The sequence below is a fragment of the Allobosea psychrotolerans genome (assembly GCF_002917105.1).
GTDB classification, from domain to species: Bacteria; Pseudomonadota; Alphaproteobacteria; order Rhizobiales; family Beijerinckiaceae; genus Allobosea; species Allobosea psychrotolerans.
Window position 1 is genome coordinate 1 of the sequence record NZ_PQFZ01000002.1, and the last position, 454,057, is coordinate 454,057.

Annotated in this window: 415 protein-coding genes, 5 tRNA genes and 5 pseudogenes (1 of these 425 cut by a window edge); 202 read left to right on the forward strand and 223 right to left on the reverse strand. The window is 65.3% G+C overall.

The window, feature by feature from the left end; genetic code table 11:
* Positions 1-194: 194 nt before the first annotated feature.
* Positions 195-890, forward strand: coding sequence for a VIT1/CCC1 transporter family protein (locus CYD53_RS03070; protein WP_103716690.1), 696 nt, complete (start codon positions 195-197; stop codon positions 888-890).
* A 44-nt stretch (positions 891-934) separates the two neighbouring features.
* Here CYD53_RS03070 and CYD53_RS03075 read toward each other — a convergent pair whose 3' ends face one another.
* Positions 935-1,189 carry a hypothetical protein gene (locus tag CYD53_RS03075; protein ID WP_092165332.1) on the reverse strand — a complete coding sequence of 85 codons (255 nt, stop codon included), beginning with the start codon at positions 1,187-1,189 and terminating at the stop codon, positions 935-937.
* Between the two features lie 59 nt (positions 1,190-1,248).
* Between CYD53_RS03075 and CYD53_RS03080 the strand changes: the two genes are divergently transcribed.
* From CYD53_RS03080 to CYD53_RS03090, 3 genes are read left to right on the forward strand one after another with little or no spacing between them, the layout of a single operon-like run.
* Positions 1,249-1,470 (forward strand): hypothetical protein, encoded by a 222-nt coding sequence (locus tag CYD53_RS03080; RefSeq protein WP_103716691.1) that lies wholly within the window; start codon positions 1,249-1,251, stop codon positions 1,468-1,470.
* Positions 1,470-1,706, forward strand: coding sequence for a hypothetical protein (locus CYD53_RS03085; RefSeq protein ID WP_103716692.1), 237 nt, complete (start codon positions 1,470-1,472; stop codon positions 1,704-1,706). The genes CYD53_RS03080 and CYD53_RS03085 overlap by 1 nt, the downstream gene beginning before the upstream one ends.
* 3 nt (positions 1,707-1,709) lie before the next feature.
* Complete coding sequence (locus tag CYD53_RS03090; protein WP_103716693.1) at positions 1,710-3,782, forward strand: ATP-dependent helicase; 2,073 nt, start codon at positions 1,710-1,712, stop codon at positions 3,780-3,782.
* A gap of 199 nt (positions 3,783-3,981) precedes the next feature.
* Here the strand turns inward: CYD53_RS03090 and CYD53_RS03095 are convergent, their stop codons facing one another.
* On the reverse strand, positions 3,982-5,394 hold the full coding sequence (locus CYD53_RS03095) for a M20 family metallopeptidase (RefSeq protein ID WP_103716694.1): 1,413 nt from the start codon (positions 5,392-5,394) through the stop codon (positions 3,982-3,984).
* 499 nt (positions 5,395-5,893) lie between these two features.
* Positions 5,894-6,172 (reverse strand): acyl carrier protein, encoded by a 279-nt coding sequence (locus tag CYD53_RS03100; RefSeq protein WP_181011695.1) that lies wholly within the window; start codon positions 6,170-6,172, stop codon positions 5,894-5,896.
* Positions 6,173-6,393: 221 nt separating this feature from the next.
* Here CYD53_RS03100 and CYD53_RS03105 point away from each other — a divergent pair, with 221 nt between their 5' ends.
* The 7 genes from CYD53_RS03105 to CYD53_RS03130 all read left to right on the forward strand — a co-directional run bounded on the left by CYD53_RS03105 (position 6,394) and on the right by CYD53_RS03130 (position 13,067).
* Positions 6,394-6,744 carry a hypothetical protein gene (locus CYD53_RS03105; protein WP_103716696.1) on the forward strand — a complete coding sequence of 117 codons (351 nt, stop codon included), beginning with the start codon at positions 6,394-6,396 and terminating at the stop codon, positions 6,742-6,744.
* A 13-nt stretch (positions 6,745-6,757) separates the two neighbouring features.
* Complete coding sequence (locus CYD53_RS30840; protein WP_281261240.1) at positions 6,758-6,880, forward strand: hypothetical protein; 123 nt, start codon at positions 6,758-6,760, stop codon at positions 6,878-6,880.
* A 268-nt stretch (positions 6,881-7,148) separates the two neighbouring features.
* Complete coding sequence (locus CYD53_RS03110) at positions 7,149-7,625, forward strand: Hsp20 family protein (RefSeq protein WP_103716697.1); 477 nt, start codon at positions 7,149-7,151, stop codon at positions 7,623-7,625.
* Positions 7,626-7,714: 89 nt separating this feature from the next.
* Positions 7,715-8,212 carry an Hsp20/alpha crystallin family protein gene (locus CYD53_RS03115; protein WP_103716698.1) on the forward strand — a complete coding sequence of 166 codons (498 nt, stop codon included), beginning with the start codon at positions 7,715-7,717 and terminating at the stop codon, positions 8,210-8,212.
* Positions 8,213-8,356: 144 nt separating this feature from the next.
* Positions 8,357-9,628 carry an MFS transporter gene (locus CYD53_RS03120; protein ID WP_181011696.1) on the forward strand — a complete coding sequence of 424 codons (1,272 nt, stop codon included), beginning with the start codon at positions 8,357-8,359 and terminating at the stop codon, positions 9,626-9,628.
* 74 nt (positions 9,629-9,702) lie between these two features.
* Positions 9,703-10,755, forward strand: a complete 1,053-nt coding sequence (locus CYD53_RS03125; RefSeq protein ID WP_103716700.1) for a glycosyltransferase family 4 protein — start codon at positions 9,703-9,705, stop codon at positions 10,753-10,755.
* 62 nt (positions 10,756-10,817) lie between these two features.
* Entirely contained in the window at positions 10,818-13,067 is a 2,250-nt protein-coding gene (locus CYD53_RS03130) for an amylo-alpha-1,6-glucosidase (protein ID WP_103716701.1), read from the forward strand.
* A 244-nt stretch (positions 13,068-13,311) separates the two neighbouring features.
* On the opposite strand, the gene CYD53_RS03135 is transcribed toward CYD53_RS03130, so the two are convergent.
* The 4 genes from CYD53_RS03135 to msrA form a co-directional block, all read right to left on the reverse strand.
* The gene (locus CYD53_RS03135; RefSeq protein ID WP_103716702.1) at positions 13,312-14,592 is read right to left on the reverse strand and encodes a DUF763 domain-containing protein; all 1,281 of its coding nucleotides are present in this window, start codon (positions 14,590-14,592) and stop codon (positions 13,312-13,314) included.
* Positions 14,593-14,842: 250 nt separating this feature from the next.
* Positions 14,843-15,466: a UdgX family uracil-DNA binding protein gene (locus CYD53_RS03140; RefSeq protein WP_103716703.1), complete on the reverse strand. Its 624-nt coding sequence runs from the start codon at positions 15,464-15,466 to the stop codon at positions 14,843-14,845.
* Positions 15,463-16,377, reverse strand: coding sequence for a DUF72 domain-containing protein (locus tag CYD53_RS03145; protein WP_103716704.1), 915 nt, complete (start codon positions 16,375-16,377; stop codon positions 15,463-15,465). Before CYD53_RS03145 ends, CYD53_RS03140 begins: the two co-directional genes overlap by 4 nt.
* Before the next feature lie 153 nt (positions 16,378-16,530).
* Entirely contained in the window at positions 16,531-17,049 is a 519-nt protein-coding gene (msrA, locus tag CYD53_RS03150) for a peptide-methionine (S)-S-oxide reductase MsrA (RefSeq protein ID WP_103716705.1), read from the reverse strand.
* 81 nt (positions 17,050-17,130) lie between these two features.
* Here msrA and CYD53_RS03155 point away from each other — a divergent pair, with 81 nt between their 5' ends.
* Entirely contained in the window at positions 17,131-17,772 is a 642-nt protein-coding gene (locus CYD53_RS03155) for an alpha/beta hydrolase family protein (RefSeq protein WP_103716706.1), read from the forward strand.
* Positions 17,773-17,953: 181 nt separating this feature from the next.
* Here CYD53_RS03155 and CYD53_RS03160 read toward each other — a convergent pair whose 3' ends face one another.
* A complete protein-coding gene (locus tag CYD53_RS03160; RefSeq protein ID WP_103716707.1) occupies positions 17,954-21,673 on the reverse strand; it encodes a vitamin B12-dependent ribonucleotide reductase in 3,720 nt (1,239 codons plus the stop codon).
* 785 nt (positions 21,674-22,458) lie between these two features.
* Between CYD53_RS03160 and CYD53_RS29825 the strand changes: the two genes are divergently transcribed.
* The gene (locus CYD53_RS29825) at positions 22,459-23,049 is read left to right on the forward strand and encodes a hypothetical protein (RefSeq protein ID WP_146055803.1); all 591 of its coding nucleotides are present in this window, start codon (positions 22,459-22,461) and stop codon (positions 23,047-23,049) included.
* Positions 23,046-23,456: an NADH:ubiquinone oxidoreductase subunit NDUFA12 gene (locus CYD53_RS03170; RefSeq protein ID WP_103716709.1), complete on the forward strand. Its 411-nt coding sequence runs from the start codon at positions 23,046-23,048 to the stop codon at positions 23,454-23,456. The genes CYD53_RS29825 and CYD53_RS03170 overlap by 4 nt, the downstream gene beginning before the upstream one ends.
* 30 nt (positions 23,457-23,486) lie before the next feature.
* On the opposite strand, the gene CYD53_RS03175 is transcribed toward CYD53_RS03170, so the two are convergent.
* The gene (locus tag CYD53_RS03175; protein WP_103716710.1) at positions 23,487-24,218 is read right to left on the reverse strand and encodes a cysteine hydrolase family protein; all 732 of its coding nucleotides are present in this window, start codon (positions 24,216-24,218) and stop codon (positions 23,487-23,489) included.
* A gap of 70 nt (positions 24,219-24,288) precedes the next feature.
* On the reverse strand, positions 24,289-25,632 hold the full coding sequence (locus CYD53_RS03180; protein WP_103716711.1) for an Nramp family divalent metal transporter: 1,344 nt from the start codon (positions 25,630-25,632) through the stop codon (positions 24,289-24,291).
* Between the two features lie 247 nt (positions 25,633-25,879).
* Between CYD53_RS03180 and CYD53_RS03185 the strand changes: the two genes are divergently transcribed.
* Entirely contained in the window at positions 25,880-26,497 is a 618-nt protein-coding gene (locus CYD53_RS03185) for a DUF2155 domain-containing protein (protein ID WP_103716712.1), read from the forward strand.
* 65 nt (positions 26,498-26,562) lie between these two features.
* On the opposite strand, the gene aat is transcribed toward CYD53_RS03185, so the two are convergent.
* From aat to CYD53_RS03210, 5 genes are all read right to left on the reverse strand, one after another.
* Entirely contained in the window at positions 26,563-27,192 is a 630-nt protein-coding gene (gene aat, locus CYD53_RS03190; protein WP_245928094.1) for a leucyl/phenylalanyl-tRNA--protein transferase, read from the reverse strand.
* A gap of 215 nt (positions 27,193-27,407) precedes the next feature.
* Positions 27,408-28,772, reverse strand: a complete 1,365-nt coding sequence (gene accC, locus CYD53_RS03195) for an acetyl-CoA carboxylase biotin carboxylase subunit (protein WP_103717082.1) — start codon at positions 28,770-28,772, stop codon at positions 27,408-27,410.
* 44 nt (positions 28,773-28,816) lie between these two features.
* A complete protein-coding gene (accB, locus tag CYD53_RS03200) occupies positions 28,817-29,278 on the reverse strand; it encodes an acetyl-CoA carboxylase biotin carboxyl carrier protein (protein ID WP_092165384.1) in 462 nt (153 codons plus the stop codon).
* Positions 29,279-29,356: 78 nt separating this feature from the next.
* The gene (gene aroQ / locus CYD53_RS03205) at positions 29,357-29,815 is read right to left on the reverse strand and encodes a type II 3-dehydroquinate dehydratase (protein ID WP_092165386.1); all 459 of its coding nucleotides are present in this window, start codon (positions 29,813-29,815) and stop codon (positions 29,357-29,359) included.
* Positions 29,816-29,918: 103 nt separating this feature from the next.
* Entirely contained in the window at positions 29,919-30,737 is an 819-nt protein-coding gene (locus CYD53_RS03210; protein ID WP_103716714.1) for a DsbA family protein, read from the reverse strand.
* A gap of 162 nt (positions 30,738-30,899) precedes the next feature.
* Here CYD53_RS03210 and CYD53_RS03215 point away from each other — a divergent pair, with 162 nt between their 5' ends.
* The 3 genes from CYD53_RS03215 (at position 30,900) to argC (ending at position 35,833) form a co-directional block, all read left to right on the forward strand.
* The gene (locus CYD53_RS03215; RefSeq protein WP_245928067.1) at positions 30,900-32,090 is read left to right on the forward strand and encodes a pyridoxal phosphate-dependent aminotransferase; all 1,191 of its coding nucleotides are present in this window, start codon (positions 30,900-30,902) and stop codon (positions 32,088-32,090) included.
* Between the two features lie 90 nt (positions 32,091-32,180).
* Positions 32,181-34,451 carry a mechanosensitive ion channel family protein gene (locus CYD53_RS03220; RefSeq protein ID WP_103716715.1) on the forward strand — a complete coding sequence of 757 codons (2,271 nt, stop codon included), beginning with the start codon at positions 32,181-32,183 and terminating at the stop codon, positions 34,449-34,451.
* A gap of 404 nt (positions 34,452-34,855) precedes the next feature.
* On the forward strand, positions 34,856-35,833 hold the full coding sequence (gene argC, locus CYD53_RS03225; RefSeq protein ID WP_103716716.1) for an N-acetyl-gamma-glutamyl-phosphate reductase: 978 nt from the start codon (positions 34,856-34,858) through the stop codon (positions 35,831-35,833).
* 67 nt (positions 35,834-35,900) lie between these two features.
* Here argC and CYD53_RS03230 read toward each other — a convergent pair whose 3' ends face one another.
* Positions 35,901-38,708 (reverse strand): Rne/Rng family ribonuclease, encoded by a 2,808-nt coding sequence (locus CYD53_RS03230; protein ID WP_103716717.1) that lies wholly within the window; start codon positions 38,706-38,708, stop codon positions 35,901-35,903.
* Between the two features lie 739 nt (positions 38,709-39,447).
* Here CYD53_RS03230 and CYD53_RS03235 point away from each other — a divergent pair.
* From CYD53_RS03235 to prfB, 3 genes are all read left to right on the forward strand, one after another.
* Positions 39,448-40,668, forward strand: a complete 1,221-nt coding sequence (locus tag CYD53_RS03235; RefSeq protein ID WP_146055804.1) for an N-acetylmuramoyl-L-alanine amidase — start codon at positions 39,448-39,450, stop codon at positions 40,666-40,668.
* A gap of 132 nt (positions 40,669-40,800) precedes the next feature.
* Positions 40,801-43,245 carry a penicillin-binding protein 1A gene (locus tag CYD53_RS03240; protein ID WP_103716719.1) on the forward strand — a complete coding sequence of 815 codons (2,445 nt, stop codon included), beginning with the start codon at positions 40,801-40,803 and terminating at the stop codon, positions 43,243-43,245.
* A 205-nt stretch (positions 43,246-43,450) separates the two neighbouring features.
* Positions 43,451-44,579, forward strand: a protein-coding gene (gene prfB / locus CYD53_RS03245) for a peptide chain release factor 2 (RefSeq protein WP_103716720.1) whose coding sequence is annotated in 2 segments (ribosomal slippage) — positions 43,451-43,519 and positions 43,521-44,579 — 1,128 coding nt in all. Because the reading frame shifts where the segments join, the coding sequence is not laid out codon by codon here.
* Positions 44,580-44,755: 176 nt separating this feature from the next.
* Here the strand turns inward: prfB and CYD53_RS03250 are convergent.
* Positions 44,756-46,102 (reverse strand): M23 family metallopeptidase, encoded by a 1,347-nt coding sequence (locus tag CYD53_RS03250; RefSeq protein WP_103716721.1) that lies wholly within the window; start codon positions 46,100-46,102, stop codon positions 44,756-44,758.
* Between the two features lie 103 nt (positions 46,103-46,205).
* Positions 46,206-46,670, reverse strand: coding sequence for a peroxiredoxin (locus tag CYD53_RS03255; RefSeq protein ID WP_103716722.1), 465 nt, complete (start codon positions 46,668-46,670; stop codon positions 46,206-46,208).
* A gap of 220 nt (positions 46,671-46,890) precedes the next feature.
* Between CYD53_RS03255 and CYD53_RS03260 the strand changes: the two genes are divergently transcribed.
* Entirely contained in the window at positions 46,891-50,358 is a 3,468-nt protein-coding gene (locus CYD53_RS03260; protein ID WP_103716723.1) for an AsmA family protein, read from the forward strand.
* 102 nt (positions 50,359-50,460) lie between these two features.
* Here the strand turns inward: CYD53_RS03260 and tyrS are convergent, their stop codons facing one another.
* Positions 50,461-51,705: a tyrosine--tRNA ligase gene (gene tyrS, locus CYD53_RS03265; protein ID WP_103716724.1), complete on the reverse strand. Its 1,245-nt coding sequence runs from the start codon at positions 51,703-51,705 to the stop codon at positions 50,461-50,463.
* Positions 51,706-51,910: 205 nt separating this feature from the next.
* A complete protein-coding gene (locus CYD53_RS03270; RefSeq protein WP_069691513.1) occupies positions 51,911-52,591 on the reverse strand; it encodes an alpha/beta hydrolase in 681 nt (226 codons plus the stop codon).
* 300 nt (positions 52,592-52,891) lie between these two features.
* Between CYD53_RS03270 and CYD53_RS03275 the strand changes: the two genes are divergently transcribed.
* The 9 genes from CYD53_RS03275 to CYD53_RS03315 all read left to right on the forward strand — a co-directional run bounded on the left by CYD53_RS03275 (position 52,892) and on the right by CYD53_RS03315 (position 61,048).
* A complete protein-coding gene (locus CYD53_RS03275; protein ID WP_103716725.1) occupies positions 52,892-54,097 on the forward strand; it encodes a cysteine desulfurase family protein in 1,206 nt (401 codons plus the stop codon).
* 57 nt (positions 54,098-54,154) lie between these two features.
* On the forward strand, positions 54,155-55,627 hold the full coding sequence (gene sufB, locus CYD53_RS03280) for a Fe-S cluster assembly protein SufB (protein WP_103716726.1): 1,473 nt from the start codon (positions 54,155-54,157) through the stop codon (positions 55,625-55,627).
* A gap of 111 nt (positions 55,628-55,738) precedes the next feature.
* Complete coding sequence (gene sufC, locus CYD53_RS03285) at positions 55,739-56,491, forward strand: Fe-S cluster assembly ATPase SufC (RefSeq protein WP_103716727.1); 753 nt, start codon at positions 55,739-55,741, stop codon at positions 56,489-56,491.
* Positions 56,491-57,840 carry a SufB/SufD family protein gene (locus CYD53_RS03290; RefSeq protein WP_103716728.1) on the forward strand — a complete coding sequence of 450 codons (1,350 nt, stop codon included), beginning with the start codon at positions 56,491-56,493 and terminating at the stop codon, positions 57,838-57,840. Before sufC ends, CYD53_RS03290 begins: the two co-directional genes overlap by 1 nt.
* Positions 57,840-58,043, forward strand: a complete 204-nt coding sequence (locus CYD53_RS03295; RefSeq protein ID WP_103716729.1) for a tautomerase family protein — start codon at positions 57,840-57,842, stop codon at positions 58,041-58,043. The genes CYD53_RS03290 and CYD53_RS03295 overlap by 1 nt, the downstream gene beginning before the upstream one ends.
* Before the next feature lies 1 nt (position 58,044).
* The gene (locus CYD53_RS03300; protein ID WP_103716730.1) at positions 58,045-59,283 is read left to right on the forward strand and encodes a cysteine desulfurase; all 1,239 of its coding nucleotides are present in this window, start codon (positions 58,045-58,047) and stop codon (positions 59,281-59,283) included.
* Positions 59,284-59,353: 70 nt separating this feature from the next.
* Positions 59,354-59,692: an SUF system Fe-S cluster assembly protein gene (locus tag CYD53_RS03305; RefSeq protein ID WP_425428263.1), complete on the forward strand. Its 339-nt coding sequence runs from the start codon at positions 59,354-59,356 to the stop codon at positions 59,690-59,692.
* A 43-nt stretch (positions 59,693-59,735) separates the two neighbouring features.
* A complete protein-coding gene (locus CYD53_RS03310; RefSeq protein WP_146055805.1) occupies positions 59,736-60,071 on the forward strand; it encodes a hypothetical protein in 336 nt (111 codons plus the stop codon).
* 89 nt (positions 60,072-60,160) lie between these two features.
* A complete protein-coding gene (locus tag CYD53_RS03315; protein ID WP_103716733.1) occupies positions 60,161-61,048 on the forward strand; it encodes a PhzF family phenazine biosynthesis protein in 888 nt (295 codons plus the stop codon).
* A 199-nt stretch (positions 61,049-61,247) separates the two neighbouring features.
* Here the strand turns inward: CYD53_RS03315 and CYD53_RS03320 are convergent, their stop codons facing one another.
* Both CYD53_RS03320 and CYD53_RS03325 read right to left on the reverse strand, forming a co-directional pair.
* The gene (locus tag CYD53_RS03320; protein WP_103716734.1) at positions 61,248-61,622 is read right to left on the reverse strand and encodes an MmcQ/YjbR family DNA-binding protein; all 375 of its coding nucleotides are present in this window, start codon (positions 61,620-61,622) and stop codon (positions 61,248-61,250) included.
* A 19-nt stretch (positions 61,623-61,641) separates the two neighbouring features.
* On the reverse strand, positions 61,642-62,715 hold the full coding sequence (locus tag CYD53_RS03325; RefSeq protein WP_181011697.1) for a malate/lactate/ureidoglycolate dehydrogenase: 1,074 nt from the start codon (positions 62,713-62,715) through the stop codon (positions 61,642-61,644).
* 183 nt (positions 62,716-62,898) lie between these two features.
* Here CYD53_RS03325 and CYD53_RS03330 point away from each other — a divergent pair, with 183 nt between their 5' ends.
* Together CYD53_RS03330 and CYD53_RS03335 are read left to right on the forward strand one after the other, a co-directional pair.
* On the forward strand, positions 62,899-63,294 hold the full coding sequence (locus CYD53_RS03330; RefSeq protein WP_181011698.1) for a HesB/IscA family protein: 396 nt from the start codon (positions 62,899-62,901) through the stop codon (positions 63,292-63,294).
* A gap of 10 nt (positions 63,295-63,304) precedes the next feature.
* Entirely contained in the window at positions 63,305-63,664 is a 360-nt protein-coding gene (locus tag CYD53_RS03335) for a TfoX/Sxy family protein (RefSeq protein WP_103716736.1), read from the forward strand.
* Here CYD53_RS03335 and CYD53_RS03340 read toward each other — a convergent pair.
* Positions 63,624-64,700: a GGDEF domain-containing protein gene (locus tag CYD53_RS03340; RefSeq protein WP_103716737.1), complete on the reverse strand. Its 1,077-nt coding sequence runs from the start codon at positions 64,698-64,700 to the stop codon at positions 63,624-63,626. The genes CYD53_RS03335 and CYD53_RS03340 overlap by 41 nt on opposite strands.
* 178 nt (positions 64,701-64,878) lie before the next feature.
* Complete coding sequence (locus tag CYD53_RS03345; protein WP_103716738.1) at positions 64,879-66,444, reverse strand: DEAD/DEAH box helicase; 1,566 nt, start codon at positions 66,442-66,444, stop codon at positions 64,879-64,881.
* 213 nt (positions 66,445-66,657) lie between these two features.
* Here CYD53_RS03345 and CYD53_RS03350 point away from each other — a divergent pair, with 213 nt between their 5' ends.
* The gene (locus tag CYD53_RS03350; RefSeq protein ID WP_103716739.1) at positions 66,658-67,368 is read left to right on the forward strand and encodes an alpha/beta fold hydrolase; all 711 of its coding nucleotides are present in this window, start codon (positions 66,658-66,660) and stop codon (positions 67,366-67,368) included.
* A gap of 106 nt (positions 67,369-67,474) precedes the next feature.
* Here CYD53_RS03350 and CYD53_RS03355 read toward each other — a convergent pair whose 3' ends face one another.
* From CYD53_RS03355 to parE, 3 genes are all read right to left on the reverse strand, one after another.
* A complete protein-coding gene (locus CYD53_RS03355) occupies positions 67,475-67,735 on the reverse strand; it encodes a hypothetical protein (RefSeq protein ID WP_103716740.1) in 261 nt (86 codons plus the stop codon).
* A gap of 116 nt (positions 67,736-67,851) precedes the next feature.
* Complete coding sequence (locus CYD53_RS03360; RefSeq protein WP_103716741.1) at positions 67,852-68,790, reverse strand: LysR family transcriptional regulator; 939 nt, start codon at positions 68,788-68,790, stop codon at positions 67,852-67,854.
* A 195-nt stretch (positions 68,791-68,985) separates the two neighbouring features.
* Positions 68,986-71,076 (reverse strand): DNA topoisomerase IV subunit B, encoded by a 2,091-nt coding sequence (parE, locus tag CYD53_RS03365; protein ID WP_103717085.1) that lies wholly within the window; start codon positions 71,074-71,076, stop codon positions 68,986-68,988.
* A 293-nt stretch (positions 71,077-71,369) separates the two neighbouring features.
* On the opposite strand from parE, the gene CYD53_RS29830 reads away from it, so the two are divergent.
* A complete protein-coding gene (locus CYD53_RS29830; RefSeq protein ID WP_146055806.1) occupies positions 71,370-71,570 on the forward strand; it encodes a hypothetical protein in 201 nt (66 codons plus the stop codon).
* 169 nt (positions 71,571-71,739) lie between these two features.
* Positions 71,740-72,972 carry a glycosyltransferase family 4 protein gene (locus tag CYD53_RS03370; protein ID WP_181011699.1) on the forward strand — a complete coding sequence of 411 codons (1,233 nt, stop codon included), beginning with the start codon at positions 71,740-71,742 and terminating at the stop codon, positions 72,970-72,972.
* 27 nt (positions 72,973-72,999) lie between these two features.
* Here CYD53_RS03370 and CYD53_RS03375 read toward each other — a convergent pair whose 3' ends face one another.
* From CYD53_RS03375 to CYD53_RS03400, 6 genes are all read right to left on the reverse strand, one after another.
* Positions 73,000-73,929 (reverse strand): FkbM family methyltransferase, encoded by a 930-nt coding sequence (locus tag CYD53_RS03375; protein WP_103716743.1) that lies wholly within the window; start codon positions 73,927-73,929, stop codon positions 73,000-73,002.
* A 33-nt stretch (positions 73,930-73,962) separates the two neighbouring features.
* Positions 73,963-74,151 (reverse strand): hypothetical protein, encoded by a 189-nt coding sequence (locus CYD53_RS03380; RefSeq protein WP_146055807.1) that lies wholly within the window; start codon positions 74,149-74,151, stop codon positions 73,963-73,965.
* Positions 74,152-74,243: 92 nt separating this feature from the next.
* Entirely contained in the window at positions 74,244-75,632 is a 1,389-nt protein-coding gene (locus tag CYD53_RS03385) for an MATE family efflux transporter (RefSeq protein ID WP_103716745.1), read from the reverse strand.
* Positions 75,629-76,123, reverse strand: coding sequence for a winged helix-turn-helix transcriptional regulator (locus CYD53_RS03390; protein ID WP_103716746.1), 495 nt, complete (start codon positions 76,121-76,123; stop codon positions 75,629-75,631). Before CYD53_RS03390 ends, CYD53_RS03385 begins: the two co-directional genes overlap by 4 nt.
* 185 nt (positions 76,124-76,308) lie before the next feature.
* The gene (gene glnA / locus CYD53_RS03395; protein WP_092165467.1) at positions 76,309-77,718 is read right to left on the reverse strand and encodes a type I glutamate--ammonia ligase; all 1,410 of its coding nucleotides are present in this window, start codon (positions 77,716-77,718) and stop codon (positions 76,309-76,311) included.
* Positions 77,719-77,815: 97 nt separating this feature from the next.
* Positions 77,816-78,154, reverse strand: coding sequence for a P-II family nitrogen regulator (locus CYD53_RS03400; protein WP_066620066.1), 339 nt, complete (start codon positions 78,152-78,154; stop codon positions 77,816-77,818).
* Positions 78,155-78,492: 338 nt separating this feature from the next.
* On the opposite strand from CYD53_RS03400, the gene CYD53_RS03405 reads away from it, so the two are divergent.
* The gene (locus CYD53_RS03405) at positions 78,493-79,983 is read left to right on the forward strand and encodes an NAD(P)H-hydrate dehydratase (protein WP_103716747.1); all 1,491 of its coding nucleotides are present in this window, start codon (positions 78,493-78,495) and stop codon (positions 79,981-79,983) included.
* A gap of 107 nt (positions 79,984-80,090) precedes the next feature.
* Here the strand turns inward: CYD53_RS03405 and CYD53_RS03410 are convergent, their stop codons facing one another.
* From CYD53_RS03410 to CYD53_RS03420, 3 genes are all read right to left on the reverse strand, one after another.
* The gene (locus CYD53_RS03410) at positions 80,091-80,648 is read right to left on the reverse strand and encodes a PRC-barrel domain-containing protein (RefSeq protein ID WP_103716748.1); all 558 of its coding nucleotides are present in this window, start codon (positions 80,646-80,648) and stop codon (positions 80,091-80,093) included.
* A gap of 302 nt (positions 80,649-80,950) precedes the next feature.
* Complete coding sequence (locus tag CYD53_RS03415; RefSeq protein ID WP_103716749.1) at positions 80,951-81,385, reverse strand: hypothetical protein; 435 nt, start codon at positions 81,383-81,385, stop codon at positions 80,951-80,953.
* Between the two features lie 255 nt (positions 81,386-81,640).
* Positions 81,641-81,715 (reverse strand) — tRNA-Lys (locus tag CYD53_RS03420).
* 179 nt (positions 81,716-81,894) lie between these two features.
* Here CYD53_RS03420 and CYD53_RS03425 point away from each other — a divergent pair.
* The 11 genes from CYD53_RS03425 (at position 81,895) to CYD53_RS03475 (ending at position 91,534) form a co-directional block, all read left to right on the forward strand.
* Positions 81,895-82,965: a hypothetical protein gene (locus CYD53_RS03425; protein WP_103716750.1), complete on the forward strand. Its 1,071-nt coding sequence runs from the start codon at positions 81,895-81,897 to the stop codon at positions 82,963-82,965.
* Between the two features lie 34 nt (positions 82,966-82,999).
* On the forward strand, positions 83,000-83,311 hold the full coding sequence (locus CYD53_RS03430) for an FtsB family cell division protein (RefSeq protein ID WP_103716751.1): 312 nt from the start codon (positions 83,000-83,002) through the stop codon (positions 83,309-83,311).
* 174 nt (positions 83,312-83,485) lie between these two features.
* Entirely contained in the window at positions 83,486-84,589 is a 1,104-nt protein-coding gene (gene pdhA, locus CYD53_RS03435; RefSeq protein ID WP_103716752.1) for a pyruvate dehydrogenase (acetyl-transferring) E1 component subunit alpha, read from the forward strand.
* A gap of 74 nt (positions 84,590-84,663) precedes the next feature.
* Positions 84,664-86,052, forward strand: a complete 1,389-nt coding sequence (locus CYD53_RS03440; RefSeq protein ID WP_103716753.1) for a pyruvate dehydrogenase complex E1 component subunit beta — start codon at positions 84,664-84,666, stop codon at positions 86,050-86,052.
* 14 nt (positions 86,053-86,066) lie between these two features.
* Entirely contained in the window at positions 86,067-87,404 is a 1,338-nt protein-coding gene (locus tag CYD53_RS03445; RefSeq protein ID WP_103716754.1) for a pyruvate dehydrogenase complex dihydrolipoamide acetyltransferase, read from the forward strand.
* Positions 87,405-87,417: 13 nt separating this feature from the next.
* Entirely contained in the window at positions 87,418-88,857 is a 1,440-nt protein-coding gene (gene lpdA / locus CYD53_RS03450) for a dihydrolipoyl dehydrogenase (RefSeq protein WP_103716755.1), read from the forward strand.
* 83 nt (positions 88,858-88,940) lie between these two features.
* A complete protein-coding gene (locus CYD53_RS03455; RefSeq protein ID WP_069691545.1) occupies positions 88,941-89,189 on the forward strand; it encodes a GlsB/YeaQ/YmgE family stress response membrane protein in 249 nt (82 codons plus the stop codon).
* A 51-nt stretch (positions 89,190-89,240) separates the two neighbouring features.
* Complete coding sequence (locus CYD53_RS03460) at positions 89,241-89,579, forward strand: GlsB/YeaQ/YmgE family stress response membrane protein (RefSeq protein WP_245928068.1); 339 nt, start codon at positions 89,241-89,243, stop codon at positions 89,577-89,579.
* Between the two features lie 68 nt (positions 89,580-89,647).
* Positions 89,648-89,932 carry a GlsB/YeaQ/YmgE family stress response membrane protein gene (locus CYD53_RS03465; protein WP_103716757.1) on the forward strand — a complete coding sequence of 95 codons (285 nt, stop codon included), beginning with the start codon at positions 89,648-89,650 and terminating at the stop codon, positions 89,930-89,932.
* Positions 89,933-90,033: 101 nt separating this feature from the next.
* Positions 90,034-91,038 (forward strand): lipoyl synthase, encoded by a 1,005-nt coding sequence (gene lipA, locus CYD53_RS03470; RefSeq protein WP_103716758.1) that lies wholly within the window; start codon positions 90,034-90,036, stop codon positions 91,036-91,038.
* A gap of 16 nt (positions 91,039-91,054) precedes the next feature.
* The gene (locus CYD53_RS03475) at positions 91,055-91,534 is read left to right on the forward strand and encodes a type II toxin-antitoxin system RatA family toxin (protein ID WP_103716759.1); all 480 of its coding nucleotides are present in this window, start codon (positions 91,055-91,057) and stop codon (positions 91,532-91,534) included.
* A gap of 7 nt (positions 91,535-91,541) precedes the next feature.
* Here the strand turns inward: CYD53_RS03475 and CYD53_RS03480 are convergent, their stop codons facing one another.
* Both CYD53_RS03480 and CYD53_RS03485 read right to left on the reverse strand, forming a co-directional pair.
* Positions 91,542-92,039, reverse strand: a complete 498-nt coding sequence (locus tag CYD53_RS03480) for a CinA family protein (RefSeq protein WP_103716760.1) — start codon at positions 92,037-92,039, stop codon at positions 91,542-91,544.
* Positions 92,040-92,043: 4 nt separating this feature from the next.
* On the reverse strand, positions 92,044-93,240 hold the full coding sequence (locus CYD53_RS03485) for a bifunctional 2-C-methyl-D-erythritol 4-phosphate cytidylyltransferase/2-C-methyl-D-erythritol 2,4-cyclodiphosphate synthase (protein ID WP_181011700.1): 1,197 nt from the start codon (positions 93,238-93,240) through the stop codon (positions 92,044-92,046).
* A gap of 183 nt (positions 93,241-93,423) precedes the next feature.
* Between CYD53_RS03485 and dusB the strand changes: the two genes are divergently transcribed.
* From dusB to CYD53_RS03525, 8 genes are all read left to right on the forward strand, one after another.
* Positions 93,424-94,446 carry a tRNA dihydrouridine synthase DusB gene (gene dusB / locus CYD53_RS03490; RefSeq protein WP_103716762.1) on the forward strand — a complete coding sequence of 341 codons (1,023 nt, stop codon included), beginning with the start codon at positions 93,424-93,426 and terminating at the stop codon, positions 94,444-94,446.
* 82 nt (positions 94,447-94,528) lie between these two features.
* Positions 94,529-95,605, forward strand: a complete 1,077-nt coding sequence (locus tag CYD53_RS03495) for a two-component system sensor histidine kinase NtrB (RefSeq protein WP_103717086.1) — start codon at positions 94,529-94,531, stop codon at positions 95,603-95,605.
* Positions 95,606-95,625: 20 nt separating this feature from the next.
* Positions 95,626-97,074 (forward strand): nitrogen regulation protein NR(I), encoded by a 1,449-nt coding sequence (ntrC, locus tag CYD53_RS03500; protein WP_103716763.1) that lies wholly within the window; start codon positions 95,626-95,628, stop codon positions 97,072-97,074.
* 160 nt (positions 97,075-97,234) lie between these two features.
* Positions 97,235-99,493, forward strand: a complete 2,259-nt coding sequence (locus CYD53_RS03505) for a sensor histidine kinase NtrY-like (protein WP_103717087.1) — start codon at positions 97,235-97,237, stop codon at positions 99,491-99,493.
* The gene (gene ntrX, locus CYD53_RS03510) at positions 99,490-100,857 is read left to right on the forward strand and encodes a nitrogen assimilation response regulator NtrX (protein WP_103716764.1); all 1,368 of its coding nucleotides are present in this window, start codon (positions 99,490-99,492) and stop codon (positions 100,855-100,857) included. Before CYD53_RS03505 ends, ntrX begins: the two co-directional genes overlap by 4 nt.
* A 212-nt stretch (positions 100,858-101,069) precedes the next feature.
* Positions 101,070-101,318, forward strand: coding sequence for an RNA chaperone Hfq (gene hfq, locus CYD53_RS03515; protein ID WP_069691554.1), 249 nt, complete (start codon positions 101,070-101,072; stop codon positions 101,316-101,318).
* Positions 101,319-101,323: 5 nt separating this feature from the next.
* Complete coding sequence (hflX, locus tag CYD53_RS03520) at positions 101,324-102,715, forward strand: GTPase HflX (protein ID WP_103716765.1); 1,392 nt, start codon at positions 101,324-101,326, stop codon at positions 102,713-102,715.
* A gap of 48 nt (positions 102,716-102,763) precedes the next feature.
* Positions 102,764-103,471: an SDR family oxidoreductase gene (locus tag CYD53_RS03525; protein ID WP_103716766.1), complete on the forward strand. Its 708-nt coding sequence runs from the start codon at positions 102,764-102,766 to the stop codon at positions 103,469-103,471.
* A 26-nt stretch (positions 103,472-103,497) separates the two neighbouring features.
* Here CYD53_RS03525 and mazG read toward each other — a convergent pair whose 3' ends face one another.
* Positions 103,498-104,346, reverse strand: coding sequence for a nucleoside triphosphate pyrophosphohydrolase (gene mazG / locus CYD53_RS03530; RefSeq protein ID WP_103716767.1), 849 nt, complete (start codon positions 104,344-104,346; stop codon positions 103,498-103,500).
* A gap of 37 nt (positions 104,347-104,383) precedes the next feature.
* On the opposite strand from mazG, the gene arfB reads away from it, so the two are divergent.
* Together arfB and CYD53_RS03540 are read left to right on the forward strand one after the other, a co-directional pair.
* Positions 104,384-104,803 (forward strand): alternative ribosome rescue aminoacyl-tRNA hydrolase ArfB, encoded by a 420-nt coding sequence (arfB, locus tag CYD53_RS03535; RefSeq protein ID WP_103716768.1) that lies wholly within the window; start codon positions 104,384-104,386, stop codon positions 104,801-104,803.
* 20 nt (positions 104,804-104,823) lie between these two features.
* Positions 104,824-105,366 carry a regulatory protein RecX gene (locus tag CYD53_RS03540; protein ID WP_245928069.1) on the forward strand — a complete coding sequence of 181 codons (543 nt, stop codon included), beginning with the start codon at positions 104,824-104,826 and terminating at the stop codon, positions 105,364-105,366.
* Positions 105,367-105,433: 67 nt separating this feature from the next.
* Here the strand turns inward: CYD53_RS03540 and CYD53_RS03545 are convergent, their stop codons facing one another.
* Entirely contained in the window at positions 105,434-106,414 is a 981-nt protein-coding gene (locus CYD53_RS03545) for a Bug family tripartite tricarboxylate transporter substrate binding protein (RefSeq protein ID WP_103716769.1), read from the reverse strand.
* Positions 106,415-106,643: 229 nt separating this feature from the next.
* On the opposite strand from CYD53_RS03545, the gene CYD53_RS03550 reads away from it, so the two are divergent.
* A complete protein-coding gene (locus tag CYD53_RS03550) occupies positions 106,644-107,141 on the forward strand; it encodes a class I SAM-dependent methyltransferase (RefSeq protein WP_103716770.1) in 498 nt (165 codons plus the stop codon).
* Between the two features lie 86 nt (positions 107,142-107,227).
* Here CYD53_RS03550 and CYD53_RS03555 read toward each other — a convergent pair whose 3' ends face one another.
* The 7 genes from CYD53_RS03555 to CYD53_RS03585 all read right to left on the reverse strand — a co-directional run bounded on the left by CYD53_RS03555 (position 107,228) and on the right by CYD53_RS03585 (position 114,825).
* Complete coding sequence (locus tag CYD53_RS03555) at positions 107,228-108,541, reverse strand: NAD(P)/FAD-dependent oxidoreductase (RefSeq protein WP_103717089.1); 1,314 nt, start codon at positions 108,539-108,541, stop codon at positions 107,228-107,230.
* Between the two features lie 89 nt (positions 108,542-108,630).
* Positions 108,631-110,067, reverse strand: a complete 1,437-nt coding sequence (locus CYD53_RS03560) for an FAD-binding oxidoreductase (protein WP_103716771.1) — start codon at positions 110,065-110,067, stop codon at positions 108,631-108,633.
* A 76-nt stretch (positions 110,068-110,143) separates the two neighbouring features.
* Complete coding sequence (locus CYD53_RS03565) at positions 110,144-111,211, reverse strand: polyamine ABC transporter substrate-binding protein (RefSeq protein WP_103716772.1); 1,068 nt, start codon at positions 111,209-111,211, stop codon at positions 110,144-110,146.
* 54 nt (positions 111,212-111,265) lie between these two features.
* Entirely contained in the window at positions 111,266-112,408 is a 1,143-nt protein-coding gene (locus CYD53_RS03570; protein ID WP_210202278.1) for an ABC transporter ATP-binding protein, read from the reverse strand.
* Entirely contained in the window at positions 112,405-113,211 is an 807-nt protein-coding gene (locus CYD53_RS03575; protein WP_103716774.1) for an ABC transporter permease, read from the reverse strand. The genes CYD53_RS03570 and CYD53_RS03575 overlap by 4 nt, the downstream gene beginning before the upstream one ends.
* A complete protein-coding gene (locus CYD53_RS03580) occupies positions 113,208-114,065 on the reverse strand; it encodes an ABC transporter permease (RefSeq protein ID WP_245928070.1) in 858 nt (285 codons plus the stop codon). Before CYD53_RS03580 ends, CYD53_RS03575 begins: the two co-directional genes overlap by 4 nt.
* Positions 114,066-114,201: 136 nt before the next feature.
* Positions 114,202-114,825, reverse strand: a complete 624-nt coding sequence (locus CYD53_RS03585; protein WP_103716775.1) for a cupin domain-containing protein — start codon at positions 114,823-114,825, stop codon at positions 114,202-114,204.
* Between the two features lie 202 nt (positions 114,826-115,027).
* On the opposite strand from CYD53_RS03585, the gene CYD53_RS03590 reads away from it, so the two are divergent.
* Together CYD53_RS03590 and CYD53_RS03595 are read left to right on the forward strand one after the other, a co-directional pair.
* Positions 115,028-116,515, forward strand: a complete 1,488-nt coding sequence (locus tag CYD53_RS03590) for an aldehyde dehydrogenase (RefSeq protein WP_103716776.1) — start codon at positions 115,028-115,030, stop codon at positions 116,513-116,515.
* Between the two features lie 34 nt (positions 116,516-116,549).
* Entirely contained in the window at positions 116,550-117,458 is a 909-nt protein-coding gene (locus tag CYD53_RS03595) for a dihydrodipicolinate synthase family protein (RefSeq protein WP_181011701.1), read from the forward strand.
* A 32-nt stretch (positions 117,459-117,490) separates the two neighbouring features.
* Here the strand turns inward: CYD53_RS03595 and CYD53_RS03600 are convergent, their stop codons facing one another.
* From CYD53_RS03600 to CYD53_RS03610, 3 genes are read right to left on the reverse strand one after another with little or no spacing between them, the layout of a single operon-like run.
* Positions 117,491-118,990, reverse strand: coding sequence for a tripartite tricarboxylate transporter permease (locus tag CYD53_RS03600; RefSeq protein WP_103716778.1), 1,500 nt, complete (start codon positions 118,988-118,990; stop codon positions 117,491-117,493).
* A 14-nt stretch (positions 118,991-119,004) separates the two neighbouring features.
* A complete protein-coding gene (locus CYD53_RS03605) occupies positions 119,005-119,454 on the reverse strand; it encodes a tripartite tricarboxylate transporter TctB family protein (protein WP_103716779.1) in 450 nt (149 codons plus the stop codon).
* A 15-nt stretch (positions 119,455-119,469) separates the two neighbouring features.
* The gene (locus CYD53_RS03610) at positions 119,470-120,477 is read right to left on the reverse strand and encodes a Bug family tripartite tricarboxylate transporter substrate binding protein (RefSeq protein WP_103716780.1); all 1,008 of its coding nucleotides are present in this window, start codon (positions 120,475-120,477) and stop codon (positions 119,470-119,472) included.
* 245 nt (positions 120,478-120,722) lie between these two features.
* Here CYD53_RS03610 and CYD53_RS03615 point away from each other — a divergent pair, with 245 nt between their 5' ends.
* From CYD53_RS03615 to kdgD, 3 genes are all read left to right on the forward strand, one after another.
* Positions 120,723-121,715 (forward strand): Bug family tripartite tricarboxylate transporter substrate binding protein, encoded by a 993-nt coding sequence (locus CYD53_RS03615; protein ID WP_103716781.1) that lies wholly within the window; start codon positions 120,723-120,725, stop codon positions 121,713-121,715.
* 51 nt (positions 121,716-121,766) lie between these two features.
* A complete protein-coding gene (locus tag CYD53_RS03620) occupies positions 121,767-122,672 on the forward strand; it encodes a LysR family transcriptional regulator (protein ID WP_103716782.1) in 906 nt (301 codons plus the stop codon).
* Between the two features lie 96 nt (positions 122,673-122,768).
* Entirely contained in the window at positions 122,769-123,719 is a 951-nt protein-coding gene (gene kdgD, locus CYD53_RS03625) for a 5-dehydro-4-deoxyglucarate dehydratase (RefSeq protein WP_103716783.1), read from the forward strand.
* A 437-nt stretch (positions 123,720-124,156) separates the two neighbouring features.
* Here the strand turns inward: kdgD and CYD53_RS03630 are convergent, their stop codons facing one another.
* Entirely contained in the window at positions 124,157-125,161 is a 1,005-nt protein-coding gene (locus tag CYD53_RS03630; RefSeq protein ID WP_103716784.1) for a LacI family DNA-binding transcriptional regulator, read from the reverse strand.
* Between the two features lie 202 nt (positions 125,162-125,363).
* Here CYD53_RS03630 and CYD53_RS03635 point away from each other — a divergent pair, with 202 nt between their 5' ends.
* The 7 genes from CYD53_RS03635 to CYD53_RS03665 all read left to right on the forward strand — a co-directional run bounded on the left by CYD53_RS03635 (position 125,364) and on the right by CYD53_RS03665 (position 135,293).
* Entirely contained in the window at positions 125,364-126,644 is a 1,281-nt protein-coding gene (locus CYD53_RS03635; RefSeq protein ID WP_103716785.1) for an ABC transporter substrate-binding protein, read from the forward strand.
* Positions 126,645-126,714: 70 nt separating this feature from the next.
* Positions 126,715-127,656 carry a carbohydrate ABC transporter permease gene (locus CYD53_RS03640; protein WP_103717091.1) on the forward strand — a complete coding sequence of 314 codons (942 nt, stop codon included), beginning with the start codon at positions 126,715-126,717 and terminating at the stop codon, positions 127,654-127,656.
* Positions 127,653-128,705, forward strand: coding sequence for a carbohydrate ABC transporter permease (locus CYD53_RS03645; protein ID WP_103716786.1), 1,053 nt, complete (start codon positions 127,653-127,655; stop codon positions 128,703-128,705). The genes CYD53_RS03640 and CYD53_RS03645 overlap by 4 nt, the downstream gene beginning before the upstream one ends.
* A 16-nt stretch (positions 128,706-128,721) precedes the next feature.
* Positions 128,722-129,804 (forward strand): ABC transporter ATP-binding protein, encoded by a 1,083-nt coding sequence (locus tag CYD53_RS03650; protein ID WP_103716787.1) that lies wholly within the window; start codon positions 128,722-128,724, stop codon positions 129,802-129,804.
* 59 nt (positions 129,805-129,863) lie between these two features.
* Positions 129,864-132,149: a glycoside hydrolase family 31 protein gene (locus tag CYD53_RS03655; protein ID WP_103716788.1), complete on the forward strand. Its 2,286-nt coding sequence runs from the start codon at positions 129,864-129,866 to the stop codon at positions 132,147-132,149.
* A gap of 221 nt (positions 132,150-132,370) precedes the next feature.
* A complete protein-coding gene (locus CYD53_RS03660) occupies positions 132,371-133,918 on the forward strand; it encodes an ABC transporter substrate-binding protein (protein ID WP_103716789.1) in 1,548 nt (515 codons plus the stop codon).
* Between the two features lie 31 nt (positions 133,919-133,949).
* The gene (locus CYD53_RS03665) at positions 133,950-135,293 is read left to right on the forward strand and encodes an MmgE/PrpD family protein (protein ID WP_103716790.1); all 1,344 of its coding nucleotides are present in this window, start codon (positions 133,950-133,952) and stop codon (positions 135,291-135,293) included.
* Here CYD53_RS03665 and CYD53_RS03670 read toward each other — a convergent pair.
* The gene (locus tag CYD53_RS03670; protein ID WP_103716791.1) at positions 135,280-136,197 is read right to left on the reverse strand and encodes a LysR substrate-binding domain-containing protein; all 918 of its coding nucleotides are present in this window, start codon (positions 136,195-136,197) and stop codon (positions 135,280-135,282) included. The two genes, CYD53_RS03665 and CYD53_RS03670, sit on opposite strands and share 14 nt — an antisense overlap.
* 92 nt (positions 136,198-136,289) lie before the next feature.
* On the opposite strand from CYD53_RS03670, the gene CYD53_RS03675 reads away from it, so the two are divergent.
* From CYD53_RS03675 to CYD53_RS03700, 6 genes are read left to right on the forward strand one after another with little or no spacing between them, the layout of a single operon-like run.
* Positions 136,290-137,408 carry an NAD(P)/FAD-dependent oxidoreductase gene (locus CYD53_RS03675; protein ID WP_103716792.1) on the forward strand — a complete coding sequence of 373 codons (1,119 nt, stop codon included), beginning with the start codon at positions 136,290-136,292 and terminating at the stop codon, positions 137,406-137,408.
* Positions 137,389-137,685, forward strand: coding sequence for a (2Fe-2S)-binding protein (locus CYD53_RS03680; RefSeq protein WP_103716793.1), 297 nt, complete (start codon positions 137,389-137,391; stop codon positions 137,683-137,685). The genes CYD53_RS03675 and CYD53_RS03680 overlap by 20 nt, the downstream gene beginning before the upstream one ends.
* Positions 137,682-139,121 carry an FAD/NAD(P)-dependent oxidoreductase gene (locus CYD53_RS03685; protein WP_103716794.1) on the forward strand — a complete coding sequence of 480 codons (1,440 nt, stop codon included), beginning with the start codon at positions 137,682-137,684 and terminating at the stop codon, positions 139,119-139,121. Before CYD53_RS03680 ends, CYD53_RS03685 begins: the two co-directional genes overlap by 4 nt.
* Positions 139,118-140,248, forward strand: a complete 1,131-nt coding sequence (locus CYD53_RS03690; protein ID WP_103716795.1) for an NAD(P)/FAD-dependent oxidoreductase — start codon at positions 139,118-139,120, stop codon at positions 140,246-140,248. The genes CYD53_RS03685 and CYD53_RS03690 overlap by 4 nt, the downstream gene beginning before the upstream one ends.
* Positions 140,245-141,189: an ABC transporter permease gene (locus CYD53_RS03695; protein ID WP_103716796.1), complete on the forward strand. Its 945-nt coding sequence runs from the start codon at positions 140,245-140,247 to the stop codon at positions 141,187-141,189. Before CYD53_RS03690 ends, CYD53_RS03695 begins: the two co-directional genes overlap by 4 nt.
* Positions 141,186-142,055: an ABC transporter permease gene (locus CYD53_RS03700; RefSeq protein ID WP_103716797.1), complete on the forward strand. Its 870-nt coding sequence runs from the start codon at positions 141,186-141,188 to the stop codon at positions 142,053-142,055. Before CYD53_RS03695 ends, CYD53_RS03700 begins: the two co-directional genes overlap by 4 nt.
* On the opposite strand, the gene CYD53_RS03705 is transcribed toward CYD53_RS03700, so the two are convergent.
* From CYD53_RS03705 to CYD53_RS03720, 4 genes are read right to left on the reverse strand one after another with little or no spacing between them, the layout of a single operon-like run.
* Complete coding sequence (locus CYD53_RS03705; protein WP_103717092.1) at positions 142,047-143,378, reverse strand: lysine N(6)-hydroxylase/L-ornithine N(5)-oxygenase family protein; 1,332 nt, start codon at positions 143,376-143,378, stop codon at positions 142,047-142,049. The genes CYD53_RS03700 and CYD53_RS03705 overlap by 9 nt on opposite strands.
* Positions 143,378-145,219, reverse strand: a complete 1,842-nt coding sequence (locus tag CYD53_RS03710) for an IucA/IucC family protein (RefSeq protein WP_103716798.1) — start codon at positions 145,217-145,219, stop codon at positions 143,378-143,380. Before CYD53_RS03710 ends, CYD53_RS03705 begins: the two co-directional genes overlap by 1 nt.
* The gene (locus CYD53_RS03715) at positions 145,216-146,301 is read right to left on the reverse strand and encodes a GNAT family N-acetyltransferase (protein ID WP_103716799.1); all 1,086 of its coding nucleotides are present in this window, start codon (positions 146,299-146,301) and stop codon (positions 145,216-145,218) included. Before CYD53_RS03715 ends, CYD53_RS03710 begins: the two co-directional genes overlap by 4 nt.
* The gene (locus tag CYD53_RS03720) at positions 146,298-148,091 is read right to left on the reverse strand and encodes an IucA/IucC family protein (protein WP_103716800.1); all 1,794 of its coding nucleotides are present in this window, start codon (positions 148,089-148,091) and stop codon (positions 146,298-146,300) included. Before CYD53_RS03720 ends, CYD53_RS03715 begins: the two co-directional genes overlap by 4 nt.
* 147 nt (positions 148,092-148,238) lie before the next feature.
* Between CYD53_RS03720 and CYD53_RS03725 the strand changes: the two genes are divergently transcribed.
* Entirely contained in the window at positions 148,239-149,414 is a 1,176-nt protein-coding gene (locus tag CYD53_RS03725) for an MFS transporter (protein WP_103716801.1), read from the forward strand.
* 503 nt (positions 149,415-149,917) lie between these two features.
* Positions 149,918-150,745, forward strand: coding sequence for an AraC family transcriptional regulator (locus CYD53_RS03730; protein ID WP_181011702.1), 828 nt, complete (start codon positions 149,918-149,920; stop codon positions 150,743-150,745).
* Between the two features lie 13 nt (positions 150,746-150,758).
* Here the strand turns inward: CYD53_RS03730 and CYD53_RS03735 are convergent, their stop codons facing one another.
* The 5 genes and pseudogenes from CYD53_RS03735 to CYD53_RS03755 form a co-directional block, all read right to left on the reverse strand.
* Complete coding sequence (locus tag CYD53_RS03735; protein ID WP_425428259.1) at positions 150,759-152,018, reverse strand: MFS transporter; 1,260 nt, start codon at positions 152,016-152,018, stop codon at positions 150,759-150,761.
* Positions 152,015-152,389: a hypothetical protein gene (locus CYD53_RS03740; RefSeq protein WP_103716803.1), complete on the reverse strand. Its 375-nt coding sequence runs from the start codon at positions 152,387-152,389 to the stop codon at positions 152,015-152,017. The genes CYD53_RS03735 and CYD53_RS03740 overlap by 4 nt, the downstream gene beginning before the upstream one ends.
* 6 nt (positions 152,390-152,395) lie before the next feature.
* The gene (locus CYD53_RS03745) at positions 152,396-154,621 is read right to left on the reverse strand and encodes a TonB-dependent receptor (RefSeq protein WP_103716804.1); all 2,226 of its coding nucleotides are present in this window, start codon (positions 154,619-154,621) and stop codon (positions 152,396-152,398) included.
* A 360-nt stretch (positions 154,622-154,981) separates the two neighbouring features.
* Positions 154,982-155,165 (reverse strand): annotated as a pseudogene (locus tag CYD53_RS30620) (LysR family transcriptional regulator); the annotation flags it as partial.
* A gap of 145 nt (positions 155,166-155,310) precedes the next feature.
* Positions 155,311-156,018 (reverse strand): alpha/beta hydrolase, encoded by a 708-nt coding sequence (locus CYD53_RS03755; protein WP_245928071.1) that lies wholly within the window; start codon positions 156,016-156,018, stop codon positions 155,311-155,313.
* A gap of 281 nt (positions 156,019-156,299) precedes the next feature.
* Here CYD53_RS03755 and CYD53_RS03760 point away from each other — a divergent pair, with 281 nt between their 5' ends.
* Positions 156,300-156,713, forward strand: coding sequence for a DUF2177 family protein (locus tag CYD53_RS03760; RefSeq protein ID WP_103716805.1), 414 nt, complete (start codon positions 156,300-156,302; stop codon positions 156,711-156,713).
* Positions 156,714-156,738: 25 nt separating this feature from the next.
* Here the strand turns inward: CYD53_RS03760 and CYD53_RS03765 are convergent, their stop codons facing one another.
* The 6 genes from CYD53_RS03765 to CYD53_RS03790 all read right to left on the reverse strand — a co-directional run bounded on the left by CYD53_RS03765 (position 156,739) and on the right by CYD53_RS03790 (position 160,967).
* Positions 156,739-157,761: an SAM-dependent methyltransferase gene (locus CYD53_RS03765; protein WP_103716806.1), complete on the reverse strand. Its 1,023-nt coding sequence runs from the start codon at positions 157,759-157,761 to the stop codon at positions 156,739-156,741.
* Entirely contained in the window at positions 157,758-158,561 is an 804-nt protein-coding gene (locus tag CYD53_RS03770) for a DUF1295 domain-containing protein (RefSeq protein WP_245928072.1), read from the reverse strand. The genes CYD53_RS03765 and CYD53_RS03770 overlap by 4 nt, the downstream gene beginning before the upstream one ends.
* Positions 158,558-159,184, reverse strand: coding sequence for a ChrR family anti-sigma-E factor (locus CYD53_RS03775; RefSeq protein WP_103716807.1), 627 nt, complete (start codon positions 159,182-159,184; stop codon positions 158,558-158,560). Before CYD53_RS03775 ends, CYD53_RS03770 begins: the two co-directional genes overlap by 4 nt.
* Positions 159,181-159,801 carry a sigma-70 family RNA polymerase sigma factor gene (locus CYD53_RS03780; protein WP_245928073.1) on the reverse strand — a complete coding sequence of 207 codons (621 nt, stop codon included), beginning with the start codon at positions 159,799-159,801 and terminating at the stop codon, positions 159,181-159,183. Before CYD53_RS03780 ends, CYD53_RS03775 begins: the two co-directional genes overlap by 4 nt.
* Before the next feature lie 67 nt (positions 159,802-159,868).
* Positions 159,869-160,237, reverse strand: a complete 369-nt coding sequence (locus CYD53_RS03785; protein WP_103716808.1) for a DUF2147 domain-containing protein — start codon at positions 160,235-160,237, stop codon at positions 159,869-159,871.
* 37 nt (positions 160,238-160,274) lie between these two features.
* Complete coding sequence (locus CYD53_RS03790) at positions 160,275-160,967, reverse strand: hypothetical protein (protein WP_245928074.1); 693 nt, start codon at positions 160,965-160,967, stop codon at positions 160,275-160,277.
* A 53-nt stretch (positions 160,968-161,020) separates the two neighbouring features.
* Here CYD53_RS03790 and CYD53_RS03795 point away from each other — a divergent pair, with 53 nt between their 5' ends.
* From CYD53_RS03795 to CYD53_RS03805, 3 genes are read left to right on the forward strand one after another with little or no spacing between them, the layout of a single operon-like run.
* Complete coding sequence (locus CYD53_RS03795) at positions 161,021-162,358, forward strand: NAD(P)/FAD-dependent oxidoreductase (protein ID WP_103716810.1); 1,338 nt, start codon at positions 161,021-161,023, stop codon at positions 162,356-162,358.
* Positions 162,355-163,158, forward strand: coding sequence for a DUF1365 domain-containing protein (locus CYD53_RS03800; RefSeq protein WP_103716811.1), 804 nt, complete (start codon positions 162,355-162,357; stop codon positions 163,156-163,158). The genes CYD53_RS03795 and CYD53_RS03800 overlap by 4 nt, the downstream gene beginning before the upstream one ends.
* Positions 163,155-164,390, forward strand: coding sequence for an SAM-dependent methyltransferase (locus CYD53_RS03805; RefSeq protein WP_103716812.1), 1,236 nt, complete (start codon positions 163,155-163,157; stop codon positions 164,388-164,390). The genes CYD53_RS03800 and CYD53_RS03805 overlap by 4 nt, the downstream gene beginning before the upstream one ends.
* Before the next feature lie 116 nt (positions 164,391-164,506).
* On the opposite strand, the pseudogene CYD53_RS03810 reads toward CYD53_RS03805, so the two are convergent.
* A pseudogene (locus CYD53_RS03810) lies at positions 164,507-164,788 on the reverse strand (VOC family protein); the annotation flags it as partial.
* Here CYD53_RS03810 and CYD53_RS30625 point away from each other — a divergent pair.
* Together CYD53_RS30625 and CYD53_RS03815 are read left to right on the forward strand one after the other, a co-directional pair.
* A pseudogene (locus CYD53_RS30625) lies at positions 164,786-165,103 on the forward strand (DUF1275 family protein); the annotation flags it as partial. The pseudogenes CYD53_RS03810 and CYD53_RS30625 overlap by 3 nt on opposite strands.
* 235 nt (positions 165,104-165,338) lie before the next feature.
* On the forward strand, positions 165,339-166,043 hold the full coding sequence (locus CYD53_RS03815) for a spermidine synthase family protein (protein ID WP_146055810.1): 705 nt from the start codon (positions 165,339-165,341) through the stop codon (positions 166,041-166,043).
* 16 nt (positions 166,044-166,059) lie between these two features.
* Here CYD53_RS03815 and CYD53_RS03820 read toward each other — a convergent pair whose 3' ends face one another.
* The 8 genes from CYD53_RS03820 to CYD53_RS03855 form a co-directional block, all read right to left on the reverse strand.
* Positions 166,060-166,590: an NADH-quinone oxidoreductase subunit B family protein gene (locus CYD53_RS03820; protein ID WP_103716814.1), complete on the reverse strand. Its 531-nt coding sequence runs from the start codon at positions 166,588-166,590 to the stop codon at positions 166,060-166,062.
* 9 nt (positions 166,591-166,599) lie between these two features.
* Positions 166,600-168,117: a hydrogenase large subunit gene (locus tag CYD53_RS03825; protein WP_103716815.1), complete on the reverse strand. Its 1,518-nt coding sequence runs from the start codon at positions 168,115-168,117 to the stop codon at positions 166,600-166,602.
* Between the two features lie 15 nt (positions 168,118-168,132).
* The gene (locus tag CYD53_RS03830) at positions 168,133-169,581 is read right to left on the reverse strand and encodes a hydrogenase 4 subunit F (RefSeq protein ID WP_103716816.1); all 1,449 of its coding nucleotides are present in this window, start codon (positions 169,579-169,581) and stop codon (positions 168,133-168,135) included.
* Entirely contained in the window at positions 169,578-170,240 is a 663-nt protein-coding gene (locus CYD53_RS03835; RefSeq protein ID WP_092165612.1) for a hydrogenase-4 component E, read from the reverse strand. The genes CYD53_RS03830 and CYD53_RS03835 overlap by 4 nt, the downstream gene beginning before the upstream one ends.
* Positions 170,241-171,197, reverse strand: a complete 957-nt coding sequence (locus tag CYD53_RS03840) for a respiratory chain complex I subunit 1 family protein (protein ID WP_103716817.1) — start codon at positions 171,195-171,197, stop codon at positions 170,241-170,243.
* Positions 171,188-173,200: a hydrogenase 4 subunit B gene (gene hyfB / locus CYD53_RS03845; RefSeq protein WP_103716818.1), complete on the reverse strand. Its 2,013-nt coding sequence runs from the start codon at positions 173,198-173,200 to the stop codon at positions 171,188-171,190. The genes CYD53_RS03840 and hyfB overlap by 10 nt, the downstream gene beginning before the upstream one ends.
* Positions 173,201-173,335: 135 nt before the next feature.
* Positions 173,336-173,644 (reverse strand): helix-turn-helix domain-containing protein, encoded by a 309-nt coding sequence (locus CYD53_RS03850; RefSeq protein ID WP_103716819.1) that lies wholly within the window; start codon positions 173,642-173,644, stop codon positions 173,336-173,338.
* 377 nt (positions 173,645-174,021) lie between these two features.
* A complete protein-coding gene (locus CYD53_RS03855; RefSeq protein WP_103716820.1) occupies positions 174,022-175,653 on the reverse strand; it encodes a Na+/H+ antiporter in 1,632 nt (543 codons plus the stop codon).
* A gap of 193 nt (positions 175,654-175,846) precedes the next feature.
* On the opposite strand from CYD53_RS03855, the gene CYD53_RS03860 reads away from it, so the two are divergent.
* Positions 175,847-176,080: a hypothetical protein gene (locus tag CYD53_RS03860; protein WP_146055811.1), complete on the forward strand. Its 234-nt coding sequence runs from the start codon at positions 175,847-175,849 to the stop codon at positions 176,078-176,080.
* A 447-nt stretch (positions 176,081-176,527) separates the two neighbouring features.
* Here the strand turns inward: CYD53_RS03860 and CYD53_RS30630 are convergent.
* A pseudogene (locus CYD53_RS30630) lies at positions 176,528-176,680 on the reverse strand (IS3 family transposase); the annotation flags it as partial.
* Positions 176,681-177,537: 857 nt separating this feature from the next.
* Here CYD53_RS30630 and rnk point away from each other — a divergent pair.
* Together rnk and CYD53_RS30635 are read left to right on the forward strand one after the other, a co-directional pair.
* Positions 177,538-177,963 (forward strand): nucleoside diphosphate kinase regulator, encoded by a 426-nt coding sequence (rnk, locus tag CYD53_RS03865; protein WP_103716822.1) that lies wholly within the window; start codon positions 177,538-177,540, stop codon positions 177,961-177,963.
* A gap of 69 nt (positions 177,964-178,032) precedes the next feature.
* Positions 178,033-178,272, forward strand: a pseudogene (locus tag CYD53_RS30635) (homospermidine synthase); the annotation flags it as partial.
* 645 nt (positions 178,273-178,917) lie between these two features.
* On the opposite strand, the gene CYD53_RS03875 reads toward CYD53_RS30635, so the two are convergent.
* Complete coding sequence (locus tag CYD53_RS03875) at positions 178,918-179,568, reverse strand: TetR/AcrR family transcriptional regulator (RefSeq protein WP_103716823.1); 651 nt, start codon at positions 179,566-179,568, stop codon at positions 178,918-178,920.
* Positions 179,569-179,716: 148 nt separating this feature from the next.
* Here CYD53_RS03875 and CYD53_RS03880 point away from each other — a divergent pair, with 148 nt between their 5' ends.
* Positions 179,717-180,352, forward strand: coding sequence for an isochorismatase family protein (locus CYD53_RS03880; protein WP_103717097.1), 636 nt, complete (start codon positions 179,717-179,719; stop codon positions 180,350-180,352).
* 52 nt (positions 180,353-180,404) lie between these two features.
* On the opposite strand, the gene CYD53_RS03885 is transcribed toward CYD53_RS03880, so the two are convergent.
* The 5 genes from CYD53_RS03885 to CYD53_RS03905 all read right to left on the reverse strand — a co-directional run bounded on the left by CYD53_RS03885 (position 180,405) and on the right by CYD53_RS03905 (position 186,552).
* A complete protein-coding gene (locus CYD53_RS03885) occupies positions 180,405-181,211 on the reverse strand; it encodes an MBL fold metallo-hydrolase (protein WP_103716824.1) in 807 nt (268 codons plus the stop codon).
* Between the two features lie 13 nt (positions 181,212-181,224).
* On the reverse strand, positions 181,225-182,037 hold the full coding sequence (locus tag CYD53_RS03890) for a TatD family hydrolase (protein ID WP_103716825.1): 813 nt from the start codon (positions 182,035-182,037) through the stop codon (positions 181,225-181,227).
* Positions 182,037-183,596: a methionine--tRNA ligase gene (gene metG, locus CYD53_RS03895; RefSeq protein WP_103716826.1), complete on the reverse strand. Its 1,560-nt coding sequence runs from the start codon at positions 183,594-183,596 to the stop codon at positions 182,037-182,039. The genes CYD53_RS03890 and metG overlap by 1 nt, the downstream gene beginning before the upstream one ends.
* 22 nt (positions 183,597-183,618) lie before the next feature.
* The gene (locus CYD53_RS03900; protein ID WP_103716827.1) at positions 183,619-184,689 is read right to left on the reverse strand and encodes a DNA polymerase III subunit delta'; all 1,071 of its coding nucleotides are present in this window, start codon (positions 184,687-184,689) and stop codon (positions 183,619-183,621) included.
* A gap of 150 nt (positions 184,690-184,839) precedes the next feature.
* On the reverse strand, positions 184,840-186,552 hold the full coding sequence (locus CYD53_RS03905; RefSeq protein ID WP_181011703.1) for an IlvD/Edd family dehydratase: 1,713 nt from the start codon (positions 186,550-186,552) through the stop codon (positions 184,840-184,842).
* Between the two features lie 314 nt (positions 186,553-186,866).
* On the opposite strand from CYD53_RS03905, the gene CYD53_RS03910 reads away from it, so the two are divergent.
* From CYD53_RS03910 to CYD53_RS03935, 6 genes are all read left to right on the forward strand, one after another.
* Positions 186,867-187,874, forward strand: a complete 1,008-nt coding sequence (locus CYD53_RS03910) for a LacI family DNA-binding transcriptional regulator (RefSeq protein ID WP_103716828.1) — start codon at positions 186,867-186,869, stop codon at positions 187,872-187,874.
* 77 nt (positions 187,875-187,951) lie between these two features.
* Entirely contained in the window at positions 187,952-189,235 is a 1,284-nt protein-coding gene (locus tag CYD53_RS03915; RefSeq protein ID WP_103716829.1) for an ABC transporter substrate-binding protein, read from the forward strand.
* Between the two features lie 124 nt (positions 189,236-189,359).
* Positions 189,360-190,208 (forward strand): carbohydrate ABC transporter permease, encoded by an 849-nt coding sequence (locus tag CYD53_RS03920; protein ID WP_103716830.1) that lies wholly within the window; start codon positions 189,360-189,362, stop codon positions 190,206-190,208.
* Complete coding sequence (locus tag CYD53_RS03925; RefSeq protein ID WP_103716831.1) at positions 190,205-191,011, forward strand: carbohydrate ABC transporter permease; 807 nt, start codon at positions 190,205-190,207, stop codon at positions 191,009-191,011. Before CYD53_RS03920 ends, CYD53_RS03925 begins: the two co-directional genes overlap by 4 nt.
* Before the next feature lie 9 nt (positions 191,012-191,020).
* The gene (locus tag CYD53_RS03930; protein WP_103716832.1) at positions 191,021-192,067 is read left to right on the forward strand and encodes an ABC transporter ATP-binding protein; all 1,047 of its coding nucleotides are present in this window, start codon (positions 191,021-191,023) and stop codon (positions 192,065-192,067) included.
* Positions 192,068-192,071: 4 nt separating this feature from the next.
* Positions 192,072-193,370 carry an MGH1-like glycoside hydrolase domain-containing protein gene (locus CYD53_RS03935; protein ID WP_103716833.1) on the forward strand — a complete coding sequence of 433 codons (1,299 nt, stop codon included), beginning with the start codon at positions 192,072-192,074 and terminating at the stop codon, positions 193,368-193,370.
* A gap of 271 nt (positions 193,371-193,641) precedes the next feature.
* On the opposite strand, the gene tmk is transcribed toward CYD53_RS03935, so the two are convergent.
* The 3 genes from tmk to CYD53_RS03950 form a co-directional block, all read right to left on the reverse strand.
* Complete coding sequence (gene tmk, locus CYD53_RS03940) at positions 193,642-194,316, reverse strand: dTMP kinase (RefSeq protein WP_103717099.1); 675 nt, start codon at positions 194,314-194,316, stop codon at positions 193,642-193,644.
* A gap of 124 nt (positions 194,317-194,440) precedes the next feature.
* On the reverse strand, positions 194,441-195,661 hold the full coding sequence (locus CYD53_RS03945) for a D-alanyl-D-alanine carboxypeptidase family protein (RefSeq protein ID WP_103716834.1): 1,221 nt from the start codon (positions 195,659-195,661) through the stop codon (positions 194,441-194,443).
* Between the two features lie 49 nt (positions 195,662-195,710).
* Positions 195,711-196,793 carry a septal ring lytic transglycosylase RlpA family protein gene (locus CYD53_RS03950; protein ID WP_103716835.1) on the reverse strand — a complete coding sequence of 361 codons (1,083 nt, stop codon included), beginning with the start codon at positions 196,791-196,793 and terminating at the stop codon, positions 195,711-195,713.
* Between the two features lie 548 nt (positions 196,794-197,341).
* Between CYD53_RS03950 and CYD53_RS03955 the strand changes: the two genes are divergently transcribed.
* A tRNA-Ser gene (locus CYD53_RS03955) sits at positions 197,342-197,431 on the forward strand.
* Positions 197,432-197,570: 139 nt separating this feature from the next.
* Here CYD53_RS03955 and CYD53_RS03960 read toward each other — a convergent pair.
* The 4 genes from CYD53_RS03960 to CYD53_RS03975 all read right to left on the reverse strand — a co-directional run bounded on the left by CYD53_RS03960 (position 197,571) and on the right by CYD53_RS03975 (position 203,475).
* On the reverse strand, positions 197,571-198,980 hold the full coding sequence (locus tag CYD53_RS03960; protein WP_245928075.1) for an FRG domain-containing protein: 1,410 nt from the start codon (positions 198,978-198,980) through the stop codon (positions 197,571-197,573).
* Between the two features lie 29 nt (positions 198,981-199,009).
* Positions 199,010-201,562 carry a S8 family peptidase gene (locus CYD53_RS03965; RefSeq protein ID WP_103716836.1) on the reverse strand — a complete coding sequence of 851 codons (2,553 nt, stop codon included), beginning with the start codon at positions 201,560-201,562 and terminating at the stop codon, positions 199,010-199,012.
* 51 nt (positions 201,563-201,613) lie between these two features.
* Positions 201,614-202,624, reverse strand: coding sequence for an AAA family ATPase (locus CYD53_RS03970; RefSeq protein ID WP_103716837.1), 1,011 nt, complete (start codon positions 202,622-202,624; stop codon positions 201,614-201,616).
* A gap of 398 nt (positions 202,625-203,022) precedes the next feature.
* Positions 203,023-203,475: a winged helix-turn-helix transcriptional regulator gene (locus CYD53_RS03975; protein WP_103716838.1), complete on the reverse strand. Its 453-nt coding sequence runs from the start codon at positions 203,473-203,475 to the stop codon at positions 203,023-203,025.
* Positions 203,476-203,681: 206 nt separating this feature from the next.
* On the opposite strand from CYD53_RS03975, the gene CYD53_RS03980 reads away from it, so the two are divergent.
* A complete protein-coding gene (locus tag CYD53_RS03980) occupies positions 203,682-204,905 on the forward strand; it encodes an MFS transporter (protein ID WP_103717101.1) in 1,224 nt (407 codons plus the stop codon).
* A 62-nt stretch (positions 204,906-204,967) separates the two neighbouring features.
* Here the strand turns inward: CYD53_RS03980 and CYD53_RS03985 are convergent, their stop codons facing one another.
* Positions 204,968-205,351: a c-type cytochrome gene (locus tag CYD53_RS03985; protein WP_103716839.1), complete on the reverse strand. Its 384-nt coding sequence runs from the start codon at positions 205,349-205,351 to the stop codon at positions 204,968-204,970.
* Between the two features lie 432 nt (positions 205,352-205,783).
* Here CYD53_RS03985 and kdpF point away from each other — a divergent pair, with 432 nt between their 5' ends.
* From kdpF to rimO, 19 genes are all read left to right on the forward strand, one after another.
* Positions 205,784-205,906, forward strand: a complete 123-nt coding sequence (kdpF, locus tag CYD53_RS03990; protein WP_199578960.1) for a K(+)-transporting ATPase subunit F — start codon at positions 205,784-205,786, stop codon at positions 205,904-205,906.
* Positions 205,907-205,932: 26 nt separating this feature from the next.
* Entirely contained in the window at positions 205,933-207,648 is a 1,716-nt protein-coding gene (gene kdpA, locus CYD53_RS03995) for a potassium-transporting ATPase subunit KdpA (RefSeq protein ID WP_103716840.1), read from the forward strand.
* Between the two features lie 21 nt (positions 207,649-207,669).
* Positions 207,670-209,706, forward strand: a complete 2,037-nt coding sequence (gene kdpB, locus CYD53_RS04000) for a potassium-transporting ATPase subunit KdpB (RefSeq protein ID WP_103716841.1) — start codon at positions 207,670-207,672, stop codon at positions 209,704-209,706.
* 23 nt (positions 209,707-209,729) lie between these two features.
* Positions 209,730-210,320: a potassium-transporting ATPase subunit KdpC gene (gene kdpC / locus CYD53_RS04005; protein WP_103716842.1), complete on the forward strand. Its 591-nt coding sequence runs from the start codon at positions 209,730-209,732 to the stop codon at positions 210,318-210,320.
* Entirely contained in the window at positions 210,320-213,040 is a 2,721-nt protein-coding gene (locus CYD53_RS04010; RefSeq protein WP_103716843.1) for a sensor histidine kinase, read from the forward strand. Before kdpC ends, CYD53_RS04010 begins: the two co-directional genes overlap by 1 nt.
* Entirely contained in the window at positions 213,037-213,732 is a 696-nt protein-coding gene (locus CYD53_RS04015; RefSeq protein ID WP_069691613.1) for a response regulator, read from the forward strand. Before CYD53_RS04010 ends, CYD53_RS04015 begins: the two co-directional genes overlap by 4 nt.
* Before the next feature lie 370 nt (positions 213,733-214,102).
* Positions 214,103-214,417: a 2Fe-2S iron-sulfur cluster-binding protein gene (locus CYD53_RS04025; protein ID WP_103716845.1), complete on the forward strand. Its 315-nt coding sequence runs from the start codon at positions 214,103-214,105 to the stop codon at positions 214,415-214,417.
* On the forward strand, positions 214,417-214,773 hold the full coding sequence (locus tag CYD53_RS04030; RefSeq protein ID WP_103716846.1) for a DUF2849 domain-containing protein: 357 nt from the start codon (positions 214,417-214,419) through the stop codon (positions 214,771-214,773). The genes CYD53_RS04025 and CYD53_RS04030 overlap by 1 nt, the downstream gene beginning before the upstream one ends.
* A 3-nt stretch (positions 214,774-214,776) precedes the next feature.
* Positions 214,777-216,447: a nitrite/sulfite reductase gene (locus CYD53_RS04035; protein WP_103716847.1), complete on the forward strand. Its 1,671-nt coding sequence runs from the start codon at positions 214,777-214,779 to the stop codon at positions 216,445-216,447.
* Positions 216,434-216,955 (forward strand): DUF934 domain-containing protein, encoded by a 522-nt coding sequence (locus tag CYD53_RS04040; protein WP_103716848.1) that lies wholly within the window; start codon positions 216,434-216,436, stop codon positions 216,953-216,955. Before CYD53_RS04035 ends, CYD53_RS04040 begins: the two co-directional genes overlap by 14 nt.
* Positions 216,956-217,031: 76 nt before the next feature.
* Positions 217,032-217,199 (forward strand): hypothetical protein, encoded by a 168-nt coding sequence (locus tag CYD53_RS30115; protein ID WP_158516247.1) that lies wholly within the window; start codon positions 217,032-217,034, stop codon positions 217,197-217,199.
* Positions 217,196-218,653: a siroheme synthase CysG gene (gene cysG, locus CYD53_RS04050; protein WP_103716849.1), complete on the forward strand. Its 1,458-nt coding sequence runs from the start codon at positions 217,196-217,198 to the stop codon at positions 218,651-218,653. The genes CYD53_RS30115 and cysG overlap by 4 nt, the downstream gene beginning before the upstream one ends.
* 261 nt (positions 218,654-218,914) lie before the next feature.
* On the forward strand, positions 218,915-219,952 hold the full coding sequence (locus tag CYD53_RS04055) for a sulfate ABC transporter substrate-binding protein (RefSeq protein ID WP_103716850.1): 1,038 nt from the start codon (positions 218,915-218,917) through the stop codon (positions 219,950-219,952).
* A gap of 3 nt (positions 219,953-219,955) precedes the next feature.
* Positions 219,956-220,801 (forward strand): sulfate ABC transporter permease subunit CysT, encoded by an 846-nt coding sequence (cysT, locus tag CYD53_RS04060; protein WP_103716851.1) that lies wholly within the window; start codon positions 219,956-219,958, stop codon positions 220,799-220,801.
* A complete protein-coding gene (gene cysW, locus CYD53_RS04065) occupies positions 220,794-221,687 on the forward strand; it encodes a sulfate ABC transporter permease subunit CysW (protein WP_103716852.1) in 894 nt (297 codons plus the stop codon). Before cysT ends, cysW begins: the two co-directional genes overlap by 8 nt.
* A 14-nt stretch (positions 221,688-221,701) precedes the next feature.
* Positions 221,702-222,748, forward strand: coding sequence for a sulfate/molybdate ABC transporter ATP-binding protein (locus CYD53_RS04070; protein ID WP_103717102.1), 1,047 nt, complete (start codon positions 221,702-221,704; stop codon positions 222,746-222,748).
* 189 nt (positions 222,749-222,937) lie between these two features.
* Positions 222,938-223,375 carry an OsmC family protein gene (locus tag CYD53_RS04075; RefSeq protein ID WP_103716853.1) on the forward strand — a complete coding sequence of 146 codons (438 nt, stop codon included), beginning with the start codon at positions 222,938-222,940 and terminating at the stop codon, positions 223,373-223,375.
* A complete protein-coding gene (locus CYD53_RS04080) occupies positions 223,372-224,241 on the forward strand; it encodes a sulfurtransferase (RefSeq protein ID WP_103716854.1) in 870 nt (289 codons plus the stop codon). The genes CYD53_RS04075 and CYD53_RS04080 overlap by 4 nt, the downstream gene beginning before the upstream one ends.
* Positions 224,242-224,340: 99 nt before the next feature.
* The gene (rimO, locus tag CYD53_RS04085; protein ID WP_103717103.1) at positions 224,341-225,660 is read left to right on the forward strand and encodes a 30S ribosomal protein S12 methylthiotransferase RimO; all 1,320 of its coding nucleotides are present in this window, start codon (positions 224,341-224,343) and stop codon (positions 225,658-225,660) included.
* 5 nt (positions 225,661-225,665) lie between these two features.
* Here rimO and CYD53_RS04090 read toward each other — a convergent pair whose 3' ends face one another.
* Positions 225,666-226,034, reverse strand: coding sequence for a hypothetical protein (locus tag CYD53_RS04090; protein ID WP_103716855.1), 369 nt, complete (start codon positions 226,032-226,034; stop codon positions 225,666-225,668).
* Between the two features lie 212 nt (positions 226,035-226,246).
* Entirely contained in the window at positions 226,247-227,221 is a 975-nt protein-coding gene (locus CYD53_RS04095; protein WP_103716856.1) for a quinone oxidoreductase family protein, read from the reverse strand.
* A gap of 109 nt (positions 227,222-227,330) precedes the next feature.
* Here CYD53_RS04095 and CYD53_RS30120 point away from each other — a divergent pair, with 109 nt between their 5' ends.
* Together CYD53_RS30120 and CYD53_RS04105 are read left to right on the forward strand one after the other, a co-directional pair.
* A complete protein-coding gene (locus CYD53_RS30120; RefSeq protein WP_181011704.1) occupies positions 227,331-227,513 on the forward strand; it encodes a hypothetical protein in 183 nt (60 codons plus the stop codon).
* A 111-nt stretch (positions 227,514-227,624) separates the two neighbouring features.
* The gene (locus tag CYD53_RS04105) at positions 227,625-228,800 is read left to right on the forward strand and encodes a UbiH/UbiF family hydroxylase (protein ID WP_103716857.1); all 1,176 of its coding nucleotides are present in this window, start codon (positions 227,625-227,627) and stop codon (positions 228,798-228,800) included.
* A gap of 68 nt (positions 228,801-228,868) precedes the next feature.
* Here the strand turns inward: CYD53_RS04105 and CYD53_RS04110 are convergent, their stop codons facing one another.
* On the reverse strand, positions 228,869-229,996 hold the full coding sequence (locus CYD53_RS04110; protein WP_103716858.1) for a CaiB/BaiF CoA transferase family protein: 1,128 nt from the start codon (positions 229,994-229,996) through the stop codon (positions 228,869-228,871).
* A gap of 35 nt (positions 229,997-230,031) precedes the next feature.
* On the reverse strand, positions 230,032-231,003 hold the full coding sequence (locus CYD53_RS04115; protein ID WP_103716859.1) for an AEC family transporter: 972 nt from the start codon (positions 231,001-231,003) through the stop codon (positions 230,032-230,034).
* A 284-nt stretch (positions 231,004-231,287) separates the two neighbouring features.
* Here CYD53_RS04115 and CYD53_RS04120 point away from each other — a divergent pair, with 284 nt between their 5' ends.
* Entirely contained in the window at positions 231,288-232,337 is a 1,050-nt protein-coding gene (locus tag CYD53_RS04120) for an HpcH/HpaI aldolase/citrate lyase family protein (protein WP_103716860.1), read from the forward strand.
* A 127-nt stretch (positions 232,338-232,464) separates the two neighbouring features.
* Positions 232,465-232,794 (forward strand): heat shock protein HspQ, encoded by a 330-nt coding sequence (gene hspQ, locus CYD53_RS04125; protein ID WP_069691631.1) that lies wholly within the window; start codon positions 232,465-232,467, stop codon positions 232,792-232,794.
* Between the two features lie 119 nt (positions 232,795-232,913).
* Here hspQ and CYD53_RS04130 read toward each other — a convergent pair whose 3' ends face one another.
* On the reverse strand, positions 232,914-233,723 hold the full coding sequence (locus CYD53_RS04130; RefSeq protein WP_103716861.1) for an invasion associated locus B family protein: 810 nt from the start codon (positions 233,721-233,723) through the stop codon (positions 232,914-232,916).
* 321 nt (positions 233,724-234,044) lie between these two features.
* Between CYD53_RS04130 and CYD53_RS04135 the strand changes: the two genes are divergently transcribed.
* Together CYD53_RS04135 and CYD53_RS04140 are read left to right on the forward strand one after the other, a co-directional pair.
* Positions 234,045-235,817: an extracellular solute-binding protein gene (locus tag CYD53_RS04135; RefSeq protein WP_103717104.1), complete on the forward strand. Its 1,773-nt coding sequence runs from the start codon at positions 234,045-234,047 to the stop codon at positions 235,815-235,817.
* A gap of 10 nt (positions 235,818-235,827) precedes the next feature.
* A complete protein-coding gene (locus tag CYD53_RS04140) occupies positions 235,828-236,847 on the forward strand; it encodes an AMP-binding protein (protein ID WP_103716862.1) in 1,020 nt (339 codons plus the stop codon).
* Between the two features lie 3 nt (positions 236,848-236,850).
* Here CYD53_RS04140 and mfd read toward each other — a convergent pair whose 3' ends face one another.
* Both mfd and CYD53_RS04150 read right to left on the reverse strand, forming a co-directional pair.
* Positions 236,851-240,399 (reverse strand): transcription-repair coupling factor, encoded by a 3,549-nt coding sequence (gene mfd / locus CYD53_RS04145; protein ID WP_103716863.1) that lies wholly within the window; start codon positions 240,397-240,399, stop codon positions 236,851-236,853.
* Positions 240,400-240,516: 117 nt separating this feature from the next.
* Positions 240,517-240,813: an FAD assembly factor SdhE gene (locus CYD53_RS04150; RefSeq protein WP_103716864.1), complete on the reverse strand. Its 297-nt coding sequence runs from the start codon at positions 240,811-240,813 to the stop codon at positions 240,517-240,519.
* Between the two features lie 152 nt (positions 240,814-240,965).
* Here CYD53_RS04150 and recG point away from each other — a divergent pair, with 152 nt between their 5' ends.
* Together recG and CYD53_RS04160 are read left to right on the forward strand one after the other, a co-directional pair.
* Positions 240,966-243,074: an ATP-dependent DNA helicase RecG gene (gene recG / locus CYD53_RS04155; RefSeq protein WP_103716865.1), complete on the forward strand. Its 2,109-nt coding sequence runs from the start codon at positions 240,966-240,968 to the stop codon at positions 243,072-243,074.
* Between the two features lie 63 nt (positions 243,075-243,137).
* Positions 243,138-243,971 carry an AraC family transcriptional regulator gene (locus tag CYD53_RS04160; protein WP_103716866.1) on the forward strand — a complete coding sequence of 278 codons (834 nt, stop codon included), beginning with the start codon at positions 243,138-243,140 and terminating at the stop codon, positions 243,969-243,971.
* A 1-nt stretch (position 243,972) separates the two neighbouring features.
* Here the strand turns inward: CYD53_RS04160 and CYD53_RS04165 are convergent, their stop codons facing one another.
* The 3 genes from CYD53_RS04165 to glmU all read right to left on the reverse strand — a co-directional run bounded on the left by CYD53_RS04165 (position 243,973) and on the right by glmU (position 248,184).
* A complete protein-coding gene (locus CYD53_RS04165) occupies positions 243,973-244,683 on the reverse strand; it encodes a DUF502 domain-containing protein (protein WP_103716867.1) in 711 nt (236 codons plus the stop codon).
* A gap of 183 nt (positions 244,684-244,866) precedes the next feature.
* The gene (glmS, locus tag CYD53_RS04170) at positions 244,867-246,693 is read right to left on the reverse strand and encodes a glutamine--fructose-6-phosphate transaminase (isomerizing) (protein WP_103716868.1); all 1,827 of its coding nucleotides are present in this window, start codon (positions 246,691-246,693) and stop codon (positions 244,867-244,869) included.
* A 120-nt stretch (positions 246,694-246,813) separates the two neighbouring features.
* Positions 246,814-248,184, reverse strand: a complete 1,371-nt coding sequence (glmU, locus tag CYD53_RS04175; RefSeq protein ID WP_103717105.1) for a bifunctional UDP-N-acetylglucosamine diphosphorylase/glucosamine-1-phosphate N-acetyltransferase GlmU — start codon at positions 248,182-248,184, stop codon at positions 246,814-246,816.
* 335 nt (positions 248,185-248,519) lie between these two features.
* Between glmU and CYD53_RS04185 the strand changes: the two genes are divergently transcribed.
* Together CYD53_RS04185 and mdoH are read left to right on the forward strand one after the other, a co-directional pair.
* Positions 248,520-250,079 carry an OpgD/OpgG family glucan biosynthesis protein gene (locus CYD53_RS04185; RefSeq protein WP_181011706.1) on the forward strand — a complete coding sequence of 520 codons (1,560 nt, stop codon included), beginning with the start codon at positions 248,520-248,522 and terminating at the stop codon, positions 250,077-250,079.
* A gap of 17 nt (positions 250,080-250,096) precedes the next feature.
* On the forward strand, positions 250,097-252,253 hold the full coding sequence (mdoH, locus tag CYD53_RS04190) for a glucans biosynthesis glucosyltransferase MdoH (RefSeq protein WP_103717106.1): 2,157 nt from the start codon (positions 250,097-250,099) through the stop codon (positions 252,251-252,253).
* 17 nt (positions 252,254-252,270) lie between these two features.
* On the opposite strand, the gene CYD53_RS04195 is transcribed toward mdoH, so the two are convergent.
* The 8 genes from CYD53_RS04195 to tpiA all read right to left on the reverse strand — a co-directional run bounded on the left by CYD53_RS04195 (position 252,271) and on the right by tpiA (position 259,155).
* Positions 252,271-252,675 carry a DUF350 domain-containing protein gene (locus CYD53_RS04195; RefSeq protein ID WP_103716870.1) on the reverse strand — a complete coding sequence of 135 codons (405 nt, stop codon included), beginning with the start codon at positions 252,673-252,675 and terminating at the stop codon, positions 252,271-252,273.
* Between the two features lie 36 nt (positions 252,676-252,711).
* Positions 252,712-253,587, reverse strand: a complete 876-nt coding sequence (locus CYD53_RS04200; protein ID WP_103716871.1) for a VOC family protein — start codon at positions 253,585-253,587, stop codon at positions 252,712-252,714.
* A gap of 80 nt (positions 253,588-253,667) precedes the next feature.
* Positions 253,668-254,837, reverse strand: a complete 1,170-nt coding sequence (locus CYD53_RS04205) for a glutathionylspermidine synthase family protein (protein WP_103716872.1) — start codon at positions 254,835-254,837, stop codon at positions 253,668-253,670.
* 1 nt (position 254,838) lies between these two features.
* A complete protein-coding gene (locus CYD53_RS04210) occupies positions 254,839-255,444 on the reverse strand; it encodes a DUF1190 domain-containing protein (protein ID WP_103716873.1) in 606 nt (201 codons plus the stop codon).
* A gap of 12 nt (positions 255,445-255,456) precedes the next feature.
* Entirely contained in the window at positions 255,457-255,858 is a 402-nt protein-coding gene (locus tag CYD53_RS04215; protein WP_103716874.1) for a DUF350 domain-containing protein, read from the reverse strand.
* Between the two features lie 81 nt (positions 255,859-255,939).
* On the reverse strand, positions 255,940-257,568 hold the full coding sequence (locus tag CYD53_RS04220; protein ID WP_103716875.1) for a CTP synthase: 1,629 nt from the start codon (positions 257,566-257,568) through the stop codon (positions 255,940-255,942).
* 280 nt (positions 257,569-257,848) lie between these two features.
* Positions 257,849-258,247 (reverse strand): preprotein translocase subunit SecG, encoded by a 399-nt coding sequence (gene secG / locus CYD53_RS04225; protein ID WP_103716876.1) that lies wholly within the window; start codon positions 258,245-258,247, stop codon positions 257,849-257,851.
* A gap of 146 nt (positions 258,248-258,393) precedes the next feature.
* On the reverse strand, positions 258,394-259,155 hold the full coding sequence (gene tpiA, locus CYD53_RS04230) for a triose-phosphate isomerase (protein ID WP_103716877.1): 762 nt from the start codon (positions 259,153-259,155) through the stop codon (positions 258,394-258,396).
* A gap of 189 nt (positions 259,156-259,344) precedes the next feature.
* Between tpiA and CYD53_RS04235 the strand changes: the two genes are divergently transcribed.
* The 8 genes from CYD53_RS04235 (at position 259,345) to lexA (ending at position 267,964) form a co-directional block, all read left to right on the forward strand.
* Positions 259,345-261,258 (forward strand): peptidylprolyl isomerase, encoded by a 1,914-nt coding sequence (locus CYD53_RS04235; RefSeq protein WP_245928077.1) that lies wholly within the window; start codon positions 259,345-259,347, stop codon positions 261,256-261,258.
* Positions 261,259-261,260: 2 nt separating this feature from the next.
* Positions 261,261-262,784 (forward strand): anthranilate synthase component I, encoded by a 1,524-nt coding sequence (trpE, locus tag CYD53_RS04240; protein WP_103716878.1) that lies wholly within the window; start codon positions 261,261-261,263, stop codon positions 262,782-262,784.
* A gap of 204 nt (positions 262,785-262,988) precedes the next feature.
* Entirely contained in the window at positions 262,989-263,606 is a 618-nt protein-coding gene (locus CYD53_RS04245; protein WP_103716879.1) for an anthranilate synthase component II, read from the forward strand.
* A 33-nt stretch (positions 263,607-263,639) separates the two neighbouring features.
* A complete protein-coding gene (gene trpD, locus CYD53_RS04250) occupies positions 263,640-264,653 on the forward strand; it encodes an anthranilate phosphoribosyltransferase (protein ID WP_103716880.1) in 1,014 nt (337 codons plus the stop codon).
* A 7-nt stretch (positions 264,654-264,660) separates the two neighbouring features.
* Positions 264,661-265,473, forward strand: a complete 813-nt coding sequence (gene trpC / locus CYD53_RS04255) for an indole-3-glycerol phosphate synthase TrpC (RefSeq protein WP_103716881.1) — start codon at positions 264,661-264,663, stop codon at positions 265,471-265,473.
* Positions 265,470-265,955 (forward strand): cyclic pyranopterin monophosphate synthase MoaC, encoded by a 486-nt coding sequence (gene moaC / locus CYD53_RS04260; protein WP_103716882.1) that lies wholly within the window; start codon positions 265,470-265,472, stop codon positions 265,953-265,955. The genes trpC and moaC overlap by 4 nt, the downstream gene beginning before the upstream one ends.
* Entirely contained in the window at positions 265,952-267,163 is a 1,212-nt protein-coding gene (locus tag CYD53_RS04265; RefSeq protein WP_103716883.1) for a molybdopterin molybdotransferase MoeA, read from the forward strand. The genes moaC and CYD53_RS04265 overlap by 4 nt, the downstream gene beginning before the upstream one ends.
* A gap of 81 nt (positions 267,164-267,244) precedes the next feature.
* Positions 267,245-267,964 carry a transcriptional repressor LexA gene (lexA, locus tag CYD53_RS04270; RefSeq protein WP_103717109.1) on the forward strand — a complete coding sequence of 240 codons (720 nt, stop codon included), beginning with the start codon at positions 267,245-267,247 and terminating at the stop codon, positions 267,962-267,964.
* On the opposite strand, the gene CYD53_RS04275 is transcribed toward lexA, so the two are convergent.
* On the reverse strand, positions 267,958-270,207 hold the full coding sequence (locus tag CYD53_RS04275; RefSeq protein WP_103716884.1) for a ComEC/Rec2 family competence protein: 2,250 nt from the start codon (positions 270,205-270,207) through the stop codon (positions 267,958-267,960). The two genes, lexA and CYD53_RS04275, sit on opposite strands and share 7 nt — an antisense overlap.
* A gap of 201 nt (positions 270,208-270,408) precedes the next feature.
* Here CYD53_RS04275 and gltX point away from each other — a divergent pair, with 201 nt between their 5' ends.
* The 3 genes from gltX (at position 270,409) to CYD53_RS04290 (ending at position 274,525) form a co-directional block, all read left to right on the forward strand.
* On the forward strand, positions 270,409-271,827 hold the full coding sequence (gene gltX, locus CYD53_RS04280; RefSeq protein ID WP_103716885.1) for a glutamate--tRNA ligase: 1,419 nt from the start codon (positions 270,409-270,411) through the stop codon (positions 271,825-271,827).
* A gap of 285 nt (positions 271,828-272,112) precedes the next feature.
* Positions 272,113-273,402, forward strand: a complete 1,290-nt coding sequence (gene gltA / locus CYD53_RS04285; RefSeq protein WP_092165754.1) for a citrate synthase — start codon at positions 272,113-272,115, stop codon at positions 273,400-273,402.
* A 127-nt stretch (positions 273,403-273,529) separates the two neighbouring features.
* The gene (locus tag CYD53_RS04290; protein ID WP_103716886.1) at positions 273,530-274,525 is read left to right on the forward strand and encodes a Bug family tripartite tricarboxylate transporter substrate binding protein; all 996 of its coding nucleotides are present in this window, start codon (positions 273,530-273,532) and stop codon (positions 274,523-274,525) included.
* 133 nt (positions 274,526-274,658) lie between these two features.
* On the opposite strand, the gene lpxB is transcribed toward CYD53_RS04290, so the two are convergent.
* From lpxB to frr, 11 genes are all read right to left on the reverse strand, one after another.
* Entirely contained in the window at positions 274,659-275,840 is a 1,182-nt protein-coding gene (lpxB, locus tag CYD53_RS04295; protein WP_103716887.1) for a lipid-A-disaccharide synthase, read from the reverse strand.
* A complete protein-coding gene (locus CYD53_RS04300; protein ID WP_181011707.1) occupies positions 275,837-276,703 on the reverse strand; it encodes an LpxI family protein in 867 nt (288 codons plus the stop codon). The genes lpxB and CYD53_RS04300 overlap by 4 nt, the downstream gene beginning before the upstream one ends.
* Positions 276,700-277,509 carry an acyl-ACP--UDP-N-acetylglucosamine O-acyltransferase gene (lpxA, locus tag CYD53_RS04305; protein ID WP_103716889.1) on the reverse strand — a complete coding sequence of 270 codons (810 nt, stop codon included), beginning with the start codon at positions 277,507-277,509 and terminating at the stop codon, positions 276,700-276,702. Before lpxA ends, CYD53_RS04300 begins: the two co-directional genes overlap by 4 nt.
* Before the next feature lie 28 nt (positions 277,510-277,537).
* Positions 277,538-277,996: a 3-hydroxyacyl-ACP dehydratase FabZ gene (gene fabZ, locus CYD53_RS04310; protein WP_069693828.1), complete on the reverse strand. Its 459-nt coding sequence runs from the start codon at positions 277,994-277,996 to the stop codon at positions 277,538-277,540.
* Between the two features lie 124 nt (positions 277,997-278,120).
* The gene (lpxD, locus tag CYD53_RS04315) at positions 278,121-279,182 is read right to left on the reverse strand and encodes a UDP-3-O-(3-hydroxymyristoyl)glucosamine N-acyltransferase (RefSeq protein ID WP_103716890.1); all 1,062 of its coding nucleotides are present in this window, start codon (positions 279,180-279,182) and stop codon (positions 278,121-278,123) included.
* 37 nt (positions 279,183-279,219) lie between these two features.
* Complete coding sequence (gene bamA, locus CYD53_RS04320) at positions 279,220-281,730, reverse strand: outer membrane protein assembly factor BamA (RefSeq protein ID WP_103716891.1); 2,511 nt, start codon at positions 281,728-281,730, stop codon at positions 279,220-279,222.
* A gap of 225 nt (positions 281,731-281,955) precedes the next feature.
* Positions 281,956-283,104 carry an RIP metalloprotease RseP gene (gene rseP, locus CYD53_RS04325; protein WP_103716892.1) on the reverse strand — a complete coding sequence of 383 codons (1,149 nt, stop codon included), beginning with the start codon at positions 283,102-283,104 and terminating at the stop codon, positions 281,956-281,958.
* Between the two features lie 47 nt (positions 283,105-283,151).
* Positions 283,152-284,306, reverse strand: a complete 1,155-nt coding sequence (dxr, locus tag CYD53_RS04330; protein WP_103716893.1) for a 1-deoxy-D-xylulose-5-phosphate reductoisomerase — start codon at positions 284,304-284,306, stop codon at positions 283,152-283,154.
* Between the two features lie 13 nt (positions 284,307-284,319).
* Complete coding sequence (locus CYD53_RS04335; RefSeq protein WP_103716894.1) at positions 284,320-285,144, reverse strand: phosphatidate cytidylyltransferase; 825 nt, start codon at positions 285,142-285,144, stop codon at positions 284,320-284,322.
* On the reverse strand, positions 285,141-285,902 hold the full coding sequence (locus CYD53_RS04340) for an isoprenyl transferase (protein ID WP_103716895.1): 762 nt from the start codon (positions 285,900-285,902) through the stop codon (positions 285,141-285,143). The genes CYD53_RS04335 and CYD53_RS04340 overlap by 4 nt, the downstream gene beginning before the upstream one ends.
* Before the next feature lie 94 nt (positions 285,903-285,996).
* The gene (gene frr, locus CYD53_RS04345; RefSeq protein ID WP_103716896.1) at positions 285,997-286,560 is read right to left on the reverse strand and encodes a ribosome recycling factor; all 564 of its coding nucleotides are present in this window, start codon (positions 286,558-286,560) and stop codon (positions 285,997-285,999) included.
* On the opposite strand from frr, the gene CYD53_RS30905 reads away from it, so the two are divergent.
* On the forward strand, positions 286,517-287,164 hold the full coding sequence (locus CYD53_RS30905) for a VOC family protein (protein WP_342751645.1): 648 nt from the start codon (positions 286,517-286,519) through the stop codon (positions 287,162-287,164). The two genes, frr and CYD53_RS30905, sit on opposite strands and share 44 nt — an antisense overlap.
* A gap of 44 nt (positions 287,165-287,208) precedes the next feature.
* On the opposite strand, the gene pyrH is transcribed toward CYD53_RS30905, so the two are convergent.
* The 16 genes from pyrH to CYD53_RS30125 all read right to left on the reverse strand — a co-directional run bounded on the left by pyrH (position 287,209) and on the right by CYD53_RS30125 (position 304,603).
* A complete protein-coding gene (pyrH, locus tag CYD53_RS04355; protein WP_103716897.1) occupies positions 287,209-287,916 on the reverse strand; it encodes a UMP kinase in 708 nt (235 codons plus the stop codon).
* 208 nt (positions 287,917-288,124) lie between these two features.
* Positions 288,125-289,048: a translation elongation factor Ts gene (gene tsf / locus CYD53_RS04360; RefSeq protein ID WP_103716898.1), complete on the reverse strand. Its 924-nt coding sequence runs from the start codon at positions 289,046-289,048 to the stop codon at positions 288,125-288,127.
* Between the two features lie 178 nt (positions 289,049-289,226).
* On the reverse strand, positions 289,227-290,231 hold the full coding sequence (locus tag CYD53_RS04365; protein WP_103716899.1) for a 30S ribosomal protein S2: 1,005 nt from the start codon (positions 290,229-290,231) through the stop codon (positions 289,227-289,229).
* Between the two features lie 252 nt (positions 290,232-290,483).
* Positions 290,484-290,894 (reverse strand): pore-forming ESAT-6 family protein, encoded by a 411-nt coding sequence (locus tag CYD53_RS04370; protein ID WP_103716900.1) that lies wholly within the window; start codon positions 290,892-290,894, stop codon positions 290,484-290,486.
* 134 nt (positions 290,895-291,028) lie between these two features.
* Positions 291,029-291,469, reverse strand: coding sequence for an EVE domain-containing protein (locus CYD53_RS04375; RefSeq protein ID WP_103716901.1), 441 nt, complete (start codon positions 291,467-291,469; stop codon positions 291,029-291,031).
* A 10-nt stretch (positions 291,470-291,479) separates the two neighbouring features.
* Positions 291,480-291,851 carry a VOC family protein gene (locus CYD53_RS04380; RefSeq protein ID WP_103716902.1) on the reverse strand — a complete coding sequence of 124 codons (372 nt, stop codon included), beginning with the start codon at positions 291,849-291,851 and terminating at the stop codon, positions 291,480-291,482.
* 69 nt (positions 291,852-291,920) lie between these two features.
* The gene (locus CYD53_RS04385) at positions 291,921-292,613 is read right to left on the reverse strand and encodes a helix-turn-helix transcriptional regulator (RefSeq protein ID WP_103716903.1); all 693 of its coding nucleotides are present in this window, start codon (positions 292,611-292,613) and stop codon (positions 291,921-291,923) included.
* A 9-nt stretch (positions 292,614-292,622) separates the two neighbouring features.
* Positions 292,623-293,357, reverse strand: coding sequence for a bifunctional nicotinamidase/pyrazinamidase (pncA, locus tag CYD53_RS04390; protein WP_181011708.1), 735 nt, complete (start codon positions 293,355-293,357; stop codon positions 292,623-292,625).
* A 52-nt stretch (positions 293,358-293,409) separates the two neighbouring features.
* Complete coding sequence (locus CYD53_RS04395) at positions 293,410-294,132, reverse strand: FkbM family methyltransferase (RefSeq protein ID WP_103716904.1); 723 nt, start codon at positions 294,130-294,132, stop codon at positions 293,410-293,412.
* Positions 294,133-294,352: 220 nt separating this feature from the next.
* On the reverse strand, positions 294,353-297,826 hold the full coding sequence (gene dnaE, locus CYD53_RS04400; RefSeq protein ID WP_103716905.1) for a DNA polymerase III subunit alpha: 3,474 nt from the start codon (positions 297,824-297,826) through the stop codon (positions 294,353-294,355).
* A gap of 347 nt (positions 297,827-298,173) precedes the next feature.
* Complete coding sequence (locus tag CYD53_RS04405; RefSeq protein ID WP_103716906.1) at positions 298,174-298,860, reverse strand: ABC transporter ATP-binding protein; 687 nt, start codon at positions 298,858-298,860, stop codon at positions 298,174-298,176.
* A 20-nt stretch (positions 298,861-298,880) separates the two neighbouring features.
* Positions 298,881-300,194: a lipoprotein-releasing ABC transporter permease subunit gene (locus CYD53_RS04410; RefSeq protein WP_103716907.1), complete on the reverse strand. Its 1,314-nt coding sequence runs from the start codon at positions 300,192-300,194 to the stop codon at positions 298,881-298,883.
* A gap of 34 nt (positions 300,195-300,228) precedes the next feature.
* On the reverse strand, positions 300,229-301,560 hold the full coding sequence (proS, locus tag CYD53_RS04415) for a proline--tRNA ligase (RefSeq protein WP_103716908.1): 1,332 nt from the start codon (positions 301,558-301,560) through the stop codon (positions 300,229-300,231).
* A 129-nt stretch (positions 301,561-301,689) separates the two neighbouring features.
* Positions 301,690-302,190 (reverse strand): pantetheine-phosphate adenylyltransferase, encoded by a 501-nt coding sequence (gene coaD / locus CYD53_RS04420; protein WP_103716909.1) that lies wholly within the window; start codon positions 302,188-302,190, stop codon positions 301,690-301,692.
* A 49-nt stretch (positions 302,191-302,239) separates the two neighbouring features.
* Positions 302,240-304,348: a methyl-accepting chemotaxis protein gene (locus CYD53_RS04425; protein ID WP_103716910.1), complete on the reverse strand. Its 2,109-nt coding sequence runs from the start codon at positions 304,346-304,348 to the stop codon at positions 302,240-302,242.
* Between the two features lie 117 nt (positions 304,349-304,465).
* Positions 304,466-304,603 carry a hypothetical protein gene (locus tag CYD53_RS30125; protein WP_181011709.1) on the reverse strand — a complete coding sequence of 46 codons (138 nt, stop codon included), beginning with the start codon at positions 304,601-304,603 and terminating at the stop codon, positions 304,466-304,468.
* Between the two features lie 164 nt (positions 304,604-304,767).
* Between CYD53_RS30125 and CYD53_RS04430 the strand changes: the two genes are divergently transcribed.
* Positions 304,768-306,648 carry an ABC-F family ATP-binding cassette domain-containing protein gene (locus CYD53_RS04430; protein ID WP_103716911.1) on the forward strand — a complete coding sequence of 627 codons (1,881 nt, stop codon included), beginning with the start codon at positions 304,768-304,770 and terminating at the stop codon, positions 306,646-306,648.
* Between the two features lie 93 nt (positions 306,649-306,741).
* Here CYD53_RS04430 and CYD53_RS04435 read toward each other — a convergent pair whose 3' ends face one another.
* Genes CYD53_RS04435 through CYD53_RS04450 form a run of 4 tightly spaced genes read right to left on the reverse strand, consistent with a single transcriptional unit; the run spans position 306,742 to position 309,672 of the window.
* Positions 306,742-307,230: a nuclear transport factor 2 family protein gene (locus CYD53_RS04435; RefSeq protein WP_103716912.1), complete on the reverse strand. Its 489-nt coding sequence runs from the start codon at positions 307,228-307,230 to the stop codon at positions 306,742-306,744.
* Positions 307,231-307,271: 41 nt separating this feature from the next.
* A complete protein-coding gene (locus CYD53_RS30640; protein ID WP_245928078.1) occupies positions 307,272-307,682 on the reverse strand; it encodes a hypothetical protein in 411 nt (136 codons plus the stop codon).
* Positions 307,679-308,131, reverse strand: coding sequence for a DNA polymerase III subunit chi (locus CYD53_RS04445; RefSeq protein ID WP_092165795.1), 453 nt, complete (start codon positions 308,129-308,131; stop codon positions 307,679-307,681). The genes CYD53_RS30640 and CYD53_RS04445 overlap by 4 nt, the downstream gene beginning before the upstream one ends.
* Positions 308,132-308,178: 47 nt before the next feature.
* The gene (locus CYD53_RS04450) at positions 308,179-309,672 is read right to left on the reverse strand and encodes a leucyl aminopeptidase (RefSeq protein WP_103716913.1); all 1,494 of its coding nucleotides are present in this window, start codon (positions 309,670-309,672) and stop codon (positions 308,179-308,181) included.
* A 159-nt stretch (positions 309,673-309,831) separates the two neighbouring features.
* Between CYD53_RS04450 and lptF the strand changes: the two genes are divergently transcribed.
* The 6 genes from lptF to CYD53_RS04480 all read left to right on the forward strand — a co-directional run bounded on the left by lptF (position 309,832) and on the right by CYD53_RS04480 (position 317,806).
* Complete coding sequence (gene lptF, locus CYD53_RS04455; protein ID WP_103716914.1) at positions 309,832-311,022, forward strand: LPS export ABC transporter permease LptF; 1,191 nt, start codon at positions 309,832-309,834, stop codon at positions 311,020-311,022.
* Complete coding sequence (lptG, locus tag CYD53_RS04460; protein WP_103716915.1) at positions 311,022-312,110, forward strand: LPS export ABC transporter permease LptG; 1,089 nt, start codon at positions 311,022-311,024, stop codon at positions 312,108-312,110. Before lptF ends, lptG begins: the two co-directional genes overlap by 1 nt.
* 57 nt (positions 312,111-312,167) lie before the next feature.
* Positions 312,168-314,720, forward strand: a complete 2,553-nt coding sequence (locus CYD53_RS04465; RefSeq protein WP_103716916.1) for an LPS-assembly protein LptD — start codon at positions 312,168-312,170, stop codon at positions 314,718-314,720.
* Positions 314,704-315,771, forward strand: a complete 1,068-nt coding sequence (pdxA, locus tag CYD53_RS04470; RefSeq protein WP_103716917.1) for a 4-hydroxythreonine-4-phosphate dehydrogenase PdxA — start codon at positions 314,704-314,706, stop codon at positions 315,769-315,771. The genes CYD53_RS04465 and pdxA overlap by 17 nt, the downstream gene beginning before the upstream one ends.
* Positions 315,768-316,616 carry a 16S rRNA (adenine(1518)-N(6)/adenine(1519)-N(6))-dimethyltransferase RsmA gene (gene rsmA, locus CYD53_RS04475; protein WP_103716918.1) on the forward strand — a complete coding sequence of 283 codons (849 nt, stop codon included), beginning with the start codon at positions 315,768-315,770 and terminating at the stop codon, positions 316,614-316,616. Before pdxA ends, rsmA begins: the two co-directional genes overlap by 4 nt.
* Positions 316,617-316,810: 194 nt before the next feature.
* On the forward strand, positions 316,811-317,806 hold the full coding sequence (locus CYD53_RS04480; protein WP_103717112.1) for a Bug family tripartite tricarboxylate transporter substrate binding protein: 996 nt from the start codon (positions 316,811-316,813) through the stop codon (positions 317,804-317,806).
* A 68-nt stretch (positions 317,807-317,874) separates the two neighbouring features.
* Here the strand turns inward: CYD53_RS04480 and gmk are convergent, their stop codons facing one another.
* The 7 genes from gmk to fabD form a co-directional block, all read right to left on the reverse strand.
* Positions 317,875-318,522 carry a guanylate kinase gene (gene gmk, locus CYD53_RS04485; protein WP_103716919.1) on the reverse strand — a complete coding sequence of 216 codons (648 nt, stop codon included), beginning with the start codon at positions 318,520-318,522 and terminating at the stop codon, positions 317,875-317,877.
* Between the two features lie 6 nt (positions 318,523-318,528).
* The gene (locus tag CYD53_RS04490; RefSeq protein ID WP_103716920.1) at positions 318,529-319,410 is read right to left on the reverse strand and encodes a YicC/YloC family endoribonuclease; all 882 of its coding nucleotides are present in this window, start codon (positions 319,408-319,410) and stop codon (positions 318,529-318,531) included.
* A gap of 234 nt (positions 319,411-319,644) precedes the next feature.
* A complete protein-coding gene (mltG, locus tag CYD53_RS04495; protein ID WP_245928079.1) occupies positions 319,645-321,033 on the reverse strand; it encodes an endolytic transglycosylase MltG in 1,389 nt (462 codons plus the stop codon).
* A gap of 146 nt (positions 321,034-321,179) precedes the next feature.
* A complete protein-coding gene (fabF, locus tag CYD53_RS04500; protein ID WP_103716922.1) occupies positions 321,180-322,445 on the reverse strand; it encodes a beta-ketoacyl-ACP synthase II in 1,266 nt (421 codons plus the stop codon).
* Between the two features lie 54 nt (positions 322,446-322,499).
* On the reverse strand, positions 322,500-322,733 hold the full coding sequence (locus CYD53_RS04505; protein WP_054207921.1) for an acyl carrier protein: 234 nt from the start codon (positions 322,731-322,733) through the stop codon (positions 322,500-322,502).
* Positions 322,734-322,992: 259 nt separating this feature from the next.
* Positions 322,993-323,730: a 3-oxoacyl-[acyl-carrier-protein] reductase gene (gene fabG, locus CYD53_RS04510; protein ID WP_103716923.1), complete on the reverse strand. Its 738-nt coding sequence runs from the start codon at positions 323,728-323,730 to the stop codon at positions 322,993-322,995.
* Between the two features lie 31 nt (positions 323,731-323,761).
* Complete coding sequence (gene fabD / locus CYD53_RS04515; RefSeq protein WP_103716924.1) at positions 323,762-324,706, reverse strand: ACP S-malonyltransferase; 945 nt, start codon at positions 324,704-324,706, stop codon at positions 323,762-323,764.
* A gap of 328 nt (positions 324,707-325,034) precedes the next feature.
* Here fabD and rpsF point away from each other — a divergent pair, with 328 nt between their 5' ends.
* The 10 genes from rpsF to CYD53_RS04565 all read left to right on the forward strand — a co-directional run bounded on the left by rpsF (position 325,035) and on the right by CYD53_RS04565 (position 334,887).
* Positions 325,035-325,499 carry a 30S ribosomal protein S6 gene (gene rpsF / locus CYD53_RS04520; protein ID WP_103716925.1) on the forward strand — a complete coding sequence of 155 codons (465 nt, stop codon included), beginning with the start codon at positions 325,035-325,037 and terminating at the stop codon, positions 325,497-325,499.
* Between the two features lie 3 nt (positions 325,500-325,502).
* Positions 325,503-325,748 carry a 30S ribosomal protein S18 gene (rpsR, locus tag CYD53_RS04525; RefSeq protein ID WP_038367644.1) on the forward strand — a complete coding sequence of 82 codons (246 nt, stop codon included), beginning with the start codon at positions 325,503-325,505 and terminating at the stop codon, positions 325,746-325,748.
* A 162-nt stretch (positions 325,749-325,910) separates the two neighbouring features.
* Positions 325,911-326,852, forward strand: coding sequence for a DUF2232 domain-containing protein (locus CYD53_RS04530; protein ID WP_103716926.1), 942 nt, complete (start codon positions 325,911-325,913; stop codon positions 326,850-326,852).
* A gap of 35 nt (positions 326,853-326,887) precedes the next feature.
* Positions 326,888-327,451, forward strand: coding sequence for a 50S ribosomal protein L9 (rplI, locus tag CYD53_RS04535; protein ID WP_092165833.1), 564 nt, complete (start codon positions 326,888-326,890; stop codon positions 327,449-327,451).
* Positions 327,452-327,619: 168 nt separating this feature from the next.
* On the forward strand, positions 327,620-329,107 hold the full coding sequence (locus CYD53_RS04540; RefSeq protein WP_103716927.1) for a replicative DNA helicase: 1,488 nt from the start codon (positions 327,620-327,622) through the stop codon (positions 329,105-329,107).
* A gap of 13 nt (positions 329,108-329,120) precedes the next feature.
* The gene (gene alr, locus CYD53_RS04545) at positions 329,121-330,251 is read left to right on the forward strand and encodes an alanine racemase (protein ID WP_103716928.1); all 1,131 of its coding nucleotides are present in this window, start codon (positions 329,121-329,123) and stop codon (positions 330,249-330,251) included.
* Positions 330,252-330,421: 170 nt separating this feature from the next.
* Positions 330,422-331,819: a DNA repair protein RadA gene (radA, locus tag CYD53_RS04550; protein WP_103716929.1), complete on the forward strand. Its 1,398-nt coding sequence runs from the start codon at positions 330,422-330,424 to the stop codon at positions 331,817-331,819.
* A gap of 107 nt (positions 331,820-331,926) precedes the next feature.
* Positions 331,927-332,610 carry a CvpA family protein gene (locus CYD53_RS04555; protein WP_103716930.1) on the forward strand — a complete coding sequence of 228 codons (684 nt, stop codon included), beginning with the start codon at positions 331,927-331,929 and terminating at the stop codon, positions 332,608-332,610.
* A 44-nt stretch (positions 332,611-332,654) separates the two neighbouring features.
* Entirely contained in the window at positions 332,655-334,127 is a 1,473-nt protein-coding gene (gene purF, locus CYD53_RS04560; RefSeq protein WP_103716931.1) for an amidophosphoribosyltransferase, read from the forward strand.
* A 19-nt stretch (positions 334,128-334,146) separates the two neighbouring features.
* Positions 334,147-334,887, forward strand: coding sequence for an SDR family NAD(P)-dependent oxidoreductase (locus CYD53_RS04565; RefSeq protein WP_069691704.1), 741 nt, complete (start codon positions 334,147-334,149; stop codon positions 334,885-334,887).
* A 40-nt stretch (positions 334,888-334,927) separates the two neighbouring features.
* Here CYD53_RS04565 and der read toward each other — a convergent pair whose 3' ends face one another.
* The 25 genes from der to CYD53_RS04690 all read right to left on the reverse strand — a co-directional run bounded on the left by der (position 334,928) and on the right by CYD53_RS04690 (position 359,505).
* Positions 334,928-336,343, reverse strand: coding sequence for a ribosome biogenesis GTPase Der (gene der, locus CYD53_RS04570; RefSeq protein ID WP_103716932.1), 1,416 nt, complete (start codon positions 336,341-336,343; stop codon positions 334,928-334,930).
* A gap of 153 nt (positions 336,344-336,496) precedes the next feature.
* Positions 336,497-337,159 carry a tetratricopeptide repeat protein gene (locus tag CYD53_RS04575; protein WP_103716933.1) on the reverse strand — a complete coding sequence of 221 codons (663 nt, stop codon included), beginning with the start codon at positions 337,157-337,159 and terminating at the stop codon, positions 336,497-336,499.
* 228 nt (positions 337,160-337,387) lie between these two features.
* Complete coding sequence (gene queA, locus CYD53_RS04580; RefSeq protein ID WP_103716934.1) at positions 337,388-338,482, reverse strand: tRNA preQ1(34) S-adenosylmethionine ribosyltransferase-isomerase QueA; 1,095 nt, start codon at positions 338,480-338,482, stop codon at positions 337,388-337,390.
* A gap of 8 nt (positions 338,483-338,490) precedes the next feature.
* The gene (locus CYD53_RS04585) at positions 338,491-338,961 is read right to left on the reverse strand and encodes a peptidylprolyl isomerase (protein ID WP_103716935.1); all 471 of its coding nucleotides are present in this window, start codon (positions 338,959-338,961) and stop codon (positions 338,491-338,493) included.
* Complete coding sequence (locus tag CYD53_RS04590) at positions 338,961-339,599, reverse strand: hypothetical protein (RefSeq protein WP_103716936.1); 639 nt, start codon at positions 339,597-339,599, stop codon at positions 338,961-338,963. Before CYD53_RS04590 ends, CYD53_RS04585 begins: the two co-directional genes overlap by 1 nt.
* A 56-nt stretch (positions 339,600-339,655) precedes the next feature.
* Positions 339,656-340,201, reverse strand: coding sequence for a peptidylprolyl isomerase (locus CYD53_RS04595; RefSeq protein WP_103716937.1), 546 nt, complete (start codon positions 340,199-340,201; stop codon positions 339,656-339,658).
* Between the two features lie 378 nt (positions 340,202-340,579).
* Complete coding sequence (locus tag CYD53_RS04600) at positions 340,580-340,810, reverse strand: DUF1467 family protein (protein ID WP_103716938.1); 231 nt, start codon at positions 340,808-340,810, stop codon at positions 340,580-340,582.
* The gene (locus CYD53_RS04605) at positions 340,807-341,214 is read right to left on the reverse strand and encodes a RidA family protein (protein WP_103716939.1); all 408 of its coding nucleotides are present in this window, start codon (positions 341,212-341,214) and stop codon (positions 340,807-340,809) included. The genes CYD53_RS04600 and CYD53_RS04605 overlap by 4 nt, the downstream gene beginning before the upstream one ends.
* 5 nt (positions 341,215-341,219) lie before the next feature.
* Positions 341,220-341,624, reverse strand: coding sequence for a methylmalonyl-CoA epimerase (mce, locus tag CYD53_RS04610; protein WP_103717113.1), 405 nt, complete (start codon positions 341,622-341,624; stop codon positions 341,220-341,222).
* Between the two features lie 179 nt (positions 341,625-341,803).
* Positions 341,804-343,474, reverse strand: a complete 1,671-nt coding sequence (locus tag CYD53_RS04615) for a ribonuclease J (protein WP_103716940.1) — start codon at positions 343,472-343,474, stop codon at positions 341,804-341,806.
* A gap of 110 nt (positions 343,475-343,584) precedes the next feature.
* Positions 343,585-344,343 carry a biotin--[acetyl-CoA-carboxylase] ligase gene (locus CYD53_RS04620; RefSeq protein ID WP_103716941.1) on the reverse strand — a complete coding sequence of 253 codons (759 nt, stop codon included), beginning with the start codon at positions 344,341-344,343 and terminating at the stop codon, positions 343,585-343,587.
* Between the two features lie 132 nt (positions 344,344-344,475).
* Complete coding sequence (nuoN, locus tag CYD53_RS04625) at positions 344,476-345,906, reverse strand: NADH-quinone oxidoreductase subunit NuoN (RefSeq protein ID WP_103716942.1); 1,431 nt, start codon at positions 345,904-345,906, stop codon at positions 344,476-344,478.
* A gap of 10 nt (positions 345,907-345,916) precedes the next feature.
* Entirely contained in the window at positions 345,917-347,428 is a 1,512-nt protein-coding gene (locus tag CYD53_RS04630) for an NADH-quinone oxidoreductase subunit M (RefSeq protein WP_103716943.1), read from the reverse strand.
* Positions 347,429-347,432: 4 nt separating this feature from the next.
* Positions 347,433-349,442: an NADH-quinone oxidoreductase subunit L gene (nuoL, locus tag CYD53_RS04635; RefSeq protein ID WP_103716944.1), complete on the reverse strand. Its 2,010-nt coding sequence runs from the start codon at positions 349,440-349,442 to the stop codon at positions 347,433-347,435.
* Positions 349,443-349,468: 26 nt separating this feature from the next.
* Positions 349,469-349,777 carry an NADH-quinone oxidoreductase subunit NuoK gene (gene nuoK, locus CYD53_RS04640; protein WP_069691720.1) on the reverse strand — a complete coding sequence of 103 codons (309 nt, stop codon included), beginning with the start codon at positions 349,775-349,777 and terminating at the stop codon, positions 349,469-349,471.
* Positions 349,774-350,394: an NADH-quinone oxidoreductase subunit J gene (locus CYD53_RS04645; RefSeq protein WP_103716945.1), complete on the reverse strand. Its 621-nt coding sequence runs from the start codon at positions 350,392-350,394 to the stop codon at positions 349,774-349,776. The genes nuoK and CYD53_RS04645 overlap by 4 nt, the downstream gene beginning before the upstream one ends.
* A gap of 129 nt (positions 350,395-350,523) precedes the next feature.
* Entirely contained in the window at positions 350,524-351,012 is a 489-nt protein-coding gene (gene nuoI / locus CYD53_RS04650) for an NADH-quinone oxidoreductase subunit NuoI (protein ID WP_103716946.1), read from the reverse strand.
* Between the two features lie 37 nt (positions 351,013-351,049).
* Complete coding sequence (gene nuoH, locus CYD53_RS04655; protein WP_103716947.1) at positions 351,050-352,069, reverse strand: NADH-quinone oxidoreductase subunit NuoH; 1,020 nt, start codon at positions 352,067-352,069, stop codon at positions 351,050-351,052.
* Between the two features lie 6 nt (positions 352,070-352,075).
* On the reverse strand, positions 352,076-354,139 hold the full coding sequence (nuoG, locus tag CYD53_RS04660) for an NADH-quinone oxidoreductase subunit NuoG (protein ID WP_103716948.1): 2,064 nt from the start codon (positions 354,137-354,139) through the stop codon (positions 352,076-352,078).
* Between the two features lie 4 nt (positions 354,140-354,143).
* The gene (nuoF, locus tag CYD53_RS04665; protein WP_103716949.1) at positions 354,144-355,448 is read right to left on the reverse strand and encodes an NADH-quinone oxidoreductase subunit NuoF; all 1,305 of its coding nucleotides are present in this window, start codon (positions 355,446-355,448) and stop codon (positions 354,144-354,146) included.
* Between the two features lie 10 nt (positions 355,449-355,458).
* Entirely contained in the window at positions 355,459-356,661 is a 1,203-nt protein-coding gene (nuoE, locus tag CYD53_RS04670) for an NADH-quinone oxidoreductase subunit NuoE (RefSeq protein WP_103716950.1), read from the reverse strand.
* Entirely contained in the window at positions 356,661-357,851 is a 1,191-nt protein-coding gene (locus CYD53_RS04675; protein ID WP_103716951.1) for an NADH-quinone oxidoreductase subunit D, read from the reverse strand. The genes nuoE and CYD53_RS04675 overlap by 1 nt, the downstream gene beginning before the upstream one ends.
* Positions 357,852-357,863: 12 nt before the next feature.
* Positions 357,864-358,466: an NADH-quinone oxidoreductase subunit C gene (locus CYD53_RS04680; protein WP_103716952.1), complete on the reverse strand. Its 603-nt coding sequence runs from the start codon at positions 358,464-358,466 to the stop codon at positions 357,864-357,866.
* 9 nt (positions 358,467-358,475) lie between these two features.
* The gene (locus tag CYD53_RS04685; protein ID WP_069691732.1) at positions 358,476-359,060 is read right to left on the reverse strand and encodes a NuoB/complex I 20 kDa subunit family protein; all 585 of its coding nucleotides are present in this window, start codon (positions 359,058-359,060) and stop codon (positions 358,476-358,478) included.
* 64 nt (positions 359,061-359,124) lie between these two features.
* Complete coding sequence (locus tag CYD53_RS04690) at positions 359,125-359,505, reverse strand: NADH-quinone oxidoreductase subunit A (protein ID WP_069693835.1); 381 nt, start codon at positions 359,503-359,505, stop codon at positions 359,125-359,127.
* A gap of 135 nt (positions 359,506-359,640) precedes the next feature.
* Here CYD53_RS04690 and CYD53_RS04695 point away from each other — a divergent pair, with 135 nt between their 5' ends.
* Both CYD53_RS04695 and CYD53_RS04700 read left to right on the forward strand, forming a co-directional pair.
* Positions 359,641-360,129: an HdeA/HdeB family chaperone gene (locus CYD53_RS04695; protein ID WP_103716953.1), complete on the forward strand. Its 489-nt coding sequence runs from the start codon at positions 359,641-359,643 to the stop codon at positions 360,127-360,129.
* Between the two features lie 2 nt (positions 360,130-360,131).
* Entirely contained in the window at positions 360,132-360,755 is a 624-nt protein-coding gene (locus CYD53_RS04700; protein WP_103716954.1) for a YcbK family protein, read from the forward strand.
* Positions 360,756-360,828: 73 nt separating this feature from the next.
* On the opposite strand, the gene CYD53_RS04705 is transcribed toward CYD53_RS04700, so the two are convergent.
* From CYD53_RS04705 to CYD53_RS04745, 9 genes are all read right to left on the reverse strand, one after another.
* Positions 360,829-361,593, reverse strand: coding sequence for a molybdate ABC transporter substrate-binding protein (locus CYD53_RS04705; protein WP_210202279.1), 765 nt, complete (start codon positions 361,591-361,593; stop codon positions 360,829-360,831).
* A gap of 136 nt (positions 361,594-361,729) precedes the next feature.
* Positions 361,730-361,806, reverse strand: a tRNA-Asp gene (locus CYD53_RS04710).
* A 204-nt stretch (positions 361,807-362,010) separates the two neighbouring features.
* The gene (locus CYD53_RS04715; RefSeq protein ID WP_210202280.1) at positions 362,011-362,373 is read right to left on the reverse strand and encodes a hypothetical protein; all 363 of its coding nucleotides are present in this window, start codon (positions 362,371-362,373) and stop codon (positions 362,011-362,013) included.
* A gap of 292 nt (positions 362,374-362,665) precedes the next feature.
* Positions 362,666-362,741, reverse strand: a tRNA-Val gene (locus tag CYD53_RS04720).
* Between the two features lie 145 nt (positions 362,742-362,886).
* On the reverse strand, positions 362,887-365,316 hold the full coding sequence (lon, locus tag CYD53_RS04725; RefSeq protein ID WP_103716956.1) for an endopeptidase La: 2,430 nt from the start codon (positions 365,314-365,316) through the stop codon (positions 362,887-362,889).
* A gap of 297 nt (positions 365,317-365,613) precedes the next feature.
* On the reverse strand, positions 365,614-366,882 hold the full coding sequence (gene clpX, locus CYD53_RS04730; RefSeq protein WP_069691738.1) for an ATP-dependent Clp protease ATP-binding subunit ClpX: 1,269 nt from the start codon (positions 366,880-366,882) through the stop codon (positions 365,614-365,616).
* 285 nt (positions 366,883-367,167) lie between these two features.
* A complete protein-coding gene (locus CYD53_RS04735) occupies positions 367,168-367,794 on the reverse strand; it encodes an ATP-dependent Clp protease proteolytic subunit (protein ID WP_404978830.1) in 627 nt (208 codons plus the stop codon).
* Positions 367,795-367,953: 159 nt separating this feature from the next.
* Entirely contained in the window at positions 367,954-369,393 is a 1,440-nt protein-coding gene (gene tig, locus CYD53_RS04740; RefSeq protein WP_103716957.1) for a trigger factor, read from the reverse strand.
* A 142-nt stretch (positions 369,394-369,535) separates the two neighbouring features.
* Positions 369,536-369,620 (reverse strand) — tRNA-Leu (locus CYD53_RS04745).
* A gap of 243 nt (positions 369,621-369,863) precedes the next feature.
* Between CYD53_RS04745 and CYD53_RS04750 the strand changes: the two genes are divergently transcribed.
* On the forward strand, positions 369,864-371,270 hold the full coding sequence (locus CYD53_RS04750; RefSeq protein WP_103716958.1) for a multicopper oxidase family protein: 1,407 nt from the start codon (positions 369,864-369,866) through the stop codon (positions 371,268-371,270).
* Between the two features lie 2 nt (positions 371,271-371,272).
* The gene (locus CYD53_RS04755) at positions 371,273-371,659 is read left to right on the forward strand and encodes a DoxX family protein (RefSeq protein ID WP_425428264.1); all 387 of its coding nucleotides are present in this window, start codon (positions 371,273-371,275) and stop codon (positions 371,657-371,659) included.
* Between the two features lie 136 nt (positions 371,660-371,795).
* On the opposite strand, the gene CYD53_RS04760 is transcribed toward CYD53_RS04755, so the two are convergent.
* From CYD53_RS04760 to CYD53_RS04770, 3 genes are all read right to left on the reverse strand, one after another.
* A complete protein-coding gene (locus CYD53_RS04760) occupies positions 371,796-372,323 on the reverse strand; it encodes a gluconokinase (RefSeq protein ID WP_245928080.1) in 528 nt (175 codons plus the stop codon).
* 6 nt (positions 372,324-372,329) lie between these two features.
* The gene (gnd, locus tag CYD53_RS04765) at positions 372,330-373,316 is read right to left on the reverse strand and encodes a phosphogluconate dehydrogenase (NAD(+)-dependent, decarboxylating) (RefSeq protein WP_103716959.1); all 987 of its coding nucleotides are present in this window, start codon (positions 373,314-373,316) and stop codon (positions 372,330-372,332) included.
* Positions 373,317-373,394: 78 nt separating this feature from the next.
* Positions 373,395-374,330: a LysR substrate-binding domain-containing protein gene (locus CYD53_RS04770; protein ID WP_103716960.1), complete on the reverse strand. Its 936-nt coding sequence runs from the start codon at positions 374,328-374,330 to the stop codon at positions 373,395-373,397.
* A gap of 136 nt (positions 374,331-374,466) precedes the next feature.
* Here CYD53_RS04770 and argH point away from each other — a divergent pair, with 136 nt between their 5' ends.
* From argH to CYD53_RS04790, 4 genes are read left to right on the forward strand one after another with little or no spacing between them, the layout of a single operon-like run.
* On the forward strand, positions 374,467-375,891 hold the full coding sequence (gene argH / locus CYD53_RS04775) for an argininosuccinate lyase (RefSeq protein WP_245928081.1): 1,425 nt from the start codon (positions 374,467-374,469) through the stop codon (positions 375,889-375,891).
* A gap of 11 nt (positions 375,892-375,902) precedes the next feature.
* Positions 375,903-376,757 carry an amino acid ABC transporter permease gene (locus CYD53_RS04780; RefSeq protein WP_425428265.1) on the forward strand — a complete coding sequence of 285 codons (855 nt, stop codon included), beginning with the start codon at positions 375,903-375,905 and terminating at the stop codon, positions 376,755-376,757.
* On the forward strand, positions 376,750-377,532 hold the full coding sequence (locus CYD53_RS04785) for an amino acid ABC transporter ATP-binding protein (RefSeq protein WP_103716962.1): 783 nt from the start codon (positions 376,750-376,752) through the stop codon (positions 377,530-377,532). The genes CYD53_RS04780 and CYD53_RS04785 overlap by 8 nt, the downstream gene beginning before the upstream one ends.
* Before the next feature lie 45 nt (positions 377,533-377,577).
* Entirely contained in the window at positions 377,578-378,414 is an 837-nt protein-coding gene (locus CYD53_RS04790; protein WP_103716963.1) for an ABC transporter substrate-binding protein, read from the forward strand.
* A 69-nt stretch (positions 378,415-378,483) separates the two neighbouring features.
* Here the strand turns inward: CYD53_RS04790 and CYD53_RS04795 are convergent, their stop codons facing one another.
* On the reverse strand, positions 378,484-379,353 hold the full coding sequence (locus tag CYD53_RS04795) for a helix-turn-helix domain-containing protein (protein WP_103716964.1): 870 nt from the start codon (positions 379,351-379,353) through the stop codon (positions 378,484-378,486).
* On the opposite strand from CYD53_RS04795, the gene CYD53_RS04800 reads away from it, so the two are divergent.
* Complete coding sequence (locus tag CYD53_RS04800) at positions 379,352-379,762, forward strand: DUF2000 family protein (RefSeq protein ID WP_103716965.1); 411 nt, start codon at positions 379,352-379,354, stop codon at positions 379,760-379,762. The genes CYD53_RS04795 and CYD53_RS04800 overlap by 2 nt on opposite strands.
* A 64-nt stretch (positions 379,763-379,826) precedes the next feature.
* Here the strand turns inward: CYD53_RS04800 and CYD53_RS04805 are convergent, their stop codons facing one another.
* On the reverse strand, positions 379,827-380,132 hold the full coding sequence (locus CYD53_RS04805; protein WP_103716966.1) for a hypothetical protein: 306 nt from the start codon (positions 380,130-380,132) through the stop codon (positions 379,827-379,829).
* A 6-nt stretch (positions 380,133-380,138) separates the two neighbouring features.
* Positions 380,139-381,149 (reverse strand): 1-aminocyclopropane-1-carboxylate deaminase, encoded by a 1,011-nt coding sequence (locus CYD53_RS04810; protein ID WP_092165957.1) that lies wholly within the window; start codon positions 381,147-381,149, stop codon positions 380,139-380,141.
* 158 nt (positions 381,150-381,307) lie between these two features.
* On the opposite strand from CYD53_RS04810, the gene CYD53_RS04815 reads away from it, so the two are divergent.
* On the forward strand, positions 381,308-381,772 hold the full coding sequence (locus CYD53_RS04815) for an Lrp/AsnC family transcriptional regulator (protein ID WP_103716967.1): 465 nt from the start codon (positions 381,308-381,310) through the stop codon (positions 381,770-381,772).
* 13 nt (positions 381,773-381,785) lie between these two features.
* Here the strand turns inward: CYD53_RS04815 and urtE are convergent, their stop codons facing one another.
* The 5 genes from urtE to urtA form a co-directional block, all read right to left on the reverse strand.
* The gene (urtE, locus tag CYD53_RS04820; protein ID WP_103716968.1) at positions 381,786-382,481 is read right to left on the reverse strand and encodes an urea ABC transporter ATP-binding subunit UrtE; all 696 of its coding nucleotides are present in this window, start codon (positions 382,479-382,481) and stop codon (positions 381,786-381,788) included.
* A gap of 61 nt (positions 382,482-382,542) precedes the next feature.
* Positions 382,543-383,307: an urea ABC transporter ATP-binding protein UrtD gene (gene urtD, locus CYD53_RS04825; protein ID WP_103716969.1), complete on the reverse strand. Its 765-nt coding sequence runs from the start codon at positions 383,305-383,307 to the stop codon at positions 382,543-382,545.
* Between the two features lie 4 nt (positions 383,308-383,311).
* Positions 383,312-384,454, reverse strand: a complete 1,143-nt coding sequence (urtC, locus tag CYD53_RS04830; protein WP_103716970.1) for an urea ABC transporter permease subunit UrtC — start codon at positions 384,452-384,454, stop codon at positions 383,312-383,314.
* On the reverse strand, positions 384,451-386,037 hold the full coding sequence (gene urtB / locus CYD53_RS04835; protein ID WP_103717118.1) for an urea ABC transporter permease subunit UrtB: 1,587 nt from the start codon (positions 386,035-386,037) through the stop codon (positions 384,451-384,453). The genes urtC and urtB overlap by 4 nt, the downstream gene beginning before the upstream one ends.
* 181 nt (positions 386,038-386,218) lie before the next feature.
* Positions 386,219-387,505: an urea ABC transporter substrate-binding protein gene (gene urtA / locus CYD53_RS04840; RefSeq protein WP_092165982.1), complete on the reverse strand. Its 1,287-nt coding sequence runs from the start codon at positions 387,503-387,505 to the stop codon at positions 386,219-386,221.
* A gap of 656 nt (positions 387,506-388,161) precedes the next feature.
* On the opposite strand from urtA, the gene rnr reads away from it, so the two are divergent.
* The 4 genes from rnr to rpmG all read left to right on the forward strand — a co-directional run bounded on the left by rnr (position 388,162) and on the right by rpmG (position 392,003).
* Positions 388,162-390,480 carry a ribonuclease R gene (rnr, locus tag CYD53_RS04845; protein ID WP_281261241.1) on the forward strand — a complete coding sequence of 773 codons (2,319 nt, stop codon included), beginning with the start codon at positions 388,162-388,164 and terminating at the stop codon, positions 390,478-390,480.
* On the forward strand, positions 390,480-390,923 hold the full coding sequence (locus CYD53_RS04850; protein ID WP_103716972.1) for a DUF983 domain-containing protein: 444 nt from the start codon (positions 390,480-390,482) through the stop codon (positions 390,921-390,923). Before rnr ends, CYD53_RS04850 begins: the two co-directional genes overlap by 1 nt.
* Positions 390,920-391,654 (forward strand): NUDIX hydrolase, encoded by a 735-nt coding sequence (locus CYD53_RS04855; protein ID WP_245928082.1) that lies wholly within the window; start codon positions 390,920-390,922, stop codon positions 391,652-391,654. Before CYD53_RS04850 ends, CYD53_RS04855 begins: the two co-directional genes overlap by 4 nt.
* Positions 391,655-391,835: 181 nt before the next feature.
* Complete coding sequence (gene rpmG, locus CYD53_RS04860; protein ID WP_038367996.1) at positions 391,836-392,003, forward strand: 50S ribosomal protein L33; 168 nt, start codon at positions 391,836-391,838, stop codon at positions 392,001-392,003.
* Between the two features lie 89 nt (positions 392,004-392,092).
* Here the strand turns inward: rpmG and CYD53_RS30130 are convergent, their stop codons facing one another.
* Entirely contained in the window at positions 392,093-392,299 is a 207-nt protein-coding gene (locus tag CYD53_RS30130; RefSeq protein ID WP_181011710.1) for a hypothetical protein, read from the reverse strand.
* A gap of 452 nt (positions 392,300-392,751) precedes the next feature.
* On the opposite strand from CYD53_RS30130, the gene CYD53_RS04870 reads away from it, so the two are divergent.
* Positions 392,752-392,952, forward strand: coding sequence for a hypothetical protein (locus tag CYD53_RS04870; RefSeq protein ID WP_103716973.1), 201 nt, complete (start codon positions 392,752-392,754; stop codon positions 392,950-392,952).
* Positions 392,953-393,340: 388 nt separating this feature from the next.
* Here the strand turns inward: CYD53_RS04870 and CYD53_RS04875 are convergent, their stop codons facing one another.
* Both CYD53_RS04875 and CYD53_RS04880 read right to left on the reverse strand, forming a co-directional pair.
* On the reverse strand, positions 393,341-394,717 hold the full coding sequence (locus CYD53_RS04875; RefSeq protein ID WP_103716974.1) for a PleD family two-component system response regulator: 1,377 nt from the start codon (positions 394,715-394,717) through the stop codon (positions 393,341-393,343).
* 18 nt (positions 394,718-394,735) lie between these two features.
* The gene (locus CYD53_RS04880) at positions 394,736-395,107 is read right to left on the reverse strand and encodes a response regulator (protein WP_103717120.1); all 372 of its coding nucleotides are present in this window, start codon (positions 395,105-395,107) and stop codon (positions 394,736-394,738) included.
* Between CYD53_RS04880 and CYD53_RS30910 the strand changes: the two genes are divergently transcribed.
* Complete coding sequence (locus CYD53_RS30910; protein WP_342751651.1) at positions 395,064-395,537, forward strand: DUF3572 domain-containing protein; 474 nt, start codon at positions 395,064-395,066, stop codon at positions 395,535-395,537. The genes CYD53_RS04880 and CYD53_RS30910 overlap by 44 nt on opposite strands.
* The gene (locus CYD53_RS04890) at positions 395,534-396,892 is read left to right on the forward strand and encodes a DNA polymerase IV (protein ID WP_425428262.1); all 1,359 of its coding nucleotides are present in this window, start codon (positions 395,534-395,536) and stop codon (positions 396,890-396,892) included. The genes CYD53_RS30910 and CYD53_RS04890 overlap by 4 nt, the downstream gene beginning before the upstream one ends.
* Here CYD53_RS04890 and CYD53_RS04895 read toward each other — a convergent pair.
* On the reverse strand, positions 396,849-397,700 hold the full coding sequence (locus CYD53_RS04895) for a cell envelope integrity EipB family protein (protein WP_103716976.1): 852 nt from the start codon (positions 397,698-397,700) through the stop codon (positions 396,849-396,851). The two genes, CYD53_RS04890 and CYD53_RS04895, sit on opposite strands and share 44 nt — an antisense overlap.
* 183 nt (positions 397,701-397,883) lie before the next feature.
* Between CYD53_RS04895 and CYD53_RS04900 the strand changes: the two genes are divergently transcribed.
* The 7 genes from CYD53_RS04900 (at position 397,884) to CYD53_RS04930 (ending at position 403,077) form a co-directional block, all read left to right on the forward strand.
* Positions 397,884-398,354: a RidA family protein gene (locus CYD53_RS04900; RefSeq protein WP_103716977.1), complete on the forward strand. Its 471-nt coding sequence runs from the start codon at positions 397,884-397,886 to the stop codon at positions 398,352-398,354.
* Positions 398,354-399,118, forward strand: coding sequence for a glycerophosphodiester phosphodiesterase family protein (locus CYD53_RS04905; protein WP_103716978.1), 765 nt, complete (start codon positions 398,354-398,356; stop codon positions 399,116-399,118). Before CYD53_RS04900 ends, CYD53_RS04905 begins: the two co-directional genes overlap by 1 nt.
* On the forward strand, positions 399,115-400,371 hold the full coding sequence (locus CYD53_RS04910) for a GNAT family N-acetyltransferase (RefSeq protein WP_181011711.1): 1,257 nt from the start codon (positions 399,115-399,117) through the stop codon (positions 400,369-400,371). Before CYD53_RS04905 ends, CYD53_RS04910 begins: the two co-directional genes overlap by 4 nt.
* The gene (locus CYD53_RS04915) at positions 400,364-401,149 is read left to right on the forward strand and encodes a hypothetical protein (RefSeq protein ID WP_103716979.1); all 786 of its coding nucleotides are present in this window, start codon (positions 400,364-400,366) and stop codon (positions 401,147-401,149) included. Before CYD53_RS04910 ends, CYD53_RS04915 begins: the two co-directional genes overlap by 8 nt.
* Before the next feature lie 58 nt (positions 401,150-401,207).
* Positions 401,208-401,636 (forward strand): HIT family protein, encoded by a 429-nt coding sequence (locus CYD53_RS04920; RefSeq protein ID WP_103717123.1) that lies wholly within the window; start codon positions 401,208-401,210, stop codon positions 401,634-401,636.
* Positions 401,637-401,698: 62 nt separating this feature from the next.
* The gene (locus CYD53_RS04925) at positions 401,699-402,163 is read left to right on the forward strand and encodes a carboxymuconolactone decarboxylase family protein (protein ID WP_103717124.1); all 465 of its coding nucleotides are present in this window, start codon (positions 401,699-401,701) and stop codon (positions 402,161-402,163) included.
* Positions 402,160-403,077, forward strand: coding sequence for a sigma-70 family RNA polymerase sigma factor (locus CYD53_RS04930; protein ID WP_103716980.1), 918 nt, complete (start codon positions 402,160-402,162; stop codon positions 403,075-403,077). The genes CYD53_RS04925 and CYD53_RS04930 overlap by 4 nt, the downstream gene beginning before the upstream one ends.
* Before the next feature lie 98 nt (positions 403,078-403,175).
* Here the strand turns inward: CYD53_RS04930 and CYD53_RS04935 are convergent, their stop codons facing one another.
* The 5 genes from CYD53_RS04935 to clpS all read right to left on the reverse strand — a co-directional run bounded on the left by CYD53_RS04935 (position 403,176) and on the right by clpS (position 407,630).
* Positions 403,176-403,532, reverse strand: coding sequence for an AzlD domain-containing protein (locus CYD53_RS04935; RefSeq protein ID WP_103716981.1), 357 nt, complete (start codon positions 403,530-403,532; stop codon positions 403,176-403,178).
* Complete coding sequence (locus tag CYD53_RS04940; protein WP_181011712.1) at positions 403,529-404,254, reverse strand: AzlC family ABC transporter permease; 726 nt, start codon at positions 404,252-404,254, stop codon at positions 403,529-403,531. Before CYD53_RS04940 ends, CYD53_RS04935 begins: the two co-directional genes overlap by 4 nt.
* 167 nt (positions 404,255-404,421) lie before the next feature.
* Positions 404,422-404,694 carry a hypothetical protein gene (locus CYD53_RS04945; protein WP_103716983.1) on the reverse strand — a complete coding sequence of 91 codons (273 nt, stop codon included), beginning with the start codon at positions 404,692-404,694 and terminating at the stop codon, positions 404,422-404,424.
* 4 nt (positions 404,695-404,698) lie between these two features.
* Positions 404,699-407,227, reverse strand: a complete 2,529-nt coding sequence (clpA, locus tag CYD53_RS04950) for an ATP-dependent Clp protease ATP-binding subunit ClpA (protein ID WP_103716984.1) — start codon at positions 407,225-407,227, stop codon at positions 404,699-404,701.
* 61 nt (positions 407,228-407,288) lie between these two features.
* On the reverse strand, positions 407,289-407,630 hold the full coding sequence (gene clpS, locus CYD53_RS04955) for an ATP-dependent Clp protease adapter ClpS (protein WP_069693843.1): 342 nt from the start codon (positions 407,628-407,630) through the stop codon (positions 407,289-407,291).
* Positions 407,631-407,897: 267 nt separating this feature from the next.
* Here clpS and kdsA point away from each other — a divergent pair, with 267 nt between their 5' ends.
* On the forward strand, positions 407,898-408,767 hold the full coding sequence (gene kdsA / locus CYD53_RS04960) for a 3-deoxy-8-phosphooctulonate synthase (protein WP_103716985.1): 870 nt from the start codon (positions 407,898-407,900) through the stop codon (positions 408,765-408,767).
* Positions 408,760-409,962, forward strand: coding sequence for an MFS transporter (locus tag CYD53_RS04965; protein WP_103716986.1), 1,203 nt, complete (start codon positions 408,760-408,762; stop codon positions 409,960-409,962). Before kdsA ends, CYD53_RS04965 begins: the two co-directional genes overlap by 8 nt.
* Here the strand turns inward: CYD53_RS04965 and queF are convergent, their stop codons facing one another.
* Positions 409,963-410,418 carry a preQ(1) synthase gene (gene queF / locus CYD53_RS04970; protein ID WP_092166021.1) on the reverse strand — a complete coding sequence of 152 codons (456 nt, stop codon included), beginning with the start codon at positions 410,416-410,418 and terminating at the stop codon, positions 409,963-409,965. It abuts the gene before it with no gap.
* A gap of 129 nt (positions 410,419-410,547) precedes the next feature.
* Here queF and eno point away from each other — a divergent pair, with 129 nt between their 5' ends.
* The gene (gene eno, locus CYD53_RS04975; protein ID WP_103716987.1) at positions 410,548-411,831 is read left to right on the forward strand and encodes a phosphopyruvate hydratase; all 1,284 of its coding nucleotides are present in this window, start codon (positions 410,548-410,550) and stop codon (positions 411,829-411,831) included.
* A gap of 122 nt (positions 411,832-411,953) precedes the next feature.
* Here eno and CYD53_RS04980 read toward each other — a convergent pair whose 3' ends face one another.
* Positions 411,954-412,652: a hypothetical protein gene (locus CYD53_RS04980; RefSeq protein WP_103716988.1), complete on the reverse strand. Its 699-nt coding sequence runs from the start codon at positions 412,650-412,652 to the stop codon at positions 411,954-411,956.
* Between the two features lie 228 nt (positions 412,653-412,880).
* On the opposite strand from CYD53_RS04980, the gene CYD53_RS04985 reads away from it, so the two are divergent.
* On the forward strand, positions 412,881-413,840 hold the full coding sequence (locus CYD53_RS04985; protein WP_181011714.1) for a DMT family transporter: 960 nt from the start codon (positions 412,881-412,883) through the stop codon (positions 413,838-413,840).
* Here the strand turns inward: CYD53_RS04985 and CYD53_RS04990 are convergent.
* The 3 genes from CYD53_RS04990 to CYD53_RS05000 are packed head-to-tail and all read right to left on the reverse strand — an operon-like array spanning position 413,763 to position 416,624.
* A complete protein-coding gene (locus CYD53_RS04990) occupies positions 413,763-414,548 on the reverse strand; it encodes a hypothetical protein (protein WP_245928083.1) in 786 nt (261 codons plus the stop codon). The two genes, CYD53_RS04985 and CYD53_RS04990, sit on opposite strands and share 78 nt — an antisense overlap.
* Positions 414,545-415,708 carry a tRNA guanosine(34) transglycosylase Tgt gene (tgt, locus tag CYD53_RS04995; RefSeq protein WP_181011715.1) on the reverse strand — a complete coding sequence of 388 codons (1,164 nt, stop codon included), beginning with the start codon at positions 415,706-415,708 and terminating at the stop codon, positions 414,545-414,547. Before tgt ends, CYD53_RS04990 begins: the two co-directional genes overlap by 4 nt.
* 52 nt (positions 415,709-415,760) lie before the next feature.
* Positions 415,761-416,624: a LysR family transcriptional regulator gene (locus CYD53_RS05000; RefSeq protein ID WP_103716990.1), complete on the reverse strand. Its 864-nt coding sequence runs from the start codon at positions 416,622-416,624 to the stop codon at positions 415,761-415,763.
* Positions 416,625-416,749: 125 nt separating this feature from the next.
* Between CYD53_RS05000 and CYD53_RS05005 the strand changes: the two genes are divergently transcribed.
* Entirely contained in the window at positions 416,750-417,658 is a 909-nt protein-coding gene (locus CYD53_RS05005) for a DMT family transporter (RefSeq protein WP_103716991.1), read from the forward strand.
* Here the strand turns inward: CYD53_RS05005 and CYD53_RS05010 are convergent.
* The 6 genes from CYD53_RS05010 to CYD53_RS05035 all read right to left on the reverse strand — a co-directional run bounded on the left by CYD53_RS05010 (position 417,637) and on the right by CYD53_RS05035 (position 422,506).
* On the reverse strand, positions 417,637-417,984 hold the full coding sequence (locus CYD53_RS05010; protein WP_103716992.1) for an ArsC family reductase: 348 nt from the start codon (positions 417,982-417,984) through the stop codon (positions 417,637-417,639). The genes CYD53_RS05005 and CYD53_RS05010 overlap by 22 nt on opposite strands.
* 17 nt (positions 417,985-418,001) lie before the next feature.
* On the reverse strand, positions 418,002-418,499 hold the full coding sequence (locus CYD53_RS05015; RefSeq protein WP_103716993.1) for a peptide deformylase: 498 nt from the start codon (positions 418,497-418,499) through the stop codon (positions 418,002-418,004).
* A gap of 258 nt (positions 418,500-418,757) precedes the next feature.
* On the reverse strand, positions 418,758-419,918 hold the full coding sequence (locus CYD53_RS05020; protein WP_103716994.1) for an NAD(P)/FAD-dependent oxidoreductase: 1,161 nt from the start codon (positions 419,916-419,918) through the stop codon (positions 418,758-418,760).
* Positions 419,915-421,279, reverse strand: coding sequence for an FAD/NAD(P)-dependent oxidoreductase (locus CYD53_RS05025; RefSeq protein WP_245928084.1), 1,365 nt, complete (start codon positions 421,277-421,279; stop codon positions 419,915-419,917). Before CYD53_RS05025 ends, CYD53_RS05020 begins: the two co-directional genes overlap by 4 nt.
* Positions 421,272-421,586 carry a (2Fe-2S)-binding protein gene (locus tag CYD53_RS05030; RefSeq protein WP_103717127.1) on the reverse strand — a complete coding sequence of 105 codons (315 nt, stop codon included), beginning with the start codon at positions 421,584-421,586 and terminating at the stop codon, positions 421,272-421,274. Before CYD53_RS05030 ends, CYD53_RS05025 begins: the two co-directional genes overlap by 8 nt.
* A gap of 95 nt (positions 421,587-421,681) precedes the next feature.
* Complete coding sequence (locus CYD53_RS05035; protein WP_245928085.1) at positions 421,682-422,506, reverse strand: IclR family transcriptional regulator; 825 nt, start codon at positions 422,504-422,506, stop codon at positions 421,682-421,684.
* Positions 422,507-422,631: 125 nt separating this feature from the next.
* Here CYD53_RS05035 and CYD53_RS05040 point away from each other — a divergent pair, with 125 nt between their 5' ends.
* From CYD53_RS05040 to CYD53_RS05065, 6 genes are all read left to right on the forward strand, one after another.
* Complete coding sequence (locus tag CYD53_RS05040; protein ID WP_103716996.1) at positions 422,632-423,405, forward strand: enoyl-CoA hydratase/isomerase family protein; 774 nt, start codon at positions 422,632-422,634, stop codon at positions 423,403-423,405.
* 75 nt (positions 423,406-423,480) lie between these two features.
* On the forward strand, positions 423,481-424,548 hold the full coding sequence (locus CYD53_RS05045; protein WP_210202281.1) for an ABC transporter substrate-binding protein: 1,068 nt from the start codon (positions 423,481-423,483) through the stop codon (positions 424,546-424,548).
* A 14-nt stretch (positions 424,549-424,562) separates the two neighbouring features.
* Positions 424,563-425,630, forward strand: coding sequence for an ABC transporter ATP-binding protein (locus tag CYD53_RS05050; protein WP_245928086.1), 1,068 nt, complete (start codon positions 424,563-424,565; stop codon positions 425,628-425,630).
* A complete protein-coding gene (locus tag CYD53_RS05055; protein WP_103716998.1) occupies positions 425,627-427,384 on the forward strand; it encodes an ABC transporter permease subunit in 1,758 nt (585 codons plus the stop codon). Before CYD53_RS05050 ends, CYD53_RS05055 begins: the two co-directional genes overlap by 4 nt.
* A 29-nt stretch (positions 427,385-427,413) precedes the next feature.
* Entirely contained in the window at positions 427,414-428,943 is a 1,530-nt protein-coding gene (locus CYD53_RS05060) for an AMP-binding protein (RefSeq protein ID WP_103716999.1), read from the forward strand.
* A gap of 1 nt (position 428,944) precedes the next feature.
* On the forward strand, positions 428,945-430,039 hold the full coding sequence (locus tag CYD53_RS05065) for a hypothetical protein (protein ID WP_103717000.1): 1,095 nt from the start codon (positions 428,945-428,947) through the stop codon (positions 430,037-430,039).
* Positions 430,040-430,095: 56 nt separating this feature from the next.
* On the opposite strand, the gene CYD53_RS05070 is transcribed toward CYD53_RS05065, so the two are convergent.
* From CYD53_RS05070 to CYD53_RS05110, 8 genes are all read right to left on the reverse strand, one after another.
* Positions 430,096-431,376 carry an NAD(P)/FAD-dependent oxidoreductase gene (locus tag CYD53_RS05070; protein WP_103717001.1) on the reverse strand — a complete coding sequence of 427 codons (1,281 nt, stop codon included), beginning with the start codon at positions 431,374-431,376 and terminating at the stop codon, positions 430,096-430,098.
* Positions 431,377-431,527: 151 nt separating this feature from the next.
* Positions 431,528-431,782, reverse strand: a complete 255-nt coding sequence (locus CYD53_RS05075; RefSeq protein WP_103717002.1) for a DUF2171 domain-containing protein — start codon at positions 431,780-431,782, stop codon at positions 431,528-431,530.
* A gap of 693 nt (positions 431,783-432,475) precedes the next feature.
* Positions 432,476-433,159: a helix-turn-helix domain-containing protein gene (locus CYD53_RS05085; RefSeq protein WP_245928087.1), complete on the reverse strand. Its 684-nt coding sequence runs from the start codon at positions 433,157-433,159 to the stop codon at positions 432,476-432,478.
* 76 nt (positions 433,160-433,235) lie between these two features.
* Complete coding sequence (locus tag CYD53_RS05090; RefSeq protein WP_103717005.1) at positions 433,236-433,634, reverse strand: response regulator transcription factor; 399 nt, start codon at positions 433,632-433,634, stop codon at positions 433,236-433,238.
* Between the two features lie 97 nt (positions 433,635-433,731).
* Positions 433,732-434,364 carry a response regulator FixJ gene (gene fixJ, locus CYD53_RS05095; RefSeq protein WP_103717006.1) on the reverse strand — a complete coding sequence of 211 codons (633 nt, stop codon included), beginning with the start codon at positions 434,362-434,364 and terminating at the stop codon, positions 433,732-433,734.
* Entirely contained in the window at positions 434,354-435,895 is a 1,542-nt protein-coding gene (locus CYD53_RS05100) for a PAS domain-containing sensor histidine kinase (RefSeq protein ID WP_281261242.1), read from the reverse strand. Before CYD53_RS05100 ends, fixJ begins: the two co-directional genes overlap by 11 nt.
* Before the next feature lie 272 nt (positions 435,896-436,167).
* Positions 436,168-437,517 (reverse strand): oxygen-independent coproporphyrinogen III oxidase, encoded by a 1,350-nt coding sequence (hemN, locus tag CYD53_RS05105; protein WP_103717008.1) that lies wholly within the window; start codon positions 437,515-437,517, stop codon positions 436,168-436,170.
* A 52-nt stretch (positions 437,518-437,569) separates the two neighbouring features.
* A complete protein-coding gene (locus tag CYD53_RS05110) occupies positions 437,570-438,049 on the reverse strand; it encodes a hypothetical protein (protein ID WP_103717009.1) in 480 nt (159 codons plus the stop codon).
* Between the two features lie 267 nt (positions 438,050-438,316).
* On the opposite strand from CYD53_RS05110, the gene CYD53_RS05115 reads away from it, so the two are divergent.
* The 9 genes from CYD53_RS05115 (at position 438,317) to ccoS (ending at position 446,964) form a co-directional block, all read left to right on the forward strand.
* Positions 438,317-438,922 (forward strand): cyclic nucleotide-binding domain-containing protein, encoded by a 606-nt coding sequence (locus CYD53_RS05115; RefSeq protein WP_103717010.1) that lies wholly within the window; start codon positions 438,317-438,319, stop codon positions 438,920-438,922.
* Between the two features lie 208 nt (positions 438,923-439,130).
* Positions 439,131-440,726: a cytochrome-c oxidase, cbb3-type subunit I gene (gene ccoN, locus CYD53_RS05120; protein WP_245928103.1), complete on the forward strand. Its 1,596-nt coding sequence runs from the start codon at positions 439,131-439,133 to the stop codon at positions 440,724-440,726.
* Between the two features lie 11 nt (positions 440,727-440,737).
* Entirely contained in the window at positions 440,738-441,508 is a 771-nt protein-coding gene (gene ccoO / locus CYD53_RS05125) for a cytochrome-c oxidase, cbb3-type subunit II (protein ID WP_103717011.1), read from the forward strand.
* 11 nt (positions 441,509-441,519) lie between these two features.
* Positions 441,520-441,675, forward strand: coding sequence for a cbb3-type cytochrome c oxidase subunit 3 (locus CYD53_RS05130; RefSeq protein ID WP_103717012.1), 156 nt, complete (start codon positions 441,520-441,522; stop codon positions 441,673-441,675).
* A 3-nt stretch (positions 441,676-441,678) separates the two neighbouring features.
* Positions 441,679-442,566 carry a cytochrome-c oxidase, cbb3-type subunit III gene (gene ccoP / locus CYD53_RS05135; protein ID WP_103717013.1) on the forward strand — a complete coding sequence of 296 codons (888 nt, stop codon included), beginning with the start codon at positions 441,679-441,681 and terminating at the stop codon, positions 442,564-442,566.
* 1 nt (position 442,567) lies between these two features.
* A complete protein-coding gene (gene ccoG, locus CYD53_RS05140; protein ID WP_103717014.1) occupies positions 442,568-444,004 on the forward strand; it encodes a cytochrome c oxidase accessory protein CcoG in 1,437 nt (478 codons plus the stop codon).
* A 32-nt stretch (positions 444,005-444,036) separates the two neighbouring features.
* A complete protein-coding gene (locus CYD53_RS05145; RefSeq protein ID WP_181011716.1) occupies positions 444,037-444,558 on the forward strand; it encodes a FixH family protein in 522 nt (173 codons plus the stop codon).
* Between the two features lie 4 nt (positions 444,559-444,562).
* Entirely contained in the window at positions 444,563-446,770 is a 2,208-nt protein-coding gene (locus CYD53_RS05150; protein ID WP_103717016.1) for a heavy metal translocating P-type ATPase, read from the forward strand.
* Entirely contained in the window at positions 446,767-446,964 is a 198-nt protein-coding gene (ccoS, locus tag CYD53_RS05155; protein WP_103717017.1) for a cbb3-type cytochrome oxidase assembly protein CcoS, read from the forward strand. The genes CYD53_RS05150 and ccoS overlap by 4 nt, the downstream gene beginning before the upstream one ends.
* Positions 446,965-447,176: 212 nt before the next feature.
* On the opposite strand, the gene CYD53_RS05160 is transcribed toward ccoS, so the two are convergent.
* Complete coding sequence (locus CYD53_RS05160; RefSeq protein ID WP_103717018.1) at positions 447,177-449,948, reverse strand: bifunctional acetate--CoA ligase family protein/GNAT family N-acetyltransferase; 2,772 nt, start codon at positions 449,946-449,948, stop codon at positions 447,177-447,179.
* Between the two features lie 138 nt (positions 449,949-450,086).
* Between CYD53_RS05160 and CYD53_RS05165 the strand changes: the two genes are divergently transcribed.
* From CYD53_RS05165 to CYD53_RS05175, 3 genes are all read left to right on the forward strand, one after another.
* Complete coding sequence (locus CYD53_RS05165; RefSeq protein WP_103717131.1) at positions 450,087-450,497, forward strand: hypothetical protein; 411 nt, start codon at positions 450,087-450,089, stop codon at positions 450,495-450,497.
* A gap of 75 nt (positions 450,498-450,572) precedes the next feature.
* Positions 450,573-451,421, forward strand: a complete 849-nt coding sequence (locus CYD53_RS05170; protein ID WP_103717132.1) for a universal stress protein — start codon at positions 450,573-450,575, stop codon at positions 451,419-451,421.
* 91 nt (positions 451,422-451,512) lie between these two features.
* Positions 451,513-452,814, forward strand: coding sequence for an NRAMP family divalent metal transporter (locus CYD53_RS05175; RefSeq protein WP_103717019.1), 1,302 nt, complete (start codon positions 451,513-451,515; stop codon positions 452,812-452,814).
* 13 nt (positions 452,815-452,827) lie between these two features.
* On the opposite strand, the gene CYD53_RS29835 is transcribed toward CYD53_RS05175, so the two are convergent.
* Positions 452,828-454,057 carry the 3' portion of a PHA/PHB synthase family protein gene (locus CYD53_RS29835; RefSeq protein WP_181011717.1) on the reverse strand. Its footprint extends 957 nt past the window's final position, so the window shows 1,230 of its 2,187 coding nt (coding positions 958-2,187); its start codon lies beyond the right edge, outside the window; its stop codon occupies positions 452,828-452,830.

Below are 454,057 nucleotides of genomic sequence, written 5' to 3' on the forward strand. Positions count from 1 at the left end.
GCTCACACCCTACGAGTTCATCTGCAAATGCTGGACTTCAGAGCCAGAACGATTCAGGCTCGATCCAATCCATCAAATGCCGGGACTGAACACCTAGGCCGGAACACCGTTCGCAGGAAGAATCTTGCCCTTCGTGACGCCTCATCGCTCCAGCCTCGGTGTCTGACGCCTCCGGCCAACTGGAAGATCATGCCATGCATCCACTCCACCGTGAAAATCATCTCGTCGAGCGGATCGGCTGGCTTCGTGCGGCCGTGCTCGGAGCCAATGACGGCATCATCTCGACCTCGAGCTTGGTGGTTGGCGTGGCGGCCGCAGCCAAAACTGCCAATGAAGTACTGGTCGCAGGCGTGGCCGGACTTGTCGCCGGCGCGATGTCGATGGCGGCAGGCGAGTACGTTTCGGTCAGTTCACAGTCGGACACCGAACAGGCGGACATGGCCCGCGAGCGCCGTGAGCTTGCCGAGCAACCTGAGGCCGAACTGGCCGAGTTGACGCAAATCTATGTCGCGCGCGGGGTTGAGCCAGGCGTCGCCCGCCAGGTCGCGGAGCAGATGAGTGCCAGGAATACCTTCGAGGCTCATTCGCGCGACGAGCTGGGCATGGCTGGTCACATGATCGCCCAGCCAGTCCAGGCGGCTCTGACCTCGGCCATCACCTTCACAGCCGGTGCGGCCATACCCTTGCTGATCGCTCTTAGCGTGCCTGCAGGCTCGATCAGCTGGGCCGTCTCGGCTGGCTCGCTCGTCTGCCTGGCCCTACTCGGAGCAATCGGCGCGCGCATCGGGGGAGCCGATATCCTCAGGCCGACAGTGCGCGTGACATTCTGGGGTGCCTTCGCAATGGCCGCCACATGGGCGATAGGTGCCTTGGTCGGACATGCCGTCTGAGGCAACCTCGTGCCAAGTCTGTGCCGAGCTGCGAGAGCAGCACGTCACAGCGCGCGGATCTGCTCTTCGAACTCCTCCGGAATGGCACCATGGCGCGCCAGGACGGAGAGCGCGCTGACCTCGCCGGTTTCATCATCGGCGGTGACATGGATCACGGCGAGCCCCTCGGCCGTGCGCGCCATGCGCTCTCCATCGTTGATCGCGTGATGTTTCGTCCTCGCCAGCACCCGCTGCCCCGGCACGAGACGCTTGCGATGCGTTTTGAAGGGTTGGAGGAAGAACGTCTCGACATTGGCCATGGCTTGACTCCGCAGGCTGCTGTGTTCTCATTACGTTCGCATTTCCGGGAACGCAATCGATGTCGTCACGACAGCTTGAAAAGACCGAACCGGAGGTTTCAGAGCAGGACATCGACGACGTCCTGGCCGAATTCGACGGGGATGCCCGGGCGGCGATTCGAGCCCTGCTGCATGATCAGGCTGCGTTGATCCGGGATGCGCAGCAGGCCGTGTCGCGCGGCTTTATCCGGGGCGTGTTCTCGGCAGGCGCCCGACGCCTGGATGGTGAGGACGAGGTCTGATGGTCCAGAGAAGCAAGCGCAGCCTGTCGCCGGAAGAGGCCCGCGAGATGCAGGCGAAGCTGAAGGCATTTCACCACGAGGTGCGGAAGTGGTGCGGCGAGATTCCGATCGGCTCAACCCTCTATGTCGCATTGGACGCGCTCAATTCATCCCTGATCTTGACCGACCGGCAGTTCAACGCGGCAATTGACGGCGTTCGGTTCCAACGGCACGCCGGCGAGCGTGGGTTGGAATAGCAGATGAACGCCATAGCCCCGATTTCGTATCTCGACACGCTGAACCCTGCGCAACGTCGCGCAGTCATTCACGGCGTCGGCTCCCTTTTCGCGTCCCCGCTTCTCGTCATTGCCGGTGCCGGTTCGGGCAAGACCAACACGCTCGCCCATCGCGTGGCGCATCTGATGGTCAGCGGCGTCGATCCACGCCGCATTCTGCTGATGACCTTCTCGCGTCGCGCGGCCGCGGAGATGGCAAAGCGCGTCGAGCGGATCGCCCGGAAGGTACTTGGCGATGGCGCCGGCGTGCTGGCGGACGCGCTGACATGGGCAGGCACCTTCCATGGGATCGGCGCGCGCCTGCTGCGTGACTATGCCGACCAGATCGGGCTCGATCCCGCCTTCACGATCCATGACCGCGAGGACGCTGCCGACCAGATGAACCTCGTCCGGCACGAGCTCGGCTTTTCCAAGACCGAGACACGCTTCCCGACGAAGGGGACATGCCTTTCGATCTATTCGCGCTGCGTGAATGCGGAGATGCCGATCGAGGATGTCCTTGGCCGATCCTTCCCCTGGTGCGTGGCCTGGGCGGCAGAGCTGCGGGACCTGTTTGCGGCCTATGTCGAGGCCAAGCAGAGCCAGAACGTGCTCGATTACGACGACCTGCTGCTCTACTGGGCCCAGGTCATGGCCGACCCTGACCTTGCCGCCGATATCGGCGGGCGCTTCGATCATGTCATGGTCGACGAGTATCAGGACACCAACCGGCTGCAATCCTCGATCCTGCTCGCGATGAAGCCTGGCGGCCACGGGCTCACCGTCGTCGGCGACGATGCCCAGTCGATCTATTCGTTCAGGGCCGCGACGGTCCGCAACATCCTCGACTTCCCCGCGGCCTTCTCGCCTCCCGCCGAGATCATCACGCTCGATCAGAACTACCGCTCGACAAGTGCCATCCTGGCGGCAGCCAATGGCGTCATCGACCTGGCGGCCGAGCGCTTCACCAAGAATCTCTGGACCGATCGGGCAGCCGGCGCGGCGCCGCAACTCGTCAATGTGCGGGATGAGGCCGATCAGGCTCGCTTCATCGCCGAACGGGTGCTGGAGAACCGCGAGGCGGGGTCCACGCTCAAGCAGCAGGCCGTTCTCTTCCGGGCGTCGCATCACAGCGGCCCGCTGGAGATCGAATTGACCCGGCGCAACATCCCTTTCGTCAAGTTCGGCGGCTTGAAGTTCCTCGATGCGGCCCACATCAAGGACGTGCTTGCCTTGTTACGCTTCGTCGAAAATCCGCGCGACCGGGTCGCCGGTTTCCGCATCCTGCAGCTTCTGCCCGGCGTCGGGCCGACCTCGGCGCAGCGCGTGCTCGACCACATGGCCCAAGCCTGCGACCCGATCGCGGCGCTGCATGACGCTCCCGCTCCGCCGCGCGCCGGCGAGGACTGGGCAAGCTTCCAGATCGCCGTCGCCGCGTTGCGTTCGGGCGGCTGCGGCTGGCCTGCCGAGATCGAGCGCGCGCGGCTCTGGTACGAGCCCCATCTGGAGCGCATCCATGAAGATGCCTCGACGCGGCAAGCCGACCTTGTCCAGCTCGAGCAGATCGCCGGAGGCTATGCCTCGCGAGAGCGCTTCCTGACCGAACTCACGCTCGATCCGCCTGACGCGACCAGCGATCAGGCCGGAGTGCCACTGCTTGACGAGGACTACCTGATCCTTTCGACGATCCATTCGGCCAAGGGCCAGGAGTGGAAATCGGTCTTCGTCATGAACGTCGTCGATGGCTGCATTCCGATCGATCTCGGTGCCGGTACGTCAGAAGAGATCGAGGAAGAGCGGCGGCTGCTCTACGTCGCAATGACGCGGGCCAAGGACGATCTGCATCTCGTCGTGCCGCAGCGCTTCTTCACCCATGGCCAATCATCGACCGGCGACCGCCATGTCTATGCGAACCGGACGCGGTTCATTCCCAATGGCCTGCTCGGACATTTCGAGCGCTGCGTCTGGCCGCGCATCGCTGCGCAGGACGCCGGCCGGGCACCCAGCAATGGGCCGAGGATCGACGTGCGTGCGCAAATGCGGGGCATGTGGCGATAATCGGACAGTTGGCACCAGCGAGCAGGATCGACGCCTCGGCCGAGAAACGCCGTCGCATGATTCCCGGACATCGGCCTCAACCCGATGTCCGGGTATTGGCGAGGTCACGCAAGCGCCCAGGCCATGGCCCGATCGATCATCGACCGGGCCAAAGCTTTCCAGTCAGAATTGGCTTTCCAGTCAGAACCGGCTTTCCCCGTCAGAACATGTGGAAAGGCGGCTTGGCGTCAGCCGGCAGGAGCGGCTTATAGGGTGTCCGGACAAGGCGCTCCGCGAAGTCGGCCTTGGCCTTTTCCAGCAATCCCGGTTCGACGAGCACGTCCGCCGCGACGCCCGCCATGACCTTGGCGACGTGAACCATGCCCTTATGCGCCAGCGGCGATTGGCCATGGGCCGTCAGTTGCCAGGAATGCCCGGGCGTGCCGATCGTATAGGTCGCGCCGCGCGCCTGGACCGTGGGAACGGCCCAGGAGACGTCGCCGACATCGGTCGAGCCCATCATCCGCGGTCCCGGCACCTCCCTGGGGGCGATCGCGTTGCAGAGGGGGAAATCCGTCACAGGCAAGCCCGAGCGGCGAAAGGCGCTTTCGATATGCGCAGGCGTCACGGTCTTCTGCATGCGCCTGGCGAAGGCGACGTCGTCCGCATCGAAAGGAGGCGGGCCGAGCCGATCGAAGTTGCGCTGCATCGCATCTTCCAGGGGCGTGTTCCCCAGCAGGCTGCTCATCGCGCTGACGACTTCGCTGGTGACGGTCGTCTCCGTCATCAGCGCCGCGCCTTCGGCGATTTTCCGGACGCGGGCAACAAGCTCATGCACCTGGGAGACCATCGTCGCGCGCACGACGTAGCGCAGCCTGGCCTTGGCCTGCACGACATTGGGCGCGATGCCGCCGGCATCGAGATAGGCATAGTGAATGCGGGCGTCCGAGGGCATATGCTCGCGCATATAGTTGACGCCGACATTCATCAGCTCGGCGGCGTCGAGCGCGGAACGGCCGAGATGCGGCGCGGCGGCGGCATGCGAGGCGCGGCCGGAGAACTCGAAATCGAGCGTCGTATTGGCCAGGGATATGGCTGCCGTCACCGCCGCGAAATCGGCCGGATGCCAGGAAATGGCGATGTCGACGTCCTTGAAGGCACCGTCCTTGACCATGAAGGCTTTGCCTGCCCCGCCTTCTTCGGCCGGGCAGCCATAATATCGGACACGGCCCTTGAGCCCACGCTCCGCGAGGAAATCCTTGACCGCCGCGGCCGCCAGCATGGCGCCGGCGCCGAGCAGGTTGTGGCCGCAGCCATGGCCGGCCGGCTGGTGGGGAAGCGGTTGATGCTCGGACACGCCAGGCGCCTGCGAAAGCTCCGGCAGCGCATCGTATTCCCCGAGGATGGCGATCACCGGCCCATCTTCTCCCGCTTCGCCCATGACGGCGGTCGGCAATCCGGCAATGCCCATCTCCACGCGAAATCCCTCGCGCCGCAGCTGCTCGGCATGGGCCGCAGCCGATTTGACCTCGCGGTAGTTGAGCTCGGGTATTTCAAAGACGCGGTCGCTCAGCTCGATATAGTCGGCCTGCTTTGACTCGACGATAGTCCAAATCCTGTCGGTATTCTGCACAGCCTTCTCCCGAGATTGCGTTCGCGCCCATAGCTCGTTGATCTTGCATCGGCTTCTTCCGAAACCGCATGACATTTTTCGGGCCAATGCGCTGAAGCCCGCCATCCGCAACGGCTCGGCATCGCCAGCCCCAGCCGCGCGAGGCTACTACAAGGTGGACGGCAGAACGGCTGAATTTTGCGCCGAAGAATCCGCGATTATTGCGGGCTGGAGGTTTGCTTGTGCCCCTTCGAAATTCGCGATGCCAGCCCTTATCCGCTCCCGCTTTCGGCGCTTCCCTTCTGCACCAGTTCCGCAAGCTCCGCATCGATGGGGCCGGGTCGGTCCATCAACTCAGCGAGGAGGCCCGGGATCGATGGATCCATGCCGGCGTCATCTCGAACGATGCCGTCAACGCTCGAAGCCGACAAGAAATCACCCGAGCATTGCGGTGAGGCATATTCTGAGGGGGAGCATTTTGTGAGCCGGCTTTGCGGGGAGGGGGCTGCCAAACCGGCCTTTAATCGGCGGGTTTGGCCTTGGCATTAATCCGGACGATGATCAGATCGACAAGCTGACGAACTGTTTTGCAGGCTTGCATGTCGTTGTCGGGCATGTCGCAGTCGAACTCCCGCTCGATCGCGTTCCCGATCAAGGTCAAATCATCGAGCGACAGGCCCAGATCATTTTCCACGCTTGCTGCCGGGTCGAGCTTTTCCTGATGGACCAGGCCTTCGGCGGCAATGATCTCCAACAATCGCTCAACGAGCACGGCTTCGCTGCTTGTAAGATCAGACATGCCTTCTCCCGTCATGCTTGCTTACGCCAGGACGTCACGTCGTCGGCCGCCTCTTGGGAGATCACCCTGCTGCTCCATCGGAAGCATCGCATTTCCCACCCATCTAGTGTGTGCCAAGCGAGCCGGCTTCTGCAATCACCTCTTGAAGCTCTTCCTGTTCGACCCAAATTCATCCCGCGCGCCCCGCGCAGCGACTGAAAGGAGTTTTTGGAGGACCACCGATGAGCCAGCCATTGACCGCGATCCTGCCGCCCGCTCGCCAGGGCACGGACGACGCCGCCCTTGACCGGCTTTTGAACCCGAGCCGGTTCTATGAGCGCCCGCGCGATGTCCTGCGCGACGATACGCTTCCAAACTCGGAAAAGCGGGCGATCCTGTCGTCCTGGGCGTCCGACGCCTGCGCCGTGGACTCATGTCCGGCGCTCCGGCACCCACCCTTTGCCTCTCAAGCGGTAAGCTTCGACGAAGTCATGGAGGCGCTCGCAGCGCTCGATCGCGGCGGAAGCGGCAGACCGCTCGGCGATGGAAGGGCGAACAGACAGGTGGCAACCGGCGACCTGCTGTCCCTGTGACAAGGAGGTGCGCGTGTCCGCTGTCGAATTCATCCAGCGCAGGCGGCTTGTCGACAAGGCCGGCCTGGCTCGCTTTACGGCTCTGGCGATGCTCGCCGGAGCGAGCGGCTTCATCCTCGCGATCATCCTGACATGATCCGAGCCCCGCCGAGCTTTCGGCGGGGCTACCATGTTTCGAGGGTCGCGCATTCACTCGGGGAACTCTCGTGCGACGTCTGGCGGCGGCCGTTTCCGTGCCATCGAACGGTGCTCACAAAAAGTGTTGCCGACCCTCTTGAACACCCGATGATCTGATCCAAATCGATGATTGTCGATCGCCTTTTACGGGATTGGCCGGTTAAGCCGGCGTCGGTGAGACCCGGAATGACCGACTTGCACCATGTTGCTCAATGGAGGATGTGGTTATGAGAACCGTCTTCGATTTTTCTCCCCTGTATCGGTCGAGTATCGGCTTCGACCGCATTTTCGGCGCGCTGGAAGCCGTGAGCCGGCTGGACCCGGCCGGCAATTGGCCACCTTACGACATCGTCAAGGCCGGCGAAAACGAATATCGCATCACGATGGCCGTGGCCGGCTTCTCGCAGGACGAGCTCACGATCACGCATGAGCCGAACCTGCTGATGGTGTCCGGGCAGAAGGCCGGCCAGGACAATGGCCAATATCTCTACCACGGCATCGCAGAGCGCGCCTTCCAGCGCCGCTTCGAGCTCGCGGGCCACGTCAAGGTCGTAGCCGCCAACCTCGAGAACGGTCTGCTGGCGGTCGATCTGAAGCGCGAGCTGCCGGAGGAGATGAAGCCGCGCCGGATCGAGATCGCCGCCGGCACCGCGCTGCCCAAAGCCGATCGGCCGCAGATCGATTCCGAGAAGCGCGCAGCCTGAGCTGAGGCTGCCTGCAGGCTGACGTGAGGCGCCGGGCGAGAAGCCCGGCGCCGGGGCGCATCGTAGTTTTGAACGCATGGAGGACTGCTATGAGCATTCGAGATTTGATCCCTTGGGGCCGCGACAACGGCAATCGGGGCCCCACGTTTTATCGCGACGATCAGCACAACCCCGTCTTCTCGCTTCATCGCGAGGTCAATCGCCTGTTCGACGACGTATTCCGCTCGTTCGACAGCCTTGGTTCGCTGCCGAGCTTCAATGCCGGCTGGCCGAAGGTCGAGGTCTCCGAAACGGCCGGGGATATCAAGGTGACCGCCGAAATCCCCGGCATCGAGGAGAAGGACCTCGAGATCCTGCTCGATGACGACGTCCTGACCCTCAGGGGCGAGAAGCGTGCCGAGAGCGAGGACAAGGAGCGGCAGTTTTCGGAGCGATGCTACGGCCGCTTCGAGCGTCGCATCCCTCTCGGCTATGAGGTCGAGCAGGACAAGATCGAGGCCCGCTTCAGGAATGGCGTGCTGACGGTCGTCCTCCCCAAGAGCGAGAGAGCGCAGTCTCAGGTCAAGCGCATCGCGATCAATCATTAGCGGATCGCGGAGACCTTGGCGGCGCGCTTTCGGGGCGCCGCCAAGGGTGCCGGAGCGTCGCGGCCGAATGGCTGGCGCGGGACGGAACCGCGTGAGGCCTCGGTCCGTTCTGGCTCCGTCGTCTTGCCGAGAGTGACCCTATCCGTGGTTTCCGATTGGCGGCGTACAAATGAGGCGCCCACCAGGAAAGACGAGGACGTTGTGCCGTATCGGTCGAGCCTCGATTGCCTGAACTTCCTGCTGGCCGATCTCCGCGGCGGCCTGGGGCCTTACGTCAACATCTTCCTACTCACCGAGGCCGGTTGGGGCCAGGCAACGATTGGAGCCTTGCTCACCGTCAGCGGTCTCGTCGGCATTGCTTTTCACGCCCCGATCGGAGCCATGATCGATGCAACGTCCGCCAAGCGCGGCCTCATCGTCGGTGGAGCAGTGGTCCTGGCGGCCATGGGTGTGGCCATTGCAACATACCCAACGCTCGCAGTCGTCTTCGTCGCGGATATCAGCATGGCGCTTTTGGGCGCCGTGTTCGCACCGACGGTTGCGGCGATCACGTTGGGGCTTTTCGGTTCCCGGGGCGTCGCCGCGCAGCTCGGGCGCAATGCCGCATTCGACCGGTTTGGCAACCTGTTCATCGCTGCGATGGCTGCGGTGGTCGGTACCCAATTCGGACAACGGAGCGTATTCTACATACTGCCGCTGTTCGCCGGTTTATCGATTATCGCCGTCCTTTCGATTCCGGCCGTCGCTATCGATCATCAGCGCGCTCGGGGCCTCGATGAAAGCCAGCCCGGAGCTGTCCAGCCGTACCCATGGCGTCGTTTGTTCGCCGAAGGGCCCTTTACCGTGCTGGCGATCGGTACGGCGCTGTTCCATTTCGCCAATGCGCCAATGCTGGCGCTCGCCAGCCAGAAGCTTGCCCTGGAGGTCCGAGGGTTCGAGTCGGCTGTGACCTCGGCGGCGATCATCGTCGCCCAGCTCGCGACGATCCCGATGGCGTTCCTCGTGATGCGCGCCAATCTGATCGGCGGCAAGCCGCTGCTCATCCTGGCATTCGCTGCTCTTCCGCTGCGCGGTCTCCTGTTTGCCATGTTTGACGATAGCTACTGGATGATCGCCTTCCAGATCCTCGACGGGGTCGGAGCGGGGCTGTTCGATGTGCTCTTGCCGCTCGTCCTCTATGGCGCCGTCCCCGGCAGCGGACGCTACAACATGGCGCGGGGAATCATTGGGACCATTCAAGGCATTGGCGGCGCATCCAGCTTCGTATTCGCCGGAAGCCTTGTCGTGTGGGGCGGATACTCTGTCGCCTTTTCGGTGCTGGCCGGGGTCGGGCTCGGTGCTCTACTTCTGATGCTCGCGGCTATGCCTGAAACGCTGCCCCGAGGCCGATTGGCAACCCCTCTTGGCGGCACCTGACCCGAACTTTCGCAGCGGATCGGCGTTGTTCACTCGCCCGCGTTCGTGGGGCGTTGTCCGCTTGGAGACGGAGAATGCGAATCGCGCAAGTGGCGCCGCTCGCCGAGGCTGTTCCGCCCCAGTTATATGGCGGCACGGAACGGGTTGCGTCTTGGCTTACCGAGGAGCTGGTCCGGCAGGGACATCAGGTTACCTTGTTCGCTTCCGGCGATTCCCAAACTTCGGCCGAACTCGTTGCCTGCGCGCCGCGAGGCTTGCGGCTGGCGGGCATTCGCGATCATACGGCCAGCCATCTTGCCATGCTTGCCAAGGTGCGGGAGCGGGAGGCGTCGTTCGACATCATCCATTTCCACCTCGACCTGCTTCAGCACGCCATGTTCGCCGACTTGGCGCATAAATGTGTGACCACCCTCCACGGGCGCCTGGATCTACCCGACTTCCTGCCGGTCTACCAAGCCTTCCCGCGAATGCCGCTGATCTCGATCTCCGACGGCCAACGAAAACCCATGCCAGCGACTGCGAACTGGCTGGCGACGGTCTACCACGGCCTTGCGCCTGGCTTGTGTCCCTTCAACGCGCGGGGAGGAGACTATCTTGCCTTCTTGGGACGGATCACGCCCGAGAAGCGCCCCGACCGCGCGATCGAGATCGCGAAGCGGGCCGGAATGCCACTTAAGATCGCGGCGAAGGTCGATCCCGTCGACGAAGACTATTTTCGGCAGCGCATCAAGCCGCTGCTCGACGACCCCCTGATCGAGTTCCTCGGCGAAATCGACGAGGCACAAAAGGCAGCGTTTCTCGGCGGCGCTCGCGCGCTGCTGTTCCCGATCGATTGGCCGGAGCCGTTCGGACTCGTCATGATCGAAGCGATGTCGGCAGGGACGCCGGTCATCGCGTGGCGTAACGGATCCGTGCCGGAAATCATCGAGGAGGGCGTATCCGGCCTCATCGTCGACTCGATCGCCGACGCAGTTGCCGCTTGTGAACGCAGCCGGGCCATGAATCGCTTTCGGGTGAGGAGCTATTTCGAGCGTCATTTCACCGCGGCGAGGATGGCAGGCGACTATATTGCAGCTTTCGACTGTTTGTTGGCGTCACCGCGGGATTTCGGCAAGGCCGCAGAATAGACGCAGTGCCATGAACCAATCCTTCGGACGAGCCCCCGACCTCTGGTGGGGAGGAGTTTCTGATGCAAGAACAGATGATCGCCCAACGACAGGCTGGGCTTGCGGAGCCGCATGAGCGGCCGGCCGATCATGCCCTTGATGCACATCCCTCGCTCGTGGAACGCCCGCTTCGCAGCCTGAAATCGGGCGATGCATTCGCGGTGCTGGACAGTTATGGCGATATCGGGATTACCCCCGATACCTCCGAGGGGGTGTTCTGCAACGATACCCGGCATCTGTCGCGGCTGCAGCTGTTCTTCGAGGGTAAGCGTCCCCTGATCCTCGGCTCGGTGATTCAGGACGACAATATCGCCTTGACGGTGGATCTCGCCAATCCGGAGATCACGGGCAGGGATGGGGCGGCGGCCATTCCGCGCGACGCGATCGCAATCGAGCGTACGAAGTTCCTCTGGAAATCGGTTTGCTATGAGCGGATCGGCCTGCGCAACTTCGATCGGATCTCGCACGAATTTACGCTGTCCCTGTCGTTCGCAGCGGATTTTCGCGATCTTTTCGAGGTTCGGGGGATGAAACGCGTCCGCCGCGGTGAAACGGAGACCCAGTTTTCTTCGGGCGCCGCGCGCTTCGCCTATCGTGGTCTCGACGACAGGGTTAGGAGAACGATCCTGCGCTTCAAACCAGAACCCTGCCAATTGAGGAGCGGGTTCGCGTCGTTCCGATTCCACCTCAAGCCAGGGGAGCGGACCTCGCTTCTCGTCACCGTCGCCTGTGATCTGACCGACGCCCCGGCAGGAGATGTCGCGTCCGTCATGAGCATGCCTGGCGTGCCGCCCCGCGATTTTTCCAGGGCCTACCAGGACGCTCGCCGGGACCTTCGCGCGCTGACGGCCAACACGGCGAAAGTGACCTCGCCGAATGCCCTCTTCGCCGATCTGATGAGCCGGTCGACGGCGGACCTTTACACACTCATGACCCGCGGACCCGACGGGCTTTATCCTTATGCCGGCATTCCTTGGTTCTCGACGATGTTCGGCCGCGACGGGATCATCACGGCCATGATGTTGCTCTGGGTCGACCCCACGGTGGCGCGCGGTGTCCTGCTGCAACTGGCGCGGGCACAGGCCGCGATCAGCGATCCCGCCGCGGATGCGCAGCCCGGCAAAATCCTGCACGAGCGACGCAGCGGGGAAATGGCCAATCTCGGTGAAGTTCCGTTCGGGTTCTACTACGGCTCGGTGGACGCGACCCCGCTCTTCGTCATGCTGGCGGGGCAGTACCTGGATCGTACCGGCGACCTCGCGACGATCAAAGGAATCTGGGAGAATATAGAAGCCGCACTTCTATGGTGTGACACGTTTGGAGACCGCGACGGCGACGGATTCGTCGAGTATTTCCGCGAGACGGATAGCGGGCTCGCAAACCAAGGCTGGAAGGACAGCCACGATTCAATTTCCCATGCCGATGGATCACTGGCGCACGGCCCGATCGCCCTCGTCGAAGTGCAGGCCTATGTTTATGCGGCCAAGCGCGCCTGTGCGGTCATGGCCCGCGCCTTAGGGCTGGACCTTCGAGCCGACGAGCTGACGCGGCAAGCTTGCGCACTGCAGGAGCGTTTCGACCAGGCCTTCTGGTGCGAGGAGATCGCCTCATATGCGCTGGCGCTCGATGGCGAAAAGCGCCCCTGCCGGGTTCGCTCTTCCAATGCCGGGCACGCCCTGTTCGCAGGCATTGCCCTCCCGGAGCGCGCCGCCCAGCTCAAGCAAACGCTAATGAGCGAGGGCAGCTTCAGCGGCTGGGGCATACGGACGCTGAATACTGCGGAAACCCGCTACAATCCGATGTCCTATCACAATGGTTCAGTGTGGCCGCACGACAATGCGCTGATTGCTCTCGGCTTCGGCAACTATGGCTTCAAGTCCGAGGCGGCGCGGCTGTTCGAGGCCATTTTCAACGTGGCGACCCATCAGGACCAGCAGCGTCTGCCCGAGCTCTTCTGTGGCTTCCTGAGGAAAGCCCGACGGGGACCGACCGCCTATCCCGTCGCCTGCTCGCCTCAAGCCTGGGCCGCGGCGGCTCCCTTCGCAATGCTTGCCGCTTGCCTCGGGCTGCAACTTCCGGCGCAAGCAAACGAGATCAAGCTGGTCGACCCCGTTCTGCCCCCTTTCCTTGATGACCTGGTCCTTCGAGGGTTGACGCTGGGGACATCACAATTCGATCTGCGCGTGCATCGCCACGAAAGCGATGTCACGATCAACGTCCTGAAGCGCTGGCACGACAGCAACGCGCAAGTCACCATGATCAAAACAAAATAGCGCTTGAGTTCACGTCTTGTCCTCGACTGCGCTCGTATCGGCATCGATGTTCACATTGGCCGCACCGGTCGGACCCTCTATCAATCTTGTACTGAGAAAGACGTTAGGGGCGGCAGCACTTCAGCCGACTTGGATCGGCACGTGCGCGGTTGGGGGAAAGGCCAGCGACCGTGCCCCAGCTTGGATAGGGCTCCTGCAGCGCAAACCGTGAAGAGCGACGCCGACCAGAAAGATCGTCGAGGCCTTATCGGCATCCCGACTGCTTCTCGCTCCCTACTGCCGTGCCAGCATCCGGCCGTTCCCAGCCGAAGACGCTTCGCCCACCATAATCGGCCGAACGGTGGCGCTCCTCGGTAACGTAGTCACCAACTGTCGGCCCTGTCGCGGTCCGCTCCAACCGCCGGCTTTCGCTGTCGAGCCGCGCGATTGCCGCGAGGCGATCGTCCTGGCCAAGCTTGGCCCGGTCCACAGCCGATCGCAGCACCGCGATCGTCTGGTCGTAGACCTTGGTCGGTACGGCAAAGGGCTGCCTATCCTTGCCGCCATGAGCGAGTGAATAACGCGCCGGATCGGTGAAGCGGCAAGGCGGGCCGTGCAGCACCTCTGCCACCATGGCAAGGGAGCGCACGGTCCGGGCGCCTATCCCCGGCACGAGCAGAAGCTCCGAAAAATCCGACGGCCCCCGATCGGCTGCGGCGGCTAATGCGCCATGGAGACGGCGAGCCATCACGTCCTTGGGCCTGACGTCATGATGCGCCGGCATCACGAGATGTGGCAAAGCGAGCTGGAGCCCCGCTCGCTCTTCTGATGCGCGGCCGCTCTGCAGGGCCGCGAATTCCTTCACGATCCCGTCCGGGCCCCGTTCGTGCAGCAGCGCGATCTGGGCCTGACGCGAACGGTCGGCCCGCGCATCGGTCAGGTTGACGATATTGCCGCGATTTCGCCCCTCGATCGCGGCATGCGGCGCATCCACGAAGCTGCCGAGTCCCTCGGACAGCCAATGGTAGCGCCGCGCGAAGCCACCATCGCCGTTCATACCCTGCTGTACGACGGTCCAATGACCGTCATCGGTCACGAAGAAACCGTGCAGATAGAGGTCGAAACCGTCCTGCACCGCCGCGCTGTCAACCTTGGCGACGAGCCGGCTGGCCTGGGCGAGCGCCACGCCGTCAAAACCGACCTTCGCACCGATGCGCTCAAGCTCGAGCGGCGTCTGGCGGGAATGGCTGCCGCGTCCGCCGCAGACATGCAAGCCGAGCTCACCCGCGAGAGGCGTCAGGCCTCTCTTCAAGGCGCCGATGACGCTCGTCGTGATCCCGGATGAATGCCAGTCCATGCCCATGACGGCACCGAAGGACTGAAACCAGAACGGATGCGCCAGGCGCCGGAGCAACTCGTCCCGGCCGTAATGATGGATGATCGCTTCGCAGATGACGGCGCCGAGCCTCGTCATGCGCGCGCCGAGCCATGCGGGCACCCGGCCATAATGCAGTGGAAGATCGGCGCTGCCTGATCTGCGTGTCATGGGCTTCGCGAACGAAAGAGGAACATACCCTATATCTGCTCCAGCCTCCGTCGCCAAGCCACAGTGCGGATTTTCGCCGTTTTGGGGCAGGGCGGGTGGCACCAAGATTTGGGAGGCCTTCGACACAAATCTGGCGGACCGGATCGCAGGGTCATCTCGTCGCAAAGCCTGTCCCGACCCGCCCGATGTGCCGGGTCGCCTATAGCCCTTTGCGCTGTGTGTCATCGCCGTCCCTGCCGGAGGCGGCGCGTCAGGGTGAGCCCGCGATCGCGCGCAGATCCGCAACGAAGGCCTCATAGGCGATTTTGCGCGCCTCCTTGTTCGGGATGCGCAGCAGATAGGACGGATGCACCGTCACGAAACCGGGGCGACCGTCGAACTGCGCCGGTCCGCGCGCCTTCGTGATGGTCACGCGATGGCCCGCAAGCGCGAGTGCGGCCGTCGCTCCGAGAGCCACCACCATCTGCGGATCGACAAAATCGAGCTCGCGTTTCAGCCACCAACGGTAACGCGTCACCTCGCTCATGGAAGGCTTCTGGTGGATGCGCCGCTTGCCGCGCTCGATGAATTTGAACTGCTTGACGGCGTTGGTCAGATAGACTCGGCTGCGGTCGATGCCCGCCTCGGCCATCGCACCGTCGAGCAAGTGGCCGGCCGGTCCGACGAAGGGGCGGCCCATCCGGTCTTCCTCGTCGCCCGGCTGCTCGCCGACGAAGGCGATGGTGGCCGACACGGGCCCTTCGCCGAAAACGATGCGCCCCGAATCTGCAAGCGGCGGATTTGCGGATAGCGCCTCGTTGAGCGCTTCGAGCGATGAGACCTCCGGCCTGAGGTCCTCCTCGGACAGGCGTTGGGCTTGCGACGTTCGGCTCATGCGGCCTGCCTTTCCGCTTCGGGCCTCCAGTCCAGCTTCAGCATTCGCATCAGCGCCGCCGCATCGTCCGGGGCGTGGAGCTTGTCGGTATTGTCGAAGAACAGGAACACGTCGCGCGGCCGGGCAGGCGCAGCTCCGGCATCGCCGGCGAACTCGCCGTCGCGCATGGGTGTGCCATGCGCCCAGGCGTTGACCCGCGCGGTCCAGCGCTCCAGCTCCGGCTTCTCATAGCGCGAGCGGTAAAGCTCCGCCGAGCCGTGCAGGCGGCAGTAGACGAAGTCGGAGGTCAGATCCATCAGGCGCGGCCAATCGACCGTGTCGGCGCAAACCAATGCGACTCCGTGGTCGCGCAGCAGGTCGACGAATGCCGGATCGCGAAAACTCTCATGGCGAATTTCGATCGCGTGGCGCATCGGCCGTTTCGCGTCCGAGCGTATCCATTCCCGCCCTTCCACCCGCTCGTCATGCTGCCGCGCCTGCGTCGCTGCCGCCTGCGTGTCCTGCGGCAGAATTTCGAGGAAATCCTTCATCAGGCCTCGGTCGAAGCGGAAGCTCGGCGGAAACTGCCAGAGCAGCGGGCCGAGCTTCGGTCCAAGCCGCAACAGGCCGGATGCGAGGAAATTGGCGAGGGGCGTCTCGATGTCCCGCAGGCGGCGCATATGGGTGATATAGCGCGAGCCCTTGACGGCAAAGACGAAGCCAGCAGGTGTCGCCTCCACCCAGCGCGCAAAGGCTTCCGGCTTCTGAAGCCCGTAAAAGGTGCCGTTGATTTCCAGAGCCGGAAACTGCCGGGCCGCGAAGGCCAGTTCGTTCTTCTGTGTCAGGCCATCGGGATAGAAGTGTCCGCGCCATGGCGCATAAGTCCAGCCCGACACCCCGATGCGGATCGTCGCGCGCCGTTCACGTGGCATAGACGCCTCCGTTCTGTGCTTCTTGCACAGAACGGAGGCGTCGCCATCGGGTTCCCATAAAGGCTGCGCGTAGGCCAGTGTCCGCCCGCTGATCGACGGGGCTGAGCCATGTTCCAGAGCTGGTGCGACTGGCCGCGGCGATCCGCAGAGGTCTCATCCGGCGCGGCGGATGCCCTCGCGCTTCGGCAGCTTCCAGTTCGGCCTCGGGAAATGGCAGGTGTAGCCGGCGGGATAGCGCTCCAGGTAATCCTGATGCTCCGGTTCGGCCTCCCAGAAATCGCCGACCGGGGTCACTTCGGTCACGACTTTGCCGGGCCAGATCCCCGACGCGTTGACGTCGGCGATGGTCTCTTCGGCGACACGCTTCTGTTCGTCGCTCGCATAGAAGATCGCGGAGCGGTAGCTTGCGCCGATATCGTTGCCCTGGCGGTCGCGGGTCGTCGGGTCGTGAATCTGGAAAAAGAATTCGAGCAGGTCGCGGTAGCTCGTCTGGGCCGGATCGAACATGATCTCGATCGCCTCGGCATGGTTGCCATGATTGCGGTAGGTGGCATTGGGCACCTCGCCACCGGAATAGCCGACACGGGTGGAGATCACGCCGGGTCTGCGGCGGATCAGATCCTGCATGCCCCAGAAGCAACCGCCGGCAAGCACTGCGCGTTCCGTTGTCATGGCTCTCGACCTCCTGATTTTTGGTTCGCCCCAATATAGGCATTGTCGAACACAATATCAGGCAGGGAGCGCAGCAGGCGGATGGCGGTGAGGTTTCTCTTCGACGGTCCCGAACAGGCGAGACGCACGGTCCTGCTCGCGCACGGCGCCGGCGGGCCGATGGATTCGCCCTCGCTGACAGCGACGGCGAAGGCCTTGGCGGGATCGGGCTTTCGCGTGGCTCGCTTCGAGTTCAACTATATGGCTGGTCGACGAATGGCGTCGGGCCGCAAGCCGCCGCCGCGCGCAGAAAAGCTCAATCCAGAATACATTGCCGCTATTGAGGCGCTTGACGCAAAAGGGCCGCTCATCATCGGCGGCAAGTCGATGGGCGGCCGGGTCGCCAGCATGGTCGCAGACGACCTCTTCGCCTCCGGCCGAGTCCACGGCCTGCTGTGCCTAGGTTATCCCTTTCATCCGCCGGCCAAGCCCGAGCAGTTGCGCACGGCACATCTTGTCGACCTGAATATCCCGACGCTGATCGTGCAGGGCACGCGCGATCAATTCGGCATGCGAGAGGAGGTGTCCGCCTACACGCTGTCACCGGCGATCGAGATTTTGTGGCTCGATGACGGCGATCACGATCTGAAGCCGCGGAAATCGGTTTCCGGCTTTTCGGCCGCCGACCATCTGAAGACCATGGCCGAGGCGGCTTCCGCCTGGGCCGAGCGGACGACGAGTTGAGACGGGCGATGAAAATCGCCACCTTCAACGTCAACGGCATCAACGGATGCCTCGCGGTGCTCCCGCTTCTTTGATGTGCTGGAAACGAGGCGCCGCCCGGCTTGATTGCCGGGCGGCGCGGAACTTTCTCACGATCGCGGCAACGCTATGCCGCGCATTTCAGTCGGAACAGTCGGACCAATCAGCTGCACCCGGTCGTCGAACCGCAGGTGTTGCACTTCAAACAGGTGCCGTTGCGGACCAGGGTGAAGTTGCCGCATTCGCCGCAGCTGTCTCCGACATAGCCTTTCATGATCGCCTCGGCGCGACGCTCTGAGGCTTTGGGCTGGCCGGCGGCGGCGGGGGCCGCGAAGCCGAGCTTGGCCATCTCCGCCTCGCCATAAGGCTGCTCGGCCGGCTCCTGCTTCAGCGCGGTCGCACCGGCCGTGGCATAGCCATGGGCTTGGCTGGCCTGGCGCGGGGCTTCGGGCACCGCGCCGCCCGGGATCAGCATCAGCTTGTCGGCGCGCGAGCGGACAAGGCCCTTCGAGACCGAGGTCTGCGGGGTGGCGCCAGCCGCTGCCGGCTGGTTCTGGCCGCCGCTGCCGAGCCCGATATTGCCGACCTCGCTCGGGTCGATATGGGCGAGCTCGTAACGGCCGAGATAGCTGATCGCCAGTTCGCGGAAGACGTAGTCGAGGATCGAGGTCGCGTTCTTGATCGAGTCGTTGCCCTGGACGAAGCCGGCGGGCTCGAAGCGGGTGAAGGTGAAGGCGTCGACATACTCCTCCAGCGGCACGCCATATTGCAGGCCCAGCGACACCGAGATGGCGAAGTTGTTGATCAAGGCGCGCAGCGCCGAACCTTCCTTGTTCATGTCGAGGAAGATCTCGCCGAGGCGGCCGTCATCATATTCGCCGGTGCGCAGGAACAGCGTATGCCCGCCGATCTTGGCCTTCTGGGTGTAGCCCTTGCGCCGCGTCGGCAGCTTCTCCTGCTCGCGGTTGCGCTCGACGCGCTCGACGATGCGCTCGACGATCTTCTCGGCGACCTGGGCGGCGCGGGCCGTCATCGGCTGCTGGTGCAGCGCCTCGACGGCATCCTCCTCGTCGTCCTCATCGGAGATCAAGGCCGAGTTCAGCGGCTGCGAGAGCTTGGAGCCGTCGCGGTAGAGGGCGTTGGCCTTCAGCGCCAGCTTCCAGGAGAGCATATAGGCGCTCTTGCAGTCCTCGACGGTGGCGTCGTTGGGCATGTTGATGGTCTTGGAGATCGCCCCCGAGATGAAGGGCTGGGCCGCGGCCATCATGCGGATATGGCTCTCGACCGAGAGATAGCGCTTGCCGATGCGCCCGCAGGGATTGGCGCAGTCGAAGACGTTGTAGTGCTCGAGCTTGAGATGCGGCGCGCCTTCCAGCGTCATCGCTCCGCAGACATGCACGTTGGCGGCCTCGATCTCGGCTTTGGAGAAGCCGAGGAAAGGCAGCAATTCGAAGGACATGTCGGCGAGTTTCTCAGCCGGAACCTTAAGCGTGTTGACGAGAAAATCCTCGCCCAGCGTCCATTTGTTGAAGACGAACTTGATGTCGAAGGCGGCTTTCAGGTCCTTCTCGATCGCGTCGATCTTGTCCTGGGTGAAGCCCTTGGCCTTGAGCGAGCCGTGGTTGATGCCGGGCGACTGCGCCAGCGTGCCGTGGCCGACCGCATAGGCCTCGATCTCGGCGATCTCGCTCTCGCGATAGCCGAGTGCACGCAGGGCGTCGGGCACCGCGCCGTTGATGATCTTCCAGTAGCCGCCGCCGGCGAGCTTCTTGAACTTCACCAGCGCGAAATCGGGCTCGATGCCGGTGGTGTCGCAATCCATCACGAGGCCGATCGTGCCGGTCGGCGCGATCACGGTCGCTTGCGCATTGCGGTAGCCATGCTTCTCGCCGAGCGCGAGCGCATTGTCCCAGGCGATGCGGGCGCGCTCCGAGAGCAGAGTGCTGGAGCCGCCCAGGCGCGCCAGCGTGCCATGGTCGAGCGGGACTGGCGTGACCTGCAGGCCTTCATAGCCGGAAGCCAGGCCATGGGCCGCGACGCGGTGGTTGCGGATGACGCGCAGCATATGCGCGGCGTTCTTCTTGTAGCCGGGGAAGGGGCCGAGCTCGCCCGCCATCTCGGCCGAGGTCGCATAGGAGACGCCGGTCATGACCGCGGTCAGCGCGCCGGCGAGCGCACGGCCCTCGTCGGAATCATAACCGAGGCCCATGGTCATCAAGAGGCCGCCGATATTGGCGTAGCCGAGGCCGAGCGTGCGGTACTCATAGGAGAGTTCGGCGATTTCCTTGGAGGGGAACTGCGCCATCGTCACCGAGATCTCGAGGACGATCGTCCAGAGCCGGCAGAGATGCTCATAGGCTGCGACATCGAAAGCCTTGGCCTCGCGATCATAGAACTGCAGCAGGTTGGCCGAGGCCAGGTTGCAGGCCGTGTCGTCGAGGAACATGTATTCCGAGCACGGGTTGGACGCCCGGATCCGGCCGGAGGCCGCGCAGGTGTGCCAGTCGTTCATCGTGGTGTTGAAGTGCAGGCCGGGATCGGCCGAGGCCCAGGCGGCGTAGCCGATCTTCTCCCAGAGGTCGCGGGCCTTCAGCGTCTTGGTGATCTTGCCGGTCGTGCGGCCGGTCAGGTTCCAGTCGCCATCGGTTTCCACGGCGCGCAGGAAGTCGTCGGTCAGCGAGACCGAGTTGTTCGAGTTCTGGCCCGAGACCGTGAGATAGGCCTCCGAATCCCAATCGGTGTCGTAGATGTCGAACTGGATGTCGGTGTAGCCCTGCTTGGCGAACTGCATCACCCGCTTGATGTAGTTGTCGGGCACCATCGCCTTGCGGGCGAGCTTGATCTCGCGCTTCAGCGCCGGGTTCTTCTCGGGATCGAAGCAGGAATCGCCATCGCCTTCGCAGTTCACGCAGGCCTTCATCACGGCCTTCATGTGCTTCTGGACGACCTTGGAGCCGGTGACGAGGGCGGCGACTTTCTGCTCCTCGCGCACCTTCCAGTCGATATAGGTCTCGATATCGGGGTGGTCGACATCGACCACGACCATCTTGGCGGCGCGTCGCGTCGTGCCGCCCGACTTGATCGCGCCCGCAGCCCGGTCGCCGATCTTGAGGAAGGACATCAGGCCCGACGAGCGGCCGCCGCCGGCGAGCTTTTCGCCTTCGCCGCGCAGCAGCGAGAAGTTCGAGCCGGTGCCGGAGCCGTATTTGAACAGGCGTGCCTCGCGGACCCAGAGGTCCATGATGCCGCCTTCGTTGACGAGGTCGTCCTGCACGCCCTGGATGAAGCAGGCATGGGGCTGCGGGTGCTCGTAGCTCGACTTCGACTTCACCAGCTTGCCGGTCTTGAAGTCGACGTAGAAATGGCCCTGGCTCGGGCCGTCGATGCCATAGGCCCAATGCAGGCCGGTGTTGAACCATTGCGGCGAGTTCGGTGCCACGCGCTGGGTCGCGAGCATGAAGCGCAGTTCGTCATGGAAAGCCTGCGCATCCTCCTCGGAGGAGAAATAGCCGCCCTTCCAGCCCCAATAGGTCCAGCAGCCGGCGAGCCTGTCGAAGACCTGCTTGGACGAGATCTCCGAGACGAAGCGCTCGGCTTCCGGGAGCTTGGCGAGCGCGGCCTCGTCGGGCGCGGAGCGCCAGAGGAAGGAGGGGACGTCGTTTTCCTCGACCTTTTTCAGCGCCGCCGGGACGCCGGCCTTGCGGAAGTATTTCTGCGCGAGCACGTCGCTGGCGACCTGCGACCAGGATTCGGGCACCTCGATGCCCTCCAGCCGGAACACGATCGAGCCATCGGGATTGCGGATCTCGCTGACGGCAGAGCGGAACGGTATCGCCGCGTAGGGCGATTGGCCGGCGGAGGTGTAGCGGCGCTCGATGCGCATGATCTCGTATCCCCATGCAATGCCGCGGGCTCCAAAAGCCCCGCGCGGCCGGTTGATCACCGGCTCCTGATGTCAGCCCAACTCGGTTTGTGCCCCGTGGACGTCGCGGCGGCTATGTTTCCGCCTTCTCTCGTCCGGTTGCGGCCAGAACAGTCCGCAAACAATCGCTCGCCGCAGCCGTTGCCGGCATGCCACGTGATGATCGCCTCGACCCTTCCGGAAACTCTTTTGCGGGTGTCGATGGCGTTTCCGCCGGCCGTCACGCGACCGTCAAAATTTAGTCCCGAATGGGCCGCCTCGTCAAGGATTAGTGCACACCAAACCCTGTGGACACGACATCTGGTAGGTATGTGTGAGTTATGGGGATAAGTTTCAAGGCCGCCGCTAAGCCTTGGGAATCGCGGGACGAATCCTCTCCGCGGTGCCAGCTTGCCACAGTCGTGCGCCGAAGAAACGCATCAAATGCGCGCCATCATGGTTAATCAAGGGGGCTGAGTGATCTTTCGGCCACGGACGTAAGCGGTATCTGCAGCGGCGCGATCAAGTGCTTGAATCCATGCGGGCTTCGCGAAAGCCGGGCGCAATGGGAGCGATCTCGAATCAAGGCCGAATCGTGGCGCCGATATTCGCGGTCGCTGAATCGTCGACGGCGGCGATTTCTTTGAGCGGGTGGCCGAGCCTCAAACCGTCGGTTGCTCACCGCGGGCTTTCGGCGGTGGATTTAGCAGCGAGTTAAGGCAAGGAGGCTCAGCATCGCGTGGACATGTGCGGCTCGGGAGAAACCGATGCGACGTCTCGCCTTGGTTGTATCGGTCCTGGCGCTGCCTGGATTCTTGGCGCTGCCTGGATGTACAGATCAGGAACCGCTGTCGCCGGCTTTCGCCGGCGAGTGGTCGTCGGCCAAGATGGGCTGCGGCGGCCCTCGCATCGCCATCAACCGAACCGGCATCTCCGCCAGCGGCATGCCGATCAACGGGATGACCTTCACGAGTTCCAGCGTTTCCGGCTCGACCGCCCATGTCGTCATGGAGGTGAGTTCGGCAGCCCGATTCATGGGTCAGGCTCCGAAGCCCACAAGCAAGCCCAATGACCAGAACCCGGCGAATCTGGAGGTCGTTGCGACGCTGATCGCCTCAAGCACCCGGGTTCATCCCACCAACGTGATTTTCCGCCACAAGGGCACAAGGCAGCTTCAGGCCGCGCATGAGGATGTGCTGGCAGTCTTGACGCTCGTGCGTTGCAAGGAGCGGTCGGCCAATGACAGATCGCCGGGTCCCGCGCGTATAGAGGCTGGCGCGCGTAGAGGCTGGACAGCGCCGTTCCATCTCTCCATAAGTCGCCCAGGCAAACAGACCGCGACGGGCGCACTTTCATGAAGCCTTTGCTGCTGCAGATCTTCACCTGGTGGAACGGCCAGACCATCGGCACGCGCTTCCACACCTGGCGCTTCGGCGAGCGAGTCGGCACCGACGAGTTCGGCAATGTCTATTACCGCACCAAGGGTGGGATGAAGGACAAGGCGCTGGGCATCCAGCGTCGCTGGGTCGTCTATAACGGCGAAGCGGAAGCCTCCAAGATCCCGCCGGGCTGGAATGGCTGGCTGCATCACACCGTCGATGTCGCGCCCTCCGAGGAGCGCTACGAGCCGCGCGAGTGGCAAGAGCCGCATCAGCAGAACTGGACCGGCACGGCGCTGGCCTATCGTCCGCAGGGCTCGACGCTGGCCGGCGGCCACCGCCCGCCCGCAACCGGCGACTATGAGGCCTGGACGCCGGGGCGCTGAGGCGCCGGCCGGGCAGGGCGCTTCACACGATTATAAATGCTTAGAGCATTGCTCCTGCGAAAAACCGGTACCCACTTTTTCGCGCAATGCTCCTGCCGCGATCAAATCCAGGACCTCTGCTGTCGGCCTGACATCGCCGAAGCAGCGGTAGATCGTCGTCAGCGAAGCCTCGTGCAGGCCATGGGCGTGACCGGTATTCGCATCCGACACCATGATGACGCGATAGCCCAGCTCGACGGCATCGCGGGCTGAGGATTCGCAGCAGATATTCGTGACCGTCCCGGCGATCAGCAGCGTGTCGAGCTTACGCCGCCGCAATTGCGCGTGCAGGTCGCAACGCCCCGGGAAGAAGGCGCTATAACCCTTATAACCCTGTTTCATGGCGTGGACGTCGCCGGTTTGCGTCACGAGCTCATGCCAGAGCTGCGAGCGTGGGTCTTCAGGCCGGGCGCCATCCTGGAAATGGCGCAGACGCTGCGGGCCATGGATTGCCGCCAGGACAGGGCTCTCCAGCGGCATCGGCGCTGCGGTCACCCAGGCCACCGTGCCGCCGCGGCCTCGCAGCGCTGCGGCCACCTGGTTGATCGGGCTGACGATCTCGCGGCAGGTTTCGTCATTCTCGACCGAGGCGCGCATCAGGTCGATGACGACGAGCGCGGTCAGCGCCGGGGTCAGGCTCTCGAAAGCATGGAGACGCCCGCGCCTGGCCACGACCTTGGCGACGACCTTTTCGTCGATGCCGCTTGGATGGCGCAATGTCATCTGTCGTCCCGCGATCAGCCTCAGCCTTGTGGACGAGAGCCGATTCGCGCTCGCCGGAGCAATCGTCGCGTCAGCTGCCGATCACGAAATCAAACAGCAGCTTGATGTTGAGCGCCGCGATCACGATCGCGATCAGCCAGGCGAAGATCGCGAGCCAGCGCGGAGCGACGAGCGCGCCCATCTTCGCCTTGTCGGCAGTGAACATCACCAGCGGGAAGACGGCGAAGGAGAGCTGCAGGCTCAGCACGACCTGGGTCAGGATCAGGAGCCGCGCCGTGCCGCTGTCGCCATACCAGATGGTCACGGCAGCGGCAGGCACGATGGCGATGGCGCGCGTGATCAGGCGGCGCAGCCAGGGCGCCAGCTTGATCTTGAGGAACCCCTCCATGACGATCTGGCCAGCCAGCGTCGCGGTCACCGTCGAATTGATGCCGCAGCAGAGCAGGGCGATGCCGAACAGGGTCGGCGCGATCGCCAGCCCCAGCAGCGGGCCGATCAGCTTATGCGCCTCGCCGAGCTCGGCGACGTCGGTCTGGCCGGTCTTGTTGAAGGTCGCCGCCGCCAGGATCAGGATCGCGGCATTGATCAGGAGCGCGAAAGTCAGCGCCACCGTCGAATCGATCGTGGCGTATTTCAGTGCCTTGCGCTTCTCGGGCAGGCTCTCGCCATAGGCGCGGGTCTGCACGATGCCCGAATGCAGATAGAGATTATGCGGCATCACCGTCGCCCCCAGGATGCCGAGTGCAAGATAGAGCATCTCGGGATTGGTGACGATCTGCGTCGTCGGCGCGAAGCCCTTGATCACCGCCCCCCAATCGGGATCGGCCAGCGCGATCTGGATCGTGAAGCAGATGGCGATGACGCCAAGCAGGGTGATGATCAACGCCTCGACCCAGCGGAAGCCGAGCCGCTGCAGATACAGAATCAGGAAAACGTCTAGCGCCGTGATCAGGACGCCGATCTCGAGCGGAATGCCGAAGATCAGGTTGAGCCCGATCGCGGTGCCGATCACCTCCGCGATATCAGTTGCGATGATCGCGGTCTCGGCGAGAAACCAGAGTGTGAGCGCCACCGGCTTCGGGAAGGAATCGCGGCAGGCCTGCGCGAGATCGCGGCCCGAGCCGATGGCAAGCCGCGCGCAGAGCGCCTGCAGCACGACCGCCATGATGTTCGACAGCAGCGCGACGATAAGCAGGGTGTAGCCGAATTTGGAGCCGCCGGCGATCGACGTCGCCCAGTTGCCGGGGTCCATGTAACCGACGGCGACGAGATAGCCCGGGCCGACGAATGCGACCGCGCGTCGCCAGCCTGGCTTGGAGGCTTGAACGTCGACCGAGCGATGCACGTCGGCGAGCGAGGCCTCACCGCGATCCTGGCGCCAACCGGCGGGGGGCTTCCTGACGAAGGCGTCCATTGAATATCACCTGCTCTTGCGAATTATTTGCAAGATATAGTTCTGCGAATTATTCGCAACAAGGAAAATCACGCCGTCGCGCGACCGCGACATCGGGCACATCAGACATTGAGGGACATGCCAGCCAGGCGCCCCTGACGATGAGGCATGGCCGGCGCGCAGACAGCAATCGCCCTTTTTCCGCTCGCTTTGCCATGGTAAGCCGCCAGCGCGCGGAGACCTCGCGCGACAGAGAATCGTTTTGAGCATGCCGTCCCGCAGCCTTTCCGTTCTGGCCCTTGCTACGCTTGTTTCGTTTGCGCTGGGCGGGCCCGCTGCGGCCGATCGCATCCGCAACCCGACTGCGGTCTTCGCCGGGCTGGACAAGATCACAGGGCGGATCATCTCCTTCGAGGTGGCGGTCGACGAGACGGTGCAGTTTGGCGCCTTGCAGATCACGCCGCGCGTCTGCTGGACGCGCCCGCCGACCGAAGCGCCGCAGACGACCTCCTTCACCGAGGTCGACGAGGTGACTTTCAACAACGAATACCGGCGCATCTTCACCGGCTGGATGTATGCGTCGAGCCCCGGCCTCCACGGCGTCGAGCATGCGATCTACGATGTCTGGCTGACCGACTGCAAAGGCGGAACGGAACTCGTCGTCGATCCCAAGGAGCCGGAGGCCCCGGTCCCCGAAGAACCGCGCCGGCCGCGCACCGCGCCGGCCCGCGACGTCAATCAGGCGCCGAACGCGCCAGCGCCGGGCGGACGCATCGATGTGCAGCCGCCCCAGGGCGTGCCGGTCGCGCCGCGCCAGGCGCCGAGCCAGCGCTTCTTCCCGACCAACCCGGTGCAGCCGCGTGATCCAGCCGGCGGCAGCCGTTGAGGCCATTCGGCATGCCCCGGCATGAGGGCTGAGATCAGGCTGACATCTACCAGCTGGCTCGGGTCTCAGCCTGGCGTAAGTTCGGCCAGCGCCTGACGTCCATCGATGGTCGCGCCCCTGGGCCATGACCACCAATCGCCGGGTTTGGCGACAGCCCGCTCCAGCAGTCCCTGATAAGCCGAGCGCGGCACTTCCTGTGTGCCGAACTGGGCGAGATGCGAGGTCTGGAACTGCGCGTCGAGCAGGCTGTAGCCACCGCGCCTGAGCCGCGCGACGAGATGGACGAGGGCGACCTTCGAGGCATCGGTCTCGCGGTGGAACATGCTTTCGCCGAAGAAGGCGCCGCCAAGCGAAAGCCCGTAGAGCCCGCCGACGAGCTCGTTCTCGCGCCAGCATTCGACCGTGTGGACATGGCCGAGGTGGAACAATTCACCGAAGATCTCGCGGATGCGGCCATTGATCCAGGTCTCGGGCCGGTCGGGCTTGGGCTCGGCGCAGGCCGCGATGACATGCTCGAAGGCGCTGTCGACCCTGATCTCGAAACGGTCGGAGCGGACGGTGCGCGCCAGGCGCGACGACAGATGAAAAGCGGCGAGCGGGATGACGCCGCGAATCTCGGGCTCGACCCAGAACAGATTAGGGTCGTCGGCGCTCTCCGCCATCGGGAAGATGCCGGCTGTATAGGCGCGCAACATGATCTCAGGCGTGATCAGCGGCGAGCGGACGGGCACGGAGCGGGCCTTCATGGCGTGATGGGAGCGCGGGCGGCGCGGGGAGTCAAACGGCGGCCACGCCATGTCCAGGCGGAGCAAAGCGCGGCTCCGAGAATGACGGGCAGGACACCATGCATGTCCCGCAGGAGATGGCCGGGTCAAGCCCGGCCAAGACGTGGATATCCCGCGAAGAGTGCTCAGCCGTCCTTGGTCTCGCCCATCCCGCCGGCTGCCAGAAATTTCTCCAGCCAGTGGATGTTGTAGTCGCCGTTCAGGATGTCGGGGTTGCGCACCAGCGTGCGGAACAGAGGCAGCGTGGTGTCGACGCCGTCGACCACGAATTCGTCAAGCGAGCGACGCAGGCGCATCAGGCATTCGGCCCGGTTGCGGCCATGGACGATCAGCTTGCCGACCAGCGAGTCGTAATGGGGCGGGATCGTATAGCCTTGATAGACGGCCGAATCGACACGCACACCGAGGCCGCCTGGCGTATGAAAAGATGCGATCTTGCCTGGCGAAGGCCGGAAGGTCGCGGGATGTTCGGCATTGACCCGGCATTCGATGGCGTGGCCCTCGATCACCACATCCTTCTGCATGATCGACAGTGGTGCACCGGCTGCGATCCGGATCTGCTCATTGACGAGGTCGATGCCGGTGATCATCTCGGTGACGGGATGCTCGACCTGGATGCGCGTGTTCATTTCAATGAAATAGAACTCGCCATCCTCGTAGAGGAACTCGATCGTGCCGGCGCCGAGATAGCCGAGCTTGGCCATCGCATTGGCGCAGACCATGCCGATCTTGTCGCGTTCGCCGGCGTTGAGCGCGGGCGAGGGGCCTTCCTCCCAGACCTTCTGGTGGCGGCGCTGCAGCGAGCAGTCGCGCTCACCGAGATGGATGGCGTGGCCCTTGCCGTCGCCGAGCACCTGGATCTCGATATGGCGCGGCTTCTCCAGGTATTTCTCGATATAGACCGCATCGTCGCCGAAATTGGCCTTTGCCTCGGTGCGGGCGGTCGAGAGAGCGACCGACATGTCGTCGGCATTGCGCACGACCTTCATGCCCTTGCCGCCGCCGCCGGACGCCGCCTTGATGATCACGGGGAAGCCGATCTCGGCTGCGATCCGCAAGGCTTCGTCATCGTCGGTGACGCCGCCCTCGGAGCCCGGCACGCAAGGGATGCCGAGCGCCTTGGCGGTGCGCTTGGCCTCGATCTTGTCGCCCATGCTGCGGATATGCTCGGCCTTGGGACCGATGAAGGTGATGTTGTGCCGGTCCAGGATCTCGGCGAAGCGCGCATTCTCGGAGAGGAAGCCGTAACCGGGATGGACGGCATCCGCGCCGGTGATCTCGCAAGCCGCGATCAAGGCGGGGATGTTGAGGTAGCTCTCGCGCGCCGAGGGCGGGCCGATGCAGACGCTCTCATCGGCGAGGCGCACATGCATGGCGTTGGCGTCGGCGGTGGAGTGCACCGCCACCGTGGCGATGCCGAGCTCCTTGGCGGCACGCAGCACGCGCAGCGCGATCTCACCACGGTTGGCGATCAGGATCTTGTCGAACATCTTGAAGCCCAAATCGGATCGGCCATCTTCGCTGGGGGCCCGACTCACTCGATCACCAGCAGCGGTTCGCCATATTCGACAGGCTGTCCGTCCTCGACCAGGATCGCGACGACCTTGCCGGCGCGCGGGGCGACGATGTCGTTGAAGGTCTTCATCGCCTCGACCAGCAGGACGCGTTCGCCCGCCTTCACGACGCTGCCGACCTCGACGAAGGGCTTGGCCTCCGGCGAAGCGCGGCGATAGGCCGTGCCGACCATCGGCGAGGCGACCGCGCCGGGATGGGCGGCGGACGGCTTGCCCTCGACCGGGGCCGCGACGACAGGCGCCGCGGCGGCGACGGGCAGGGGCGCGGCGGCAGCGGGAACCTGCACGGTTGCCGTTATGGTGCGGGCCACGCGCACGCGCAGATCGCCCTTCTCGACTTCGATCTCGGTCAGATCGGTCTCGTTCAGAAGCTGCGCGAGTTCGCGCACCAGTTCGGGGTCGATCGGGCTCTTGGTCGCCATGGCGGTGTCACCGTCTTTGTCGTCTTGGCAGCGGAGCGCTGAGCGCGCTCACGCCATCCTGTGGAAGATACTGGCGGTTCAGGCCGCCGGTTTCGCGAGCCGCTTCTGCAGAAGCGGCACGATCGCGTCGAAAGCAAGATCATAGCTTGCGACGCCGAAGCCGCAGATCACGCCGACACAGACCGGCGCCATGTAGGAATGGTGCCGGAATTCCTCGCGGGCGTGGACATTGGAGACATGCACCTCGATGGCCAGCGCCTCGGTGCCCTTGATCGCGTCGCGCAGGGCGACCGAGGTGTGGGTATAGGCGCCGGCATTGATGACGATGCCCGCGCCGGCAAGGCCCGCCTGCTGAATGAAGCTGACGAGTTCGCCCTCGTAATTGGTCTGGCGGAAAGTCAGCTCAACGCCGGCCGCGACCGCCTTGGCCTTGAGCCTCTCCTCGACGCCCGCCAGCGTCACCGCGCCATAGGTGGCGGGTTCGCGGGTGCCGAGCAGATTGAGATTGGGACCGTTGAGGACGTGGACGGCGACCATGGTGCGCGGTGATTCCAGCGCCGCATGAAAGCGGCAGACGCCGCCCTCATAAACGCTGCGGACCGGCAGGGGAAGGGCGAAGCCCGACCAAAGTCGGCCGAGCTCAGCCGCTGCAGGTCGCCTTGCCGCATTTGCGGACGGCGTCGATCTTGGCCTTCAGCGCCGCCTGGCCGACCGCGCCGAAGACAACCTCGTCGCCCAGGATGAAGGCGGGTGTGCCGGTGAGGCCCAGACGATCGCCCAAGGCGACGGTGTCCTCGATCACGGCCTTGGTCGCCGAAGCGTCCATGTCCTTCTTCAGACGCTCGATATCCGCACCGGCGTCCTTGGCGACCTCGAGCGCCTTGGCGCCGTTGACGCGTCCCTTGGTCGCCATCAATTTGTTGTGGAACTCGAAATATTTCGCACCCTGGAGCTGATTCATGGCGGCGACCGCGACGCGGCTGGCCTCGACCGAATCCGGCCCGAGGATCGGGAAATCCTTGATCACGACCTTGAGCTTGGGGTCTTCCTTGGCAAGCGCACGGACATCTTCCAGCGCCCTTTTGCAGAAGCCGCAATTGTAATCCATGAACTCGACGATGGTGACGTCGCCCTGCGGGTTGCCGACGATCGCCGAAGTCGCGGGATCGACGAGGCGGGCCTTCTCGGCCGTGACGGCGCTGCGCTGCGCCTCGGCCTGGGCTACCGTGTTGCGGCGTTCGATCTCGACAAGCGCTTCCTGGACCAGTTCAGGGTTCTGCTGCAGTGTCTCGCGGATCAGATCGACCACGGCCTTGCGCTGCTCGGGGGTAAGAGCGGAGCTTTGCGCGCGGGCCGGCGCCATCGTCAGGCTGCCGGCAACCAGGAGCGCGGAGAGCGCGAGGCCGGCGCGGCGCAGCACCGTGAGGTCAAGGCGCAGCAGGAAGGGAAGCGCGATCATCGTCGTCCTTTCGGGCAGGCCGGCACTGGCCGGCGGGGCATTTCGCCCCATCATGGTTTCGAAAAACCTTCAAAATTGCTTCTGGGCTCTTGCCGGGACCGCGTCAAATCACAGCTCTGACAGCGGTTGCGGGATGAGGGCGGCTCGGTTACGGCAGCGGACATGAGCCAGCCCGCCCCTTCCAGTCATCTCATGCCCGCGCTCGCCGCGCGAGCCGAGCGTGTTTCGCCCTTCATCGTCATGGATGTGATGAACCAGGCCGCCGCCATCGAGCGGAATGGCGGTTCGGTGGTACATATGGAGGTCGGGCAGCCTTCCGCGCCGACGCCGGCCAGCATTCGCACGGCGGCCGGCCGCGCGCTGGAGCATGGCCGCATCGGATACACCCAGGCGCTCGGCACGGATTCGCTTAGGGAACGCATCGCGCGGCATTATCGGGATGCTTATGGTGTCGGCGTGGCGGCGCAGCGCATCGTGGTGACGACAGGTTCCTCGGGCGGCTTCATCCTGGCGTTCCTGGCCTGCTTCCAGCCGGGCGCGCGGGTCGCGATCACTGCGCCGGGCTATCCCGCCTATCGCAACATCCTGATCGCATTGGGGCTGGAGCCGGTCGCCATCGAGGTCGGGCCGGAGACCCGCTTCGCGCTGACGCCGGAGCTCATCGCCAGGGCACATGCCCAGGCGCCGCTCGCAGGCGTACTGACGATGAGCCCCGCCAATCCGACCGGTGTGGTGATGGCGCCCGACGCCATCGCCGCCGTGGCTGCGGAGTGCCGCCGGCTCGGTCTCTGGTACATTTCCGACGAGATCTATCACGGCCTGACCTATGAGGCGCCGGCGACAACGGCGCTCGCCGCCGATCCCGACGCCATCATCGTCAATTCCTTCTCGAAATATTACTGCATGACCGGCTGGCGTGTCGGCTGGCTCGTGGTGCCCGAGCGGCTGGTGCGCACGATCGAGCGGCTGCAGCAGAACTTGTCGATCTCGGTGCCTTATCTCAGCCAGGTCGCGGGCGAGGCGGCTTTCGAGGCGACGCAGGAGTGCGAGGCGATCAAGGCCGGCTACGCCGCAAACCGCGCCTATCTGCTGAAGGCCCTGCCGGAAATCGGTCTGGGTGACTTCCTGCCCGTCGACGGGGCCTTCTACATCTATCTCGACATCGGCCGATATTCGAACGATTCCATGGCCTTCTGCCGAGATGTTCTCAATCAGGCGGGTGTCGCGATCACGCCTGGGCTCGATTTCGACGAGGCGCGCGGCGCAAGAACCGTGCGGATGTCCTTCGCCGGTTCGCTGCAGGAATGCGAGCAGGCCGTCGAACGGATCGGAGCCTGGTTGAAAGGCCGCTGAGCGCAATGGGAGCAGGGCGGGTCCGACGCTTGCCAGGAGCAGGGATTCCCGTCCAACTCACGCGGTTCTTGATGTTGGGGAGCGAGTTCGATGCGACACAGCTTTGCGCCCTCTCGCACGCCGGTTGCGCCCTGCGCCCTGGCGCTGCTCTTCTTCCTGCTCGCCACCCTGGGCCTAGCGCCCGCTGGTCCCGCCCGAGCTCAAGCCGACACGCATGTCACGCTGACGCTGCGCGGCGACGAGACTCCGGAGACGGTGCGCAAGCTGGTCGACGCCTTGTCGACCGGCGGCCGCAAGGTCGAGATCAGGATCACCGGCAAGGACCAGCCTGTCCAGGCCGCACCAGTGGCGGTCGCGAACGACGCCGCCACGCCGGCAAACACCAGCCCGAGTCAGGGCGAAACACCGATCGAGGCGTTCTGGGATCATTTCGTGGACGGGCTGACCCAAGGGGTGAGCGCGGTGCCGCGCCTGGCCGCGCTGCCGGACGCCTGGCGGAGCGCCTGGGCGCGGAACCGCAACGGCGCGAGCGGGCTTCCGGCGGGCTGGGGTCTCATCGCGGGCCTGGCGCTCGCCATCACTGCGGCAGGGCTTGCCCGTTTCGCAACCGCCGGCTGGTTCGCGCGTCGGCTGCGGCCCAAGGGGCCTGAATTCACGCCGCGCCTGATCGCGTCGTCCTGGGGACTGTTCCAGGATCTGATGACGCTCATGGTCGGGCTGGCGGCGTTGCATGCCGCGCGCATGCTCTGGTTGCCCGAGCCCGATCTTGCCGCGACGACCTTGCGTGTCATCGCCAACGGCGTGGTGATCGGAGCCGCACATCTGATCCTCGGGCGCTTCCTGCTTTCTCCCGGCGTGCCGGAGCGGCGGATCATGCCGCTGCCGCGCGCCAAGCGGCATTTCGGCCTGCTGGCTTTCTACGGCATCGCCTCGCCGATTCTGCTGACGACCGCGGTTGCAAGCCAACACGCAGTTGGCCCGGGCCCGGTCGCCGGACTGTTCACGCTGGTCGGCATTGCCGTGACTCTGTTCAAGGTGTGGTGGTTCATCGATGCGCGACACGATCTTGCAGCGCTCATCCTCGAATCAGCGCATGAGCCGGGGCCAGGCCGGCGCGTGATCGCGGTCGGCGCCGGCTGGCTCTACGCCGCCTCGGCCGTGGCGATCTGGATGGTCGGCAACGCGGCGGCGATGATGGAGGGTGGAGCACGCTGGGCCGAGGCCGCCGGCTTGACGCAGCTCATCATCGTGCTGGTGCCGATCCTGGCGGTCGGCACCACCAGCCTGATGGCCTGCCGGCAGGCGCATGCCGCCGCCCTGGGCGAACGCGCGCCGCTTACGCTCGCGCTCGGCCACGCGGCGCGTGCGGCCGCCGGGGGCGTGATCTGGGCCGGCGGCTTCTATCTGCTGGCGCGGCTCTGGGGCGGCTTTCTCCTCGGCGGGAGCTCGACGGAGTTCTCCGCTTTCTCGCAGCGGGCGGCCGGCGTCGTCATGCTCGCCTTCGCGGGCTGGGTCGCGCTCGTCTTCCTGCGGGCCTTCTTCGACGCCTATGCGCCCAAGCGCGGCGCGACCGGGCCTGTCGACGAGGACGCCACGCTTGAAGAGAGCATCCCTTCGCGGCTCGCGACCGTCCTGCCGGTGTTGCGCGGCGTCGTCCTGGGCGCGGTCGTCGGCTTGACCGGGCTCGTCGTGCTGTCGCGGCTCGGCGTCGATATCGGCCCCTTGCTCGCCGGCTTCGGCATTTTGGGGCTCGCCATCTCCTTCGGCTCGCAGGCGCTGGTGCGCGACATCGTCTCGGGCTTCTTCTTCATGATCGAGGACGCTTTCCGCGTCGGCGAATATGTCGATACCGGGCGGCTCAAAGGCACGGTCGAGAAGATATCGCTGCGCTCGATGCAATTGCGCCACCAGAGCGGGCAGATCCACACGGTGCCGTTCGGCCAGATTCCCTCCCTCACCAATGCCAGCCGCGACTGGGCAACGCTGAAGTTCAATGTCAGGCTCGATCACTCCGCGGATATCGAAAAGGCGCGCAAGGCGATCAAGAAGACGGGGCTGGCCCTGCTCGAAGACCCTGAATTCGCGCCGCATTTCATCGCGCCGCTCAAGATGCAGGGCGTCGCCGACATCACCGACAGCGCCATCGTCATCCGGTTGAAATTCACCGCCAAGCCGAACCAGGCCTCCTCACTCCAGCGCGAGGCGCTGAAACGGGTCTATCGCGCGCTCAACGAGGCAGGAGTGCCCTTCGCCTCGAACGCCGTGACGGTGCGCGGCGGGGAGGCGACTTCGCAAGCCGGCGCGGCGGCTGCGATCAGCGCGGTGCCGCCGCCGAGCCCGCTCGCACCGGCGGCTGGGTGAGGTTTACGGGAGAAGGGTAGAGTCGGCGTTCGGCCGGTTCGCAGTTGAGGGCGTCGTGTTGATGTCCCGCTGAACAACGCTGGGGCAAATCTGATCGTGAACGCACGATGGCAGGAATCCTCAACGTCTCGCTCGGTCGGTCAGCAAGCATTCCGCTTGACGATGAATACGGGTAGCGACAGTGTCGCGGGACATGTTCAGGAACCAGAACCTTTGTGACCGACGCCGACGTCGCTGCACCCAAGCGGCGGCTCTTCGGGCTGCGCGTCGATCAGCGTCCGTCCGCGTCGTGACTGCCTCGTCATAGGTCCCACGCGCCGGAGCGGCTCCGGCCCGCGTTCTTGACCCCCGCAGCCCTCGGCTCCGGGGGTTTTCTTTTGCCCGAACCCCGGAAGGACACCACCATGAGTATTCGCGTAGGCATTGTCGGGATCAGCGGTTTTGGCGGCGGCGAAGCGATGCGCCTGATCGCGAGCCACCCGTCTTTCGAGCTCATCTACGCCGCCGGCGAGGGCAGCGCCGGCAGCCGTTTAGTGGACCGCTTCCCCGGTGTGCCGGCCAAACTGGCCGAGCTGGTGATCGAGAAGTGGGACCCTGTGACCCTGCCGAAACTCGACGTGCTGTTCGCGTCGCTGCCCACGGGCGGCTCGGCCGAGGCGCTGGCGCGCGTCCCCAAGGACGTGAAGATCGTCGATATCGGCGGCGACCACCGCTACGTCGAGGGTTGGGCGTACGGCCTGGCCGATGTCTGGCCAGCCCAGATCGAGGGGCAGACCCGCGTTGCCAACCCCGGCTGCTTCCCTGCTGCGACGCTGAGCGCGCTGGCGCCGCTGCTGGCCTACAAGCTGATCGAGCCTGGCAACATCGTGATCGACGCCAAGACCGGCATCTCCGGTGCCGGCCGGGGCGGCGCCGACAGCAAGTTCGGCTACGCCGAGAGCAACGAGAACTTGGTGCCCTATGGTCTGCTCAAGCACGTCCACATGCCCGAGATGGCCAAGACAATCGAGCGGCTGAGCGGCGGCAGCGCGGCCGGGCTGGTGTTCACACCGCATTTGGTGCCGATGACCCGCGGCGTACTTGCCACCATGTACTGCCGCGGCCGCGCCACTACGGAGCAGTGCCTGGAAGCCGCCCGGCGCTTCTACGCCGGGCGGGCGTTCGTGCGCGTGACCGACAAGCCGCCGCAGACCAAATGCGCTACGGGCTCGAACCTCGCATTTGTCAGCTATGCGGCCGATCCAGAGCGCAACTTGGTGATCGCGATGGGCGTGGTCGACAATCTCGGCAAGGGAGCGGCCGGCCAGGCGGTGCAGAATGCGAACCTGATCTGCGGCCTGCCAGAAACCGCGGGGCTGGACGGCGCACCTGTTTGGCCATGATGAGGGCGTCCATATAAATCCGCGACAGGAAAAAGGCCGCTGCGGTGTTCCGCAGCGGCCTTTTCATTCAGTTCCTCCCGGCCAGCTTGTTCCACCAGCCGCCGCGCTTGGGGCGATCCGGGTCAGGCGGGGTCAGCACCACCGCGACCGGCTCCTCGATCACGCGCGGGGCGGGGGCGGGCTCGGGCTCCGGAACAGGCGCGGGGGTAGCAGCGACCGGCGCAGCAGCGACGGGCTCAGCCGGCTCGGTCACGGCGACAACCGGCGCCGCTTCACCATCTTCAGTGATCGGCACGACCTTCTTGCGGGCGCGGCTGCGCTTGGGCTTCTCGGCCGGGGCGGCTTCAGCCTCGACCGCGACGGCCTCCGTCACAACCTCGGGAGCGTCCACGACCTTGGCGGCTTCGACGGGAGCCTCGACATCGGCCGGTGTCTCGGCGTCAGCCTTGGGCTTGCGTCCGCCACGGCGGCTACGGCGCGGCTTGGCGTCCGCCTCGGCGTCAGGCTCTGCCGCCACTTCGGTCACGACCGGCTCGGGAGCCGCAGCGACGATCTCGGTCTCCTGCGATTCGGCGGCGTTCTCGTCGCCGTCCTCATCGTCGTCCTGACCATCCTCATCGCCCTCGGCATCCGTGCCGCCATCGAGGCGCACGCCATTGGCGTCGCGCTCGCCGCCACGCCGCCGCCGGCGACGACGCCTGCGCTTGCGGCCGCCTTCGCCGCGCGACTCGCCTTCGCCACGGTCCGGCTTGTCGTCATTGGCGGCAGCGGCCGTCGTGGCCTCGCCGGCTTCGACGCCCTCGTCTTCGGCGCCGAGCGCTTCGGCTTCAGCAGCAGCGTCGAGCGCGTCATCGTCGATATCGGCGGGAATTGCATCGGCCTTGAAGGACGTCGGAACGATGCGACCTTCATTGCCGACGAACTCGCCGCGCTCGACCTCGAAATAGCGCGTGCCGAGCAGGGTTGCGTCGACCGTGATGCTGATTGCGATGGCGAAGCGGGTTTCGAGATCGGTAAGGTGGGCGCGCTTCTGATTCAGCACGTAGAGCGCGACCTCCGGCCGGGTGCGGACGGTGAGGTTATGCGAGGCGCTCTTGATCAGGTTTTCCTCGAGCGCGCGCAGGATCTGCAGCGAGACGGACGCAGCCGAGCGCATCATGCCGGCGCCGGCGCAATGCGGGCAGGGCACGGACGAGCTCTCGAGCACGCCGGTGCGAATGCGCTGGCGCGACATTTCGAGCAGGCCGAAGGCCGAGATGCGGCCGACCTGGATGCGGGCGCGGTCGTCCTTGAGGCAATCCTTCAGCTTCTTCTCGACGGCGCGGTTGTTGCGATTCTCCTCCATGTCGATGAAATCGATCACGATGAGACCGGCCAGGTCGCGCAGGCGCAGCTGACGGGAGATCTCCTCCGCTGCCTCGAGATTGGTCTTGAGGGCGGTGTCCTCGATATTGTGCTCGCGGGTCGAACGCCCGGAGTTGATGTCGATGGCGACCAGCGCCTCGGTCTGGTTGATGACGATATAGCCGCCGGATTTCAGCGTCACATTGTTGGAGAACATCGCGTCGAGCTGGCTCTCGACGCCGAAACCGGCGAAGAGCGGCGTCTGCTCGCGATAGGCCTTCACGCTCTTGGCATGGCTCGGCATGAGCATGCGCATGAAGTCCTTGGCCTCGCGATAAGCCTCCTCGCCAGCGACATGAACCTCGTCGATGTCCTTGTTGTAGAGGTCGCGGATCGAGCGCTTGACGAGGTTGCCCTCCTCATAGACCAGCGCCGGCGCGACCGAGGCGAGCGTCAATTCGCGCACGCTCTCCCACATCCGCATCAGATATTCATAGTCGCGCTTGATCTCGACCTTGGTGCGCGAGGCGCCGGCGGTGCGCAGGATGATGCCCATCCCCTCCGGAACCTCGAGCTCGGAGGCGACCTCCTTGAGCCGCTTGCGATCCTCGGCATTGGTGATTTTGCGCGAGATGCCGCCGCCCTTGCCGGTATTGGGCATGAGCACCGAGTAGCGGCCGGCGAGCGAGAGATAGGTGGTGAGCGCCGCGCCCTTGTTGCCGCGCTCTTCCTTGACGACCTGGACCAGGATGATCTGGCGGCGCTTGATCACCTCCTGGATCTTGTACTGGCGGCGATGATGGCGTTGGGGCCGCTCGGAGATGTCGTCGAGCGCGTCGCCGCCGCCGAGCTGCTCGGGCTCCTCATGCTCGCCGTCCTCGTGAGCGTGCTCTTCGCCGTCCTCTTCGTCCTCGGCCGGCTTGCGGGCCTCTTCGCCTTCCGGCTCGGCCTGGTCCGCGGCGACGGCCTCGACCGTTTGTGTCTCGTAGGTCAGCGACGGCGCGTTCTCGATGGCGTCCTCGGTCGCGGATTCGGTGATGGAGGGCGCAAACTCCTCGCCGAAGGCAGGTCCGCCTTCGTTGACCATCGCGGCGCCCTTGCCGTCCGCCTCGATCTCGGAGGTGACGGTCTCGTCATGGGACGCCTTCTTGGCGCGCCCGTCGCGATCGCCTCGGCGGCCACGGTCGCGACGACCGCCGCCGCGCTTTTCGCGCTTCTCCTCGTCGCGCTCTTCCTCACGGTCGGCGCGCGCCTCTTCGGCGATCAGCGCCTGTCGGTCGGCGACCGGAATCTGGTAGTAATCCGGGTGGATTTCGGAGAAGGCGAGGAAGCCGTGGCGGTTGCCGCCATATTCGACGAAGGCGGCCTGGAGCGAGGGCTCCACGCGCGTCACCTTCGCCAGGTAGATGTTGCCCCGCAGAGGTTTGCGACTGGCGGACTCGAAATCAAATTCCTCGACGCGGGATCCGCGAACCACCACGACCCGGGTCTCCTCCGGGTGGGTGGCGTCGATGAGCATCTTGTTGGCCATATGAATTTTCCATAGACGCGGCCGCCATCAAAACCCGCCGGGCTGCGGATGCGAATCCGTGGCCGCGGGCTGGGGCGTCGCGCGAAGACCGGCGAAAGCCGGCATGTTGCAGGAGCAAAAGCCGGCGCAAACCGGCGTCTGGGACGGGGAAGTGTACGATCGAGACAGGATAGCGGCTCCGGAAACCCGGCCGGGCAAGCGCCCCGGCACAGTCCCGCAGGTATGGACGAATCACCGATGAAAAATGCGGCGTCGTATGCCCCGACATCTGTCCTGACCTGCGACGTACTCGCCTGAAGACGAAGCACGCCGCGTTTGCACGCTCGCGAGATCTGGCCAGGCGCCGAACTTTCGTGGCTGACGCCGGCCGTCCGCGGACGATCCGTTGGCGGTTGCGCTGCTGCGGCCGAACCCCGAAGGGTCGGCCGCCTTAAGCCTGACCCCGGACGCCGACGGACCCTCGGATCCGGATGCGCACCATGGGTGGCTTCGCAATGCAACCATCCCCATTACAGACAGGTGACCGTGATTTGCAAGTCACATCGTCCGGCCATCGTAACAGTGAGGCGGGCAAGGATGGTTCACGGTCGGGGACGGGCATGGTAACGCCCTGTTAAGGCCTCGCGCCCTTATGGTTAAGCGTCGGTGACGCAGACAGGGATCAATCACCCCTTTGCTCCGCTTTCGCAGCCCAGCTTTCCGCAGCCTTCGCCCCGGTTTTGTCCGTCACGGCACGCGCTTGCTTTCGCGCGTGCTTCTCGGCTCCTGGCTTGCTGCGGCCTGTGCGAGCGCCGGCAGCGCCAACCCCGGGCCCGCCAATGACTTTCCGGTCGCGACCGACGCCAGGATCGAGCAGGCCGGAGAGATCATACGCCTGACCGTAGCGCTTTCACGGCCTGTGTCCGTCAGCACATCGGTGATGGCCTCGCCCGACCGGGTGATCGTCGATTTGCCGTCCGTCAATTTCCAGATGCAGCCCACGACCGGGCGCAATGGCGCGGGCTTCGTCAGCGCCTTCCGTTTCGGCCTGTTCACGGCCGAGCGCTCGCGCATCATCATCGACCTGGCGCAGCCCGCTCTCGTCGCGCGCGCCGAGATGCGCAACCGGCGCGGCGGATTTGGCGAGCTCGTGATCGAGCTGAAGCGCTCCTCACGGGCGGAGTTCCAGGCGGCGGCGAACGAGGCCTCGAAAAACCGCCGCGAGGCGGCCATGTCGCCGGTCGAGATCGTCAAGCCTGCCGGAGATACTCGCCAGATCGTGGTCATCGACCCCGGCCATGGCGGCATCGACCCTGGCACGGTCGTGGCGTCGATAGCGGAAAAGGCGGTCGTGCTGGCTTTCGGCATGACACTGAAGGAGAGCCTGGAGGCGTCGGGGCGCTATCGCATCCTGATGACCCGCGACGAGGATCGCTTCGTGCCGCTGGGCGAACGGGTGAAGATCGCGCGGGAGGCGGGGGCCGATCTGTTCATCTCGATCCATGCGGATTCGTTGACGCAGGCGCAGGATGTACGCGGCGCCACCGTCTATACGGGCTCCGAGCGCGCGACCGATGCGGAGGCAGCCCGGCTGGCGGCCAAGGAGAACCAGGCCGATACGGTCGCGGGCCTCGATTCGAGCGAGGATACGCAGGACGTCGCCGGCATCCTGATGGATCTGGCCAAGCGCGAGACGCGGACCTTCTCCTCTGTGTTCGCGCGCAATCTCGTCGAGACGCTTGGCGGCTCGGTGAAGATGCACAAGGTGCCGCTCCGCTCGGCGGGGTTTCGCGTGCTGAGCGCGCCCGATGTTCCGTCCGTACTGATCGAGCTCGGCTATATGTCGAGCCCGAAGGATGCGGAATTGCTCAATTCGGCGGCCTGGCGGACGCAGGCCGTGGCGGCCGTGCATGCCGCGGTCGACGGGTATTTCGCGCAGGCCCGCCTGCCTGCGGGCAAGGCTGCGGAGAACCGGCGCTGAGCCGGGGTGGCTTTGGCTTGAAATTGTGGTCCCGAGGCCACGGTTCCGCCATCTCTGTTGTGCTATAGAATTGATTCACGTTGCCCGTTCTTTCGGGCCGGCTAGCCATGACAGTGAGGGCCAGGGCCTCCTATGCGGTTTGTTCTGCGACTCTTCGGGTGGCTTTTTGCCGCCGGCACGATCGTCTTCGTGATTGGCGCCGTGGGCGCGGCCGGCCTCGTCTGGCATTACTCGAAGGACCTTCCCGATTCGGCCCAGCTCAGGAACTATGAGCCGCCGGTGATGACGCGCGTCCATGCCGGCGACGGCAGCCTGATCGCGGAGTTCGCGCGCGAGCGCCGACTTTATATGCCGATCCAGGCCGTGCCCAAGCTCGTTATCCAGGCCTATCTCTCGGCCGAGGACAAGAATTTCTACAAGCATGTCGGCGTCGACCCCGAAGGGCTCGTGCGCGCTGCGATCAGCAACTTCCGCAACAAGGGAGTCCGCAGACCGCAAGGCGCATCGACGATCACCCAACAGGTCGCGAAGAATTTCTTCGTCGGCGCCGAACAGAGCTACGAGCGCAAGATCCGCGAGGCGCTTGTCGCTCTGCGCCTCGAGGCGACCTATTCGAAAGACAAGATCCTCGAACTCTATCTCAACGAGATCTATCTCGGCGCGCCGGCTCCGGGGCAGGGTAGCTATGGCATCGGCGCCGCGGCGCTGAACTATTTCGGCAAGTCGGTGCATGAGCTGAACCTGCAGGAGGTGGCGTATCTGGCCGCCTTGCCCAAGGCGCCGACCGACCTGCACCCCTTTCGCAACCGCGAGCGCGCGATCGAGCGGCGCAACTATGTGATCGATCGCATGGTCGAGAACGGCTATGTCACGCGCGAAGCCGGCGACACGGCCAAGAAGCAGCCGCTCGGCGTCAATCCGCGCACGGTTTCGCCCAACAACATCGCCGCCGGCTATTTCGCCGAAGAAATTCGCCGCGAATTGCAGGATCGCTATGGCGAGAAGAAGCTGCTCGAAGGCGGCCTTTCCGTGCGCTCGACCGTCGATCCGAAGATGCAGTTGATGGCGCGCAAGGCGCTGGTCGACGGGTTGGTACGTTTCGACGAGGCGCGCGGCTGGCGCGGCGCGATCCAGAAGATCGACCTGAGTGCTCGCGACTGGGGCCTGGCGATCGGCGAGCTGAAAGTGCTGGGCGATGTCGCCCCCTGGCGTCTCGGTGTCGTTCTCGATGTTACCGGCGATACGGCTCGCATCGGTCTCCACCCGCTCACCGACACCTCGGGTGCGCTGCGCGGAGAACGAACGACCGTGACGCTGGGGGCAGATGGCATCAAATGGACGCGGCGTGCGCGCGTCTCGCAGGCCGTATCGGTCGGCGATGTCGTCTATGTCGAACCGATCGACAACCGGCCGGGCCAGGTTCGCCTGCGGCAATTGCCCGAGGTCAACGGAGCCATCACCGTGATGGATCCGTTCTCGGGCCGCGTGCTCGCCATGGTCGGTGGCTTCTCGCACGACCAGTCTGAGTTCAACCGCGCGACGCAGGCGTTGCGCCAGCCCGGCTCCTCGTTCAAGCCTTTCGTCTACGCCACCGCGCTCGACAACGGCTATACGCCGTCGAGCATCGTGCTCGACGGCCCCATCGAGATCGACCAGGGCGGCGGGCTTGGCATGTGGCGGCCGGAAAATTACGACGGCAAGTCGACCGGGCCTCACACCCTTCGCTATGGCATCCAGTTCTCCAAGAACCTGATGACGGTCAGGCTCGCCAAGGATGTCGGCATGCCGCTGATCGCGGAATATGCCCGTCGTTTCGGCGTCTATGACGACATGCTGCCCGTCCTCTCGATGGCGCTGGGCGCCGGCGAGACCACGGTGATGCGGATGACCGCCGGCTACGCCATGCTCGTCAATGGCGGCAAGCGCATCCGCCCGACTCTGATCGACCGCATCCAGGACCGCTGGGGCGCGACCATCTTCCGGCACGACCAGCGCGTCTGCGAAGGCTGCGACGCCGAAAAGTGGAACAATCAACGTGAGCCGCGGCTCGTCGACAACCGCGACCAGGTTCTCGATCCCCTGACCGCTTATCAGATGGTCTCGATCCTTGAAGGCGTGGTCAATGCGGGCACGGCGACGGTGGTGAAATCCGTCGGCAAGCCGCTCGGCGGCAAGACCGGCACCACCAACGAGGCCAAGGACGTCTGGTTCGTCGGCTTCTCGCCGGACCTCGCCGTCGGCGTCTATATGGGCTTCGACAAGCCGAAGTCGCTCGGCACCTCTGCGACAGCCGGCCAGTACGCCGCGCCGATCTTCCGCGATTTCATGATGGCGGCGCTCAAGGACAAGCCGGCGACGCCATTCCGCGTGCCTGCCGGAATTAAGCTGATCCGGGTCGATCCCAGGACCGGCATGCGCTCCGGCGGCGAGGGCGGCATCCTGGAGGCGTTCAAGCCCGGCACCGCGCCGCCCGACAGCTACTCCGTCATAGGAGCCGCCGGCGACGGCTCGACCCCACTCAGCGTCTCCCCCGGCGGCGGGCGCTCGGTCGGCTCCGGGACGGGCGGGTTGTACTGACCCGGACACGTCATTCCCAAGCGAGACCCTCGGGTCCGATCTTCGATCGGCCCAAGGGTACACTCCGCGCAAGCTCGGGAATCTCGTGCCGGAGGCGGGTTGGCTCTAAAGGCTATTGTGAGCCACCGGGCGTTTACAGCCGGCGTTTTCACCCCTATCTCAGCGCTTCACTTCAAGAAGCTTCAGCGAAAGTTCTGACACGCCCATGCGTCCTGAAATCCAGACCCAGCTCGACAACGCCAAGCAGTCGATTGGACTGCTGAGGAGGCATCTTTGACTGGGATCAAGCACAACGCCGTCTCGCCGAACTGAACGCCCTCTCGGAGGGGCCCGATTTCTGGAACGATGCCGACGCCGCGCAGAAGCTGATGCGCGAACGCACCTCGCTCGAGGATCAGATCAACGGCATCGTCAAGCTCGAGCGTGATCTCGACGATGCACTGACGCTGATCGAGCTCGGCGAGATGGAGGAGGATGAAGCCTCCGTCACCGAGGGCGAGGGCGCGATCAAGGCCGTCGAAGCCGAAGCCGCGCGCCGACAGGTCGAGACGCTGCTGTCGGGCGAAGCCGACATGCTCGACACCTATCTCGAGATTCATCCCGGCGCGGGCGGTACCGAAAGCCAGGACTGGGCCGAGATGCTGCTGCGGATGTATCGGCGCTGGGGCGAGCGGCGCAAGCTCAAGGTCGAGACGCTGGAATACCAGGACGGCGACACCGCGGGCATCAAATCGGCGACCCTGCAGTTCAAGGGGCACAACGCCTATGGCTGGCTGAAGACAGAATCGGGCGTGCACAGGCTCGTGCGCATCTCGCCGTTTGATTCCAATGCGAGACGCCAGACCTCCTTCGCCTCCGTTTGGGTCTATCCTGTTGTCGACGACCGCATCGTCATCGACATCAACGAATCCGATTGCCGGATCGACACCTACCGGGCGCAGGGCGCGGGCGGCCAGCACATCAATACGACCGATTCGGCTGTCCGCATCACCCATATCCCGTCAGGCATCGCGGTCTCGTGCCAGCAGGAGCGATCGCAACACAAGAACAAGGCCAAGGCCTGGGACATGCTGCGCGCGCGCCTCTATGAGGTCGAGCTGAAGAAGCGCGAAGACAAGGCCAATGCCGAGCAGGCCTCGAAGACCGATATCGGCTGGGGCCACCAGATCCGCTCCTACGTGCTGCAGCCCTATCAGCTGGTGAAGGATCTGCGCACCGGGGTGAGTTCGACGGCCCCGAGCGACGTGCTCGACGGCGCGCTTGACCCCTTCCTCGAAGCTTCGCTGGCGCAGCGGGTCTATGGCACCGAAGTCGAGGTCGAAGACATCGATTAAAGCAGTTTCGGATCCAGTTGGATCGTCATTGTTAAAGCGTTCTCTTCACGCGAACCGGTATCCACTTCGCTCCAATAAGCAAAATGGCCGGCCCAGCAGGGTCGGCCATTCTGCTTTCGTCTGGCTTCGGCTCGATGCCGTCACGCGGGCTGAGCTCCGCTCCGGCTTGAGAAATCCTAGAGCGTCGCCCGCCCGGCGAGCTTGGCTCCGGCGCGCAGGAAGCGGGTTGGGTCCATCGGCTCTTCGTTGATCCGGGTCTCGTAATGCAGATGTGGGCCTGTCGAGCGGCCGGTGGTGCCGACACGGCCGATCACCGTGCCCGTGGTCACGACCTGGCCGACCGAGGCCAGGATCGCCGACATATGGGCATAGCGCGTGCTGATGCCGTTGCTGTGCTCGATCTCGACCATATTGCCGTAGCCGCCGTTATATTCGGCAACGATGACCTTACCCGGCGCGGTGGCGCGGATCGGCGAACCAGCCTCGGCGCGGAAATCGACGCCGGTATGCATCGCCGGGCCGCGCGTAAAGGGGTCGACGCGATAGCCGTAATTCGAGGTGAAATCCGCATCGCCTGCCATGGGGCGAGCGAGCGGCAATTGTTCGGTGAGGCCGCGCAGGCGGAAAACCGCGGCAATACGTGGCTGCAGCGCATCCAGCGTCGCCTCGAACGGCCCCTTCGACGGGTCGACCTTGAAGGGCACGAAGGGGCCGCCGGTACCGCCAGCCACGGGACCAGCCGGGTTCATCTTGTCGGTGTCGATGCCGATTTCAGCGAGCGCGCTGCGCATGCGCTTCTGCGAATCGGCCAGGCTCTCATCCATGTCCTTCAGCGCGGCAAGCTGCGCGCCTGCAGTTGTCGTGATGGCGCGGTCCAGCCGTGTCAGGGCCGCCGCGACCCGCTGGGCAGGAGGCTGGGGCTGGGGTTCATCTGCTCCCGACAACCAGGGCGCAGCCTTGCCGGCATCGGTCTTGTTGGTGTCCGCCTTGCCGGTTTCGGCGCCGCGCAAGCCCGGGGCATCCGGGGCCGGCATCGGCTTGGCCGGCATGATCGGCGCGAAGCTGGTGATGCCGGAGGCGCGAATCGGCTCTTCCGGCTTGAGTATCCGGGGCCGCAGCGGGGCTTTGATGCTTGAGGTGATGCCGCCGGTCTGGAGCGTGTCGGCGAGCGCGGTGACGAGCGCCTGGCGCGATTCGACTTCGGCCTGCCGGGTCGCGAGCTCGTCGACGCGGGCCTCGACGCCGTCCTGGTCGAGAAGCGCGCGGCTGGCCAAACGGTCGATATCCGCCCGCAAGGCGGTGATCCGGTCCTCATAAGCGTATTGGCGGGTGGTCTCGCGCGTGATCAAACGCGCCGCCAGGTCGTCCTTGCTGAGGATGTACCATCCGGCGGCACCGCTGCAGGCCGTGGTGACCGTCAGCCAGGCAAGGCCAGCAAACACCGTCACGCGGCGCATCGTGTAGGTCTTGTGGGTGAAGAGCCCGGTGACCGGAAGGGCGGGTGCGGAGAAGGACTGTGTCATACGCGGGACCGGATGTTACGCTGCCGATCCCGCCATTAGGGTTGGTTAAGGTTAATCTTTCGCAAATTGCCTGCTTTTCGACGGGACGCCCGTCGATTCCGCGTCAGAGCGCCCGGGCGGCGGCGAGGACTTCCTCGGCATGACCGGCGACCTTCACCTTGGGCCAGATGCGAGCGATCTTGCCCTCACGGTCGATCAGGAAGGTGGTGCGCTCGACGCCCATATAGGTACGGCCATACATGCTCTTCTCGACCCAGATGCCATAGGCCTGCAGCACGGTCTGGGTTTCGTCGGCGGCAAGCGCAAAATCGAGTCCATGCTTCTTCTTGAACTTGTCGTGGCTCTTCACCGGATCAGGCGAAATGCCGACGATCTCCGCGCCGGCATCCGTGAAGGCCTTGCGCAGGCCGTTGAACGCGATCGCCTCCTGGGTGCAGCCCGGTGTATCGTCTTTGGGATAGGCGTAGAGGACGACTTTTCGTCCCTTCAGGCCAGCGAGCGAAAGCGTGCCGCCGCCATCGCGTGCGAGCGTGAAATCGGGGGCCTTGTCGCCTTCGTTCAATGCCATGTTTCGCCTTCCTTTCGTCGCCTTCGGCCTGCAAGAGCAGCGCTCCGCCGCCTGGTCTCAATATGGCGCGCGCAGGCGCAGCCGCTAGTATGATTCTATTCGTATCGATGCCGATTCGGACGCGACGCCGAAACATCGTCCGGGATCGGGCGTTGACGTCCGAGCGCTGACGGCCGACCCCCGTGAAAACGCCTTCTCCGAACGCAGGACGACGCAGGCATTGCAAGAGCAGCACGCGAACAGGAGCACCCCGCCGGCGGAGGCAACCGCCGCCGCGCAGGAGGCCTGCGACATCGCGGCTGTGAAGAAGCGCGCGAAGGCCGGGTTGGTCACGATAGCGGTTGCTGTCATCGTCGCGGTTCTGACACTGGCGGGCGCTGCCGTGACCCTCCTGGTCACGGGTTTGATCCCGCTATCGGGCCTCGAGGGGCGCATCGCTGGCGCAATCGAGGAGAGGCTCGGTGCGGGCTGGACGGTCGAGGCGGCGGCCGCGGAACTCGGCCGCATAGACGGCCACTCGCAGCTGCGCGTCAGGCAGGTCTCGTTTCGTCATACCAGCGGCGCGGTCATCCGCGCGCCGGAGGCCGTGCTCGGCTACGAGCCGCTCCCGCTGTTGCTGGGGGAGATCAAGCTGGTCTCGGTCGACCTGCGCGGCGTGAATGTCCGCCTCGGCGTCGACAAGAACGGGGCGCTGATCGTCAATGCCGATTCGGCTCCCGCGGAGGCGCAGCCGGCTTCGACGCTGCCCGATACCGGCCAGTGGAACGCCTTCACCGGCATCATGGGAGCGGTCGCGACGCTGGCGCAGGGCGAGGGCTTGCTCGGAGCGCTGCAGACGGCGGGCATGCATGGCGCCCGCCTGTCGCTGATCGACCCTGATGGGCGCCAACGCGCCGGTTTCGAGGATGTCGAGATCAGCCTGTCACGCACCGGCGAGCGGACGACGCGCCTGAGCGCGAAGGGCCGCACCGGGCAGCGCTGGAAGGAGCTCGCGATCGATCTGTCGAGCGAGGCCGACGGCACGCAGCGCGCCGATATCGACATCGTCCGTTTCGAGCCCGCAGAGGTCGTGGCGCTCGCCTTCGGCAGCGGCGGGATCACCATCGAGGGCCTGCCGCTGAAGGGCCGCGCGACGCTGACCCAGAAGCCGAACGGCCAGAAGGCGATCACGGCCCGGCTCGACGTGCTGCCGGGCACCATCCAGTTTCCGGGCGGCCCATTAGCACCGATCGCCGTCGAATCGGGCCATATCGAGGTCGCGAGCGAGAATGATTTCTCTGTCCTCCAACTGTCGATGGGGGAGTTGAACGCCGGTGCGACCCGGCTCAAGGGCGCTGGCACGCTGCGCGAGGAGAATGGCGCCTGGAGGCTGAATCTGGACGCTGCCGGTCAGATTCCCGGAGTCGATCAGGAGCCGCCTGTCGCCATCGACAGCCTGAGGGCGAATCTGCTGCTCGATCCGCGCTCGAACGAGGTGCGGATCGACGCCATGTCGGTGAAGGGGCCCGCGATCACGGCGGACATGACGGGATTGGTGCAGAAGACCGGCGAATCGCCGACACAACGCTTCTCGATCAAGGCGACCGATTCCGATGTCCGGGCCGTGCTGGCGCTGTGGCCGCGCTGGACCTCGCCCGATGTCCATACCGCGTTGTCGCGGCAGTTCGTTGCTGGCCGGGTCGGCAGCCTCGCGGTCGAACTCGATCTGCCGGCCGAGGATCACGCCCGGCTGGTGCGCGGGGCTGGCTTGCCAGATGGCGCACTCAGCGTTGCCATCGAGGCCAGTCAGGTACGCTATCTGCCCGGGCCGGGGCTGCCGCCGCTGGTCGACGGCGTCGTCTCTGGCAAGACGACAGGGCGAACGGTGCAGCTCCAGATCGCCAAGGCTGCGGCTGATCTGGGCGGCGGCAGGCAGCTCATGCTGAGCGAGGGCAGCTTCAGCATGGCCGAGACCTGGGTGCAGCGAGCGCCGGCGCGCGTGGCGTTCCGCTCGACGGGACCGATGGAGGCGCTGATGGCGCTGTTCACCTTCCCGGCCCTGAAGGATTTTTCATCGGGGCCCCTCGACCCTGCCGCGATCAAGGGCATGACCGACCTCAAGACGGTCATCAACTTGCCATTGGCCGACGACCCCAAGCCCAGTGAGATCGTGGTGCAGAGCGTCGGTACGCTCTCCAATATTTCGTCTGATGTGATGCTCGGCAGTGAAAAGCTCGAAGGCGGCAATCTGAGCTGGAACTTCGACAAGACCGGCTTGCTGATAAAGGGAGAGGCTCGCATCAGCGGCGATCGCGGGCAGATCGAGATTCGACAGGACAATCACGGCAAGGGCGAGGCGAGCTTGTCCCTGCTGCTCGACAGTGCGGCGCGACAGAGGCGCGGGCTGGGGCCCGAGAGCGGCATCGGCGGCCCGATTCAGGTCAAGGTGGCGAAGGCCCTGGGCAAGGGCGTGGATACGCTGCCGCGCGTCGAGATCGATCTGACCAAGGCGACGCTCGATGGCGTCATTCCGGGCCTCAACAAGGCTGCAGGCCGGCCAGGGCGTGTGAGCTTCAGCTATGCCGCCGACGCCAATGGGCCCGACCTCGAAGATTTCGTGCTGGACGCCGCGCCGGCCCTGATCAAGGGCCGGATCGAACTGAACAAGCAGAACGGTTTCGAAAGCGCGACGCTGTCGCAGCTCAAGATCTCGCCGGGCGATAATCTCAAGGTCGAGGCCAGGCGCGACGGCAATGTGACCAAGCTTGTCATTCGCGGCGCGGTGGCGGATGTGCGCCCCTTCATCCGTGATCTGCAGAGCGCGTCGGGGCCGGCCGCGCGCGGCGACAAGAATGCGGCCAAGGGCGGCGATCTCGACATCGACCTGGAGGTCCCGATCCTGACCGGTTTCAACAGCGAGGCGATCAGCAATGCATCGCTCAAGCTGTCGAAGCGCGGAGGCGAGATGCGGGCGCTTGCCTTCCAGGGCCGGATTGGCCGGGCAGACGTCACCGCCAAGCAGGCGCGGCAAGGCGATACGCCGGGCGCGATCGTCATCCAGTCCGAGAATGGTGGCGCGCTGTTGCGTTTCGTCGATCTCTACCGGCGCGCCTATGGCGGCGACTTCATCCTGAGCCTGGGGCCGGGCGATACGCGCCAGAGCGGCGAATTGCTGTTCCGCGACTTCATGGTGCGTGACGAGCCGGCTCTGCGCCGGGTCGTCGGCGAGCAGCCGGGAGCGGCCCCGGCCGGGGACCGGACCGGTGGCGCCGGGCCGGCGCCGGCGCCGCTGCGGATCGACGTCAGCGAAGTCGCCTTCACCAAGCTCAGGGCCGTTTTTACCCGCTCAGCCAGCAGGCTCGACGTCTCCGACATGGTGATCTGGGGACAGCAGCTCGGCTTCACCCTGCAGGGCAATGTCGATTATGGCCGGGATCGCGTCGATATCGGCGGCACTTTCGTGCCGGGCTATGCCTTCAACAATGCCTTCGCCCAGGTTCCTGTCGTCGGCGCGTTGCTCGGCGGCGGCAGCCAGTATGGCGGGCTGTTTGCGGTGAACTTCCGGATATCGGGCGCCGCAAGCGCTCCGACCATGACGATCAATCCGCTCTCGGCGCTAGCGCCGGGTATCCTGCGCCGCTTTGTCGATCCGCTCGGCGGCTCGCCGATCCAGCAGCAGCCGCAGGCCGCGCCGGCACCAGGGCGCTGAAGCCACGACGTCGGAGCGGGTATCAGACCCCCTCCGACGTTCTCACTTCCGGAGATGCGGCGGCGGCGTCGGAAACCAGAGCCCGCTTTTCCGGTCGATATGTTACTGCGCGCGCAGCAGGACGTGCTTCTTCCTGCCGAAGGACAGCTTGATCACCCCTTCGCCCGACAGCTCCGAAAGCGTCAGCGTTGCGCGCTCGTCCGTGACGGCTGCGTCATTGACCCGAAGGCCACCCGCCTTGACCTGTCGCCGCGCCTCGCCGGTCGAGGGCACGAGGCCGGCTTTGACGAAGGCGGTCAGCACGCCGAGACCGGTTTCAAGCTCGGACCTTGCCACGGCGACGCTGGGAAGATCGTCTGCAAGCGCCCCATCCTCGAAGGTCTTGCGCGCAGTCTCAGAGGCCGCATCGGCAGCCTCCCGGCCATGCAGCATGGCTGTGACCTCGGTCGCGAGAATCTTCTTGGCCTCGTTGATCTCGGCGCCGCCCAGCGCCGCGAGCCGGGCGATCTCTGCCATTGGCATCGTGGTGTAGAGCTTCAGGAAGCGCTCGACATCGGCGTCCTCGGTATTGCGCCAGAATTGCCAGAAGTCGTAGGGGCCCATCAGTTCGGCGTTGAGCCAGACGGCGCCCGAGGCCGTCTTGCCCATCTTGCCACCAGACGATGTCGTCAACAGCGGCGAGGTCAGGGCATAGAGCTGGACATTGCTCATGCGGTGCCCGAGGTCGATGCCGTTGACGATATTGCCCCACTGGTCGGAGCCGCCCATCTGCAGGATGCAGCCCGTGCGCCTGTTCAGCTCGACGAAGTCGTAGGCCTGCAGGATCATGTAGTTGAATTCGAGGAAGGACAGCGACTGCTCGCGCTCCAGCCTTGTCTTGACGCTGTCGAAGGACAGCATGCGGTTGACCGAGAAATGCCGGCCGACATCGCGCAGGAATTCGAGATAGTTCAGCCCGAGCAGCCAGTCGGCGTTGTTCATCATCGTCGCCGGACCGCCGAAATCGAGATAGTTGGCGAAGACGCGCTTGATCCCGGTGAGGTTGCGCTCGATGTCCTCGACCGTCAGCAGCTTGCGTGACTCCTCCTTGAAAGAGGGGTCTCCGACCATCGACGTGCCGCCGCCCATCAGCGCGATCGGCCTATGGCCGGTCGCCTGCATCCAGTGCAGCATCATGATCTGGATCAGCGAACCGGCATGCAGCGAGGTCGCTGTGGCGTCGAAGCCGATATAGGCGCTGATCGGCCCTTTGAGCGCAGCAGCGTCCAGGCCCTCGGGATCCGAGATCTGGTGGACGTAGCCACGCTCGGAGAGAACATGGAGAAGGTCTGATTTGAAGCTAGTCATCACATGATCAATCGGCTGGCTGGATCATTTGGCATGGCTCGCGACCGTCTCGTGACAGGCGAGCCATCATGGCGCGATCAGGGCCGCCCGTCATAGTCGGGCTTGTCCTGACCATCCACGTCTTCATTCGCCAAGAGCGGTATTCAAGACGTGGATGCTCGCCACAAGGGCGAGCATGACGGCGAGGGACGGGCGGAGCCGAGGACTACTCCTGCTCCTGCGCCTCGCGCTCTTCCTTCGGGATCTCGGGGCCGACATTGCGGTCGAGATAGGCGCTGACCTGTTCCATCAATTGGTCGACACGGCCGTCGAAGAAGTGGTTGGCCCCCTCGACCACCGCATGTTCGATCAGGATACCCTTCTGGGTCTTCACCTTCTCGATCACCGCCATGACCTCCTTGACCGGCGCGACGCGGTCTTCCGAGCCGTGCACGAACAAGCCGGAGGAGGGGCAGGGCGCCAGGAAGGAGAAGTCATAGCGGTTGGCCATCGCCGCGATCGACATGAAGCCCTCGATCTCCGGGCGGCGCATCAGGAGCTGCATGCCGATCCAGGCGCCGAAGGAGACGCCGGTGATCCAGCAGCTCTTGGCCTCGGGGTTGAGTGCCTGCATCCAGTCGAGCGCGGCGGCGGCATCGGACAATTCGCCCGCACCGTGGTCGAAATGGCCCTGGCTGCGGCCGACGCCGCGGAAATTGAAGCGCAGCGCCGAAAAGCCCCGGTTCACGAAAGTGTAGAACAGGTTGTAGACGATCTGGTTGTTCATCGTCCCGCCGAATTGCGGGTGCGGATGCAGGATGATCGCGAGCGGCGCCCCGCGCTTCTTGGCGGGCTGATAACGGCCCTCGATCCGGCCGGCCGGTCCGTTGAAAATCACCTCTGGCATTGTCGTCTCGCCTTTTGTTGGGCCAAGGCCGCGTGCGCCGGGCAAAACAGCGCGCAAAAGCCGCCGAAAATACCCGGTCGCCCTTGACGACCCAGCCGCTCGCGCCCTACATCAAGCGCTTAGAATAGTTCTAACAGCCGTGAACAATACGGGAACATGCGGATAGCGCATCACTTCGGCGCCGCCGTCGTCCCAGCCACGGCCGGTTCGGACGGGCGGCTATAGCACGGCGCATGGGTGCAATTTCAAGCATTTCGTGCCGACCGTCTTCCGCGAGGCAGGATTGGAGCCAGTGAGATCGTGACAGGAGCGACCCGCGCCTATCTCGACCACAATGCCACCACGCCGGTGCGGCCGGACGTGGCGCAGGCGATGGCGCGCGCGCTGATGCTGCCAGGAAACCCGTCATCGGTCCATCATGAGGGCAGGGCGGCCCGTGCCGCGATCGAGCAGGCGCGAATACAGCTCGCCGCGCTTGTCGGGGCGAAGGCCGCCAATGTCGTCTTCACCAGCGGCGGCACCGAGGCCAATGCGACCGTGCTGTCGCCTGGATTGATGGATTGCAGCGGCGGGCGCGACTGCGTCAGGACACCGGCCTCGCTGCTGCTTTACGGCGCAACGGAACATGCCTGCATTCGCGACGGACATCGGTTCCCGGCCAGCGCTGCCGAGGCGATCCCTGTCGATAAGGATGGGCTTGCCGACAAGGATTGGCTCGCAGGACGGCTGGAGCGGCTTGCCGCGGAGCAGCCTGGCGCGCGCGCGCTGGTCTCGCTGCACCTCGCCAATAATGAGACCGGCGTGCTTCAGCCGGTTGCCGGGATTGCGACCATCGCCAGGCATTTCGGGGCCCTGATGCATTGCGACGCGATCCAGGCCGCCGGCAAGATAGCCATCGACATCAATATGTTGGGCGTCGATGTTCTGACGCTGTCCGCCCACAAGCTCGGCGGACCGAAGGGCGTCGGCGCGATCGTCTTCCGCACCGGCGCGCTGGAGCTTGCCGACAAGCCCATGCGCGGTGGCGGGCAGGAGCGCGGCTGGCGCGCCGGCACAGAAAATGTGGCCGGCATTGTCGGCTTCGGGATGGCGGCAGAGATTGCAGCCAAGGCCATCGAGGCGGAGGCCAATCGGCTTTCCGCCTTGCGCGACAGGCTGGAGGCCGGGCTGCTGGTTCTCGCGCCCGAGACCATGGTTTTCGGCAGCTCTGCGCCGCGCCTGCCCAACACCAGCGCCTTCGCCACGCCCGGAATTCGGGCGGAGACGGCGCTGATCATGCTCGACCTGAATGGCGTCGCGCTGTCTTCCGGCTCGGCCTGCTCGTCGGGCAAGGTCAAGCGCTCGCATGTGCTGGACGCCATGGGCGTCGACCCTGCCATGAGCGCAGGGGCCTTGCGGGCGAGCCTCGGATGGAGCACCTGCGCAGCGGAGATCGATCAGTTTTTGGCGGCCTATGCGAAAGCACTGGTCGCGACCAAGGGCCGGGAGGTTCAGGCGGCGGCCTGAACCTCCCGATAGATGACCAAACCGGCGGGCCTTGAACCCGCGACTGGAGAATAGGCAATGGCAGCGGTCCAAGAGACCATTGATCAGGTCAAGTCGATCGACGTGACCGAATACAAATACGGCTTCATCACCGAGATCGAGATGGACAAGCCCGCCAAGGGCCTGACCGAAGATACGGTGCGCTACATCTCGGCGCGCAAGAACGAGCCGGAATGGATGCTGGAATGGCGGCTCGACGCCTTCCGCCGCTGGAAGACCATGACCGAGCCGGCCTGGTCGCGCGTGCAGTATCCGCCGATCGACTATCAGGACATCTATTATTACGCCGCGCCGAAGAAGGGCGCCGATCCGAAATCGCTCGACGAGGTCGATCCGGCAATCCTGGAGACCTACAAGAAGCTCGGCATCCCGCTGCGTGAGCAGGAGATCCTGGCCGGTGTCGCACCGGAAAATCGGGTCGCGGTCGATGCCGTGTTCGACTCGGTTTCGGTCGTCACCACCTTCAAGAAGGAGCTGGCCGAGGCCGGCGTGATCTTCTGCTCGATCTCGGACGCGATCCAGGAGCATCCCGAGCTGGTGCGGAAATACCTCGCCACCGTGGTGCCGGTGACCGACAATTATTTCGCGACGCTGAACTGCGCCGTCTTCACCGACGGCTCCTTCGTCTACATCCCCAAGGGCGTGCGCTGCCCGATGGAATTGTCGACCTATTTCCGCATCAACGAACAGAACACCGGTCAGTTCGAGCGCACGCTGATCATCGCCGATGAGGGCTCCTATGTGAGCTATCTCGAAGGCTGCACCGCGCCCAAGCGCGACGAGAACCAGCTCCACGCTGCCGTGGTCGAATTGATCGCTCTCGACGATGCCGAGATCAAATACTCGACCGTGCAGAACTGGTATCCGGGCGATGCCGAGGGCAAGGGCGGCATCTACAACTTCGTCACCAAGCGCGGCGACTGCCGGGGCAAGAACGCGAAGATCTCCTGGACGCAGGTCGAGACCGGTTCGGCGATCACCTGGAAATACCCGTCCTGCATCCTGCGCGGCGACGGCTCACGCGGCGAGTTCTACTCGATCGCGGTGTCGAACGGCGCGCAGCAGGTCGATAGCGGCACCAAGATGATCCATCTTGGCAAGAACACGACCTCGAAGATCATCGCCAAGGGCATCGCGGCGGGCAAATCCGACTCGACCTATCGCGGCATGGTCTCGGCGCACCGCAAGGCGACGGGCGCGCGCAACTTCACCAATTGCGATTCGCTGCTGATCGGCGACCAGTGCGGCGCGCACACCATCCCCTATATCGAGGCCAAGACCGCGACCGCGATCTTCGAGCACGAGGCGACGACCTCCAAGATCGGCGAGGACCAGCTGTTCTATTGCCAGCAGCGCGGCCTCTCGGAGGAGGAGGCGGTGGCGCTGATCGTCAACGGCTTCGTCAAGGAGGTGCTGCAGCAACTCCCGATGGAGTTCGCGGTCGAAGCGCAAAAGCTGATCACGATCTCGCTCGAGGGCTCCGTCGGCTGATGCCGTCATGGTCGGGCTCGGCCCGGCCACCCCGTCTTTCTTTTTCACGTTCAAGTCGTGGATGCTCGGCACAGGGCCGAGCATGACGCGGCGGAAATCCGGACCGAAACAATGCTCGAAATTCGCAATCTCGTCGTCAAGATCGCTGACGAAGACAAGCAGATCATCAATGGCCTCGATCTCACCGTCAATGACGGCGAGGTCGCCGCGATCATGGGGCCCAACGGCTCCGGCAAATCGACGCTCTCCTATGTCATCGCCGGCAAGGAGGACTATGAGGTCCTCGACGGCGAAATCCTGCTGAACGGCGAGAACGTGCTGGAGATGGAGGCCGATGCGCGCGCCGCCGCCGGCATCTTCCTCGCCTTCCAGTACCCGCTGGAGATCCCCGGTGTCGCCACCATGACCTTCCTGAAGGCTGCGATGAACGCGCAGCGCAAGGCGCGCGGCGAGGCCGAGTTGCTGACGCCCGACTTCATCAAGCGCGTCAACAGCGCGGCCGATGCGCTCAGCATCGACAAGGCCATGCTGCGCCGGCCGCTCAATGTCGGTTTCTCCGGCGGCGAGAAGAAGCGCATGGAAATCCTGCAGATGGCGCTGCTCTCGCCCTCGATGTGCATCCTCGACGAGACCGATTCCGGCCTCGACATCGACGCGCTGCGCATCGTCGCCGAGGGCGTGAATGCGCTCCGTGACAAGAGCCGCGGATTCCTCGTCATCACCCATTATCAGCGCCTGCTCGACCATATCGTGCCCGACACGGTGCATGTCATGTCGAAGGGCCGCATCGTGAAGACCGGCGGCAAGGAACTGGCGTTGGAGCTCGAGAAGAGCGGCTATGCGGCCTATGCGGAGGCGGCGTGATGGCCATCGTCACCCCCTTGAAGACGGCGGCCGAGCAGGCCCTGTCGCAGCAATTCGCCAATGTGAAGGCTGAATTGCCCGGCACGCTGCCCGTGCGCAAGCTGCGCGAGGATGCCTTCGCCGGCTTCGAGGCCAAGGGCCTGCCGCATCGCCGGCTCGAATCCTGGCGCTATACCGATCTGCGCGGTCTGCTGCGCGAGGCGAAGCCCCTGGCGACCGCTGCCAGTGTCACGCCGGCGATCACCGCCCGGCTCGCGGCGCTGCCATTCGACGGCGTCCGGCTCGTGCTGGTCGATGGCGCTTTCGCGCCCGAACTCTCGACACTTGAAGGCCTGCCCGAAGGCGTCAGCGTTCAGCCGCTGACCGAGGCGCTGGTCTCGACCCGCGAGGATCTGGCCCGCGTCCTGTCCGGGCCGAGCATCGCCGACAGCGACACAGCACTGATGCTCAATACCGCGCTGATGCGCGACGGCGTCTTCGTCGAGATCACCGAGGGCACGGAGCTTGCCGCGCCGATCGCCATCATCTCGCTGGCCTCGGGCGAGGATGAGATTGCGATCTTCCACCGCTCGGTCGTGCTCGCGGCAAAGGGTGTCAAGGCGACGATCATCGAGGTCAGCGAAAGCGCTGGGTCCAAGGCCTCCCAGATCAACAGCGCGATCGTTTTCGAGACCGGCGACGAGAGCGATGTGCAGCATCTGCGCCTCGTCACGCGCCAGGTTCCGGAGACCGTGCAGGTCCAGAGCCTGCTTGCGACGATCGGCGCTCACGCCAGGTTCGAGAGCTTTGCGCTGGTCTGCAAGGCGGCCACGCTGCGCCAGCAATATTTCGTGAAATATGCCGGCGAACACAGCGAGATCGGCCTGCGGGGCGTCAATCTGCTTGGCGGAGCCGAGCATTCCGACGTCACTTTGGTGATGGACCATGCGGTGCCTCACGGCGTCAGCCGCGAGCTGTTCAAGAACATCATCGGCGGCGAGGCCACCGGCGTTTTCCAGGGCAAGGTCATCGTGCGCCCCCATGCACAGAAGACCGATGGCGGCATGAAGAGCAACACGCTGCTGCTGAACGACGGCGCCTCGATGTTCAACAAGCCGGAGCTCGAAATCTTCGCCGACGACGTGGTCTGCGGCCATGGCGCGACGGTCGCGCAGATGGATGGCGAGCAGCTCTTCTACCTGATGGCGCGCGGCCTGCCGCGGCCGCAGGCCGAAGCGCTGGTGCTGCAGGCCTTCGCCGGCGAGGCGGTCGAGTTCGTGGCTGATGAGGATCTGCGCGCCTTCGTCATGGCCGAGATCGAAGCGTGGCTTTCCCTGCGCGAGGCCTCCTCGGTGGTGAGCGCGGTCTGATGCCCTATGTCAATCTCCAGATCACCAAGGGCGCGACCCGAGAACAGAAGGCGGAGATCGTCAAGGCGTTCACCGACACGCTGGTGCGCGTGCTCGGCAAGAACCCCGCGAATACGCATATCGTGATCCAGGAGATCGAGCGCGAGAATTGGGGCCATGCCGGCGCCCTTGTCGACAAGCCGCGCGAGCCGGGAAAGGCGTGACATGAACGCGATGGCGAAACCTTACGACGTCGAGGCGGTCCGCAAGGATTTCACCATCCTGTCGCGAGACGTCTACGGCAAGCCATTAGTCTATCTCGACAATGCGGCCTCGGCGCAGAAGCCCGAGGTCGTGATCGAGGCGATGACGAAGCTGATGCGCGAGGACTACGCCAATGTCCATCGCGGCCTGCACTACCTCGCCAACGCCTCGACCGAAGCCTATGAGGCGGCCCGCGAGAGCGTCCGGCGCTTCCTCAACGCGGCGCATCTGGAGGAGATCGTCTTCACGCGCTCCTCGACGGGCTCGCTGAACACGGTCGCATCCTCGCTCGGGCGCTACCTGAAGATCCAGGAGGGGGACGAGATCATCCTCTCGATCCTGGAGCACCATTCCAATATCGTGCCCTGGCACTATTGGCGCGAGCGGCAAGGCGCCGTGATCAAATGGGCTCCGGTCGACGAGGACGGCAATTTCCTCGTCGAGGAGTTCGAGAAGCTGATCACGCCGCGGACCAAAGTGGTCTCGCTGACGCATATCTCGAACGCGATCGGCACGATCGTTCCGATCGCGGAGGTCGCGGCGATCTGCCGGGCCTACAAGATCCCGCTGGTCGTCGACGGCAGCCAGGGCGCTGTGCATCTGCCTGTCGATGTGCAGGCGCTGGGCTGCGATTTCTACTGCTTCACCGGGCACAAGACCTACGGGCCGACCGGCTCCGGCGTGCTCTGGGGCAAGCGTGAGTGGCTGGAGAAGCTGCCGCCCTATGAAGGCGGCGGCGAGATGATCGTCACCGTCAGCGAGGACGCGATCACCTATAATGATCCGCCGCACCGCTTCGAATCCGGCACGCCGGCGATCATCGAGGCGGTCGGGCTGGGCGCGGCGCTCGACTACATGATGGCTCTCGGCCGCGAGAACATCGCAGCGCATGAGGCAAGCCTCAACGACTACGCCATGAAGCGGCTCGGCGAGATGAACTCGATCCGCATCTTCGGCAAGGCCCGGCAGAAGGGCGCGATCGTCGCCTTCGAGATGAAGGGCGCCCATGCCCATGACGTCGCGACCGTGATCGACCGGTCCGGTGTCGCGGTTCGGGCCGGCACCCATTGCGCCATGCCGCTTCTGGCCCGATATGGAGTGACATCGACCTGTCGTGCTTCATTCGGGCTCTACAACACGCTCGAGGAAGTGGATAAGCTGGTCGAAGCCCTGCGGAAGGCCGAGACGCTGTTTGCGTGACGGCCGCTCGCCTGAACTGGAATTAGCGATGACCGATACCGCCGAGGAACTGAAGCCGAATGCGCCGACCATGGGCGCGAGCTCCAGCCTGCCGCCCGAGGAGATCGATCGGCTCACCGACGACATCATCGCCGCGCTGAAGACTGTCTACGATCCCGAAATCCCGTCCGACATCTACGAGCTCGGCCTGATCTATCGCGTCGACATCGCCGATGATCGCCAGGTCGCGATCGACATGACACTGACCGCGCCGGGCTGCCCCGTCGCCGGCGAGATGCCGGGCTGGGTCGAGAATGCTGTCAGCACCGTGCCGGGCGTCTCGGGCGTGACCGTCAACATGACCTTCGATCCGCCCTGGGACCAGTCGCGCATGTCCGACGAAGCGAGAGTAGCCCTCGATATGTGGTGATCTGGACGCTCTCCCGCTGCGCATGCATCATGGCATCATGCGCATGACGAAGTGGGATTATGTCGCTTTTCCGATCCTGGCGGCGCTGCTGCTGGGCGTGACCTATAGCGCCTTGCGGCTTGTCGGCTTCTTTGGGCTTGGCGTTCTGGGCCTGGTCATCGGCTTCATCGCGGTGCGGATGGAGCTGGAGCGCGACGGTGCCGGCAGCAGCGATCCCACGACGCTTGCCGCGCAGTTCGAGGCGCGCGAGCGCATGTCCCGCGCGGAGCGCGCCGGCTTGCAGGCGGAGCAAGCCTTCCGGTTGAAGCCGCTTTTCGTGGCGCGGATCGTTGCAACCGGCTTCGTCATTCTCGGTTTTGGGCTCCATTTCCTGCTCTGATCGATCGCATTCGCTTTGTTCATTTCTGCAAGCCGCGAAACGATGGCATCTGAGGCTGGGGCCTGATCCTGCCCCCGCCGGAGCCAGCCATGCGCAAATACGCCTATGAGACCGTCGACGTCTTCACCGAGACCCGTTTCGGCGGAAACCAGCTCGCCGTCTTCACCGATGCGCGCGGTCTCTCGGACGCCGAGATGCAGTCGCTTGCGGCGGAGATGAACTATAGCGAGACGACCTTCGTCCTGCCGCCGAGTGACCCCGCCAACGACGCCCGCGTGCGCATCTTCACGCGCAAGCATGAGATGCCGTTCGCCGGGCATCCCAATGTCGGCACCGCCTTCGTCCTGGCCCGCCATGGGCGGGATCGCGACGGCGTGCTGCGCTTTGAAGAGTTGGCCGGGCCGGTCGAGGTCAGGATCGCCGGCGACGCAGAAGGCGAGGTCCAAGGCGCCACCATCGCTGCCCCCCAGCCTCTCTCCACGGGGATCGAGTTGCCGGTCGAAGGCATCGCAGCCTGCGCCGGCCTCCAGCCCTCTGATATCGTGGTCGCCAACCATCGCCCGGTCCGCGCCTCGGTCGGCGTTCATTTCGTCCTCGCCGAGGTCGCGGCGGACGCCTTGTCGAAGGCGCAGCCGGATATCGCGGCCTTCCGGGACCTGCGTGACGCGACGCCCGCTCTGGAAGGCCGGCTCTCGCTGTTCATCTATGCCCGTGACGGCGCCACCATCCGGGCGCGGATGTTCGCGCCGCTCAGCGATACCTGGGAGGATCCCGCAACCGGCAGCGCCAGCGCCACCACGGCCGCGCTCCTGCTATCCCTTCAGGGCGGCGAGATGGCGGAGTTCACGCTGACGCAGGGCGTCGAGATGGGGCGGCCGAGCCTGCTCAAGCTCAAGGCCTGGCGTGCGCCCGACGGTATCCGCGCCACGGTCGGCGGCTCCTGCGTGCCGGTGCTGCGCGGCGAGGCGCTGCTTTAGAGCGTTTTCGAGCGAAGTGGACACCGGTTCGCGTGAAGAAAACGCTTTAAAACAAGGGGCTCGAGCATCGGCCCGAAAAGTGGGAACCGGTTTTCTGGAGAAGCCGACGCAGAATCAAAGCCCTACGGCATCAGACCGAATACGGTAGTCGGTCTGATGCCGTAGGGCTGTCCATCGTTCGGGCGCAGTTCTACGCGATTCAAGCCTCGAGGCCGAGCTCCGCGCGGGCGCGTTTGCTCAGCTTGGCGGCGATCAATCTGTGGCTCTCGCGCAGATAGTCCAACAAGACCTCATCGGGCATGCCCTCGTCGGTTTGACGCTGGATCCAGCTCATGCCGCGCGAGGCGAGGTAGGGGGCCGGCCGCAGGCCGGGCTGCTCCTTCAGGATGTCGTAGCTCGCCCAGGAGCATTTGAAGGTCACCGCGAAGGTCTCGCCCGCGCTCTCCCTGGCGATGGCGAAGACCTTGCCGCCGACCTGGCCGCCGACCTTCCAGACATGGGCGTCGCCCCATTGCACGACATGGCTCGTGGCGGGGAGGGTGGCGCAGAAGGCGTCGTATTCGGCGAGCGTCATCGTCGTTGCGCTGCCCTGTTCAATAGCTCTCGGCGTCGATGCTGAAGCGCTTCGCCGCCGCACCGATCTGCGACCAGGTCTCGTCGTCGAGCGGAATGCCGGCCTTGGCCCGTTCGATCCGCGTCGCACGCTCCTTGTCGCCTGGCGCGAGGACGGGATTGGCCTCGTCCTGCGGTTTGGCGGCGCGCACGAAGGCGAGGTAGCTTTCGATCCGGCTCTTGCGCAGCGAAGCGTCGGGCTCCAGCCGCGCGGGGTCGATCAGCACGCCGAAGAGCGAGTTGATGATCCAGCTCTTCTGCGGCTTCTCATCGATGCGCGCGGCGCCCATCAGCCCGGCCGAGAGCAGTTCCGCGATCAGTGAGAGGCCTGCACCCTTATGGTCTCCGAAAGGCAGGAGCGCGCCCAGCGGCAAGTCCGGGATGGCGTGCTGGAAGACGTGCTTGGGGTCGGTGGTCGGCCGGCCCTCGCCGTCGATGATGTAGCCCGGCGGCACCTGGACGCCCTTGTTCAGCGCGACGCGGGCCTTGCCATGGGCCATGCGGCTGGTGGCGAAATCGAGGATGATCGGATCGCTCCCCGGCACCGGAATGCCGATCGCGTGCGGGTTGGTGCCGAAGCGCGCTTCCTTGGCAGCGAAGGGGGCGACGATCGGCGCACGGCCGGCGACATTGACCCAGAACAGCGAGATCAATCCAGCCTCGGCGGCGATCTCGGCATAATGGCCGATGCGGCCGATATGGTGGGAATCGAGCAGGTTCAGGATGGCGACGCCGCCGGCAATCGCCATTGCCCCGGCCTGCTCGACCGCATTGCGGGCGGCGGGCTGGCCGAGCGCGACCTGGGCATCGACGATCAGGAAGGGAGCGGCATCGAGCCGGGCATGGGGCCTGGATTGCGGCTTCAGATTGCCGTCGGCCAGCGACTGGAAATAGAGCGGGATCATCCCGACGCCATGGCTGTCATGGCCGCTCAGATTGGCGAGGACGAGATGGTCGGCGGTCTCCTGCGCCTCGGCCTCCGTCCAGCCGGCCTTGGTGACCATGTCGCGGACAAGGGCGCGGAGCGCTTCGGGGCGGTGCGTGCGGTAGGTCATCGTCTGTCGTCTTCGTCCCATTGTCGAGGTGGCCACAGTGCATGAGCGGGCGCTTCACGCAATGCGCGCAGTGAAAGGGCGGCCGTGCACTCCGGCATCTCGACGTTGCGCTCACCAATCCTTATGTTGTGGGCAGCAATCTTGCTTCATCGGGCCTTGAACCCGATCGAGGAGGGACGACGAATGTTTTCGATTCCGGGCCTGAAGGTGGTCTCCCTGACCGACGCGGCCGCCTCGCGCATCCGCGAGATCATGGCGCAATCGGCGCTCGATAACCCCGACGCTCCGGCGCTCGGCCTGCGGGTCGGCGTCAAGAAGGGCGGCTGCGCCGGCATGGAATACACCTTCGAGGTGGCGCGCGAGACGGCCAAGGGCGACGAGGTCGTCTCCGAGAAGGACGCGACCGTGATCGTCGACGCCAAGGCCGTGCTGTTCCTGCTCGGCACCGAGCTCGATTTCAAGACCGATCGCTTCTCCTCGACCTTCGTATTCAACAACCCGAACCAGGTCTCGGCCTGCGGCTGCGGCGAATCGGTCGAGATCAAGCCGCGCGCCGAGAGCGCGCTCGCGGCGCACTGAGCCCGCAGCGATGGATGTCGAAGGCATCCGCGAGCTTTTTGCAGATATTCTGCCGGTACGGGTGCGCAGGCTGTTCGGCGGCCTCGGCATCTATGACGGCGAGATGATCTTCGCCCTGGTCTTCAAGGGTGACATCTATCTCAAGACCTCGCCCGCGACGCTGGAGCGCTTCGTTGCCGCGGGCTGCCGGCCCTTTACCTATGAAGCGCGCAGCCGTGAGCGTGCGCTCGGCTATTGGAGCCTGCCGGATGCCGCACTGGATGACCCCGACACGTTGAGAATCTGGACGAATCTCGCGCGCGAGGCGGCGCGGCAGAAGGCTTCCCGCCTCAAGCCACGCGGCTCAAGGCTTCGAGCGCCTCTTCCGTGACGGTGCGGTTGCGGCCGTCGCGCTTGGCCTGCATCAGGGCCTGGTCGGCGCGGTCGACCAGAGACCCGGCGGTGTCGCCGCGACGATAGCCTGCAACGCCGAGCGAGATGGTGATGCGGCCGAGATTCTCGTTGGTCGAGCGCTTCACCAACTCGCGTGTCAGCAGGGCCTGGCGCACGGTCTCGGCGCCGAATTTGCCGGCGACCAGATCGGACTCCGGCAGGATGATCGCGAATTCCTCGCCGCCGAAACGGGTGATCACCGCCTTTTCCTTGAACTTGTCCTTCATGGTGCGGGCGACGAGGCGCAGCACCTGATCGCCGGTGAGATGGCCATGGGCGTCGTTGAACTTCTTGAAGTAGTCGATATCGGCCATGACCAGCGCGAAGGGCTCGCGGCGCAATGTCGCCTGATCGATCGATTTCTGCAGCATTTCCTCGAAATGGCGGCGGTTGGCGAGGCCGGTCAGCGGATCGGTCAGAGCCTCTGCGCGGGTCATCTCGAGCGCCTCGCGGAGATTGCGGATCTCGTTGGAGCTGTTGCGGAGTTGGGCTTCGAGCTGGGTCTTGCGGGTGACCTCTTCGCGCGTCGACAGCACGAGCGCCTCGACCCATTCGCGCAGCCTCTGCCGGTCCGCCGCTGGCGGCACGTCCTCGGACATGGCGGAGAGGCGGCCATGATAGCGCTCGCTGGACAGGAGCGTCTTGTCGACCAGCGACATCAGCCCGTCGATCTCCCCCAGGACCTGGAGGCTGGTGCGCTCTGCCTGTTTGGCGAGCCGGTCATTGCCGATGAAGCGATCATAGAGATTGTCGATGTCGGCGACGCCGACCTTGCCCTCGCTGCTGGCGAGGATCGCGTTCATCGCCATGCTCACGGCCGGCATCTCGCCGCTGAGATGGGCGTACCAGACCTCGAAAGCGCGCGGATAGCCCGGGGAACCGTGATCGCGCATAGCCGCGACGACCTGATCGGCCAGATCACAGGATTGAGCCGAAATCTGCGCGTGGTCGCTCATTGCCAATAGCCCGGACATGAAGCCGGCTCATGGTTTTCGACCATGACAGCTTCGATTGCACATCGAAGCGGGACATCCTGTCCGTCACAACGGCGGCATGCGCCCGTTCATGGCCGCTGCGCTGGCAGCAGCCATTCAGGAAACATGACGCCTCTGAGTTAATGCGAGGTTATGACCTAAGGTCAGATCTTTGGATTCAACCGACCTTGACGGGACGCATCAGGAAGGCCGGCACATGATCGCCGAGCCCCTTGACCTTCGGGCCGTCGTCATCGTCGCGCCGACGCGGCTCGGCAGCGCGCTCAGGCCTGGCGGCGCGAGGCTCGGGGCCGCGCTCCGGCTTGGCTGAACGCGATTCCGGCACCCGCTCGGGCTTGGCGGCCTGAGCGGCGGGGCTCTCGCCACGGATCTTGGTCTTCGTCGGCCCGTCGGCCTCGGGGCGACGGCGGCGCGGCGCGGCCTCCTCGTCGGAGGCTGGGCGTTCCACCCGGATCGGGCGCGGCGTCGTCTCGGGCTCGGCGCGGGGGCCGCGCTCGGGGCGACCACGGCCACCGCCGCGCGCCGGGCGGCGATCCTCGCCACGTCCGCCACGACCGCCATGGCGCTCCTCGCGTGGAGCGCCGGGCGGCAACGTATCGACGCCGCCGCCTTCCCAGGCGATCGGCTGGCCCATCAACTTCTCGATTGCCGCCACGAGCTTTTCGTCATGGCGCGTCACGATGGTGAAAGAGGCGCCTTCGCGGCCGGCGCGACCGGTGCGGCCAATGCGATGGACGTAATCCTCGGCATGGGTCGGCACGTCGTAATTGAAGACATGGCTGACCGCAGGGATATCGAGCCCGCGGGCGGCGACGTCGCTGGCGACCAGGATCGGATTCTCGCCGGTGCGGAAGGATTCCAGCGCCGCCATGCGAGCGTACTGGTCCATGTCGCCATGAAGCGAGACGGCGGGAAAACCATGCTTCTGCAAGGATTTATGCAGCGTTGCTACATCGCGCTTGCGGTTGCAGAACACGATCGCGTTCTGCAGGTCCCTGGCCTCCTTGATCAGCTTGCGCAACGTCTCGCGCTTCTCGAAATCCTGTCCGTTCGAGGCGATCAGGCGTTGCGTAATCGTGGTGGCCGCGGTTGCGGGGCGCGAGGCCTCGATGCGCACCGGATTGTGCAGGAACTGTTCGCTGATGCGCGTGATCTCTGGCGGCATCGTCGCGGTGAAGAACAGCGTCTGCCGCGTGAAGGGAACCAGCTTACAAACCCGCTCGATATCGGGGATGAAGCCCATGTCGAGCATGCGGTCGGCCTCGTCGATGACGAGGAGCTCGACGCCGGTGAGCAGCAGCTTGCCGCGCTCGACATGGTCGAGCAGGCGGCCGGGCGTCGCGATCAGCACGTCGACGCCGCGGGTGATCTTGGCATCCTGGTCCCCAAAAGAGACGCCGCCGATCAGCAACGCGACGGAGAGCTTCTGGTTGACGCCGTAGCGGGAGAAGTTCTCCTCGACCTGCGCGGCGAGCTCGCGCGTCGGCTCCAGGATCAGAGTGCGCGGCATCCGGGCTCGGGCGCGACCGTTTTCCAGAATGGTCAGCATCGGCAGGGTGAAGGCTGCCGTCTTGCCCGTGCCGGTCTGGGCGATGCCGAGAACGTCGCGGCGGGCGAGAACGTGGGGGATGGCCTGGGCTTGGATCGGCGTCGGCGTGGTGTAGCCTGCAGTCGTGACCGCGGTCAGAACCTTTTCACTCAGGCCGAGTTCGGCAAATGACATCGAATGTTGCGCTTCTTCAGGGTCGGTTACTCGAGGCGGGATGACCTATCAACCGCGACGGTGGCGCGACATCTCTTTCCAGCGCGCCTTCGGACTTCCGTGCAATGCAGAAAAAGCGCGGCGAAGTCAATAAACTAGAGAGCGATGTCCATAAATGCGACACGGCTTTAGGGCGATATCGCGCTTTGAACTAGCAACGAGGCCAATACGGACATGATCGACGCCACGCCGGAACCGCTTGTCCTGATCCCGGGGCTGAGCTGCGACGCCTCCCTCTATGCGCCGCAATGGCCGGCTCTGGCAGCCGGCGGCAGGCCGATCCTCGTCGCCGATCATGCGCAGGACGAAACCTTGGACGCCATCGCGCGACGGCTGCTCGCTGCGGCCCCGCCGCGCTTCGCGCTCTGCGGGCTGTCGATGGGCGGGTATATCGCCTTCGAAGTGATGCGGCAGGCGCCGGGGCGCGTCATGCGCTTGGCGCTTCTCGACACCAGCGCCAAGCCGGCCACGCCGGAGACGAACACACCGCGCGAACAGATGATCGCTCTGGCGCAGAAGGGGGCCTTCGACAATGTCACGACCTTGCTCTGGCAGCGGCTGGTCGCGCCGGCGCGCCTTGTCGACGAGCCCTTGCGGTTGCTTGTCAGGCGGATGGCGGACCAGGCCGGTGCGGAAGGCTTTATCCGGCAGCAGCGCGCGATCATGACACGGCCCGACTCGCGGCCCGGGCTGGCGGCAATTGACGTACCGACGCTTGCGCTGGTCGGCGCGGAAGATCTGATCACGCCGCCGAGCGAGGCGCAGGAGATCGCGGCCGGGATCGGCGCCAATGCCAGGCTGGTGGTCGTGCCGGGCTGTGGTCACCTTTCGACGCTTGAGGCGCCGGATATCGTGACCGATGAGTTGCTGGCCTGGCTCAGCTAAAGAGTTTTCGGGCCAAGTGGATGCCGGATCGCGTGAAGACAACGCGTCAAACAAAGATCCAGGAGCAATTGAAGGATCCAACCAGATCGGAAATCGCTCTCAAATCTCAGCGCGGGACCACGCAGGGGTCGAGTCGGGTCTGGTTCGCCGACTTTTGAAGCGAACCCGTGATCATCGGATCGACCGGCTTGCCTTTCGAGGCGGCGGAGGCGACCTGCGTCAGGCGTTCAGTGTCGAGCTTGGCGGTCTGGTTCGAGACGAAATTCACTGCGACGACCGACAGGAATCCGATCGCAGCGGCGGCCTTGGCGACGTCGGCGACCATTGTGCCGCGTTCGTTCTTCCAGAAGAGTTCGATCAGCCGCATCTGGCCTGCTCCGCCCATTCGAGCGCCAAGGCACCCCTGGCCATGACCTTGCGCCAGCAGCGGTAAAAAGACGGTTAGCAAACCATTGCCGCGATCCGGCGCAATTTATGAAACCGTTATGGAAGTCGCGCGGTGTCGAGCTCCGGGGCGGGCTGGCCATTGAGTCTGGCGCGGTTGTTGCGAAACAACTCCCGCAAAGCGCCGAGCACGGCAAGAACGGCGGGCCGCTGCCGCGAGACGTCATGCGAGACCAGGAATATCTCGTCTGCCGTCTTGTCCGGCGGCGGCTGCAGCCGGATGAGAGTCTCATCGGCATCGCCCATGAAACAAGGCACCATGGAGACCGCGCCGGCTGAACGGACGCTTTCGTAGCGCGCGGCTGAATCGCCGACGCGCGCCGCAACGGGGCGGCCCGCAGCCCATTCCAGGATATGCTCTTCGATCCGCGACGACACGTCCCGGCTGACCGAGATGATCGGCGCCGTCGCAGGGTCGATGTCCCGCCGGACATAGAGCGCCTGCACAAGCCGCCCGATTTTCTGGGCGAAATAGCCTGGCTGTTCCGGCACCTTGCTCATGCGCAACGCGATGTCGGCCTCGCCCCGCGCGAGGTCGAGCTTGTCGCGGGTGCTGATGATGACGATCTCGACCCCTCCGGCGGCGGCGGAAATCGTCGTCGCATGCATAGTCAGGAACAGGCTGATCGAGGTCGTGGCAGTGACCCTCACCGGCGCGCTATCCGAGGCGCGGGCGGCCCGCGCCCGACTGGCGAAACGCTCAGTGGCGGCAGCGACCTCGCTTGCATCCTGCGCCAGGGCCTGACCGAGTTCGGTGAGGATCAGGCGATTGGCGGCGCGCCGAAACAGCTGCAGCCCGAGCCTTGCCTCGAAAGCCTTCAGCCTCCGGGCGACCGTAGCCTCGCTCAGTCCAAGTTGCGCCGCCGCCACGGCCAGCGCCCCGCTCGTGGCGATGGTGTGGAAGATTCCGATGTCGTCCCAGCCGGAGGAAACCAGATCGCCGTGGCGTCGAGCTTGAGAGGGAGGAGGCTGCCCCATGCGGTCACCGGCCAGGCTTGCGGGGAGCGAGCGACATGGCTCGCGAAGACGTGACGGGGATCGCGGAAGGGCTTGTTCGACATGCCGGCAAGGTGCCGGCTCGGAGCCGTCTTGGCAGCCCTGTAGCCGTGATGGGCAGGCCTCCAAAAACGACAGGGTGCCAATGGCCTGGCCACGCTTGCCAGGCCAGACGCCTCACAGGTCGATCAGCTCACCGGCAAAGGCCGCGCGCTCCTGGATGAAGATGAAGCGGGCTTCCGGCTTGTTGCCCATCAAGCGCTCGACTGTTTCCGAGGTCTCGTCGCGGGCCTCGTGCTCGACCATGACCTTGAGCAGGATGCGCTTGGCCGGGTCCATGGTGGTTTCCTTGAGCTGGGCCGGCATCATTTCACCCAGGCCCTTGAAGCGGCTGATCTCCGGCTTCTTGCCCTTGAAGACGCTGTCGATCAGCTCGTCCTTATGGGCATCGTTGCGGGCATAGACCGACTTGCCGCCATGCTGGAGCCGGTAAAGCGGTGGCACGGCGAGGTAGAGATGGCCTTTCTCGATCAGGCGCGGCATCTGCCGCCAGAAGAAGGTCACCAGCAGTGAGGCGATATGGGCGCCGTCGACGTCGGCGTCCGTCATCACGATGACCTTCTCATAGCGCAGGTCGTCCTCGCGGAACTGCAGGCCGATGCCGCAGCCCAGAGCCAGGATCAGATCGGCGAGCTGCTGGTTGGCGTTGAGCTTGTCGCGCGTGGCATTGGCGACGTTCAGGATCTTGCCTCGCAACGGCAGAATGGCCTGCGTCGCGCGGTTGCGCGCCTGCTTGGCCGAGCCGCCGGCGGAATCGCCCTCGACGATGAAGAGTTCCGAGCCCGCGGCGCCCGCGCTCGAACAATCCGCAAGCTTGCCGGGCAGGCGCAGCTTGCGGGTTGCGGTCTTACGCGAGACTTCCTTTTCGAGGCGGCGGCGAAGGCGCTCCTCGGCGCGGTCGACCGACCAGTCGAGCAGGCGCAAGGCCTGCTGCGGCGCGGCAGCGAGCCAATGGTCGAAGGCGTCGCGCACCGCGTTCTCGACGATACGGGCGGCCTCCAGCGTCGCCAGCTTGTCCTTGGTCTGGCCCTGGAATTCCGGCTCGCGAATGAAGACCGAAAGCATGGCGGCGCAGGTCGCCATCACATCGTCGGAGGTGACCTGGGCCATGCGCTTGGACTGGCCGAGGCGCTCGGCATGGTCGCGCAGGCCGCGCAGCAACGCGACCCGCAGGCCCTGCTCATGCGTGCCGCCCTCCGGCGTCGGAATCGTGTTGCAATAGGAGGAGGAGAAGCCGTCCTCGCCGGTTGCGAGCCAGGCGATCGCCCATTCGAGCGAACCATGGCCGCCATCTTTGGTGATCTTGCCCGAGAAGATCGGCTCGGCGACGAGGTCCTTGCCCTCGATCTCGCGGCCGAGATAGTCGCGCAAGCCGCCGGGGAAACGAAAGACGGCTTCCGCGGCGACATCGCCTTCCGGCTGCAGCAGCGAGGGCGCGCAGCGCCAGCGGATCTCGACGCCGCCGAACAGATAGGCCTTCGAGCGGGCCATGCGGAACAGGCGCGCGGGTACGAAATGCGCGCCCTCGCCAAATATCTGCGCATCGGGGTGGAAGCGCACGCGCGTGCCGCGCCGATTGGCGACCGCGCCGACCGTCTCCAGCGGCCCCTGCGGCAAGCCGCGCGAGAAGTGCTGGCGGTAGAGCATCTTGCCGCGCGCGACCTCGACCTCGAGCCGGTCGGACAGCGCATTGACCACGGAGACGCCGACGCCGTGCAGGCCGCCGGAGGTCTCATAGGCCTTGGAGTCGAACTTTCCGCCGGCGTGCAGCGTCGTCATGATGACTTCGAGCGCCGATTTGCCCGGGAATTTCGGATGCGGGTCGACAGGAATGCCGCGGCCGTTGTCGGTCACGGCGATCGAGCCGTCCTCCAGCACCTCGACATCGATGAAGCTGGCGTGTCCCGCCACGGCTTCGTCCATGGCGTTGTCGATCACCTCGGCGAAGAGGTGGTGCAGGGCGCGCTCATCCGTGCCGCCGATATACATGCCGGGGCGGCGCCGTACGGGCTCCAGCCCTTCGAGCACCTCGATCGCCGAGGCGTCATAGCCGGCTTCGGACAAGGTGCCGTTGCGTGGCGGCGCCGAGGCGGGAGAGGGCTTTGCGGTATGGGTGGGCGCGGACGCCACGGCGCGCGGCTCCGGCCGTGGCTGCGCCGGGGGCTGCCGGTCACCATCCCCACCGAAAAGATCGCCGTTCTCCGTCATGGCCTTGGTCGATTCCCTGATTCGCAACTGCGAATGATAGCGCAGGCGCAAGCAAACCGCGCTGCGACACCGCCTATAGGCGCAAATGGTTTGAGGAAAAATGCGACAGGGCGCATCATGCAGCGTGGCGCTGTGGACAGCGTGTCACGCATACGTCACGAGACTCGGCAAATCAGTCCGCAACCGGAGCTGTTCAGCCCGCGTTAACCACGCTGGAGCGAGGATCATCAAATGGCTCCCGGGGCCATATGGATCGCCGCAAGGCGACACGGCCCCGGTTATAGGAGGTTATCGTGACGTTGCGTCAGTCTGTGCCGAACATCAGAGTCGCGGGTCTCGAACGGGCGGCCCGCATGGCCGGCGAGGCTTTCGGCCACGAGGATCTCGGCCCGCTTCCCAGATTCGCCTCCCAGGCGCCGCAGACCTCGCATGTTGTCTGGCTGCTTGCCGCGCTCGCGGCGGTCGCCGGTTTCGCGGCCCTCATCCTGCGCTGAGACGGCGCGCCCGGCGTCCTCCGACGAAATATCAACCTTTCGCCCTGTAGGGTGCTCTCCGATCCCTGGGTTTCTGGAAGCGTCCTTGCGTTTCGCTTCGACACGTCGTCGCGCCGGCGGGCCCGCTTCGCTCGAACAGGCGAAGGGCGAAGATCGCGGAGGTGTCGGCATGCGCAGCGTGATCATCAGCGATTTCGGCTCGGTCAATGGCGGCGCAGCCAAGGTCGCGATCGAGAGCGCGCGGGGGTTGGCCGAGGCCGGCGTCGAGATTGTCTTCGCCTGCGCCATCGGCCCCGTTTCCGACCGCCTCGATCATCCGCGCATCCAGGTCGAGATGTTCCGGGGCGAAGAGATCTGGAAGGTCGGCAGCAAGCTTGCCGCCGCGCGCCAGGGCATCTGGAATGCACCGGCCCATGCCTTTCTGAGCGCGCTTTTGTCGCGCCAGCCGGCAGGGACGCTGGTGCATCTGCATCAATGGACCAAAGCCTTCAGCCCGGCCGCGATTGCGGCGGCAGGCGAGAGCGGGCTGCCGGTCGCGATCACCATGCACGACTATTTTTCATTCTGCCCCGTCGGCGGCTATTTCGACTTCAGGGCCGGCGCGCCCTGCACGCGCGAGCCGATGTCGGTCAGCTGCATCGCCAGCAATTGCGACCGCGCCTCTTACGTCCACAAGCTGGTGCGCGTCGCCCGGCAATGGCGCTCGGACGAGGCGATGCGCAGCCTCAAGGCGCCGCTCTTCATCCATGTCAGCGATTTCGCCCGGCGCTTCGCCGAGCCGTTCCTTCCCAAGACCGCGCGCCATGCCGTGGTCGAAAACATGATGGAAGCCGAAAAGCGCCCGCCGGCGGACGTTGCGAGCAACCGGCATGCGTTGTTTCTGGGGCGTTTCACGCAGGAGAAGGCTGGCGACATACTGGCGCGTGCGGCACTGATCGCCGTCATGCCGGTGCGTTTCGTCGGCGAGGGGCCGCTGGCGGAGGAGATCGCGCGGATCAATCCTCACGCCGAGATTCGCGGCTGGGTTCCAGCCGAGCGCGTGTTCGACGAGATCGCCCAGGCGCGCTGCCTCGTGTTGCCTTCGCTCTGGTACGAGCCGGGGCCTCTGGTGATCGCCGAGGCGCGCTCGCTCGGCGTGCCGGTCGTGCTGGCGCGCACCACCGGCCCGGCGAGCTGGATTGTCGACGGCGAGGATGGGCTGTTGGTCGATGGTGGCGATGTCGCAGGGCTGGCGACGGCGCTCGACCGAATGAAGGACAAGGCCGTAGCGGCAGCGATGGGGCAGACTGCCTATAGTCGCTACTGGGCCGACCCACTGACGACGGAGCGCCATGTGGCGCGCACGATCGAGGCCTATCGCGGCGCCATCATGGGCGCGCCGCCACTGACCGCCTCGGCCTGAGGTAGAGCATGCCTTGCCGGAATGGCGTCAAACGAAAGCTTCCGGCCAACTTTCCTTCCGCCTGAGCGCAATCAGGTTATAGCCCTTCGTCCGATCGCGCTTATAGGCATCAAGCTCCTCCGCCTGCGTGATGGCGACGATGGCGTCGTCGCACAGGAGATGCACGAGAAGGCCGCGCTCCTCGATAATATGGCGCGTCAGTGCATGCGTGGGGTCGGAGCCGTGATCCTCGTAGATCACCAATGCATCCTGGGCGAGGGCGCATTCCATGCCCGTAAGGGCCTCCCGCTCGACCCCTTCGACGTCAAGCTTCACGACCAAACGGCGCCCGGACCAGCCCTCCCGTTCGAGCAATTCATCGATGGTGATGGAAGAAACGATCTCGCCGCTCGAGTCCTGGCCTGCGGCGGCAATGCCGCGCGCCTCATGAGCGGCGTCGCTCAGCGAGACCGCGATGTCCGAGCGGTCGAGAATGGCGCGATGGAAGAGTTTGATTTTGTCGAGATGAGGCTCGGCATTGGCAACGAGCATGGCGAAGGTCGTGGCCGACGCTTCTACCGCGAGGACGGGCTTGCCACCGCCACATGAGGGCGCGGCGACGAAGACGGACCAATAGCCGATATTCGCTCCGCAATCGACGAAGCTGTAGTCGATATGGGCCAGAAGCCGGAGGAAGCGGGCCATTTCAGGCTCGTGGTCATAGGATCGCAGCAACATCCGGTTCCAGTAGGGATCGCGGGCAGGGAAACGCACCTCGGCGTCCTGCCCCAAGCGGATGCGCGCCGTTCGATCGGTCCAGACAGCAGAGCCCACGAGGCGGCAGGCCTTGTAGAGGCCGCGTTGCATGAGCGGACGCGATAGCGCGCCATAGCTGTCGAGCGCGCCGATGAGCGCGCGTTCGCGCCATCCGACATCAATCAAGCGGCCGGTTGTGCGGTCAACGGCAATGTCGGTCATGGCGAGCTTTATCTGGGGCCTGGCGCCCGGTCCCTACCGCAAGAGCTTTTCGGCAAGGTAAAGGCGATCGTCGAAAATGAAATATCGCAGCCCGGCCACGTATTGGCGCCAAGCGCAAAAATACCGGTGCGGCGTCATCTCGAAACGCGCCACATGCTGCATCGTGAACTCGATATCGCTCTCGATGAAGTCGTCGTTGAAGGTGCCGCCGGCCTTGATCAAGGCGTTGCGCTTCTTGAGCGTGTCGAGCGCACCGGCCCAGTTTATCGCAACCTCATCGGAGGACACGGCGCATGGGAGACCGCAGCCCGAACTCAGTGCGTTTTGCGGAACCAGGCTCCCGACCGAACCGCGGCCAACAGCATCGTGCCGTAGACCATGAGCGCCAGGCCCAACGCGGCAAACAGCGCCTGAAGCGAGCCGCTCAGGCGCAGCACGAGCCAGCCGCCGCCGAGCGCGATGGCGAAACGCACGAAGCCCGCCGTCACGGGCCATAGCAACCGGCCCGCGCCCTGCGATGCGAAATAGAGAGCAAGACCCAAGCCGAAGAAGCCGTAGGTCGGGCCGACATAGCGCAGATACTGGCTGCCCGTCTCGATCGCGCCCGGAGCGGCCGTGAACAGGCCTAGCCAGGCGGCAGGCCAGAGCGCCGCCGCCAGCCCGATCGCTTCGGTCATGGCGAAGGCGATGCCCCCTCCGATCATCGCGACCCGCATCGCCCGCTCGGGCTGGCCGGCGCCGATATTGGTGCCCACGAGTGCGACCAGCGGCGCGCCGAGGCCGAAGACGAGCGGGATCAGGAGATACTCCAGCCGCGCCCCGGTGCCAAAGCCTGCCACCGCATCGACGCCGGCATGGGCCGCGACCATCGCGGTCGACAGCGCGATGGTGAGGTTTGTGAACAGCGAGGTGATGGAGCCGACGGCGCCGATGCGCAGGATGTCGGCGAAGATCGCCCAGCGCAGACGAATCCAGGCGAAGCGCACGACATTGCGACCGGACAGGATATGCCAGCCCAGCACAACCGCGCCGCCGAGATAGAACAGCACCAGCGCAGCCCCGCCGCCGGCGATACCGAGCGCGGGAAACGGCCCCCAGCCAAAGATCAGCAGTGGCGAGAGAGGCACCAGCAGCGCGACGCCGACGCAGATCACCAGCGCCGGAACCAGCATGTTGCCGGTGCCACGAATGACGCTGGCTAGCCCATTCATGATCCAGAGGAGGGCGGTGCCGGCAAAGACCACATCGGAATAGGCCAGCGCCGCCTCGAGTTCGCCCCCCTTGCCCCCGAGCGCCTGGTAGATCGGCCGGCCGAAGGCGAGCATCACGACCGAGAAGAACAGGCCGAGCGCGAGATTGATCAGGATCGCATGCAGGACGATGGCGTCGGCCTCGCTGCGGCGGCCGGCGCCGAGCGCGCGCGCCACGGCGGACGAGATACCGCCCCCCATCGCGCCGGCGGAGATCATCTGCATCAGCATGACCGGAGGAAAGACCAGCGCCATGCCGGCGAGCGCGTCGGTCCCGAGCCGCGAGATCCACCAGGTCTCGATCAGCCCCGTTGCCGATTGCGCCAGCATGATCAGGATATTGGGCCAGGCCATGTGCAGCAGCATCGGCAGGATCGGATCCTGGAGCAGGCGCAGGGTGCGCGCGCTATGGGCCGGCGCCATGGCGGTCGTCGGGGCGGGAACCGCGCTCATGCGCCCGACTCCGCGGCAGCAGCATAGCGCCGCTTGATCGCTGTCGTCGCGGCAGGGCCAGGCGCATGGCGGAAGACCGGGTCCGAGAGCGGCCGGCCGCTGATGCGATCAATCAGGATGGGCTCGGCCACAGCCCCGGTTTCACCGTTCAGGATGATGACGCTCGCACCTTCCGGTGCGAAATGACGGTTGCCCCAGGTCAGCAGCGCCTGCAGCACCGGGCGGAAGTCACGTCCTCGCTCGGTCAGCAGATAGTCGAAGCGCGTCGGACGGTCGCTATAGGGGCGCTTTTCCAGCAGGCCGCTTTCGATGAGGCCGTTGAGCCGTCGCGTCAGCATGTTCGGCGCGATGCCTAGGCTGGCCTGGAAGCCGTCGAAGCGCGTGATGCCGGCGAAGGCGTCCCTCAGGATCAGGATGCTCCACCATTCCCCGACACGCTCCAGGCTGCGCGCGACCGGACAGCTCATCGCGCCGAAATCCTTGCGTCGCATCAGTCGATTCCTGTTCTATGACTTGCATGATGATAGCCAGCTTGCCTCGACTTTCATCATGCAAGTTTCAAGTGGCACCCTTGCGCCGAGCACAAAAAAAACCGGGGCATTTCTGCCCCGGTTTCGCAGGTGGACCGCGAGACGCGCGGTCGGGAGGAAGCGTGATTCCGCCTGAGCCCGAAGGCTCAGTAGGAGTAGTACATCGCGAACTCGACCGGGTGCGGCGTCATCTCGAAGCGCGCCACATCCTGCATCTTGAGTTCGATATAGCTCTCGATGAAGTCGTCGTTGAAGACGCCGCCGGCCTTGAGGAAGGCGTTGTCCTTCTTGAGCGAGTCGAGTGCTTCACGCAGCGAACCGCAGACGGTCGGGATCTTCTTCAACTCGCGCGGCGGCAGGTCGTAGAGGTCCTTGTCCATCGCCGGGCCCGGATCGATCTTGTTGATGATGCCGTCGAGACCGGCCATCAGCATCGCGGCGAACGCGAGATAGGGGTTCGCCATCGGATCGGGGAAGCGGACCTCGACGCGCTTGGCCTTGGGCGAGGTCGTCCACGGAATACGGCAGGAGGCCGAACGGTTGCGCGCGGAATAGGCGAGCAGAACCGGGGCCTCATAGCCCGGGACGAGGCGCTTGTAGGAGTTGGTCGAGGGGTTGGTGAAGGCGTTCAGCGCCTTGGCGTGCTTGATGATGCCGCCAATGTACCAGAGGCACTCCTGCGACAGGTCGGCGTACTTGTTGCCGGCCATGACGGGCTTGCCACCCTTCCAGATCGACTGGTGGACGTGCATGCCCGAGCCGTTGTCGCCATAGATCGGCTTCGGCATGAAGGTCGCGGTCTTGCCGTAGCTCTGGGCGACGTTATGGATCGCGTACTTGTAGACCTGCATGGTGTCGGCCATGTGGGTCAGGGTGTCGAACTTCAGGCCGAGTTCGTGCTGGGCCGAGGCGACCTCGTGGTGGTGCTTCTCGACCTTGGCGCCCATGGCCGCCATGGCCGCCAGCATCTCGCCGCGCATGTCCTGCGCCGAATCCTGCGGCGGGACGGGGAAGTAGCCGCCCTTGGTGGCGATGCGGTGGCCGAGATTGCCGCCTTCATAGTCGGTCATGCCGTTGATCGGCAGTTCGACGTTGTCGAGCTTGAAGCCGGTGTTGTACGGGTCGGCGGAGATCTTGACGTCGTCGAAGACGAAGAACTCGGCCTCGGGACCGACATAGATGGTGTCGCCGATGCCGGTCGACTTCAGATAGGCCTCGGCCTTCTTGGCGATGCCGCGCGGGTCGCGGTTATAGGGCTCGCCGGTGGCGGGCTCGAGCACGTCGCAGGTGATGACCATGGTCGCTGCGGAGAAGAACGGGTCCATGACGGCCGTCGTCGGATCCGGCATCAGCAGCATGTCGGACTCGTTGATGGCCTTCCAGCCGGCGATCGAGGACCCGTCGAACATCGTGCCCTCGGCGAAGATGTCCTCATCGATCATCGTGACGTCGAACGTCACATGCTGCCACTTGCCGCGCGGGTCGGTGAAGCGGAAGTCGACATACTTGACGTCGTTGTCCTTGATCGCCTTGAGGACATCCTTGGCGCTCTTCATCTCAGCATTCCTCTTGAAAGCAGTTTCTCAACATTGACTGATCCGCGGTGTGTCCAAACCACCGGGACGCAGAACCTTCGGGTCGGGATTGAAGCCCTTAGATCGCGTCCGCGCCGGTTTCTCCGGTGCGGATGCGGATCGCCCCCTCCACCGTCGATACAAAAATCTTGCCATCACCAATGCGGCCCGTCTGGGCCGCCTTCTTGATGGCCTCGATGGCGGCCTCGACCATCTCGTCGGCGAGTACGATCTCGATCTTCACCTTGGGCAGAAAATCGACGACGTATTCGGCGCCGCGATAGAGCTCGGTATGGCCCTTCTGGCGCCCGAAGCCCTTGGCCTCCAAAACGGTGATGCCCTGCAGGCCGACCTCCTGAAGCGCCTCCTTCACCTCGTCCAATTTGAACGGCTTGATGATCGCCTCGATCTTCTTCATGCGCCGACCGGCCTCCCTCGCGCGTGATGAGACCTGGACTTCCCTCCAGGCTTGCGAACCGCCTGCTCGCCGCCGAAAACATCGAGGGCTCCGTCAATCACGACCCCACCGTCTCGTCAGGCGAGCGAAACACCCGCTCTTCTTGCTCATAGCATCGGCGTATGCCCCCCGCCACGTGGAAGAAAGCCTCCCGGCGCCTGATGATAGGGCAAAAAATAGCACATAAATTAGTCATTTGACTATTTTAAGGGCAATTACCTTGACGCCACTCCGTACTTGCCGGACATGAGCGGCTTCTGGATGATACCTGCGTGAAGAGAGCTGACAAAACCGAGCTGATGCTGCTGGGCGTGGCCGATATGGCAGCGGCCGATCGCGCGACGATCGCGGCCGGCACGCCGGGGCTCACGCTGATGGAGCGGGCAGGGCGCGCCGTCGCCGACGCGGTCAGTCGCCGCGCTCGCCCCGGCGACGGCGTGCTCGTTCTCTGCGGCCCGGGAAACAATGGCGGCGACGGTTTCGTCGCGGCGCGCTTGCTACGCGAGCGCGGCTTTGACGTCACCGTAGCACTGGCCGGCGAGCGCTCCGCTCTGACGGGCGATGCCGCCGCCATGGCTGCACGGTGGACCGGGTCAATGGCGCCGATCACGGCCATCGTACCGCAGGATCACGCCTTGATCGTCGACGCGCTTTATGGCGCGGGCCTCAACCGGCCCCTGGCCGGCGACGTTGCGGGGCTCGTCGCAGCGGTCAATGCGGCGGACAGGCCGGTGATCGCGGTCGATGTGCCGAGCGGGTTGCCGGGCGATAGCGGCCGGCCCGAGGGCGCGGTCGTACAGGCAGACGAGACCGTGACCTTTTTTCGACTGAAACCCGGCCATCTGCTCGAGCCCGGGCGTGGGCTCTGCGGGGTCGTCACGCTTGCCCAGATCGGCCTGACGCCGGAGACCGTCTTCGGTGCGGGCGGGTTGAAGCCTGCCATGTTCCGCAATGGCCCTGCCTTGTGGCGCGAACTCTGGCCGAGACATCGGCGCGATACGCATAAATACCGCCGCGGCGCCGTTCTCGTCGTGGCTGGCGGATTGTCCGGGGTCGGCGCGCCGCGGCTCGGCGCAAGGGCGGCGCTTCGCATCGGTGCGGGCCTCGTCACCGTGGCTTGTCGTCCCGAGGCCCTGGCCGCCCATGCGGCCCGCGGGCCCGACGCCTTGATGCAGAGGCCGATTCCATCCGAGGCCGCTCTTCGGGACTTGCTTGATGACGGGCGTCTTGGCGCCGTCCTGATCGGACCGGCCCTGGGGCTCGATGCCGAGGCGAGATCTGCGGTGATGGCTGTGCTGCGCGCCGGCACTCCGGCAGTGTTCGATGCGGATGCGTTGACGCTGCTCGCCTCACGGCCGGGATGGCTCCGCCGCCGGCCTAAGCCCTGCGTGCTGACGCCTCATGAAGGCGAATTCGCGCGCTTGTTTGGCAATGACGAGCGGATCGTCACGCAGGCGTCGAAGCTGGAACGGGCGAGGCTGGCCGCAGCCGCCTCGGGAGCGGTCGTCGTGCTGAAGGGGGCCGATACCGTGATTGCCGACCCCGATGGCAGGGCGGCGATCAACGCGACAGGATCCTGGGCGCTGGCGACGGCAGGGGCGGGCGATGTACTGGGCGGCCTCATCGCCGGATTGCTGGCGCAGGGCATGCCGGCCTTCGAGGCGGGTTGCGCTGCAGTCTGGCTGCACGGCAAGGCTGGCGAAGCGCTCGGTCCGGGCCTGATCGCCGACGATCTGCCGGAAGCGATCCCGCCTCTCGTCACCCCCGCCTTGGCAGATGATGACGCCTGAAGGCGTGCCAACCTTCAGGCCCGCCTTCCGAGGAAGGCGGGCCTGCTCAATTATCTCCCGATCATCAGCCCTGATCGAACGCGGCGCCGATCAGTTTCGAAGTTCGATCAGGTGCCGGCATAGGAAACGGCTGGCGCGGCCTGGAGCTGATCCTTGGTCAGGTTGATCTTGCCGTGATCAGGATACATCGCCGGAGCCTTGGCGGCCGGCGGTGTCGAAGCAATGCCGCCTCCCGCCACTCCGCCGGAGCCGCTGCCTGCGCCGCCACTTGGCGACGGAGCAGGCGTTGCGGCGGCCAAGGGCTGGTCGCTCCAACTCACCTGCTCGAAGGGAATGGCGACATCCTTGGCGCCGATGCCGAGGAAACCGCCGACGCCGACAGTGATCATTTCGACCTTGCCGGTCTTGTCGAACAGCAGCTCTGTCACGCCGCCGACCTTCTTGTCGTCGGGGCCGTAGATATTCACGCCGATCAATTTCGAGGCGCGCCACTTCCCCTGGCCGGCGAGATTCTGCTCCGGCGCCTTGGTGCTGCCGGCGGACGGAGCCGGCGCGGAGGTGGACGGCGACGGCGCGTTCGGGCTCGGAGCGCTGGTCTGCGCGATGGCGGTCGCCGCGAGCATGGCGAAACCGATGGACGTCAGAGCGATACGACGCTTGAACATATGAGCCTCCTGTCAGTAACCGCAAGTAGCGGTATGCAGGACAAACGCACGGTCAGCGCATTTGTTCATGGCCCGGTCGGTTAAAAAGCGTTTTCCTGACTCATCTGCCGTTCTGAACGCATCGAGCGCTCGCAGCGCGACACATGGCGCGAGCGCAAACACATGAGGTCACGTCTCAAGAGCCAATATTTTGCCTCAATCTCAGACCGCCAGGAGAAGCTATGCCATCGGCACTTCGCCTTGCCCCTGTGAAAGCTATATGCTCTCGCCGGACGTCGAGCGGAGTGACTGGCCTCGCGATCTCAATTGAGCGGACTGCATTCCATTCGCACCCGCTGGCCTGGCTGCGCAAATGTCTGGCAGGACACGGTGGTCGGCAGCGGCGCGGGAGTCTCCGCGGTCGAGGCCGGAATGAGCTTTGGCTGGGGCGCGACTGGCTTTGGTATGGCGAGACGCGTTGGGGCAGGCTGTGGCTTGCGCGCCTGCAGAGGCTTGGTCGATGGAACGATCATCGGCTGAGGCTCTGTCGCCGGCACGGTTTCCACGACAGCGATCTGAGGTTGCTGCGGCCGCTCTTCCGCTTTGGGTTGCCAAGGCCGCCAGGCGCTCAATTGCGTGAAGGCCTCCATGGTCGGCTTGGTGATCGTTTCCGCGGCCGGAATCGTTTGTCCCATGCATCCCGCGAGAGCCAAACCCGTCAGGCACGCCGCAGTTGCGCGGCTGTTGATGGTCATCATCGTCGCCCCTTCCTGCTACTTCCTCCGCCACTCCAGCGGACTGTAGCCTAAATCGACGACATGCCTGTGTAAATCTGTGGAATTCAGCGTCGCGTGTCGATTTTCCCGGCTTGGCTCAGCGGATAGAAGCACAGCCCCAGTCATATCGCGAGGCGTTAGCGCGACGGTCGCGAAATTCTCAACCTTGGAAATCTGTGCCCCGGCACTCAAATGGGAGGCCGTTTACGTCTGCAATCAGAACGTTGCTGAAGACGCTGGTGAGCGGGGAGGGGATCGAACCCTCGACCACATGATTAAAAGTCACGTGCTCTACCACTGAGCTACCCGCCCTCACCGGTGCGCTGACATAGGCAGGCGTCGCGCGCGGGTCAACATTGTTCGTAAGGCCGCTTCTGTGGCAGAAGCGCGCCGGAGGTTCGCAATGTTCGTTTTGCCCAGGTTCGCCGCAACGGGAGACGTCGGTCACGATGCCGTTTGGACCTGACGTTGCGAGAGCCGGCGCGCCAGAGGTGCAACGCCCCGCCTGGCCGGTGTGGACAGCGGCGTTTCTGGCCTCGGCCCTCGTGCTGGGCGGAGTGTTGTTCGGTTTCGTCGTGGCGCTCGATCCATTCGGGCTGCGGGTGCGGGCCGGCGTACCCGCACGACCGCTCATGGATCTCAACCAGCGCTATATGTATCCGCAGCTCGTGCGCTCGGGCGCGTTCGATTCGGGGGTCCTCGGCACCTCGACCATGCGCCTGCTTGATCCCGCGATTCTGTCGCGCTCGATCGGCGGCCACTTCGCCAATCTCGCGATGAATGCGGCCACGCCCTGGGAGCAGGTGCAAATGGCCGACCTGTTTGCGCGCACGATCAAGGCTCCGAAAGCCGTGATCTGGGGGCTGGACCTGACCTGGTGCGAAGGCGATGCGACCGCGCCGGCCAAACGCCTGACGCCGCGGCCGTTTCCGCCCTGGCTCTATGACGACGCAAGCTGGGCCGACGCGCCGAGGCAGCTGAACCTGACGACGCTCGAGATCTCGGCGCGGCTGCTCGCGCACAGGCTCGGTTACCTGCCTGCACGCATCCGCGGCGATGGCTACGAGGTCTTCACGCCGCCCGAGGCGAGTTACGATCTGGCGCGGGCGCGAAGCCATCTTTATGCCGACAATCACGGCCTTGCGCCGGATTTGACGCCGCTGTCGCCGCCTGCGCCCGTCAGCGAGACCGAGCGCCAGGGTTGGCGCTTTCCGGCCCTGGCCTGGCTCGACGAGGCCTTGTCCCTGTTTCCCGCCGACACCTCGAAGCTGATCGTGCTGCCGCCGACGCATGTCGTCGCTCGCCCGCGCGAAGGCACTGTCGCCGCGCAGCGCTACAACGCTTGCAAGGCCGCCCTGCATGGGCTCGCGGCGCGCCAGAGGGCAACCATTGTCGACTATGCGCATGGCTCGGCCGTTACACAGATCGACGAGAATTACTGGGACCCGCTGCATTTCAGGCTGCCGATCGCCCGGCGCGTCGAGGCTGATCTGGCGACCGTCTCGCATGGCGAGGCTCTTGCACCCGATGGCGCCGCCTGGGTCTCGCGACCTCCGCGTTAACCCGTCGGAAACCAACGCAGCCTAGCCTGTCGGAATGGTTATTCGTCGCGGTGTCAGATCCGTCCTCGTCACGCTTGCGCTCTATCTCGTCTCGGGCGCGGTGGTGAGCTACTTCCTGTTCCACGCCCAGCATGGCGCGCGCGGCCTGGAGGCGCGCGACACCTTGCAGGGAACCTTGCGCGGGATGGAGGCGGAGCTCGCCGCTCTGACCGTCGAGCGAAAAAGCTGGGAGCAGCGCCTGTCGCTGGTTCGCGACGAAGCGGTCGATCGCGACCTGCTTGAGGAGATGGCACGCAGCACGCTCGGCCGCGTTCACAAGAACGACGTCATCCTGATGGGGCGCTGAGGCCCGCAGACGCCGGCAAATAGTCCCCGGCACATCGATTAACTGGATTCCAGTTATTTTTTAAAAGGAATGCAACTACAATAGCTTAGGCAATGCTGCAGTGCGAGATGGCTCCCTCGCCAAGGGTTTTGCGATCCTCTACAACCAAGGTTGAATGACCCTGGAGGACCGCTGATGGCCGTTGCCGCGCGTAAGACGAAAGCTCCCGCTCAACCCAAGGCCGCCGCGAAGACTGCGGCCAAGACGGGCTCCGCCAAGGCAGGAGCCGACAAGGGAGCGTCCAAGGCGCTCAGCAACATGCCGACCTTCGACAAGGCGGAAGAGCTTCACGCCTATCGCGAGATGCTGCTGATCCGCCGCTTCGAGGAAAAGGCCGGCCAGATGTACGGCATGGGCCTGATCGGCGGCTTCTGCCACCTCTATATCGGGCAGGAAGCCGTCGTCATCGGCATGCAGATGGCCTCCAAGGAGGGCGATCAGGTCATCACCGGCTATCGCGACCACGGCCATATGCTGGCATGCGGCATGGAATCGCGTGGCGTGATGGCGGAATTGACCGGACGCCAGGGCGGCTATTCCCGCGGCAAGGGCGGCTCGATGCACATGTTCTCCCGCGAGAAGAATTTCTATGGCGGCCACGGCATCGTCGGCGCGCAGGTCTCGCTCGGGACCGGCCTGGGCTTCGCCAACTGGTATCGCGATGACGGGCGGGTCTCGTTCGCCTATTTCGGCGATGGCGCGGCCAACCAGGGCCAGGTCTATGAGAGCTTCAACATGGCCCAGCTTTGGAAGCTGCCGGTCGTGTATGTGATCGAGAACAACCGCTACGCCATGGGCACCTCGGTCAGCCGCGCCTCGGCGCAGACCGATTTCTCGCGGCGCGGCCTGTCCTTCGGCATTCCCGGCGAGCAGGTCGACGGCATGGATGTGCGCGCCGTGCGCGCTGCCGCCGAGCGCGCCATTGAGCACGCGCGCTCCGGCCAGGGGCCCTATATCCTGGAAATGCAGACCTATCGCTACCGCGGCCATTCGATGTCCGACCCGGCGAAGTACCGCTCCAAGGACGAAGTCCAGCGCATGCGCGAGGAGCACGATCCGATCGAGCAGGTGAGGGGGCGTCTGACCCGCGATTTCAAGGTCAGCGAGGACGAGCTCAAGGCGATCGACGCCAAGGTCCGCGAGATCGTCAACGACGCGGCCGAATTCGCGACGCACGATCCCGAGCCCGATGTCTCCGAGCTCTGGACCGACATCACGCTGGAGACGGCGCGCGCCTGAGCGGCGCGCCCGCTTCCGCAGGCCTTGCGGCCTTAATCCCAATCCCCGCGTCTTTCAGAAATCCGGGTGCGTTCATGCCGATCGACATTCTCATGCCTGCTCTTTCGCCGACGATGGAGCAGGGCAAGCTCTCCAAATGGCTGAAAGCCGAAGGCGATACGGTCAAGGCCGGCGACATCATCGCCGAGATCGAGACCGACAAGGCGACGATGGAGGTCGAGGCCGTCGATGAAGGCATCCTGGCCAAGATCCTGATCGCTGACGGCACCGAGAACGTCGCGGTCAACACGCCGATCGGGGTGATTGCGGCCGAAGGCGAGGATGTCAGCGCGGCGAGCAAGCCGGCCGTTGCCAAGCCCGCCGAGAAGCCCGTCGAGCCCGAAGCCAAGGCTGCGCCGGCGCCGATAGCCTCCGCGCCGCAGAGCGTACCGGCTCAGGCGAAGTCCTATGACGCTTCCTCCGAATTCCCGGCAGGTGCCGAGGTCGCGACCATGACGGTGCGCGAAGCCTTGCGCGATGCCATGGCCGAGGAAATGCGCCGCGACGGTGATGTCTTCGTCATGGGCGAGGAGGTCGCGGAATATCAGGGCGCCTACAAGGTCACCCAGGGGCTGCTGCAGGAATTCGGCGCCAAGCGCGTCATCGATACGCCGATCACCGAGCACGGCTTCGCCGGTATCGGCGTCGGCGCGGCGCTGACCGGCCTGAAGCCGATCGTCGAGTTCATGACCTTCAACTTCGCCATGCAGGCGATCGACCAGATCATCAACTCTGCCGCCAAGACGCTCTACATGTCGGGCGGCCAGATGGGTTGCCCGATCGTCTTCCGCGGCCCCAACGGCGCGGCCGCCCGCGTCGGCGCCCAGCACAGCCACGATTATGCCGCCTGGTATTCGAACGTGCCCGGCCTCAAGGTGGTGATGCCCTACAGCGCCTCGGATGCGAAGGGTCTGCTCAAGAGCGCGATCCGCGATCCGAACCCTGTCATCTTCCTCGAGAACGAGATCCTCTACGGCCGGACCTTCGAGGTTCCCAAGAGCGATGATTTTCTGGTCCCGATCGGCAAGGCCAAGGTCGTGCGCCCGGGCACGGACGTCACCATCGTCTCCTTCGGCATCGGCATGACCTATGCGCTGGGCGCAGCCGAAGCGCTCGCCAAGGAGGGCATCGAGGCCGAGGTCATCGATCTGCGCACGATCCGGCCGATGGACATCGAGACGGTCGTCGCCTCCGTGCAGAAGACCAATCGCTGCGTCGCGGTCGAGGAGGGGTTCCCGCAGTCGGGCGTCACCGCCGAGATCGGCATGCGCATCATGGAGGCGGCGTTCGATTATCTCGACGCGCCGGTCGCCCGCGTCACCGGCAAGGACGTGCCGATGCCTTACGCGGCGAACCTCGAAAAGCTCGCCTTGCCGAATATCGGCGAGGTCGTCGCTGCGGCCAAAGCCGTTTGCTACCGCTGAGAAGGGGCTGACCGATGCCAACCAACATCCTGATGCCCGCGCTCTCTCCCACTATGGAGAAGGGCAATCTCGCCAAATGGCTGAAGAAGGAAGGCGACACGATCAAGTCCGGCGACATCATCGCCGAGATCGAGACCGACAAGGCGACCATGGAGGTCGAGGCCGTCGATGAGGGCATCCTGGCCAAGATCCTGGTGCCGGACGGCACGGCCGACGTCGCCGTCAACGAGATCATCGGCGTGATCGCGGCCGAGGGCGAGGATGTGAAGGCGGCTGCCGCTCCGGCCAAGGCCGAAGCTCCCAAGGCCGAGGCCGCGCCCAAGGCAGCGGCTCCCACGCCGGCCGCCGAGGCGCCCAAGGCGAGCGAAGCCCCCAAGGCCGCCGCTGCTCCGACAGCCTCGACCAGCGGCGAGCGCCCCTTCGCCTCGCCGCTCGCCAAGCGTCTCGCCAAGGAAGCCGGCCTCGATCTCGGAAAGATCCAGGGCTCGGGTCCGCATGGCCGCATCGTCGAGAAGGACATCGAGGCTGCGAAGGCAGGCGGAGCCGCCAAGGCCGCGCCGGCCGCTGCTCCCGCGGCCGCGCCCAAGCCGGCTGCCGCGCCGCTTGCTGCGGGTATGTCCGACGAGGCGGTCAAGAAGCTGTTCGCACCGGATTCCTACGAGGAAGTGCCCCATGACGGCATGCGCAAGACGATCGCGCGCCGCCTGCTGGAATCCAAGCAGACGATCCCGCATTTCTACCTGACGATCGATTGCGAGCTCGACGCGCTGCTCAAGCTGCGCGCCGAACTCAACGCAGCCGCGCCCGAGAAGGACGGCAAGCCGGCCTACAAGCTCTCGGTCAACGACATGGTGATCAAGGCGCTGGCTCTGGCGCTGCGTGCGGTGCCCGAGGCCAATGTGAGCTGGACCGAGAACACCATGCTCAAGCACAAGCATGCCGATGTCGGCGTCGCAGTCTCGATCCCCGGCGGGCTGATCACGCCGGTGATCAACGACGCCTGCCACAAGACGCTCTCGCAGATCTCCAACGAGATGAAGGACCTCGCGGCCCGCGCCAAGAACCGCAAGCTGAAGCCCGAAGAGTATCAGGGCGGCACCACGGCGGTCTCGAATCTCGGCATGTTCGGCGTCAAGGACTTCGCGGCGATCGTGAACCCGCCGCATGCGACGATCCTGGCCGTCGGCGCCGGCGAGCAGCGCGCTGTCGTCAAGGGCGGACAGCTTGCGGTCGCGACCGTGATGTCGGTGACGCTCTCGACCGACCACCGTGCGGTGGACGGCGCGCTCGGAGCCGAACTGATGCAGGCCTTCAAGGGCTATATCGAGAAGCCCATGGCGATGCTGGTTTGATGGGAGCCTGACCATGGCTGACTATGACGTCATCATCATCGGCTCCGGCCCCGGCGGCTATGTCGCGGCCATCCGTGCGGCGCAGCTTGGCTTCAAGACCGCGATCGTCGAGCGCGAGCATCTTGCCGGCATTTGCTCGAACTGGGGCTGCATCCCGACCAAGGCGCTGCTGCGCTCGGCCGAGATCCTGCATTACGGCCAGCACGCCAAGGACTACGGGTTGAAGCTGGAAGGCACCTTCACGGCCGATCTCGCCGCCGTGGTGGCACGTTCGCGCGGCATCGCTGCGCGCATGAACAACGGCGTCCAGTTCCTGATGAAGAAGAACAAGGTCGATGTGATCTGGGGCGAGGCAAAGCTCACCAAGCCAGGAACGATCGCGGTCGCGCCGACGAAGAAGCCCGCCATGCAGCCGCAGGTGCCGCCGCCCAAGGGAGCCAAGGGCGAGGGCACCTATACCGCCGACCACATCATCGTGGCGACCGGCGCGCGGCCGCGGGCGCTGCCCGGCATCGAGCCCGACGGCAAGCTGATCTGGACTTATTTCGAGTCGATGGTGCCGGCAAAAATGCCGAAATCACTGCTCGTGATGGGCTCGGGCGCGATCGGCATCGAATTCGCCTCGTTCTACCGGACGATGGGCGTCGAGGTCACCGTCGTCGAGGTGATGCCGCAGGTCGTGCCGGTCGAGGATGCCGAGATCGGCGCCTTCGCGCGCAAAGCCTTCGAGAAGCAGGGCATGAAGATCCTGACCGGCGCCAAGGTCACCAAGGTCGAGAAGGGCGCCGACAGCATCACCGCCCATATCGAGGACGAGAAGGGCGGCAAGCAGACCATCACGGCAGATCGGATGATCTCGGCCGTCGGCGTCGTCGGCAATATCGAGAATCTGGGCCTGGAAGCGCTCGGCGTGAAGACCGATCGCGGCTGCATCGTCATCGACGATTACTGCCGCACCAATGTGAAGGGCGTCTATGCGATCGGCGACGTCGCCGGGCCGCCGATGCTGGCGCACAAGGCCGAGCATGAGGCGGTGATCTGCGTCGAGGCGATCAAGGGGCTGCATCCGCACGCGATGGACAAGCTGATGATCCCGGGCTGCACCTATTGCCATCCGCAGATCGCCAGCGTCGGCCTGACCGAGGCCAAGGCGAAGGCGGCCGGCTATGAGCTCAAGGTCGGGCGCTTCCCCTTCGTCGCCAACGGCAAGGCGGTGGCGCTGGGCGAAGACAGCGGTCTGGTCAAGACGATCTTCGACGCCAAGACCGGCAAGCTTCTCGGCGCCCATATGGTCGGCGCTGAGGTGACTGAACTGATCCAGGGCTTTGTCGTGGCCATGAACCTCGAGACGACCGAGGAAGAATTGATGCACTCCATCTTCCCGCATCCGACGATCTCGGAGACGATGAAGGAGAGCGTGCTCGATGCTTATGGCAAAGTGCTGAACGCGTGACCGGAACGAAGATCGAAGCGCGCGTTCACGCATCTTGTGGAGATGCCGGCCAATAACGGACCGGTAGGGGCAGGAAACTCGTCATGGACACGCGTTCGATCATCGTCGCTATCGTCATCGGTCTTGTCGCAGGCTGGCTCGCCAGCATCGTCGTGGGCGGCGGCGGGCTGATCCGCTACATCATCACCGGCCTGATCGGCGCCTTTGTCGGCAGCTTCCTGCTCTCGGCTTTGGGCATCAATCTCGGCATCGGCAATCCGCTCGTATCGCAGATCATCACGGCGACGATCGGCGCGATCGTGGTGGTCCTGCTGGCGCGGCTGATCGCCTGATATCGAGCTCGATTCCGCAATCCGCTCGATGCGAGAGGGGCCATCGCGGCAATGACCACCCGCCCGCGCAAACCCCGTGGTCCCGAGCGGGCCGCCCCAGACGATAAAGTCGAGATCCTGCCGCCTGGTGGCGGCCTGATGCTCGACTGGCGCATGTTGGCGCCGACGATCGCCTTGGGTACCGTCACGGGCTTCGTGGCGAGCCTGATCGTGGGCGGTGGCGGGTTGCTCCGCCACGCCGTGGTGGGCGTGCTCGGCATGCTCGTCGGACAGGGACTGGTGCGGTTGACCGGCTGGCGCCTGCGTACCGGCCATGGTTTTCTCGACGAGATGGCCATGGCTGTATTGGGTGCAATTCTTGTGGTTCTTCTGGCGCGCTTTATCGCGTGACGGCAAATAATAACCTGAGTTGGTTCCGTTTCTGCCCTGTTTCACAATGAAATGAAAGGTCAAGGACGATGGAATCCTTCAATGCCGCCATGTCGGCGCAGCCGGGCTACGGCTTCTTCGCCACGATCTTCATCGGCCTTCTTGCCGGCTGGGTCGCGGAGCGGATTACGTCTTCGAACCATGGCATCCTGACCAATATGCTGGTCGGCGTCGCCGGCTCTTTCCTAGGCAGCCGGCTGGCGGAATTGCTCGATATCCCGATCTTCGGCTTCTTTCGCACCCTCGTCGCCGCGATCGCGGGCGCGGTCATCGTCATTGTGGTCTGGAACGCCCTGCGCAAGCCGGTAGCCTGACGCGACATCGGCTCCTGTTGTCGTCCGCCTCAAGGCGGATTAGCTAGAGGGCAGGCGGGGGCGTTGGCCTCGGCCTGCCACATATATGGAAGTTTTTGAGCATGGCGCTCGTTCTCGATCTGCTGAACCGCGATCCGCGACCCAATATCGGCAATCCCAAGACGGAGGCTTCACCGCCGGCTGCGGAACTGCGCCATCCCGAGAAGCAGAAGCGGCCCGAGAATCCGATCCTGCGCAAGCCGGATTGGATCAGGGTCAAGGCACCGGGCTCGCCGAAATGGGCCGAGACCCAGAAGATCGTCAAGGAAAACAAGCTCGTCACGGTCTGCGAGGAGGCCGGCTGCCCGAATATCGGTGAGTGCTGGGAGAAAAAGCACGCCACCTTCATGATCATGGGCGACACCTGCACGCGGGCCTGCGCCTTCTGCAACGTCAAGACCGGCGTGCCGCAGCCTCTCGACCAGGATGAGCCGCAGAAGGTGGCGCAGGCCGTCGCCAAGCTCGGGCTGGAGCATGTCGTCATCACCTCGGTCGATCGCGACGATCTCAAGGATGGCGGAGCCGAGCATTTCGCGCGCGTCATCCGCGCGATCCGCGAGGCTTCGCCAGCTACGACGATCGAAATCCTGACGCCGGACTTCCTGCGCAAGCCCGGCGCGCTGGAGGTCGTCGTTGCAGCCAAGCCCGATGTCTTCAACCACAATCTCGAGACCGTGCCCGGCAAATACCTGACCGTGCGGCCGGGCGCGCGCTATTTCCATTCGCTGCGTCTGCTCCAGAGGGTGAAGGAGCTTGACCCGACGATCTTCACCAAATCCGGCATCATGGTCGGCCTGGGCGAGGAGCGGAATGAGATCCTCCAGTTGATGGACGATCTGCGCTCGGCCGATGTCGACTTCATCACCATCGGCCAGTATCTCGCGCCGTCGCGCAGGCACCATGCGGTGATCCGCTTCGTCACGCCCGAGGAATTCAAGGGATTCGAGGCCATCGCCTATGTGAAGGGCTTCCTGATGGTGTCCTCGACGCCGCTGACGCGCTCCTCGCATCATGCCGGCGAGGATTTCGCCAAGTTGCGCGCCGCGCGCTCCGCGAAGCTCGGCTGAGGACGCCCAGACCGTCATGCCGATGTTCAACAACACCCGCCGGGTGAAGCACTCGCCCGAGCAGATGTTCGCGCTCGTCGCCGATGTCGAAAAATATCCGGAGTTCCTGCCGCTCTGCGAGGGGCTGACGGTGCGCAAGCGGACGCCGCGCGAGGGCGGCGGCGAGGTCCTGCTCGCCGATATGAGCGTCGGCTATAAGGCGATCCGCGAAACCTTCACCAGCAGGGTGACGCTCGACCCGATCAATCTCAAGATCCTGGTCGAATATGTCGACGGGCCGTTCCGCTATCTGGAGAATCGCTGGACCTTCAAGCCGGGCGAGGGCGGCTGCGAGGTCGGCTTCTTCATCTCCTACGAATTCGCTAGCCGCATGCTTGGCCTGCTGATGGGCGCGATGTTCGACAAGGCCTTCCGTAAATTCGCCGAAGCTTTCGAACGCCGGGCGGACGTCGTCTATGGGCGAGGCAAGCCGGCGTTGCCCGCAGCCGAGGTCTGAGATCGCGTCAGATCGCCTCGCGCGCGGCTTCGCGCAACATCTCGAGCGCGGTGACGACCGTCAGACGGCGAATCTCGTCGCGCGACAGAGGCCCGAAACGCTGTTCGCGATGAACCGTCGCATGGCCTCCGGCACAAGCGAAATGCACCAATCCCACGGGCTTTTCCGCGCTGCCGCCACCGGGGCCGGCCACGCCTGTGACGGCGATGGCGAGATTGGCGGCAAGCCGCATCCAGCCGCCCTCGGCCATGGCGCGCGCGACCGGCTCGCTGACCGCGCCATGGGCTTCGATCAATTCGACCGGCACGCCCGCGAGCACGCTCTTGGCCGCGTTGGAATAGGTCACCAGCCCGCCATTGACGACATCCGAGGAACCGGGGATCGCGGTCAGCGCGCCGGCGATGAGCCCGCCCGTGCAGGATTCGACGGTCGCGACGGTGAGCCCGGCCTTGCGACAGGTGTCGAGAACCTCGGTTGCCAGCTTGGTGATCTCGGCGTCGAACATGGCTTTACTCCGGTTCCGGCAAGCGGATCGTCGCGGTCGCCAGGGCAGCCAGGCCTTCTCCGCGCCCGGTGAAGCCCATGCGCTCGGAGGTCGTCGCCTTGATGGCGACCTGATCGATGCGGATCGCCGCCGCGGCGGCGATCGCGGCGCGGATCGCTTCGCGATGCGGGCCGACCTTGGGCGCCTCGCAGACGATGGTGAGATCGAGGAAGTCGATGCGCCCGCCGCGCCGCCTGACGCGCCCGGCTGCGAAGGCCAGGAACTGTGTGGAGGCTGCGCCCTTCCATTGCGGGTCGCTGGGCGGGAAATGCGTGCCGATATCGCCCTCCGCCAAAGCGCCGAGAAGCGCATCCGTCAAGGCATGCAGCGCGACATCGCCATCGGAATGGGCCAGCACACCGCGATCATGAGCGATGCGGACTCCGCCGAGCCAGACATGGTCACCATCGCCAAAGGCGTGGACGTCATAGCCGGTGGCAACGCGCACATGGAGAGGCGCACCCTCGGCGCGATCGAAGTCTTGCGGATGGGTGAGCTTCACGTTGGCCGGGTCTCCGGGAAAGGTCTTCACAGGATGCCCGGCCCATTCCATCAAAGCCGCATCGTCGGTGAAGCCCGACAGGCCGGCGGCGCCGGCGGCTTCGTGCGCGGCCAGCAGAGCCTCGAAGTGGAACCCCTGAGGCGTCTGCACGCTGACGAGCGTATCGCGGGGCGGAGTCTCGGCGACGCGACCATCGCTACCGAGGCGCTTGATCGTGTCCGTCACCGGCAAAGCGGGGATGGCCGCGATCTCGCTTTGGAGCGCGCCGACCGCGCGGTGCATGAGTGCGGCGGTGACGAACGGGCGGGCGGCGTCATGGACCAGCACGATGCCGTCGAAGCCGCTGGCGGCAAGTGCTTGCAGGCCCAGGCGCACGGAATCCTGGCGTGTCTCTCCCCCCTGCACCGGCGGGAGCAATTTTCCCACCGGCAGATCGGCGACGGCGTGGGCATAGCGTGCCTCATCGCCGGGCCCGATGACGACCATGACATGATTGATCGCAGCGTCAGCCAAAAAAGGCGTCAGGGCCTGCGCAAGAACTGGCCGGCCCGCAAGGGCACGGTATTGCTTGGGCAGGTCACCGCCGGCCCGCGACCCGCGCCCGGCGGCGACGATCAGGGCGGCGACGGCTGAGCGGCGGCTGCTTGTTTCTGTAAGCACGAGCAATGGTCCAGCAGGGGCAATGGTCCAGCAGGGATTGGGTGATAGTGGCACGGCGCGCAATCGCCAAGTCCGCAGGCGAGATGCTCCGTATGCCCATGCGACAGAGGTGCGGCGATGATGCGCTGCAATATGTTTCGAGACCTCTTGCGCTCTCGCAGCAATGTCCAATAAATATGCATAATGGAAGTTGCCTCAAATTCGAGCGCGGACGTAGCAACCCTGCCGGACGTCGCCCCGGTGTCGCGCGCTTTCCTGGCGCCGATGTCGGGCGTCACCGACATCGTGATGCGTCGGATCGCAGCGCGTCATGGCGCGGGCCTCGTCGTCTCCGAGATGGTCGCCTCCGACGAGTTCGTCAGGGGTAGCGAGGAGGCGCGCATCCGCGCCGAAGGAGCCGGGGTCTCTCCCCATGTCGTCCAGCTCGCCGGCTGCGATCCGCATTGGCTAGGCGAAGCGGCGCGGCTGGCTGAGGCGAACGGCGCGGCCATCGTCGATATCAACATGGGCTGCCCGGCCAAGAAGGTTACGGGCGGCTGGGCCGGCTCGGCGCTAATGCGCGATCTCGACCATGCGATCGCGCTCGTCGAAGCCGCGGTAAAGGCCGTGAGCGTGCCTGTCACGGTCAAGATGCGGCTGGGCTGGGATGATGCCTCGCGCAACGCGCCGGAATTGGCGCGCCGCGCCGTCGCATCGGGCGCATCGATGATCACTGTGCATGGCCGGACCCGACAGCAATTCTACAAGGGCGTTGCCGATTGGGGCGCTATCCGGGCAGTGCGCGAGCAGGGCGACTTTCCGCTTGTCGCCAATGGCGACATCCATGACGAGGATGATGCGCGCAAGTGCCTTGCCCAATCGGGGGCTGATTTCGTGATGGTCGGCCGCGCCGCGCTCGGCAGGCCATGGCTGGTCGGCGAGATCGGCGCTGCGCTTGCCGGGCGGGCGGTCCCGCCGCTCGGCCTCAGCCAGAAATTCGCTGTCGCGCGCGACCATTATGACGGGCTGCTCAGCCTGATGGGCATCGCCCATGGGGTGCGCCATGCCCGCAAGCATCTGGCTGCCTACGCCGACGAGGCCGTTGCAAGCGGCGGCCTGCCCGATCCCGAACAGCGGCGCGCGCTCCTGACCTCCGACGATCCGCATCTGGTGCTCGGGGCATTGACGCGACTGTTTTCTCCCGAGCTCAGCCGCGCTGCGGCCTGACCGAAAGGTGTTGCGTATGGCGATGGCGTTTTTCGATGGCGGTGGACGGGGCAGGGACGATTTCCTGCTCGATCCGATCGAGATGCAGGCCCTCAACGTGCTGCCGATGCCGGTCGTCGTGATCGGCGAGGGCCACGGCGTCCTCTACGCCAACACGGCCGCCGAGGACTTCTTCCAGTCCAGTGCCGTTGTGCTGAAGCGGCAGCGCATCGACGATCTGATCGCTTTCGGCTCACCGGTGCTGGCGCTGGTAGAGGAGGTGCAACGGCGCGGAGCGAGCGTCAGCGAATATCGGCTCGACCTCGGCTCGCCCCGTCTCGGCGTCGATCGCGTGGTCGATGTCTTTGCCTCTCCTTTGTCCAGCCAGAGCGATGCCGTCGTGCTCATGCTGCAAGAACGGACAATTGCTGAAAAAATGGACAGACAGCTGACCCACAGAGGGGCAGCACGTTCGATCACCGCGCTGGGGGCCATGCTGGCCCATGAGATCAAGAACCCGCTATCGGGAATTCGCGGCGCGGCGCAGCTGCTTGAGGCCTCGGTACCCGACAGCGAACGCATGCTGACGCAGTTGATCTGCGACGAGACCGACCGGATCGTGAAGCTCGTGGAACGGGTCGAGCTCTTCGGCGACGAGCGTCCGAGCGAGCGCGATGCCGTCAATGTGCATGACGTGCTCGACCATGTGAAACGACTGGCGCAATCGGGCTTTGCGCGCCACATCCGCTTCAACGAGGTCTACGATCCGTCCTTGCCGCCAGTGGCGGGCAATCGCGATCAGCTCGTTCAGGTCCTTCTGAACTTGATGAAGAACGCAGCCGAAGCCATTGGAATGCAAGCGATCGATGGCGAGATCACGCTGACGACCGCCTACCGGCCAGGCATCCGGATGCAGCTTGCCGGATCGCCGGGCCGGATCGCCCTGCCGCTCGAGATCGGCATCCGCGACAACGGACCGGGCGTGCCTTCGGACCTGCTGCCGCATCTGTTCGATCCCTTCGTCACCACCAAGGCGCAAGGCAGTGGCCTTGGACTTGCACTCGTTGCCAAGGTGATCGGCGATCATGGCGGAATCGTCGAATGCGAATCCGTTCCTCGCCGCACCACGTTTCGAATTCTGCTGCCTCTGCACCAGCCCCGGGCGCGGCAGACAGTTTAAGGCCTACAGGACCACAGTGAATGCCGACCGGTAACATTCTCGTCGCGGACGACGACGCCGCGATCCGCACCGTCCTCAATCAAGCCCTGGCTCGGGCCGGATATGAGGTGCGGACCACCGGCCAGGCGGCGACGCTCTGGACCTGGGCCGCGCAGGGCCTCGGCGATCTCATCATCACCGATGTGGTGATGCCCGACGGCAACGCCTTCGACCTGCTGCCGCGCATCAAGCGGGTGCGCCCCGAGCTGCCGATCATCGTGATGAGCGCGCAGAACACCTTCATGACGGCGATCAAGGCCTCCGAGCGCGGCGCCTATGAGTATCTGCCCAAGCCCTTCGACCTGAAGGAGCTCGTCGCCATCGTCGGGCGCGCCCTGTCGCGGCCGCGCGGCGATGGGGGCAGGGCCAATGCGGCCGAGCCCGACGATATTCCCCTGATCGGCCGCTCGCCGGCGATGCAGGACGTCTACCGCGCGCTTGCCCGACTGATGCCGATCGACCTCACCGTAATGATCAACGGCGAGTCCGGCACCGGCAAGGAGCTGGTCGCGCGGGCGCTGCACGATTACGGCAAGCGCAAGAACGGTCCGTTCGTGGCGATCAACATGGCCGCGATCCCGAAGGACCTGATCGAATCCGAATTGTTCGGCCATGAGAAGGGCGCCTTCACCGGCGCGTTGACACGCTCGTCCGGCCGCTTCGAGCAGGCCGAGGGCGGCACACTCTTCCTCGACGAGATCGGCGACATGCCGATGGAGGCTCAAACGCGCCTGCTGCGCGTGCTGCAGCAGGGCGAATACACCACCGTCGGCGGCCGGACGCCGATAAAGACCAATGTCCGCATCGTGGCCGCGACCAACAAGGATCTGCGCATCTCGATCGCGCAGGGGCTGTTCCGCGAGGATCTGTTCTTCCGGCTCAACGTGGTGCCGATCCGCCTGCCGCCCCTGCGCGAGCGCGTCGAGGATATTCCGGATCTGGCGCGCCATTTCTTCTCGCTGGTCGAGAAGGAGGGACTGCCGCACAAGCAGATCGATTCGGAAGCGATGGACGTGATGCGGCGCTATCGCTGGCCCGGCAACGTCCGCGAGCTCGAAAATCTCGTCCGCAGGCTTGCCGCGCTCTATCCGCAGGAGACGATCACGGCGCCGATCGTCGATGCGGAGCTCCAGCCGGCTTCGCCGACGACGAGCTTCTCGGGTGGAACCGCGCCCGAGCGGGCCGAGACGCTGTCGGGCTCGGTCGAGCGCCATCTCAACCAGTATTTCGGCGGCTTCGGCGACAATATCCCGCCGCCTGGCCTGTATCACCGCATTCTGCGCGAGGTCGAGCCGCCTTTGATCGCTGCGGCCCTGGCCGCGACGCGGGGCAACCAGATCCGTGCCGCCGAATTACTCGGCCTGAATCGCAATACGCTGCGCAAGAAGATCCGCGAATTGGACATGCAGGTCGTGCGCTCGCCGCGCTGAGGCTTATGCAAGGGCGGCCGCGCCGCCTTTCATATGTCGCATTTTGACAACACCGTTGCGGCGGCGCATCTATGCCGCCTGCAAGCTTGGATGTCCGTCCGCGCTTGCTGCACCGGAGTTGTCGAAGACCGTGTCAGCCTCGATCAGCGATGTCAGAATCATGCCGCGTGGGGAGGACCCGCCACGCCGTGTGTCGGGCTGGCTCGGCGCGGTCGTCGTCGTTTTCGCGCTTGTCTCGGCGCTCGTCACCTTCCTGGTACTGTCAGGCGTCACGCCGATTGCCCCGGTCCATGAGGTGGTCGTCGGCGTCTTCATCCTCAATGCCCTGCTGATCCTGCTGCTGCTCGTCATCGTCGCTTTCGAGACGGCGGTGTTGATCCGGGCGCGGCGCGCCGGCGCTGCCGCAGCCGGCCTGCACGTCAGAATCGTCGGTCTTTTCAGCATCATTGCGACATTGCCTGCGATTCTGGTCGCGGTGATCGCGACCGTGACCATCGAGCGCGGGCTGGAGCCCTGGTTCTCCGACCGGATGCGCGACGCCATCTTCAAATCGGTCGAGGTCGCCGATGCCTACGCGGCGGGGCAGTGCAAGTCGCTGGGGCGCGAGATCCGGATCTTCGCCGACGACCTGGCACGCGCGAAGCCTGCCTTCGATGTCGACCGCAAATGGTTCGAGAACTTCCTGACGGCGCGGGCGACCGCGCTCGGCGTGCCGGTGGCGGCGATCATGAGCCCGCCCGACAAGGTTCTGGTGCGGGCGAATATCGACATTCTGCGCGATGCGCCCAAGCCGGACCAGGCTGCCTTCGACGATGCGCAATCGGCCCCGGAGCCGATCTGCGTCGTGCCCGAGACCAGCCGGATCTTTGGCGCGCTCGTCAAATTGCCGGCCTATGACAACGGTTTTCTCTATATCGCCCGCGAGGTCGATCCGCTCGCGGTCGAGTTTCCCGCCGTCGCGCGCGGAGCGGCGGTCGAATATCTCGCCATCGACGCCCGGCGTAAGGGCGTGCAGATCGCCTTCGCCTCGATGTACGGGCTGATCGCGGTCATCCTGCTGCTCTCGGCGATCTGGCTCGGGCTCAGCTTCGCCAACGGCCTCGTCGCGCCGATTCGGCGGATGATCCATGCGACCGACCAGGTCTCCAGCGGCAATTTCTATGTCCAGGTGCCGATCCGGCGATCGGAGGGGGATCTTGCCCATCTCGGCGAGACCTTCAACAAGATGACGGCGGAGCTGCGCCGGCAGCGCGACGGCCTGGTGACCGCGAGCGAGGTGATCGACCGACGACGACGCTTCACCGAGACGGTTCTGTCGGGCGTGTCTTCGGGCGTCGTTGGTCTCGATGGCGACGGCCATATCACCATCATCAACCGCTCCGCCGAGGGGCTGCTCGGCACGGGTGGGCGGGTCTTCGGCGAGCCGATCGCACAGGTCGCTCCCGAGATCGCCGCCTTCGTCGGCGATGCGCTGCACGGCCGCCAGCGGCAGAGCGCAGGCCAGGTCGCGATCACGCGAGCCGGGCGCGATCGGATGGTCAATGTCCGGGCCGTTCGCGAAGGCGAGGGGACGGGCGCCGGGCTCGTGGTGACGCTCGACGACATCACCGATCTGGTCTCGGCGCAGCGCACGGCCGCCTGGGCCGATGTCGCGCGCCGCATCGCCCATGAGATCAAGAACCCGCTGACGCCGATCCAGCTCTCGGCCGAGCGCATTCGCCGCAAATTCGGCCGCGTCATCGTCGAGGACAAGGAGATCTTCGATCAGTGCACCGCCACCATTGTCCGCCAGGTCGAGGATATCCGGCGCATGGTCGATGAATTCTCCTCGTTCGCGCGCATGCCCAAGCCATCGCTGTCGCGCGACGATATCGTCGAGACGGTGCGCCAGATCATCTTCCTGATGCGGGTTGGCAACCCCGAGCTGACGATTTCGGAGAACTTGCCGGCGACGCCCGTGTTGGCCCAGTTCGACCGCCGATTGATCTCGCAGGCACTCACCAATGTGATCAAGAACGCGACGGAGGCGATCGAGGCCGTGCCGATGGAGGAGCGTGGCCCCGGCCAGATCGAGGTCGCGTTCGCGCGTCATGAGGATGGCCGGATCGTCATCGACGTGGTCGACAACGGCAAGGGCCTCCCGGCCGACCAGCGCCAGAAGCTGCTGGAGCCCTATATGACGACGCGCGAGGGCGGCACCGGGTTGGGACTGGCGATCGTGGGCAAGATTCTGGAGGACCATGGCGGCGGGATCGAGCTTCTCGACCGGCCCGACGCTGCGGAAGGACGGCGCGGAGCGCGCGTCCGGCTCTGGTTCCCCGAAACCGGTCCCGCTGAGGATCCGGACAACGAGACTGCGAATGGCCGCGATACGAACGCGCCCGACGCCCGAGACAAGCGAAATGGAATTGCCGTATGAGCGCCGATATTCTGGTTGTCGATGATGAAGTCGATATTCGCGAGCTGGTGGCCGGCCTGCTTGAGGACGAGGGCTACCGCACGCGCAAGGCAGGCTCCGCCGATGAGGCGCTCGCGGCGATCGCGGCGCGCAGGCCCAACCTCGTCTTCCTCGACATCTGGCTGCAAGGCAGTCGGCTCGACGGTCTGCAGGTGCTCGAGCTGATCAAGGAGAGCCATCCCGATCTCGCGGTGGTGATGATCTCGGGCCATGGCAACATCGAGACGGCGGTCTCGGCGATCAAGAGCGGCGCCTATGACTTCATCGAGAAGCCGTTCAAGGCCGACCGACTCGTGCTGGTCGCGGAACGGGCGCTCGAGGCCTCTCGGCTCAGGCGCGAGGTCCGCGAGCTGAAGAAGGGCTCGGTGCAGGCGAGCCGGATCGTCGGCCACTCGACCGTGGTCAATCAGTTGCGCCAGACGATCGAGCGCGTCGCCCCCACCAATGCCCGCGTGCTGATCAGCGGCGAGCCGGGCTGCGGCAAGGAATTGACGGCGCGCACGCTGCACGAAGCGTCGAGCCGCTCTTCGGCGCCGTTCATCGTCATCAATGCGGCAACGATCACGCCCGACACGATGGAGGAGGAACTCTTCGGCGTCGAGGGCGGAGAAGGCCGCACACGCCGCGTCGGCGCGCTCGAGGAGGCGCATGGCGGCTCGCTCTACATCGACGAGATCGGCGATATGCCGCGCGAGACGCAAAACCGCATCCTGCGCGTGCTGGTCGACCAGAATTTTCAGCGCGTCGGCGGCGCAACGCGCGTGCATGTCGATGTGCGGATCATTTCCTCGACCAGCCGCGATCTGGCTCAGCTGATCAGCGAGGGGCAATTCCGTGAAGATCTCTATCACCGCCTCAGCGTCGTGCCGGTCAAGGTGCCGGCGCTGTCGGAGCGGCGCGAGGACGTCCCGGAACTGATCGAGTTCTTCATGGACCAGATCTCGGTCGCGACCGGCCTGCCGAAGCGGCGCATCGGCTCGGACGCGATGGCCGTGCTGCAGTCGCATGAATGGCCAGGTAACGTCCGCGAGCTGCGCAACAATGTCGAGCGATTGATGATCCTGACCAAGGGCGATCCGACGGCGGACGTCACGGTCGAGATGCTGCCGGCCGAGGTCGGCGCCATGGTGCCGACGACGCCGTCCGGCTCGGGCGGCGAACGGCTGATGAGCCTGCCGCTGCGCGATGCGCGCGAGATCTTCGAGCGCGAATATCTGATCGCCCAGATCGCCCGCTTTTCCGGCAATATCTCGCGAACCGCCGAGTTCATCGGGATGGAGCGCTCGGCCTTGCATCGCAAGCTGAAGTCGCTCGGGGTCGGTTAAGCGGCGGCTAAGCGCTTATTGCATGTCCGTCTGCACGATACGCAGGCGTCATGCGCAAATAGGATGCGGCATCGCCCTTGCTTTGTCATAGAACTCGACGATCTAATGCAGGATCGGTGTTTCGAAGCGGCGCGCTCAGTGTGTGACCCCGAACGAAACGAAATGGATCGCGGGTGCAACCCGATGAGCGATCCCAACAATAGGGGCTACCCATGGCCGCAGAGCGGGCACAAAACCTTCAGGACACTTTCCTCAATCACGTTCGCAAGCAGAAGATTCCTCTGACGATCTTCCTCGTCAACGGCGTGAAGCTGCAGGGCGTCGTTACCTGGTTTGACAATTTCTGCGTGCTGCTGCGCCGCGACGGGCATTCGCAACTCGTCTACAAGCATGCGATCTCGACGATCATGCCGGGCCACCCCGTGCAGCTGTTCGAGCCCGAGGAAGTGGACAAGGCCTGAGCCTCATGGCCGGTCGCGACGGGGCAGACGAGACCGAGAAGACCGTCAAGCCGCTCGACGAGATCGAACGCGACATTGCGGTCAATACGCGCGCCTATGTCGTCGGGCCTTACTCGCAGCGCCGCGGCGCCGCGGGCAGCGCCGACACGAATCAGCGCTCCTTCGCCGCACGGCTCGATGAAGCCGTCGGCCTCGCCGCTGCCATCGATCTGACCGTCGTCGAACCGATCCAGGTTCTGCTCACGGCGTTTCGCCCCGCCACCTATCTCGGCAAGGGCAAGGTCGAGGAGCTGGCCGAGCGCATCAAGATCGAGGAAATCGGCCTCGTCGTGATGGATTGCGCGCTGTCGCCGGTGCAGCAGCGCAATCTCGAGAAAGCCTTCGGCTGCAAGGTGATCGACCGCACCGGCCTGATCCTCGAGATCTTCGGTCGGCGGGCGCGCACACGCGAAGGCACGCTGCAGGTCGAGCTTGCCCATCTCAACTACCAGAAGAGCCGACTGGTGCGGTCCTGGACCCATCTCGAGCGCCAGCGCGGTGGCTTCGGCTTCCTCGGTGGCCCCGGCGAGACGCAGATCGAGGCGGACCGGCGCATCATCCAGGAGCGCATGACCAAGATCGAGCGCGATCTCGAGAGCGTGAAGCGGACCCGCTCGCTCCACCGCGTCAGCCGTAAACGCGTGCCTTATCCGGTAGTTGCACTGGTTGGTTACACAAACGCCGGAAAATCGACGCTGTTCAACCGGCTGACCTCGGCCGAGGTGCTGGCGCAGGACATGCTGTTTGCCACGCTCGACCCGACCGCGCGCGCAATCAAGCTGCCGCATGGCGCGCGGATCATGCTCTCGGACACGGTCGGCTTCATCTCGGACCTGCCGACGCAGCTCGTCGCGGCGTTCCGTGCGACGCTGGAGGACGCGATCGAGGCCGATGTGCTGCTGCATGTCCGCGACGTGGCCCATGAGGATACGCAGGCCCAGGCAGCCGACGTGCAAGGCATCCTGCGCGATCTCGGCATCGATCCCGACGATGGCCAGCGCGTGATCGAAGTCTGGAACAAGTCGGACCTGCTCGATAGCTCGGAACGCGAGCGCCAGCTTGGCCTCGTCGCGCTGAAGCCCGAAGCCTCACGGCCGGTGCTGGTCTCAGCCTTGACCGGCGACGGCATCGCCAGGCTGACGGACGCGATCGAGGCGCGCATTGCCAGGAGCCGGCCGGTCTACCGGCTGGTGCTGGCGCCCGGCGACGGTAAATCGCTTGCCTGGCTGCACGCCAATGGTGAAATCCTGGAGCGGGCGGATGCCGAGGACGGGGCGCTGAGCCTCATCGTACGGCTGCCGCCCGAGCGCGAAGGCGCCTTTGGCGCGCGGTTCCCGGAGGCGGAGCGGCAAAGCTAGGCGTCCAAGCGCCGCGGATAATGTGATCTCGGCCGAGGAGCACATCGCATGATTGGCGCGGATGAAACGGTTGTCGTGATCGGCGGCTCTTCCGGCATTGGCCTGGCTGTTGCGCGGCGGGCGGCCGCACAAGGCGCGCGCGTGGTCATCATCGGACGTGAAAAGACGAAGCTGCAGGCTGCGGTCTCCACGATCGGGCCGTCAGCGCGTGGCGAAGCGGTCGACGCCCTGGATCGCGCGGCGCTGGCGGAGTTCTTTCAGAAGCTTGGGCCGTTCAACCACTTGGTTTTGGCGGCTTCCGGCGGTCGCGGCGCCGGAGCATTTCGCGAACTCGACGGCGACGGGCTGCGCGCCGGTTTCGAAGCCAAGTTCTGGGCGCAATGGAACGCGGCCCAGGCGGCGCTTCCAACGCTTCAACCCGCCGGCTCCATGGTCTTCATCACGGCGGCTTCGTCACGGCTGGCAAATCCGGGAACCTCAGGGCTTGCGGCCGTCAACGGCGCGCTTGAGCGCATGGTCGTGACTCTGGCGCGGGAGCTGGCGCCAATCCGCGTCAATGCGGTATCGCCGGGCGTGATCGATACGGGCTGGTGGGACGACAAGCCGGCAGGCCTGTTTGAAAGCTCGTATGGCAAGGCTCCGCTCGCCCGCCCCGGCCAGCCGGATGAGGTCGCTGATGCGGTGCTTTTCCTGATGGGAAACGCCTTCATCACCGGGGTGATTCTGGATGTCGATGGCGGCCTGCACCTGACATAGCGAGTGGCCGAGATCGGACTTGCGCTTCAGCCTGTCCCGGGCGGCGACGCCTTCTCCGCGCGCTTGACCTGTTGCCAGAGCGCTTCCAGCTCTTCAAGAGTGGCGTCTTTCGCGTTTCGCCCCTGCGCCTCCAGCGCGGCCTCGATACCCTTGAAGCGGCGTTCGAACTTGGCGTTGGCGGCGTGGAGGCAGCCTTCCGGATCGGCATCGACATGGCGAGCGAGATTGGCGACGACGAAAAGCAGGTCGCCGATTTCCTCGCGGATCGCCGCCTTGTCGCCCAGCGCGAGTGCCTCCTCGATCTCGGCGGTTTCTTCCCGAACCTTGTCGAGCACGAGCCTGGCGTCGTTCCAGTCGAAGCCGACGGTCGAGGCCTTGGCCTGGAGCTTCCAGGCGCGGCTGAGGGCAGGCAGGCTCCGGGTGACGCCGGCCAGCACGCCCTTATCCTCGATCGGCTCGGGCCGGCCGGCCGCTTGCCGCGCTGCTGCCTTTTCGGCCTTCTCCTGCGCCTTGATGCTGTGCCAGAGCGCCTTGACCTCGGCAGGCGACAGATCGCGCGCATCGCCGAAGACATGCGGGTGCCGCCGGATCATCTTGCTGGTGACGGCCTCGACCACGTCGGGAAAGGCGAAGGAGCCTTCCTCCTCGGCCATCTGCGCATGATAGACCACCTGCAGCAGCAGATCGCCGAGTTCGTCCTTCAGGTCGAGCCTGTCGCCGCGCGCGATGGCGTCGGCCACCTCATAGGCTTCCTCGACCGTATAGGGTGCGATCGAGGCGAAGTCCTGCTCCAGGTCCCAGGGGCAGCCCGTGCCGGGCGTGCGGAGCGCCGCCATGATCTCGATCAGGCGGGCGATGTCGCGGGAATGCTTCAACGCTGCAAATCTCCGTGAAGTGAGATAGCCTCGTCCCATGATTCAAGTCACCCCGTCCATCGTGATCGACGAGAGCGAGCTCGAGGAAAGTTTCGTGCGCGCGTCGGGCCCCGGCGGCCAGCACGTCAATAAGGTCTCGAGTGCGGTCCAGCTCAAATTCGACATCCGGCGCTCGCCCTCGCTGCCCAACGACGTCGCGGTGCGGCTGATGAAGCTCGCCGGCAGCCGGCTGACGCAGGATGGCGTCATCGTCATCGTGGCGCAGGCGCAGCGCAGCCAGAAACGCAACCGCGAGGAGGCGCGGGAACGCTTGCTCGAGCTAATCCGGGCCGCGGCGGTCCGCCCGCAGACGCGCCGGCCAACGAAGCCGACCAAGGCCTCGAAGGAAAGGCGGCTGGTCTCCAAGGACAAGCGCGCCTCGATCAAGGCCGGTCGCTCCAAGCCCGGGGCGGATTAGTGGCGGGCGAAGCTCCGGGCGTGCCACGCGACAAGCGGCAGGAGCGCAAGCCGCCACGCCGGATAACGCCCGACTATCTGCAGCGCGCCGCCATGCACTATCTCGAACGCTTTGCCGCGCCGGCCGCGCAGCTTCGCCGCGTGCTGGAGCGCAAGGTCGTGCTGAGCTGCCGCCACCATGGCGACGAGCCCGGCCAGTTCTCGGATCTGCTCGACGCAGTGGTGGCGCGCTGCGTCGCCTCGGGGCTGGTCGATGACCGTCGTTTCGCCGAGGCGCGCGCGGCGAGCTTGCGGCGGCGCGGCCAGTCCACGCGGACCGTGGCGGCGAAGCTCACGGCCAAGGGCGTGACGCGCGAGCTCGCGACCGAGGCCAGCGCTGTCGAGCCGGAGGATGAATTGGCCGCGGCGCGCATCGCCGCGAAACGCAAGCGGCTCGGGCGCTGGGGAAAGGGCGACCCCGCCGCCAACCGTCGGAAGGATCTGGCGGCTTTAGCGCGCGCGGGCTTCAGCATGGTGATCGCCCGCACCGTGATCGACGAGGCGAGCGATGAGGATGGGCCATGAGAATGGCCGGTAAAATCGAAGCCTTGAAAGGCGGGCGAGGCACCTGTGCTTCCCGCCGATGGCAGCCTCATTCGAGCCGGATATTCGCTTCGTTGACGACCTTGCCCCAGCGGACGACCTCGGCAGAGACGAATTTGGCGAAATCCGGCCCATAGAGCGCTGGGATGGCCGATCCGTTCTTCTTCCAGGCTTCCACGATCATCGGCGCCTTCAGGGCCTTCTGGAGCTCCTCGCTCACACGGGCGACGATCGGCGCCGGCGTGCCTTTGGTCGCCCAGATTGCGTACCAGGTCGCAACGTCATAGCCGTCGAGCCCGGCCTCCTTGGCTGTGGGTACGGTGGCGATCACCCCGGAGCGTGTCGGAGCAGCTACTGCCAGCGCACGCAGCGCGCCGCCGGAGATCTGCGGCGCGGAGGAGCCGAGCCCGTCGAACATCACATCGACCTGACCGGCGACGAGGTCCTGCATGGCCGGGCCTGCGCCACGATAGGGGACATGGGTGAGCGGCGCCTTCGCCAGCAGCTTGAACAATTCGCCGGCGAGGTGATGCGTCGTGCCATTGCCCGCCGAGGCATAGTTCAGCTTGTCTGGATTGGCCTTGGCGAAGGCGATCAGCTCGGCGAGGGTCTTGGCCTCGACCTTCTTGGGATTGACGACGATGACCTGCGGCGGCTGCGCGATCACGCCGACGGGGATGAAATCCTTCTCGATGTCATAGTCGAGCTTCGGATAGAGCGCAGGCGCGATGGTGTGATGGGCGGCGCCGACGAAGAAGGTGTAGCCGTCCGGCGCCGCTTTCGAGGCGGCAGAGGCACCGACGGTGCCGCCTGCGCCGCCGCGGTTGTCGATGATGATGCGCTGGCCGAGCTGCTGCTCCAACTGCGCCGCGATTGGCCGGGCGAAGGCATCCGTGCCGCCGCCGGCAGGGAAAGGCACGATGAAGGTGATCGACTTCGTCGGCCATGTCTGCGCGACGGTTGGAGCCGTCGCTGTCGTTGCGAGTCCAGCCGCAGTGAGCAGCAGCAGGATTCGGCGTGAGATGAGCATGATGAGAAACCTCCCATGAACTGTGAAATCAGGCTCTTTTCGGCCATTTTCGATAAAAAGCGGCACTATCGCGTCCGCTATCTCGCGGATTAGGGCATTGGACGGTTGCGTTAGCAAGTACATGGCCCGCGTGTGCAGGCATCAGGTGATTGACTTCCTTCGCGTGGAGCAGGATGCGAAAAAGTGGGAACCGTTTTTCGCATCCGGCTCTAACCCGATCAGGAACGTCATGAGCCGCCTCGACAGTTTCATTCGCCGTCTCGAGGCCCAGCGCCGGATTCTGGACTGGGCAGCCGCCGCCATCGCGGGGCGCGATGGGCTCGTGCTGGAGCTCGGCCTCGGCAATGGCCGGACTTACGACCATTTGCGCGAGATCCTGCCGGAACGCGCAATCTACGCCTTCGATCGCGAGGCCAGGGCCAATCCGCGTTCGCTGCCGCCGCCGGAGGCACTGATGCTGGGCGACATGGCGCAGACGCTGCCGGCCTTCGCCGCCGCGCATGGTCGCAGCGCGGTTCTGCTCCATGTCGATGCCACGACCGGCGTGCCCGAGCGCGACACCATCGCATTGGCCTGGCTACCGGGGCATGTCGCGGCGCTCGCCGCGGACGACGCGCTCGTGATCAGCGGTTCGGAGTTGATCGACGAGGCGCTGCTGGCGACGCCTTTGCCCGAGGGCGTGCCGCTCGGGCGCTACTTCGCCTATCGACGGAAACCAGAGGCCTGAGCGCAGCCCCTTCGGCGGCCATTCGGCGGGGTGGGTTCAGGATCTGGTCCAGCGGTGGTTCCAGCCGCTCGACCAGCGCCGAGGCCTCAGAGCCCGAGGCGGTCCATGAGCCGGCCGTGAAGGACGACGCTGAGCACGGCCAGAGGCCAGAGCCCATGAAAGCGGATAGTTTTTTGGGAGACGATGGGCAGGTCCAGCTCGGCTGCGGCGCCCTTGATCAACCGCGCCGCCAATTGTTCGGCGATCGCCGTACCCAGGGCGACGCCGCGACCGTTGCAGCCGAGATAGATCAACGCGTTCGCCGCCGGCTCGTGCAGATGCGGCCAGTGATCCTGCGTCATGGCGAGCCGGCTGTTCCAGCCATGGGTCCAGGACTGCCCGGCGAGCTCGGGCCAGAGACGCTTGGCGTAGTCGGTGAGGTAGGCGATGTCACCTGGATGCGAGATCGGGCGCATGGGGCCGCGCCCGCCGATCAGGAGCCGATCATGGGCATCGACCCGGTAATAGACGGTGATGCGCCCGCTCTCATAGACGGATGAGCGCGCCGGCAGGATACGCCGCGCCAGTTCGCTGGGGAGCGGAGCGCTTGCGGCAATGGCGCTGAACACGGGAACGATCGTCCGCCTCAAGCCGCTCCAGAGATCGTCCGTAAATCCGTTCGTCGCGATCAGGATCTTCTCGGCCTGAACGGTGCCGCTGTCGGTCTGGAGCGCCCAGCCGGCAAGCGTTTGCTGGAGAACCCGCACGTGGGTGCGCCCGTGGATCTTCGCGCCAGCGGCCAGCGCCGCCTTGGCCAGGCCACGGATATAAGCCAGCGGATTCACATCGCCGCCGCGACTGTCGCGCATGGCGGCGAGATAGCGTTCCGTGCCGGTGGCCTCGGCGACCTTCTCGCGGTCGAGCATCGTTACCGGCATGCCCCGCGCAATGCATTGACGCGCTGTCGCCTCGACACCGCCAACGGCGCGCGCGCTATAGGCCACGCGCAGGGTTCCGTTCTGGCGGGCCTCGCAGGCGATGCCGAGGCGCTTGATCAGAGCCAGCGTGCGGTTGGGCGTGTCATAGGCGAAGGCGACCATGCGCGCGCCGAGATCGGGCCCATAGCTGGCCTCGATCACATCGGGATCGAATTTCAGGCCGGGATTGAGTTGCCCGCCATTATTGCCCGACGCGCCCCATCCGGGCTCCTGCGCTTCGAGCACGGTCACGTCGACGCCGGCTTCCGCCAAATGCAGCGCGGTCGTCAGCCCGACGATGCCGCCGCCGATAATGGCGACCGAGGTCCGCAGCGAGCCCGCGAGGGGCGGGGTGTCGGGAGCCGCCGGCGCATCGAGCTGGTAGACGTTCGGCGGCAACGGTTTCGATGATGTAGGATCGGGCTTCGATGTCGGTTCGGTCATGACATGGTCCAACGGCCTTGGCGGCGCCTGTCCCTGACGTGGGAACGCCTGTGGCATGCAGGCGCCGGGTGCTCATCCAGCGACCAGCATCAGTCCCTGCCGGCTTCGAGGAAGATCTTTCCGGGGTTCATCAAGCCGGCTGGGTCGAGCAGCTGCTTGATGCCCTTCATCAAGGCGAGTTCGGCGCTGTTCTTCGTCCGCGCCAGGCGCTTGCGGTAGCTCGTGCCAACGCCGTGCTCGGCCGTGATGCTGCCGCCCATCGCCACCGCGATATCGTCGACGATGATGTCGATGGCGTCGGAAGCCTCCTCATAGGCCTGGACGTCGGCGAAACGCTCATGCGGGAACAGCACGACGACATGGATATTGCCGTCGCCGATATGGCCGACCATCATGACATTCGCGTCCGGAAAGGCTGCGAGGATTCCGGCTTCGATGCGGGCCGTGAATTCCGGCTGCTGCGCAACCGGAACCGAGCTGTCATGCGACATCGTCTTGCCCGCGAGCTTGAACTCGCCGGTCACGCCATGGCGCAGCTTCCAGATCGCCTCTTCCTGGGCCAGGCTGGCGGCGATGATCGCGTCGCTGACCAGCCCGGCCTCGAAGGCCTCGGCCAGCAAAGTTTCCATGGACTGGCCGATATCGGAATCCGGCAAAGCGTCGCCGGCTTCGAGCAGGAGATACCACGGCGTCTTCTGGGCGAAGGGCATTGTCGTGCCCTGGACGTAGCGCAGCACGAAATCCATGTAGGACGAGCCAATGATCTCGAAGCTCGATATCTGCTCGCCGAAAACCTTGCGCGCCCGCTCGAACATCGCCAGCGCGTCCTCGACGCTGGCGAGCTGCATCAATGCGATCGAGCGGGTCCGCACCGCCGGGAACAGCTTCAGCACCGCAGCCGTTACGATGCCGAGCGTGCCTTCTGCGCCGATGAAGAGCTGCTTCAGGTCGTAGCCGGCATTGTCCTTACGCAGCCGCCGCAGGCTGTCGAGCACGGTCCCATCGGGCAGGACGACCTCGAGGCCGAGCACAAGCTGACGCGTATTGCCGTAGCGCAGCACGGATATGCCGCCGGCATTGGTTCCGATATTGCCGCCGATCTGGCAGCTGCCCTCGGCGCCGAGGCTCAAGGGAAAGAGCAGGCCTTCGCGTGCGGCCGCGGCCTGGATCTCGGCGAGGATGCAGCCCGCCTCGACCGTGATCGTCTCCTCCGCGACCGAGAAGGCCCGGATGCGGTTCATGCGGTCGAGACGCAGAACGATGCCGGGCTTGCCCGAGAGCGGTGTCGCGCCGCCGCACAGGCCGGTATTGCCGCCCTGCGGCACGATGGCGACGCCGGCCTGCGCGCAGGCCGCGACGACACGCGAGACCTCGTCCGTGTTCGCCGGTTTCACCACTGCGAGCGCCTCGCCGTGATAACGGGCGCGGTGGTCCATCACGAAGGGGGCGACGTCGCCGGGCTGGGTGACGACGTAGCGCTCCCCGACGATGGTCCTGAGATCGGCGAGGAGAGCTTCGTGCGTCATGGCGTTCTTGAGGCGCTGGAGAGCGGGGGGTGCTCCGGAAGGCCCCGGAGCGGCATGGTTGCAAGAAGGTCTGAGCTCAGCTCAGCATCCACTCGGCATAGCGCTTCTGGGCGGCGGTATAGTTCGCGCTCCACCATTCCGCGTTGACGATGACGTTCTTGCCGTTCGTCAGGTCGGGGAGATAGGCCTTGGCCGGCGAGGCCTTGACCTGCTCCACCGCCGCGACCGTGTTGGGCAGGTAGTAGCCGCGCACCGCCCATTCGACCTGACGATCGGGCCGGAGGCAGAAATTGATGAAGCGCATCGCCGCTTCCTTGTTCTGCGAGCCCTTCGGCACGGCGAAATAATCCAGCGAATTGACCGTCTGCTCGAAGGAGAAGTCGAGCGGTGACCCGGCCTTCTGCGCCGCCTTCACCCGGTTGAAATAGCTGTAGGAGAAGTCGCCCTCGTTCTGGACCACCGAGTTGACCTGCTCGGGCGTGGTGCTGGTCCATTTGGTGACATGCGGCTTGATCCGGTCGAGCGCCCGGAAGGCGCGGTCGATGTCGAGCGGGTAGAGATCCTTCGGCGCCACGCCATCGGCCACCAGCGCGACTTCGAGCGTCTCGGAGGCGAGAGCGCGCATCACGCGCCGCCCAGGGTATTTTTTGACGTCGTAGAAGCCGGCGAAATCCACCGGGTGCTTGCCGTCGGGATGGCGCTTGGCGTCCCAGAGCAGCCCGCCGCTATAGAGATAGATCGGCATGTAATTGGGAGCGCCCGCCTGCACGACGTCGCCGGGCTTGATGATCGACATGTCGAGCGGCTCCCAGAGGTCGTCCCTGGCGCCTGAGGTCGCGAAGGCGGCGGGAGCGTCGATGACGTCCCACTGCACGGCCTTGCTGAGAACCTGGGCCTTGACCTTGGCCATGTCGCCATTGTCGACGAGCGTGACCGGGATGCCGGTTTCCTTGGTGAAGGGATCGGCAAAAACCTCGCGCACCGATTTGTTGTAGTCGCCGCCCCATGAGGTCACGGTCAGCGTCTTGTCGGCGGCTTGCGCACGTCCGGTGAAGATGGCGGGCGCCGCGATCAGGCCGGCAAGGCCGGCGGCTCCGCCGCGCAGCAGGCCGCGGCGCGAGGTCGAGAATGTCTTGTCAGTCATGGTTACCGTTCTCCCTTTATTGTTTCAGTGTCGATCGAAGGCAGGCCTCGGCTTTCAGTGGGGCACGGAGGGCGGCAGCAGGCGCGCATGCGCCGGCGGCCAGCCGGCCCGGACCTCGTCTCCCCGCTTCGCGATCGGACGGTCGGGCTGGTTCAGCTCCTGGACGATGATCGTCGACTGGTCCTTGCAGCGGACGAAGTGCCTGACGACGCCGCCAAGCAGGATCGAATCGTCGATCCGGCCGCTGACGCTCGTCACCCCCGGCCCGCCGGTCAGCGTCATGTTCTCGGGGCGCACGAGGAGCATGGCCTTGTCCCCGGTCGAGACGGCGAAATCGGCGGCTGGCACCGGGAACGTCCCGATCGCCGTACGCAGCGAAAGGCCGCTCACCCCGCCTGCCTCCACGATGCCGGGAATGAGGTTCGAGCTGCCGATGAATTCGGCCGAGAACACGGTCGCGGGCTTGAAGTAGAGTTCGTCGGGCTTGCCCTGCTGCTCGATCTTGCCGCCATTCATCAGCACGATGCGGTCCGACATCGTCAGCGCTTCGTCCTGATCATGGGTGACGTAGAGCATGGTGATGCCGAGATCGGCATGCAGCCGCTTGATCTCGAGCTGCATCTGCTCACGCAGGTTCTTGTCGAGCGCGCCGAGCGGCTCGTCCATCAGGATGAGCGCAGGGTTGTAGACGATACAGCGGGCGAGCGAGATGCGCTGCTGCTGGCCGCCTGAGAGCTCGCGCGGACGCCGGCCGGCGACATGGCCGAGCTGGATCAGATCCAGCACCTGCTCGACCTTCCGCTTGATCTCGTCCTTCGGCAGATGCCGGACCTGCAGCGGGAAGGCGATGTTCTCGAAGACGGTCATATGCGGCATCAGGGCGTAGTTCTGGAACACCATGCCGAGACCGCGCTGGTTCGTCGGCAATGTGGTGGCGTCGCGCCCGTCGATGACGATGCGGCCGGAACTGGGCGTGATCATGCCCGCGATCAGGTTGAGCAAGGTGGATTTGCCCGAGCCGCTGGGGCCGAGCAGCGTGACGAACTCGCCCTTGCGGATCGTCAAATCGACGCGCTTGAGGGCATCGACCTCGCCATAGCGCTTGGTGACGCCTTGGAGTTCGACCATCGCCCGATCGCCTTCGGCGACGGGAGCGCTGGCCGGCGCGGGCGTGACGGTCATGGGTGTGACAGTCATGGATTGGCCTCGGTCTTGCGCTGCAGGGCGATGATGCCCAGGGCGATCAGCAGCGACAGCAAAGTGAGCAGGGTGGAGACAGCCGCGAGAACCGGCGTGAGTTCCCAGCGGATCGAGCTGTACATCTTCACCGGCAGGGTCATGGCCTTGGTGCCGGTGAGGAAATAGGCGACGACCACTTCGTCCAGCGACATCAGGAAGGCGAAGAGTGCGCCGACTGCGATCGAGGCCTTCAACTGGGGCAGCACGACGCGGAAGAAGATGACCGGCCGCGAGGCGCCCATGATCGAGGCGACCGTCTCGAGCGAGACGTCCGAGTGGTGCAGGCCCGACATCACCGAAACCATGATGAAGGGCGTCGTCAGCATGATGTGCGAGAGAACGAGGCCCGTCGTCGTATCGAGCAAGCCCCAGTTCGAGAACTGCAGGTAAAGCCCGAGCCCCAGCACGATGACGGGCACCAGCATCGGCATCATGAACAGGCCGCGCAGCAGATTGCGCCGCGGCAATTGCGAGCGCACCAGCGCATAGGCGGCGGGCACGGCGAGGACCAGCGTCAGCATGGTGGTGACGGTCGCCACGAGAAGGCTCTGCACCATCGAGCCCCACCAAGCCTGGTCAGTGAAGAACTGCTGATAGAGCGCGAGCGTGAACTGTCGCGGCGGAAACTCGATCTGGCCTGGATTGCCGAACGAAATCGGGATCACGATCAGGCTCGGGAGCAGCAGGAAGACGTAGCAGAGCCAGGCCGCCGTCGCGATCAGGTTGCGGCTGAGCCGGCTCGAACCGAAGAGCGCGTTCATGCCACCGCTCCCGAGAGACCGGAGGCGCCGCGCACCTTGCCGAGCAGCGCGACCAGGAGGCCGGAAATCAGGAGCAGTACCACCGCCGTCGCCGACGCGGCCGTCCAGTCGAGCGTCTGGCGCGTATAGAAATCGACGAGATTGGCGACCATCATGTCCTGCCGTCCGCCGAGCAGGGCAGGGGTGATGTACATGCCGATCGACAGGGTGATGTTGATCAGCACGCCCGCGACCACGCCGGGCAGGCTGAGCGGCAGCGTGATCTTCCAGAAGATCCGCAGCGGCTTAGCGCCCATGGTCTCTGCCGCCAGGATCAGCGTGCGATCCTGGGCCAAGAGGCTGCCGAGGATCGACAGGATCATGAAGGGCAGCAGGAAGTTGATCATGCCGAGGATGACGCCGACGCGGTTGAACATCATCGGCAGGTTGATCTGGCCGCCACTCACGAAGCCGAGCAGCTGGTTGACGAGGCCTTGATTGCCGAAGACGGCGGCGAGCGCGAAGCTCTTGACCAGGATGCTGGTCCAGAACGGCAGCATGACCATGATGAGATAGGCGGTGCGCCGGCTCGGCGGCTGCGCCGCCAGATGCATCGCCACGGGATAGCCGACGAGCAGACTGACGAGCGTGCCGGACAGGCTGATCTCGAAGGTGTTCTTCAGCACCTTGAGGAACAGCGTGCTGCTCAGGAGCTCCGTATAGGCCTGAAGCGAGAACTGGCCGGGATAGACGCTGGTCCAGACCGTGAGCGCCAGCGGGTAGACCAGGATCGCCAGCATCAGCAGGGTCAGCGGCGCCAGCAGCATCAGCGCCGAGGGCAGACTGAGTTCCGATGCCGTGCCTGATTGGGCCACCTGCGGCGCTTCCTTCGATCCGGCAGGCGCAGCAGCGCCTGGCAATGCTCACCGGGAGCGGCGAGCACCGGAACTATGGCAGTCGATTTTCAGGAGCGCAATTGAGATTTTCAAAATTCTGAAAATCTGAGCTGCATCAGATGTCGGCGTTGACCCAGAAGACCGAGGCCGGCCGCGCGGTGACATTCGCGAAGTGATGCGGCTTGGAGCTTGAGAAGGCGAAGCAGTCGCCTTCGTTCAGGCTGTAGGTTTCGCCGTCGATCTGAAGCTCCAGCGTTCCCGACAGGAGAAACCCGATCTCCTCACCCTTATGCGTGTAGGGCTGAGCGCCGGAACTGCAGCCGGGCTGGATGACCATGAAGAAGCCCCTGAGCTTCTCGCTGGCGGCAGGCGAGGCGATATCCTTGCGGATACCGTCGATATCGAGCAGCCGCGAGCGCTGTCCGGCACGGACGATATACTGGCTTTCGGTGCCTTTAGAGGTGTTCTGCGAGGGATCTATGAGCCAGGCGGGCATGACGCCGAGCGCATTTGCGACCGTGTAGACAGTCCGCACCGTCGGCGAGACGAGACCGCGCTCGAGCTGAGACAAGGTGCCGATGGAGACGCCTGTCGCCTTCGACAGCTCCGTCAGCGTCATGCCCGCCTTCGATCTCAGATCGCGGATGCGCTGCCCCAGCTTCTGCGTCTCGTCATCGGGATCGGTCGTGCTGGGCGCTGCGCGCGATGCGCTGTCGTCGACGATCTTGATCTGCGGCATTGAGGGGACGCATCCATGGCTCGGCCGCTGCTGCTCCAGTCGCGGCGGCGGGGTCTCACACGCTATACGGATAACGGCATATCATGAAGATGCCAAACCAATTTTCAGAAAACGAAAAATTTGTACTAGAGCAAGCCGGGGAAACTTCCTATCCTCGGACTCCGCCGGCCGATTGGCTGGGCCCTTTCCGGAAAGATCATCCATGTCCGCTTCGATCGACTGGCACGCCCGCGCCGCGGCGCTTTCCATCAACGGCCAGGCCTTCATCGGCGGTCGCTATGTCGCGTCGCTGTCGGAGCGGACCTTCGATTGCGTCAACCCTGCAACGGGCAAGGTTCTGACGCGGGTGGCGGCCTGCGAGGCGGAGGACGTCGATCGCGCCGTCGCCATTGCGCGCAAGGCTTTCGAGTCGGGCGTCTGGTCGCGCATGGCGCCGCGCGAGCGCAAGACGCGTCTTGCCGCCTTCGCCGATCTGATTTCCGCGCATACCGAGGAGCTCGCTCTGCTTGAGACCCTCGACATGGGCAAGCCGATCCGCGACAGCCTGGCCGTCGATCTGCCGCTCTCGGCCCAGTGCATCCGCTGGTATGCCGAAGCGATCGACAAGATCTATGACGAGATCGCGCCCACGGCCCCAAGCGCGGTCTCGCTGATCAGGCGCGAGCCGCTCGGCGTGGTCGCTGCGGTCGTGCCATGGAACTTCCCGCTCTTGATGGCGGCCTGGAAGATCGGCCCGATCCTGGCGGCGGGCAACTCCCTTATCCTCAAGCCAGCCGAGCAGTCGTCGCTGACGGCGATCAAGCTGGCGGAGCTGGCTGCGCAGGCGGGCATCCCCGATGGCGTCTTCAATGTCCTGCCCGGCTACGGCGAGAAGGCGGGGAGGGCGCTTGGCCTGCATATGGACGTCGATGCCGTCGCCTTCACCGGCTCGACCGAGGTCGGGAAATATTTCCTGCAGTATTCCGGCCAGTCCAACATGAAGCGCGTCGGGCTGGAATGCGGCGGCAAGAGCCCCAACATCATCCTGGCCGATGCGCCTGACCTCGATGCGGCGGCAACCGCCGCTGCCTGGGGCATCTTCTATAATCAGGGCGAGGTCTGCAATGCCGGCTCGCGATTGATCATCGAGCAGAGCGTCAAGGAGCAGGTCGTCGAGAAGGTCATGGCGGTCGGCGCGGCGATCAAGGTCGGCGACCCGCTCGATCCGGCAACGGAGATGGGCGCGATGGTCGATTCCGGCCAGACCGAGCGCGTGATGGCTTATATCGAGAAAGGCAGGGCTGAAGGCGCCAGATTGCGCCTCGGCGGCAAGCGGCTCGCCGGCGAGGGCTGCTTCATCGAAGCGACGCTGTTCGACGATGTGACCAGCGGCATGACGATCGCCCAGGAGGAGATCTTCGGCCCGGTGCTCGCCACCATCGCGGCCAAGGATCTCGATGAGGCTGTCGCGATCGGCAACGACACCATCTACGGGCTGGCGGCCGCCGTCTGGACCCGCGACATCAACAAGGCCTTCAAGGCGTCCTCGGCGCTGCGCGCCGGCGTGGTCTGGGTCAATTGCTTCGATCACGGCGACATCTCGTCACCCTTCGGGGGCTTCAAGCAGTCGGGCTTCGGCCGCGACAAATCCCTGCACGCGCTCGAAAAGTACACCGAGCTGAAGGCCACCTGGATCCATCTCGGCAATTGAGATTCCGGCAACTTTGAACGACAGCGAGCGCATGATGGCTGATCTGATGTTTCGCGGCCTGATCCCCGCCTTTCCCACGCCTTTGAAGGCAGACGGCTCGATCGACGAGAACGGCCTGGAGCGCATCGTCGCCTATCAGATCGAGAAGGGCGCATCAGGCCTCGTGCCGCTCGGCGGCACCGGCGAGGCGACGGCGCTGACGGCCGCTGCCCGCAAGCGCGTGCTGGAGGTCACCGTATCCGCTGCTGCCAAGCGCGTGCCGATCATCGCCGGCGTGCTCGATCCGGGCTTTGGCGGCGCACTCGACACCGGGCGGCTTTACCGCGAGGCCGGAGCCGACGGTCTGATGGTGATCCCGCCTTATTATACGCGCGCCGATCAGGAGGGCGTGCTGCGCTATTTCCGGGCGCTGGCGCCTGAGCTCAAGCTGCCGATCATCTTCTACGACAATCCCTATCGCGCCCACATCGTCACGGCCCCGGCGACGATCGCAAGGATGGAGGAGGAGCGTCTCATCGTCGGCATGAAGGCCTCCAACACCGATCTCTACCATCTCGACCAGCTGTCGAAGCTGGTCAGCGATAGGTTCTGCCTGCTGGGCGGCCAGGACACACTCTTCGTCCAGCAGGTGATCCTGGGCGCGAAGGGCGGCATCCTGACCTCCGCATCGCTGCTCCCGGACTACTGGGCGAATGTCCAGATGCTTGCCGAGACCGGGCGGGTCAGCGAAGCGCTGGCGGCCCAGGGGCGGTTGAACCCGCTGATGGACGCCCTGTTCTCGGAACAGTTCCCCGAAGCTGTGCGCCGCGCCTTTGCGATGCTCGGGCTGCCGATCGGCCGGTCCTTGCCGCCGGTGGGGGAATTGTCCCTTGCTGGAGAGGCAAGGTTGCAGGACGCCGTGAATGCGCTCGTTGCAGCAGGAGCCTTGCAGACGATCAGCTGACCACTCCGCCTCTTCATTTTGCCGGCTATCCATCACTCGGCGAGGGCTTCCTTGCGCGTCCGCAGGATCGTAGGCGACAGCAGCGCCAGCAGCAGGACGGCGACGACCGTGAGCAGTACGGCGCTGATCGGCCGGGACAGGAACACAGAGAAATCGCCTTCCGACAGGAGCATGGCGCGACGGAAGTTCTCCTCGAGCTGCGGGCCCAGCACCAGGCCCAGCAGCAGCGGCGCGGGCTCGACCCCGACCTTGATGAAGAAGTATCCGATGCCGGCGCAGCCCAGCATCAGCCAGACATTGAACAGGCTGTTGGCGATGCCATAGGTGCCGATGCAGCAGAACAGCACGATCGCCGGGAACAGCAGGCGATAGGGGATCTTCAGCATCGAGACCCATAGGCCCACCAGCGGCAGGTTGATCACCAGCAGCATCAGATTGCCGACCCACATCGAGGCGATGACGCCCCAGACCAGCTTGGGCTGTTCGGTCATGATCTGCGGACCGGGCTGGATGCCTTGCATCATAAGGGCGCCGATCATCAGTGCCATCAGCGCATTGGCGGGAATGCCGAGCGTCAGCAATGGGATGAAGCTCGTCTGCGCGCCGGCGTTGTTGGCGGCCTCGGGCCCGGCGACGCCCTCGATCGCGCCCTTGCCGAAGCGAGAGGGATCCTTGGCGAGCTTTTTCTCCAGAGCGTAGGAGGAGAACGGCGGCAACGCCGCGCCACCACCCGGCAACACGCCCAGCACCGAGCCCAGCAGCGTGCCGCGCACCATCGCCGGAAAGGCCGCCCGCAGATCGGCCCGGCTCGGGATCAGATCCCGGATCGACTGGCTGACGACGCGCCGCTCCGCCGGCCGTTCCAGATTGGCGATGATCTCGCCGAGGCCGAACAGCCCCATGGCAACCGGCACGAAATCGATTCCATCAGACAATTCGGCGACGCCGAAGGTCATGCGTGCGGCGCCCGACGAGACATCGATGCCGATGAGACCCAGCAGGAGGCCGAGCAGCACCATCGCCAGCGACTTGGCGACCGAGCCCTGCGCCAGCACGACGGCGGCGATCAGGCCGAGCACGAGCAGGCTGAAATACTCGACCGCTGTGAATTTCAGCGCCAGCACCGAGAGCGGAACGCTCAGCACCGCGATGATGACGGTCGCCACCGTGCCGGCGAAGAAGGAAGCGATCGCCGCAATGGCGAGCGCCGTTCCGGCCTTGCCCTGCTTGGCCATCTCGTGGCCGTCGATACAGGTCACCACGGAGGAGGTTTCGCCCGGCACATTGACGAGGATGGCGGTGGTCGAGCCGCCATATTGCGCGCCGTAAAAGATGCCGGCGAGCATGATCATGGAGCCGGCCGGGGTCAGCCCGAACGTGAAGGGCAGGAGCAACGCGATCGTCGGGATCGGCCCGATGCCGGGCAGCACGCCGATCGCCGTTCCGATCACCACCCCGATCAGGCACAGGCCGAGATTATTGAGCTCGAGCGCCGTCGAGAGCCCCATCAGCAGATTGTCGAAGAGTTCCATCGGTCGGTGAGCCTTCAGCGCGGCCAGAGCGGAACCGGCAACGCCAGAACCTTGATGAAGAGGATGGCCGCCGCGCAGGAGAGCAGCAGCGCGAAGGGGACCGTCTCGCGAAGGCGTCCTTCACGGGTGGCGAAGCCGGCGAGGATCACGGTGACGACCGAGGCGATGGCAAGCCCCAGCCTCTCCGCCGTCAGCGCGAAGATGCCGACCGCGCCGAGCACGGCGAGCAGCGGGCGGATCTGCACGGGCACGATCGCAGGACCTGCCCGCCTCGCGCCACGAGCGCAGAAGAACAGACCAAAGCCGAGCAGCCCGAATGAGACGACGCGCGGCATGTAGCCCGGCCCCATATCCGCGGCATGGCCGACGACGAGGTGGCGGGTCGCGATCAGCGCGGCAGCCGCCACCGCGACGAGGAACAGGCCGAAGAGCAGATCCTGCCAGTCGATCCGGGAACGGGTCATCGGCCAGGCTCCAGCTCAGCTACCCTTGATGCCCGCTTCACGGATGATACCGCCCCAGCGGGTGGTCGCATCCTTCAGCCAAGCGGAGAAATCGGCAGGTGAGCCGGCGCGGACGACGCCGCCCTGTTCGGCGATCCTGGCCTTGATGTCGGGCGTCTCGAGGATCTTGCCGATCTCCGCATTAAGGCGCGCGATCATGGCGGGCGGGGTGCCGGCCGTGGTCAGGATGCCTTGCCAGGTGCCGGCATCGCCCCCGGGCAGCCCGGATTCCTTGAAGGTCGGCAGCCCCGCGACACGCTCCTCGCCGGTGACGGCGAGGCCGACAAGCTGCTTGTTGGCGACGAAGGGCAGCGTCGCGGTCGAGCCGTTGATGATGACGCCGCTTTCGCCGGAGACCACGGCGCGCGAGGCCGCAGCCCCGCCCTTGTAGGGCACGTTCTTCCACTGGATGCCGAGCTCCTTCGCCATGGAGACGGCAGTGATGTGGTTGGCCGCGCCCACGCCTGAGTTTGCGACGGCGAGCTTGTTTGGATTGGCTTTGGCGTAGGCGATCAGCTCCTGCGCCGTCTTCGCCGGAATGGATTCATGCACCGCCAGGACATAGGGGCCGAACATCACCATCGAGACCGGAGCCAGGTCCTTGTTGGGGTCATAGGTCAGGTCGGAGAACAGGCTCGGCGCCGTCGCGAGCGAGCCGACATCCATCAGCAGCAAGGTGTGGCCGTCGGGCGGCGCCTTGGCGACCGCATCGGCGCCGAGATTGCCGGCGGCGCCGGGCTTGTTCTCGATCACCACGGTTTGGCCGATCGCGGCCGAGAGCTTGGGGCCGATCAGGCGCGCCAGGATGTCCGAGGTTCCACCCGGCGCGAAGGGCACGATGAGGCGGACGGGGCGCTCGAAATTCTGGGCCGCAGCGGGTTGGCTCGCGAACGCGACCCCGGCAAGTGCTGCGAGGGCCAGGCCTTTTGCAGCGATCGCGGACAGGCGGGAAGACGATCTGAATATGGCTCTGGATAGGGACATGATTTCCTCCGGTGGGGTGCAGACCGGCCCGGACCAGCCGGGCAGCGAGCGTGCGGGCAGTCTTGAGAGCTGCCTTGTCAGCCTGGAGGATAGGTCAGGCACGATGCGCCAATGAGTTAGATTGGCAATGGAACGATATCTTTTTTGGATCGCACGATAGCGCGAAGGGGCTTGCGGGTCCTTCGACCTCGCCTACTCTCGGGAACAGACGGCAAAAGCCGCGCGGCCTGTCCTGGGAGGGAATAATGAAGCGATCGATCACGCGCCGGGCGGCGCTCAGCCTGGTTGGCGGCGCATTCGCCGCGCCCCTCGTCGTGCGTAACGGCTGGGCGCAGGCCTATCCCACGAAACCCGTGACGGTGATCATCCCCTTCGGCGCCGGCGGCACCACCGATCTGATCGGGCGCATCATCTGCGAGAAGCTCTCGCAGCGCATGGGCAAGTCCTTCGTCATCGAAAACCGGGCCGGGGCCGGCGGCAACACCGGCGTCGCGGCTCTCGCGCATGCCGCGCCCGATGGCTACACGATCGGCATGACGACGGTCGCCACGCACGGGATCAACCCGAACCTCTTCAAGGACAAGCTACCTTTCAAGGCGCTGGAGGATTTCGAATTCCTCTCGCTGGCCTCCTCGCAGCCGAATTTCATGTGCTGCCACCCTTCTGTGCCTGCGCAGAACGTCGCGGAGTTCATCGCTTATCTGAAGGCCAATCCCGGCAAGGAGACATTCGCGTCCTCGGGGCTGGGCACCTCGATCCATCTCTGCGGCGAGCTGTTCATGCAGCTCGCAGGCGTGAAGATGCAGCATGTCACCTATCGATCCTCCGGCGCATTGATGCAGGATGTCATCGCCGGCAACGTCAAGATCACCTTCGACAATTTCACCTCGCCTTATCCGCACTACAAGGCCGGCGCGGTGCGCGGGCTCGCCGTCACCACGATGCAGCGGGCCAAGATCGCGCCCGAGATTCCAGCCCTCTCCGAGACGCTGCCGGGTTTCGACATCGCCTCATGGAACGGCTTCCTTGCTCCGAAAGGGACGCCCAGGGAGATCTGCGACAGGCTCGTGGCCGAGCTGCAGGCCGTGCTGAAAGACCCCTCCGTGACCTCGCGCTTCGAGGAGCTCGGCGCGGCGGCGACGCCATCAAGCGGAGAAGAGGCCAGGGCGAAATCGACCGCCGAGATCGCCAAGTTCAAGGACATCATTGAAAAGGCCGGGATTAGCATCCAGAACTGACACCGAGCCTCGCCCGGGATGCGGCACGGGCAGCCCTAGGAAAGGCGGAGCATGTTCGAGCTGAGCCAGCTGCGCTGCTTCGTCGCCGTCGCGGAGGAGCTGCATTTCGGCCGCGCCGCCGTGCGGCTGAACATGACGCAGCCGCCGCTCAGCCGCCAGATCCAGATCCTCGAGCGGGTGCTCGATGTCGTGCTGCTGGAACGCAGCAACCGCACGGTGAAGTTGACGCCGGCAGGCCAGAGCTTCCTGGCCGAGGCGCGTCGCCTGCTCAAGCTCGCCGAGAGCGCGGCGCTGCTCGCCAAGCGCGTCGCCAATGGCAAGGCCGGCTCGATCAATATCGGCTTCACCGCGACCTCGGCCTATTCCTATGTGCCCGAACTCGTGGCCGCCTGCCGGCGCGAATTGCCCGATGTCGAGGTCTCGCTCAAGGAAATGGTCAGCGGCGATCAGCTCAAGCGGCTCGATTCCGGCGAGATCGACATCGGCCTGCTGCGCCCGCCGATTCCGCGCAACGGCCTGCGCGCCTTTCGGGTCACAGCCGAGCCATTGATCGCGGCCGTGCCCGCGGGGCATGCGCTGGCGCGGGGAGAAACGGTTGCGCTCGATGACCTCGTGCGCGAGCCCTTCATCATGTATGCGCCGTATGAGGCGCGCTATTTTCACGATCTCCTGGTCGAACTGTTTTCCCGCACCGGACTGGTGCCGAACTATGTCCAGCATCTCGCCCAGATTCACTCGATCCTGGCCATGGTCCATTCCGGCGTCGGCGTCGCGCTCGTGCCGGAAACGGCGATGAATCTGCATTTCAGCGGCGTCGCGCTGCGCCGAATCGAGTTGCCGCGGCAGCGGCCGGCCGAACTCTTCTTCGTCAGCCGCGACGACAACGACAACCCACTGCTGCCGATCATCGCCTCCTTGGCGAAGAGGCTCGCGCAAGATCTGCCAAGGACCGGCTGAACGATCCAATCAATGGATCGACCGATACAGTGATTGGTCTCCACCCGTATCGTTCTTGATCTACTTCTGCGTCTGATTTCAGCGAAGGACGCGACCATGAGCAAGATGACCCCGCAGGAGATGGCAAGGCATATCGGCAACGGCCTGCTGTCCTTTCCCGTCACGCCCTTCACGAGCGGCAATGTCTTCGACGAGGCGCGCTACCGCTCCAATCTCGACTGGCTCTGCGGCTACGACGTCGCCGGGCTGTTCGCGGCGGGCGGCACGGGCGAGTTCTTCTCGCTCTCTCCGGCCGAGGTCGTGAAGGTCGTGGCGACGGCGGTCGCCGAGACCAAGGGCAGGGTGCCGGTGCTTGCCGGCGTCGGCTATGGCACGCAGATCGCGACAGAGCTCGCCGCCGCCGTCGAGCAGGCGGGCGCCGACGGCATCCTGCTGCTGCCGCCCTATCTCGTCTTTTCCGAGCAGGAGGGGCTCGCCGCCCATATCGATGCGGTCTGCAAGGCGACGAAGCTCGGCGTCATCGTCTACAACCGCGACAATGCCATCGTCAGCGAGGAGACGCTGGCGAAGCTCTGCGAGCGCAATCCGAACCTGGTCGGCTACAAGGACGGCATCGGCGATATCGAATTGATGACCCGCATCCATCTGCGCATGGGCGACCGGCTGACCTATATCGGCGGCCTGCCCACGGCCGAGACCTTCGCGCTGCCCTATCTCGAAATGGGCGTCACCACCTATTCCTCGGCGGTGTTCAACTTCGTCCCGCATTTCTCGACCAAATTCTACGCGGCGGTGCGCCGCCGCGACCGCGAAACGGTGCAGGCGGGCCTGCGCGACTTCATCCTGCCGCTGATCGCGATCCGCAACCGCAAGCGCGGCTATGCGGTCTCGATCATCAAGGCGGGCATGAAGGTGATCGGCCGCGATTCAGGCCCGGTGCGCAGCCCGCTGACCGATCTGAGCGAGAGCGAGACGGCGGAACTCGCCGCGCTCGTCGCCCGGCTCGACCAAGGCGAATTCGCAGCGCGCGAACTCGCTGCGGCCTGATCGCTTTTCTGATCGTTGCCGGACAGAAGTTCAATTCCGCGAAGGTCTCACCCTCCGGGGCGATCAGGTGGAGCGGCATCTGCAGGAGCGCTATTGGCGCTCCTCTGCGGGCAGGGAGCTGAGCTCCAGCCAGTCGAGTTCCCCCTCGACGCGTCGATAGGCGTCGTCGCCGATGGTTCCGGCGGCAGATCGAGCCGCGGCGCGCCCCGCAGGAACGCGACCGCGGCGCCCGCCAAGGCCAGGAGCGTCGGGTAGGGGATGTTCAGCCGCTTCGCGCCCCCCGACAGGATCGTCGCTCCCAGCAGGAGCGCAAGGATGGTCTCGAAGACGAGCATGAGGCGATGATCTTTTCCTAGGCGCTGCGGCGGGCATCACAGTTTCCGTGCCCGTTGCCGTGGGCGCCTGATCCGTCGATCCGGCGCCTGCCTTCTTGCCGATCAGGGCTCCAGGGAGTGTGGCAACAGAATATCGTCTGGCATCGTGCCGCCCCAGAGCGCGGTGAGCTGCTCGACGACCTTGGCTCCGAAATCGGGGTAGGGAATATGGACCGAGGTCAGCCAGGGCGCGATCCAGGCGTTGAGCGGATTGGCGTCGATGCCGATGAGGAGGCAGGTTTCGGGAATGGCGACGCCGCGCTCGACGGCCAGTCTGTAGGCGCCATAGGCCATCATGTCGCTGACGCAGAGCAGGCCTTTCGGCCAGCCCCCAGCGCTCGCCGCGACAAGGGCCCGCGCAGCGTCATAGCCGACCTGAAGATGCGACAATCCGGGCGCCGAAGCACGCCGGATGCGGTCGGCCTCGACACCGCGCACGATCAGCCGCTCGACGAAACCGGCGACGCGCGCGGCTGTCGATGACGAGCCCTGCGCGGGAAAGATCACGGCTGGTTCGGTGATCGAGCGCGCCAGGCAATAATCGGCGGCAGCCGCGCCCGCGGCGTGGTTGTCGATGCCGACATAGGCGCCGCCCTCGGGATTGCGGCGACTGACGAAGACGATCGGCTCCCCGCGTGCGAGCGCGTCGCTGAGCGCCGGGCTCGTGACGGCGCTCACCAGGACATAGCCCTGCACAAGCTGCGAGCGCATGGCCTGCAGATATTCGTCCTGCAGGTCGGCGCGGTCATGCGTGTCGCAGAGGATCATGACATAGCCGGCCGCGCGCAGCGCCGCTTCCGTCGATACGGCGATTGCGGCCATGGCCGGGTTGTCGAGATTGGGAGCGAGCATCGCGACGACGCGGCTCTGGCGCCGGCGCAGCGCACGCCCGACATGGTTGGGCTGGTAGCCGAGCGCGACGACGGCCGCCTGGACGCGCATCACCGTCTGAGCCGAGGCCCGCCGCGTCTCGCCATTCACGATCCGGGATACGGTGGCAACCGAAACCCCCGCCTCGGCGGCAACCGTAGCAAGCGAAACCTGGGCGGCGGACACGGGTCTTTGCATCGGCTCCAATCGATTCCCAGGTTCCAGTCGATTTCATGCCGGCGAAATGCGCCGAAACGAGCATGTGCCAGCCTCGCAGCATCATCGAGACCTGCCCTTCAATGCCTCGCCACGTCGCCGTTGACAAGTTCGGCAAACGTTTGCCTAATACAGGCAAGGCATCCAGCTGAGATGCCAGGAACGATCCCGGGATGGAGCGCAGATGACAATGAGAGCATGGGTTTCGGCCTTGGCCGTCGTGACTGGGCTTTTGGCGGTCGATGTCGCTCAGGCGCAGACCACCGTGCGCATGAGCTGGTATTCCGACGGCAATGAAGGCGAGGTCGTCGCCGATCTCCTCAAGCGCTTCGAGGCCCAGAACAAGGACATCAAGATCGTCCTCGATCAGGTGCCCTACAAGGCGATCACCGAGAATCTGCCGGTCCAGCTCGCCTCGGGGCAGGGGCCTGACATCGCCCGCGTCGTCGATCTCGGCGGCATTGCCCGCTATGCGCTCGACCTGCGGCCCTATCTGAAGGATGCCGCTTACTGGGACGCCAATTTCGGCCCGTTCCTGGAATGGATGCGCCCGCAGGGCGACACGAATTCCATCCCCGGCTTCATGACGCAGCTCACCGTCACCGGGCCTTTCGTCAACAAGACATTGTTCGAGCAGGCCGGCATCGCACTGCCCGGCGCCAAGGCGACATGGGAAGACTGGGCCAAGGCGACGAAGGATGTCGCCACCAAGGTGCAGGCGCCGTTCCCCATCGCCATGGACCGTTCGGGCCACCGCTTCTTCGGCCTGGCGATCTCGGAAGGCGCGAAGCTGTTCGACGCCAAGGGCGAGCCCGCCGTGATCGATGACGGGTTCAAGCGCGCGGCGCAGCTCGTCTATGACTGGCACAAGAGCGGCGTCATGGCCAAGGAGCTCTGGGGCTCGGTCTCGGGCGCGGCCTATCGTGGCGCCAATGACGAGTTCAAGAACGCCCAGGTCGTGATGTACATGTCCGGCTCCTGGCAGATCGCCCAGTTCGACAAGACGATCGGCAACGCGTTCGACTGGGTCGCGGTGCCGACGCCATGCGGCCCCGCCGGATGCACGGCGATGCCGGGCGGCGCCGGGCTCGTCGCCATCAAGACGACGAAGAATCCCGCAGCCGTCGCCAGGGTCATGGAATATCTCGCCAGCGAACCGGTGCTCAGCGAGTTCTACAGCCGCTCGCTCTTCGTTCCCGGCCATATCGGCATCGCGGCGAAGGGGCTCGACTACAAGGATGCGAGCCCGTTGGCGAAGGCCTCGCTGAAGGTCTTTTCCGACCAGGTCGCGGGCCTGTCGCCGGTTGCCTATAGGCTGCAGGGCTATGCCAACAACCGCATCATCTTCAATGCGGTGATCAGCCGTGTCGGCCAGGCGATCTCGGGCGAAACCACGCTGGACGAGGCCTATAAGCGGGTCGCTTCCGACGTCGAGCAGCAGATCGCCGAGCGCAACAAGAAGTAGCCCGGTGACGCCTCCGCTTTCCCTCCGCCGCAGCGCCGCACGCTGGCTCGGCCTGTTCGTCGCGGCGCTGATGCGGCTGATCGACTGGCCGATGCGGGGGCTGCAGCGGCTCCTCGGCGAGCGCCGGATGGCCTATGTCTTCCTGCTGCCGAACCTGGTCTTCTTCTCGCTCTTCGTCTTCCTGCCGCTCATCATCAACGTCGTCTTCTCGGTGACGGGCGGGGCGGCCCTGTTCCCGTCGGAGCGGCCCTATGTCGGGGGCGGACAGTACGCCTATCTCTTCGACTGCGACAGCTTCCTCGACCCCGGCTCGTGCCGCGAGGACCATTTCTGGCGCGGCGTCGCCAATACGCTGCGCTTCACGACCTTCCAGGTCGTCGCCATGGTGCTGTTCTCGCTGGTCACCGCCGTGGTGCTCAACATGCGCATCCGCGGCCGCGGTTTCTTTCGCGCCGTCTATTTCTTCCCGGTCCTGCTCTCGCCCGTCGTGGTGGCGCTGATCTGGAAGTGGATCCTGCAGCGTGACGGCCTGCTCAATGCCGGCCTCACCGCGCTCGGCGGCCAGAAGATCCTGTTCTTCATCGATCCGGGCTGGGCGATGTTCTGGGCCATCTTCGTCTCGATCTGGGCGCATATGGGCTTCTACACGCTGATCCTGCTCGCCGGGCTCCAGGCGATTCCCGCCGATCTCTACGAGGCGGCGGAAATGGATGCGACGCCGCGCTGGCGCGCCTTCTGGCGCATCACCTTGCCGCTGCTCTGGCCCAATCTCGTCGTCGTCATCGTGCTGGCGCTGATCCGCGGCGTGCAAACCTTCGACGAGGTCTTCGTGCTGACCGGGGGCGGGCCGGGCACGGCGACGCTGATGGTCGTGCAGTACATCTACGAGACGGCGTTCTCCAACCAGGTGCAGAATTTCGGGCTGGCCGCGGCGGCCTCGGTTGTGCTCGGCATCGTGCTGTTCGGGCTGACGCTGGCGCAGCTGGCGGCGAGCCGCAGGAGATCGGCATGAATCGCGTCGCGCGCCTCCTGCTGGTCCGGCGCAAATCCGGGCGCTGGCATTGGACCGATATCGCCGCCTACAGCTATCTGGCGCTCGGCGTCGTGCTGATGTTCGGCCCCGTGCTCTGGCTCGTGCTGTCCTCGTTCAAGACGCAGGCCGGCCTGCTGGAGTTCCCGCCCTCGCTGCTGCCGATGTCGCAGCGCGAGGTCATGGTACAGGGCTTTCCGCAGCCTTTGCCGCTCTTCAGCGCGACGCTTGATGACGGCTCGACGAGGGTTCTGGCCCAGGTCCGGCGCATCGGCATCGTCGCGCAGATGGTCGATCCGGAGAACCCGGCCCAGCAGTTCCGGATACCGATCGACAAGCGCACGCCGGTGCGTGAATTCAAGCTGGCGACAGAGAACTATACCGAACCGCTCGAACGCTTCGCCTTCACGCGCTTCCTCGGCAATTCGGTCTTCGTCACGGTGGTGGCGACGCTGATCACGCTGCTGATCAACTCGATGGCCGCCTATGCCCTCTCGATCTACGAGTTCAAGGGCAAGAACGCCGCGATGCTGATGGTGGTCGGCACGCTGATGATCCCGATCACCATCATCCTGGTGCCGGTCTATCTGGTGATCACCAAGCTCGGCCTGGTCAATTCGCTCTGGGCAGTGATCCTGCCCGGCGCCGCGACGCCGACCGGCGTCTTCCTCCTGCGGCAATACATGCTGACCCTGCCGCGCGACCTGATCGAAGCCGCGCGCATGGACAAGGCCTCGGAATGGCAGATCTATTGGCGCATCGTGATGCCGCTCGCCATGCCGGCGCTCGCCGTGCTCGCGATCTTCTCGATCATGTGGCGCTGGAACGAGTTCCTCTGGCCGCTCGCGGTCCTGACCAAGACCGAGGTCCATACGCTGCAGATCGGCCTCAACGCCTTCCAGGGCGAGCTGCAGACGCAATGGCACTATCTGCTCGCCATGACGGTGGCGACGCTGGCGCCTGTCGCGCTGGTCTTCGTCTTCCTGCAGCGCTTCATCACCACCGGCATCGCCAATACGGGAATGAAATGACCGGAACGGGTTCTCCATGGCTGAACTGACGCTCAGCGGCATCACCAAATCCTTCGGCGCGACAACTGTGATCCATGCCGTCGACCTGCAGGTCGCGGATGGCGAATTCGTCGTCTTCGTCGGCCCGTCCGGCTGCGGCAAGTCGACCTTGCTGCGCATCATCGCCGGGCTGGAGGAGGTCACGACGGGGTCGATCGCGATCGATGGCGTCGACGTTACCGGGCGGCCGGCCTCCGAGCGCGGGCTCGCGATGGTGTTCCAATCCTATGCGCTCTATCCGCATATGAGCGTCTACAAGAACATGGCCTTTGCGCTCGAGAATATGGGCCTGAAGGCGCCCGAGATCGACGCCAGGGTGCGCCGCGCCGCGACCATGCTGCGCCTGAGCGACTATCTCGACCGAAAGCCCAAGGCGCTCTCGGGCGGGCAGCGCCAGCGCGTCGCCATCGGCCGCGCCATCGTGCGCGACCCGAAAATCTTCCTGTTCGACGAGCCCTTGTCGAATCTCGACGCCGAATTGCGCGTCGCCACGCGCAAGGAACTCGCCGGCCTGCATGCCGAACTCGGCGGCACGATGATTTATGTCACCCATGATCAGGTCGAGGCGATGACGCTGGCCGATCGTATCGTCGTGCTCCAGGGCGGGCGCATCGAGCAGATCGGCACCCCGCTCGAACTCTACAACAGGCCCGACAACCTCTTCGTTGCCGGCTTCATCGGCTCGCCGCGCATGAACCTGCTGCCGGCGCGCGCAGCAGGGCAAGGGGCCGTCGCGCTGGGCGAGGCAGGACAAGAGGTGGATCTGGGCCGCGAAACCGCGCTCACGGCTGGAACCTCAGTCACGCTGGGCATCAGGCCGGAGCACATCGCTCTTGCGGGGGAGGGCGAGGCGGGTCTCGCCATGACGGTCGATCTCGTCGAACGGCTCGGCGGTGAAAGCTATCTCTACGGCTCCGCTCCCGGGCTGCCGCAGATCACCGTGCGGTTGGACGGGCAGACCAGCCATGGCCGGGGCGACCGCGTCGCCCTGCGTTTCGCGCCGGCGCATCTGCATCTGTTCGACGCGGCCGGCAAGGCCCTGCGGCCCGACCGCGCCTGACACCGCCGGCAAACCCTCATTCTCGCAACCGCTCGTATCTGTCCTGCTGGAGCCCCGTGATGAAAGCCCTGACGCAAGGCCGCTATATCGGCCGCGATGGAGAAGCCGCCCTGTTCGATGTCGGACTCGGCAACACCATCGCCGTTCGCATTCTCGAAGGCGACATCGGCAGGGTCACATTGAAGCCGCAGGACGGCTATCGGCTCGACCGCGGCTGGTCGATCGCGCCCGGTGGGCTGGAGCCGTCCTATGAAGGGCGCCTGCGTGACGATCTGTCCGGCTTCGCGAACCTACAGGCGAACGTCCGCGAAAGCGAAGGCAGGGTGGAGCTCTCGGCCGGTGGCCTTTCCGCCGAGATCACGCTCGAGCCCTTCGGCATCGCCTGGCGCCGCAAGGGCGAGGAGACCCCCTTCCTGCGCGACCGGCCGACCCAGGCCTATCTCGCCTCGCCTCGCACCGGCGCCGTCGCGCATTACATGACGCGCGATTATCACGAGCGGCACTATGGCCTCGGCGACAAGGCCGGCCCGCTCGACCGCACCGGCCGGCGCTTCGCCATCGACGCCGTCGACCCTTGCGGCTTCGACGCCGAGCTCAGCGACCCGCTCTACAAGATGCTGCCGTTCTTCATCGTCGATGGTCCGCAGGGCGCCCATGGCGTGTTCTACGACAACCTCGCCACCGGCTCGGTCGATCTCGGCTGCGCGCTCGACAATTATCACGGCCTGTTCCGCTCCTGGCGCGGCGACGACGGCGACCTCGATTATTACGTCCTGGCCGGCCCGACCGTGCCGGCGGTGACGCGCCGCTTCTCCTGGCTCACCGGCGGGCAGGCCTTTGCGCCGCGCTGGTCCTTCGGCTTCGGCGTGACCTCCATGGCGATCGCCGATGCGCCTGATGCCGATGCCCGCATCAGCGATTTCATCGGCAAATGCGAGACACATCGCATTCCCTGCGACAGCTTCCATTTCGGCTCGGGCTATACGCAGATCGGCCATCGTCGCTACGCCTTCAACTGGAACCGCGACAAATTCCCCGATCCCGCCGCGACGATGGCGCGGCTGAAACAGGCGGGCCTGCAGCCGGTCGCCAATCTGAAGCCCTGCCTGCTTGACGACCATCCGCGGCTCCAGCAGGCCCTGGACCAGGGCATCCTGGTGAAGGACGGCAAGACCGGGGAGCCGGCGGTGGCGCAGTTCTGGGATGGGCTGGGCTTCCACATCGACTTCACCAATCCGGCCGGCCGGGGCTGGTGGCGCAACGGCATCGAGACCGCGCTGCTCGACTACGGCTTCACCACCGTCTGGAACGACAACAACGAATACGAGATCTGGGATGAGGACGCGCTCTGCCATGGCGATGGCCGCCCGTTCCGGCAGGCCCTGGCGCGCCCGGCTCATGCGCTGCTGATGACCAAGCTGTCCTACGAGGCGCAAGCCGCGCGCGAGCCCGGCAAGCGGCAATACGCGGTGACGCGCGGCGGCGGCGCCGGCATTGCCCGCTACAGCCAGACCTGGTCCGGCGACAACGAGACCGCCTGGAAGACGCTGCGCTACAACCTCACCCAGGGGCTCAATATGAGCCTGTCGGGCCTATTCAGCATCGGCCATGACGTCGGCGGCTTCCACGGGCCCACGCCCGGTCCCGAGCTCTTCGTGCGCTTCAACGAGTTCTGCGCGCTCTGGCCGCGCATGGTGATGAACTCCTGGAACGATGACGGCGTCGTCAACCTGCCCTGGATGTATCCGCAGGTGATCCCGCAGGTGCGCGAGGCGATCGGCTTGCGCTACCGGCTGATGCCTTATCTCTATACCCAGATGTGGCGCGCCAGTCGCGACAATGAGCCCGCCGTGCGCCCGCTCTTCTACGATTTCCCCGACGATCCGGCGGTGCGCGGCATCGATGACGCCTTCATGCTCGGGCCCGACATCCTGGTCGCGCCGGTGCTGGAGGAGGGCGCGACACAACGCGAGGTCAACCTGCCCAGCCATGCCAGCGGCTGGTACGACTGGCACACCGGCCAGCATTACCGCGGTGGCGGCGTGGTCAGCGTCGAAGCGCCTCTCGGGCGCCTGCCACTCTTCATCCGTGCCGGAGCCATCGTCCCGGTGGGCGATGCCGAGCGGTTGAGCCCGGTGCGGGAGCTGCTTGCCTTCGGCGCGGATAAGGATGCGCGCGGCGAGCTTTACGAGGATGATGGCGAGACCACCGGCTGGCGCGACGGCAGCGGCCTGCTCAGGAGCTTCTCGATCAAGGACGGCGTGCTCTCGGTCCGCAGCGAAGGCCGGTATCGTCCCGGCCTCGACACGATCCCGCTGCGGAGCATCGGCAAGGCACAGCCTTAGAGCATTTTCGAGCGAGGTGGACACCGGTTCGCGTGAAGAAAATGCGATAAAACAAAGAGTTAGAGCATTCACGCGATTCGGAAAAGCGCGGAAAGGCGCTAGGCTGCTTGCGCCATTGCTATAACCCTGCGGAATAATCCATCCCCGATTTCGACTTGGACAGCTTGGGATAGTCGCCCCCACTATTCCGTCCAAATAACGGAAAACGAGGGGATCGAACGATGAAGCCGTCAGTTCTGGGGCTCGCGAGCCTGATATTGGCCGCCTGCCTGCCGGTCGCGGGCTCGGCCCAGGAAAGCCTGCTGCGTGTCGCCGGGGATGGCGATGTCTCGACGCTCGACGCCCATCGCGCCAGCGCCACCAGCGACAAGACGCTGGTCGGCTGGATCTATAACGGCCTCGTCCGTTTCAAGCCGGGCAGCGCCGACCCGAAGGATATCGAACCTGATCTCGCCGAACGCTGGGACACCTCCGCCGACGGAAAGACCTGGACCTTCCATCTGCGCCAGGGCGTAAAGTTCCAGGGTGACTGGGGCACGCTCAGCGCCGACGACGTCGTCTATTCCCTGCAACGCTCGGCCGATCCCAAACGCTCGACCTTTTCCTCGGATTTCTCGGCAGTCGAGAGGGTGGAGAAGGTCGACGATCTCACCGTCCGCATCACGCTGAAATATGCCGATGTCAATTTCCTCGGCCGCGTCTCCAACTATCACGGCGGCAATATCGTCAGCCGCAAGGCGGCGGAGGAACTGGGCGACAAATTCGGCAGCAAGCCCGTCGGCACCGGCCCCTTCGCCTTCGTCGAGCAGGTGACGCAGCAATATGTGAAGCTCACGGCTCATCCCGGCTATTTCCGCGGCAAGCCGAAGATCGACACGATCATGGTGCGCGTGATCCCTTCCGACAGCGCCCGCGAACTCGCCTTCACCTCCGGCGAAATCGACCTGATGTATGGCAAGCGCGAGCAGCGCTGGGTCGATGCCGCCCGCCGCCGGCCCGGCTTCAATGTCGAGATCTTCCGGCCCGGCGAGTTCCGACTCCTGCACATCAACCAGAGCATGCCGCCGCTCGACGATATCCGCGTGCGCCGCGCCATCGCGGCCGCGATCAATGTCGACGACCTCGTGCGCTATGTCGGCAAGGATGTCGGTCCCAAGGGCTGCTCCGTCGTTCCGCCGGGCTATCTCGGGGAAGACTGCTCGGTCCGCTACAGCTTCGATCTCGCCAAGGCGAAGGCGCTGCTGGCCGAGGCCGGGCACAAGGACGGCATCACGCTCAAGGCCATCGTCTCAAACATCTCGGCGCAGCAGCCCTTCATGGAGATCATGCAGGCGCAGCTCGCCAAGGCCGGGATCAAGCTTGAGATGCAGGTCGTCGACCACCCGACCTATCAGAGCCAGACCCGCAAGGATCTGAGCGCTCTCGTCTTCTACGGCGCAGCGCGCTTCCCGATAGCCGACACCTATCTCAGCGAGTTCTTCCATTCGCGCGCCACTGTGGGCACGCCGACCGCCGCGACGAATTTCTCGCATTGCGCCGTCGCCGACAAGGAGATCGAACAGGCCCGTACTGCGCCTGACGCCGAAGCCCAGAAAGCTCTCTGGAAAGAGGCGCAGCGCAAGATCATGGACAATGTCTGCGCCATCCCCCTGTTCGAGCTGCGTCAGGTCTGGGCCCGCAGCGACCGGCTCGATTTCGGCTACGAGCTGAAGGGCGCGCTGAACCTCGCGCCGCCGATCACCGAGGCCACCACGCTGAAGCCGCGCTGAGAGCGGCTGCAGTGACGGATGGGCACTTGCCATGACGATATCGCGCCAGCTCGCGGACTACGTCGCCACTGCCGGCAGGCAACTGCTGACGGATGATCTGCGCGAGGCCGCTTGCCGCAGTGTCCTCGACCTCGTCACTGCGGCCGCCGCCGGGATCGCCGCGCCCGGACCGCGAGCGGTTCGCCAGGTGGCGCGGATGACGATGGCGGGCGGGGCGCTTCCGGTCTGGTTCTCCGGGCAGACGGCCGGCCTCGCCGGAGCGGTCTGGTGCAACGCCTCCTCCGCGGCCGCGCTCGATCTCGATGACGGTCACCGCTTGGCGCGCGGCCATCCCGGTGCGGCCGTCATCCCTGCGGCCTTCGCCGCCGCGCAGGAGATGGACACGACGACAGAGGAGCTGCTGCAGGCGATCGTCATCGGCTACGAGGTTGGCGTCGCAGTCGGGGCCGCGCGGCGCTTCTATGCCAATACCGGCATGTGGTCGGGCTATGGCGTCGTCTCGGCGCTCGGATGCCTCAGGCGCACGCCCCCGGAACAGCTGGCCCATGCCTTCGCCATCGCCGGCATGAGCGCTCCCAACCAGCTCCATGCCGGATTCGGGCCGGCCTTTCGCGCGCAGGAAGGCAGCGACGTCAAGGAAGGCATAGCCTGGTCGAGCCTGACGGCAGTGAATGCGCTCCTGCTCGCCGAGGCCGGCCATACCGGGCCGCTCGGCCTGCTCGACAATGCGGAGCATTTCCGCCTGGACGGACTGGCCGGCGACCTCGGCGGCCAGGGCTATGTCGCCCGCAGCTACATCAAGTTCCATGCCTGCTGCCGGCATGTCCATGCGCCAGTCGAAGCGTTGCTCGGCCTGCTCGCCCGGAACCGTATCGATCCGCAAGCGATCGAAGGGATCAAGGTCGCGACCTATAGCGGAGCCCTGCGCCTCGCCAATCGGCCGCGTCCGCAGGGCTTCACCGATATCCAGTTCTCTATTCCCTATTGCCTCGGCCTGGTCGCGGTAGACGGACCGGACGCCTTGCTGCCGCTGACGGAAGCCGCCCTCGACCGGCCCGACATCGTCGCCCTCGCGGAGAAGGTCTCACTGCGCCTCGATCCCGAGCTCGACGCCCGTTTTCCGGCCGAGACGCTGTCGCACGTCACCATCCGCGCCGGCGGACGCGAATTCGTCTCGCCCGTCACCGCGCCGCGCGGCGAGGCATCCGCGCCGCCGTCATGGCGCGATCTCGAAGACAAGCTCCGGAAAGCCTGCCGCTTCGTCGCGACGCCTGCACAGCAGGAGCAGTTGCTCGCCGCATCCAGCCGGTTGCGAGCTGGCGACCATGCTCCGCTGCTGGATGCCTTCGCGACGATCCGGCTCAGCCCGGGGTGAGGATCGTTCGCGAAATCTCGGCCGCGGCTTCGCGTGCGCCGTCCAGGAAGGCATCGACGAGCCGGGCGTTGCGGCTGTCGCGGATGCGGCAGAGCTGGAAGTCGAGCTGAACGGCCGGCTCGAAACCTCGTATCGCCACCTTGCCCCGCAAGCCCCCGACGGCCGATGGATGAACCAGCGATACCCCGATACCGGCGGCCACGAACTCGCATAGCGTCGGTGAAATGCTCACGACCATGACGATCTCGGGGGCTACTCCGTGAGCGTCGAAAACCTGCCCGATGCGCCGGCTCGTAAAACTCTCCGGATCGAATGAGATGAAGGCGGTTCCGTCGAGATCGCGAGGCGTGATCACGCTCTTTTCCGTCAAGGGGTGGTCCAGCGGCAGGATGCAGACGAGTGGATGAGCCATCAGCGGCTCGGAGACGATGTAGGGGTTGTCGATCGGTGAGACGGTGAATCCGACGTCGAGCTTTCGGGTCACGAGCCCGTCGGCGATCCATTGCGAGCTGCGCGACTGCACCGAGCAGAACACACCCGGCTGACGGGCGAGAAAGCGCGTGGTCGCCTCCCTTATGAAGGCGCCGGAGAGCGCCGGCATGACGCCGATCAGCAGGCGGCTCTGCTCGTCGCGGCGGATCGCCTCGACCGCGTTCTCGACCTGGCGCACGCCGGCGAAGATCCGGTCGATCTCCTCATAGAGCCGCATCCCGCGCCGGGTCAGCACGAGCCTTCCCTTCACGCGGTCGAATAGCTGGAGAGCCGTGTCCTCCTCCAGATGGGCGATCAGCTTGCTCATGGCAGGCTGCGAGATGTTCATCATCTCGGCTGCGCGGCTGACCGTGCCGTATTCGATCACGGCCTTGAAGGCCTCGACCTGTCGAAGATTGAGCCGTCGCGCCATTGCATAACCCTGGAGAATAGCATCGAGAGAAAAACGACTTTGACGAAATACAATAAGGCTTCCTAACGTCAAAGCCGGCAAGGGAAATTCACATGCGGCCGGACATCATCGTCATCGGAGGGGGCACGGTCGGCGCGGCGATCGCGTATGGCCTGGCGAAGCAGCGGCAGCAGGTTCTTCTGCTCGACGGCGATGATGGCGATTTCCGCGCGGCCCGCGCGAATTTCGGGCTCGTCTGGCTGCAGGGCAAGGGGCTCGGCATGCCGGCCTATCAGGCCCTGACCCGTGACAGCATCGCCTTGTGGCGCGGCTTCACCAACGAAATCGAGGCCGAGACGCAGATCGACCTCGCCTATGAGCAGAATGGCGGCCTCGCTTTCTGCCTGGGCGAAGAGGGCTTCGAGCAGCGACGGCACGACCTGATGCGTCTGCACAACCAGCGCGGCGAGGGCGCACCGGATTGGGAGATGCTCGATCGTTCGGCGCTGCAGCGCTTGCTGCCGAAGGTCACCCTCGGCCCCAATGTGACGGGGGCGAGCTTCGGCCGACATGATGGACACGCCAATCCGCTGCGGCTGCTGGCGGCTCTGCACGGAGCGCTCCCCCGCCATGGCGGCAGCATCCGCCATCGGGCGCGCGTCGAGCGGATCGAGCCGATGGGTCGCGATTTTCGCCTGATCCTCGACGGCGAGACATTGGTCGCGCCGCGCATCGTCATCGCGGCCGGGCTCGGCTCCCCAGCATTGGCCCGGCAGGTCGGGCTCGAGGTGCCCCTGCGCCCCGAACGTGGACAGGTGCTCGTGACCGAACGGCTCGAGCCGTTCCTGCCGCTGCCGGCAAGCGGGCTGCGACAGACCGGCGAAGGCACGGTGATGATCGGCGCGACCAAGGATCGCCCGGGCTTCGATGTTTCGACGACGGCTGAAGCGGCTGCCGGGCTGAGCCGCAAGACCGTCGAGATCGTCCCGGCTTTGGCTCAGGTCCGCCTCGTCAGGCAATGGGCCGGCCTCAGGATCATGACGCCCGACGGCCATCCGATCTATGCGCAGTCGCAGAGCCATCCCGGCGCCTTCGTCGCGCTCTGCCATTCCGGCGTGACGCTCGCGGCCTTCCATGCCGAGACGCTGGCGGGAGCCATCGCCGCCGGCGTTCTGCCCGAAAACCTTTCTCCCTTTCACCAGAGACGCTTCGATGTTCCGCAAGCTGCATGATCCAGGGGCGCAAGCTGTCACGATCTTCATCGACGGGCGTCCCGTGCCCGCCGAGCTCGGCGAAAGCGTCGCCGCGGTGCTGCTGCGCCAGCCCGAAGCCTGGTGCCGCACGACGCCGGTCTCGGAGAGTCCGCGCGCGCCCTATTGCATGATGGGCGTTTGTTTCGAATGCCTCGTCGAGGTCGACGGCCTGGCCTCCGTGCAGGCTTGCCTGACCCCGGTCCGAACCGGCATGCGTATCGCCCGTCAGCAGGGCCCCAGGAGCCTGTCGGCATGAGCGCGAACGAGACCGATCTCCTGATCGTCGGCGCGGGTCCCGCCGGCATGGCCGCCGCCGTCACCGCCCGCCGCCAAGGCCTCTCCGTGCGTGTCCTCGACGATCAGCCGGCGCCCGGCGGCCAGATCTGGCGCGCGATAGAGACTGTAGCCGAGACGCCGCGCATCGCGCGGCTTGGCGAGTCATACCGGACTGGAGCGGATCGGGCCTCCGCCTTCCGTGCCTGCGGCGCGCTCTACGAGCCGGAAAGCCAGCTCTGGCAGATCGAGCCCGGTTTTCGCGCCTTCCTGACCCGGCAAGGCAGGGCGCGCAGCGTGACCGCGAAGGCGGTCATCCTCGCCACCGGCGCACAGGAGCGCCCAGTGCCGTTTCCCGGCTGGACGCTGCCGGGCGTGCTCACGGTCGGCGCAGCGCAGATTTTGCTGAAGACGGCCGATTCCGTGCCGACGAGCCCCGTCTGGATCGCTGGCTGCGGGCCTCTGCCATTGCTCTACATGACGCAGCTGCTGGCGGCAGGCGGCCGGATCGCCGGCTTCCTCGATACGACCCCGCGCGGGCGCATCGGCGCGGCTTTGCGCCATCTGCCGCAAGGCCTCGGCCGCCTCGCCGATCTCGCCAAGGGCCTGTCCTGGTCGTTCGCGCTCAAGCGGGCCGGGTTTCCGATCATCCGCCATGTCACGGAGCTTCGCGCCGAGGGGGAAGGGCGCCTCGAAAGCCTGCATTACCGGACGCAGGACGGTCGCGAAGGCGAGGTGGCCGCCGAGGTGCTGCTCGTCCATGAGGGTGTGGTGCCGAATATCCACGCTCCGCTCGCGCTCGGCTGCGCAGTGAGCTGGCATGCCGGCCAGCACTGCTATGTCCCTGAGTTGGACAGCTGGGGCGAGACATCCCAAGCGAATGTCTTCGTCGCGGGCGACGGCGCTGGCATCGGCGGCGTCGAAGCGGCCGAACCGCGCGGGCGGATCGCCGCACTGCGCGTCGCTGCCCGACTCGGGAAACTCGGCGAAGGTGAAGCCGAATCCACCGCCCGGCCGGAGCGGGGCAGGCTCTCCCGCGCGCTCGCCTTGCGGCCATTCCTCGATGCGCTCTATGCGCCGCGTCCACAGGTCTTCGCCCCGGCCGACGAGACGCTCGTCTGCCGCTGCGAGGAGGTCACGGCCGGCGAATTGCGCGCCCGCGCCGTGCAGGGGCGACCTGGCCCCAACCAGATCAAGGCCTTCACCCGCGCCGGCATGGGCCCCTGCCAGGGCCGGCAATGCGGCTACACCATGGCCCATATCGTCGCGGCCGCGCAGAACCGGCCGGTCGAGAAAATCGGTTTCTATCGTATCCGCCCACCGCTGAAGCCGGTGACGCTTGGCGAGTTGGCAAGTCTTGGCGAGTTGGCAAGTCTTGGCGAATTGGCGAGCCTCGACGAGCGGGAGCCGGCGGCATGAGCGCTGAGGCATTCGACGTCGCGGTCGTGGGCGGCGGCTTGCACGGCCTGTCGGCGGCGCTGCATTTGGCCCGCACCGGCCGGCGCGTGACGGTGATCGAGCGGCGCTGGACCGGGCGGCACGCCTCCGGCGCCACCGCAGCCGGCGTGCGCACGCTCGGCCGCGACATCGCCGAGATCCCGATCTCGCTCGAAGCGATGGCGATGTGGCACAGGATCGCGGACATCGTCGGCGACCCTTGCGGCTTTCATGCCCATGGCCAGCTTCGCGTCGCGGAAACTGGGGAGCACATGCCGGCCCTGCTCCAGCGCGAGGCGAAAATCCGCTCGCTGGGCTATGCGCATGAGGAGATCATCGACGCTGCCGAGCTGCGCCGCCTCGTGCCGGCCTTGAGCCCGCATTGCGTCGGCGCGCTGGTGGCGCGGCGCGACGGCGCCGCCGATCCGCATCGCACCATTCTCGCCTTCCGCCGCGCCTGTGAGGCGGAGAACGTCGCCATCGTCGAGGACTGCGGGCTCGAGGCGGTCGACCGGCAGGGAGACGACTGGCTGCTCGTTTGCGGCCAGCGCCGCTTCCGCGCGCCCGTCGTCGTCAATGCGGCCGGGGCCTGGGCCGCCCGGCTCGCGGCCCTGTTCGGCGACGAGATCGCGCTTGGCGTCAGGGCCTCGATGATGATCGTGACGGAGCGCCTCGCGCCGCTGCTCGCCCCTGTCGTCAGCGTCGTCGGCCGGGCGCTCTCCTTCAAGCAATCGGACCAGGGCACTCTGGTGATCGGCGGAGGCTTGCAGGGCGCGGCCGACCTCGACCGGGAGCGCAGCAGCGTCGACTTCACCGAGCTCGCCAAGGGAGCACGGGCCGCCAGCGACCTCTTCCCGGCGGTGCGTGGGGTGCGCATCGCCCGCTGCTGGACCGGAATCGAAGCGCAGACGCATGATCATCTGCCGGTCATCGGCGCCTCGCCGAACGCGCCCGGCCTGTTCCATGCCTTCGGTTTCTCCGGGCACGGCTTTCAGCTCGTCCCGGTCGTCGGCGCGATCCTGACGGATCTCGTCGTTGAGGGAACGACGCGGCGCGAGATCGCCGCCTTCGCGCCGCGGCGCCTGATGCAGGAAAGGGTCGCGGCATGATGAGCTATGTCTTCAGGCGCGTGCTTCTCGCCGTGCCGACGCTGTTCCTGATGCTGACGGCGATCTTCGTGCTGGTCCGGCTCTTGCCCGGCGACGCCGCCTCCGTGATCCTCGGCGACCAGGCGAGCGCCGCCTCGCTCGCCGCCCTCCGCGAAAAGCTCGGGCTCGACCAGCCGGTCCATGCCCAGTATCTCGCCTTCCTCGGCAAGGTGCTGACGGGCGATCTCGGCCAGTCCTTGAGCAGCGGCCGCAGCGTCATCCAGGAGGTGCTGCTGGTGCTGCCCTCGACGATCGAGCTCACCATTGCAGCGGTCGCGATCGGCCTCGTCTTCGGCCTGCCGCTCGGCGTCGCCGCCGCGCTCAGCCGAAATGGCTGGGTCGACTATGTCTCGCGCGTCGTCTCGCTGGTCGGTCTGTCCTTCCCGGCCTTCGTCTCCGGCATCCTGATGCTGATCGTCTTCTCGATCCAGCTCGGCTGGTTCCCGGTGCTGGGCAACACCAGCGGCGCCGGCAGCCTGGTTGAGCGGCTGCGGGCGCTCGCACTGCCGGCGCTCAATCTCGGCATCATCATGACGGCCTATGTGATGCGCGTGACCCGCGCCGCGATGCTCGGCGTCCTGACCGAGGACTATATCCGCACCGCCCGCGCCAAGGGGGTGGGCCCGGGCCAGCTCGTCGTGACGCATGCCCTGCGCAACAGCCTGATTCCGATCATCACGGTGGTCGGGCTCTATTTCGGCACGCTGATCGGCAATTCGGTGCTGACCGAGATCATCTTCAACCGCCCGGGCCTGGGCAAGCTGATCATCGGCGCACTCAACGCCCGCGACTACACGCTGCTACAGGGGCTGATGATCATCTTCGCCATCTGCGTGATCATCGTGAACACATTGACCGACCTGGCCTACGGCCTCGTCGATCCGAGGGTGAAATACACATGAGCGCAGTTGCCACCACGACCGTCGACATCCGGCCGGGCGGCCTCTGGCTCGCCTTCACCCAGAACAAACTCGCCTGGGTCGGCCTCGTCCTGCTCATGCTCATCGTCTTCGTCGCGGTCTTCGCGCCCTGGCTCGCCCCCTATGATCCTCTGGAGCAGAACATCGTTGTACGGCTCGAGCCGCCCTCGGCGGAATTCTGGCTCGGCACCGACAGCTACGGCCGCGACGTGTTTTCGCGATTGCTCTACGGCGCACGGATTTCGCTTTTCGTCGGGTTCGTCGCCATCCTGATCGCCATGCTGGTCGGCACGACGATCGGCGTGCTGGCCGGCTATATCGGCGGCGTGTTCGACCAGATCGTCATGGGCTTCCTCGACGTGCTGCTCGCTTTCCCGACGCTGCTGCTCGGCCTGATGATCGCTGCGATGCTCGGAGCGAGCCTGGAGAACCTGATCATCGCAATCGCAGTGACGGAGGTCGCCCCCTTCGCCCGCGTCGCACGCGCGCCGACGATGACGCTGCGCCAGCGCGATTTCGTCGAGGCGAGCCGCTCCTATGGCTGCGGCCCGTTCCGCATCATGACGCGCCATATCCTGCCCAACATGATCTCGGACGTGGTGGTGATGAGCTCGCTCTGGCTCGCTTCCGCGATCCGTACCGAAGCTTCGCTGAGCTTCATCGGCCTCGGCGTGCCGCCGCCGGCGGCGACCTGGGGCGGCATGATCCGCGAGGGCTTCGAGAACATCCTCGATGCCTGGTGGCTTGCCGTTTTCCCCAGTCTCGCAATCCTGGTGACGGTGCTTGCGCTCAACCTCCTCGGCGATGCTCTGCGCGACGCATCCGATCCGCGCAGCCGCTCAAGGTGAGAACAGCCGCCCATTCGAACGCACCGTGTCAAGGCGAGCGTCTGTGTGCATCTGACTGCGCCAGTTCACCATGGAATTCGGCACCTCGACATCGAACTGGCGCCGGCCGAGCAGCGCATTGGCAATCACCGCGCCGCGCCAAGCCATCAGGCTGAGCTGAGGTTCGGCAATGCCATGGCTGATGAGGCCCGCATTCAGGGCGAAGATCCGGTTCGCGTTTGGGCCATCCCAGGCGATGGCGAAATCCGCGTCAGGCACGGGGCGGCCCGTTCGGTCGATGACGATGCGCCCAGTCAGCGGGGCGAGACAGTCGGGCAGCTCGTAGCGGTAGCCGGTCGCGAGAATGACGATCTCCGCATGGCCGATCTCCATCATCCCGTCCATGCCGTTGCGCATGATGAGCTGGTAGGCGCCCTCTCTCGGCTCGGCGTTGACGACGTCGCGATGCGGCAGGAGCTCGACCTTCGGTCCGGCTGGCTCCAGATGCCGCAGAACGTAGAGACGGCGATAGATGGCGGTGAGTGTCTCGCTCGACACCCCGTCACCGGCGAGCTTCTCGCGCTCGACGGTGGCGTGGCGACGCGGCTCCGGGAGATCGCGGAAGCTTGCGACGTAAGGCGGTGTGAAGAGCTCGTTGGTGAAGGGCGTCTCGTCGAGCGGCAGGAAATTGGGGCGCTGGCTGATCCAGGCGACATGGCTTGGCGCATTGTCTGTCTGGTTCAGCAAGTGCAACAGGATTTCGGCGCCGCTCTGGCCACCGCCGATGACCGCCACGCGCTTGCCGGCGCAGGCCCCCAGCCGGAACCGCGCCTGCGAGGAATGGAAATGGTCATCCTCCCGCAGCCGGCCGGCGAAGGCTGGCAAGACCGGCTTCAGCCCGACACCGAGCGCGATGTTGCGGGCGCGCTGTTCCCGGTTGCCGCTGCGCAGGACGACATTGCGGCCATCGAAATCGACCTCGTCGATCCCGGCGCCAAAACGCAGGGTCGGCAGCCCCTCCGCCGCCCAGCTGAGATATTGCGCGAATTCGCGCCGGGGAATCGCGGCGAAATCCGCGTTCATGAAATCGTAGAAGCGCTTCTTCGCCACCAGGAAGGAGAGGAAGGTCCAGGGGCTCGACGGATGGGTGGCGCTCACCAGATCCTTGAGGAAGGAGGTCTGCAGCGTCACGTCCGGCAGCATCATGCCCGGGTGCCAGTCGAACGCGTTGCGGCGCTCGAAGAACAGCGCCTCGACCCCTTCGACCGCGTCGAGATGCGCCGCGAGGCTGAGGTTGAACGGCCCGATGCCGATGCCGGCCAGGTCGAGCGGGTGGTTTGTCATCATGGCTGGGCTCCGACGAGACTGCGCGGCTGCTCCGTTTCGGAGCGCTCGGCGAGATGAAGGGGGTTGTTGAGATTGGTGCCGAGGCTGGGGACCGGACGGCGATTGGCGTCGCCATAGCCGATGGCCAGCCGCACCCGGTTGATGCAGATGCGTGGCACCTTGGCGGTGAACAGGTCGAACAGGGCGAAGCGCTCGGTCAGTTCGGGATGAGCCGCCTGATAGCGCCGCAGGCAGCGGGCGAGACAGGCATAGAAGCGCAGCTCCGGAAAACGGTCATGCGTCTCCAGCGCATCCGAGAGGAAGCGCAGGACGCTGGTGAAGTGGCCGGTCTGGAGATGCTGCTGCAGATGGGCGGCGGGCCGGCGCTGCAGAACCGCCTTGATCTCCGGAGCGAGATCGTCCGCCTCCGGGAAATCCTGGTCGACGAGGTCGGCGTCGCCCTGCAGGTCCTTCAGCGCGACACCGCAGGGCGTGAACCGCTCCAGCACCAGCGTGACGTTCTGGCCATGGGCGATGAAGCCGACGCCATAGCGGCATAGGAAGTGGTAGAGCGGCACGGCGACCGCGTCGAAGAAGCGCTCTAGCCAGGCCTCGTGCGACAGGCCGGAGCGAACGATCAGCGCGCTCACGATCGGTCGCCCCGCCGGGGTCAGCTTGGTGAGCGCGCCCAGCATTATGGCGTTCTGGCCGGGCTCCAGACGGGTCTCGACGGATTCGCGCCAGATCGCGCCGAGCATCTCGCGGAACTGGTAGGGCACGCCCTCGATCCGCTCGTAGAGCGGGTGCGGATAGAAGGCGCCGGCCGGCTCGCGCAGCACTGTGGCTGGAGCGAGCGCCGGGTCGGTCGCCGCCTTCTCCGCGAGCCAGGCCGAGAAGACCGGCCCGATCGCCATGTACTTCCCCGGCACGCCGCGCCAGGCCGAGGTGTTGAGGATGCTGAGCGAGAGCTTGAGGTGCAGCGCGCTGGGAACACTGGCATTGGCGAGCGTCCGCAAGGATTGCTGCGGCAGGTAGCCGCTGCCGAAAGAGCCGAGCGGCAGGAGCCGGCCGGCCGCGATCTCGCCGGCAAATTGCAGCGCGACCATATTGTCCCACTGCCAGGGATGCACGGGCAGGAGCAGGAAGCGCGGGCGGTCCAGCCCGAGTCGTCGGCAGGCTTCCAGGCAAGCTTCCTCGAGCCGACGCCGCTCAGCGGAATCGAGCGAGGCGGCGAGGAGGTCCTCCTCCGAAATCGAGGGATCATGCGAGAGCTGGCAGGCATCGCGTGCGGCCGCCACCCAGAAGAGCTGCAGCTCGGCCTGGAATTCCGGCGCATAGGCCTCGGCATCGCCGAGCCCCCAGCCGATGCGCCCCTTGGCGGCGGGCGCCTTCGGATGCCCCTCGAGATAGTGCTGCAGCCGATGGTCGGGCAGGGCGATCAGCTCGTCCTCGCCGATCGCGGCGTTGATGGCCGCCACCCTGGCATCCGAGGACAAGGTGCTCGACAATTCCCGGATGTAGATGGCGAGCGTGTCGGGCTCGATCTCCAGCACAGCCCTGGCATCGATCATGAAGCCGGCGACATCGTCCGCCGGGGCCGCGAGCGCGCCGTCATGACGCGACAGGCTCCGGGGCTCGATTGCGAGATTGCCCCAGATGCGCCGCTTCGCCTTGAAGCGGTAGCTCACCGTCTCGCCGAGCCGCAGCGTCCAGAGCTCGTGCTGCTGATCCAGCGGTTCGGGCTTCAGGCCTTCTTCGAAGCTAAGCTCGCTGATCGCGCGGGCGATGAGGGCCTGGTTGAGCTCGCGCCACAACCGGGCCTCGACCGGCCGACCGCCGGGGAGGGGGCCGAGGCTCATAGCGCGATCTCCCGAAAGAAGCGCTCGCGCTCGCAGCAGACGAGCGCCGCGCGCTTATGCGGGAAGTCGAACTCCTTGACCTTCTCATAGGCGACGTCGGCACAATAGCTCAGCATCTTATGATGCGAGGCGCGAGGCTCGCCGACGATGCGCTGGGTGCGCGGCTCGTCGAGGAAGAGGTAATGCGTGAGCGAGCGGAACCAGGCCAGCGTCTTGGCGCGGCCGAGATGACGCGGATTGCCGATCAGGCCGTGCCAGCCCCTGTCGAAATCCTCCACCTCGTAATGCGGGCCGAGCCGGTCTTCCCTGGCCCAGTAGAACTCGAAATAGCCGACCGGCTCGTCGTCGAAGCTGCCGATCACGCCGAAGAGATGCGGATCCGCCTCCTGCTCGGCGAGATAGCGATCGAGCTCCTCGCGCGATTGCGCCAGCTCCCAGAAGAAGGCGACGCGCGGCTGGTTCATCCAGTGATGGAACAGGTCGAGGTCGCGGCGGCGGTCGATGGTGCGCAGCGAGAGCGTCATGCCCAGATGCGGCACCCAGCGGCGGTAGATCAGCCCGTTCGGCTGCGCCGGCCGCAGCACCGGCAGGCGGTCCGCCGGCCCGAGCGCGGAGCGGATCGCCGGATAGGCCGCATGCGCGCCGGCCTGCCGCCAGAGCAGCGGCAGCTGCTGGAAGACGCTGCGGGTGATCACCGCGCAGTCCACGCCGTCCGCCGTCCGATCGGTCTCGACGCAGAGCCCCACGATCGCGGGTTTGCGGGCATAGCCGGTAAGCTCCAGCCGCGACAGCGACGGGGCGCTCTGGAAAGCCGCTTCGATCAGGGCTGCGAGCGCATCCGCATCGGCGGGATGGTCGCCGTCGGGCCTGGTCACGTCGAGGCGGCCGCTCGCGGCGGCCACCGCAACCGTGAGCCGTGCCTCGATCCCGCTCTCCGTGCCTCCGGTGAACAGCACGCCGTCAGCGCTGTCGCTGGCCTCGATGACGAGCGCGGTCTCGCCGCGTGCCGGGAAGTGCCGGCTGGTCGCCCGCTTCGTCAACGGGGTCACGGCGGCGGTGTCGATCCTGGGAGCGATCGTCATGACCGCGCTCCCGCGATCGGATTGGGCAGCTCGACATATCCGGCGAGCGGGTCCGTCACATCGGTGTTCTCGTTGATGTTGCGGAAACAGATCATGAAATTCCCCTTGCTGAGGAGGGTTGGCGAGGTGAGGAGGTAGTCGAGGCAGGTCCTGTCGCGCAGCGGCTGCGCGGCGAGCGCCGCCAGCGCAGCGCGCAGCGCTGCGAGCAGGCGCGCCTCGCTGGCGAGACCGGCAAGCGCGAGCGCGCCGATGACCGAGAAGACGCTGTTCACGATGAGGTAGTAGCCGGCGAGCCTGGCCGCATAGGCGCTGTCGAAGACATGCCCGGCTTCGAGCCGCACATCCGGCGCCTGCGCCGCGAGCTCCGGCAGGAATTCGCGGACATAGCCGGTGCCCTGGCAGTCGCGGAAATGCAGCGTGACGGGCCAGCCATCGTCCAGGCCGACGACGATGTTCTGCTGATGCGCGCCGAAGAGCAGGCCGTGATCCGCCTGGATGCCGAGCAGGGGGAGAGCGACGTTGTGCAGGAAGCGCTCGAACCAGGCCAGCGCGGTTGCGGCAGGGGCACTGCCCTGGCGCACCGCGATGCGCCCGATGGTGGTCGAGAGCGCGCTGCTGCGCCCATCCGGGCCAATCTCGCAAAGCGACGCCAGCACCGCCGCGCGGCCATGTTGGCGATCGCCGCTGAACGGATTGTCGCGGAAGACGACGATGGTCGAGCGCAGCGGCGCACCGGTCTCGTCGCGCAAAGCGAGATAGCCAGGCTCGCCCATGACCCGGAAGCTCGGAAACCGCGCGGCGATCCGCTGCCCGACCGGTCCCGCCAGGAGCTTGTCGATCTCGAGCCCGCGCTCGCATTCATAGGGCTCGATGATGCGCTGCGAATTGGTCAAGCGCAGGTTCAGCGACATCTTCAGCATCCAGGCGGCATGTGGCGCATGGATGCTGCGCAGGGACGAGGTGGCGTGCCAGTTCGAGCCGGCGGGCCCGAGTGGGCGGATGTCGCCTGTCGTCATCAGGCGCGTGATCGCGGGATCGAGTATGAGCTGCGAAGCCTGCCAAGGATGCATCGGCAGCAGCACCCGCCCGTCTTCCACCTGCCGGCGAATGGCCGGCTCCATAGCGGGATCGTCGATGGCGAGGCTGGCGGCCATCTCCGAGGCAGCCTGTCCGCGCGAGCTGCCCTGGAGCACGATCTGCGGTGCGACAGACCACCAGTGCAGCGCGAAGCCCCGGCCGTATTCGGGCGAGAAGCGCCGCGTATCCTCCAGCGTGAACTGGTCGCGGCTGCGTGGCGTCGGATGCACATTGTGGCCGAAGCGCAGGGCCTGCTCGGCCTCGATGAAGCTCGGGTCGCGCTCGGCGAAAACCGCCTCGCCGAGGCAGGGATGGCGCAAGGTGTCTTCGATCGTGGCGAGGCTGTCGAGCGCGCGACGCAGGAAGACGAGCCCTCTTATGTCGGAGTCCGCGCCCGCGATCTCAGGTTCTGCCGTGATCAGGTTCAACAGCTCGGGGAAGGGGACGACACGCATCGCGCCGTCCGGCCCGACTTCATAGAAGGGTGGGCGCAGACCATGGGCGCCGACCCGAGAGAGATGAGTGAGCGCGACATGGATCTCGCGCCCGGCCAGCGGCAGCTTGAGAACCTGGCGCGGAGGGGAATCCGCAGCGGATACGCCATCCCCGTTGCCGATGGACCAGCCTTGCCATTCCCGCATCAGGCTCAGGAGAAGTGCACGCGCCGAAATGCGGCTGGCGAGCTCCAGGGTTTTGGGCTTGGCTTCGATCATGGTTCGACCTTCATTGTCGAGGTATTCGACTTGATATTGTTGATAAACTCTCAGATTAGAATCAATCTATATTGTATATTTTGTTTTGACATCGAAGGAATTGCATGTATCGGCGCGATTTGAATTGGTTGTTTCGAGGGAATTGCAATGGCGACCAAGGATGTGACTCGACTCTCGCTCATGGCGGCGACCGTCGGCTTCGGCCAGTCGGCACTGCTGGCGCTGGTGCCGATCATCTCGGGGGCGACCGGGCTCGATGCGCCGGCGATCGGAGCGATTGGTTTCCTCGGCGCGCTCGCCTTCCTTGCCGCCGCACCGGCCTGGGGCTACCGCGAAGGCGGGCTGCGCAGCCGCTTCCGGCTGCTGGCCTGGCTGATGGTCGGAGCGCAGTTCGTGTTCCTGGGCGTGCTGAGCGCCGGGTCGATGTCCGCCATGCTCGCCTTCGCGCTGCTGGCCGGTTCTCGCATCGTCTACAGCGCCGCGGCCGCAGGCGTGATGCCGCAGGCGCAGGCCGCGATCGTTCGGATGAGCAGCCCGGAAAAGCGCCATGCCGCCTTGGCGCGATTGAGCGCCGGGCTGTCCGTTGGCCGTGTGCTCGGTCCGCTCGTCACCTTGCCCGGTGCGGCGGGCCTGCTGCCGGCGCTTGCGGTCATGACGGTCATGCCACTCGCCTTGCTGGCCAGCCCGGACATCGTGCCCGCCGAGCGGCAGGTGGCGCAGCAAGTGGAGCGGGCCCGCCGTCGGTGGGATGTGGCGCGCGCCGTCTTGCCCTTGCTGGGGGTCGGCTTCGCCCTGACGCTCGGCCTCGGTCAGATTCAGATCACGCTCGGCCTCTTCCTGCAGGCACGCTTCGGACTGGACGCACATGCCGCCGCCCGCTGGAGCGGCGTGACCTTCATGCTGGTCGCTGTGGCGATGATCGTGGTGCAGCTTGCCCTGGTGCCGCGCCTCAGAGGCGGACTCCTGCGTAGCCTGCGTATCGGCCTGGTCGTCTTCTCTCTCGGCAGCGCCGCAGCAGGCTTTGCCCCTTCGGTGTTGGTCGTCATGCTCGGCGCCATGATTGCGGGCGGCGGCATTGCGCTTGCGACACCCTCCTACACGGCCTGGCTCGTCGGCCGGATCGCGCAGCGGGAGCAGGCGGCTGCCGCGGGCTGGCTCGCCAGCGTGCATGTGCTGGGGCAGGGCGGGGGCGCACTGAGTGGTGGGCTCGCCTTCGCGCTCTCGCCGCTCGCGCCCTTCCTGATCTGCGCGGGGCTCGGAGCGGCGATCGCCCTGGCGCTCCCCTATATCGAACCGCCACGCGATCATCGCGAGGCCCGATAAGTTCGCGCGCCGGCGGCAGCCCCCGCCTCGCTGGAACACGCTAATGCAAAAAGGCAATGATGAATTGCGGGGGAAGGCATATCGCGTCCAAACTTCTCTTAAATTCGACGGAGTCACTGGTCGTTGCGCGGATTAGTTTCAGATATTTAGATGTTTATACTTTTAGGTATTCGCCAGTTTTAAATTAGAATAAACAGGAAATGGCTACATATTTGACTTCTGCGGCCTTCGTAACAATTGAATTCTGTAGCTTTTGTTTGCATGCTGGTGGAATTGAATTCTTGGACTGGTGCGAAATGCCTAGCGGACTGAAACGCAGTGCTCAGGAGGCGGCTCCTGTGTCCGGGCGAGGGCGGCGCTCTGCCCTAGTGCAGGAGCCTGGCCCGCTCTGGCTTCTCTCCAGTGAGATGCCCCAATCAGAGATCGACCTTCATCTCGGGGCGAGGGCGGAGCGGCGTTTCGTTTTCGATGGGGCGAGCCCGGCTCCGTTCGGTGCCAGAGCCATGCTGCGGCTGGAGCCCGATATCGGCCTGATGTCGCTCTTCGCGCCGAGAACGGCAGTTTCATTGCCCGTGCGAGATCTGTGCGCGGAGGGCAAGGCTCTGCTGCTGCGCCCGGCCGATGGCGCGCTGATCGTGACCTGCGGCGCGCGCCGGGCTGTGGTCGGCGGCCGCGAGGCCATTCTCCTGATGGCGCCTCCTCAGGCGACGCTGCTGCCGATGCAGATCTCGCGTCTCGATTGCCTGACCATCCCGACTGGCGCGGTCAGCGAGCGGGCGCGCCTCCTGGCGCAAGAGCTGCGCGTCTTCGGGGCCGGCGACGACGCCTTGCAGATGCTCGGCAACTATGGCGCGGCGTTGTTGCGCGGGATGATACCGATCAGGACGCCGGAGCTGCACGAGCTCGCCAGGCATTTCATGTTCGATCTCGTCAACATCATGTCGCCCGAGAGCCTGCCGGGCCGCGAGCCTCGGCATCGCCGCGACGAGCGGATGAACGCGATCAAATCCGATATCGAAGCGAGGCTCGAGGACCGCAGGCTGACCGCACGCGAGATCGCCGACCGGCACGGCATCAGCTTGCGCTATCTCCAGAAGCTGTTCGAGGACGAAGGAACGACCTTCTCGGAATTCGTGCTGCAGCGCAGGCTGGACAGGGCCTTGCGCCTTCTGCAGTCGGCCGGCTCCTGGGAGACCAGCATCACCGAGATCGCCTTCGGCGTCGGCTTCGGCGACCTCTCCTATTTCAACCGCACCTTCCGGCGCCGCTTCGGCGCCGCGCCGCGCGACATCAGGGCAAACCAGCGCGCCATCGTCGCGGTGCAGGCTTAGAGCCTACTCAGGATCAAGAAGCCCCGGCGCCGGCGCTTTTCGACTGCCGCCACAGCATCAGCATGCGCAGCGTGGCCAGGACGGCGAAGGCCGACAGCGCGGTTGCGACCGCGAAAAGCCAGCCATAGCCGAGCGCGTCGGCGAGCTTGCCGGCGAGCATCGAGCCGACGAGATAGACGAGCAGCTGTGCGCAGGCGAGGATCGTGAAATCCGTGCCGGGCTGGTCGGAGGTCGTCACCGCCATGAACAGCGAATAGAGCGCGACGATCTCCATATAGCGGATCAGCGTCTGGAAGCCGGCCGCGCCGAACAGGGGCCAGGAGCCGGTGACGACGCCGATCGCATGACAGGTGAAGAGAAGGAAGCACAAGGTCCTCATGCCGCCGAGCAGGCCCAGCACGAAGGAGAGGCCGCGTCGCTTCACCAGCCAGGCGGCGATGAAGGAGCCCGCAAGACCCGCCGTGGTCGCCGAGAGGCCGGAGAGATAGCCGATCTGGTCGAGCGGGATGCCGGCATCGACGAGATAGGGGCCCTCCATCGCCTTCACCAGGCCCTCGCTCGCCCGGTAAATCAGCGCGATCCAGAGGATTCGACGGGCCTCCGGACGGCGCAGGAAGGCGCGCAGTGAAGGCTTCTGCAGCGCCGGCGCTGCGGCGTCGCTCTCGCGCATCAGCGCGGCGGCTGCCAGCGGCAGCAGCGACACGGCCGCGATGACGAGAAGCATGCCGGTCCAGCCGATGCGGTGATAGAGCACGAGGCCGAGCGTGCCGCCGATGACGACGCCGAAGGCGATCGCGCCGCCCTGGATCGCATTGCCCATCGCACGGTCGGCCTCCGGCAGGTATTTCGCGGCATAGCCGTCCGTGGCGATGTCCTGCGTCGAGACCAGCAGCGAGGCGATGAAGCCGACCGCCACAATGCCGACGATGTTCGTGGGGCCGATCGGGATCAGGGCGAGGATGGCGAGGATCGTCGCGCTCTGCGTTATCAGCACCCAGCCGGCCCGGTGCGCCCGCGCGAAGGGCCTGACGCGATCGACCCAGGGCGCCCAGAACAGCTTGAGGACGAGCGGCAGCAGCAGGATGCTCATATAGCCGATCGCGGTTCGCGACACGCCGGCTTCGCGCAGGATCGGCGGGATCGCCGCGACGAAGAGATAGGACGGGATCGACTGGGCGAGATAGAGCCCGGCGAGGACCCCGAACAGGCGATAGCGCCCGATGGGCTCGCGCCCATTAAGGCCGGCGGCGCTCGCCGGAGAAGTCACGGTCACGGCACGGCCGTCTGATGCTGGAGCAGGAAGGCCAGGCCGGCCTCCTCCTCGCGCTCCGCGATGATCGGGAAGGGCCAGAGCCGGCGGAATATCTCTGCCGTCTTCTCGTCGGCGTCGGGCCGGATAATGGCGCAAGCCTGGCAGAACTGGCTCAGGCGCGCCTTCGTCGCCTTGAACCAGAGCGCCTGCTCGCGCTCGCCAGCCTGTGAAAGCGCCCGCCTGCCGCCGAAGACCGTCAGCAGGACATAGGGCTCCGCGCGCTCGCCGATCCTGGCGAGCGCGTCGAGATAGTCGCGCTCGTCGCTGTCGAGATAGGGCGGCAGATAACGCAACGTCAGGATCGCGTCGGCACCGATGTCGAGGCTGACCATGATGCGTCAGAAAGTCTTGCGGAAGCCGACCGTCACTGTGCGACCCCAGGCATAATTGGCGAGGTTGCGCACCGAGGTCGCCGTCGGGTTCTGATAGGCCCGGTCGAACAGGTTGTTGACCGAGACATAAGCCTCGCCCTCCCAGATCGGTGCGGTGAAGGCGGCGTTCATCGTCACGGCGCCCTTCAGCTTGTAGCGGGTGCCCGTGAGGTCGATGGCGACGTCGCGGTCCGAGAAGCCTTCGCCCTCGAGGCGCAGCTGCATGCCGTTCACGAAACGATAGCTGCCATAGAGCATGCCGCGCCAGGGCGAGCCGATGCGGTTGTTGGGCAGATAGCTGTCGAGCTTGCCATCCTTGTTCGTGTCGTAGCGGCCCTCGCGATATGACACGACCGAGCCCATGGTGAACTGCTCGGTGAAGGCGTAATCCGCCGTCGCCTCCGCGCCCCAGATGCGCTCCTTCTGCTGCGAGAGCGTGTTGGTGGCGGCATCGAAGGTCACGCCGTCGTCCGAGGTGCTGATATAGCCGGTCAGCGATCCCTTGAAGGCGCCGTAGCTGCCGCGCACCCCGAGCTCGTAGTTGTTGACGATCTGCGCCTCGGGCGCGATCGAGGCATAGCTGATCGTGCGGCGGCTGGCCGGCAGGCAGTTGATGTTGGCCAGGGTGCAGGCATAAGCGGTCGAGAGACCGGCGCGCCGGGTGAAGGCGCCGACATCGGGCAGCGCGAAGCCCTGCGACCAGCCACCGAAGACTTCGCTCGTGTCCGACAGCTTGACTGTCGCGCCGAGATTGCCGGTCAGCGCCGAATAGTCGAAATTGCCACCCGTCACATTGAGGGCGGGCAGGACGAAGCTCTGATAGCCGAGCGCGTTGTTGGCGGCCACGGCCGCATAGGCCGCCGGGCGGACATAATCGCTGACCGACAGCGCGAAATGCTCATAGCGCAAGCCACCGCGCAGCACGATCCGCTCCCCGATCGGGATCTGCAACTGGCCGAAGCCCGCAGTGGTCGTCTGCTTCAATGGCGTGAAGACGTCCTGGCCGTTGGTCAGCGTCTGCCAGGTGCGGTCCTGGATCAGGTCGCCGCCCCAGGTCAGCTTAGCGCCAGGCAGGAGCCGGTCGAGCGAGGTGTCGATCGTGACGTTGACGCCGCCGCGCTGGGAGTAGAGCGTCGTCTGGTTGTCCGGGCTCGTCGGCGAGAGCGGGTTGAAGGAGTAGTAGACCTGCGTGTTGTAAGGGTATGCAAAGGTTGAATAATTGAAGCGCTTCTTGATGTCGTTGTAGTAGCCGAGCACGCTCAGGCTGCCGAGCGCGAAATCCTTGTCGGTGTAGCGCAGCGAGAGTGACTTGGTGTCCTCGATGACGTTCTGGCCGGGATAAAGCCGCGTCCGGTCCGGGCGGGCGTAGGGAGCGGCATAGTTCGTCAGATATTTGGGATCCTGGTCGAAGGCGATCAGCGAGCCGTTGATCTCGATGCGCTTGCTCGTGTCGAAGTCATAGCCGAGCTTGGCCAGCAGGTTGCCCGCCTTGTAGCGGTCGCCGCCGCCCTGGCCGAGCAGTCCGTCCGAGGGCAATTCGCGGCCGGCGCCGTCATAGGTGCGGCCGGCGCCACGTCCGCTGGCCGTGACCAGGTAATCGAAGCCGTTGGGGACCTTGCCGGAAACCGTGACGGAGGCCTCCGGAGCGAGCGAGCGGCCGATATTCTGCGTGAAGGCGCGCATCGCGGTGTTGACCGTGACGGTCGGCTTGCCCTCCGCCGCCTTCTTGGTAATGAAATTGACCGTGCCGCCGGTCGCGCCGGCGCCATAGAGGCTCGAAGCACCGGCCACGACTTCGATGCGCTCGACCGAGTTGAGATCGATCATCGACAGGATGCGCGAGACGTCGCGCAGCGGCGTGGTCATCGGTACGCCGTCGACCAGCACGAGCAGGTCGCGCCCGCGATAGTTTTCCGAGGCGCTGGACACCGTTTGCGTGGACATCGAATAGCCCGGCACCAGCTTGCCGAGGGCAGCGGCGGCGCTCGGGCTGAATTTGAGCTGCTCCTCGATCTGGGCCCGGTCCAGGACCTGGACCGATTGCGGTGTCTCCGCGGTGCTGCGCTCGGTACGTGCCGCCGTGACGGTGATCGTGTCGAGATTGATGACGGGGATCGGATTGGCCTGGCCGAAGGCGGCGGTGGCCGCTGACAGGGCGGCGAGGCTTACCGTGAACGAAAGGAGCTTTGTCATCGTGGTGCCCGTCAATCTCTTCTAGAAAGCCGCTGGGAGCGGAAAGCAAAGTCGGAGTCATTCTCCGGATGGAGGCCTTGTCTTCAGTTTTGAATCAAAATAAACTGCATGGAGTCTTCTTCTGTTTCTGCATTCCCGTCATATTCCCTAACGGCTCTCTATGGTGTCCGCAGGCGATAGACTTGGACTTGAGCGAACGCCGAATGGGACAGAAGCGAACGGGCACGCCGGCGCAGACCGATGTGTCGTCGCTGCAACGCGGCTGCTCTGTGCATTAACGGCCTGTCCGGCCCATCGGCTTGTTTCGTCGAAAGAGGGGGAGGGCCGCGCAATCCTGCGCAATTCCGGCCGCCGCCGTGGCCGCGGGCGGACCGTCTCCAGCAATCGGATGCCAGCCTCAGTCCGCGCGACGCTACGCGCCCGTGCGGCTGAGCAGGCGCGGCTTGAGGCGCTCCTCGAACCCCTTGATGGTCAGGCTCAGTGCCGGCTGCGACACGCCCAGTTTCGTGCCGGCTCTGGTGAAGTTGCGCTCATTCGCCACCATGGCGCGCTTCGAGGAGATCGAGGCCGAGATCGCAGCGCCAGCTGAATTGCGGGGCAGGGCGCCTGGCACGATCCGCGTCATTTCCGGGCATCGGATGGTTGCAGGAAACAAGACTTGGCGTCGCGATGATGTCAGAAGGGCTCTGTCAGAGCCTTGACGTTAAAAACGCGACGACATCATCCAGCACCGGCGCACTCCAGTGCAAAAGCTCCGACAGCGCGACGACCGTCCCGACATGGCCGAGACCCGGATAGATCTTGAGCGCGACCGACTGCGCGCCGGCGTTCTTCAGCGCTGCGGCGAGCCGTTCGCTGTTGCGCGGCAGGACAGTCGTATCATCGGACCCGGTCGCCAGAAAAACCGGCGGGGTATCGCTGCGGGCAAAATTGATCGGTTGCGTCAGCGCCGGGTCGCGGGCGTTTCCGAACGCTGCCTTGGTCACATCGATGTCGAAGGGCAGGAAATCATAGGGGCCCGAGAGCCCGACCGCGGAGCGGATATCGTTCGAACGCAGCCCGGCAGCGGCGAGATAGCGCTTGTCCAGCGTCAGCATCATGGCGTTATAGGCGCCGGCAGAATGTCCCATGAGGTGAAGCATGCGCGGTGAGCCGCCGAAGCGGGCGATATTGTCGCGCACGAAGCGCAGAGCCATTGCGCCATCCTCGATGAATGTCGGAAAGCGCACCTCGGGAACGAGACGATAATCTGCAATCACCGTGACGAAGCCGCGCGAGGCGAGCGCTTCACCGACGAATGCATAGGTCTCCTTGGCGCCGTTGGCCCAGGAGCCGCCATAGATGAAGAAGACGACCGGTCTGTCGGTGCCGCCATTTTGCGGGACGTAAATGTCCATTCGCTGCCGCTGGAGGCGGCCGTAGGCGACGTCGCTTGCGCCATTCGTTAACACGTCAGGGCGTAGCGCGGCGCAGCCGGGAAGGGCTCCCGCAGCGAGCATTGGAACGATCGCGCGGCGGGAGATTTCAGTCGTCATTGTCGCCATCAGCTCCAGGGGCTTGGCTCTATACGCTTGCTCCGGTGGAATGGATTTGCGCCTTGGGCGTTTCGAAGCGGCACCCGGACGTGAACCGGGGCGGCGTGCCCTGCGTATCTGCAGGCACAGCCCCGGAGGTCATCATGCGCTTCGTCGTCGGTTACATCGCGTTTCTCGTCGCCTTCGGCATCTGCGATGCCATCTGGCTCGGCACGATGACGGCCAAGCTCTACAGGCCTGCGCTGGGCGACCTGATCGTCGAGCAGGTGCGCTACTGGCCAGCAGCGTTGTTCTATTTCGGCTTTCCGCTCGGTGTACTGCATTTCGCGATCATGCCCGCTCTGCGGGATGAAAACGCCGGCGCGGCTCTGGTGAATGGTGCCCTGATCGGCTTGTTCGCCTATGCGACTTATGACCTGACGAACTACGCCACTCTGCGCCCCTGGACGCTGACGATCACTGTCGCAGACATGGTCTACGGCACCGTCGCCGTCGGCTTCTGCAGCTGGATCGCCTATGAGATCGTGCGCCGCGCCAGCGGTTGGGGCTGGGTCTGATCGTTCGATCTCCTCGGCGGAGCCATCAAGCGGGCCGCAGCCGATAGTGATTGACGCCCCAGGGTTCGCCGCCGGCATGACCGAACAACCCGCTCGTGGCCAGAAAAAACAGGCGCCAGCGGCGCCGCCACAGCGCCGCGTCCTCGCCATAGACCTCGCTCAGGATCGGGTCGATTCTCGGCAGGTTGTGGTCGAAGTTCGACAGCCAATCCTCGGCCGTGCGCCGGTAGTGCTCGCCGCTCCAGCGCCATTCCGCCTCGACGGCGAAGATATCGGGAAACTGATGCGCCAGGGCCGCGCTCGGCATGATGCCGCCTGTAAAGAAATGTTGCGCAATCCAGTCGCCGCCATCGCCGCTGTCGAAACGGTAACAGCCCCGCACATGCGCGAAGACATGGATGAACAGCCTCCCGTCCGGCTTGAGCCAACCGTGGACGCGGCCGAGAAGCGCGCGCCAATTCGCCATATGCTCGAACATCTCGACCGAGACGACGCGGTCGAAACGCTCATCCGCTGTGAAATCGTTCATGTCGGCGGTGACGATGCGGAGGTTGCTGAGCCCGTATTGGCGCGCCCGTTCCTCGATGAAGGCGCGTTGCGAAGCGGAATTGGAAACCGAGACGATCCGCGCTGCCGGGTAGCGCTTCGCCATCCATAGCGACAGCGAACCCCAGCCGCAGCCGAGCTCGAGGATATCCTGACCATCGGCGAGCAACGCGTGCTCCGCCGTCAGCACAAGCGCCGTCTCTTCCGCCGTCGCGAGACTATCGCTGGAATTGGCGTAGTAGCAGGAGGAATATCTGCGCTGCGGTCCAAGCACCTGGTCGAAGAAGGCGGCCGGGACCTCATAGTGCTGGGCGTTGGCGATATCGGTATGGATTGCGATCGGAAACTCCGCCATCTCGCGGGCGAAGGCGGCGGCATCGGCGGATTGCGCGGCCAGGGACTGCCCCGTGCGACCGACCAGAGAGGCAATCACCATGCGGCTGATGGCGTCGGGCAGGGGCAGGCCTTCGCCCCAGTTCGAGAGCCTCTGCATGATGGTCATGGCGTTGCTCCTTTCGGCGGCTTCGGGATCAGCGCGCTGGTTCGATTCTGGTACGCCCGATAAGCGGCGCCGTGCTTGGCGAGCAGGTGCTCCTCAAGCGGGGGGATACCTGAGATACGGGTGAGCAGCAGCGTGATGCAGGCAGGCGCCAATAGGGCGAGCCAGCCCCAGGGATAGGACATTCCGGGTGCTGCTATCGCGTAGGAGCACCAGAGCACGCATTCGAAGAAGTAGTTCGGATGACGTGACCAGCGCCATAATCCGCGATCGCAGACGCCGCTGGTTCCCAACCGGGCGAAAGCACGCAGTTGCCCATCCGCAACGGCACCGCCTGCGAGGCCGGCGACGAAGACGCAGACACCGACGAGATCCTGCCAGCCCAGCAAAGGCGCCGGGTTATGCGCCGCCAGAACGATCCCCAGCGCCAGCGGAATGCTGACCAGCGCCTGCATCTGAAGCAGGCGAACCATCTGTCGAGGCGCCTGGCTACCCCAGTCGCGCTTGAGCTTCGCGTAGCGCGGATCCTCGGTGATATTGCTCGTACGCCGCGCGATGTGCAGGCCGAGCCTCAGCGCCCAGGCGAGTGCAAGCCCGGCCACCAGCAAACGTCGCGACATCGGCCCGGCGCCAAAGGGCAACAATGCGCCGGCGAAGCCGGTCGCACCGAGCCCAACGGTCCAGATCACATCGATCCAGCCGGAATTGCCGGTGCGGCGCTCGATCAGCGCTGCCAGCAGCATGAAGGCAGACATCGCCACGCCCGTGAGAACGGCGGCCATGGCGAAGGAAGCGACGGTCACAGCCGCACCAGTGGTTGCAACAGCCGTCCGAGCCAGCCTTGGAGCAGCACATTCCCGGTCATGGCGACGATGCAGGTGCAGCCCTCGATCGGGTCGACACGCGGCGTGTGATCGCTATCGGAATCGGCTTCGTCGAAATCCCCGGCCGCATAGCGCCCGTATTCATGCTCATAGGCCCCGGACAGGATCGTGGTCCATTCGAGACCGCTATGCTTGTGGTGCGGCAATGCGATGCCTGGCCCGGCGCGCAGCATGAATACGCGTGCTTCCGCGCCGGGAACCTCGATGCGCCGCAGGGCGATCCGGATTCCGATCGGCCGCCACGGGCCCAAGGCGTAGGGACGCAGAACCCCGGGCAATCCCGGTTCGCCCCCTGGCGAAGCCCTATCGACGCCTAGCTTGTCGGGCTCGACCAGCCGCGAATGGGGCGGCCCCGCATCCATCGAGACGGGCTCGATTGCGTCGAGGAGCGCACCCTGCACGGCCTGCAGTTCCTGTACGCGCCGCCAGCTCACGTGATCCATCTCGACATGAGCCGCGACGACCACCGCGAGACCTTCGTCGAGTTGCCCCGCGGCGAAGGACGCCAGCATTTCGTCGGACGGACGATGCGCGACGCTCATCGCAGATCCTCCAGCTTGCCGCGCAGATGCGACAGGGCCAATCGCAGCCGCGACTTCACCGTCCCGAGCGGAATGGCGAGACGGTGAGCGACGTCCTGGTGGCTGAAGCCTTCGAGGAACGCCAGTTCGACGACGCGATATTGATCCGCTGAGAGCTGCGTCATTGCCGCCCGCACCCGCACATCACGTTCCGCTCCGGAGAGTGTCTCGTCGGGACGTTCAGGTCTTTCTTCATCCAGAATCTCGTAAACTTGGGACAATCGCGACCGTGTCTCCCGGCGAGCGATGTCGATGCGCAAATTTCGCGCTATTGTCGCGATCCAGGTCGATGCGCTGGCTTTGGCAGGGTCAAACAACGCCGCCTTGCGCCAGACGGCCAGCAAGGTTTCCTGCGCGACCTCCTCCGCCAGCTCGGCAGGCGTTCCGCCACGCATGAGCAGGCCCTTCACGCGTGGCGCGAAATGGTCGAAAAGAGCGGCGAATGCGGCCCGGTCACCCGAGCGCGCGATCGCAGCAATTAGTGAGTTGGGGTCGAACAAGACGACGAACCGACCTCCTTGCGCAGCGGCTCCCGCCTTGCGCATGCCATCGACAGTCAGGGCGAGTGCGGCAACCATGGTTGAGATACGCCTGGCCCAGGGCGCTGGATCACTGGTTGGCCAGCCAAGACAATACTCGGTCGCATTACTGAACGGCCTTCCAGGCCACGTCCCGACAGATCAGCCGCCCGACGATGCAACCGCGCGTGGTCAAGCCCCCGGCGGCCGTCGTGATCGTCATCGCATAGCTCCAGTCTCGCTTGGGATCGTAGGCGTTCCCCGAGAAGCTTCCGTCGGCCTGGCGCGCCAGGGTCATGATCAGCTTATCGCCAACGGCCTCACCTGTGCTGGTGTCGCCGATCCAGAGATTGGTCGCACAGATTTTGTCGCCGCATGGCGCGATGCGCACACGCGCATTGCCATCGTCGCGCAGCCAAGTGCCATCGAGATCTCTGGCGGCCGCGCTCGCCACAGACAATGATGAAAAGGTGAGGGCGAGCAGAAGGCGGCTCATGGCGATGTCCTTTTCCGCGAATGCCTCTCTTCTACGCTCAGCCACCCTGATCGGTTTCATCGGAGTGCGAAATCGTGCCGAGGCGGCCGGCGAAGAGCCAGCCGATCAACACGGTCAGGGATGCGGCGCTTAAAAAATTCAGGCGCTGCAGGGCGGCGTATTCACCCGGGTCGTAGAGGTGAAGCGGCGCGCCCAGAAGCGCAGACGGCTGCAGATAGACGATGAAGGCCAGCGCCGCGAAGCCCAATGCAAAGGCGCATTCGCGACGTCGAAACAGCAGCAGCGCCAGCATCAGGCACGAAAACAGGAAAACCTCGACCCCTGAGCCCGGGCCGAAAGCAACGCGGCAGAGCAGGGTGTTGCCGATGCCGGCGACGAGCAGCAGCGCACGTCCGAAAAGCGAACTGCGCCGCATCGCGGCCGGAACGGCGGCAAAGAGGGGCGTCGACAGAAAGGTGACGTAGGACGGCGAGATGACCGGCGAGACCGCCCAATAGATATACAGCGGATAGAAGGGCTGGTTCGAGACGATAACGAGCGCGACGGCGTTGGCGATCGCGGCGCGCGGATCGGGATGCGCGGCATAGGCACCGATCGCCGTGATCACCTGCTTCAGAGCTGTCCTCGACATAGCCGATCCCTCCCGGGTGTCCGCACCTGTTTTGCTGCCTACGCACCAGATCCGGCCATGGGTCACCGGGCCGGTGTGTTTTTCGGCGCCCTGCGGCAAATCCAGACCGGCACGTGCTGCGTATACCCGTCATGAAAAACGGAGAGGCGGGGATGGAAAGGACACAGGCCCAGTCAAAGAGGATCGCGGTGATCGGCGCCGGCATCTCCGGCCTCTCCTGCGCGTGGCTGCTCGGACAGGCGCATGACGTCGTGCTGTTTGAGGCGGCTCCTCGCCTTGGCGGCCACGCCAACACGGTTCACATCACCCGACATGGCAGCGAGACTGCGGTCGATACCGGTTTCATCGTCTATAACGAGGCGACCTATCCCAATTTCATAGCTTTGATGGCGCATCTTCGCGTCGCGACACAGCCCACCGAGATGTCCTTCGCCGTCTCCCTCGATGGCGGCCGGCTCGAATACAGCGGCACCGGCATAACCGGCTTGTTCGCCCAGCGGCGCAACCTGGTCAGCCCGCGCTTCTGGGCGATGCTGCAGGACGTTGGTCGCTTCTACCGAAACGCTTCGAGAGATGTGCGGACAGGCGAGGCGGGGGAGATTTCGCTCGGCGATTATCTTGCCGCAGGCGGATATGGCGCCGCCTTCCGCGACGATCATCTCCTCCCGATGGCCGCGGCGATCTGGTCGGCACCCTGTTCCGAGATCCTGTCCTACCCCGCTGCGGCATTTCTTCGCTTCCACCATAATCATGGGCTGCTGCAGTTCACCGACCGCCCGGTGTGGCGCACCGTGACCGGCGGCAGCGCCGTCTATGTCGAGAGGTTGCGCAGCGCCTTTTCGGGGCAGGTCAGGATCGGCTCGCCAGTGCGACAGGTTCGGCGAGCGCCCAACGAGGTCGTGGTCCAGGGTGACGGCTGGAGCGAGCGCTTCGACGAGGTGGTCTTTGCCGCTCATGCCGACCAGACGCTCGCGATGCTGGCCGATCCCGGCACGGAGGAGACGGAGACGCTCGGCGCCTTCCGCTACAGTCGCAACCGCGTGGTGCTGCATGACGATGCGGCCCTGATGCCTCGGCGCCGGCGAGCCTGGGCGAGTTGGAACCATATCGGCGAGCGCAGCCGGCCCGAAGCTGCCTGTGCCGTCACCTACTGGATGAACCGGCTCCAAGGCTTGCCGGAAGAGCGGCCGCTCTTCGTCACGCTCAACCCGCCGGACGGGCTGCGCGAGGCCACCATCCTCCATGAGGAATCATACGAGCATCCGCTGTTCGATGCCGCGGCGCTCGACGCGCAGGCGCGGCTGTGGTCGCTGCAGGGCGCGCGGCGCAGCTGGTTCTGCGGCGCCTATTTCGGATCGGGCTTCCACGAGGACGGGCTGCAAGCCGGGCTCGCGGTCGCCGAGGCGCTCGGAGGCCGCCGCCGGCCCTGGCATGTCCCCCACGAATCGGGACGCATCCCGCTGCCCGAGCAAAGGGAGCAGGCGGCGTGAGCTGGAACTCCGCGCTCTATGTCGGGCGAGTGCGACACCATCGGTTTCGGCCGAAGCCGCATGCCTTGGCCTATCGCGTCTTCTGGATGCTGCTTGACCTCGACGAAATCGGTCCGCTCGCCGCAAATCTGAGCAGCTTTTCGCGCAATCGCTTCAATCTCTATGCCTTTCGCGACACCGACTATGGCGACCGCAGCGGGCGGCCTCTGCGGGCGCAGATCGGCGAGGCTCTGGCCAGCGCGGATATCGCTTGGGACGAAGGCTCCATCCGCCTGCTGACCATGCCGCGCATCCTCGGCTACGCCTTCAACCCATTCAACGCCTATTTCTGCTATCGGCGCGACGGCAGCCTCTGCGCCACCGTCTACGAGGTACACAACACCTTCGGCGAGACCCACAGCTACGTCGCGCCGGCGCCCGCCACGGGAGAGCCGCTGCGGCAGGAGGCCCGCAAGGTCTTCCACGTCTCGCCCTTCATGGGGCTGGCGATGCGCTACGCCTTCCAGGTCGTGCCCCCTGGGGACCATGTCTCGATCGCGATCGACGGTCACGACGCCGCAGGGCGCCTGATCTCCGCGACGATGAGCGGCAAACGCGCGGAGATGAGCGACGCAACGCTGCTGCGGCTGCTGGCGACCCATCCGCTGCTGACGCTGAAAGTCACCGCCGCCATCCACTGGCACGCGCTGCGGCTGCTGGCGAAACGCATTCCGTGGCGGCGGCATCCTGCGCCGCCGGAGCGCCCATTCAGCCCTGGCAGCGCCGTGGCGCCGCATGCGAAAGGATCGATTCAGCCATGAGCCAACAGGAGACCGAACGGCATCTCCCGATGACCGAGCCGTCGCTCGCGCTGCCGCGCGGCATCGGCCTCTCGCGCTGGTTCCTGCGCCGCTTGCTCTCGCGCATCGCCATTGGCCGCCTGACCGTCGTCACGCCAGAGGGCGAGCGCCTCCACAGCGGGAACGCTGCGCCAGGCCCCCAGGCCACGCTGATCCTGAAAAATTGGCGCGCGATGCGGCGCGTGCTGCTCGACGGCGATATCGGGTTGGCCGAAGCCTATCGGGACGGCGAGCTGGACACACCCGATCTCACGGCACTGATTGAACTCGGCGCGCGCAATGACGCGACGCTGCGCCGGCTGGTCTCGGGGGCGTGGCCAGTGCGCCTGTACAATCGTTTTCGGCACATGCTGAACGCCAATACCCGCGCGGGCAGTCGCCGCAACATCATGGCCCATTACGACCTCGGCAATGATTTCTACGGCCAGTGGCTCGACGCCAGCATGATGTACTCCTCGGCACTCTACGAAACGCCGACAGAGACGCTGGAGGCGGCGCAGCAGCGCAGGCTCGACAGGATCGTTGCCATGCTGGGCCTTTCGGGCGGCGAACATGTCCTCGAGATTGGTTGCGGCTGGGGAGCCCTGGCCGAACGGCTGGCCCGCGAAGGCTGCCGCGTGACCGCAATCACCCTCTCGCCGGCGCAGCTGGAGACAGCGCGGCAGCGCATCGCCAAGGCCGGTCTGGCCGAGCGCGTCAGTCTGCACCTGCAGGATTATCGCGACATCTCCGGCCAATTCGACCGCATCGTTTCGATCGAGATGATCGAGGCGGTTGGCCATGCCTATTGGCCGTCCTATTTCGCGACGCTGCAGCGTTCGCTGCGGCCCGGCGGTTGTGCCGTGCTGCAAGCGATCACGATCGACGACACTGTGTTCGAGGCCTACCGGCAGGGCACCGATTTCATCCAGCGTTACATCTTTCCCGGCGGCTGCCTGCCATCGGTCCCGGCATTGGCACACCAGGCCGAAGGAGCGGGCCTTACCGTGGTCGAGCAACTCGACTTCGGCGAGAGCTACGCCTTGACCCTGAACGAGTGGCGCCGGCGCTTCCTGGAACGCTGGACGACCGTCGCGCAACTCGGCTTCGACGAGCCGTTTCGCAGGCTGTGGGAATACTATCTCTGCTACTGCGAAGCTGGCTTCCGGGCACAGACCATCGACGTCAGCCTGATCGCGCTGCGCGGTCGCTGACTTGCAGGCAAGGGCGACCGCGATCAAGCGGGCAGGGCGCCTGGATCGGGACATTGTCATCGAGAAGCCGGGTGTTACGACACTGGCGCGAATTTTCCGCCGCTGCGCCGCTTGTGTCACTTCGTCGGCTGAGAGCGTGCGGTGAGCTTGTTGCCGTCCGGATCACGAAAATCGGCGACGACGGCTCCGTTCGGGCGCTCGCTGGGCGGGCTCTCGATCGCCGTCCCACCATGCGCGGTGCCGGGCTCGTGCCATGCGAGAACATGGTCATGGCTCGCAGCGGCGATGCCGATCGTGCCACCATTGGCCGCGGTCGCTGGATTGCCGTCGATCGACGTCGTGATCATCAGCCGGCCGCCCTTGCGAGCATAGATCAGCCTTCCTCTGGCATCGATTTCATCATGGGGCTGCAAAACGCGATCATCACCAAGATTTCGCGAGCTCGCATGTGACGGGCGTGGTCTCGGATATCGGCATCGAGCTGGGAAGCTGTTTTATTGGAACAGGACAATCGGCCCCCGCTTACGGTCGCGCCCTGATCGATCGCGCGAAACTACGCTTGCTTGGGGGCGCTGCTTGGCTCCTTCTTCGCCGGTGGGAGTAGTCGGCGCCCTCGGCTTCGATCACATAGGCTTCTCGGCATGACGGTTCCGCTGGCGATCCTCCTACTGCTGCTTGAGGGAGTCCCGATGGCAGCAGATGCGATCGCCAGACGCCGCGTGACGTCCGCAACAGGCGTTCTGCCCCAGTGACCGGTAGCAGCTCCCGATCCGCTTGCCGGAATGTGTCAGGACCTGATCGCCGCAGTCATCTGGTTTGGCGCTCCGACCTCAGGACCGTTATCCTGATGCTAAGTAGTGATGCCTTAGACATCACCACTAACGCCGGATGTAGGTTGTGGGCGTCTGAGCGGGGAAGCCTTGGTAACGGGACTAGGCGATGCGGACGTTGGGATATTTCGAGGGAGCATACGGGACGATCTGCATCATAGAGGACAAGGTGACCGGAGCCCGTCGCTACTACGAAGGCAACGCATTCCAGAGCCACGCCCTGCCGAGTGGCGAAAGCTGCTTTACCTATATCCACCTGATGAGCAGCTTTCTTCGGCAGGCAACGAACGTGCTGTTGCTCGGATGCGCCGGAGGCACGCTTGCGACCATGCTGTATCGGCAGGGAAAGGCGGTCACGCTCGTCGACCACAATCCGATCAGCTTCAAGCTCGCGCAGGAATATTTCTGGATGCCACGCGGGATTCGATGCATCGAGGCAGATTTCAAAGATTTTCTCGGGATGACGTCCGAGCGCTTCGACGGCATTGCAATCGACGTTGGGGGCACGGACTTTCGGTTCGGGGATGAGTTCGGTCGCCAGACCTGTCAGGCCTTGCGCGCTACGCTGACGCAGTCCGGGCGAATTGCCATGAACCTTCTTGTCGAGCACGATCTGGACCCACTACCCGATGAGATCACCGCTGACCTTGCGGGATCGGATCTGAATGCCTGGATCATCGATGAAGCCTTTGGAGAACCGGAGCGCAATGCTGTCATCGCATGCGCGCCGGAACGGCGACTGGAGCTGGGGCAGGACACCTTTCCACCAGTTATCGCCGCTGAGTTCCTGAGCTGGTCCGTCCGGCGCCCACGGCTCTGGTAGCTGCGAGATTGCGGGGTCACAGCGGGCCCCGGGCTCTGCCGTTCGCCATGAGCGCGAGCAGCCCCTTGAGCAAGGCAGTCGGGGTCGGAGGGCAGCCGGGGATATACAGGTCGACCGGAACGACCGCAGCGACACCGCCGAGGCATGCATAGCCTCCGGCGAAAAGGCCGCCATCGTAGGCGCAGGCTCCCGCGGCCACGACCCATTTGGGTGCTGGAATCGCCTGATAGGTCCTCAGGAGCGCTTCGCTCATGTTCCTGGTGACAGGTCCTGTCACGAGCAAGACATCGGCATGCCGCGGGGAGGCAACAAACCTCAATCCGAAGCGCTCCAAGTCGTAGAACGCGTTGCTGAGAGCATGGATCTCAAGTTCGCAGCCATTGCACGACCCGGCATCGACTTCGCGGATGGACAGGCTGCGTCCAAGCTTGGCGCGTGCGGCATGGTCGAGCTGAATGGCGAGTGCCGAAATCTCGGCGTCGGCTTCGCCAGGAGCAGGCTCGGTGAGTGGCGCTTTCGCAAGGCTCTCGAACAAGATCTTCCGCATGGCGTGGACCTAGAGGTCATGCCCCGAATAGGAGCAGTTGAACGATTTGTTGCAGAGGGGAAAGTCGGCGACGATATTGCCCTCGATCGCGGCCTCCAGCAGCGGCCACTGGAACCAGGACGGATCACGCAGGTGGCAGCGATCGACGCATCCATCCGCTCCGAGGCGGACCCAGGCGAGAACATCGCCGCGGAATCCTTCGACCAGCGCCAAACCCTCCGCGGGCTTGCCGGTCGCCCCCACCGGTGCACGCAGAGGGCCGTCCGTCGGCATGGCATCTAGAATCTGTTCGATCAGCGCGAGGCTCTGCTGGACCTCCTGGATGCGGATCCAGACCCGCGCGTTGACATCGCCTTCACTGCGCACGGGGATCTCGAAACGTAAACTGTCATAGGGCGCATAGGCGAGGTTGCGTCGAACATCGAAGTTGCGCCCCGATGCCCTGCCGACATAGCCTCCGCAGCCATACTGCCGCGCCAGCGTCGGATTCAGGATGCCGGTTCCGACCGTCCTGTCCTGAAGCGAGGCGGTATTATCATAAAGCTCAACCAGCGCCGGAAAGGCCTTACCGGCGATATCGGCCAATTCACGGATCAGTCCGGCCCCTTCCGGAGTGAGATCCCCCGCGACGCCACCCGGCATGATGCAATCCATCATCAGGCGATGCCCGAAGCAGGCGGCAGCGGCCCGCAGCACGCGCTCGCGCAGAACGCTGGTATGGGCGTGCAGGAGCGCGAAGGCGGCATCGTTGCAGATCGCGCCGATATCCCCGAAATGATTGGCGAGGCGTTCGAGCTCGGCCATCAGGGCCCGCAGCCAGAGGGCGCGCGGGGGCACGTCGATGGCAAGCGCCGCCTCGACGGCCCGGGCGAATGCGAAGGCATAGGCGACCGTGCTGTCGCCCGAGGTTCGTCCGGCGAGGCGCGCGGCCTGTTCGATGGACGCGCCGGCCATCAGCGACTCGACGCCCTTGTGGGCGTAGCCCAGCCGCTCCTCGAGCCGCACGACCGTTTCGCCATTGGCGGTGAAGCGAAAATGGCCCGGCTCGATGATGCCCGCATGCACGGGGCCGACCGGAATCTGGTGCAGGCCCTCGCCCTCCGCGCCGAGGAATGGATAGCTCGTGGGCTCCCCGGCTGCTTCGGCATGGCGAGCCAACGGGTTGCGCAGTCCCCAGCGGCCGTGATCAAGCCAAGGCCGCGGGTCAGGCAGCTCCGCAAGTTCGATCCCGAACAGATCCCGGAGCGTGCGTTCCAGGCGCAGGGCCGGAGGATGAACCCGGCTCACCGAGGGGATCGGTCCCTCGCCGGTCAGCGCCGTGGCAACGATGACACCGCCCTCTCTCTCGTCGAGAAGCGCCATGTGAACCGCATCGGCATCTCCCCAGAGTCCAAGAAGGGTGCTCTCTCCCTGGGAAAGCCGCGAGATCAAAGTCTGCCAAAGCGAAGCACTCACCACGACCCGAGGGTATGATCGATGCGCCTCGATCACGCGACCGGTTGCAATTGTGTCTGAGAGGGTCGGCATCGCTTACGTCCTCCCTTACCCGAGCAGGCCTGCAACGTGCCGAAACCAGGAGACGAGTGGTGGCGGCAGATAGATGCCCGCCATCAGGACCAGAGCGAGATGTCCGATCATCGGAAGATAGGACGCCTGCACCGGTTCGCTGCTGCCGGTAGGCTCGCCGAAGGCCAGCCCATGGACCCGCAGCATGAGCGCTCCGAATGCGACGAGCAGGCCGAGGACCAACGGCAGCGCCAACAGAGGCGCGCGGGCGAAGGTCGAGCTGACCACCAGGAATTCGCTCATGAAGATTCCGAGCGGCGGCATGCCGGCGATGGCAACCACACCCACGACGAGGCCCCACCCCAGGACTGGATGGCTGACCGTCAAGCCGTGGAGGTCGGCAATCTTCTGCGTGCCCTTGGCCTGGGCGATATGGCCGACCGCAAAAAAGATCGCCGACTTTGTCAGGCTGTGCATCGTCATGTGCAGAAGGCCCGCGAAATTGGCCAGCGGTCCCCCCATGCCGAATGCGAAGACAATGATGCCCATATGCTCGATCGACGAATAGGCGAACATCCGTTTGATGTCGCGGCGGCGGTAGAGCATGAACCCGGCGAAGACGAGCGAGAGCAGGCCCAGCGTCACCATCAACGGCCCGGGCGTCAGCGCCGCGGGATTGGCGGCCAGCAGCAGCTTGAAGCGCAGGACGGCGTAGAGCGCGACATTGAGCAGCAGGCCCGACAGCACGGCCGAGATTGGCGTCGGGCCTTCGGCATGGGCATCCGGCAACCAGGCGTGCAACGGTGCCAAGCCCACCTTCGTGCCGTAGCCGAGCAACAGGAAAACGAAGGCGAGGTTGAGTAGCGCGGGATCGAAGCTGGAGACGCGCTGGATCAGCACAGTCCAGACCATGCCGTCCAAGCCTTCGCCGACCACCGGCCGGGCAGCCATATAGACCAGAATCGTCCCGAAGAGCGCGAGCGCGATGCCGACGCTGCCGAGGATGAAGTATTTCCACGCCGCCTCGATTGCGGCGTCGGTGCGGTAGATGCCGACCATGATCACTGTAGTGAGCGTCGCCATCTCGATCGCCACCCACATCAGCCCGATGTTATTGGCCACCAGCGCCAGGTTCATGGCGAACAGCAGGGCCTGGTACATGGCGTGGTAGAAGCGCAGATGGGCCGGAGTCAGCCGCTCCGTCTCCAGCTCGTGGGCGATGTAGCTGGCGCTGAAGACGCTGGTGGTGAAGCCGATGAAGGTGTTGAGGACCACGAAGACGATATTGAGATCGTCGACCAGGATGTAGGGTCCCGGCTCAGGCTTCGACGCGAACAGCGACAGCGCCGCTAGGAAGGTCAGGAAGGCCGAGAGGACGTTGAGCCGCGCCGAGAGACGGTAGTTCGGCAACGATGCCAACAAGACACTCGTCGCGGCGGGAACGGCCAGGATCAAGGTGATGCCGTCGACCGGAAGCGGGTTCATCGCTGGTCCCCGCGGAAGCGGTCGAGCGCGTGGACATCGACGGTGTCGAACCGCTCGCGGATGCGAAACAGGAAGATGCCGATCACGATGAAGGCGACGAGAACCGAAAAGGCCACGCTGATCTCGACCACGAGCGGCATGCCCTTTGCGCCCGTCGCAGCCAGGATCAAGCCATTTTCCAGAGACATGAAGCCGACGACCTGACTGACCGCGTTGCGGCGTGTCACCATCATCAGCAGGCCCAGCAAGACGACGGAGAGGGCAAAGGCCAAATCCTCCCGCGCGAGCGGGTCGGCGTCAGCCGTCACTTTCAACATGACCACCATGGACAGGGCGACAAGCCCAATGCCCGCCAGCATGGTGGGGCCGATGCTGACGACGTTCTCGATCTCGCGATGGATGCCGAGCCGGGCGATGATCCGATGCAGCGCGACCGGAATCACGATCGCCTTGACGACCAGCGCGATCACGGCCGTGATGTAGAGATGCGGGGCGCCCTGGACCCACGCCTGCCACGCAACCGACATGGCGAGCACCGTCGCCTGCAGGGCAAACACGTTGAGAAGCGCGTAGAGCCGATCCTGGTACAGCAGCATCAGGCTGACGAGCACCAATCCGCCGGCGAGCAAATGGGCGATATCGAAGGCCAGGTTGCCCATCTATAGGCTCCGCGACACGAAGAGCAGCAAGGTGCCGAGAAGTCCGAGCATGAGGGCGGCTCCCAGGAAGTCCGGCACGCGGAAAACGCGCATCTTCGCCACGGTGGTTTCGAACAGGGCGAGCAGAAAGCCGCCGGCGGCGAGCTTGGCGATATAGACCGCAACGGCCGCGACCTGGGCCGCGGCACCTGCGCCGGGCAGCGCCAGCCCCCAAGGCAGGAACACGCAGCCGATCAGCGAGATGTAGAGCAGGAGCTTCAGCGACGCCGCGAGTTCGATCATCGCGAGGTGCCGTCCGGAATATTCCAGCACCATCGCCTCGTGAACCATGGTGAGTTCGAGATGCGTCGCCGGATTGTCGATCGGGATGCGGGCGTTTTCGGCGATCGCCACCATCACGAGCGCGACGAGCGCAAGCGCAAGCGAAACCCTCACCCCAACCGACGAGGACAGCATGAAGCTCGCGACATTCGAGAGCTGGGTCGATCCGGCGAGGAGCGCGAGCGTGAACACGATCATGATCATCGCGGGTTCGGCCAGCGTTGCGATCATGACCTCCCGGCTCGACCCGATGCCGCCAAAGCTCGTGCCGACATCCATCCCGGCGAGGGCCAAAAAGAACCGCGCGCTGCCGAGCAGGGCGATGATCGCGATCAGATCCGCGGACCAGCTGAACAGAAGGCTGGTGGCGAAGGTCGGCACCAACGCTGCCGCCACCCAAGTCGTCGCAAAGATCAGGTAGGGGATCACCCGAAACAACCAGGAAGCAGTGTCCGCAAGGATCACCTCCTTGCGTAGGAGCCGCAAGAGGTCCCGGTAAGGCTGCACGATCGACGCGCCGCGGCGGCGCAGCAGCTGCGCCTTCACTTTGCGGACAAAGCCGGTGAGCAGCGGCGCCAGCGTCAGCACCAGGAGCATCTGTGCACCCTGGATGGCGAGATCCGAGATCACGACCATAGCGCCAGCACCAGCAGGAGGAAGACGAGGGCGGAGAAGACCAGGCTCAGATATTGGCGAATGGTCAGGAACTGGAGCCGGTTGAGCCGCTCGGCCGCGACGGAGACAGAGTTGGTGATGGGGGTATAGATGAGCTCCCAGGCGAGATCGCGCAGATCGACCTGGAACCGTGCCGGACCGAGGTTTCCGGGCGGAGGCATCTCGACACGCTCCCGGGCTTGAAAGGCATAGCCGCCGAAGACACGTCGAATCGGTTGGGCGAAGCTGCTCGCGGTATACTGCGTCGCCGGGCTCGATTGCGGGAAGCCGCAATCCCATGCCGGTGCGCGTCGCAAGGCATGCGACGCTAGACGGTGGATGACGTAAGCCGCAAGCGAGGCCGATGCCGCGATGAAGCAGAAGACGAGGAGGCCGTTATACGAGCTACGACTTTCGGCGACCGGTATGATCGAAAGCCAGCTCATACCGGCCTGCTCAGGCATCCGGCTGCCGACGAGGCTCTGTGCCACGGGCGCGATGGCATCGATCACGAAACCAGGCAGGATGCCGGCGAGAATGCACAACCCTGCAAGGATGACCATCGCGCTGAGCGACCAACGATCGACCTCCGCAGCCCTCTCTGCTGCCGGGCTGCGGGGCCGGCCGAGAAAGACGATCCCGAAGACCCGAACGAAGCAGGCCGCGGCGAGCGCGGCCGACAGAGCCAGCAGCGCACCGACGGCGGGAACGAGCAGCTTCAGTCCCCATAGTGGAAGCTGCGGGCTCAGTAGAATGGCCTGGAAGGCAAGCCATTCGGAAGCGAAGCCGTTCAGGGGCGGCAGCGCCGAAATCGCGACGCACGCGACCAGCACCACGACGCTCGTGGTCGGCATGCGATGGATCAGCCCTCCAAGCCGCTCCATCTGACGCTCGCCGGTCGCAGTGAGCACGGCGCCAGCCCCAAAGAACAAAGCGCTCTTGAAGAGCGCGTGATTGAAGGCATGGAAGAGCGCCGCGGTCAGCGCCAAGGCGCTTGCTGCGGGCAGGCTGTTTGCACGGAATGCGAGTGCGAGGCCGAGTCCGACGAAGATCAGGCCGATATTCTCGATCGTGCTGTAGGCAAGCACGCGCTTGAGATCTGTCTCCATCAGCGCGTAGAGCACGCCGAGCACGGCGGTCCCACTACCGATGGCCAGAATCGGAAAACTCCACCACCAGGCCGTCGGGCCGAGCAGATCGAAGACGATCCGGATGAAGCCATAGACCGCGACCTTGGTCATCACCCCGCTCATCGACGCCGAGACATGGCTCGGCGCCGCCGGGTGGGCGAGAGGCAACCAGACATGGAGCGGCACGAGGCCAGCTTTCGATCCTGCGCCGAGCAAGGCGAGGCCGAGGACGAAACCTGCGAGGAGCGGCGAGAGCTGGTGCACGCGGATCGAGGCGAAGGCGTAGCCCCCCTCCGGCCCCGCCAGCAGACCGAAAGCGAGCAGCAGGGCGAGCGTGCCGAAACACGCCATCACGATATAGACGTAACCGGCACGAATATTGTCGCGCTCGTGGTGATGCGCCATGACGAGCGCCCAGGAGGCGAGGGACATGAATTCCCAGGACAGGAGGAAACTGAAGGCGTCATCCGCCAGAATGACGAGATTCATGCCGGCCAGGAACGCCGGAAAGAACGGTAGCACGCGTTGCGGCTCGTCCTCGTGCTGACCGTAGCCGACACCGTAGAGGCTCGCAGCCGCACCGCCGAGATTGATCACGACCAGGAAGAAGGCCGACAGCGCATCCATGCGGAAATGAGCGCCGATCCAGGGAAGGCCTAGAGGCAACACGATACTGGGCGGAACTCCAGTGCCTCCAACAAGCTGGAGCACCGCCGTGATCAACGCGACGGTGCTGGTGGCGGCAGTCGCGCCATAGGTAAGACGCGACCCTTGCGACCAGTTGCCGGCGACGATGCCGAAACCCGCAATGCCCAGCAGAGCCGCCACGCACCACAGTCCGACGATCGCTACCATCGTGCTCGCTCCTAGAGCCGGATGATGTCAGACGGGATCACAAGTGAACCTGTCTGACATCTGAATCCGTATCTCATCAAAGAGTTAGAGCAGGATCGATGCAAAAAGCCGGTTTCCACTTTTTCGCATCCTGCTCTAGGCCGCTCTGGCCCCGGCTGTCTGGGGCATTTTTCGGGGCTGGTGCTCGACGCCGACGGCAGCTTCCTTGAGGCGAACGCCGCGCCCCTTGCCTTGACTGGGTATCCCTTCTCCGATCAGCTCGATTCCGGCGGTGTCCAACGCGCCGATCAGCTTCATCAGTGAGTCGACATTGCCCCGGATCACCCCGTCGCTTCCTTCCATGCGCTGGATCGTCGGCACAGAAAGCTGCGACAGCGCGGCAAGACCACGCTGGTCGATACCAAGAAGGGCGCGTGCGGCCCGTAACTGCGCTCCGGTGATCATGGGCAGCCCATTGATTGCGACGCACCGAGTGTCGATGATGATTTGTACGCTTCGGACGATATTGTTTCCAGCATGATATTCGACGCTTGAGATATCAAATTGCCGGCACGGCCAGCCAACGAGCCTCGTTGGTCGCAAGGAAGGTGTCATCCAGACCCGAGCGCTCTACAGCTTTTATCGGAGGCGTATCGAAGCGCTGTCCGAGAAGGCGGAGCCGAAAGACATCTGGCCGCCGGATTTACGTGCTCTCCTGAGCGAGCTGAAGGATCACTTGTCCGAAATTGAGCCTGCGAGCGCCGGGCTCCTGTGCGAAGGGCTCTGCCAGCGGCTTGCACGAAGCGCTTCAAGTCACCGATGCGCGCCGTTGCGCGCGGAAATTACCCCGTGTAACGGGCTTCAAGCAGGTCAATTTCGCGGATGAACTTGCGTGCAGCTTCGCTATCCAGCTCGCGGTTACGAGACAGCCGGTACAGCTCCGTACGTTCAGCGCGTAGGCCAGCGACCCGCAGCTTCCGCTCAATCGCCTCAATGCTTCGGCCAAGCGAAGCTGCCTCCGGGCTCTGCAATCGGCCATCGAGGCGTCGGCGATAGAGTTCCATGACGCGGGCAGAGGCGTCGGCGTAAAGGTCGGCATCCGAGCGCCCCGAAGACATGGCGTGTTGAGTTCGCTCGATGGCCTTGATCGCGGCTTCGGCGGCGGACGCTCGAGCGCGATCGACCTGGACCTGATCGAACGCCTCCGGCGGCAATTCAAGGTTACGCAGTAGGCTGGGGAGGCCGATGCTCGCAGCGACGAGCGAGACGAAGATGACGCCCGCCGCCAGGAAGATGGCCAGATCACGAGCAGGGAAAGCAGAGCCATCCGCGAGGGCAAGGGGCAACGTCAACACGCCGGCCAAGGTAATCGCACCGCGGACGCCTGCGAGCGACATGGCCGCGATCAAGCGCCAGCTCACTGCCCGCAAAGGCTGCCCTTTTTGCTTGGCCCGGAAGAGCGTGAGCTTCAGCGATATCCAGACCCAGGCGAAGCGTAGCACCGCAAGCGCTCCGCTGATAACCAGGACATAAATGGCCAGCCACCAAGGCTCACGATGGCCGGTCAGCTTCACAGTTTCGACCGCGCCAGCAAGAATGCCGGGCATCTGCTCGCCAAGCAGTACGAAGATAACTCCGTTGGCTGCGAACTGGACCATGTCCCAGACCGCAGCGCGCCGCACTCGGGTCACCGCCAGAGCCTGGCCCGTTTCCTCGACCAGGCTCATGGTCATGCCCGCCGCGACAGCCGCGAGGATACCGGAGCAATGGAAGTGCTCGGCCAGCAGATAGGCTCCAAATGGAATCAACAGGCTGATCAGGATTTGGGAGCTTGTGTCCTCTCCCAGATGGGCTGTGACCCATTGCTTGCCCTTCGATATCGCCCAGGTGACGCAGATGCCGATGGCAATGCCCCCAAGTGCGACCCATAGGAACGTGACGAAGGCGGCCTGGATGGAGAAGGTCCCAGTGAGCATCGCGGCCACGGCGAAGCGCATGCAGACCAGCCCCGAGGCATCGTTCAACAGCGATTCTCCTTCGAGGATATGCATCAGCCGCTTGGGAATCGGGACACGAGCCGCGATTGCCGATACCGCGATGGGGTCGGTCGGGGACACTACGGCTGCCAGGGCGAAGGCGACCGGGAGCGGCATGGCGGGGACTAGCCAGCTGACCAGAAAACCGACGCCGACGACCGTGAAAAGGACAAGACCCAATGCCAGTTCGAGGACGACTGCCCGGTCCCGAACGATATGCTCTTTGGGGATACGCCAGCCATCGAGGAACAGCAGCGGCGGCAGGAAAAGAACGAAGAAGAGCTGGGGGTCTAGTACCACTGTCGGCACGACGGACAGCGCAACCAGGGCACCGAGCGCAATCTGGACCAACGGCAATGGCAGCGTCGTCAACCGCGCCAGCGAGCTGCTGATCACGACGGCCAGAAGCAGGAAAAGGATGGTCGCGACAGAGTCCACATGATCTCCGATTTATATGGGCGTGTCGCGCTTATGAGGCGAACCGCCGATCAAATGCAAAGTCGTTCCACGTGCTTTTTGCACACGGCCGAAGGCCCCGTCATGCCTCCCGATCAGGCCTCGAGCTTCCGGCGCGACAGGCCTGGACGTCCTCATCGTTCTCGCCCAGCCATAGGGCTGCGGAGATGGGGTGTTGAAGCTCGGTTCCCGCAACCCGATGAGGCTGCCGGATATGTCGCACGGGCCAAAGAAGGGATCGTTTGTCGCGCTCAACACAATGATCGAGGGCGGCGGGGTTGCCGCTACGGGAATTGACCTTATCGAGGGGAGAAACTATTCGTCCGCAGATGAATGCGATTTCGCCGTCACGGTTCGAGTGTTCAATTTGCGGGTCGCCGTCGGTCTTGCTCCCCGAGCCCTTGTCTAACGAAGCTCTCGTCAGATGTCGCGAATGCAAGAGGGATCTTGGAACGTGGCGGAGCTTTCGGGAGCGCATCGCAGCGACCTTGAGGATTTCCGGCCAGCCGGTATCGGCTGATCCATATCCTAGGGATTGATCAGGTGCCGAGCTCCGTCTGAGCTTTGACGAAAAATGTCTCGGACTCGTGGAGTTCTTTCGTGCCGCCGTCGATCTTCCGCGAACCGGCAGCATCAAGCCAGCGATCTTGCCCTCGCAAACTGAATCGTTTGACGTTGGAGTGATGCTTCGATCTGACGGGCGGTCTGTGAACGTCAGACGTGTCGAGTGAAGCTGGCGGGGGGAGGGGCTCAAGATGCCCGCAGGCAGTCGGCGAAGTGCCGTCTGGTCGGATAGCCAATCAGTGGAATAAGAACTTGCCTCTGGCGTGCGGTCGGTTTCGTGGACTGGCAGTTGCGCCAATCCAACCTTCTTTTCGAACGCGACCGGGCTGAAATAACCAATGGGCGAGTGCCTTCGGATCGTGTCGTAGAACCGCTCGATGTAGTCGAACACGTCGGCCCCAGCGGTGTCGCGCGTCCAGCACCTTGCCCTGATGCGTTCGGTTCTCCGCAGCCAGCTTCAATCCATCGGCGATCATGAGAGCGCGATCATCCTGTGATATAACCGCCTCGGAAAGAAACCTTCCGTTAAATTTCCTACGATCAAAGAAGGCATCCACGAGCTAATTGTCTACTGCAAGGCAAATCAGGGCTCGACGAGCATCAATGCCACCGATGTGCTTTTGAAAGCTGGGAAAGCACGCAACGCCAAATAAAACGCTCGTCCGTGCCTGACAGACATGGGCACGGACATCCTCCATGAATGATTCGACTGGATCTCTTCGCTGGTCTCATGCCCAGCCAGAATGCGAGCCACGCTAATTTGGCGCACGCTCATTTGGAACCTTCTGCGACAATTTTGAAATTGATCCACGTGACCACTGCACACGATCGTTTCCGGACGATGTAAAACTCTCTGCTGGACAATCGGCTGACGCGATCAAGCCAAGAACATCGGCTTCTGCGCTACAGAAATAATGGCTGTTAATTGTAAGAATGCATCTGTTTCGCGCGCCTTGAGCATTCTAGCATCGTGCCTGTCAGATTCTCAGATTAGCTTCAACGGCGAGGGGCTCGCCAACCGCGCCGCCTTCCAAAGCCGATCGCTTCCCGGTGGATTTGACAAAATGGGTTCGTTGGCCGATTCATGATTTCATGAACAGCGCATACCAGTTTGGTCGCGGCCGTCACCGGTCAGGGAACCTTATCGCGGGCCACTAGCCCCGGGTCTGCTGCGCTGCGCGCCTCGGACACGGGGTGCCGACCGCGTCATATCAACCTCCATCCACAGCGGATCTGAGCAGCGCAGACCGGGCATCGCCCCGGTCGGACGCGCGGCCGCAGCATTTTCAAGCGAGACTTTCCATGAGCAGCCGTAGGAGGGGCAGGGCGCGCGCGCCTATTGTCGTGACCAGCGAGGACCATCACAAGCTGAGCCGGATCGCTGCCGGCGCCATCAAAACCATGCCGGAGCTTTCGGCGGAACTTTCGGCTGAGCTGGATCGCGCACGCATTCTCCCCCCAGGCCGCAGCTCAAGTGGGCATGTCCGGGTTGGCAGTGAAGTCCGATTTCGCGACGAGACGGCTGGCAAGGAAACGACCGTCACACTGGTGTGGCCCGAAGACGCGGATATCGCCGCTAACAGGATATCGGTGATCACCCCAATTGGGGTCGCGCTGATCGGCATGGCAGGTGGACGGTCCATCGAATGGACGACGCGTTCGGGAGACGTCAAGCGGCTGACCGTAGTGACGCTCATCGATCCCATGGACGCGGTCTCACCGAATTGAGCGAGACGACAAATCTCAGTCGTCGAAGTTCCCGACTTTTAGCCGGAAAACATACAGGAGTTTCGAAGAATGAAGACATGGCCCGCATTCGGAGAGATCACCGGCCCGATCGTGATGATCGATTTTGGTTCGATCAGCCGCGGGACGTCGCCGCTGATCGAGCGGCATTTCACGTAAGACGCTCCCGACGACGCGAACCGTGCCTTGCTCGACGAGCGGGGCATTCGGTTCAATCAGGAGCCTGTGACGCGAGACAACTGCATGACGATGTTGGAACTGCTGCTCACCGCGGGTGGAGACCAGGGTTTTGCGTGAACTTGCTGCCATAAGCGCCTGACCCGCGTTCCAGCGGAGCTCAAGCAGCGCGGCGGAGCTTGTCAGGGCTGCACAGCTGCGCTGCGGCGCGCCTACAAGCGGCCGACCGGGCAGGGCCCTCGGCCGCAGGTAGCGTGTCAGGTTTTTGAGCATATCCGGCTATTGAGCCAATTCTTTGCCAAGGAAGTCGCGGAGTTCGGACGGCCCCGCTAGTGGCCTCGTCGTCAAACTTGCTCCAGTGCCCGTAGATCTGACGTAGCTCCTTGAAGACGGGAACGTTGAACGAGTGAAACACCCCGAAACAGGGTGAGCCTCAGATTCTTTCCGACATCCCTCTGGGCGATTGCCTCGCACGGGCTGCGAGGGTCCAATCGTCCTTGTCGCCGATCAGGATGAGCGTCGGGATGACCAGGCTCTCCGAAACGATCTCGCATGGAGGGTAGTCGGCCGCCGCGGGTATTTCGCAGAGGCCCTTTGAGATTGCATCGCGATCCTAAGCGCCAGGAGGGACCGAAGAGATGATTCGCATAAGACATATTATGGAACTTAAATTGATACCGAACCCTGGCGCGCTCAGGCTCAATTGCACAAGGCTTGCTCTTGGTAGCATCGATTTGCCAATGGCTTGCCGAATGTTTCTCACCTGTTGTCTTTGACGACCGGCTTGGCGAACATGATGTCTCCCGCTGCGCCGTCGATGATGTGCGGCAGCATGGCTTTCCAGGATTCGATCATCTCGCGGTAGTAGCCGGGCTCCGGGCGCAGCACGGTCTGCACGCCCATGCCGCGCATCAGGCAGACGGTCAGATTGAGGATGATGCGCGCCTGGCGCGGCGCGCAGCGCTGCGGATCGCAGAACGCCAGCCAGATCTCGTCCAGCGCATCGTGGAAGCGCTTCACCACCGGGATCATGCGCTCGCGCAGGCCTGCGTCGTTGCGCGCCTCGGTGATCATCTCCAGCGACAGATAGAAGAAGCGGCCCGAAAACAGCCGCCACAGGAACTCGACGAAATCGCCGAGCGAGACCTTGCCGTCCTGCAGTTGACCGGCAACCGCCTTGATCTGCCTGGTGCCGTCCTCGAGCAAGGCCTCCATCGCGGCGAGCACGATATCGGCCCGCATCGGGAAGTGATGCAGCAGCGCGCCGCGCGACACGCTGGCGCGGACGGCGATCTCCTGCGTGGTCGCGGCGTGGTAGCCGACCTCGAAAATCTCATCGAGCGTGGCCTGGATCAGCCTGTCCCGCGTCAGGACGCTGCGCAATTGCTGTTGTCTCGACGATTTCGCCATGACTCCATCCGACCATGATAACCGGCCGCGCATCATGCGCCCAGCGACAGGATAGCGGGTTTCTCTAAAAAAACAATCTTGCTTGCTTTTTTAAAGCAATGAAGGATAGCGCAGGACCACTGATCCCAGCCGATGAAGGAGCGATATGATGTCGGATGATTATGCAAATCGCAGCTATGGCGAAATTCCCGTCGGCTTCGGCAAGAAGCCAGGCATCGTCGTCGTCGATTTCCAACTCGGCTTCACCGACCCGCAATACCCGCTCGGCGGCGCGCCTCTGGTGATGCGGGCGCTCGAGAACACAGAACGGCTGCTCAAGGTGGCGCGGCGCTATAATGTGCCCGTCGCGGTCTGCAACACGGCCTATCTGAACGAGCGCGAGATGCCCTACTGGAAGATCACGGCGGTGCGCGAGACCTTCCGCCACGACCACCCCAGCGCCGCGCTCGATCCGCGGATCCATGATCCGGCCTATGACCTCACGGTGTGCAAGAAGGGCCCGTCGATCTTCTTCAACACCGGCGTCAGCGACTATTTCACCAAGGAGCGCGTCGACACGGTCATCGTCACCGGCTGCAACACCAGCGGCTGCATCCGCGCGACCTCGATCGACAGCTTCAGCTATCGCTATCGCACCATCGTGCCGGAGGATTGCGTCGGCGATATCGAGGAGCAGCCGCACAAGGACAATCTGCGCGATCTCGGCCGCCGCTATGTCGACGTATCGGATCTCGCAACCGTGCTGGCGCAGCTCGAGGACTGGCATCGGCAGAACGCCGATTAGAACATTTTCGAGCGAAGCGGACACGGCTCGCTCGAAAACGCTTTAAGGCGCCCTACCCGGCCTTCGACGTGACCGTCATGCCGTCGAAGGCGGGCACGATGTCCTGCGGCAGGCGCCGGGACAGCGCTGCATAGTCGAGATCGCTATGCAGATTGGTCAGGATCGTGCGGCGCGGCTTGAGTTCGGCGATGGTCGCCAGCGACTGCACCAGATTGAAATGGCTGGGATGCGGCGTCTCGCGCAGGCAATCGAGGATCAGGATGTCGAGGCCGGCCATCGCCGCCTTGGCCTGAGCCGGCAGGAAGCTGACATCCGGGAGATAGGCCAGATCGCCGAAACGGAAACCGAGCGATTCATAGCCTGGGCCGTGCTCTACGGCGAAAGGCAGCGCCTCTAGGGGCCCCCCTGCTCCCTCGATCGTCAAGGCCGTGCCGACCCGCATCGGCCGCAGATCCAGGATCGGCGGATAGGTGCTGCCGGCCGGCGTCTCGAAGATGTAGCCGAAGCGCAGGGCAAGCGTCGCGGAAGTGCGCTCGTCGGCGTAGACCGGCAACCTGCGGCGCATATGCATGACCAGCGCCCGCATGTCGTCGATGCCATGGGTGTGGTCGGCATGGTCATGCGTGATCAGCACCGCATCGAGATGCATCACGCCGGCGTCGATCAATTGCTCGCGCAGGTCGGGCGAGGTGTCGACGATCAGGCTGGTCGTTCCGTTCGGGCCCGCACTTTCGACCAGGATCGAGCAGCGCCGCCGCCGGTTCTTCGGCTCGGCGGGATCGCAGGCTCCCCAGCCGGAGCCGGGGCGCGGCACGCCGCCAGATGAGCCGCAGCCGAGTATGGTGACCGTCAGCGCCATGCGAAGCGATGTCTCATGGGCGTTGGGCCAAAGGTTGGGCCAAGGGTGCGGCGTGGTCCATCTTCCAATAGCAACGGCGCGCATTGGCCGTGGTCAGGGCCGCGATCTCGTCGAAACCGACGCCGATCGCTTCACCCAGAACCTTCACTGTTTCAACGACGTAGGATGGTTCGTTGCGCTTGCCTCTGAACGGAACGGGCGCAAGATAAGGCGCATCCGTCTCGACCAGGAGGCGGTCGCTCGGCACGAGGCGCGCGATCCGGCGCAGCTCCTCCGAGGTCTTGAAGGTCAGGATGCCGGAGAAGGACACGTAAAGCCCCATCTCGACCCCGGCCAGCGCCAGCGCCTCGCCGGCGGTGAAGCAATGCAGGATGGCAGGGAAGGCGCCCTTCCCCATCTCCTCGCGCAGGATCGCGATCATGTCGTCATCGGCCTGGCGGGCGTGGATGACGAGCGGCAGCTGCGTCATGCGCGCCGCGGCGATATGGGTGCGCAAGCCCTGAGCCTGCGCCTCGCGCGGGCTCTTGTCGTAATGATAGTCGAGCCCGGCCTCGCCGATGGCGACGCAACGCGGATGGCGCGACAGCGCAACCAATTGCTCCGCCGTGACGTCGAGTTCCTCATGCGCGCCATGGGGATGCGTGCCGACGCTGCACCAGACCGAGGGGAAGCGTTCGGCAATTGCCGCATAGGCTGGAAAGCGCGCCACGCGGGTCGAGATCGTGACCATGCGGCCGACGCCGGCGGCCTCGGCGCGCGCGACGAAGGCGTCGAGTTCCTCGGTGAAATCGGGAAAATCGAGATGGCAATGTGTATCGATCAGCATCAGACGCCCTCGCCGGCCTCCGGCTCGACATAGCGCGGGAAGATGCCGCTCGGGGCCGGAAGCGCGGTCCCGACAGCCAGGCGGCCAGACTTGCCCAATGCGGCGAAGCTGCGGGCGTCAGCCGCAACGCCCAGCAGATCGAGCAGCTTGGCGCAGGCCTCGGGCATTACCGGCTGCACCAGGATCGCGACCTGCCGCAGCACCTCGGCCGTGACATAGAGCACGGTGTCGCGGCGCGCGGGATCGCTCTTGGTCAATCGCCAGGGTTCGTTCGCGGCGAAATAGCGGTTCGCCTCGGCAACCAGAGCCCAGAGCTCGGCCAGCAGGCTGTGCAGGGCAAAATCCTGCATGGCGTCACGGGCCTTGGCGAGCGCGCCATCGGCAAGCGCGAGCATAGCGCCGTCGCCCTCGGTCAGCGCGCCGCATTCAGGCACCCTGCCCTCGCAGTTCTTGGCGATCATCGAGAGCGAGCGTTGCGCCAGATTGCCAAGATCATTGGCGAGATCGGCGTTGATGCGTCCGACGATCGCCTCATGGCTGTAATTGCCGTCCTGGCCGAAGGAGACCTCGCGCAGGAAGAAGTAGCGCAGCTGGTCGACGCCATAGGCGTCAGCCAGCGTGAACGGGTCGACGACATTGCCCAGCGACTTCGACATCTTCTCGCCCTTGGAGAGCAGGAAGCCATGGCCGAAGACGCGCTTGGGCACCGGAAGACCGGCGGACATCAGCATGGCGGGCCAGTAGACGGCGTGGAAGCGCACGATGTCCTTGCCGATGATGTGGACATCGGCCGGCCAGTAATGCCAGCGCGGATTGTTCTCGTCGGGGAAGCCGCAGCCGGTCAGGTAGTTGTTGAGGGCATCGACCCAGACATACATCACGTGGTTCGGCGCGCCTGGAACCGACAGCCCCCAGTCGAAGGTGGTGCGGCTGACCGAGAAATCCTCCAGCCCGCTCTTCACGAAGCTGACGACCTCGTTCTTGCGCGTCTCCGGCGAGATGAAGTTCGGGACCTCCTCATAGAGCTTCAGGAGACGGTCCTGATAGGCGCTGAGGCGAAAGAAATAGCTCTCCTCCTCGACCCATTCCACCGGGGTGCCTTGCCCGCCGAGCCGCGTTCCGTCGGGCTGCAGCGTGGTTTCCTTCTCGGCATAGAAGGCCTCGTCGCGAACCGAGTACCAGCCGGCATATTTGGCGAGGTAGATGTCGCCATTGGCTTCCAGGCGCCGCCAGAGCTCATGCGTCGAAGGCAGATGGTCTGCGTCCGTGGTGCGGATGAAGCGGTCGAAGGAACAGCCGAGGCGCTGCTCCATTTGCTTGAAGCGATCTGCGATCTGATCGACGTAAGCCTTTGGTGCAAGGTCATTTTGTGCCGCCGTGCGTTGCACCTTCTGGCCATGCTCGTCGGTGCCGGTCATGGCGAAGACGTCGTAGCCGTCGAGCCGCTTGAAGCGCGCGATCGCGTCCGACGCCACCATCTCATAGGCGTGGCCGATATGGGGCGGACCATTCGTGTAGTGAATGGCGGTCGTCAGATAGAATTTGGGCGCCGTGGCCATAGTCCGGTCCGAAGGGTTCGCTTCACGCTGCGCGCGAGCGGGCAACCGCATCCGACAGATCATGAAACATCGTCATCACGAGAGGGCGGCGATCGAGGTTATAGGTGTCCACCTCTCGGGCCGCGCGTCCCAGCTTTTCCCATACCTCCGCCAGCGGTGCAAGGCGCGCCGGGCTCGCAGCCGCATGGGCATGGAGATGGTCGCCGAGCCAGCTCTGGATGGTGTCGATCATCACCGCGAAATCGCCCTCGCCCGCCTTGCCGGCGACGTCCTCGGCGAGCGCCAGCAAAGCCGTAAGGTCGATGCCCGGAAGCGCATCGAGCCGGGCCCGCACGGCCTCGACCAGCGCCAGCGTCGTGGGGTCGACATAGGTGAGCGCGCGGCGCACCGAACCGTCGCTGAAGCTGGCCGCGCGCAACAGGGCCGATTCGTCGAAGGGATCGCCCATTCGCTCCAGCGCGATCCGACCAGCCTGCGCGATAGCCGCCTCGTCCAGAGCCTCGAAGGTCAGGAGCCGGCAGCGCGAGCGGATCGTCGGCAGCATACGGCCGGGCGCATGCGCCACGATCAGGAAGAGCGCGCGCGGCGGCGGCTCCTCCAGCAGCTTCAGCAAGGCATTGGCGGCGGAGCGGTCCATATCCTCGGCGGAATCGACGATGGCGACGCGCCAGCCACCTTCGGCCGCGCTCGAACCGAAGCGGTCGAGAACGCGACGCACGGAGTCGACCGGGATATTGCTGGTGTAGCCCTTGCCATCGGGCTTCTGCGTCCGGCGCAGCACATGCAGATCGGGATGCGACTGCGCCATGATGCGCCGGCTGGCGGGATCCTCTTCCGCCATGGCCAGCGAGGCGGCATCGGCCGCGCGCCGGGCCGGGTCGCCGGCCGCCAGCATGAAACGCGCGGCGCGATAGGCGAAGCTCGCCTTGCCGATGCCCTCCGGCCCGCCGAGCAGCCAGGCATGGTGCATCCGGCCCGAGCGCAACGCTTCGAGAAAATCCTGCTCCTGCCTGCCATGCCCGACGAGCGCCAGCGTCTCGCGCGGATGCGGGGCATTCGGCAGCCGGTCGGGTTCGTCGCTCGTCGCGCGCATCGGGCGTCCTGTGGCAATGGCAGGCGTTGGTGGAGCACAATCCCGCCCAGGACGGCAAGCGTTTCCGGCACTGTGGAAACGTCAGCCACCGCGATCGATGGGCCCAACACCTGGGATGGCAGCCTCGGGCCGACGAGGCCGGAACGACTGCTAAGGCGCCTCATCGGGCGGACGGACCATGAAGTCGAAATCGCAGCCTTCATCGGCCTGCAGCACCGTTTGCTGGAACAAGCGCGCATAGCCGCGCTTGGGCATCGCCGGCGCAGGCGAGGTCCTCAGCAGGGCTCTGCGGCGCTCGAATTCGCCGTCGTCGATCAGGAGATCGATGCGGCGGCCGGCCAGGTCGAGACGGATCATGTCGCCGCTCTCGACCAGGGCAAGCGGCCCGCCGACGGCCGATTCCGGCGTGATATGCAGCACGATCGTGCCGAAGGCCGTGCCGCTCATGCGGGCGTCGGAAATCCGCACCATATCCTTGACGCCCTGGCGGCCGAGCTTCTTCGGGATCGGCAGATAGCCGGCCTCGGGCATGCCGGGCGCGCCTTTCGGCCCGGTATTGCGCAACACGAGGACGTCGTCCGCCCCGACATCGAGCTCGGGATCGTCGATGCGGGCAGCCATGTCCTCGACCGAATCGAACACCACCGCCCGGCCGGTATGCTGGAGCAGCCGCGCCGACGCCGCCGCCTGCTTGATGATGGCGCCGCCCGGGGCGAGATTGCCATAGAGCACGGCCATCGAGCCTTCTGCCTTGATCGGGGCCGAGCGCGGCCGGATCACGTCCTGCCCCGGGACATCCTCGGCCCTGGCGACGATATCGCGCAATGTCCCGCCTGCGACCGTGCCGGCATCGAGGTCGATCAGCTCGCCGAGCTGGGCGAGCAGCTTGGGCACGCCGCCGGCATGGTGGAAATGCTCCATATAGTGGGCGCCCGAGGGCTTGAGATCGACCAGGACCGGCACCTTGCGCCCGATCTCGTCGAGCATGTCGAGGTCGTAGCGATGCGGCGTGCGGTTGGCGATCGCGGTCAGATGGATGATGCCGTTGGTCGAGCCGCCGATCGCCTGCATCACGACCGTTGCATTGCGGAAGGCCTGCGGCGTCAGCAATTCGCTGGGCCGCGGACCGCCATCGACCGCCATGCGGGCGGCCGCCGCGCCGCTGGCTTCCGCCAGGCGGATGCGCTCGGCATGGGGCGCGGGAATCGTCGCGCTCATCGGTAGGGACAGGCCAAGCGTCTCGGTGATGCAGGCCATGGTTGAAGCCGTGCCCATCACCATGCAGGTGCCGACGGAAGGCGCCAGACGGCTGTTCACGGTCTCGATCTCGGCCTCGTCGATCTCGCCGGCGCGATGGGCGCTCCACAGGCGCCGGCAGTCGGTGCAGGCGCCCAGCACCTCGCCCTTGTGGTGGCCGACCACCATAGGCCCGACCGGGACCACGACGGTGGGCAGGTCGACGCTCGCGGCCGCCATGATCTGCGCCGGCAATGTCTTGTCGCAGCCGCCGATCACGACGATCGCGTCCATCGGCTGGGCACGGATCATCTCCTCGGTGTCCATCGCCATCAGATTGCGCAGGAACATCGAGGTCGGATGGGCGAAGCTCTCATGGATCGAGATGGTCGGGAACACCATCGGCATCGCGCCCGACAGCATGACGCCGCGCTTCACCGCCTCGATCAGGGCCGGCGCATTGCCATGGCAGGGATTGTAGTCGCTGTAGGTGTTGGTGATGCCGACGATCGGACGATCCAGCGCATCGTCGGAATAGCCCATCGCCTTGATGAAGGCCTTGCGCAGGAACAGCGCAAACCCCTCGTCGCCATAGCTCGTCAGTCCCTTGCGCAGGCCTTTGGCCATTATCGTTCCTCCCAGGGCCGAGACCGGCCAAGCCATGATGCAGCATAGACCGACCGCGTTCGATTCCTCGATGAGCAGGAAGCCGGGCGGGGTGTCGTCAGGATCATGGGCAAGCGAGCGAGCGGAGATGGACGGCCCGGCACCGGCCGCCTGCCCGAGCGACACGGCTCGCTCGCCGCACGCCCCGCAGCGTCAGGCAAGGCTTCGGCAGCCTCTTCCAAAACGTTTCGGATGACATTATCGTGCCGCGCAGGCTGAGGTCGGGATCCGTCGCTCCCAGCCCAAGACTCTTGGCCAGTGAACAGAGGCGATCGATGAGTTCATTGCGCGAATTGGCGCAGATGCTGGGTTTGTCGATCACGACCGTGTCTCGGGCGCTCGACGGCTATGGCGACGTCGCTGTCGCCACGCGCGAGCGCGTCCTCGCCGCCGCCGAGACGACCGGCTACCGGCCCAATTCCGCGGCCAGGCGGCTGCGGCGCGGACTGACCGAGATCGTCACCATGGTGCTCCCGGCCGAGCCCGGCCATTTCAACGAACCGCTCTATATCGAGTTGCTGAGATCGACCGGCGAGCGGCTCGCCCAGCAGGGCTACGATCTGACGCTGATCGCCGCCCTGCCCGGCCCCGACGAACTCAAGACCTATCGCCGCCTCATCGAAGGCCGCCGCACCGACGCGATCATCGTCGTCCGCACCCGGCGCGAGGATGCGCGCCTGCGCTATCTCACCGATATCGGCTTCCCCTTCGTCGCGATGGGGCGCAGCGATTTCGCCGAGCCCTATGCCTATGTCGACGGTGACGGCGAAGCCGCCTTCCATGACGCTGCATTGCGCTTGACCGGTCTCGGCCATCGCAGGATCGGCCATCTCGCCGCGCCGTCGGCCTTCACCTTCGCGCATCTGCGCCGCAGCGGTTTCGCCCGCGCCATGCGCGACACAGGGCTTCCCGGCGAGATCATCGAGGACAGCGCGACCGAGGCCGGCGGCTATCGCGCCGCGGGCGTCATGCTGGCGCAGGCGCAGCCGCCGAGCGCCCTGCTCTGCGCCACCGACAGCATGGCGCTGGGCGCAATGCGCGCCGTGCGCGAGCGGGGTCTCGTGGCCGGGCGCGACATCGCGATCATCGGCCACGACAACATCCCGGCAGCCGCGTTCTCCGACCCGGCGCTCGCGACCATGGAATTGCCGATCGCCGCGACGGGCCGCCGCCTCGCCGAAATGGCGCTGGCGCGCATCGGCGGCGCCGATCCGCGCGACATGACCGAGATCAACCCGGTCGAATTCATCCCACGCGCCTCCCTCGGGGAGGCGCGCGGCTGACCCATCACGGAAGGCGCGGGCCTCTCGCAGCCGCCGCTTCCGACGCCAATCAAAGCAAGCGAGCCAGGGAGGAAGCCATGAAGACACTCAACCAGCTGGCGCTCGCCGCCATGACGGCAGGAGCCATCCTCGCCGCACCGGCCGTGAAGGCGCAGGATCTCGTTTTTCTCTCGACGCAATTGCGCCCGATCGACGAGGCGCAGAAGGTGCGCGAGGTGCTGCTCAAGGGCGCGCCGAAAACCACCTATGTGGTTGAAGAGCCGCCGCAATTCGCCGTGCGCATGAAGGCGGAGCAGGCCGCCGGCAAGCGCACGATCAGCCTGATGGGCGCCTTGCATGGCGAATTGCAGCCGCTGGCGCCGACCGCATCGCTGGACGCCATCGACGATGTCGCGGCCAGGCTCGGCGCGAGCGGCATACCCGCCGGTTTGATGGAACTCGGCAAGCTCGGGACCTCCACGCAGCAATACATCCCCTGGATGCAGGCAACCTATGTCCTCGTCGTCAGGAAGGAGGCTTTGCCCTTCCTGCCGGCGGGCGCCGACGTCAACGCCTTGACCTATGAGCAGCTCGCAGCCTGGGGCAAGGCGATCCAGGACAAGACCGGGCAGCGCCGCATCGGCTTTCCGGCCGGCCCCAAAGGCCTGTTCGCGCGCTTCCTGCAGGGCAATCTCGTGCCCTCCTATACCGGCTCGATGGTGACCGAGTTCCGCTCGGCTGCTGCCGAAAAGGGCTGGACCGAGTTCAAGGCGCTCTGGGCGACGGTCAACCCCAACGCCAACAACTATAATTTCATGCAGGAACCGCTGATGGCCGGCGAGGTCTGGATCGCCTGGGACCATATCGCCCGGGTCAAGGATGCGCTGACCGCCGAGCCCGACAAATACCTCGTCGTGCCGCCGCCCGCCGGCAGCCAGGGCCGCGCCTATATGCCGGTCGTCGCCGGCCTTGCCATCGCCAAGGATGCGCCGAACCGGGCCCAGGCTGCGGCCGTGATCGAGCATCTGCTCAAGCCGGCGACGCAGATCGCCACCGCCATGGAGGTCGGTTTCTTCCCGGTCATCAACGCGCCGCTTCCGGCCGATCTGCCTGCCGGCGTCAAGCTGCTGGCTGACGGCATCGCCAAGACGCAAGGCGCGAAGGATGCGATCGTCGCCCTGCTGCCGGTCGGGCTCGGCGACAAGGGCGGCGAGTTCAACAAGGTCTATTTCGACACCTTCCAGCGCATCGTGCTGCGCGGCGAACCGGTCCGCGCGGTGCTCGATTCCCAGGCCGAGACCTTGCGCGCGCTGATGACCCAGACCGCGGCGCCGTGCTGGGCTCCGGACAAGCCGAGCCAGGGCGCCTGCCCGGTGACGTGAGGGGTTCTGGCACGACCTGTCGTCCCGGGCGACCCACCGGGTCCGGCTTTCAGCCGGCCCGATGGCAGGCTCCGGGAAGCCCGGGGCGACGTCGCGGTTTACGTCACAAGCAGAAAGTCCCTCCATGCCCCAGCCGCGCTGGCTGCCCTATCTGCTGATCGCGCCCTCGGTCGCCTTTCTCGCGGCCTTCTTCCTGGTGCCGCTCGGCCAGACCATCCTGCTCTCCTTCGATGGCGGGCAAGGGCTCTCGCTCGCCAACTACGCCCGCATGGCCGGCGATCTCAATTTCCCGACGGCGCTGCGCAACACCTTCGCGCTCGTCATCGTGGTGATCCCGCTGCAAGTGGCGCTGGCGCTGGTCATGGGCCTGATGCTGCAGAAGATGACGCGCGGGCGCGAACTCGTGCTCTGGATCTGGACGATCCCGCTTGGCGTCTCCGATCTCGCGGCTGGCCTCGTCTGGCTCGCGATCCTGCAGGATTCCGGCTATCTCAATACGCTGCTGTTCCAATTCGGCCTGATCGGCGGGCCGACCGCCTATCTCAACAGCGAGACCCCCGTCGCGCTGTTCGTCGCCGTCGTGCTGGCGGAGGTCTGGCGCGCGACCGCCATCGTCCTGATCATCCTCGTCGCCGGCATCCAGCTCATTCCCAAGGAGTTCGGCGAGGCGGCCGACATCGTCGGCGCGAGCCCCTGGACCAAATTCCGCAGGATCACGCTGCCCTTGCTGAAGCCCAGCCTGCAATCGGCGCTGATCCTGCGCACCGTGCTGGCCTTCGAGGTCTTCGCGGTCGTCTATGCGCTCGGCGGGCGCAATTTCCCGATCATCGTCGGCGAAGCCTATACCTGGCAGAACGAGAACCAGAATTACGGCGTCGCCGCAGCCTATGCCGTGCTGGTGATGGCGATCTCGCTGACGGCGACAGTGATCTATCTCAAGGCGCTGCGCGTCGATCCGGAAGCGCAGGCATGAGCGCGCCCCGCAAATTGCTTTACGTCACCGGCGTCCTGGCGCTCTGCGCCTGGGTGCTGGTGCCGATCTACCTGATCGGGCTCGGCGCGATGGGCGGGCGGATGGCCGTGTTCAAATGGCCGAAATCGCTCGCCCCCACGGAGGCTTCCTTCACCGCGCTCGCGGCCTTCCTGAAGATCGAGGGTGTCTGGAACGCGGCGCTGAATTCGCTCATCGCCGCCTCGCTCACCATGCTGTTCTCGATCCTGCTCGGGGCTCCGGCCGGCTATGCGCTGGCGCGCTTCAGCTTCCGCGGCCAGAGCGCCTTCCGCCTGCTGGTGCTGCTGACGCGGGCTTTCCCGCTCGCGATCCTGGCGCTGCCGCTGACCGTCATCTTCATCAAGGTGGGGCTCTACGACACGCCGCTGGGCGTCTCGCTGATCCATACCGCGCTGGCGCTGCCTTTCGCTGCGCTCGTGACCTCCTCGCTCTTCATGGGCATCCCGCGCGAATATGAGGAGGCGGCCTGGGTTTTCGGCTGCACGCGCTGGCAGGCCTTCCGCAAGGTGGTGCTGCCGCTCGCCCTGCCGGGCATCGCGGCGGCTGCGATCTTCGCCTTCGTGATCTCCTGGAACGAGGTCTTCGCCGCCTCGGTGCTGACCGTGCGCGAGCGCACGCTGACGGCCTATCTGCTCGCGGTCCTGTCCGAATCGCCGCTGCATTACCGCTTCGCCGGCGGCTTCATCCTCATCGTCCCTTCCGTGCTCTTCATCTTCGCGGTCAGGAAATACCTGTTCGCGATGTGGGGCGTCTCGAGCAAATAGGAGGCGCCCATGGCCGGCATCCTGATCGACAAGGTCGCCAAGCGGTTCGGCAACGCTGTTGCCCTGCAGGAGATCTCGCTGACCGTCGCGGATGGCGAATTCGTCGCCCTGCTCGGTCCTTCCGGCTGCGGCAAGACCACCCTGCTGCGCATCATCGCGGGGCTCGAGGCGCAGAGCTCCGGCAAGGTCGTGATCGGCGAGCGCGACGTCTCGGCGCTCAAGCCATCCGAACGCGGGCTTGCCATGGTCTTCCAGAACTATGCCGTCTTTCCGCATATGACGGTGTTCGAGAACGTCGCCTTCGGCCTGCGCATGAAGGGGGCCGATCAGGCCCGCGTCGAGGCGCAGGTGCGCAAGGCCGCCGCCCTGCTGCATATCGAGGCGTATCTCGAACGCTACCCCGCCAAACTCTCGGGCGGGCAACGTCAGCGCGTCGCCGTGGCGCGCGCGCTCGCCGTCGAGCCCGCTGTCCTGCTGATGGACGAGCCGCTCTCCAATCTCGACGCCCTGCTCAGGCTCGAGATGCGCGCCGAACTGCGCAGCGTGCTGCGCGAGGCCGGCACGACCACGATCTATGTCACCCACGACCAGACCGAGGCCATGGGGCTCGCCGACCGCATCGCGGTGATGCATGGCGGCCATATCGTCCAGATCGATACGCCGACCACGATCTACTCGAAGCCGGCGACCCGTTTCGTCGGCGGCTTCGTCGGTTCGCCGCCGATGAACTTCGTCTCCACCTCGGCCAGCGCCGGCAGCGCCAAGCTCGGCGGCATCACGCTGGCTGCTCCCGTCGATGGGCCGATCATCCTCGGCTTCCGCGGCGAGGACGCCAGATTGACCGACGCCGCCAGCGGCGTGCCGTTCAGGCTCAAGGTCGCGGAGCCGATGGGCTCGCATCTGCTGCTCACCGGGCATGTCGGCGACGACCTCGCCCGCATCGTCGCCCCATCGGGCACGCGGATCGACGCCGGCGCGACGCTCGGCCTGGCGCTCGACCCCACCCGCATCGTCTGGATCGACCCGCAAACCGGTCGCACCCTTCCTGGAGCCTGAGCCTGTGCTGTCGACAACCCCTCCGACCGATCTCGATGACGCGGCGCGCGCCGTGCTGCGCCGCAATGACCGTGGCGGCTTCACCGTGCCCAATGGCCGGGTCTATCCCTTTCAGTGGAACTGGGATTCCGCCTTCGTCGCGCTCGGCTTCGCGACCTTCGACCTCGACCGCGCCTGGCGCGAGCTGGAGACCTTGTTCGAAGGCCAGTGGCAGGACGGCATGGTGCCGCATATCGTCTTCCGCGCCCCGGCCGAGGGCTATTATCCCGGCCCCGAGGCCTGGGGCATCCAGCGCCAGCCGCTGACCTCCGGCATCTCCCAGCCGCCCGTGGCGGCGACCGCCGCGCGCGTGCTGCACGATCTCTCCGCCGGCGATGCGGCGCGGATCAGGAGCCTGTTCCCGAAACTCTTCGCCTCGCATCGCTGGTGGCACGAGATCCGCGACCCCGACGGTACGGGGCTCGTCACAATGGTTCACCCCTGGGAATCCGGCCGGGACAATTCGCCGGATTGGGACGAGCCGCTGCGCCATGTCGTCCCGAGCGTCGATGTCGCGCATCTGCGCAAGGATCTCGGCCATGTCGACGCCACGCAACGCCCGACCCATGATTTCTACAACCGCGTCATGACGCTGGTCGAGGAGGCCAAGGCGCTGGCCTGGGACGGTGTGTCGGTCGCCCGCACCCTCTCCTTTCGGGTCTGCGATCTCGGCATCCAGTCGATCCTGCTGCGCGCCGATCGCGATCTGCTCAAGCTCGCGGAGGAACTCGGCTTCACCGCTGAAGCCTCGGCCCTGCGCGACTGGATCGCGCGCAGTGAGACGGCGATGCAGCGCCTGAAAGGCACGGATGGGCTCTACCGCTCGCTCGACCTGCGCAGCGGCCAGCTGAGCGAGGCCGTCACCTGCGCCGCCTTCCTGCCGCTCTATGCCCGGACCGCCAGCCAGAAGGACGCACAGGCCCTCAAGGAATACCTTGCAGCGACGCGGGCCGTGGCCGGCTTCTCCATCGCCAGCACCGACCCGCGCGACCCGCGTTTCGATGCCACGCGCTACTGGCGCGGGCCGGTCTGGCTGATGATGAACCGGGTGATCGCCGACGGCCTGTCCGGCTACGGCCTGACCGAGGAGGCCGATACGCTTCGAGCGGACAGCGGCGAACTCGTCCGGCGCAATGGCTTCTGGGAGTATTTCGACCCGCGCGACGGCGCCGGATGCGGCGGTCCGGATTTTTCCTGGACCGCGGCGATGTGGCTGTCCTGGTGCGGATCGCCAAGCGCCAGACAGGCACTGACGGCGCTTTGATTCGGACTATGAAGGAAGCTGGCCAAACGGTATTTTGTACTGACGGCCTTCAGCGCTGACCGATGGCGTTATTCTCCCCCGTCATTCCGGGGCAGGCCGAAGGCCTGAGCCCGGAACCCAGAACCGATGCGCGTCCTCGTGAAGCGAACCGGCTGCCGCGCCTTCTCAAGCAGCGGCATCGTTTCTGGGTTCCGGGCTCGATCCTTCGGATCGCCCCGGAATGACGGCGCAACCTCAGCCATAAGTCGGGGTCAAAGGCCGTTGGTATTAATCAGGCAATTCTCTCGGCTAGCATCCCGCTGACGTAGCTCAGAGCCTCCTGCTCCACGATCGCGGGCGGCCGATCGGCATCGATGACCTTGTACGGGGCAGGCAGTGTCGCGGCCTGGTCCAGGAATGATTGGCGAACGCGGCGATGGAAGGCCAGGTCGAGCGCCTCGAACCGGCCTTCGTCGACTTGCGACTGCTGCAATCGCGTCCGGCTGCGCTCCAGGGCGACCTTGGGGTCGAGATCGAGCACGAGCGTCAGCTCGGGCCAGAGATCCTCGATGGTCAGGCGATGAAGATCGAGGATCAGCGCCTCTGAGAGCCCCCGCCCCGCGCCTTGATAGGCGATCGTCGAGCCGACGAAGCGGTCGCAGATCACGACCTTGCCGGCCTGGAGCGCCGGCAGGATGACCTGGTCGATATGCTGCCGCCGGCTGGCATTCATCAGCAGCAATTCGGCGGTGGGTGTCCAGTCATAGGCGTTGCTGGCCAGCAGGATCTTGCGCAGGGCTGCGCCGGCCTCGGTGCCGCCCGGCTCATGGGTGGCCAGCACCGCGTGCCCGGCCTCCCGCAAGGCGGCGGACAAGGACCGCGCCAGCCCCGACTTGCCGCTGCCGTCGACGCCTTCAAGCGCGATCATGAAACCGCGCGACTGCTTGTGCCGGGACTGCTTGTGCATTGCCATCAAAACCAGTTTGCCGCGGTGCCACACGGATGCCGAAGACTGCATACGAGATTCGAGGGCGCTCGATAACGCAAGCTTGCAGCCGTGATGAGATAGGCCGGCTTCGCTTGCGCGCCGTTCAGCTCCGCTTCAAGGCCTTGCGCACCCAGCCGGTGGCGACCTCCATCAGCGCATCGAGCGCGCGGCGCTGCAAGGTGCCGGCTTCGACGGTCTCAGAGGCGTAGAGCGGGATTTCGAGCGTCTTGACGTCGCCGCGCGTGACGAGCAGGCGCCCGACCTCCGTTCCCTCCTGAACCGGCGCGACCAGCGGGCCGCGATAGACGATCCGCGCATTGAGGCGCTCGCCCGCGCCACGCGGCAGGAGCAGGCTGACCGGCCCTTTCGCCTTCAGTGCGACACGCCCCTTCGCGCCGCCGAAGACGCTGGCCTCGCCGACGATCTCGCCCTCCCCGAAGATCCTGCGTGCCTCGAAGGCGCGAAAGCCCCATTCCAGCAGCTTGCGCGCTTCCTGCGCCCGGTCGCGCGCGGTCTTCAGGCCGTTGACCACCACGATCAGGCGTTGGCCGTTCTGGACCGCCGAGCCGACGAGGCCGTAGCCCGCCTCGTCGATATTGCCGGTCTTCAGGCCGTCCGCGCCGATCTCCATCGCCAGCAAGGGGTTGCGGTTCTGCTGCTTGATCTTGTTCCAGGTGAATTCGCGCTGGCCGAAGATCTTGTAGAGCTCGGGATAGGTCTTGATGATGTGGTCGGAGAGCCTGGCCAGTTCGCGGGCCGTGACCTTCTGCTCCGGGTCGCCCATGCCGGTGGCATTGCGGAAGACCGATTTCGTCAAGCCAAGCGCACGCACGCGCTCCGTCATTACCCGGGCGAAGGTGGCCTCGTCGCCGGCGATGGCCTCGGCCAGGGCGATCGCGGCGTCATTGCCGGACTGGACGATGAGCCCCTGCAGAATGTCCGACAGCTTCACCCGGCTGTTCAGGATCGCAAACATCGTCGAACCGCCGGAGACGCCGCCGCCCTTGCGCCAGGCGTTCTCGGAAATGCCGATCTCGCTGTCGAGGCTGAGGCGCCCCTGCGCGATCTCCTGGAAGGCGACGAGCGCCGTCGCGATCTTGGCGAGGCTGGCCGGGACCATCAGCTCGTCGGCGGCCTTCTCGTAGAGCACCGTGCCGCTGGCTGAGTCGAGCAGGACGGCGTAAGGCGCCTGCGACTGGAAATTCTGAGCCCGCAGGCCCGTTCCAGCCAGCGACAGGACCAGGCCCAAAAACGCAACGACGCCCAGCCGCAAGGCGGCAGAGCGTCGATCAGATCCGTCGCTGCTGGTAACAGGCGCGCTCATGCTTCGATCTGAAGCAGAGCCGGGCTCGGGCGGTCAAGCCCGAACAGCGTCAATTGCGCGATAGCGGCTGCAATGTCTGGGGCGAGAGATCGCGCACCAGCGGATGCGCGTTCGAGAAGCGCTGGGTCGGACCGCGCTCGGGCGCGGCGAACAGGCTTGCGACATTGGTGCGCACGGGCGGCAGCGGCGTCATGGCCCGCGGCTGCATGACGACCGGCTTGCCGGCATTGGCGATGGTGTCAAGGTCGAAGGGACGGTTGGGCGGCAGCGGCGCGCCACGGACCGGAACCCCGACGCTGGTGGAACTTGCGCTGGCCGAGCTCGTGGAAGCAGTCGAGACCATGCTGGCAGCGACCGGGGCGCTCGGCGCGATGGTGCGGACCGGCTCGGCGGCATAGGCCTGCGCGACCGGCTGCGAGACGGCGGGCCGCGCTGGCTCGACCGGCGCCTCGTCGAGATTGGCGCTGGCGTAGCGACCGGTCGCGGTGGGGGCAGCGCTTGCGACCATGGTCGGGGCGCTGGTGCCCGGGATCGCGGCCGGCTGTCCGTCCGTGCGCAACGTCGCCAGAAGCAGCTTGTCGTCGGAGCCGGCAAGCGAAGCCTGGCCGAGATATTCGAGCTTGATGCGGGCTGTGCCGAGATGGCGGAAGGCCAGCGCCTCGGCGGTCTTCTGCGAGACGTCCATCAGGCGGTTGCCGTGATAGGGACCGCGATCATTGACGCGCACGATGATCGAGCGGTTGTTCAGAATGTTGGTGACGCGGGCATAGGCCGGCAGCGGCATGGTCGGATGCGCGGCGCTGATGCCGTTGCGGTCATAGACCTCGCCATTGGCGGTGCGGCGGCCATGGAAGGCCTCGCCATACCAGGAGGCGGTGCCGACCGCCGTGTAGCCGAGCGGCTTCTCATAAGGCGTATAGCGCTTGCCGGCGACCGAATAGGTCTTGCCGATCAGTTGGCGTCCGCCACCCTTGGGCACCTCCTCGCCTTCCGCGACGACGCGCGGGCTGGCAGGGCCGTATTTGGACTGGGGGAACGCGCCGATTTCCTTGGAGCGGCCACGATGGGCGACCTGATTGCCCGCGCAATTGGCGACGAAAAGCCCGGCAAGCGCGACGCAACCAATGCGCATGACGCGCGTTGTCAGGGTGTAACTGCTGAGGCCGCCTGGCTCGGACGCGTCGGAGGGCGATTCCGGGACCGATGAGCATGCGCCTCGAGTCATTCCGTCGTTCCGCTTCCTGCGCCGAAAAACTCAAAAAGACCGGCCAGCCGCATCAGCGGCGAAACCGAAGTTTTCGGACAATCCAATTAAGACATCGTTAAGCGGAGGATCGCGGATCGCGACACCGTTAACGACATTCCGTGTGCCCTTGGGCGGGCACAAAGGTGTCGGAAATGCGGCACCTGTCAACCTGGGACGGGGATAAGGCGCGATTTTGGGCGCGCGTGGCAGCCCTGCAACGCGATCGCCAAGGCGGGGCATGCGGGCTTCCGCCCCGATCTCAGCCAGCGATCAAGACTGAGGCATACGAGACGGATCATCCTGCTATTGCGAATGTTTTTCGGTTTTCGCCGGAATTTTCCGGCACGCCAGGAAAGGCGGATATGGCGTGCGTTTCGCTAGGGCGATAAGCGGACTTGCCAAAACGCCATGCGCCCGGCAATGACAAGCGCGTCGGAAGGGTGGCCGAGTGGTTTAAGGCAGCGGTCTTGAAAACCGCCGTGGGTGCAAGCCCACCGTGGGTTCGAATCCCACCCCTTCCGCCAGTCCCGCCGTTTGCCCTCTATGGCCCGATATTCCCGCCGACAGCCGCACACCACCGTGCGGGATAGGGAACCGCCGATTCCACGCTATAGCCCGACACTTCGCCGTCAACTGATGTCTGAATCTGACCGAAACCATCCCTCAAGCGTCCGGAAGATCATCGGGCGCAGCGCTCGATGCCGTTCTGACAGGCTTTGGCGACTGGCGCTGATCTCGCAAATGAACTGCGGTCTGGTCGATGCTCGGATAGACGGTCGTGGCGTTGATGTTGATCCGGTCGAGTTGGCTGAGAATGTGCGCCTTGTTCTTGATCGTCACCCGGCTAATCTCGATGCCGTCCTGTCCCGCATCTGGCAGCGCAGCCTCATGCCCGAACAGCAGGAAGGCGCCGGACTGTGATTTGATGCGCGTGTTCGTGCGCTTCGCCTTCACGCAGATGATCGTCCCCAGGTCGTCGGGAACGATCCGCCCCTCGAAAAAGCCCTTCTCCGACTTAATGTGGTGAAGCAGCTTGCCGGCGACATCCGTTGCGTTGAAGGCGTCCTGGTCGAGGTTGAGGTCTATGTCGTTCTTCTGCGCATAGGTCAGGTTGGAAAGGTTGGATAGGCAACTGACGGTGTCGGAATCATAGTATTTCACGCCATCGGACGCGACCTGGAAAACGATGACCTCGCCGTCGATTTCGAGTTGATCCGTCTTGCACGAGCGGGCGAAGAACAGCGCAACCAACGGATTACCGGAGATGTCGAGCAGCCGCGTCGGCAGGCCATAATGTTGCATCCGCACGAGACGGTCGAAGCAATAGTCATCGCCGTGGAACTCGTCGTGATGGGCGATCAGCAACTCCTTGCAGAGGCGGTCCTCACTGGGCATGAACTGCCAGTCACCATTGTCCCATTTACGCAGCAGGGACGGGGTCAGTTCATAACGTGCATCACTGTGCCCCCGAAAGAAGGTCTCGGTCCCAAGCTTCGCCGGCGAGCTATAAAGAAGCTCAAGAAACTGCTCCACGCTGTCGGCGGCGCCGAGAATCTTTTTGTCGCGCGGCGGCGGTTGGACTTCCACACCATCGTAGGCAGGCGCGCCCTCTGCCGCGATAAATTGGGCAAAATCTGGCTTCTCTTCAGCCAGTCGGTTGAGGATCTCATGAGCATCGCCTTCACGGACGGCCCAATGGGTTCGGTAGAGTTGAAACTTATCTGCGCCAAACACTGTGCGCGCGGCATCAATGCCCTCGAATTCCACCTCGCCGAAGTCAATTATGGTCTCGAACGCGGCGGAGACCTCTTTGCGTCCGAGATTGACGTTGGAAATTCGACCGTACTTGATCAGCATGGAGACCGCGTCTCCATGTGTTTTGATTTCACTGCATAGGAAGGTCGGCAGCTTTTCCAAGAAGGCAATAGCCGTGCTGTCCAGGCTTTCAAGCCTCTTTTCGGTGTCAGGCGGCGTATATTCAAACATGCGCCCCCGTCCCATGGTGAATATATCGATGTTTCCCTCGATATATTCCCAGTTTCCGAAGGATATGTAGTTGAAATTTTCCGCCATACGCCTATTCCGTTCACCGGCCGCTTCGCTCAACCGAGCAACACCTCGATTTCCTTAGTATCAACTAATGTCGTGATTTCCGAATAGAGATCGACCTGCTGGCCGGGTGCGGAAATCGAAATGACCAGGGCGTAACGCGCCTTGTCGGCCACGCGCTTCTGCCCAACATGCGACTTCCACCAGCCGCCGACGGGGTAAACGGCAATAGCATCGTGCCCGGCGAGGTCGATCGCTCGTCCGCGCCAGAGATCGCAATGGAGGGAGCCCGCTTGGATCGCCTTCGGACCGAGCAGCCAGCAGCTCGTTTCACCATCGGCTTCCGTGCCGTCCTTCGCTTGGCTCGCGGAAATTCGGCTGCGGAATCGGGCGCTCGTCTCGGCGCGCTTCTTCATATCAAAGCGCAGACCAAAGGAACGATAGGTGTCCGGGCGGGTGGCGGCTTTTCCGGTTAGGTTGGGCTCGATGAAATAGGACAATGTCACCTTCATCGTGACGATCTCGTTCTCGAGCTGCTCCAGCGCCGTCTTGGGCCAAGGCAAATCATAGAAATGCATCTCATTGAATACGCCGGTTCGGCCGTCCGCGCCTATCGCAAAAGGCTGAAGCTCTGCCTGCGCAACAAGCGTAGCATCGTTGCGCGCTGAGAGGACCGCGCGGCCGATGTCCGGCACGCCATATCCAAACTCGCGAAGCATTGCCTGCTTCTTCGCCTTGGTGGCGGCCTTGCCCGTTTTCCAGTGAGCGCCTGTGCCGATGAACTTCTTTCGGATCGGCTCGGGCCAGCGCGCTGAGTCGACGATGAGGGCGCGATGCGTTTCCGGCCAGAGGTCGGGCCGAGCCGCCTGCAGCCGACCGACGAAATTACCCGCCATGCCCGCGGCGGCGCTGGTCGCCCAGAACGGGACCAAAGGCTCGCCCACCACATCTGACCCCGCTGATAGAAGGGACACGGACGCGTCCCAGCCGCAGAAGCCCGTGGCGTCAGACATCATATTGCCCGCCTCGAACAACACCTCCGGCTTGATCGGAGTCAGGTCGTCGGGAAGCGACTGAGAGCCACGGCTGAACGGGCTGCGATGATTGGCGGGGACCGCCGCCTGCAACACGGGAGGCGGCGCCGGCGGCTGCTCCTTGCGCGTGAAGCCGCCGATGGTGAGCGCGTTCCAGCTTTGCGACGGATCTTCCAACGGTTGAGAGGGCAGAACGTCCACAGCCATTCCGCCGGAGACGTTTCCGGTGGCGACGACCATCAGGCGCTTGGGACGTTCGGATGCCGCAACTTTGTCATCAACCTCGCCAGGCATCGCACCGGCGATGATCTGATCCAGCGCACCGCTCCAAGTCGATGGTCGGCTGGGCGGGAAGTCTGTCGCGGAGGTCGCGATGCAGAAACTGCGCAGTGCGTCCGGCCGCTCGATCTCGACCGCACTGACCGCGCCTTGCGTAACGACCCCATAGCTGGGCGGCTTGCTCGGCGGGAATCCGTGCGGTGGCAAAAGTTTCATGGATTCCGCGCCGTGTGTCAGCGTGACCGGACGCGAGTCGTTCATCAAGGGTTCGAAATCGCCGTAAAGGACTAGGCCCGCCAGCGGCGTGCCGTGGCCGCCATTCGGCTGATGATCGTCGGCGCCCCAGGCAGCATCATACGCCCACGCGCCACGCAGGCCGGGAGCGATCAGGGGATGGGCGGCGGCGACGCCCGTATCGAGCGTGCAAACCACCGGGGCATCGTTCGCGGGCGCCGAGACCCTCTGCGACAGTTCGGCAACCCAATCGTGCTGACCCAGCCCGGTCTCTCCACGATCGAGAAACGGTTCAATCGTCCCTGTCGCGCGCCTGATTTCGGTGATCGCGCCCGGAACGCGCGTCGCGAAGAGCGCAACCGTTGCGGCAGTGCCGTGCAGAAACAGGACGGTCGTGTCGGGGAAGATCAGGCGGTCGTCATGAACATCGATATTCACATTGCGCGCTGCGTTGACGAGGCGATCTGCCAAGGCGACAGGCTGGCGAACCCACAGCTCCCACCAAACGATGTCCGGCGCGGCCAGGTCCACCGCGCCCGTGAACAATGATCCGGTGTCGATTGCCCGGACCTCCTCAACGACTTCAAAGCGCTCGACATCAGGCCGTCGTTGATTACCCGGATCGCGGCCATATTCGCTGATACGGCCTTGCAGGAAGGCGCGCGCGTCATCCGGCACAAACAGCAATGCGCTCTCCGTGCGGTCGTCGTTCCGTTCAGAACGGAGCACCACCACGTCCTGCGTAGGAAACTCAAGCGCTGTTGGAACCTTGACCGCCTTGGTCCGGGAGTCCTCGGCTGGCGGCAGTGTCGTTATCTCGACGATCGTGCCGGATTTCAGGCCCTGAACGGCGAGACGCGGATCGTCGGCCGGCAGTGGAACATCGCCGAGCGCAGTGGCGAGTTGATCCAGCAGATGTGCGGCGTGCGCAGCATAGTCGCCGCGAAGCGGTTTGCGTTCCTGATTGCGTGATGGGAAAGTGTAAGCTGCCGTCTCACGGAAAACGTCGATCGGTATGTGCTGACGGTCTGTCGCGTCGAAATTATCTGGCTCCGCCATAAGTCCTTGCTCGTTTGTTCGAGTTCCAGTCTATCCGTTGGCGGAGCCTGCCTAACGGCTGGATTGACGACGGAACTTACCTTTTAATGTTTGTCGGTTCTCCAAAGCGCGTTGTAGCGCTTCAGGCGAGGCCTTCGACGCCCCTTCAAGGATGGCGTCCTTCACGACGGCATCTGCGGCACGAACCAATTCGCCCTGGCTGAGCCCCTCCAGCGCCGTTTCGAGCGCAGGCCACGCCTTTGCGGCGAATTTGAACTTGCCAAGGCGGCGCTCGACGATGGCGCGGGCGGCCGCGACGTCCGGCAGGGTGTATTCGATCACCTCATCGAAGCGCCGCGCCAGCGCTTCATCCAGGATCTCGACGTGGTTCGTCGCCGCCAGCACGAGGCTGTCGGTCGAGTTTGGCTCTTCCATAAATGCCAGGACCGAGTTCAACACCCGGCGGATCTCGCCGACATCGTTCGGATCGCCCCGGCGAGCGCCGATCGCGTCGAACTCGTCGAGCAAATAGACACCGCGTGTTTGCGCGATCTGATCGAACAGCAGTCGCATCTTCCCGGCTGTCTCGCCGAAAAAACGGCTGAACAAGGCTTCAAGACGCACAGTGAAGAGTGGTAGACGCAATTCCCCGGCGAGCGCCGAGGCGGTCATGGTCTTACCTGTGCCGGGCAGACCGACGAGCAGCATGTGCGTCGCTGGCGTCTGGCCGTGCTCGCGCAGGGTTGCGCGTTCCTGTTGCTGGCGAACGATCCGCCCAAGCCGTGCGGCGATGTCGTCCGACAGCACCATGCTCGACAGCGTGACCTTGGGATAGGCACTCTCGACGAGACCCTGCAATTCGCCCCGTGGCCGAGCAAGCGGAATCGGCGTCTGCCCGCCAGCGGGCTTTCCGACATGGCGCTGGTCTCTAGCCTTCTGGACGAGGCGCTTCAGCTTTTCGGCATCATCAGCCCGACCTTGACGGGCCTCCTGTGCGGCGATCTGCAAGGCGATCGACAGAAGCTGGTCTTCATCTCCGTCGATATGCGAATTGAGGAGCGCGAGAATTTGTTTGGTAGACATGCTCGCCTCCTTTCTTCGATTCGGCCTCGCTATACTATTATATGCTTTAGATGCCACGGGCGATCATCGGCTCGGGATGACGGTATCTCAGAAGGCACTCAAAAGCCACCGTTTCCTGTGGCTCTCCGGCGCTCAAGATCGTCAGGGACATAACTGGGTTTGTCCGACGCACGCCTACGTCAGACGTGTGACGACCGGCACCGACCATACCGATTGCCCGATATAGCCGCCGATACCTACGCGATTGCCGCCGAAGCCCACCGATAGCCGCACGCTTTGGCAAATCTCTATCAATTTCAGAGAGCTATGACGATTTCGTAGGGCTCATCTTCGTCGGGCGCTGCCCGCCATCACACACCAGAGCATACCGCTCCAACCTTGTGCCCGGCCGCCCTCTCCTACTCCGGCTCAGGCACCTTCAAGATCACCGTCTCGTCGGGGCCGATCGCTCGGCCATCTTGTGTGCGGATGTCGAGCCGGACTGGCAGGCCCGTATCACGCTCGACCAGGGATGAGCGTTGCTCATCCGCCTCGAACAGATGACGCTCGCCCCATTGCCGGAGCGCCACCATCACCGGGAACAGGTCCCGGCCCATCTCGGTCAGGCGATATTCCTGGCGCACGGCGCCGGTCCCGGCAGGAACGAGCTCCAGGATGCCGCGCGAGACCAGCGTCCGCAGGCGGTCCGAGAGGATGTTCTTGGCGATGCCGAGGCTCTTCTGAAACTCGCCGAAGCGCGTCAGCCCATCGAAGGCGTCGCGCACGATCAGGAGCGACCACCAGTCCCCGATCACATCGAGCGAGCGGGCACTGGGGCAGAAATCCGCTTTCAGGCTTCTCCGCCCAACCATCGATGTCGCTCCAGGCTCACCCGAACAGGTCTCGCGCCGGGTTGCATCATAAAACCGAAAAAGCTATGCGTCGATTGGTTTCATAATAAAACCTATTACCGCTGGAGCTTACGATGCATGGACTGCACAAGGCGGCGCCCGCCGGCGCCGTCAACGATGGCGCGCGCCTTCAGGAGAGCGCCGATGGGCAGGCTCCAGATGGGCACATGGTCGCCGACGCCTCATCACAGCCGTCCCGGCTGACGCGCCCGATCACCTTGCTGTTTGCGGTCGCAAGCGGGCTCGCCGTCGCCAACGCCTATTTCGCCCATCCCCTGCTCGATGTGATGGCGCAGGAACTCGGGCTGTCCCGGACGATCGCGGGCCTGATCGTCGGTGCGACCCAACTCGGTTATGGGCTGGGTCTGATCCTGCTGGTGCCGCTGGGCGATCTCGTCGATCGGCGCAGCCTCATCGTCGGTCAGTCGCTGCTGTCGGCTCTCGCGCTCGTTTCGGTCGGCTTCTCCTCGACAGCTGGGATGCTCCTGGGGTCGCTGGCCGCGCTTGGCTTGCTGGCTGTCGTCACGCAAACCCTTGTCGCCTATGCCGCGAGCCTGGCGCAGCCGGCCGAGCGCGGCCAGGTCGTCGGGATCGTCACGAGCGGCATCGTCCTCGGCATCCTGCTGGCCCGAACCGCCGCCGGGCTCCTGACCGATCTGTCGGGATGGCGCACGGTCTATCTCGTCTCCGCGGCCTTGACGCTGGTGATCGCCGGCCTGCTCCATAAAGCCCTGCCCCGGCAGGAGCACTTGCCCAGGACGATCTCCTATCCGCGCCTGATCGGCTCGCTCGTCACCCTCTTCGTCGATGAGCCGGTGCTGCGCATCCGCGCCGTGATCGCGATGCTGATCTTCGCCAACATCACGACGCTGCTCACGCCGCTGGTCTTGCCGCTGAGCGCGCCGCCCTTCTCGCTGTCTCACACCGAAGTCGGCCTCTTCGGCCTCGCCGGTGCCGCAGGGGCGCTTGGCGCCGCCAGGGCCGGGCGCTGGGCGGATCAGGGGCTGGGCCAGCGCATCACCGGCCTGGCGCTCGGCCTCATGCTCTTGGCCTGGCTGCCGATCTCATGGCTGGGACACTCGATCCTGTGGCTGATCCTCGGCGTCGTCATCATCGATTTCGGGCTGCAGGCGACCCATGTGACCAACCAGGGCATGATCTACCGCGTCAGGCCGGAGGCGCAGAGCCGGCTGACGGCCGCCTATATGGTGTTCTACTCCATCGGCAGCGCGCTCGGCTCATCCGTCTCCACCATCGTCTATGCGCATGCAGGCTGGAACGGCGTCTGCCTGCTCGGCGCAGGCATCAGCGCGCTGACGATCGCCTTCTGGTTCGCGACCTTGCGGGCCACGCCTGCAATGGCCACAGGGCGCGCGATCGCGGCCGAGTGATCGAGCCGGAGCGGCCCGGCTGAACCGCGCCGCGATCTAAAGCTGCTTGCTAGAGCTTCCTGCTAAAGCTTCTTGCCGTCCGGGCCGAACTGCTTGAGGAAGGCGGTGAGGTCCTTGATCTCCTGCTCGTTCTTGATGCCGGCGAAGATCATCTTGGTGCCCGGGATCTTGGCCTTGGGGTCCTTGATGTATTCGGCGAAGGTCGCCTCGTCCCAGGTGATGCCGGAATTCTTGTTGGCCGCGGAGTAGCTATAGCCCTCGACCGAGCCGGAGTGCCGCCCGATCAGGCCGTTGAGCTGAGGGCCGACCAGGTTCTTGGCGCCCTCGCCGGTCTGATGACAGGCGCGGCACTTGTTCCAGGAGCGCTCGCCGGCGCTGATGTCCTGGGCCAGGGCCGGCAGGATGGCGGTGGCGGAGATCAGGATGGCGCAGGCGATCGCTTTCATCGGGCTTCCTTCGAGGCTGGGCTAGGGCCGCACCGGCGAATAGGGGCGCGGGAGAATCGTTGCGGACTGCGAATTGTTCTAACCTGCGAATATGGAAATCCCGAGAAGCTGGCGGCCGCATGTCCCGCCCGTCAGCTCGCATTCTCGGGATGAGGCGCCGCGACAGCTCTTCCTTCGCACAGATTCCACGCCCCCTCATTGCCATAGCCTCGCTCGTAGCTCGAACGGATGTCGTTGCGCTGCATCAAATGCGCGCCGCCTGAGGGTGCTGATGGTTTCGATCTTTATGCCGCCTTTATGCGCTGCCCTGCCCTTCCGGCTCGACCCTTGAGCCCTCCGGGCACCATCTCTCCGGTCTAACCTGACCGGAGTAAGGCTCATGGCCGACATCCTTTATCTCGCGCTGGGAACCGGAGCCTTCGTGCTCTTCGGTTGCTACGCAACGCTGCTGCGCAAGGTCTGACGATCATGGCGCTCACCTGGCTTTACGCGACTGCGGCCCTCGGGCTGGCGGTCTACATGGTCGCCGCGCTTCTGCGCCCCGACCGCTTCTGACCTCAAAATCATAAGGAGACCTCGCAATGGATTGGCGGGGCTGGGCCGAGATCGTTTTCACGATCGCGTTGACGGTGGCCATGGGTTGGCCGCTCGGTATCTTCATGGCGCGCGTCTGGGCGGGCGAGCGAACCTGGCTCGATCCGGTGCTGCGGCCGGTCGAGGCGCTCGCCTATGCCGGCTTCGGCATCGACCGCAACAAGGGCCAGAACTGGCTGGGCTATGCCGGGGCCGTGCTTGCCTTCAGCGCCGCCGGCTTCGTGCTGCTTTATCTGCAGCTGCGCTTCCAGAACCTGCTGCCGCTCAATCCGCAGGGCTTCGACGGGCTGTCGCCGCATCTCGCCTTCAACACGGCGGTCAGCTTCGTCACCAATACGAACTGGCAGTCCTATGCCGGCGAGGCGACGATGAGCCATCTCAGCCAGATGGCCGGCTTGACCGTGCATAACTTCGTCTCGGCCGGCACGGGTCTGGCGATCGCGGCTGCAGTCGCACGCGCCTTCGCCACCGATCGCGGCGAGAACCTCGGCAATTTCTGGGTCGATCTGACGCGCACCACGCTCTATGTGCTGCTGCCGCTCTCGATCGTGACCGCGCTCGTGCTGGTCGCGGCCGGCGTACCGCAGACCCTGCTCGCCAATGTCGAAGCCTCGACCATCGAGGGCGCCAAGCAGGTGATCTCGCTGTTCCCGGCCGCCTCGCAGGAGGCGATCAAGCAGTGGGGCACCAATGGCGGCGGCATCTTCAACGTCAACTCGGCGCACCCCTTCGAGAACCCGACGCCCTTCACCAACCTGATCGAGGCGACCTCGATCAACGCGCTCGCCTTCGGCACCGTGATCGCTTTCGGGCGCATTGCCGGGGCGCGCAAGGAGGCCAAGGCGCTGATCGCGGTGATGATCATCCTCGTCGGTGCCGCCGCCGCCGCGATCTATGCTTCGGAGACGCTGACGCCGCAGCCCGCGATGATCGCGGCCGGCATCACCGACGCTCCCTCCAACATGGAGGGCAAGGAGGTCCGCTTCGGGCCGGCCGCCTCATCGGTCTGGGCGGCGCAGACGACCGGGGCTTCGAATGGCTCGGTCAACGCCATGCATGGCAGCTTCATGCCGCTCGGCGGCGGCGTCGCGATGTTCATGATCCAGCTCGGCGAGGTCCTGCCGGGCGGCGTCGGCTCCGGCCTCTACGGCATGGTGGTGATGGCGCTGCTCGCGGTCTTCGTCGCGGGGTTGATGGTCGGGCGCACGCCTGAATATCTCGGCAAGAAGGTCGAGGCGCGCGAGATCAAGTTCGCCATGCTTGCGGTGCTGATCCTGCCGCTCGCCATTCTCGGCTTCTCCGCCATCGCCGCCGTGCTGCCGGTCGCGCTCGAGGGCCTGCTGAACAAGGGGCCGCACGGGCTGTCCGAGATCCTCTACGCCTATTCGTCGGCGGCGGGGAACAACGGCTCCGCCTTTGCCGGGCTGACCGCCAACGCCCCCTGGTGGAACACGACGCTGGCCATCGGCATGCTGCTCGGCCGCTTCGCCTATATCGTGCCGGTGCTCGCCATCGCCGGCGCGCTCGCGGCCAAGCCGAAGCTTCAGCCCACCGCCGGCACCTTGCCGAGCGACAGCCCGCTCTTTGTCGGCCTGCTCATCGGCATCGTCCTGATCCTGGGCGGCCTGCAATTCTTCCCCGCGCTCGCTCTGGGCCCGATCGTCGAGCATTTCCAGCTGCTTGCGGCTGCGGCTTCACGCTGAGCCGACAAAGGAAACCCAATCATGTCCATGTCTTTCGTCAAATCCGGCGCGATCGACCGGAGCGTCGTGACGACCGCGCTGAAGAGCGCCTTCGTCAAGCTCGATCCGCGCGCGCTGACCGGCAACCCGGTGATCCTCGCAACCGAGGTGGTGGCAGTGCTCGCCACCGTCTCGGCCGGCGTCGCCATCGCCGGCGGCCTGCCGGCCAGCTTCCCGATCCAGATCGCGGCCTGGCTCTGGCTGACCGTGCTGTTCGCCAATTTCGCCGAGGCCATCGCCGAAGGGCGCGGCAAGGCGGCGGCCGACAGCCTGCGCGCCACCCGCGTCACCACCAGGGCCAAGCTGATCATCGACGCCGCCCGCAACGCGATCGTCCCGACGCCGGCTCATGAACTCGTGCCGGGCGATGTCGTGCTGGTCGAGGCCGGCGACGTCATCCCCGCCGATGGCGAGATCATCGAGGGCGTCGCCTCGGTCAACGAGGCTGCGATCACCGGCGAATCCGCCCCCGTCATCCGCGAGAGCGGCGGCGATCGCTCGGCCGTCACCGGCGGCACCACGGTCGTCTCCGACTGGCTCAAGGTGAAGGTCACCTCGCAGCAGGGCTCTTCCTTCCTCGATCGCATGATCGCGATGGTGGAAGGCGCCGACCGCCGCAAGACGCCCAATGAGCTCGCGCTCGCCGTGCTGCTGGCCGGGCTGACGCTGGTCTTCCTGATCGCCGTCGTGACGCTGACCGGGCTTGGGGCGTTCTCGGGCGTGACGCTCGATCCCATGGTTCTCGGCGCGCTCTTCGTGACGCTGATCCCGACCACGATCGGCGGGCTGCTCAGCGCGGTCGGCATCGCCGGCATGGACCGGCTGCTCAAGGTCAATGTGCTCGCAACCTCCGGCCGCGCGGTCGAGGCGGCCGGCGACGTCGACACGCTGCTGCTCGACAAGACCGGCACCATCACCTTCGGCAACCGCATGGCGGTCGAGGTCGTCCCGGCCCCCGGCGTGCGGCCCGATGCGGCGCTGCGCGCGGCGCTGATCGCCTCGCTTGCCGACGAGACGCCCGAAGGCCGCTCGATCGTCGAGCTCGCCCGCAACCAGGGCGTCACAGCGCAAGCCCCGGCGGGGGCGACCTCGATCCCATTCAGCGCCATGACGCGCCAGTCCGGCCTCGATGCCGACGGCAAGTCCTGGCGCAAGGGCGCGGTCGATGCGGTCATCCGCTCGCTCGATCTCTCCGAGAGCCAGATTCCCGCCGAACTGCGCCAGGCGGTCGACCGCGTCGCGCGGTCCGGCGGCACGCCGCTCGCCGTCAGCGAGAACGGCGCGCTGGTCGGCGTCATCCATCTCAAGGATGTGGTGAAGCCCGGCGTCAAGGACCGCTTCGCCGATCTGCGCCGCATGGGCGTGCGCACCGTCATGATCACCGGCGACAACCCGGTGACCGCGGCGGCCATCGCCTCCGAGGCCGGCGTCGACGATTTCCTCGCCGAGGCGACGCCCGAGGACAAGCTGCGCATCATCCGCACCGAGCAGGCCAAGGGCCGGCTGGTCGCGATGTGCGGCGACGGCGCCAACGATGCGCCGGCCCTGGCGCAAGCCGATGTCGGCGTCGCCATGCAGACCGGCGCGCAGGCCGCCCGCGAGGCCGGCAACATGGTCGATCTCGACTCGGACCCGACCAAGGTCCTGGAGATCGTCGAGGTCGGCAAGCAGCTCCTGATCACGCGCGGGGCGTTGACGACCTTCTCGATCGCCAACGACGTGGCGAAGTATTTCGCCATCATCCCGGCGATGTTCGTCGTCGCCCTGCCCTCGCTCGGCGCGATGAACATCATGGGCCTGTCGAGCCCGCAGAGCGCCATCCTCTCGGCGGTGATCTTCAACGCGCTGGTCATCGTCGCGCTGATCCCGCTTGCGCTGCGCGGCGTGCGCTACCGGGCGATCGGGGCCGCCAAGCTGCTCTCGCGCAACCTCACCATCTACGGCATCGGCGGGCTGATCGCGCCCTTCGTCGGCATCAAGCTGATCGACATGATCGTCGCGGCGCTGAAGCTCGCCTGATCGCTCATCAAAGGACAACGACCATGTGGTCCCATCTTCGCCCCGCCATCGTCTCGATGGTCTTCTTCACGCTCCTGTTCGGGCTCGCCTATCCGCTCGGCGTCACCGGGCTCTCCCAGGCGCTGTTTCCGGCGCAGGCCGGCGGCTCGCTGATCCGCAACCAGGCCGGCGAGATCATCGGCTCGGAATGGATCGGCCAGAGCTTCGCCGGCGAGGCTTATCTGCGGCCCCGCCCCTCGGCGGCCGGCAAGGACGGCTATGACGCGGCCAATTCCTCCGGCTCCAATTTCGGGCCGATGAACGAGGATCTCGCCACGCGCATCAAGACCGATGCCGATGCGATCCGCGCCGCTGACGGCGCTGGCCCGCTGCCGGCCGATGCCGTTCAAGCATCGGGTTCGGGTCTCGACCCGCATATCTCGCCGGAGAACGCGGCGCGCCAGATCGAGCGCATCGCCAAGGCGCGCGGCGCCCAGCCGGCGCAGGTCGCCGAGATCATCGCCCAGAACACGCAAGGTTATCTGCTCGGGTTCATCGGCCGGCCGCGCGTCAACGTGCTGACTGCCAATCTCGCCCTCGACGCGCGCTATCCGAAGGCTCAAGCTAAGCCGTAATGACCACGGACGAGACCCGATTCCGGGAACAGGGACGCCCTGATCCCGACGCCCTTCTGGCCCAGGCCGGCCGCGGTAAACGCGGCCGGCTGAAGATTTTTCTCGGCATGGCGCCGGGTGTGGGCAAGACCTACGAGATGCTCACCCAGGGCAAGCGCGCCCAAGCGGAGCATGGCGAGGTGCTGGTCGGCCTCGTCGAGACGCATGGCCGCCGTGAGACCGAAGCGCTGCTCGAGGGGCTGGAGGTGATGGCGCGCCGGCCGATCGAGCATAACGGCCGCATGCTGATGGAGTTCGACCTCGATGCGGCGCTGGCCTGCAAGCCGCGCCTGCTGCTGGTCGACGAATACGCGCATTCCAATGCCCCGGGCAGCCGGCACCCCAAGCGCTGGCAGGATGTCGAGGAGTTGCTGGCGGCCGGGATCGACGTCTGGACCACGCTGAACGTCCAGCATCTCGAGAGCCTCGTCGACGTGATCTGGAAGATCACCGGCGTGCGCCAGCGTGAAACGGTGCCCGACAGCGTGCTGAGCAGCGCCGACGAGATCGAATTGATCGACATCACGCCGAGCGAACTGCGCCAGCGCATGGCCGAGGGCAAGGTCTACCTCCCGGAGACGGCGCGGCTCGCCGCCGACAATTTCTTCAAGCCCGAGAACCTGACCGCGCTGCGCGAGCTTGCCTTGCGCCGTGCCGCGCAGACGGTCGACGACCATCTGAACCAGGCGATGAAGCGCGCCGGCGTCGAGGGGCCCTGGGCTGCCGGCGAACGCATCCTGGTGCTGATCGGGCCCGACGCGATGGCGTCCTCGCTCGTGCGCGCCGGCCGGCGCCTCTCCGACATGATGATGGATGCGCCCTGGACGGTCGCCCATGTCGAGCGGCCCAATCGCGCGGACGCCGATCCGGCGCGCGGCCAGCGGCTGGCCGAGGCGCTCAAGCTCGCCGAACAGCTCGGGGCCGCCAATGTCGTTCTGACGAGCGACGATCTCGTCGCCAGCACGCTGGAATATGCGCGGCGCAACAACGTCACCCAGATCGTCGTCGGAAAATCGCATCGCAAGGGCTGGCGCGCCTGGTTCCATCGCTCGCTCGCCCCCGCCCTGCTGGAGGCACAGAACGGTGCGGCGCTTCACATCATCACCGATATCGCCTCGGTACCGGCCATTCCGGTCCCGGTCGTGCCGAAGCGGGATCTCTCCTGGCACGGCCATATCGGCGCGGCGGTCATGGTCGCGGCGGCTGTCGGCCTCGCGGCGCTGGTCGATCGTCAGGCCGAGAACGCCAACCTCGCCATGCTGTTTCTCGTCAGCGTGCTGGGTGCAGGCGTCGCCTTCGGCCTTTGGCCGTCGCTGACGGCGGCGGGGCTTGCTGCCCTCGCCTATAACTTCTTCTTCCTCGAGCCGCGCCTGTCGATGTGGATCGGCAATCCCGCGGACGTGCTGACCTTCGCCGTGTTCTTCGTCGCGGCCGTCGCCACCGGCAGCCTGACCGGGCGCATCCGCGACCAGGCCAAGGCAACGGCGCGGCGCGCCTCGGCGATCACGGCGCTGCTGGCAGCAAGCCGCAGGCTTTCGGGCGCAGGGCGAAGGGAGGACGCCGCAACCGTGCTGGCCGAGCAGCTTTCGGCGGCAACGGCCGGAAAGGTCATCGTCCTGCTCCCGCAAGGCGACGAAATCGCGCCCAGCGCCGGCGCGCCCTCGCTGGAGCCGCTGACCACCGCCGACATGACCGCGGCGCGCTGGAGCTGGAACCGGGGCGAGCCCGCCGGCGCCGGCACCGGCACGCTGCCCAATGTCGCCTGGACCTTCCGGCCCTTGCAGGGCGTGCGGATGCGCTCGGGCGTGGTCGGGTTCGAGCCCAAAGCCCTGCTGGGTGCGGAGAATGAGCGCTTCGCCATGGCGCTGCTCGACCAGGGCGCGATCGCGTTGGAGCGGGTGGAGCTCGCTGCAGCCGCCGTCGATGCCGAGGCGCTGCGCCGGACGGATCGATTGCGCTCGGCGCTGCTGAACTCGGTCAGCCATGATCTGCGCACGCCGCTCGCCACCGTGCTCGGCTCCGTGACGACGCTGATCGATTTCGGCAAGAGCGTCGAGCCGGCCGTGGCCGACGATCTGCTCCTGTCCATTCGCGAGGAGGCCGAGCGCCTCAACCGCTATGTCGGCGACCTGCTCGACATGACGCGGCTGGAAGGCGGCGCGCTGGTGACACGCCGCGATTGGACCGATGTCCGCGACGTGATCTCGGCCGCGATCGCGCGGGTGTCGCGGCGGCTGGAGAACCGCCGCATCCAGCGCGATTTTCCAGCCGAGCTCTCGGCCGTGCCGGCCGACCCGTCCTTGCTCGAACAGGCCCTGGTCAACATCCTGGAGAACGCGATCGCCTATAGCGAGAACGGTTCGCTGATCGAAACCGCTGCCTATGAGGACCGGGGCAATGTCGTGATCTCGATCGAGGACGAAGGTCGCGGCATCCCGACTGCCGAACTCGAACGCGTCTTCGAGAAGTTCCGGCGCATGGAAGAGGCGACCGATCGCGGCGGCGAGCGCGGCAAGGGGGCTGGCCTCGGCCTTGCCATTTCCAAGGGCTTCGTCGAGGCCATGGGCGGGCGCATCGCGGCCGCGAGCCCGATCCAGGACCGGCCCGACGGTTCCAAGGGCGGCACCCGCATATTGATCAGCCTGCGCAAGGACGGCGCTGCGCCGGAGGTTCTGTCATGACCGCTTTCCGCCCCCGCATCCTCGTCATCGACGACGAGCCGCAGATCCACCGCTTCCTCGGACCGGCGCTCGATGCGGCGGGCTACGAACATGTCCGCGCCGACGACGCCACCGCCGGCCTGCGCGAGATCGCGCGCAAGCCGCCCGACGCCGTGGTGCTCGATCTCGGCCTGCCCGACATGGACGGCAAGGAGGCCCTGGCCAAGGCGCGCGCCTTCTATGACGGGCCGGTGATCATCCTCTCGGCGCGCGACCGCGAGACCGAAAAGATCGATGCGCTCGACGCCGGCGCCGATGATTATGTCGAAAAGCCCTTCGGCGTCGGGGAATTGCTGGCGCGCCTGCGTGTCGCGCTGCGCCACCGCATCGAGCGCCAAGGCGCGGAGGCGACGATCCGCTCCGGCGATGTCGAGATCGATCTCGTCAACCGCCGGATCAGCCGCGCCGGGGTGCATGTCAAACTGTCGCCGAAGGAATACGACCTGCTCGCCAGCCTGGCCGGCGGAAATGGCCGCGTGCTGACGCATCGCCAGATCCTGACTGCGGTCTGGGGGCCGGCGCATGAGCATGACGTGCAATATCTGCGCGTCTTCGTCGGGCAGTTGCGCCAGAAGCTCGAGGACGATCCGGCGGCGCCGAAGCTGATCGAGACCGAGCCCGGCGTCGGCTACCGGCTGGGCGGATTGGTCTGACGCAGCGGTCGTCGCCTCTCCTCCTGTGGAGGGCTATGGCATTTCTCCCCACAGCCCTCATCCTGAGGAGCGCTTCCGCAGAGCTACGTCTCGAAGGATGCTCCAGAAGGCGTTTCCGGAGCAAACTGGAGCATCCTTCGAGACGCCGCATGCCGCGGCTCAGGATGCGGGCTCAAAAATCCAAATGCGATGCCCCTGCCTCCTGTGGAGGAAAATCCACTCGATGCCCGCCATGCTCAAGGAGCCGAAAAGACAAATCTCCTCCTTTTGATCGGGAATAAGAAAAAACACGCTACCTTGCGTGAATTGAACCGATCGCCGCTCTGGCTTATTTGAAACGTTCGGAAGAACGAACGGGGCAAGCGGCGCAGTGGCCATTCTGAATGTCATCGACCGCGACGGTCGCGCCCATGAACTCGAGGCCGTCGAAGGATGGCGGGTGATGGAGATCCTGCGCGACTACAAGGTCGGGATCGAGGGCGTCTGCGGCGGTTCCTGCGATTGCGCCACCTGCCATGTCGTCGTCGCGCCCGACTGGGCCAAGCGCCTGCCGGAGCCGCGCGAGGACGAAATCGACGCGCTCGACACCTTGCCCTTGATCGAGACGACCTCGCGCCTCTCCTGCCAGATCATCTGGTCCGACGATCTCGATGGGCTGACGCTCACCTTGGCGGAGGCCGCGTGATGGCTGCCGCCCCCAAGCGCGTCCCCTTGCCGGCGATCCTGCTCGCCAACGACCTGCTCGACGGCGATGTCGTCTTCGCCGTTGCCGGCGCCGCCGGGCAACTCGCCTGGACGCGCGATGCGGCGCTGGCGCTGGTCGCCTCGGACGACGCCACCGCAGAGAGTCTCGAGGCTTTCGCGGCGGCCGAGCTCGCGGGCAATCGCGTCGTCGACGCCTATCTCGTCGATGTCACCATGGAGACCGGCCAGCCGGTTCCGCGCCATTTCCGCGAGAGATTCAAGACGCTGGGGCCCAGCAACCGTCCCGATCTCGGCAAGCAGGCCGGGGACGGGATCTCTGCCGGGCAGAGGGCCTGACCGATGTACCGCTATGATGAATTCGACGAGCGTTTTGTCCGCGAGCGGGTCGCCCAGTTCCGCGACCAGGTCTCGCGCCGCCTAGACGGCTCGATCACCGAGGACGAGTTCAAGCCGCTGCGGCTCAAGAACGGCGTCTACCTGCAGCTCCACGCCTATATGCTGCGCATCGCCATTCCCTATGGCACGCTGTCGTCGAAGCAATTGCGCCAGCTTGCGCTGATCGGCGAACGCTACGACCGCGGCTACGGCCATTTCACCACGCGCCAGAACCTGCAGTTCAACTGGCCGAAGCTGCGCGACGTGCCCGAAATCCTGGACCTGCTCGCCGATGTCGAGATGCATTGCATCCAGACCTCCGGCAACTGCATCCGCAACGTCACGGCCGACCATTTCGCCGGCGTGGCGCAGGACGAGATCGAGGATCCGCGCCCGACAGCCGAATTGATCCGGCAATGGTCGTCGCTCCATCCCGAATTCGACTACCTGCCGCGCAAGTTCAAGATCGCGGTGACCGGCGCCGAGCATGACCGCGCCGTGATCAAGGCGCACGACATCGGCCTGCGCCTGCGCCGCCATCCCGACACCCATGAAGTCAGCTACGAGGTCAGCGTCGGCGGCGGCCTCGGCCGCACCCCGATGATCGGCAAGGTCGTGCGCGACTACCTGCCCAAGTATGATCTGCTCGCCTTCCTCGAGGCGATCATGCGGGTCTATAATCTCGAGGGCCGGCGCGACAACAAATACAAGGCGCGGGTCAAGATCCTCGTCCATGAGATCGGCGTCGAGGAATTCCGCCGCCGCGTCGAGGAGGAGTTTGCGCGGCTCGACGGGCCGTCAGTGAACGCCGATCCGGCCGAGGTCGCGCGCATCGCCGCCTATTTCAAGGCGCCCGATTATGAGGTCCTGCCGGCAACGAGCCGGGTGCTGGAGGCGACGAAGGCCGCCAACCCCGCTTTCGCGCGCTGGGTCGAGGTCAATACGATCCCGCACAAGGCGCCGGGCTATGCAGCGCTGACGATCTCGCTGAAGCCCGTCGGCGAGGCGCCGGGCGACGCCACCTCCGACCAGATGCGGCTCGTCGCCGATCTCGCCGAGCAATATTCGCACGCCGAAATCCGCGTGACCCATGCGCAGAACCTCGTGCTGCCCTATGTCCGCCAGCGCGACCTCTTCGCGATCTGGCAGAGGCTCGGCGAAGCGGGGCTTGCAAGCGCCAATATCGGCCTGATCACCGACATCATCTCCTGCCCCGGGCTCGATTATTGCGCGCTGGCGACGGCGCGTTCGATCCCGATCGCACAGGCGATCCAGCATCGTTTCGCCGATGACGATCGCCAGAAGGCGATCGGTGAGCTCAACATCAAGATTTCGGGCTGCATCAACGCCTGCGGCCACCACCATGTCGGCCATATCGGCATTCTCGGCCTGGAGAAGCGCGGGATCGAATCCTATCAGATCACGCTCGGCGGCGACGCGACCGAGAATGCCGCGATCGGCGAGATCCTGGGACCTGGCCTCGCCGCGGAGGACGTTCCCGACGCGATCGAGCGGATCGTGAACGTCTATCTCTCCGAGCGGGCCGAGGGCGAAAGCTTCATCGAGAACGTCCGCCGCATCGGCCCTGCCCCGTTCAAGGCCGCCTTCCAGGAGATCGCCCATGCCGTTGCTTGACCGGAACGGCACCAAGATCGACGCCTGGACGCGCAGCGAAGGCTCAGGGATCGACAATCTCTCGCAGGCGTTGGTGCCCTGGGAGGCGCTGACCGAAGCGCTGCAACACAAGACGCGCGACCAGCGCATCGGCGTCGTGATCCCCAACAATATCCGCATCGCCGAGCTCAAGCTGGTGCTGCGCCAGCTCTCGCTGATCGCGGTCAGCTTCCCGGCCTATTCGGACGGGCGCGGCTTCAGCCTCGCCAAGCTGATCCGCAATCACGGCTTCACCGGAACCTTGCGTGCGAGCGGCCCCCTGATTGCCGACCAGTTCGCCTATGCGCTGTCCTGCGGCTTCGACGAAATCGAACTGCCCGAGGCCAACGCGGCGCGTCAGCCGGTCGAGCAATGGCTCAAGGCCGTGGGCCAGATCAGCCATGGCTATCAGCGCGGCTATGGCGACAGCCACAACATCCTCGACCAGCGTCGCACGGCCCGCGCCGCCGGCCGCCTCGCCGCGTCGTAACGCGATGGCGTCCGGCGCGGCCGATAGCGACAGCGCCGCCGGACCGGCGACATTGCGCGGATTGAAGGAGGACAGCATGGACAGCGAGATCGCAAATCTGCTTCCGAAGCAGCCCCATGAGCGCTGGTTCGATCTTTGCTTTCGCCTTATCATTGTGCTCTTGGCTGTCTTCTGGTTGCTGATGCCGCCAGCGGGGGGCGAGACACGCCCCACGGATGTCAGAGCCACCACAGCGACGCGATGAGCGAAAGACAACCCGAGCCGACCACCGCGCGCCGCATCGACAGGCTGGCGACGCTGCCGCTCTTCCACAAGCTGGAAGGACGCAAGGTCGTGCTCGCGGGCGGCAGCGAGAGCGCACTCTGGAAGGCCGAATTGATCGCGGCGGCCGGAGCCGATCTCCATGTTTTCGCCGGAGAAGCCGCGGCGCGCTTCACAATCCTCGCCAACGAGCCGCCCGCCGGCCATGTGCGCGTTGTCGCCCGGCATTGGCAGCCCGACGATCTGGCCGACGCGGCGCTTGCCATCGGCGATATCGAGGATCTCACCGAGGCGCGCGCCTTTGCGGCGGCTGCGCGGCAGCTGGGCGTGCCGGTCAATGTCGTCGACAAGCCCGAATTCTGCGACTTCGCCTTCGGTTCGCTGGTCAACCGTTCGCCCCTGATCGTCGCGATCTCGACCGACGGCGCCGCGCCTGTCTTCGGACAGGCGATCCGGGCCAAGATCGAAGCGTTGCTGCCGGCCGGGCTGAAGAGCTGGGCCCAGGCGGCCAAGGACTGGCGTCCTGCCGTGCAGGTGCGCGAGCTTCCTTTCGCGCTGCGCCGCGCCTTCTGGGAGCGCTTCACGGCGCGCGCCATCGCCGCTCCCGAGCGCGACCCTGGCGAGATCGACAGGAGCGACCTCTTCAGCGTGCTCGACCGACTCGAAAGCGCCCATGACGGCACCGGTCGCGTGACCCTGGTCGGCGCCGGCCCGGGCGACCCGGAACTTTTGACGCTGAAGGCCATCCGCGCCCTGCAGAGCGCCGACATCATCTTGTATGACGACCTCGTCTCGCCTGGCGTGCTGGAATTCGCCCGCCGCGAAGCCAAGCGCATGCTGGTTGGCAAGACCGGCTATGGGCCGTCGGTCAAACAGAGTGACATCAACGCCCTGATCGTCGCGCTGGCTGGTCAGGGCAAGCATGTCGTGCGCCTCAAGGGCGGCGACCCCGGCATCTTCGGCCGCGCCGGCGAGGAGATCGAAGCCTGCGCCGCCGCCAATATCCCGGTTGCGATCGTGCCGGGCATCTCGGCGGCGCAAGGGGCTGCGGCCTCGCTTGGCCTGTCGCTGACCCATCGCGACCATGCGCGCCGGCTGCAATTCGTCACCGGCCATGCCCGCAGCGGCGACCTGCCTGACGATCTCGACTGGCAGGCCATGGCCGACCCCTATGCGACGACGGTGATCTACATGGCACGCGCCACGCTCGCGGGCTTCCGCGACCGCGCCGTGGCGGCCGGGCTCGATCCGCAGACGCCGGCCGTTGCCGTGCTGGCGGCGACGCGGCCGGACGAAGTCCGGGTGGCCGCGACGATCGCGACATTGCCTGATATGCTTGGCCGGCTGCCGGCCAAGGGGCCTGTGCTCGTCCTGGTGGGGCATGCGCTGGGGGCAGTGGCCGCCACCAGCGTATCGCAGGATCTGCGCCGGGCCTGAGTTCGGCGCCGCGACGGCCTGTCCGGATTTATGCCTGATTTGCCCGCGAATCTCGTTGCGCGGCACAATGCCTGACCAAAAATACGGTGGAACGCCTTCAAGGGAGACGCGTTTTCTCCCATAGGGTGCAAGTTTGGAACGGGCCTGCTGCAGCATGCCGTTGAGGCTGGTGCGAAAATTCAGTACGTTTCGTTTGTTATTCAGAACGAATGTCGGTGGTCCCCTGGGGGCCTCCGGCATTGATCGCAACGGAGCCCTGACATGACGCAACCTGTCTTTCGCCGTGTGCTTAGAGCCGGGCTCGTGCTCGGGGCCTTCACCCTGTGCTTCGGCGTCGTGGCCGGCGCACGCGCCCAGACCGAGTTGCTGAACGTCTCCTACGACCCGACGCGGGAACTCTACCGCGACCTCAACGCGGCTTTCATCGCCGAATGGAACGCGAAGAACGGCAAGAAGATCAGGACCATCCGCCAGTCCCACGGCGGCTCGGGCGCGCAGGCCCGCACGGTCATCGATGGCCTCAATGCGGATGTGGTGACGCTCGCCCTCGCGGGCGATATCGACGCCATCGCACAGCGCTCGAAGAAGCTGCCGGAAAACTGGCAGACGCGCCTGCCCAACAACTCCTCGCCCTACACCTCGACGATCGTCTTCCTTGTCCGCAAGGGCAACCCAAAGGCGCTCAAGGACTGGGGCGACCTGGTCAAGCCAGGCGTGCAGATCATCACGCCGAACCCGAAGACCTCGGGCGGCGCGCGCTGGAACTATCTCGCCGCCTGGGCCTATGCCGACAAGGCCTTCGACAAGGACGAGGCGAAGGTCCGCGACTACATCGGCAAGCTCCTGGCAAACGTGCCCGTGCTCGACACCGGCGCGCGTGGCGCGACCACGACCTTCACCCAGCGCGGCATCGGCGACGTGCTCCTCGCCTGGGAGAACGAGGCCTTCCTCGCCTTGCATGAATTCGGCGCCGACAAGTTCGATATCGTCGTACCGAGCCTCTCGATCCTGGCCGAACCGCCGGTCGCACTGGTCGACGCCAATGTCGACGCCAAGGGGACCCGAGCCGAGGCGCAGGCCTATCTCGACTTCCTGTACACACCGAAGGCCCAGGCGATCATCGCGAAGAACTATTATCGGCCGCGCAATGTCGAAGCCGCCGACGCCAAGGACATCGCGAATTTCCCGAAGCTCGAGCTGGTCACGATCGACAAGGACTTCGGCGGCTGGGCCAAGGCGCAGCCGGCCCATTTCGGCGACGGCGGCACCTTCGATCAGCTCTACAAGCCGGCGCGCTAGCTGATGGCGGCGGCAACCTCAGTTTGGCGGCAACCGAGCATCCTGCCAGGCTTCGGCATCGCGCTCGGCATCACGCTGAGCGCCTTGTCCCTGATCGTGCTCGTGCCGCTGGCGGCATTGGCGCTCAAGGCCGCGAGCGCCGGCCCGGCCGATATCTTGGCGGTCGCAACCTCGCCGCGGACGGTGGCGGCGCTACGCCTGTCATTTCTGGGAGCGCTGTTTGCCGCCTGCGTCAACGCCGTCTTCGGCATGATCCTCGCCTGGGTGCTGGTGCGTTACGAGTTTCCGGGTCGCCGCTTCATCGATGCAGCGGTCGACCTGCCCTTCGCCTTGCCGACGGCAGTCGCCGGCATCGCGCTCACGGCGATCTATGCGCCCAATGGCTGGGTCGGCAGCTTGCTCGCACCCTATGGCATCAAGGTCGCCTATACGCCGCTCGGCGTGATGGTGGCACTGATCTTCGTCGGCCTGCCCTTCGTCGTGCGCACCGTGCAGCCGGTGCTGCAGGAGATGCAGGCCGATGTCGAGGAGGCTGCGGCGCTGCTCGGGGCCGGCCGCTGGCGCACCATCTTCACCGTGATCCTGCCTCCGATCTATCCGGCGTTGCTGACCGGCTTCGTCCTCGCCTTTGCGCGGGCGGTCGGCGAATACGGCTCGGTGATCTTCATCGCCGGCAATGTGCCGATGGTCTCTGAGATCGCGCCCCTGCTGATCGTGATCCGGCTGGAGCAGTTCGACTATGCCGGCGCCGCTGTCGTCGCGATGCTGATGCTGCTGATCTCCTTTGCCCTCATTCTCTTCGTCAACCTGATTCAGGCACGGGCACGCCGGAGGTTCGGCGATGTCTGATGCCGCCCTGCCCCAATTCCGGACCGACACGGCCCAAAAGCGTGATACGCGCCGCGTCCGCGGCGAAGGCGTTGTCGTCCAGGCCGTGCTGATCACAATCTCGCTCGCCTTTCTGGCGCTGTTCCTGCTGTTGCCGCTGGTCTCGGTCTTCGTCGAGGCGGGGGCGCGCGGCTGGACGGCTTATATGGCGGCCGTGACCGAGCCCGATGCGGTCGCGGCGATCCATCTCACCCTGCTGGTCGCCGGCATTGCCGTGCCCTTCAACGTCGTCGTCGGCATCGCAGCCGCCTGGGCGATCGCCAAGTTCGCGTTTCGGGGCAAGAACCTGCTGATCAGCCTGATCGACCTGCCCTTTTCGGTGTCGCCGGTGATCTCGGGCCTCGTCTTCGTGCTGCTCTTCGGCGCGCAGGGCTATTTCGGGGCCTGGCTCAAGGCCCATGACGTGCAGATCATCTTCGCCCTGCCCGGTCTCGTCCTGGCGACGGTGTTCGTGACCTTCCCCTTCGTCGCACGCGAGCTGATTCCGCATATGCAATCGCTCGGTTCGGCCGACGAGGAAGCGGCGCTGACGCTCGGCGCTTCGGGCTGGCGGACCTTCCTGACGATCACACTTCCCAATGTGAAGTGGAGCCTGTTCTACGGCGTGCTGCTCTGCAATGCGCGCGCCATGGGCGAGTTCGGCGCGGTCGCGGTCGTCTCCGGCAAGATCCGCGGGCTGACCAACACCATGCCGCTGCATGTCGAGATTCTCTACAACGAGTACATGAGCGCAGCAGCCTTTGCCGTCGCCTCGCTTCTGGCAGGGCTGGCGCTCGTCACGCTCGCGCTCAAGACGCTGCTGGAATGGCATTACTCGGATTCCATCGCCGCCAGCCGCCGCCATTGATGAAGGACGCCAGCATGTCGGTCTCAGTCACCATCGAATCGATCGAGAAGCGCTTCGACGCTTTCGCGGCCTTGCGCGGCGTCTCGCTCGACATCCAGCCTGCCGAGCTCGTCGCCCTGCTCGGCCCCTCGGGCTCAGGCAAGACCACGCTCCTGCGCTTGATCGCCGGCCTCGAACAGGCCGATCAAGGCCGCGTGCTGTTCGGCGAGACCGATATGCGCGACCTCTCGCTGCGCGACCGGCGGATCGGCTTCGTCTTCCAGCACTACGCCCTGTTCCGGACCATGACGGTCGGAGAGAACGTCGCCTTCGGCCTGAAGTCGCGCCCGCGCGGGCAGCGCCCGGACGATGCGGAGATCAGAAAGCGCGTCGGCGACCTGCTCGAACTCGTACAGCTGCCCGGCCTCGACAAGCGCTATCCGAGCCAGCTTTCGGGAGGCCAGCGCCAGCGCGTGGCGCTGGCTCGTGCGCTGGCGATCGAACCGCGCGTGCTCTTGCTCGACGAGCCTTTCGGGGCGCTGGACGCCAGGGTCCGCAAGGATCTGCGCGCCTGGCTGCGCGACCTGCATCGCCGCACCGGACACACCACCGTCTTCGTCACGCATGACCAGGAGGAGGCGCTGGAGCTCGCCGACCGTGTCGCGATCCTGAATGACGGCCGTATCGAGCAGGTTGGCTCGGCCGATGATGTCTATGACCATCCGGCAACGCCGTTTGTCTGCGAGTTCTTGGGCGAGGTGAACAAGCTGCCGGTCAAGGTCGTCGGCAGCCAGGCCTTTTTCGGCGATCGGCCGGTTCTGGGCGGGTTGTCGCAGAATCAGGGCGGACAGGCCGCGCTCTATGTCCGGCCGCAGCATCTGCGCATCGTCGATGATCTGCCGCTGGCGCTGCCTGGCGTCGTCGAGCATCTGCGCCGGAACGGCCCGCTGCGGCGCGCCGAGGTCGCTGTCCAGGGGCTGGCGAAGCGCCTCGACGTGGATCTGGCAAGCCAGGTCGCGCCGGCGATCGGCGAGCACATCCGCTTGCGCATCACACATGGCAGTCTGTTCGCGGCAGCCTGAGTGGTCTCGCTTCGGCCTTCACCAGCCGCTAGCCTGCGCGAGAGCCGGATGATTTCAGGTGGAATCACAGAGTGATTCCACCTGAAATCTGAATCCGTCTCTCATCCCGGAAGTGAGAGCAGGATCAATGCGAAAAACCGGTTCCCACTTTTTCGCATCCTGCTCTGGTGATTTGCATAGGAGCGAACGATGAAAGCGCGGGCGAAATGGGTCGAGGGCATGGCCTTCATGGGCGAGGCCGGCAGCGGCCACGCCGTGATGATGGACGGTGCCCCTGAATATGGCGGCCGCAACATCGGCATCCGGCCGATGGAGATGCTGCTGATCGGGCTTGCCGGCTGCACGGGCTTCGATGTCGTGCAGATCCTCAGGAAGGGCCGCGAGAGCGTCACCGGTTGCGAGGTCGAGGTCGAGGCGGAACGCGCCACCGAAGACCCCAAGGTCTTCACCAAGATCCACCTCGCCTACAGGATCACCGGCCGAGGCCTATCGCAGGCGAAGGCGGAACGGGCCGTCACATTGTCGAAGGAAAAATACTGTTCGGCTTCGATCATGCTCGGGGCGACGGCCGAGATGAGCTACACCCTCGACGTGATCGACGAATTGCAGAAGGTGGCGGCCGAATGAGCGAAACCCAATTCTCCGGACTGATCACGCCCGAGGCCCTCGTGCAGCGCCTGGGTGACAGCAATCTGGTTGTCGTCGACATCCGCTCCTCGGTCGATGGCGGCGGCAAGGCGGCTTATGAAGCGGGACATGTTCCCGGCGCCGTGCACAGCGATTATGCCGCCGATGGCTGGCGCGCCAAGGTCGGCAATGCGCCGGGCATGCTGCCGTCGCTCGAGCATCTGGCTGCGCTCGCGGGACGGCTCGGCATCAAGCCGCATGACGACGTCGTCATCGTGCCGGCGGGCGTCAGCGCGACCGACTTTGCCGCGGCCGCGCGGATCTACTGGACGTTGAAGCTGATCGGCCACGGCCAACAGGCCATTCTCGACGGCGGCTTCAAGGCCTGGAGCGCCGATCCGCAACGCCCCGTCGAAATCGGACCATCCGCTCCGAAATCGACCGATCCCTATCCGGTCGTGATGCAACAGCAGCTGCGCAGCAACACCGACGCGACCCTCGTGGCTTCGCGCGGCAAGCTCGCGACCCTGGTCGATGCGCGTGCGACGAGCTATTTCGAGGGCCGCGAGAAGGCCGCCGAGGCGACCCGCGCCGGGCATATCCCCGGGGCGGTCTCGCGCGACTATGCCGCGGCCTTCGACCCCGAAACGGGCGCTCTGAAGCCGATCCACGATCTGTCCGCGCTGTTTGCCGGCGTGCCGAACGGGCCGGCGATCTCCTATTGCAACACCGGCCACACGGCGGCGCTGAACTGGTTCGTGATGTCCGAGGTGCTCGGCCGTGAAGAGGTCGCGCTCTATGATGGCTCGATGACCGACTGGACGCAGGATTCGGAGCGGCCGGTCGCGACGGTAGCCGCGGCATAACCTTCCAGATTTGCCAAACAGGCTGAAACGGTTCAAAGGAAGCGCCGTGCGCGAGCCATGCCGCGCCGCTTCCTTTCAGAATTGTCGAGTCGCCTGCCGATGAACGCCGTCGCGCCGAAAATCTCTTTCGTTTCGCTGGGCTGCCCCAAGGCTCTGGTCGATTCCGAGCGGATCATCACCTCGCTGCGCTCGGAGGGCTATGAGCTCAGCAAGTCGCATGCGGGCGCCGATCTCGTCATCGTCAACACCTGCGGCTTCCTCGACAGCGCCAAGGCGGAATCGCTGGAGGCGATCGGCGCTGCCATGTCGGAAAACGGCAAGGTCATCGTCACCGGCTGCATGGGCGCCGAGCCCGAGCAGATCCGAGACGCCTTCCCCAACGTGCTCGCGATCACGGGCCCTCAGGCCTATGAGAGCGTCGTCTCGGCCGTGCACCAGGCGGTGCCGCCACGGCACGACCCCTTCATCGACCTCGTGCCTGACCAGGGCATCAAGCTGACGCCGCGCCACTACGCCTATCTGAAGATTTCAGAGGGCTGCAACAACCGCTGCAGCTTCTGCATCATCCCCAAGCTGCGCGGCGATCTGGTCTCGCGGCCGATCGGCGAGGTGCTGCGCGAGGCCGAGAAGCTGGTCAAGGCCGGCGTCAAGGAACTGCTGGTGATCTCGCAGGACACCAGCGCCTATGGCCTCGACATCAAATACGCACCCTCGATGTGGCAGGATCGCGAGGTGCGCACGCGCTTCTTCGAGCTGGCCCGCGAATTGGGCCAGATGGGCATCTGGGTGCGGATGCACTACGTCTACCCGTATCCGCATGTCGACGAGGTCATCCCCCTGATGCAGGAGGGCTTGATCCTGCCTTATCTCGACATCCCCTTCCAGCACGCTTCCCCCAATGTTCTCAAGGCGATGAAGCGGCCTGCTCACCAGGACCGCACGCTCGACCGCCTGCGCAAATGGCGCGAGATCTGCCCCGATCTCGCCATCCGCTCCACCTTCATCGTCGGCTTCCCCGGCGAGACGGAGGAGGATGTGCAGTTCCTGCTCGATTGGCTGAAGGAGGCCAAGCTCGAGCGCGTCGGCTGCTTCAAATATGAGCCTGTGAAGGGCGCGCCGGCCAATGATCTGGGCCTCGCTCTGGTCCCGGAAGTGGAAAAGGAGGCGCGCTGGCACCGCTTCATGAAGGCGCAGGCCGAGATCAGCACACGCATCGTCAAGAACCGCGTCGGCAAGCGCATTTCCGTCATCATCGACGAGGCCGGCCCGACCGTCGCCAAAGGCCGCTCGAAATGGGACGCGCCCGAGATCGACGGCAATGTCTATGTCGCGAGCCGCCGGCCGCTCCGGGCCGGCGACATCGTCACCGTGAAGATCGAGCGGGCCGACGCCTATGACCTGCACGGCGTCGCCGTCTAGGATTTTCACGGATATTCGCAGAAATAGCGGATGATCTGGCCGCCGCGGCCGCGCACCGCAAAGACCTCACCACCAGCGCAGGCATTGCCGGTGTCCGCGACCTGCCGCACGGGCCGCTGACGCGGCGGAGGCGGTTCGTTGCAGACATGGGTGAGGCAGCCCGTACCGGCGCGACGCAGCTCGACCGCACGGGTCAGGCGGGCCCTGGCGTGATCTTCGCGCAGCACCTGCAGGATCGAGGGATCGCCGCCCCCTCCGCCGCTGCCGCCGCCGTCGCCGCCACGGCCTCCGCCGCCACCCTGTTGGGCCATGGCGACTGTCGAGATGGTGAGCGAAGCCAAGACGAGCCCCGCGAAACGAATGGTCCGGTTCATGACCTGTCTCCCGAATGAGGATCAGCATGTGCTGACCCCCATTGGTCGCGGGCCGGGCCGAACAGGTTCAAAGCGGGTTCGATTTTTCTCAAACCGGCTGGGAAGCCCGCCTTAGAGCGTTTTCGAGCGAAGTGGACACCGGTTCGCGTGAAGAAAACGCGTCAAAACAAGGACCTAGAGCAACTTACGATCCAGCCGGATCGGAAATTGCTCTAGGGTATCAGGACGGTCGAGCCGGTGGTGCCGCGGCTTTCCAGCGCGCGATGCGCATTGGCCGCGTCCTGCAGCGCGAAGGTCGCGTTGACCGGCACGGTGACCGCGCCCGACGCGACGGCGCCGAACAGATTGGCCGCCATCTCGATCATGGTCTCGCGCTTGGCGATATGGGTGAAGAGCGTCGGCCGGGTGACGTAGAGCGAGCCCTTCGGTCCGAGCAGGCCGAGATTGAAGGGCTCGACGGCGCCCGACGCATTGCCGAAGCTCGCCAGCACGCCGAAGGGGCTCAGGCAATCGAGCGAAGGCAGGAAGGTGTCCTTGCCGACGCCGTCATAGACCACCGCGCAGAGCTTGCCGCCGGTGATCTCCTTGACGCGGGCCGGGAAGTTCTCCTCGCGATACAGGATGGTGTGGTCGGCGCCATGCGCCTTGGCGAGCGCAGCCTTTTCCCTGGAGCCGACAGTGCCGATCACGGTCGCGCCCAGCGCCTTGCCCCACTGACACAGGATCAGCCCGGTGCCGCCGGCCGCGGCATGGACCAGGATGGTATCGCCCGGCTTCACCTTATAGGTGCGGTGGAGCAGGTATTCCGCCGTCATGCCCTTCAGCATCATGCTGGCGGCGGCCTCATAGGTGACGGCGTCGGGCAGCGCCACGACCGAGTTCACCGCGACGATGCGCTCCTCGGCATAGGAACCGAGCGTCGCGACATAGGCGACGCGGTCACCGACCTTGAACTCGGTGACATTGGGGCCGACCGCCAGGACTTCGCCCGCCCCCTCATTGCCGGGCACGAAAGGCAGTTGCGGGGCGGCGTAGAGGCCGGTGCGGAAATAGGTGTCGATGAAGTTCAGGCCGATGGCGCGGTTCCTTACCAGAACCTCGCCCGGCCCCGGCTGGGGCAGCGTGATATCTTCCCATTGCAGCACTTCGGGGCCGCCGACCTTGTGAACGCGGATGGCCTTGACCATGAATCCAACTCCCTGACTCGAAGACGGGGACCATAGGGACTTGCATCCGTACCGTGCAACGGCCGGACTGCGTGGGGGACCGGCGTTCAGCGCCGATTCGAGCGCAGCCGTGGCCTTGAAGGCAGTGATCCACAAGGCGAAGCATCATGGCGCGACCGTCGAGATCAGCGGCGCAACGCTGGTTATGCGGCGCGTATTGCTGCATGAGGGCATCCGCGAGCCGCTCGTCGCCTTCAGCAACGCCTGCCCTGCGACGCAGCGGCCGATGGTCAAGACCGTCTGCTTCAGCTAGAGCGTTTTCGAGCGAAGTGGACGCCGGTTCGCGTGAAGAAAACGCGTTAAAACAAAGGGCTAGAGCAATTGAACGATCCAATCGGATCGGAAATTGCTCTAGCGACACAGCATGAGCTCTTCTGAGGACAACGAGGTCGATATCGCGATCGTCGGTGCCGGGGCCGTCGGCCTCACCGCCGCGCTTGCGCTGGCCAGGGACGGGTGGCGCGTCGCTGTGCTCGGCCCTCTCACCGCGGCGCGTGACGGGCGCACCGTGGCCTTGCTCGACGGCTCCTGGCGGCTCCTCGCCGAGTTCGGCTTGACCGATGCACTCGCCGGCAAGGCCGCTCCCCTCGAAACGATGCGGCTTGTCGACGACACTGGCAGCCTGTTCCGCCAGCCGCCGGTCGAGTTCAGGGCCTCGGAGGCCGGGCTCGAGGCTTTCGGCTGGAATGTCGAGAACGTCGAGCTTGTCGCGGCATTGGCGAGTACCGTGCGCCAGCATGGCGGCATCCGGCTGGTCGAAAGCCTGGTTTCAGCGATCGCGCCCGATCAGGATGGCGTGATACTGTCCGGCGACGGCTTTTCGCCGCTGCGCGCCCGCCTCGTCATCGGCGCTGATGGTCGCCAGTCCCGGGTGCGCGGAGCCGCCGGAATTGCCGCACGCGACTGGCGCTATCCGCAGATCGCGCTGACGGCGATCCTCGGTCATCGCCGCGACCATCAGGAGACCTCGACCGAGTTCCACACCCGCAAGGGCCCCTGCACGCTGGTGCCCCTGCCCGGCCGACGCTCATCGCTGGTCTGGATGCTGGATCCGGCTGAGGCAGAGGCGGTCGTTGCGCTGGACGATGCCGGCTTCGCCCGCCGGGTCGAAACGCAGACGCATTCGCTGCTCGGCGCGATGAGCCTTGCCGGGCCGCGTGGGCGCGTCCCGATGGGCGGGCTTTCGGTCGAGCGCTTCGCAGCCAACCGCATGGCGCTGATCGGCGAAGCCGCGCATGTGTTTCCGCCGATCGGCGCACAAGGCCTCAATCTCGGCCTGCGCGACGTGATGGCCTTGCGCGAGGTGCTGCTCGGCTCGGATGATCCGGGCGACGATGCCGTGATGGCGGCTTATGATCGGGCGCGCCAGAGCGATGTGCGCTTGCGCACCGGCGCCGTCGATGCGCTGAACCGCACGCTGCTGACCGATCTGATGCCGGCCGATCTGCTGCGCGGCGCCGGGCTTCTGGCGCTCTCGCGGATCGGCCCGTTGCGCCGCTTCGTCATGCGGCACGGGCTGGCGGGCGGAACGGCCCGCTGAATCGCTCAGGAGCGCTTTCGAGCGAAGTGGATACCGGTTCGCGTGAAGAAAGCGCGTTAAAACAAAGATTACATTGCGCCGGGCTTGAGCAGTTCATCGGTATCGACACCGCTGGCGGCAACCTTGCGCAAGGCCTGCGCCTGATCGCGAAAGACCGGCGCGAGCGGCAGCGGCGTCGACACGAGGCGCCGCCCGCCCGGCTCCTCGGCCTGCGCATCGAGCAGGCCGCGCGCGGTGAGATGCGGGTCCGCGGCGGCCTCCTCCAGCGTGCGCACGACCGTGCAGCAACAATCGAGCGGCTCCAGCAGATCGCGCCAATGCGCGGCGGGGGCTGATGCGATAATCGCCTCGATGGCCGCTTTCGTGGCGGCCGGATCGGTCCTGTCGTCGCGCAAGCGCGCCTCAAGAGCGATCGCCTCGCAGAAGCCGTCCCAGAATTTCGGCTCGAGAGCGCCGACCGCGAGAAACCAGCCGTCCTGAGTGGCATAGAGCCCATAGCGCGGGCTTGCCCCGGTCAGGAGGCCTTCCCCGCCGGCGGGATAGCGTCCGGCCGCCTGGCCTTGGGCCATGCCGTACCAGGCGAAGGCCGGCATCGCGTCCGACATGGCGATGTCGAGATAGCAGCCCTCGCCGCTGCGCTCGCGCTGGCGCAGGGCGAGCAAGATGTTGAGCACGGCCGGCATCGTGCCGCCGCCGATATCGGCGACGAGCGCGGGCGGCAGTGGCGCGGGCGCGCCACGCTTCAGCGACTGGCCGAGCAGCCCGCCGACAGCTTGGTAATTGATGTCGTGGCCGGCTTCCTGCGCGCGCGGGCCGGTCTGGCCGAAGCCGCTGATCGAGCAATAGATCAGGCGTGGATTGAGCAATTTCAACGCCTCGAAACCGAAGCCGAGCCGCTCCATCACGCCGGGCCGGAACTGCTCGATCAGGATATCGGCGCGCGAGATCAGCGGCGTCAGGCGCACTAGGGCATCCGCCGCCTTGAGGTCGATCTCGAGGCTCGCCTTGCCGCGGTTGAGCACGGCGAAGGGGGCGGAGGTTTCGCCCAAGCGTGGCGGAAAGCGGCGCATGTCCTCGCCGCCGGGACGCTCGATCTTGATCACCCGCGCGCCGGCCTCGGAGAGGAACAGGCTCGCCAGCGGTCCCGGCAGCAGCGTCGAGAAGTCCAGAACCAGCAGGTCGTCCAGCGGCAGCATCGGCGCCTCGCTTCGGCGCCGGCCGGGCCACGCGCTCAGGGGAACAGGTCGGCGGCCATCCTGCCTGTCTTCACCAGCCACAGGAAGCCCGTCAATGTACCCATCGACACGATGGTGCCGACCAGGATGCAGGCCGAGGCGCGCTCGACGCCGACCTTGTACTGCGTCGAGATCACGAAGATGTTCAGCGCCGGCGGCAGCGCGGCCATGATAATGGCGGTGAAGATCCAATGGTCGGGCACATCGGCAATGGCCGAGAGCAGCACCCAGACCAGCAGCGGATGCAGCACGAGCTTGACCAGCACCAAGAGCGGCACCTCGCCGGGCATCGCCTTCATCGGCCGCAGCGCCACCGTGACGCCGAGCAGGAAGAGCGCGCAGGGCGCCGCCGCCTGCGAGAGCCAAAGCGTCATCTTGTCGATCGCCGTCGGCAATTCGAGATGGGTGAAGGCCGCGATCACACCTGCCGCGGTGGCGAGGTTGAAGGGGTGGGTCAGGACCTTCCAGACGATCTCGCCCATGGTGGCGAGCAGGCTCTTCTTCTCGACACCGGCAATCGCCATCAGGAAAGGGACCAGCGAAAACAACAGGATGCTGTCGAAGACGAAGACCAGCACCAGCGGCGCGCTCGAGGCCGGACCGAGCGCGGCCAGGATCAGCGGCGGGCCCATATAGCCGATATTCGAGTAGGAGCCGGCTACTCCCTGCATGACCGACTGGGGTATGTCGCGGCGGGTGAATTTCATCCCGATCGCGAAAGACAGGGCAAACGCGCAGAAGGTCGACAGCGTCGTAGCGCTGACGAAGCGCCAATTGCTGAGCTCGCTGAGCGGCTTGTCGGCGATCAGCCGGTAGAACAGCGGCGGCAACGCGACATAGATCAGGAAGAACTGCAGCCAGGCGAGTCCCGCCTCCGGCAATCGCTTGTAACGCCCGATGACGAAGCCGAGCAGGATCAACCCGAAAAACGGCGCGACGAGATTGAAGATACCGGCGAGATCGGCCATGCGGATGAGAGCTACCTGAGACGGGCATAGCGGCCCGCGCTTGGCCGAAGGGACGGCGTTGCCTGCCGTTTAGTCTCTCCATGCAGGGGCGCAAGCGCGTTTGCGCCGTGCCGGCAGTCGGCCATCGCCGGGCAAGGGAATTATTCCTGGGAACCAAAACCTATCAAATGCGCTAGGCAATATTTCCTAGATCGCAAATCTCCACCCGTCCTGCCCGCACAATGGACGATGGACGGGATTGCCGGCCTTCGTCACATTGCGGCATTGCACCATGGAGCCTCGCCATGACCGTCAAGACGCCGCGCCAGTTCTTCCGTCCGCTCGCCATCGGCGCGCCGGAGCCGTTCCGCGAGCTCCCGCTGAAACTGGAACGGATGATCCATTTCGTGCCGCCGCACCTGGAAAAGGTGCGGGCCAAGGTCGGCGAACTCGCGGGCCAGGTCGATATCGTGCTCGGCAACCTGGAGGACGCCATCCCCGTCGAGGCGAAGCAGGCGGCGCGCGACGGCTTCATCGCGATGGGCAAGGCCGTCGATTTCGGCAAGACCGGATTGTGGACGCGGGTGAACGCGTTGAATTCGCCCTGGTTCCTCGACGATATCACCGCGATCATGGCCGAGATCGGCGGCAAGCTCGATGTCGTGATGGTGCCCAAGGTCGAGGGACCATGGGACATCCACTACGTCGACCAGTTGCTGGCCCAATTCGAAGCCAGGCACAGCCTGCCCAAGCCGATCATGATCCACGCCATCCTCGAGACCGCCGAGGGGGTGAAGAACGTCGATACGATCGCAACCGCCTCCCCGCGCATGCATGGGATGAGCCTGGGGCCGGCTGATCTCGCGGCCTCGCGCGCGATGAAGACGACGCGCGTCGGCGGCGGCCATCCGGAATACAAGGTCATCGCGGACCCCACGACGGATGGCGCCGCACGCGCCGTCGCTCAGCAGGACCTCTGGCACTATACGCTCGCCAAGATGGTCGATGCCTGCGCGGCGGCCGGCATCAAGCCATTCTACGGGCCCTTCGGCGACTTCGCCGATACGGCCGCCTGCGAGGCGCAGTTTCGCAACGCTTTCCTGCTCGGTTGCTGCGGCGCCTGGACATTGCATCCCTCGCAGATCGAAATCGCCAAACGCGTCTTCAGCCCGGATCCCGCCGAGGTCGCCTTCGCCAAGCGCATCCTGGAGGCGATGCCGGACGGCTCCGGCGCTGTGATGATCGACGGCAAGATGCAGGATGACGCCACTTGGAAACAGGCCAAGGTCATCGTCGATCTGGCAAGACAGGTAGCGGGGCGCGACCCGGCACTTGCGGAACGTTATGGGTTATAATCACTAATTTCAGCTGGAACTTATTGATTTTGACGCATTTGCGACGCAATCCTCAAGCAAGCGCCTGACAATATTTTAGCCGGGCACCTCTTCCGCCTACCCGCTCCAGCATGGACCAAAGCCTACGATGCAAGCACGTTCGGCGAAATTCAGGATCGGACAGGTGGTCAAGCACCGCGTCTATCCGTTCCGTGGCGTGATCTTCGACGTCGACCCCGTTTTCGCCAACTCGGACGAATGGTGGCTGGCGATCCCGGAAAATCTGCGCCCGTCGAAGGACCAGCCTTTCTACCATCTCTTCGCCGAGAACGAGGAGACGGAATACGTCGCCTATGTCTCGGAGCAGAACCTGGTGATCGACGAGTCGGGGCGGCCGATCCGCCACCCGCAGGCCAAGGAATTCTTCCGCCGCGATCGCAAGGGACAATACCAGATCGATCGCGCCGGATTGAACTGAGGCCCGCCCTCGCCCCATAGAAGCCCGCATCCATCCGGTCATGAAAAAGGCCGGCGACCACGAAAAAGGCCGGCCCCTCTCGGGACCGGCCTTTTCCTTGTGACGTCGTCTCCTGCCTATCAGGGCTTGGGAGCAGTTCCCGGGGCCGGCGCGGCGCCCGGGGCCGAAAGCCCTCCCGGAACGGCAGGCGCAGCTCCCGGGACGCCCGGAGCGGCGTTGGCGCCGCTGCCGCCAAGACGCTGGCGCAGTTCTTCCTGACGCTTGGCCAATTCGTCCTGCAAGGCCTTCTGCTGGTCCTCGAGCACCTTGGGATCGATCGGTGCGCCGTCGAAACCCTTGGCGAAATCGGAAAGCGGAATCGAGAAGGAGACCTCGCGCGCGCCCTGGTTCTGGACGCTGACGCTGAGATTGGTGCCCTTCTTCATCGCGTTGATGAAGTCGTCCTTGACCTGGGCCTCGGCGAAGCAGCCATTCGGGAAGCAGATCGCATAGCGGCCCGGGGTGGGCTGCGCGGTATCGACGCCGAAGCGGATGCCGGGCTGCAGCAACAGGCCGAGCGGCATCAGGAAGCGCACGATCTTGTTGGGATCGCCCTTGACGTCATAGACGGCGACCGCGAGCACCGGCTGGCCCTGGTCGGAGACGAAGTCGCGCGTGGTGTAGCAGATTTCCTTGTTGGCGGCCTGGTCCTTGCCGCAGACCTTGGTCCAATTGGTCTGCGAGGGCTCGGGCTTGACCTGAACGACGGTCGGGCCGGTTGCGGCTTGCCCGCCCTGAGGAGCGGCAGGCTGCTGAGCCGGTTGGGCTGGCTGCGCCGGGCGCTGCGCGGGGCGCTGTGCCTGGGCAAAGGCGGCGACGGGGCCAAGACCCAGCGCTGCGCTGAGGGCGATGCCCAGGACGCGCGAGGACAAGCTAAACGAAGCGGACATCTGTCATTCCTTAATCTGCGAATTCGGGACCACGACTTCGCAAGCCGCGCGCGCCACCATCGACAGCCCAATCGCATATCAGCGCCAGCCACCGCAAGCCGAGCACATCAGGGGTGATTGAGGCGTTTGCATGACACCTGGCGTCGCCTTTAGCGAGTTCCGTTACAGGATTCCAGTCCGAATAGCTGCATGACTGCGAAGTTGCCGTGTTATCCTCACGCTCGGGAATCAGGTTTGACGATGTCTTCGCCTCGCATGGGCCACTCAGCATTGCGCGCTGCGGCCACAACAATCTTTGCTGCATTGGCGCTTATCCTGGCGATGGGCAGGGATTCGCATGCCGAATCGCCCTCCTCTGCCCATGCCATCGCGATGCATGGCGAGCCGGCGCTGCCGCCGGGCTTCAGGCATCTGCCCTATGCCGATCCCGACGCGCCCAAGGGCGGGCGCATCGTCTTTGGTTTGCAGGGCACGTTCGACAGCCTGAATCCGCTGGTCGTGCTCGGCGTCGCGCCCGACGCCGTGCCGCGCTACGTCCAGCAGAGCCTGCTCTACCGTTCAGCCGACGAACCCTTCACCGCCTATGGCCTGCTCGCATCCCGCGTCGAGCTCAACGAGGCGCGGACCCGGCTCGCCTTCGAGATCGACGAAAGAGCGCGCTTCTCCGACGGGACGCCGGTTACTGCCGACGACGTGCTCTTCACCTTCGAGATGCTGAAGACCAAGGGCAAGCCGTTCCACCGCTCCAGCCTCGGCCGCGTAACGAAGGCGGAGGCGCCCTCGCCGCGCTATGTCGTGTTCGAGCTCGGCGACGGCTCGAACCGCGAATTGCCTTTGGTGATCGGCGCGATGCCGATCTTCGCCAGGCACGCCACCAATGCGGACACGTTCGGCGAAACCAGCTTCAAGCCGGCGCTCGGCTCGGGCCCCTATCTCGTCAGCGAGGTCAGGCCCGGCGAGGCGCTGACGCTGAAGAGGCGCAAGGATTTCTGGGCCGAAAACCACCCGCTGATGCGCGGCCTCTTCAATGCCGATGAGATCCGTTACGATTTCTATCGCGACGCCAACGCCTTGTTCGAGGCCTTCAAGGCAGGCCTCTACGACATCCGGCTCGAACCAGATCCGACGCGCTGGATGACGGGCTATGACGTGCCTGCCGTGCGCGATGGCCGCATCGTGCGAGAAGCGCTGCGCTTCCAGTCCCCCAAGGGTATGACCGGACTCGTCTTCAACACGCGCCGGCCAGCCTTCGCCGATGTCCGCGTCCGCGAGGCGCTCGGCATCATGTTCGATTTCGAGTGGGTCAACCGCAACCTGTTCCACGGCGTCTATCGCCGCGCCGGCAGCTTCTTCTCCGATTCGGAGTTGTCGGCGCTCGGCGTCCCCGCCGATGCGCGGGAGAAAGCCTTGCTGGCTGCGTTTCCGGGCAGCGTGCGCGACGATATTCTCGCCGGGAGCTGGGCGCCGGCTGCAACCGACGGCTCGGGTCGCGACCGCGAACAGGCCCGCAAGGCGCTCGATCTGCTGCAGAGCGCAGGATACGAGCTTCAGGATGGGGTCCTGCGCAATACCAGGACGGCGGAGCCTCTCGCCTTCGAGATCACCGTCACCAACCGGCCGCAGGAGCGCCTAGCACTGAACTATGCCGCTTCGCTCGGGCGTCTCGGCGTCGGGGTCAGCGTCAGGCTGATCGACGATGTGCAGTACTGGCGCAGGCTGTCGGCCTTCGACTTCGACATGATCCAGTGGACATGGCCGGCCTCCGCCTCACCCGGCAACGAACAGGTTGGCCGCTGGGGCTCGGCCAATGCCGACCGCAAGGGCGCGCTGAATTATGCCGGCGTGAAATCGCCGGCCGTCGACGCCGCCCTGCAGGCGATTCTGGCGGCGCGCGAACGCGAGGATTTCGTCGCGGCCGTGCGGGTGCTCGATCGGGCGCTGCTCTCGGGCTTCTATGTCGTGCCGCTGTATTACCTGCCCGAGACATGGCTGGCGCATTCACGCGATGTCGTCCTGCCAGCACGCAAGCCGGCCTATTTCCTCGCCACCGAAGCTCTGGCGCGCCGGCCGGCGTCGTCGGCGCCAGCCAACTGAAGGCCAGTCGATGCGGGCAGAACAGGACGACGCCGCTTCCGCCCTGCTCGACGGGCTCGACCTCGACACGCTGCTGAAAGCCCTGACCCGCGGCCGGGGATATGAGGCGGCGCTGCGCGACCCGCCGGGACGCCGGGGCTGGAGCGACACGATCCCGACCTCGCTGAGCTTCATGCAGCTCGAGGAGCGTGTCGACCAACTCGCGCGATTGCTCGCCGTCAATCATGCGCAGCCGGGCGCGACCGTCGCTATCCTGGCGCCGCTCGGCCCGGAGGCGATCGTCGCCATCCTCGCCAGCCTGCGCGCGGGCCTGTCGCCGCTGATGCTGCCATTGCACGGCAACGAGCTCGAATTGCTGGGATTGATCGAAGCGTCCAACGCAGTGATGGCGCTCGGCGTCGGCCGTGTCGGACCGCTGCAGCCGCTGATCATGCTGCGCAATCTCGCCGTCCGGGCCTTTGGCACGCGCTTCGTGGGAGGGTTCGGGCAGGATGTCCCGGACGGCGTCGCGCCTCTCGATGGGCTGATGGCGAGCGCCGGCCTGCATCCGCTGCCCGAACAAAGCGGGCGCCCGGCTCTTCAGGTCGTCGATGCCCTGAGCCTGGCGGGACCCTTGATGATTTCCGAGCGAGACGTGCTCGGCAAGTCGTTGGAGATATCGCGCCTGCTGAAGCCGTTGGCGTCGTCGCGGATCGTGACCACGCTCGTTGGCGGCGACCTCGCCGCTTTGGCGAGCGGGCCGGGCATGGCGCTGCTGACCGGTGTCGAATTGTTGCCGCTCGGCCTGTTCAGCCTCGGTGACCTGCAGGCCTGCGTCGCGGGTGGACGCAATGTCCATCTCGTCCTGCCCGGCGCGATGGAGCCCGCGCTGGCGCGCTCACGGCTGGCCGCCGACCCCTCGCTGGCGAGCGTCGTCCTGGTGCACCGTCCAGGAGAGGCGCGCACCTTGCCGGCGCTCGACCGGCCCGACCTTGCCATCGTCGACATCGATGTCCGCTCGGCGGCGGAGATCGACGTCAGCAGGCGTTGACCGTCAAGCCGCCTTCTTGCGCTCGGCAATCCGGGCCAGGTCGGTCAGCAGGCGGCGCGTGCCCTTGAGCCGCAGCTCGGCGGTCTCGAAATCATCGATGAAGACCACGCGCATATCGGGACGCACCTTCGCCAGCGTGCCCTGCTTGGCGACATAACCCACGAGGCCCTCGGGGTTGGCGAACTCGTTGTCGCGGAAGGCGACGATGATGCCCTTCGGGCCAGCCTCGACCTTCTCGACATTGGCGCGTTTGCACAAAGCCTTGATCGCGACGATTTCCAGGAGCTGCTGCACCTCGTCCGGCAGCGGGCCGAAGCGATCGACCAATTCCGCGCCGAAGGACTGGATGTCGCCATCGTCGTCCAGCGTCGAGAGGCGCTTGTAGAGCGTGAGCCGCAGCGTCAGGTCCGTGACGTAATGCTCGGGGATCATCACCGGCGCGCCGATCTGGATCGTCGGCGACCATTGCGCGTCGCTCTCGAAATCGACACCGGACTTCAGCGCCGCAACCGCCTCCTCCAGCATCTGTTGGTAGAGCTCGTAGCCGACTTCCTTGATATGGCCGGACTGCTCGTCGCCGAGCAGATTGCCGGCGCCGCGGATGTCGAGATCATGGCTGGCGAGCTGGAAGCCAGCGCCCAGCGTGTCGAGCGATTGCAGGACCTTGAGGCGGCGCTCGGCCTGCTCGGTCAGCTTGCGGTTGGCCGGCATGGTGAAGAGCGCATAGGCACGGATCTTCGAGCGGCCGACACGTCCCCTGAGCTGATAAAGCTGGGCGAGGCCGAACATGTCGGCGCGGTGGACGATGAGCGTGTTGGCGTTGGGGATGTCGAGCCCCGATTCGACGATCGTGGTCGAGAGCAGCACGTCGTACTGGCCCTCATAGAAGGCCGTCATGACGTCCTCGAGCTGGCCTGCCGCCATCTGACCATGGGCGATGCCGACCTTGGCCTCGGGCACCTGCTTGTCCAGGAAATCCTTGACGTCGGAAATATCCTCGATGCGCGGCACGACATAGAAGCTGCGCCCGCCGCGATAGCGCTCGCGCAGCAGCGCCTCGCGCACGATCAGCGGATCGAAAGGCGTCACGAATGTGCGCACCGCAAGCCGATCGACCGGCGGCGTCGCGATGATCGAGAGCTCGCGCACGCCGGTCATGGCGAGCTGGAGCGTACGCGGGATCGGCGTCGCCGTCAGGGTCAGCATATGGACCTCGGCGCGGAACTCCTTCAGCCGCTCCTTGTGGTTGACGCCGAAATGCTGCTCCTCATCGACGATGACGAGGCCGAGATCCTTGAACTCGATCGCCTTTCCCAGCAGCGCATGGGTGCCGACGACGATATCCATCGTGCCGTCCTTGATGCCGGCCTTCACCGCCTTGAGATCGGCCGCGGACACGAAGCGCGAGGCCTGGCCGACATGGACCGGCAGGCCTTTGAAGCGCTCGGCGAAATTGCGGTAGTGCTGGCGCGCCAGCAGCGTGGTGGGCACCACGACGGCGACCTGCTTGCCGTTCAGCGCGCAAGCGAAAGCAGCCCGCAGCGCGACCTCCGTCTTGCCGAAGCCGACATCGCCGCAGACCAGCCGGTCCATCGGCCGCCCCGCGGCCATATCGTCGAGCACGGCATCGATCGTGGCCTGCTGGTCCTCGGTCTCCTCGAAGGGGAAGCGGGCACAGAACTCGTCATAAAGCCCTTCCTGCGGGACCAGGCGCGGGGCTTCCTTGAGGGCGCGGGCGGCTGCGATCGCGATCAGCTTGCCCGCCATCTCGCGGATGCGCTGCTTCAGCTTGGCCTTGCGCGCCTGCCAGCCGCCACCGCCGAGACGGTCGAGCGGAACATCGGTATCCTCCGAGCCGTAGCGCGAGAGCAATTCGATGTTTTCGACCGGCAGGAAGAGCTTCGAATCCGCCGCATAGTGGATTTCGAGGCAGTCATGCGGCGCCCCCACCGCCGTGATCGTGCGCAGGCCGATGAAGCGGCCGATGCCGTGATCGACATGGACGACGAGATCGCCGGGGCTGAGCGATGACAGTTCGGCGATGAAGTCCTGCGGCCGGCGCGTCTTCTTGCGCGGGCGCACGAGGCGGTCGCCCAGGATGTCCTGCTCGCCGATGACCGCGAGCTTGCCGGCCTCGAAGCCGGTCTCGAAGCCCCAGACGGCCAGCGCCGTCGTGCCAGGCTTGAGATCGAAGGCGGCGCGCAGCGAACCCGTCGTCTGCACGGCCTTCAGGCCGTGATCAGCCAGCACATGCGCCAGGCGCTCGCGCGAGCCTTCCGACCAGGCGGCAAGGATGACACGGCGGCCATCGGCCTGCAGCGCCTTCACATGGGCGACGGCTGCATCGAACACGCTGCCGGCATTGTCGGCGCGCTCGGCGGCGAAGCTGCGGCCCTGACGGGCACCGAGATCGACGATCAGCTTGCCGTCGCTGTCGGGCAGTTGGAACGGCGTCAACGCGGCGACACCCGCCTGGTCGACGATACCGCGCCATTCCGCCGGCGAGAGATAGAGCGCATTCGGCAGCAGCGGCTTATAGGGCGCGCCGCCGGCGCTCGGCTGGTCCATCGCCGCCTTGCGGGCGTCGTAATAGTCCTTGATCAGGCTGATGCGCTCGCCGACGGCGTCCTCGGCCTGGGCGTCGAGCACCAGCGGAACATCGGGCAGATAGGCGAAGAGCGTGTCGAGCTTCTCGGCCAGCAGCGGCAGCCAATGCTCGAGTCCGGCCGGGCGACGGCCTTCGCTGACCGCTTCATAGAGCGTGTCGTCGCGGCCCGGCGTACCGAAGGTCGTGATGTAGCTCTGGCGAAAGCGCTTGATGCTTTCGCTGGTCATCTGCGCCTCGGACATCGGCACGAGATCAAGCCCGCGCATTTGCCCGGTGGTGCGCTGCGTCTCGGGATCGAAGGTGCGGATCGATTCCAGAGTATCGCCGAAGAAATCGAGCCGGATCGGTGCCGGCATGCCCGGCGGGAAGAGATCGACGATGCCGCCGCGAACGGCGAACTCACCGGTCTCGCGCACGGTCGAGGTGCGCAGATAACCGTTCATGTCGAGCCAGCGCGCGAGCTGCTCGGTATCGACCATATTACCCGGCGCGGCCGAGAAGCTCTCGGAGGCCACCTTGCTGAAGGCCGGCACGCGCTGGAGCGCCGCATTGACCGTGGTCAACAGCAGGCGCGGCTTGTCACCGGACTTCGTCTTGGCGAGCCGCGACAGCGTCGTCATGCGATGCGCGACGATCGAGGGGGCCGGCGAAACGCGGTCATAGGGCTGGCAGTCCCAGGCCGGGAAGGACATCACTTCGAGATCGGGCGCAACGAATTGCAAGGCGTTCTCGAGCACCTGCAGGCGCTGGCCGTCACGGGCGATGAAGACGAGCATGGCCGCGCCCTCGGCCTTCTTCGCCCGGGCGCGCACAAGATCGGCCAGGATGACGGCATCGAATCCGTCGGGAACGCTTGCAAGCGTCGGCTTGTCGCCGCGATTCAACGCATCGAGAATGCGGTCGCTCTGAAGTTTGGCGAGTTGGGCGGGAGGCGGGATGCTCATATGGAAAGCGTCATTCTCGGGCTTGTCCCGAGAATCTCGGGATAAGAGGCCACTGGTTTCAGAGATGGCCGGGTCAAGCCCGACCAGGACGAGCGCGCAGGCACGCGCCTCATCGTCTCACACATGAATCGGCTTGCCGTGATGATGAAACGCCTTCAGCCGCCGGAACACCTCGGTGTCGTAATTCGCGGGAACCTCGGCTTCGCCCGTGATCCATGACAGCAGGTCGCGGTCGAGCACTTCGATCAATTGCTCGAACAGATCGAGTTCGGCCTCGCTCAGCGTACCGATCTCGGCATCGGCGAAGCGGCCCATGATCAGATCGGTCTCGCGCATGCCGCGATGCCAGGCGCGAAACAGGATCTTTCGCCGGCGCGGGTCGAGATCGGCGCTGGTCCTCGTCGAGCCACTCATGTGAAAACCTCGGGCAAGAAATCTGGAATGGGGCAATGACGATCGGGCCGGCCCCGTCGCGGAGCCTGCCGTCGCGCGCTATATAGCGTTGCGCCCCGGCGAAGTCAGCGGCAGAACGCCTGAGATCTTCGCTCTCCTGACATGTCCCGAGTATCCGCTTGCGCCCATCCCTTCTCGACCCGCTGTTCGCCCCCGTGACGACGCTGCCGGGCGTTGGCCCCAAGCTCGGCAAGCTTCTGGACAAACTCCTCGGCGACGAGACGCGCCCTGCACGCGTCATCGACCTGCTGTTTCGCTTGCCGACCGGTGCGATCGACCGGCGGCCGAGTCCTTCGATCGCCGATGCGCCGATCGGTGAGGTCGCGACCTTCAACGCGCAGGTGACCGAGCATCGCCCCGCGCCGCCCACCAAGGCGAAGGCGCCCTATCGCATCATCGTCGAGGACGAGACCGGCGATGTGACGCTGGTGTTCTTCCATGCCGATGTGCGCCATCTCCTGCAGACCCTGCCGATCGGCGCCTATCGGCTCATCTCCGGCAAGCTCGAGCTCTGGGACGGCATGCGCCAGATGGTGCATCCCGACCGCATCCTCGATCCCAAATTCGCCGCGACACTACCGGCGATCGAGCCGGTCTACGGATTGACCGAAGGCATTGGCGCGCGGGTGATGACGCGGATCGCAGCATCGGCCGCGGAGAAATGCCCGGATCTGGCGGAATGGCAGGACCCGGGCTTCCTGGCCAAGAGCGGGTTTCCGCCCTTCTTCGAGGCGATGCAGGCCTTGCATCATCCGCCCGATCTCAAGGCGATCGAGGGCGACACGATCGCGCGGCGCCGCGTCGCCTATGACGAATTGCTGGCGAGCCAGATCGCGCTCGCTCTGGTGCGACGGCAGCAGAAGAAGCTGGCCGGGCGGGCGACCGCCGGCGACGGCGTATTGCGGCGGCGGATCGAGGGCGCCCTGCCCTTTACGCTGACCGACGGCCAGCGGCAGGCCCTCAGCGACATCCATGACGACATGGAAAAGCCCGAACGCATGCTGCGATTGCTGCAGGGCGATGTCGGCTCGGGCAAGACGGTCGTGGCGCTGATGGCGATGGCCGCCGCCGCCGAGGCCGGCCGGCAATCCGTGCTGATGGCCCCGACCGAAATCCTGGCGCGCCAGCATGCCGAGCGGCTCGCCCCCCTCGCCGAAGCCGCGGGCCTCAAGCTCGCGCTGCTGACCGGGCGTGAGAAGGGCCCGGGCCGGGCCCGCGTGCTGGAGGGGCTGGCGAATGGCGAGATTGCGATAGCGGTCGGCACCCATGCGCTGTTCCAGGAGGGCGTCGCCTTTCGCGATCTCGCGCTCGCCATAGTCGATGAGCAGCACCGTTTCGGCGTGCATCAGCGCCTGCTGCTCGGTTCCAAGGGCGAAGCGGTCGATATTCTGGTGATGACGGCGACACCGATCCCGCGCACGCTGTCGCTGACCTGGTTCGGAGACATGGATATCTCCGTGCTGGCCGAGAAGCCGGCGGGACGCAAGCCGATCGCGACCAAGGCGATCTCGCTCGACCGCTATGACGAGGTCGTCGGCGCGGTCGGGCGTGCAGTCGAGGCCGGCGCCCAGGTCTATTGGGTCTGCCCCCTGGTGCAGGAATCCGACACGCTCGACGTCGCCGCCGCGCAGGAGCGTTTCGATGCTCTGCACGAGTTTTTCGGCGACCGGGTCGGGCTGCTGCACGGCCAGATGCCCGGGCGCGACAAGGATGCGGCGATGTCGGCTTTCGTCGCGGGCCAAACGCGCATCCTGATCTCGACCACGGTGATCGAGGTCGGCGTCGATGTGCCCAATGCCAGCGTGATGGTCATCGAACATGCCGAACGCTTCGGTCTGGCGCAGCTTCACCAGCTGCGCGGGCGCATCGGGCGCGGTTCGGCCGCCTCGACCTGCCTCCTGCTCTACAAGGGACCTCTGGGACCGGTGGCTGAAGCGCGACTGACCATCATGCGCGAAACCGAGGACGGTTTCCGCATCGCCGAGGAGGATCTGCGGCTGCGCGGCGAAGGCGAGGTGCTCGGCACAAAGCAGTCGGGCTCGCCGGACTGGCAGATCGCACGACCGGAAACGGATGGCGATCTGCTCGCCGCCGCGCGCGACGATGCCCGCCTGCTCATCGAGCGCGATCCGCATCTCGAGGGTCCGCGCGGCGAAGCCGTGAGGACATTGCTCTATCTGTTCGAGCGTGACGTCGCGATCAGGCTGTTGCGCGCGGGGTAGCAATCCCGATCAAATGCGCCCCGGCCGTTCGGGCCAGTGTGACGCCGCTTTGTGGAGCCTACCATGGATCCGATCAAGAAGGCTGTCTGGTGCATCGAAAGCCGCTTCGCCTCCGAACTCTCGCTCGACGAGATCGCCGAAGTGAGCGGCGTTTCGCGCTTCCATCTCAGCCGGGTGTTCGGAGCAGCCACCGGCCGCTCGGTGATGCGCTATGTGCGCGAGCGCCGGTTGTCGGAGGCGGCGCGCCAGCTCGCATCCGGCGCGCCCGATATCCTCTCGGTCGCGCTCGACTGGGGATATGGCTCTCACGAGGCTTTCACCCGCGCCTTTCGCGATCAGTTCGGCCTCACGCCGGAGGATTTGCGTGCGAAAGGCGATTTGTCCTCGCTGCGACTAGCGGAGCCCATCGCCATGTATAGCGACACGTCCATCACCTTGCCGGAACCTCGTTTTGTGACGGAAAAGCCCCTCCTGATCGCCGGACTCGGTGGTCGTTTTTCCTATGAGAACACCTCGGGGATTCCTGCTCTTTGGCAGCGCGTCGCGCCGCATCTCGGCCATATCCCCGGTCAAATCGGCCATGTCTGCTACGGCGTGAGCTACAACTGCGACGATCACGGTCAGTTCGATTACATCGCCGGAGCCGCAGTCTCGGATTTCAGCGAGCTGCCCGCCGAATTCGACCGCACGCGAGTGCCCGAGCAGAATTACGCCGTGTTCGAGCACCGCGGCCACGTCACGCAGATCAAGCGCACCTATGAAGCGATCTGGCGGGATTGGCTGCCGAAATCCGGGCGTAAGCCCGCCGACGGGCCGACACTGGAGCGCATGGACGAGCGTTTCGACGGCTCGACCGGAAACGGTGTGCTGGAAATCTGGCTGGCGCTGAAGGCCTGAGCTATTTGCCGGGATCCGTGCCCGGCATGAGCTTCGGCGCAGCCTCGCCGGGCTGGATCAGCCCCGCCGACATGATCAGCTTGGCGCCGTCCTCGACGGAGATCGTCAGTTCGATGACGTCCTTGCGCGGCAGGTAGAAAAAGAAGCCCGTCGTCGGGTTCGGCGTGCAGGGCAGGAAGACGCCGATCTGCTCGTTTCCATCAGGCAGTTTTCCGGCGATCTCGGGCGCGGCCTCCTGCGCGATGAAGACGACCGACCACATGCCCGGCTGCGGAAACTGCACCATCCCGACCTTGCGAAACGAGGTGCCCGACTGCGAGAAGATGGTCTCGAAGACCTGCTTTACGCCCTTGTAGAGGCTGCGGACCACCGGCATGCGATGCAGCAGTGCCTCGCCCGCCTCGATCAATGTGCGGCCGACCAGGTTGGCGGTGAGGAAGCCGAGCAGCGTCAGCCCGATCAGGCCGATGATGATGCCAAGGCCGGGAATCGGAAACGGCAGATAGGAATCAGGCAGATAGGAGTTCGGGATCAGCGGCTTCACCAGCCCGTCGATCAGGGTGATGAACCACCAGGTCACGGAAGCCGTGATCGCCAGTGGAGCCGCGATGACGAGCCCAGTCAGGAAATAACGCCGCAGCCGCGTGCCGGCCGTTGGGCGCAACAGGTCGGTCTGGATGATGAGGCGGGGATCGGGCGGGCCGGCGGTCATGCGAGGGTTCCGGTCAAGTCGGGCGTACAGCCGCCATTGGCCGGCCACCATGCGACAGACGTGCCAATGCTCCCAGCAGAATTCAAGGATCGTGACATCGACCGGCGAACAAGCTCGCCCCGCCATATTGCCGCTTGATGTCAGTTCGCCGCGAGCCGGCCGAAGCCGGCTCGCGAACAGCCGTCACTCCACCGTGACGGACTTCGCCAGGTTGCGCGGCTGATCGACGTCCTTACCCATGAAGACGGCGGTCTGGTAGGCGATCATCTGGATCGGCAGCGCGTAGACGATCGGCGCAAAGAGCGGGTCCATCTCCGGCATGATGATCGTCGCCTCCGGGGTGATGCCGCATTCGGCCGCGCCCTTGGCGTCGGTGATCAGGATGATCCGCCCGCCGCGCGCCGCGACCTCCTGCATGTTCGACGCGGTCTTCTCGAAGAGCGCGTCATGGGGCGCGACCACGATGACCGGCATATCCTCGTCGATCAATGCGATCGGGCCGTGCTTGAGTTCGCCAGCCGCATAACCTTCGGCGTGGATGTAGCTGATTTCCTTCAACTTCAGCGCTCCTTCGAGCGCCAGCGGGAAGCTCGTGCCGCGGCCAAGATAAAGCACGTCGCTCGCCTTGGAGAGTTCGCGGGCGAGCCGCTCGATCTCGGGCTCGAGTTCGAGCGCCTTCGCCAGGAGTCCGGGCAGCGCGATGAGATGCTGGACATGCCGGATCTCGTCTTCCGCCGAGAGCGTGCCGCGCGCGCGGGCGGCGGCAAGCGCCAGGCATGCAAGCGTGGTCAATTGGCAGGTGAAGGCCTTGGTCGAGGCAACGCCGATCTCGGGGCCGGCGAGCGTGGGAGCAACCGCGTCGCTCTCGCGGGCGATGGTCGAGGTCGGCATGTTGACGACCGACAGGATCGTCTGGCGCTCCTGCTTGGCGTATTTCAGGCAGGCCAGCGTGTCGGCGGTCTCGCCCGATTGCGAGATGAAGAGCGCGAGCCCGTTCTCGGGCATCGGCGCCTCCCGATAGCGGAACTCCGACGCGACATCGATCTCGACCGGCAGGCGCGCCAGCCGCTCGAACCAGTATTTCGCCGTGAGCCCGGCATAATAGGCCGTGCCGCAAGCGGAAACGGAGAGTCGCGACAGGCCTTTCCATTCTACGCCGGGCTCGAAAGGCTGCCTCAGCGTGCCGGCCGCCATGTCGAGATACTGCGTCAGCGTATGAGCGACGACCTCGGGCTGCTCATGAATTTCCTTCGCCATGAAGTGGCGGTGATTGCCCTTGTCGACCAGCATGCTGCCGGCGGCGACGCGACGCGCGCGCCGTTCAACCTGGACATTCGCCTTGTCGTAGAAGGTCGCGCCCTTGCGGTTGAGGACGACCCAATCACCCTCCTCCAGATAAGCGATGAGGTTGGTGAAGGGCGCCAGCGCGACCGCATCCGAGCCCAGATACATCTCGCCGTCCCCGACGCCGACGGCCAATGGCGGCCCGTTGCGCGCGCCGATCAGCAGGTCTTCCTCACCCTGGAACAGGAAGGCCAGCGCGAAGGCCCCGCGCAAACGCGGCAGGCAATGTGCGATTGCCGCGACGGGCTTCTTGCCGCGATCGAGCTCGCGCGTGACCAATTGAGCGACGATCTCGGTGTCGGTCTGCGTCTTGAAGACGTAACCGTCGGCCTCGAGCTCTGCCTTGAGCTCGCGGAAATTCTCGATGATGCCGTTATGGACGACAGCGAGCTTTTCGGTCGCGTGGGGATGGGCGTTGGTCTCGTTGGGCTTGCCATGGGTCGCCCAGCGGGTGTGACCGATGCCGATTAGGCCTTCGAGCGGCTCGCTCGAGAGCCTGATCTCGAGGTTCTTGAGCTTGCCTTCGGCGCGGCGGCGGGCGAGCAGGCCGTTTTCCAGCGTCGCGACGCCGGCCGAATCATAGCCGCGATATTCGAGCCGCCGCAGCGCCTCGACGACCTGGGGCGCGACCGCTTCCTTGCCCAGAATGCCCACGATGCCGCACATGCCAAAACCTCTTCAGACGTTGCCGTTGGCACACCGCATAGCGGGCAACGGCGAACATTCCCAATCACTCTAAATGTAGAACTATGAACGGCGGCCTGCGGGGAAGGCCGCCTTTCAGGGTTATTCCGGCGTTTTCTTGGCTGCGGACTTCTTCGCCATGGCCTTGTCGCGGAATGTCTTCGCCCAACCTTCACGCTCGATCTGACGGCCGCGGCCGATAGCCAGCGCATCGGCTGGAACGTCCTTCGTGATCACCGAACCCGAGCCGATGATGGCTCGGTCGCCGATCGTCACCGGCGCAACCAGAGCGGAATTGGAACCGACGAAGGCACCGGCTCCAATCGCCGTCTTGTACTTGAAGAAGCCGTCATAGTTGCAGGTGATGGTGCCGGCGCCGATATTGGCATCGGCGCCGACACTGGCATCGCCGATATAGGTGAGATGGCTGACCTTGGCGCCCTCGCCGATATCGGATGCCTTGATCTCCACGAAATTGCCGACCTTGGCATTGGCGCCGAGCTTTGCGCCCGGACGCAGGCGGCCATAGGGGCCAACCGTCGCGCCAGGGCCGACGTCCGCCCCCTCCAGATGCGAAAAGGCGTGGATGACTGCGCCGTCAGCGACGCTGACGCCTGGGCCGAAGACGACATTGGGCTCGACCAGCACATCTTGCCCCAACCGCGTATCGAAGCTGAAGAACACCGTCTCAGGCGCGATCAAGGTCGCACCCTGCTTCATCGCCTCCAGTCGCTTGCGTCTTTGGAATTCAGCTTCCGCAGCGGCAAGCTGCACGCGATCGTTGACGCCTTGCACCTCGCTCTCGGCGGCCTGCAGGGCGATCGCCTTCAGCCCGCGTTCGCGCGCGACGCCGACGGCATCGGTCAGGTAGAACTCGCCTTGCGCATTGGCGCTGCCGATCGCCTCGAGGATTGACAGCGCCTGCCGGCCGTCCAGTGCCATCAGCCCGGCATTGCACAGGCGGATCGCGCGTTGCGCCTCGGTTGCGTCCTTGTGCTCGACGATGGCTACGAGTTCGTCGTCCCTGATCACAAACCGCCCATAGCCTGCCGGATCCTGCGCCTCGAAGCCAAGCGCGGCGACGCTCGCGCCCTCGGCCAGCGCCAGGCGAAGGTCGAGGAAGGTCTGCGGTTGGATGAGAGGCGTATCCGCGAAGGCAATGAGGATGTCGTCATGCTTGCCCGACAGCGCCTCGCGCGCCGCGAGCACGGCATGGGCCGTGCCGCGTCGCTCGGCCTGGATCGCGATCGTAGCCGAGGGCAGCAATGCGCGGGCCTCGCTCGCAACATCGGGCCGGTCTGGGCCGATCACGACCACGACAGCATCGGCTCCGGCCTCCGCCACGGCAGCGAGCGCATGGGCTAGAAGCGAGCGGCCGCCGACCTCGTGCAGCACCTTCGGCTGCCGCGATTTCATGCGCGTGCCCTCGCCGGCCGCAAGAATGATGGCGAGGCAGGACCGGTCGGACTGCATTTTGGTCATGATTATCGTTTCCCTTGGCGCCCCAACGGCAAATCCTGCCGGTCACTTCCTGGGTCGTCGCTGGCGATCTGGTGCATGGTGGTGTTGCGAACGCCGTGGATAGCCGATCCTGTCGGCATTTGCCAAAGTCGCTTGCGAAAGCTGCCGTTGCGGCGCAACCGGTCGGCAGGCGGCGGCCAAGTGGCGCCATTGTATACGGCGACGTAAGAAACAGTCTCTAGGAACGCGACCATCTGCATTTTCCGGACGCAAACGCTTTTCAGGTCGCCAGGAAATGCTCTAGAAGCGCGAGAGGGCGAGGGCGTCGCCCGTCTATGTTGGATATCATGTCGAAATCCTTGAATCGTCGGCAGTTTCTCGAAGGCGCGGCGATCAGCCTGGCCTCCGCACCGCTGATCGGCGCGACGCCGGCGGCGGCGCAAAGCAGCTGGGCGGCGCTTGTTCAGTCGGTGATCGCCGAGGGCCAGAAATTCGACCCCGCGCTGGTCGTCGAGACCGCGCGGCAACTGGCGCGTCGGCCGTTGGTGCCGGTCGTCACCACCGATCTGCCGGACGGCTATACCACCCTGCCCTTCGATCAGTATGCGGGAATCAGGGCGCAGCCCGGCGGCCTGATCTGGGCCGGCGAGAATCGTGGCTTCACCATCGAGCCGCTGCATCGCGGCTATGTCTTCTCCAGCCCGGTCAGCCTGTTCACGGTCGAGGACGAGGTCGTGCGCCGCGTCGCCTTCGATCGCGGCAAGTTCGACTATGGCCGCGTCACCCCGCCGCCGGCGAATGTCGACCTGCAATTCTCCGGGATGCGGATCGCGACCGGGCTGGAACGGCCCTATGAGGTTGCGATATTCCAGGGCGCAACCTTCTTCCGTTCGCTGGCGCGCGGGCAGAATTATGGTTCGACGGCGCGGGCTCTGATCCTGCGGCCGGGCGAGACGCGCGGTGAGGAGATTCCGTTCTTCCGCGCCTTCTGGATCGAGCGGCCGAGCCCCGCCTCCGGCTCTCTCGTCATCCACGCATTGCTCGATTCGGAAAGTCTCACCGGCGCGGTGCGGATGACGCTGCGGCCCGGCGACATCACCCTGATCGATGTCGAGATGACGCTGTTCGCGCGGCAGGCGCTCGACCATGTCGGGCTGGGCTGTACGATGGGCACCTTCCTCTCGGGTCCGCAGAGCCGGCGCAGCTTCGACGATCTGCGCCCCTCCGTGCACGAGGTGTCCGGCGTGCAGATGCTGACAGGCAACGGCGAATGGATCTACCGTCCCGTGAGCAATCCGGCGACCTTGCAGGTTTCGTCTTTCATGGACTCCAACCCGCGCGGCTTCGGCCTGGTCGAGCGCGAGCGCGACCCCGCGGCCTTCCAGGATGACGACCAGCGTTTCGAATTGAGGCCGAGCGTCTGGGTCGAGCCCCTCGGCGAATGGGGCGCGGGTTCGGTGCAGCTCATCGAGATCCCCAGCGATTCCGATGTGAACAAGAACGTCATCCTCTATTGGCGGCCGCGACAGGTGCTGGCACCCGGCAGCGAGACCACACTGGCCTATCGGCAGGCCTGGTGCTGGCAGCCGCCGGAGCGGCCGGCGCTGGCGGTCTCGGGGCGCGTGCGGCAGGGACGCGGCTCACAAGCCCGCCGCCGCCGCTTCATCGTCGATTTCACCGGCGACCGCCTGGCCGATGCCGCGGTCGTCGCTTCCACCCGCGCCAACATCACTGCGACGCCGGGCACGATCCAGAATGTCCGGATCTGGCCCTATCCAGAGCGCAAGCTGATGCGCGTCGGCTTCGAGGTCGATCCCGGCACGGAGAATTTGAGCGAGCTCAGGCTCGTCTTGCAGTCCGGCGGTCAGCCGGTCTCGGAAACTTGGTTGAATCGATGGACGTGGTGACCGCAGAGCGCCCGGATATGGCCGCTGGGACTGACGCGCGACGCTATGCGGTCAGCGCCGAGCCGGCGACGCCGCCCGAGAACCGGCTGCTCATGCCCGTGCAATCCTTTCGGAGCTGGAACGCGTCCGACCGGCGCAAGCCGACCGCACCGAAACTCTGGACGACGCCCTGGCTGAAACGGTTATTCGTATTCGGCGGTGGCATGGCGCTGACCGCCTATGGCGCCTGGGAAATGTACAATGTCGTGTCGGTGAGCCGCACGACCTCGCTGCAGTACGTCTTGCTCGTACTGTTCACGGTCAATTTCTCATGGATCGCGCTCGCCTTCACCAGCGCATTGCTGGGTTTCTTCGGACTTCTGGTTGGAAGCGGACGCACGGGCCGGGTCGAGACGCTGCAGCATCGCACCGTCGTGGTGATGCCGATCTACAATGAATCGACGGCGCGGACCTTCGCCGCGCTCGCCGCCATCAGGGAATCCGTCGAGGCGACGGGCCTTGGCGCGCATTTCGACTATTTCATCGTCTCCGACACGACCAATGCCGATGTCTGGATCGCAGAGGAACGCGCCTTCCTGGCACTGCGTGAAAAGCTTGGCCCCGAAGCCCGCGTCTATTACCGGCATCGGCCGAAGAACCACCACCGCAAGGCCGGCAACATCGCCGATTTCGTCACGCGCTGGGGCGGGTACTACGAACATATGGTCGTGCTCGACGCCGACAGCCTGATGACCGGCACCTGCATCGTCCGGCTTGCAGCAGCGATGGAGGCCGATCCCGATGCCGGCATCATCCAGTCGCTGCCGCTGATCATCAATCGCAACACCTTCTTCGCACGGCTCCAGCAATTCGCGGCTCGCGTCTATGGCCCCGTCATCGCGACCGGGCTCGCCATGTGGTCGGGCCGCGACGGCAATTACTGGGGCCACAACGCGATCATCCGCACGAAGGCCTTTGCCGATCATTGCGGCCTGCCTGACCTGAAGGGCAAGCCGCCCTTCGGCGGCCATGTGCTGAGCCATGACTTCGTCGAGGCAGCGCTGATGCGCCGGGCCGGCTGGGCGGTCTATATGCTGCCCGACCTGACGGGATCCTATGAGGAAAGCCCGCCCTCGCTGATCGACATCTCGGTGCGCGACCGACGCTGGTGCCAGGGCAATCTGCAGCATTCGCGCATCATCGGGGCGAAGGGTTTCGTCTGGTCGACGCGCCAGCATTTCGCCACCGGCATCATGGGCTATCTCGCCTCGCCCTTCTGGCTGATGCAGCTGGTCGTCGGTATCTTGATCGTGCTGCAGGTCAATTACGCGCGGCCGGAGTATTTTACGCAGGAGTTCACGCTCTTCCCGGTCTGGCCGCGCTTCGACCCCGAGCGCGCCTTGAACCTGTTCGCGCTGACCATGGCGATCCTGCTCGCACCGAAAGGCTTCGGGCTGATCCTGACCCTGATCAACGGCAAGCTCCGGCGCGCCGGCGGCGGCGCGATCAGGCTGATCTTCTCGGCCCTGCTCGAAATCCTGTTCTCCGCCTTCTTCGCGCCGATCATGATGCTGATCCAGTCGGGCTCGGTCTTCCAGATCCTGCTCGGGCGCGACACCGGCTGGAATCCGCAGCGGCGTGACGATGGTTCGATCCCGCTGAAGGACATCATCCGCCGGCACCGGACCCACACGGTGCTCGGGGTCGTCGCCGGCATCTCCGCTTTCATGATCGCGACATCGCTGTTTGCCTGGATGTCTCCGACGATCGTCGGCCTCGTGCTGGCGATTCCCTTGTCCTGGGCGTCGGGACAATTGGGGCTGGGCCTCTGGCTGAAGCGGCACAAACTGCTGGTGACGCCGGAGGAAGGCGACCCGCCAGCCATCGCGCTGCGGGCGAACGCGCTGCAGGCTGAATTCGCCAAGGCTGGCTTCGACGAGGCGGACGGCCTCGTTGCGCTTCACGCCGACGCGGCCTTGCGCCACGCCCATGACATGATGCTGCCGGAGGGTCAGCCGCGCCGGCGCGGCGAGATCGAACCTGACCGCGCCGTGGCGCAGGCCAAGCTCGTCGATGCCGAGACGATCGAGGATGCCGCGATCTGGCTCAAGCCCAAGGAACGCATGGTGGTGCTGCACGACAGGGCGCTCGTCGGCCTGTTGGCGACCCTGCCCAAAGAGCGCGCCTCAGCCTGAAGCGACGTCTTGTGCGATCAGTAGCTCATCGCGGCGGCGTTGATGACGCCGGCCGCCAATGAGGCGGCCCCGAGAAAGAGCGCCGCGGCGAGCTCTCCCGATGCGATCCGCGACGACAGGTTGGGCAGCACCAGCCGCACCAGTGCATAGACGACCAGTTGCACGATGATGGCGACGATGCCCCAGACCGCGAGATCCACGATCGTCGTGGAATGGACGATGGCGCTCGACAAGGGCAGCGCGAAGCCGATGAGGCTCAAACCCAGCGAGAGTGCGGCAGCGAGGTTGTTCTGACGGATCAGGCCGAACTCGTTATGCGACGTCGCGAGCGTGTAGATCAGCAGATAGAGGCCGACGAGCGCCAGCGAGCCGGAGAAGAACATGGCGAAATCCGGAAGTTTCGCCAAAGCTTGAGCTATCATGGATGGTCCTGTCTCCTTCGCCGGATCAGGATGGCTTCATCCCTGCTCGAAGGCAATGACACAGCCTAGCGCCGCAGCCGCCGGCACGACGATGCGCTCCTCGCCCTGTGCGAAAGGAACGCCCGCTGCGCTCAGCCGCGCAGCGACGGCTTCAAGATCCGCCACCGTCACGCAAAATCCGAGAAAGCGCGCCGGCGTCGGATCCGGCTCGACATGGTAGATCGCGCTCGCGGCCTCGCCGTCGAGCACGTCGATGCGACCGCGCGGCAGGTCCAGGACGTAATCCTCATTGCCCTCGAGGATCTCGGCCCCACCGGTGAAGGCGGTGAGGAAGGCGCGGTGCTGCTCGGGCTCGTCCGTCACCAGAATCGCCGCAGACAGCCCTGTCGCGCCATTCTCATGCTGCTGGAACGCCGGATTCCAGAAGTTCTGCGGCTCATGCTGCTCGCAGACGAAGAAGCCGCATTCAGGCGCAGCCGCATCGTCGGCAAAGGCGAGCGAGAAGGCGACGCGCACCTCCTCCCCGCTCGGGCGGCGCGCCTGCCGTTCGAAGAAGAAGGGCTCGAAAGCGCCGATGCCGGCGGCCTTGAAAGCGAGATTGTCGGCCTTGGCGTCCTGGCTTTCCAGAACCAGCATCGACATGCCCTCACCGCGCTCCAGGGCATCGCGGACGAAGGCCCCGAAGGAGAAGCGGCCCGGCGCAGGCTCCGGAATCGATTCGGCATCGCCGATCGTGATCAACTCCAGGAAGGAGCCCGGAAACTGGACGATCCGGTTCTGCGTGCCCCAGGGATGACTGTTGCGTGCTCCGACACGGAAGCCGAGCTTCTCATAGAGGGCGCCGGCTGCGTCGAGATCGCGCACGCCGATGACGAGATGGTCGAGGCCACGAGGAGTGGTGGGAGCAGGCATGGCGGTGTCTCGCAAGGCAGGAGGCTCGGACAGCTCCTTGTCTAGCAGGTCATCGGGCGCAGGTCATGGCGCGATGCAGGTCACGGCTCGATATAGTGCGGCAGGAAGCGCGAGGTGTTCTTGGTGATCGGTGTCGCATCCTCGCGGACGCACAGACCGCAGGCCTGCGAGGCGACCAGCCAGGAGCCGATCACGGCGTAGTTGCCATCGGACTGGAACACATTGGTCGCAGCGTCCTGCAGGATGAAGCCCTCGGCGCCATAGGGACCGTCATCGCTGTCCAGCACCTTGCCCCGTTCCAGCAAGGTGATGTTGGCGCCCTCGCGCGAATAGAGCGGCTTGCGAACCCGGCGCGGCGACAGGCTTTCGCAATGGGGATCGCCCTCGAAGAAGGCCGGCAGCAGGTTCGGATGACCGGGTTCCATCTCCCAGAGGCAAGCCAGCAAACCCTTGTTCGAAAGCAGGGCCTTCCAGGGCGGCTCGATGAACTGGCAGCGCGAGCCTGCGAGCGCGCTGGCATAGCGTTCGCGGAAGAGCCATTCCCAGGGGTAGAGCTTGAACAAGGTCTCGATCGGCACGTTCGAACCGTCGCAGAAGCGGCCATCGGTCAGCAGGCCGATCTCTTCGATGAAGGTGAAGCGGGCGTCGAGCCCGGCCTGCTTGGCGCAATCGAGCAGGTAATCGACAGTGCCCTTGTCCTCGGCGCTCTCCTGCACGCAGGCGAGATGCAGCCGATAGGGTGACGGCGCGCGCAGCCCGGCAAAGGCGGCGATCAATCGCTCATGCAATGAATTGAACTGGTCGCAGCCGGCGGGCAGCGTGCCATTCGCCATCGCTTGTTCCAGCCAATCCCATTGCACGACGCTCGATTCGAACAGGGCGGTCGGCGTGTCGGCATTATATTCGAGCAGCTTGGCCGGCCCGCGCCCGTCATAGGCCAGGTCGAGCCGGCCGTAGAGATTGCGCTCGCCGCGCTGCCAGCTCTCGCGGATGAAGGCCCATTGCGCTTCGGGAATGGCGAGCCGGGTCAGGACCGCGTCGTCGTCGATCGCCTTCTCGATGAAGGCGAAACAGAGCTGCTCGATCGCCTCGGTCGGCGCCTCGATATCGCGCTCGATCTCTTCCAGCGTGAAGGCATAGGCCGCGCCTTCGTCCCAATAGGTCGCGCCGTCGATGGTGTGGAAGGCAAAGCCGAGGCGCTCGACCTGAGCCTGCCAATCGGCGCGCGCTTCGAGGACGACGCGGCGCATCTCAGGAGGAGGACGAAGAACTGAAGGAATGCGAGGTCGAGCCGAAGCCGCCGCGCGAGGCGACGCTGGTCGTGCTGACGCCGCTGCTGGAGCCGCCGCTGCGCGCGACGAGCGCTTGTCCCGACGACGTCGAATAGGCGCGGGAATAGCTGCCTCCGCGGGAGCCACCACCACTGCTGCTCGACGAAGAGCGCGCCTGCTGGCATTCCTGTGCCTGGGAGCCCGGCGGGCAGGCCTCGCGCGTCGGCGGCAGCAGCGGCTGCGCCGCGCCCCCGCCCTGGGCCAGGCTGCGCGCCAGCATGATGCCGGCAAGGGCGGGAACGACGACCTGCGCCCCGTTCCAGGTTGCGCTCTGGCAAGAGCCGGCGCCATATTCGGTCTCGCAGGCGCTGGTGTTGCTGAATTTCCTGGCGTCGCGCAGATGATTGGCCGTGGCCTCGTTGAAGCGCTGCTCGCATTGGCTGGCGCTCAATTGCCCGCCGGCGCGGCACTCGGCCAGGCTGTTGTAGATCAGGCTGTCGTCATCGTCGCTGCCTGAGAGCGACCAGACGGTCGCGACCAGCACCACACCCGCCGCCGCCAGTCCGATCTGGGTCGAGCGCTTCATCGCGCCGTCCTCTCAGACCGTCATGCTGGCGGCCGCCAGCGTGCCGGAAATCACGGCGATGACGGCCAGCATCGCCGCCGAGGGAATGCGATCCTCTTCGATCTTGCGCGAAAGCTCGGGAATGATGAGGCGGGCAAGGCCGTAGACCGCGAACTGGATGAGCATCGCCGCGATGGCCCAGAGCACGCAGTCGGGAATGCTGCTCGCCTGCGCGATCGCCTTCTCGAGCGGAATCGAAAACCCCGTCAGGTTGCCGCCAAACGCGATCGCCGCCGAGAGGTTTCCGGCGCGGATCAGCGCGATCTCGTCATGAGCGGTGAGTCGCAGATAGATAATCGCGAAGCCCGCGATCAGCGCAGCGCCGACCACGAAATAGAGCAGAAAAGCGGGAAGCCCCGCCATCGAGATCGCCATGCCGCTCGCCCCCGGGCCGCAAAAAGCAGTCCGGTGACTATACGTGAGTTGCGCGGCGATGCCAGTGTGCCGCCGGGAGGGTCAGACCAGGCGGCTTTGCACCACGGCGGCCTCGACGAAGCTTGCGAAAAGCGGGTGCGGCTCGAAGGGCCGCGACTTCAGCTCCGGATGATACTGCACGCCGATAAACCAGGGATGGTCGGGATATTCGACCGTTTCCGGCAGCAGCCCGTCGGGCGAGACGCCGCTGAACTTCAGCCCTTGCGCCTCGAGCCGCGCGCGATAGCTCATATTCACTTCGTAGCGATGGCGATGACGCTCGGAAATCTCGGTCCCACCATAGATCTTGGCGATCTTGGTGTCGGGATCGAGGATCGAGGCATAGGCGCCAAGCCGCATGGTGCCGCCAAGATTGCCGTCGGCCGCGCGCTGCTCGAGCTCATTGCCGCGCATCCATTCCGTCATCAGGCCAACGACGGGCTCTTCCGTCGGCCCGAACTCGCTGGAATTCGCCTTCTCGATATGGGCGAGCGAGCGGGCCGCTTCGATCACGGCCATCTGCATGCCGAAACAGATGCCGAAATACGGCACCTTGTGCTGCCTCGCGAAGGTCGCAGCCTTGATCTTGCCCTCCGCACCACGGTGACCGAAGCCGCCGGGCACGAGGATACCATGGACATGCTCGAGGAAGGGCGTCGGGTCTTCCTTTTCGAAGACCTCCGATTCGATCCAGTCGAGATTCACCTTCACCCGGTTGGCGATGCCGCCATGCGTCAGCGCCTCGATGAGGGACTTATAGGCGTCCTTCATGCCGGTATATTTGCCGACGATGGCAATGGTGACCTCGCCCTCGGGGTTCTTCACCCGCTCGGAGATGCGCCGCCAGTTCGAGATGTCGGGTTCAGCGCTGGCATCCATGCCGAAGGCGGCCAGCACCTCGTTGTCGAGCCCCTCCGCATGGTAGGACAACGGCACGTCATAGATTGATGCGACGTCCCTCGCCTCGATCACGGCGGTCTCGCGGACATTGCAGAACAGGGCGAGCTTGCGGCGCTCCTCGCGCGGGATCTCGCGATCGGTCCGGCAGAGCAGGATGTCGGGCTGGATGCCGATCGAGCGCAATTCGGCGACCGAATGCTGGGTCGGCTTGGTCTTCAGCTCGCCTGCGGTCGGGATATAGGGCAGCAGCGTCAGATGGATGAAGATGCACTGGCCGCGCGGCAATTGCTGGCTGGTCTGGCGGATCGCTTCGAGGAAGGGCAGGCTCTCGATGTCGCCGACCGTGCCGCCGACTTCCATCAGGACGAAATCATAGCCCTCATTGCCGGTGAGGATGAATTCCTTGATCGCATTGGTGACGTGCGGAACGACCTGGATGGTCGCGCCGAGATAGTCGCCACGGCGCTCCTTGGTCAGGATGTCCATGTAGATGCGGCCGGTGGTGATGTTGTCACCCCGGTTGCAGGGCCGGCCGGTGAAGCGCTCGTAATGGCCGAGATCGAGATCCGTCTCGGCCCCGTCATCGGTGACGAAGACCTCGCCATGCTGATACGGGCTCATCGTGCCCGGATCGACATTGAGGTAGGGGTCGAGCTTGCGCAGGCGGACCGTGTGGCCGCGCGCTTGAAGAAGAGCTGCGAGAGCCGCCGACGCCAGGCCTTTGCCAAGCGAGGACACCACGCCGCCGGTGATGAAAACATACCGCGTCATGGGAGGTCACCTTTAACGCCAAGGTTTCGATTCGCGAAGCGGGGCCGCGCAGGGCCGTTGTGCTTCACACGCTTGTCCACAGGCTGACGAGTCCAGTGACCCTCCAGGCTGCATTTGTCCGTCGGGACTGATCCATCAGGGCCACTATAGCAGCGCAGCTCGATCAGGCTCGGTGGGAACGGCCGGTTTCCCGGCGACTTCCCGTCAAAAGAGAGAGGCCGGTTTCCCGGCGATCTCCTGTCAAAAGAGAAGGGCCGGTTTCCCGGCCCCTGCCCTGTCGTCATTGCTGCGGCGCCGCGGGGGGCGTCGGCGGCTGCGAGCCGCCGCTCGGCCCTTGCAGTTGCCGCAGTTGGTCGAGCACGCCGCCGGCATTGGGGGCGCTCGGGCCGGTCGGGTTGACGGGCGCGCTCGTCGTGGGCGCGCCGTCGATGATCGAACGCTGCACCCGGCCGCGATTCGCGATCACAGCGAGCACGATCGAGGTCAGGAAGAAGGCTCCGGCCAGAATGGCCGTAGCGCGGGTCAGCGCGTTGGCCTGGCCGCGACCGGTCATGAAGCCGCCCGCACCGCCGCCCCCGGAGCCCATGCCGAGCCCGCCGCCTTCGGAGCGCTGCAGGAGGACGACGCCGACGAGTGCGACCACGATGATCAAATGGATGACGATGAGAACGTTCTGCATGGTCTCACGAAAATGGGTATGGAGCGGGCCGCTGCAAGAGCGCCCCGCCCCGTCTGCCCGTATCGGGCTTGTAGAGGTCGCGGCGCACATAGCACGCGTCTACGAAGCGCACCACCCGGCAAATCACGCTTGGCGACGCTCTGGACTCAGGCGCAGGCCCGCGCGATCGCCAGGAAGTCCTCGGCCTTGAGGCTCGCGCCACCGACCAGCGCACCATCGACATGGGCGACATTCATCAATTCCGCCGCGTTCGAAGGCTTCACCGAGCCGCCGTAAAGCAGGCGAACGCCGGCAGCTGCGCCCTTGCCGAGAAGCCGGCCGAGCTCTGTGCGGATCGCCTCATGCATTTCAGCGACATCGGCAGCCGTCGGGGTCAGGCCGGTTCCGATCGCCCAGACCGGTTCATAGGCGATGACGAGACTCGCCGCCGTCGAATCCTCCGGGACCGAACCGCGCAGCTGCTTCTTGACGCTCGCCAGCGCCTTGCCGGCCTCGCGCTCATCCCTGGTCTCTCCGACACAGATGATCGGCACCAGCAGGGCAGCCCGCGCGGCCTGTGCCTTCGCCTTGACGATGGCGTTGGTCTCGCTGTGAAGCGTGCGCCGCTCGGAATGGCCGACAATGGCGAAGTGGGCGCCGGAATCGGCGAGCATCGCGGCCGAGACCTCACCGGTGAAGGCGCCGCCGGCATTGGAGCTGCAATCCTGCCCGCCGGTTGCGATGCGCGATCCGATCAATGCGGCCGTAGTGGTATAGAGCAGGGTCGCGGGCGGGCAGACCGCGAGATCGACGGCCGCCTTCAGCGCGGTGTCATAGCCCTTGGCGACCTCGACTGCGATGGCGAGATCGGCCTTCAGCCCGTTCATCTTCCAATTGCCGGCCACCAGCGGCCTGATGTTGCGCGTCACGTCTCGCCTCCCAATATGCTGCGCCGGCTCTAGCAACGCCCGGCCCCTGCCGCAATCACCCGGCAACACCGCAGCGCCGATCGACTCAGGAATGATTGCGAGTTGCGCAAGCGGTTCCTATAAGCGGCCCGACAAAAACCGGCGGCGCGCTCGCTTGCGCCGCATCCGGACAGGAAAGACTTAAATTCAATGATGATGCAGGGCATCCGCAAGGCGGGTCAGAGTTTCCTCGGGAAGCTCATCATCAGCATAACGTTCGGCTTCCTGATCCTGTCCTTTGCGATCTGGGGCATAGGGGACATCTTCCGCGGCTATGGCCGCAATGAAGTCGCTCGCGTCGGCAAGGTCGAGATCGGTCTCGAACAGATGCGCACAGCCTATCAGAACGAGATCCAGACGCTGACCCGCCAGCAGCGCCGCCAGATTACGCCTGATATGGCCCGCGCGCTCGGCCTCGACCGGCAGGTGCTGTCGCGGTTGGTGACGGAAGCGGTGCTCGACCAGACGGCGCAGGGCATGCGGCTTGCCGTATCCGACGAGACGATTCGCAACCTGATCTTTGACGATCCGAGCTTCCGTGACGCATCGGGTGCTTTCTCGCCGGCGCGCTTCAACGAATTGCTGCGCAGTAACGGCTATACCGAGCAGGTCTATGTCCGCGAGCAGCGCGCCACGATCCTGCGCCAGCAGCTCGCCGAGATGGTCGTGGGCGCAGTCGCCGCGCCCGTGGCGCTGCAGGAGATCGGCCACCGCCTGCGCAACGAAAAGCGCAGCGTCACTCTCGCCCATGTGCCGGTGAGCGCGGCCAGCGAGATCGCCGCGCCCACAGAGGCGCAGCTCAAGACCTTCTTCGACGAGCGCAAGGCCGCTTTCCGCGCGCCTGAATACCGCACCGCCAATATGCTCTCTATCACGGCCGAGACGATCGCCGATCCGGCCTCGGTCAGCGAGGACGACGTCAAGGCGCGCTACGAGCAGATCAAGGGGCAGCGCTTCAGCTCGCCCGAGACGCGCACCATCCAGCAGATCGCCTTCCCGACGCCCGAAGAAGCGCAGGCGGCCAAGGCCCGCATCGACGGTGGCGAGACCTACGAGGCGCTGGCGACCCAGCGCAACGTCGCCGAGAAGGACCTCTCGCTCGGTACCTTCACCAAGAGCCAGGTCTTCGATCCGGCCGTGCGCGATGCCGCCTTCGCGCTGGCGCAAGGCGCGGTCAGCGCTCCGGTGACGAGCGCCTTCGGCTCCGTTCTGCTGCGTGTGACCGCGATCACGCCCGAGCGCGTGCGTCCCTATGAGGAGGTCGCAGCCGAGCTGCGCAGCGAGATCGCGACCAGTCGCGCCACGAGCCTGATCGCCGACCTGCACGACAAGATCGAGGATCAGCGCGCCGCCGCCAAGCCGCTGGCGGAGATCGCGAGCGAGTTGAAGCTGCCCTTGCGCACGCTTGGCCCCGTCGATGCGAGCCTGCGCAAGCCCGATGGCGCGACCGAGGCGGCCGTGCCGGGAGGCGACGCCACCGTACAGGCGATCTTCCGCTCGGATATAGGCGTCGACAACGAGGCGATCCGGTTGCCGCGCGATACGGGCTATGTCTGGTTCGATCTGACCAAGATCGATCCCGCCCGCGCGCAGGGCTTCGACGAGGTCAAGGCGCAGGTCGAGGCGCAATGGCGCGCCGACGAGGTCGCGAGCAAGCTCTCGGCCAAGACGCGCGAGCTCGTCGCACAGCTCGACAAGGGTGAGGCCTTCGATGCAGTCGCGTCAGCCGCTGGCCTCACCATCGAGAAGGCCGCCGATCTCGGCCGGCAGGAGCAGCGTCCCGAATTGCCAGCCAATGTGGTCAGCCTGATTTTCGGCACCGCGGTCGGCAAGAGCGGCGCGGCAGCGCTTGCCGATGGCGGGCGCGTGCTGTTCAAGGTCGATAGCGCGACAGTGCAGCCCTATGCCCGCACGACACAGGAGGCAGAGAATTTCGCCCGCCTGCTCGCCTCGAGCATCAGCGAGGACATCCTGTCGCAATATGTCGGCAAGCGGCAGTCGGAGCTCGGCGTCAGCGTCAACGAAGCCGCATTCCGCAATGCCACCGGCGGCGCGCAGAATTGACCATGCAAGCCCCTTTCGAGCGCTTCGCGCAAAGCTACGAGGCCGGCACGGCGCAATTGCTCAGACAGGTGCTGGTCGGCGATTGCGAGACGCCGGTCGCCGCCTTCCTGAAGCTGCGGCACGCGACGACGGGCCCGGCCTTCCTGCTCGAATCGGTCGAAGGCGGAGCCGTGCGCGGGCGCTATTCGATGATCGGGCTCGAGCCGGACCTGATCTGGCGCTGCCATCGCGGCGAGGCCGCCCTGTGCCGGCCGGCGCTCGGCGACGGTTTCCTCACCGATCCGCGCCCGGCTTTCGAGAGCCTGCGCTCATTGCTGGAAGAGAGCGCGATCCCGGACAGCGAAGGGGCGGAAGGCGAGAAACTGCCGCCGATGGCTGCCGGCGTGTTCGGCTATCTCGGTTACGACATGGTGCGCCTGATGGAGCGCCTGCCTGAACCGAAAGAGACCGGCACCGGCGTTCCCGACGCCACCCTGATCCGCCCGACTCTGATGGTCGTGTTCGATTCGGTGCGCGATGAGATCCATGTCGTGACCCCGGTGCGGGCTCAGCCCGGCATCGCCGCCCGCGCCGCCTATGAGCAGGCGCAGGACCGGCTGGACGCCGTGGTGATGGCGCTTGAAGGGCCGTTGCCGGCCGATGCCGCCATCGACATCGCCAATTTGCCGGAGCCGGCAATTGTCTCGAACACCAGCGAGGCGGATTTCCACGCCATGGTCGCCACCGCGCAGGATTATATCCGCGCCGGAGACATCTTCCAGGTCGTGCTGTCGCAGCGCTTCGAGGCGCCCTTCCAGCTGCCGCCCTTCGCTCTCTACCGGGCGCTCAGGCGGGTCAATCCGGCGCCGTTCCTGTGCTATCTCGACTTCGTCGACTTCCAGATCGTCTGCTCCAGCCCCGAAATTCTGGTCCGCCTGCGCGACGATACCGTCACCATCCGGCCGATCGCCGGCACGCGGCGTCGCGGCGCAACAGTGGCTGAGGACGACGCGCTCGCCGATGAGTTGCTGGCCGACCCCAAGGAGCGCGCCGAGCATCTGATGCTGCTCGATCTCGGCCGCAACGATGTCGGCCGGGTCGCGCGGATCGGTTCGGTGAAGGTCACGGACTCCTTCTTCATCGAGCGCTACAGCCAGGTCATGCACATCGTCTCGAATGTCGAAGGGGCGATCGACCCGCAGCATGACGCATTGGCCGCCTTGTCTGCCGGCTTTCCCGCCGGCACGGTCTCGGGCGCGCCGAAGGTCCGCGCGATGGAGATCATCGACGAATTGGAGCGCGACGCGCGCGGCGCCTATGGCGGCTGCATCGGTTATTTCGGCGCCAATGGCGAGATGGACACCTGCATCGTGCTGCGCACGGCAGTGGTCAAGGACGAGCGCATGCATGTCCAGGCCGGCGCCGGCATCGTCTATGATTCCAACCCGGCTTCCGAGCAGGCCGAATGCGTGAACAAGGCGAAGGCCCTGTTCAAGGCGGCGGAAGAAGCGATCCGCTTCGCCTCGCGGGTCGGGCGCGGGCAGTAGGACCGGCCTATCGCTCGCGCCAGAACGGCGGAACTCGACGCGATCATCGCTGCGCTTGCAGCGTCGAGGGCGCGCGAGAGGCGAGCAGGCCGATGCGCATCTCCGCCCGACGGCAGCGGCGTGGGGCCTGCCCCATAGCCAGCGCGCTTGACCGCCCTGCCCTAGACCGTGCATGACCTTCGCCCGAAATCACGGCTTGAACCGATGCGCATCCTGCTGATCGACAACTACGACAGCTTCACTTGGAACCTCGTCCACCTGATCGGCGGGCTGGGCGCTGACGTCGTCGTGCGTCGCAACGATGCGATTACGGTCGCCGAGGCGTTGTCCGACGATTACGACGCGATCGTGCTGTCGCCGGGTCCCTGCACGCCCAACGAGGCCGGCATCTGCCTCGACCTCGTGCGTGAGGGCGCCGGGGTCAGGCCGATCTTCGGCGTCTGCCTCGGCTTGCAGGCGATCGGACAGGTCTTCGGTGGCGATGTCGTGCGAGCCCCCCTGCCGATGCACGGCAAGATCTCGGCGATCCGACATCAGTCGCGCGGCATGTTCCGCGGCATCAACGGGCCGATCCAGGCAACACGCTACCATTCGCTCGTCGTCTCCCGTCAAACCTGTCCCGCGGCGCTCGATATCGAGGCGGAAAGCGATGACGGGTTGATCATGGCGCTGTCGCATCGCGAATTTCCGGTGCAGGGCGTGCAGTTCCACCCTGAGAGCATCGCCTCCGAGCATGGCGCGACGATCCTGCGCAATTTCCTCGAGAGCTCCGAGCGATGGTCGCGGCAGCATCGACCCGCCGCCCTGCCCCAGACCGCCTGATTTCACAGAGTTCCCGATTTTCGCAGAGTTCATATGGACGACTTCAAACCCTTCATCGCCAAGGTCGCGACCGGAGCCACGCTTTCGCGCGACGAGGCTCGAGATGCCTTCGACACCATCCTCTCGGGCGAGGTCACCAACGCCCAGGCCGCCGCCTTCCTGATGGCGTTGCGCGTGCGTGGCGAGACTACCGAGGAGATTGCAGGCGCCGTCAGCGCCATGCGTGGCAAGATGGTGAAGGTCCAGGCTCCGGCTGATGCCATCGACATCGTCGGCACCGGTGGCGATTCGTCGGGCTCCTACAATGTCTCGACGCTGGCCGCGATCATCACGGCCGCCTGCGGCGTTCCCGTCGCCAAGCATGGCAACCGCGCCGCCTCATCGCGTTCCGGCGCGGCCGACGTGCTGATGGCGCTCGGCGTCAAGGTCGGGCTCGACGCGGCGGCAACCGAGCGCTGCATCAATGAGGCCGGCGTCGGCTTCATGTTCGCGCCGACGCACCATGCCTCGATGCGCCATGTCGCGCCGGTGCGCACCGAACTCGGCACCCGCACGATCTTCAACCTGCTCGGCCCCCTGTCGAATCCGGCCGGCGTGACCAGGCAGCTCGTCGGCGCGTTCTCCGAGACCTGGCTGGAGCCCATGGTGAAGGTTCTGGCCTCGCTCGGCTCGCAGCGGATCTGGGCCGTGCACGGCTCCGACGGTCTGGACGAGATCACCACCACCGGTCCGACGCGGGTCGTCTCGCTCGATGGCGGCAAGATCGAGAGCTTCACGATCAGCCCGGGCGATGTCGGGCTTGCGCTGGCGAAGCCTGCGGATCTGCGCGGCGGCGAGCCCGAGCAGAATGCGGCCGCGCTGCGGGCCGTTCTCGATGGGCAGAAGACCGCCTTTCGCGATATCGCGGCCTTCAATGCGGCTGCTGCGCTCGTCGTTGCCGGCAAGGCGGGCGATCTGCGCGACGGGCTGGCTCAGGCTTTCGCCGCGCTCGACAGCGGTCGCGCCAAGGCCCGTCTCGATGCGTTGATCGTCAGCTCGAACGCGTGAGGCGGCGATGACCGATATTCTCGCGAAGATCGAGGTCTATAAGCGCCAGGAGATCGCTGCCGCCAAGGCCGCGATCCCGCAAGCCGAGATCGAGCGACGGGCGCTGGCCGCCTCGCCGGTACGCGGCTTTGCCGCTGCACTCGCGGCCAAGCACGCCATGGGCCAGCCGGCCTTGATCGCGGAGATCAAGAAGGCGAGCCCGTCAAAGGGGCTGATCCGGCAGGATTTCGATCCGCCCTCGCTGGCCAAGGCTTATGCGGCAGGAGGGGCTGCCTGCCTTTCGGTGCTGACCGACGCACCGTCGTTCCAGGGTCGGCCCGAATTCCTGACGCAAGCGCGCGAGGCCTCCGGCCTGCCGGCGCTGCGCAAGGACTTCCTCTACGACGCCTATCAGGTGTTCGAGGCGCGCGCATGGGGCGCCGATTGCATCCTGATCATCATGGCCGGGGTCGACGACGCCACGGCACGTGAGCTCAACGCCACGGCGCAGGGCCTCGGCATGGACGTCCTCGTCGAGGTCCATGACGAAGCCGAGCTCGGACGCGCGCTAGAGATCGACAGCCGCCTGCTCGGCATCAACAACCGCGATCTGCGCAGCTTCCATGTCGACCTCGCCGTCACGGAACGCCTGGCACCGCGCATTCCCGATGACCGCATCATCGTCGGCGAGAGCGGCGTCTTCGGCCCCGCCGATATCGCAAGGCTGCGGCGCGTCGGTGTCGAAACCTTCCTGGTCGGCGAGAGCCTGATGCGCCAGGCGGATGTGGCGCAGGCGACGCGCGCTCTGCTCGCCAAGCCGGGCGACGAGGTCGCGGCATGACCGGCCTCAGCCACCTCGATGCGCAGGGCCAGGCCCATATGGTGGATGTCGGCGACAAGGCCGATACCACGCGTGTCGCGATCGCCGAGGGCAATGTCGTGATGCAGGCAGCCACGCTCGACATCGTGCGCCGTGGCGACGCGAAGAAGGGCGACGTGCTCGGCACCGCCCGGCTCGCCGGCATCATGGCGGCCAAGCGCACCCATGAGCTGATTCCGCTTTGCCACCCGCTGCTGATCAGCAAGATCGCCGTCGATCTCACCATCGACGCGGCATTGCCCGGCATTCGCGTGCGCGCCGAGGTCAAGATGAAGGGCCAGACCGGCGTCGAGATGGAAGCGCTCACCGCTGTCAGCGTCGCCTGTCTCACGGTCTACGACATGGTAAAGGCGGTCGATCGCGCGATGCACATCGAGGGCATCCGGCTGGTGCACAAATCCGGCGGGAAATCCGGTGTCTACGAGGCGGAGCAGCCGGCATGAGCCTGACCCCGGTCAAGGTCGCGCTGCAGGCGCTGCTCGACAGCGTTCCCGGACCGACATCGGTCGAGATCATTCCGCTCGCCTCCTGCGCCGAGCGCGTGCTGGGCGCCGATATCATCGCGCTCAGAACGCAGCCGCCTTTCGCCAATTCGGCCATGGATGGCTACGCGGCCCGAGCCGCAGATCTTACGCCGGCAAAAGAATTGCGTGTCATCGGCGAATCGGCGGCTGGGCGCGCCTTTGCAGGGACGGTCGGCCCCGGCGAGGCGATTCGCATCTTCACCGGCGCGCCGATGCCACAGGGTGCGGACACGATTCTGATCCAGGAGAATGCCGACGGTGTCGGCGGCGCAGTCATCCGCGTCCGCGAGGGGGCCGAGCCGGGGCGTTTCGTCCGCCCGGCCGGGCTCGATTTCCGGGAAGGCGATCTCCTCCTCCCGGCGGGGCGCCGGCTCGACAGCGCCGCCCTCGGCCTCGCAGCTGCAGCCGGACACCCTGCCCTGCCGGTTCGGCGCAAGCCTCTGGTCGCGATCCTGGCTACGGGTGACGAACTCGTCCTGCCGGGCGAGGTGGTCGGGCCCGACCAGATCGTCGCGTCGAACAGCTATTCCCTGGCGGCGATCGTCGAGGCGATCGGCGCAACGGCGCTCGATCTCGGCATCGCACGCGACAATCATCCCGATCTCGCCGCCAAGATCGAACAGGCGCGAGCCGCCGGGGCGGATGTCCTGATTACGCTCGGCGGTGCCTCGGTCGGGGCGCATGACCTCGTGCAGGAGGCCTTGAAGCGCCAGGGCATGGAGCTCGGCTTCTGGAAGATCGCGATGCGGCCGGGCAAGCCGATGATGATGGGGCGGCTTGGAGCCATGGTCGCCGTAGGCCTGCCCGGTAACCCGGTCTCGTCGATCGTCTGCGGGCATCTGTTCGTGGCACCGCTGATCGAGGCGCTCCTCGGCATGCCCGATCCCGCGCGCGACCGCAGCGAGCCGGCGCTTCTCGGAATCGATATGCCGGCTAACGATGAGCGCGAGGATTATCTGCGCGCCGATCTTCAGCACATCGAGGCCGGCTGGCTCGCCACCCCCTTCGCCAAGCAGGATTCCTCGATGTTGGGCAATCTGGCGCGTGCTCGGGCGCTGGTCATTCGCCCGGCCCATGCAGAGCCGGCAAAAGAAGGCGCGCCCTGCCGGATCATCCGCCTCCGCTAGGCTTGCTTGCGGAACACAACACGAACGTGTATGATGTTCGTGATTTGTTTCGAATGCGCGCCGCGGGCGCTGGCGGGGACCATGCTGACACGCAAACAATTCGAATTGCTCCGCTTCATCCAGGAACGCCTGCGTGAAAGCGGCGTGCCGCCCTCCTTCGACGAAATGAAGGACGCGCTCGATCTCCGCTCGAAATCCGGCATCCATCGCCTGATCATGGCGTTGGAGGAGCGGGGCTTCATTCGCCGGCTGCCCAATCGCGCCCGCGCTCTGGAGGTGATCAAGCTTCCTGATGGTGTCGGCACGCCACAGGGCGCGCGTGCGCGCTTCAGCCCCTCCATCGTGCAAGGCGGCCTCGGCCAGGGCGGCGGCCTCGGCAAGGCGCGCCCGGCGCCTGGTCCCGAAGAGGATGCGCGGGGCACGATCGCAATCCCGGTGATGGGGCGGATCGCCGCCGGCACGCCGATCTCGGCGATCCAGAACCGCAGCCACACTGTGGCGATGCCGGCAGACATGCTCGGCACCGGCGAGCATTTCGCGCTTGAGGTGCGCGGCGATTCGATGGTCGAGGCCGGCATTCTCGACGGCGACACCGTGGTCATCCGCCGGCAGGACACAGCCAATACCGGCGACATCATCGTGGCGCTGATCGATGACGAAGAGGCGACGCTGAAGCGGCTGCGCAAGCGTGGCTCGTCGATCGCGCTTGAAGCAGCCAACCCCGCTTACGAAACCCGTGTGCTCGGCCCCGACCGGGTCAAGATCCAGGGCCGCTTGGTCAATCTGATGCGGCGCTACTGAAGCCGACCGGACTCGGCTGCCACATCGCCCGTATCGCTCCTCTCCGGTTGCCGCGCAGGAGGCGGCTGCGCCGGCCTTGGGCTGGTCTCTGCACGCTTGCGCATCCAAGGGCGATCGGCATCCTGCCGTTCTGCCTGGATCGAACGCCATCCGCCTGCAGTGCCGATGAGGGAGGTCGCGCCGTCGCGGCTCAGGGCCGTCCGATCGACCAGCTTCGCTGCGCAGGGAGCCGACCAGGGTATCGGCGTGACCACGAGATCGGCGCGCTGACAATCCTCGATGACGGCGAGCCGGTCTTTCGCATAGGCGATCCGGCGGCCATTGCGGGCGGTGACGACACAGCCTTGCGTATCGCAGGCCGCATTCTTGCGCAGGCTCTCATCCGTGGGCTGGCGCCCATCGCCATCGGCGGTAAGCCATTGTTGCAGCACGAAGCTGCTTGGTCGGCCGACCAGAATGAAACGGTCGTCTGATCCGCGCACGACGAGGCCGGAACCGTCACGCTCGATGACGATATCGGGCCGATCCGGCCTGGCCGCGACCGTGACGCCCATCACCAGCGGCACGATGGCGAGCAGCCGAAGCTTCGTGCTCCACAGCGTCAGCCAGAGCAATGTCATTGCGAGGCAGACCAGCGCGGCCTCGCCGAAGGCGGGAATGATCAGCGTCGAGTGGTCGATCGCCGCGACCCAGTGGGCCAGCCGCAGCACGACCTCGGAGGCCGCGCCCATCAGCCACCAGGCCGGCCAGTCGAGGCCGAAGGGGTAGGCCAGCACTCCAAACACCGCAGCCGGCATGACGAACAGCGAGACGAAGGGCAAGGCAAGCGCATTGCCGAGCAGCCCGAACGGATTGAAGGTCTGGAAATGATAGGCGCCGAACGGGGCCGTCGCCGCCGTCGCCAGCAAGGTTGTGATGACCGTGCCGCTGGCGGCGATCCAGAGTGGGCGCAGCGGCCACGGCCACGGCGATGGCGATGGCGGCGCGGTCTGATTGCGTTCGTCCCAGCGCTCGGCAAAGGCGATCAGCGCCGCGACCGCTCCGAATGACATCTGGAAGCTCGGCCCGAGCAGCGCCTCGGGCTCGCGCAGCAAGACGATGATGGCCGCCAGGGCAAGGTTGCGCATGCTCAGCGCCGGGCGGTCGATCAGGATTGCGCCGAGCATCACCAGCGTCATGATCAGTGATCTGACGGTTGCGACATCGGAGCCGGAGAAGATGCAATAGGCGGTTGCTCCGATCATGGCGGCAACGGCGGCGATCTTCTTGATCGGCCAATGCAAGGCCAGCGTCTGCGAGAGCGCCAGCAGCGCCCGCACCAGCCAGAGGATCGTGCCGGCGGCGAGCACCATGTGAAGGCCCGAGATCGAGACGATGTGGTAGATGCCCGCCGCGCGCAGATCGGCATTGGTCGTTTCCGTGATCAGGCCGCGCTTGCCGGTCACCAGCGCCGCCGCCATCGCGCCGGCCTGCCCTCCTCCGACGCTGGCGATGCGGGCGGTCAGGGCGTTGCGGGCGCGGTCGATCAGCACGGCTCGCGCGAGTTCGGGCGGAGGCGGGCCTGGCGCCGGCGTCAGCATGATCTTGCCGGGGATGTTGCCGACCGCGCCGATGCCGCGAAAGAACGCGTCGCGACCGAAATCATAGCCGCCCGGTCGCGCCGGACCAGGCGGCGGCAGAAGGCGCGCATTGGCCGCGATATGGTCTCCCGGCGCGACTGTCTCCGCCTTGATGTTGACGCGGACGCGTTTGGGCCGTCGCTCCGCTTCGACGCCGGCTATCCCGGTGACCAGCACGACGAGGCGAGCGCCTGCATCGCGCGCCTCGACGGATTCGACATAGCCGGTGAGTTGGCCGCTGCGCGGGCGATCCAGGATCGGCGCCATGATCGTCGCAGTGCGCCATGTCGCCGCCGAGAAGCCGACGAAGACCGCAACCAGCCCAAGACAGACCGGCAAGGCGAGCCGCCGCCGACGCAGAGCTATGGCGAGGCCGCTTGCAACCGCGATACCGGCAAGCGGCGCCCATGGCGCGGGCTCCTGGTCGGCCGCGAAGTAGAGCAGAATGCCGATGCCCATCATGACCGGGAACCAGAGGAAGAGCCGCCGGCGCTCCGCCTCGGCGGCGAAGGCCTGTCGCGCGTTCCCGAGCCAATCCCGCCCTGTCAGGCTGACACCGCTGCCGAACCACGATACGGGCAGGCGCGACGGCAGGACGCCGGCCAGCGCGCCGCGTGATTTCATCCGCTCTGACGGTCCGCTATGCACCGCCGCCCCTTCCCCCTGCCCGCCCCGCGATCTTGCGCTTAACGCGGGCGGCCGAGCCATGTTACAGGGGCCACGCCGGCTGTCATGTCATGACCGGTGGATTGTCCTGTTTTTGCCCTCCCTTCCTGTTTTGCCTTTGGGCTGCCGATTCACGAGCCCAGCCGGAGCCCAGCCTTCATGAGTGATGCGGTCGTCACGCGCTTTGCCCCCTCGCCCACCGGTTTCCTGCATATCGGCGGAGCGCGGACGGCCCTGTTCAACTGGCTCTATGCGCGCCGCCATGGCGGCAAGATGCTGCTGCGGATCGAGGACACGGACCGTGAGCGCTCTACGGAACCGGCGATCGCCGCGATCCTCGACGGATTGAGCTGGCTCGGGCTCGATTGGGATGGCGACACGGTCTACCAATTCGCCCGCGCCGAGCGGCATCGCGAAGTGGCGCAGCAGATGCTGGCTGCCGGCAGGGCCTATTATTGCTATGCGACGCCGGCCGAACTCGACGAGATGCGCGAGAAGGCCAAGGCCGAGGGCCGGCCGATGCGCTATGACGGCCGCTGGCGCGACCGTGATCCGGCGACGGCCCCGGCCGGCGTGAAGCCGGTCATCCGCCTGCGCGCACCGCAGACCGGTGAGACCGTGGTCGAGGACGAGGTCCAGGGCCGTGTCGTCTGGCAGAACGAGAATCTCGACGACCTCGTCCTGCTGCGCTCCGACGGAAACCCGACCTACATGCTGGCCGTGGTGGTCGACGACCACGACATGGGCGTGACCCATGTCATTCGTGGCGACGACCATCTGACCAATGCTGCCCGCCAGACCCAGATCTACCAGGCGATGGGCTGGCAGGTGCCGAGTATGTCACATATCCCGCTGATCCACGGGGCGGATGGAGCAAAACTCTCCAAACGCCATGGCGCGCTCGGCGTCGATGCCTATCGCTCCATGGGGTATTTGCCGGTAGCGCTGCGCAATTATCTGCTGCGCCTCGGCTGGAGCCATGGCGACCAGGAGATATTCTCGACCGACGAGATGATCGCGCTGTTCAACCTGTCCTCGATCGGCCGTTCGCCGGCGCGTTTCGACTACGCCAAGCTGGAGAGCTTGAACGGTCTCTATATGCGCCAGTCCAGCGATCACGACCTGCTCACGGCGTTGAAGACGATCCTGCCCGAGATCGGGCCGGCGCGCGGCCTGCCGGGTGCGCTTTCGCCGGAGCTGGAGGCGCGTTTCCTCGCCGCCATGCCTGGCCTGAAAGAGCGCGCCAAGACGCTGATCGAACTGCTCGACAGCGCCTATTATCTTTACGCCCCGCGCCCGCTGCAGCTCGATCAGAAGGCAGCAGCCCTGCTCGACGAGGCCGCACGCCAGCGCCTGCCGGGGCTGGCGGCGAAGCTTTCGGCCGTGAACGACTGGTCGCCGCAGGCGCTGGAGGCAGTGGTTCGCGGCTATGCCGAGGAGCATGGGCTCAAGCTCGGCCAGGCAGCGCAGCCCCTGCGTGCCGCCCTGACCGGCCGCGCCATGTCGCCGGGCCTGTTCGACGTCATGGCGGTGCTCGGCCGCGAGGAGACGCTGGCACGTCTGGCGGATCAGTCATGACGTGGCGAGGGTTCCCTCCCCCTTTCGGCTCTGTTGAACCGCCTCTGCAAATGGTCTAGTGACGCGCCATGTGACCGGCTCCGCCGCGTGGTGGAAGGGGCACAAATATTGCTTGAATATCAGTTGGATGAACCACCTTCCTGCCCGTATCCGCATTTGCCGTTCCGTCACAGGGCCGTCACGTCCAGGCCTTCGGATGACAGAGATGTCTCGTGCGCAACAATTCGGTGTTGGGCCTGATGGAACAGCGACTGGTCAGCAACGAGCCTGAAAGGATCGGTATCGATGAGCGGAAATAGCAGCCAGCTCCAGGTCGACGGAAAAACCATCGACATGGCGATCAAGAAGGGGTCGATCGGCCCCTCCGTCATCGACATCGCCAAGCTCTACTCGCAAACGGGCATGTTTACCTATGACCCGGGATTCACCTCTACGGCGAGCTGCGAATCGCAGATCACCTATATCGACGGCGACGAGGGCATCCTGCTCTATCGCGGCTACCCCATCGAGCAACTCGCCGAGCATGGCGACTTCCTCGAGACCTGCTACCTGCTGCTGGAAGGCGAATTGCCGACCGCAGCGCAGAAGGCCGATTTCGACTATCGCGTGACGCGCCACACCATGGTGCACGAGCAGATGGCTCGCTTCTTCCAGGGCTTCCGCCGTGACGCTCACCCGATGGCGGTGATGGTCGGCTCGATCGGCGCGATGTCGGCGTTCTATCACGACTCGACCGACATCTCCGACCCGCAGCAGCGCATGATCGCCTCGATGCGCATGATCGCGAAGATGCCGACGCTCGCCGCCATGGCGTTCAAATACACCATCGGCCAGCCCTTCGTGTTCCCGCTGAACTCGCTCGATTACACCTCGAACTTCCTGCGCATGTGCTTTGCGGTACCTGCCGAGGAGTACAAGGTCAATCCGGTGCTGTCGCGCGCGCTCGACCGGATCTTCATCCTGCACGCCGACCATGAGCAGAATGCCTCGACCTCGACGGTCCGGCTTGCCGGCTCGTCGGGCGCCAATCCCTTCGCCTGCATCGCCGCCGGCGCAGCCTGCCTCTGGGGCCCGGCCCATGGCGGCGCCAATGAAGCCGCCCTCAAGATGCTCGAGGAGATCGGCTCGGTCGAGAACATCCCGAAATACATCGCCAAGGCGAAGGACAAGAACGATCCCTTCCGCCTGATGGGCTTCGGCCACCGCGTCTACAAGAACTACGATCCGCGCGCCAAGATCATGCAGAAGACCACGCATGAGGTGCTCAACGAGCTCGGCATCAAGGACGACCCGCTGCTGGACGTGGCGATCGAGCTTGAGCGCATCGCGCTCTCGGACCCCTATTTCATCGAGAAGAAGCTCTATCCGAACATCGATTTCTATTCGGGCATCACGCTGAAGGCGATGGGCTTCCCGACTTCGATGTTCACGGCGCTGTTCGCGCTTGCCCGCACCGTCGGCTGGATCGCGCAGTGGAAGGAAATGATCGAGGATCCGTCCCAGCGCATCGGCCGTCCGCGCCAGCTCTACACCGGCGCCGGCCCGCGCGAATACACTCCGATCGGCCGGCGCTGAAACATCCGGCGCAACTGTTGAAAGGCCGCGGCGAGACATCGCCGCGGCCTTTTTATTGCACCCAATTGATAACTGAGACGCATGCGCGCCTGGTTTATCGTTCCCCTTCAATTGGGAGTGCAGCTTCATGTCGAACCAGAATGGCTTGAATCGTCGTGTTTTCCTGACCGGAGCCTCGGCGCTTTCGGTCGCCGGATTTCCCGCGCTCGCGCATGCGCAAGCCACCTTCCCAACCCGACCGGTTTCGCTGATCGTGCCCTTCGCCGCCGGCGGCTCCACCGATATCGTCGCCCGCCTCGTCGGCCAGAAGATGGGTGAACTGCTCGGGCAGTCGGTCGTCATCGAGAACCGCGCCGGGGCGGGCGGCAATCTTGGCTCCACCGCCGTGGCGCGCGCCGCGCCTGACGGCTACACCATCCTGATGGGCACGATCTCGACCCATGCGCTCAATCCCGCGATCCTCAAGACCGTCACCTTCGATCCGGTCAAGGATTTCACGCCGATCTCACTGCTGGCCATAGTCCCCAACGTCATGGTCGTGCATCCGGACTTTCCAGCGAAAACGGTACCGGACGTCATCAAGCTGCTGAAGGAAAACCCCGGCAAATACGCCTATGCGTCGTCGGGGGTCGGCACGCCGCTGCATCTATCGGGCGAGCTGTTCAAGTCGCTCGGCGGCGTCAGCATGAACCATGTGCCCTATCGCGGCGCCGGCCCCGCCTTGAACGACGTGGTCTCAGGCGCGGTGCCGATCATGTTCGACAACCTGCCCTCCTCCGCGCAATTCATCCGCACGGGGCAATTGCGCGCCATCGGCGTCACCACCAAGGCCCGGGTCTCGTCCTTCCCCGACATCCCGACCATCGCCGAGGGCGGCCTCGCCGGCTATGAGACCTATACTTGGAATGCGTTGTTCGGGCCGGCGAATCTGCCTCGCCCCATCGTCGACAAGCTCAACAGTGTGGCAAACGCGGCGCTGACCGACGCCAATGTGAAGCAGCGCCTCAACGACGTCAGCGCCGAGATCATCGGCTCGACACCCGAAGCGCTCGGCGAACACGTCAAGATCGAGGTGGCGAAATGGTTCCCGATCGCCAAGGCTTCAGGCGCGGCGCTCGAATGAGCCCGGAGCCGGGTGATTTCAGCTGGGATCACCGAGTGATCCCAGCTGAAATCTGAATCCGTCTCGCATCTAAAAGTGAGAGACGGATCAATGCGAAACACCGATGCCCATTCTTTCGCATCCAGCCCTTGCGTCAAACCCGCGCCGCAGGGCCTGATTCAAGCAAGGCCAGCGCAGCCTCGACGGCATTCGCCGCCGGGCTCGTGCCGGCCGAACGCATGATCATCTCGACCTCGTCGAAACCGACCAATTGGCGAGCACGCGGCTCGCCCTCGGGGATGATCGCCAGAACCTCCCGGCTCAATGTCCCAGGCGTCGCCGTCTCCTGGATGAATTCGGGCACGATGCTGCGCCCCAGGATCAGGTTCGGTAGGATCACGCTCGGCAGCTTGATCAAGCGCTTGGCGATCGCGGCTTCCCAATTGGCGCCACGATAGGCGGCAACCGTGGGGATCTGCGCCAGCGCCAGTTCGAGCGTGACGGTGCCCGACGCCGCAAGCGCCGCGCGTGCCCCGCGGAAGGCTGCAAGCTTGTTGACCTCGCCGGTGACGATATCGGGCTTGACTGGCCAGGAGGCGACGGCTTCGCCGATCAGCCCCCGAAGATGCACGACGGCAGGCAAGACGAAGCGCGCCTGGGGCCGCTCGGCGGCGATCAGGGCCACGGCCTGCCCGAAAGCCGGCATCAGGTGATTGATCTCGGAGCGGCGGCTGCCTGGCAGGATCAGGATTTCCGGTCGCCCGCTATCGGCGCGGCGAGCGGCTTCATCGGCGTTCGGGCGCAGATCGGCCAGGCGCTCCATCAGCGGATGGCCGACATAGATCGTGCTTGGCCCATGCAGCCGCGCCAAGGCGGCCGGCTCGAAGGGCAGCAATGCCAGAATGCGGTCGACATGCGGCGCCATGCGCCGTGCCCGCCCCGAGCGCCAGGCCCAGACGCTGGGGCAGACCCAATGCACGATCGGGATCGCCGGCGCGCGGGCTCGAACCTTCTTGGCGACGCGCAAGGAAAAGTCCGGGCTGTCGATCGTCAGCAGCAGATCGGGCGCGAAGGCGGCAATGCCCTTAGCCGCATCCGACATCCGCCGCAGCAGCAGCGGCAAGCGCGCGATGACGGGTCCAAATCCCATCACGGCGATATCGGCTTGCGGGAACAGCGGGACGAGCCCCTGCGCGATCAGGCTCTCGCCGCCCACGCCCGTGAGCACGAGCGGCCGCTCGCCCAAGCGCGCGCGCAGCGCCGCGAGGAAACGCGTCGCCAGCGCATCGCCCGAGGCCTCGCCCGCGATGATGGCAAGCCGGAACGGCCGGCTCATATGACACCCTCGACGAAGAGGCCGAGCTGATCGGCAAGCCGGCCGAGTTTGCCGCGATCGCCGACAAGCACGCGGCCGGCCCTGAGCGCGATACCGGCAAGGCCCGCTTCCGCGATATTGCGCAAAGTATCGGGACCGATCGCCGGCATGTCGACGCGCAGGTCCTGGCCCTCCTTCGGGGCCTTGACCAGGACGCCATCGCCCCTGGCGATCTTGAGCCGCCCGCTTGAGGCAAGCTCGGCGACACGCCGGATCATCGCGTCGGTGCCCTCGGCAGCCTCGATCGCGACGATGCGGTGGTCGGCCAGGATCGCTGCCTGACCGACATCGAAAGGGGCGAGCGCGGACAGCATGCAGAAGCCGCGCGCGATCAATTCATGCTGGGCCGGCGTGGCGGCCTTGCGGCCGAGCGCACCCATTGGGGCGGTCAACTCCGGCGCGATCTCGGCGGGACCATGGACGCGAAAGCCGCGCTCCTCGAAGAAGCGGACGACACCGCGCAGCAAATGGTCGTCTCCGCCCTGAAAGGCGCGTGCAAAATGAGGCAGATATTTCAAGGTCGAGGCTTCCGGCCTCAGCGCGCCGAAGCTCGGGCGCGGCAGCGAACCGATCAGGACGAGATCGGCGATCTTCCGACGCCGCAATTCGTCGAGCAGCCGTCCGAGTTGGCCAAGCCTGTATGAGGTGAGCTCGATCGCGCCGAAACGTGCCGGGTCAGCCGCACCATCGAGCGCGGCGACAAACAGGCCGTGGCCCTGCCGGGCCGCGATTTCGGCAAGAGCTGGCGGAAAATCGCCGCCGCCGGCGATGATCGCGAGCGGCCCGCGCGCCACCGCCACCGTCTCTGGATGACCAGCCGTCACCGATCCGGCGCGTTGACGTCGCGCGGGACGCAGATCGCCCGCTCGTTGCCGTTGCGGATGAAATCGAGAATTTCGTGAATCAAGGGATGGGCGGCAAACTCGCTGGCGACGTCCTCGACGCGCTCCGACAAGGTGCCTTCATCGGCGAAGAGCAGCCTGTAAGCGCGACGCAATTCATGAATCTGCTCGCGCGAGAAACCGCGTCGCTTGAGCCCGACGAGATTGAGACCGGCCAAGTGTGCCGGGTTGTCCCGCACCAGGCCGAAGGGGATGACGTCGTTCATGACGCCCGCACCGCCGCCGATGAAGGCGTGATCGCCGACACGGATGAACTGCTGCAAGCCCGTGCCACCGCCAACGATGACGAAATTGCCGACCGTGACATGGCCAGCGCACATGACGTTGTTGGAGAAGATGACGTTGTTGCCGATATGGCTATCGTGGCCGACATGCGAATTGGCGAGGAAGAAACAACGGTCACCGACCGTGGTCTCCATGCCGCCGCCCTCGGTGCCGGGATTGATGGTGACACCCTCGCGGATCAGGCACTCGGCGCCGATCACCAGCGTCGACGGCTCGCCGCGATATTTCACATCCTGAGGCGGATGGCCGATCGATGCGAAAGGATAAAGCTTCGTACGCTCGCCGATGCTGGTAATTCCGGAAACCGCGACATGGCTGATCAGTTCGACATTGTCGGCCAGGGTCACGTCGGGCCCCACGGTGCAAAACGGACCGATCTGAACGCCCGCCCCAAGGCGCGCTTTCGGATCGACGACCGACATCGGGTGAATGGTCACGCTCATGGAATTGCTGTCCTGACCTTGCTGATCGTCAAACGACCATGGCCGAAAGATCCGCCTCGGCGACCAGGACCCCGTCGACCCGGGCCTCGCCGCGGTAGAAGTAGAGGTTGCGCTTGCGCGTTACCTTCGTCAGGTGGAAGCGCAGCGTGTCGCCTGGAATGACCGGCTTGCGGAACTTCGCCTTGTCGATCGTGGTGAAGAGCACGGTGCTGACGGCTGGATCATCGCTACCCCGGGCATTGACGACAAGGACGCCGGCAGTCTGCGCCATCGCCTCGATCATCAGCACGCCGGGGAAAACCGGGCGGCCAGGGAAATGCCCGGTGAACTGAGGCTCGTTCATCGTCACGTTCTTGATGCCGATGCCGGAATCCTCGCCGTCGATCTCAACGACGCGATCGACCAGCAGGAACGGATAGCGATGGGGAATGCAGGCCATGATCCTCTGGATGTCCGCCACACCCAGGGTTTTCGTCGCGTCGTTCATGGTGTCCCCATTATCCATCCGGGCCCCGCGCTGGGCACCGCATTTTCCATTCGTTCTAGAGCCGGAGCGATCTAGGTGATGCAATCCTTGCCCGTCATGCCATGGCCGACAGCAACGGATCTTGTCAAACGTCTGAGCGATCCGAGGTCTTGCCGCGCTTGGCGACCAGCGACTTCAGCAGGGCGCTCTCGCGCGCCCAGCTCAGCGCCGGCTGGGCGGGATAGCCACCATAGCGCGCACCGCGCGGCACGTCGCCCGCGACGCCGCTTTGGGCTGCGACCTGCGCGCCCATGCCGATCGTCAGATGGCCGGCAAGCCCGACCTGACCACCGAGGACGACGAAATCCTCCAGCGTCGACGAGCCGGCAATGCCGACCTGGGAGACGATGACGCAGTGACGCCCGATGACGACATTATGGCCGATCTGGACCAGGTTATCGATCTTGGTGCCCTCGCCGATCACCGTATCGCGGCTCGCGCCGCGGTCGATGCAGGTGTTGGCGCCGATCTCGACATCGTCCTGGATGATGACGCGCCCGATCTGCGGCACCTTCATGTGCCCTTTCGGGCTCATCGCGAAGCCGAAACCGTCCTGGCCGATGCGCACGCCTGGGTGAATGATGACGCGGTTGCCGATGAGGGTCGATTGCAATGTGCTGCCCGAACCGATCGCACAGTCGCGCCCGATGCGAACCTGCGGTCCGATGACGGCATGGGAGCCGACCACGGTGCCTGCCCCGATCTCGGCGCCAGGGCCAATGACCGCGCCGGGATCGACCGTGACCCCCGCCTCCAGAACGGCTGTCGCATGAACGAAGGCGCCAGGCGCCACGCCTTGCGAGCCGAACATCGAGCCCGGCTTCAGCGCCGTCGGGAAAAACCGGGCGAGCACCCGCGCAAAGGCATGATAGGGGGCGTTGGAAACCAGCGCGGTGGTGCCGGTCGGCACCCGCATGACGAAGCGCGACGACACCAGGCACAGCCCTGCACTCGTCGCCGCCAGGGCGTCGGTATATTTCGGGTTGTCCATATAGGCGAGATCGGACGGACCCGCGGCCTCAAGGGCTGCTGCGCCCGTGATCATGCGAGCCGCATCGGCGCCTTCCGGCAAAGCGGCGCCCGAAATGGCTGCGACCTCGCCGAAGCTGAGCGAGGTCGCCAAAGGAAAGAACTGAGGGTCTGACATCGAGAAGATCCGGGACGGGGCAACGTGCCCCGCCGCGTCAGAAGCGCGTGCCGCCGGAGAAGCGGAAGGCCTGCAGCCGGTCGCCGCCATACTTGATGCCGGTCGTGGGATCACGCTGACCATCGTCCTTCGACAACGCATAGGCATAGTCGAAGCGGATCGGGCCGAGCGGCGACTGCCAGAGCAGGCTGACGCCGACGGAGGAGCGGATCACGTTCTTGTCGCGCACGCAGGCCACGTTCGACTGATAGATCGAGCTGGTCGCAACCTTGAACTGGCGCGCTTCCGCGCCAACGGGGCAGGTCGTGGCCGTGGTGATCGTCTTCGAGCCGCCCTCATAGTCGAACAGCGTGCCGGCATCGGCGAAGACCGCACCGCGCAGGCCCAGATCCCGCGGCAAGCCGAAGATCGGGAACTGAACTTCAAGCGAACCGCCGAAATAGGTGGTGCCGCCGAGAGCGTTGGCCGTCGGATCGTTCAGCACGTCACGCGGACCGATACCGGAGGGCGCAAAACCGCGAACCAGCGTCGGTCCGAGGAAGTAGTGGTCGATCATGCGCAGATCGCCGCTGGTTGCCTGGACGTGGCCACCCTGCACACGAGCGAAGCCGACGACATCGTCGAAGATCTCGCGGTAGTAGCGGGCATCCGCCGCAACGCGCAGGAACTTCGAATCGCCGCCGACGCCCGCGAATTCCGGCTTGATCTCGGCCAGGAAGCCGTTGCGCGGATTCTGATAGTTGTCGAGCGAGTTGTAATTGAAGTTCAAGCCAACCAGCGAGGTCAGCGTGGTGCCGACCGCCTCCTTGACCGCGATCGTCGCCTCGCCATTGGTCAAGCAGTTGTAGACCGAATTCGCTCCGATCGCCCCTGCCGTTCCCGGAGTAATGCCGGCCAGCGGCACGGCGCAGTCGTTATAGGGACGGCTTTCCGTGTTCGGAATCTTGATTTCGGTCGTATAGAGCGAATAGCGCGGCGTAATCGAAAACTCTTCCGTGATCGGGAAGGTCAGGCGCACCTGCCCGCCATTCACGCGGCTTTCGAAACGGCCAGTATTGTAGTTGTCGTTATATTTCGAGAACAGATCGAAGCCCGCCCCGATCCGGCGACCGAGGAAGTACGGCTCCGTGAAGGAGAAATCGACGCCCTGAGTGCGCTGTCCGAGCGTGCCGGCGATACGGACGAACTGGCCGCGGCCGAGGAAGTTCGACTCCGACAGCGAGACTTCGCCGATGACACCGTCCGAAGTCGAGTAACCGCCGGCGATCGAGAACGAGCCGGTCGCCTTGTCCTCGACATCGATATTGACGATGACGCGATCAGGCGTCGAGCCCGGCTCGTTGGTGACACGAACCTTGCTGAAGAAGCCGAGATTGTTCAGGCGCCGCTCGGCCCGGTCGACCAGGACCTTGTTATAGGCGTCGCCCTCACCGAGATCGAGCTCGCGGCGCACGACATAGTCGCGGGTACGGGTGTTGCCACGGACATTGATGCGCTCGACATAGACCCGCGGGCCTTCGTCGATGACATAGGTGATGCCGATCTGGCGTCCGGCAGAATCGCGGTCGCCGCGCGGACGAACCTGCGCGAAGGCATAGCCGCGGCGCGAAACTTCCGTCGTCAGAGCCACCAGCGACTTCTCGACCGCCTCGGCGTTGTAGGTATCGCCGGCGGAGGTCGCGACGACACGCTGCAGTGCATTGGGATCGAGGTCGGGCAGCTTGGAATCGACCGCCACGTTGCCGACGCGGTATTGCGGACCTTCATCGACAGCGATGTCGATGACCCAGCCGCCTTGCGCTTCGTCGAAGCGGGCGTTGTTCGAGACGATCTGGAAGTCGGCATAGCCGTTCTTCAGATAGAAACGGCGGATGAGCTCGAGATCGGAGGAAATCCGGTCGGCCTCATAGACGTCCGAGGTCTTGATGAAGCTGAGGAAGTTCGACTCGGTCGAGGTCATCAGACCGCGCAGACGACCAGACGAGTAAACGCCATTGCCGCTGAAATTGATCGACTTGATGCCGGTCTTGCCGCTCTCGACGATGGTGAAGACCACATCCGAGCGCCCGTTCGGCAGCGGAGCGATACGGCCGCTCACCGAGGCCAAGCCGTAGCCGGCGCGGCGATAGGCGTCCTTCAGACGCTGAACGTCGGCATCGATCAGCGCCTGGCTCATCGGGCCCTGCGCCTTCGACTGGACCTGCTGGAGCAGCACATCGCTCTTCAGCCGGCGGTTACCTTCGAAGGCGACACGATTGATCGTGTCGTTTTCCCTGACCGCGATCACGGTCTGCGATCCGCGGCGGCTGACCTGCACGCTGGAGAACAGGCCGGTAGCCATCAGATTCTGACGGATATCCTGAGGGGCGGCAGAGCCCTGCCCGGCCGCATAGGAACGGATCGTCTCCGCGTCTACGCTTCTATTGCCCTGGACAATCACGGCCTGCGCGAACACTACGCCACCGCTTACGGCCAACATGAAGGCCGAAAGTCCGACTGATCGAGAGAGCCGCAGCTTGAAAGACAGGCTCTTTTGGGTCGACGTCATCGGGTCGCCTATTCCATTTTCTCGGGTCGCCACCCCAGACGGGGACCACCGCCTAGGGGCAGCGGCATGGCGACATTGCAGTCCAAACGCTTCTACAAAGTTTCCTGCAGGACGCAAACCGCCATTGTCGTTAACAAAATATTTTTAAGCGCCTCGTTGCCAGGAGGCCACGCGTCCTGCCGCGATTCCGCCGCAAAGCGGCGCGGTCAGGACGTGGAATCCCGGTCAAAGCTGCGAATGGACGTGAAGAATGTCATTCCAGGTTACGAACAGCATCAGCATCAGGACGAGACAGGCCCCGACGCGGAAGCCGATTTCCTGAGCCCGTTCGCTGAGCGGCCGGCCGCGAAGTGTTTCTATCGCGTAGAACATGAGATGCCCGCCATCGAGTATCGGGACCGGAAGCAGGTTCATCAGGCCGATCGAGACCGACAGGATCGCCGCCAGATTGATCAGGCCCAGAAACCCGCCATTCGACGCCACCAGGCCGGAAACCTGGGCGATCCGGATCGGCCCAGACAGTTGGTCGGTCGATTCGCGCCCGCTGACCAACTTGCCGATGTAGTCATAGGTCTGCCTGACCACGAACCAGGTTTCGGAGACGCCGTTGCGCAGCGATTCCAGCGGCCCGAAATGCTGGACTTTCCAGTCCTCGGCCTTGCGCGACGCCTCGACGCCGATGACACCAATCCGCTGTTTGCCAAGCGGCGAGGTCGTCTCGACCAAGGCAGGCGTCACCGGAATCGTCAGCTCGGCGCCGGCGCGCTCGACGGTGACCGAGACCACCTCGTTGGGTCGTGCCGAGATGATGCGCTGCATGTCGCTGAAGCTGCCGATCGGCTGGCCGTCGATCGCGACCACGAGATCGCCCGCCTGCAAGCCAGCTCGTTGGGCAGCGCTGTCGGCCCTGACCTGATCGACCCTGGGGATCAGCACCTGCTTGCCGAACAGGAACACAGTGGCGGCGAAGATGAAGATGGCGAGCAGGAAATTGGCGATCGGCCCGGCTGCGACGATCGCGGCTCGTTCGCCGATCGACTGCGCCGGGAAGGAGCGCGCCCGCTCCTGCGGCGTCATCTGCGCGACCTCGGCGTTGTCGGGCGCACTCGACGCATCGGCGTCGCCGGAGAATTTCACATAGCCGCCGAGCGGGATCAGGGCGATGCGCCAGCGCGTTCCGTACTTGTCGTTGAAGCCGTAGATTTCGCGACCGAAGCCGATCGAGAACACCTTCACGTCGACGCCACACCAGCGGCCGACGAGGAAATGCCCAAGCTCATGGATGAAGACGACGACGGCCAGGACGAACAGAAACGGCACGACATAGCCCAGCAGGGAGCCGCCCGCATTCCAGATTGTCGCTACGAATTCCATCAACAACTCCCGATCTGTCGCCCTTAGGTGACAGCGAAAGGGGTCTACTACAAGAGCGCCCGCGCGCGCTTTCTCGCATCTTGGTCAACCGCGAGGGCGCCCGCCACATCTGCCGGAGCCGCCATCTGCGGCGCCGATTGGCTGCAGACTGCGTCCACCAATGCGGCAATTCCAGGAAAGCTGATCGCGCCGGCGAGATAAGCTGCGACGGCGATCTCATTGGCGGCGTTGAGGATCGCCGGCATGGCGCCACCTTGTGCCAACGCCGCCATGGCAAGGCCGAGCGCCGGGAAGCGCGCGAGATCGGGGCGCTCGAAGGCGAGCGGCGCCGTCAGCGCAAGGTCCAGGAAACGCGCCGGCGGCGCATCGAGCCGACCGTCCACACCCAGGCAATGGGCAGCGGCGACGCGCATGTCGGGCACGGCCATGCCGGCGCTGACCGAGCCATCGCGGAAGGTCACGAGCCCGTGGACGATCTGCTGTGGATGCACAAGCACATCGAGCTGGTCATGGCGCAACCCGAACAGGAAGCAGGCCTCGATCAGCTCCAGTCCCTTGTTCATCATGCTGGCGGAATCGATCGTGATCTTGGCGCCCATCGCGTAGTTGGGATGAGCCAGCGCCTGCTCCGGCCTTGCTGCGGCAATTTCCTCAACGCTCCAGGTGCGGAAGGGCCCCCCCGAAGCCGTCAGCGTCATGGTGCGGATGGCCGAGATCGGCTCGACGCCAAGGACTTGGAATAACGCGTTATGTTCGGAATCGAGCGGCAGGATCCGCACGCCAACCTCTTGCGCGCGCGCCATGACGGCGGCTCCGGCGCAAACGAGGCTTTCCTTGTTGGCGAGCGCCACGACCCTGCCCGGCGTCAGTGCCGCGAAGGTCGCCTCCAGCCCAGCGGCTCCGGAAATCGCGCTGACAACGATATCGCTCGGCATCGCCACCGCCTCGAATACTGCCGAACGCCCTGCGCCATGGGCGATGCCGCTGCCCGACAAAGCCTCCGCCAGCGCCGCCGCACCGCCCTCGTCGGCGAGCGCCGCGAAACGCGCCCCGGTCTCGATGGCGACCTTGGCGAGCGCCGCCGCGTCCTTGCCGCCGACAACGGCCGAGATCGCGAGACGGTCGGGATTCTCTGCGACGACCTCGCGGGTCGAGCGGCCGATCGAGCCCGTGGCGCCGAGCAGGGTGACGGTGCGAAGCATCGGGTTCTCTACGTCAAAGACGCGTCAGGAAGAGCAGCAGGCCAGCGAAGATCAGCACGGCCCAATAGCCGTCCAGACGATCCAGGAAACCGCCATGGCCGGGGATCAATCGGCTCGAATCCTTCGCTCCGAAGCGCCGCTTGATGGCGGATTCGAAGAGATCGCCGGCCTGGCTGAGGACGGAAGCCGCGAATGAAGCAGCAATCGCGAGGCCTGGCCCGACGGCCATCGCCGCCTGAGGCGTCAGCGCCCAGACCGCATAGCCTCCGAGCGTGCCCGCCATCGTGCCACCGAGCGCGCCGGACCAGGTTTTCTTCGGGCTGAAACGCGGCATCAATTTGGGGCCGCCCAGCGTGCGGCCCGTGAAATAGGCCGCGATGTCGGTGAACCAGACCACAGCGAAGCTCCAGATGATCAGAGCCAGGCCGAGATCGGGAATTGCGCGCAAGGCCGGTGTAACGAGCGCGAACGCCAGCGCATAGGCGACACCGCAGATTTCGAGCGCCAGGCGATTCTGGGTCAAGGGCGTCAGCACCGCGCCACACAGGGCCAACGCAGCCGCGACGCCCGCAAGGGCCGGCGGGCTTGCCGGCGAAAACCCGAGCAGCAGCCCCGCAAGCACGACTCCGATACCTGCTGCGACCGCGTTCTGGCGACTGACGATCGAAAGCCACTCATAAGCGACAAGGCCCGCCACGAGCGTCCAGACCAGTCGAAACGGCCAGCCGCCCCAGAACGTCGCAGCGAGAATGCCCGCCGCAAGGACAAGCGCCGACGCCACCCGCAGCTTCAGTTCGCTGGAGGCGACCGGCGCGGCGTCGGAGCGGGGTTCATTCACGCTGCCCCCACATTGCGGTCTGCAGGTTCGGACACCCCGCCGAAGCGGCGCTCGCGACGGCGATACTCGGCGATCGCATCTTCCAGAGCGCCGCGATCGAAGTCCGGCCAGAGCACCGGCGAGAAGATGAATTCGGCATAGGCTGCCTGCCAGAGCAGGAAATTCGAGATGCGCGTCTCGCCGGAGGTGCGGATCACCAGTTCCGGATCGGGCAGATCGCTCGTGTCCAGGCGGCTCGAGAACAGCGCCTCGTCGATCGCGCTCGCGGCGATGCTGCCTGCTGCGACCTCGGCGGCCAGCGCGCGTGCCGTGCGGACGATCTCGTCGCGCGATCCATAGTTGAAGGCGATGGCAAGCGTCATGCCGGTATTGTTGCAGGTCATGGCTTCGGCATGCTCGACCAGACGACGCAGATCCGGAGCGAGATCCTCGCGGCCGCCGATGATGCGGACCTTCACCCCGGAGGCGTCGAGCTCGGCGAGATCCTTTTCGACGAAACGCTTGAGCAGCCCCATCAGGAAGGAGACCTCGGCCTGGGGCCGGCGCCAGTTCTCGGTCGAGAAGCTGTAGAGCGTCAGCACCGCAATGCCGAGCTCGCCCGCGTTCTTGACCGTGCGGCGCAGGGCCTCGAGCCCCCGCCGATGGCCTTCCTGACGCGGCAGGCCGCGCATCTGCGCCCAACGACCATTGCCATCCATGATGATGGCGACATGGGCGGGGCCTGCGGGCTGCTGCCCCTGACGCTGGCCTGCTGACATTCCAATGCCTCGTTCGGCCTAGCGCCGTGAAGAGCGTCGCGCGGGGCATTCCCGCGCAGGCTTGATCTCAGTCCTCGTCTCGGAAACCCGCGTCTCAGACGTGCAGAATCTCTTTTTCCTTCGCCGCCAGCGCCTGGTCGATCTCGGCAATGTGCTGGTCGGTGGCCTTCTGGACCTGATCGGACTGCCGGACCACGTCATCCTTGGTGAGGTGACCGTCCTTTTCCAGCTTCTTGATCAGGTCGATACCGTCGCGGCGGACATGGCGCACCGCGATCTTGGCATCCTCGGCATATTTATGGGCGACCTTGACCATCTCCTTGCGGCGCTGCTCGTTCAGCTCCGGAATACGGATGCGGAGCACCTGGCCTTCCGTCTGCGGGTTGAGGCCGAGATCGGATTCGCGGATCGCCTTTTCGACGGCCGCGGTCATGCTGCGGTCCCAGACCTGGACGCTGAGCAAGCGGGCTTCCGGCACGCTGACCGTCGCAAGCTGGCTGAGCGGCGTGCGGGCGCCATAGGCCTCGACCTGGATCGGGTCGAGCATGTTGGCGGAGGCGCGACCGCTGCGCAGCGAGGCGAGATCGCCCTTGAAGGACTGGAGCGAACTCTGCATGCGGCGCTTCACGTCCGCGAGATCGAATGTCGTCTGGGCCATTATCTTCAAGACCTTGAGAGCTTATACGAAACCGGGCGCGACCATGGCGGCGGGTCCGCGCAGGGTCAAGGATTTCATGCGCCGCCGCAGTTTCAGAACGGGACGTCTTGACGCGTCGGGGTTGGTCACCCGTTCATTCGGTTGCGCCATGGCGAGCCCCTCGAAACGAGTCCAGACACCGGAGTCGGCCATGCCACGCCTGAATCGCATTATCGAGACCGCACTCTATGTTGATGATCTCGAGCGCGCCGCAGCGTTCTACGAGAACGTTCTTGACGTCAAAGCGTTGCTACGCACCAAGACATTGTACGCTTACGACATAGGCGGGTCGAGCGTGTTGCTGCTGTTCCACCGGGGAGAATCACTCGGCAGCCAGACATCCCCCAACGGAATCATCCCCCCGCATGACGGCTCGGGACCGCTGCATATCTGCTTCGCCGTCGATACCGAAGAATTGCCCGCCTGGGAGAGCAGGTTGAAGCAGCTCGGCGTCGCCATCGAAGGCCGCATGACCTGGGAGCGCGGCGGGAAGAGCCTCTATCTGCGCGACCCGGATGGCCACTTGCTTGAATTGATGAGTCCGGGTGTCTGGGCGACCTACTGACCCCGCAAGCCTGAACACGTGGCCCGGGTCGTGCCTGCCCGGCTTCAGGGCGTGACGTATGTCGCCCTGCCCTCGCCGCGCAGCACGGCTGCAAGCGCGCCGGTCTCGGCGATCGAGAACACGACGATGGTGAGGCCGGCATCGCGCGCCAGGGCAAAGGCCGCAGTGTCCATCACCTTGAGATCGCGCTTGATCGCCTCGGCATGGGTGAGTGTGTCGTAGCGCGTCGCCTTCGGGTCGACCTTGGGATCGGCAGTGTAGACACCGTCGACCTGCGTCGCCTTGAGCAGGTGGCTGCAGTCGAGTTCGGCGGCGCGCAGCGCGGCCCCCGTATCGGTGGTGAAATAGGGGTTGCCGGTGCCGCCGCCCAGAATCACCACCTTGCCGTTGCTGAGATGATCGAGGGCGCGGCGGCGCGCATAGCTCTCGCAGAGCGAAGGCATCGGCACGGCCGACATCGCACGCGCGGGGGCGCCAGCGGTCTCGATCGCATGCTCGAGGGCAAGCGCATTCATCACCGTGCCGAGCATGCCGATGGAATCGGCGCTCGGCCGATCGAGGCCCTTGTTCAGGCCCTGCAAGCCACGAAAGAAATTGCCGCCGCCGACCACGATGGCGATCTCGACGCCTTCGCGAGCGGCATGCGCAATATCAGCCGCCAGCGCCGTCAGCGTGTGGCCGTCGAGGCCAGATCCCGCTTGTCCCGCAAGGGCTTCGCCGGAGAGCTTCACAAGGACGCGTTTAGGTCTCACGGATTCGTCTCCCTTGCTACAGCATCTGACCGAATATCGTATTCGGGCAGATGCTGTAGGGCTTTAATCTTGCATCGGCTTGTCCCGAAAACCGGTTCCCACTTTTCGGGCCGATGCGCTAACGCGAACTCGATTCGTATCCGCAGCCATCTTCTTACAAAAAAGGCCGCGCTGGGCGCGGCCTTTTTCTCAATCGTCAACTGGCATTTCAGCCCGTCGCACCGCCGGCAGCTGCAACTTCCGCCGCAAAATCCTGCTCTTCCTTCTCGATGCCTTCGCCGAGCGCAAAGCGCGCGAAGCCGGTGAGCTTCACCGGAGCGCCGACCTTGCCCTCGATCTCCTTGAGCACCTGGCCGACCGACTTCGAGCCATCATGAATATAGGCCTGCTCGAGCAGGCAATATTCCTTGGCGTAGCTCTTCAGGCCGCTCTCGGTGATCTTCTCGAGCACATTGGCGGGCTTGCCGGCGTTCTTCTCGGCCAGGATCGCCTTCTCACGAGCCAGCACCTCGGGATCGACCGAAGCAAGATCGAGCGCGACCGGGTTGGTCGCCGCGACATGCATGGCAAGCTGCCGGCCGAGCACGGCGAGTTCGTCCGCGTTGCCGGTCGATTCCAGCGCGACAATGACGCCGATCTTGCCGAGGCCGTCGGCGACCGCGCCATGGACATAAGAGCCGATCAGGCCGGCCGAGACCTTCAGCGACGCGACGCGGCGCAGCGTCATGTTCTCGCCGATGGTGGCGATGGCGTTGGCGACCGCCTCGGAAACCGTGCCGCCGCCGGGATAGTGATGGGCGAGCACCGCCTCGACGTCGCCGCCGCGCTCAAGCGCGACATTGGCAATGCCATGAGCGAGCGCCTGGAATTCGAGGTTGCGCGCCACGAAATCCGTCTCCGAGTTCAGCTCGATGACAACGCCGCTATGGCCGGCGATCGCAACAGCGACGAGACCTTCGGCAGCGACGCGGCCGGCCTTCTTGGCGGCCTTGGCGAGGCCCTTGGTGCGCAGCCAGTCGATCGCGGCCTCGATGTTGCCGTCGACGGCGCTGAGCGCGGTCTTACAGTCCATCATGCCCGCGCCGGTCTTGTCGCGGAGTTCCTTCACCATGCCGGCGGTGATCGCTGCCATTTGCCTTGTCCTTATTGTCGTGCGGACTGCGCCCTCACCGGGGGCAGCCGCGCAATTCGTCTCGAAACATCACTTGAAGGAAGAACGCCGACGCTCCGTTTCCGGCCGCCGGCGCTCGTCTCGCATCATTGAAGAATGCGTTTTCGCGACGCGCCGATGACGCGTCGCGGAATTGGGATCACGCGTCGGCGAGATCGCGCGCCTGGGCGACCCAACCGTCACGCTCAATGCGGCCGGCGAGCTTCAGGTCGTGATCGACCTTGGTCACATCGGCAGGCGACATCGCAGCGAACTGCCAGAAATGGAACAGACCGCCATCATTGAGCTTCTGGACGAGCTCGGGGCCCATGCCGGAAAGCTTCATAAGGTCGTCCGGCGCGCCGCGCGGCGCGGTCAGCAGCTCGAAGGTCGGGCCGGCGTCGCCTGCGGGCTCGGCGACGACCTCCTCGACGATCGGAGCCTCGGCAGCGCCGAGATCGATGCCATGGTCGCCCGAAGCGCGCGAAATGCCGTCAATGGCCGAGCGTGCAACCAGATCGCAATAGAGCGCGATGGCGCGGCCGGCGTCGTCATTGGCCGGAACCGGAAAGGTGATGCCGTCCGGATCGCTGTTCGAGTCGATGATGGCGGCGACCGGAATGCCGAGGCGCTGGGCCTCCTTGATCGCGAGCGCTTCCTTGTTGGTGTCGATCACGAAGATCATGTCGGGCGTGCCGCCCATGTCCTTGATGCCGCCGAGCGCGCGCTCGAGCTTGTCGCGCTCGCGCGCCAGCATCAGGCGCTCTTTCTTGGTCAGGCCGGTGCCGCCTCCATTGAGGAGCTCATCGACCTTGCGCAGGCGCTGGATCGAAGCCGAGATGGTCTTCCAGTTGGTCAGCATGCCGCCGAGCCAACGCGAATTGACATAATACTGAGCCGAGCGCTTGGCAGCGTCAGCGATCGAATCCTGCGCCTGGCGCTTGGTGCCGACGAAGAGGACGCGGCCGCCGCGAGCGACCGTGTCCGAGACCGCCTGCAGGGCGCGCGACAGCATCGGCACCGACTGCGAGAGATCGAGGATGTGGATGTTGTTGCGCGTGCCGAAGATGTAGGGCGACATCTTCGGGTTCCAGCGATGCGACTGGTGGCCGAAATGCGCGCCGGCCTCGAGCAACTGGCGCATAGAGAAATCTGGCAGAGCCATGGTATCAAACGTCCTTCCGGTTGAGCCTCTGGGGTGCGAATGAACGAGGCATAAGCTGCCAAGTCACCGGAACGCTTCGAGTATGAAGCGATGCTCCCCATGTGGGATGGGCTGCGCCATACAGGGGATGACGCGGGAATGCAAGATGTTCGCCGGCCGATGGGATCACAAATCGCGGGAATGCCCCGACCCGCGACGCAAGCGCGTTGCGCGGGGCCGGGGTCGTCGCGTTCGACGCAAGGCGATCGAGCCTTATTTCGGCAGGGCCGCGCCCATCTGGGTGACCACGGCGCCGATCTGCTTGCAGTAGGTTTCAGCCGTGGCGTTCTGTGCCTTGGCGATCGTCTCGATATTCTGTTGGATGCCCATCGCTGCGATGGTGCCGGTGCGGCCCTGGGCTTCGGCTGAGTCGCCACCGCTCTTGTCGGCGGGAGCCGGCACCATGCCGAGCAACTTCTTCTGGATGTCGATCACGTCGGTGCCGACGAAGCCCTTGTCGTTGCAATAGCCCAGAATGCCGAGCTGGTTTCGCCCGGCCTGATAGGCGAGCTTGAGCTGGTCGGCCTGGGTAGGTGTCTGGGCCAGCACCGATGCACCCGAGGCCAGGAAAGCACTCGCAGCAACAATATAAATAAAATTCCTAGGAGAGGTCATCTCGGCCATCCTTCGTTATAATTCTCAGCATGATCTTCATGCTTCACCTTCCCCACCCCGATGCTTGATTAGCCTCGCATGTCCCGTGATGCAACCTGACGATGTCTAGCCGGCAATACTGAAGGCTCTACACGAAAACGGCACTACAACGAAACTGCGCTTGCCGGGTGAGCCGACATTGCCGAGGCGATGATCTCGAAATCATGTGCCTCGGCACGCAGGAGCCCGAAACGGAGTTGATAGCCCCAATTTCGCTGCCCTGAGGTCAGATGCAATTGGTCGAGCAGCGGCCTGATCGGCGCCTCCCGCGCCTCCAGCCAATCGACATTGCGTCGGAAAGGTTGGAAGCCATTGCCCATATCGGCTCGGTACGGCTCTTCGTCCCGCACCCTCCCAATCGCCGTGAACGCCTGCAGCCGGTCCAAGCCGCCGAATGTGGTGGTCGGCGAATAATAGACGAGATGGTCACCCGGCTTGATGCGCCGCAACGGTGCGCCCTTGCCGTGGCAAACCTGCATGAATCCGCCGGACAGGCCGCGCCTCACATGCTCGGCGGCAGCCACCGCAATCCAGTGCCCGTTCATCGAGGCCTCCTCACGCCTGTCCGGGCGCGAAGACCCGTAGCCGATGGCCGTCGGGATCGAGCGCCACGAAGGTGCGGCCGAAATCGAGATCCGTCGGGGCCTGCAGGATGGCAAGCCCACGCGCTGCCCAATCGGCGTGGGCGGCATCCACGGCAGCGGCGTTCGTGACCGTCATGGCGATTTCCGCGCCGCCGCCGCCCGCCCCCGCCCCAGGTTCGACAGTGTGGCGCGACCACAGTCCCAGCATGATGCCGGACGGCAAGGCGAACATCGCAAAGGTCGCAGACGAATCGAGCGGCTCGCGACCGAGCAGATCGGCGTAGAAGCGGGCGCTCGCAAGCGGGCTGTCGACATAGAGAATGATGAAATTGGCATCCAGCATTGGAGGCTCCTGTTCTTGGAAGGCCTCGTCACACTAGATGTCGATGCTGCCAGTTTCCGGCAGTGTCTGTCATTCCGGCTGCGGGATGCCCTCGCTCTCGCGCCATTCCTTGAGGAGCGCCAGCCTGCGGCGTGGATAGCGCATCTCCAGTGCGGTCAATTCGGCAATGCGGTCGGCGCGGAAATGCCGGAACCCCTGCCGCAATTCGCACCAGGCGACGACGATCCGGACATGATCGAAGAAGCTCAGCGCGAAAGGCCAGATCACGCGCTCCGAGCGCGCCTCCTTGCCATTGCGATAGAGGATTGTGAGCTTGCGCTCGGAGCGAATGGCTTTGCGGATGAGGCCGAGATCGATGCGGCCTTCGCTGATCGCTGCCCCGGGCCCGACGAGCAGCGCCGAAGCCTCGGCGCGCTCACGCAGGTCAGCCGGCAGAACCGCCGCGATCTTGGCCATGGCGTCGCGTGCCGCCGCCCCCAGGCGCTCATCGGCCCGGTCCGCGACCCAGCGCGAACCCAACACCAACGCCTCGATCTCGTCTTCCGTGAACATCAGCGGCGGCAGCATGAAGCCCGGATGCAGCACATAGCCGAGGCCGGGTTCACCCTCGATCGGCGCGCCCTGCCCCTGCAAGGTCGCGATATCGCGATAGAGCGTGCGGATGCTGATGCCGGTTTCCTCGGCGAGCCTGCGGCCGCTGACCGGCCTGCGATGACGGCGCAGGACCTGGACCAGATCGAGCAGGCGCTGCGAACGCGACATCTGAAGCTTTCAGCCCGGCAAATCCGCCGCCCTGATCCGCTTGATCCCCAACGCCGCCATATCCGCCCAGGCCTTGGCCAGCGAGCCGTTGAGATCGATCGCGCGGCAGGCCTCTTCGACGACCTGCGTCTGAAGCCCCGCCTTGGCGGCATCCTGAGCCGTCCAGCTTACGCAGAAATCCGTGGCGAGGCCGACGACGACGGCGCGCGTGACCCCGCGCTCCTTGAGGTAACCGCCCAGGCCCGTCGGCGTCTTGCGGTCGGCCTCGACGAAGCCCGAATAGCTGTCGATCTCCGGCCGGTAGCCTTTCCGGACGATAGTCTGGGCACGGGGCAGATCGAGATCGGCTCGGAATTCGGCACCCTTGCTGCCCTGAATGCAATGGTCCGGCCAAAGTACCTGCGGGCCATAAGGCATCTGGATCAGTTCGAAGGGCTTCTTGCCGGAATGGCTCGAGGCGAAGGAGGAGTGGCCGGCGGGATGCCAATCCTGCGTCAGGACGACGGTCTCGAAACGCTTGCCCAGCGCATTGATCACCGCGACGACCTCATCGCCCTTGGTCACGGCGAGATTGCCGCCCGGGCAGAAATCATTCTGCACATCGACCACGATAAGCGCAGTACGGGCGTCGATCATCGGCTTCTCCTGCGCTTGTGCGTATAGCGGCCGGACCGCAGCGGCGATGCTCAGCACCGTCGCACCTGCGATCAGGCTGCGACGATCGACGGCGATCGAATTCAGCATGGAAACCTTCCCGATCCTTGTCCAATCCCGCAGTCAGGCCCGCGCGCTTGCATCATCCCTCGGCGCAGCGCCTCATCCGCGTCACGCCCTTACGGGCAGCAAACATGCGCCCATAAACGTCGCCCGCAAGGTCGGGTCGGTAGCAGCGCTGTTCGAGCAAGGGATCCCAGGAATGCTCATGGGTGTCGATCAGGTCGAAATCCGCTTTCAGGCGAGCCTCAAGCTGGATGCGGTTCTTGCGATTCTGGTACTCCAGCAACACCAGCGACGTCTTTGACAGGTCGATATGATCCAGCACATCGCCCTCGCCGCCCTCGATATCGATTTTCACGATGTCCGGTGACGGCAGGCTGGTGGGATCCACGACGGCGACCTCGTAGCGCTCGACCATGGCGCCGGCCACGAAGGTGTCGCCGGCATAGGATGCCAATCCGGATTCGCCATCCCCGGCGAAGCGGCTCACGAAGCTCGCCGTCTTCTGTCCGCCTGGAAACAGGGCCGCGTTGACGATGACGATATCGCGGCGCTGATGCGTATTGCGTTTCAGGAACTCGAAAGTGCCGGGATGCGGTTCATAGGAGGTCACCATGCTGCCCGGCCAGCGCGCCGTCGCCCAGAGCGCAAAAGAACCGACATTCGCGCCGATATCGAGGATATCGAGGCCGACGCCGTCATAGCCCGCCTCGTACTCGCCCTCCAGCACGTCCTTGATGGCCCAGTGCATCGCCTCGGGCACCGCAAGGCTCATCGGAATGCGCGCGATATAATGATTCACGATAGGCCCCCGCTATTCGGATCCGCTCCAATCCTCTGGTGAGATACGGCGTCGCACCCAGATCGAAACGCTTACCCGCTGCATTTGAAAGCATTGCGCTCAACTCAGCACAAGGCCGGTGCCGGGCTTTCGCGTTGATCCTGCTCCAACAATCTGAATCCGTCTCCAGCCGGTCGAGCAGGCGAAAACCCGCCCGATCCCAAGCAGCATTCGCGCCTCCTCAGCGCAATTCCACGCTGACCACGCCAGGCGCGGCGCGCACCGCATTGGCGATCTGCTGGTTGACCGGATAGCGCCCCGGCAGCTCGATCTCGACCTCCTGCGCGCCGTCGTTCAGGATCATGACCAGCGCGATCTTGCCCTCGGCCCTGATGCCGTCGCTGCGCGGCCGGACACGCTCGGCGATCGAGGCCAGCGCCTTGTCGTCACGCAGATAGACCAGCAGATCCTGCTTCTGACGCGCGGCAAGATCGTCCAGCACCTCGACATCCTCGATGCGGGGCCGAACCTCCTCGCCGTCGAGCACGGCGGACAGGCGCAGGACCAGCGCCCTGCCCGGCTCCAGCAGATCCCGGAAGCGCTGCAGCCCTTCCGAGAACAGGATCGCCTCGAACTGGCCGCTCGGATCGGAGAGGTTGACGATGCCCATCTTCGAACCGGATTTCGTCCGCCGCTCCGATTTGTCGATGACGGAAACGGCGACCTTGGCGACCGAAGTACCGTTGGCACGCACGGTCTGGGCGAAATCGGCATAGCGCTGAACGCGCAGGCGCTTGAGGACGTGCTCGTAGTCGTCGAGCGGATGGCCGGAGAGGAAGAAGCCGACCGCGTCATGCTCGCGCCTGAGCCTTTCGGCCGGCGACCAGGGTTCGACGGGCGGGATGCGGAAAGCCTCCTGGACCATGCCGCCGCCGAAGAAATCGGATTGCCCCGCCGCCGCCTCGTCACGCGTGCGGTTGGAGAGCGCCAGCATGCCGTCGATCGCCGCCATGGCCCGGGCGCGCTCCGGCTCCAGCGCATCCAGCGCGCCGGCCGCAATCAGCGCCTCGATGGTGCGGCGGTTGACCAGTTTGGTATCAATCCGCCGGGCGAAGTCGGCGAGATCCTTGAAATCGCCGCCGGCGCGGCGCGCGGCGACGACGGATTCGACCGCAAGCCGCCCGACGCCCTTGATCGCGCCGAGCGCATAATGGATCGCGCCATCGGCGACGTCGAACTCGACGCCGGAGCGGTTGATCGCAGGCGGCAGAACCTTGATGGCTAGGCGCTCGGCGTCGCGGCGGAATTCGTTGAGCTTGTCGGTGTTGCCCATATCGAGCGTCATCGAGGCTGCGAGGAATTCAACCGGATAATTCGCCTTGAGATAGGCGGTCTGGAAGGCCACCACGGCATAAGCGGCGGCATGGCTCTTGTTGAAGCCGTAATCAGCGAATTTCGCCAGAAGATCGAAGATCTCGGAAGCGATATCCTTGGTCATGCCGCCTTCGACGGCGCCGCGCACGAAACGGTCGCGCTGGGCGTCCATCTCGGCCTTGATCTTCTTGCCCATGGCGCGACGCAGCAGGTCTGCCTCGCCGAGCGAATAGCCTGAGAGCGCCTGGGCCACCTGCATCACCTGCTCCTGGTAGACGATGATGCCGTGCGTTTCGGCGAGGATCGGCTCCATCTTGGGGTGCAGATAGGTCGGGCTTTCCTGACCGAGCTTGCGGCGGCAATAGCTCGGGATGTTATCCATCGGGCCCGGCCGGTAGAGCGCGACAAGCGCGATCAGATCCTCGATACGGTCGGCTTTCATGTCGACCAGCGCACGACGCATGCCGGCGCTTTCCACCTGGAACACGCCGACCACCTCGCCGCGCGCCAGCATCTCGTAGCTCTTGGGATCGTCGAAAGGCAGGCTCGCGAGGTCGACCGCGATGCCGCGCTGGGCGATGAGCTTCACCGCCGTCTCCAGGGTGGTCAGCGTCTTGAGGCCGAGGAAGTCGAACTTCACCAACCCGGCCTGCTCGACCCATTTCATGTTGAACTGGGTGACGCGCATGCCGGTGCGCGGGTCGACCGAGAGCGCGACGAGCTGTTCGAGCGGGCGGTCGCCGATGACGACGCCGGCCGCATGGGTCGAGGCGTGGCGGTGCAGGCCTTCGAGCTTCTGGCCGATCTCGAGCAGGCGCGCGACGATCGGCTCCTCAGCGGCCGCCTCCTGCAGCTTGGGCTCGCCTGCAATCGCATCGACCAGCGAAATCGGTTTCGCCGGATTCTGCGGCACGAGCTTGGTCAGCTTGTCGACCTGGCCATAAGGCATTTCCAGAACGCGGCCGACATCGCGCAGCACGCCGCGCGCCAAGAGCGTACCGAAGGTGATGATCTGGGCGACGCGCTCCTCGCCATAATGGCGTTTGACGTAGTCGATCACCTCTTCTCGCCGGTTCTGGCAGAAGTCGATGTCGAAGTCTGGCATCGAGACGCGGTCGGGGTTGAGGAAGCGCTCGAACAGCAGGCCGAAGCGCAATGGATCGACGTCGGTGATGGTCAGCGCATAGGCGACGAGCGAGCCTGCGCCCGAACCGCGGCCGGGCCCGACCGGAATGCCGTGATCCTTGGCCCATTTGATGAAGTCGGCAACGATCAGAAAATAGCCCGGGAACTTCATCCGGGTGATGATGGAGAGCTCGAAATCGAGCCGCTTCTCATAGTCCTCGACCGTATAGCCGGAAGCCGGGCCGTGCTTGGCAAGCCGCGCGGCAAGGCCGGCGCGCGCCTGTGCTTCCAGCTCCTCCGCCTCGTCGCGCCCCTCCGCGCCGAAGCGCGGCAGGATCGGCTTACGCAGGCCGACGCGCCAGGAGCAGCGCATCGCGATCTCGACGGTCGCGCTCAAGGCCTCCGGCAGGTCGGCGAAGCGCCGCTTCATCTCGGCGCGGCTGGCGAAATGATGCAGCGGCGTGACGCGGCGGCGTTCGCCATCGGAAACCAGGCGCCCTGCGGCGACCGCCAGCAGCGCGTCATGGGCGTCGAAGTCGCCAGGCTTTGCGAAGAAGGGCTCGTTGGTGGCAACGATCGGCAGGTCGGCATCATAGGCAAGCCGCAGCAGATGCGCCTCGACCACCGCCTGCCCCTCGCGCTCATGGCGCTGGATCTCGACATAGAGCCGGTCGCCGAAAACGGAGGCGAGTTGGTCGAGCCGGGTTTTTGCCTGCGGCGCCTGTCCCGCCCGCAGCGCCATGTCGAGCGGACCGCCATAACCGCCCGTCAGGGCGATCAGCCCTTCATGATGCGCCGCCAGGCGCTCCAGCGACGAGATCGGCTGCCCCGAGCCGCCGGCCGCCAGGCAGGCCTCGGAGACGAGCTTCATCAGGTTGCCGTAACCAGCTTCCGTCATGGCGAGCAGGACGATGTGCGGCGTGTCCTGCTGTACGGGCTTGCGGCCGCCCTCGGCTTCGTCGGCGAAATCGACGGAGAGCTGCACGCCCACGATCGGCTGCAAGCCGGAGCCCGCCAGCTTCTCCGAGAATTCCAGCGCCCCGAACAGGTTGTTGGTGTCGGTCAGCGCCAGCGCCGGCTGCCCGTCCCCGGCAGCCATCTTGGCGATGGTCGAGATGGTCATTGCACCTTCGAGCAGCGAATAGCTCGAATGGACATGAAGATGGACGAAGCCGACCTCCGACAGAATGCGTGCCTCGTCGGATTCTCGACTCATTCCACCCTCACCCGCCCGCTGTTCAGAGCGCGACTCGCAGCGTCGCGCCAATGTCATATGAAGCGGTTGCGTGGCAGGCGTCGAGGCGGTGACATGGCGCGCTGTGGAAAGGTCAGACGCGCGGCCCCGCCATCAAGGCCGCCCAGATCCAGATCATGCCGAGAAACAGGCCAAGCGACAGGATTTCGGCCAAGCCAACGACCAGTTTGCGTGCAGCGATCATGCTCACCTCCAATGTTCTCTATACGTTCAATTTAATTCATGTTTTGTTCTCGTCAATGCCTATAGGTCAGCTCTGCCCTGCGCACATGAATGGCAGTTAACAAGATATGAAAGGAGACTTGCCGTCAGAGCGGCACGACCAGCCCGTCGCGGATCGTGACCTGACGATCCATGCGGCGAGCAAGGTCGAGATTATGGGTCGCGATCAGTGCCGCCAACCCCGAGGCACGCGCCAGAGCCACGAGCGTGCTGAAGACATGCAGCGAGGTATGCGGGTCGAGATTGCCGGTCGGCTCATCGGCCAGCAGCAGGCGCGGTGTATTGGCCATGGCGCGGCCGATCGCGACGCGCTGCTGCTCGCCGCCGGAGAGTTCGCCCGGCAGATGATCGAGGCGCGCGCCCAGACCGAGGAAGGTCAGGAGTTCGGCGGCTCGCTCCTCCGCTAGTCGCTTTGGCAGACCACGGATGCGCTGCGGGAGGACGACGTTCTCCAGCGCGCTGAATTCCGGCAGCAGATGGTGGAACTGGTAGACGAAGCCGATCTCGGTGCGCCGCAACCGCGTGCGGCCCTTGTCGTCGAGCTTGGCGGTCGCCATGCCGCCGACGAATACCTCGCCGGCATCCGGTTTCTCGAGCAGGCCGGCCACATGGAGCAAGGTCGACTTGCCCGTGCCGCTCGGCGCGACGAGCGCGACGAGTTCGCCTGGCCACAGTGCGAAATCCGCCTTGCGCAGGATTTCGAGCGGAGCATCGGTCTGGGGATAGAAGCGCTCGACCTGGGAGAGGAAGAGTGCAGGTGTTTCGCGTTGCATGATGCGGCCAGTTCCTGCCTTCAACCCATCCTGAGCGCTTGCACGGGGTCGAGACGCGCCGCCTTCCAGGCCGGATAGAGCGTCGCCAGCAGCGACAGGACGAGCGCCATCACCACCACGCTCGTGACCTCGCTCCAATCGATGACAGATGGAATGTCGCTGAGGAAACGCACGGTCGGATCCCAGAGATTGGCGCCGGTGAGCCAGTTCAGCGCTGCGGTGATCGACTTGATGTTCCTGGCGAAGACGATCCCGAGCCCGAGGCCCGCCAGCGTCCCGAAGACGCCGATCGCCGCTCCCGTGATCAGGAAGACGCGCAGGACCGTGCCACGCGTCGCCCCCATCGTCCGCATGATCGCAATGTCCGATGTCTTGTCCTTTACCAGCATGATCAGGCCCGAGACGATGTTGAGCGCCGCGACGAGTACGATCAGAGCCAGGATGATGAACATGACGTTGCGCTCGACTTCGAGTGCGCTGAAGAAGGTCCGGTTGCGCTGGCGCCAGTCGGACAACACGAGCGGTCGCGGCGCATCGGCCTCGATGGCGTCGCGCACGGCCTGAGTCTTGTCGGGATTGTCGACGAAGATCTCAATGACGTTCACGTCGCCGTCGCGGTTGAAATAGGCCTGCGCCTCCGTCAGCGGCATGAAGACGAAGGAGCTGTCGAACTCGGTCATCCCGATTTCGAACACGGCCTGCACCGGATAGGCCTTGATGCGCGGCGCCGTGCCGAAGGGCGTAGAGGCTCCGCGCGGCGTCACGATGGTGATCGAATCACCCGGTTGCAGCGACAGGGAATCCGCCAGGCGCTTGCCGATGGCGACGCCTCCGGCCGTATCGAAGCCATCGAGCGTGCCGCGCTTGATGTTGCCGCCGACGAAGGGGATCGATTTGAGGTCGGCCTCGCTGATGCCGCGCACCAGCACACCGCCATTGGCGTATTGCGATGACGCCAGCGCTTGCCCCTCGACCAGCGGGATGGCGAGCTTGATGCCCGGCACCTTCCGAAGCCGCTCCGCCACCGCCATATAGTCGTCGAGCGGACGGTCGATCGGGGTCGCGAAGATGTGGCCGTTCACGCCGACGATCTTCTCCAGCAGCTCCTTGCGGAAGCCGTTCATCACCGACATCACGATGATCAGCGTAGCGACGCCGAGCAGGATGCCGAGGAAGGAGAAGCCGGCAATGACCGAAACGAAGCCCTCGCGCCGGCGCGTGCGCAGATAGCGCCCGGCCAGCAGCCATTCGAAGCCAGCGAAGGGCCGGGTTCCGGTGGGCTGAATCTGCGCGCCCGCATCGGCCGTCTCGGCCGGTATCGCCTGCGTCGCCATATTCATCGACCCCTGCCCTGCCGGTTGCGCGGGTTCACGCGGTCTTGCCCTTGAAGCGGTCGAGCGCAGCTTCAAGCGAGACGAGCTCGCGCTCGCCGCCGGCGCGGCGCTTGATTTCGACCTTGCCCTCGGCCAGCCCCTTGGGACCGACGATGATCTGCCAGGGTGCGCCGATCAGGTCGGCAGTGGCGAATTTGCCACCTGGACGCGTGTCGGTGTCGTCGTAGAGCGCGTCATAGCCCCTGGCGAGCAGCGTCTTGTAGAGCTGCTCGCAGGCGCCGTCGGTCGCAGCGTCGCCGGCCTTGAGGTTCAGCACGGCAATGTCGAAGGGCGCGATCTCATCGGGCCAGATGATGCCGCTCTCGTCATGGCTGGCTTCGATCAGGGCGGCGACCAGCCTGCTCGGGCCGATGCCATAAGACCCCATATGGACTGGCGAGAGCGTGCCGTCCGGCCCGGTAACCGTGGCGCCCATCGGCTCGGAATACTTCGTGCCGAAATAGAAGATGTGACCGACCTCGATGCCACGTGCCGAAAGCTGCTTGTCGGCGGGGATCGCGTCAAAATCCGCAGCCTCATGCATCTCCTCGGTCGCGGCATAGAGGCTCGTCCAATTGTCGACGAGCCTCTGGAGACCATCCACGCTGTCGAAATCGGTGTCGATCGCGGGCGTCTCGAAGTCGAGATAGTCCTTGTGGCAGAAGACCTGGCTCTCGCCGGTCGAGGCCAGCACGATGAATTCGTGGCTGAGATCCCCGCCGATCGGGCCGGTGTCGGCGCGCATCGGGATCGCCTTCAGGCCGAGCCGCGCAAAGGTACGCAGATAGGCCGTGAACATGCGGTTATAGGCGTGGCGCGCGCTGGCCTGGTCGATGTCGAAGGAATAGGCGTCCTTCATCAGGAATTCGCGCCCGCGCATCACGCCGAATCGAGGCCGGACCTCGTCGCGGAACTTCCACTGGATGTGGTAGAGATTGAGCGGCAAGTCCTTGTAGGACTTCACATACGACCGGAAGATGTCGGTGACCATCTCCTCATTGGTCGGGCCGTAGAGCATCTCGCGGTCGTGCCGGTCCTTGATGCGCAGCATCTCCTTGCCATAGGCGTCGTAGCGGCCACTCTCGCGCCAGAGATCGGCCGACTGGATCGTCGGCATCAGAATCTCGATCGCGCCCGAGCGGTTCTGCTCCTCGCGGACGATGCGGCTGATCTTGTCGAGGACGCGCAGGCCCAGCGGCAGCCAGGAATAGATGCCGGCGGACTGCTGGCGGATCATCCCCGCGCGCAGCATCAGGCGGTGCGAGACGATCTCGGCTTCTTTGGGCGTATCGCGCAGCAGGGGCAGAAAGTAGCGGGAGAGGCGCATGGAGGAACTCGTGGAACGGTGGACTCGCACCGAAACGATGCGAGTCAGTCGTTCCAGAGACACCATCGCCGTTCACAAAATGCAAATGCAAATCCAATTCGCACCACCGAAAATGGCGCGGAACCGGGCTTAGCGCGTCGGGAACTTGAGCTTGAGCCTGGTGCTGACCAGTGGCGGAACGAAGGCCGAGACGTCTCCGCCCATCGATGCGATCTGGCGGACCAGCGTCGAGGTGATGTAGCGCGTATTGGCGGAAGCCGGGAGGAACACCGTCTGCAAGTCGGGCACCATGGTCTGGTTCATGCCGGCGAGCTGCATCTCGTAGTCGAAGTCGGTAGCGTCGCGCAGGCCCCGGATCATGATGGTCGCGCCGGCGGCCTGGGCGGCCTGGACGGCGAGATAGTCGAAGGTCACGACCTCGATGGCAACGCCCTCCGCCGCAGCGATCGGCCCTGCGACCTCGCGCAGCAGTGCGGCGCGTTCATCGGCCGAAAAGATAGGGGCTTTGCCGGGATGCACGCCGATGGCCAGAACGAGCCGGTCGCAGAGTCGGCAGGCGCCTGCAATGACGTCGGCATGGCCGTTGGTGATCGGGTCGAAGGATCCGGGATAAAAGGCTGTGCGGCTCATGGGGAAGGGTTAGCCCGTGCCCGCCTCGCCGACAAGCGGCTCGCCACGCTCACGCTGCGCGGACCTGGGTGATGAACTGATCGATCCGCGCCTTCAGCGAGCCTGCAAGCCCGCTCAATTCGCTCGACGCCCGCAGGACGGCGGCTGCGGCTTCCGAGGTCTGCTGCGAGGCGTTCGAGACCAGGCTAGTGGCGTCGCCGATTCGGCTGAATTCGTGGGTCGCGGCGCTGACATCGGAGACGATGGCATGGGTCACGCCATGCTGCTGGCGCATCGTTCCCGCGGTGCGGCGGACAGCATCACTCAGATCGGCGATCATGCCGCGAATACCGGCGATGGCATCGACAGTCTCGCCCGTGGCCTGGTTCATCGTCGCGATCTGGCGCGAAATGTCCTCGATGGCGCGCGCGGTCTGGGCCGACAGTCCCTTCACCTCGGAGGCGACGACGGCGAAGCCGCGACCGGCGTCTCCGGCGCGGGCGGCTTCGATCGTGGCGTTGAGCGCAAGCAGATTGGTCTGCGCGGCGATGCCGGAGATCAGGCCGGTAACGTCGGAGACGCGCGCCGCTCCTGTCGCCAGCGAATCCACGATCACCCCCATCTCGTCCGCATAGTCCCGCGCCGACCGTGCCGAGCGGTCGGAAGACTGGACGTCGCCGTCAAGCCGATCGATCGCCAGGCGCAGATCGCGCGCCGCCTCTTCGATCGAGCTCATGCTGAAGATCGCCCGCGAGGCCGCCTCGTGGACCGTACCGGCATTGGCCTGCGTTTCACGCGCTCCCGCCGACAACTCGCTCGCCGTCACGCTGAGGGCCTCGGCGGCGTTGGACACCGCGCTCGTGACGCCCAGCACGGAGCGCTCCAGATCGGAGGCGAGATCACTGAGCAAGGCCGCGCGCTGCCGCTGTGTGTCGCTATCGCGCTCCTCGCGTTCCTGCAGGCGGGCCTGCTCGTCCCGCACCATGGTTTCGCGGATGCTCTGGACAGACGCTGCGATCGCCCCGATCTCGTCTCGTCGCTGCGCCCCAGGGATGCGCAGATCGGTGCGCCCGGCAGCGGCCCCCGCAAGCGCCTCGGCGAGCCCGGCGATCGGCCGCGCCACCGAGAGGCCAAGCAGCAGCGCCACCAGCAGCACGGGGCCGAGCACACTGAGGCTGGCCGCCACGATCGCTCCCTTGAGCTTGTCGATGATGGCGAAGGCCGAACTCTCCGGCTCGGTCAGCCAGAGCAGCCAGGGCCAGCCATCGACCGTCATGCTGCGCCCGGTCACGACCAATGGCGCGCCGTCGCGGCTCGTCATCTGGAGCATGGCTCCGCCCGAGGCGGCAAGCCGGCGAGGATCGAGCGTCTCGACAGGCGCCGTACCGGCTCGCCGCGCGGCAGGGTTCGAGCGCATGAAGCCGTCCGCGCCGACGACATGAGCCTGCGTATGTCGCGACGCGCTGGCGCTCGCCGCCAGAACCTCGTCGATCAGCGAGGTGTTGATCGCGAAGATGAGCGTGCCGGCAGGCTCGGAAGCCCCACTCCCGCTATCGGCATCAGAGAAGCGCTGCGCCAGGAACGCGCGCGATTCGCCGCCTACCGGGTCATAAGGCTTGAAATCGATGACGGCCTGCTCACCGATGGGAAGCTTGCTCGCAGCCTCGAAGACCGTACCGAGCCCTGATCCGGCAAGGTCGGGCTCGCTGATCAGACGTCCGAATTCGGGCCCCTTGGTCACGCTGTAGACGACGCGGCCCTTGGCGGAGACGAGGTAGATGTCGGCATAGCCGAACTGCTTCAGGATCGAAGAATAGGTCTCGTGGATCGCGATATGGCGCCAGGAATAGCCATGCTTGTGGTCCTGGCCGGTCCGCGCCACCCGCTCGGCTGAAGAGAGAGAGCCATCTCCTTGATAATAGGACAGAATGGCATTCCGGTCATAAGGTCCGAGCTCCATCCATTTGCCGATTTCGTCGAGCGTCGTGACCGTATAGGCGCTGCGCGCCTGCACCGAAAGCTCGGAGCGGATCTGCCGCCAACGCCGCTCGATCGCCTTGGCATGGCTTTCGGCGAGAATGTCGAGGCGCTCGCGCACCGCTTCGCGAGTCCATTGCTGAACCGCGAAATAGGCCGACCCGCCCACGGCGAGCGCGGCGAGACATGCCAGGCCGAGCATGGCAGCAGGAAGCCTGAATCTCAGACTGAACAAGCGGCACGGCCCCCGCAGCGACACCAATAATGGTCTCGTCTGAATAGGCCAGTCGGCGTTAACGTTCGCTGAAAGGCTGTGCCGTCAGGACATTGGCAGCCAGGATGGCGGCAGCAATGCCGCAGCGGCGGCGGCACTGCCGACGATCACCGACGTCAGGGCTATCAAAATAGATGCGACCGAGACGTGGCGCCGGCGGGCGAAACTGGAATCGAGCTGCATGGGATGCTCTGGGCGAATCGAATGATATTGGACTTACTTTGCGTGAGGGCCCGGCCGGGCGACGGAAAGGCAAGACCGTGGCAGAACCGTGACGGCGTCCGTCGAGCAGCCTCTAGGCGCGTTTGACGATTGCTTTAGGGGTGAATTCCCGCCTAAACCGCCGCATGCTCACGATCAACGATATTACCTACAGGCTCGGTGAACGGCTTCTGCTCGATCACGCCAGCGCCTCGCTTCCAGATGGCTCGCGCGTCGGCCTCGTCGGCCGCAACGGCACCGGCAAGACCACGCTCTTCCGCATCATCACCGGCGATCTTTCACCGGAAGGCGGCAGCATCAGCCTGCCCAAGGGTCGGCGCATCGGCGGTGTCGCGCAGGAGGCGCCCGGCGGTTCGGAGACGCTGATCGAGGTCGTGCTCGCCGCCGACACCGAGCGCGCGGCCCTGATCAAGGAGTCCGAGACTGCCAAGGATCCGCATCGCATTGCCGAGATCGAAACCCGGCTTGCCGACATCAACGCCCATTCCGCGCCGGCCCGCGCCGCGACCGTGCTGCACGGCCTCGGCTTCGACGAGGCGGCGCAGCAGCGCCCCTGTTCGGATTTCTCCGGCGGCTGGCGCATGCGTGTTGCACTCGCCGCCGTGCTGTTCTCGGAACCCGACCTGCTGCTCCTCGACGAGCCGACCAACTATCTCGACCTCGAAGGCACGCTCTGGCTCTACGATTATCTCGAGCGCTACCCGCACACGGTACTCGTCGTCAGCCATGACCGCGAATTGCTCGACACCTGCGTCGACCACATCCTGCATCTCGACCAGGGCAAGCTGACGATCTATCGCGGCGGCTACACCTCTTTTGCGAGGCAGCGCGCCGAAAAGCAGATGCAACTCTCGAAGGCCAAGGAGAAGCAGGACGCCGAGCGCAAGCATCTCCAGGCCTTCGTCGACCGCTTCAAGGCCAAGGCTTCGAAGGCGCGCCAGGCACAGTCGCGCGTCAAGCGACTGGAGAAGATGGAATCGATCGCCACCATCGTCGACCGCGACGTCCAGCCCTTCAGCCTGCCTGGCCCCGAACGGCCGCTCTCGCCCCCGATGATCGTGCTGGACAACGCCAGCGCCGGCTATGGCGACCGCACCGTGCTGTCGAAGCTCAACCTGACGCTGCTGCCCGACGACCGCATCGCGCTGCTCGGCTCGAACGGCAACGGCAAGTCGACCTTCTGCAAGCTGATCGGCGGCAGACTGCCGCCGCTCTCGGGCACGATGCGGAAATCATCGAAGCTGGAGACGGCCTATTTCGCCCAGCACCAGCTCGACGAATTGCGGCTGGAGGACACGCCGGTCGCGCATCTGCGCGATCTGATGCCGGATGCGCCCGAGGCCAAGGTCCGCTCCAAGGCGGCGCAGATCGGCTTCCCCGCGAGCAAGGCCGAGACGCCGGTGAAGAACCTCTCTGGCGGCGAGAAGGCCCGGCTGATGCTAGGGCTCGCGGCCTTCGGTGGGCCTCATCTCCTGATCCTCGACGAGCCGACCAACCATCTCGACATCGACAGCCGCACCGCGCTGGTCAACGCGATCAACGACTATCCCGGCGCGGTCATCCTCGTCAGTCATGACCGCTTCCTGATCGAGTCCTGCGCCGACCGGCTCTGGCTGGTGGGCGACGGCACGGTCAAGAATTTCGACGGCGACATGGAGGACTACCGCAGCTTCGTGCTCGGCACCGCGAAGGCGGCCAAGCGTGAAAAGTCGGCAGCCGAGGCAGCGCCCTCAGGTAATGGTAAGGCCGAGGAGCGCAAGGAGGCAGCGGTCAAGCGCGTCGCGCAGGGCCCGCTACGGCAAAAGCTCAATCTCGCCGAGGCGCGCATCGCCAAGCTGACCGGATTGATCGAGAAGGTCGACGGCGTGCTTGGCAATGGTGCGGCCTTCGCACGTGACCCCGACAAGGCGCTGATCCTGTCGCGGCAGCGGGCGGAGCTCGCCGAGGCGTTGGCTGCTGCCGAAGAGGAGTGGCTGGGCCTGAGCGAGGAATTGGAGAGCGCCTAAGCCCAATGGATCATTCGGATGCGGGCCCGGCAAGCGAACCGGCTCGCTGGAGATGCACTCGATCAGGGAATAATCGCTTCTGCTGCCGTATCGTCAATTCCTGACGGGCTTCAGCGCCGGGTCCCAATGCTCGACGATCTTGCCGTCCTTGACCCGGAACAGATCGAACCAGTAGCTGTCATAGGTCTTCAGCTCATTGCCGGGCTCTGCCCGGCTGCGACGCATCACGAGCTGGACGAGATCGCCCTGCGTCACGACGGCCACGAATTCGGTCGCAATGATCGCGGTGGCGGATTTGGGGTTCGGCCAGATCTTCGAGAAATACGCGTTGAACCCGGCCAACCCACTCGCCACATTGGGATTGTGCTGGATGTAGTCGTCGGCGAGATAGTCCTTCGCCCTGGTCCAGTCCTGCGCGTCGAAGACCTTGGCCCAGAAGTCGAGGACGAGCGCCTTGTTGGCGGCTTCGGCTTGCGACAATTGCGAGGCCGCCTGCGCCAACGCGCTCCGCGGCGTGGTCGAGAGCAGGGCGAGGCTCGTCATGGCGACGGCTGCGAAACGAATGATCGATGACCGCCGCATGTCCTGGTTCCTGCTCCCGAAGCGGGAATGTGCCGAAGAGATCAGCCCTGCCCGGGCTTCACGATCCGGCTCAGCCGGTTGTCGGTGAACATGTAGATTTCGCGGCCGCCAGGCTCGGAATAAAGCACCTGCACCTCGCGCTGGCCCTTGCCGCTGTCGCCGATCAGGACATCGGTCGGGCGGGCGCCCTTCAGCTTGACCAGCTCGCATTCAGTGATGCCCTCCGCGATCGCGGGTGGCAGCGGCCGGGTCGAGGGATCGAGCGAGACACCGACGCTGCAGGAGCCGTCCGCCGTCAGGACCGGTTCCTGCGTCGAGATGCCGGCGCTGGCGCTGCTCGTCGTGGTGGTGGTGAGGCCGCCCTTGGTCTCCGATTGGAAGGCGAACCCGCCCATATCGACGGAACATCCGCCCAGGGCGGCGGCGCAAACGAGCAGGATAGGCAATTTCACGCTTTTTTCTCCCAGCGGCCGGCCTCGTCCTGCTGCCAGTAGCTGGCGCTGGCACCCGAAGCCCGAACCGACTTCCAATCCTCGCGCGCCGCTGTCAGCGCGTCGGGATCGTCACCATCGAAAATCAACACGACGCGCTCGTAGTCCTGCAATGCGTCGGGAATGCGGACGCCTTCGGCGCAGATACGGACCTGCGCCGCGTTGGGGTTATGCGCCTTCGTCGTCAGCACGATCGGATTGGCCGCCGCGTCGGCCTCGGCCGCCGTGACGTGAGGCAGGAAGCTCTCGTCGGAATAGGTCCAGAGATGATCGTCGAGTGCGCTGAGACGCTCCGGGCTGGACAATTCGACCACGACCTTCTGCCCGCGCGAAACCGCCCGATCGAGAATCGTCGGCAGAACCTGTTCGAGCGGGCGCGATTGCAGATGGAAGAACAGGATTTCCGGCATGAAAGCCATTCTTTCCGAAATGTTGCGGGAGCAGTCTCCAGATCGAATCAGCTTTCGTAATGCTCAGCCACCAGACGATCGAGCAGGCGCACGCCCCAGCCCGAACCCCAGGAGCGGTTGATCTCGGTATTGGGCGAGCTCATGCCCGTGCCTGCAATGTCGAGATGCACCCAGGGAGTGTCGTTGACATGGCGCTGCAGGAACTGAGCGGCGGTGATCGAGCCGCCATAGCGACCAGCCGAGTTCTTCATGTCGGCGAATTTCGAATCGATCATCTTGTCGTACGCCGCCGAAAGCGGCATGCGCCAGACCGCTTCACCGGTCGCCTTTCCGGCGGCGCTCAATCGCTCCGACAATTCGTCGTTGTTGGAGAACAGGCCGGCATGTTCCTGCGCCAGGGCAACCAGGATCGCCCCGGTCAGCGTTGCGAGATTGATCATGAATTTCGGCTTGAATTCGGCCTGGGTATACCAGAGCACATCGGCCAGAACGAGGCGGCCTTCCGCGTCGGTGTTGATGATCTCGATGGTCTGCCCCGAAAGCGAGGTGACGATGTCGCCGGGGCGTTGGGCATTGCCGTCGGGCATGTTCTCGACGAGACCGATCACGCCGATGGCGTTGACCTTGGCCTTGCGGGCGGCAAGCGCATGCATCAGCCCGGTGACGCAGGCCGCGCCCGCCATGTCGCCCTTCATGTCCTCCATGCTGGCGCCGGGCTTGAGCGAGATGCCGCCAGTGTCGAAAGTCACGCCCTTGCCGACAAAGGCAATGGGCTGGACGCCGGACTTGGCGCCATTCCAGCGCATCACGACGACGCGGCTTTCGCGGCGCGAGCCCTGGCCGACAGCAAGGAGCGCGCGCATCCCGATCTTCTTCAGTTGCTTCTCGTCGAGGACGTCGACCTCGACGCCGAGCTTCTCGAGCTTGGCGGCGCGATCGGCGAACTCTTCAGGGTAGAGAACATTGGGCGGCTCGTTGACGAGATCGCGCGCCAGTTCGACGCCGCCCGCGATCGCCTCGCGCGCCTTCAAGGCCTTCTTGACCGCCGCGGGGTCAGACACCCGCAGCGTCACCGTAAGCGGCTCGGCCTCGTCCTTCTCCTTCGTCTTGGTCTTGTAGCGATCGAAGGCGTAAGCGCGCAGCCGCATCCCAAGCGCGATGTCCGCGGCCTGGTCGGCCGTCGGCTCACCGTCCGGCAGGGCCAGAATCATATCGGCGCTGCGGCCATGACCAAGGCGCCCGGCGATAGCGCCGCCAAGCTTGGCGAAATCGAGCTTGCCGCGCTCCGCTTCCGGGCCCACACCGATGGCGATCAGGCGCTCATAGCCGGCTCCGTCGGGAGCCAGCAGGGTCAGCCCCGATAGCGCCTTGCCTTTGAAGCGCTCGGCCGCTGCAGCGCGCGCGAGCAGGCTGCGGGCGCCTTCGCCGAGCCATTCGTCGGCCGCCTTCGGCGGCGTCAGCGCATCCGATACGAGAATCACGAGATCCTGGCCGGAGATTGCGTTCAGGGCTTTGACCTCGAGCTTCAGGCGCTGCGACATGACGGGCTCACGATTTGGGAATTGGGGCGTCGGGAAGGGCGAAACGAGACGAACACAAACGATTCCCGTTTGCGCCTTGATTGCGCCTATACCATAGGGTGAGTTCGACGAACCGTCCAAGGGAGCCTCGCCTCCCAGCCTTGCATCGGAATCAGAAGCTTGTTCCTTAAGCGCCTCGACCGCTACATCCTGAAGATCGCGACGGTCGCGGCCATCGTCCTGCTTGTCGGGCTGACGAGCGTGATCTGGGTCACGCAGGCCCTGCGCGAGGTCGATCTGATCACCGGCAAGGGCCAGACGGTCCTGATCTTCTTCACCGTCACACTGCTTTCGCTGCCGGCGCTGGTCGCAGGCATCGCGCCGGTCGCGCTGTTCATGGCGACGCTCTACACGCTGAACCGGTTGAACAGCGATTCCGAGCTGATCGTGATGAACGCAGCCGGCGTCGCGCCCCATCGCCTGACGCGGCCGTTCATCGTCCTGACGATCGCGACCTCGCTGATCGTCTGCTGGATGACGCTGTCTGTGATGCCGGCGGGATTTCGCATGCTGCGCGACCTGATCACGCTGATCCGCGCGGATTTCGTCGCGAACGTGGTCAAGGAGGGCCAGTTCGTCTCGCTCGATTCGGGGGTGACCTTCCATTACCGCGAGAAATCGGGAGACGCACTGGTCGGCATCTTCATGCAGGACAGGCGCGATCCGAAGCAGCCTTCGATCTATATCGCCGAGCGCGGACGCACCGTCGATGTCGACGGCAACAGCTTCCTGATGCTGGAAAAGGGCACGATCCAGCGCGAAAATCGTCAGGATACGACCTCGATCATCTCGTTCGAGCGCTACGCGCTCAACCTGTCGGCGCTGTCGGGCGATCCTACGGGAGGGGCCGGCGAAGGCGATGGCGACAAGGTCACCTACAAGCCGCGCGAACGCTCGACCTGGGCGCTGCTGAACCAGGACCCCAATGAGAGCTATTACAAGCTCCAGGAGGGACGTTTCCGTGCCGAACTGCACAACAGGCTGTCGGCCCCGCTCTACCCGATCGCCTTCATGCTGATCGCCTTTGCGGCGATCGGCGAGGCGCGCACCACACGTCAGGGCCGCGCAGTCGCGCTCCAATCCGCCATCCTCATCGTCAGTGCGACGCGCATCGGCGCTTACGCCGCCTGGACGGCGAGCGTCAGATCAAGCTTCGCGGTCTGGCTGCTCTATATCCTGCCGCTGGCCGCAATCGTTATCTCGGTTTCGCTGATCGTCTTCGGCCAAAGGCTGCGGCCTTTCCTGGGACGCCTCACGGCGCCCTTGTTCGCGCCGTTCAACCTGCTCGCAGCAAGGCTTCGGCGCGCCTGATGCTTCTGATCTCGACCTTTGGCCGCTATCTGACAAAGCGGTTCGCACGCGCCATCCTCGGCGTCTTCAGCACGTTCTTCTTCCTGATCGGAACGCTCGACTTCGTCGAGCTGATGCGGCGTGCGGGCGATTCGCCCATCGCCACGACGCCGCTGATCATCCAGCTCGCGCTCTACCGTGCGCCGGCGGTCGCCGAGCAGATCTTTCCGTTCGCGGCGCTGTTTGGCGGCATGTTCGCGCTGCTGACGCTGAGCCGGAAGCTCGAGCTCGTCGTCGCACGCTCGGTCGGCGTCTCGGCCTGGCAATTCCTGCAACCCGCGGCCCTCGTGGCCGTGGTCATCGGGCTGGTCTCGATCCTGATATACAACCCCGTGGCGGCCGAGCTGAAGCGCAAGGCCACCGCGCTCGAACTGCGGCTGTTCGCCCGCACCGGCCAGACGGCCAGCGGTCAGGACATCTGGATGCGGCAACGCAGCATCGACGGCCAGGCGATCATCCGCGCCGCCGGCGCGCTGCCGGACGGCGACGGCCTCTCCGACGTCGCGATCTTCAATTTCGATGCCAATGGCGGCTTCGTCGAGCGGATCGACGCGAAACGCGCCGTGCTCTATCGAGGGCACTGGGAACTCACCGATGCGCGTGTGATCTCCGCCATGGAAGAGCCGCAAAACTACAAGACCTACCTGCTCGCGACCACGCTGGAGCCCGAGCAGATGCGGCAAAGCTTCACACCGCCCGACGCCGTCGGCTTCTGGGCGATGCCCACGGTGATCGAAAGAACGCAGCGCGCCGGGCTCGATACGACACGCTATGAACTGCGCTATCAGTCACTTAAGGCGCGCCCCCTGCTGCTCGTCGCCATGGTTTTGGTCGCTGCGTCCGTTTCCTTAAGATTTTTCCGGTTTGGTGGGGTAACTAGACTGGTGATAGGTGGCGTGGCGGCCGGCTTCGTGCTGTATGTTGCGACGCAGCTGTCGGAGGAGCTCGGATCGTCGGGAATCGTCAATCCGATCGTCGCCGCGTGGCTGCCTGCGGCCGTCGGAACGATGCTGGGAGCCTTGGCCCTCCTTCATCAGGAAGATGGGTAAGAGTACTGTGCCTATGGTTAATTTAGGATTGAGCGTATGAATGTGGGCGTGAGACGCATGGCGCGCTTTGCTACGGCGACCGCCCTCGCCTCGAGCTTGGCCTATATGCTGACGGCCGGCGGCATCGCCGTCGCGCAAGCGCCTGCTGCTGCCCAGAATTCCGCCGGGGCCAAATCGCAAGCCGGAGCCAAACCGCAGGAGCGGATGGTCGTCGATGCCCGCGAACTGGTCTACGACAAGGACAACAACACCGTTTCCGCCGTCGGCGATGTCCAGATCCTCTATCAGGGACGGACGATCGAGGCCGACAAGGTTGTCTATGACCGTGCCAGCAAGCGCGTGATCGCCACCGGGAACGCCCGGATCACCGAGACCAACGGTACGGTCATCAGCGGCGACCATTTCAACCTGACCGACGATTTCCGCGACGGCTTCATCGATTCGCTGCGCGTGGTGAATCCCGACAAGACGCGGTTTACCGCGCCGCGCGGCGAGCGTACCGACGGCGAGACCTTCATCTTCGACAAGGGCATCTACACGGCTTGCGAGCCCTGCAAGGACAATCCGGAAAGACCGCCGCTCTGGCAGGTGCGGGCCGCGCGGATCATCCACAAGAAGTCAGAGCAGACGATCTATTACGAGGATGCGCGCCTCGAATTTCTCGGCGTGCCGATGGCCTATGTGCCGTACATGTCGGGTCCGGATTCGACGGTGAAGCGGAAATCCGGCTTCCTCTCGCCGAAGTTCCTGAATACGGGGGCGCTCGGCTATGGCGTCGGCCTGCCATATTTCCTGAATTTGGCGCCCGATTACGACCTGACCATCACGCCGACCTATCTGACGCGCCAGGGCCTGCTCGGCCAGGTGGAATGGCGCCAGCGTCTCGTCAACGGCGCCTACAAGATCCGCGCCACGGGCATTTTCCAGCAGGACAAGTCCGCGTTCCTGGCAACGCCGCTGGGCGCCGGCGACAAGGAGTTCCGCGGGTCGATCGAATCGAACGGCAAGTTCTACCTGAACCCGCGCTGGTCGTTCGGCTGGAACGTGGCGATGTCGACCGACCGCTGGTTCTACAAGAACTACCGGATCACCAACGAAAGCATCAGCTCGACGACCTATTTGCAGGAGTCGATCTCGACGGTCTATCTCAACGGGCAAAGCGAGACGGCCTGGTTCGACATGCGCGGCTACTATTTCCAGCCGCTGACCTCGACCGATTGGCAGAAACAGCAGCCGGTGGTGCTGCCGGTCATCGATTATGACAAGCGCGTCAACAAACCGTCCTTCCTCGGCGGCGAATTGACCTTCAACGCCAATGTCACCGCCCTGCACCGCGATGCGACGGCCTACCAGCAAATCCCGAACCAGAACACTTATCTGGTCACCGGCAAGACAAGCGCCGGCACCTCCTATTCATTATATGATGGCTGCGCCGTCTATCAGAAGAGCACCTGCCTGGTACGCGGCCTCGCCGGCAATACCGCGCGTGCCACGGCGGAAGTGTCCTGGCGGCGCAATTTCATCGATCCGATCGGCCAGGTCTGGACGCCTTATGCCTCGCTGCGGGCCGATGTGTTCTCGATCAACCCATCGACGACCGGCTACGCCAATGCCAATGCGACGACGATCGCCGACACCTCGGACGAGATGTTCGGCCGGGCGATGCCGGCGATCGGCCTGATGTACCGCTACCCGTTCGTCGCCAAGACGAGCTGGGGGACGCATATCATCGAGCCGGTCGCGCAGATCATCGCACGCCCGAACGAGACGAGCAGCCTGCGCGTCGCGAACGAAGATTCCCAGAGCCTGGTCTTCGACGACACCAACCTGTTCGAATGGAGCAGCAAGTTCTCGGGATATGACCGGCTAGAAGGCGGAACGCGCGCCAATGTCGGCGCCCGCTATACCGGTCGCTTTGGCACCGATGGCTATGCCAACGCCTTGTTCGGACAATCCTACAGCATCGCTGGACGCAATTCCTTCGCTCGCGGGGATCTGATCAATACCGGGCTCGATTCCGGCCTCGACACCGCCCGCTCGGATTACGTCGCGCGCGCCCAGATCTCGCCCTTCAAGAATTTCGTCCTGACGGGCGCGGCTCGCCTGAACGAGAGCACCTTCGAGGCACAGCGCATCGACGCGGGGGCGACCTATAGCAACAGCATCTTCTCCGCGACGGTCGGTTATGGCCGCTATGAGCCGCAGCCCGATCTCGGTATCCCGCGCCGGCGCGAAGGCCTGTCGCTCAACGGCTCGGTCCTGGTCGCACAGAACTGGCGCGTGCGGGCCGGCGTGCTGTTCGACCTCGACAAGTACAAATACGACCGCGAAGTCTGGCGCGCCAGCTATGCTGCGGGGACCGCGACCATCGCCACTTACCCGAACACGGGTCCGCTCCAGACGGCCTCGACCTCGTTCGGCGTGAACTACACCGACGAATGCACCATTTTCGACGTCAGCTACACGCAGAACTACGCTGACAAGCAGGTCTCCGGCACAACGAAAGATACCCGCACGATCATGTTCAAGCTCGAGCTCAAGACGCTCGGACAGATCACCTATTCCCAGAATCTCGGCGGCTCTTCGACCGGCGATGGCGTCAGCCAGTGACGCCGACTGGCATCGCCCCCTCGCGGAGGTAACGGTGCCAGCGCCACCACTGGCCCTGACGCAGGGCGACCCGGCCGGAATCGGCCCCGAACTCGCATTGCTGGCCTGGCGGGAACGCCAGCAGCGCGCGTTACCCGCCTTCGCCTGCATCACGGATATCGACCATCTCGCGCAGACCGCGCAGAGGCTCGGGCTCGATGTCCCGCTGATCTCCTGCGAATGGGATGCGGTGAACCGCTGCTTCGCGAAGGCCTTGCCTGTCATCGCGCATGGTCATGCCGTTACAGCAATGCCGGGACGGCCAGACCAGGCGTCGGCCGCCGGCACGATCGGCTCGATCACCTCCGCGGTCGCAGCTGTGAGGCAAGGACAGGCATCGGCCGTCGTCACCAGCCCGATCGCCAAATCCGTGCTCTACGCCGCAGGCTTCGCTCATCCCGGCCATACGGAATTCCTCGCGCATCTCGCCGCCGATGGTGGTGCGCCGCTTCACCCGGTCATGATGCTGTGGTGCGAGGACCTCGCGGTCGTTCCCGTCACGATCCATATCCCGCTGCGGTCGGTCCCGGATGCACTGACGCAGGACCTGATCGTCGAAACCGGCCGGATTGTTGCCGGAGAATTGTCGCGCCGTTTCGGCATCGCCGCCCCCCGCATAGCGGTGAGCGGCCTGAACCCGCATGCCGGAGAAGGCGGCGCGCTCGGGCGCGAAGACGATGAGGTGGTCGCGCCTGCCATCGCGAGGTTGCGGGCGTTGGGCATCGAGGCGCGCGGCCCCTACCCGGCCGACACGATGTTCCACGCCCGGGCGCGCGCCGGCTATGATGTCGCGCTGGCGATGTACCATGACCAGGCGCTGATCCCGATCAAGACGATCGCCTTCGACGAGGGGGTGAACGTCACGCTCGGCTTGCCCTTCATCCGAACCTCTCCGGACCACGGCACCGCCTTCGACATTGCCGGGCAAGGCATCGCCCGGCCGGACAGCCTCTGCGCTGCGCTGCGGCTTGCCGCACGCATGGCGGCGCAACCCGCGCAGGCTTCGGCGTGAGCCAGATCGACACCCTGCCGCCCCTGCGCGATGTGGTCGAGCGCCATGGGCTCATGGCTCAGAAAGCGCTCGGGCAGAACTTCCTGTTCGACCTCAACCTGACCGGACGGATCGCGCGGGCGGCCGGCCCGCTGGAGGGCGAAACCGTGGTCGAGATCGGGCCAGGCCCCGGCGGGTTGACGCGCGCGCTGCTGGCCAATGGAGCCTGCCGGGTGATCGCGATCGAGCGCGACCGGCGCTGCCTGCCGGCCCTGGCGGAGATCGCCGCGCATTACCCCGGCCGTCTGGAGGTCATCGACGGTGACGCATTGGCTGTCGATCTCAGATCGCATCTCGCCGGCAAACCGGCCCGCATCGTCGCGAACCTGCCCTATAATATCGGTACACCGCTGCTCGTGGGCTGGCTTAGCCTCGACCCCTGGCCGCCCTGGTGGCAATCGCTGACGCTGATGTTCCAGCGCGAGGTCGCCGAGCGGATCGTGGCGACGCCCGAGGAGCGCGCCGATTACGGCCGGCTGGCCGTGCTGTGCAACTGGCTTTGCGAGACAAAGATCCTGTTCGACGTGCCGCGCACCGCTTTCGTGCCCCAGCCGAAGATCACCTCCTCGATCGTGCAGCTGGTTCCGCGCGCTGCGCCGGAGCCCTGCGACCGGCGCCTGCTCGAGCGGATCACGCTTGCCGCCTTCGGCCAGCGGCGCAAGATGCTGCGCCAGAGCCTGAAGCCAATCCTGTCGGATCCGCTGCCGCTGATCGAGGAAGCCGGACTTGCGCCGACGGCCCGGGCCGAGGAAATTCCGGTCTCGGGCTTCGTGCGGCTCGCCAACGCCTTGGCGCGGCGACGCTGATTGGAGCAGTATCCGATCCAATAGGATTGGATACTGCTAACGCGGCTTCTTCACGCGCCCCAATGTCCACGTCGCTCAAAAATGCTCTGGGCAAGATGCCGGTCGCCAAGGCCTTGATCTTGCATCGGATCGCCCGAAAACCGGCTCCGGGGTTTCGGGCCGATGCTCTGGTTCGCCGTCAGGAGGTCGCGCCGATGCGCCGCGCCATCGCGTCCTTGTTGATCTGCATCACGGTCGCGGCCGGTTTGGCGGGTGCCGACCCGACCGAGGCCCAGCCGACGGATTATCCAATGAGGCCGGTCAGGATCGTCGTCGGCTTCGCGGCGGGCGGCGCGCCCGATGCGCTTGCCCGCATCGTCGCCGAGAAGCTGACGCAACGCTGGGGCAAGCCGGTCATAGTCGAGAACCGGGTCGGCGCCCAAGGTAACACCGCCATGGCGGCCGTCGCCAAGGCGGAGGCTGACGGCTACACGCTGGCGCTGATGCCGGTCGGCAATGCAGCAGTCAATCCGGCGCTGTTTGCCAATCTGCCCTATGATCCGGTCAAGGATTTCGCCCCGATCACGCAGATCGCCAGCGTCGAGAACGTGCTGGTCGTTGCCTCCGGATCACCGATCGCGACCGCGCAGGACATGCTCACGCGCGGGCGGCCCGGCCCGAACCAGCGAGGCCTGACTTACGCGTCTCCCGGCGCCGGGAGTCTGGCCCATCTCGCCGCCGAATTATTGGCCCGTTCGACCGGGATGTCGATGACACATGTGCCCTATCGAGGGGTCGCGCCGGCCCTGACCGATGTCCTGCGCGGCGATGTCGACCTGATCTTTGCACAGCTCTCAACCGCTAAGCCCTTGATCGATAGCGGCCAGTTGCGGGCGCTCGGGCTCGCCAGTGCGCAGCGCAGCCCGGTGATGCCCGAATTGCCGACCATCGCCGAGGCCGTCGGATTGCCGGGTTTCGAGGCCGTCTCCTGGTATGCGCTGATGGCGCCTGCGGCGACGCCGGCCTCGGTCGTTGCGAAGCTGAACGAAGCCGTGTCCCAGGCGATCAGATCCGCCGATGTAGCGGAGGCCATGCAGGCCCAGGGCGCAACGCCGATAGGTAATTCGCCAGCCGAGCTTTCCGCGGTGATCTCGGCCGACAGCGCACGCTGGTCCAAGCTCGTCCGCGACGCCGGCATCCAGCCGAACTGACGCGCCGGAGCCGGATCGCGCATCGGTTCGAAAACCGGCTCCCGCTTTTCAGGCCGATGCTCTGGCTGCTACGGCAACGCCTCACCGAGCAGGCGATCGACGAAATCCTTGAGGCCGGTCGCCCGGCTGCGCTTCAGCCGCTCCGCCGTCAGGATCGCCTTGATCGATTCATAGGCCGCACCGAGATCATCATTGATGATGACGTAGTCGTACTTCTCCCAGCGCGCGATCTCGTCACGGGCGTTGCCTAGGCGCTTGGCGATGACCTCGGGAGCATCCTCGGCGCGGCGCACGAGCCTGGAGCGCAATTCGGCCATGGAAGGCGGCAGGATGAAAATGGTGACGACATCCTCGCGCGCTTTCTTGACGATCTGCTGGGTGCCCTGCCAGTCAATGTCGAAGAGCACGTCCCGGCCATCGGCGAGCGACGTCTCGACATCCTTGCGCGGCGTACCATAGCCGTTGCCATGGACCTCGGCCCATTCCAGCAGCTCGTTATGCTGGCGCATGGCGTCGAACGTCGCGCGATCGATGAAACGATAATGCACGCCGTCGATCTCGGAGGGACGCTTGAGCCGCGTCGTCACCGAGATCGACAAATCAAGATTGTTCTCGTTCTGCGACAGATTGCGCGTCAGCGTCGACTTTCCCGCCCCGGACGGCGAGGACAGGATCAACATAAGCCCGCGACGGGCCGGGCGAACGGCGTCAGCCATCAGCGCTCACTCCACATTCTGCACCTGCTCGCGCATCTGATCGACGACGGTCCGCAGCTCCAGGCCAATCCGCGACAAGCCCGCATCACCCGCCTTGGCGCAAAGGGTCGAGGCCTCGCGACCGAACTCCTGCGAGAGGAAATCGAGCTTGCGACCGATCGCGCCGCCCTGGTCGAGCAACACCCGCAAGGCGGCGACATGAGCATGCAAACGGTCGACCTCCTCGCGGATATCGGCCTTTACCGCCAGCAGGGCCGCCTCCTGATGCAAGCGTTGCGGATCGAGCGCCGGGCTTGCCTCCATCAGCGCCTGCAACTGCGTGGCCAGTCGCTCACGGATCGCATCGACGCCGCGGGCGGGGTGGCTCTCGGCCTCGGCCGTGAGGCGGGCGATGCTGTCGCGATGCCCGCAGAGGACGGCTTCGAGCGCACGCCCCTCGCTTGCCCGCGCCTCCTTCAAGGCCAGCACGACGGCCTCCAGCCCCTTCAGCGCGGATGCCTCAACGGCTGCGAGCGCGTCCTGGGCTTCTTCGGTGAACTCAACCACGCCGCGAATGCCGAGCAGCCCGTCATAGGAGGCTGGTCGAATGGCATCCGATGCAGGCAGGCGTGATACCGCCTCCAGAAGCGTGGCGAGCGCCGTTTCGTTGATCCGCGGACGCGGCGGACCCGCATCGCTGGTCACCGTGAGGTTCACATGCAGGGTTCCACGCGAAAAAGCGCTGGAGATGCGCTTGCGCGCGGCCTCGGCAATGCTCTCGAAACCCGGCGGCACACGCACACGCGCATCCAGGCCACGCCCGTTGACGCTGCGGATTTCCCAGGCCCAGGCATGGATGCCCACGGTGCCGGCGACGCGGGCAAATCCCGTCATGCTCTCGATGGCCATGGAAATCCCTGTCTCTGCCGCAACAACGCGGCGGACCCTAGAGCCGGATGATGTCTGATGGAATCACGAAGTGATCCCATCAGACATCTGAATCCGTCTCTCATCCAAAAGTGAAAGCAGGATGCGAAAAACCGGTTCCCACTTTTTCGCCTCCTGCTCTAGTGACAGGTATCCCGGCGAGCAAGGCTTGCCGCCGCCGCGTCCCGGTCCAGGATGTGGATAGAGCCCGGATGGCTAGGGGCGCAGCGAAGGCACCTGCTTGGGGCTGTTCAGATCGAAGCTCTTGTTCAGCAGGGGATCCCGCGGCGTGCCTTCCGAGGCGTCGAAGGCGCGGGCCCGCCCAGTGACGCCAGCCTGAACGTTGGCGCCCGGCTGAGCCACAGGAGCACCCGCACGGCGGCTCCCCGGCGTCGGGAAGGTCTCGACATCATCCGTATCGGTGTTGGCCCGCTGCGGTCCAGGCGCCTCGGTGCGCGTATCGGGCGCCGGCGGTGGCTCGACCTTGTCGACGGAGGATTCCGACGGCGGCTTGCCCGGCTCGCGACGCCCGGCCTCGAGCTGGCGCCAGCGCCCGACATTGCGGTTGTGCTGGTCCAGCGTCTCGGCGAAGGCATGGCCGCCGCTGCCGTCAGCAACGAAATAGAGCTCCTTGGTCCGTGAGTGATTGACCACGGCCTCCATGGCGGCGCGGCCTGGATTGGCGATAGGCCCCGGCGGTAGACCGTCGATGACATAGGTGTTGTAGGGCGTGGCCTGGGTGATCTCGTTGCGCTGGATCGAGCGGCCGAGCGTGCCCTTGCCTCCGACGAGGCCGTAAACGATCGTCGGGTCGGACTGGAGCTTCATCTTGCGGTTGAGGCGGTTGATGAAGACGCCAGCCACGCGCGGCCGTTCATCAGCCCGGCCGGTTTCCTTCTCGACGATGGAGGCCAGGATCACGAGCTCCTGCGGCGTCTTGATCGGCAGATCGGCAGGGCGCTTGGTCCAGATCGCGTTGAGGGCGATGCGCTGGTCGCGCGTCATCCGATCGACGATGGCCTGGCGGGTCGAGCCGCGCTGGAACTTGTAGGTATCGGGCAGGATCGAGCCTTCGCGCGGCACCTGGATCACATCGCCGGTGAGAAGCTCGTTATCCTTCAGCCTGGCGATGATCTGCTCGCTGGTCAGCCCCTCCGGCACCGTGATCGAATGCTCGACGGCCTTGCCCTCGGCGATGATGTCGAGAATCTCCTGCTGGCTGGCGCGCGCCTTGAAAAGATATTCGCCGGCCTTGAGCTTGGTCCAGTTGCCGGTCACCAGCGCCGAGACGCGGAAGGCCCAGGGGTGCTCGATCAAGCCCTCGCGCAGCAGGAGATCGGAGATCTCCGTCAGGCCGCTTTCCTTCGGGATGATCAGGACACGGTCGCTGGCGAGCGGGCCTGGTGCCTTGCTCTGGCTGCCGATCACGGCAATGCCGGCGCCGACGACCCCGGCCAGGACCAGCAGCGCCGTGAACAGGCCGCTCATCATGGCGATGAAAGGGCTGCGACGGCGACGGCGCGCCTTTGGCGGCGGCGCTGGGGGAGCGACCGGCTTGAGTGCCTCGCTGGGGCTCTTGGGGGCGACGCGGGGCGACTGGTTCACGGTTCGACGCTCGCACTTCTTCAAATCGATACAGGTTTCGTGCCGCCGGCGAGCCGGGTACGACCAGCAAGCCAGCCTGTCGTGGTTTCGACCGGCAGACTAGCAGAAATTATGGCGAAAGCGCGCTGCCCCCCGAAATCCGGAGTTCAGTCGACGTAGCGCCGCATAACCAGAGAGGCGTTGGTCCCGCCAAAGCCGAAGGAATTCGACAGCACGGCGTCGATGCGGCGCTTCTTGGCGACATGAGGCACGAGATCGAGATCGGTCTCGACGGAGGGGTTGTCGAGATTGATCGTCGGCGGCGCGACCTGGTCGCGAATCGCCAGGATCGAGAAGATCGCCTCGATCGCGCCGGCGGCGCCGAGCAGGTGGCCCGTGGCCGATTTGGTCGATGACATCGCCGGCTTGCGCGAGGCATTGGCCAGAAGCCGCTCGACCGCGCGCAGTTCGATCTCGTCACCGAGCTGCGTCGAGGTGCCATGCGCGTTGACATAATCGAGATCGGACGCCGTCAGCCCCGCCCGATTCAAGGCCGCGGACATGCAGCGATAAGCGCCGTCGCCGTCTTCCGAAGGCGAGGTGATGTGATAGGCGTCACCCGACATGCCGTAGCCGGTGATCTCGGCATAGATGCGGGCGCCGCGCGCCAAGGCGTGTTCGAGTTCCTCCAGCACGACGACGCCGGCGCCCTCGCCCATGACGAAGCCGTCGCGGTCCTTGTCGTAAGGGCGCGAGGCCTTCTCGGGCGTGTCGTTGAAGCCGGTCGACAGCGCCCGGCAGGCGCAGAAACCTGCAATGCCGAGCCGGTTGATCGCCGATTCCGTGCCGCCGGCCACCATCACCTCGGCATCGCCGAGCGCGACCATGCGAGCAGCGTCGCCGATCGCATGAGCGCCGGTGGAGCATGCCGTCACAACCGCGTGGTTGGGGCCCTTGAGATGGTTCTCGATCGAGACATAGCCTGCCGCCAGATTGCTCAGGCGGCCGGGGATGAAGAAGGGCGAGAGCCGGCGCGGCCCGCGCTCCTTCAGCAGGATGGAAGCTTCATAGATGCCGCCGAGCCCGCCAATGCCGGAACCGATCGCGACACCGGTCGCGGTCTGATCCTCATAGCTCTCGGGTGCCCAGTTCGCATCGGTCAGCGCCTGCTTGGCCGCAGCCATCGCAAAGACGATGAAATCATCGACCTTGCGCTGTTCCTTCGGCTCCATCCAATCGTCGGGATTGAAGCTGCTGTCGGTTCCGTCGCCACGCCGGATGTTGCAGGCGATCCGCGCAGGCAGATCGCTCGCGTCAAAACTCGTGATCGGCCCGGCGCCGCTGGCGCCGGACAGAATGCGAGCCCAAGTCGGCTCGACGCCACATCCAAGCGGCGTCACCATGCCGAGGCCGGTGACGACGACACGTCGCATCGTAAAACTGCGTGAAACCATGGGACTTTCGGCGGCGAGCGACCTGAAGGCTGCTCAGGCGGTCTTCGACAGGAACTTGACGGCGTCGCCGACGGTCACGATCGTCTCGGCCGCATCGTCAGGGATCTCGACGCCAAACTCTTCCTCGAAGGCCATCACCAGCTCGACGGTGTCGAGGCTGTCAGCGCCCAGGTCTTCGATGAAGTTCGCGCCATCCACGACCTTCTCCGGCTCGACGCCGAGATGCTCGACCACGATCTTCTTCACGCGCTCGGCGACATCGCTCATGGGTCTCTTCCTTAAAGCTTGAAACACACCGCTGGATCGCGACGCGTATAGGGGAATTGCACTTCCCGTATCCCGCCTCACCAGAATGGTGCCGGCGGGCCGGAACTCTCGAAGCCTGCACAAACGCAACAACCGGGTCCTCGTCAAGTCCCCTCGGCACCTGCGCTGCAGCGCGACGGCGCTCAGTAACACAGGCTGTGGAGGCTGGCGAGAGTACAAAACCCTCTTTAAAAACTTTTGAAAAGCTTTATCAAGCCATTCAAATCATTGTCATTCCGCCGTTGACGTGCAGAGTCTGCCCCGTCACGTAAGCGGCCTCGTTGCTGGCGAGGTAGGCAACCGCGGCAGCAACATCTGCGCCCGAACCCAGCCGGCCCATCGGCACGTCGGACAAGATGCCCTCGCGCTGCTTTTCATTGAGCGCCTGCGTCATCGGCGACTCGATGAACCCAGGCGCGACGATATTGACGGTGATGTTGCGGCTGGCGACCTCGGCCGCGAGCGCCTTCGACATGCCGATCAGCCCGGCCTTGGAGGCCGCATAATTGCCCTGCCCGGGATTGCCGGTCGTTCCGACGACGGAGCCGATCGAGATGATACGACCATAGCGCCGGCGCATCATCGTCTTCACCGCCGCGCGCGAGAGCCTGAAGGCCGCGGTCAGATTGACGGCGATGACGCTGTCCCAATCCTCGTCCTTCAGGCGCAGGAACAGGTTGTCGCGCGTGACGCCGGCATTGTTGACGAGGATGTCGAGTCCACCGAGCTTCTCTTCCGCCGCCGGCACAAGCGCCTCGACCGATTCCTTGTCGGACAGATTGCAGGGCGCGATCACGGCCCGCTCGCCGAGCTCGGCGGCCAGGGCTTCCAGCGCCTCGACGCGCGTCCCCGAGAGCGCCACGGTCGCGCCCTGGCGATGCAGTTGCCGCGCGATCGCGCCACCCAAGCCGCCGGTCGCGCCGGTGACCAGGGCCTTCTTGCCTGTCAAATCAAACATGGTCTCTCCCTGTGTTCGGCGCCCCGCCGTTTCACCCGTTCCGGGTTTTGTAATTCGCAATATCGTCGGCCGTGCCGACGGAGATGGTGGCGGCTCCCGCAGCGATCCGCTTGATCAATCCGGCCAGCACCTTGCCGCTGCCGGCCTCGACGAATTGCGTGACCCCGGCATCGGCCATCGCCAGCACGCATTCACGCCAGCGCACCGTGCCGGTGACCTGCGCCACCAATGAGGCGCGAATCGCGGCCGGATCGCTCAGCGGCGCGGCCCCGACATTCGCCATCACCGGAACGACCGGCGCCTGCATCGAGACGGCCGCCAGCGCGGCGCGCATGGCCTCGGCCGCAGGCTGCATCAAGGCACAATGGAAGGGCGCGGAAACCGGCAGCAGCATGGCGCGCTTGACGCCGCGTTCGGCGGAAAGCGCGATGGCGCGCTCGATCGCCGCCTTGGCGCCCGACAGCACGACCTGGCCACCGCCATTGTCATTGGCCGCCTCGCAGACTTCGCCCTGCGCGGCGTCACTGGCTATCGAGCGCGCGAGATCGAGCTCGGCCCCCAAAAGCGCTGCCATAGCGCCCTGCCCGGCCGGCACGGCCTTTTGCATGGCGTCGCCGCGGATGCGCAGCAGACGCGCCGCATCCTTGATGCTGAAGGTCCCAGCCGCCGCGAGCGCCGAATACTCGCCGAGCGAGTGGCCGGCGACGAAGGCCGCGTCGCGCTTCAGATCGAGCCCGGCCTCGGCCTCGAGCACGCGAATGACCGCGAGGCTGACGGCCATCAGCGCCGGCTGCGCATTGGCGGTCAGCGTCAATTCCTCGGCCGGCCCTTCCCACATCAGGACCGAGAGCTTCTGCGAGAGCGCAGCATCGACCTCGTCGAACACGGCTTTCGCCTGAGGGAAGGCCTCGGTCAGGCTCTTGCCCATGCCCACGACCTGGGAACCCTGGCCGGGAAAGATGAACGCTGTGGTCATTTCAGGCAAACCTCGATCGTCACGCCATAGTGATCAAGACGGCGCTGTCACATTGCTGGCGAGCTCCCGTCAAGCAACTCATGCGACATTTCCGCTGTCCACACGGGTTCTTTGCACTGATTTTGGTTGCGCGAGGCGTCGTCAGCCTGTAACGACCCGCTTCTGCTTGTTCGGCCGGAGGCTGAACGGATGGCGTGCTTTCGCCCGCAGGTTCCTAACCAGGACCGTCATCCCGTGTCTCCGCCTTCGATGAAATCCTGTCGGGCCTGTTCCAGGGCTCGGAGGGCTCCGCGCCGGGCGAAGCAGGGTGAAACAGAAAGGCCACTCAATGGCATTGTACGAGCATGTCCTGCTCGCGCGACAAGACGTCAGCGCGCAGCAGGTCGAGGCCCTTGTCGAGCAGTTCAAGGGCATCATCGAGGCGAATGGCGGCTCGGTTCCGAAGGTGGAGTACTGGGGCGTCAAGTCGCTCGGCTACCGCATCAAGAAGAACCGCAAGGCGCATTACTCGCTGCTGAACATCAACGCCCCCTCCGCCGCCGTGCTGGAGATGGAGCGCCAGATGCGCATCAACGAAGACGTCCTGCGCTTCCTGACCGTTCGCGTCGAGGAGCTCGAAGAGGGTCAGTCGGCCATGCTGCAGAAGCGTGACCGCGACGACCGTGGCGATCGGGGCGACCGCTTCGATCGTGGCGCCGGCGGTGGTGACCGGTTCGACCGCGATCGTGGCCCGCGCCGCGACCGTCCGCGTCGTGACGACGAAGTCACCGAAACCACTGGCGCGGAGGTCTGAGCCATGTCGACTGCATCAGCCGGCGCTCGCCGCCCCTTCTTCCGCCGCCGCAAGTCCTGCCCCTTCTCGGGCGAGGGCGCTCCGAAGATCGACTACAAGGATGTGCGCCTGCTCTCGCGCTATATCTCCGAGCGCGGCAAGATCGTGCCGTCGCGCATCACGGCGGTCTCCGCCAAGAAGCAGCGTGAGCTCGCCCAGGCGATCAAGCGCGCCCGCTTCCTTGGCCTGCTGCCCTACGTCATCCGCTGAGCGGATTTGAGACTGCCCGGCGGCGCCCTGGCGCCGCCGGTTCATCGAAACGACAACCCATGGTCGCCCAGTGGTGAAACTCCACCGGGTATGTTGAGGCGAAAAGCCTCTCACCCTGTCGGGCCGGAAGGCCAGCGAACAGCGGGACAGCAGGACGAAAGCATGCTTCCGATCGTCGGCATCGGCGCGGGCCTGGTAGCGGCCCTGCTCTTCGCGGTGGTGATCACTGGATCGCCGCTGGCGGCATTGCTGTATTCCGCCGCCCCCCTTCCGATCTTCATCGCAGCGCTCGGCTGGAACCACCGCGCGGGCCTTGTGGCCATCGCCGCGGGCGCGCTCGCGGTCACTGTTGCGCTCAGCCTCACCGCAGGTGTCGGCTTTGCCGTCATCATCGCCGTGCCGGCCTGGTGGATCGCCTATCTCGCCTTGCTGGCGCGCGAGGAGGCAGGCGCTTTCGAGTGGTATCCGCTCGGCCGGCTGCTGCTCTGGATCGCTGGAACGGCCGCACTTGTCACCGTCGGCAGCGCGCTCGTGATGACAACGGATTACGAGGCGTATCGCTCCGTCATCGCCCGCATCATCGAAAACCTGCTCACCGAGATGGTGCGCGCCAAGCTGATCGCGCTGCCCGCCGATGTCCGGCTGCCGGAACTCGCCCAGAGCCTCGCGCCAGCGGTTCCGGTCGGTATAGGCGCGTCCTTCGTCACCACGATCACCGCCAATCTCTGGATCGCCGCCAAGGCGGTTCGTATTTCGGGTCGGCTGCCGCGGCCCTGGCCGTTCATCCCCGCCACCACATTGCCGCGCCAGGCGCTGCTGCTGCTTGTGCTCGCCATGGTGACGGCTTCGCTCGGCGGCTTCGTCGGCGTCGCCGGCGCGGCGATGACCGGGGCCTTGCTTGCCGCCTTCATGTTCAGTGGGCTCGCGCTCCTGCATGACGCCTCACGCGGCAAGGCCTGGCGCACACCGATGCTCGTCTCGGTCTATGTTGCGCTCATCGTCATGCAGGCCGTCCTGACGCCGCTTTTGGCTCTGGCGGGCCTGCTCGACACCCTTCTCGGCCTGCGCAAGCGGGTCGCACTGCCTCCACCACCCAACGCCTAAGCCCATCAACCAAACTCAAAACGGAGATTAAGACCATGGAAGTGATCCTGCTCGAACGCGTCGCCAAGCTCGGCCAGATGGGCGAAGTCGTGCGCGTGCGCGATGGCTTCGGCCGCAACTACCTGCTCGCCCGCGGCAAGGCGCTGCGCGCCACCGAAGACAACCGCAAGCGCTTCGAGACCCAGCGCATCGAACTCGAGACCCGCAATCTCGAGCTGAAGTCGGAAGCCGAGACCGTCGCCGAGACGCTGAACGGCCACTCGGTCGTGATCCTGCGCCAGTCGGGCGAGTCCGGCGTGCTCTACGGCTCGGTCTCGACCCGCGACATCGCCGAGTCCCTGACCGCCGACGGCTTCCACGTCGCCCGCAGCCAGGTGACGCTGAACGCCCCGATCAAGACGCTGGGCCTGCACACCGTCCCGGTCGTGCTGCATCCGGAAGTCTCGGTGACGGTCACGATCAACGTCGCCCGTTCGGCGGAAGAGGCCGAGCGCCAGGTGCGCGGCGAGAACGTCACGGCCCGCGAGGAATTCGACCTCGACGATCTCGGCCTCGAGGTCGGCGCGGCCCTGGCGGAAGCCGGCGAGGACGATCGCTGAGCTTTCTCGATTTCGCATCGAGTCAAGGGCGCCATGGCAACATGGCGCCCTTTTCGTTTGGTGGGCTGTGGAGTGCCGTGGATTGCGGATTCGGTGCTGGCGCAAACCGTCAGGGTGCTAGACTAAGCTACGTTCCGACTCATCCCTGACAGAACCTGTCCGCAGACCATGGCCACCGCCACCGCCCTCGTCGCCCGCCTCGAAAACCGCGAGGCCGAGTACCGCGTCCAGCCTCACAACATCGAGGCGGAGCAGGCGCTGCTGGGCGCGATCCTGGTCAATAACGACGCCTTCTATCGCGTCTCCGACTTCCTGCTGCCGGACCATTTCTTCGAGGCTATCCACCAGCGCGTCTTCGAGTTGATGTCGAGCCTTGTCCGCGCCGGCAAGATCGCCACGCCGATCACGCTCAAGACCTTCGTCGGCGAGATGGATCTCGGCGGCATCACCGCCTCGCAATATCTCGCCCGCCTCGCGGCCGAAGCGACGACGGTCATCAACGCACAGGACTACGGCCGCACGGTCTACGACCTCGCCATCCGCCGCCAGCTCATCGGCGTCGGTGAGGAGCTGGTCAATGTCGCCTATGACGCGCCAGTCGACATGGCGCCGCGGGAGCAGATCGAGGACGCCGAGCGCAAGCTCTACGAGCTCGCCGAAAAGGGCCGCTATGAGGGCGGCTTCCAGAAATTCGACAATGCGCTGCGCACCGCGATCGACATGGCGGCCAACGCCTATGCGCGCGCCGGCGGTCTCTCGGGCATCTCTTCGGGCCTGCGCGATCTCGACCAGCGCATGGGCGGCCTGCAGCCCTCCGACCTGATCGTCCTCGCCGGCCGCCCCGCCATGGGCAAGACGTCGCTTGCAACGAACATCGCCTTCAACATGGCGAAGGCCTGGCGCGGCGAGCGGCAGCCGGACGGTACGCTCAAGACCGTCGATGGCGCCATCGTCGCCTTCTTCTCGCTCGAAATGTCGGCCGATCAGCTGGCGACCCGCATCGTCGCCGAACAGTCTGGCATCTCCTCCTACAAGATCAGGCAGGGCCGCATCACCGAGGCCGACTTTGCGAGGCTGACCGATGTCGCGGCGCAGATCGAGAAGCTGCCGCTCTATATCGACCAGACCGGCGGCATCTCGATCGCCCAGCTCGTTGCCCGCGCCCGCCGATTGAAGCGTCAGAAGGGGCTCGACGCCCTCTTCATCGACTATCTGCAGCTCCTCTCCGGCTCGTCCAAGAACAGCCAGAATCGTGTGCAGGAATTGACCGAGATCACCACCAGCCTGAAGGCGCTGGCCAAGGAGCTTTCCGTTCCGATCATCGCGCTTTCGCAGCTCTCGCGCCAGGTCGAAAGCCGCGACGACAAGCGTCCGCAGCTCTCGGATCTGCGTGAATCCGGCTCGATCGAGCAGGACGCCGACGTCGTGATGTTCGTCTATCGCGACGAATACTACCTCAAGGGCAAGGAGCCGCGCCCCGGCACCGAAGAGCACAACAAGTGGCAAATCGAGATGGAAGCCGCCCATGGCGTGGCGGAGCTCATCATCGGCAAGCAGCGCCATGGCCCGACCGGTAGCATCGCCCTCCAGTTCGACGCGGAGGTGACGCGCTTCTCCGACCGCGCGGACGACCTCCGGCTTCCGGATCGCGAATGAGCACGGATCGCGAATGAGCACCTTCGATTCAACCGACGCCGCGACCGCCGGCGCCATCCTCACCATCGATCTCGGCGCGCTTGTCGCCAATTGGCGGGCGCTGGGCGCGCGCGCAGGCGCGGAAGCCGGCGCAGTGGTCAAGGCGAACGCCTATGGCATCGGCATCGAACCGGCGGTGACGGCGCTCGCCAGGGCCGGCTGCCGCAGCTTCTTCGTCGCGCATCTCTCCGAGGGCATCCGCGTGCGCAGCGTTGCCCCCGATGCAGCGGTCTATATCCTCAACGGGCTTTTGCCCGACACATGCGGCGTCTATGCGGAACACGGTCTGTCGCCCGTGCTCGGTTCGCATGAGGAACTGCTGGAATGGGCCTCCTTTCGCCAGACCGGCGCACAGGTCCGGCCTGCGGCGCTGCATGTCGATACCGCGATGAACCGGCTCGGGCTCTGGCCCGGCGAGGGGCTCAACCTGGCCCGCGAGCGCAGCGGCGTGATCGCCGCGGCCGGGATCGGGCTGGTGATGAGCCATTTCGCCTCCTCCGAGGACGAGGCGGACCCGGCCAATGCCCGCCAGATCGCGGCCTTCGCCGAGATCGCGGCCGCATTCCCCGACACGCCGGCCTCGCTGAAGAATTCTTCCGGCCATTTCCTGAAGGACTGCCCGTCCTATCAGCTGACCCGGCCAGGCTATGCGCTCTATGGCGGCAACCCGACGCCGGGCCAGGCCAACCCGATGCAGCCCGTCATCGGCCTGGAAGCGCGCATCATCCAGTTGCGCGAGGTCGAGCCCGGTACACAGGTCGGCTATAATGGTCGCTGGACGGCCAAGAGCCGGCGCAAGCTCGCCACCATCTGCCTCGGCTATGCCGACGGCTACCCGCGCAATGCGAGCTGGACCGATACCGTCACCGGCGGCTCGGCGCTGGTCGGCGGTGTCATCTGTCCTTTCGTCGGCTCTGTCTCGATGGATCTCATCATCGTCGACGTCACCGACGCCCCGGCCGGCGCGGCGGTTCGCGGCGCGAGCGTGACCTTGATCGGCGGCTCGCTCGATATCGAGACGGTCGGTGCCGGGGCCAAGACGGTCGGCTACGAGATTCTGACCAGCCTCGGCCGGCGTTACGCGCGCCGCTATGTGGGGTTGTAAGCACGTTGGCAGGCGAGCCCACCACTGTCATTCCGGGGCACGGCGCAGCCGTGAACCCGGAACCCACGACCGGGCGCGCGCCTTCCACCGTGCTTGGAAAATGTCGCGTCCCGTCATGGGTGCCGGGTTCTTCGCTGGCGCGAAGCCCCGGAAAGACATCGTAAGACGCAATGGCCAAGCGCGGTCCCACTTACATCTGCCAGGCTTGCGGGGCGGTTTATCACCGCTGGCAGGGCAAATGCGACGCCTGCGGCACCTGGTCCTCGCTATCTGAGGAAGCCCAGGCCGCGCCAGTTCCCGGAGGCCGCACCTCGTCGAACGGCAAGGCGCGCGGACGCGTCTTCGCCCTGGAGACGCTGAAGGGCGACACACAGGACGCGCCGCGCATCAAGGCCGGCATCGGCGAGCTCGACCGTGTCACCGGCGGCGGCTTCGTGCCAGGCTCGGTGCTGCTGATCGGCGGCAATCCCGGTATCGGCAAGTCGACCTTGCTGATGCAGGCCTGCGCCGCGCTGGCGCTCTCCGGCCGCCGCGTCGTCTATGTCTCGGGTGAGGAATCCACCGGCCAGGTCCGCTTGCGCGCCGAGCGCATGGGGCTGGCCGACTCCCCAGTCGATCTGGCGGCGGAGACCAATGTCGAGGACATCATCGCGACCTTGGGCCAGGGCAACCGCCCTGCCCTGGTGGTGATCGACTCGATCCAGACCATGTGGTCGGGCGAAGTCGAGAGCGCACCGGGCACCGTCACTCAGGTTCGCGGTTCGGCGCAGGCGCTGATCCGCTATGCCAAGACCAGCGGCGCCTGCCTGATTCTCGTCGGCCATGTCACCAAGGACGGGCAGATCGCAGGCCCGCGCGTCGTCGAGCACATGGTGGACGCCGTGCTCTCCTTCGAGGGGGAAGGCGCGCATGCCTTCCGCATCCTGCGCGCCCAGAAGAACCGCTTCGGCCCCACCGACGAAATCGGCGTCTTCGAAATGACCGGGATGGGCCTGTCGGAAGTCACCAACCCCTCGGCGCTTTTCCTCGCGGACCGGGATCAGGCGGCGCCGGGTGCCGCGGTCTTTGCCGGGATCGAGGGCACGCGGCCCGTGCTGGTCGAGATCCAGGCCCTGGTCGCTCCGACCTCGCTGGGCACGCCGCGCCGCGCCGTGGTCGGCTGGGAGAACAGCCGCCTGGCCATGGTGCTTGCCGTGCTCGAGACCCATGGTGGGCTCAAGCTTGGCCAGCACGATGTCTATCTGAATGTCGCCGGCGGCCTGCGGGTCAACGAACCTGCCGCCGATCTGGCGGTCGCCGCCGCGCTGGTCTCATCGCTGAGCGGGGCGATCCTGCCGCCGGAATCGGTCTATTTCGGCGAGATCGCGCTGTCGGGCGCGATTCGGCCGGTATCGGTCGCGCCCGCGCGCTTGCGCGAGGCTTCCAAGCTTGGCTTCGAATCGGCGCTGATGCCTTCAGGCGGCGCAGATACAGGCGATGGCGGCGGGCTGGTGCTGCGGCGCTTCGGCCATGTCACCGAGCTTGTTGCCGATATCGCGGCGCGAGCACCTCGCAGAGATGTGAAATGACTCGGACGCAATGGTGACGCAGGCCATGCGAGCGCGTATAGCAAAAACGATGTGGCCCGCCCATTTCGCGCAGGCCTTCCTGAGTTCTTAAGCGAAGCGGCTTATCCATGCCTGTCACCATCCTCGATCTCGTCGTTGTCGGCGTGGTTTTGATCTCGGCATTGCTGGCCGCCGTGCGCGGCCTGACGCGCGAAGTGCTGGCGATCGCCTCCTGGGTCGCCGCAGCCGCCGTGGCCTGGGTCTTCCACCCGCAGCTCCTGCCGCTCGCCAAGCAATACATCCCCAATGACACGATTGCCCTGATCGCCTCGATCGCGGCGCTGTTCCTAGTGACCTTGATCGTGGTTTCGCTGGTGACGGCGCGGATTTCGGACTTCGTGCTAGATTCGCGCATCGGCGCGCTGGATCGGACGCTCGGCTTCGTCTTCGGCGCCGGTCGCGGCCTGCTGCTTGCCGTCGTCGGTTATCTGTTCTTCAGCGCGCTGCTGCCCGAGAAGAACCTGCCGTCCTGGGCCAAGGATGCGCGCGCTCGCCCGCTTCTCGAGGAAACCGGCCGCTCGCTCTTGACGATGCTGCCGCAAGACATCAACTCCGACATGATCAAGAAGATGCTCAAGCCCAAGACAGGCGAGGAGCCGACGGAGGCGCCGGCCGAGGAGCCTCGCGCCCCCGCCAGCCCCACCGCCGACCCACAGCGCCGCACCCAGGTGCCCGATGCCAACGACAAGCAGGCATTGCAGCGGGTGATCGAAGCTGGCAAAGCAACGACGCCTGCCCAACCCCGTCCGTAATTCGAGCGTAGAGACCTCCCAGTCCTGCCGCATTGGAGCCCGTGATGACGCTGCAGACCGAAGCCGAAGCCGCCTTTGACCCCAATGCCGACCGGCTGCGGGAGGAGTGCGGCGTCTTCGGCATCTTCGGACATGCCGACGCCGCCGCTCTGACGGCGCTGGGCCTGCACGCCCTGCAGCATCGCGGCCAGGAGGCTGCGGGCATCGTCAGCTTCGACGGTAAGCGCTTCCACTCCGAGCGCAGGCTCGGCCTCGTCGGCGACGCCTTCTCGGAAGTCTCCGTCATCGAGAAGCTCAAGGGCAAGCAGGCGATCGGCCATGTGCGCTACTCGACCACGGGCGAGACCATCCTGCGCAACGTCCAGCCGCTTTTCGCCGAGCTCCATGGCGGCGGGTTCGCGGTCGCGCATAACGGCAACCTGACCAATGGCCTGACGCTGCGGCGTAACCTCGTCCGCGACGGCGCGATCTACCAGTCGACATCGGACACCGAGGTGCTGCTGCATCTCGTCGCGCGCAGCCGCAAATCGCATTTCATCGAGCGCTTCGTCGAAGCTATCCGCCAGATCGAGGGGGCCTACGCCTTCGTCGGCATCACCAACAAGAAGCTGATCGGCGTGCGCGACCCGCTCGGCATCCGCCCGCTGGTGCTGGGCGAGCTCGATGGCTGCCCGATCCTGACCTCCGAGACCTGCGCGCTCGACATCATCGGCGCGAAGTTCATCCGCGAGGTCGAAAACGGCGAAGTCGTCGTCATCTCCGAGAGTGGCATCGAGAGCCACAAGCCCTTCCCGCCGGTCGCCGAGCGGCCCTGCATCTTCGAATACATCTATTTCGCCCGGCCCGACTCCATCGTGAAGGGCCGCAGCATCTATGAGCGCCGCAAGCAGATGGGCGCGCAGCTCGCGTCCGAAGCCCCGGCAAATGCCGATGTGATCGTGCCCGTGCCCGATTCCGGCGTGCCAGCCGCGCTCGGCTTCTCGCAGGCGAGCGGCATCCCCTTCGAGCTCGGCATCATTCGCAATCATTATGTCGGGCGCACCTTCATCGAGCCGACGCAGAAGGTCCGCGAACTCGGCGTGCGCCTGAAGCATTCCGCCAATCGCAGCGTCGTCGAGGGCAAGAGCATCGTGCTCGTCGACGATTCGATCGTGCGCGGGACGACGTCGCTGAAGATCGTCAAGATGATGCGCGAGGCCGGCGCGCGCGAGGTGCATTTCCGCATCTCCTCGCCGCCGATCACGCACCCCGATTATTACGGCATCGATACGCCCGACCGCGAAAAACTGCTGGCCGCGACGCATTCGCTCGAGGAAATGCGCCAGTTCGTCGGCGCCGATTCGCTGGCCTTCCTGTCGGTCGACGGGCTCTACCGCGCCATGGGCCATGCCGGACGCGATGCGGTCCGCCCGCAATTCACCGACCACTGCTTCACCGGCGATTATCCGACCTCTCTGACTGATGTGGTCGGGGAGAGCGCCAAGCAGCAGATTTCGCTGCTGGCCGAAGCCGGCTGAGCCCCGCTCAAGGAAGTCCATGTCCAAGCCTTTGGAAGGGCGCGTCGCGCTCGTCACCGGCGCATCGCGCGGCATCGGCCGGGCAGCGGCGCTCGCCTTCGCCCAGGCCGGCGCACATGTCGTCGCGCTTGCCCGCACCACCGGGGCTCTCGAAGAGCTGGACGACGAGATTCTGGCGTTGGGCGGCAGCACGACGCTCGTCCCGGTCGACCTCGCGGATACCGCCGCGATCGAGAAGCTCGGCCCAGCCCTCCTGCAGCGCTGGGGCAAGCTCGACATCCTCCTGGCCAATGCCGGCATATTGGGGCCATTGACGCCCCTGACCCACGCCTCGCCGAAGGAATGGGCCAATGTGTTCGACACCAATGTCACGGCGAATTGGCGCTTGCTGAAATCGGTCGAGCCGGCGCTGCAGGCGTCGGACGCTGCCCGCGTGATCCTGATGTCCTCGGGCGCCGCGCATAAATGCCTGGCTTATTGGGGGCCTTACTCGATCTCGAAGGCAGCCGTCGAAGCCATGGCGCGCACCTATGCCGCCGAGACCGTGACGACACCGCTGAAGGTGATGCTGGTCAATCCGGGCCCGCTGCGGACCAAGATGCGCGCCGAGGCGATGCCGGGCGAGGATCCGCTGACGCTCAGGACGCCGGAGGAGCTCGCGCCGCATCTGGTCGAGATCGCCTCGCCCGCATGGAGCGAGACCGGCAAGATCTTCGATTTCCCGCAGGGAAAAGTGCTGACGCCGCAAATGCCGGCCTGAGGCATCCCTTCTCCTCCGAGGGGAGAAGGGAAGAACCACGCTACTTCTTGCCCTTGTCGTAAGGGTTTTCGCCGCCGCGCGTATGCAGGCGGATCGGCGTGCCCGGCAGTTCGAAGGCCTCGCGCAGATTGTTGACCAGATAGCGGGTGTAGGACACCGGCAGATGGTCGAGCTGGTTGCCGAACAGAGCAAAGGTCGGCGGGCGCGCCTTGGCCTGCGTCATGTAGCGGATCTTGATGCGCCGGCCTGCGACGGCTGGCGGCGGATGGGCCGAGAGCACACCTTCCAGCCAGCGGTTGATCCGCGCCGTCGAGATGCGACGATTCCAGACGTCGTAGCTCTCGAACACCGCCTGCATCAAGCGGTCGATGCCTTCGCCGGCAAGCCCGGACAGCGGCACGATCGGCACGCCGCGCACCTGCGCGAGCAGATGCTTGGCCTTCTCCTTCAGCTCAGCCAGCAAGCCGTTCTTGTCGGCGACGAGATCCCATTTGTTCAGGCCGATGACGACGGTGCGGCCCTCGCGCTCGGTGAAATCGACGAGCGTCAGGTCCTGCTTCTCGAACGGGATCGTGGCATCCAGCAACACGACGACGACCTCGGCGAAGCGGATCGCGCGCAGCGCGTCCTGCACCGACATCTTCTCGAGCTTTTCCTCGATGCGGGCGCGTTTGCGCATCCCGGCCGTATCGAACAGTTTTACGGGGCGGCCTCGCCATTCATAGTCGACGGAGATGGTGTCGCGGGTGATGCCGGCCTCAGGGCCGGTCAGCAGCCGTTCCTCGCCGATCATGCGGTTGACCAAGGTCGACTTGCCGGCATTGGGGCGGCCGATGATGGTGACGCGCAGCGGCTTGTTCGGGTCGTTGTACTCTTCGTCTTCCTCGCCGACGGCGGCCGGGGCATCCACCCAGCGCTTGTCGCCATAGCTCTCGTCGAAGGCCTCTTCCTCTTCCGGCTCGACATCGACGAAGGGCGCGAGCGCCTCCAGCAAATCGGACGTGCCCTCGCCGTGCTCGGCCGAGAACGGCACGGGATCGCCAAGGCCCAGCGCATAGGATTCGAAGATGCCGTCCAGCCCCTTTTTCCCCTCGGCCTTGTTGGCGAGCAGGATGACGGGCTTGCCGGATTTGCGCACCAGATCGGCGAAGGGCTGATCCATCGGCGTCAGACCGAGCCGCGCATCGATCATGAACAGGATGACGTCGGCCTGGGCGATCGCGGTTTCCGTCTGCGCGCGCATCCGGCCCAGGAGCGAATCCTTGTCGGCCTCTTCCAGACCCGCCGTATCGATCACGTTGAAGCGCAGATGTCCGAGCGAGGCCTCGCCCTCGCGCCGGTCGCGCGTCACGCCGGGCCGGTCGTCGACGAGCGCGAGCTTCTTGCCGACGAGCCGGTTGAACAGCGTCGACTTGCCGACATTGGGGCGGCCGATGATGGCGACGATGGCGGTCATTGCGTGTCAACTATTCCTGTTTCGCCTGCGTGGTCCAACGACGTTGGCTCCTTCGCAGCCGATAAAAGCGCACGGTCATCCCAGATCCCCCTAGGGTCGCCCGGGATGACCAGCGCTACAAATGAAATTCTCGCAAACCTCGTTCGTGGGAACTCAGTTCTTCGTCTCGACCGGGCCGCCGCGAACCAGAGCGAGGTAGAGATCGGTGCGCTGGCGCAGCACCTGCGGCGCCTGCGGGTCGGTGACGATCGCATCGAACCAGCGCCCGGCATCCTCGAACAGATTGGCCTTGAGTGCGGCGATGCCCAGCATCTCCCGCGCCGAGTGGCGCCAGACGCCCTGAGGCGTCACCAGCGGCTCCAGCGCCGTCTTGACCTCGGCGTAGGGCGCGAGATCGACGCGCAGCATGCCGGCGCGCAGGCGCGCCAGATCGCGATAGAGCTGATCGAGTCCGCCATCATTGGCGAGCGCATCGAAAGCAGCGACGCCGGCAGCGGCATCGCGCTTGGCGGTCTCGGCAGCAAGACGGAAGCGCGCGATCTGACGATAGCCGGCGGGAGCGCTCTCAGTGAGCTCCTTCAGAATCGTCTCGGCCTCCGCGCCATTGCCGTCGCGCGAGGATTTCAGCGCGGCTTCGAGCCGCGCGCCGACAGCCTGGGAGGCCTGGTTCTCGCGATGCAGCCAATATTGCCAGCCGGCGACGGCGAGCACGGCCAGCACGGCCAGCGCGACGAAGACATTGCCGTATTTGCTCCAGATGGCCGCCGCCTTGTCGCGGCGCACCTCTTCATCGATCTCGCGAAAAATATCGGCCATGGCCCGTCAGAATTCCCTTGTTGCCGTGCCGGTTAGCATTTCCGCGCGGCGATTGCGAGCCGGATCAACGCCTTTCGCCGACATCGTAGGAGTCTGGCCGTCCTGGGCCAAATGCCGCCCCGCCGTCATTGCGAGCGCAGCGAAGCAATCCAGGGCGGCAGGGTGCTCAGTCTGGATTGCTTCGCTGCGCTCGCAATGACGTGTGAGACTGACAGGCTCGCCACGGCTTCAGGCAGACGGCAGAGCGCGATGCAGCAGGCTGGCATCGCCATAGGAGTAGAAGCGATAATTCTCCGCGATCGCATGGGCATAGGCGCGTTTCATGATGTCGAGACCGCAGAAGGCCGAGACCAGCATGAACAGCGTCGAGCGCGGCAGGTGGAAATTGGTCAGCAGCAGGTCGACGGCGCGGAAACGATAGCCCGGCGTGATGAAGATCGCGGTGTCGCCGGAGAAAGGCGCGATGACGCCATCCTCGCCGGTGGCGCTCTCCAGGAGCCGCAGCGAGGTCGTGCCGACCGCAATGACGCGCCCGCCCTTTGCCCTGACCGCATTCAGCGCGGCGGCGGTCTCGGCCGAGACGCTGCCCCATTCGGCATGCATGCGGTGTTCGCTTGTGTCATCCACCTTCACTGGCAGGAAGGTCCCCGCGCCGACATGCAGCGTAACGAGGTGGCGCGAGACCCCGTATGCATCGAGCGCAGCGACAAGCTCCGGCGTGAAATGCAGGCCAGCCGTCGGCGCGGCGACCGCGCCGTCCTCGCGGGCGTGCATGGTCTGGTAGTCGCTCGCATCCTGTTGGTCGGTCGGGCGTTTGCCGGCGATGTAGGGCGGCAGCGGCAGCTCACCGTGCCGCGCGATAGCCTCATCGAGAATTGGCCCTGACAGAGCGAAGCGCAACTCGACCTCGCCGCCCTCGCCTTTTGACAAAACCTCGGCCTCGAGCCGGCCGAGTTCGCAGACATTGCCTGCGCCGGCCTCACCGAAGACGATCATCTCGCCGAGAGTGAGTTTCTTGGCCGGGCGGGCGAAGGCGAGCCAGCGATCGGCGCCCGCGCGCTTGTGCAGCATGATCTCGATGCCGGCAGACGTCCCGCCTCGGAAGCGCCGGCCACGCAGCCGCGAGGGGATGACGCGGGTGTCGTTCAGGACAAGCGCATCACCCGGTTGGAGCAGGCCGACGAGGTCGCGGATGCCGCGATCCTCGAATGGTTCGGGTGCACCAGGCCTGACGACAAGCAGGCGCGCCGCATCGCGCGGGCTTGCGGGCCTCAGCGCGATGCGGTCTTCGGGGAGGTCGAAATCGAAGAGCCCGACATCCACGGTCTGGATCAGGCCGCGTCGGCCAGAACCTTCATCGAGACGATCGAGTCGGGATCGCGCACCGGCTCGCCGCGCTTGATCTTGTCGACATTCTCCATGCCTTCAACGACTTCGCCCCAGACGGTGTACTGCTTGTCGAGGAAGCGGGCATCGTCGAAGACAATGAAGAACTGGCTGTTGGCCGAGTTCGGGTTCTGCGAACGGGCCATCGAGCAGATGCCGCGCACATGCGGTTCGGCATTGAACTCGGCCTTCAGGTCGGGCAGGTCCGAGCCGCCGGTGCCGGTGCCATGCGGGCAGCCGACCTGGGCCATGAAGCCGTCGATGACGCGGTGGAAGACGATGCCGTCATAAAAGCCCTGGCGCGAGAGCGTCTTCAGGCGCTCGACATGGCCGGGAGCCAGGTCGGGGCGCAGCTTGATGACGACTTTGCCCTTGGTGGTTTCCATGACGAGGGTGTTCTCGGGATCGAGCGACATCAGATCTGCCTTTCTGTGGACGGCGCGCGGCCGTGGAAGCGAATGGAAAAAGGTCGCCCCGCGATACTCGCTCCGAGCTGCGGCGACAACCTCATCGGTGTGCAATCGCGAACAGCGGCAACCACCGAGTCCGTGAAACGCTGGCGCAAGGCCGGGTCGGTCCGCCTGGTTTCCCAGGTTACACGCGGCTGGCCGAAGAGCGAACCGTCTCGGCGCAGGCTGAACCTGACCGTCGCCATGACGCCCGTATCGGGACCGTCGATGACGGGCGGATGCCAGCAGCGCCGCAAAGCGGGCGCGATATCGGTGAGACGGGCAAGCGCCTCGCCTTCGAACGGTTTCGTCGAAGGCGCAAGCCCTCCGGCCACGCCGATCTCGCCGCTGCGCGACTCTCGGGGCGGCCTGATCCCGCGATAGCCGCTGCCCGGCATGTCATCCCCGCTAAAGGGGCCGCCGATGCCTGGCATGTAGCGCTGCCCCGACTGCGGCGGCAGAATAGGGTTCTGCGAACCGGATGGCGGCGGCAGGACGGGATTTTGCGAACCGGACGGCGGCGGCAGGCCGAGATCGCGTGTATCCTGCGCAGCGGCCGAGCCGGCCGCCAGCAGCAGGAGACAAGTGAGAGCCGCGCGCAGCATTGTCACGGCCCTCCCCTGACTGGCCCTGCTTGTGGTTGGCCGTTACTTGGCGTCGGTTACTTGGCGTCGGCCTGCAGGCGCATGCGGATGATCTTGTCGGGGTTGGTGACCTGGCCATTGGCCGATTGGCTGCCCTTCTTGATCTTGCGCACGGCGTCCATGCCGGAGACGACCTCGCCGAACAGCGTGTACTGGCCGGTCAGCGAACCGCAGCCTTCAAAGCAGATGAAGAACTGGGAATTGGCGGAATCCGGCGATTGCGAGCGGGCCATGCCGACCGAGCCGACCTTGTAAGGTGTCGGGCTGAATTCGGCCGGCAGGTTCGGCAGGTCGGACTTGCCGGTGCCGGTGCCGGTCGGGTCGCCGGTCTGGGCCATGAAGCCGTCGATGACGCGGTGGAAGACGATGCCGTCATAAAAGCCGCGCTTGGTCAACGCCTTGATCTGCGCGACATGCTTGGGCGCCAGATCGGGCCGCAGCCGGATCGTCACCGGCCCGTCCTTGGTCTCCAGAACCAGTGTATTGGCCGGGTCCGGCGCCTGGGCCTGGGCCATGCCGAGCGAGGCGATGAGGGCAAGAGCGGCGAGAGAGCTGCGCAGCATAGACGATCTCCATGGCAACCGGCGGGCCCGGCTGGTCTGGCACTCGCCTAGCGGCATCCTTTGGCCGGAACAAGGCGGGAAAACGCCCCGGATAGAACTTTGCTGCACTGCACAAGTGCAACACAGAATAAACTTGCAAAAAGATCAGGCTGCGCATGCCTAAAGTGGTGACAGCCCCGTCATAATCCGCTAATCATTCCGGGCTGGACACGCTTTGCGATTATCGAAGCGTCGCGGACCAGGTCTCGGGAGGAACAAACGCCCGCCTAGTATATGAGTCGCGCGCGATCAGATGCGTGCCGTTGCTGCGGTAAAAACAGACTTCCAAGGCAAGGCATCGGCCTTGCCTTTTTCTTTTTGAAGTCCAGCACGCGAAGACTAGAGGTCGAACTTCGCCCAGATATACCAGACCAGCGCGAAGACCACCCCGGCGATGACCGAGGTGATCGAGGCCTTCTTGAGCAAGCCTGGAAGGACCGGCGCGCCCGGTTCCGTGCCGTCCGTGACCTCACCGGCCTCTGCCTGGCTGCGCACACCGAAGGGCAGCACGGCAAACAGCACCGTCCACCAGATCACGAAATAAACGGCGAGCCCGCCGGCGATGGTCATGAGCGGTCATCCCTTGTCGCATCGCCGGCGAGCGCGATGCAGGAAAAAGCGACGCGCGCCTGCGTCGGCACGCCGAAACGAGCCGTATGGCGCGCCGGCAACCCGCCGGGAAAATGCTTCACATATTCGGCGTTGCAGGCGGCATAGTCGTCGGGATTGGTGATCAGCATCGAAACCTGCACGACGCGGCCGAGACTGCTGCCGGCCTCTGCCAGGATCTCGGCGATCTTCGCCAATGCGTTGCGGACCTCCTCGGCCGGCGTATCCCCGCGAAAGACGCCACGCTCGGGATCATGCGGCGCCGAATGGCCGGAGACGAAAATCAGGCCACCGGCCCGCGTTGCGGCGCTGAAGGGGCGGGGCGACCCCGCCTCCGGCTCGCCGAAGAAGGTGATCTCGTCCATCGCGCTCAGGCCTGCTCGAGCTCGACGAGCGTGCCGCAGAAATCCTTGGGGTGCAGGAACAGCACCGGCTTGCCATGGGCGCCGATACGCGGCTCTCCGGAGCCGAGAACGCGCGCGCCCGTCGCCTTCAACCGGTCGCGGGCAGCCAGAATGTCGTCGACCTCGTAGCAGATATGATGGATGCCGCCATCGGGATTGCGCTCGAGGAACTTCGCTACCGGCGAATCAGGCCCCATCGGCTCCAGCAATTCAATCTTGGTGTTCGGCAGTTCCACGAAGACCACGGTCACACCATGCTCCGGCTGCGGCAGCGGCTGCGAAACCCGCGCGCCCAGCGTATCGCGATAGAGCGCCGTCGAGGCCGCGAGATCCTTCACGGCGATGGCGACATGGTTGAGGCGTCCGATCATGGCTTTCCCTTCATCGAGCTTACCCATCCTGGCTCTGAACCACGCCGTCATCCCGGACAAGCTGCGCCGCAGCGCCGATCCGGGATCCATCGTAGAGCGCAGTTCCCTACGATGGATCCCGGATCTCCGCTTCGCTGCGTCCGGGATGACGCGGTAGTTCCGAGCAAAGTCGTGCCAGCTTAAACCTCGATCACCAGCGCATGCACCAGCGGCTTCTTGCCCCATTCCTCGTTGACGGCGCTGCGCAGGCCGCGCTCCAGCGCATTGCGGAGCGCCTCGGGATCGCGCCGGCGCGCCTTGGGGATGCCGTCGATCAATTCGGAGACGGCCTCGGCGACATATTCGTCGAAATCGGTGCCGTCGCGCGTCCGCGGTGGCAGGCCCAGCACCGCGATCTCGGGATCGCCGGCAAGCCCGCCCTTCTCGTCGATAGCGACCGCGACCGAGATCATGCCGGCGAAGGACAGCTTCCGGCGCTCGGAGATGGTCTTCTCCAGCGCGTTCACCAGCAGCGTACCGTCCTGATAGAGGCGGCCATGCGTGACCTCGTCGACCTTGCTGGCGCCGTCGGCTGTGATCGCGACGACATCGCCATTCCCGGCACGCACCACGATCTTGACGCCGAGCCCACGTGCGAAGATGGCGTGCTCCGAGAGATGCAGATCCTCGCCATGGGCGGGGATGACGATCTTCGGCTTCAGCCAGCCATAAAGCCTGGCCATCTCCTCGCGGCGCGGATGCCCGGAGACATGGACGAGATGGGTGCGGTCGGTGATGATCTCGATATTGTCGCGCGCGAGCGCATTCAGGATGTTGCCGACGGCCTTCTCATTGCCGGGAATGGTGCGCGACGAGAAGATCACCCGGTCGCCGGGCGAGAGCGCGATCTCGGGATGGTCGTCGGAGGCGATGCGCGAGAGCGCCGCGCGCGGTTCGCCCTGGCTGCCAGTGAGCAGCGCCACGACCTTGTCGCGCGGCAGATAGCCATAGGTGTCGGCCGAGCGGAAGGCCGGGATGCCGTCGAGATAGCCGCATTCGCGCGCGACATCGATGACGCGGTCCATGGCGCGCCCAACGACGACGACCTCGCGCTGATCGGCCATCGCAGCCTCGGCGACGGCGCGCAGGCGCGCCACATTCGAGGCGAAGGTGGTGACGGCGACGCGGCCCGGTGCGGAATGCACCAGTTCCTTCAGCTTGGCTGCGACATCGGCCTCGCTCGGGCTGGTGCCGTCGCGCATGACATTGGTCGAATCGCAGATCAGCGCGAGCACGCCTTCGTCACCGAGTTCGCGCAGGCGCTTCTCGTCGGTCGGCAGGCCGACCTGCGGCGTCGGGTCGATCTTCCAGTCGCCGGTATGGACGACGAGGCCGACCGGGGTGCGGATCGCCAGCGCGTTCGATTCGGGGATCGAATGCGCCACCGGCACGAATTCGATGTCGAAGGGGCCAAGCGTCACCCGGCCGCCCTGCGCCACCACATGCATCGGCACCTTGGGCGCGCCCGGCTCGGAGAGCCGGCGCGTCGCCAGGAGGCCGGCGGCGAAGCGCGTGCAATAGACCGGCGCGCGCAGGCTCGGCCACAAGGCGGCGAGCGCGCCGATATGGTCTTCATGCGCGTGGGTGATGATGATGCCAAGCAGATTGGCGCGCTCTTCGATGATGTAGCGCAGGTCGGGCAGGATGATGTCGACGCCGGGAACCTCTGGACCGGCGAAGGACAGGCCGCAATCGACCAGGATCCATTTCCGCCGCCCTTCCGGGCCGAACCCGTAGAGCGCGGCGTTCATGCCGATCTCGCCGAGGCCGCCGAGGGGAACGAAGACGAGTTGATCGCTGGAACGGGTCACTGAATATCCTGACTGGAATATGGATCGGCGCATGAACGCGGGAGATGTGCGGGAGCCCTACCATGCCGGGCGGCAGGTCTCCATAGCGCGACCGCCCCAATGCGTGTGGTTCAGGCCGGCGGGCCGAAAAACAGATCGCCGGCATCGATGGCGCGGCGGCCCGTGGCGGTCTCCATTTCGAGCCGGCCGGATGGGTCGAGCCCGATGAAGCGCCCTTCGAGCGGGCCTTCCGGCAGGCGGATCGTGATCGTTTCGCCGAGAAAGGCGGCGCGCTCCAGCCAGGCGGCGCGCGTCGGGCCGAAGCCGCCGGGCTGCTGCCAGGCGCTGAAGCGGGCAAGCCAGGCCCCGCTGAGCGCCGACAGCACCGCCTCGATGCTTGCAGTCGGCTGGTGCTGCTTCAGGAAACTCGCCGGATAGGGCGTGCCCTGCGCGCAGGAGACGATGTTGACGCCGAAGCCGATGATCACATTGAGCCGCCCTGCCCGGCTCTCGCCTTCGAGCAGGAGGCCGGCCGTCTTGGCGCGCTCGATCAGCAGATCGTTGGGCCATTTCAGCGCAAGATCGGGAGCTGTAAGCCCTGTAACGGCCGTTGCAGCGTCATGCAACGCCAATCCGGCAACGAAGCCGAGCTGCGGTGCAAGCGCCGGCTCGCAAGGCGCGGTCAACAGCAGGCTGACATAGAGATTGCCGGGCGGCGAACTCCATTGCCGGCCATGGCGGCCGCGACCGGCGTTCTGGCTGCGCGCCACGATCCAGAGCTTGCCGGCATCGCCCTGGTCGAGCGACCGCCGCGCCTCCTCCATGGTGGAGCCGACTTCGTCGCGGACGATCAGACGGTAACCGGCAGCGCGGGCTGCTTCAGAGAGCATGGATCGCTTCCGTCATTCTAGGCCACAGGCCTCGAGTCCAGCCGTTGGCCGGCCCAAGGACAAGCGCCACGCAGACCCGATATCTCCGTCGAGAGATGCTCGGGTCGAGCCCGAGCATGACGGGAGCTGCATTCAGAACAGCGACTTCGCCGCCGCAGCCGCCGAATTGAGCAGGGGCGCGGGAGCCAGCGACAGCACCAGCACGAAGGCCGCCGAGATCAGCAGCACGGCGCGCACGCCGATATCGCCCTTCTCGAAGGCGGGCTTGGCGTCGTCGAAATAGATGATCTTGACCAGGCGCAGATAGTAATAGGCGCCAACCACGCTGGTCACCACCCCGACCACCGCCAGCACATAGAGCTTGGCCTCGATCGCGGCGAGGAAGACGTAGAACTTCGCCCAGAAGCCGGCCAGAGGCGGAATGCCGGCGAGCGAGAACATCATCATCGACAGCGCAAACGCCATCCAGGGATTGGTGCGCGAGAGGCCGGCAAGCTCGCTGATGTTCTCGACCGGCTTGCCGTCACGGCGCATCAGCAGGACGCAGGCAAAGGCGCCCAGCGTCGTCGCCAGATAGATCGCCATATAGACCATGACGCCCTGCACGCCGTTGGCGGTGCCGGCGGCGAGCCCGACCAGCGCATAGCCCATATTGGCGATCGAGGAATAGGCGAGCAGGCGCTTGATGTTGCTCTGGCCGATCGCCGCAAAGGCGCCCAGCGCCATCGAGGCGATCGCGATGAAGATGATGATCTGCTGCCAGTCATGCAGCGCGCCCGGGAAGGCGCCGACGAAGACGCGCACCACCATCGCCATCGCCGCCATCTTGGGGGCCGAGGCGAAGAAGGCGGCGACCGGGGTCGGCGCGCCCTCATAGACGTCGGGCGTCCACATATGGAACGGCACGGCCGAGATCTTGAAGGCGACGCCTGCCGCGATGAAGACGATGCCGAAGATCAGCCCGATGCCGGCATGACCGCCATGGGTGGCAGCCGCGATGCCCGGGAAGCTCACCGTGCCGGTGAAGCCGTAGACCAGGGAAGAGCCGTAAAGCAGCATGCCCGAGGAGAGCGCGCCGAGGACGAAGTACTTCAGGCCGGCCTCGGTCGACTTCGCATTGTCGCGGTCGAAGGCGGCAACGACGTAGAGCGCCAGCGACTGCAATTCCAGGCCGACATAGAGGCTGATCAGATCGTTGGCCGAAATCATCATCATCATGCCGATCGTCGCCAGCACGACGAGGATCGGGAATTCGAAGCGCATCGAGCCGCTGCGGCGCAGGGCATCGGAAGAGAGCAGAATCGTGGCCGCGGCGCCCAGCAGCGTCAGCACCTTCATGAAGCGGGCGAACCCGTCGGCGACGAAGCTGCCATTGAAGGTGATGAGCTTGCCCTCGCCCGAGAGCACCAGGACGAGCGCCAGCACGAAGAGCGCGATCGCCGCGCCTTCGAGCAGGCGCGTCGAACGCTCGCCCTTGATCGCGCCGACCAGCACCATGGCGATGGCGCCGAGCGCGAGGATGATTTCCGGCAGGGCAGGCCCGAGGGCGGGAACGACGGTCATCGGGCCAACCTTACTGAACGACCAGCATCGCCGTTTTCGCGGCGGTGAGTGCGGCTTGATAATTCTTGATGAGGGCTTCGGTCGGCGCAGCAAATGCGTCGAGGATCGTGCCGGGACGGATGCCGTACCAGACCGTCAGCAGGACGAGCGGCACGAGGATCACGATCTCGCGGTTGTTCAGATCCATGATGCCCTTGAGCTCCGGCTTGACCAGTTCGCCGAACATGACGCGGCGATAGAGCCAGAGCGCGTAAGCAGCCGACAGGATGACGCCCGAGGTCGCGATGAAGGCAACCCAGGGATTGGCCTTGAAGGCGCCCAGCAGCGTCAGGAACTCGCCGACGAAACCGGCCGTGCCGGGAAGGCCGACATTGGCCATGGTGAAGACCATGAAGATGACGGCATAGATCGGCATGCGGTTGACCAGCCCGCCATAGGCCGCGATCTCACGGGTGTGCATGCGGTCATAGACAACGCCGACGCAGAGGAAGAGCGCGCCCGAGACCAGCCCGTGGCTGACCATCTGGAACATCGCGCCCTGGATGCCCTGCGCCGTCAGCGTGAACAGGCCCATGGTGACGAAGCCCATATGCGCCACCGAGGAGTAGGCGATCAGCTTCTTGATGTCCTCCTGCATCAGCGCCACCAGAGAGGTGTAGACGATGGCGATGACCGAGAGCGCGAAGACGAAGGGCGCGAAATATTGCGACGCCTCCGGGAACATCGGGATCGAGAAGCGGATGAAGCCGTAGCCGCCCATCTTCAGCAGGATCGCCGCCAGGATGACGGAACCTGCGGTGGGTGCCTCGACATGGGCATCAGGCAGCCAGGTATGAACCGGCCACATCGGCATCTTCACCGCGAAAGAGGCGAAGAAGGCGAGCCACAGCCAGGTCTGCATGCCGACCGGGAACTGATGCGCCAGCAGCGTCGGGATGTCGGTGGTGCCGGCGTTCCAGTACATCGCCATCAGTGCCAGCAGCAGCAGGACCGAGCCGAGCAGCGTGTAGAGGAAGAATTTATAGGAGGCGTAGACCCGCCGCTTGCCGCCCCAGATGCCGATGATCAGGAACATCGGGATCAGGCCGGCCTCGAAGAACAGGTAGAACAGCACGAGGTCGAGCGCCACGAAGACGCCGATCATCAGCGTCTCCAGGATCAGGAACGCGACCATGTATTCGCGCACCCGCTTCGTCACGGATGTCCAGGACGCCAGGATGCAGAACGGCATCAGGAAGGCGGTCAGCACCACGAAGGGGAAGGAGAACCCGTCGACGCCGAGCTTGAACTTGATCGCGTCGGAGACCCAGCCATGGGTCTCGACCATCTGGAAGCCGGCATTGCCCGGCTCGAAACGGCCCCAGGCGACCAGCGCCAGCACGAAGGTCGCGATCGTCGCTGCCAGCGCCGCATAGCGCGCATTCGAGTCGACCGAAGCCTCGTCGCCGCGCTGCGCCAGTATGAAAGCCGCGCCGACCAGCGGCAGGACGAGAAGACCGGTGAGGATACCGAAACCGAACATCATCTCACCCGCGCGCCACGAGATACCAGGTCACAAAGCCCGCGACGCCGATCAGCATGGCGAAGGCATAGTGATAGACATAGCCGGTCTGGAGGCGAACCACCCGGTTGGTGACGTCGACGACGCGGGCGGAAACTCCGTCCGGCCCCATGCCGTCGATGACGAAACCGTCGCCCTTCTTCCAGAGGAACTTGCCGAGCCACATCGCCGGCTTCACGAACAGGAAGTCGTAGAGCTCGTCGAAATACCACTTGTTCAGCAGGAACTTGTAGAGCGCCGGATTGGCCGCCACGAGCTTGCCGGGCACATCGGGCCGCAGCACGTAGCAATAGAAGGCGAACAGGAAGCCCAGCACCATGGCGACGAAGGGCGAGGCCACGACCCAGCCCGGCACTTCATGCATCGCGTGCAGGATGTGGTTGTCCTTGCCCATGAACAAGGCCGACTTCCAGAAATGCTCGAAGTCGTGGCCGATGAAGGCGTCCTTGAAGACGAAGCCGGCGGCGAGCGCACCGAGCGAGAGCACGGCGAGCGGGATCAGCATCACCCACGGGCTCTCATGCGGCGTGTGGTCGTGACCATGGCCGTGATGATCGTCATGCGCGTGGTCGTCATGGCCGTGAGCATCATGGCCGTGCGCGGCATGGGCATCCGCGCCCCAGCGCGGCTTGCCCTCGAAGGTCATGAAATAGAGCCGCCAGGAATAGAACGAGGTCATGCAGGCGGCTGCGACCAGCAGCACGAAGGCATAGGAACTGGCGAAACCGCCATGCGCCACCGAGGCATAGGCGCTCTCGATGATGGCATCCTTGGAGAAGTAGCCGGCGAAGCCCGGGAAGCCGGTCAGCGCCAGCGTGCCGATGGTCATGGCCGCAGCCGTCAGCGGGATGTGCTTCCTGAGGCCGCCCATGTTCCGCATGTCCTGCTCGTGATGCATCGCATGGATGACCGAGCCTGCGCCGAGGAAGAGCAGCGCCTTGAAGAAGGCGTGGGTGAACAGGTGGAAGATACCGGCGCCATAATTGCCAACGCCGAGCGCCACGAACATGTAGCCGAGCTGCGAGCAGGTCGAATAAGCGATGACGCGCTTGATGTCGTTCTGCACCAGGCCGACCGTGGCGGCGAAGAAGGCGGTCGTCGCGCCGATGACGACGACGACGGTCAGCGCGACCGGTGCGTATTCGAAGATCGGCGAGAGCCGCGCCACCATGAAGACGCCGGCGGTGACCATGGTCGCGGCATGGATCAGGGCCGAGACCGGGGTCGGCCCCTCCATCGCGTCCGGCAGCCAGGTGTGCAGCAGGAACTGCGCCGACTTGCCCATGGCGCCCATGAACAGCAGCAGGCTCGCCAGCGTCAGCGCATGCCAGTCGCGACCGAGGAAGTGAAAGCTCTGATTGGTCAGATCGGCGACGCGCGGGAAAATCGCATCGAACCCGACCGAGCCAAACAGCACGAAGACCAGGAAGATGCCGAGCGCGAAGCCGAAATCGCCGACGCGGTTGACGATGAAGGCCTTCATCGCTGCCGCATTGGCCGAGGGCTTCTGGTACCAGAAGCCGATCAGCAGATAGGAGGCGAGACCCACGCCTTCCCAGCCGAAGAACATCTGGACGAGGTTGTCCGCGGTGACCAGCATCAGCATGGCGAAGGTGAACAGCGACAGATACGCGAAGAAGCGCGGCCGATGCGCATCCTCATGCATGTAGCCGATCGAGTAGAGGTGCACGAGGCAAGAGACGGTGTTGACGACGACCAGCATCACCGCGGTCAGCGTGTCCACGCGGAACGCCCAGTCGACGCGCAGATCGCCCGACGCCATCCAGGTCGCGATCTGGACGCGGGTCGTGCCATGGCCGAAGCCGACCTGGAAGAAGGCGATCCAGGACAGGACCGCCGAGACGACCAGCAAGGAGGTGGTGACGATCTCCGAGCCGCGCGCGCCGATCAGCCGGCCGAAGAGGCCAGCGATCAGGAAGCCGATCAGAGGGAGGAAGACGATCGCGTGATACATGGGCTGGATCCGGGCGCTGTCTGCGCTCAGCCTTTCATCATGTTGATGTCTTCCACCGCGATCGTGCCGCGGTTGCGGAAGTAGACGACGAGGATGGCGAGCCCGATGGCGGCTTCAGCCGCCGCGACCGTCAGCACCAGAAGCGCGAAGACCTGGCCGACGATGTCGTTCAGGAAGCTCGAGAAGGCGACGAGGTTGATGTTGACCGCGAGCAGGATGAGCTCGATCGACATCAGGATGACGATGACGTTCTTGCGGTTGATGAAGATGCCGAGCACGCCGAGGGTGAACAGGATCGCACTGACGGCGAGATAATGGCCCAGTCCGATCATCAGACCGTCTCCTCGATCCCGGCGCGGGAAGGAACCTGCTTCACTTCCATCGCAGTCGCCTTGGTGCGGGCGTTCTGCTGGATGATGTCCTGGCGCTTGATGCCGATGCGCTCGCGCAGGGTCAGCACGATGGCGCCGATCATGGCGACGAGCAGGACGAGCCCGGCCGCCTGGAAGTAGTAGATGTACTGCGTGTAGAGCACCTGGCCGAGCGCGGCGGTGTTGGTCAGGTTGGCCGGGATCGGGGCCACCGGCGTGCTCACGATCCGCGGATCGATGACCCAGGCTCCGACCACCAGCAGCAATTCGACCGCGAAGATCAGGCCGATCAGCGCCCCGATCGGCAGATAATTCAGGAAGCCCTGGCGGAACTCGGCGAAATCGACGTCGAGCATCATCACCACGAAGAGGAACAGCACCGCGACCGCGCCGACATAGACCACGATCAGCAGCATCGCCAGGAACTCGGCACCAAGCAGCATGAACAGCCCCGCCGCATTGACGAAGGCGAGGATCAGGAACAGCACCGAGTGAACGGGATTGCGCGAGGTCACCACCATGAACGCCGAAGCGACGGTGACGCCTGCGAAGAGATAGAAGAAAGCCGCTGAGGCGTTCATCCTGGCCAGCCTTTCCGCCCTTGCGGGCGGTCCTCGTTGCAAAGCGACCGACTCTCTGGCCGGGCGCAGTTTGGAGCGTCTATAGTCAGGCCCATCGCGAGCGACAACCGCGCGACGGGCCCTGTCCCCTTACCGGTAAGGAGCATCCATCGCGATGTTGCGCGCAATCTCGCGCTCCCAGCGCGCACCGTTCGCGAGCAGCCGGTCCTTGTCGTAGAACAGCTCCTCGCGGGTCTCGGTCGCGAACTCGAAATTCGGCCCCTCGACGATGGCGTCTACCGGGCATGCCTCCTGGCAGAAGCCGCAATAGATGCACTTCGTCATGTCGATGTCGTAGCGCGTCGTGCGGCGCGTGCCGTCATTGCGGCGCGGGCCGGCCTCGATGGTGATGGCCTGGGCCGGGCAGATCGCCTCGCAGAGCTTGCAGGCGATGCAGCGTTCCTCGCCATTGGGATAGCGACGCAAAGCGTGCTCGCCCCGGAACCGCGGCGAGAGCATGCCCTTTTCGAAGGGGTAGTTCAGCGTCGCCTTCGGCTTGAAGAAATAGCGCATCGACAGGACGAACGCCCCGACGAACTCCTTGAGGAGCAGACCCTTGGCGGCTTGAGCGAGTGTCATCGCGCAAAATCCTTATGCGTCGTCAGGGTGGTCGTCATCAATGCACCGGCCCCCAACCCGTGACCTGCAGCACGAAGGCCACGACCACGACCGAGACCAGCGAGAGCGGCAGGAAGACCTTCCAGCCCAGGCGCATCAGCTGGTCGTAGCGGTAGCGCGGCACGAAGGCCTTCACCATCGCGAACATGAAGAAGACGAGGCAGACCTTGAGTGCGAACCAGAACACGCCCGGCAGCCAGGTGAAGGGCGCGATCGGGAACGGCGGCAGCCAGCCCCCCAGGAACAGGATCGTCGTCAGCGAGCACATGGTCATGATCGCCACGTATTCGCCGAGCATGAACAGCAGATAGGGCGTCGAGGAATACTCGACCATGAAGCCGGCGACGAGCTCCGATTCCGCTTCCGGCAGGTCGAAGGGCGGGCGGTTCGTCTCGGCCAGGGCCGAGATGAAGAAGACGATGAACATCGGGAAGAGCGGCAGCCAGTACCAGCGCAGCATGCCCCAGCTGGTGTTCTGTGCCTCGACGATCGCCGTCAGATTGAGCGAGCCGACGCAGAGCAGCACCGTGATGATGACGAAGCCGATCGAGACCTCGTAGGAGACCATCTGCGCCGCCGAGCGCAGCGCTCCCATGAACGGGTATTTCGAGTTCGAGGCCCAGCCGGCCATGATCACGCCGTAGACCCCCAGCGACGAGATCGCCAGGATGTAGAGCACGCCGACATTGATGTCCGCGATCGCCCAGCCTTCCGCCACCGGAATGACCGCCCAGGCGCCCAGCGACAGGAAGCAGGAGATCAAGGGCGCCAGCAGGAACACGCCCTTGTTGGAGCCCGACGGGATGATCGGCTCCTTGAAGGCGAATTTCAGCAGATCGGCGAAGCTCTGGAACAGGCCGAAGGGCCCGACCACGTTGGGGCCGCGGCGCAACTGCACCGCCGCCCAGATCTTGCGGTCGGCGAGCAGGATATAGGCGATGAAGACGAGCAGGCAGACCAGCAGCAGCAGGCTCTTGCCGAGCATGATCGCGAGGTCGAGGACGAGATCCCAGTTCATGGCCGCTTACTCCGCCGCCTGCCGCAGCCGGCCCGAGGCCAGCGCCGAACATTCGGCCATCACGGCGGATGCGCGCGCGATCGGGTTGGTCTGGTAGAAATCACTGACGGGCGAGACGAAGCCGGCCTTCTCGGCCTTGCCGCCGAGACCTGCGAGCTTGCCAAGCCCGCTCGCGTCGGAGGCAGGCAGGCTGTCGAGGGCGGCAAAGTGCGGATAGGCCTCGTAGAGCGCCTTGCGCAGTCCCGCGAGCGAGTCGAAGGGCAAGGTCTTGCCGAGCGCGGCGGAAAGCGCGCGCAGGACCGCCCAATCCTCGCGGGCATCGCCCGGCGGGAAGGTGGCGCGATCGGTCATCTGCACCCGGCCCTCGGTATTGGCGTAGGTGCCCGACTTCTCGGTATAGGCGGCGCCCGGCAGGATGACGTCGGCGCGATGAGCGCCCTTGTCGCCATGCGTGCCCTGATAGACCACGAAAGCGCCCGCCGGCACCTCGATCTCGTCGGCGCCCAGCAGGAAGAGCACATCGAGCGCACCCGGGCTCAGCATGCCGGCGACATCGAGACCGCCCTCGCCCGGCACGAAGCCGAGATCGAGCGAACCGACGCGGGCAGCTGCGGTATGCAGCACGCCAAAGCCGCTCCAGCCTTCGCCTGCACCACCCAGCACCTGCGCCGCCTTGGCGGCCATGGAGAGGATCGCGGCGCCGTCGGCTCGGGTGAGAGCGCCCTGCCCGACCAGCACCATGGGCTTGGCCTTGCCCGCAGTCGCCGTCTTGATCAGCTCGGCCAGCGTATCGCTGCCGGCGCCGAGATAGTCGTAATCATAGGTCAGATCGACCTTCTCGCCGATCAGGCCGACCTTGAAATCGCCGCGCAGCCAGCGCTTGCGGATGCGTGCATTCAGGATCGGCGCTTCCTTGCGCGGGTTGGCGCCGATGATCAGCAGCGAATCCGCTTCGTCGATACCGGCGATACCGGCGTTCAGGATGTAGGAAGCGCGGCCGAATTTGGGATCGAGCTTCGTGCCATCCTGGCGGCCGTCGAGATTGGCTGATCCAAGCGAAGCCATCAGGCTTTTCAGCGCGAACATCTCCTCGACAGCGGCGAGGTCACCGGCGATCGCGCCGATCTTTTCAGGGCTCGCAGCCTTCACCTTCGCGGCGATCAGCGCGAAGGCCTCGTTCCAGCTCGCGGGCTTCAGCGCGCCGTTCTGGCGGATATAGGGCCGGTCGAGCCGCTGCGTGCGCAGGCCGTCGACGATGTGGCGGGTCTTGTCGGAGATCCACTCCTCGTTCACCGCCTCGTTGATGCGCGGCAGGATGCGCATCACCTCACGGCCACGGGAATCGACGCGGATCGCCGAGCCGACCGCGTCCATCACGTCGATGGACTCGGTCTTGGTCAGCTCCCACGGCCGGGCCTTGTTCTGATAGGGCTTCGAGGTCAACGCCCCGACCGGGCAGAGATCGACGATATTGCCCTGCAGTTCGGAGGTCATCGCCTGTTCGAGATAGGTCGTGATCTCCATGTCCTCGCCGCGACCGATGGCGCCGAGATCGGTGCCGCCGGCAACTTCCGTGGTGAAGCGGACGCAGCGCGTGCACTGGATGCAGCGCGTCATCGAGGTCTTCACCAACGGGCCGATATATTTGTCCTCGACCGCGCGCTTGTTCTCGGCATAGCGGGAATTGTCCACGCCATAGGCCATGGCCTGGTCCTGCAGGTCGCATTCACCGCCCTGGTCGCAGATCGGGCAATCCAGCGGGTGGTTGATCAGGAGGAACTCCATCACCCCCTCGCGCGCCTTCTTGACCATGGGCGACTTGGTCGAGACGACCGGCGGTTCGCCATTGGGACCGGGGCGCAGATCGCGCACACCGATGGCGCAGGAGGCCTGAGGCTTGGGCGGGCCGCCCTTCACCTCGACCAGGCACATGCGGCAATTGCCCGCGATGGAGAGGCGCTCATGGAAGCAGAAGCGCGGCACTTCGGCGCCGGCGGCCTCGCAAGCCTGGAGCACGGTGTAGTCGGCGGGAACGTCGACCTCGATGCCGTCGATGAGGAGTTTTGTCATTGTCTCACTCCGCCGCCATCAGTCGAACCGGCTCGGAATGCGGGTTCGCGGCATAATCGTCGATGCGCTTCTCGATCTCGTGACGGAAATGCGCGATCAGGCCCTGGATCGGCCAGGCGGCGGCATCGCCGAGCGCGCAGATGGTGTGGCCCTCGATCTGCTTGGTGACGTCGAGCAACATGTCGATCTCGCGCTTCTGCGCCCTGCCCTCGGCCATGCGGCTGATGACACGCCACATCCAGCCCGTGCCCTCGCGGCAAGGCGTGCACTGGCCGCAGCTCTCATGCTTGTAGAAATAGCTGATGCGGGCGATGGCGCGGACGATGTCGGTCGACTTGTCCATGACGATGACGGCCGCCGTGCCCAGGCCCGACTTCAGCTTCGAGAGCGAGTCGAAATCCATCGGCGTGTCGATGATCTGCTCGGCCGGAACCATGCGCACCGATGAGCCCCCGGGAATGACCGCGAGCAGGTTGTCCCAGCCGCCGCGCACGCCGCCGCAGTGGCGGTCGATCAGTTCGCGGAAGGGAATGCCCATCACCTCTTCGACATTGCAGGGCTTGTTCACGTGGCCGGAGACACAGAACAGCTTGGTGCCGACATTGTTGGGGTTGCCGAGCGAGGAGAACCAGGCCGCGCCACGGCGCAGGATGGTCGGTGCGACCGCGATCGACTCGACGTTGTTCACGGTGGTCGGGCAACCATATAGGCCGACATTGGCCGGGAATGGCGGCTTCAGCCGCGGCATGCCCTTCTTGCCTTCGAGGCTCTCCAGCAGCGCCGTCTCTTCGCCGCAGATATAGGCGCCGGCGCCGTGATGCACATAAAGATCAAAGGGATAGCCGTGCTTGTTGTTATTGCCGATGAGGTTGGCCTCATAGGCCTCGTCGACGGCGCGCTGCAGCGCCTCGCGCTCGCGGACATACTCGCCGCGGATGTAGATGTAAGCCGCGTTCGCGCCCATCGCGAAGGAGGCGATCAGGCAACCCTCGACCAGCGTATGCGGGTCGTTGCGCATGATCTCGCGATCCTTGCAGGTGCCGGGCTCCGACTCGTCGGCATTGACGACGAGATAGCTCGGCCGTCCGTCGCTGACCTTGGGCATGAACGACCATTTCAGGCCGGTCGGGAAGCCTGCGCCACCGCGTCCGCGCAGGCCGGACTTCTTCATCTCATCGATGATCCAGTCCTTGCCCTGTTCGAGCAGGAATTTGGTGCCGTCCCAGGCGCCGCGCGCCATCGCGCCCTTCAGCGAAAGGTCGTGCCGGCCGTAGAGATTGGTGAAAATGCGGTCGCGATCAGCAAGCATCGTCTTCGCCTCACTTCACCGGCTTGTCGCCGAGGGCCGATTCCGGCCGCCAGCCTGTCGCGAGCTTCTTCGCCTGCGAAATCCAGTCGTCGCGCGTGGCGCGGCCCTTGAAGCCGGTCAGTCGCGCATCGACCCAGGCGAGTTCCTCGGCCTTCCAGCTCGCGATCTGGTCGAAATGCCAGACGCCCATCGCGTTGAGCATCTTCACAAGCTTGGGGCCAACACCCCAGATCAGTTCGAGATCATCGCCTTTGCCCCCGCGCGCAGCGGTCAGCAATTCCGGCTGCGATTCCGCGACCGGTGCGGCCTCGGCCTTGGCCGGAGCGGCGGGCTTCGCCGCTTCCGCGACAGCTGCCTTCTCGACCTTGCCGCCGGCGGCAGGCGTGTCGTTGGCGGCGCTCGAGGGCTGGGACGGAGCGGAGGGCTTCGGCCGGCTCGCTGCCGCCGTCTCGCTGGCAGGCTTGCTCTCGACGGCGGCTGGCGTCGCCTCGGCGGCCTTTGCGGCCGCTTCGGCCGCAACCTTGGCCGCGGCGGCTTCAGCGGCGGCCTTGCGCTGTTCGGCAATGCGCTTCTGCCAGTCGCCGGCGCCGATCACGGTGCCGTCATAGAGCGCGGGATCCTTCAAGGTCTCGCCGCCGCCAAGCGGCTCCGAGCAGGAGCGATCATTCTGCGGGCCGGGCTTGGTCGGCCGGCCATGGCGCAGATCGTCGAGGAGCGCGCGGAAATTATCGGGCGTCAGGTCTTCGTAATAGTCGAAATTGATCTGCGCCATCGGAGCGTTGCAGCAGGCGCCCAGGCACTCGACCTCAAGCCAGGAAAGCTTGCCGTCGGCGCTCACCGTCGATTGCGGGCCGATCACGTCCTCGCAGACCTTCTTCAGCGCCTCGGCACCGCGCAAGGCGCAGGGCGTGGTGCCGCAGAGCTGGATGAAATGCTCACCCACCGGCTGCAGGTTGAACATGGTGTAGAAGGTCGCGATCTCCATGACGCGCATCGGCGCCATGTCGAGCTTCCTGGCCACCGCCTCGATCGCGGCGCGCGGCACCCAGCCCTGATGCTGCTCCTGCGCCTTCCACAACAGCGGGATCACGGCCGAGGCCTGCCGGCCTGCCGGGTATTTGGCGATCTGCTGGTCGGCCCAGTTCTCATTCGCCGCATCAAAGGCGAAGGAAGCGGGCTGGACGTGATCGGGGGCTAGACGACGGACGGACATTAGCGGTCCACCTCACCAAAGACGATATCGAGGGAGCCCAGGATCGCGCTGACATCCGCCAGCATGTGCTTGCGGCACATGAAATCCATGGCCTGGAGATGGGCGAAGCCCGGGGCCTTGATCTTGCAGCGATAGGGCTTGTTGGTGCCGTCGGAGACGAGATAGACGCCGAATTCGCCCTTGGGTGCCTCGACCGCCGCATAGACCTCGCCGGCGGGCACCTTGTAGCCCTCGGTGTAGAGCTTGAAATGGTGGATCAGCGCTTCCATCGAGCGCTTCATCTCGCCACGCTTGGGCGGCACCATCTTGCCGTCGAGCGAGGAGACCGGTCCGCCGCCATCAGCAGCCAGCAGCTTCTCGCAGCACTGCTTCATGATGCGGACGGACTGGCGCATCTCCTCCATGCGGATGCAGTAACGGTCGTAGCAATCGCCGTTCTTGCCGATAGGGATGTCGAAATCCATCTCCTCATAGCATTCATAGGGCTGCGACTTGCGCAGATCCCAGGCGGCGCCGGAACCGCGCACCATCACGCCCGAAAAACCCCATTTCCAGCATGTGTCGAGATCGACGACGCCGATATCGACATTGCGCTGCTTGAAGATGCGGTTGTCGGTGAGCAGGGTCTCGAGATCGTCGCAGACCTTGAGGAACGGATCGCACCATTCGGCGATGTCGTGGATCAGTGAGACCGGCAGGTCCTGATGGACACCGCCGGGCCGGACATAGGCCGCATGCATGCGCGCGCCGCAAGCCCGCTCATAGAAGATCATCAGCTTTTCGCGTTCCTCGAAACCCCAGAGCGGGGGCGTCAGCGCGCCGACGTCCATCGCCTGCGTGGTGACGTTGAGGATATGCGAGAGGATGCGGCCGATCTCGGAATAGAGCACGCGGATGAGCTGGCCCCGGCGCGGCACCGTGACGCCCATCAGCTTCTCGACCGCAAGCGAATAGGCGTGCTCCTGGTTCATCGGCGCGACATAGTCGAGCCGGTCGAAATAGGGCAAAGCCTGGAGATAGGTCTTGGCCTCGATCAGCTTCTCGGTGCCGCGATGCAGCAGGCCGATATGCGGGTCGACACGCTCGACGATTTCGCCGTCGAGCTCCAGGACGAGGCGCAGCACGCCGTGGGCCGCGGGGTGCTGCGGGCCGAAATTGATCGAGAAATTCCGGATGTTGTGTTCTGTCATGTCCGGATCCGATCAGGATGCTTTGGCTTTTTCGTCGCCGGGGAGGACGTAATCGGTCCCCTCCCAGGGACTTAAGAAGTCAAAGTTGCGGAACTCTTGATTGAGCTTCACCGGCTCGTAGACGACGCGCTTCTGCTCGTCATCGTAGCGGACCTCGACGAAGCCGGTCAGCGGGAAGTCCTTGCGCAGCGGATACCCCTCGAAGCCGTAATCGGTGAGGATGCGGCGCAGATCGGGATGGCCCGAGAACAGGATTCCGTAGAAGTCGTAAGCCTCGCGCTCATACCAGTTCGCCGCCGGGAAGATCTCGATCACGGAGGGGACGGGCGTCGCCTCGTCGGTCTGGACCTTGACCCGGATTCGGTGGTTGTGGCGCGGCGAGAGCAGATGGTAGACGACGTCGAACCGCTTCTCGCGCTCGATATAGTCGGCGCCGGCGATGTCGGTGAAGTTCACGAAGCGGAAGCGCGGGTCGTCGCGCAAGACCCTGAGAACCTGCACGATCGACGCGGCTTCAGCGTGAACAGTCAATTCGTCGAAGGCGACGACGGCCTCCGTCACCGCGCCGGGCAGCGCGGCCTTGATGTCTTCCCCAAGCGCAAGGAGATCGCTCATGACAGGCCCTCAGCGCTCGATCGTGCCGGTGCGGCGGATTTTCTTCTGCAGCAGCAGCACGCCATAGAGCAGCGCTTCCGCCGTCGGCGGGCAGCCGGGCACATAGATGTCGATCGGCACGATGCGATCGCAGCCGCGCACCACTGAATAGCTGTAGTGATAATAGCCGCCGCCATTGGCGCAGGAGCCCATCGAGATGACGTAGCGCGGCTCCGGCATCTGGTCGTAGACCTTGCGCAGCGCCGGGGCCATCTTGTTGGTCAGCGTACCGGCGACGATCATCACGTCGGACTGGCGCGGGGAGGCGCGTGGGGCAAAGCCGAAACGCTCGACATCATAGCGTGGCATCGAGAGCTGCATCATCTCGACGGCGCAGCAGGCGAGCCCGAAGGTCATCCACATCAGCGAGCCGGTGCGCGACCAGTTGATCAGGTCATCCGTCGCCGTGACCAGAAACCCCTTATCGGCGAGCTCGCTGTTGATCTCGGTGAAGAAGGGATCGCGCGCGCCGACAGGCAAGCCGTCGGGGCCGAGCAGGCCTTTGGGCGCCGGCGCGACCAGCGGGTCGCCGCGATCGATCGCTGTTGTTGCCATGATCTGAACCCTTGTAACCCGTAACCGTCAGATAAGTCGCGAAATCAGTGCTGCGGTCGGACGACTAGTCCCACTCCAGCGCCCCTTTTCGCCACTCATAGACGAAGCCGACGGTCAGCACGCCCAGGAAGATCATCATCGAGACGAAGCCATACCAGCCAAGCCCGCCAAATGCGACGGCCCAGGGGAACAGAAAGGCGACCTCGAGATCGAAGATGATGAACAGGATCGCGACCAGATAGAAGCGGACATCGAATTTCATGCGCGCATCGTCGAAGGCGTTGAAGCCGCACTCATAGGCCGAGAGCTTTTCGGCATCGGGTTTCGAATAGGCGATGGCGAAGGGAGCCACCAGCAAGGCGATGCCGATGATGGCCGCGACGCCCAGGAAAATGACGAGCGGCAGATAGTCGTTCAGCAGGGACGGTACTGGGAGTGTTTGCATGGACAAGTCCCCGCTTCGGGCCGCCAGGCGGCGGCGCGCTGGCACAGTCGATTAGACCCTGCATTAGAATGAAGCAAGACTCCGCCGCGCTGCACAATCGCGCGAGAGGGTTGATTTCGACGCAGATTGGCGCGGATGTCGCAGCGCCTCTCCGCATGGCTCGCCGTTCTGCATCGACTGCGGGTGCTTTTTTGCAGCATAGCGCCGGCTGCCGGCTGGCTGTTTGCCGCGCAAAGCGACACACTCGCGCCGAATCGACGTCTCGCGGCCGCGGCCGCCCCTGGAGGCAGAAAGACCGCCATGGTGCTGCCCATGCAACGCTCCCTTCTGCTCGCCGCAGCGCTTGCCGCCTCCATTTCAGGAGCCAATCGCGCCAGCGCCGAGACGCTGGACCTGATGCGCGCGACCTGCGCCGACTTCGTCGCGATGAATGGCGGCGACCGGGATCAGCTCTCGCTCTGGCTCGCCGGATATTATGCCGGCGGCGCGCAACGCCCGCTGATCGACCGCGATAAGATCACGAGCGCGCCCGCTGAGCTCGCCGCGCTCTGCGCCAAGACGCCGCAGCTGCCGCTGGTCGGTGCCGAAACCCGCGCCGTCTTTCTGCCGACGCCGGCGCCCTGAGCGTGAACTCTTTTGCCTTCCCCCTGGCGGCGCTGGTCTTCGCCTGCGCCCTGCCGCCCATGACGACCTCGGCGCAGGAGGGGCAGAGCATGCGCGCGCCGCTGCCGCCGCAGCGCCCCTTCGATCTCGATTTGCCGGCGCAATCGACCTTGCCTGCGATCGTGGTTCCGCCGCCGGCCACGCCAAGCCCAAGCCCAGATCCGAGCCCAAGCTCGCCGGTCGCCGCAGAACCCGAAGAGGATGAAGGGCCGGAATGGCCCAAGCTCACGCCTGGCCAGAAGGCCGGGGCCGAGCCGCAATTCGACCCCAATGAGAAGCCCGAACGGCCAGGCGTCTCGACCGATCCCGGCACCTCCATCATCTGCCTGCCACAGCGGCTGAAGGACATTCTCGGCAAGGTCGCAGACAAATACGGGGCCGTGAAGGTGACATCGACCTGGCGGCCGCCCTGGCGGGCGCGGCGCGGCTCCTATCACAAGCGCTGCGAGGCCATGGACTTCCGTGTCCCAGGCGTGCGCCCGCGCCTCGTGCTGGACTATGCCCGCTCGCTACCTGAGGTCGGCGGCAATCAAGTCTATTGGAACGGGCTGATCCATATCGACACCGGACCGCGCCGCCCCTGGTGAAGCGGGTGACGGCATCATCGGCTTGCCCGAAAACCGGTTCCCACTTTTCGGGCCGATGCAACAAGGCGCGTGATCAGTCCGGCGCGCCTTCCATGCCCTTCTCGGCCAGGATGCGCTTGGCGCTATCGCCACCGAGAAAGGCGAGGAACGTCTTGGCCGCCTCCGGCTGCGTGCTCGCCGCTGCGATGCCGCCGGTATAGGTCGTGTAGTTCTGGATCTCGGCCGGCAGCGGCCCGACCAGCGTCGCTCCCTTCACGGCCAGGATCTCGCTGATCTGGTGGATGGCGAGATCGGCCTCGCCGGTAACGAGACGCTGCGCGACCAGGCCGCCCGGCACCAGCACGGCCTTGGCCTTGACCGCATCCGCGATGCCCATCGTCTCCAGCAGCTTGGCGAAATAGATCCCGCTCGAGCCACCGGCCGCAGGGTCGATATAAGCGACCTTGCCGGCGGCGAGCAGCGTGGCCTTGAAGGCCGCGACAGTCGCGATGTCGGGGCGCGGGGCGCCGTCCTTGACCGCCACGCCGACCGAGGTCCGCGCCAGGTTCCGCGGCGTGCCCGAGGCGATTCGTCCGGCCTCGACGAGTTCCTTCACCGCCGCGGGCGTCAGCACGGCGAGATCGAACGCCTCGCCCCCCGTGATGCGGCGCAGCAGCCCGCCGGCGGTATCGTTGTCGATGACGAGCTTGTGGCCGCTCTGCTTCTCGAAATCCGCGGCGACGGCCTGCACGATCGGCTTGAACGCTCCCGCCGTCAGGACCTTGACCTCTGCGGCTCCCGCAGGCCCCCAGGCACACAGGCTCGCGATCATGAAGCAGTCGACAATTGTGATGCGCATGGACATCTCCGGTCGCCGCCATCTCATGGCGGCTCAAGGCGATGGGAGATTAAAGCAGTCGTGCCACGCGGCAAGCGGTGCGCGCCGGAAACGACACCGGGCGGCTTGCCTATCGGATTGCAATGTAAGGAGAAAATGGCGCGGGTGACGGGGCTCGAACCCGCGACCTCCGGCGTGACAGGCCGGCACTCTAACCAACTGAGCTACACCCGCGCAGGGCGGCTAAGGCCTCGGCCTCAGCGGGGTTGGGATTATGGCGAGAGGCGGAAAGTGTCAAGCGCGCTGGCCAGGTAAATTCACAGCCGGCGACAGAAACGTGTTCATGCGGGCATCAACCCGCCCATGCAAGCGGACGCGACCGGAAGCCGGATACGCCACTAAACCAGGGCCAAGGGCGTCCGCCACACCCGATTTGCTTCAATCCTCGCCGGATGCCTCGCCCCGATCGGGCGACGCCAGGCAGGGGTCGAGCAGCACATGGCGCTCGTCCTGGCGGTTGTAACCTCCACGCAGAATCACTTGGTCGCCGAGCTTCAGCTCGTTCCCGCTATAGGTGACACAGAGAATCCGGACACCCGGATCCGAGCACACGGCAACATACCAAAGCGTTCCATCGGTCTGGATCAGGCTGACCGGGCCCTTGATCGCCATATCGACACGCGCATCGGCCGGAACAGCGTTCGGCAATTGTGTCTTCACCGTCTCGCAGGTCGCCGGCATCCGAGCGACCTGCTCCGGCGGCGAGAAAGCCGGCCGATTGACAAAGAAATCCTCGGGCACGGCCGACTGGTCCTGTGCGGCGGCCGCTCCGCAGAAGGTCAGACAGACCCCTGCCAGCATATTTGCCCCTGCCAGCCTATTTGGAAGAAACCTCACTCGACCTCTCAAGCCTGTCTCGATCACGACGGGGATCACAGGACGGCGTAGAAAGATGGCGGAATTCGATCGCGGCAGGCTCCGCGGCGCAATGGCGACAGCCTCAACCTTCGCTGGAAACGGGTCAATGCAAGAAACCGGTGCCCGCTTTTTTGCATTCCGCGCGAGCCGAGCGCCAGTACGCCTGGGTGGGGCGTGGTGGGCGGTGCAGGGCTCGAACCCGCGACCCTCTCCGTGTAAAGGAGACGCTCTACCAACTGAGCTAACCGCCCCGATGCCGTGGGGTTTAAGGCCTGGCGCCGTCGCCATCAAGCGCCGAGATGGAGCGAATCGCCCGCTTCTCCCCTTTTCACGCTCCACTCAAAGAAAATGCCGCCGGCGCTGAACGCCGGCGGCTCTCTGGTCAAGCAGTCAGCCTCAGTGGGCGACGAGGCCGCCTGCGGCATCCTCTTCGCCGGCCTTCGGCCGTAGCGCGGTCAGATCCTCTTCCCAGACGATCGGAACGGGCTGGCGCGTCAGCGCATGCTGCAGCACCTGCTCCATCCGCGAGACCGGGATGATCTCCATGCCCTCCTTCACCGACTTGGGCAGGTCGATCAGATCCTTGGCATTGTCCTCGGGGATCAGCACCTTCTTGATGCCGCCCCGCAGAGCCGCCAGGAGCTTCTCCTTGAGACCGCCGATCGGCAGCACCCTACCCCGCAGCGTCACCTCGCCGGTCATGGCGACGTCGCGCTGGGTTGGGATGCCGGTCAGGATCGAGACGATGGCGGTCGCCATCGCGATGCCTGCCGACGGGCCGTCCTTCGGGGTCGCGCCCTCGGGAACGTGGACGTGGATGTCGCGCCGGTCGAACAAGGGCGGCTCGATGCCGAAATCGATGGCGCGCGAGCGGACATAGGAGGCCGCCGCCGAAATCGATTCCCTCATCACGTCCTTGAGGTTGCCGGTGACGGTCATCTTGCCCTTGCCGGGCATCATCACGCCTTCGATCGTCAAGAGTTCGCCGCCGACCTCGGTCCAGGCAAGCCCGGTGACGACGCCGACCTGATCCTCGGTCTCCGCCATGCCATAGCGATAGCGCGGCGGGCCGAGATACTCCTCAAGCACCGGCGTGGTGACGGCGACCTTCTTCTTCTTCGAGAGCACGATGTCCTTCACCGCCTTGCGGACGGTGTTGGAGAGCTCGCGCTCCAGGTTGCGGACGCCCGCCTCCCGCGTATAGCGGCGGACCAGCGTCATCAGAGCGTCGTCGTCGATCGACCATTCCTTGGATTCGAGGCCGTGCTTCTTGATCGCGTTCGGGATCAGGTGACGCCGGGCGATCTCGGTCTTCTCATCTTCGGTGTAGCCCGCGATGCGGATCACCTCCATCCGGTCCAGCAGGGCCGGCGGAATGTTCAGCGTGTTGGCCGTGGTGACGAACATCACATTCGACAGGTCGTAATCGACCTCGAGGTAATGATCGTTGAAGGTGCCGTTCTGCTCGGGATCAAGCACCTCCAGCAGGGCCGCCGAGGGGTCGCCGCGGAAGTCCTGGCCCATCTTGTCGATCTCGTCGAGCAGGATGAGCGGGTTGGAGGTCTTGGCCTTCTTCATCGACTGGATGATCTTGCCGGGCATCGAGCCGATATAGGTGCGGCGATGCCCGCGGATCTCGGCCTCGTCACGCACGCCGCCGAGCGACATGCGCACGAATTCGCGCCCCGTCGCCTTGGCGATCGACTTGCCGAGCGAGGTCTTGCCGACGCCGGGAGGGCCGACGAGGCACAGGATCGGGCCGGCGAGCCGGTTCGTCCGCTGCTGCACGGCGAGGTATTCGACGATTCGGTCCTTGACCTTGTCGAGGCCGAAATGATCATCGTCGAGCACGCCCTGCGCGATCGAGAGATCCTTCTTGATCTTGGAGCGCTTGTTCCACGGGATGCCGAGCATCCAGTCGAGATAGTTGCGCACCACCGTCGCCTCGGCCGACATCGGCGACATCTGGCGCAGCTTCTTCATCTCCGCGACGGCCTTGTCACGGGCCTCCTTGGAGAGCTTGGTGCGGGCGATGCGCTCTTCCAGCTCGGCCAGCTCGTCACGGCCTTCCTCGCCGTCACCCAGCTCCTTCTGGATCGCCTTCATCTGCTCGTTGAGATAGTACTCGCGCTGCGTCTTCTCCATCTGGCGCTTGACGCGCGAGCGGATGCGCTTCTCGACCTGGAGCACCGACATCTCGCTTTCCATCAGCGAGAGAACCTTCTCCAGCCGATGCGCGACATGGGTGATCTCGAGCACCGCCTGGCGGTCCGCGATCTTGACGGCGAGATGCGAGGCGACAGTGTCGGCGAGCTTGGAGGCTTCGTCGATCTGCGAGACGGCGGCGACGATCTCGGGCGAGATCTTCTTGTTGAGCTTCACATAGCTCTCGAACTCGCTGACGACCGAACGGCCCAGCGCCTCGACCTCGACCTTCTTGCCCTCCTCCTCGGCCAGGCCAACGGCCTCGGCCTGATAGAAGGCGTCATCGGCGACGTAAGCGGTCGCCTTGGCGCGGCCGACGCCCTCGACCAGGACCTTCACGGTCGAGTCGGGCAGCTTCAGCAGCTGCAGCACGCGGGCCAGCGTGCCGATTTCATAGATATCCTTGGTCGCTGGATCATCGTCGCCAGCATTCTTCTGGGTGGCGAGCAGGATCAGGCCATCGGTCTTCACGACCTCCTCGAGGGCGCGGATGGACTTCTCGCGGCCCACGAAGAGCGGCACGATCATATGCGGGAAAACGACGATGTCGCGCAGGGGGAGCACCGGGTAGAGGCCGGTCTCGCCGGGAACGAAAGGAGCGCGGGGCGCCGAGCCAGTCATGACTTGTCCTTTGTGGTTGCGCCAGGCCTACCCCCAAATGGGCGGAGCCACCTGACGTATGCGGCCGAGACGACTATCGCCACGCCCGCCCTCGCGCATCACACCCTCGACAGGCATGCGACTCTCGCAAGTGCACCTAAAGTGGAGACTTCCTCGCCGGCTTTCAAGCGAGCCTTCGAGGCATCCCCAGATTGGATTGTCGCGGGGTGAAACAGACGACCGTCCAACCTGGCCCACGACGCAAAACGCGCGCCAACAGGCGCGCGTTTGCAATGTCTTGGGTGCTTGGCGGGCATCTCAGGCAGAGGCCGACTTCGCCTCTTCCTCACGCTCCGAATAGATGAAGAGCGGTCGCGATTTCGACTCGACGGCCTCCGGGCCGATCACGATCTGCTCGACGCCTTCCAGCCCCGGCAGCTCGTACATCGTCTCGAGCAGGATGCCTTCCATGATCGAACGCAGGCCGCGCGCACCGGTCTTGCGGTCGATCGCCTTGCGGGCGATCAGGCTGACGGCCTCGTCGGTGAAGGTCAGTTCGGTGTCCTCCATCTCGAACAGGCGCTGATACTGCTTCACCAGCGCGTTCTTCGGCTCGGTCAGGATGGTCTTCAGCGCCGCTTCGTCGAGATCCTCCAAAGTCGCCAGGACCGGCAGGCGGCCGACGAATTCCGGGATCAGGCCGAACTTCAGCAGATCCTCGGGCTCGACCTCGCGGAAGATTGCGCCGGTGCGGCGGTCGTCAGGCCCCTTCACCGTCGCGCCGAAGCCGATCGAGGTGCCCTTGCCACGGCTGGAGATGATCTTGTCCAGCCCGGCGAAAGCGCCACCGCAGATGAACAGGATGTTGGTGGTGTCGACCTGCAGGAATTCCTGCTGCGGATGCTTGCGCCCGCCCTGCGGCGGCACGGAGGCGACAGTACCTTCCATGATCTTGAGCAGGGCCTGCTGCACGCCCTCGCCCGAGACGTCGCGGGTGATCGAGGGGTTGTCCGACTTGCGGCTGATCTTGTCGATCTCGTCGATATAGACGATGCCGCGCTGCGCACGCTCGACATTGTAGTCGGAGGCCTGGAGCAGCTTCAGGATGATGTTCTCGACATCCTCGCCGACATAACCGGCTTCCGTCAGCGTCGTCGCGTCGGCCATGGTGAAGGGCACGTCGAGAATGCGGGCGAGCGTCTGCGCGAGCAGCGTCTTGCCCGAGCCCGTGGGCCCGATCAGCAGGATGTTCGACTTCGCCAGCTCGACGTCATTGTGCTTCGAGGCGTGCGAAAGGCGCTTGTAGTGGTTGTGGACCGCGACCGAGAGAACCTTCTTGGCGTGGTCCTGGCCGATGACATAGTCGTCCAGCACCTTGCGGATCTCGCGCGGTGTCGGAACCCCATCCTTCGACTTCACCAGCGCGGATTTCGATTCCTCGCGGATGATATCCATGCAGAGCTCGACGCATTCATCGCAGATGAACACGGTCGGGCCCGCAATGAGCTTGCGAACCTCGTGCTGGCTCTTGCCGCAGAAAGAGCAGTAGAGGGTGCTCTTCGAATCGCCGCCGCTGACCTTACTCATCGTCCATCTCCATTCTCGGAGCCGGACGACCACATCAGCCTGAGCGGATGCAACCGTCGTCTCTCCGTCATTAATAGACGCTCAGATCACGATCATTAGGTTAACGCCCTGTTCCGGAACACCCGGTGGACAGAGCCGACCCAAAACCGGACCGTTTAGGAGCGCCAGTCCGCTCGCCCGATTCCCCATGCAAACATGGGGCCGGTCCCCTTGCAATATGGGCGCTTAAAGCCGCCGCGCCAACCCACAGGCAACGGGGCGGCTGGTCGCAGCCCACGCCGCCGGTCAGGCTGTCGCGTCTTCCGGCCGCTTGTCGATGACTTTGTCGATCAGGCCGAAGTCGCGCGCCGCCTCGGCGGTCATGAAATTGTCGCGCTCCAGCGCCGCTTCGATGTCGGCATAGGAGCGGCCGGTGTGCTTGACGTAGATCTCGTTCAGCCGGCGCTTCAGGCTCTCGACCTCGCGGGCGTGGATCAGGATGTCGGTGACCTGGCCCTGGAAGCCGCCCGAGGGCTGGTGGACCATGATGCGCGCGTTGGGCAGCGCAAAACGCATGTCCTTGGCGCCGGCGGTGAGCAGCAGCGAGCCCATCGAGGCGGCCTGGCCGACACACAAAGTCGTGACCGGGCAGCGGATGAACTGCATCGTGTCGTAGATCGACATGCCCGACGTCACCACGCCACCGGGCGAGTTGATGTAGAAGGAGATTTCCTTCTTGGGGTTCTCGGCCTCGAGGAAGAGGAGCTGCGCCACGATCAGCGAGGCGGAGTAATCCTCCACCGGTCCGGTCAGGAAGATGATGCGCTCGCGCAGCAGCCGCGAATAGATGTCGAAGGCGCGCTCGCCACGGCTGGACTGCTCGACCACCATCGGGACGAGATTGTTGTAGGTCTCGATCGGATCGCGCAGCATGAAAATCGTCCTTGGGTGGCGGCGCCGGATTCGGCGGATGGAGAATCAGCGAATGTCTCGGAGGACACCCACATAAGCACGGCAAACGCGGCTGAAAAGAGAAGCGCCGCCCAGCATGAAGCCCGGCGGCGCGAATCTTGCGATTAAGGTTGCCGACAATCAGGCCGAAGCGTCGTCGGCCTTGTCCTCGCCCTTGGCGTCAGCCTTCTTGGCCTTCTTGGCGGCCTTCTTCGGCTTGGCCTCGGCAGTCTCGTCCGCCTCTTCGTCGGCATAGAGCGCTTCGCGCGTGACGCTCTGATCCTCGACCTTCACCTGCTCCAGCAGGTGGTCGACGACCTTCTCCTCGAAGATCGGGGCACGGATCTCGGCCAGGGCCTGCGGGTTCTTCTGGTAGAACTCCCAGACCTGCTTCTCCTGCCCGGGGAACTGGCGGGCGCGCTCGACCAGGGCCTTGGTGACCTCGTCATCCGAGATCTGGACCTTGGCCTTCTCGCCGATCTCGGCCAGCACGAGGCCGAGGCGCACCCGGCGCTCGGCGATCTTGCGATAGTCGGCCTTCGCGGCTTCTTCGGTCGTGCCCTCGTCCTCGAACGACTTCTTGGCTTCCTTCATGTCGACTTCGACATGGCTCCAGACGCTGGCGAACTCCTGCTCGACCAGGGTCGGCGGCAATTCGAAGGTGTATTTGGCGTCGAGCGCGTCGAGCAGGCTCTTCTTCAGCTTGCGGCGCGACTGCTCGCCGAAATCGCGGCCGATCTGCTCGCGGATCGCGGTCTTCAGCGCATCGAGCGACTCCATGCCGAAGGCCTTGGCGAGCTCGTCGTCGATCTTGACGGGCTCGGGCGCCTGCACCTCGGTGACCGTGACTTCGAACTCGGCCGGCTTACCGGCAAGATGGGTCGCGGTGTAGTTCTCGGGGAAGGTCACCTTGACCGTGCGGGTCTCGCCGGCCTTGGCGCCTTCGAGCTGCTCCTCGAAGCCGGGGATGAACTGGCCGGCGCCGAGATCGAGCGGGATGCCCTCGCCCGTGCCGCCGTCGAAGGGCTTGCCCTCGAGCGTGCCGACGAAGGAGATCATCAGGCGGTCGCCGCTGGCGGCCTTGGCCTTCTCGCCCTTGTTCGAATAGGTGCGGTTCTGGCCGGCCATGCGCTCCAGCGCGGCGTCGACATCGGCGTCGGGCACCTCGGCGACGGGCTTGGTCAGCGACACGTCCGACAGGTCGGCGAGCTCGATCTTGGGCAGAACCTCGAGCGCGACGGTGAAGGCGAGATCGCCCTTGGCCTCCATCGCGGCCTCGATCTCGTCCTTGTTCTCGGGGAAGCGGATCTGCGGCTCGAAGGCGAGCTTCAGGCCGTTATCCGTGACGATCTTCTGGTTCGCCTCGTTGACTGCGTTCTGCAGCACGTCGGACATGACCGAGCGGCCATAGAGACGGCGCAGATGGGCGACCGGCACCTTGCCGGGGCGGAAGCCATTGATCCTGGCCTTGCCCTGCAGGCCCTGGAGGCCGTCATCGAGCCTGGATTTGAGGTCGGCGGCGTTCAACACCACCTGAAACTCGCGCTTGAGGCCCTGGGACAGGGTTTCGGTCACGTTCATCGTTTTCGATCCGCCAACAGCGTTACTTCAATGTCCAAAGCGCGACGCCGGGTGACCGCCGCCGCGCTCGCGAAATCCATTTTTCTTCAGCGAACGATTCCCGCGCCACGACGCTAACGTCATGATGCGATCGCACGCTTGCTGGTGCGGGCGGAGGGACTCGAACCCCCACGACTTTCGCCGCTGGTACCTAAAACCAGTGCGTCTACCAATTCCGCCACGCCCGCCGGCCCGATAGCGCTGCACGCGAGCAAACGCAGCGCGGCCATCGTTGGGCCGCGGTGCTATACGCATTTCGAGCAGGCCATGCAGCAAAAAAATGCGACGTTTCTGCGAAGGTCGCCCTGCCGCGCCGTATCGCGACACATCGCCAGGCTGCGCGAAGGCCGCCTCTCGCCAGATCGCGCGCCACAGATTATGCCGGGCGCATGACCGACAAAGGCCTCCTTCCCTCCCTGCGATCGTCCCTGATGCCGACAAGGCGCGCCACGCTTGCCGGCCTTGGCGCTGCGACGACGATCGCGCTTGCCGGCCGGGCCTCGTCCCAGGCCAGACCGCCGGCGGGCCCAGCCGGAACCGAGCCGCCATTGAGCCTGCTGGTTGCAGCCCCCGGCAAGGCGCGTTTGCGGCCGGCGCCGGCCGGCGAGACCGACATCCTGGCGCTGAACGGGGCGTCTCCAGGTCCGGCGCTGCGAATCAAGCTAGGGGAGACGTTGCGCCTCAAGCTCGACAACCGAACCGCTCTGCCGCTGTCCCTGCATTGGCAAGGCCTGCGTGGCGCGGCCGCCATGGACGGGGTCGGGGGCTTCGGCCAGCCCCCGGTCGCTCCAGGCGCAAGCTTTGAATACCGGCTGACGCCGCCGGATGCGGGCACCTTCCTCTATCGGCCGCTGCTCGTCGGCGGCTCGTCCGAACCGGCCGGCCGAGGCCTTGGCGGAATGCTCATCGTCGAGGAGGCGGAGCCGCTGGCGGTCGACCTGGATCTGCCGGTGATGGTCGCGGATTGGCTGCTCGGCGACGACCACGTCATTCGTCCCTTTGCCGCGGCAAGCCCCGAGAACGCAGCCGGAGGCCGGCTCGGCAGCTGGCTGACGGTCAATGGCGCTCCGCCGCCGCAGCGCGTCGCGGTCGCTCCGGGCGCGCGCGTCCGCCTGCGCCTCGCCAACGCCTGCAACGCCCGGATCATGCGGTTGCGCTTCGACGGGGTGAAGGCCTCGGTCGTTGCCGTCGACGGGCAGCCGACCGACACGTTCGAGCCGGTGCGCGCGCAACTGCCCTTCGCACCGGGCACGCGCTACGATCTGATCGTCGACATGCCGGAGGAGCCGGGCGCGACCGCGATCGTGACCGCCTTGATCGGCGCCGGCGTGCCGCTTGTCCGGCTGGTGACTGAGGGCGCAAAGAAAGCGGCCGTGACCGCGCCTGCCGCTCTGAAGCCCAACCCGACGCTCCCTGCTGCGGTGCGCCTCCAGGATGCGGTCCGCCCCCAGATCCTCATCGAGGGCGGGGCGAAGGTCATGCCCGAGCTCAAGCTGGATCTCGCCGGCCTCGATCTCTCCAAACCCTGGCGGGTCAATGGTGGCGTCGGAGACGCCGGCAAGCCGCTCGTCAGTGTCAAGCGCGGCACGCCGATCGTGCTCGCGATCGAAAACCGAACGGCCTTCCTGCAGCCGATCCATGTGCATGGCCACTGCTTTCGGCTGCTGCACCCGCTCGACGATGGCTGGGAGCCCTATTTCATGGACACGGTGCAGATTCCCGAGGGCAAGCGGCTGCATATCGCCTTCATCGCCGAGAACCCGGGCCGCTGGATGATCTCGTCGACGGTCCTGGAGCGCTTCGACCTGGGCTTGTGGACCTGGTTCGAGGTGACGTGAAGCTGCACTCCGCGATGCGCTGGCTGATGGCGGCGTTCTATCTCGCCGCCGGAGGGCTTCATCTGCGCTCGCCCGAGGCTTTTCTGCCGATCATGCCGGACTGGATACCCGCGCCGCGTGAGGTCGTCGTCCTGACCGGAATTGCGGAAATCCTCGGCGCCCTGGCATTGCTGATCCCGCATCTTCGCAAAGCAGCCGGCATCGGGCTCGCGCTCTACGCGCTTTGCGTCTTTCCGGCCAACATCAAGCACGCCCTGGAAGCCATTGCGATTCCGGGGCTGCCGGCGAGTTGGTGGTATCACGGCCCGAGACTGGCGCTGCAACCGATCCTGATCTGGTGGGCGCTGTTCTGCTCTGGAGCGATCGCTTGGCCGGCGCGGCAGCGCTAGAGCCGGATGACTTCAGGTTGGATCACTAAGTGATCCGACCTGAAATCTGAATCCGTCTCTCATCAAAGAGTTAGAGCAGGATCGATTGCGAAAAACCGGTTCCCACTTTTTCGCATCCTGCTCTAGCCCTGACAGGTCAGTTCAACCCGAGCTTTGTCAACACCGCGCGCAGAATCTCGTCCTTCGGCAGCTCGACCGGCATCACCAGCGGGCGCTCATCGTCGCCGGGCTCCTCCAGCGCAGCGAACTGGCTGTCGAGCAGCGCGGGCGGCATGAAATGGTGCTGCCGCGCCGCCATGCGCGCGCCGATCAATTCGCGCGAGCCCTTGAGATAGACCAGGGCGACATCGGGGCGATCGCCGATGATGACGCGGCGATAGGCCCGCTTCAGCGCCGAACAGGTGACGATGCCATTCTTGCCCGCAGCGCGAAGTTCGTCGATCCAGGCGGCGATGGCAGCGAGCCAGGGCTTGCGGTCCTCGTCGTTCAACGGCGTGCCGCCCGCCATCTTGGCGACATTCTGCGGCGGGTGGAACGAATCGGCATCGCGGAACGGCCAGCCCAGATGCTCGGCAAGACGCTCGCCCAGCGAGGTCTTGCCCGAGCTCGCAACGCCCATGACGACGATGACGGCGGGCCCGCCGCCCTTCTCCGAATTGCTCATGGCGCGTCAGACCGGCTTCTTGGGCTCGACATGGCCGCCGAAGCCGGCGCGCATGGCCGAGAGTACCTTCTCGGCGAAGGTGTGGTCCTTGCGTGAGCGGAAGCGGGTGTAGAGCGAGGAGGTCAGGACCTCGGCCGGCGTCGCGGTCTCGATCGCGGCCTGCACCGTCCAGCGCCCCTCGCCCGAATCCGAGACATTGCCGGTATAAGCCGAGAGATCCTCATCGGCTGCGAGCGCCGACGCCGTCAGGTCGAGCAGCCAAGAGGTCACGACCGAGCCGCGCCGCCAGACCTCGGAGATCTCGGCGACATCGAAATCGAAGCCGTATTCCGGCGGCAGGCCCTCCCGAGCAGAGGCGTTGCGCAGCAGGTCGAAGCCCTCGGCGAAGGCCTGCATCATGCCGTATTCGATACCGTTATGGACCATCTTGACGAAATGGCCCGCGCCGACCGGCCCGCAATGCAGGTATCCCTCCTCGCTGGTCGGATTGCGACCGTCGCGATGGCTGGTCTCAGGAATATCGCCCTTGCCGGGCGCGAGCGCCTTCAGCAGCGGGTCCAACCGCGCGACGGTCTCCTTGTCGCCGCCGATCATCAGGCAATAGCCGCGCTCCAGCCCATGCACACCGCCGCTGGTGCCGATATCGAGATAATGCAGGCCCTTGGCCGAAAGCTCCTGCCCACGCCGGACATCGTCCTTCCAGAAGGCGTTGCCGCCGTCGATCAGCGTGTCGCCTGGAGACAGCAGTCCGGACAACTCGGTCAGCGTCGCCTCGGTAATCTCGCCGGCCGGCAGCATGACCCAGATGGCACGCGGCGCGGCAAGCTTGGCGACCATGTCCTTCAGGTCGGAGGCGACGACCGCCCCCTTCTCGGCGAGAGCGGCGCCAGGCTTGGGATCGCGGTCATAGACCACGCAATCATGCCCGGCCTGCATCAGCCTGCGCACGATATTCGCCCCCATCCGGCCGAGGCCGACCATCCCTAGCTGCATCGCTTCAACCCTTCATGGCCGGGGCATCTCGACCGCCGGTCCGTTTCATGCGCCGGTCCGTTTCTTGGCACTTCCTGTTCATCGCGCTTCTTGCATCCCGACCGCCTCCGCGACAAGCCAGTCGCGCAGCAAGACGAGCGCCGGACTCGGTGGACGATCCGCCGGGCGGGTCAGCCAATAGCCATGCCGGCTGCGAAAACCGAGCCCCGCCGGGTTGACGAGACGCCCCCCCGTGAGCTCCTCCGCGACCAGGGCGCGCGGCACCAGCGCCAGCCCCTGCCCCGCGATCGCCGCGCGAATGACCAGGGCATAGAAGCCGAAGCGGATCACCCTCTGTGGAACGAGGTCAGCCACGGCATTGGCCTCGGCAAACTCGCTCCAGCGCAGCGGGGTCGGCGGATGGTCGAGCACCGGAAACCGCGCGATATCCCTGACATCGCGGATCGGCCCGAAGCGCGCCAGAAGGTCAGGCGCCGCGACCAGCGCGACATCGCGCCCGAACAGATAATCCGCCTGCTGCCCAGGCCAGTCGCCCTCACCGAAGCGAAACGTCGCGTCCGCGGCTTCGGCCGTGCCATGGGCGACGAAGTTCGTGAACTGGACCTCGATCTCGGGATGTTCCTCGGCGAAGCGCGAGAAGCGCGGCACCAGCCAGCGGTCGCCAAGGATCGGCAGCACATGCAGCCTGAGCATCGGCTGCTCCGGGCGAAAACCTGCAACACCGCCGACCGCCGAGGCCAGGGCGACGAGCACATCCCGGGCCGGACCGATGAAGGCGTGGCCGGCTTCGGTCGGCTCCAGGCCGCGCCGGTTACGTGCAAACAGGCTCGCACCGACAATCTGCTCGACGCCGCGCAATTGCTTGCTGACGGCACTCTGGGTCAGGTTCAGTTCGTCGGCTGCGCCCGAGCAGGAGCCATGACGCGCAACCGCCTCGACCACGCGCAGGCCCATGGTCGAAGGCAGCCGCCGCGGCAGCGGCGCCGAGAGGAGCGAGGGTGACTCCGAAAGCATCTCTCACACTAGTCCACGACGACGCCCAGCGAAAGAGCTATTCCAAAATGGAATGATCGTCGGAAATCATCTCCTTTGCCGGCGCAAACCCATGCGCACTAACCTGCCTGGCGTTACGTCAGAGCGGGGAGCCAGCGTGAACCAGCCATTGCGCCTGTGGGGCGGTCGTTTCACCGCCGACCCCGATCCTGCGCTGACCCGCCTCTCACGCTCGGAGGCCAGCGATTTCAGCCTGGCGCCCTATGATCTCGCCGGCTCGCGCGCCCATATCCGCGAGCTCGGCCGCGCCGGCCTGCTCGACGATGCCGAGATCGCCACGATCCAGAAAGAGATCGACGCGGTCGAGAAACTCCATGCGACAGGGCTGATCGAGCCCTGGCCGGAGGACGAAGACGTCCAGACCTTCCTCGAGCGCGTCCTGACGCAGCGGCTCGGCCCTCTCGGCGGCAAGATCCGCGCCGGGCGCTCGCGCAACGACCAGGCCGCCAACGACCTCAAGCTCTTCCTCCGGCACCGCGCCCGCGGGCTGATGAAGGATCTGCTGAGCCTGCAGGAGGCCCTCATTGCGCAGGCCCGCGAACATGTCGCGACGCCGGCGCCGGGCGTGACGCATCTTCAGGCGGCGCAGCCCATCACCTTCGGCCATCACCTGATGGCCCATGCCCAGGCCTTCGCGCGTGATGCCGAGCGGTTGATCGACTGGGACAGGCGCAATGCCGTCTCCCCGCTCGGCGCCGCCGCGCTGGCGGGTTCCGCGATCGCGCTCAACCCCGAGCTGGTCGCCGAGGAACTCAGCTATGACGGCTCGTTCGAGAACTCGGTCGACGCCGTCGGCTCTCGCGACCATGTCGCGGAGTTCCTGTTCGTCACCGCCATGCACGCGGTCAATCTCTCCAGGCTGGCCGAGGAGATCGTGATCTGGTGCACGCAGCCTTATCGCTGGATTTCGCTGCATGATTCTTTCGCGACCGGGTCCTCGATCATGCCGCAGAAGAAGAACCCCGACATCGCCGAACTGACGCGCGGCCGCTCGGCGCGGCTGATCGGCGGGCTCATGACCATGCTGGCGGCGCTGAAGAGCCTGCCCCTGTCCTATAACCGTGACCTCGCCGAGGATAAGAACGCCTGCTGCGATGCAGTCGAGGGTTTGGCGCTGGCGCTTCCCGCCGTGGCCGGCCTGGTCGCCACCATGACGGTCGATGTCGCGACCATGCGAGACGCTGCTTCACGCGGTTTTACGCTCGCGACCGAGGTCGCCGATTTCCTGGCGCGCAGGGGCGTAGCCTTCAGCGAGGCGCATGAGATCACCGGCGCGCTGGTACGCCTCTGCGAGGAGAAATCCTGCCAGCTGCACGAGATCGACGATGCCGCGCTGGCCTCGATCGACCTACGCCTCACGCCCGATATCAGGGAACATCTGACATTGGAGGCGGCACTCGATGCGCGTATGGCCAAAGGTGGCACGTCGCCTGCACGCGTGGCCGAGCAGATAGACCGGCTGACGCTGCGCCTCGCCGTGCAGCGTGACTGGGCCAACGGATACCGGGGACCGCAACCATGACTTCGAGCCAGATGCCGGGGACGGCGCTCGACCCGACGATCCTCAGCCTGCCCCGCGTCGGCAGGCTGCATCTCGGACGCTGGGTTTCCGCGACCCTGGTGCTGCTTGCGCTTGCGTTCGTGGTGAAGGCTTTTGCCGAGGGCGACATCGCCTGGAAGGTGGTCGGCCAGTTCTTCACCGCGCCCGCCATCCTGGGCGGCCTCGCCAACACCGTGATCATGACGGTCTGCGCCATGGCGCTGGGCATCGCGCTCGGAGTCATCTTCGCGATCATGGCGATGTCGCCCAACGCCGTGATGCGCGGCTCGGCGGCGTTCTACATCTGGTTCTTCCGCGGCACGCCGCTGATCCTGCAATTGCTGATCTGGTTCAACCTCGCGCTGGTCTTCCCGACGATCGGCATTCCAGGCCTGTTCTCGGCCCGGACGATCGACCTGATCGGTCCCTTCATGGCGACGCTGCTGGGCTTAGGCATCAACCAGGGCGCCTATACGGCCGAGGTCGTGCGCTCCGGAATCCTCTCGGTCGACCACGGTCAGGTCGAAGCGGCCAAGGCGATCGGCATGACCAGGCTGACGACCTTGCGCCGGATCGTGCTGCCGCAATCGATGCGGGTGATCATTCCGCCTGTCGGCAATGAGGTGGTGAGCATGGTCAAGCTGACCTCGATCGCCAGCGTGATCCAGTTCTCCGAGATCCTGCGCAACGCCCAGACGATCTACTACGCCAATGCTCGGGTGATCGAATTGCTGATCGTCGCTGCGGGCTGGTATCTGATCGTGGTCTCGATCCTCTCGCTCGGGCAGGTTGTCCTGGAGCGGCATTTCGCCAAGGGCCGCGCTGGTGCGGGAGCGCGCAATGGTTGAGGCGTCCGCAAACCGCCCCATGGTCCAGGCGCTGTCGCTGACGAAGCGCTTCGGCAATCTAGCGGCGCTCGATTCCGTCTCGCTCGACGTCGCGCCCGGGGAGGTCGTCTGCATCATCGGTCCCTCCGGCTCCGGCAAGAGCACGCTCTTGCGCTGCATCAACCAGCTCGAACGGATCGATGGTGGCGCGATCTGGGTCGATGGCGAACTCGCCGGCTTCCGGCGCACCAGCGACCGCTTGATCGAATTGACCGACAAGGAGATCGCGCGTCAGCGCCTCGCCAGCGGCATGGTCTTCCAGCGCTTCAATCTCTTCGGCCATATGACGGCGCTGCAGAACGTGATCGAGGGGCCGGTGACCGTCCTGAAGCAGCCCAGGGCCACCGCGACCGCCGAGGCCGAGCGCCTGCTGGCCCGGGTCGGCCTCGCCGAGAAACGCGGCGCCTACCCCTCCGAGCTTTCCGGAGGCCAGCAGCAGCGCGTTGCGATCGCCCGCGCGCTTGCGATGAAGCCACGTTTGATGCTGTTCGACGAGCCGACCTCGGCGCTCGATCCGGAACTCGTCGGCGAGGTGCTCGCCGTGATGCGCGACCTGGCCAAGAGCGGCATGACGATGATCGTGGTGACGCATGAGCTCGGTTTCGCGCGCGAGGTCGCCGACCGCGTCGTCTTCATGGATCAAGGTCGCCTGATCGAACAGGGGCCTCCCGCCCAGGTGCTGAGCGCACCCGAACATCCCCGCACCCGCGACTTCATCGCCGCGGTCTTGCCTTGAGCTCTTGCCCTGAACCCTCGCCTTGAACCGATCCGGAGGATTGCCATGACCCTGACCTCACGAAGCCTGCTCGCCGCTTTGGCGTTCTGCCTGCCCGCGGCGGTTTCCGCCCAGGAACTGCCGGCCCGGATCAAGACCGCTGGCAAGATCATCGTCGCGACGCAGCCGAACTACCCGCCGATCATCTTCAAGGACCCGGCGACCAACACCCTGACCGGGCTCGACATCGAAATCGGCGAAGCGATCGGCAAGGAACTCGGCGTCGCGATCGAGTGGCAGGAGACCGCCTTCGCGCAGATGCTGCCCTCGCTGCAGACCGGCCGTGTCGACATGGTCATGGCCGGCATGTCGGATAAACCGGCTCGGCGCGAAACCGCCGATTTCATCGACTACTTCTCGTCGGGCGCGCAGTTCTACACCATCGCGGCACTGGCCTCGGGCCTGAAGACGATGGAGGATCTCTGCGGCAAGACGGTCGGTGCCAGCCGCTCGACGAGCTGGCCTGCCGAAATGGAAGCCTGGAGCAAGGAAAACTGCGTCGCCAAGGGCAAGCCGGCCCTGACGATCGTCGGTACGGAAGGCTCTATCGACGCCCGCACCCAGCTCAAGACCCAGCGCCTCCAGGCTGCCGTCCAGGGCAGCGAGGTGATGCCCTATTTCCTCAAGCTCGAGCCCAACACCTATGTGCCGATCGGCGCGCCCTTCACCGATGTGCGCGCCGGCATTCCCTTCGTGAAGACCCCCGAAGGCAACCAGTTGCGCGATGCGGTCAAGGGCGCGCTCGACCGGCTCAAGGCCAAGGGAAGCTATGACGCGATCTTCGTGAAATACGGTCTGTCCAGCAGCGCCTTGCCGAAGATCACGGTCAACGAGGGCAAATAGGCCTGAAAACGAAGGCAAACAGGCCTGCATAGTCGAACATCCGGAGGGAGAACGGCTTATGGCCGTCGCTCACTCCGGATGGCGATGCAGGTTGCGCCAGCGACCGGGCGTGACGCCGAAAGCCCGGCGGAACTGGCGCGTCAGATGGCTCTGGTCGGCGAAACCGCAAGCGGCCGCGACATCGGCGATTTCAAGTCCCGACCGCAGCATGGCGCGGGCTCGGTCGAGCCGGCGCATGACGAGATAATTATAGGGGCTCGTGCCGAAGCTCGCGCGGAAGTGGCGGGCCAGCGCGAACCGATCGAGCCCGGCGACGTCTTCCAGCTCTCCTGATGTGACGACCCGCTCCAGGTGAGCGTCGAGAAACCGCCTGACGCGCTCCGAGGCCGCCTGGGCGTGGCGTGAGCCCACTGGGCGCGCGGCGGACGGGTCGAGCGCCAGCAGGGCCTCGGCCAACCCCAGGACGATGTCGTCAGCTTCGTCAGCCGCCAATGGCGTGTCGATCGCGCGCAAGCCGCGCGCGATCGCGCGAACGAGGCGCGGATCAGACGAGACGGCCGCCGAGATGAAGGGCAGCGTGCGGGCCTCATCGCCCAGCGCCGCGCGCAGGAGCCGGGGCTCCAGATACAGCATGCGGTAGCGGAAACCGGTTTCGACGCCGGCGCGGCCATTATGAATCTCGTCTGGATGCAGGACGATCGCATTGCCCGCGCAGCTATCCTGCCGGCTGCCGCGGTAGTCGAAGCTCTGCACGCCGCTCAGCGTCAGGCCCAGCGCATAGGTGTCGTGCCTGTGCGGGTCATAGGCGTGGCCGCTGAAGAAGGCCTCGATCCGCTCGATGCCGTCAGAGCCGGGCCCGGCGCGCAGCCAATCACCCTGTGAGGGGCCGCACGATCGTTCAAGACCGGCTGGCTCAGGCTCGCCTATCGATTGCGCCATGCGTTACGACACCAAGATCGCCATAGCGGTGCGCGAGAATCTCGCCACCTGGCAAAAACTCAACGTCGCCAGCTTCCTCGCCGGCGGCCTCGTGGGAGCTTACCCCGAACTCAGGGGCGAGGACTACAACGATGCCTCGGGCCGATTTTACGGCCCGCTGATCCGCCAGCCCGTCCTGATCTTCGCCGCGACCAGCGAGCAGCTCGGATTGATGCTCCAGCGCGCGCAGCAGCGCGGCGTGCGGCCGCATCTCTATACGCGGGAGCTGTTCGCGACCGGCAATGACAGCGACAACCGCGCCGCGGTCGCCGCTGTCGCCACGGCGGCGCTCGATCTCGTCGGCCTGGCCATCCATGCCGAGCGCAAGGAGGCAGACAAGATCACCAAGGGCCTGTCGCTCCACGACTGAAGCGGCAGCCCTTGGAGTCGGATGCGAAAAACCGGTTCCCGCCGTTTCGCATCCGGCTCTGGCTTTAGGGAAACATCACCGCCAACGGCTCGATCGACCAGATCGGCTCGATCCGCATCAGCCGCGTCTGCACCCCGGCCGGAAAGGCCGGGTCGCCGCACCAGCGCAGCATGACCGCTTGCGCCGTCTCCGCGTTCTTGAAGCCGAGCGCGATGACCTCGCGGACTGGCCGGCCGCGCTCGTCGCGCTCCGTCCCGACGAAATTGAGTCGACCGTCGCCCGCCAGGGCGATGGGGCCGATCCGGTCAAGCAAGCCTGACCGGACGCCGGACGCTTCGGAGGCGAACTCGAAGAAGACGACGGCTTCCATGACGGCTCAGCCGTTGCGGAAGGTGTAGCTGTAGCCGTTGATCGCCGGCACGCCGCCGAGATGCGCGTAGAGCACCTTGGAACCGGCCGGGAAGAAGCCCTTCTTCACCAGATCGATCATGCCCTGCATGGATTTCCCCTCATAGACGGGGTCGGTCATCATGCCTTCGAGACGAGCCGAGAGGCGGATCGCCTCGACGGTCTCCTGCGAGGGCACGCCGTAGACCGGGTAGGCGTAGTCCTCGTTGAGGACGATATCCTCGTTGGTGATGTCCTTGCCGCCGACGAGGGCCGAGGTCTTCTGGGCGATATCGAGAACCTGGGCGCGCGTCTGGGCCGGCGTGAAGGAGGCGTCGATGCCGATGACGTTGCGCTGGCGGCCATCTTTGGCGAAGCCGACGACCATGCCGGCATGGGTCGAGCCGGTGACGGTGCAGACGATGATGTAGTCGAATTTGAAGCCGAGTTCGGCTTCCTGGGCCCGCACTTCCTCGGCGAAGCCGACATAGCCGAGACCACCGAATTTATGGACCGAGGCGCCGGCGGGAATCGCATAGGGCTTGCCGCCCTTGGCCTTCACATCGGCGAGCGCCTTTTCCCAGCTTTCGCGGATGCCGATGTCGAAGCCCTCGTCGACGAGCTGGACCTCGGCACCCATGACGCGTGACATCAGGATATTGCCGACGCGGTCATAGACGGCGTCCTCATGCGGCACCCAGCTCTCCTGGATCAGGCGGCACTTCATGCCGATCTTGGCGGCAGTCGCGGCGACCATGCGGGTATGGTTCGACTGCACGCCACCGATCGAGACCAGCGTATCGGCGTTGCTGGCGATGGCGTCGGGCACGATATATTCGAGCTTGCGCAGCTTGTTGCCGCCGAAGGCCAGGCCCGAATTGCAATCCTCGCGCTTGGCGAAGATCTCGACATGGCCGCCGAGATGGGCGGACAGACGCGACAGTTTCTCGATCGGCGTTGGCCCGAAGGTCAGCGGATAGCGCTCGAATTTGCTCAGCATGGCAGGCTTGTCTCCCTCGAAAATGATCGGGGAAAAATATCGAATCTCAGTTGAGACGTCCTTCCAAAGTGAACGCTTGTTTTTCCTGAAACTTCCGCAATTATTGGATCATCGCGCCATCAGTTCCGAAAATTGGCATGAAAACGGACGTTTCTTCCATGGCTGAAAAACTCGACCGAACCGACCTCAAAATCCTGCGCCTGCTGCAGGCGGATGGGCGGCTCGGCAACGCCGAGATCGCCAAACGGGTCAACACCAGCCCCGCCACCTGCCACCGGCGGATCCAGCGCCTGTTCAGCGACGGCTATATCTCATCGGTGCGCGCGCAGGTCTCGCCGCAACATGTCGAGATGGGCACGCTGGCCTTCGTCGGCGTCGTGCTGGATCGCTCCACGCCCGAAAGCTTCGGCGACTTCGAGGCCGCCATCCGGAACATGCCCACTGTTCTCGATTGCCACATCGTCGCCGGCGATTTCGACTATTTCCTCAAGATCCGCGTCAGGGACATGGCCGATTTCAACAAGTTGCACGCCGACAAGCTGATCGCGCTGCCCGGTGTGCGGCAGACGCGGACCTTCTTCGTGATGAAGGAAGTCGTCGACAACGCCCCGCTCGCGTTTTGAAGCCCTCCTCGCGCTAAACTTGGATCAGCCTCTGGACCTGATTGGCGTCGAGCTCGGCCATCGGCCCCGACAGCACGACCTCGCCGCGCTCCATCACGAACATCGAGTCGGCGAGATCGCGGGCGAAGTCGAAATATTGCTCGACCAGCACGATCGCCATGTCGCCCTTTGAGCGCAGATAATCGATCGCGCGACCGATATCCTTGATGATGGAGGGCTGGATGCCCTCGGTCGGCTCGTCCAGCACCAGCAATTTGGGCCGGGTGACCAGCGCCCGCGCGATGGCGAGTTGCTGTTGCTGGCCACCCGAGAGGTCTCCGCCGCGCCGCCCCAACATCGACTTCAGCACGGGGAATAGGTCAAACAGTTCGTCGGGGACATAGCGCTCCTTGCGGGGCAAGGGCGCATAGCCCGTCTCCAGATTTTCCTTCACGCTCAGCAGCGGGAACACCTCCCGCCCCTGCGGCACATAGGCGATGCCGGCGCGCGCACGATCCTCGCTGCGCAGCCTCGATATGTCCTCGCCGCCGAAGCTGATCTTGCCGCCCGAGATCGCCTGGTGGCCCACGATGGCGCGCATCAGCGAGGTCTTGCCGACGCCGTTGCGGCCCATCACGCAGGTGACCTTGCCGATCTCGGCCGTGACCGAGACGCGGCGCAGCGCCTGGGCTGCGCCGTAATGGAGATCGATGGCGTCCACGCTCAGCATTGGTCAGCTTTCTGCCGCATGAGCTGATCGGAAAACCGGTTCCCACTTTTCCGGCTCATGCTCATCGTCCCAGATACACTTCGACGACGCGCTCATTGGCGCTGACCTGGTCGAGCGGACCCTCGGCCAGAACCGAGCCCTCATGCAGCACGGTCACCTTCACGCCGAGCTCGCGGATGAAGCCCATGTCATGCTCGACCACGATGACCGAATGATCCCTGGCGATCTCCTTGAGGAGGACGGCCGTCTCGGCCGTCTCGCCATCGGTCATGCCGGCGGCAGGCTCATCGACCAGCAGGAGTTTTGGATCCTGCGCCAGGAGCATGCCGATCTCGAGCCACTGCTTCTGGCCATGCGAGAGCGAGCCCGCGAGCCGGTCGCGCGCATCGCCGAGCTTGATGATGCCGAGGATGTCGTCGATGCGCTTGGCGTCCGCAGCAGCCGTCTTCCAGAACAGGGTCCTGGCCACCGTGCGCTTCGATTTCAACGCCAGCAGGATGTTGTCTTCGATGGTATGGAAATCGAACACCGTAGGCTTCTGGAATTTGCGACCGATGCCGAGATTGGCGATCGCCGCCTCGTCGAGCTTGGTCAGGTCGACCGAGCCGCCGAACATCACCGTGCCGACATCGGGCTTTGTCTTGCCGGTGATGATGTCCATCATCGTGGTCTTGCCGGCGCCGTTGGGGCCGATGATGGCGCGCATCTCGCCTGGCTCGATGGTCAGCGAAAGGCCGCGAATGGCCTTGAAGCCGTCGAAGGAGACGCTGACGCCGTCGAGATAGAGCAGCGAGGAGGTGAGTGCGCCGGGAACGGGAGCGTTCATGTCGTCACTCCGCCGGGGCCGGTTCGGCCGCTGGCGACGCCTCGGGAGGCGCCTTGCGCCGGGCCCACCAGTCCTGCGCCGTGCCCAGAATGCCCTTGGGCATGAAGATCGTCACGAAGACGAAGAGCGCGCCCAGCGCGAACAGCCAGTACGGCGCCATGAAGCCAGAGGTGAAGACGGTCTTGGCGTAGTTGACGACGACGGCCCCCAAGGCCGCGCCGACCAGCGTGCCGCGCCCGCCGACCGCGACCCAGATCACGGTCTCAATCGAGTTCGCCGGCGCGAATTCGCTGGGATTGATGATGCCGACCTGCGGCACGTAAAGCGCGCCGGCGACGCCCGCCATGCAGGCCGAGACGGTGAAGACGAAGAGCTTGAAGCGGTCGACCCGGTAGCCGAGGAAGCGCGTGCGGGATTCCGCATCGCGGATGGCGATCACGACCTTGCCGAGTTTCGACGAGACGATGCCGCGCGCGATCAGGAAACCGGCGATCAGCATGACGCAGGTCATCGAGAACAAGGCCGCGCGCGTCGACTGCGCCTGCACGTTGAAGCCGACGATCTCCTTGAAATCGGTCAGGCCGTTATTGCCGCCAAAGCCCATATCGTTGCGGAAAAAGGCGAGCAGCAGCGCATAGGTCAGCGCCTGGGTGATGATCGAGAGATAGACGCCGGTGACGCGCGAGCGGAAGGCGAACCAGCCGAAGACGAAGGCGAGCAGGCCGGGCACGGCCAGGACCATCAGCACGGCGAACGGAAAGGAGGAGAAGCCGTACCAGTACCAGGGCAACTCGCTCCAGTTCAGGAAGACCATGAAATCGGGCAGGATCGGGTTGCCATAAGTTCCGCGCGAGCCGATCTGGCGCATCAGATACATGCCCATCGCGTAGCCGCCGAGCGCGAAGAAGGCGCCGTGGCCGAGGCTCAGGATGCCGCAATAGCCCCAGACCAGATCGAGCGAGATAGCCAGCAGCGCGTAGCAGAGATATTTGCCCCAGAGCGACATGGCCGAGGTCGGCACATGCAGGATCGAGCCCGGCGGCAGCAGCAGATTGGCGAGCGGGACGAGAACCGCCAGCGCCACGAGCACGGCGAGGAAGACGAGGCCGCGCTTGTCCATGCCCTGGATGAGAAAGCGGGTGATCATGCTTCCACCGCCCTGCCCTTTTGCGCGAACAGGCCGCGCGGGCGCTTTTGGATGAACAGGATGATGAAGACGAGAAGCGCGATCTTGCCGAGCACCGCGCCGGCATAGGGCTCGAGCAGCTTGTTGGCGATGCCGAGCGTCATCGCGCCGACCAGCGTGCCCCAGAGATTGCCGACGCCGCCGAAGACCACGACCATGAAGCTGTCGATGATGTAGCTCTGGCCGAGATTGGGGCTGACATTGTCGATCTGCGAGAGCGCGACACCGGCCAAGCCCGCCACGCCCGAGCCCAGCCCGAAGGTCAAGGCATCGACGCGGCCGGTGCGGATGCCCATCGCCGAGGCCATGCGCCGGTTCTGGGTGACGGCGCGCATCTGCAGGCCGATCGGCGTCAGCTTCAGGATCGCCAGCAGCGCCGCAAAAACGAGACCGGCGAAGACGATGATCCAGAGCCGGTTCCAGGTGATGGCGAGCTGGCCGATCTCGAAGGCGCCGGACATGAAATTGGGCGCGCCGACCTCGCGGTTCGTCGGGCCAAAGGCGGTGCGAACCGCCTGCTGCAGGATCAGGCTGATGCCCCAGGTTGCGAGCAGCGTCTCAAGCGGACGGCCATAGAGAAACCGGATGACGCCGCGCTCGATCGCGATCCCGACGAGGCCGGCGACCAGGAAAGCCAGCGGCACGGCGATCAACAAGGAGTAGTCGAACAGGCCGGGAAAGCGGGTCCGAATAAGCTCCTGCACGATGAAAGTGGTGTAGGCCCCGAGCATCACCATCTCGCCATGGGCCATGTTGATCACACCCATCACGCCGAAGGTGATGGCCAGCCCGATCGCCGCCAGCAACAGCACCGAGCCAAGCGAGAGGCCGTACCAGAGGTTTTGTCCGGCACGCCACAGCGCGAGCTTGCTCTCGATGGCTGAGACCGCGCGGCCTTGCGCCTCCCTCAGCCCAGCCGAGGAATCGCCCGGCAGGGAACGCAGGGTCGCCAGCGCATCCTGGTCGCCGCGTTCGCGCAGCACGTCGACGGCAGCGATCCTGTCAAAGGGCGGGGCGTCGGGTTTGGCGATGAGGATCGCGGCCTGGGCCTGACGCAGCGCCGCCTTCGCTCGGGCATCGCTCTCCTTGGCGATGGCGCCTTCGAGCACCGGCAGCAAGGAAGCATCGCGCGACTTGAACACCGCCTCGGCAGCGGCGATGCGCTTGCCCGCATCGGGATTGAGCAACCCCAGACCGCCAAGAGCCGCCTGGATGGTACGGCGCACGCCGTTATTGAGGCGCACTGCGCTCAACCCCGGAGGCTCGGAGGCAAGTGCAGCGCCGGTCTTTGCGTCAAGCAGTTTGCCGTCCTTGGTCTTCACGACGACCGCACCGCCCCCAGCCAGAAGCCGACCATCGGCCAGAGCCTCAATGATGACAGCGGCCTGCGGATGAGCGTTCGCGATCAGGATCTCGATGGCGCGGTTGGTGTCGGAGAAACTGTCGGCGCCGAGCCTGGTGAAGGCCTCTTCGGCGGCTTGGGGCGAACCTTGGGCTGAAGCAGCGCCCGGCTGGAGCGCAAGCAGCGTCGCTAGCGCAATCATGCGCAGAAGGCAGGACACAAATCGCATGGGCTCGTTTCGGGTTCGCGGCTCGGCAGCTTGCTTGGCAGTGACGGACTTGGGCAGTGGCGGACGCCCCCAGTTCGAACAAACGGAGGCGTCTCGCCGAATTCCAAGGGACGGCCGGGCTTATCCGCCCGTGCCGTCCCTCCCCCTCATGACCTCACGCGCCGCCGCACTTGCCGGTCTTGACGTTGAAGTTGCCGCACTTCTTCTCGACCCAGTCGCCGATCAGGTCCTTGGAGCCATCGAGCTCCTTCGACCAGGCGTCGCCGGCGACGAGACCGGTCTTCGAGACCACGTCGAACTGGCCGTCGGCCTTGATCTCGCCGATCAGCACGGGCTTGGTGATGTGGTGGTTCGGGAGCATCTTGGAGATGCCGCCGGTCAGGTTCGGCGCCTCGATGCCGGGCAGCGCATCGATGACCTTGTCGGGGTCGAAGCTCTTGGCCTTCTCGACCGCCTTGACCCACATGGCGAAGCCGATGACATGGGCTTCCATCGGATCGTTGGTGACGGCCTTGTCGTTCTTCTTGTAGGCCTTCCACTGCTTGATGAAGGCCTCGTTCTCCGGCGTCTTCACCGACTGGAAGTAGTTCCAGGCGGCGAGATGGCCGAGCAGCGGCTTGGTGTCGATACCGGCGAGCTCTTCCTCACCGACCGAGAAGGCCACGACCGGGATATCCGTCGCCTTGATGCCCTGGTTGCCGAGCTCCTTGTAGAACGGCACGTTGGCGTCGCCATTGATGGTCGAGACCACGGCGGTCTTCTTGCCGGCCGAGCCGAACTTCTTGATGTCGGACACGATCGTCTGCCAGTCGGAATGGCCGAACGGCGTGTAGTTGATCATGATGTCCTCGGCCTTGACGCCCTTGGACTTGAGATACGCCTCAAGGATCTTGTTGGTCGTGCGCGGATAGACATAGTCGGTGCCGGCGAGCACCCAACGCTGGACCTTCTCCTCCTTGGCAAGGTAGTCGACCGCGGGGATCGCCTGCTGGTTCGGCGCGGCGCCGGTGTAGAAGACGTTGCGTTCCGATTCCTCACCCTCGTACTGGACGGGATAGAACAGGATCGAGTTCAGCTCCTTGAAGACCGGCAGAACGGATTTGCGCGACACCGAGGTCCAGCAGCCGAACACGGCCGAGACCTTGTCCTTGGCAATCAGCTCGCGCGCCTTCTCGGCAAAGAGCGGCCAGTTCGAGGCGGGGTCGACGACGACGGCCTCGAGCTTCTTGCCGAGCACGCCGCCCTTCTTGTTCTGCTCGTCGATGAGCATGAGCATGACGTCCTTCAACGTCGTCTCGGAAATAGCCATCGTGCCCGAGAGCGAATGCAGGATGCCGACCTTGATCGTCTCCTGTGCTGCGGCCGGCAGGAGCGTCCCCAGAAAAGCGGCGCCTGCCAGTGCAGCGCCCAGAATAACGCGACGAGTATTGCTCACGGACATGTCCCCCGAACCAATCCTGTTGAATGCACCCTTGAGCGGGCGCCGACAGGCCTCCCCGGCCCGGAGAAGCGGGCTCGCAAGCGACATGCCAACGAGCCTTTTGCGACGGTTCGACCCGCAAATCTCTGCCGCTGGGGCAGCTTTTGCCGAATTTCCTGCGAGATGGACAGCCATGCGCGCAAGGATGATGCGAGACGGGCATTTTTGATTATTTATTGAGCATAATTCCCGCCCAACATTTCGGCAGGCGATCCAAAGGGCTTCATTTTGCCGGCTGTCGCGGCATTTGGCCTGCTGAAGGAAGCGCTTTTTTTGACATTTACGCCGGCCCGAGAATCGCCCTAGCCTGTCCTTGTCGGTAACAACTGAAAGGAGGTGATCCAGTGTCTCATTGTCATCAACCGCTGGTGCAAAGCGGGTGGACCTGGACTCATTCCCAATGGGGTTCTTGTTCCGCGTGAGTTTTCGCGCCTTTGGGTCCGGCTCGCCGGGCCGCGGTTCGACAATGGAAGGGCTGCCCGCAAGGGCGGCCCTTCTTTCATTTGGGACGCTTTCATTGGCGGATGTGGCGATACCGGTTCTGGCGTCGGCGCGGCGCTCATGGCAGACAGGAGCTGTGCTGTCTTCGCCCTCCCCCGTTTTAACGAGCCGATATCGTGTCATCGCCCGTGCCTGAGCCGAGCCGTGAGGCGATCCTGGACTTCATCGAGACCGAGCGTGCCGCCGGCCGCGATGCCGGCCGCCGCGAGATCGCGCGCGCCTTCGGGTTGTCCGGCGGCGGCAAGATCTGGCTGAAGCGGCTGCTGAAGGAGATCCAGGAGGATCAGGCTGTCGATGCTCCCGGGAACGGCACGCTCGTCGCGCATCCGCGCGGCGCCTTGCCTCCCGTTCTGCTGAGCGAAATCAAATCCAAGGATCGCGACGGCGACCTCGTCGCGATCCCCCTGGAATGGAACGAGGCCGACCAGGGCGTGGCGCCGCGCATCCTGATCGAGCGGGCGCGCGAGTTCCGCGCCAAGCGCAATGCGGCTCCGGCAGCCGGCGTCGGCGACCAGGTCCTGCTCAAGCTGACCCGCTTGAAAGGCGTCGACGGCTTCGCCTATTCCGGCCGCGTGCTGAAGATCATGGGCAAGGGCAAGGCGCAGGTGCTCGGCATCTTCCGCGCCCTGCCCGATGGCAGCGGCCGCCTGATCCCGATCGACAAGAAGGCGCAAGGCCGCGAGGCGCTGATCCCGAAGGGCCGGACGGCCGAGGCGCAGGATGGCGACCTCGTCTCCGTCACGCTGCGTAACGAGACGCGCTTCGGGCCGCCCGAGGCGCATGTGCGCGAACGGCTCGGCTCGATCAAATCGGAGCGCGCCGTCAGCCTGATCGCGATCCACGCCCATGGCATTCCCAACGTCTTCTCGCCGGCGACCATCGCCGAGGCCGACGCCGCGCGTCCAGCGGGCACCGCCGGCCGCGAGGATTGGCGCGATCTGCCGCTGATCACGATCGACCCCTTCGATGCCAAGGACCATGACGACGCGGTCCACGCCGCGCCTGACGCCGATCCCGACAATCCCGGCGGCTATGTCGTCACCGTCGCCATCGCCGATGTCGCAGCCTATGTCCGGCCAGGCTCCAGCCTCGACCGCGAGGCGCTGGAGCGCGGCAACTCGGTCTATTTCCCCGACCGGGTCGTGCCGATGCTGCCGGAGCGGATCTCGAACGATCTCTGCTCGCTGCGTGGCGGCGAGGACCGGCCGGCTCTCGCGGTACGGCTGGTGCTGAAATCTGACGGCTCCAAGAAGACCCATTCCTTCCACCGCATCCTGATGCGCTCGGCCGCCAAGCTGTCCTACCAACAGGCGCAGGCCGCGATCGACGGCAAGCCCGACGAGACCACCGCACCGATCCGCAACACCATCCTGATGCCCCTCTGGGCTGCCTATGGCATCGCCTCCCGCGCCCGCGACGCGCGCCAGCCGCTCGATCTCGACCTGCCCGAGCGCAAGCTGGTGCTGAAACCCGACGGCGCGGTCGACCGCGTCATCGTGCCCGAGCGGCTGGCGGCGCATAAGCTGATCGAGGAGTTCATGATCCTCGCCAATGTCGCGGCCGCAGAGACCCTGGAGAAGGCCGGCAGCCTCTTGATCTACCGCTGCCATGACGAGCCATCGCTGGAGAAGATGCGGGCGCTCAGTGAGGTGCTGGCTTCGATCGGCATCAAGCTGCCCAAGGAGGCTGCGCTCCGGCCGGTGCTGTTCAACCGCATCCTGGCCATGATCAAGGGCTCGGAGAACGAGCTCTTCCTCAACGAGGTCGTATTGCGGACCCAGGCGCAGGCCGAATATGTCGCCGAGAATTACGGGCATTTCGGCTTGAACCTGCGCCGCTACGCCCATTTCACCTCGCCGATCCGGCGCTATGCCGATCTCATCGTCCACCGCGCTCTGATCACCGCCATGCGGGCTGGAGATGACGGTCTGCCGAAGACGACGACGCTCGCCGAATTGCGCGAGATCTCGACCCGGATCTCGGCGGCCGAGCGCCGCGCCATGGCAGCCGAGCGCGAGACCACGGACCGGCTGATCGCGCATTTCCTGGCCGACCAGATCGGCTCCAGCTTCGACGGTCGCATCGGCGGCGTGAATCGGGCAGGCCTGTTCGTGAAGCTGGACGGCACCGGTGCCGACGGCTTCATCCCGGCCTCGACCTTGGGCGCCGACTATTATCGCTACGACGAAGCCGCCCACGCCATGATCGGGGAACGCAGCGGCGAGAGCTGGCGCCTGGGCGACCGGGTGCATGTGCGTCTCGTCGAAGCCGCTCCGGTAGCAGGTGCTCTGCGCTTCGAATTGCTCTCCGAGGGCCGGCATGTGACACCGGGACGCTCTGGCAATCGCCCTGCACGGCCCCCTATATCAGGGCGCGCGAGGGCGAAGCCGTCCTTCGGCAAGGCGGGCGGCAAGAAGCCCGGCAAGAGGCGCTGATGTCTGTTCAAATCAATCATGCGGTCGGGCGACCGGTCGAACGCGACTGGCGCAGCGCCATCGGGCGCGGCCTGATGGGGCGCTGCCCACATTGCGGCGAAGGCAAGCTGTTCCGCGCCTTCCTCAAGCCGGTCGATACCTGCCAGGCGTGCGGCGAGGCGATGCACCATCAGCGCGCCGACGACCTGCCGCCCTATATCGTCATTACCATCGTCGGCCATATCGTCGTCGGCGGCCTGCTGATGGCCGAGAAATATGCCAACTGGCCGATGTGGCTGCATATGGCGATCTGGCCGGCCCTCACGGTCCTGCTCTGCCTCGTGATGATGCAGCCGGTGAAGGGCGGCGTGGTCGGCCTGCAATGGGCGATGCGCATGCATGGCTTCGACGGCGAGCCGCCGCGGCCGGAGCGCCAGCCCGCAGCCACCTTGCTGCGCCCGTGAGCGACCATGTCGTCACGCTGACGCAGGCCGAACGTGCGCGCGTCCAGGTCAATCTGCGCCCCAAGGATGCAGCGACGGTGCTGATCATCGACCGCTCGGCCAGGACGCCGCGGGTTCTGATGGGCAAGCGCCATCCGGGCCACAAGTTCATGCCCGGGAAATTCGTCTTTCCCGGCGGCAGGATCGATCCGGAAGACCGCCGCATGACGGCAACCGGCGCGCTCGACCAGATCTGCGAAAACCGGCTGATGGCGCGCACCCAGCGCCCGAGCCCGATGAAGGCGCGGGCGCTGGCGCTGGCCGCCATTCGCGAGACCTTCGAGGAGACGGGGCTGCTCTTCGGCTCGAGTGAGCTCGGCACGCCCGAGAAGCCACCGGCCGGCAGTTGGGCGGGCTTCGCCAGCCATGGCATTTTTCCCGACCTCAGCGCCATTACATTCGTCGCGCGAGCCGTGACGCCGCCGCGCCGGCCCAAGCGCTTCGACACGCGCTTCTTCACGATCGATTATGGCGCCCTCGCCGGAAAGGTCGAGGGGGTGACGGGCCCCGATTCGGAGTTGATCGAACTCGTCTGGGTGACCTTCGCTGATGCGCAGCAGCTCGATCTGCCGACGATCACGCAAGTGATTCTGAAGGAAGTCGACGCACGGCTCAGCGCGGGCTTCGCACCTTATCTGCCGGTTCCCTATTATTGGGAGAAGAACGGCCGCTTTGTCCGTGAGGAATTATAGAGCCTACGGCGGCGTTCTACGCCCGATGACGTGGCAAGGCGGAAACAGCCAGGCGCGCGCCATTCTTTCTTGACTTCGCCGGCTCGTTGCGGCATTCCCCCACCCGACGGTTTGCCGGGTCCGCCCGGCCATTTTCTTTTTTATAGGGCCTCACCAGCCCCTCAGGCTCGAGGATAATCCCATGGCCAAGGCCGTGACCATCAAGATCAAGCTGCTCTCGACGGCGGATACCGGTTTCTTCTATGTCACCAAGAAGAACTCCCGCACGATGACCGAGAAGATGTCCAAGAAGAAGTACGACCCCGTCGCGCGCAAGCACGTCGAGTTCAAGGAAACCAAGATCAAGTGATCCTGGTTACGCTTCAGGCATAACAACGCTCTCGAAAGACCGCTCGTATCCCGGGCGGTTTTTCATTTCGGCCTGCCGCGATGCGCCCGTCAGTAGGACGGCTTGGGCACGAACAGGCAGAAGGGCCGCTGCGACGGCGCGATCACGGTCCCGGTCAGGGTGCCTCCGCTCCGGCAGATGTGAAAACGCCCGTCTTTCGAGACCCGCGTGGCGCTTTCCGGCACGAAATGACCGTCATGGGTCATATAGCCGCCGGGAACGATGCGGGGATCGGGCTCGCGGGCATCATGGTCCATTCCCATGGGCCAGCAATCGCGATCGCTGCAGCAGTCGTAAGGATACCAACTATGCGCGTAGACAAGCCCTCCGCCCCACGGGGATGCCGTAAGGCAGAGCGCCAATGCGAGGGTACGCATGGGTCGCTCCATAGATTGAGGATGTCAGGCCAGCATCTTCGCAATCCGAACTAGCTGGTTTGCGAATCGTCATAAGAGTATCACGCTCGAGCGCTACCGTTGATCGATTTGCTGCGCTGCAATGTCCAAGGACGATAGCGGCCCGGCGAGCGGCCGAATTTAACGTCGGCCTGCGACGAATATGTCACTTGGCTCGGGCAATAGCTGGCGTAGCATCGGCTTCTTGCCCGACCTTTGCCGGCCGAAAGGCTTATGGGCTCGCGCGGGCCGTCGAGACCGTGCCGACGCCTGCCAGTTGAAACCTATCCCTCCTCCCCGATCGGACATAGCCCTTGAGCAGCGGCGACAAGCATGCCGAGCCCCTCACGCCAGGCCACGGCCCCTGGCGACGCTTCCTGAAGCTGCTGGTGGAAGTCGATTCGTCGCGCTTCGCGCTCAGCCGGCTGAAGGCGGGGCTGATGCTGCTCGCGATCCTCGCGCTCTTCGGCGGGCTCGGCTACGCCCTGCCGGCGCTGTTCTCGCGCTATTTCTGACGACCGCTCTCGGACACAGGACGCACGCCCTCACCCGAATACCGGGATGGCTCCGTCTGCATCAGGTTTTGAGGGGGTGGTCGGCCGGCGACGGTTCTGATGAGGCCAGAAATCCGTCACCGACCGGCCGAGCCCATCGGTTTCCCAGGAGATGCGGCGGATCCGGGAGGCCGAAGGGCGTTTCGAAGCAGCAACAGTGAGCCGCTGCGTTGAACCGACCCTACAGGCAGCCCCTCCCGAATCAATCCAATTGGACTGATTCACCAATATTCATCGATGCTTAACCTTACCGGCTAACCGTGCCGGGGCGCATGAGCAGGATGCGAAGAAGTGGGAACCGGTTTTTCCCAATCGATCCTGCTCTAACTCTTTGGATCAGAGCCGGTTTTCAGGCGGCATTGGCCACGATGACGCGGTTTCGCCCGGCATCCTTGGCGCGGTAGAGCGCGTCATCGGCGCGTTTCATCATCTCCGCCGCCGAGGCATCGCCAGCGCGCCGGCTCGCGACCCCGATCGAGACCGTCACCGTGATGGAGCGGGTGTTGCGGTGGATGCTGAACGGTTCGGCCTCGACCCGCTCGCGGATACGCTCTGCAACAGCGCTGGCCGCGTCCAGAGAGGTATCCGGCAACACCACGACGACCTCCTCGCCGCCCATCCGGGCGACCAGATCGATGCCGCGCGTGCAGGCGCGCACCCGATCGGCGAATTCGCGCAGCACCTCGTCGCCGGCATCATGCCCCCAGGTGTCGTTGACGACCTTGAAGCGATCGACATCGAGGACGAGCATGGCGAGCGAGCGGGCCCTGAGCGCCGATTCATCGAACATCGTGCCCATGCGGCTGTCCATGAAGCGGCGGTTATGCAGGCCGGTGAGCTGATCCATCACCGCCATTTCCATGGAGGACTGGACGCTGTCGCGCAGCCGCTCGGCAAAGCGCTTGCGGCGGACCTGCGTGCGTACGCGCGCCAGGAGCTCGTTGCGGTCGACCGGACGGATCAGGAAGTCATGGGCCCCGATCTCGAGGCCGCGCAGGATGCGCGTGCGATCCTCGGCCTCGCCCAGCATCAGCACCGAGACGTTGCGGGTGCGCTCGAGCGAGCGCAACTGGCTGCAGATCCGCAGGCCGTCATAGGATTTGAGGTCGAGGCTGACGAGAACGCTGTCGTAGTCGCCCTCGGCCGCCCGCAGCAGGGCCTGATGCGGATCGGCCTCGATCTCGACGACATGAAAGGCCGAAAGCGCGCTCGACAGCCGCTCTGTCACGGTCGGCCGATCCTCGATCACCAGGATACGGCCGTTCAGACCGGTCTCGGAGGCTGCGGCGGCAAGCGGATCGGCGATGCCAAGGCGGCGCGAGGCGAAAGCGCGATTGCGCAGCTCGTCCGTGACGGATTTCAAGCGGACGAGGCTGCGCACGCGGGCAAACAGCGCCGTGTCGTCCAGCGGCTTGGTCAGGAAATCGTCAGCCCCGGCGTCCAGCCCCTTCAAGCGGTCGCCGGGTTGGTCGAGCGCCGTCACCATCACGACGGGGATATGGGCCGTGGTCGCGCCGTTCTTCAAGCGCCGGCAGACCTCGAAGCCGTCCATGCCCGGCATCATCACGTCGAGCAGGACGATGTCAGCCTCGCCACGTTCGCAGATCGCCAGCGCCTCGATGCCGTTCAGCGCGGTCACGACGTCGAAATATTCTGCTGAAAGCTTCGCCTCCAGCAGCTTCACATTGGTGACGATGTCGTCGACGACGAGGACACGGGCTGACATGGTTTTGCTTTCGAAGCCTTAGGCTGGGCCAGCGTAGGCGCGGACGGTCTCCAGGAATTTCGCAACCGAGATCGGCTTCGAGAGGTAAGCCTCGCAGCCTCCCTCGCGGATGCGCTCTTCGTCACCCTTCATCGCAAAAGCCGTCACCGCGATGACGGGGATGGATTTGAGGGTGTCATCCTCCTTGATCCATTTGGTGACTTCGAGCCCCGAAACCTCGGGAAGCTGGATGTCCATCAAAATCAGATCGGGATGATGCATGCGCGCGAGTTCGATCGCCTCGATGCCATCGGCAGTCTTCAGCGTCGCATAGCCATGCGCTTCAAGCAGATCATTGAAGAGCTTCATGTTGAGCTCATTGTCCTCGACGATCAAAACCGTCTTCATCATGCCGCCCTTCAATCGCGCCACTGACAGGCCGTCTCGATCCTGCCATCACAAGTTGGCGGCCTCATTCAAAGATTACGCTAGCATGAGAGCCGTTGACGAAACGCAAACCCGAAGCTCGATTTGGAAGGCAGCTCCCGCCATGGCAAGATCACCCTCCGTCCAGGACGCTGAAACTCTCGCGCTGCGCGCGCTGGGCTTCCTCGCGGCAGATCCGGCGCGTCTGGAGCCGTTTCTGGCGCAAACCGGCCTCGGCCCCTCGAATCTGAGGGCTGCGGCGCAAGAGCCCGGTTTCCTCGCCGCAGTGCTCGACCATCTCGCCGGCAGCGATTCGCTGCTGTTGGAGTTTGCCGGAAATTTAAGCCTGAATCCGGAAATCATCGCGCAGGCGCGCGGACGGCTCGCCGGGCCGCCAATGGACGAGGCCCCGTGACCGACCGGGCCGCCCAGCCCGTGCGGCGCGTGCTCTGCCGCGATTGCCTCATCGATCACGATGAGGCAATTGCGGCGCTGCGCCGCTGCCCGGCTTGCGGCTCACCCAGGCTGCTGCGCCATCCAGAGCGCGATGCCCTGAGCCTCGCCCATATCGACTGCGACGCCTTCTATGCGGCGATCGAGAAGCGCGACGATCCTACGCTGCTCGACAAACCGGTGATCATCGGCGGCGGCAAGCGCGGCGTGGTCTCGACGGCCTGCTATATCGCCCGGACCTACGGCGTGCGCTCGGCCATGCCGATGTTCAAGGCGCTGGAGGCCTGCCCCGAGGCGGTGGTCGTCAAGCCGAACATGGCGAAATATGTCGCGGTCGGGCGCGAAGTCAGGCGATTGATGCAGGAATTGACGCCGCTGGTCGAGCCGCTCTCGATCGACGAGGCCTTTCTCGACCTCGCCGGAACCGAGCGCCTGCATCACGCCAGCCCCGCCATCACGCTCGTGCGTTTCGCCAAACGGATCGAGGGCGAGATCGGGATCAGCATCTCCATCGGTTTGTCCTATGCCAAATTCCTGGCGAAGGTCGCCTCCGACATGGATAAGCCGCGCGGCTTCTCGGTGATCGGGCGGGCGGAGGCCGTCGCTTTTCTGGCGCGGAAGCCGGTCAGCCTCATTCCCGGCGTCGGCCAGGCGAGCGCGGCCAAGCTCGCCGAATCCGGGTACCGCCTGATCGGTGATCTGCGCGAAGCGCCGATCGACAAGCTGTTCCGCCTGGCCGGCAAGGATGGGCCGCGGCTGAAGAAGCTCGCCAACGGCATCGACGAGCGCCAGGTCACGCCCGACCGCGAGACCAAGAGCGTTTCCAGCGAAACCACGCTCGACACCGACCTGTCGCGCTTCGAGGATCTCGAGCCGGTGCTGTGGCGGCTCTGCGAGAAGACCTCGAAGCGCCTCAAGGCCCAGGCCCTCGCGGGCCGGACCATCACCATGAAGCTGAAGACGGCGGATTTTCACGCGATCACGCGCGCCAGCCGCCTGCCGGAACCGACACAATTGGCAGCCAGGCTGTTCTCCGCCGGGCGCGACCTGCTCAGGCGCGAATGCAACGGCCAGCGCTACCGGCTGATCGGCATCGGCGCGAGCGACTTCAGCGCGCCCGAGGAAGCCGACCATGGCGATCTCGCCGATGTCGCGACGCCCCGGTTGAAGGCGATGGAAGGCGCGCTCGACGCACTGCGCGCCCGCTTCGGCGACGCGTCGATCGGCAAGGGCCTCAGCCTGCGCGGCCCGCAGCGGGCCAGTGGCGCGAGCGCTACTTCGCGCAATCCTGCTGCGGAAGAAGATCCAGACGCGTGAGCGTGCCGCGCAGCGCGAAGCTGCCATAGTCGAGCTTGATCGCGCCGGTCACGCCATTCTCATAGAGCTCGAAGGAAATGGTGTAGGATGGCGTGGTCTCGCCGGAATCGACCTTGAAATAGGAGATCGACACCGGCCAGCGCGCCAGCCTCTCGAACTCCGGACGCTGCAACGGCGCCTCGGAAGGCTTGGTCTCGATCCGCTTCCCGATGACCGAGAGCGTGTCATAGACTTCCTTGCCGCTATTGGCGCCGTCATAGAGGCGCACATTCAGCGTGGTCTTGCCGGCACGCGCCGCCTCGATCACCGCCTTCATCTGCGCGTTCGGGAACAGGGCGTCCGTCGTCTGTCGCACCGTCTCGGGCTTGGGCGCGCTGAGCTTGATCTCGTAGCCGCCACCGGACTTCTGGACCGAGCCGTCGACGATCTCGGCCGGCGCACCGCCCGCCGAGCTTTCGGTCTTGAAGCGGTAGCTCGCCCCGTCGCCTGCCTCGAAGCTCGTCGTGCGCGCATCGATGGTGCGCGGACCGCCTTCGCTGCTGCTGACCTGCGTGACCTGGCGGAAGGAGAGCGCATACCCCTCGCAGGCATCGCCGGTGAAATCGAAGGCGATGCGGCCGCGCGCCGCCTCGATGCTGGTGGCTGGTTTGTCGTCGTCGAGCACGAGGTCGTAGACCGCGCGATGGGGCGCCAGGACCACGCGCCCGGCCGATTGAGGCTGGGCCGAGGCGCCGACGCTCGCCAGCACGGCGACCGTGCTCAGGATACTCGCCAGGGTATTTGCAAGGCCAAATCCGTTCATGCTCATGACACTTGCCGCTCTGCTGGAGGTTGACCGAATCTAGGTGCATTGCAGCAGTGGCGCAAACAAGGCGTAAAGCCGCAGTCGCGAACGCCGGCCCGAGCCGCCTTGCACACATATCGCGGCTGCTTGCGGCTTGCCCGGCCATCGGCCATGAAGGTTTTATTCCATCGAGCCGGAGGCCGCCCCATGAGCGCAATCGAAGCCAAGCTTGCCGAACTCGGCATAACCCTGCCCGCGCCGGCCGCGCCGGTCGCGAATTACGTGCCCTATGTCATCACCGGCAAGCTGCTGGTGATCTCCGGCCAGCTCTGCTTCGACCTCGATGGCAAGCTTTCCGACAGCCACAAGGGCAAGCTCGGCGCCGAGATCTTCAACGAGGCCGGCATCGAGGCGGCGCGGCTCTGCGCGATCAATGTGCTGGCGCAGGCCAAGGCTGCGCTCGGCAATCTCGACCGGATCACCCGCTGCGTGCGCCTCGGCGGCTTCATCAATGCGATGCCGCATTTCGCTGGCCTGCCGGCGATCATGAACGGCGCCTCGGATTTGATGGTCGAGGTACTCGGCGACAAGGGCCGCCATGCCCGCTCGACCATCGGTGTCGCCGAACTCCCGGCCGGCGCCGCCGTCGAAGTCGAGGCGATGTTCGAGATCGCGTGATGGCGCGGCTCGCGACATCCGGACTCGGCTGGCTCGTCGCCCGGCCGATCGCGCATCGTGGCCTGCATGATGCGAAGATCGGGGTGATCGAGAACAGCCTGTCCGCAGCAGAGGCCGCCATCGCCGGCGGCTTCGGCATCGAATGCGACGTCCAGCTCAGCGCCGACGGCGAGGCGATGGTGTTTCACGATTTCGTGCTCGACCGATTGACGGCCGAGACCGGGCTCGTCAACGAGCGGAGCGCGCAGGCGCTGGCAAAGATCACCCTGAGGGGCAGCAGCGACCGCATTCCGACGCTGAAGGGCTTTCTCGATGCGGTCGCGGGACGTGTGCCGCTGGTGATCGAGGTCAAGAGCCGCTTCGATGGTGCTCTCGCTTTGGCGCAGCGCACGGCCGAGATCGTCAGCCAGCGCTCCGGCCAGCCGATCGTGCTGAAATCCTTCGATCCCGTGATCGTCACGGCATTGCGCGAGCTCGCACCCGGCATCCCGCGCGGAATCGTGGCGATGAACGACTATTCCTATCCCGACTACGACCATCTCGACGCCGTCCAGAAACATGCGCTGGCTAATCTGCTGCATTTCGGCGAGAGCCGGCCTGATTTTTTGTCCTGGAAGGTTGCTGATTTGCCGAGCGCGGCTCCCTATCTCTGTCGGGAGGCGTTGGGCTTGCCGGTGATGAGCTGGACGGTGCGCAACGCGCAGGATCGCGAGCGGGCCGCATTGCATGCCGACCAGATGGTCTTCGAGGGCTTCAAACCTTGAGTGTTGACGGGCGCGACGACCTCAGGGTGCGCGTCGCGACGTCATTGAAGACCGTCCCCGCCGCCGCATGGAACGCCTGCGCCAACCCGTTCGCGTTGCGCGCCGCCATGGCTGCGACCTCCCCGGCTTCGACCTGCCAGGATGCCGCTTCCGCATCAGTGATCGACGAGGACAATCCCTTCGTCTCGCATGCCTTCCTGCTCGCCCTGGAGGAGAGCGGCTGCGTCGGCAGGCGTTCCGGCTGGTCTCCGGCCTATCTGCTGGTCGAGGATGCGCAAGGCACGCTGCTGGCGGCGGCGCCGAGCTTCCTCAAGAGCCACAGCCAGGGCGAATATGTCTTCGACCATGCCTGGGCCGACGCCTATGAGCGCGCCGGCGGGCGCTACTACCCCAAGCTCCAGCTCGCCGCGCCCTTTACCCCTGCGACCGGGCCCCGCCTGCTGGTCGCTGACGGCCTTCGCTCCGACGAAGCCCGCGCCGGGCTGATCGCCGGGCTGGAGGCGTTGCGCGGGCAGGCGAACGCCTCCTCGGTCCATGTCACCTTCGTCCAGGAGCCCGATATCACAGCGCTGCGCGAGGCCGGCTATCTGGAACGGCACGACCTTCAGTTTCACTGGCGCAACGAAGGCTTTGAAACCTATGACGATTTTCTAGGAACGCTGGCCTCGCGCAAGCGCAAGGCGCTGAAGCGCGAGCGGCGCGAGGCGCTCTCGGCCGACATCACGGTGGAGGTCCTGACCGGTTCCGACCTGACCGAAGCCGTCTGGGACAACTTCCATTCCTTCTACGAGGATACCGGCTCGCGCAAATGGGGCCGGCCCTATCTCAACCGCGCCTTCTTCTCGGCCGTGGGGGCGGCGATGGGTGATCGCATCGTGCTGGTAATGGCCAGGCGCGCCGGCCGCTATATCGCCGGCGCGATCAATTTCCGCGGCGCAAACACGCTTTACGGCCGCAACTGGGGCTGCATCGAGGACCACCCCTTCCTGCATTTCGAGCTCTGCTATCATCAGGCGATCGACTATGCGATCGCCCACAAGCTCACTCGCGTCGAGGCTGGCGCACAGGGCGAGCATAAGCTCGCGCGCGGCTACCGGCCGGTGGTGACACGCTCGCTGCATCATCTTGCCGATCCCGGGCTTCGCCGCGCCGTCGCCGCCTATCTCGTCAATGAACGCCAGCATATCGCGCAGGCGCAGGAGGCGCTTGCAGCGGAAAGCCCCTTCAGGAAAGGCGGGGGCGCCGATGACTGAGGCTGCTTCCGCGGGTAGCGCCAGCCTCTTCTGCGACGATTCCGAACTCGGCTATCGCCGCAGCCTCTCGGATTTCTCGGTGCCGCTGACGCTGGATCACAGCTATCGGCTCGCCCATCTGCCGCTCGTTGCGCCGAACCACCCGCGTGTCATCCCGCGGGTGGAGGGCAAGTTCTACGAGAGGGGGCGGCATCCGCCGGTTTTCTCGCTTGTCCTGCCGGTTCGCGACGAGGCCTTGCGAGGGTCTGCCGCCTTTCTCGCTCTGGAGGCTGAGATCAAGGCCGCCCCCTTCGCCGCCAAGATCGCCTGGGATATCCTGCCGCGCCGCAAGGACAGGCTGCACGCGACGATCTGCGGCGCGCTCGGAACCGGTGCGGGGGCGACCATCGCGGACGAGACGCGGCGGGCGCTCCGCACGATCCCCTCTTTCGCTGTCGAACTGCGCGGCCTGTTCTCGGGCAGCGTCAATCGTGGCCGGCTCTATCTTGCCGCCTATCCGGAACAGCGCGACGGCATGAACATGCTGCAAGCCGTGCAGCAGGCCTTCGGACGCTCGCCTGGCGATCTCTGGCTGGTCGGCCTCTACAATCTGACGGACGACCTCGATGCCGGGGAGACCGCGGCGCTGGCGGACATCGTGATGCGCTGGTGGGACCGCCCCCTGCTGCGTCTCGAGGCCACGGCGTTTGAAATCCTCGGCGCCTGCGACGATCTCGTGCTCGACAGCGTCGTCGAGGAGGTTCTGCCGCTTGCGGCTGCGCGCATCGCCACGGGTTGACGGCACGGCGGGCGAGCCACAGTTTGCGCTCTCCCGCCTCCAGCATGCCGGTCCCGTCATGAGCGCCTACGATCCATCCAATGTCTTCGCCAAGATCCTGCGCGGCGAATTGCCCTCGCACACGGTCTATGAGGACGCCGACACTATCGCCATCATGGACATCATGCCGCGTGCCGACGGGCATGTCCTGGTCGTTCCCAAGGCCGCCTGCCGCAATGTCTTCGATGCGCCCCCCGAGGCGCTGAAATCCGTCGCCCTTAGCGTCCAGACGCTGGCGCGAGCGGTGAAGTCAGCCTTCAATGCCGACGGCGTCACCATCCAGCAATTCAACGAGGCGGCCGGCGGGCAGGTCGTGTTCCACCTGCATGTCCACGTCATGCCGCGCTTCGATGGCGTTGCGCTCAGGCCCCATACCGGCGCCATGGAAAAGCCCGACGTGCTGGCCGCCCATGCCGAAAAAATCCGGGCCGCGCTAAAAAATCTCTGAGCGATGTCACAACCACGGACGCTGTCTCGTCTTGCATTCATCGAACCCCGATGGAGACCAAGATGACCCAACGCCTCAACGCCCTGCAGCTTGCGCCTGCAGCCATCAACGCCGTATTGGGCGCACAGAACTACGTCGAACAAAGCGGGCTGGAACACAGCCTGCTCGAACTGGTGAAGATGCGCGCCTCCCAGATCAACTCCTGCGCCTATTGCCTGCATATGCATGCAACCGACGCCCGCAAGGCTGGTGAAACCGAGGCGAGGCTTTATCTGCTCAGCGCCTGGGAGGAATCGGAACTCTACACCCCGCGAGAGCGCGCCGCGCTGGCCTGGACGGAGGCGCTGACACGGCTTTCCCAGGGCGCCCCGAGCGACGAGGCCTTCGCCGAATTGCGTGAGCATTTCAGCGAGGTCGAATGCGTCAATCTTTCAGTGGCGATCGGCACGATCAACCTCTGGAACCGCATCAATGCCGGCTTCCGCACCCGGCATCCGCAGGACCGCAGCCGACCCGCCGCCGCATGATCGCAAGACCAGACAGCCCATCCAGCAACGCGTTCGAGCAGCACAGGCCATTCCTGATCCGGTTGGCCTACCGCATGCTCGGCTCGGTCAGCGATGCCGAGGACGTGGTGCAGGATACCTGGCTGCGCTGGCACGAGGCCGGACAGGACGACATCGTCAACCCGCGCGCCTATCTGGCGCGCGTGGTGACGCGGCTCTGCCTCGATCAGATGAAATCGGCCCGCAGCCGGCGCGAATTCTATGTCGGAACCTGGCTCCCGGAGCCGATCGTCGAGAGCATCAGTGGCGACGAGCCGGTGGATGATGAGCTCGATGCGCCGATCGCGCTGATGCTGGCGCTGGAACGGCTCTCGCCGCTGGAGCGGGCCGCTTTCCTGCTGCACGACATCTTCGATATCGGCTTTGCCGAAATCGCCCGCATGCTGGAGCGCAGCGAGGCCGCCTGCCGCCAACTCGCCACGCGGGCGCGCCAGCATGTCCGGCTCGACCTTCCCCCGCGCAACAGCATCTCACGCGAGGAGGCGGCGCGCTATGCCGAGGCCTTCTTCAAGGCCTCGCATCAATCTGACCCGACCCTGCTGCAGCAACTGCTCGCGCGCGATGTCGTCCTGCACAGCGACGGCGGCGGCAAGGTGCCGGCCTCGATCAACCAGATCTTCGGCCTCGACAAGGTCGCACGCTTCTTCGCGGGCATCGCCCAGAAAATCGCAAGGCTCGGTCTCTCGACCACGCGCTACGAGCCCGTGATGATCAACGGCTTGCCGGGTTATGTCAGTCTCGAACGCGGCGATACCCTGCAGGCGACCGCGCTCGATATCCGCGACGGCCTGATCCAGGCCATCTATGTCATCCGCAACCCCGACAAATTGCGGCATATTTCGCCGCCTGTCGGTTCAAATGACGGCTCCCTCTAGAGCGCTTTCGAGCGAAGTGGCCACCGGTTCGCGTGAAGAAAACGTGATAAAACAAAGGGATAGGGCAATTGAACGATCCAGTTTGATCGGAAATCGCTCTAGATCAGCAGCCACGCCCCGGCGATCAGCGTCGCCTCACCCGCGAGCACGGCGAGCATCACCCTGCGCCGGTCGAAGAGCATGATCGCCAGCGCGACAGCGAGCGCACCGATCCGCAAGCCCAGTGGCGCCGCCGCCAGGGCGCCCGGCGGCACGATGATCAGCTTGGCGACGACCCCGGCCAGGAGCGCGGTCGCGACCGACCTCACCCATTCAAGCACTGGCGATTCAGGCGGGATCCGCCGTGCGAAGGCAACCGCGAGCCAGCGCCAGATCTCGGTCGGCAGCACGGCAAAGAGCAGCAAGGCGAGATAGGGCCAGTAGGCGCCGTCCAGGCCGGGAATCGGCGGCGTCATGCGGCCCTCCCGCGCCTGCGGCCAATCAGGAAGGCGATGCTCCCGGCGATCACTCCGGCGACGATCAGATCGAAGCCGCCGCCGATGAAGCGGTCGCAGATCGGCGCCAGCGCAAGGCCCAGCACCATGGCCGCAATGTCGCCGCGATGCCGGATGCCGGCCGCCAGCGAAACCAGGAAGAAGATCGGCGTCAGGCAGAGCAGCCCCGCCGCGAACGGAATCGGCAAGGCGTTGACGAGGTAGTAGCCGGAAAACGTCCCGATCGAACTGACGGCCATGCAGGTGTTGGCGAAGCCGAGGAAATAGGCCACGCGCTGCGGCGGCGGCACGGCGGGCAAGCGCCGCAGACCCTCCGTCCAGGCCGTCACGGCGACATAATGCGACAGCACTAGCTGAAGCCAGACGCTTTGCCCGGGCCGGCGCAGCAGGGGCAGGATCGCGACCGTCATCGGCAGGAAGCGCAATGAGGCGAAACCGATCGCGATCGCAATCGCGCTCCAGGCCGCGCCGGCGGCGATCGAGGCGAAGAAGATCACCTGCGACGGCCCGGCCCAGACCAGCATGGTCGACAGCACCGCGACCTCGACGGGATAGCCGACATCCCGGGCCAATGAACCGATTCCGACAAGCCCGAAACCGACCACCCAAGCCGGCAGGGAGAGCGCATCGCGCATGCCGGCCAGCGCCACACGCTGCCAGCTCCAATCGGCCGATACGCTCATGAAGGGATGTGCACGCCTGCCCGATAGCCGCCGAGGGACCATACAGCCCCCGCTATGACACGGGCGCTGCGAGCGTTCTAACCCGCACGGTACGGCAAACCGATATCCGGCGTCGCGCGGTCAGCCCTGCGTCGGCTGCAACGGGCCGAAAGCCGGACGGCGAGATCTCAGCGGCCGCCCTTCATGACGATGCCGATGAGCTCGTTGCCGAAATCGATCAACTCCTTCGGCACGCCGCCAACCGCCTTCACGCCGAGATAGATCAGGTAGACGAAGGCCGGCACGAGAATCCAGCCCAGGATCTCCTCGAACAATTTGCGCCGCCGCCGGCGCTGCTCGCGCTTCTCGAACCAGCCGAGCTTCTGCTTGCGCGCCGGAGGCTCCGGCGCGGTTTCCGGCGCCTGCGCCAGAAGGGGGGCGGGTTTTCGCTTGAACCACACGGTCTCAGGCCTTGGTCAGAGGAACTTTCGGCACGGTCCTGACAAGACGCTGCGTCTTCGGTGCCTCGGGGGCGCCGCCGGGCTTGCCAGCGGAGCCGCCTTTGGCAGGTCTCTTCGGTGATGTCGAGACCGAAGGCTCGCTCGCCGCCTTGGCGCGCGGCTTGCGCTCGCGCTTTTCACCTGCTGCGGCGACGTCCTTTTCGGGCTTCGGCTTCACCGGCCCTTCCGGGAACTCTAGCCCCAGGACCTTGATGCCGGTCTCGGACTGGACGACCACGACCTTCACCGCGCCGCCATGCTTCAGGCGTCCGAACAGCACTTCGTCGGCGAGCGGCGTCTTGATGGTCTGCTGGATCAGGCGAGCCATCGGGCGGGCGCCCATCGCCTCGTCATAGCCGTTCTCGACCAGCCATTCGCGCGCCTCGTCGCTGAGTTCGATCGTGACGTTGCGGTCGGCAAGCTGGGCCTCGAGCTGAAGCACGAACTTGTCGACGACGCGGGCCACGACCGTCTTCGGCAGATGGCTGAAGGAGACGACGGCATCGAGCCGGTTGCGGAACTCGGGCGCGAACAGCTTGTTGATCGCCTCTGTGTCGTCGCCCTCGCGCTTCTGGCGGGTGAAGCCATAGGCGTTGCGGGCCATGTCGGCGGCGCCGGCATTGGTCGTCATGATCAGGATGACGTTCCTGAAATCGACCTGCTTGCCGTTATTGTCGGTCAGTTTGCCGTGGTCCATGACCTGCAACAGGATGTTGAACAGGTCGGGATGGGCCTTTTCGATCTCGTCGAGCAGCAGCACCGAATGCGGATGCTGGTCGATCTTGTCGGTCAACAGCCCGCCCTGATCGAAGCCGACATAGCCGGGAGGCGCGCCGATCAGCCGCGAAACGGTGTGGCGCTCCATATATTCGGACATGTCGAAGCGCACGAGCTCGACGCCCAGCGACGAGGCGAGCTGGCGTGCGACCTCGGTCTTGCCGACACCGGTTGGGCCGGCAAAGAGATAGCAGCCGATCGGCTTCTCGCCGTCGCGCAGGCCGGCGCGCGCCAGCTTGATCGACGATGACAAGGCCTCGATCGCCTTTTCCTGGCCGTAGACGGTGCGCTTCAGCGTGCTCTCGAGATTGCGCAGCACCTCGGCGTCGTCCTTGGAGACGGTCTTGGCCGGGATACGCGCCATCGTCGCGATGGCGGCCTCGACCTCCTTCACGCCGATGACCTTCTTGCGCTTGTTCTCGGGCACCAGCATCTGCGAGGCGCCGGTCTCGTCGATGACGTCGATCGCCTTGTCCGGCAGCTTGCGGTCATGGATGTAGCGGGCCGAGAGCTCGACCGCCGCCTTGATGGCGTCGGCCGTGTAGCGCAGCTTGTGGAACTCTTCGAAATAGGGCTTCAGCCCCTTCAGGATCTCGATCGCATCGGGGATCGACGGCTCGTTGACGTCGATCTTCTGGAAGCGGCGCACGAGCGCCCGGTCCTTCTCGAAATACTGGCGATATTCCTTGTAAGTGGTCGAGCCGATGCAGCGCAGTCCGCCGGAGGCCAAAGCCGGCTTGAGCAAATTGGAGGCGTCCATCGCGCCGCCCGAGGTCGCGCCCGCGCCGATCACCGTATGGATCTCGTCGATGAACATGATCGCCTTGGGATGGGCCTCGATCTCCTTCATCACCTGCTTGAGGCGTTCCTCGAAATCGCCGCGATAGCGCGTGCCTGCGAGCAGCGTGCCCATGTCCAGCGAGAACACGGTCGCGTCCTCCAGAACCTCCGGCACCTCGCCGCGGATGATCTTGAGCGCCAGGCCCTCTGCGATGGCGGTCTTGCCGACACCGGGCTCGCCGACCAGCAGCGGGTTGTTCTTCTGCCGGCGGCAAAGAATCTGGATGGTGCGCTGGACCTCGGCCTCGCGCCCGATCAGCGGATCGATGCGGCCGTCGCGTGCCTTGCGGTTGAGGTTGACGCAATAGGCGTCGAGCGCGCTTTCCTTCTTCTTCTTGTCCTTGTCGGCGTCGTTGCCCTGGTCGGCGGCACGGGAATCGCGCTGCTGCTCGGGCTCTTCCTCGACGCCGCGCACGGGCTTGCTCTCGCTCGCGCCGGGGCGCTTGGCGATGCCGTGGCTGATGTAGTTGACCGCGTCGTAGCGGGTCATGTCCTGCTCCTGCAGGAAATAGGCAGCGTGGCTCTCGCGCTCGGCGAACATGGCGACAAGCACGTTTGCACCGGTCACTTCCTCGCGGCCCGAGGATTGGACGTGGATCACCGCGCGCTGGATCACGCGCTGGAAGCCCGCCGTCGGCTTGGAATCGTCGCGCCCGTCGGTAACAAGGTTGGTCAGCTCCGCGTCGATGTAATCGACGAGATTGCGCCGCAGCGTGTCGAGATCGACACTGCAGGCACGCATGACCGCCGCCGCGTCCTGGTCGTCGACCAACGCGAGCAGGAGATGTTCCAGCGTGGCGTATTCGTGGTGGCGTTCATTGGCGAGGGCAAGAGCCCGGTGAAGCGCCTGTTCGAGACTGCGCGAGAAACTCGGCACGGATAGCGCTCCTATTCCGATGTCAGAGGTGAGACCGAATCCAGATCGTCCAAACGCAAGGCTACTTCTTCTCCATCACGCATTGCAGCGGGTGCATGTGCTTGCGTGCAAGATCCATGACGAGTGTCACCTTGGTCTCGGCGACCTCGTATGTGAAGACACCGCATTCGCCGACGCCGTTCTGATGCACATGCATCATGATCAGCGTCGCCTCGGCGCGGTCCTTGTTGAAGAAGCGTTCGAGAACGTGAACGACGAACTCCATCGGCGTGTAGTCATCGTTCAGCAGCAGCACCCGGTAGAGGTTGGGCTTGCGCGTCCGCGTCCGCGTCAGGACGGCCGTCCCTGTCCCGTCCCGACCGCCATCCGACGGTGCGTTGGGGCGCTTGGGGCGCTCGACCATCTCGGCGGACGAACGTGGCGCAATCACGGCACGCCGATCCGCGCCGCCCCTTGCCTCACCCGTCATCGTCGCTGCTGTTCTCAAGATCGTTTCCCGGCGTTCCCACCCGACATAATGCTTCGTCTGCGAATTTACAGACCTCGCGGCTGCTTCGCCAGTCCGTTTGGCGTGATGCCTCCCAAGATTGCAGCGCACGGCAGCTCTCGCTTGACCCGCCCATGCCCCGGACCTAAGCCCGGCGGGCATCGTCGCCCAGGAATCTTGCCCATGACCGCCAACGCCATCGTCAGCATCGGCGCCGACCTCGCCCGGCCGGTCCGTTTCGGCAACAGCCTGCCGCTTTCGTTGATCGCCGGTCCCTGCCAGATGGAAAGCCGCGAGCATGCGCTCGAAATGGCCTTCGCCCTGAAGGAGATCTCGGAACGTCTGGACATCGGCATCGTCTTCAAGACCTCCTTCGACAAGGCCAACCGCACCAGCGCCCGGGGCCAGCGCGGCATGGGTCTCGAGGCCGCCCTGCCCGTCTTCGCCGAGATCCGCGCGCGCACCGGCATGCCCATGCTCACCGACGTGCATGAAGCGAGCCAATGCGCCGCCGTCGCCGAGATCGTCGACGTGCTGCAGATCCCGGCCTTTCTCTGCCGCCAGACCGATCTCCTGGTAGCGGCGGCCAAGACCGGCCGCGTCGTCAACGTCAAGAAGGGCCAGTTCCTAGCGCCCTGGGACATGGTCAATGTCGCCGCCAAGATCACCGAGAGCGGCAATCCCAATGTCATGCTGACCGAGCGCGGCGCCTCCTTCGGCTACAACACGCTCGTCTCCGACATGCGCAGCCTTCCGATCATGGCCGAGATCGGCGCGCCGGTGATCTTCGACGCCACCCATTCGGTGCAGCAGCCGGGCGGCAAGGGCTCCTCCTCCGGCGGGCAGCGCGAATTCGTGCCGGTGCTGGCCCGGGCCGCCGTCGCTGTCGGGGTCGCCGGCGTCTTCATCGAGACCCATCCCGATCCGGACACGGCCCCCTCGGACGGCCCCAACATGGTGCCGCTCGCCGACTTCCCTGCGCTCATCGCAGAGCTGCAAGGCTTTGACCGGCTTGCCAAGGCACGAGCCTTGCCTACGCTGGCTTATGTCTGAAAGCTCTGCCGCCGCGCCAAGCCCTGCCTCGCTACGCTCACTCATCCTCGTTCTTGGAGCCTGCGGCTTCGCATCGACCTTCACGATGCGGATCGTCGACCCGCTGATCCCGACGCTGGCGAACGAATTCGCACAGACAGTGCCGCAGATCGTGGCGATGGTGACGGCGTTCTCGCTGTCTTACGCGCTGGGCCAGCCTTTCCTCGGTCCGATCGCCGATTCGATCGGCAAGGTGCGCACCATCCTGATCTGCCTGACCGTCCTGGCCACGCTCTCGACCATCGCAGCCTTCTCCTGGTCCTACGAGGCGATGACAGTGCTGCGCGCGCTGACCGGCATCGCCTCGGGCGGCGTCATTCCCATCGCAATGGCGGCGATCGGCGATCGTGCCCCGATGCAGGAGCGCCAGGTCGCGCTCGGCCGCTTCCTCGTTCTGATGATCGTGGGGCAGATGTCGGGTTCGGCCTGCTCCGGGCTGATCGCGACCCATGCCGGTTGGCGCGCGGCCTTCCTGTCGGCGGCGGCGATCGCTGTCCTGGCGGCACTTCTCGTCGCATTCGTGTTGAAGCCGCGCCGCAATGTCGCGCGCCAGCCCTTGAGCCTCTCCGGCGCGATCGCGAACTACAAGACGGTGTTCTCAAACCCCAAGACCAAGCTGCTCTACGGCCTCGTCGTCACCGAAGGCACACTGCTCTTCGGCATCCCGTCCTATGTCGCCGCGATCCTGGCCGAACGCTCGGGGGTCGGCCCCGCACAAGCCGGCCTCGCCATCGCCGGCATGGGCTTCGGTTGCCTGGTTTACGGGCTTCTGACCAGGATCCTGGTCGAGCGCCTTGGCCCCTCGCTGATGACGCGCGTCGGCGGGGCCATCTGCGCCTGTGCGCTCGCGCTGTTTGCCTTCGACTGGCCCTGGTGGAGCGCCGTCATCCTGTTCAGCTTCCAGGGTTTCGGCTTCTTCCTGCTGCACGGCACCTTCCAGGCGCAGGCGACGGAACTGGCGCCGAGCGTGCGCGGATCGGCGGTCGCCCTCTTCGCCTGCTGCTTCTTTCTTGGTCAGGCGATGGGGCCGGTGGTGATGGGCGTGCTGATGCACCTCATCGGCACCAGCGCCGCCATCGTGATCTTCGCCATCGCGATCGCCACGCTCGGGCAGCTCACGCCGCGCATTCTGCCGCTGGCCGGCAGCCGAACCTGATCAGCGGCCGCGATAGGGCGCAACGCCCTGATCGGGCAACCAGAGGCCCTTGGGCGGCTCCCCCGTCTGCCAGAACACGTCGATCGGAATGCCGCCGCGCGGATACCAGTAGCCGCCGATGCGGAACCAGACCGGCTGCAACAGTTCGACCAGCGTCTTGCCGATATTGACGGTGCAGTCCTCGTGGAAGGCGCCATGGTTGCGGAAAGCGCCGAGATAGAGCTTCAGCGACTTGGATTCGACCAGCCAGTCGCCCGGCAGATAGTCGATCACCAGGATGCCGAAATCGGGCTGGCCGGTGACCGGGCAGATCGAGGTGAATTCCGGGCAGGTGAAGCGGGCGAGATAGTTCGTGCCGGCATGGGGATTGGGCACGCGGTCGAGGCGCGCCTCCTCCGGCGAGGCGGGCAAGGCGCTGTGCTGGCCGAGCTGCAGGGTCGAGGCGTCGAGGGTCATCGCGAATGCTCCTTGAAGGCGGCCTTTTATGACCTCGGAGCCGCAAACGCCACCCGCCCCTTTCCGTTCGGCGCTGCGTTGGCTAGAAGCGCGCCATCACTCCTGTCCTGCCGTTCTCCGGAGCCTCCCATGACCGCGATCATCGACATCATCGGCCGTCAGATCCTCGACAGCCGCGGCAACCCGACCGTCGAGGTCGATGTCGTGCTCGAAGACGGCTCGATGGGCCGCGCCGCCGTTCCCTCCGGCGCCTCGACCGGCGCGCATGAGGCTGTCGAGCTGCGCGACGGTGACAAGAGCCGCTATCTCGGCAAGGGCGTGCTCAAGGCGGTCGAGGCCGTCAATGTCGCGATCGCCGAACAGCTCGTCGCCATGGACGCCGAGGATCAGGTTGCCATCGACGCGGCGATGATCGAGCTCGACGGCACCCCCAACAAGTCGAAGCTGGGCGCCAACGCCATCCTCGGCGTCTCGCTCGCCGTCGCCAAGGCCGCCGCCGAAGCCTCGGGCCTGGCGCTCTACCGCTATGTCGGCGGCACGCAGGCGCGTGTCCTGCCTGTGCCGATGATGAACATCGTCAATGGCGGCGCCCATGCCGACAATCCGATCGACTTCCAGGAGTTCATGGTCATGCCGATCGGCGCGCCCTCCTTCGCGGAGGCGCTGCGCATGGGCTCGGAGATCTTCCACACGCTCAAGAAGGCGCTGCACGATGCCGGCCACAACACCAATGTCGGCGATGAGGGCGGCTTCGCGCCGAACCTGAAATCGGCGGAAGCCGCGCTCGATTTCGTCATGCAGGCGGTCGAGAAGGCCGGCTACAAGCCCGGCGAGGACATCGCGCTGGCGCTCGATTGCGCCGCAACCGAGTTCTTCAAGGACGGCTCCTATGTCTATGAAGGCGAGCGCAAAACCCGCGACCCCAAGGCACAGGCCAAGTACCTCGCCAAGCTCGTCGGCAATTATCCGATCGTCTCGATCGAGGACGGCATGGCCGAGGACGACTGGGAGGGCTGGAAGGCGCTGACTGACGCGATCGGCTCGCAGTGCCAGCTCGTCGGCGACGACCTCTTCGTCACGAACGTGACGCGCCTGTCGCGCGGCATCAAGGCGAAGACGGCAAACTCGATCCTGGTCAAGGTCAACCAGATCGGCACGCTGACCGAGACGCTGGCCGCCGTCGAGATGGCGCAGCGCGCCGGCTATACCGCCGTGATGTCGCATCGCTCGGGCGAGACCGAGGATTCGACCATCGCCGATCTCTCGGTCGCGACCAATTGCGGGCAGATCAAGACGGGCTCGCTCGCCCGATCCGACCGGACGGCGAAATACAACCAGCTCCTGCGCATCGAGGAAGAGCTGGGCGCCCAGGCGGTCTATGCCGGACGTGGCGCGCTGAAGGCCCTCGCCTGAGGCACTCAAGCGTTTTCGCGCGAAGCGACTACCGGTTCGCGCGAAAAAAAATGCGATAAAACAAGCAGCTAGAGCGTTTTCGCGATTCGGAGAAACGCGGAAATGCTCTAGACCCAAACCTGCTAAAGGCGCGGCAACAGGCTGGACGCTCGCGACAGCGTCCAGAAACCCGCCGCGCCGACGGTTCCAACAGCGCTCGACATGACGTCGCCGACGCGCGCAACCGACGCGGGCACGGCCCGGCCGAGGATCGTCGGCGCCGTCCGCGCCACAGCCACGGGTTCGATCCCGTCCGACACTGCAGCGGCTTCGACCACCTGGACGGCCGGCAAGATCAATCGCGGCGCCGCTTCCGCGACCTGATGCTGGCGCTCGCCGGCCGGCGCGGTCTTCTCACCCGCAGACGCGGTCTTGCGGACCGGAGGCAGCACCTGCGCCGTCCGCGCATGAACCTCCGCAGTCACGACCGGGCTGGGCTGAGGCGCCGGCGGCAATCCGATCTCGGGCTGCGCCCAGGCCACCGCCATAGGCATCGCCGAAGCAGCCGGCACGATCAGGCCGCGCGCACTGAGCGATTGCGTCAGCGCCTCGCCGCCCCCCGCATCGTGATGGCGCTCCCTGATCTTGCCATCCGGCGCGACGGGAGAGACCCAGCCCTGAGATTCGGCCTTCGCCGCGATAAGGCCGGGTGCGGTCGTGACCGCATCGGGCAAGGCGAGAAAAGCCGCCGCGACCGCAGACGCCACGATCGAGACCGCGGCCTGGTTGCCGACATGGCCGACAAAGCGCTTCGAACCGGCGAAGACGGAGGAAAGGGACATATTCGGTTCTCCATGAACCTGCCCAGGGAACCGCCTGCAGCCGGCGCGAGAAAGGCTGAAGCAAGGTGCAATTGCGATCGATTATCTCGGTTTGTTTCTGCCGCGCCGCAAAGTCTCTGCTGCACTGCGAAAAATCGCACAGCTCCCATGCATCCCACCCTCTAACGGCGGAGACGACCGAAGCGATAACAAGGGATCATGCACAAGCCCGCACCGCTTTCGGAGTCCATGCTGGCGCGAGACCGCCTGCGCTGGCGGCTCGCCTTCGGCGGCATGGTCGTGGCCATGGTGATCTTCGGCGCGAACTTCGTCGTCAGCCGGCAGGCCATCCTCAACGGACTCAGCCCGCATGACTTGCTGGCGCTGCGCTTCGGCACGGCCGGGCTCATCCTGCTGCCGACCTTCCTTTCCGGCGGCTTCTCCACTTGCGGAGGGGTGGGCTGGGGCCGGGGCGCCACGCTCGCGATCATGAGCGGGCTGCCGATGAGCTATCTGCTGCTGACCGGGCTGGCCTATGCGCCCGCAGCCCATGGCGCGACGATCGGCCCGGGACTGGTGACGGTGATCGGCATCGTCGGCGGCGTCGTTCTGTTCGCTACGGTGCTGACACGGCAGCTCGTCCTCGGAATCGGCGCGGTGCTGTTCGGGCTCGCCTGCCTTGCCGTCGCCGGCAGCACGCACACCAATCCCACGATCCTTCTCGGCGATCTCTGCTTTCTCGGCGTCGGGCTGATCTGGGGATGCTACCCCTTGCTGATCCAGCTCTGGCGCGTCGATGCGCTGAAGGCGACCGCGATCGTCTCGGTGCTGTCGATGGCCTACCTGCCCTTTTACGCGCTGTTCTATTTTCGCGGCTTCGATGTCGCGCCCTGGTGGGTCATCGCGCTGCACGCCATCAATCAGGGCGTGCTCAACGTGATCCTGGGCCTGTGGATCTGGAGCTGGGCCGCGCGCGTGCTGGGCCCGGCCGTGGTCGGCCGTTTCCCGCCGATGATCCCCGTCATCGGCACGCTGCTGGGCATCCCCGTCCTTGGCGAAATCCCCAGCGGCCTCCAGATCGCCGGTATCGGGCTGATCATCGGCGGCTTGTTCGTCGCATCCTGGCGGCGCTCAGCCCCGGCCGCGCTTGAGCTGCATCAGGCCGAGATTCCAGACTATGCAGATGGCGAGCGCCAGGCCCAGCGATAGGCCGGAACCGAGCGCCACGGCGCTGAGATGGACGCTGCCGATCGCCAGCCCGAAGCCGATCAGCCCGAGTGCGCTGTTGGCGATGACGGCCGCCATGGCCGGCCCGCCGATGCGCGGCTGAAGCATCGCGATCATGCTCGACAGCACGACCGGAAACGCGGCGAGCACGCCCGACCAGGCCGGGCCGACATGGCTGCTGACGGTGGTGACGGTGCCCGCCAGCATGGCGACAGCGCCCGCGCGCAACGGGATCGCATACCAGGGCCGGGCCGACACCGCCTTCGGCCGCGCCGCGAGATAGGGCCGGAACAGCCGGTGCAGCGCGCCGAAGCCGACGACGGTGGCGCAGATCAGAACGATGAAGGATGGTTCGAGCGCCCGCAGCGTCATCGCGGCGATCAACCAGGCCGCCAGCGCCGCACCAAGGCTGAGCAGCGTGCCGAAGCGCTGAGCCAGCAGGACATAGGCCAGCGACAACCCGGTATTGGCGAGATTGGCGGACATGCTGCCAAGCGCACCGGCAGCCAGGAAAGCAGGCTCGTGCTCCAGGGCGAGGAAGACATAGACCGGTCCCGCCGAGATCGGCAGCGTCGCGATCATCGCCGCGACCATCGGCCCGGAGCGCTCTGCCAGCAGCGAACAGCCGACGACGACCGACGCAGCGACCGCCATCTTGGCGAATAGCAGGATGAACCAGGGATCAATCACGCCGGCTCGCCGACGGTTTCTCCCCGCGCCCAGCCTTCCTTGGTCTCGGCGATGAACTCCTGGAGCCGCCCCTCGGCAATCGCGGCGCGCAGGCCCGCCATCAGCTCCTGATAATAAGCGAGATTGACCCAGGTCAGCAGCATCTTGCCGAGCATCTCCTCGGACTTGACAAGGTGGTGCAGATAGGCGCGTGCGTAGCCATTGGCAGCTTGGCAGGATGATTGCGGGTCGATCGGCCGCGGATCCTCGGCATGCTTGGCGTTCTTCAGATTCATCCGGCCGAAGCGCGTGAAGATCTGGCCATGGCGGCCGGCGCGCGTCGGCATCACGCAATCGAACATGTCGATGCCGCGCGAGACCGCCTCGACGAGATCATCGGGCGTGCCGACGCCCATCAGATAGCGCGGCTTCTCCGTCGGAAGATGCGGTTCGACCGTCTCGATCATCGCGAGCATGACATCCTGCGGCTCGCCGACAGCCAGCCCGCCGATGGCGTAGCCCTTGAGATCCATGGCGACGAGTTCGCGCGCACTCTCGATCCTGAGCGCCGGCACGGCCCCGCCCTGGACGATGCCGAAGAGCGCCCGCCCTGCCGGATTGCCGAAGGCTGCCTTGCAGCGTTCCGCCCAGCGCAGCGACAGACGCATCGCTTTTTCCGCCACCTTGTCCTCGCAAGGCAGCGAGACGCATTCATCGAGCTGCATCACGATGTCGGAGCCGAGCAGGTTCTGGATCTCGACCGAGCGCTCGGGGGTGAGCACATGCTTCGAGCCGTCGATATGCGACTGGAAGGTGACGCCCTCCTCCGTCAGCTTGCGCAGCTGGGAGAGCGACATCACCTGGAAGCCGCCGGAATCAGTCAGGATCGGGTGCGGCCAGTTCATGAACTTGTGCAGGCCGCCGAGTTTCGCCACGCGCTCCGCGCCGGGCCGCAGCATCAGATGATAGGTGTTGCCGAGCACGACATCGGCGCCGAGCGCCTTGACCTGTTCGGGATACATGCCCTTGACGGTCGCTGCGGTGCCGACCGGCATGAAGGCGGGCGTCCGAATGACGCCGCGCGGCATGCGGATCTCGCCGGTGCGGGCGGCACCGTCGCGGGCAGCGAGATGGAAGCTGAAATCGGTCACCGTGGCGCCGGCTATCTTGGAGTTGGTCATCATGGCGCTGCGAGGTAGCGCAGCGCGGAGCGCAGCGAAAGGGCCCGCTCCGTTATTGCGGCTCCTCCTTGGCCAGGGCCGCGACCAAATGACGAGCCAACGCCGAAGCCGCCGGCGTCGGCTCCTCACTGAGGTGCAGCCGGATATCTGCCGCCGGAAGCCCAGGCAAACCATCATCGGCGCCCAGCATCCGCAGGCTGGAGGGGCAGGTGCCGGCCTTGACTACAGTCACCGCGAGCCCGGCCGCGGCAATGGCCTCGGCCGCGCCAAGGCTGTGATTGACGAAGGCGAGGCGCCAGGGCACGCCCGCCGCATCCAGCGCCGTCATGGCCCATTGCCGGAACAGACAGCCCTGCGGATAAAGCGCCACCGGCAGCGGGCTGAGCGACAACGCCGAATGCGTTGCTCCGACTGCCCAGGCCGCCTGCTCACGACGCAGGAAGGTGCCGCCGCCTTGCCCCTGCGGGTGCATGGCAATGACGAGATCGAAGTTTTCGCCGAGGCGCTCGGTCATGGCCGCAGTGAGGCCGGTCTGCATCTCGATCTGAATGCAGGGGAAATGCGCGACGAAAGTCGCTAGCGCGGGCGGCACCAGCAGCGTTCCGTAATCCTCCATGACGCCGAGCCGGACCCGGCCTTCAAGGCGGCTTTCGCCGAGGCGCGCGATCGCTTCCCGGTTCATCGCCAGAATCCGGCGGGCATAGCCGAGCAGCGACTCGCCCGAAGCGCTTAGCGCAACATGTGCCGTGCTGCGCTGGAAGAGCTCGTGCCCCAACCTCTGCTCCAGCCGCTTCACTTGCATGCTCACGGCCGACTGGGTGCGATTGAGCTTCGCGGCCGCGCGAGTGAACGACTGCAGGTCGGCCACGGCCAGGAAGGCCTGAAGCAGGGCGGGATCGAGAGCAACGTCCTTCATAATGATCCTTGATGAAGCCTATCCCATAAATTCCATTCCCTGAAAGGTATGGTCTCCCGCACAAGCGAAGCAAGCGGAAGCGCCGAGGATCGACGGCAAGGATCGACGGGCAAGGATCAACGCGTATGAGCGAAATCATCGGCGTGCTGGCGGCGATACTGTCGAGTGCGATCGGAGGCACGTCCATCGCCGCGACCCGCTATGTCGTCGGGCACACAGATCCGCTGACGCTCGGAGCGCTACGCTTCGGCATCGGCTTCATCGGGCTTCTGCCGCTTGCCTTGCTGCAAAGCGAACGCTGGCCAGCGCGGGCGGACTGGGCCTATCTGATCGCGTTGGGGAGCCTGTTCTTCGGACTCTTCCCAATCCTGTTCAACGCCTCGCTGATATACACGACAGCAGCGCGCGGCGCGCTCGCCCTGTCGACCTTGCCGCTGTTGACCATGGCGGTTGCGGCGCTGCTCCGGGTCGAGCCGCTCACACCGCAGAAATCGTTCGGCGTCCTGATCGCCATGGCAGGCGTGGCGCTCGCCTTGCTCAGCGGATTGGAGCACGCACCGACCGGCGCCTGGCGCGGCGATCTCATGATGATGGCCGCCGCCATGTGCATGGCGCTCTATAGTGTCTGGTCGCGCCCGTTGATCCGCCGCTCAGGAGCCACGACCTTCACGACACTGGCGATGGCCACGGGCGCCTGCGAGCTGATCGCATTGTCGGCGTTCGGCGGTGGCTTGCAGCGCGTGGCTCAGACCGGCCCCGAGCAATGGCTCGCCTTCGCCTATATCGGCCTTGCCGGCAGCGCGCTCGCGTTTTTCCTCTGGTCGTTTGCGCTGGGGCGCACCTCACCGACGCGCGTGGCGGTTTCCGTCACCGTCAATCCGGTGATGGCCGCTTTGACAGGGGCATGGCTGCTCGACGAAGCCGTGGGCTGGAATGTCATCCTGGGACTGGTCGCGGTCATCCTCGGAATCGGGCTGGCGACGATCACCTGGCCGACCAATGGCAGACGGCCTCAGCCCAGCGCGTCAGCATAGACCTCCGGCTTGAAACCCACCAGCGTCTTGCCGCCGAGATCGAGCACCGGGCGCTTGATCATCGAGGGCTGGGCCAGCATCAGCGCGATTGCCTTCCCGGCATCCAGCCCCTGCTTGTCGGCATCAGGCAAAGCGCGAAAGGTCGTGCCGGAGCGGTTGAGCACCGTTTCCCAGCCATGCTCATCGACCCAGCGCATCAGGGAGGCGCGATCTATGCCACTGGCCTTGTAGTCATGGAAGGCATGGGCGACGCCACGCGCCTCCAGCCAGTTGCGCGCCTTCTTCATCGTGTCGCAGTTCTTGATGCCGTAAATCGTGATCGTCATATCCGCCTCGAATCCCTTCAGCGCCGCGCCAATTTCTCATAGCGCTTGATCAACCGCTCGCGCTTCAGGCGCGAAAGCCTGTGAATCCAGAACATGCCGTCGAGCTGGTCGATCTCATGCTGGAGACAGACCGCGAGCAAGCCCTCGGCATCCTCAGAGTGCTCGCTGCCGTCCTGGTCCCGGTAGCGGACCGACAACTTCGCATGCCGCTCGACCTCCTCGGTCATGCCGGGCATGGAAATACTGCCCTCCTCCTGTCGGATCATCTCCCGGGAAGCCTGGACGATCTCCGGATTGATATAGATCCGGACGCCATCTGCACCCGACAGCTCGATCACGACGACACGCCGCGCGCAGCCGATATGCGGCGCCGTGATGCCGATGCCGGGAGCTGCCCGCATCGTGTCGACGAGATCCGTGACAAGCGCGCCGAGCTCATCGTCGAAATCGACGACCGGCTCGGCCGGCAAGCGCAGCCGCGCATCGGGATAGCTGACGATCGCGCGCACCGTCATGGCGAGCCGACCGCTTCGCTACCACCTGCAAGCCGCTTCACCGCAACCTCGTTCGACTGTTCGAAAGGCATCGCAACCTGCTGGAATATCGGAGTATCTGAACCGAACTGACGGCTCCGGCACGATCGGCGCGGCAAATGTTCCGGTCGCCGTTGCCGTCCAAGGCGTCTAGTTGGAACGTCGTTGCCGCTCAATAGCCCGGGCCTTGTATTGGCGGGCTTTCAGACCCGGATTGCTTCGATCGCGCCCCTCGCCGCTTCAAGCGCCGTCGAATTCCTTCCGAAATTTTTCGCTGACCGCGACGCTCTCGCGGAACCGGCCGATCGAGAAGGGCTCGAGCGGCGTCGATGTCGCCCCGTCGACGATCATCTCGCTCAGGCAAAGCCCGACGCCTGGCCCGATCTGGAAACCGTGGCCGCAGAAGCCGAAGGCGTGGAAGAGACCCGGCATCGTCAGGCTCGGCCCGATCACCGGGATCATGTCGGGCAGATAACCCTCGATTCCGGACCAGACGCGGATGACGTGGCATTGCGCCAGGATGGGGGCGACCCTGGCGAGCGCGCGCATCGCGGCCAATGTCTTGGCGGGAGGGACGGGCGCGCGGTTATTGACCGGGTCAGCCGCTGTGCGCGGATAACCCGCGAGGATGATGTTGCCGCGCGGGATCTGCCGGAAGATCACCGAGCCGTCGATAGCCTGGATCGAAGGCTCGATCAGGTAGGGAAAGGGTTCCGTGACGAATTGCGGCGGGCCCGCCGGGACGATCGGTGCGGTCTCGCCGAAGCGCTCGGCAATCGCGACCGCCCAGGCTCCGGCCGCGTTGACGAGAGCACCGCAGCTCCAATGCGCCCCATCGGCCGTCTTCACCGAGAAACCGTCGCCGCTGTGCGCGACATCGCTGACGCATGAGTTCTCGATGATGGTCACGCCCAGCGCTCGGGCAGCGCGCGCGACGGCGGGCGTCACCAGCCTTGGATTGGCGGTCGCGTCGCGCGCCGAGAAGGTCGCAGCCACCGCCCGCTCGCTCAGCCAGGGCCAGCGCTTGCGCAGCTCGGACGGTCCCAGGCGCTCGATGGCAAGGCCATGGGATTCGGAGACCTGCGCATAACCTTCGAGCTTCGCTCTCTCCTCGTCGTCATAGGCGAGATAGAGATGGCCGGTCCGCGCGAACTCGCAATCCTCTCCGATCAACGCCGCGATCTCCTCCCAGAGCGACTGCGAGCGCAGCGAGAGCGGATATTGACCGGGAAAGCGGCCCTGGAGCCGGAGATTCCCGAAATTCGTGCCGCTCGATTGGGCTCCGACGACGCCTTTATCGATCAGGACGACGCGCTGCTTGCGCCGGGCCAGGAAGAAGGCGGTCCAGACGCCGATCAAGCCGCCGCCGACGATCACCACATCCGCCGCGTGCCTGCTCATGGCGCTTCACCCGCCACGGCAAGCGCGATCGGCTTGACCGGCGCCTGGGCCCGCAGCCGGCCGGCCTGTTCGCCCGCAATCCCGGCTGTACCGGCGACGATCTCCTGCAGCGCCGGGCCGCAGACACGGCCCTGGCAGCGCCCCATGCCGCAGCGTGTCATCGCCTTGACCCGGTTGATTTCAACCGGGCCGAGCTGTTGTGCCATGGCCTGCCTGATCTCTCCGATGCGGACCTCCTCGCAGCGGCAGAGCATCACCTCATCCGGCAAGGCCCGGATCTGTGCGACTGGCCAGGCGAAAGCTTTCGCCAGCCCCTTCTGAAAGCCGCGCAGCCGGGCAAGCCTGCGGCGGAGGGCAAGGCGCCCCCCCTCATCGACCAGCTCGCCCAGATCGGCGAGCACCGCCAATGCTGCGAGCCCGCCGCTGGCCTCGGCCGCATCAGCCCCGCCGATCGCCGCCCCGTCGCCGGCAAGATAGAGGCCCGGCGCGGCGCGCCCGTCAGCGTCGCATTGCGGCAGCCAGAGCCGGAAGGCCTCGTCGAAGCGGAGCGTCGCGCCGGCGAGTTCGGCCAGCTGAGTCTCAGGCTTAAGACCATAGCCCAACGCAATGGCATCGCAGGGAAAGCGTCGCTCGCGCCCACGCCGGTCGCGCAGGATCAAGGCCTCGACATGACCGTCGCCGACCACCTTGACCGGCGTTACGCCATGCAGAACCGGAACGCCGACCAGCATCGCTCCACCCAGATAGGACAGGCCGCGCCACAGCGCGCGCGGCGAAAGGGCCAGGGCCGGCAGCGCCGCCAGCTTGCGCACAAAAGGCGTGGTGTCGGCAATGGTCACCACCTTGCCGCCGAGCTTGCTGTATTGGGCCGCCGCAAGGGCCAGCAAAGGCGACGAGCCGACGAAAGCGACGCGCCGGCCGACCAGGCAGCCCTGATCCTTGAGCGCGACCTGCGCCCCGCCGAGCGTGAACACGCCCGGCAGCGTCCAGCCCGGAAACGGCGCGATCTTGTCCATGGCGCCGGTTGCGAGAACCAGCGCGTCGAAACGCAGCGTCGAGGCAACACCCGCCTGGACCAAATGGAGCACATGGTCCTCGACCGCCCAGACCAGCGTCTGCGGACGGTAGTCTATCTGCGGCAACAACCTGGCGAAGCGGGCATGCAGCGCCTCGTATTTGCCGGCCTCCGTGCCCATCACCGCCGCCATGTCGAGATCGAGACCGGGCGACGGTCGGCGATAGCCCTGGCCGCCGGCCTGCCGGCCCTCGTCAACCAGCACCACGCGATGACCATGCGCGCAAAGCCGCTCCGCGGCATTGATGCCGGCCGGGCCGGCGCCGACGACAACGATCTCAGCCACGCAAGGCATCCACCCCTGGAGGCTGGCTACGCAAGACCATGCCTTCCGTCACATTGGTGGTGCAGGCGCGCAATCGCCCGCCCGTATCCGACCAGACCCAGCAATCCTGGCAGGCCCCCATCAGGCAGAAGCCGGCGCGCGGCTCGCTGCCGAACTCCGTGCGCCGCAGGAACGAGCGCTGAGTTAGCAGAACCGCGAGCACGCTCTCGCCTTCAGACGCCTCCACCGCCTCTCCGTCGAAGTGGAGCGTGATGCGCGGCCCTTGCCGCGACACGGCCCGCACGAACTGGCCAGCGTGATCATCCATCCCCATCTCCGCATCGTTCTATCGCAATGCAATAAGATAATGCGAATGATGATAGGCACGCATTCGCGCTGTCAAGCCGCGTGGAGCGCGGCCTCTCAGACCCGCGAGATCGCGTGGGCGGCAGCGATGATCAAGGAGGAGTAGCGCGTCACGACCTCTTCGCGGCTGTAGCGCGAACACGACACCGCGACATTCACGGCTCCCTCGGGCCGGCCGCGATGATCGAGGATGGGCGCCGCGATCGAGGCGTCGCCCAGATAGAACTCCTCGAAGGCCGTCGCGTAACCCTGCGCCCTCGCCTCCCGAATCTTGCTCACCAGGCTCTCGCGCTGCCATGTCGTGGAGGGCGTATGGGGCTGCAGGTCGGAGCGGTCGATGATCGCCAGCGCCTCGGCCTCGGGCAGCCGCGACAGCATCGCGATGCCAGGCGCCGTGCAATAGGCCGGCATCCGCGTGCCGATGATGACGTCCGTATTCAGAACGTGCCGGCTGAGGAAGCGCGAGACGAAGATGATCTCCGTATCCTCGAGCATGGTCAGGTTGACCGTCTCCTCGGTCTCCTTGCTGAGATGCATCAGATAAGGCATCGCCCGATCGACCAGCCGGCTGCTGCGGAAGAAATGGTAGCCGAGGTCGAGCGTCTTGGCTGTGAGCTCGAAGCGCTTGGTCTCGCTGTCCTTCCTCAGGAAGCCGAGCTTGACCAGCGTATGCGTGAAGCGCTGGGCCGCACTCAGGTCCATCCCGGTCACGGATGCGACCTGCGACAGGTTCAGCGTCGGGTGCTGACGGCCGAAGGCCGAGAGCACCCGAAAGGCCTTCTCGACCGACATCACCATCAAGGCGTCGTCTTTTTTCTCGGCCTTGTCGTCCGAGATGGCAGGGCGTTTGCGGCTGGCCGGGCTCGCGTCAAGCGTGGACATGCAGGTCTTCTCCTTCCCCGGATCAATGGCCGCGACCACCCCGGTTGACAAGGTAACCTCATTGGCGTTGATTGAATAATAGAAATTATCGCATTGTAATAGAAACTCATCGGGAGACGGAATCCATGCAAGCGTTCGTTCTGAGCGAGGTTCGCGGTCCGGTCGGGATTTTGACGCTGAACCGCCCTGAGGTGCTGAATGCGTGGAACGCACCGATGCGGGCGCGGCTGGTCGAAGCCCTCGATCAGCTCGAAGCCAACGAGGCCGTGCGCGCCATCGTCCTGACGGGCGCTGGCGACCGGGCTTTCGGGGCCGGCCAGGACCTGAACGAGACCAAGACCTTCGATCCCGACCGCGCCGAGCTCTGGATGGGCGAGTGGGAGCGCCTCTACGATCGGCTGCGCTCGCTCTCCAAGCCGCTCATCGCCGCGCTCAACGGCGTCGCGGCCGGCTCGGCCTTCCAGGTCGCTTTGCTCTGCGACCTGCGCATCGGCCATGACGGCGTCACCATGGGCCAGCCGGAGATCAATTCCGGCATTGCCTCGGTGACCGGCCCCTGGATCATGCGCGAGATGATCGGGATCGCCCGCACCATCGACCTGACCCTGACCGGGCGGATGATGGACGCTGATGAATGCTTCCGGATCGGCCTGATCAATCGGATCGTGGCTAAGGAGGCGGTGATGGACGCTGCACTGGCACTCGCCACGGAGCTCGCCGGAAAGCCGCCTGTCGCGATGCGTCTCAACAAGGCCCGCTTCCGCGAGATTACGGAGGAAAGCTTCCGCGAGTGCCTCAAGGCCGGCATCCGCAACCAGCGTGAGGCTTACGCCACCGGCGAGCCCGCCCGCATGATGGAAGAATTCCTCGCGAAAAGAGCCGCGCGCAAAAGCGCCTGAACGCAGGCAGCCTGAGCCTGACGTCACGATCACCCGTGGGGAAATTGCGGAAAACCGCGTGAAGGGGAGATGTCCATGACCAGCAAGACGATGATTCCGAACCGGCGCGACCTGCTTCAACTGGCAGGTGGCGCGGCAGCCGGTGCGATGCTCGCACCGGCCTTGATCGGGCGAGCCAATGCAGCGACGCAGATCACGGTCGCCGATCCCGGCGGGCCCTTCGGTCCCGCCTTCCGCAAGGCCTTCTACGATCCTTACGAGAAGGCGACCGGCAACAAGGTCGTCAATGTCGCCCGTGAAGCGGAGCCGACCGCCCAGTTCAAGGCGATGGTCGAGACCAAATCCTACACATGGGACGTCTGCACGCTGACGCTGTCGGCGCGCGACATCCTCGCCTCCCAGAATCTGCTCGATCCGATCGGCTTCTCCCATGCCGACGTGCCGCAATTGATGCCGGAAGCGATTTCGGCCAACTTCATGGGAACGGACGTCTATTCGACCGTTCTGGCTTATCGCACGGACCGGGTGAAGAACGCACCGACGAGCTGGGCCGACTTCTTCAACGTCGAGAAATTTCCGGGCCGCCGCGCCCTGCGCAAGAACCCGATCGACTCGATCGAACAGGCGCTGCTCGCCGATGGCGTGCCGCTCGACAAGCTCTACCCGCTCGATGTCGAGCGCGCCTTCAAGGTGCTCGACAAGATCAAGCCACATATCGCGGTCTGGTGGACCGGCGGCGCCCAGTCGACGCAATTGCTGCAGAGCGGCGAGGTCGACATGATCCCCGGCTGGAACGCGCGTTTCCAGGCCGCGATCGATGGCGGCACGCCAGCCAAGATCGTCTGGAACCAGGGCCTTTACTCGATCGAGGGCTGGGCCATGCCGAAGGGCGGTCCGCGCGCCGAGGCGGCACGGCAGTTCATCAAGTTCTGCTCTTCGCCGCAGGCGCAGGCCGTCTACACCGAGATCCTGGCCTATGGGCCGACCAATCTCGACGCTTACAAGATAATTCCCGCCGACCGCGCCAAGTCGCTCCCGACCTCGCCGGACAACCTCAAGCTGATGGCGATCGCCAATGAGGCCTGGTGGAGCGCCAATCGTGCCGCCGTGACCGAGCGCTTCAACGCCTGGCTGCTGACCTGAAACCGGTGACGGTAGTGGCGATCCAGCCTCACGGCGGCGAGAGGCCGCCCAAGCTCGTCGTCGAGGGACTGTGCAAGCGCTATGGCGCGACCACGGCCCTCGAAGCGAGCTCGCTCAGCGTCGGTGAAGGCGAGTTCCTCACGCTGCTGGGCCCTTCGGGCTCCGGCAAGACGACGTTGCTGCAGCTGATCTGCGGTCTCGTGGAGGCCAGCGAAGGCCGCGTGATCATCGACGGGCGCGACCAGTCGCGCACGCCGGTGCATCAGCGCGACATCGGGCTGGTGTTCCAGCACTACGCGCTGTTCCCCCATCTGACGGTCGCCGAGAACATCGCCTTTCCGCTGAAGATGCGCGGCCGGGCGGCGGCGGAGATCGCCAGGCGCGTCACAGACACGCTCGAGATGGTCCATCTCGGCCATCTCGCCCAGCGCTTTCCGCGCGAATTGTCGGGCGGACAGCAACAGCGCGTCGCACTCGCCCGCTGCTTCGTCTACCAGCCCTCGATCATCCTGATGGATGAGCCGCTGGGCGCGCTCGACAAGAAGCTGCGCGAGCATATGCAGATCGAGATCAAGCGGCTGCATCGCGAAAGCGGTGCGACCATCGTCTATGTCACGCATGATCAGGAGGAGGCGCTGGCGCTGTCCGACCGGATCTGCCTGATGAACCATGCCAGGATCGAGCAGCTCGGCACGCCGCGTGAGATCTATGAGCGCCCGCGCACGGCCTTCGCAGCCGACTTCATCGGCATTTCGAACATTTTCCGGGGCACGGCGACCGCCAATGGCGCCCTCGAAACCGCGCATGGCCTGTTCGCCCTGCCCGATGGCGCGCGCTGCGACGACGGCAAGGGCGCCCTGGTGATCCGCCCCGAGCATCTGCATCTCGGCGCCGAGGCCGGTAACAGCGTCTCGGGGACGGTCAGCGAGATCGTCTATGCCGGCTCGGAGACGCGGATCATCGCCAGGCTCGGCGATGGCGCCACACTTGTGCTGCGCCTGGGCCCCGGCGAAACCGTTCCAGGCCTCGACGAGCGCATCGTCGCCGGCTGGCAACGCGACAAGGCGGTGCTGGTGTCATGAGCGGCGCAATCGCAGCGAGGCCGCATCGGGCGGGCTGGCGGCTGCCGCGTCTCGGGCCGCTCTGGCTCGCACTGCCGGGCGTCATCTTCCTCGGCGTCTTCTTCGCCTATCCGGTCGCCCAGCTCCTGGGCCTGAGCCTCGTCGATCCCGCGACCGGGGCCTTCTCGACAGCCACCTATCAGCGCATCGCCGGTACGGATGTCTATCTGCGCGTCCTCGGTATCACCTTCCGCATCGCCGGCTACACGGCTCTGTATTCGCTGCTGATCGGCTACCCGCTGGCCTATTGGCTGGCGCGCCTGCCGGACATGTTCCGCGGCCGCATGCTGCTCTTCGTCATGGTGCCGTTCTGGACGAGCTATCTCGTCAAGACCTTCGCCTGGATGATCGTGCTCGGCCGCAGCGGCATCATCAATGCGCTGGCGACGGGCTCAGGGATCGTCGATCAGCCGCTGGCGCTGCTCCACAACGAGTTCGGCGTCATGGTGGGCATGGTTCACGCCATGGTGCCGCTGGCGGTGATGACGCTTCTGCCGGTCATGGCCGGCATAGACCGGCGCCTCGTCCAGGCGGCGCAGACGCTCGGGGCCTCGCCCGCTCACGCCTTCTGGCTGGTCTATTTCAAGCTCTCGCTGCCTGGCGTCGCCGCCGCAGGGCTGCTCGTCTTCATCTCCTCGCTCGGCTTCTTCATCGTGCCGGCCTTCCTCGGCGGTCGCCGTGAGACCATGTTGGCGCAGCTCATCATCACCCAGATCCAGGAGTTGCTGAACTGGCCCTTCGCGGGAGCGCTCGCGGCCATGATGCTCGCAACCGCGCTGATCTCCTGCTGGCTCTATGACCGGCTCTTCGGCCTTTCGACCATTGCCGGCGGCTCCGCACAGGTCAGCACAGGACGCATCCGCGATCTCGGTCTCGTCATCCTCGGCTGGATCGCGGCACTGGCGGGCAAGCTCGCCGCGCTCACCCGCATGGTTCTCGGCAAGCGCGGGAGTGGCCTGCTCCTGCCGCTCGTCGCCTGGCTGACGATCGCCTTCCTCGTGGTGCCGACGCTGCTCGTGATCCCGCTTGCCTTCACCTCCTCGCAGTTCCTCGAATTTCCACCGCCGGGCTATAGCCTGACCTGGTTCGAGACCTATTTCGCCTCGCCGCTCTGGATCCAGGCGACGATCCGCTCCTTCCTCGTCGCCTTCGCCACCGCGGTCGCCGCGACGACGGTCGGCGGCTTTACGGCGCTCGCGCTGGCCAACAGCCGCACGCGCTGGGGCGGGCTTATCTTCGCTTTCTTTCTCGCTCCGATGATCGTGCCGCGCATCGTCATCGCGGTCGGGCTGTTCTATCTGTTTGCCCGGATGGGCCTGATCGCGACGGATCTGGGCCTCATCATCGGCCATACCGTGCTGGCGATCCCGTTCACGCTCGTCACCATCGCCGCCGTGCTCAAGAGCTACGACCAGCGCCTCGACCAGGCCGCCGCCACGCTCGGCGCCAATCGCCTGCGCACCCTGGTCGGCGTGACGATTCCCTTGGTGAAAGGTGGCCTGGTCGCCGCCTTCCTCTTCGCCTTCATCACCTCCTTCGACGAGCTCACGATCGCGATCTTCATCAGCGGCGGAATCAAGACGACCCTGCCGAAGCAGATGTGGGACGACATGATCCTGCAGTTGAATCCGACCCTGGCGGCCGTATCCGTGGTCGTTTTCGTGGTGGTCACAGTGATGCTCGTGACCGCAGAACGCTTCCGCCGCACGCCTTGAACCCGATTTGCGACGATCCAGAGAATCCCATGCCTTTCGATGATGACGGCTTTGTCGGCCTGCTGAACGAGCGCGCCCTGCGCGATCCCGACGGGACCTATGCCCGCTTCAACGGCGAGCCGGTGAGCTATGGCGCGCTCGACCGGCAGGCCTCGACCTTCGCCGCTTATCTGCGCGCAAGCGGCATAGCGCCCGGCGAGCGCGTCGCGGTGATGATGCGCAACAGCATCGCCGCGATCGCCTGCGTTTTCGGCCTGGCCAAGGCTGGCGTCGCCTGGGTTCCCGTCAACGCACAGCAGCGCGGCGAGGGGCTGCGCTATCTGCTGAGCCGTTCCGGCCCGAGGCTCGTCATCGTCGATGACGACCTCGCCGCACTCGTCGTCGAGGCGCTGCCCTCGAACGATGCGCCCAGGCTCCTCATCCATGGACGGGGGGACGGTCTCGACGCCATCCTCGCTGAGACCGCCGCTTTCGACCAACCGCCTCCGGCGCCCGATGCGGTGTTCGCGATCATGTACACATCGGGCACGACCGGTCGTCCCAAGGGCGTCATCGTCTCGCACCGCATGCTGCGGCTGGCGGCCGAGGGCGTCGGCCTCGTCTCCGCAGCGCAGGCGGGAGAGGTGCTGTTCGTCTGGGAGCCGCTCTATCATATCGGCGGGGCGCAGCTCCTGCCCCTGCCGATGATCCGCGACGTCACGCTCGCCATGGTCGAGCGCTTCAGCGCCAGCCGGTTCTGGGCGCAGGTCAAGGCCGAGGGCGCAAGCCATATCCATTATCTCGGCGGCATCCTGCAGATCCTGCTGAAGCAGCCGCCCGGCCCGCTCGACCGCGATCATGGCGTCCGCATCGCCTGGGGCGGCGGCTGCCCGCCCGATATCTGGCCTCAGTTCCAGCAGCGCTTCGGCGTCGAGATCCGCGAATGCTACGGCATGACGGAAGCCTCCAGCATCACCACCTGCAACGACAGCGGCGTCGTGGGTTCGGTCGGCCGTTGCATGCCGTGGTTCGGCGTTGCATTGCTGGGCCCTGACGGTCACCCCGTATCCAATGGCGAGCGCGGCGAGATCGTTGTCGAGACCACGCTGCCCGGCGCGCTCTTTCCGGGCTATCTCGACAATCCCGAGGCCACCGCAAAGGCGCTGCGCAATGGCAGGCTGCACACCGGCGATCTCGGCTCCTTCGACGCCGACGGGAACCTCTATTTCCACGGCCGCATGACCGACAGCGTGCGCTGCCGCGGCGAGAACGTCTCGGCCTGGGAGGTCGAACATGTCGCCGCCGAGCACGAGGCGGTGGAGGATTGCGCCATGATCGGCGTCGCGGCCGATATCGGCGAGCAGGACATCAAATTGTTCGTCAAGCCGCGCGAAGGCGCGCGCCTTGATCCCGCGACCCTGTCGGCGTGGCTCGGCCGTCGGCTCGCCCCCTATCAGAACCCGCGCTACATCGCGCTGGTCGACGAGTTCGAGCGCACCGCAAGCCAGCGCATCATGAAACACAAGCTGTCGCCCCGGCTCGATGATTGCTGGGACCGCGCCGCACTGGTGGAGCGTTGAGATGAACTGCTGCGACATCCTGATTTCGGGCACGGGCGGCTTCGCAGCCCGCATCGCCTTCGACATCGCCGCGACCGCGGATCAGCCGGTGCATGTCACGATCGCCGGCCGCAACCAGGAGCGGCTGCGCTGGCTGCGTACCGCTGCCAATGCCCGCGCCGCCCTGTTCGGCAAACCGGCGCGCTTCGACACGCACGCGATCGACCTTCTGGCGCCCGACGCTGCCGACGCAGTGCTCGCGGCGACCGGTCCGCGCATACTGGTGCAGGCCGCCTCGATCCAGACCTCGCAGGTCATCGCCCAGCGCGGCAATGCCTGGACGCGCCTCGTTGCCGAGGGTGGCCTGAGCGCGACCGCCGTCTTCCAGGCGCTGATCAGCGCCCGTGTCGCGGCAGCGATCAGCCGCTCTGGCAGGCCGATCACGCTCGTGAACTGCAGCTTCCCGGATGTCGTCAACAGCATCATCACGGCGCTCGGCCACGATGTCGCCTGCGGCATGGGCAATGTCGCCATCCTGTCCAATGTCTTCGCCGGCTCGGCTTCGGTTCCCGCCGGCGCGGAGATCAAGGTTCTCGCCCATTATCAAAACCTCGCGGCCTGGCGACGCCTGCCGGCCGAGCGTCGTGGAACGCCGCCGCGCGTCTGGATCGACGGCCGTGAGGTCGATGATGTCTTCGCGCGCTTTGCGGACATCCAATTGACGCCGGAGCCGGTGATCGAGATTTCGGGCGCCAGCGGCGTGCCGATGCTGCTCGCCATGGCGGCAGGCCGGGAGTGGCGCGGCCATGTCCCGGGGCCGAACGGCCTGCCGGGCGGTTATCCGGTGCGATTGAGCGAGGGAACACTGAAGCTCGATCTGCCCACGGGTTTAGCTCGGGAGGAGGCGGTGGCCTGGAACGCGGCGTTCGAGCAGGAGAACGGCCTGGTGGTTTCACCGGCTGGCGAGGCCCGCTTCAACGGCGTGCTGCGCGAGCTGCTAACGGCGCACCTCCCCGAACTCGCAGCCGGCTTCTCGGTCAGCGAGCTGGAAAGCGTGTGCCAGACCCTGCTTGGCGTCAGGGATCGGCTTATGAATATGGCCGCGGATGATCGCTAGAAGCGTCCAACCACCTGCTCTCCTTGGCTTAACGCCAGGAGTAAAGTCATCCTATTCTAATTCGGCGCCTCGCCTTTCTTCGCTTGGCCCTGCGTGATGAGGCGGGCACTGCGCTGCCCGCTGATATAGATCCACAGCCAGCTCAAGGCGACGGCGAGGCGGTTACGCAACCCGATCAGGAAGAAGATGTGCGCGATACCCCACATCCACCAGGCGAAGCGGCCTTTCAGCTTGATCCAGCCGAAATCGACGATTGCCGCGCGCTTGCCGATCGTCGCGAGATTGCCGGCGTTCTTGTAATGGAATGGCGGCGGCACGCTTCCGTCGCTTAACCGGGCCTTGATCATCGCGGCGACATAGCGCCCCTCCTGTTTGGCCGCCGGCGCGACGCCCGGAACAAGTTTTCCGTCCGCCGCGGCGACATGGGCCGTATCGCCGATCACAAAGATGTGGGGATGTCCGGGGACAGTGAGGTCGTCCTCCACAAGAACCCGCCCTGCCCGGTCGGCGGGTGCATTCAGCCAATCGGCCGCCGGCGAAGCCGCCACGCCCGCGGCCCACAAAATCGTCCTTGCCGGGAGAAACTCGTCGCCGAGCTCGACGCCGTCCTCCCCGCATTTTGAAACAGCGTGCCCGAGCCTGATCTCGACCCCGAGACGCGTCAGCGCCTGGTGGGCGTAAGCCGATAGATCCTCGCTGAAGCCGGAGAGGATGCGCGGGCCGGCTTCGATGAGGACGACGCGCGCGCTATGCGTATCGAAATTGCGGAAATCGCTGCGCAGCGTATCCCGGGCGAGCTCGGCGATCGTGCCGGCGAGCTCCACGCCGGTCGGGCCTGCGCCGATGATCACGAAGGTGAGGAATGTGGCGCGCCGCGCTTCGTCTGTTTCCCACTCGGCCTGCTCGAAGGCCGACAGGATGCGACGCCTGATCTTGGTTGCATCCTCGAGGGTCTTCAGGCCGGGCGCATGGGGCTCCCATTCATCGTGGCCGAAATAGGCATGGCGCGCGCCGGTCGCCAGAATCAAGGTGTCGAAAGCGATCGACGGCTCACCATCCAGCAAAACCTCTTTCTCTCGGATATTCACGCCAACGACGCTCCCAAGCAGCGTCGTGACGTTCTTGTGCCTGTGCAGCAGAGCCCGGATCGGCCAGGCTATCTCCGATGTCGCGAGCGAGGCAACGGCCACCTGGTAGAGCAGAGGCTGGAACAGGTGATGATTACGCCGATCAATGACTGTCATGCGCACCGGCGCGCCGGCGAGATCGCGCGCCGCTTCAAGGCCGCCGAAGCCGGCTCCGACGATGACGACATGATGTGCGGACGCAGCAGTCACGGGCTCACCGGCGCCAGGGTAACGGAGGCTGACGTTAGCATCCGGAACGCAAAAGTCTCCTGCAGATGCCGCTCAACAATCGTGCTGGAGCGGTTGAGATCGCAGGCTTTGCCCCAGCGCTGCGCAGCCGGTGCGACGGCCTCGAGAGGCATCAGGGATCGACCGATCGCCCGGACTTTTCCTCCTCCAGGGTCACTGCGATGTCAGCGTTCGCTGAGAGGCGAACCTTGTTCCCCTCGACGCCGGCCACGAAGCCGGCCTCGATGTAATGATGATGGCCCTCATGCTTCCCGAAGCTGTCGCTCATCTTGAGCTTGATGCGGCCGCCCTCGAAGCGATCGACCGTCCCGACATGCACACCGTCGGCCCCGATGACCTCCATGTGTTCCTTGACGCTGTCTTTCATCGTGAGCTTCTCCTTGCTGAGTGCTGGTCGATCATGAAGTCGTCCCGGGCATGTGGAGCCGCGGCAGGAAACGCGTCGATCGGCGCGAGCAAGACTGTAACCCCCGGCCGGTCAAGCCGGTTCCAATTCATCCTCGTCCTCGATCTCCGAGTTCTGTCCGTTGAAGCTCGAACCGTCGCGTGCATCGCCTGCGAAGGTCATGTCGACCAAGGCTCCGCCGCTGCGCCGGCCGGTCCGTCAGGTCGAGCCCCGCACATCGGCGTCATGAGGACGGCCAGGAACACGCAATCCTGCCAGCCGATCCGAAACGACGAAGGCTCCGCATCACTGCGGAGCCTTCGTCCATCGCGAGCTTTGGATGGACAGCTGGGCCGGAGAGTGCCACGGCCGGAACGGTATCAGTTCGGTCGCATCAGGCGTCCAAGTGCGAAAGCGACCTCTTACCTCCGTCGCTCATGGTCCCGGCCAGAATGCGCAAGGCCATCCACCCCGGGGCCGGGAGATGTGCGTCACCAACATCATGCCGCTTCCCATCCGTTGCCATGTGGGCTCTCGGCGGCACTGCTTGGCTCGCGCGCGGCTGCCCCGGCCAGTTGGAGGCATTGCTCACCTCGCCGAAGGCCGGATATTGCGCTTGGTCGTTTGGTTGCGCCTTGCTGGTCGCGTATCGGGCCATCGACATCGATTTGGCTTTCATGAGTCCAGCCGCCTGAGTGCGGAGATGTTCTTCAGGATGATCGAGCGGCGATGCGCGGGCAGTTCGATGTAGCGAGCGCGTTCCAATTGCGTCAGCGAGCGCGAGACCGTCTCAATCGTCAAGCCGAGATGGTCGGCGATATCGATGCGGGACATCGGCAAGTCGACACACCCAAGTCCCGAGAGCCGATCCGCGATGCCGAGGAGGAAGGTTGCCAGTTTTTCAACGGCGCTCTTGCGCCCCAGAAGCATGATATGAGCCTGCGCGCGCTCCAATGCCTGCAGCATCGCCCCCATAACCTGTTGGGCGAATTCAGGATCATCCGTTGCAAGTTCGGCCAGCGGCTGATTGCGATACTGCAGCAGCGTAACGGGCTCGACGGCATCGGCACTCATGCTCCGCACCTCGCCCATCTCAATTCCGAAGATGTCGCCAGGCACGTGGAAGGCGTCGATCTGCCGGCGGCCATCGCTGAGAACGCGGTACGTCCGGACGGTTCCGGCCATGACGCGATAATAGGACTGCGCTTGGTCGCCCTGGGTAAAGATGCCCGCTTCCTTTGCGAAGCTGCGCCGGGCCTCGTTCGGCGCCGATGCAGGGCGGGTGTCGGATTGGCGCGCAGCGCCTCGAGCCATCCACGCCGGAAATTGCATAACATGGGGTGCGGAAATCGTTTGCATGGCGCCCTCTGCAGAATGGTTGTGTCTTGCAGAAGAGCTACCGTTTCGCGCATACTGGGAAAATTCAGATGCTGTCCTAAGGGATATCCCTGAGGGCCGGGTGCCCGGAGGCAAGGGCGGTGCGGATGGTCTCAACGAGAGAATCATCCTGCAGAGGTTTTTCGATCACCCGATTGAAGCCGGCCTTACCCGCCTTTCGGCGAATGTGATCCGATACCCGGCCTGTCATCAGGATGGCAGGCAGGTCGACATGGCGGTCGCGCAGATGCTCGACGAGCTCGATGCCGTTCATCCCGGGCATGTTGTAGTCGACAATCAGGCAGCCGTGAGTCGGCATGTTCGGCTCGGCGAGAAGCTGCGCGCCGTCGCAATAGGCGCGCACCTGCAAGCCCTCGATCTCGAGAACGAATATCAGTGACTGCCGAACCGCTTCATCGTCGTCGACGACGATGATCGGCCCTGTGTCGGTTGACATCCTATGGCCCCATCCAATGCCATCGGACACAGGACGTGCCAGATAGTCACGCCGGATTGGACCAGAAGCACCGGGATTTCCAATTCAGGGAAACCCCTTATGGTCTCGCGGTCGTTTCGCTTCCATTCTCGACCAAGAGGGCGAACCGTACCAATTCGGAGAGGCTGCCGGCGCGCATCTTCGTCATGACATTGGCACGATAGATCTCGACCGTCCGTGGACTGATGTCGAGTTCGAAGGCAATGACCTTGTTGGCCTTGCCGGCAACAAGTCGATCGAGAACCTGCTTCTCCCGTTCGGATAGGGCTTTGAGCCGCCCCGCTATCTCGACCGATTGAGCTTGATGCTGTGTTTCGCGCTGGTGCCTATCAAGGCCGATGCGCACCGCCGCCAGCAGCAGATCGTCATTGAAGGGCTTTTCGATGAAGTCGATGGCGCCCTGCTTCATCGCCTCGACCGCAAGTGGCACATCTGCGTGCCCCGTCATAACGATCACGGGCATTGTGAAGCCACGGGCTTTCAGCCGGCGCAGGAACTCGATCCCATCGATGCCCGGCATCCGGACGTCGGTCAGGATACACCCGGTCAATCCATCTTCGACCGTGGCGAGAAACGCGGAGGCCGACTGATGAAGTCGGACGGGCAATCCATCCGATGCAAGAAGGAAAGACAGCGACTGCCGTACGGCCAGATCGTCATCGACGACATGGATGATCGCTTCATTTCCCATCGGCCATTTCCTCGGGATCTACAGATCGCAGGGTAAAGCTGAACGTCGTGCCCGTCCCCGGAATGGACGCGACCCAGATGCGGCCACCATGCGACTCAACAATGGTCCGGCAGATCGAGAGGCCAACTCCCATACCCTGTTTCTTTGTCGTCACGAAGGGCTGAAACAGCTGGTCGGCGATATCGGGGGAAATGCCGGCACCGGTATCGGATACCGAAACCTCGACGAGTTTCTCCAAAAGATCGGCTCGTGTTGCGACGACGAGTTCCCGTCGCGATCTGTCCTGCATCGATTCAATGGCATTGCGGATCAGATTCAGGAGAACCTGTTGGATCTGGATGCGATCGACAAGCACCAGGGGCGCGTTCTCGTCGAAGCGATATATGATCCGGACACCCTTCTCCTTGGCCCCCACCAGGGCGAGTGCGCTGGCTTCCTCGATCAGCTTGGGAAGCGCCTCGACCTGCCGCTCGCTTTCGCCCCGCGCCACGAACTCCCGCAAGTGCCGGATGATGTGACCAGCCCGAAGAGCCTGATCGGCAGCCTGGTTGACGCCGTCGCGCAGGAGCGCAACCTGGTCTCCCTCCATGCGCTGCAGAATGCGGTGGCACCCCTTCAGGTAGTTTGCGATCGCGGTGAGGGGCTGGTTGATCTCATGGGCGAGCGTCGACGCCATCTCTCCAAGCGCCGTGAAGCGGGACACATGAACGAGTTCGGCCTGAAGCTCCTGGAGACGCGTCTCGGTCTGCCGCCGTTCCGTCAGATCCCGAATGAACCCGGTGAAGTAGCGGCTGCCGCCTGAGTGCATTTCGCCGACCGACAACTCCATCGGAAAGGTCGAACCATCCTTGCGCTGGCCGACGACGACGCGACCTGTACCGATGATCCTGCGTTCGCCGGTGGTCAGATAGCGATGCAGGTATCCATCATGCTGCTCACGATAAGGTCCCGGCATCAAAATCTTGATGTTCTTCCCCACGACCTCTGCCGGCTCGTAACTGAACTGGCGAACCGCTGCCGTGCTGAAGGACTGGATTATGCCCTGTTCGTCGATGACGATCATGGCGTCAGGAATAGTCTCCAGAATGGAACGTAGATGGGCTTCGCGCGCTTTGAGCCTGCCTTCGGCAGCCATCTGCTCGGTGATGTCGCGCATCACCTTGGCGAAGCCGTAAATAGCCCCGGAACGGTCGCGCAACGGCGTGATGGTCACATGCGCGGAAAAGTGCGATCCATCCTTGCGGACGCGCAGGCCATATTCCTCGGTCCGCCCGAATTGCCTCGCTTTTCCAAGCTCGGCCTCCGGCTTGCCTGCCGAGATATCGCCGGGCGTGAAGAAGGTCGAGAAATGCCGGCCAAGCATTTCATTTTCGCGCCATCCGCTGATGCGCTCCGCACCCGCGTTCCAGCTCGCAATCAGGCCGTCCGCATCGATCATGAGCAAACCGATATCGGAGACCGCCTCTACGAGAAGCTTTGCGGGAGAAGCGAGCGTCTGAGCCTCGGATCCCGCCTCGGTATCGCTGGCCAAACAAGTCTCCAATGCCCGGAGTAAAACCGTGTCAGACTGAGCACGGATACTCCAGTGGAATCCGTCGGGCGGCATCCGTCAAGCGTCAGTCTGTTCTCCGGCAAGATCGCAGGCTCGGCACGCTGACGAAGTGCATTCCGATTCCCGGCACGGCTTTGAGCCCGTCGATGCCGATGACGACACCGCACTGCTGCCAGACGGCTTCACCATCACCGAAATAGCGACTTCCATCGGCGAATCCGCCGTGACCCAGGCTTGCCCCCACAGCACAGCTAAACTGCTGGCGAGTGCCGGGACATCTGAGAGACGAAGCGCTGATCGAACGCCGTACTGATCACCCTGACGAGATTTCGGGATGCGGGCGCGACATGAATCCTGGCGCCGTCGCGAACCGCAAGGCCATCCCGGATCATCGGCTGCAGTCGCCCCAGATCGTCATCCAGCTCTCCGATCTCGAAGCCATGCTGGTGGCAAAGCGCTGCAAGATCGACGCTGAAGTCACATGTCAGCCGCTCGATGATGCTAGCGCGCAAATTGTCCTGGGGCGTAAGCGGGACACCGCGCGCTGTTGCAAGACGGTCGCTCGACAGGGCCGAACGGTAAGGCGCAACGGTCGCGGCATTCTGCGCATAGCCTTGAGGCAATCGAGAAATCGCAGAGCTACCGAGACCGATGAGAACCTTTGCGTCATCTGTCGTGTAGCCCTGGAAATTGCGCCTGAGCTCGCCTGCCCTCGCGCTCCGGCAGAGGGCATCGTCCGGCTTGGCGAAGTGGTCAAGCCCAAGCCGGACATAGCCCGCAGCGAGGATGCGAGCCGTGGCTGCCTCGAACTGAGCCGAGCGGTCCTCGCTACCGGGCAATGCAGCTTCCGGCAGCAGAGCCTGATGCCGCTTCAGCCACGGCACATGAGCGTAGCCGAACAGCGCAATCCGGTCGGGATCAAGCGACAGGGCCTGATGCACCGTGCTCAGCACATTCGCAACGTTTTGGTGGGGAAGACCATACATCAGGTCGAGATTGAGCCCCTCGACACCGGCGAAGCGGAACCACTCCGCGACGCGCGACGTCAGCTCGAAGGATTGCAGTCGCCGGATCGTCGTCTGGACAAGCGGATCGAAACTCTGCACGCCGAGGCTGACGCGGTTGATCCCTGTCTCCGCCAGCGTGGTCGCAAGCGCCGGAGATATCGTTCGTGGATCGACCTCGATTGCGAGTTCGGCATCGGCCTCGATGTCGAAGCTCTCGCGGATCGCCGCCATCAGCCGCCGGAAGTCGGATGGAGCCAGGATGGTCGGCGTGCCGCCACCGAAATGGAGGTGGCTGAGCCGTTTTCGCCCAGGCAAGGCTTTGCCGACCAGTTCCAGCTCGCGCAACAGCAAGGCGAGATAGGCTTGGACCGACGCCGGGCTGCGCGTCACCGTGGTCTGGCAGCCGCAATAGAGGCAGAGCTCGGCGCAGAACGGCACATGGACATAGACGGAGACCGGCTCGTCGCCGTGGAGTTCGGAGAGCCAGCTCCGGTACAGCGCGGCATCGACCTCACCGGTGAAATACGGCGCGGTTGGATAGCTGGTGTAGCGCGGCACCTGGCGCGCGGCATAGGAAGAGGCTTGGCTGGTCATCGCGGCACTCTGCGCATGCCAGCCGGAGGGGCGCCTTGATGTGCCGCAAATCTCAGGGCTTGCCCCGCATCACCTTGGAAGCCCGTACCGGGCCGCGCATCTGGACGCGGTCTAAGGCAAAGCCGCGCTGCTCCAGGGCATGCTGGTCCTGACTCCAGATATCGGAGGGCTGCATGTCGATCGAGATCGACGGCAGCCCCAGCTCCGTGGCCAGATCACGGGCGAAGCTGACGAGAGATTTGACCAAAACGGTGCCGGGCAGCCGCAGCAAAGCGAGCTCCGTCACCTGCAATGTGGCGTCCCGCCCCAGAGCCTGGACGACGCGAAAAGCAAAGAGGGCATGAATGCAGCCCCTGCGGTCACGCAAGCCGACAATGCCGTCCCCCCTGCGCCCGGCCCGTATCGCCTCGCGCAGGAACCGCTTCCAGTCATCGAAACCGACCTGGGGATGCGACATCGCAACGAGGCTATAGGCGCTACGCGCCTGGGCCGGCGTGACCCGGACCGCCTCGAAGATGTCCTGGTCAACCACCGTGCTGCTCCCGGATAATCATCCGCAGACTGGCTGCCAGGCGTCGCGCCCTGCATTGATCTGGATCAAAACCGCGCGCCCGCGGACCGCGTACGCTTCTGCCGATAGTTGAACCGTAGTAATACTCGCGCGTGTTCTCGGAGGTACGCCATCGTGGATTGTCAGCCATCTGCCTGCGGTGCGGTCACTCCTGTCGAGAACGGCTGCCTGGTGTGCAAGGTTCGCCTTGTCAGCGTGTGCGCATCACTATCGGTCGATGAACTGCAGATGCTCGAATCCCTGGCTCACGAGACCGTCTTTCCCGCCAAGGAAACGCTATTTACGCAAGGGCAGCCGGCACATTCCGTCTACAACATCACGGCCGGCGTGGTGCGGCTCTACAAGCTGCTGCCGGATGGGCGTCGTCAGATCGTCGGCTTCGCTTTGCCCGGCGATTTCCTCGGGCTTGCCATGCGGGATTCCTTTGGTTTTTCCGCCGACGCGATCGACACCGTCACCGCCTGCGCTTTCTCGCGTTCGGCCTATTCGGCGCTGGTCGAGGAGAAGCCCCATCTGTTGCGGCGCCTGCACCAGTTCGCAACGCATGAACTCACCCTTGCGCAAGAGCAGATGATGCTGCTTGGACGCCGAACCGCCGAGGAGAAGCTTATCTGCTTCCTGCTCGCCATGCAGGAGCGCTGGGCCAAGCTCAGAAAATCCTCCGTGACCGTGCCTCTGCCGATGAGCCGCCAGGACATCGCCGATTTCCTGGGTCTGACGATCGAAACCGTCAGCCGAACCTTCACCAAGCTCACTAAGGACAAGACGATCCTGATCGTGCCCGATGGCGTAAGGCTGATGAACCTCGATCACATGGTGCGCGTCTCCGCCTGATTCGCACCGGCGCCGCTCCGCTCTCCTCCCTCAGCGCTTGACGTGGATCAACGTTTACTCGCGGCAACCCGGCTAAACCTCCCACCGAACAGCGCAGAGAGCGGCGCTGACCATGGCATGGGGGCAGCGTATGTCAGCGACAGGGTATCCGATCAGGCGTGCGACGACCGGCGAGTTCGCCGGCATGCTGATTTCTGCAGCAGCGGTCATGCCCTTCCTGATGGTTGCGGCGCTGACCGACCATAGCGGTTATGCCTTTCACGCCACGCTGGCGATGCTGGCATCGTTCGCTTCCATCTTCCTGATCGGCAATCGCTGCTTCCGGCCCGGCCAGGTGCCGGCGCCACAGGAGATCAACGGCAAGCCGAACTACAATATGGGTCCGGTGAAGTTCGCTACCGTGGCCTCGATGTTCTGGGGCATCGCCGGCTTTACGGTTGGCCTGATCATCGCGCTGCAACTCGCCTTTCCGGCGCTGAACTTCGACTTGCCTTGGACAAGCTTCGGCCGCCTGCGCCCGCTGCACACCTCGGCCGTGATCTTCGCCTTCGGCGGCAATGTCCTGATCGCAACCTCGTTCTACGTCGTGCAGCGCACGTCGCGCGCTCGGCTCGCCGGCGACCTTGCGCCCTGGTTCGTGGTGCTCGGCTACAACTTCTTCATCGTCATCGCCGGCACCGGCTACCTGCTCGGCATCACCCAGGGCAAGGAATACGCCGAGCCGGAATGGTATGCCGATCTCTGGCTGACCATCGTCTGGGTTACCTATCTGCTGGTCTTCCTGATGACGCTCGCCAAGCGCAAGGAGCCGCACATCTATGTCGCCAACTGGTTCTATCTCGCCTTCATCCTGACGATCGCCGTCCTGCATCTCGGCAACAATCTCGCCTTGCCGGTCTCGGTGCTCTCGCCGAAGTCCTACATCGTCTGGTCGGGCGTGCAGGATGCGATGTTCCAGTGGTGGTACGGCCACAACGCGGTCGGTTTCTTCCTCACCGCCGGCTTCCTCGCAATCATGTATTACTTCGTGCCCAAGCGCGCGAACCGGCCGGTCTACAGCTATCGGCTCTCGATCATCCATTTCTGGGCGCTGATCTTCCTCTATATCTGGGCCGGCCCCCACCATCTGCACTACACCGCCCTGCCCGACTGGGCCCAGACGCTCGGCATGACCTTCTCGATCATGCTCTGGATGCCCTCCTGGGGCGGCATGATCAACGGGCTGATGACGCTGTCCGGCGCCTGGGACAAGCTGCGCACCGACCCCGTGCTGCGGATGATGGTGGTCTCGCTCGCCTTCTACGGCATGTCGACCTTCGAGGGGCCGCTGATGTCGATCAAGGCGGTGAACTCACTTTCGCACTATACTGACTGGACAATCGGCCACGTCCATTCCGGTGCGCTCGGCTGGGTCGCCTATATCTCCTTCGGCGCAATCTACTGCCTCGTTCCCTGGTTGTGGAACCGGCGCGAACTCTACTCGCTCAGGCTGGTCAACTGGCACTTCTGGATCTCGACGCTCGGCATCGTCTTCTACATTTCGGCGATGTGGGTCTCGGGCATCCTCCAGGGTCTGATGTGGCGCGCCTACACCTCGCTCGGCTTCCTCGAATACTCCTTCATCGAGACGGTCGAGGCGATGCACCCCTTCTACGTGATCCGGGCACTCGGCGGCGCACTCTTCCTGATCGGGGCGCTGATCATGGTCTTCAACCTCTGGATGACGGTGAGGAGCGGGACGGTTGACGTGCCGCAGGCCGATTACGACCACGGCCTCGCCCCCCAACTCGCCCCCGCCCAGTGAGGAAATCAGCCATGTCGAGCATTGACGCCAGCGCCCCCCGGTCGCGCCAGTCCCGTTGGTTGAAGCACAAGATCTTCGAGACGAACTCGATCATCCTGATCATCGGCGTGCTGCTGGTGATCTCGATCGGCGGTCTCGTCGAGATCGCACCGCTCTTCTACCTGAAGAACACCATCGAGAAGGTCGAGGGCATGCGGCCCTACACGCCGCTCGAAATCGCCGGCCGCGCGATCTATGTGCGCGAGGGCTGCTATCTCTGCCACAGCCAGATGATCCGGCCGCTGCGCGACGAGATCGAGCGCTACGGGCACTACTCGCTCGCCGCCGAGAGCATGTATGACAAGCCCTTCCAATGGGGCTCCAAGCGCACCGGGCCGGACCTCGCCCGCGTCGGCGGCAAATATTCCGACGAATGGCATGCCGGCCATCTTGCCGATCCCCGTTCGCTGGTGCCGCAATCGATCATGCCGGGCTATCCGTTCCTGGCCCGGACCGAACTGGCCTTTGCCGACATCGCTGCCGAACTGCGCGCCAATCGCGGCGGCGGCGTGCCCTATACCGACGAGATGATCGCCCAGGCGATGACGGACCTGAAGGCGCAGGCGACACCCGACCATCCCGGGCAAAGCGCGCTCGAGGCCCGCTATCCCAAGGTCCAGGCTCGGGACTTCGACGGCAATCCGGCCCGCATCAGCGAGGCCGATGCCTTGATCGCCTATCTCCAGGTGCTCGGCACGCTCGTCGATTTCAAGCTTTACGACGACAAAGCCAACATCCGCTGAGCGAGGTCATCATGGACACGACCTATCAATGGCTCGCGAGCTTCGCCCAGTCGGCCGGGCTGCTCTATTTCGTCGGCATCTTCGTCAGCGTCTGCGCTTACGCCTTCTGGCCGAAGAACCGGGCCCGCTTCGAACAGGCGGCACACACTCCGCTGCAAGAGGACTGAGCGATGGATCAGGCTCACAAGGACGACCACGAGGTCGATCACGTCACCGGCACAGCTACGACCGGGCATGAATGGGATGGCATCCGCGAGCTCAACACGCCGTTGCCGCGGTGGTGGCTCAACATCTTCTACGCCACCATCATCTGGTCCTTCGGTTACTGGGTCGTCTATCCGGCCTGGCCGCTGATCAGCACGACGACCAAGGGCGTCATCGGCTATGCGACACGCCTGGATGTCGAGACCGACCTGTCCGCGCTGCGGGTGTTTCGCGCCACCCAGACGCAAGGACTCGCCGACGCGTCCCTGGAGCAGATCAAGGCCGATCCGTCGCTGTTTCGCATCGCCATGGCCCAGGGCAAGGCGGCCTTCGGTGACAATTGCGCGGCCTGCCACGGCGTCGGCGGAGCCGGTTCGAAGGGCTACCCCAACCTGAACGACGATGACTGGCTCTGGGGCGGCTCGCTCGCCGCGATCCAGACGACGCTGCAGCACGGCGTCCGCGTCGCGACCGATAACGAGACGCGCGTCAGCCCGATGCCTGCCTTCGGCCGCGACGGCATCCTCAAGCGCGACGAGATCAACGCGGTCGCCAACCATGTCCGCGTACTGGCGGGCCTGCCGACGGAAGCGAAGGCCGACCTCGCCAAGGGCCGGGCGATCTTCGAGCAGAACTGTGCCGCCTGTCATGGCCCCGCCGGCAAGGGCAATCAGGAACTCGGAGCGCCGAACCTGACCGATGCGATCACGCTCTATGGCATGGACTTGGCGTCGCTGACCGAGACCATCACCAACAGCCGCGGCGGCGTGATGCCGGCCTGGGGTGCCCGCCTCGACGCCACGACGATCAAGGCGCTGACGGTCTATGTCCACTCGCTTGGCGGAGGCCAGTGAGATGGACGCCGCCGAGGCCGACGGGCTGCCGCTCTTCGCAGCCTCGAAGAAGGTCTATCCGCAAAGCGTGTCGGGCCCGTTCCGACGCGCCAAATGGGCGATCTTGATCCTCTGCCTGGGCATCTACTATCTGCTGCCCTTCCTGCGCTGGGATCGCGGGCCGAACCTGCCGAACCAGGCAGTACTGGCCGACATCGCCAACAACCGCTTCTATTTCTTCTTCATCGAAATCTGGCCGCAGGAGGTGTACTACTTTACCGGCCTGCTGATCCTGGCAGCCTTCGTCCTGTTCCTGATGAATGCCATCGCGGGCCGGCTATGGTGCGGCTATCTCTGCCCGCAGACGGTCTGGACCGATCTCTTCCTCGCCGTCGAACGCGCCTTCGAGGGGGACCGGCGCGAGCGCATGAAGCGCGACGAAGCGCCCTGGACCACCGGGACGCTGCTGCGCAAGACGGGCAAGCATACCGTCTGGCTCATAATCGCCTGGTGGACCGGCGGTGCCTGGGTGCTCTATTTCGCCGACGCACCGACGCTCGTACACCAGCTCGCGACTTTTACAGCCCCGCTCTCGGCCTATGTCTGGATTGCGATCCTGACCTTCACGACCTATGCGCTCGCCGGCGTCATGCGCGAGCAGGTCTGCAAGTTCATGTGTCCCTGGCCGCGCATCCAGGCGGCCCTGACCGACGATGACGCGCTCAACGTCACCTATCGATACGACCGCGGCGAACCACGCGTCTCGGTGAAACAGGCACAGCGGCTGCGCGATCAGGGCGCGCCGGCTGGCGACTGCATCGACTGCCACCAATGCGTCGCCGTCTGCCCCACCGGAATCGACATCCGCGACGGTGCCCAGCTCGACTGCATCCAGTGCGGCCTGTGCATCGATGCCTGCGACAATGTGATGGCGAAGATCGGCCGGCCTGATCGCCTCATTGGCTATGACACCGAGGACAACGTCCAGCGCAGATTGGCCGGCGAGAAGACCGTCTATCGCCCGATACGAGCGCGGACGCTGATCTATGCCGCGCTGATCATGCTGGTCGGCGGCGCGATGCTCTATCAGCTTGCGACCCGGCGCACGGCCGAGATTTCCGTACTGCACGACCGGGCTCCCCTCTTCGTCAAGCTCAGCGATGGCGCGATCCGCAACGCCTACGCCCTGCGCCTGCTCAACAAGCGTCCGGAAGCGCGGCCCTTCGCCCTGACGGTCGCCGGTATTCCCGGCATCCGAATCGAGGCCGTCGGTGCGCCGGCGACGGCGGATCTGCGTCCCATCGTGACGGTCGAGGCCGACACGTCGCGCGAGGTCCGCGTGCTCGTCACGGTACCGCCCGATACTCATCTCGACGCGTCGCAAAGCATCACCTTCACAGCCTCGGACCTGTTCGCCGGCGAGATCGTGCGCGCTCAGGATCACTTCATCGCACCTTAGGGGACGCCATGTCCTGTTGCGGAGCTTTCGCCATGCCGATCGACCTTCCAGCCCAACCGGCGCGACAACGCCCCCCCTTCGAGCTCAGCGGCCGCATGGTTCTGTTCGCGATGGTCGCCTTCTTCGCCGTCGTAGCAGGCGTCAACGCGATCATGATGACAGCAGCGATCCGGACCATGCCTGGCGTGGACGTCAAGAGCGCCTACGAGACCAGCCAGCGCTTCAATGGCGAGATCGCCCGCATGCACGCCCAGGCCGAACGGGGCTGGCAGGCGCAGGCACGGGTCGAGCGCAAAGGCGACGGCGCAACCGTGACCCTGAATCTGCGCGACCATTCTGGCGTCGCCGTCGTCGGCCTCGGCGTCGAGGCGAAGCTGCAGCATCCGGCATCCCGCCAGGAGGACCGCGAGGCAAATCTCGTCGAGATCGCGCCAGGCCTCTACACCGCGCAGATCCCTACCTTGCACCGCGGTGCCTGGACGCTCGCCGTCGAAGCCAAGCGTGACACCGAGACGCTCTTCATCTCGCGCAGCCGCATCCAGCTGGTGGAGTGAGACCATGGCCGTGCAACAGGATCTCTCTGTCTTCGTCCATCATCACGACGGCATCGACGGCATGGAGCTGGCTGTCGACGGCATTCGCTGCGCCGGCTGCATGCACGCCATCGAGAAGGGCCTGAAGCGGGACTCAAGCATCCTCAGTGCACGCGTCAATCTCGCTCTGAAGCGCGTCACGGTGGAATGGCGTGAAGGGGTCCTGCGGCCCGAAGCGGTGATCGAGCGGCTCGCGCGCCTCGGCTTCAAGGCCTATCCCTTCCTGCCCTCCGAGCAGCAGGACAGCGTGACGCGCGAGGAAGCACGGCTGCTGCGCTATCTCGGCGTCGCCGGCTTCGCCGCCATGAACATCATGCTGCTCTCGGTCTCGGTCTGGTCCGGCAATGCCAGCGACATCAATCCGGTGACGCGCGATCTCTTCCACTGGCTCTCCGCCCTGATCGCCCTGCCGACCGCGGCCTATGCCGGCCGCCCCTTCTTCGAAAGTGCGTTGCGGGCGCTGAAGGCGGGCGCGGTCAACATGGACGTGCCGATCACGCTCGGCGTCGTGCTCGCGCTCGGCATGTCGGTGGTCGAGACCTGGAATCACGCCGAGCACGCTTATTTCGACGGCGCGGTGATGCTACTCTTCTTCCTGCTGATCGGGCGCTATCTAGACCAGCTGATGCGCCGCCGCACTCGCGACCTCGCCGGCAATCTCGCTGCCCTCAAGGCCGAGACGGCAACCCGCTTCGAGCGCGACGGTACGACGATCGTGGTTCCGATCGCAGCGGTCTCGCCCGGCGATCTCGTCCTGGTCCAGCCAGGAGAACGCGTCGCCATCGATGGTCTCGTCGAGACCGGCCGGTCCGAGATCGACCAGAGCCTGGTCACTGGCGAGACGATGCCGATGCTGGTTGCGCCGGGTGGACGCGTCCATGCCGGCACGACGAACCTCTCCGGCGCCTTGACCGTGCGCGTCGAGGCAGCGGGCAGCGGTACGCTGCTCGACGAGATCGACCGGCTGATGGCTCAGGCCGTCGAGAGCCGCTCGCGCTATGTTCATCTATCCGACCGCGCGGCCCGGCTCTATGCGCCGCTGGTGCATGCCACCGCTCTCGCCACGCTCCTCGGCTGGATCGCCTTCGGCCTGCCCTGGCAGCAGGCGTTGATCATCGCCATCACCGTCCTGATCATCACCTGCCCCTGCGCGCTCGGGCTGGCGATTCCCGCTGTCCAGGTCGTCGCCGCCTCCGCGCTGTTCCGCCGCAAGATCATGCTGAAGGAGGGCGACGCGCTGGAGAGGCTGGCCGAAGCCGACATGGTCGTTTTCGACAAGACCGGCACGCTGACTTTGCCCGAACCCGAACTGCTCAACGCAGACAGCCTCGATGTGGACATCGTGCGGCAGGCGGCGGCGCTGGCGGCGGCGAGCCGCCACCCGTTGGCGCAAGCGATCAGCCGCGCCGCAGGCGATCCCGCGCCCGTTCACGCTGCCCATGAACATCAGGGCCTTGGTCTTGTCGCCCTGGTCGATGGCAGCGAGATGCGCCTTGGCAGCGTCTCCTTCTGCGAGGCGCAGGCGGAAGCGGAGCTTGTCGCCGCGGCCTTCCCCACCACCTCGCTGATCGCATGGCGCCATGGCGATGCCTGCGCTGTCTTCGCGATCGGTCAGCGCCTGCGTCCGGACGCTCACGCCTGCATTGCAGCGCTGCGCCAGCTCGGGCTTGGCGTGATGATCCTGTCGGGCGACCGGGAGGCTGCCGTCGCGTCCGTCGCGCAGGAGCTTGGCATCGCGACATACCGCGCCGCCATGCGCCCGGACGAGAAGCTCCTTGCGCTCGCCGATCTCGCGGCCGGCGGCTGCAAGATCTTGATGGTCGGGGATGGGCTCAACGACGCCCCCGCGCTGGCCAAGGCGCATGTCTCGATCTCGCCTGTCAGCGCGGCGCATCTGGCGCAGGCCGCCGCCGACATCGTGTTCCTTGGCGACAGCCTGGCTCCCGTCGCCGCCAGCATCCTCATCGCCCGCAAAGCGCGCCGGCTGATGATACAAAACCTCTGGTTCGCCGTGCTGTATAATGCAGTAGCGGTTCCAATCGCGATCGCAGGCCTCGCGACGCCGCTGGTCGCGGCTGCGGCGATGTCAGGCTCCTCGCTGATCGTCACGTTTAACGCCCTGCGTGCCGGCCGCGGGGCCGTGTCCACGGCAGCGGAGAGGACGATCTCATGAACATCCTCGTCATCCTCTTTCCGCTCGCGCTGGGTCTCGGCCTGGCAGGCCTGGCAGGCTTTTTCTGGTGCATGCGCACGGGTCAGTACAACGACCTGGAGGGATCGGGCTGGCGCGTCTTGCAGGATGACGATCTGATCGATGATCCGTCGCCGCGCACAAATGCGATGCGAGAGCCAGAGCGAGCGCGCTGAGAAAGCGCGAGCCGCCAGCCTGGCATCGTCACGACCGGCAGCCCTTGATCGGCTCCCTGCCCCGCACGCCCGGCGCGACCTGATCCTCGGGCTGGAGCGTTTTCGAGCGAAGTCGATACCTGTTGGCGTGAGGAAAACGCGTCAAAACAATGATCGAGAGCAATTGAACGATCCGACCGGATCGGAAATTGCTCTCGAAACGGCCCGTCACCTCAGCTTTCGCTTGCCACGGGGAGGGGTACCGTCGCCTGCGAAATCCCTGTCTCGGCCAGGCAATGAGTGGAAACAGCCGTCGAAGGCGTTCCGGCATCGATAGAAAGCGTCACTCGCTTGGTGTCGGAATCGGGTCCACCGGGCTCCACCGCGAAACCCAGATCTCCTGCCATGCGCAGCATCGCGGTATTTTCGCTCAAGACATCGCCATAGACGGTCTTGTACCCCGCCTGGCGGGCATAGCCGACGATCTCGGACAGGAGGCGGAATCCCAGCCCCCTGCCCTTCATGTCCGAGCGAACAAGGATTGCAAACTCGGCGGAGCGACGTTCCGGGTCGCCTGCGATGCGCACGACGCCATAGATCGGCCCCTTCCCGAAACCCGAACCCGGCTCGATGGCGACGAAGGCCATCTCCCGATCGTAGTCGATCTGCGAGAGACGAGCGGCCAGGTCGTGCTCGAAACGCTTCACGGAACCGAGGAAGCGCATGCGCAGATCCAGGGCCGTGCACTGTTCGACCATTGCCGTGATTGCGACCTCGTCTTCCGGCCGGATCGGGCGCAGCTCGAGCGGCGTGCCGTCGGTAAGGGCGATCGTTCTCTCCAGCACCCGCGGATAAGGTGTGATCGCATAGCCGCCGGCCGATACCGGCTCTGCAGCGATCACGATCCGCGCATCCAGGGCAATCACCCCGCTCGCATCCGCCAGCAGGGGATTGATGTCGAGCTCCAGTACATCGGGCAGATGCACCGTGATTTCCGAGAGGCGCAACAGCACGTCCTCGACCGCGCCCGGGCGGACCGGCGGCACGTTCCGGAAACCGCAGAGCAACCGGGCAACGCGTGTATGCGCAACCATGTCACCGGCGAGCACGGAATTCAGCGGCGGCAGTCCGATGCTGCGGTCGGACATGACCTCCGCCGCCGTGCCGCCCTGCCCGAACAGGATGACCGGGCCGAAGGTGGCGTCGCGCGCGATGCCGACGATCAGTTCCTGCGCATGCGGACGCGAGATCATGGCCTGTACGGTGAAGCGTAACGCCCGTGCCTCGGGGCGGGCCTCGCGTACGCGCCCGAGCATCGCCTCAGCCTCCCGCTGCACCTCCGCGCCGGACGTCAGTCCGAGCGCAACGCCCCCGACATCGGATTTATGAGTGATGTCTGGAGACAGGATCTTCAGAGCCACGGGACCGCCGATCTCCTGCGCAATGCGCCCGGCCTCAGCCGGCGTCCCCGCGATATGGGTCGCGACCGTCGGAATGCCCAGCAGAGCCAGCAGACGTTTCGCTTCCTGCTCGTTGAGCAGATGCCTGCCGTCTCGCCGAGCCGCTGCAATCAGTTCGCCAGCGGCGGCGACGGCCGCCGGCACCAGCATGACTCCGGCCGAAGGCGTCTCCAGGAGCAGGGCCTGGTTGCGCCGGAATTCGACGAGATGGCCGAAGGCGCGTACGGCCTGTTCGGGACTTTCGAAGCTCGGCACCCGCCCCTCGCGCAGGGCTTGGCGCGGCTCCGCGGAGGCCTCGCTGCCAAGCCAGTTGGCCAGAAGCGGGACGTTGCGCCCGGCCGCCGCGGCAGTCGCAACAGCACGCGCCGCTTGCGCGCCATCGGCCAGAGCGGTCGGGCAGTTGATCGCGAGAATGGCGTCGCTCGCCGGCTCCCGCATCAAGATCGCCAAGGCCGCGCCGTATCGCTCGGCTGTCGCATCGCCAAGGATGTCGACCGGATTGCCGTGCGACCAGCTGTGCGGCAGCACCAGATCGAGAGCCGAGCGGCTCTCGGCGCTGAGTTCCGCGACCTGCAAGCCACGCTCCGCCAGCGCATCAACCGCCAGCACGCCGGCACCGCCGCCATTGGTCAAGATCGTCAGGCGATCGCCGGAGACCCGGATGCCGCTCGCCAGGATAGCCACGGCAGCGAACAGCTCGTCGAGCTCGTGGACCCGCAGGAGACCAGCCCGACGAAAGGCTGCGTCATAGACCGCGTCCGAGCCCGCCAGTGCACCGGTATGCGACAGGGCGGCTTTTGCTCCGGCGCTGCTGCGCCCCGCTTTGACGACAAGGACCGGCTTAATCCGCGCCGCGGCACGCGCCGCCGACATGAACTTGCGCGCATGGGTGATGTTTTCGACGTAGAGCAGGATCGCTCGCGTCGTGGCGTCCGAGCCGAGATAGTCGAGTGCATCGCCAAAATCGACGTCGCTCATGTCGCCGAGCGACATGACATGGGAGAATCCGATCTGCCGCTGCTGCGCCCAGCCCAGCATCGCGGTGATGATGGCACCGGACTGGCTGACGAGGGCAATGCCGCCCGGCCGCGGCGTGACCTGGGCGAAGCTTGCATTGATCGCCCGCGGGGTCGAGATCAGGCCGAGGCAATTGGGACCGACGATGCGCATCAGGTGCGGGCGCGCCGCGTCTAGCAGCCGCTGGCGCAGATCGCCCTCGGCACCCTTGCTTTCAAAGCCGGCGCTGACGACCACGGCCGCCCGGCAACCGCGCTGGCCGAGCTCCGCGACGATGCCGGGAACGCTCGCCGCCGGTGTGGCGATCACCGCCAGATCGGGCACGACGGGAAGCTCCGCAATGGAATGATAGGCATGGGTCGAGGCGATCGCGCGCGCATGGGGATTGACGCACAGGATCGGCCCCTCGAAGCCGGCGCCAAGCAGATTGGCGGCGATGACCTGGCCGACGGAGCTTGGGGTATTGCTGGCCCCGATCAGCGCGATCGACCGTGGACTGAAAAGCGCATCGAAATTGCGGATGCTCATGGTGGTGATGCCCCTCCGGGCCCCATGCCCGCAGCGAGATTGCCGATCTCTGCTCCAGCAACCTTGCTCTGGATCAAATCATCGGCCGCCATTCGGTGGAATGATCAATCAAGTAAACGCTTCACCGGGACTATGGCCATGCTTCAACGAATTACACTCCATCTGGCGCGGACCCCTTCTCATCCGGAGGGCGACAGCCGGGACGGCTACGAGATTGCCGCTCCGCTGACCGAGGACGGTCGGCTCGACGCCGAGCAATGGCACCTCGAGCGTGAGCGCTGCCGCGTCCGGCGCTTCAGGCCCGGCGAACCCGATCGCCATGGCTGGCTGCTCCACCGCGCCGGCGGCGACGGCGGCGCGACCTGGCTGATCGACTACGACGATCGTAGGCGCGACGACGACGAAGGCACCTTCAAGCTCGACCGGCATCGCATCGCCGTCGGCGAATACATCTCGGTACGTGGCGATGACGGCGACTTCGTCCCCTTCAGGGTGGTGTCGATCCGCAAGATCGGCTCCGTCTCGCTGGCGCTGTCGGGCCAACCCTAATCCTGACGGCAGATCCCCGGAAACCGTATTGTTCGCGCGCGCTGCGCAAACACAGCCCCTGACAGGAGAGATATGATGGCAGCGCTGAACCGGACGGCCGGCCTTTCCACCTTTGCGAGTCTGATGGTGCCGGTGCATCTCGGTGGCAATGCCGAGGGACCGATCAGGCTCGCTGCCTCACTCGCCGAGCGTTTCACGAGCCGGCTGATCGGAGTGGCAGCCGCGAAAATTGCGGTGCCCTACTACGGCGACAGCATATCCTCCGCTGACACCCTGCTGCGTCGAAACGCCGAGCAGACTGCCGGCGAGGAGATCGCCAGGGCCGAGACCGTGTTCCGGCGCACGGCAGGCAACAGCTCCGCCACCGAATGGCGCTCCAGCCTCTCCGAGCCGCGGGACTTCATTCTGTCCCAGTCGCGCGCAGCAGATTTGCTGGTAATCGGCCGGCAAGGGGCCGATGACGCCGACCAGGGCCATATGGCAGTCTCGGCGAATGACCTTGTCATGGATCTCGGGCGACCGATCTTGTTGGTCCCGCCACAGCTCGAGCACCTCGCCGCCAAGCGCATCGTGATCGCCTGGAAGGACACCCGCGAAGCGCGGCGCGCCGTATGGGACGCACTGCCCTTCCTGATGAGAGCAGAGTTGGTCTGGGTTGCCTCGGTTGGACCGGGGGCGAACGAGCAAGGCCTCGCGGATGTCTGCACCTACTTGGCAGAGCACCGTATTGCGGCACGCAGTCTGGTGCGCAGCGACAGTAGCGAGTCCGATGCACGCGAAATCATCGATATCGCACAGGAGCAAGGTGCCGACCTGATCGTCGCTGGCGCCTATGGGCACAGCCGCATGCGCGAATGGCTGTTCGGCGGAATGACCAGGGAGCTGCTGGACACGACACCGCTGTGCTGCCTGATATCCCACTAAGCCAGGCAAGCGGATAGAACGGAGCACCCCCGAACCCAAGAACACATCACAGCGCTCGGTGCGCTCTGAACTATCCGGGAATTTCTTGACCATGGACAAGCGCGCAGCGGCATTGACGACGGGCGCCTCAAGCGACGCGCTATCGGCACCGCCGCCACCGAGCTTCTTCCAAACCCTTGGCCCTGGGCTCGTGACGGGCGCAGCCGATGACGATCCCAGCGGGATCGCGACTTACAGCCAGGTCGGTGCGCAATTCGGCTATGGACTGGCCTGGACGATGCTGTTCAGCTTTCCGCTGATGGCCGCGATCCAGGCGATCAGCGCACGGATCGGCTCCGTCACGGGGCGCGGCATCGCCAGCAATCTGCGGCGGCACTACTCCCCCTGGCTCCTGCGCGCGGTCCTGCTGCTTCTCATCGTCGCCAATGTCTTCAACCTCGGCGCGGATCTGGGTGCGATGGGCGCCGCGCTTGAACTCTTGCTCGGCGGATCGCAGCGTCTGTACACCGTAGCCCTCGGTATCATCTCCGTGCTGATCCAGACCTATATGAGCTATGAGCGCTATGCCGCCACGCTGAAATGGGCGACCCTGTCATTGTTCTCCTATGTCGCGGTCGTGTTCGCCGCTCAGGTGCCCCTGGGAGCGGCGCTTCACGGCGCTTTGGTTCCACAACTGACCTTGGACAGCGCGCATGCGATGGCGCTGGTCGCGGTCCTGGGAACCACGATCAGCCCCTATCTTTTCTTCTGGCAGGCGGGTCAGGAGGTCGAGGAGCTGCACCGGCGTCATCTCAAGCCGCTGTTTGTGGCGCCAAAGGCGGCGAACGGCGAACTCGCACGCATCCGCATCGACACGATCGTCGGCATGGGCTTCTCCAACCTGATCGCTCTCTTCATCATCCTGGCGACAGCCGCGACGCTCAACGCCCATGGCGTCACCGACATCCAGACGTCGAGCCAGGCGGCTGAAGCGCTGCGCCCCATTGCCGGCCCCTACACCTTCGCGCTCTTCACGATCGGCATTGTCGCCACGGGCATGCTCGCCATCCCTGTCCTGGCGGGCTCCGTCGCCTATGCGGTGAGCGAGACCTTCGGATGGCCTGAGGGGCTTGATCACCGCCCCCATGAGGCCAAGGCTTTCTATGCGGCAATCGCGATGGCCACCCTCGCGGGGCTGGCGCTCAACTTCGTCGGCATCGACGAGATCAAGGCGCTGTATTGGAGCGCCGTGCTCAACGGCGTCCTCGCAGCCCCGCTCATGGTGGTGATCATGCTGGTCGCCACGAACCGGCGCGTGATGGGGCAGTTGACCCTGCCAAGGCCACTGGCGGCTGTGGGGTGGCTCGCGACCGCGGTGATGGCCGCCGCGACAACAGGCTTCTTTCTGCTATAGCGACCGACGCCACTCAGCCAAACACGAACGGCCCTGGAGCCGCGCCGAGCGTATGCCACCCGGATCGACCGTCGCGTGCCGGTGGCATCGTCGGGGCGCCCGAATGCCGCTCCAGCCAATCGAACCAGTGAGGCCACCAGGAGCCCTCATGATAGGCTGCGCTCTGCAGCCAGAGATCGGGGTCGAGATGGCGTTCACGTGGCTTTGCGGTAGCGATGCGGACGTGACGGTCGGCCCGGCCGGGCGGCGAGACGATGCCCTGGTTGTGGCCGCCATTGGTGAGGGCGAAGGTCACCTCGGATTCCGTCAGGTTGTGGAGCTTGAAGACGGAGCGCCAGGGCGCGACGTGATCCCATTCCGTGCCGACTGCGAAGATCGGGCGGCGGATATCGTGCAGCGACACCCGCTGTCCGTCGATCACGAAACGCCCCTCGGCGAGGTCGTTATTCAGGTAGAGCTTGCGGAGATACTCGCTGTGCATTGCGGCGGGCATGCGGGTCGCATCGGTTGACCATGCCGCGATATCGCCGAGCGGTTCCCGTTGGCCGAGCAGGTAATTGCGGATCATACGCGACCAGATGAGGTCGTTCGACCGCAGGAGATGAAACGTCCCCGCCATGCGGGAGGCCTCCAGCACGCCCCGCTCGGCCATCATGTCGTCGAGGATCGCGAGTTCGCTCTCGTCGACGAACAGACCGAGCTCACCCGCTTCACGGAAATCCGTCTGCGCCGCCAGGAAGGTCAGGGTCTGAATCCGCTCGTCGAGATCGCGCGCCATGGCGGCCGCCGTCAGCGCCAGCAACGTTCCGCCGATGCAGTAGCCTACTGCATGGGCCTTCCGCGCGCCCGACGCCTCGAGTGCGGCCGCAAGCGCTGGCAAGACTCCCAGCGTGCGATAGTCATCCATGCCGAGATCGCGATCGCTCTCGTCCGGGTTCTTCCATGAGATCATGAACACCGTGAAACCCTGGTCGACGAGATGTCGCACCAACGAGTTGTCCGGCCGCAGGTCGAGAATATAATATTTCATGATCCAGGCGGGCACGATGAGCACCGGCTCCGGGTGGACGACCGCGGTGGTCGGCTCGTATTGGATCACTTCGGCGAGCCGGTTGCGATGGATGACCCGCCCCTTCGTCGTTGCAACCGTCTCACCCGGCGTGAAGGCATCGGCGCCGGCAGGCCGCTTCTTCTCCAGAATCCGCTGCCAGTCGTCGAGCGCAAAGGCCGCGCCGGTCAGGAG

What these genes read in the sequence shown, in the direction of transcription:
- CYD53_RS03070 (WP_103716690.1), top strand. Translation starts at nt 195, where the DNA reads ATGCATCCACTCCACCGTGAAAATCATCTCGTCGAGCGGATCGGCTGG.
- CYD53_RS03075 (WP_092165332.1), bottom strand. Translation starts at nt 1,189, where the DNA reads ATGGCCAATGTCGAGACGTTCTTCCTCCAACCCTTCAAAACGCATCGC.
- CYD53_RS03080 (WP_103716691.1), top strand. Translation starts at nt 1,249, where the DNA reads ATGTCGTCACGACAGCTTGAAAAGACCGAACCGGAGGTTTCAGAGCAG.
- CYD53_RS03085 (WP_103716692.1), top strand. Translation starts at nt 1,470, where the DNA reads ATGGTCCAGAGAAGCAAGCGCAGCCTGTCGCCGGAAGAGGCCCGCGAG.
- CYD53_RS03090 (WP_103716693.1), top strand. Translation starts at nt 1,710, where the DNA reads ATGAACGCCATAGCCCCGATTTCGTATCTCGACACGCTGAACCCTGCG.
- CYD53_RS03100 (WP_181011695.1), bottom strand. Translation starts at nt 6,172, where the DNA reads ATGTCTGATCTTACAAGCAGCGAAGCCGTGCTCGTTGAGCGATTGTTG.
- CYD53_RS03105 (WP_103716696.1), top strand. Translation starts at nt 6,394, where the DNA reads ATGAGCCAGCCATTGACCGCGATCCTGCCGCCCGCTCGCCAGGGCACG.
- CYD53_RS03110 (WP_103716697.1), top strand. Translation starts at nt 7,149, where the DNA reads ATGAGAACCGTCTTCGATTTTTCTCCCCTGTATCGGTCGAGTATCGGC.
- CYD53_RS03115 (WP_103716698.1), top strand. Translation starts at nt 7,715, where the DNA reads ATGAGCATTCGAGATTTGATCCCTTGGGGCCGCGACAACGGCAATCGG.
- CYD53_RS03125 (WP_103716700.1), top strand. Translation starts at nt 9,703, where the DNA reads ATGCGAATCGCGCAAGTGGCGCCGCTCGCCGAGGCTGTTCCGCCCCAG.
- CYD53_RS03130 (WP_103716701.1), top strand. Translation starts at nt 10,818, where the DNA reads ATGCAAGAACAGATGATCGCCCAACGACAGGCTGGGCTTGCGGAGCCG.
- CYD53_RS03135 (WP_103716702.1), bottom strand. Translation starts at nt 14,592, where the DNA reads ATGACACGCAGATCAGGCAGCGCCGATCTTCCACTGCATTATGGCCGG.
- CYD53_RS03140 (WP_103716703.1), bottom strand. Translation starts at nt 15,466, where the DNA reads ATGAGCCGAACGTCGCAAGCCCAACGCCTGTCCGAGGAGGACCTCAGG.
- CYD53_RS03145 (WP_103716704.1), bottom strand. Translation starts at nt 16,377, where the DNA reads ATGCCACGTGAACGGCGCGCGACGATCCGCATCGGGGTGTCGGGCTGG.
- msrA (WP_103716705.1), bottom strand. Translation starts at nt 17,049, where the DNA reads ATGACAACGGAACGCGCAGTGCTTGCCGGCGGTTGCTTCTGGGGCATG.
- CYD53_RS03155 (WP_103716706.1), top strand. Translation starts at nt 17,131, where the DNA reads ATGGCGGTGAGGTTTCTCTTCGACGGTCCCGAACAGGCGAGACGCACG.
- CYD53_RS03160 (WP_103716707.1), bottom strand. Translation starts at nt 21,673, where the DNA reads ATGCGCATCGAGCGCCGCTACACCTCCGCCGGCCAATCGCCCTACGCG.
- CYD53_RS29825 (WP_146055803.1), top strand. Translation starts at nt 22,459, where the DNA reads ATGCGACGTCTCGCCTTGGTTGTATCGGTCCTGGCGCTGCCTGGATTC.
- CYD53_RS03170 (WP_103716709.1), top strand. Translation starts at nt 23,046, where the DNA reads ATGAAGCCTTTGCTGCTGCAGATCTTCACCTGGTGGAACGGCCAGACC.
- CYD53_RS03175 (WP_103716710.1), bottom strand. Translation starts at nt 24,218, where the DNA reads ATGACATTGCGCCATCCAAGCGGCATCGACGAAAAGGTCGTCGCCAAG.
- CYD53_RS03180 (WP_103716711.1), bottom strand. Translation starts at nt 25,632, where the DNA reads ATGGACGCCTTCGTCAGGAAGCCCCCCGCCGGTTGGCGCCAGGATCGC.
- CYD53_RS03185 (WP_103716712.1), top strand. Translation starts at nt 25,880, where the DNA reads ATGCCGTCCCGCAGCCTTTCCGTTCTGGCCCTTGCTACGCTTGTTTCG.
- aat (WP_245928094.1), bottom strand. Translation starts at nt 27,192, where the DNA reads ATGTTGCGCGCCTATACAGCCGGCATCTTCCCGATGGCGGAGAGCGCC.
- accC (WP_103717082.1), bottom strand. Translation starts at nt 28,772, where the DNA reads ATGTTCGACAAGATCCTGATCGCCAACCGTGGTGAGATCGCGCTGCGC.
- accB (WP_092165384.1), bottom strand. Translation starts at nt 29,278, where the DNA reads ATGGCGACCAAGAGCCCGATCGACCCCGAACTGGTGCGCGAACTCGCG.
- aroQ (WP_092165386.1), bottom strand. Translation starts at nt 29,815, where the DNA reads ATGGTCGCCGTCCACGTCCTCAACGGTCCCAATCTCAATCTGCTCGGC.
- CYD53_RS03210 (WP_103716714.1), bottom strand. Translation starts at nt 30,737, where the DNA reads ATGATCGCGCTTCCCTTCCTGCTGCGCCTTGACCTCACGGTGCTGCGC.
- CYD53_RS03215 (WP_245928067.1), top strand. Translation starts at nt 30,900, where the DNA reads ATGAGCCAGCCCGCCCCTTCCAGTCATCTCATGCCCGCGCTCGCCGCG.
- CYD53_RS03220 (WP_103716715.1), top strand. Translation starts at nt 32,181, where the DNA reads ATGCGACACAGCTTTGCGCCCTCTCGCACGCCGGTTGCGCCCTGCGCC.
- argC (WP_103716716.1), top strand. Translation starts at nt 34,856, where the DNA reads ATGAGTATTCGCGTAGGCATTGTCGGGATCAGCGGTTTTGGCGGCGGC.
- CYD53_RS03230 (WP_103716717.1), bottom strand. Translation starts at nt 38,708, where the DNA reads ATGGCCAACAAGATGCTCATCGACGCCACCCACCCGGAGGAGACCCGG.
- CYD53_RS03240 (WP_103716719.1), top strand. Translation starts at nt 40,801, where the DNA reads ATGCGGTTTGTTCTGCGACTCTTCGGGTGGCTTTTTGCCGCCGGCACG.
- CYD53_RS03250 (WP_103716721.1), bottom strand. Translation starts at nt 46,102, where the DNA reads ATGACACAGTCCTTCTCCGCACCCGCCCTTCCGGTCACCGGGCTCTTC.
- CYD53_RS03255 (WP_103716722.1), bottom strand. Translation starts at nt 46,670, where the DNA reads ATGGCATTGAACGAAGGCGACAAGGCCCCCGATTTCACGCTCGCACGC.
- tyrS (WP_103716724.1), bottom strand. Translation starts at nt 51,705, where the DNA reads ATGACTAGCTTCAAATCAGACCTTCTCCATGTTCTCTCCGAGCGTGGC.
- CYD53_RS03270 (WP_069691513.1), bottom strand. Translation starts at nt 52,591, where the DNA reads ATGCCAGAGGTGATTTTCAACGGACCGGCCGGCCGGATCGAGGGCCGT.
- sufB (WP_103716726.1), top strand. Translation starts at nt 54,155, where the DNA reads ATGGCAGCGGTCCAAGAGACCATTGATCAGGTCAAGTCGATCGACGTG.
- sufC (WP_103716727.1), top strand. Translation starts at nt 55,739, where the DNA reads ATGCTCGAAATTCGCAATCTCGTCGTCAAGATCGCTGACGAAGACAAG.
- CYD53_RS03290 (WP_103716728.1), top strand. Translation starts at nt 56,491, where the DNA reads ATGGCCATCGTCACCCCCTTGAAGACGGCGGCCGAGCAGGCCCTGTCG.
- CYD53_RS03295 (WP_103716729.1), top strand. Translation starts at nt 57,840, where the DNA reads ATGCCCTATGTCAATCTCCAGATCACCAAGGGCGCGACCCGAGAACAG.
- CYD53_RS03300 (WP_103716730.1), top strand. Translation starts at nt 58,045, where the DNA reads ATGAACGCGATGGCGAAACCTTACGACGTCGAGGCGGTCCGCAAGGAT.
- CYD53_RS03305 (WP_425428263.1), top strand. Translation starts at nt 59,354, where the DNA reads ATGGGCGCGAGCTCCAGCCTGCCGCCCGAGGAGATCGATCGGCTCACC.
- CYD53_RS03310 (WP_146055805.1), top strand. Translation starts at nt 59,736, where the DNA reads ATGACGAAGTGGGATTATGTCGCTTTTCCGATCCTGGCGGCGCTGCTG.
- CYD53_RS03315 (WP_103716733.1), top strand. Translation starts at nt 60,161, where the DNA reads ATGCGCAAATACGCCTATGAGACCGTCGACGTCTTCACCGAGACCCGT.
- CYD53_RS03320 (WP_103716734.1), bottom strand. Translation starts at nt 61,622, where the DNA reads ATGACGCTCGCCGAATACGACGCCTTCTGCGCCACCCTCCCCGCCACG.
- CYD53_RS03325 (WP_181011697.1), bottom strand. Translation starts at nt 62,715, where the DNA reads ATGACCTACCGCACGCACCGCCCCGAAGCGCTCCGCGCCCTTGTCCGC.
- CYD53_RS03330 (WP_181011698.1), top strand. Translation starts at nt 62,899, where the DNA reads ATGTTTTCGATTCCGGGCCTGAAGGTGGTCTCCCTGACCGACGCGGCC.
- CYD53_RS03335 (WP_103716736.1), top strand. Translation starts at nt 63,305, where the DNA reads ATGGATGTCGAAGGCATCCGCGAGCTTTTTGCAGATATTCTGCCGGTA.
- CYD53_RS03340 (WP_103716737.1), bottom strand. Translation starts at nt 64,700, where the DNA reads ATGTCCGGGCTATTGGCAATGAGCGACCACGCGCAGATTTCGGCTCAA.
- CYD53_RS03345 (WP_103716738.1), bottom strand. Translation starts at nt 66,444, where the DNA reads ATGTCATTTGCCGAACTCGGCCTGAGTGAAAAGGTTCTGACCGCGGTC.
- CYD53_RS03350 (WP_103716739.1), top strand. Translation starts at nt 66,658, where the DNA reads ATGATCGACGCCACGCCGGAACCGCTTGTCCTGATCCCGGGGCTGAGC.
- CYD53_RS03355 (WP_103716740.1), bottom strand. Translation starts at nt 67,735, where the DNA reads ATGCGGCTGATCGAACTCTTCTGGAAGAACGAACGCGGCACAATGGTC.
- CYD53_RS03360 (WP_103716741.1), bottom strand. Translation starts at nt 68,790, where the DNA reads ATGGGGCAGCCTCCTCCCTCTCAAGCTCGACGCCACGGCGATCTGGTT.
- parE (WP_103717085.1), bottom strand. Translation starts at nt 71,076, where the DNA reads ATGACGGAGAACGGCGATCTTTTCGGTGGGGATGGTGACCGGCAGCCC.
- CYD53_RS03370 (WP_181011699.1), top strand. Translation starts at nt 71,740, where the DNA reads ATGCGCAGCGTGATCATCAGCGATTTCGGCTCGGTCAATGGCGGCGCA.
- CYD53_RS03375 (WP_103716743.1), bottom strand. Translation starts at nt 73,929, where the DNA reads ATGACCGACATTGCCGTTGACCGCACAACCGGCCGCTTGATTGATGTC.
- CYD53_RS03385 (WP_103716745.1), bottom strand. Translation starts at nt 75,632, where the DNA reads ATGAGCGCGGTTCCCGCCCCGACGACCGCCATGGCGCCGGCCCATAGC.
- CYD53_RS03390 (WP_103716746.1), bottom strand. Translation starts at nt 76,123, where the DNA reads ATGCGACGCAAGGATTTCGGCGCGATGAGCTGTCCGGTCGCGCGCAGC.
- glnA (WP_092165467.1), bottom strand. Translation starts at nt 77,718, where the DNA reads ATGAAGAGCGCCAAGGATGTCCTCAAGGCGATCAAGGACAACGACGTC.
- CYD53_RS03400 (WP_066620066.1), bottom strand. Translation starts at nt 78,154, where the DNA reads ATGAAGAAGATCGAGGCGATCATCAAGCCGTTCAAATTGGACGAGGTG.
- CYD53_RS03405 (WP_103716747.1), top strand. Translation starts at nt 78,493, where the DNA reads ATGCTGCTGGGCGTGGCCGATATGGCAGCGGCCGATCGCGCGACGATC.
- CYD53_RS03410 (WP_103716748.1), bottom strand. Translation starts at nt 80,648, where the DNA reads ATGTTCAAGCGTCGTATCGCTCTGACGTCCATCGGTTTCGCCATGCTC.
- CYD53_RS03415 (WP_103716749.1), bottom strand. Translation starts at nt 81,385, where the DNA reads ATGATGACCATCAACAGCCGCGCAACTGCGGCGTGCCTGACGGGTTTG.
- CYD53_RS03430 (WP_103716751.1), top strand. Translation starts at nt 83,000, where the DNA reads ATGGTTATTCGTCGCGGTGTCAGATCCGTCCTCGTCACGCTTGCGCTC.
- pdhA (WP_103716752.1), top strand. Translation starts at nt 83,486, where the DNA reads ATGGCCGTTGCCGCGCGTAAGACGAAAGCTCCCGCTCAACCCAAGGCC.
- CYD53_RS03440 (WP_103716753.1), top strand. Translation starts at nt 84,664, where the DNA reads ATGCCGATCGACATTCTCATGCCTGCTCTTTCGCCGACGATGGAGCAG.
- CYD53_RS03445 (WP_103716754.1), top strand. Translation starts at nt 86,067, where the DNA reads ATGCCAACCAACATCCTGATGCCCGCGCTCTCTCCCACTATGGAGAAG.
- lpdA (WP_103716755.1), top strand. Translation starts at nt 87,418, where the DNA reads ATGGCTGACTATGACGTCATCATCATCGGCTCCGGCCCCGGCGGCTAT.
- CYD53_RS03455 (WP_069691545.1), top strand. Translation starts at nt 88,941, where the DNA reads ATGGACACGCGTTCGATCATCGTCGCTATCGTCATCGGTCTTGTCGCA.
- CYD53_RS03460 (WP_245928068.1), top strand. Translation starts at nt 89,241, where the DNA reads ATGACCACCCGCCCGCGCAAACCCCGTGGTCCCGAGCGGGCCGCCCCA.
- CYD53_RS03465 (WP_103716757.1), top strand. Translation starts at nt 89,648, where the DNA reads ATGGAATCCTTCAATGCCGCCATGTCGGCGCAGCCGGGCTACGGCTTC.
- lipA (WP_103716758.1), top strand. Translation starts at nt 90,034, where the DNA reads ATGGCGCTCGTTCTCGATCTGCTGAACCGCGATCCGCGACCCAATATC.
- CYD53_RS03475 (WP_103716759.1), top strand. Translation starts at nt 91,055, where the DNA reads ATGCCGATGTTCAACAACACCCGCCGGGTGAAGCACTCGCCCGAGCAG.
- CYD53_RS03480 (WP_103716760.1), bottom strand. Translation starts at nt 92,039, where the DNA reads ATGTTCGACGCCGAGATCACCAAGCTGGCAACCGAGGTTCTCGACACC.
- dusB (WP_103716762.1), top strand. Translation starts at nt 93,424, where the DNA reads ATGGAAGTTGCCTCAAATTCGAGCGCGGACGTAGCAACCCTGCCGGAC.
- CYD53_RS03495 (WP_103717086.1), top strand. Translation starts at nt 94,529, where the DNA reads ATGCAGGCCCTCAACGTGCTGCCGATGCCGGTCGTCGTGATCGGCGAG.
- ntrC (WP_103716763.1), top strand. Translation starts at nt 95,626, where the DNA reads ATGCCGACCGGTAACATTCTCGTCGCGGACGACGACGCCGCGATCCGC.
- CYD53_RS03505 (WP_103717087.1), top strand. Translation starts at nt 97,235, where the DNA reads ATGCCGCGTGGGGAGGACCCGCCACGCCGTGTGTCGGGCTGGCTCGGC.
- ntrX (WP_103716764.1), top strand. Translation starts at nt 99,490, where the DNA reads ATGAGCGCCGATATTCTGGTTGTCGATGATGAAGTCGATATTCGCGAG.
- hfq (WP_069691554.1), top strand. Translation starts at nt 101,070, where the DNA reads ATGGCCGCAGAGCGGGCACAAAACCTTCAGGACACTTTCCTCAATCAC.
- hflX (WP_103716765.1), top strand. Translation starts at nt 101,324, where the DNA reads ATGGCCGGTCGCGACGGGGCAGACGAGACCGAGAAGACCGTCAAGCCG.
- CYD53_RS03525 (WP_103716766.1), top strand. Translation starts at nt 102,764, where the DNA reads ATGATTGGCGCGGATGAAACGGTTGTCGTGATCGGCGGCTCTTCCGGC.
- arfB (WP_103716768.1), top strand. Translation starts at nt 104,384, where the DNA reads ATGATTCAAGTCACCCCGTCCATCGTGATCGACGAGAGCGAGCTCGAG.
- CYD53_RS03545 (WP_103716769.1), bottom strand. Translation starts at nt 106,414, where the DNA reads ATGCTCATCTCACGCCGAATCCTGCTGCTGCTCACTGCGGCTGGACTC.
- CYD53_RS03550 (WP_103716770.1), top strand. Translation starts at nt 106,644, where the DNA reads ATGAGCCGCCTCGACAGTTTCATTCGCCGTCTCGAGGCCCAGCGCCGG.
- CYD53_RS03555 (WP_103717089.1), bottom strand. Translation starts at nt 108,541, where the DNA reads ATGACCGAACCGACATCGAAGCCCGATCCTACATCATCGAAACCGTTG.
- CYD53_RS03560 (WP_103716771.1), bottom strand. Translation starts at nt 110,067, where the DNA reads ATGACGCACGAAGCTCTCCTCGCCGATCTCAGGACCATCGTCGGGGAG.
- CYD53_RS03565 (WP_103716772.1), bottom strand. Translation starts at nt 111,211, where the DNA reads ATGACTGACAAGACATTCTCGACCTCGCGCCGCGGCCTGCTGCGCGGC.
- CYD53_RS03570 (WP_210202278.1), bottom strand. Translation starts at nt 112,408, where the DNA reads ATGACTGTCACACCCATGACCGTCACGCCCGCGCCGGCCAGCGCTCCC.
- CYD53_RS03575 (WP_103716774.1), bottom strand. Translation starts at nt 113,211, where the DNA reads ATGAACGCGCTCTTCGGTTCGAGCCGGCTCAGCCGCAACCTGATCGCG.
- CYD53_RS03585 (WP_103716775.1), bottom strand. Translation starts at nt 114,825, where the DNA reads ATGCCGCAGATCAAGATCGTCGACGACAGCGCATCGCGCGCAGCGCCC.
- CYD53_RS03590 (WP_103716776.1), top strand. Translation starts at nt 115,028, where the DNA reads ATGTCCGCTTCGATCGACTGGCACGCCCGCGCCGCGGCGCTTTCCATC.
- CYD53_RS03595 (WP_181011701.1), top strand. Translation starts at nt 116,550, where the DNA reads ATGGCTGATCTGATGTTTCGCGGCCTGATCCCCGCCTTTCCCACGCCT.
- CYD53_RS03600 (WP_103716778.1), bottom strand. Translation starts at nt 118,990, where the DNA reads ATGGAACTCTTCGACAATCTGCTGATGGGGCTCTCGACGGCGCTCGAG.
- CYD53_RS03605 (WP_103716779.1), bottom strand. Translation starts at nt 119,454, where the DNA reads ATGACCCGTTCCCGGATCGACTGGCAGGATCTGCTCTTCGGCCTGTTC.
- CYD53_RS03610 (WP_103716780.1), bottom strand. Translation starts at nt 120,477, where the DNA reads ATGTCCCTATCCAGAGCCATATTCAGATCGTCTTCCCGCCTGTCCGCG.
- CYD53_RS03615 (WP_103716781.1), top strand. Translation starts at nt 120,723, where the DNA reads ATGAAGCGATCGATCACGCGCCGGGCGGCGCTCAGCCTGGTTGGCGGC.
- CYD53_RS03620 (WP_103716782.1), top strand. Translation starts at nt 121,767, where the DNA reads ATGTTCGAGCTGAGCCAGCTGCGCTGCTTCGTCGCCGTCGCGGAGGAG.
- kdgD (WP_103716783.1), top strand. Translation starts at nt 122,769, where the DNA reads ATGAGCAAGATGACCCCGCAGGAGATGGCAAGGCATATCGGCAACGGC.
- CYD53_RS03630 (WP_103716784.1), bottom strand. Translation starts at nt 125,161, where the DNA reads ATGCAAAGACCCGTGTCCGCCGCCCAGGTTTCGCTTGCTACGGTTGCC.
- CYD53_RS03635 (WP_103716785.1), top strand. Translation starts at nt 125,364, where the DNA reads ATGACAATGAGAGCATGGGTTTCGGCCTTGGCCGTCGTGACTGGGCTT.
- CYD53_RS03640 (WP_103717091.1), top strand. Translation starts at nt 126,715, where the DNA reads ATGCGGCTGATCGACTGGCCGATGCGGGGGCTGCAGCGGCTCCTCGGC.
- CYD53_RS03645 (WP_103716786.1), top strand. Translation starts at nt 127,653, where the DNA reads ATGAATCGCGTCGCGCGCCTCCTGCTGGTCCGGCGCAAATCCGGGCGC.
- CYD53_RS03650 (WP_103716787.1), top strand. Translation starts at nt 128,722, where the DNA reads ATGGCTGAACTGACGCTCAGCGGCATCACCAAATCCTTCGGCGCGACA.
- CYD53_RS03655 (WP_103716788.1), top strand. Translation starts at nt 129,864, where the DNA reads ATGAAAGCCCTGACGCAAGGCCGCTATATCGGCCGCGATGGAGAAGCC.
- CYD53_RS03660 (WP_103716789.1), top strand. Translation starts at nt 132,371, where the DNA reads ATGAAGCCGTCAGTTCTGGGGCTCGCGAGCCTGATATTGGCCGCCTGC.
- CYD53_RS03665 (WP_103716790.1), top strand. Translation starts at nt 133,950, where the DNA reads ATGACGATATCGCGCCAGCTCGCGGACTACGTCGCCACTGCCGGCAGG.
- CYD53_RS03670 (WP_103716791.1), bottom strand. Translation starts at nt 136,197, where the DNA reads ATGGCGCGACGGCTCAATCTTCGACAGGTCGAGGCCTTCAAGGCCGTG.
- CYD53_RS03675 (WP_103716792.1), top strand. Translation starts at nt 136,290, where the DNA reads ATGCGGCCGGACATCATCGTCATCGGAGGGGGCACGGTCGGCGCGGCG.
- CYD53_RS03680 (WP_103716793.1), top strand. Translation starts at nt 137,389, where the DNA reads ATGTTCCGCAAGCTGCATGATCCAGGGGCGCAAGCTGTCACGATCTTC.
- CYD53_RS03685 (WP_103716794.1), top strand. Translation starts at nt 137,682, where the DNA reads ATGAGCGCGAACGAGACCGATCTCCTGATCGTCGGCGCGGGTCCCGCC.
- CYD53_RS03690 (WP_103716795.1), top strand. Translation starts at nt 139,118, where the DNA reads ATGAGCGCTGAGGCATTCGACGTCGCGGTCGTGGGCGGCGGCTTGCAC.
- CYD53_RS03695 (WP_103716796.1), top strand. Translation starts at nt 140,245, where the DNA reads ATGATGAGCTATGTCTTCAGGCGCGTGCTTCTCGCCGTGCCGACGCTG.
- CYD53_RS03700 (WP_103716797.1), top strand. Translation starts at nt 141,186, where the DNA reads ATGAGCGCAGTTGCCACCACGACCGTCGACATCCGGCCGGGCGGCCTC.
- CYD53_RS03705 (WP_103717092.1), bottom strand. Translation starts at nt 143,378, where the DNA reads ATGACAAACCACCCGCTCGACCTGGCCGGCATCGGCATCGGGCCGTTC.
- CYD53_RS03710 (WP_103716798.1), bottom strand. Translation starts at nt 145,219, where the DNA reads ATGAGCCTCGGCCCCCTCCCCGGCGGTCGGCCGGTCGAGGCCCGGTTG.
- CYD53_RS03715 (WP_103716799.1), bottom strand. Translation starts at nt 146,301, where the DNA reads ATGACGATCGCTCCCAGGATCGACACCGCCGCCGTGACCCCGTTGACG.
- CYD53_RS03720 (WP_103716800.1), bottom strand. Translation starts at nt 148,091, where the DNA reads ATGATCGAAGCCAAGCCCAAAACCCTGGAGCTCGCCAGCCGCATTTCG.
- CYD53_RS03725 (WP_103716801.1), top strand. Translation starts at nt 148,239, where the DNA reads ATGGCGACCAAGGATGTGACTCGACTCTCGCTCATGGCGGCGACCGTC.
- CYD53_RS03730 (WP_181011702.1), top strand. Translation starts at nt 149,918, where the DNA reads ATGCTGCGGCTGGAGCCCGATATCGGCCTGATGTCGCTCTTCGCGCCG.
- CYD53_RS03740 (WP_103716803.1), bottom strand. Translation starts at nt 152,389, where the DNA reads ATGGTCAGCCTCGACATCGGTGCCGACGCGATCCTGACGTTGCGTTAT.
- CYD53_RS03745 (WP_103716804.1), bottom strand. Translation starts at nt 154,621, where the DNA reads ATGACAAAGCTCCTTTCGTTCACGGTAAGCCTCGCCGCCCTGTCAGCG.
- CYD53_RS03755 (WP_245928071.1), bottom strand. Translation starts at nt 156,018, where the DNA reads ATGGACATTTACGTCCCGCAAAATGGCGGCACCGACAGACCGGTCGTC.
- CYD53_RS03760 (WP_103716805.1), top strand. Translation starts at nt 156,300, where the DNA reads ATGCGCTTCGTCGTCGGTTACATCGCGTTTCTCGTCGCCTTCGGCATC.
- CYD53_RS03765 (WP_103716806.1), bottom strand. Translation starts at nt 157,761, where the DNA reads ATGACCATCATGCAGAGGCTCTCGAACTGGGGCGAAGGCCTGCCCCTG.
- CYD53_RS03775 (WP_103716807.1), bottom strand. Translation starts at nt 159,184, where the DNA reads ATGAGCGTCGCGCATCGTCCGTCCGACGAAATGCTGGCGTCCTTCGCC.
- CYD53_RS03780 (WP_245928073.1), bottom strand. Translation starts at nt 159,801, where the DNA reads ATGGTTGCCGCACTCGCCCTGACTGTCGATGGCATGCGCAAGGCGGGA.
- CYD53_RS03785 (WP_103716808.1), bottom strand. Translation starts at nt 160,237, where the DNA reads ATGAGCCGCCTTCTGCTCGCCCTCACCTTTTCATCATTGTCTGTGGCG.
- CYD53_RS03795 (WP_103716810.1), top strand. Translation starts at nt 161,021, where the DNA reads ATGGAAAGGACACAGGCCCAGTCAAAGAGGATCGCGGTGATCGGCGCC.
- CYD53_RS03805 (WP_103716812.1), top strand. Translation starts at nt 163,155, where the DNA reads ATGAGCCAACAGGAGACCGAACGGCATCTCCCGATGACCGAGCCGTCG.
- CYD53_RS03820 (WP_103716814.1), bottom strand. Translation starts at nt 166,590, where the DNA reads ATGCGGAAGATCTTGTTCGAGAGCCTTGCGAAAGCGCCACTCACCGAG.
- CYD53_RS03825 (WP_103716815.1), bottom strand. Translation starts at nt 168,117, where the DNA reads ATGCCGACCCTCTCAGACACAATTGCAACCGGTCGCGTGATCGAGGCG.
- CYD53_RS03830 (WP_103716816.1), bottom strand. Translation starts at nt 169,581, where the DNA reads ATGAACCCGCTTCCGGTCGACGGCATCACCTTGATCCTGGCCGTTCCC.
- CYD53_RS03835 (WP_092165612.1), bottom strand. Translation starts at nt 170,240, where the DNA reads ATGGGCAACCTGGCCTTCGATATCGCCCATTTGCTCGCCGGCGGATTG.
- CYD53_RS03840 (WP_103716817.1), bottom strand. Translation starts at nt 171,197, where the DNA reads ATGGTCGTGATCTCGGATCTCGCCATCCAGGGTGCACAGATGCTCCTG.
- hyfB (WP_103716818.1), bottom strand. Translation starts at nt 173,200, where the DNA reads ATGGTAGCGATCGTCGGACTGTGGTGCGTGGCGGCTCTGCTGGGCATT.
- CYD53_RS03850 (WP_103716819.1), bottom strand. Translation starts at nt 173,644, where the DNA reads ATGATCACCGGAGCGCAGTTACGGGCCGCACGCGCCCTTCTTGGTATC.
- rnk (WP_103716822.1), top strand. Translation starts at nt 177,538, where the DNA reads ATGAGCAGCCGTAGGAGGGGCAGGGCGCGCGCGCCTATTGTCGTGACC.
- CYD53_RS03875 (WP_103716823.1), bottom strand. Translation starts at nt 179,568, where the DNA reads ATGGCGAAATCGTCGAGACAACAGCAATTGCGCAGCGTCCTGACGCGG.
- CYD53_RS03880 (WP_103717097.1), top strand. Translation starts at nt 179,717, where the DNA reads ATGTCGGATGATTATGCAAATCGCAGCTATGGCGAAATTCCCGTCGGC.
- CYD53_RS03885 (WP_103716824.1), bottom strand. Translation starts at nt 181,211, where the DNA reads ATGGCGCTGACGGTCACCATACTCGGCTGCGGCTCATCTGGCGGCGTG.
- CYD53_RS03890 (WP_103716825.1), bottom strand. Translation starts at nt 182,037, where the DNA reads ATGCTGATCGATACACATTGCCATCTCGATTTTCCCGATTTCACCGAG.
- metG (WP_103716826.1), bottom strand. Translation starts at nt 183,596, where the DNA reads ATGGCCACGGCGCCCAAATTCTATCTGACGACCGCCATTCACTACACG.
- CYD53_RS03900 (WP_103716827.1), bottom strand. Translation starts at nt 184,689, where the DNA reads ATGCGCGCGACGAGCGACGAACCCGACCGGCTGCCGAATGCCCCGCAT.
- CYD53_RS03905 (WP_181011703.1), bottom strand. Translation starts at nt 186,552, where the DNA reads ATGGCCAAAGGCCTGCGCAAGGGACTGACGAGCTATGGCGACGAGGGG.
- CYD53_RS03910 (WP_103716828.1), top strand. Translation starts at nt 186,867, where the DNA reads ATGAGTTCATTGCGCGAATTGGCGCAGATGCTGGGTTTGTCGATCACG.
- CYD53_RS03915 (WP_103716829.1), top strand. Translation starts at nt 187,952, where the DNA reads ATGAAGACACTCAACCAGCTGGCGCTCGCCGCCATGACGGCAGGAGCC.
- CYD53_RS03920 (WP_103716830.1), top strand. Translation starts at nt 189,360, where the DNA reads ATGCCCCAGCCGCGCTGGCTGCCCTATCTGCTGATCGCGCCCTCGGTC.
- CYD53_RS03925 (WP_103716831.1), top strand. Translation starts at nt 190,205, where the DNA reads ATGAGCGCGCCCCGCAAATTGCTTTACGTCACCGGCGTCCTGGCGCTC.
- CYD53_RS03930 (WP_103716832.1), top strand. Translation starts at nt 191,021, where the DNA reads ATGGCCGGCATCCTGATCGACAAGGTCGCCAAGCGGTTCGGCAACGCT.
- tmk (WP_103717099.1), bottom strand. Translation starts at nt 194,316, where the DNA reads ATGCACAAGCAGTCCCGGCACAAGCAGTCGCGCGGTTTCATGATCGCG.
- CYD53_RS03945 (WP_103716834.1), bottom strand. Translation starts at nt 195,661, where the DNA reads ATGAGCGCGCCTGTTACCAGCAGCGACGGATCTGATCGACGCTCTGCC.
- CYD53_RS03950 (WP_103716835.1), bottom strand. Translation starts at nt 196,793, where the DNA reads ATGCGCATTGGTTGCGTCGCGCTTGCCGGGCTTTTCGTCGCCAATTGC.
- CYD53_RS03960 (WP_245928075.1), bottom strand. Translation starts at nt 198,980, where the DNA reads ATGGCGGAAAATTTCAACTACATATCCTTCGGAAACTGGGAATATATC.
- CYD53_RS03965 (WP_103716836.1), bottom strand. Translation starts at nt 201,562, where the DNA reads ATGGCGGAGCCAGATAATTTCGACGCGACAGACCGTCAGCACATACCG.
- CYD53_RS03970 (WP_103716837.1), bottom strand. Translation starts at nt 202,624, where the DNA reads ATGTCTACCAAACAAATTCTCGCGCTCCTCAATTCGCATATCGACGGA.
- CYD53_RS03975 (WP_103716838.1), bottom strand. Translation starts at nt 203,475, where the DNA reads ATGGTTGGGCGGAGAAGCCTGAAAGCGGATTTCTGCCCCAGTGCCCGC.
- CYD53_RS03980 (WP_103717101.1), top strand. Translation starts at nt 203,682, where the DNA reads ATGGTCGCCGACGCCTCATCACAGCCGTCCCGGCTGACGCGCCCGATC.
- CYD53_RS03985 (WP_103716839.1), bottom strand. Translation starts at nt 205,351, where the DNA reads ATGAAAGCGATCGCCTGCGCCATCCTGATCTCCGCCACCGCCATCCTG.
- kdpA (WP_103716840.1), top strand. Translation starts at nt 205,933, where the DNA reads ATGGATTGGCGGGGCTGGGCCGAGATCGTTTTCACGATCGCGTTGACG.
- kdpB (WP_103716841.1), top strand. Translation starts at nt 207,670, where the DNA reads ATGTCCATGTCTTTCGTCAAATCCGGCGCGATCGACCGGAGCGTCGTG.
- kdpC (WP_103716842.1), top strand. Translation starts at nt 209,730, where the DNA reads ATGTGGTCCCATCTTCGCCCCGCCATCGTCTCGATGGTCTTCTTCACG.
- CYD53_RS04010 (WP_103716843.1), top strand. Translation starts at nt 210,320, where the DNA reads ATGACCACGGACGAGACCCGATTCCGGGAACAGGGACGCCCTGATCCC.
- CYD53_RS04015 (WP_069691613.1), top strand. Translation starts at nt 213,037, where the DNA reads ATGACCGCTTTCCGCCCCCGCATCCTCGTCATCGACGACGAGCCGCAG.
- CYD53_RS04030 (WP_103716846.1), top strand. Translation starts at nt 214,417, where the DNA reads ATGGCTGCCGCCCCCAAGCGCGTCCCCTTGCCGGCGATCCTGCTCGCC.
- CYD53_RS04035 (WP_103716847.1), top strand. Translation starts at nt 214,777, where the DNA reads ATGTACCGCTATGATGAATTCGACGAGCGTTTTGTCCGCGAGCGGGTC.
- CYD53_RS04040 (WP_103716848.1), top strand. Translation starts at nt 216,434, where the DNA reads ATGCCGTTGCTTGACCGGAACGGCACCAAGATCGACGCCTGGACGCGC.
- CYD53_RS30115 (WP_158516247.1), top strand. Translation starts at nt 217,032, where the DNA reads ATGGACAGCGAGATCGCAAATCTGCTTCCGAAGCAGCCCCATGAGCGC.
- cysG (WP_103716849.1), top strand. Translation starts at nt 217,196, where the DNA reads ATGAGCGAAAGACAACCCGAGCCGACCACCGCGCGCCGCATCGACAGG.
- CYD53_RS04055 (WP_103716850.1), top strand. Translation starts at nt 218,915, where the DNA reads ATGACGCAACCTGTCTTTCGCCGTGTGCTTAGAGCCGGGCTCGTGCTC.
- cysT (WP_103716851.1), top strand. Translation starts at nt 219,956, where the DNA reads ATGGCGGCGGCAACCTCAGTTTGGCGGCAACCGAGCATCCTGCCAGGC.
- cysW (WP_103716852.1), top strand. Translation starts at nt 220,794, where the DNA reads ATGTCTGATGCCGCCCTGCCCCAATTCCGGACCGACACGGCCCAAAAG.
- CYD53_RS04070 (WP_103717102.1), top strand. Translation starts at nt 221,702, where the DNA reads ATGTCGGTCTCAGTCACCATCGAATCGATCGAGAAGCGCTTCGACGCT.
- CYD53_RS04075 (WP_103716853.1), top strand. Translation starts at nt 222,938, where the DNA reads ATGAAAGCGCGGGCGAAATGGGTCGAGGGCATGGCCTTCATGGGCGAG.
- CYD53_RS04080 (WP_103716854.1), top strand. Translation starts at nt 223,372, where the DNA reads ATGAGCGAAACCCAATTCTCCGGACTGATCACGCCCGAGGCCCTCGTG.
- rimO (WP_103717103.1), top strand. Translation starts at nt 224,341, where the DNA reads ATGAACGCCGTCGCGCCGAAAATCTCTTTCGTTTCGCTGGGCTGCCCC.
- CYD53_RS04090 (WP_103716855.1), bottom strand. Translation starts at nt 226,034, where the DNA reads ATGAACCGGACCATTCGTTTCGCGGGGCTCGTCTTGGCTTCGCTCACC.
- CYD53_RS04095 (WP_103716856.1), bottom strand. Translation starts at nt 227,221, where the DNA reads ATGGTCAAGGCCATCCGCGTTCACAAGGTCGGCGGCCCCGAAGTGCTG.
- CYD53_RS04105 (WP_103716857.1), top strand. Translation starts at nt 227,625, where the DNA reads ATGAGCTCTTCTGAGGACAACGAGGTCGATATCGCGATCGTCGGTGCC.
- CYD53_RS04110 (WP_103716858.1), bottom strand. Translation starts at nt 229,996, where the DNA reads ATGCTGCCGCTGGACGACCTGCTGGTTCTGGACTTCTCGACGCTGCTG.
- CYD53_RS04115 (WP_103716859.1), bottom strand. Translation starts at nt 231,003, where the DNA reads ATGGCCGATCTCGCCGGTATCTTCAATCTCGTCGCGCCGTTTTTCGGG.
- CYD53_RS04120 (WP_103716860.1), top strand. Translation starts at nt 231,288, where the DNA reads ATGACCGTCAAGACGCCGCGCCAGTTCTTCCGTCCGCTCGCCATCGGC.
- hspQ (WP_069691631.1), top strand. Translation starts at nt 232,465, where the DNA reads ATGCAAGCACGTTCGGCGAAATTCAGGATCGGACAGGTGGTCAAGCAC.
- CYD53_RS04130 (WP_103716861.1), bottom strand. Translation starts at nt 233,723, where the DNA reads ATGTCCGCTTCGTTTAGCTTGTCCTCGCGCGTCCTGGGCATCGCCCTC.
- CYD53_RS04135 (WP_103717104.1), top strand. Translation starts at nt 234,045, where the DNA reads ATGGGCAGGGATTCGCATGCCGAATCGCCCTCCTCTGCCCATGCCATC.
- CYD53_RS04140 (WP_103716862.1), top strand. Translation starts at nt 235,828, where the DNA reads ATGCGGGCAGAACAGGACGACGCCGCTTCCGCCCTGCTCGACGGGCTC.
- mfd (WP_103716863.1), bottom strand. Translation starts at nt 240,399, where the DNA reads ATGAGCATCCCGCCTCCCGCCCAACTCGCCAAACTTCAGAGCGACCGC.
- CYD53_RS04150 (WP_103716864.1), bottom strand. Translation starts at nt 240,813, where the DNA reads ATGAGTGGCTCGACGAGGACCAGCGCCGATCTCGACCCGCGCCGGCGA.
- CYD53_RS04160 (WP_103716866.1), top strand. Translation starts at nt 243,138, where the DNA reads ATGGATCCGATCAAGAAGGCTGTCTGGTGCATCGAAAGCCGCTTCGCC.
- CYD53_RS04165 (WP_103716867.1), bottom strand. Translation starts at nt 244,683, where the DNA reads ATGACCGCCGGCCCGCCCGATCCCCGCCTCATCATCCAGACCGACCTG.
- glmS (WP_103716868.1), bottom strand. Translation starts at nt 246,693, where the DNA reads ATGTGCGGCATCGTGGGCATTCTGGGCAAGGAAGCGGTCGCGCCCCAG.
- glmU (WP_103717105.1), bottom strand. Translation starts at nt 248,184, where the DNA reads ATGCAGTCCGACCGGTCCTGCCTCGCCATCATTCTTGCGGCCGGCGAG.
- CYD53_RS04185 (WP_181011706.1), top strand. Translation starts at nt 248,520, where the DNA reads ATGTCGAAATCCTTGAATCGTCGGCAGTTTCTCGAAGGCGCGGCGATC.
- mdoH (WP_103717106.1), top strand. Translation starts at nt 250,097, where the DNA reads ATGGCCGCTGGGACTGACGCGCGACGCTATGCGGTCAGCGCCGAGCCG.
- CYD53_RS04195 (WP_103716870.1), bottom strand. Translation starts at nt 252,675, where the DNA reads ATGATAGCTCAAGCTTTGGCGAAACTTCCGGATTTCGCCATGTTCTTC.
- CYD53_RS04200 (WP_103716871.1), bottom strand. Translation starts at nt 253,587, where the DNA reads ATGCCTGCTCCCACCACTCCTCGTGGCCTCGACCATCTCGTCATCGGC.
- CYD53_RS04205 (WP_103716872.1), bottom strand. Translation starts at nt 254,837, where the DNA reads ATGCGCCGCGTCGTCCTCGAAGCGCGCGCCGATTGGCAGGCTCAGGTC.
- CYD53_RS04210 (WP_103716873.1), bottom strand. Translation starts at nt 255,444, where the DNA reads ATGAAGCGCTCGACCCAGATCGGACTGGCGGCGGCGGGTGTGGTGCTG.
- CYD53_RS04215 (WP_103716874.1), bottom strand. Translation starts at nt 255,858, where the DNA reads ATGGCGATCTCGATGGCGGGGCTTCCCGCTTTTCTGCTCTATTTCGTG.
- CYD53_RS04220 (WP_103716875.1), bottom strand. Translation starts at nt 257,568, where the DNA reads ATGACGCGGTATGTTTTCATCACCGGCGGCGTGGTGTCCTCGCTTGGC.
- secG (WP_103716876.1), bottom strand. Translation starts at nt 258,247, where the DNA reads ATGCAGAACGTTCTCATCGTCATCCATTTGATCATCGTGGTCGCACTC.
- CYD53_RS04235 (WP_245928077.1), top strand. Translation starts at nt 259,345, where the DNA reads ATGATGATGCAGGGCATCCGCAAGGCGGGTCAGAGTTTCCTCGGGAAG.
- trpE (WP_103716878.1), top strand. Translation starts at nt 261,261, where the DNA reads ATGCAAGCCCCTTTCGAGCGCTTCGCGCAAAGCTACGAGGCCGGCACG.
- CYD53_RS04245 (WP_103716879.1), top strand. Translation starts at nt 262,989, where the DNA reads ATGCGCATCCTGCTGATCGACAACTACGACAGCTTCACTTGGAACCTC.
- trpD (WP_103716880.1), top strand. Translation starts at nt 263,640, where the DNA reads ATGGACGACTTCAAACCCTTCATCGCCAAGGTCGCGACCGGAGCCACG.
- trpC (WP_103716881.1), top strand. Translation starts at nt 264,661, where the DNA reads ATGACCGATATTCTCGCGAAGATCGAGGTCTATAAGCGCCAGGAGATC.
- moaC (WP_103716882.1), top strand. Translation starts at nt 265,470, where the DNA reads ATGACCGGCCTCAGCCACCTCGATGCGCAGGGCCAGGCCCATATGGTG.
- CYD53_RS04265 (WP_103716883.1), top strand. Translation starts at nt 265,952, where the DNA reads ATGAGCCTGACCCCGGTCAAGGTCGCGCTGCAGGCGCTGCTCGACAGC.
- lexA (WP_103717109.1), top strand. Translation starts at nt 267,245, where the DNA reads ATGCTGACACGCAAACAATTCGAATTGCTCCGCTTCATCCAGGAACGC.
- CYD53_RS04275 (WP_103716884.1), bottom strand. Translation starts at nt 270,207, where the DNA reads ATGAAATCACGCGGCGCGCTGGCCGGCGTCCTGCCGTCGCGCCTGCCC.
- gltX (WP_103716885.1), top strand. Translation starts at nt 270,409, where the DNA reads ATGAGTGATGCGGTCGTCACGCGCTTTGCCCCCTCGCCCACCGGTTTC.
- gltA (WP_092165754.1), top strand. Translation starts at nt 272,113, where the DNA reads ATGAGCGGAAATAGCAGCCAGCTCCAGGTCGACGGAAAAACCATCGAC.
- CYD53_RS04290 (WP_103716886.1), top strand. Translation starts at nt 273,530, where the DNA reads ATGTCGAACCAGAATGGCTTGAATCGTCGTGTTTTCCTGACCGGAGCC.
- lpxB (WP_103716887.1), bottom strand. Translation starts at nt 275,840, where the DNA reads ATGAGCCGGCCGTTCCGGCTTGCCATCATCGCGGGCGAGGCCTCGGGC.
- lpxA (WP_103716889.1), bottom strand. Translation starts at nt 277,509, where the DNA reads ATGAGCGTGACCATTCACCCGATGTCGGTCGTCGATCCGAAAGCGCGC.
- fabZ (WP_069693828.1), bottom strand. Translation starts at nt 277,996, where the DNA reads ATGAACGACGCGACGAAAACCCTGGGTGTGGCGGACATCCAGAGGATC.
- lpxD (WP_103716890.1), bottom strand. Translation starts at nt 279,182, where the DNA reads ATGTCAGACCCTCAGTTCTTTCCTTTGGCGACCTCGCTCAGCTTCGGC.
- bamA (WP_103716891.1), bottom strand. Translation starts at nt 281,730, where the DNA reads ATGACGTCGACCCAAAAGAGCCTGTCTTTCAAGCTGCGGCTCTCTCGA.
- rseP (WP_103716892.1), bottom strand. Translation starts at nt 283,104, where the DNA reads ATGGAATTCGTAGCGACAATCTGGAATGCGGGCGGCTCCCTGCTGGGC.
- dxr (WP_103716893.1), bottom strand. Translation starts at nt 284,306, where the DNA reads ATGCTTCGCACCGTCACCCTGCTCGGCGCCACGGGCTCGATCGGCCGC.
- CYD53_RS04340 (WP_103716895.1), bottom strand. Translation starts at nt 285,902, where the DNA reads ATGTCAGCAGGCCAGCGTCAGGGGCAGCAGCCCGCAGGCCCCGCCCAT.
- CYD53_RS30905 (WP_342751645.1), top strand. Translation starts at nt 286,517, where the DNA reads ATGCGGCGCTTCACGTCCGCGAGATCGAATGTCGTCTGGGCCATTATC.
- frr (WP_103716896.1), bottom strand. Translation starts at nt 286,560, where the DNA reads ATGGCCCAGACGACATTCGATCTCGCGGACGTGAAGCGCCGCATGCAG.
- tsf (WP_103716898.1), bottom strand. Translation starts at nt 289,048, where the DNA reads ATGGCAGCGATCACCGCCGGCATGGTGAAGGAACTCCGCGACAAGACC.
- CYD53_RS04365 (WP_103716899.1), bottom strand. Translation starts at nt 290,231, where the DNA reads ATGGCTCTGCCAGATTTCTCTATGCGCCAGTTGCTCGAGGCCGGCGCG.
- CYD53_RS04370 (WP_103716900.1), bottom strand. Translation starts at nt 290,894, where the DNA reads ATGGCCGAGATGACCTCTCCTAGGAATTTTATTTATATTGTTGCTGCG.
- CYD53_RS04375 (WP_103716901.1), bottom strand. Translation starts at nt 291,469, where the DNA reads ATGAACGGGCACTGGATTGCGGTGGCTGCCGCCGAGCATGTGAGGCGC.
- CYD53_RS04380 (WP_103716902.1), bottom strand. Translation starts at nt 291,851, where the DNA reads ATGCTGGATGCCAATTTCATCATTCTCTATGTCGACAGCCCGCTTGCG.
- CYD53_RS04385 (WP_103716903.1), bottom strand. Translation starts at nt 292,613, where the DNA reads ATGTCGCGTTCGCAGCGCCTGCTCGATCTGGTCCAGGTCCTGCGCCGT.
- pncA (WP_181011708.1), bottom strand. Translation starts at nt 293,357, where the DNA reads ATGCTGAATTCGATCGCCGTCGATCGTCGCAGCCTGATCGCAGGTGCG.
- dnaE (WP_103716905.1), bottom strand. Translation starts at nt 297,826, where the DNA reads ATGAGTCGAGAATCCGACGAGGCACGCATTCTGTCGGAGGTCGGCTTC.
- CYD53_RS04405 (WP_103716906.1), bottom strand. Translation starts at nt 298,860, where the DNA reads ATGCAACGCGAAACACCTGCACTCTTCCTCTCCCAGGTCGAGCGCTTC.
- CYD53_RS04410 (WP_103716907.1), bottom strand. Translation starts at nt 300,194, where the DNA reads ATGGCGACGCAGGCGATACCGGCCGAGACGGCCGATGCGGGCGCGCAG.
- proS (WP_103716908.1), bottom strand. Translation starts at nt 301,560, where the DNA reads ATGCGCCTCTCCCGCTACTTTCTGCCCCTGCTGCGCGATACGCCCAAA.
- coaD (WP_103716909.1), bottom strand. Translation starts at nt 302,190, where the DNA reads ATGAGCCGCACAGCCTTTTATCCCGGATCCTTCGACCCGATCACCAAC.
- CYD53_RS04425 (WP_103716910.1), bottom strand. Translation starts at nt 304,348, where the DNA reads ATGCTCGGCCTGGCATGTCTCGCCGCGCTCGCCGTGGGCGGGTCGGCC.
- CYD53_RS30125 (WP_181011709.1), bottom strand. Translation starts at nt 304,603, where the DNA reads ATGCAGCTCGATTCCAGTTTCGCCCGCCGGCGCCACGTCTCGGTCGCA.
- CYD53_RS04430 (WP_103716911.1), top strand. Translation starts at nt 304,768, where the DNA reads ATGCTCACGATCAACGATATTACCTACAGGCTCGGTGAACGGCTTCTG.
- CYD53_RS04435 (WP_103716912.1), bottom strand. Translation starts at nt 307,230, where the DNA reads ATGCGGCGGTCATCGATCATTCGTTTCGCAGCCGTCGCCATGACGAGC.
- CYD53_RS04445 (WP_092165795.1), bottom strand. Translation starts at nt 308,131, where the DNA reads ATGCCGGAAATCCTGTTCTTCCATCTGCAATCGCGCCCGCTCGAACAG.
- CYD53_RS04450 (WP_103716913.1), bottom strand. Translation starts at nt 309,672, where the DNA reads ATGTCGCAGCGCCTGAAGCTCGAGGTCAAAGCCCTGAACGCAATCTCC.
- lptG (WP_103716915.1), top strand. Translation starts at nt 311,022, where the DNA reads ATGCTTCTGATCTCGACCTTTGGCCGCTATCTGACAAAGCGGTTCGCA.
- CYD53_RS04465 (WP_103716916.1), top strand. Translation starts at nt 312,168, where the DNA reads ATGGCGCGCTTTGCTACGGCGACCGCCCTCGCCTCGAGCTTGGCCTAT.
- pdxA (WP_103716917.1), top strand. Translation starts at nt 314,704, where the DNA reads ATGGCGTCAGCCAGTGACGCCGACTGGCATCGCCCCCTCGCGGAGGTA.
- CYD53_RS04480 (WP_103717112.1), top strand. Translation starts at nt 316,811, where the DNA reads ATGCGCCGCGCCATCGCGTCCTTGTTGATCTGCATCACGGTCGCGGCC.
- gmk (WP_103716919.1), bottom strand. Translation starts at nt 318,522, where the DNA reads ATGGCTGACGCCGTTCGCCCGGCCCGTCGCGGGCTTATGTTGATCCTG.
- CYD53_RS04490 (WP_103716920.1), bottom strand. Translation starts at nt 319,410, where the DNA reads ATGGCCATCGAGAGCATGACGGGATTTGCCCGCGTCGCCGGCACCGTG.
- fabF (WP_103716922.1), bottom strand. Translation starts at nt 322,445, where the DNA reads ATGCGACGTGTCGTCGTCACCGGCCTCGGCATGGTGACGCCGCTTGGA.
- CYD53_RS04505 (WP_054207921.1), bottom strand. Translation starts at nt 322,733, where the DNA reads ATGAGCGATGTCGCCGAGCGCGTGAAGAAGATCGTGGTCGAGCATCTC.
- fabG (WP_103716923.1), bottom strand. Translation starts at nt 323,730, where the DNA reads ATGTTTGATTTGACAGGCAAGAAGGCCCTGGTCACCGGCGCGACCGGC.
- fabD (WP_103716924.1), bottom strand. Translation starts at nt 324,706, where the DNA reads ATGACCACAGCGTTCATCTTTCCCGGCCAGGGTTCCCAGGTCGTGGGC.
- rpsF (WP_103716925.1), top strand. Translation starts at nt 325,035, where the DNA reads ATGGCATTGTACGAGCATGTCCTGCTCGCGCGACAAGACGTCAGCGCG.
- rpsR (WP_038367644.1), top strand. Translation starts at nt 325,503, where the DNA reads ATGTCGACTGCATCAGCCGGCGCTCGCCGCCCCTTCTTCCGCCGCCGC.
- CYD53_RS04530 (WP_103716926.1), top strand. Translation starts at nt 325,911, where the DNA reads ATGCTTCCGATCGTCGGCATCGGCGCGGGCCTGGTAGCGGCCCTGCTC.
- rplI (WP_092165833.1), top strand. Translation starts at nt 326,888, where the DNA reads ATGGAAGTGATCCTGCTCGAACGCGTCGCCAAGCTCGGCCAGATGGGC.
- CYD53_RS04540 (WP_103716927.1), top strand. Translation starts at nt 327,620, where the DNA reads ATGGCCACCGCCACCGCCCTCGTCGCCCGCCTCGAAAACCGCGAGGCC.
- alr (WP_103716928.1), top strand. Translation starts at nt 329,121, where the DNA reads ATGAGCACCTTCGATTCAACCGACGCCGCGACCGCCGGCGCCATCCTC.
- radA (WP_103716929.1), top strand. Translation starts at nt 330,422, where the DNA reads ATGGCCAAGCGCGGTCCCACTTACATCTGCCAGGCTTGCGGGGCGGTT.
- CYD53_RS04555 (WP_103716930.1), top strand. Translation starts at nt 331,927, where the DNA reads ATGCCTGTCACCATCCTCGATCTCGTCGTTGTCGGCGTGGTTTTGATC.
- purF (WP_103716931.1), top strand. Translation starts at nt 332,655, where the DNA reads ATGACGCTGCAGACCGAAGCCGAAGCCGCCTTTGACCCCAATGCCGAC.
- CYD53_RS04565 (WP_069691704.1), top strand. Translation starts at nt 334,147, where the DNA reads ATGTCCAAGCCTTTGGAAGGGCGCGTCGCGCTCGTCACCGGCGCATCG.
- der (WP_103716932.1), bottom strand. Translation starts at nt 336,343, where the DNA reads ATGACCGCCATCGTCGCCATCATCGGCCGCCCCAATGTCGGCAAGTCG.
- CYD53_RS04575 (WP_103716933.1), bottom strand. Translation starts at nt 337,159, where the DNA reads ATGGCCGATATTTTTCGCGAGATCGATGAAGAGGTGCGCCGCGACAAG.
- CYD53_RS04585 (WP_103716935.1), bottom strand. Translation starts at nt 338,961, where the DNA reads ATGTCGCTCGATCCCGAGAACACCCTCGTCATGGAAACCACCAAGGGC.
- CYD53_RS04590 (WP_103716936.1), bottom strand. Translation starts at nt 339,599, where the DNA reads ATGCTGCGCGCGGCTCTCACTTGTCTCCTGCTGCTGGCGGCCGGCTCG.
- CYD53_RS04595 (WP_103716937.1), bottom strand. Translation starts at nt 340,201, where the DNA reads ATGCTGCGCAGCTCTCTCGCCGCTCTTGCCCTCATCGCCTCGCTCGGC.
- CYD53_RS04600 (WP_103716938.1), bottom strand. Translation starts at nt 340,810, where the DNA reads ATGACCATCGCCGGCGGGCTCGCCGTTTATTTCGTGATCTGGTGGACG.
- CYD53_RS04605 (WP_103716939.1), bottom strand. Translation starts at nt 341,214, where the DNA reads ATGGACGAGATCACCTTCTTCGGCGAGCCGGAGGCGGGGTCGCCCCGC.
- mce (WP_103717113.1), bottom strand. Translation starts at nt 341,624, where the DNA reads ATGATCGGACGCCTCAACCATGTCGCCATCGCCGTGAAGGATCTCGCG.
- CYD53_RS04620 (WP_103716941.1), bottom strand. Translation starts at nt 344,343, where the DNA reads ATGCTCTCTGAAGCAGCCCGCGCTGCCGGTTACCGTCTGATCGTCCGC.
- nuoN (WP_103716942.1), bottom strand. Translation starts at nt 345,906, where the DNA reads ATGACCGTCGTTCCCGCCCTCGGGCCTGCCCTGCCGGAAATCATCCTC.
- CYD53_RS04630 (WP_103716943.1), bottom strand. Translation starts at nt 347,428, where the DNA reads ATGTTCGGTTTCGGTATCCTCACCGGTCTTCTCGTCCTGCCGCTGGTC.
- nuoL (WP_103716944.1), bottom strand. Translation starts at nt 349,442, where the DNA reads ATGTATCACGCGATCGTCTTCCTCCCTCTGATCGGCTTCCTGATCGCT.
- CYD53_RS04645 (WP_103716945.1), bottom strand. Translation starts at nt 350,394, where the DNA reads ATGAACGCCTCAGCGGCTTTCTTCTATCTCTTCGCAGGCGTCACCGTC.
- nuoI (WP_103716946.1), bottom strand. Translation starts at nt 351,012, where the DNA reads ATGACACTCGCTCAAGCCGCCAAGGGTCTGCTCCTCAAGGAGTTCGTC.
- nuoH (WP_103716947.1), bottom strand. Translation starts at nt 352,069, where the DNA reads ATGAACTGGGATCTCGTCCTCGACCTCGCGATCATGCTCGGCAAGAGC.
- nuoG (WP_103716948.1), bottom strand. Translation starts at nt 354,139, where the DNA reads ATGACAAAACTCCTCATCGACGGCATCGAGGTCGACGTTCCCGCCGAC.
- nuoF (WP_103716949.1), bottom strand. Translation starts at nt 355,448, where the DNA reads ATGCTTGCTGATCGCGACCGCATTTTCACCAATCTCTACGGCCGGCAC.
- nuoE (WP_103716950.1), bottom strand. Translation starts at nt 356,661, where the DNA reads ATGTCCGTCCGTCGTCTAGCCCCCGATCACGTCCAGCCCGCTTCCTTC.
- CYD53_RS04675 (WP_103716951.1), bottom strand. Translation starts at nt 357,851, where the DNA reads ATGACAGAACACAACATCCGGAATTTCTCGATCAATTTCGGCCCGCAG.
- CYD53_RS04680 (WP_103716952.1), bottom strand. Translation starts at nt 358,466, where the DNA reads ATGAGCGATCTCCTTGCGCTTGGGGAAGACATCAAGGCCGCGCTGCCC.
- CYD53_RS04685 (WP_069691732.1), bottom strand. Translation starts at nt 359,060, where the DNA reads ATGGCAACAACAGCGATCGATCGCGGCGACCCGCTGGTCGCGCCGGCG.
- CYD53_RS04690 (WP_069693835.1), bottom strand. Translation starts at nt 359,505, where the DNA reads ATGCAAACACTCCCAGTACCGTCCCTGCTGAACGACTATCTGCCGCTC.
- CYD53_RS04695 (WP_103716953.1), top strand. Translation starts at nt 359,641, where the DNA reads ATGTCGCAGCGCCTCTCCGCATGGCTCGCCGTTCTGCATCGACTGCGG.
- CYD53_RS04705 (WP_210202279.1), bottom strand. Translation starts at nt 361,593, where the DNA reads ATGCGCATCACAATTGTCGACTGCTTCATGATCGCGAGCCTGTGTGCC.
- lon (WP_103716956.1), bottom strand. Translation starts at nt 365,316, where the DNA reads ATGACTGGCTCGGCGCCCCGCGCTCCTTTCGTTCCCGGCGAGACCGGC.
- clpX (WP_069691738.1), bottom strand. Translation starts at nt 366,882, where the DNA reads ATGAGTAAGGTCAGCGGCGGCGATTCGAAGAGCACCCTCTACTGCTCT.
- CYD53_RS04735 (WP_404978830.1), bottom strand. Translation starts at nt 367,794, where the DNA reads ATGCTGCGCGATCCGATCGAGACCTACAACAATCTCGTCCCGATGGTG.
- tig (WP_103716957.1), bottom strand. Translation starts at nt 369,393, where the DNA reads ATGAACGTGACCGAAACCCTGTCCCAGGGCCTCAAGCGCGAGTTTCAG.
- CYD53_RS04750 (WP_103716958.1), top strand. Translation starts at nt 369,864, where the DNA reads ATGCCGACAAGGCGCGCCACGCTTGCCGGCCTTGGCGCTGCGACGACG.
- CYD53_RS04760 (WP_245928080.1), bottom strand. Translation starts at nt 372,323, where the DNA reads ATGAGCAATTCGGAGAAGGGCGGCGGGCCCGCCGTCATCGTCGTCATG.
- gnd (WP_103716959.1), bottom strand. Translation starts at nt 373,316, where the DNA reads ATGCAGCTAGGGATGGTCGGCCTCGGCCGGATGGGGGCGAATATCGTG.
- CYD53_RS04770 (WP_103716960.1), bottom strand. Translation starts at nt 374,330, where the DNA reads ATGCTTTCGGAGTCACCCTCGCTCCTCTCGGCGCCGCTGCCGCGGCGG.
- CYD53_RS04780 (WP_425428265.1), top strand. Translation starts at nt 375,903, where the DNA reads ATGCCGGGGACGGCGCTCGACCCGACGATCCTCAGCCTGCCCCGCGTC.
- CYD53_RS04785 (WP_103716962.1), top strand. Translation starts at nt 376,750, where the DNA reads ATGGTTGAGGCGTCCGCAAACCGCCCCATGGTCCAGGCGCTGTCGCTG.
- CYD53_RS04790 (WP_103716963.1), top strand. Translation starts at nt 377,578, where the DNA reads ATGACCCTGACCTCACGAAGCCTGCTCGCCGCTTTGGCGTTCTGCCTG.
- CYD53_RS04800 (WP_103716965.1), top strand. Translation starts at nt 379,352, where the DNA reads ATGCGTTACGACACCAAGATCGCCATAGCGGTGCGCGAGAATCTCGCC.
- CYD53_RS04795 (WP_103716964.1), bottom strand. Translation starts at nt 379,353, where the DNA reads ATGGCGCAATCGATAGGCGAGCCTGAGCCAGCCGGTCTTGAACGATCG.
- CYD53_RS04805 (WP_103716966.1), bottom strand. Translation starts at nt 380,132, where the DNA reads ATGGAAGCCGTCGTCTTCTTCGAGTTCGCCTCCGAAGCGTCCGGCGTC.
- CYD53_RS04810 (WP_092165957.1), bottom strand. Translation starts at nt 381,149, where the DNA reads ATGCTGAGCAAATTCGAGCGCTATCCGCTGACCTTCGGGCCAACGCCG.
- CYD53_RS04815 (WP_103716967.1), top strand. Translation starts at nt 381,308, where the DNA reads ATGGCTGAAAAACTCGACCGAACCGACCTCAAAATCCTGCGCCTGCTG.
- urtE (WP_103716968.1), bottom strand. Translation starts at nt 382,481, where the DNA reads ATGCTGAGCGTGGACGCCATCGATCTCCATTACGGCGCAGCCCAGGCG.
- urtD (WP_103716969.1), bottom strand. Translation starts at nt 383,307, where the DNA reads ATGAACGCTCCCGTTCCCGGCGCACTCACCTCCTCGCTGCTCTATCTC.
- urtC (WP_103716970.1), bottom strand. Translation starts at nt 384,454, where the DNA reads ATGATCACCCGCTTTCTCATCCAGGGCATGGACAAGCGCGGCCTCGTC.
- urtB (WP_103717118.1), bottom strand. Translation starts at nt 386,037, where the DNA reads ATGATTGCGCTAGCGACGCTGCTTGCGCTCCAGCCGGGCGCTGCTTCA.
- urtA (WP_092165982.1), bottom strand. Translation starts at nt 387,505, where the DNA reads ATGTCCGTGAGCAATACTCGTCGCGTTATTCTGGGCGCTGCACTGGCA.
- CYD53_RS04850 (WP_103716972.1), top strand. Translation starts at nt 390,480, where the DNA reads ATGTCTGTTCAAATCAATCATGCGGTCGGGCGACCGGTCGAACGCGAC.
- rpmG (WP_038367996.1), top strand. Translation starts at nt 391,836, where the DNA reads ATGGCCAAGGCCGTGACCATCAAGATCAAGCTGCTCTCGACGGCGGAT.
- CYD53_RS30130 (WP_181011710.1), bottom strand. Translation starts at nt 392,299, where the DNA reads ATGGACCATGATGCCCGCGAGCCCGATCCCCGCATCGTTCCCGGCGGC.
- CYD53_RS04875 (WP_103716974.1), bottom strand. Translation starts at nt 394,717, where the DNA reads ATGTCAGCCCGTGTCCTCGTCGTCGACGACATCGTCACCAATGTGAAG.
- CYD53_RS30910 (WP_342751651.1), top strand. Translation starts at nt 395,064, where the DNA reads ATGTTGAGCTCATTGTCCTCGACGATCAAAACCGTCTTCATCATGCCG.
- CYD53_RS04880 (WP_103717120.1), bottom strand. Translation starts at nt 395,107, where the DNA reads ATGATGAAGACGGTTTTGATCGTCGAGGACAATGAGCTCAACATGAAG.
- CYD53_RS04895 (WP_103716976.1), bottom strand. Translation starts at nt 397,700, where the DNA reads ATGAGCATGAACGGATTTGGCCTTGCAAATACCCTGGCGAGTATCCTG.
- CYD53_RS04900 (WP_103716977.1), top strand. Translation starts at nt 397,884, where the DNA reads ATGAGCGCAATCGAAGCCAAGCTTGCCGAACTCGGCATAACCCTGCCC.
- CYD53_RS04905 (WP_103716978.1), top strand. Translation starts at nt 398,354, where the DNA reads ATGGCGCGGCTCGCGACATCCGGACTCGGCTGGCTCGTCGCCCGGCCG.
- CYD53_RS04915 (WP_103716979.1), top strand. Translation starts at nt 400,364, where the DNA reads ATGACTGAGGCTGCTTCCGCGGGTAGCGCCAGCCTCTTCTGCGACGAT.
- CYD53_RS04920 (WP_103717123.1), top strand. Translation starts at nt 401,208, where the DNA reads ATGAGCGCCTACGATCCATCCAATGTCTTCGCCAAGATCCTGCGCGGC.
- CYD53_RS04925 (WP_103717124.1), top strand. Translation starts at nt 401,699, where the DNA reads ATGACCCAACGCCTCAACGCCCTGCAGCTTGCGCCTGCAGCCATCAAC.
- CYD53_RS04930 (WP_103716980.1), top strand. Translation starts at nt 402,160, where the DNA reads ATGATCGCAAGACCAGACAGCCCATCCAGCAACGCGTTCGAGCAGCAC.
- CYD53_RS04935 (WP_103716981.1), bottom strand. Translation starts at nt 403,532, where the DNA reads ATGACGCCGCCGATTCCCGGCCTGGACGGCGCCTACTGGCCCTATCTC.
- CYD53_RS04940 (WP_181011712.1), bottom strand. Translation starts at nt 404,254, where the DNA reads ATGAGCGTATCGGCCGATTGGAGCTGGCAGCGTGTGGCGCTGGCCGGC.
- clpS (WP_069693843.1), bottom strand. Translation starts at nt 407,630, where the DNA reads ATGGTCGAGCGCCCCAAGCGCCCCAACGCACCGTCGGATGGCGGTCGG.
- kdsA (WP_103716985.1), top strand. Translation starts at nt 407,898, where the DNA reads ATGACCGCCAACGCCATCGTCAGCATCGGCGCCGACCTCGCCCGGCCG.
- CYD53_RS04965 (WP_103716986.1), top strand. Translation starts at nt 408,760, where the DNA reads ATGTCTGAAAGCTCTGCCGCCGCGCCAAGCCCTGCCTCGCTACGCTCA.
- queF (WP_092166021.1), bottom strand. Translation starts at nt 410,418, where the DNA reads ATGACCCTCGACGCCTCGACCCTGCAGCTCGGCCAGCACAGCGCCTTG.
- eno (WP_103716987.1), top strand. Translation starts at nt 410,548, where the DNA reads ATGACCGCGATCATCGACATCATCGGCCGTCAGATCCTCGACAGCCGC.
- CYD53_RS04980 (WP_103716988.1), bottom strand. Translation starts at nt 412,652, where the DNA reads ATGTCCCTTTCCTCCGTCTTCGCCGGTTCGAAGCGCTTTGTCGGCCAT.
- CYD53_RS04985 (WP_181011714.1), top strand. Translation starts at nt 412,881, where the DNA reads ATGCTGGCGCGAGACCGCCTGCGCTGGCGGCTCGCCTTCGGCGGCATG.
- tgt (WP_181011715.1), bottom strand. Translation starts at nt 415,708, where the DNA reads ATGACCAACTCCAAGATAGCCGGCGCCACGGTGACCGATTTCAGCTTC.
- CYD53_RS05000 (WP_103716990.1), bottom strand. Translation starts at nt 416,624, where the DNA reads ATGAAGGACGTTGCTCTCGATCCCGCCCTGCTTCAGGCCTTCCTGGCC.
- CYD53_RS05005 (WP_103716991.1), top strand. Translation starts at nt 416,750, where the DNA reads ATGAGCGAAATCATCGGCGTGCTGGCGGCGATACTGTCGAGTGCGATC.
- CYD53_RS05010 (WP_103716992.1), bottom strand. Translation starts at nt 417,984, where the DNA reads ATGACGATCACGATTTACGGCATCAAGAACTGCGACACGATGAAGAAG.
- CYD53_RS05015 (WP_103716993.1), bottom strand. Translation starts at nt 418,499, where the DNA reads ATGACGGTGCGCGCGATCGTCAGCTATCCCGATGCGCGGCTGCGCTTG.
- CYD53_RS05020 (WP_103716994.1), bottom strand. Translation starts at nt 419,918, where the DNA reads ATGAGCAGGCACGCGGCGGATGTGGTGATCGTCGGCGGCGGCTTGATC.
- CYD53_RS05030 (WP_103717127.1), bottom strand. Translation starts at nt 421,586, where the DNA reads ATGGATGATCACGCTGGCCAGTTCGTGCGGGCCGTGTCGCGGCAAGGG.
- CYD53_RS05035 (WP_245928085.1), bottom strand. Translation starts at nt 422,506, where the DNA reads ATGTCCACGCTTGACGCGAGCCCGGCCAGCCGCAAACGCCCTGCCATC.
- CYD53_RS05040 (WP_103716996.1), top strand. Translation starts at nt 422,632, where the DNA reads ATGCAAGCGTTCGTTCTGAGCGAGGTTCGCGGTCCGGTCGGGATTTTG.
- CYD53_RS05045 (WP_210202281.1), top strand. Translation starts at nt 423,481, where the DNA reads ATGACCAGCAAGACGATGATTCCGAACCGGCGCGACCTGCTTCAACTG.
- CYD53_RS05055 (WP_103716998.1), top strand. Translation starts at nt 425,627, where the DNA reads ATGAGCGGCGCAATCGCAGCGAGGCCGCATCGGGCGGGCTGGCGGCTG.
- CYD53_RS05060 (WP_103716999.1), top strand. Translation starts at nt 427,414, where the DNA reads ATGCCTTTCGATGATGACGGCTTTGTCGGCCTGCTGAACGAGCGCGCC.
- CYD53_RS05065 (WP_103717000.1), top strand. Translation starts at nt 428,945, where the DNA reads ATGAACTGCTGCGACATCCTGATTTCGGGCACGGGCGGCTTCGCAGCC.
- CYD53_RS05075 (WP_103717002.1), bottom strand. Translation starts at nt 431,782, where the DNA reads ATGAAAGACAGCGTCAAGGAACACATGGAGGTCATCGGGGCCGACGGT.
- CYD53_RS05085 (WP_245928087.1), bottom strand. Translation starts at nt 433,159, where the DNA reads ATGCAAACGATTTCCGCACCCCATGTTATGCAATTTCCGGCGTGGATG.
- CYD53_RS05090 (WP_103717005.1), bottom strand. Translation starts at nt 433,634, where the DNA reads ATGTCAACCGACACAGGGCCGATCATCGTCGTCGACGACGATGAAGCG.
- fixJ (WP_103717006.1), bottom strand. Translation starts at nt 434,364, where the DNA reads ATGGGAAATGAAGCGATCATCCATGTCGTCGATGACGATCTGGCCGTA.
- hemN (WP_103717008.1), bottom strand. Translation starts at nt 437,517, where the DNA reads ATGACCAGCCAAGCCTCTTCCTATGCCGCGCGCCAGGTGCCGCGCTAC.
- CYD53_RS05115 (WP_103717010.1), top strand. Translation starts at nt 438,317, where the DNA reads ATGCTCGAATCCCTGGCTCACGAGACCGTCTTTCCCGCCAAGGAAACG.
- ccoN (WP_245928103.1), top strand. Translation starts at nt 439,131, where the DNA reads ATGCCCTTCCTGATGGTTGCGGCGCTGACCGACCATAGCGGTTATGCC.
- ccoO (WP_103717011.1), top strand. Translation starts at nt 440,738, where the DNA reads ATGTCGAGCATTGACGCCAGCGCCCCCCGGTCGCGCCAGTCCCGTTGG.
- CYD53_RS05130 (WP_103717012.1), top strand. Translation starts at nt 441,520, where the DNA reads ATGGACACGACCTATCAATGGCTCGCGAGCTTCGCCCAGTCGGCCGGG.
- ccoP (WP_103717013.1), top strand. Translation starts at nt 441,679, where the DNA reads ATGGATCAGGCTCACAAGGACGACCACGAGGTCGATCACGTCACCGGC.
- ccoG (WP_103717014.1), top strand. Translation starts at nt 442,568, where the DNA reads ATGGACGCCGCCGAGGCCGACGGGCTGCCGCTCTTCGCAGCCTCGAAG.
- CYD53_RS05145 (WP_181011716.1), top strand. Translation starts at nt 444,037, where the DNA reads ATGCCGATCGACCTTCCAGCCCAACCGGCGCGACAACGCCCCCCCTTC.
- CYD53_RS05150 (WP_103717016.1), top strand. Translation starts at nt 444,563, where the DNA reads ATGGCCGTGCAACAGGATCTCTCTGTCTTCGTCCATCATCACGACGGC.
- ccoS (WP_103717017.1), top strand. Translation starts at nt 446,767, where the DNA reads ATGAACATCCTCGTCATCCTCTTTCCGCTCGCGCTGGGTCTCGGCCTG.
- CYD53_RS05160 (WP_103717018.1), bottom strand. Translation starts at nt 449,948, where the DNA reads ATGAGCATCCGCAATTTCGATGCGCTTTTCAGTCCACGGTCGATCGCG.
- CYD53_RS05165 (WP_103717131.1), top strand. Translation starts at nt 450,087, where the DNA reads ATGCTTCAACGAATTACACTCCATCTGGCGCGGACCCCTTCTCATCCG.
- CYD53_RS05170 (WP_103717132.1), top strand. Translation starts at nt 450,573, where the DNA reads ATGGCAGCGCTGAACCGGACGGCCGGCCTTTCCACCTTTGCGAGTCTG.
- CYD53_RS05175 (WP_103717019.1), top strand. Translation starts at nt 451,513, where the DNA reads ATGGACAAGCGCGCAGCGGCATTGACGACGGGCGCCTCAAGCGACGCG.